Source organism: Nonomuraea sp. LP-02 (genome assembly GCF_036289125.1).
Classification (GTDB): Bacteria; Actinomycetota; Actinomycetes; order Streptosporangiales; family Streptosporangiaceae; genus Nonomuraea; species Nonomuraea bangladeshensis.
Genome location: NZ_JAXCLK010000002.1, coordinates 339,343 through 793,420 on the forward strand (window position 1 = coordinate 339,343; position 454,078 = coordinate 793,420).

Sequence of the window (454,078 nt, forward strand, 5' to 3'; positions counted from 1 at the left end):
TCCGGCCGTCCGTGAGGGTGACGACGGCCGAGTCGTACGGGTGGTCGAGGGCCGCCACGACGTAGCCGCGGCCGGCCAGTTCCTCGGCCCAGGCGGTGCTTTGGGTGCGCACGCCGCCGAGCCCGGGCGAGAACAGCACCACGGGGAACCGGCCGCCTCCGGCGGCCACTGGGGCATCGGGCACGGAGCGCGTGTGGGCGCGTGCCGCCTCGTCGAGAACGAAGCGCGGAAGGCCAAGGTAGTCGGCCTCGCCGCGGGCGACGAGCCGTGCCTCCTGCGCGGTACGGCCCAGGTACCACGCCCGCCGGGCGGCAGGGTCGCGCTGCGTGGGGTACCAGAGCTGGACGACGACCGTCCGCTTGTCATCGGTCCGGGACGTGGCGGTTTCCGCTCGGCCGGGGTCGGTCCACTGCACGACGGTGGTGCCGGCGGCGTAGGCGCCCGATGGCTCGGGGAACACGGGCCGGGGCAACGCCCACGCCGCCGCCGCGCCCGCGAGAATCAGCGCCAGACATGCCGCCGACGCCGGCAGGGCCTGCCACCACCGAGCCCGCCGCGCGGGCCGCCCGGCACGCCGCCTCAGCAGGGAGGGAGCGGCGAACGTCAGCGCGATGGCCCCGCCCGCGAGGACGGGTACGAGTTGCCAGCGGATTCCGAGCACGGCCAGCACGATCGCGGACACCGCGAGGGCCGCCGCGCCGGCCCACGTCGAGGGCCGGCGCGCGCCGGGCGGCAGCCAGCGGGCCAGCACCAGCACGACGGCGGCCGCCAAGGCGAAGAGCTCGGCGAGGGACAGGCCGAAGAATACGGTCACAGTCATGGTGATCACCGTGCCGGAGTGACCTCAGCCGGACATCGGCCCCGATGCGGAAAGTTGTGCGCGACCTCGGTATGACCTCCTGCGACCGGTCTGCGACCGGGGTCGCAGGGCCCCACTGGTCAGCGAATCTCCCACCATGTGAGGTTGGCGGCCGCCTGGGACGCCGGCTCGATGATCTCCCATGCCTCGGCGATCAGGCCGTCGTCGAGCCGCCAGACGTCGACGACCGTGATCTCCGGCCCGCCGCCGGGCAGCCGGCGCCGCGAATGCATCACGACGTGGTCGCCGTCGGCCAGCACGTGCTGGATCTCGACCTGCATCCCGGCGGTCGGGACGAGCGCGGCGCTCACGGCGGCCAGCCATTCCAGCTTCGTCTGGGAGGTCGCGTCCGGGCGGTGGTGGAGGAAGTCGTCGCTCAGCAACGGCGCGAGCGCGTCGACGTCGCCGGTGGCGACCAGGGCGGTCAGCGCTTGCTGGACGATGCTCTTGTTGTCGTGGCTCTTGTTGTCGCGGCTCTTGTTGTCATGGGTCACGTTCTGTGTGGTCACGGGCAGCAGTGTTTCCAGCGCCGGGATATTTGTCGATGAAATCGCATTTCATGGCGTTCGGTCCGTTGATGAGTAGCATCGTGACCCATGGACACGGTGGGGGAGTTGCTGCGGCAGTGGCGGCATCGCCGGTGCCTCAGCCAGCTGGATCTCGCGATCGCCGCCGACGTGTCGGCTCGTCACGTCAGCCTGGTGGAGACCGGCAAGTCCCGCCCGAGCGCCGAGATGATCGTGCGCTTGGCCGAGCAGCTCGACGTGCCGTTGCGCGAGCGCAACCGGCTGCTGCTGGCCGCCGGTTTCGCGCCCCGCTACGCCGAGCGGCCTCTCGACGAGGAGGCGCTGGCGGCGGCCTGGGGCGCGATCGAACGGGTGCTGCGCGCGCACGAGCCGTATCCGGCGCTGGCCGTCGATCGCCGGTGGAACATCGTGATGAGCAATCGCGCCATCGACCCGTTCCTCGCCGGCGTCGCCCCCGACCTGCTGGCCCCGCCGGTCAACATGGTGCGGATCGGGCTGGACCCGCGCGGGCTGGCCCCGCACCTCGTCAACCTGGCGCAGGTGCGTGCGCTGCTGCGTACCCGGATCGCGCGGCAGCTCGCCACGGCTCCCGATCCCGGGCTCACCGCGCTCTACGAGGAGTTCCTGGCCCCGCACGCGGGGGACGCGAGTCAGCCGGTCGACTCCGAGATCGCCATCCCGATGATCTTCCGCTTCGGCGGGCGGGAGCTGCGGCTGTTCTCGACGACGACCACGTTCGGCACCCCGATGGACATCACCCTGGACGAGGTCTCGATCGAGTCGTACTACCCGGCGGACGCCGGCAGCGCCGCCTACTTCACCGCGTCAGGCGTCGCCGGACCCCCGCATCACGCATGAGGTGAGGACGCGGTTCGCCTCTCGTGGGCGGCGGCCAGGTGGAGGTAGGCGGCGGCCGTCCACGTGTAGGCGCGATCGCGCAGGCCCTGGCCGGTGCGGGCGTCGAAGTTCTCGGCGAACCCCGACCGCTCGCACAGCGCGCGGAAGCGGGCGCTGATCTCGTCGGCCAGGTCCGGGTATCCGGCGCGGCGCAGCCCGTCCTCGATCAGTACGGTCGAGGGCGCCCAGATGGGGCCGCGCCAGTAGCCGTCGTCCAGGTAGTGCGGCGAGTCCGGCAGCTCGGTCGCCAGCCCGTACGCGGTCAGGTGCCGCTCGATCGCGGCGGCCAGCGCCGCGCGGACGGGACGCGGCAGCTCCTCTCCCAGCACGATCGGCATGAGGTCGAGCAGGCTGGAGCTGGACCAGGTACGTCCCGACAGCACGCCACGGGCGACGAACCGTTCGCCGTCCCACAGCTCGGCGAGCAGCGCGTCGCGCATCCGGTCGGCCTGCGCGCTCCACCGGGCGGAGGCGTCCGGGCCGGGGGCCAGGCGGGCCAGTTCGCGCAGCTGGAGGATGAGGAAGGCGGCCAGGTCGGCGCTCTGCACGACGCGTTCGGGGTCGAAGGTGGTGGCGTTGTCCCAGCCGCTGTCGTTGCCGTGCTGGTAGTGCGGCAGCTCGTGACCGGGGACGCGGCGGGCGGTGAGCCAGAAGGTGGTCCAGCGTTCCAGCAGCGGGTAGACGTCCGGCGCCGCGGGAAGGTGCCGCAGGGCCCAGCCGTGGATGGGGGGTTTGACGAAGTTGTAGAGGATCTCGGAGTGGGTGACGGAGTCGGGGAGCGCGCCGGAGGCATCCTGGTGGTCGAAGGGGAGGCGGTACTGGTCCCAGGCCAGGCCGGGCAGACCCCCGGCGACGGCGATGGCGTTGAAGCAGTGGTCCCAGCTCCACACCTTGTCCATCCAGTGCTTCGACATCAGCACCGCCGGGCGGGTGACGAACCCGGCGGGGCGCACGGTCGCCGACCACAACACGTAGGCGGCCAGTTCGGCGGCGGGCGTCCGGTCGCCGCGCCACGGCGCGACCGCCTGCGCGAACGCGTCGAACTCCGCCCGTGCCGCCTTGACCACCTGGTCGAAGGGGTCCTTGGCGGTGTAGGGGGCGCGGGCGGTCTCGTACTCCTCGATGGCGATCTCCCAGTCGCCGCTCAGGCGGATTCCCCGCTCGGCGGCGCCGAGCACCTGCGCGCCCAGGTGCTCGGCCCGCCCGCCGAGCAGGGTGATCCGGTAGCGGCGGCCGGTCTGGTAGAGGGTGAAGACGTACGAGCCGTCCACGGGGTCCTGGTAGAAGTACGGGCCGCTGAACGGCGTCAGGACCGGGTCCGCGGCCAGCACGCGCAGCACGGCGCCGCGGCCGCGCACCCGCACCGTGTCCACGCTCTCGTAGGCGAGCTCGATCAGGCGCTCACCGTCTCGCCAGGTGAGCCGATGGGGGGTGGCCGTGATGGCGGCGGCGGTCTCGGGCATCAGCTTCATGACCGCGTGCATGCCGGTCTGGTGCGAGACCAGATGCACCTCCTCCGCGTAGGTCCCTTCCGCCACCACGGGCGAGAAGCCGAACCACGATCCGTGGTAGCTGAACGGGATCTCCCACAGGGAGAACACCGGGCCTGAGGCGGCGACGGTCATGGAGCCGAGGTCCTTTCGGGTCAGGTGAGGTGGATGTAGTCCAGCTCGGCGTAGCCGGTGCCGCCCGCGAAGTGCGGCGACCCCTTGGCCAGGCGGATGACGTTGTAGCCCGCCCGCAGGTTCACCGTGGTGCTGACCGTGGCGCCGAACTGGCCCCACGCGGCGGTCGGCGGGTAGCTGACGGTGGTCCAGGCGCCGCCGTTGTAGGCCAGGCCCTGGGTGGCGGTGGCGCCGGTGGCGTTCGCGTAGCCGATGGTCATCGTGTACGCGCGGGCGGCCGGCACGTTGACGACGAAGTCGACGTAGCTGTCGGTGCGCGGGGTGCCGGAGTTGTCGATGCGGCCGACGTATCCGCCGCCCGACGCGCTGGAGGAGGTCAGCCGCTGGGCGCGGAACACCGAGGCGTTCTCGGCCTCGTAGCGCTGCTGGTACGCCGGGACGCCGGAGACCGGCTCGACGAGGAGCTGGTAGGCGCTGGTGGCGACCATGTTCGGCACGGACACGCTGAGCTGCCCGTTGCTGACCGTACGGGTCGTGGTGGAGACCGTGGCGGGCGCGGTCACGGCGGTGAAACGGCCGCTGGACGGGGTGGACAGCAGGGTGACGCGGACGCTGGAGCCGAGCGCGCCGAGGCCGGTGAGGTTGACGGTGTTGGTGCCCGCCTCGTTGCCGAAGACGACGTTGACGATCCTGCGGGTGGCGTCGTAGGCGGCGAAGCCGTCCAGGGAGGTCGAGTTCGTGGTCGTGGTGACCATGGAGCCGGCCATGTCGCCGTACCACTTGTACAGCCACCAGGTGCCGGTCGGCTGGTTGTTGTTGACGACGAGGCCGTTCATGGTGCCGTACTCGTACCAGAAGGCGCGGTGCGCGGACTCGACGCCGCCGCGTTCGAGTTTGGCCACGTAGCTGGCGATCCGGCCGGGGACGTCCACTTCGGCGGGGGCGGCGTACTCGTTGATGGAGATGCGGCGCGGGCTGATGCCGAGCGAGGACTCCAGGTTGCGGTAGTCGGCGATGTCGGCGGCGATCCGGTCGGGGTTGCTCAGTTCGTGCCAGCAGATGATGTCGGGCAGCGTGCCGGTGTCGCGGGCGCGGGTCAGGAACGCCTGCATCCACGACCGGTTGTACGTCGCCGTGCTGGGGCCGACGATCGGCGTGAGCGGGTCGAGCGCGCGGACCGCCTGGTGCGTACGGACCCAGCCGTCGTTGAAGTTGCCGGCGGCGGCGGTGTTCCAGGTGTAGTCGGGCTCGTTCCAGAGCTCCCAGCCGAGGACGTTCGTGACGGTGGTGGCCGCCAGCCGGGCCCTGACCATGGTGTCGACCTTGGCCAGCCAGTCGTTCCAGCTCACCCAGCGGTAGGGGAAGTCGGGGTAGATGTCGGGCATGCGGATGTACTGGCCGGCGCCGACGCGGTCGGCCTGCGGGGCGATCAGCAGCGAGTCGCCGCCCGGCGGCTGGCCGTTGGGCCGCTGGCCGACGCCGGGGGCGGGCTGGGTGAGCGAGTTGACCTTGATCGGCAGGAGGGTGGAGTCGGCCGGGCGGGAGTTCTCCGCGAGGCCGTAGAGGCCGCCGGAGGCGGCGTGGGTGACCGGGCGGAAGGGCTGGGCGACGTTGACGGTCAGCGTCGCCCCGGCCGCCGCGGCCGGGGGTGTGCCGGTCACCAGGCCGGCCACCACGGTGGCGGCCGTGGTGACCAGGGCTAAGGCGAGCACTCGGGTGCGGGACATGGACGTCACTCTCCTTGTGTGGGGGGCTGAGCAGAGGAGACGGGCAGGAAGAGGCGCATGCTCGACGGCCCGCGCCGCGCCCACCCGTGGTAGGGCGCCAGCCGTACGTCGAACCACTCGCCGGGGGCGGGCCCGGCCGGGCCCGGGGGATAGGGCCAGGGCCTGGCGGCGAGGTCGAGCACCCGGCCACGGACCACCGCGCCACCGGGAACGGCCCGGGGAACGGCACGGGGATCGACGACCAGGGAGTCGAGCCCGCCGGGATCGGGCAGGTCGCGGGACTCCAGACACAGCACCTCGGGCCCGCGTTCCACCGCCACGCACCCCCGTACGGCGTCGATGCGCGGGTCGGGCCAGGTGAAGCGGGGCTCCATGGGCAGGTCGAGGACGATCTCGTCGCCGGCGCGGAAGGCCCGTCGCACGCTCACCAGGCCGGGCTCGGCCGGGCGGGCCCGGCCGCCCTCGGTCAGAGTGGCTCCCGCGGCCCAGGCGGGGACGCGCAGGGTGAGCGTCCAGGGCGTGCCGGCGTCGGCCGCGATCCTGACGCGGACGGTCCCGCTCTCGGGATAGGCGGTCTCGACGTCCACGGACACCGGCCGCCCGTCCGGCAGTTCGGCGCGGATCTCGCAGGGCGCGTACTGGTGGATCCGCAGGCCGTCGTCGTCGCTGGTGGCGAGGTAACCGTGCAGGCCGGCCAGGGTGCGGGCGACGTTCGTCGGGCAGCAGGAGACGTCGAACCAGGCGGCCCGCACACCCCCTTCGGCGCGCGGGCTCACCTCGTCAGGATCGGCCGGCCTGCCGGGAACCCGCTGGTGGAGGGGGTTGGCGTAGAAGAAGGCCCGGCCGTCGGCGCTCGGGGAGGTCGCGACGACGTTGTAGAGCGTGCGCTCGATGAGGTCGGTGTAGCGTACGTCGCCGGTGGCGAGGTGCAGCCGCCAGGAGACCATGATGGAGGCGACTCCGGCGCAGGTCTCGCAGTAGGCCCGGTCGGGAGGCAGCTCCCAGTCCTCGCCGAAGCCTTCGTCCTGGTGGCGCGAGCCCATGCCGCCGGTGATGTAGGTGCGGCGGGCGACCGAGTGCTCCCACTGGCGTTCCACGGCGCGCAGCAGCTCGTCGTCGCCGCGCTCGACCGCGACGTCGACCGCCGCGGCGGCCAGGTAGAGCGCGCGGACGGCGTGGCCGCGCCACACCTCCGCCTGCCTGATCGGGACGTCGTCCTGGAAGTACGCCCGCCCCAGCGGGATGTCCCTCAGCCTGCCGTGACCGCGGCGGTCGAGGAACAGGCGGGCCTGCTCGACGTAGCGCTCGTCTCCCAGGGCGCGGCCGAACTCGGCCAGGCCGACCTCGATCTCCGGATGGCCGCAGATCCCGTCGATGCCGCCGGGGCCGAAGGCACGGCACACGTGGTCGGCGGCCCGCCGCGCGATCCGTACCAGGTCGTCCTCGCCGCGGGTGCGCAGCCGGGCGACGGCGGCCTGGAGCAGATGCCCGGTGTTGTACAGCTCGTGGCCCATCTCCAGGTCGCTGTAGCGCGGCGGCTGGTCACCGTGGCCGAAGCAGGTGTTGAGGTACCCGTCCGGGTCCTGGGCGCGGGCGACGCGGGCGGTGAGCCGCTTGATCGCCGCCTCCGCCTCCGGGTCGCCGGTCCTGGCGCTCTCCCAGGCCAGGGCCTCCAGCAGCTTGTAGACCTCCGAGTCGGAGAACGACCAGCCGGGACGGCCGGGCCCGGTGGTCCCGTCGGCGACCCGGTCGAAGTTGGCCAGCCAGCCGAGGCGCTCCATCCACGCTTCGCAGTGGGCGAGCGTCGCCGTGGCGTTCACGGCCTGCCGCTCGCCCCAGAACCCGCCGGTGAGCGTGACCTGCGCGAGCCCGAGGGGGCGTGCCCGGCCGTGTGACGGCAGCACGGGGCTGGTCATATGGTGAAAACCCTTTCTTTCAGTCCTTCACGGCGCCCGCGGTGACCCCGGCGGCGATGTAGCGCTGCGCGAGGACGAGAAGGAAGGCCGCGGGAAGCGACGCGATCACGGCGGTCGCCATGATCGAGTTCCATTGCGTGGTGTTGTTGCCGATGTAGCGGAAGATGCCGAGCGTGATCGGGATGACGTCGCTGTTGCGGTTGAGCGTCGAGGCGAAGATGAAGTCCGACCACGCCCACAGGAAGGCGAAGAGCGACACGGTGATCACCGAGTTGCGGCTGAGCGGCAGCACGATCGACACGAACGTCCGCCAGGTGCTCGCCCCGTCGATCTGCGCCGCCGCCATGACCTCGGCGGGAATGCCCGCCATGAACGCCCTGAACAGCAGCACCCCGAACGGCACGGCCAGCGTCGAGTCGGCCACGATCAGGCCGGGTACGGTGTTGAGCAGCCCCAGCCTGATGTAGATCGCGTAGAAGCCCATGGCCATGACGACGCCGGGGATCATCTGCGCGACCAGCAGCAGGAAGTCGATCGTCCGCCCGCCGCGCGGGCGCAGCTTGGCCAGGGCGAACCCGGCGGGCAGGGACACCGCGAGCGTGAGCGCGACCGTGCCGAGGCCGATGAAGAGGCTGGTGGCCAGGGCGGGCAGCTGCTGGCCGAACGCGGCGGCGTACCCCTCGAACGTGGGGTCCCACGGGAACCAGTGGGGCGGGTCGGCCCGCATGTCACTGGTCTTGGTGAGCGAGACGTTGAACATCCAGTAGACGGGAAAGAGCATCACGCCCACCAGGACGACGCCCACGACGGTTCTCCACGCTCTCATGCCGTCTCCTCCTGCAGGCGCACGTGGGCGAGCCCGGCGGCGAAGGCGATGAGGATGAGCAGGTTGCCGACGGCCGCCGCCGGGGAGAAGTCGGGCTGGCCGGTGCCGAACGCCTCGCGGTACGACCAGATGGCCAGCGTCGTGGAGGCGTCCGCGGGGCCGCCCCTGGTCATGATCCAGATGATGTCCACGACCTTGAGCGTGTAGATCAGCCCGAGCAGCAGCGTGATCATCGACACCGGCCGCAGCAGCGGGAACGTGATGCGGCGGAACCGCTGCCATGCCCCGGCCCCGTCCAGCCCGGCCGCCTCGTACAGGTCGGCGGGGATGTTCTGCAGCCCGGCGTACAGGATCACCAGGTTGAACGGGACGCCGAGCCAGATGTTGGCGATGGTGACCGCCAGCAGCGAGGTGTCCGGGGAGGTCAGCCAGTTGATCTGCCCGATGCCGAAGGCCCGCAGCGCCGCGTTGACGATGCCGTTCTCGCTGTTGAGCATCCACGACCAGGTGGACGCGGACACGATCAGCGGCAGCAGCCACGGCACGAGGAACATCGCGCGCAGCGCCGCCGAGAGGCGGAAGTTGCGGTGGAAGAAGACCGCGAGCGCCAGCCCGATGGCGTACTGGGCGGCGATGGAGCCCAGCGTGAACAGCGCCGTGTTGCCGAGCGCGCTCAGGAACGCGTCGTCGGAGAGGATCCTGACGTAGTTCTCCAGGCCGGTGAACTCCGGGTCGCCCTGGATGAAGGCGCGCGGCGTGTAGTCGTGCACGCTCAGCTCGATGTTGCGGTAGAGCGGATAGGCGTAGAAGAGGAGCAGGTAGACGACGAGCGGGGCGAGGAAGGCGGCGGCCGTCCACCGCTGTGCCCGCCCGTGTGCCCGCCCGCGCGGGGGAGCTGCCCGCACGGCTCCCCTCGCCGCGACCGTCCCGGTGCGAAGTGACGTCATGGGATCAGTTCCCGGTGGCCTGCTTCGCCTGCGCCTGCGCCTCCTTGAGCGCGTCGGCGGGGCTCGCCGAGCCGCTCAGTGACTTCTGCACGCCGGTCCACAGCGCCTCGGAGATCTTCGGGTAGTCGGTGCCGAGGTTGTCACTGGTCCGGCCCTTGGCGCTGCGCACGGCCTCCACCCACGGCTTGAGCGTGGCCTCCTTGGCGAGGATGGCCTCCTGGCCGGCGGCCGTCGAGGGGATGTAGTACGCGAACGTGGTTCCGGTCTCCACCAGGCCCTCGGGCGTCGTCATGCATTCGAGGACCTTCTTGGTGACGGCGTACCTGGCGGTGTCCTTCTGCACGGGGACGGTGATGAACTCGCCGCCCGTGGGCGTGGGGGCGACGCCGCCGTCCTTGCCGGGGATCTGCACGACGCCGGTCGGGAAGTCCGCCTTCGCGGCGCTGTTGATCTGCCAGGTGCCGTTCTCGGCGAAGGCGAACTCGCCGGTCAGGAACTCCTCCCAGGTGGTGTTCTGCGAGTTGCTGATGACCGAGTTGGGGGCGATGCCGTCCTTGACCCACGAGGTCCACAACGTCAGCGCCTCGACGGCCTGGGGCGAGTCGAGCTGGGTGAGCTGCGCGCCGGCGCCCCAGAACCACGGCAGGAACTGGAAGGAGCCCTCCTCCGTGCCGATGGCGGCGAAGGTGATCGGCTTCTTGCCCGCCGCCTTGACCTTCTTCAGCGCCGCGTCGAACGAGGCCCAGTCCTTGATCGTGGCCGGGTCGACGCCCGCCTCGTCCAGGATCTTCTTGTTGTAGTAGAGGGCGAGGGTGTTCGCGCCGATGGGGATGCCGTACGTCTTGCCGTCCAGTTCGCCGGCGGCGATGAGGTTCTTGTCGAACCTGGAGGTGTCGAGGCCGAAGTCGGCCATCGCGGTGAGCATCCCGGCGTCGGCCAGCGTCGAGACGGCCGGGTTGTCCAGGAGGATGACGTCGGGCGCGTTGCCTTCCTGACCGGCCAGGAGCGCCTGGTTGGTGAGGGCGGTCGTGTCGTAGGCGGTGCGCTGGATGGTGACGCCCGCCTGCCGGCCGCAGGTGTCGACCCGCTTGGCCCAGGCGGAGTTCGCGTCGTGCTGCGGGTACGGGTCCCACCAGGTGTACGCGCCGCTCGCGGCGGCGGCGGTGGCGGAGGAGGCGCCGCTCTGTGGCGGCGTGGAGGCACAGGCGGCCAGGGCCAGGACGGCGGTTCCGAAGACCGCCGCCCTCGTGGACACCGACGGACGGTTCATCGATTGCTCCAATGTTAACGCTCCCATTGCGAGCGTGCGGTACGTGTGGGGGGTCAGGGGGCGGTGCTAGCGGGAGTGCGGCCTCGGGGGAGCGGTGCTGCCCCGATCGGCCAGTTCGGGCGAGATGAAGCGCACCACGAACGGCTCCTTCCTGGCCGCCGTGGACTCCACGCGGCGCACGAGCTGGCGCACGGCCATGGAGCCGAGGCGGTCGGGTGCGCTCTCGATGAACGAGTAGGGCAGGGAGAAGGTCGCGGCGAAGTCGGCGGAGTAGCGGCCGATGACCGACAGGTCCTCCGGCACCCGCTGCCCTCGCTGGTAGGTGACCGAGGGCAGCGCCGCCGCGACCGCCTCGTTGTTGATCAGCAGGCCCGTCGCCGCCGGGTAGGCGTCGAGCAGGCCGTTGAGCAGGCGTCCCACGGCGGGTTGCCGGGACTCGCCGTAGACGGCGTGCAGGGTGAGGCCGAGCTGACGGGCGCGGTCGAGCGCGGCGTCGCGCAGGCGCCACACGTACGCGCCGCCCCGCTCGACCACGTGCTCCGGATGGGAGATCAGGATGAGCTCGCGGTGGCCGAGCCGGTGAAGGTGGTCCACCATCACCCGCCCGGCCTCCTCGAAGTCCAGGTCGAACACGTCGAGCCCCGAGCAGTCGCCGGGCAGCCCGACCAGCGCGCCCGGCTGCGGCGCGGCGCGCAGGATGGGCAGCCTGGCGTCGTCCTGGGCGATGTTCATGAGCACGACGCCGTCGACCATCCGGGAGTCGGTGATGCGCCGCAGCGCCCGCACCCCGTCGGCCTCGGTGACCAGCAGCGTGTCATAGCCCAGGTCGCGGGCGGTGTTCGTGACGCCCAGGATGTACTGCAACATCGCGGGCGCGAACTCGTCTTCGTGGAACTGGGCGAGCAGACCGAGGACCTTGGTCTGGGCGGTGGCGAGCGCGCGGGCGCCGGCGTTCGGCGTGTATGCGAGCGCCTCGGCGGCGGCCAGCACCCGCCGGCGCACCTCCTCCGAGATGGGCCGCTTGCCCGACAGCGCGTACGACGCCGTGCTGCGGCTCACCCCGGCCTCCCGGGCCACGTCTCCGATCGTCGCCACTCTCACCTCCTGATCGTTCGAACCGGTTCGACGATTGCGTTGCACTGCTCCCTTGCATCATCGCCCCGAAGTCGCCTTCTTCCTGGAGATGGGCAGGCTTACGTCACGCCGACGGCATCCTGCGATCACCGGAGCGAGCGAACCGGTTCAACGATGTCGCTCGACTGTCGCTCCCCGCAGGCGGGACGTCAAGACCGCCCACAACCGGCGATACCGAATCGTGATTTGTCGGAAACACCGGAGGATCACCCCATTGACGGGCGGAGCGGAGCTACGTAACCTACGCGAAACCCTCGGTTGCGTCGCTGCTCTGCTCCCACCGCCTTGTTAGCGCTCACATCTCAGGGACATCGCAATGGCATTCCCGAGCATCACCAGAGCCTTGTGCGCAGGACTCCTTCCCGCGGCACTCACCCTTTCGCTGACCACGGGGATCGCGGCCGCCGCCGCTGCTCCGGCCCCCGTGCTCGTCTACGAGTTCGACACCGACGACGTCACCACCGCCTCCATCACCGACTCCTTCGGCAACGGCCTGCACGGCGAGCTGGTCAACGCGGCCACCGCGGCGCTGGTGGACGGCGCGGCGGGCGGGCACGCACTGAGCCTGCCCGGCGGCGCCCCGACCTCCGGCGGCGCCTACGTCAGGCTGCCGCTGGCCGCGATCAAGGACAGGACCGACCTGACCGTGTCCGCGCGGGTCAAGTGGGACGGCACCACGTCCCCCTGGCAGTGGATCTACGCGCTGGGCAAGGACAACACCCGGTACCTGTTCAGCACCCCGTACAACGGCGACGGGAAACTGCGCACGGCGGTCACCACGTCGGGCGGCGGCGCGGAGGCGCAGGTCACCGGCTACGCCCCGCTTCCCGCGAACGCCTGGAAGACGCTGACCGTCACCCTCGACACGGCGGCCGGCCGGATCACGACCTACCTCGACGGGGCCGCCGTCGCCTCCGCCCCCACGACGATCACCGCCAAGCAGCTGATCGACGCCTCGACGACCTCCGCCGGGTTCATCGGGCGCTCGTTCTACGCCGACCCGCTGTTCGACGGCGCGATCGACGACTTCCGCGTCTACGCCGCGGCGCTCACGCCCGAGCAAGTCGCCGAGGTGGCGGGCGGCACACCGCCGACGCCCGCCGGCCTCAGTCAGAACGCCTTCGACGTGCGGACGTCCGTCGGCACCGCGCCCGCCCTTCCGCCCGCCGTCCGCGCCACCTTCTCCGACGGCTACGACCGCGACCTGCCCATCACCTGGCCGGCCGTGGACCCGGCGAAGTACGCCACCGCCGGGACGTTCACCGTCGCGGGCACGGCAGGCGGCCGCCCGGTCACCGCCCAGGTCACGGTGATCCGCGAGGGCCAGCTCGTCATCGACCTGGCCAAGGACACCGGCGCCTTCCACGGCGGCGCGTCCGGCACGCTCTACGGCCTGTACGGGCCCGGGGTGCCGACGAACAACCTCATCGAGGGCATGAAGCTGCGCACGGTCTCGACCAAGGCCCAGGACGGCCCGCAGCATCCGGGGGCGGACGCCCTTGAGGTGGTCAAGCCGCTGGCCGACAGCACCGACGGCGACGTGTACATCTACATGACCGACATCCATCGCGGCTTCCCGTACCAGTGGCCGGGCAGCACGCCGGAGGAGAAGCTCGACCTGTTCAAGCAGAAGATCGCCAAGCAGGTGGACCAGGTCCTGCAGCTCGACGCGAAATATCGCGATAACATCGTGTTCGTCCCGTTCAACGAGCCCGAAGGCAACATGTTCGGCACCGGGGAGTGGAGCTACAACCGGGTGAGCTGGCTCACCGACCCACGGCACTACTTCAAGGCATGGGACGAGGTCCACGCGCTCATCAAGGGCAAGATGCCCGACGCCCGCATCGCCGGGCCCAACACCAGCGTGCTGTACTCCCAGGTCAAGGGCTACCTGCAGCACACGGTCGAGGCCGGCACGGTCCCCGAGGTGATGACCTGGCACGAGCTCAGCCACCCCGAGCAGGTCCGCACCAGCGTCAAGCGCTACCGCGAGATGGAGGCCGAGGTCTTCGCCGGCACCCCCTACGCGGGCAAGAAGCTCCCCATCAACATCAACGAGTACGCCTTCAACTACCACACCTCCGTGCCCGGCCAGATGATCCAGTGGGTGTCGGCCATCGAGGAGTCCAAGGTGGACGCCGACATCGCGTACTGGAACATCGACGGCAACCTCTCCGACTCCGCCGTCCAGGCCAACCGGGGCAACGGCCAATGGTGGCTGCTGCACGCCTACGGCCAGATGAGCGGCCACACCGTCCAGGTCACGCCACCCTACCCCGGCAAGAACTACAGCCTGCAGGGCCTCGCCACCCTCGACCCCGCCAAGAAGCAGGCCCGCACGATCTTCGGCGGCGCGAGCGGCGCCGGCCACATCCGCTTCGAGAACGTCCCCGCGAACGTCCTCGGCCGCAAGGTCCACGCCTGGCTCAGGGAGATCCCGTGGACCGGGCAGATCGGCGACTCGCCGCAGCCCGGGATCGTCGCCGAACGTGACATCACCGTCGAGAACGGAGCCGTCGTCTTCGACCTGCCCGCGCTGGAGGAGTCGTCGGCGTACGAGATCGTCCTGTCCCCCGCGGGGACCGGCACCGAGACGGCCTCGGCGCCGCACCTGTGGGAGCGGTCGTACGAGGCGGAGGACGCGAAGTACACCGGCGGCGGCTACAGCCGCAACGGGCCCGAAGGCTCACCGTCGGACGTGTCGAAGTTCTACACCTCCGGCCGCTACGACGTCGGCGGACTGCGTACCGGCTCGGACGTCAAGCTCGACTTCACCGTCGAGGTGCCGCAGACCGGCCGCTACGACCTGAGCGTGTTCGCCAACTCGCTCAACACCTACGACCAGGTGCGCGAGCAGGGACCGACCAACGTCTTCGTCCGCGTGGACGGGGGAGCGGAGCAGGAACTGCACCTGCCCCTCGGCTACAAGTGGGTGGTCTGGGACCACGCCGACACCACCGTGCAGCTGACGGCCGGCACGCACGTCATCTCGCTCGCCGCGCGCAGCCTCGACGGCTCCAAGGCCACCAAGGGTGACGCGATCGTCGACCGCATCCGCCTGTCACTGCCGAACCCGGCGGCGGCCACCTCGCGCTACGAGGCCGAACTGGCCGAGCTGCACGGCGCACGAACGGCCTACGACGTCAAGGGCGCCGGAATCTCCGGCTCCGGCGCGGCGACCGCCTCCAAAGGCCAGTCGGTGACGTTCTGGGTCTACTCGGCCAAGGACGCCGCGGCCGTCCTGGACCTCAAGCTGTTCGGATCCGGCAAGGCGAAGCTGGCCGTCAACGGCCTGGAGGTGCTGGACGACGCCCGGCGCGGCGACTCCACCGCGACCGTGTCGCTGTCCGGCGGCGTCAACAAGGTCACGGTCACCGGCCGATCGGCCACGACCATCATCGACCGCCTCGACGTCCGCCCCGCCCCCGACGCGCTGCCGGCCACCGTCTACGAGGCGGAGTCGGCCCAGCTCGCGGGCACCGCGGCCGCCAAGCCGCTCACCCTGGCCAGCGGCAAGTCCGCGGTCACCGGAGTCGGCGGCACGCCGGGCAACGCCAACACCCTGACCTTCACGGTACGGGCCGACACCCCCGGCACGTACGCCATGCGCGTGCGCTACTCCAACCCCGAACAGTCACCCGCCACCCACTACAACCCCGACCCGCTGGCCCGGCACGCCGACATCACGGTGAACGGCGCCGCCCCGCAGCGCGTGCTGTTCCCCCACACCTTCCACGAGAACAACTTCTGGGAGCTCACCGTGCCGGTGACCCTGAAGAAGGGAGACAACACCGTCCGGTTCTCCAGCCAGGAACTGCCGAACTTCGACGGCACGACGTACGCGTCACAGACGTTCCCCGGAGTGCTCCTGCGCTCCCAGTACGCACCGGTGATCGACAAGATCACGGTGGCCCGTTACAGCCGCTGACCCACGGACCCGCCCGTGCCTGCGACCAGGCACGGGCGGGTCCACGGAGCAGAGGCCGATCATCCAGAGCAGGCCCGACGCGGGGGAGCAGCACGAAGCTTCTGCGCAAGCGGCCGCCGACTCGGAGCCGTCAGGGGATCGGGGTGGCACGGGCCCGCGCGACGGCCTCGGCGTGGTCGGCAGGCAGGAGGTGGCCGGCGGCGAGGGCCCGGTCGGCGGCCCGGGTGAAGGCGGTGACGTAGTCCTGCCGCGTGGGATAGAGCTGGAGCAACCGGGCACCGCTCAACGGGGCGGTGGAACCGAGCAGCAGACACGCGCCCGTGATCTCGCCGCCGCTGTTGGTCGGCCCGTAGACGGCCACCGGCGCGTCCAGATCGGGCAGCCGCACACCGCCCAGCGCGTTGCCGTCACCGTCGCGCCGGATGCTGCCGAGCAGCAGGCTGATCTGCGGCCCCGCAGGCGGCGCGCCCAGCCCGCGCACCCACCGGTCCAGGTGGTGATAGGCGGCGTTGGACGCGTACCGCCAGGTCATGGCGTTGACCGGCCGGTCACAGGAGATGGGACGCCCGTCGTTGATGGCGCGGTCGCGCGCGTTCTGGGCGTTGTACTGCGCCAGTCCGTACGCGTCGGCGTGCGCGGTACCGGCGACCTCCCACGTCCGGATCCGGGCGCCATCGGGCTGGCGGACGTCGGCGAACGTCCTGACGTCGGTCTCGGACTCGACCTGGAAGACGGGGACGGCGGTGTCGGCGCGGATCCGGGCGGTGAGGGGCAGGGCGATGACCCCGTCCCCGATGGGCGCGGCGCCGGCGCCCCGTCCGTGGATGAGGAACCCGTCATAGGCGGGGATGATCGGCTGGATCGCGTTGACGAAGGTGGCCAGGCGTCCGGCGGACTGCGAATGGCCCGCGGCCAGGACCTTCACCGGCGCGCCCGTCCCCAGCAGCGCCTGCCCGTGCGCCCGCACCGCCTCGGCGGCCTGCGCGAAGATCGAGTACGACAACGCGTCCGAGGCCAGCGAGACCTGCCCGTAGCGGACGGGGTCGAGGCTCCCGAGCTTGTCGGCGCCGACCTTCTGCGCGGTGACGCCGACGTAGGCGTACCCGGCGCGGGTGAACAACTCGTGCGACTGCGACCACTCCACACCGATGTCCACCCCGAAGCTGACGTTCAGCCACTCCACGACCACGGTGCCGTTGAACCTGGCCGGATCGACCGGCCGCTCGACCAGCAGCCGAGTGGTGTACGCCTGGACGGCGCCGCTGCGGCGGGCACCCCACTGGCCGTTGGTGTACCAGGTGCCGGTCTTCTGGAAGGTGTCGGCGCTGCCGCTCATCAGGAACTCGCGCTCCTCGTACCCGCGGGCGGCGAGGTCGACCACGGTGGCCCCGACGATCCTGCCCTGGCCCGCGCCGGCCGGGATCTCGGCGACGCTCACCGCCGCCGCTTCCGCCCGCGCCGGGGCGGCGGGCAGCAGGACGACCGCCGCCCCCAAGATGGCCATGGCCCGCGAGAGGCCGTGACGAAGTCGTTCGAACATGCTGGATCTCCTCCTCGGAGGCCGGCGGGGAACAGCCGCCAGTCTCCACCGGGGGCCGCCCCCCGGGCATCGGGGAAATCACCAGTCAGGTCCGGATGCATGGGCGTGCCCGCTATGGGGCATTCCGGCGGGATGCCGAAGCATCGGCCGGCTGGCCTGCCCAGGCCATGCCGTTGCGCGGCCGGCGCGCGGCGTACGGAGCACCTTCTCGTACGCTGATTGCACAAGCGGACATTTGGCGACATTACGGGATTGATGTCACACCAGACAGAATTCGCCTTCTGTCCGATATAAGTAGCTTTGTACTTTCCCTTGTCAGGTCGTCTCGCTGCATCTGATCCAAGACAAGAACGGTCTCATCGCCCCTGGCCCGCTTCGCTGGCGTGAGCGGGTTTCCGGGCCGCAGCCAGACATTGGACCGGCACTCGGTTCTTTGGGCTGCGGGTGGAAGGCGACACGTAGGAACGCCAGCGCACAACGTCCTATTCGTACGGTTGCCGGTTGCAGCTTCTAGAAATTTGCTCGATAACATCTCTTATGTCAAGTTAGGACTGCAGGCCGGGTATATGCCGCTCCCCTCGCCTTGACGCGGACATGACGAAGGAACGCGCCCGCTGGCTCGATCGGGCCTTGCCGCACTTCGACGTTGAAGTCTGCACCCTGCTACGGGAGCCGCCGGATCCTGCTCATCGGCTCCCCCGGCCGCCCCCTCGTCGAGGCCACAACCTGCCGACTTCGGCGACGCCGAGCCTGCGAGCAGCGGTCAAGTTTTGGTCGCAAGCGCCACGGACGGGTGGTGGGAGCCTGCTACGGCGTCACGTCTGGCCGCTCCCGTTGCGGAGCCACCAGGAACTTCGGGCCTGGCCCTCTGCGGTCCGGGAGGTGTCCGCCCAGCACGGCGGCCACGTCCTCCAGGGCGATCGTCGCTGCGACCAGGGGGCGCGGATCGACCGAGCCGTCCGCGTAGGCGGCGATGGCGCCTGGCAAGCCCGCGGACGCGCCGAGGATGCCGATCGTGGTGACGTCTTTCAGCACGATGTCGCGGGTGTCGACCGTGCTGGGCGTTCCGGCCAGGCCGATGTAGACGACGCGGCCGGCCGGTTCGACCAGGTCCAGGGCGAGGGCGGGCAGTGCCGGGGAGTTGGAGGCGTCGATGACCGCGTCCCATGGCAGGGCCGGCAAGGTGTCACGGGTCCAGACTCCGTCGACGCCGAAGGAGGCGGCCAGGTGCAATTGTGTGGGGTCGTGGCCCATGAGGTGCACCCGGGCGCCGGCGGCGCGGGCGAAGAGGGCGGCCAGCATCCCGATGGCGCCGGTGCCGAGAATCAGCAGCCGCTCGCCGGGGGCCGGAGCGGCGGCGTTGACGCTGCGCAGGGCGTTTCCGCCGGGTTCGACGAGGGCGCCGAGGGTGGCATCCATGGTGTCCGGCAGGGCGTGCAAGGACGTGACCGGGACGGCGAGCTGTTCGGCCAGCGCTCCGGGCAGCCCGTCGCGGATGCCGAGCTCGTGCCGGTCGGGGCACACGTGATGCCGGCCGCTCAGGCAGCGGCGGCACCGGCCGCAGCCGATCATCGTGTCGCCGGTCACCCGCCGCCCGACCCAGGCCGCGTCCACGCCCTCGCCGGTGGACGAGACGACGCCGGCCCACTCGTGACCTGGCCGGAGCGGGTAGGAGGAGGCGCCTGTGTGCAGGTAGCTCATCTCACCGGTGAACAGTTCGACGTCCGTGCCGCACACGCCGACCTGTTCGACGTCCACGATGACCTGTCCGGCGGCGGCCACCGGCGCGGGAACGTCCTGGACCTCGGCCTTGCCGGGGCCGGTCAGCACGAGGGCGCGCATCTACCGGGCCCCGGCGAGGGCCCCGGCGACGTGCTGACGTCGAGTGCCGAGTATCGGCTCGGCCGGCGACGCGGCCCTTTCTGCGGCGAAGAGCCGCTCGTCGGAGTCGGGGGTGAGGTCGGAGACGTCGATGGAGTGGGTGTCGTCCACGCGGACGGCCGGCTTGTCGGCGCCGGGCGCGCCGATGCGCATCACGTGCAAGGGAGGTTCTCCTTGGGCCAGTAAGGAACGGGCAGGCCGCGGCCGCCGGCCTTCGTGGGCGTATGCCTCGGCTGGGGCCGGGACGGTGGTGACCTTCACGAGGGGTTCGCTCCGTCGACGATCGCGCGGATGCCGGGCAGGTCGTCGATGAGCGTCCGCAGCGAGGTGCGGTAGGCCAGGCCGGTGATGCTGATAGCGCCGCTCGGCATGCTGGGAGAGGTGAGGAACGCCGCGACCGCGACGCAGTGGACCCCAGGAAGCGCCGCCAACGCTCGATGCGCGGTCGCTTTGGGGCTTGTCACTGAGCGTGCCATCTCCTCCAGCCCGATTCCGTCGGGATGCCGGTCCGAGTCGCTCATTTTCCGGATAGTAGACCTTGATTCCGAAAAGTAGAAGTATGTCCTAGGTAGGGCTTCCCGCCGTGCCGGAGTTCGACTAGCCTCACAGGCGGCTTCACCACTTATACGTATGTGTAGCCCTTCCCCGAAGGATCCCCGCCCTCGTCACCGGAAAGCGTGGTTGTCTTCATGTCGAGGAGCCGCAGCGCTCAGTGGTACGCAGGCAGCGACCGCAACGCCTACATCCATCGGGCGTGGATGCGGCGCGGGCTGCCGTCCGGCGCGTTCGACGGCCGGCCGCACATCGCGATCGCCAACACCGCCTCCGACCTGACCCCCTGCAACATGCACCTGAACGAGGTCGCCGAGCACGTCAAGCGGGGCGTGTGGGAGGCGGGCGGCGTGCCGCTGAACCTGCCGGTGGTGTCGCTCGGCGAGACGAACGTCCGCCCCACCGCGATGCTCTGGCGCAACATGGCGGCGATGGCCGTCGAGGAGATGCTGCGCGCCAACCCGATCGACGGCGTGGTGCTGCTCGGTGGCTGCGACAAGACGATCCCCGCGCTGCTCATGGCCGCCTCTTCGGTGGATCTGCCCGCCGTGGTGGTGCCCGGCGGGCCGATGCTCACCGGCACCTTCCGCGGCGTCCCGCTCGGGTGCGGCACCGACGTGTGGAGGCTCAGCGAGGAGGTACGCGCCGGGACACTGTCGCAGGCCGACTTCCTCCGCTCGGAGTCGTCGATGATCCGCAGCAAGGGTCACTGCAACACGATGGGCACCGCCTCCACCATGGGCCTGCTGGCCGAGGTGCTCGGCATGACCCTGCCCGGCCTGGCGGGGACTCCCGCCCCCGACAGCCGCCTGCTCGAAGGCGCCCACGAGACCGGCCGCCTCGTCGTCGAGATGATCGCCGACGGGCGCCGCCCCTCGCACGTCATGACGCGCGGCTCGTTCCTCAACGCCATCGTCGCGCTGGCCGCCCTCGGCGGCTCCACCAACGCCGTCATCCACCTGCTCGCCATCGCCGGTCGGCTCGGCGTCGACCTGACCCAGGACGACTTCGACCGCACCGGCTCCGGCGTCCCCCTCCTCGCCGACCTGCAGCCCGCCGGCCGCCACCTCATGGACGACCTCTACCGGGCCGGCGGCCTGCACGCGGTCCTGAACGAGGTGCGTGACCTGCTCGACCCGGCCGCGATCACCGTCACCGGACGCCCTCTGGTCGAGGCGCTCGGCGACGCGAAGGTGCACGACCGCGAGGTGATCCGCTCCCGGCGGCAGCCGCTGCAGCAGGACGCCGGAATCGCCGTCCTGTACGGCAACCTCGCCCCGGACGGCGCGGTCATCAAGCCCGCCGCCGCCTCACCTCACCTGCTCCAGCACCGCGGCCCGGCCGTCGTGTTCGACTCCGTCGAGGACCTGCACGCCCGCCTCGACGACCTCGACGTCACGCCCGACGCGGTGCTGATCCTGCGCGGCTGCGGCCCCAAGGGCTATCCCGGCATGCCTGAGGTGTCCAACCTGCCGCTGCCGCCCAAGCTGCTGGCCCAGGGCGTACGCGACATGGTCCGCATCTGCGACGGCCGCATGAGCGGCACCGCCTACGGCACCGTCATCCTGCACGTCGCCCCCGAGGCCGCCGCCGGCGGGCCGCTCGGCCTCGTCCGCACCGGCGACATGATCATCCTCGACGTCGAGAACCGGCGCCTCGACATCGACCTCCCCGCCGACGAACTCGCCGCCCGGCAGCCTTCCCCGGAGATGACCCGGGCGTTCGCCCACCCCGAGCGGGGCTGGCAGCGCCTCTACGTCGACACCGTCCAGCAGGCCAACACCGGCGCGGACCTCGACTTCCTCATCGGCTCCAGCGGCGACGCCGTACCCCGCGAATCCCACTGAGAGGACCCTCATGTCCCGCACCGCCCTCATCACCGGCGGCGTCAGCGGCCTGGGCAAGGCCGCCGCCGTCCGCCTCGAAGCCGACGGCGTCGACGTCATCACCCTCGACGTCGCCGACGGCGCCGACCTCGTCGTGGACGTCGCCGACCCGGCAGCCGTCCAGGCCGCCGCCGACGAGATCGGCCCCGTCGACATCCTCGTCAACTCCGCCGGCATCGTCGGCCCCAATGCGCCCCTCTGGGAGATCCCCCTCGACGGCTGGCAGCGCACCTTCGGTGTCAACGTCAACGGCACCTTCCACACCTGCCGCGCCTTCGTCCCCGGCATGCGCGAGCGCGGCTGGGGCCGTATCGTCAACCTCGCCAGCATGGCCGGCAAGGACGGCAACCCCAACATGGCTCCCTACTCCGCCAGCAAGGCCGCCGTCATCGCCTTGACGAAGTCTCTCGGCAAGGAACTGGCCACCAGCGGCGTGCTGGTCAACGCCGTCGCCCCCGCCGTGATCGAGACCCCGATGAACGCCGACACCGCCCCCGAGGCTCTGGCCCATATCACCAGCCTCATTCCCATGCGTCGCGTCGGCAGGCCGGAGGAGGTCGCCGAACTCATCGCCTGGCTGGCTTCCGACAAGGTCAGCTTCTCCACCGGCGCCGTCTACGACATCAGCGGCGGCCGGGCCACCTACTGACAGACGGCGGAGCCCGGCTCCCCCGGCGCTCCGCCGTGCACGCGTGCCGGATCAGCCGGTGGCCGAGGTGAGCGCGGCCAGGTAGCCGAGCCGGTAGCCGTTGGCGTTGGGGTGCAGCGGGGTGGGGTTGAGCACGGGGTGGATCCACGCCTGGCTGGAGCAGACGGCGTGGCCGGCGAAGAACGCCTGGGCGTCGACGAACTGGAAGCCGGCCTTGGCGGCGCTCTGGGCGAGGCTCTGGTTGAGCGCCCGGCCGAACCGGTTGAGCTCCTTGCGCTGGTACTGGTTGGGGACGATCCAGGCGCTGCAGCCGGCGCTCTCCTCGAACAGGAGCGGGTAGCCGAGCACGTAGACCTTCGCGGACGGGGCCGCCTGGCGGATCGCGGCGTAGGTCGTGTCGACCTTGGCCGCGACGGCGGGCAGACCGGCCACGACCTGGTTGACCGCGTTGGTGCAGGCGGCGTCGCCGGACTGCATGCAGGTCAGCACCTGCGCTCCCCAGCCGGCGTCGTTCCCGCCGATGGTGAGGGTCACCACGTCGGTCTCGGCCGTCAGTCCCGAGATCTGCTCGGCCAGCACGTCGTCGGTCACCGCGCCGCCGCAGGTGACGTCGGTGAACGCGGTGATGCCGTGGGCCTGGGCCCACAGCGTGGGGTATCCCTGTGGGCTGCGGCCGCAGTCGAGGGACGCTCCTGGCGCGCCGAGCCCGGAGGAGAAGGAGTCCCCCATGGCCACGTACCGGGTGGTGGAGTCGTAGGCGGACGTGGCCGCATGGACCGGCGCGACAAGCAGGCTGACGGCGGTCAGCAGAGGAAGGGGGACAGCGAGGAGACGGACTACGTTCCTTCGCATGGATGCCTCCAGGGGGTGCGAGGGCGTGCCGCGATCGCGGCGACGGAGGTTAACGCGAAGTAAAGCTAGACCGACCTTTACTTGAGGTCAAGGTTTGGCCGTCCGTAGACTTGCCCGGTGTCCGCACGCACGCATGCCGGTCTCAGCGGCCGCCGCTTCGAGGAGGACGACCTCCTCGACGCGGCACGAGCCGTCTTCCACGCCGAGGGATACGCCGCCGCGCAGGTCGCGGACATCGCCAGGCGCGCCGGGACGACCAAGCCGACTCTGTACGCGCGGCTGGGCAACAAGGAGCAGATCTACCTGCGTGTCGTACGACGCGAGGCAGAGGTCTTCCGGGGATGGGTCGCCGACGCCTACGAACGAGGCACCCGCCTGCCCCTCGCGGAACTGTCCCAGGTCGGCATGGAGCCGCTCTTCCGCTTCGCGGCCGAGCGGGCCGAAGGCTTCAACCTGCTTTTCCGGGGCGAGAAGACCGGCGACCTGCCGGCGACCCTGCGGCGCGAGGTCGTCGGCGACGTGACCGAGCAGCTCACCGGCCTCATCCGGCGCCGCCAGGAGACGTTCGGGCCCGACCTCGGCTCCACGGCGGACACCCTTGCCGCGGCCTGCGTCGGCGTCGCACTCCAGGTCTGCGAGCACACCATCGACCGCGGTGGCGACCTGAACGCCGCCCGGCACCTCGCGGCCTGCTTCGTCGAGAACGCCTTTCACAACCTCGACCTCGCCTCCCTGAACCCCTGACGAGCGTCGCGCTCCCGGCTCGTCTAAAAACGTTTCAACACCCTCTTGTGGCCCGGGTCACCAGCGGTTAAGTTGCTCTCCCAGAAGCACTGAGACGTATAAGTAGCAGCGCCGCCATCGAGCGTGTCCAGCGCTGCCCTCGCAGTGCCCCCTTCCAGGAGACGTGAGCCAAATGGACATGACCAGCAGCCGACCTTTGACGATCATGCGTGACCACATGCGGAGAGCGGTCGATGACGGCGTCTGGCCGGCCGCGCAGTTCGCGGTCGCGCGGCACGGCGAGATCCTGGCGTTCGAGTCGTTCGGTGACGCCCGTGACAGCGACCGGTTCTGCCTGTTCTCGGCCACCAAGCCGATCGTGGCCTCGCTGGTGTGGCAGTTGCTCGGTGAGGGCCTGATCGGCCTGGAGACCTGGGTGGCCGAGGTGTGGCCCGAGTTCGGCGCGTACGGCAAGGACGTGGTCACCCTGGAGCAGGTGCTGCTGCACACCTGCGGTTTCCCGTCCGCGGCCATCTCCCGCGACGCCATCACCTCGCGCGACCAGCGGGCCGCCGAGATGGAGTCGTGGCGGCTGGAGTGGCAGCCGGGCAGCCGGTTCTTCTACCACGGCATGTCGGCCCACTGGGTGCTGACGGAGGTGATCCACCGGTTGACCGGCCAGGACTTCCGGCAGGCGCTGCGCGCCCGGGTCCTCGACCCGCTGGGCCTGGACCGGCTGGAGCTGGGCGTGCCGGTGGAACGGCAGGCGGACCTCAAGCGGGTCACCGCCACCGGGACCCGCTCGATCGACGTGTTCGAGGCGCTGTTCGGGCAGCCGGTCGACGAGGCCGCCGCGGAGGCCGAACTGGCGGACGTGCTCGCCATCGTCAACGATCCGGAGCTGCGCGCCGTGGGCGTGCCGGGCGCGGGCGGGTTCTCCGACGCGGCCAGTGTGGCCCTGTTCTACCAGGAGCTGCTGCACAACACGACGGGACTGTGGCGGCCGGACATCCTGGCCACGGCCACCGGCGAGATCCGCACCACCCTCCCCGACCCCATCCGGATGGGCGCCCCCGCCAACCGCAGCATCGGTCTCGTCATCGCCGACCCGGACGACGGCGCCGCCCTGAGGATCCCGTCACACGACATCGAGGTGCCGCTGCGGCCGTTCGGCTCGCGGGTGTCGCCCGGCGCGTTCGGCCACGGCGGAGGAGGCGGGCAGTCCGCCTGGGCGGACCCGGCGACCGGCCTGTCGTTCTGCCTGGTCACCAGCGGGATGGACCGCGACGTGGTGGCCGATCTCCAACGGCACCTCGCTATCGAGTCACAGGTGCCGGAACTGGCGTGACGGCGGGCCACCTCCACCCTCAGGAGCCACTGCGATGACCACAGCACGACCCGCCCCGCCTCACCTCGCCGAACCCGCTGTCCCGGGCACGTCGATGACCTACCTCGGCGGTCCGCCCTTCCGCCGCTACCTGTTCGTGTACATCCTGGCGATGGCGGGCATCACGGCGGCCTACGGCGGCATCGGGGCCATCATCCTGCCGCTGCACATCCAGGACATCGAGTTCGCCCACTGGTTCACCGGGCCGGACGCGACCGCCGACCTGCAGCGACTGACCAACCTCAAGGCGCGGATCGAGGCGGGCGTCGCCACCGCGACCGCTCAGGAGCAGCATCAGCTCGGCCTGCTGGCTTCCTATGAGGCGGCCCGGGCGAGCAGCCTGTCGATCGTCACCGCCGTCGGCGCCATCGCCACCATGCTCGTCCAGCCGGTCGCCGGACTGCTGTCGGACCGTACCCGCTCCCGCTGGGGGCGGCGCGCTCCCTACGTCGCCGGCGGCGCGGTGCTCGGCGCCGCCCTGCTGATCGGGGTGCGGTACTCGGCCGGCATCGGCCTGATGATCGCGCTGTGGGCCCTCGCCCAGGTGGCGATCAACCTGGCGCAGGGGCCGCTGAACACGACCGTGCCCGACCGGATCCCGGAGAACAGGCTCGCCACCGTCTCCGCGCTGTCCGGGATCGGCACGTCGGTCGGCGCGCTGCTCGGCTCGGTCGCCGCCGGCCTGGTCTTCGGGATCCTGGGCCTGGACAGCTACTTCCCCTTCGCCCTGGCTCTGGCCGTCACGGGCCTGCTGTTCGTGCTGGTCGCCCGCGACCGGTCCTCGCTCGCGCTCCAGGTGCCCGACGCGAACGGGGCGGGCCTGCTGAAGTCGTTCCTGGTCCCGCTGCGCTCGGCCGACTTCCGCTGGGTCTGGATCGCGTCGCTGACGATGGCGATCAGTTACGCCGTGTCGAACGCCTTCGGCCTCTACATGATGCAGAGCTACATCCAGCCGGCGCTCAGCGCCGCCGAGGCCACCCGCATCGTGCCGGTCCTGTCCATCGTCACCCTTCCGGGCATGCTCGTCTCGATGCTCGTCACCGGCAGGTGGTCCGACCGGGCCGGCCGCCGCAAGCCCTTCGTCATCGGCGCCTCGATCCTGTTCGCCGCGTCCATGCTGGTGCCGCTGCTGTGGCCGGCGCTGCCGGCCCTGTTCGTCCAGGCCGTCGCCGGCGGGGTGGCCATCGGCTGTTACCTGGCGGTGGACCGGGCCCTGCTGATCGACGTGCTGCCCGACCGGACCGGCGCCGCGGGCCGCGACCTCGGCCTGGGCGGCATGGGGTTCAGCCTCGGCGGGGCGATCGGTCCCGTCCTGGCCGGCCAGGTCGTCGGCCTGACCGGCGGTTATCGCATGGTCTGGGTGATGGCGATCCTGGTCGCGCTGGTGGCGACCGTGGCGATCGTCCCGGTCAAGAAGGTCGCGTAGGAATGGAGAACCGCATGCCCGCCTTCCCCGACTCCTTCCTGTGGGGAGCCGCGACCTCGGGACACCAGGTCGAAGGCAACAACACCGCCAGCGACGTCTGGGCGATGGAGCACGTGCCGAACAGCGCCTTCCACGAACCCTCCGGCGACGCCTGCGACAGCTACCACCGCTACCCCGACGACATCGACCTGCTGGCCGACGCCGGTCTCAACGCCTACCGCTTCAGCGTCGAATGGTCGCGCGTCGAACCCGAGAAGGGCCGCTTCTCCCGCGCGGAGCTCGACCACTACCTGCGGATGGCCGCCACCTGCCACGCCCGCGGGCTCACCCCGGTCGTCACGCTCAGCCACTTCACCGTGCCCGCCTGGTTCGCCCGCGACGGAGCCTGGAACCAGCCCGAGGCCCCCGACCTGTTCGAACGCTACTGCCGCCAGGTCGTCACCCACTTCGCCGGCGAGGTCACCTGGTGGATCACGCTGAACGAGCCGAACGTGGGCGCACTGCTGGCCTCGACCGGGCTGCTCGCCTACGGCGGACCGGCCGACGCCGCGCGGGAGGACCCGGCGGAGGCGTTCGCCCGCCGCGTCGGCGGCGAGGCCGGCACCGCGACCGTCGCCCTGCCCGTCACCACCCCCGAAGGCATCGCGAACCTCTGTCAGGCACACCGCCGCGCCCGCACCGCCGTCAAGGAACTCCAGCCGAAGGCCCGCGTCGGCTGGTCCCTCACCCTCCAGGACTTCCAGGCGGGCGAGGGCGGCGAGCAGAGGACCGCCGAGATGCTGCGGCAGATCGTGGAGCCGTTCCTGGAGCTGTCTAAGGACGACGACTTCGTCGGCGTGCAGACCTACACCCGGATGGTTTTCGGCCCGGACGGACCGATCAAGCAGCTCCGCACCGAGCGCACCTTCCAGACCGGCTGGGAGTACTACCCCCAGGCCCTGGGCAACGCCGTCCGCCTCGCGGCCGGCTTCACCGGCGTGCCCGTCCTGGTCACCGAGCACGGCATCGCCACCGCCGACGACGACCTGCGCATCACCTACACCCGCGAAGCCCTCACCGGCCTGCGCGAGGCCATCGCCGACGGCGCCGACGTGCTGGGCTACCTGCACTGGACGCTGCTGGACAACTGGGAATGGCACGCCGGCCACGCCATGACGTTCGGCCTGGCCGGCGTGGACCGCGAGACCTTCGAACGTACCCCCAAGCCAAGCCTGCACTGGCTGGGGAAGGTGGCCGCCGCCAACGGAGCAGGCCTGGACACCGACGAAGGGGTCCGAGGCCGCTGATACGATTCAGTCCCGCGCAGGCGAGACGAGGGAGGCTCGGTTTGGCCAGAGCACGGCGGGTCACGTCCGTCGACGTGGCCAGGGAGGCCGGAGTCTCGCAGGCCACGGTCAGCTACGTGCTCAACAACGTGTCGCATCAGAAGATCGCCGAGGAGACCCGGCAACGGGTCCACGCGGCCGTCGAGAAGCTCGGCTACACCCCCTCGGCCGCGGCCAGGACCCTGCGGCTGGGCCGCAGCGACATCGTGCTGCTGCTCATCGCGAACGTCCCGCTGGGCTCCACGGCCATCGAGCTGATCGAGCACCTCACCGCCGACCTGGAACGGCACGGCCTCAGTGTCATCACGCGCATCGAGAGCGGACGCACGGTCGCCTCGCTGTGGAAGGACCTGGCGCCGGCCGCCGTGGTCACCTTCGCTCCCGTGACCAAGGAGAACCGCGCGGACATGCGCGCCGCGGGCACCTACGTGGTCAACGTCTGGGGCGACAGCGAGGGCGAGCCGAACGTGATGACCCGCGGGCAGATCCGTATCGGGCGGATGCAGGCCGATCATCTGATCTCGCAGGGGCATGTCCGGATCGGGTACGCCGCTCCGGCCGATTCCCGCGTGCGTGCCTTCTTCGATCCGCGGTTGGCAGGCGTGCGGCAGGGCTGCGCCGATCGCGGCCTGCCGCCGCCGTCGGTGCGGGAGGTCGTGCTGGACGCGGAAGCCGCGTGTGCGGCGGCGCGGGCCTGGCGGGCGGACGGCGTCACCGCCGTGTGCGCCTTCAACGACGAGGTGGCCATCGCCCTGCTGGCGGGCGTGCGGGCCGCCGGCCTGTCGGCTCCCACGGACCTGGCCGTCATCGGGGTGGACGACATCCCCATGGCCCGCTTCGCCGAACCGCCCTTGACCACCATCGACCAGCACATGGAAGCCGTCGCCGCCGAACTGGCCGGCGCCGTGCTCAAGGGCCTGGAAAGACCGGACGCCCGCCGCTCCGCGCCGCCGGACAACGCGACCTTGGTGGTCCGCCGCTCCGCCTGAACCGCCGGGCGCGCTCGTGCGGGGTCAGGGCCCGCCGGGTGTGTCGGCCTGGCGGAGTAGCCGGTACGGACGACGTCCTGCAGCTCGGCGGCCGGTCCGGGCGAGCCCGCGACCCCGGGGGCCAGGACGACGAAGGCTTCGACGACCTCGCCGCGCAGTTCGTCGGGCCGTCCGGTCACGGCCACCTCGGCGATGGCCGGGTGGGTCGCCCGATGGCTGGGCCGGCTGCCCTGGGATCGCAGGTGTCGCCAGTGTTTCCGGAATGTGGCTAAAAACGTTTCAACAACCTCTTGTCCTCCGGTTCGCCCGGGGTTAGGTTGCTCTCCCAGGAGGACTGAGACGTATAAGTAACAGTCCGTGCGGACATGCATGCCCTGTGTGCGAGGAGACGTGATGAACCCCACCGGCCGCGCTGTGCTTCGCGACCGCGTTCAGCAGGCGGTCGACGACGGCGTCTGGCCCGCCGCGCAGTTCGCGGTCGCCCGGCACGGCGAGATCCTGGCGTTCGAGTCGTTCGGTGACGCCCGTGACGGCGACCGGTTCTGCCTGTTCTCGGCCACCAAGCCGATCGTGGCCTCGCTCGTGTGGCAGCTGGTCGGCGCCGGATCGATCGCCTTGGAGACCCGGGTCGCCGAGGTGTGGCCCGAGTTCGGCGCGCACGGCAAGGACACGATCACCCTCGAACAGGTGCTGCTGCACACCAGCGGCTTCCCCAACGCGACCATCTCCCGCGACGCCGTCACCTCCCGCGACGAGCGGGCCGCCGAGATGGAGTCGTGGCGGCTGGAATGGCCGCCCGGGAGCCGCTACGAGTACCACGCCACCTCGGCGCACTGGGTGCTGGCCGAGGTCGTCCACCGCGTCACCGGCCAGGACTTCCGCCAGGCGCTGCGCGCCCGGGTCCTCGACCCGCTGGGCCTGGACCGGCTGGAGCTGGGCGTGCCGGTGGAACGGCAGGCGGACCTCAAGCGGGTCACCGCGACCGGGGCTCGCTCGATGGAGGTGCTGGAGGCGCTGTTCGGGCAGCCGGTCGACGAGGCCGTCCTGGACGCCGACTCGGCGCGGACCCTGTCGGTCGCCAACGACCCGGAGCTGGTGGCCGTGGGCGTGCCCGGCGCGGGCGCCTTCTCCGACGCGGCGAGCGTGGCCCTGTTCTACCAGGAGCTGCTGCACAACACGACGGGGCTGTGGCGGCCGGACATCCTGGCCACGGCCACCGGCGAGATCCGCAACACCTTCCCCGATCCCATCCGCGCGGGGGCCACCGCTGGCCGGAGCGTCGGCCTGATCATCGCCGGACCCGACGACGGCGCGGCGCTGAAGATCCCCTCGCTCGGCATCGAGGTGCCGCTGCGGCCGTTCGGCGGCGCCGTGTCACCGCGAGCTTTCGGGCACGGCGGGGCGGGCGGCCAGTCGGCCTGGGCCGATCCGGCCACCGGCCTGTCGTTCTGCCTGCTCGTCAACGGGATGGACCGCGACCTGCTGGGTGACGTCGAGCGGCACGCCGCCATCGAGGGGCAGGCGGCGCAGTGGGCATGACCTCCGACCGGCTCGCGAAGCTCTCCCTCTCCGAGCAGGCCTCCCTCACCTCGGGCGGCACGGCCTGGACCACGAAGGCCGTCGGCGACGTGGTCCGGGCGCTGCGCCTGTCGGACGGCCCACACGGCCTGCGGCGGCCGCAGGACGGGTCGCTGCTGTCGGCCGGCGTGCCCGCCACCTGCTTCCCGCCCGCGGTCACGTCGGGTTCGACGTGGGACCCCGCGCTGGTCCACCGCATCGGCGCGGCCCTGGCGCGGGAGGCGTCCGCCCTCGGCGTGGACGTGGTGCTCGGCCCCGGCGTCAACATCAAGCGCAGCCCGCTGTGCGGACGCAACTTCGAGTACTTCTCCGAGGACCCGCACGTCAGCGGCGTCATGGGCGCCGCGCTCGTGGACGGCATCCAGTCCCTGGGCATCGGCGCCTGCGTCAAGCACTTCGCCGTCAACAACCAGGAGACCGACCGGATGCGCGTCAGCGCGGACGTCGACGAACGCACGCTGCGCGAGCTGTACCTGCCGGCCTTCGAGCACATCGTGCGCGAGGCCCGCCCGTACACCGTGATGGCCGCCTACAACCGGATCAACGGCGTGCACGCGTGCGAGAACCGGTGGCTGCTGACGCGGGTGCTGCGCGAGGAGTGGGGCTTCGACGGCCTGGTGATGTCCGACTGGGGCGCGGTCAACGACCGGGCCGCCTCTCTCGCCGCCGGTCTCGACCTGCAGATGCCGCCGGACGGCACCGACCGCCAGGTCACGGCGGCGGTCGAGGAGGGCCGCCTGAGCCAGGAGATCGTCGCCACCGCCGCCGGGCGCGTCCTGCGGCTGCGGGAACGCGTGGACCAGGCACGCCGTTTCGACGACTGGGACGTGGACGCCCACCACGAGCTCGCCCGCGAGGCGGCCCGGGCGGGCGCGGTGCTGCTGAAGAACGACGACGATCTGCTGCCGCTCGACCCGATGGCGCGGCTCAAGGTGGCCGTCATCGGCGAGTTCGCCCGCACCCCGCGCTACCAGGGCCACGGCAGCTCCCGCGTGATCCCCACCCGTCTCGACAGCGCCTGGGACGCGCTGCGCCAGGCGGCCGGCCCGGACATGGAGCTGACCTTCTCCCCCGGCACGTCGCCGGAGGAGGCCGTGGCCCAGGCGGCCCGGGCCGACGTCGTGCTGCTCTTCCTCGGCCTTCCGGAGGAGTCGGAGACCGAGGGCCAGGACCGCACCGACCTCTCCCTGCCCCGCTGCCAGGTGGACCTGCTGCGCGCGGTGGCCGCCGTCTGCCCCCGGGTCGCGGTCGTGCTGTCGAACGGCGGGGTGGTGTCGGTGAGCACCTGGCGGGACGACGCGCAGGCGATCCTGGAGACCTGGCTCGGCGGCCAGGCGGGCGGCGCCGCGCTGGCCGACCTGATCCTCGGCGCGCACAGCCCGTCGGGCAAGCTGACCGAGTCGATCCCGCTCCAGCTCCAGGACGTGCCCTCCTACCTGCACTTCCCCGGCCAGGACGGCCGCACCGTGCACGGCGAGGGCCGTTACGTCGGCTACCGCCACTACGACACTCTCGACGTGCCGGTGGCGTACCCGTTCGGGCACGGGCTGAGCTACACCACCTTCTCCTACGACGACCTGGAGGTGGAGGAGACCGGCGAGAACGCCTGGACGGTCCGCGTCACCGTCACCAACACCGGCGCCCGCCACGGCGCGGAGGTCGTCCAGCTCTATGTGGCCTTCGACGAGCCGCACCCCACGCGGCCCCGGCACGAGCTGCGCGGCTTCGCCAAGCTGCCGCTGGAGCCCGGGGCCTCGGCGCGGGCGGAGTTCCGGCTCACCGGTCGTGACCTGGCGTGGTACTCGACGAAGCGGGGCGGCTGGCGCATCGACCCGGGCGCGTTCACGGTCGAGGTGGGCGCCTCCTCCCGCGACATCCGGCTGCGGGCCGAGCTGCACACGCCGGGGGACGGCATCGCCGACGAGCTGACCGGCGCGTCCTCGCTGGGCGAATGGCTCGATCACCCGGTCGGCGGGAAGCTCCTGCGCGAGCGGCTCAGCGCGTATCCCGGTGCCGTCAAGCTCGGCGACGTCGATCCTCTGGTGCTGTCCGCCGTGGCCCAGATCCCCCTCGGCAAGTTCACCGGGCCCGTCCTCGGGCTCACCCCGGAAGCGATCACCGCACTCGCCGCCGCCGCCGCACAGGAGGAATCATGAGCTTTCACCCGCAGCTTGCCGCCCGGATGGAGCACTCGACGGGACCCGAGCTGCTGAGCGAGCCGTTCGGCCCGCCCGAGACATGGGAGCTCGGGATCGAGGACCGCGAGATCGAGGGGCCAGGTGGCGCGCTCCGGCTGCGGATCTACCGCCCCGTGAGCGACGCGGCCGACCGGCCGTGCCTGGTGTGGCTGCACGGCGGCGCCTGGGTCGGCGGCGACCTGGACATGCCCGAGGCCCACGAGACCTCTCGGGGCGTGGCCGGCCGGGCGGACGCGGTCGTCGTCTCCGTCGCGTACCGGCTGTGCGACGAGAACGTGCACTTCCCCGCTCCGGTCGACGACGTCGTCACCGCCTACCGGTGGGTACGGGAGCACGCCGCCGAACTCGGCGTCGATCCGGCCCGGGTCGCGCTGGGAGGCGCGAGCGCCGGCGGCAACCTGGCCGCCGGGGCGTCCCTGCGGCTGCGCGACGAGGGCGAGACGCCCTGGCAGGCGCTGCTGCTGTACCCACTGGTGCACGCCCCGCTGCCCGAGCCCTCCGGCGAACTGGCCGCCGCCCTGGCCGAGGTGCCCGCCGCGCTGAGCTTCCCGGCCCATCTCATCGACCAGGTGTTCGCCATCTACCTGGACGGCGCCCCGGTCGAGACGGCCTCGCCGTACGCGTTCCCCGGCCACGCCGAGGACCTGCGCGGCTTTCCGCCCACCTACCTCGACAACGACGAGTTCGACCAGCTGCGCGGCAGCGGCGAACGCTTCGCCGACCAGCTCCGCGCCGCCGGCGTGGAGGTCGAGCAGGTCACCTCGCCGGGCGTGCTCCACGGCCATCTCAACCTGGTCGGCCTCGACGTCGCGCACGCCACCCTCGACCGCATGGCCGCCCGCCTGGGGCTCCGGTGAGTGAGATCGGCGGAACCTTCGAGCCGCCGTTCGAGCCGGTGGTGGCGGCCTTCGCCGAGACCGTGACCGAGCCGGAGTCGGGTGGTGCGGCGCTGTCGATCTGGCAGGACGGCGCCGAGGTGGTGAACGTGTGGCGCGGCACCGCCGACGCCCGCACCGGCCGGCCGTGGGACGAGCGGACGATGACCGTGCTGTTCTCCTCGACGAAGGGGCTGGCGGCCCTGGTCGTCGCCCATCTCGCCGAGCAGGGCCGGATCGACCTGGACGCGCCCGTGGCACGGTACTGGCCGGAGTTCGGCGTACACGCCAAGGACACGCTCACGGTCGGGGACCTGCTGGCGCACCGGGCCGGCCTGATCTCACCCGACACGGATCTCTCTCTGAGCGAGGCGCTGGACGGCCACGGGTTCGCGGCCCGCCTCGCCGCGCAGCAGCCCCGGTGGACGCCCGGCGAAAGCCACATGTACCACGCGATCACCTGGGGACCGCTGATCCGTGAGGTGGTGGTCCGGGCGACCGGGCGGGAGCTGCCCGAGCTGTTCCGCGAACTCGCACCGGCGGAGGTGACGTTGCAGGCGACGGACGCCGAGGTCGCCCGGGTCGCGCACCTGTCGGTCTCGCCGGCGTACGAGGCGCAGGGCCGCATGCTGGAGCGGCTGCTGACCGACGAGGCGAGCAGGCGGTTCCTCACCACCGGCGGCGCGTTCCCGCTGGGCTTCGTCACGGAGGACGGCGGCTTCAACGACCCGCGGGTGCAGAAGGCCGGCCTGGTCAGCGGCGGCGGCCTCGGGACGGCGTCCGGGCTCGCGCGGGTCTGGTCCTCGGCGGTGACGCCCACCGGCGGGCGGCGCGTGCTGTCCGAGCGCGGCCTCGCCCTGCTCACCCGCGAGCGCAGCAGCGGCCCCGGTCTCATGGACGCGGGCGGCCCCGGCCCGTTCCACCGCTGGGGCGCCGGCGTGCAGCTGTCGTCCGAGGCTCTGCCGTTGCTGTCCGGCACGTCGTTCGGCCACGACGGGGCGGGCGGCCAGGCCGGGTTCGCCGATCCCGCCCACCGCGTCGGTTTCGGCCACCTCACCAACCGCATGCGGGCCACGAGCGACGTGCCGCAGGTCGTCGCCGCGCTCAAAGCGGTGCTCGACGCGTGACGAAAGGAACCATCAGCGTGCTCGACCACGCCTTCATGATCACGGCGGATGCGGAACGCGGCGCCGCCCTCCTGCTCAGCACCCGGCTCGCGCTCGCCCAACCGGCCTCCCAGGTGGTACGGGCGACCCTCAGGGCGACCGCCCACGGCGCGTACGAAGCGCGCATCGGCGCGCGTCCCGTGAGCGACGCCGTCCTCTCCCCCGGCTGGAGCTCCTACGAGTGGCGGCTGCAGGTGCAGGAGTACGACGTCACCCACCTGATGGCCGACCTCGTCGATGTCGAGGTGCTGCTGGGGAATGGGTGGTGGCGCGGCGGCCTCGGCTTCACCGGCCTGAACCTGGACTACGGCCCGTCGATCGGCTTCATCGCCGAACTGGAGGTGACCTACCGCGACCGCGCCACCCAGGTGGCGGTGACCGGGCCGCACTGGACCGCGCGCCGCTCTCAGGTCACCGAGAACAGCCTGTACGACGGAACGCGCATCGACGTGCGCCCGCCGTCCGGCGAGCAGTTGCCCGTCCGCGTGCTCGACTTCGACCGCTCCACGCTGGTGACGCAGACCAAGCCGGCCATCACCCGGCACGAAACCCTGCGGCCGGTCCGTACGTGGACCTCGCCCAGCGGCAGGACGCTCGTCGACTTCGGGCAGAACCTCGTCGGCTGGATCCGGCTGCGGGCCTCCGGCCCGGCCGGGACGGAGATCACCGTCCGGCACGCCGAAGTCCTCGAACACGGGGAGCCGGCCACCCGTCCGCTGCGCGGCGCCCGCGCCACCGACACCTTCGTGCTGTCCGGCGGCCCCGAGGACGTCTTCGAGCCCACGCTCACCTTCCACGGCTTCCGCTACGCCGAGATCAGCGGGCATCCCGGCGACCTTGAAGCCGTGGTGGTGCACTCGGACATGCGCCGCATTGGCACGTTCGAATGCTCGAACCCGCTGGTCAACCGGCTGGTCGAGAACTCCGTCTGGGGTCAGAAGGGCAACTTCCTCGACCTGCCCACCGACTGCCCGCAACGCGACGAACGCCTCGGCTGGACCGGTGACATCGCCGTCTACGCGCCGGCCGCCTGTTACCAGTTCGACTGCGCCGACGTGCTGCACGGCTGGCTGCTCGACCTCGCCGTGGAGACCGAGCATTCCGGCCATGTCCCGTTCGTGGTGCCCAATGTGCTCAAGCTCGCGCCCGCCGAGGTCCGCGCGAAGAGCGAACCCATGCTCGGGCCCACCGCGATCTGGGGCGATGCCGCCGTCTGGGTGCCCGAGAGCCTGTGGCACGCCTACGGCGACCGCGACCGGCTGGCCGAGCACTACCCCGCCATGGTCCGGCACCTGGAGGGAGCCGAAGCCAGGCTCTCCCCGTCCGGACTGTGGGACACCGGCTTCCAGTTCGGCGACTGGCTCGACCCGGCCGCACCACCCGACCGGCCCCACCAGGCGAAGGCCGACCCAGGAGTCGTCGCGACGGCCTGCCTGTACCGCAGCGCCCGCTTCGCCGCCGACACGGCCGGCGTCCTGGGCGAGGATCAGGACGCCCGCCGCTGGAGAGACCTGGCGGGCCGCACCCGCGAGGCCTTCCTGAAGCACTACGTGCACCACGACGGCACCATCCGCTCCGACGCGCAGACGGTCTACGCGCTGGCCGTCCATTTCGGGCTGCTGGACGGCGAGCTGCGCCAGGCCGCCGGCGACCGGCTCGCCGCCCTGGTCCAGGAGGACGATCACCGCGTCGCCACCGGCTTCGCCGGCACCCCCTACGTCACCTGGGCGCTCACCGAGACCGGCCACGTCGACGACGCCTACCGGCTCCTGCTCCAGGAGCGGTGCCCGTCCTGGCTCTACGCCGTCACCATGGACGCCACCACGATCTGGGAACGCTGGGACTCCCTGCTGCCCGACGGCACCGTCAACCCGGGCGAGATGACCAGCTTCAACCACTACGCACTCGGCGCCGTCGTCGACTGGCTCTACAAGAGCGTCGCCGGCATCCGCCCCGCCGAACCCGGCTACGCCCGCGTCCTCCTGCGCCCCACCCCCGGCCCGGGCCTCGACTGGGCCCGCGGCACCCTGGACACCCCCCCACGGCCGCGTCGCGTGCGGCTGGCGCCGCCAGGACGCGGGCTTCGACGTCGAGATCCACGTCCCGGAGGGGATCGAGGCGGACGTCGTCCTGCCCGACGGCGCCCGCCACACGGTGACCGGCGGCGCCCACACGTTCACCAGCGCTCTTTGACCTTCCACACCCCCCATGGGAGACGCTGCCATGACCACGACCCGACCCGTCCAGCCGCACATCGCCGAACCCTCGGTGCCCGGCACCTCGATGACCTACCTCGGTGGGTCCCCCTTCCGCCGCTACCTGCTTCTCTACATCCTGGCGATGGCGGGCATCACGGCGGTGTACGGCGGCGTCGGCGCCGTCATCCTGCCCCTGCAGGTCCAGGACATCGAGTTCGCCCACTGGTTCACCGGCCCCGACGCCACCGCCAACCTGCAGCAGCTCACCAACCTCAAGGCCCAGATCGACGCCGGCGCCGCCACCGCGACCGCGCAGCAGCGACACCAGCTCGACCTGCTCGCCTCCTACGAGGCGGCCCGCGCGAGCAGCCTGTCGATCGTCACCGCCGTCGGCTCCATCGCCACGATGTTCGTCCAGTCCATCGCCGGGCTGCTGTCGGACCGCACCCGCTCGCGCTGGGGCCGGCGCGCCCCGTGGATCGCCGGCGGGGCCGTCCTCGGCGCCGCCCTGATCATCGGAGCCCGGTACTCGGCCGGCATCGGCCTGCTCATCGCCACCTGGGCCCTCGCCCAGCTCGCCATCAACGCCGCCCAGGGAGCGCTGGGCACCACCGTCCCCGACCGCATCCCGCACGACAAGCTCGGCACCGTCTCCGCCCTGTCCGGCATCGGCACCCTGTTCGGCGCGCTGCTCGGCTCGGTCGCCGCAGGCACCCTGTTCGGCGCGATGGGCCTGGACGCCTACTTCCCCTTCGCCCTGGCCCTGGCCGTCACCGGCCTGCTGTTCGTACTGATCGCCCGCGACCGCTCCTCCACCGGGCTGCGGCTTCCTCCGGCCAACTGGCTGGCCCTGCTCAAGTCGTACGTCATCCCGCTGCGCTCGGCCGACTTCCGGTGGGTCTGCGTCGCGTCGGTGACGATGATGTTCAGCTACGGCGCGTCCAACGCCTTCAGCCTCTACATGATGCAGAGCTACATCCAGCCCGCCCTCAGCGCCGCCGAGGCCACCCGGCTCATCCCGCTGATGTCCCTGACCGTCCTGCCGGGCACCCTGGTCGCGATGCTCGTCACCGGCCGGCTGTCCGACCGCATCGGGCGGCGCAAACCCTTCGTGATCGGCGCCTCGGCACTGTTCGCCGTCTCCATGCTGGTGCCGCTGCTGTGGCCGACGCTGGCGTCGCTGTTCGTCCAGAACGTCATCGCCGGCCTGGCCGCCGGCTGCTACCTGGCCGTGGACCGGGCCCTGCTGATCGACGTGCTGCCCGACAAGCAGGCCGCCGGCCGCGACCTGGGGCTGGGCAGCATGAGCTTCAGCTTCGGCCAGGCCGTCGGCCCCGTCGTCGCCGGCCAGCTCGTCGCCCTGACCGGCGGCTACGGCGTGGTCTGGGTGCTCTCCCTGCTGACCGCGGTCGCGGCCGCCGCGGCCATCATGCCCGTCAAGAAGGTCAGGTGAACGACGCCCCGGACGTTCGCAGCAGGAGCGCCAGAGCCCAGTCCTGATCGTTGGCCAGGGGGTCCGGCCGATGGGCCGGGCGGCCGTCCACGCAGCTCGGCAGGACGAAGGCGCAGGTCGCGCGGCCGTCCGGGGTGAAGTCGACGAGGTTGGCCGCGAAGATCGCGTCCGCGGTCCGCTGGTTCTCCTCGGTCCTCAGCTGCGCGGGGAGCCGGCGCAGGGCCACCGCGGTCAGGACGCTCCAATAGTGCGGGAAGACGTCGCCCCACTGCCGGTCGATGCCGAACCAGTAGCCGTCCCAATGCCGGATGCCGACGTCACGCAGCCGCACGTGCGGCTGCGGCCCGCCAAAAGCCCGTAGCCACGTCACCGCGGGACGCAGTGCGGCGACGAAGCGCTCATCGGGTCGCAGGGCGTACGCGGTCGCGAACAGGCTCACCAGCGGCGCGACCATCGACTGTTCGTACGTGACCTCGTGTGCCGGCAGGTCGGTGCCGAGGTTCACGAAGCGATCGGCGTGGTCGATCAGGGCCGCGCGCAGCGCGCCCGCCCGCTCCGGGTGGCCCTGGCCCTCCAGAGCGTCGGCGACCGCGGCGACGGCCTCGGGGTGTCCGATCAGGAGCTGGTCGGCCGCGCCCAACGCGTAGCCGGACTCCAGAAGGGACGCGGCGAGGTCCAGGTCGGCGCCGTCACCGTAGAGGTCGAACTCGTCGAGGAAGAAGTGCGCGAGCCACGGCGTGTTGTAGAGCCGCAACGGCTCGGCGCCGGGGCGGCTGCTGCGGTGTACGGAGCCGTCCGGCTGGATGAGCCGTTCTCGGGCGAAGCGGGCGAATCCCCGCAGCGCGTCGTCGATCGCCCGCCGATCGCCCCAGCCTCGCCGCCGCGCCTGTTGCAGCAGCACGGCCATCCCGATCCGCTCGGCGCCGTCGCTCCAGTCGGGCCAGCCGTTCTCCGTCTGCCGTAACCCGGTGCGCGTGTCCACAGGGACGAACGCGTACCGCTCAGGAGCCGGCCGCTCGGCCGGCCGATGGTCGTGGAGGATGCGTTCGACGCGTGCCTCGGTGAGGAGCCGGACCGGAGCCAGGAAGGCGATCGCCGTACGGCTCATGCGCCCGTCCCGCTCCAGGTCGAGGTGCCGGACGCCGTGGCGGACGGCGGCCTCCCCGGGCAGGAGCTTCGTTCCGGCGGCGAGCTCGACCTCCAGGTTCGTGCCGAGCGGCGCGGTCAGCGAGGGCAGCAGCGCCGGAGCGTCCGTGGCGGCGAGGAACTCCTCGCGGCTGTCGTACCAGCCGAGTTCCCACGACAGGGTGTAGCTCTCCCCCGCGGCCAGCGTCAGGATCGGCTGCCCGCCGAAAGCCTCGGGGTTGCGGGCATGATCGGTCGGGTGAACGAGGAGGTGCCCTCGGGCGTTCGACGAGGTGCGCCGGTTGCGGGACTCGACCGAGTACGCCCACAGGCTCCCCTCCCGCACGATCACCCCGAGCAGCGGCGACGCCCCGGACATCGGCTCGGCCAGGATCCATGACCATGCTCCGCCGGTGAAGACGTGCGCGTGACAACCGCGGGCCAGCGCCGACCTCGCCCCGTCGTAGACGTCACGTACCGGCACGTTGACCGCCAGCCCCGTGATCTCGACGGCGCGGTCGCCGGTGTTCGTCCACCTGTAGGTCTCGGCCCAGTGGTCGCCGTCGGTGCGGCGGGCGATGCTCAGCTCCAGGTCCGGACGCGGCCGATGCCACGCGGTCACGCCGTCGGCGTGCCGGTCCACCGAGTTCGCCGTCTGCCATCGGCCGGACCCCTCCGGCGTGATGACGAAACCGGAGCCCCAGGAGTGATCGGGCCCATGCCATGCCTCCAGGGTCTCGCTGAGGAGGTAGACCCGGCCGGGGTCCCGGGGATGCCGGAACGCCGTCGGCGCTCCGTCGGGGCCCAGCTCGACACTGCCCCCGCCGAACGTGAACTTCTTCGTCATCTGCTGACCTCAGGCGATGTAGGGCAGTTGCGCTGGTTCGACCTGTCCGAGGAGCGGCACACCGTTGACGTACCTGCCGACCTCGGCCACCGCGAACTCGCCGAGCCTGCGCATCTCACGACCCTGCGCCCCGGCCAGGTGCGGCGTGATCAGTACGTTGGGCAGGGCGAAGAGCGGATGTCCGGGTGGCAGCGGTTCGGGCTCTGTCACGTCGAGGACGGCGGAGATCCGGCCGGTGGCGCACGCTGCGGTCAGCGCCTCGGTGTCGATCAACGAGCCGCGGGCGGTGTTGATGACGACGGCGCCGTCCGGCAGCAGGGCGAGCCTGCGGGCGTCGAGCATGCGGCGGGTCTCGGGCAGGGCGGGGGCGTGCACGGTGACGAGGTCACTGCGGCGGCAGAGATCGTCCAGGCTCACCGGCTCGACGCCGAGGGCCGCGGCTTCGGCCGTGCTCACGTGGGGGTCGTACAGCAGCACCTCCACGTCGAAGGCCCGCAGACGCCGCAGCACCAGCCTGCCGATCCGGGAGGCGCCGATCACGCCCACCGTGCAGTCGTGCAGGCCGGTGCCGTCGCCGGAGAGCCAGTCCCTCGGGCTGTCCTCGCGGGCGGCGGCGTAGCGCCGGGCGCGGCTGAACGCGCGCTTGGCGCCCAGGACGAGCATGGCGAGGGCGTAGTCGGCCACCGGGACGGCATTGGCGTCGGCCGCCGAGGACACGACGATCCCCCTGTCGAACACGGCGGGAGCGACACGGGACTTGACGGTGCCGGCGGCGTGGATGACGGCCCGCAGCCGCGGCGCGGCCGCCAGCACCGCCTCGTCGATGTGCGGGCCTCCCCAGCCGGTGAGCAGGATGTTCGCCTCCGCCAAGGCGGCGACGGCCTCCGGTCCGTCGAAGGAGGTGAAGGTGGTCGCCGGGTCGATGTCGGCCAGTTGCCGTAACCGGGTGAGCAGATCGGCCGGGAAGACGTCGCCGAACGCCCAAGGGGCGATGGCGAAGACCGCGACGGGTCGCCGTAGCACGGATCAGCTCCTATGAGACGTGGGACATCCATGTAAACGCTTCCTCAGTTCGCCGCCACTGTACGAGATCACGTCCCCCATCACAACGCTCCTTCTCCAGGAAGACTCCCTGGAACCGCTATTGACGGTCCTATGTAACCGCTTTATGTTGATGAACATTCTGTTTCGAGCCCGGCACGCGAGAGAGGCGTAGCACGTGAGCATGACGCGGGTCCGCAGCGACACGGGCGCGGCCAGCCCGCCCACAGAGAGGACAGGGACGCCGGCCACCCGCTTCGGCCCGCTGCGCCGCATCCGCGCCGACCGCGTGCTGCTGCTCATCGCGGTGCCGGGCCTGGTGTACTTCCTGGTCTTCCACTACGGCGCGCTGTTCGGCAACGTGCTGGCGTTCATGAACTATGTCCCGTTCCTCGGGATCTCGGGCAGCGAGTGGGTGGGCCTGGCGCACTTCGAGCGCATGCTCACCGACCCCGAGTTCTGGAACGCGGTGCGCAACACCCTGACGATCGGCGTCCTGCAACTGGTGTTCTTCTTCCCGGCCCCGCTGGCTCTGGCCCTGCTGCTGCACAGCATCGTCGGCGACACGGTCAGGAAGTTCGTGCAGAGCGTGGTCTACCTGCCGCACTTCCTGTCGTGGGTGATCGTGCTGGCGCTGTTCCAGCAGATGCTCGGCGGCGCGGGCGTGGTCAACGGCTGGCTGTCCGACCTGGGCGCGGGCGGCATCTCGATCATCGGGAACCCGGACGCGTACGGGCCGCTGGTGGTCGCCCAGCTCATCTGGAAGGAGTGCGGCTGGGCCACCATCATCTTCCTGGCCGCGCTGTCGCAGGTCGACGAGCAGCAGTACGAGGCCGCCGCCATCGACGGCGCGAGCTGGGGCCGCCGCCTGTGGCACGTCACCCTGCCCGCCATCCGCCCGGTCATCGTGCTGCTGCTGGTGCTGCGCCTGGGCGAGTTCCTGTCGATCGGGTTCGAGCAGTTCTTCCTGCAACGCCAGTCGGTCGGCCCGGAGACCGGCGAGGTGCTGGAGACGTTCGTCTACTTCACCGCCTTCGCCGGCGGCGACTTCGGCTACGCCGCCGCCGTCGGCCTGTTCAAGGGCGCGATCGGCGTCGTCCTCATCTACACCGCCAACAAAGTGGCACACCGGCTCGGCGAGCAGGGGGTTTACAAGGCATGAGCACCATGCGAGCGCCCGCCTGGACGGGCCGCCCCAGCGTCGCCGTCCGCGCGCTCAAGGCGGTCGCGCTGACCGTCGTCGTGCTGCTGGTGCTCTTCCCGCTGTGGACGGTGCTGGCCACCAGCCTGGCGAGCCCGCAGAACGTCATCGACAACGGCGGCTGGGTGATCTGGCCGACGGAGTTCTCCTTCGACGCCTACGGCGACATCCTGGCCGGCGGCATCATCACCCGCGCCCTGATCATCAGCACCGGCATCACCCTGGTCGGCACGGCTCTGAGCCTGGTCTGCACCATCGCGCTGGCCTACACGCTGAGCCGGCCCAAGGTCTACGGCGGCAAGCCGATGCTGCTGCTGGTGTTGTTCACGTTCCTGTTCCCGCCCGGCATGGTGCCGCTGTTCCTGGTCGTGCAGAGCGCCGGCCTGGTGGACGACTACGCGGCGCTGATCCTGCCGTTCCTGATCAACGTGTTCAACCTGGTCGTGATGCGCGGCTTCTTCCAGTCGATCCCGCAGGAGCTGATCGACGCCGCCCGCATGGACGGCGCCGGCGAACTGGCGATCCTGCGCAAGGTCGTGCTGCCGCTGTCCAAGGCGGTCATCGCGGTGATCGGCCTGTTCTACGCGGTCTCGTACTGGAACCGCTTCTTCGAGGCGATCATCTACTTCAACGACCAGGGCAAGTGGCCGATCGGCACCGTCCTGCGCCAGTACGTCACCGGCGGCGCCTCCCTGTCGGAGACCGCGGGCGAGATGGCCACGGCCTCGCCGCAGTCGGTCCAGATGGCCGTCGTCATCCTGGCCACCCTCCCGATCGTGTGCGTGTACCCGTTCCTGCAGCGCTACTTCGCCAAGGGCGTGCTCACCGGCGCGCTCAAGGCCTGAACCCCCCGAAGGAACCCCGTCATGGACCACATCATCAACCGCCGCGGCCTGCTCAGGATGGCCGGCGCGGGAGCCCTCGGCCTGGCCGCCGCACCCCTGCTGTCCGCCTGTGGCGGCAGCGGCGGCGGCGCGGGCACCGGCAGCGTCTCCAACGCGGGCAAGCAACTGGCGCCGTGGCCGACCTACGTGCCCTTCGCCGGGCCGAAGCCGGACGCGCCCGGCGACGACACCGGCGTGCAGCCGCTCTACCTGAAGTACCCGGAGACGCTGACGCAGTCGGTCAACGACACCGTCGGCGACGGTTCGAAGGTGACCGCGCTGGTCGTGACGTACGGCCCGCCGCCCGCGCCCGTCACCCAGAACCGGTACTGGCAGGCGATCAACAAGGCACTCAACGTCGACCTGCAGGTGACGGTCGTCCCCGACCCCGAGTACGGCCAGAAGATGACCACCTTGATGGCCTCGGGCAGCGACCTGCCGGACATCATCATGTTCACCAACCTGGCGCTGCCGCACTCCCTGGAGTTCATCCAGGCCCGATGCGCCGATCTGTCGGAGTTCGTCGCGGGTGACGCCGTCAAGCAGTACCCGAACCTGGCCAACATCCCCACCTACGCCTGGAAGGGCATGGGACGGATCAACGGCAAGATCTACGGCGTCCCGCTGGAGCGGCCCATGCCGGCCAACAGCCTGTTCGTCAACCGCACGGCCATGAACGAGGCGGGCATCCCCAAGGACTGGACCGCCGAGCAGTACCTGGAGGCGATGAAGGAGCTCAGCGGCGAGCGCAAGTGGGGGCTCGGCTGGTACAAGACGCTCTTCACCGGTCTGGGGTGCATCACCTACCACGCCGGCGCGTTCGGCGCGCCGAACACCTGGGCGGTCTCGGGCGGCCAGTTCACCTCGACGATCGCCACCCCGCAGTTCGAGCAGGCCGTCGACGTCATGCGCAAGCTGGTGGAGGCGGGGTCGGTGCATCCCGACAGCCTCACCGTCAGCTCCACCGACATGCAGAGCTACTTCTACAACGGCACGGTCGCCTCGTCCCAGGACGGCTTCGGGTCGCTGACGCTGACCACCCTCACCAAGATCAACGGCAGGTACGAGCTCGACCTGGGCCGCCCGTACAGCCCGCAGGCCACGCCCTGGCAGAGCGCCGGCATGTTCGGCTACGTCACCTTCAAGAAGGCCCCCGCCGACCGGATCAGACTGCTGCTGCGCATCAGCGACTACCTCAGCGCGCCGTTCGGCACCAAGGAGTACGAGCTGGCCAACTACGGCGTCGAGGGCGTGCACTTCACCAAGGAGGACGGCGGCATCAAGACCACCGACCTCTACCAGACCGAGAACAACAACACCCTCCCCTTCCGCTACATCGGCGCCGCGCCCTCGGTCCTCTACCTCCCCGGCCACCCGGAGACGGCCAAGGCCACCTATGAGTGGCAGCAGGCGACCTTGCCGAAGAGCGTCGCCAATCCCGGTCAGGGGCTGCGTTCGGCCACCCAGGTGAGCAAGGGCGCCCAGCTGAACCAGATCCTCGGGGACGGCATCGCGGCCATCGCCTTCGGCCGCAAACCGCTGTCGGCCTGGAAGGACGTCGTCCTCCAGTGGAAGCAGACCGGCGGCGACCAGGTGGCCAGGGAACTGGCCGAGGAGTACGCGGCGAACCAGTGACGCCCGCCGGGCGGCCGGGTGCAACCGCTTCCACACGGGACCGGGAGAGGTACGATTTGACACCTCCACACGGGAGCGAAACGATCGATGCAACCGGTTTACCAGCCGCAGACCAAACAGGTGAGGGTGCATGTCCCGGCGCGCGACATCCGAGGGTGAGGACCGGCGGGCGGTGACGATCCGCGACGTGGCCGCCCATGCCGGCGTGTCCGTCGCCACGGTCTCCCGCATCCTGTCCGGCTCCTACCCCAGCGCCCCCGCCACCCGCAGCAAGGTCATGAAGGCGGTCCGCGAGCTCGACTACGTGGCCAACGCCAACGCCCGCGGCCTGGCCGGAGCCCGCAGCCGCAGCGTCGCCATCATCGTCACCTCCGTCGTGTCGCCCCACTACGCGCACGTCGCCCAGGGCGTCCAGACGCAGGCCGCGCTCGAAGGCAAGCTCTGCATCGTCGGCACCACCGGCGGCGACCCCGAGCGAGAGCTCGCCACGGTCCAGCTCATGCGGCAGGAACAGGCCGAATGCGTGATCCTCGTCGGCAACGTCGTCAACAACGACGCCTACCGCGAGCGCATGGCCGACTACGCCCGGGCCCTGGCCGCCGCCGGCTCCCAGCTCGTCCTGTGCGGCCGCCCCACGCTGGGCCCCGACGTGCCCGCCCTCGTCGTCGAGTACGACAACACCGGCGGCGCCTACGCCATCACCAGCCATCTGCTCTCGGCCGGCCATCGGCGCATCCTGTTCCTCGGCCGCCGCGAGGGCTACACCACACCCGACAGCCGCGTCGCCGGCTACCGCCGGGCCCTGTCCGACTTCCGCGTCCCCCACGACCCCGGCCTGGAGCTGGACGGCACCATGGAGCGCAGCGAGGGCTACCGCATGATCAGGGAACGCCTCGCGGCCGGACCGGCCGACTTCACCGCGATCTTCGCCGGCAACGACCTCCTCGCCGCCGGCGCCCGGCAAGCGCTGCGCGAGCACGGGCTGCGGGTGCCCGACGACATCTCCATGGTCGGCTTCGACGACCTCCCCACGGCCGCCGACATCGACCTCACCACCGTCCACGTGCCCCACGAGGAGCTCGGCCGCACGGCCGTCCGCATGGCCTTGGAACGCGGGTCCGGCGAGGCCGGCACGGGCCACGTCATGCTCGGCACGCACATCGTCGTCCGCGACTCGGTGCGCACGCTGAAGCCCGCGCCACCGCGGCAGTGACTCCCGGCGCTGTTCACAGGGTCACCGTCGCATGCACGAGGTTGTGGTCCGACAGGCCGTCCGCGTCCTCGACGACCGCGCCGCCGACCTCGGCTCCGCGTACGACCACGTGGTCGATGAACTGTGACTTCGTGCCCGATGTGCGAGGTCGTGTCGGCAGCGCGTCCGGCGGGAGGTCCGCGACGGTGAACGTGGGGCCGAGGCCGGCGGCCACGGTGGCCCGGTCGGTGTTGAAGTCACCGAGCAGAACGACCGGCTCCGGCGAGGTGGCGGCCAGCTCGGCAAGGCGTTCCAGCTGACGTGCGGACCGTTGACCGGAGCTCACGTGGACGGCGATCACGAGAATCCCGGCGGTCTGTACGGCGAGCAAACCCTTGCCCGGATCTTCCTCGAAGGGTTCGGCGGCGATCTGCCGGGCCGGTCCGTCCACCGCCAGCACCAGGTATTCACGCGGATCATCGAGGGGGCAGGGGCCGTTGCGTGGTGCCGGGACACGCGGGTAAGGCAGAACATGGACCGTTCGGCCGGGCAGGGCACGACGGAGGCTTGCCAACTGGTCCCCGCTGACCTCCTGCAAGGCGATGACCTGCTCGGCACGGCCGGCGATGCGTGCCGTGACGGCGGCGATCCGCTCCGACTCGTCCGGCCAACGCCCCGGTATGTCCGCACCCCAGTTCTCCGCGTGGATGCGGTGCAGAACGTTCCAGGTCATCACAGTGATCATGAGTCGCCATCCTACTGAGGTCTGCCGCGCGTGCTCCTGGAGCCTGCGCGGCACGATCACCTCAGATGTGCTCCCCGACCAGGGCGAGGCACTGGAAGACGGCCAGGCCGTACTGCGCGCTGGCGTTCGTCGACAGGTTCGCCTCGTCGACGGGGTTCAGCACGGCCGACCCCTCGACCCGCCGGGAGGCGAACGGATGGTTGTCGGGGTAGCCGGCGTGGCCGGTGCGCAGCTCCTGCCAGGCACGCTTGGCGAGGGCCTGGTCGTTCAGCTGCACGGACGCGTAGGCGGTGGCCCGTGAATAGGCCTGCCGGAGGTTGAGGTTGCCCCAGTCGGCGCCGGTGACCTCCTTCTGCTCGGCCTTGGTCGCGTTGTAGAGGCGGCAGAACTCCACCCACTTCGCCTTCACGGCCTGGTCGTCGATCAGGCCGAGCAGCTCCGTCATGACCTCGATGAGCCCGAAGACGGAGCTGAGGCTGCCGATGCTCACCGACTTCTCCGTCATCGGGGCGAAGCGGCCGTCGGCCAGGTCGTACGTGACGTCCCCGCCCTGCACCCAGCCGTTGGGCAGCGCGGCGATCGTGGTGGCGCCGTTGACCAGCTTGGTCCTGGCGATCGGGTCGCCGCCCCGCTCCCACTCCGTCAGCCACGCCATCGCCAGGGAGCCCCAGTCGGTGGTCGTGCCGACGCCGAGCGCCTTGGGGTCCGGCTCGAACGGCCCGCCGCCCAGCTTGCGTACGGGGTCGAGCACGAGGAAGCTGCGGTCGGAGTCGATCAGGTCGTGCAGTACGTCGCCGATCCGCTCGTCGGCCGTCAGGAAGTAGTAGACGCGCTTGTAGCCGGCGTTGCTGATGCGCACCTGCTTGGCGCTGTCGCCCCAGTGCATGACGCCGTGCCGGGTGCCGAGGCCGCGCCACTTGCCGAGGTGGTACATGTCCACCTCGCTGGTGTGGCGGGTCATCGCCTCGGCGAAGCGGAACGCCTGCGCGTCCCCGGTGCGCAGGTAGTGGTACCAGAGCCACAGGTCGGTGGACAGCTCGGAGTTGTCCCAGGCGTAGCCGCCGACGTCGTAGCTCCACACGTGCCGGTCGCCGTCGTAGCTGTGCATGATGTCGCCGTAGTCCCAGAAGCCGTACCAGGAACGCTGGTCCACCTGCTCGCGGTGGTACTTGTGCATCAGGTCGAGCTTGTCCTCCAGCGCCGCCTTGGCCGGGACCGACCGGTCCACCGGCGACCAGGAGCCGAACACCCCCGCCGCGTGGTTGTGCGCCGGCGGGCTGATCAGCAGGGGCGGGGCGGCGTTGGCGGCGGCGAGCCGGGCGAAGCGCTCGCTCGCCGGGGTGGCCTCCAGCGCCCAGAACGTCAGCTCGGTGGTGCGCGCGACGCCGTACGGGGTGCCGAAGCCGGGCTCGTAGTCCTCGTAGGTGATCTCCAGGGCGTCGAGCTGCTCCGGGTAGGTGTCCTGGCCCATGCCGTCGTGGTAGAACCGCAGGTCCATCGCGCCCGCCCGGGGCGACCACATCCACACCGTGGCCTGAGCCTCGTCGGAGGCGGCGCCGGTGATCTCCAGCTCGGTCGGGTGGAGCTGCCAGAAGTTCCGCATGCCGAACGCCAGCCCGCCGGCCGGCCCGCCGACGTAGGCCAGTCCGGCTGCCCGGCGCCCGCCGTCCACGCGCACCCACGAGTGGCCTTCCTCGGTGCGCTTGTGGATCTCGAAGCCGTGCGCGTTGAGCTGGCTCAGCCGGTGGTCGCCCCAGGCCGGGACCCAGTGCAGGCGCGTGGTGACGCGCTGGTCCCAGGTGGCCGGGTCGGGGGTGGCCTTGCCCTGGTACTGGGCCTGCCGGACGGTCTGACCGGGGTCGCGGCGCAGGCCGGTGATGCCGCGTACGGCCTCGGCCAGCACGCCGTCGCCCTCGCCCGCGAAGCGGACGTGCCGGTCGTGCAGTTCGCCCCGCATCGGTACGGCGAAGCGCACGCCCAGGCCGCTGACGAAGTCCTTGCCCTCGTCGCCGTCGTAGACGAAGGTGTGCACCACGCGGATCGCGTCCGAGCCCGCGTACAGGTAGAACCGCACCGTGAACGGCAGCCACTCGCGCCGCCCCTTCTTGTGCTTGCCCTCCACCTTGACCACCGCCCGGACGGGGCCGCTCTGCTCGACCTTCACCGAGGAGACGTGGCTGCTGAATGACTCGATCTTGCCGGGCTCCTCGGGCTTGTCCTGGCGCGAGGCGATCAGGCGGCCGTCCTTGGCGACGACCGTCACGCCCCGCGTGATCGACTTGACGAGGTGCTCGCCCGAGCGCCCGAACGCCACGGTGATCACCCCGGTGTCCACGGTGACCTGGCCGCCGCTGGTCTTGACGACCACCGGCTTCGCGGGCTGCGCCGCCGTTCCCGCGCCGAGCCGGTACGTCCGCGCGCGCGGCTCGGCCCCGCTCACCGCGTGCGCGGTCCACTTCACCGAGCCGTCCGGCCAGAAGCCGATCGGCCACGACTGCACCGGCACCTGGGCACCCGCCTCGGTGGTGAGCGTGAACTGCTGCTCGGGCGCGAACGCGCCGCGCGGCCACGGCACGCCCCACGTCGTGCCGCCGGTCACCTCGGCGGGGGCGCCGCCGTCAAGCCACGTCAAGGTGATCGGGTCATGCCCTTGCAGATCCGCCGGCGCGGCCGTCGGGGTGGCCCGCGCGGTGGCCTCCGCGGTGGCGGGGCTCGCACCGCGGAAGGCCAGCGCCGCCGCGGCGCCCGCCGCCGTGGTGGCCAGCATGGACCGTCGGCTGATGTCAACCACGAGAATCAAACTCCTTCGATACGACGGGGGTCAGCTACCGGCGTAGCTGATGTTCGGCCGGGGCGGCGTGGTCATGCCGTCGCCGAGGTAGTAGTCGACGTGGTGGTCCTGCAGGTAGCCCTTGACGGTCAGGTCGTTGCGGTAGGCCGGGTTGTGGGCCAGCGTGTAAAGCCGGGTCGTGGTCGGCCTGTCGGTGGTGAAGACGAGCAGCTCGTCGTACTCGGGAGTGGTCATCACCACCTCCTCACGCCAGTCGCCGAGGATGTCGCCGATCAGCGCCGGATACTGCGTGCCGTTGTTGACCGCGCCGAAGTTCCACGTGCTCACCTGCCGGGACACACCGCCGGTGGCGGGGTCCCACTTCTCGATCCGGCCGTCGTTGAACAGCTCCGTGGTCAGGTCGCCGTCCCAGAGCACGCTCAGATGCGGCCAGGGGCCGGTGGCCTGGGTGAGCGTGTTGCTGCGGGCGTTGTAGACGCCGGAGAACGACCAGACCTCCATGCCCAGGTGGCGCGGGTCGATGTCGCCGGCCATGCCACGTCCGACGTCGCCGACGCCGTCCTCGACGTGCTGCCAGAGCATGTTCCCGTTCTTGGCGCCGTAGTAGTACTCGCGCAGGCCGCTGGGGTTGTCCTGCTGCACGCCGTACCCCTCCAGGCCGGCCCGGCGGGGGTCCATGTCCGCGATGTGCCAGCGGTCGCCGTGCACGACTCCCTCGTCGGCCAGGCTGTAGCGCAGGGTGCCGTCGCCGTTGAGAGCGAACCCGATCTCGGCGATCTCGTCATCGCCGTCCTGGTCCAGGTCGATGATGCGGGTGTTGTGCCCGTCGGGGGCGGCCTGTGAGCCGCGCAGCCACTTCCACTGCCTGGTCAGCGTGCCCCCGGAGAGCTTCCACGCGGTGTACATGAGATTGAAGCCGCCGTTGCCGACCCGGTTCTTCATGTACGCCACCAGGCTCGGCGTCATGCCGTCCAGGTAGCCGACGCCGAAGCGGGCTCCCATGGGGCCGTCGGCGAGATAGTCGGTGGGCACGGGGGCGCTCGCCCGCAGCGCGCCGGTCCGGCCGTCGAGGATGGCGATGGCCTGGTGGGTGTCGCTCGGCAAGCCGGTGTACGTCGTGCCGTTGCCGAACACCACCCCGTTCGCGATCCGTACCGCCACCTCCGCCCGGCCGTCGCTGTCGAGGTCGTGGACCGTGACGCCGTCCCAGTGGCCCACGTCGATTGCGGATGAGCCGGGCTCGATGTTGTCCTGGTCGGTGCTGTTCGGCCCCAGATTCACCGACCAGAGGAAGGCGCCGTCACCGCGGTAGGCCTCGATGGTCTGGGGTGAGGTCTGACGGTCGACCACGTAGTCGTACTCCCCGTCGCCGTTGAGGTCGCCCACCCAGACGAACTTCACCGGCCCGCCCGCGCGCAGGGGGACGCGGACGACGGGTTCGGTCGCGTGGCCGGCGGTCAGCGTGAAGGCGGCGCTCGGCGCCTGCTCGGCGCCGCTGATCACCGGCCGGACACGGTAGCTGTTGGCCTTGGTGAGGTCGGCCGTGGAGTCGGTGTAGTTGGTGCCGCCGGTCAGGACGGAGGAATTGAGCTTGACGTACGAGCCGCCGGCGGTCGATCGGTAGACGTTGAAGCCGATCCCGTCAGGATCCAGCCCCAGCAGCCGCCAGGTCACCAGCACGTTCGTGCTGCTGGAACGCACGGCCACGACGCCGCGGCCCAGGTCCTCCATCGGACGTGCGGCCGCCTGTCGGGTGAGGGCCGAAGCGTCCGCGGACGCCGGGGGCGCGGTCAGCGCCGTACAGGCGAGCAGGACGACGGCTGCGGGGACGGCGGCTCGATGTCGGCGTAAGGCATGCATGAACGTCTCCTTGTCACGAGGGGGAGCCGGTCACCGCTCCGGCCGAGAGACCGGGGGGACCGGGGCGTGCGGTGCAGAGGAGATGGAGCGGCTCGTCGAAACTCTCCCGAGTTGAACCGTTTACATGGCTGTCATCGGACCATAGGCAGGAACGCCAGTCAAGCCTTACCCTGACGCCGCCCTGCGCATCCCGGCCCCAGCACGTCGCAGAGAAGCGCTCTACCGCCTTATGACCAGGTCCTCAACGCGATCCGGGCGCCAGGAAGCCGCGCGGCGCCCTCCCGTGCGCCACCTCTGGATTCACACCACCTTCTTGCACAACCCCCGAGAAACCGTTTAAATCCGGGTGTCCGCCGCGAGCCCCGCGCCCCGAAGGAGCCTTGTGAGACGACACCGCCCTCTGCTCGCCATCGCCGCCCTGCTCACCCCCTTACTGATCGGCTCCCCCGCCCTCGCCGGCGGACATCCCCAACGGCCCGATGAAGATCTGACGTCCCACTGCACCGGGACGTCACCCATCGTCTGCACGTTCGACGTCCCGACCGGCAACTACGACGTGACGGTCGTGCTCGGCGACGCCCGAGTCGCCGCACAGACCTCCGTACATGCCGAGGTCCGGCGCTCGATGGTGCCGCTCACCACCACAGAACCGGGCAGGTTCGCTCGCCACAGCTTCGCCGTCAACGTCCGCGAGCCCGAAGGCGAGCCCACCGGCCCGCTCGGCACGCCCGGCCTGACGCTGACCTTCGACGGCCCCGCCCCGCACGTGGCCAAGATCAAGCTGGCCCCCGCCCGCCGGCTCCGCCAGATCTTCATCGCCGGCGACTCCACCGCCTGCGACCAGAGCAGCTACCCCTACTACGGATGGGGACAGGCGCTGCCCTCCCTCCTCGGCCGCGGCCTCTCCGTCGTCAATCACGCCGACAGCGGCGAGAGCAGCGTCACCTTCCGCGACGACGAGGCGTTCTTCCCCGCGATGAAGCCCCGCATCCAGCGCGGCGACCTCGTACTCATCCAGTTCGGCCACAACGACAAGACCACCACCGCCGAGGACTTCCGCGCCAACCTCTCGGCCATGGTCGCCGGCGTACGCGAACAGGGCGGCCGGCCCGTGCTGGTCACCTCCATCGTGCGCCGCCGCTTCCAGGGTGCCCAGCTCAACGACCTCGGCCTCATCATCCACGGCGGCGTGAACCTGCCCGCCGAGACCAGAGCGGTCGCCGCCGCCGAGAACGTCCCGCTCATCGATCTCACCGCCCGCACCGAGCAACTCGTCGAATCCCTCGGCCCTGAGGGCTCCAAGCCGCTCTACCTCACCGACATCAACGGCGACAACACCCACCTGTCCGAGTACGGCGCCCATCAGTACGCCGCGCTCGCCGTCGAGGAGTTGCGCGCAGCTCATCTCATCATCAGCTAGTCGCTGAGGGACGGCTCCACCCCTGCCAGATCGAAACGCCCGCGCAGGTGAGGCCGAGCAGGAACGGATGGACGGCGCCGCGTTCGAGGAGGCCGACGAGGACGTTGGCCCCCGAGATGACATCGGCGAAGTACGCCACCATCGAGACCAGACCGATCACGCCGACCGTGACCAGCGTTCGCCCGAATTTCGGGGAAAGTCCGACACGTCGGTGCATGCTCCCGAGCGCGATGGCCAGGACGTTGGCGCCGATGAACCCCGCCAGGGCGCCCAGGAGATGGAAGTCGCCGGTGCCGTCGTTCATCGCCTCGCCGGATCCGGGGAACAAGCCCAGCAGGACGCCGCCCGCGGCCAGCAGCGTCGCGGGCACGAGCGCCGCCCAGCGGTGCCGGCCCCGCAGGCCGCGCAGTGCGGCCACACCGGCCAGGATGGTGAGCCCGAACAGGAAGAATCCGGTGTTCATCACCCATGCCAGCGGTGAGTACATGTACTGCCCGAACAGCGTCGAGGGCCCGTGGACTCCGAGATCGCTGATGAAGTGGTACGTGTAGCTGTAGGGCGGATCTGTCCAGGCCGCGGCGGCGATGAACTCGGCGAGCAAGAAGATCATCGGCCCTCCGACGAGTAATGCTCCTGCCGACCGCCGCTGCGAAAGCGCGTTGATGTCGCTGGTCATGGTCATGGTCATGGTCCTTCCTGGAGTCGGAGCCGGTTGGCTTCACTCACACACTTACTATACCGAGACTACTTTTACCGTCAATGTAGGTGGAGTCCGGCACTAGTAGGATCTGGCCATGGTTGACGGAACAGCCGTGGGACGGCGTGAACGCAAGAAGGCGGCGACGCGGGCGGCGATCCTGGACGCGGCGACGGAGCTGTTCCTGGAACGCGGCTTCGACGGGGTCAGCGTCCGCGAGATCGCCGACAAGGCGGACGTCTCACCCAAGACGGTCTTCACACACTTCCCGCAGAAGGAGGCGCTGGTCTTCAGCGACGAGGACGAACGGCATGAGCGCCTCGTGGCCGCGGTGAGCGGCCGCGCGCCGGGGACCACGATCTCCGACGCGCTGAAGGCGCACTACCTCTCCGAAATCGCCGCGATGAGGTCCGGACCCCAACGCCAGATCCTCACCCTCATGGAGGAGACGCCGGCCCTCCTCGACTACGCGGAGAAGATGTGGTTCCGCCATGAGGGCGCCCTGGTCGCCGCGATCACCGAGGAGTTCGGGCTCACGGAGCCGAACGACGAGATCCGCTTCTACGTCCGCTTCGCCCTGCAGATCCAGCTCAGCGCCACCCATGAGGCGGATCCGGGATCAACCATCGACGCGGGGTTCCGGCTCCTCGACGAAGGCTGGGTGCGCTACCACGAGGCTCTCGACTGAAAGGTCATCGCGCACCGGCGACGTACAGGATGCGATCGTGGGCGTCCTCGTCGGGCGGGTTTCGCAGCGAGGTGCCCACCAGTCCGTGCGTGGCCAGCACGCGCAGCCCCGCCGCCTCCGCCGTCCGGCGGATCGTGCGGTCGGAGTGGTGGTGCTGCACGTGCCGCATCGACAGCCGGTTCCAGGTCGTGCCGTCGCGTTCGAAGAGGTCGAACTGGGTGACCACCGCCGCGTCCGGCTCGATCGGGGCGGAGAGCGCGAACCAGGCCACGTACCGGTCCCCGCGGTCGGCCACCATCGGGGCGGCGAAGGTGCGCCGGTAGTAGCCGATGGTGTTGAGGTCGAACAGCAGCACCCCGCCGTCGGCGAGCTGGCCGCGCGCGGCCTCCAGCGCCCGGCGCAGGTCGTCGGTGCTGGTCAAATAGGTCATCGGGACGTCCACGCAGGCCACCACGTCGAAGCCGGTGAGGCCGGGCGGGGGTTGCTGCAAGCTTCCCACCAGGAACCGCGTCCCGTCCGCGCCGGGCCGGTGCCGCGCCTGCTCCACCATGGCCGGGGACAGGTCGTAGCCGGTCACGTCGAACCCGTGCTTGAGGAAGGCCAGGCTGCTGCGGCCGGTGCCGCAGCCGGCGTCCAGCAGGCGCCGCCCGCCGGAGCCGTAACGGTCCGTGGCCTCCACGAAGCGGTCCACCAGGGCCGCGGTGTCCATGCGGGCGTTGAGCTCGTCGTACCGGTGGGCGACGCCCTCGTACGCCGCCAGCGTCTCATCCACGAGCGCCTCCCCGCGCTTGCGCCGGAGGCCGCGCCGGGCGAGCGCCCGGCGCGGCCGCGAACAGGACTTACCAGATGAACCACGCCTGCCGGTTGATCCGGCGGCCGGTGACGCGACGCAGCAGCTTCCTCACAGAGTTCACCTCCTTCCGACGAGCGCTGGTGGTCAGGTCCGGTACGGGGTCCGTCGCAGCTCGAAGCCGGGAGGGGTGATGATGCCCGCCACGTGGGGACGGCCGAGGCCGCCGCGCACCTGGAGCCGCGCGCCGCTGGTCAGGGCGGCGAGCAGGCCGGCGGCCAGCGAGTTGGCCACGGCCGCCCCGGCACAGGTGAACGCGCCGCCGCCGAAGGGCAGGTACGGCCCACGGGGTTCGTGACCGTCCCAGCGGCCGGGCCGGTAGCGGGCCGCGTCCGGCCAGTGCCGTTCGTCCCGGTGCAGCAGGTAGGGGCAGACGGACACGCTCTCCCCCGGTTCCAGCGGCACGCCGCCGATCTCGTGGGCGCGCAGCACGGGGCGGCCCAGCAGCCACGCCACCGGCCACAGCCGCAGCGACTCCCGTACGGCCGACTCCGGCGACACGGCCGCCAGGTCGACGCCCTGGGCGGCGGACTCCAGCAGCGCCCAGGCGACCACGTGGGCCACGGGCGCCACCGAGGTCCGGAACAGCAGCAGGTACACCTGGGCGATCTGGCCGGGAGGCGTGCCGGGCGGCGCGGCCTCCAGTACGGCGTCCAGCAGGTCACCCGGCCGTCCGGCGGTTCGCGCGGTGGCGCGGCGGGCGGTGGCCTCCGACGGCCAGGGCCCGTACGACGCGCGTCCATAACGCCGCCCGCTGGAGCCGGGACCATCGCCCGGCCGGACGGATCAGCACGTCGCGACGCACCACCAGTGCCATGAGCTGCCGCAGGTCGGCCGGACTGTCCGGCCGCAGCAGCGCCTCGGACAGGACCCGGTGCACGGCGGCGTGCCCGGCGGCGGGCCAGACGCTGGTCTCCCCCAGCTCGGCCACCACGGCGGGCAGCCGTTCCACGTGCGTGGCGAGGTGGGCGCGCAGCGTGGCGCGGGCGGCCCGGCCGATCGCGACCTGCGCGGCGCGCGGCTCCAGTCGTCCGCCGCGTACGTGGAAGAAGTCGGATATCTCGTCGTAGTGGCCCTCCTGGTCGTGGAGCACCCGCAGGGCCTCCCCCTGGTCGGCCACGCACAGCGACCCGTCGTCGGGCAGCCGGAACACCGGCCCGTGGGCGGCGAAGGCGTGCTCGACGAACCCCAGGGGATCGCGGCGGTACCAGCGCGCCGCCCCGCCCGCCGGTGGACGCCCGCTTTCGGGCGCGGACCGGCCTTGCGCGTTCCCGATCGCCGTCATACGACCTGCCCCATGCCCTCCGTGAGCAGAGCTGCGTCGGCCTGTCACGTACGTGGGACCAGTGGCGAGGACGACGTCTAACCAGGAGTGGCCGCAGCCTATAGCGGCGGCCCGCTCCTGATCAACGAGGTGTGGATGGGACGTCTGGTGCGATCTTTAACATGATTGTTTACAGGTTGTCAGAATATCGGCGATCAGTTCCTGCGCAGTGTCTGGGACATCCACCGGCCGGGGTCGCGTGGGTCCTCCGCACGCACCAGCAGGCTGTCGCCGTCCTCGCTGAGCGTGAAGGTGGCCGCGCCCCACTCGAACGCGCAGTTCTCCCCGCCCGAGCCGTAGATCCAGCGGATCTCGCCCTCGTAGACCGGCGACCGCCCGGACAGGTGCACCTCCGGGCCGCCAGAGGGGTAGGTGCAGCCGCTGTTGGGCTCCACCCAGTCGGGCCCGGACCGGGTGCCCTCGTAGGAGCCGCCGCCCACGTCACGGAAGTCCAGGTATCCGCCCCAGCCGCCGGACAGGTCGGGGGGCGGCTTCGGGGTGACGGTCAGTTCCGTCGTCGCGAAGCGGTCGTCGGCGCGGCCCGTGACGGTCAGGCGGTACACGCCCGTGTCGGCGGGCGCCGTGCCGCGCAGCGTCACCGTACCGCTGCCGCCGGCGGCGGCCGTGGCGACGGTGGTGTCGCCGAGCGTGAGCCGTACGGTCTCGCCCGCGTCGAAGCCGGCCGCGACCACCTCCAGCGCCGTCCCGGCCACCACGGACGACGGCGCGCGGTCGAACCGGATCCGGGGTGCGGGACGCTCGCGTACGGTGAGCGTGGCGGTGCCGCGCCGGCCGGGGTCCCTCCCCTGGGCCGCGAGCGTGTACCGCCCGGCCGCGAGATCGCCGGGGACGGCGTCGGGCAGCGTCGCGCGGCCCTTGGCGTCGGCGGTCCGGGCGCCGAGGTCGCCGCCGCCACCCGGTCCGGTCCACGAGAACGTGATCCGTTCGCCGGGCTCGAAGCCGCTCGCGCGCGCGTCGGCCGAGCCGCCGCTGACGATGTCGTCGTCCGAGAGGGTGAGTTCGGGAGTCCCCGCAGGCGGGGTGACGGGATCGCGGCGCTGGTCCCGCGTGGTGTCCTGCCCGGAGTCGTCGCGGGTGGGGTTCCGGTCCCGGCCGGGCGGGTCGCTGCGGACCGCGCGGGTCGGCGGATCACCGACGACCTGGCGTTGCGGCTCGACCGAGACGGCCGTGGCCGGCGTGTCGGCGATGCTCGGGTTGGCGAGGCGGAGGCCGACGAAGGCGGCCGCCGTCACTGCCACGGCGGTGGCGGTCGCGATGACCACCGTCTGCGCGCTGAGGAGGGATCCGCCCTTGCCCAGGAACGCGAACAGGCCCGTGGCGCCGAGCCCGCCCGTGCCGAGCCCCAGGAGCAGGCCGAGGGCGCGCTTGCGTGCTTTGTCGGCGTCCTCGAAGTAGGCCACGTCCTCGGCCGCGCCGGCGTTCGTCGCGGCCGTCAGCCCGAGGGAGAGGACATGTCCCCATGCGCCCCAGCGCAGGCAGCGGCCGAGCAGGGGCGCCGCGGCCCGCGCGAGGGTCCGCGCCGGGTCGTGCGCCTCCTCGCGCACCGCCGCCCGCAGCACGGCGACGATGACGGCGGCGCTCGCCGCCACCTCGACGCGAGAGGCCGTCCTGACCCAGGCGGCGAGCCGGGTGGCGTAGCCGGCGGCGTCGCGCCTGGCACGCGGCGCCGGCGCGCCGTCCGGCAGGCGGTGGCCGGGCCCCGCGGGTTCGGCCAGCCGCAGCCGCCGCAGTTCGGCGAGCGCCGCCTCCGCCTCGTCCGGGGAGGGCAGGGCGGCCAGCGCGGCCAGCGCCGGCGTGGCGACCGGTACGCCGGGCAGCGCGGCCAGGGCGTGAAGGGCCGCCGACGCGTCACCGTCCAGGGACGCGACCAGGGCGCGGGCGGCGGTCTCGGGATCGGCCACCACGGACAGCACGCCGGACGCCCGCATCAGGGCGGCCGCCTGGAGGAGCGTGCGCGGATGGCCGTTCGCCGCCCGGCACAGCTCCCGTACGGCGTCGGCCTCCTCCCCCGCCATGGCGTCGTCCGGGCCTGCCACCTCTTCGGTGATCAGGGCGACGGCGTCGGCCTCGGCCAGGCCGCCGAGCGGCAGGACGTACCCCTCCGCGCCCAGGAGCCGCCGGGTCGAGGCGAGAAGCAGGCCGACGCCGGGGGTGGCGTCGAGCAGTCGCTCCAGCGACTCGGCCGAGCCCTCGTAGTCGTCGATCACGACGAGCGCCCGTACCCTGCCCATGAGCCGGCGCAGCCGTTCGGGCGGCGGCAGGTAGCCGGGGCTGTCGTAGCAGGCTTCGAACAGCTCCTGGAGGATGTCCTCGGTCTCCAGCCCGGCGGCCGACAGGCAGACGACGTCCTCGCCGGCGTCGGCCACGTCGCGTGCGACTCGGTTCAGCACCGCTGTCTTGCCGATGCCCGGCGGCCCGCTGACCAGCACGGGCGCGCCGCGCTCGGCGAGCAGGTCGCGGATGCGGGTCAGCTCGCGGTCGCGGCCGACGAGGTCCGCGGCGCCTTGTGGCAGCCAGCGCGGGTCGGGGTGCTCCCGCCTGCGCACCGGCACCGGGCCGCCCTCGCGCGCGGCGATGATCGTACGTTCCTCGGTGTAGTGGACGGTGTTGTGGTCGCCGATGAACACGGCTCCGTTGTTGTCGCCGCCGAAGCTCACGTGACCGGCGTTGGGCGCTGCCACTTCTCCTCGCTTTCCACCGGCACGTCAGGGGCGGACGTTCGCGGTGTTGTGGTCGCCGATCATGACGTTGCCGTTGTTGTGGCCGCCGAAGCGCACCTGCGCCGTCCCCGTGCCGCCGCCCTGGAGCTCGCGGAGCAGGGCCGCGATCTCGCCCGCCTGTTCCGGCCGCTCCGTCAGCAGCTCGACGATGCGCCCCTGCCAGTGGCCCGCCAGTACGGACGCGGGAATCGTGTCGCCGCGCAGGGCCTGGCTGGACCGTTCCAGCGCCGCTTCCTCCGCGGGCACCCGCTGCTGATCGCCGCCGCCCAGGACGCGGGCGATCCTCGCGCGCGCGGCCGTCCAGCCGTCGGCGACCATCGCCTGTACGAGAGCCTCGGCCACGACCCCGGCGAGGGTCAGCACCTCGATGTCCATGGTTGCTCGCTTTCTTCGCGCTTTCCCTAATGGCATTTGTCTGCTTTCGGCGACATTTCCGGGAATGGCCGGAAGCCAAGTACCTGACCCTCGCCCACAGGTCGTCATGCCAGATTGAATAACGCGTCCGGCGACGGATGGAGCGGCCGCCGATTACCCGTACAACTCCGTACACCGCCCCCGCGGGGACCTTGAGGAGACGCTCGATGCAGCAGCACCCGCCGCCCGGCGATCCCCCCGTTCCCGCCCTCATCACCACCCGCGAGGAGTTCGCCGCGGCGGGACGGTCCTGGCCACCGGCGGCGCGGACTCGACGGTCCGACTGTGGGGCACCGAGGTGGACCGGGCCGCGCGGGACGTCTGCGCGCCGGCGTTCCCCGCGATCACGCCGGCGGAATGACGGCACTACCTGCCGGGCCCGGCGTACCGGCCGCCTTGCTGACGTGAACCTGGCGGCGGGGTTTCCCGACTGTACCGGTGGACGACGGGAGGACGGGATGACCGACGAGCTGTTGATCGTGCGCTGCCAGCTCGGCGAGCACGACGCGCTCACCGAGCTGGTGCGCTCCTGGCACGAGCCGGTGCGGACCTACGTACGCGGGATGCTGGGCGCGGAACGCGCCGACGACGTGACCCAGGAGGTCTGGCTGGCGGTGGTCCGCGGGCTGCCGCGGCTGAGGGAGCCGGGCCGGTTCGCGCCCTGGTTGTTCACGATCGCCCGGCGGGCCGTGACCGACCGGCTGCGCCAGGAGTACAGCGTGGCCGAGGTCGGCACGCACCAGGAGCCGGTCACCGAGGACGCCGCCGGCGCCATGGTGGAGCGCGCCGCGCTGATCGCCGCCCTGTCCTGCCTGCCCGTACGGGAGCGGGAGGTTCTGGTGCTGTTCTACCTGGAGGACCTGTCGCTGGAGGACTGCGCCGAGATCTGCGCCGTCCCGGTCGGCACGGTCAAGTCACGGCTCAACCGCGCCCGTCGCCTGCTGCGCGACCACCTGACGGAGAAGGGAACGAAGCGATGAACGACGAGCCGAACCTGTCCGCCGAGGAGATGATCGGCCGGCTGTCGCCGGTGCTGTCGCCGTGGCGGCGTCTGCGCGGTGTCGTGGCCCTGGTGAGCGGGCTGGCCGGAGCCGTCTGCGCGGGGTCGTTGTGGGCGACCGAGCCCGCCGCGCTGCCGGGCCGTACCCGCCTGGCCTTCGCCGTCTTCACCCTGGTGTGCCTGGCCTGGGCGGGGTACGGCGGCTGGCTGGTCACCCGGCGGACACCGCTGCTGGCGCTGGATCGGGTGGTCGCGGGGTGGTTCGCCCTGACCGCGTCGATCGCCACCAGCGTGATCATCGTGGTGGCGGCCGTTCAGCGGGGCGCGGGCCTCGCTCCCGCTCTGGCGACCGGTACGGTCGTCACCGCCGTGTCCGCCGTCCTCGTCGTACGGGCTCACGTCCGCCGGGCCGCGCTGCTGCGCCGCAAGCGGGAACTGACCGGGCGGGACGCGCCGTGAGCCCTCGATCACGTCCGCCTGGCCGGAAGCGACTGCGGTTCACGGGCATTCGCGCAGGGGAGTACTCACCTCACTTACCGTAGTGATCCCGGAGGCACGATGCGCCCGACCAGACCCGACCTCCCCCTGCTGGCCGTCGCCGTGGGGTTGCTGGTGGCGGTGATGCTGTGGGGCGCGATCTTCACCGAGTCGCTCGCCACAGCCGGAGGCGCCGCGCTCGGGTGGGTGCTGGGCAACCTCGGCTGGCTGTTCGTCGTGGCCGCCGACTTCTTCCTGGTGCTGGCCGTCGTGCTCGCGCTCAGCCGGTTCGGCCGGATCCGCCTCGGCGCGGACGACGACGTCCCGGAGTTCAGCAATCTCGCCTGGACCGCGATGATGTTCAGCTCCGGGATGGGCATCGGGCTGATGTTCTACGGTGTCGCCGAACCTCTGACCCACCTGCTCAGCCCGCCGCCCGATCTGGGTCTCGTGGCGGGCTCGCCGCAGGCCGCGCGCACCGCGATGGAGTACTCCCTGTTCCACTGGACCCTGCACCCCTGGGCGATCTACGCGATCAGCGGCATGGCCCTGGCCTACTCCACCTTCCGCAAGGGGCGGGGCAACCGGTTCAGCGAGGCGTTCGCCCCGCTTTTCGGGGGCCGGCCCAGGCCCGTCGTGGGGCGGATGCTGGATCTGCTGGCCGTACTGGCCACGGTCTTCGGCACTGCCACCAGCCTGGGGCTGGGGACGCTCCAGGTGAGGTACGGACTCGACGAGCTGTTCGGGCTCGGCGGGCGGCGGCTGGAGGTGATCGTCATCATCGTCCTGACGGCCGGGTTCGTCGTCTCGGCGGCCAGCGGGGTGCACCGTGGCGTGCGCGTCCTCAGCACACTCAACGTCTATCTGGCCGCTCTGCTGGCCGTGTTCATCTTCGTCTTCGGCCCGACCGTGGCGGTGCTCGACCTGATCCCCGCCTCGCTCGGCGGATACCTGAACGACCTGCTCGCGATGGCCTCGCGGACCGGGGCGTTCGTCGACAAGAGCTGGCTCGGCACATGGACGATCTTCTACTGGGCGTGGTGGATGTCGTGGGCGCCGTTCGTGGGCGCCTTCATCGCCCGGGTCTCGCGGGGCCGTACGATCCGCGAGTTCGTCGTCGGCGTGCTGCTCATCCCCTCCGGCGCCAGCGTGCTCTGGTTCTCGATCAGCGGCGGGAGCGCCGTACGGATGCAGCTGTCGGGGACGGCGGACTTCACCGGGAAGATCGCGGAGGGAGCGGAGGCGGCGATGTTCGCGCTCCTCGGCCAGCTGCCGTTCGCCACGCTCGCCACCGCGATCACCGCGCTCCTGATCGCGCTCTACTTCGTCACCAGCGCGGACTCGGCCTCCCTGGTGCTCGGCTCGCTCTCCAGCCGGGGCTCGCTCCACCCGCCCCGGCCCCTGGTGGTGATGTGGGGGGTGCTGGTCGGGGCGATCGCACTGGTGCTGCTGCTGGCCGGCGGGCTGGAGGCGCTGCAGCAGGCCACGATCCTGGTCGCGCTGCCGTTCGTGGTCGTCATGCTCCTGCTCTGCGTGGCGCTGGTGAAGGAGCTGCGCGAGGATCCGGGCGCGGGACCGGTGCGCCACCTCCACCCGCACGGGGTGCCGGACGCCTTCCGCCGTGCCACCGGCGAGGACGACGGGACGTGAGGCGGTGGCGGGCGCCGTCAACGGGCGTCACTTCTCGGCCGTGCCGGCCTTCCCGCTGATGGACCCCTGATAGATCTCCGCGTACGTGCGTGAGTCCTTGATCAGCTCGTCGGCGAAGGCGGCGACGTCGTCACCGATGAGCTCCAGGACTCCCTTGCCGTCCGCGACACCCTCCTCGAAGAAGTCGACGATCCCGGAGAGCAGGGATCCGTCGAGCAGATCGACCGGTCCGACCTTGAAGTAGTACCTCTGCATCTCCTTGTAGACGACCTGGTAGTCCGGCGGGAGCGCCTTGACGCGCGCCATGTGCGCCCGCCACTGCTTCTTGCCCTCGATGATGTCCCGGATGCTCACGTCAGCCTCCCAGCCGGCCCAGTTTCCTTGCGACGTTCCTGTTCAACTGCTCGCGCCACCGGTCGCGATAGTTCCGGGCGCCCTTTCCGCCGGCCAGCGCCGCGCAGAAGCCCGCGATGTCGTCACCCAGCACCTCGTGAATGCTCTGCCCATCGGCCGCGGTCTCTTCGAGCAGCCCCAGAGCACCGTCGAGAATCGGCATCAGGTTGCGGCCGGTGAAGTCCGAGTAGAGGGAGACATGTCCCTTGATCTCTTCCCACGCCGCCCGGTGGTCGGCCGGCAACGCCGCGGCCCGGGCTTCGAACGCCTTCCAGTCCCTGGTGATGTCGTTGCCGGTGATCGTGTCCCAGAAGTTCATCTCCCGCCCTCCTTGAGCTTGTCGAGCCGTGATGTGATGTACTCCCATTTCGCCCAGAAGGTCGCGAGTTCCGCGCGTCCCGCGTCGTTGAGCGCGTAGAACTTGCGTGGCGGGCCCACCCCGGACGGTCGTTTCGTCACCTGGACGAGCCCGTTCTTCTCCAGCCGCAGCAGGATGGTGTAGACCGTCCCCTCGACGACGTCGGCGAAGCCGAGTTCGTTCAGCCGGCGCGTGATCGCGTACCCGTAGGTCTCCTCGCTGCCGATGATTTCGAGCACGCAGCCTTCGAGCGTGCCCTTCAGCATCTCCGTCAGGCCGTCCATCGCACGCCCTTCTCGATCTTCAGGTACTCAGTAGCACCGAGTACCACTATACAGTGTCACAGGGTAGTGAGCCAGTGCCGGGCAAGACGGCCATCGCCTCGCGACACCTGCATGTCCGGCTTTCTAGCTCCGGGAGACGAACTGCGCCGCCGACGGCGCTCGGTCAGGATCGGTGATCCACTGCGCGGCGAGCCCCACCAGCAGGGCATAGTAATGCGACCCGACCGCCTGGACCTGCGTAGGATCGCTCTCCGGCCCGAGCCCCGCGAACGCCCGCGCCAGTGACGCCCGGGCCAGCTCCTGCCCGCCGGCGATCATGCTCCGGATCTCCTCGTCCTGCCGCGCCGACGCGACGGACTCGAAGTTCACGAACCAGAGCGACCGGTTGGCCTGGATCGACTCGATGATCCGGCCCCACAGGGCCTCCTCGCCCCCGGGCTCCGCGAGCACCGCGAACAGCAGCTCACCCCACTCCGCGTTGAGATCGCGCAGAGCCCGGGTGAGCAGCTGCTCCTTGGAGCCGAAGTGGTAGTTGATCGACGCCTGGTTCGCCCCCGACGCCGCGACCAGGTCGCGCACGGTCGTGTGCGCGTATCCCTTCGTCAGCAGACAGTCGCGGGCCGCCGTCAGCAGCTTGTCCTTGGCACTCACATCCTCTACCGTATCAAATAAACGTTCGTTTGAAACGTTCATTTAAGTCGATCTTTTACATCCTCAGGAGAGGATCCATGACCCCGTACTCCACCCCGACCACCGTCGCCCCGCCCGTGCTCCGCATCCGCGGCCTACGCTGCGAATATCCGGGAGAGGCCGGGCCCGTCCACGCCCTGCGCGGCATCGACCTCGACGTCCCCAGGTCGTCCTTCATCGCGATCATGGGCCCCTCGGGCTCCGGCAAGACCACCCTCCTGCACTGCGCCGCCGGGCTGCAGCGGCCGACCTCGGGCGCCATCGAGCTCGACGGGCAGGACCTGCGCGGGCTCGACCAGACCCAGCTCGCCCAGTTGCGCCGGCGCCGCGTCGGGTTCGTCTTTCAGTCGTTCAACCTGCTGCCCGCGCTCTCGACCGTCGACAACGTCGAGCTCCCGCTCCGCCTGGACGCCCGCAAGACCGATCCGGCCCGCACGACCGGGCTCCTCACCCGCGTCGGGCTCGGCAACCGGGGCGGCCACCGTCCCCATCAGCTCTCCGGCGGCCAGAAGCAGCGCGTCGCGGTCGCCCGGGCACTGATCACCGACCCTGACATCGTCTTCGCCGACGAGCCGACCGGCGCCCTCGACATCCGCAGCGCCAGAGAGGTGCTCCGCCTCATGCGCGAGCTGGCGGACAAGGGCCAGACGATCATCATGGTCACGCACGATCCGGTCGCCGCCTCCTACTCCGACGTCGTCCTCTTCCTCGCCGACGGCCGCATCGTCGACCACCTCCCGCGTCCCAGCGCGCAGCAGGTCGCCGGCCGGATGGCCGTCCTGGTCGAGTCGGCGGAGCAGGCGGCGAACGAGGCGGCGGTGAACTGATGCTCAAGCTCGCCATCCGCTCCTTCGCACATCACCGCGCCGGCGCGGTCGCCACCGGCCTCGTGGCGCTCGTCGGCATGATCCTGGTCACGGGCATGATGAGCCTGCTGGGCACGGGGCTGGCCACCGGCACGGTCGCCGCCGACCGTGCCTTCCTGGTGCAGTTCCCGCTCATCATGGGCGGCTGGGTAGTCGCGATCGTCCTGTTCGCGATGGTTTCGACGATCAGCGTGGCGCTCGGCGGGCGTGCCGGGGAGATCGCCGGCATCCGTCTCATCGGCGCGAGCCCGCACCAGGTCCAGCGCCTGCTCGTCATCGAGACGGCGGCCGTCTCGGCCGTCTCGGCCCTGCCCGGCCTGGCCGGCGGCCACCTCGTCGGCTGGGCCGTCATGCGCGCCATCCGCTCCGCCGGGCTCACCGACCCGGCCTCGGTCTACGCGCCCGGGGTGCTGCTGCCCGTACTCGGCGTGCTCGTCGTGCTGGCCGCGAGCGTGCTCGCCGCCTGGATCGGCAGCCGCGCCCTCGCCCGCCGCAGCCCCGTCGCCGACGCGGCCCCGCCCCCGCGCCGCCGTACGGGGCGGCGCCCCGGCGGCCGCCGCCGGGGCGCCGCCGTCGTCACGATCGTCGCCGGTCTCGGCTCCTCGGCCGCGGTGCTCGGCATGGACCCCTCCGACGTGCTCACGACGGCGATGACCGGCCCTGGCTGCGTGCTCGTCGCCGTCGGCCTGTGCGTCCTCGCCCCCGAGCTGGTCGCCGCGGCGAACGTCACGCTCAGAGCCTTCCGCAGGACGGACGGCGCCGTCTCCTCCCACCTGGCCGCGATCAACCTCTCCGCCGCCCCCGACCGGGTACGCCCGACCGTCACCTTCCTCACCCTCTTCGTCGGCGTCGCCGCGGGCACGCTCAGCATGCAGGGCATCGAGAACTCGGCCGGTACGACGGACAGCACGGGCCAGGTCCTCGCCTCGATCAACTACTTCGTCGTCGCCCTGATCGCGGCGTTCATGGCCATCGCCCTCACCAACAACCTCGTCGCCTCCATCAGCCAGCGGCGTACCGAGTTCGCGGTCATGTCCCTCATCGGCTCGACCCGCGCCCAGACCCACCGCATGCTGGTCGGGGAGATGGCCGCGGCCACGGCCGTCAGCGTCGCCGCCGGCAGCGTGGGCGCCTTCCTCAGCGTCCTCCCCTTCGCCCTCGTCAAAACGGGCAATCCGCTTCAGGCGGCCGCGCCCCTCCCGTACGCGCTCACGATCATGATCGGGATCGGCGTCACCCTCGGCGTCTCGTCCCTCGTCGGAAGCCGCGTCATCCGCACGGCCTGAATCCCGCGCCGGCCGGCACCCCCCGGCCAGCTCCGGAACGACGCCGGGCTGCCGGGGCCAGGGTCTTCCACCGACCCAGATGCTCACGTCGACGCGCAACGTCCGGTAGATGCCCTCCCCGCGCCCTGGGCCGAGACCTGCGACCGCTGAAGGATGAAGCGCGTCAGCGACGCCGAAAGGCACCAAGGAGACGCGATGCGACGGTTCACACAGATCCTGGCAGCGGCAGCGGGCGGCGCGATGGTCCTCGCCGGACTCGCCACCCCCGCGCACGCCGAAGTCTGGGGCTGCTTCACCTCCGTCAACACGACGACGAACGTGGCGGGGACGATCTGCAGCAGCGGCTTCGGCAGCTACCGGGTGGCCGCCAAATGCAACTCGGCTCACTACCCCTACACGAGGACGGTCGTCGGCCCCTGGGTGACCAAGGTCTCCGGCCGGCCGGGCCCGGCTTCCACCGTCTCCGGCGACCCCCAAGGCTGCCACGTCGTCGAGGCTTGGACACAATTCCCGTAGGCCTACGCGCCTTCCGCTTCGGCGAGCGTGATCGGAACCCCGTCATCAGGGGGGCGGCGTCGCTCAGCGGGAGAAGATCGCGCTGTGCAGATGCACCGGATTGGCGGCGTCGCCGGTGGTCACGCCGTACACGGCGGTGAAGAAGTCGCCGGTCGAGACCAGGCCCGTGTAGTCACCGAGCAGGCATCCCACGCTGGTCAGCGGGACCTTGCGCGCGTCGAAGGGGCTCGCGATGTGCGGCTCGCGCCACGAGCCACCCTCCGTGCAACTGCTCGCGCAGGTCACGGCCCACATGTCCGTGGGCAGGCCGGCGTCGGGGGTGTTGTCGCGGAAGTCGTAGTACGTGACCGCCACGGTGCCCGTCCTGGACACGGCGACAGCCGGTACGGCGGCCGAACCCGTGGGCGTCTTGTCCACGCGGGCCGGGCTGGACCACGTCTGCCCGCCGTCCGCCGATCGCGAGTAGGCCACATGGAAGGTGCCGTCGGCGTCCTGGCTCGGCCAGACGATGTGCACCGTCCGGGTGCCCGGCTGGGCCGCCGGCAGCGGCAGGGCGGCGTTACTGACAGCGGGCTGACGCCGGAAACCGACCGCACGACGGCCGCCCGGCTGCTCGCGTCATCGGCGGCGAAGCGTGGTTCAGGTGCATCCCACCGGAAGCGTTCACGTGCGCGTCAACGCCGCCACCCGCGTTCGCCCCCGGCGGTCGCTCTCCAGCAGCGTCACTCCCCCGGTTCGATCGCTCCAGTCGCTGCAAGAAGCGGCACCCGTCCGGCTTCGTCAGCGGTGGGAGGATGAGGGGCATGTATGTCCATGAGGCCGGTAACGCACATGCTCCTCCCCTCCTGCTGCTGCACGGTGGCGGCGTCGCGGGATGGATGTGGCGTCCGACGTTGGAGCAGCTCGGGACGGAAGCCCGAGTGATCATCCCCGATCTCCCCGGCCACGGCCGGAGCGCGGCGGAACCGTATCGATCACACGAGATGACCATCCAGGCCGTGGCACGAATCCTGGACGAACGCGCGCCGCACGGCGCGATGGTCGCGGGGTTCTCGTTGGGCGCGCAGCTCACGATCCTCCTCGCCGCGACCCGGCCCGATCTCGTCACGAGTGCCGTCGTCGTGAGCGCGCAGGCGAAGCCTCTTCGCTTCCCCCAGGCGACCCTCGGGCTCCTCGCCGCGACCGCACCACTCGCACGACAACAGTGGTTCGCGAAGCTCCAGGCGAAGCAGCTGTTCATCCCCGACGAGCTCCTGTCCGATTATGTTCGTGACAGCGCTCGCACAAGCCGCGAGACTCTGCTCGCCGGCGTCGGCGAGAACATCCGCTTCACCCTCCCCGCCGGCTGGGCCGACTTCAAGAACCCGGCACTGGTGATGGTGGGAGAGCGGGAGCGAAAGCTCATGCACACCTCCGCACGCAACATCCACGGCGCCCTCCCGGGCAGCCAGATGATCTCCGTACCGCAATGCGGCCACGGCATACCCCTGCAGCGCCCGGACCTGTTCGCCCAGACCCTGGCCGACAGAATCTGAACCGCTCTTCTCGGTGCTTGAGTCGCTCGCAGGAGGTCTGCCAGGGCCCGTACCGCTCCCGATGTCCCGCTATGGAGGAGGTCGAAGGTGGACGGCCCGCAGATCGCCTTCCGGCTGGAACGGGGCTCGACGGGATTCCGCCGCTTCAAGGAGCCGCCGTTGCCAGAGATCGATCCCAGAGTGTGTCGTGCCACCTGCTACGCCGCAGCCCGGGCCGCCCGCGGGCGGAGCGCATGTCGCGCTGTTCCACGCCCACTATCCGCTGATCGCCTTCGTGGACGATCGACACTACTGGTACACCGACGAGTTCCAGGACCCGCCTACCTGGGCGGGCGCCCTCAACGACTGCGGCTTCACCGTCTTGAGCAGGTCGCTGCTCAAGTCACCGCTCACGGAGGTGGACACTACTGCTCTGTCCGCCGGGGAGCGGCGTGAGATCAAGTACTGGCAGCCGGAGACCCTTGGTGCGACGCTCTTCAACGCGTGGGATTGACGTCTGGCGTCCCGGGCGCCACCCCGGCTCGGCCGCGGAACGATCGGCCTGTACGGCTGGATGACGGGCCGCCGCATCCCGTCCATTCGTGAACGGCGAGGCCAGGCTCTCTCTGAGGTCGCGAACGTGTGAGATGGCCGTTGACGTCGGAGTGTACCGATCGGTACTGTGCTCGTACCGATCGGTACGCATTGAGGAGTGGCCGGGATGAGCCTGACACCGGCGGGGGAACGCGTCTGGGACGCCGCCCGCGAGATCTTCTACCAGGAGGGCGTCCGCAGCACCGGCGTCGCGGAGATCGCCGAGCGGTCCGGGGTGGGCAAGCCGAGCATCTACCGGGCCTTCGGCTCGAAGGACGAGCTGGCGGTGGCATACCTGCGCGAACGGGGCATCTCGCCGCGCGAGGTCATCGAGGCGGTCCGCGCGGCCTCCCCCGGTGATCCGCGCGCACAACTGCGCCGCGTGATCGCGGGGATCGCCGAGGCCATCACCACGCCCGGACATCGCGGGTGCCCGCTGGCGAACGTCGTCGTGGAGTTCCCCGACCGGGCGCATCCGGTCCGCGTGGCGGCCCAGGAACAGAAGCACCACTATCTCGAACTCTTCACCGAACTCGTCAAGCCGCTCCCGGTGGCCGATCCCGGGCAGGTCGCCTACCTCATCCAGATGCTGGTCGACGGCGCCCACATCACCAGCCAGATCTTCGACCCCGACCGCTCGGCCACCGGCCTGGTGACCGCCGTCGACAGGCTCCTCGACACGTACCTGCCGCACGACCAGTAAGGAGAACAATGTCCACTGATGTTCTGCTGCCCGAATACGCCGAACGGCTGATCCGGGACCGGCGCTCGGTCCGGGCGTTCCGCCCCGAGCCCGTGCCCGACGACGTGCTTCGTGCCGTGTTCTCGCTGGCCGGCGCGGCACCGTCGAACTCCAACACCCAGCCGTGGAGCATCGAGGTCGTGAGCGGAGCCGCCCGCGACGCGCTCAGCGAGGCGCTGCTGGCGGCCCACGCGCGCGGCGCGCTGTCCACCGACTTCCCCTACAGCGCCGACCTCTACACCGACGTACACGCGGCCCGGCGCCAGGCCTTCGGCGCGACGATGTACGGCGCCCTCGGCATCGAACGCGGCGACCAAGCGGCCCGTGACGCCTACCAGACCGACAGCCTCCGCTTCTACGGCGCCCCGCACGTCGCCCTGCTCTTCCTCCCGTCGAACGCCGAAGCCCGGATGGCGGCCGACCTGGGCATGTACGGCCAGACCCTGCTTCTCGCCCTCGCCGCGTACGGCATCGCGAGCTGCCCCCAAGGACTGCTGAGCTTCTACGCCGACACCGTACGTGAGCAGCTCGGGGTGCGTGACCGCAAGCTGCTCTTCGGCGTCTCCTTCGGTTACCAGGACCCCGACACACCGGGCAGCGCCGTACTGACCGGGCGCGCCGACCTCGAAGAGACCACCCGATTCCACCAGTGAGCCATGCTCGGCGCGCCGCGATCCAAGCCGCGTGCTCTAGAGCCGGGTCGTACAGCGGACACATTTGGCAGGCGGCACCGGTCGCACATCGCTCCAGCCCGCCTTCCTGACGATCTCGGCGCTCCAGGCGACGCCGTCGGGAGTCAGCCATTGTCTCCCGAGCAACTGGCCGGTCCTGCGATCGATCACGATCTGGCCCTCCTTGGATTGGAGGGCGAGTCCGTCGAGTCCGAACGTTCCGGGAATGTCGTCAACGACCTCGATGCCTGGCGCATTCGCCAGGAGAAGGTAGGCGGCAGCCCTGGTGCCAGGCGTCGCCGGAGAGTCGATGAGCCGCGAGGCGGCCCCCACGAGCCATGGCGCGCGCTCGGCGGCCACCCGGGGGTTGTGGCTTTTCAGCAGCCGTGCCCTGAGCGCCGTCGGCTCCGTGGGGAGGTGCCGCAGCTCCGTCAGCGTGGGCTTCAGCCCATCGGCGAGCTCCAGCGCCAGATCCAGGTCCTTCGAGGAGTATGCGGGCATGTTCTTGTCGCACCCCCGCGCGGGGCACAGCCGAGGAGAGCCGTCCTGTCGCCACGCTTCGAGGCCTTCGGCCGTGTACGGCTTCGACGAGATCGGCTCGTGCCAGCCGTAGACCTCGCGGTCAGGGCCGAAGGCGAGGACTTCCCTGGCCCGTTCCTCGACCTGGTAGGCGTCGCCGTTCTTCGTCCGCTGGACCTGCTCGGTGTCTCGCCGCCAGTAGCGGCCCTTCGCCTCCGGTGTCGCCGCCAGCTTGGCGGCCGCAGCCTGCAGTTTCTGCATGGGCGTGACTGCGGCCGGCTCCGCCGCAGGTCGAGGTACGAGGGCCACCACCGCGCCGACCACGAGCGCGACGGCCGCCGCGACGAGCGCCGTCCCCCTCCACGGCCTCCTGCCCGCCCGCACAGGAGGTCTCCGTGTACCTGCGAACACCCGCTCCCGCGCCGCCGCCAGTTGGTCGGTCGACGAGGGCGGCATATCGGGCATCACCGAGTCGATGATCTGGAACTCGTTCATCCCAACACCTCATGCAGCTTGGTCCTGGCCCTGTTCAACCGGGACGCAACCGTCCCCGGGGCGATCCTGAGCGCCGCCGCGACCTCGTCGTAGCTCAGCCCGCCGTACGCGATGAGGAGCACCACGTCGCGCTCCCCCTTGGACAGCCGCGCCAGCGCTCCGGCCAGCCGGTCGACCGTCACGCTCGCGCTGAGCCTGTCCACGATCCGCTGGTCGTGTCCTTCGTCGTCAGGTGGCGGCCCCGTCCTGGCCATGGCGCGGTATCTGCGCACCTCGGCGCGCCGGTGGCGGCCGATGAGGTTGGTCGCGATGCCGTACAGCCAGGGCCTGATCCCGCCCACGGCCGAGTCGAAGCGTTCACGTTGTCTGAAGGCGATGAGGAACGTCTCCGCGGCGAGATCCTCGGCCACCTCGGGGCCGAACCTGCGCCCGATGTAGCGCCGGATCTCCTCGTAGTGGGCTTCGAAGACGGCCTCGAAGATGTCGGGAGCAGTGATCACACCCTTGATTGCCCGTACGGGTGCGGTTCTTCCGGGAAATTATGAGCTGACATGTCCGCTCACGGGCCGCGCTCCTCCAACCAGGCGATGACGGAACGGACGAAACCGTCGACGTGCGACAGGGGTTCGCCGGCGAACACCGCATGGAGGTGCCCGACCCCGACCGCGTCGTCCCAGGCCCAGGCACGTCGGTAGGTCTCCTCGTCGCCGGCCGCGCGAAGAACGTCCCAGCCATGCCAGGTCGCGACGAGTGCCGCGTCGATCGCCGGGTCGGACAGGATCGCCAGGTCCCAGTCGAGTACGCCGGTCAGCTTGCCGTCCGCGTCGAAGTGGACGTTGCTGCCGCCGAGGTCGCCGTGGACGAGTCTGGCCGGGACCTCCTCGAGCGCCAGCAGCGTGTCCAGCCGCCGCCGAACTCCGTCACGCCACTTCGCCGGCAGGCGCGGCATGATCTCGTCGTTGAGGATGTCGGCCCAGCCCAGGCCATCGGCGTACCGGCGCGGCGTGTGGAGCACGGCCTTGAGCTCGGGCGAGATCTCAACCTCGCGCAGTGCCTCCAGGAGCAGGCCGAACGCCGCCGGGTCCCCGACGCCTTCCGGCAGCCCTTCGCCGTCGATCCATGAGATCGCGACGGCCGCGCGTTCCCCGAACGTGGTCACCGCGGTCAGCGGCTCCGGCACGGCGAAAGGCAGGCCGGCCGCCGCGACGGCCCGGAGGATCTCGACCCGGCGCGGCAGGTCGGCGGCGGCACTGGGGCGCTTGCTGATACGTACGGCGGCGACGCCGGGGAACAGCACGACGTGGTGCATGTTCCCGTGCTCGGCAAGGCGTGCGGAGCCGAGAGCAGCGTCGGGGACCAGTGCTTCGGCGATTCCCAGGAGGTCGGCGGGGACTGGTTGGGGCATCCCGCCATTTTCGCGGACGATCGCACCCGGTGAGGCCTTTGCGGCGCTCCGAACCATAGGCGCACGCCGCGCCCCCGAGAATTGCAGAGCGAGTGCTCTATAATGACGAAGCCGTGGGACGCCCGCCGTCCTTCGTCTCACTCCGCGAGGACCGGTCATGATCCCCGATGACGCCCGATCCGCACTTCACGACATCCGCCGGCTGCAGGACGAGATCGTCGACGGCCATCTCCGCCACAGCTTCGCCCCTCGTCACGTTCTCCCCGCGATGGTGGCGGCCCTCCTCCTGTTCACGTCATTCGATCTTCCGAGCGTCTGGGGCATCGCCGCCCGTACCGTCGCGTGCGTGGTGTTCGCGGTGACGCCGGCCCTCGTGGTCACGCCGCCCGTCCAGCGGGACGTCACCCGCGCCGACCTCGTGATCGCCTTGAGCTGGGTGGCGGGGGTCCTCGGGGGCTTCGTCGCCTTCCGGATCATCACCTTGGCGCTCGGTCTCCCGTTTCCCGCCACCGTCGCCGCCGTGGCGACGATCGTCGCCGGCCTCGCGGCGTACCCCGCGATCCTCCGGACCCGCCGGCGGCGATGTGACCAGGAACTGTGGGCGCGGCCGATGAATGCGTTCTTCGACGAGATCCTGCGCGTCCCGGCCCGGCTGTCGATCATGGCGCCGCTGAGCGCCGCCACCGGGGTGGAGGCCGGCTTCCTGCGGGACCTGGTCGACATCGATGACGCGGGGTTCCGGCGGGAGCTCTCCTTCCTGGTCCAGGCCGGCTACGTCCGCGTGCACGAGCGCCAAGCGCTGCACCACAGCCATACCTACGTACAGCCGACGCCGCGGGGACGGCAGCGCTTCGCCTGCCATGCGGCGGCTCTGGAGGACCTCGTCACCGTCGCCGAGCCGGGCGGCGGATCGGGTCAGGGACCGTCCACGTCGTCGAAGGCCGCGCCGGCCGCGTGAACCTGGGCGAGCTCGTCCTGTTCGCTCCTCCAGCCGGCCGCCTCGCGCAGGCGCTCGAACTCCTGGCGCACCGTGGTCGCCGAGGTGGTGCGCGCGTCGGTGCTGATGGTGACCTTCAGGCCCTGGTCCATGAGCCGGGCGGCGGGGTGCGCCGCCCACGTGGCGACCGCGCCCGTCTGGACGTTGCTGGTCGGGCACATCTCCAGGGCGATGCCGTCGCGCCGTAGCCGTTCGAGCAGCGCCTGGTCGTCCGCGCACCGGACGCCGTGGCCGATTCTGCGGGCGCCGAGCACGTCGATCGCCTCCCAGACGCTGTCGGGGCCGGCCGCCTCGCCCGCGTGGACGGTGCACGGAAGCCCGGCCCGGTGGGCGAGGTCGAAGGCGGGAAGGTGGGCCGCCGCGCCGTACAGGCGCTCGTCGCCGGCGAGGTCGAGCCCGGCCACCTCGGCACGGTGCCGCAACGCCGTCTCGGCGACGGCGAGGCTCTCCTCGGGCGTCTGGTGCCGCAGGCAGCACAGCAGCAGCCCGGTACGGACGCCGGTGGCCCGCCGTCCCGCCGCCAGCCCTGCCGCGACCGCCTGGACGGCCTCGTCCTGGCTCATGTCGCGGCGGGTGTGCAACTGCGGGGCGAAGCGGACCTCGCCGTAGACGACGCCGTCGGCATGCCAGTCCTCGACCAGTTCCCGTGCCGCGCGGTGCAGCGCGTCGGGGGTCTGCAGCACCTGGAGCGGCAGGTCGATGTAGGGCAGGTAGCGGGTCAGGCTGCCGCAGTCGGCAGGGGCGATGACCAGGCGTTCGACGGGCCCGTCGAGGGGGACTCCCTGGCGGCGGGCCAGGTCGGCGACCGTGCCGGGCCGTACCGACCCGTCGAGGTGGCAGTGCAGTTCGTAGCGCGCGGGGCTCATCGGCGTCCGTCCAGGTGGGTCGGGGCAAGGGTGTGGAAGAGCAGGTGCTTGAAGCCGGTCTCGTCGACGCGGCGTACCAGCGTCACGTTGGGCGCGGGGGCGGTGCGGCGGCGGTCGATGATCAGCTGGCCGCGCGTCTCGTCGCCGAGGGCGACGTCGGCGTGCACCTGTTCCTGCTGGACGACCAGATCGGGCCGCAGGGCCACCGCCATGGCGACGGGGTCGGGCAGGTCGTAGCCGGGCAGGCCGGTGACGTCGCGGGCCCACGCGGCGACGGTCCGGTTGACGCGGTGGGCGAAGATCGCCGCGGGGGTGCCGAGCTGTCGCAGGTGCTGCTGGTCCTCGGGGGTCATGACGGCGTCGGTACGGGACACGTCCCAGCCGATCCAGGTCACCCTGTCCGGCGTGGCCGCCTGCAGCACCACCCGCGCGGCCTCCGGATCGGCCCAGACGTTGTACTCGGCGGTGGCGGAGATGTTGCCGCGCATGTCGGCGGCTCCGGCCATGCAGTACACGTGCCGGTAGCGGGTGAACAGGTCGCGGTCGCGCAGCAGCGCCGCGGCGACGTTGGTGAGCGGGCCCAACGTGACCAGGGTGAGCTCGCCGGGGTGCCGGCGCGGGCAGGACAGCAGGACGTCGACCGCGTGCCCCGCCTCGGGCGCCCGGGACGGCTCGGGCAGGCCGAGATCGCCCATCCCGTCCTGTCCGTGCACCTGCTGGGCGGTGGCGTGCGGGCGGGTTATCGGGCGTTCGCAGCCGGGATGGACGGGAATGTCGGGGCGCCCGGCCACCTCCAGGGAGATGAGCGCGTTGCGGGTGCCCACCTCGACGGGGACGTTGCCTGCGACCGTGGTCACGGCGCGCAGGTCGCCCAGCTCGCCGGCGGCGGCCAGCAGCAGCGCCACGGCGTCGTCGGAGGCGGTGTCGGTGTCGACGACCAGGGGAAGAGCCGGCACGATCAACCTCATCTAATCGTTTAGAGTGCTTTGCGGGGCCTATCTAACCGATTAGATGCGAGAATGTAAACCGTTATGGCACCACGCGCAGACAAGCCGACGATCACCGTGGCTGACGTGGCCCGCAGGGCGGGCACCTCGACCGCGGTGGTGAGCTACGTGATGAACGACGGTCCGCGGGCCGTCGCCGCCGCGACGCGGGAGCGCGTCCTGGCCGCGGCGGCCGAGCTCGGCTACCGCCCCAACCGCATCGCCAGGGCGCTGCGCTCCCGTACGACCGGGGTGGTCGGCCTGATCCTGGCCGACTCGCCCAACCCCTACTTCGGCGACCTCGCCCGCCACGTCGAGCGGGCGCTGGACGAGCGCGACCGGCTCGTGCTGATCGGCAACGCCGGCTACTCCGCCGAGCGCCAGCGGCGGCTCGTGGACCGGTTCCTGGCCGCCCAGGTCGACGCGCTAGTGATCGTCTCCGCCGACGGCGGCGAGGACGTGACCCCCCAGGCCGAGGCGGCGGGCGTCCCCATCGTCTATGTGCACCACGGCCCGGACGGCGGCCGCGCGCCCCTGGTGGAGGCCGACAACCGGCACGCCGCGCAGGAAGCGGTCGCGCACCTGCGCGGGCACGGCCACGCGCGCATCGCCTTCCTGTCCGGCCCGCACGACGCGGGTCCCGTCGACCGGCGCCGGGCCGCGTGGCAGGCCCTCGCCGGCGACGATCCCGACGCCCTGCTCCTGCGCTGCGCCTACAACCGCGCCGACGCCGACGCGCTGATCCGCCGCCTCGTCGCCGACGACACCGTGCCGCGCGCGCTGATCACCGCCACCGACGAACAGGCCATCGGAATCCTGTCCGGGGCCTGGGCCTGCGGGCTCGCCGTCCCGGACGAGCTCGCCCTCATCAGCCTCGACGGCACCCCGGAAAGCGCTCACACGGCCCCGGCCCTGACGGTCACCCGGCAGCCGCTGCGCGCGATGGCCGAGCACGCCGTCGAGCTCGTGTTCGACCCCGCCTTCCACGCGCCCGCCGCACAGGCCCCGCTCGTCGTCAGACGCAGCTGCGGCTGCTGATGGTCGCGGGTGCGGCGCCTCGGGTACGGCCCCGGCGAACTGGTGGTGGCGGCGTCGGGCGGCGTCGTCAGTACGGGACGCGGCGTGTGGCACATCGACGCGCGGCCGGAACGCCTGCGCGCGATGTGCGAGGCAAGCCTGCGCCGGCTCAAGGCCGACACCATCGACCTCTACCGGAGCCGGGATCACCTCAGCTGCACGGGGCCCGTCCGGTGGTGACGGTACGCGGCAAGACTCCGGCCGACCCGTGTTGTGATCTACCGGGACGGTGAGCGGCCGCACCTGTTCTGCCGGGGAGCGACAACCAGCGTAGGTGTTTCGCAGTTCTTCACGTATCACGGAGAATGGAGGAAGCCAATGTCGGTGAGTTCGACTCGCGCCACCTCTGGCTGCCGCATGAGCCACGCCAGCACCTCCGGCGTCGATTCTGCGATGAACCCGTACGTCTTCAGCTCTCGGGCGCGCAATTGGAGTTCTTCGTGATGGAGGCCGATCCGCTCCAGCGGTTGTGCATCCTCGGGTCTGAGAGATCGCACCCATGCTTGAAACTGGGCGGATAACCCCTGTGTACAAGGCCCGGACGGAAGCCTGTGTCCGCAGTCGTTGACATCCCAGGAAATTGGCTTCTGCCCGGGTGTGCCCGGAGAGAGGAGAACTGCTTCAACGTCGAGGGGTTGCGGTAAGGGTGGGGTGGTCGGAAGATCCTTTTCAAGGAGTGGCTGCTTCAGCTTCACCACTGCCTGCAGTAGCACGTCGGTACCGCTCAGCCTGGACAGCATGCGCTTGAGATCAGCTCGACCGGGGAGAGCCTCATCCCTGTCACCGGCAAAGTATTGCAGTGCTCCGCTGAGCCGTCCGCCGGCTATCGGGGGTATTCCGAAGAGCCCGCCTTGCCGCAAGCGGATGGCGTCGTGTTGCGGGTAACTCTCGTCGCGCCGCAGGTGTCGCGAGTCGAGCACGACTTCGATGACTCCGTCTTCTCCGACCTCTTCGGATATGGTGTGGCCATTCTGTGCCAGCTGGTCGAATTCGATGCGGATGTCGGGGTTTGCCGCACTGAGCGCGTTCAGTAGGACGTATCGGATCCGCTCGCTCCCTATACTGCTGTCCCATTCCTGGCGGTGAGTCAGCGAATGCCAACCCAGCCATGCTGCGCAAGCTCCAGCGACCAATACCGAAACCGATATCAGTGTGCGGCGGTTCAAGTCGGCCTTCCTCTTCTTTCGGGTCGAACCGGGTAGAGCAGGCCGCAATGGCCCGGCAGAACGCCGCTGACTTCGTTCTGCTGGACCATTGCTTGTTCTAGTTTCTCCGGGAGATCTAGATCTTATAGGCCGGCCTTACGGTCGAGGTGGTGCACACATCTTCGACCGTCACCCACTCAGGATAGCTCCAGTAGCACTTGCTCCCCGGCGCGGGATCGCACCCGATGAGATGCTCCCGGAACGTTCGGCGAAGCCGAATTCCCATGGATTGCCGCATGGTTGGATACTGGTAATGAATATTCTTCGTGACCTTGTTCACCGTCTGGGTGAAGTTGTAGTCGATGTCCATGGAGCTGCCGAGGAGCTGGCTGTAGGTGAGGATTCGGCACTTCTCATAACCCTGGGCCGCCCAGCATTGTCCACCCAGTTCCGCGTCCTCGCTGGAGTCGTCGAAGATCGCCTTCCGTTCCAGCCGCCGCGTCGGATTGAAACTGCCGCAGTCTTTGTCCGTTGTTCCGCTGAGAAGCTTGGCCCACTCTCCCCCGACGTTGAACTCCCCGGTGATCTTTCCGTCGGGCGCTCCGAAGGTCCCGCCGACCACCAAACGCGCCTCATAGCTCGAGCTTTCCTTCTCCCACCTGAAGCATGCCTTGCTCGAGGCTTTGACGACGGCGCCGGGGCCGTTGTTCTTGCCGCCCGGCGTCTTGTCCAGAAGAAGGACTTTGGCGAACTTCGAGGATTTGGCCCAGTCGATTGTCCCGTTCGTGTGGTAGGCGACCCCGTATGTCTTGTTCGCGGAGGTGAGGAAGACCTGGTTGCGTAAAGAGTCGAGCTTCCACTGCATTTGCGGGCCGAGGCTCCCCCTTTTCTCGGTGGGCCTCCAGATCGCGGTTGTCCTGGTCGTCCAGTACCAGCCTTTGGCGCCCGGTAGAAGGTTCTTGACATCGCACTGCAGTTTCGTCTTCACTACGGTGCCGTCCCCGTTCTCAGGGATCACGTCGGTCTCCCAGATGCGGTACGTGTCTCCCGGCGACGCGAAGGTGAGGTCGGACTTTCCGCCTGGGTGAGTTATCACGCAGCCACGGCTGTTCGAGCCGATTTTCCCTGCGTCGCACGCGCTGTCGTCAAGAAGCTGGGCCCTCGTCGCCGCCCCGGCCGCGGCGCTGTTCGCTGCGCTCGCGCAACTGTCGAGGCCCTCTGGATCGATCTGATCGCTCTGGTCCATGTAGGAGTCGATCGGGACATCGATGGTCTTGACACCACAGTAGGGACCGAGCACGAAGATCGTGATGGTGGGAGGAATGCCCTCGACCATGCCGCCTGCGGCGGTCGCTTTTGTGCTGCCGGCCCGGGCTGTCGGCGTTGCCGTACTTGAAGATGTGGAGTTGACGGTCCATGTGCGATCCACCTTGGCGGTGACGTACACCGACCCGTCGCGGCCCGGATACACCACCGCATCGTCCAAGGTGACGGTGGAGCCGCTTCGGCTCTCTCCGTTCTGAGCCATCACCTCTCGTTGCGAGAGGAGCGCCGCGTTCAGCAGAGAGAGGCCGGCGGTGTTGGGCGAAGTCGGCTGCACACCGGGCGCGTCCCAGACCGTGGCAGCACGCCCCTCCAGGACCGCGTCCTGGGCCTGGATGAAATGCTTGACCCTGTCAAGATACGCCTGCGTGCGAGATTCGCCGGACGTGGCCTGCGTGGTGCCCCGCGGAGCCGCTGCCCGGCCGCCGTCGAGTGGCGGAATACAGTCCATACTCGCGCCAGTGGTGTTCGGCGATGGCGGCGGGGGAAGCGCCTTCGTGGTGAAGCTTGTGGCCTCCCATTCGCCGACGCCTACAGCGGTCTTGGCGCGAACCCGCACCGTGTACGTCACGTCATTGCTCAAACCGGTGATGGCCACCCAGGGATCCTTCACCTCAAGTGTCTTGACCGAGGCTCCGTCACCGTCGAGCACCTCCACGTCGTACCCGTCGAGCAGCGCCAGACTGCCATTGGATTCCGGGATGCCCCAGCTGGCAATGGCGCCGGCGTCCCCACCCTGGGCACTCAGGTCGAGCACTTTGCTCGGTGGGCCAGGCATGAGATACGTGAGGGTCAGTGATATCTGCTCAGCCGCGGCCGTACCGCCCAGATCGATCACCTCATCGCGGGTGGAGGTGATCATGTACCACATCGCGGCACTGTCGGCGATGTCTCCCTCCGGTGCTGTGATGGGGAAGTCGTAGACCTGCTCTGGATCGACGTCGGCGGCCAAGTCCGATCCCCTGGTCGATCCCGTCACCGCACTCTTCAGCGCGGCGACCTTCACCACCGTCTCGGGAACGCATGTCCCGGCCGAACATTCGGGCGTGCCCAGATTGAGTGTCGCATCGGTGAAGACCGCCCCGTCAGGGACCTCGTCCAGTCGGAGGCCGATCACGCCGGCCACCTGGTCGGTGCCTGCGCCGCCGATCCGCAGTGCGGTGCTGTCGGTCAGCGGGCAGGGCGCCCCGTCGCACGCCGTGGGGTCGGTCTTCGCGGTCTTGATGACGAAGTTGTCCTTGCCCAGCGTCAGGTGCCGCAGGTCCTCCACCGCAGGCGGCGGAGGCGTGCCGGGGACGGTGAAGGACACCGGGGCGGTTTTCGAGGTGCAGATCTCGTCCGTCGCCGTCTCGCCGCTCGCGCAGGCCGTCATCTGCCACTTGTACGTGCCGCCCGGCCGGACGGTGTCGGCAGGGATCTGGAAGGAGGCACGCTCTCCGCCCTTGACGGTACGCGTACCGAGCGGCACGGCACCCACCGGGACGTCGTTGCCGTCGTACAGGTAGTACTTGGCCGTGAGGGTTCCGCCGGACGGGCGGTTGACCATTCCGGACAGGATCGGCCGCATGGGGTCGGCGGTGCCCGTCTCGGTGTCCGTCGGAAGCAGCGGCGCGTCCGTCGAGATCCGGTAGTACGGGCTCTCGTTGCAGGTGGGCGGATTGACGCCGGTCAGGCAGGCCCTGATGGAGATCCTGAAGTAGTCGACGTTGCCCACGTCGTACGTCAGCGAAGCCGCCTGCCCCGAAGGAAGGTTGGCGTTGGTCGGCGGGGTGAGGGACGTCATCCACTTCACCTCGGTCTCGTTGAGAGCCCGGTCATAGACGCGAACCTCGTCGTAGGAGACCTTGCGGGTGGACATGACGAAGCCGGCGCGGAGCCCGAGGTTCAGGTTGAAGCTCCCCGTGGCCTTCCATGGCGTGGCCGTGTGGTCGCTCTCGCCGGCCAGTGCCCCGTTCACGTACAGCCGCACCTTCTTCGCCGCGGTGTCGTAGACCCCGGCCACGTGGGCCCAGACCCCGGCCTGGGCCGCCGACGTCGACGCGACACGGCTGGCGGCGCTGCCGTCGGTGTCGGCGCGGTACGCCTCCAAGGTCCACTTGCGGGCCGCGCTGTCGTAGCCCACGATCATGGCGCTGTTGCGGGTGCCGTCCTGGCTGAAGAGGTCGGCCGAGTTGGTGAGGCTGTCCAGCCGCACCCAGCCGGCCACGGAGTAGCTCTTGCCCGTGTCGACGGCCGGCCTCTGAGTGGATCCGAAGGCGAGGTTGCCGCCCGTGGGGGTCAGCAACAGGCCCTTGCCCTGCTTGCCGTCGATCTCGGAAGAGGTGCCGAGCGGGAAGACGAGGGGGTTGCCCTTGCCGCTGGAGTCGGTTCCGTAGGTGAACTCGTTGAAGCTCCACTGGCCGGTGGCCCCGCCGCCGGTGGTCCACGTGGGCATCGGCGCGGTGGAGTCGATCACGGAGGCGTAGTAGTCGATGTTCCTGCCGTCCACCGAGGCGGACTTGTAGCCGATCTTGACCGACTTCGTCCGGACGATGGCGTGGTCCCCGTCGAGCGAATCGACCGACTCGGCGGTCACCGTGGGGATCTCTGGGGGCAGGAAGTAGTTCACGATCAGCTTGGGCGGGTTCGCCTCCGTGCCGGTCATCTCCGCGGAGTGGAACTCGGCCCAGTACGAGTCCCAGTTGTTGACCAGGCTCTCGGTGGTGCCGCGCAGCTCGATGCCGCTGTTGGGCGCGCCGCCGGCCCAGCGCTTGACCCAGTTGGTGACCGGCCAGCTCATCGTCTGCGTCGTGGCGGACGCCCAGACCGAGCTCGTCAGTTCGATGGTGTTGGCCGGCTTGTTCGGCCATTGCATCCGGCCGGGAGTCCAGGAGTCCTGCATGTAGCCGGCGTAGATGACGCCCTTGCCCGAACCCTCGCCACGCAGGTGGCAGGCCAGGTGGTTCGACTTGAACAGCTGGAGGGACGCCGAGTGCACGGGCTTGTTCGTGAAGGAGCTGACGTCGAACTTGAGATAGGACCGGCTGTAGTCGAAGCCGTCAGCCGTGCCGCAGGACGCGCGCTGACCGCCGACTTTCAACGTCGTCGAGCCTGGTTTGTCCCATGCGTTGACGCACAGGGAACTGAGCACGGTGTCGGTGGTCACCGTGATCGTCGAGGTGGGGTCCACCACGACGGGGAACGTGGTCGCCGGGTCGGACAGCCAGGCGGGGTCCGGCTTCAGCACGAGCACGCTCTGCCCGTTCTCCTTGACCACGTCCGTGGGAATCGTCGCCTGCCGCGGGCCGCCCGTCTGCGGGGACGTTCCGCTGCTGTCCCACATCACCGGCTCGGGCGCCTCCGCCACGACCTTGCCCTTGGCGTCGCTGAGCCGCAGGCCGCCGTTCTTCCTCTCCGCGAAGCTCAGCCCGCTGGTCTCCACCGGGATGCGGTATTCCACGGGCCCGGCCGGCCGCTCACGCAGCACCACGTCGTGGCGGAACCCTGTCGGCAGCGCGGTCACCACCAGGTCCGCTCCCGGGCCTGCCGCGTCGCGGTACTCGGCGACGTTGCCGTTGATCGTCGGCTTGGGGAGCTTCGTCGGCCAGGTGAGCGCGAATCGCTGCCCCGCGGCGCGTTCCATGGAGGCGAACGGTGCGTCACCACCGGCCGAGAACGCCATCTTCGCCTTGGCCAGCTTGGGCTTGAGCACACCGTCCTGTTCGACCAGGGTGCTGTCGAGCCAGGCCCATGTCCCGTCGGGCTGCTTGAGCTGGGAAGGTCCCGCGTACGACTCGGTCGTCAGATGACCGTCGGGGTGAGCCCACGTGCGGGAGGCCTCGGTGTAGATCTCTTCGACGGCCACCGGCTTGTTCTGCTTCTTGGCTTCCGCGAGCGCTGCCCGCAAGGGCGCGTCCGGATCCTTGGGGGCGGGGAAGGCGGTCGCCGTCGGAGCAGCCTTGGCGGCCGGCTCGGGATCGGCCTGGGCGGGGGCCGATGTGCCGGCCACGAGCAATGCCGCCGTGACCGTGAGCGCCGTGGCCAGTGCTAGCCGGCGAGGTGGCCGAGTCCGCCTCGCCGATCTGACTAATTGGTTCACTGACACCTCAATCCAGGAGGTTGTAAAGGGTTGGTGGCAGCATGCGGCCCAGCGCTCTTGATCTTGACCTCGACAACTCTCGATCTTGTCGTACCGATCTGATATCCAAGGTTGGAGCTGCGGAGATCCGGGAGCCCCACCGCGGCGGCAATGCGCACGACCTTCGCTGTCGGGATCAGCTTGAGCGTTGCGAGGAGGGCATGTGGAATACCGGATCCTGGGCCCAGTGGATCTGTGGCGCGATGGGAGATCGATCCCGATCGTCGGCCAGAAGCAGCGGACGCTGCTGGCGGTCCTGGTGCTCAAGGGCAATCAGGTGGTGTCCCACGACCGGCTGCTGAACGCGCTGTGGGGGACGGAGATCCCGGCCTCCGGCAGGAAACTGCTGCACAACCATCTGTGGTCGCTGCGGCGGGCGCTGAGCATCCCCGCTCATCTGTCGGGCACCCCGGCGGGATACCGGCTGCACATACCGCCGGGTGGTTCCGATCTCGACGTCTTCGGCGCCGGCACACGGGCGGCACGCACCTCCCTGGCCGCGGGCGACGCACGGCAGGCGGCCGACCAGTTCCGCGCGGCCCTGGCCCTGTGGCGCGGCCATGCCTTGGCCGGCACCCGTGACGAGCTCCTGCTCACGGACGGCGCCGCGCTCGAAGAGCTGCGCATCGCCGCGCTCGCGGACCGGATCGAAGCCGACCTCGCCCTCGACCGCCATGCGGACCTGATCGGCGAGTTACGGCACCTCGTGGCCGAATATCCCCTTCAGGAGCGGCTGCGTGGCCAGCTGATGACGGCGCTCCATCGTTCCGGCCGGACGGCGGAGGCGCTGGAGGAATACCGGATCGGGCGGCGCCACCTGCGGCAGGAGCTCGGTCTGGAGCCGGGCGAGGAGTTGAGCGCACTGCACCAGGCGATCCTCTCCGCCGCCCCCGAGGAAAGGCCCCAGCAGACACCTCCATCGGCTGTGCGGCCACGCCAGCTGCCCGCCGACATCGTCCGCTTCGCCGGGCGCGAGGACAGTCTCCGTGAGCTGGATCGGCTGCTGTCCGGCGAGGCCGCCTCGGTGAGCATCGCCGTCATCACCGGCGCGCCGGGCGTCGGCAAGACCGCGCTGGCGACGCGCTGGAGCCACCTGCGTAAGTCCCTGTTCCCGGACGGCCAGCTCCACATCGACCTGCACGGTTACTCGCCCGGCGAGCCGGTGACGAGCATGCAGGCCCTGCACCAGCTCCTGTACGGGCTCGGCGTGGCACAGGACGCGATCCCCCCTGGGGCGGGGGAACGAGAAACGCTGTACCGGTCGCTGCTGGCCGACCGGCGGCTTCTCGTGGTGCTCGACAACGCGGCCAGGGCCGAGCAGATCCGGCCCTTGCTGCCCGGCTCCGCGCACTGCAAGGTGATCATCACCAGCCGGGAGTCGCTCCGCGGGCTGGTCGCCACGCACGACGTGCATGCCGTGCCCCTCGATGTGCTGTCGCCCGACGAGGCGACGGCGTTGCTCGGCGCGATCCTGGGTGACGAGCGGGTCGCCCGCGAGCGAGCCGCCGCGGAGTCGATGGCCCGCCTCTGTGGTCACCTGCCGCTGGCGCTCCGCCTGGCCGCGGCCCACCTGGCCGGCCAGCCGGATCTCCCCGTCGCCGACTTCGTCGCCGGATTCCTCGGGCGTGACCGGCTGACCGCGCTCAACGTCGAGGGCGACCCTCGCGCCGGCGTCCGGCACGCGTTCGCATTGTCCTATCAAGGGCTCGCCGAGACGCACCGGAGGACGTTCCGGATGATGGGCCTGCACCCTGGCCCGGACATCGACGCCGACGAGATCGCCGCCATGACCGGGGAGTCCAGGGAAGAGATCGCCTCGGCGATCGACGCGCTCATCAGCGCCCACCTCGTCTACCGCAACCGCAGCGGACGCTACGTGCTGCACGATCTCGTCTGGCTCTTCGCGCGCGAGCTCAGCCACGACCACGACAGCGAACGGCTTCGCAACGACGCCTTGTCCCAGCTGTTCGACTGGCTCGTGTACGCCACCAGGGCGGCGATGCATCAGGTTTACGCTGAGCTCACCGGCGAGCCCAAATGCGCGAAACCCGTGCACGAAGTGCCGGTATTCGACGGATTCGACCCGGCCGCGGCGTGGCTGGACCTCAGATACCCCATGCTCATGGCCACGATCCAGTACGCCGTGCAGCACGGCTCCCACGCGCATGTCTGGGAGCTCGTGGACGCCCTCGACTACTTCTTCTACCTCAGGAACCGGATCGACGACTGGCTGGCGAGCCTCCGGCTGGCGCTGGAGGCGGCACGGGAGCTGCGAGACCGGGAAGGCGAAGGCCGCGTACTGAACGCTCTCGGCATGGCCTGCCTCTTCGCGGGGCGAGTGCGGGAAGGCATCGAGTTCCAGCAGCAGGCCCTGGACCTGAGCCGTGCGGTCGGAGACGCCGTGGGCGAGGCGTACGCGACCTACCGGATCGGCTACAGCCGTCTCTGGACCGGCGAGTTCCGTCAGGCCATCTCCGACAGCCTGCAAGCGATCGACCTGTACCGGCGACTGGACAACGAGCGGGGGGAGATCCTGGCGACCTTCGCCCTGAGCATGGCCTACCGCCGGGTGGGGCGGCTGGACGACGCCCTGTCCGGCGTGCTCAGATGCCTTGACTACGACCGCGCGGCCGGCAATCCGGCTGACGAGGGCTACACGCTCGCGCTGCTCGGAGACGTCTATGACGACATGGGGGACTCCGCGAAGGCTCTGGACGCCTACGAGCGTGCCGTGGAGCTGAACAGCGAGATCGGCCAGCGCAGGATCGAAGCCCAGGCTCTCAACGGCCTCGGCCGGGTCCATCGCAAGCAGGGTCGTCTCGCCGAGTCACTTGATCGGCTCCTGCGCGCGCTCGCCCTGATCAGGCAGGACGGCGACCGCACCAGCGAATGCGACATCCTGCTCGATCTTGGCCACCACCACCTCGCCGTCGGCGACGCCGAGGAGGCGCTGACGCACTATCGGCTCGCCCTGAACATCGCCGACGACATCGCCGACCGGTACCTCCAGGGGGTCACGCGTTACGCGGTCGCCGACGCCCATGACGCTCTGGGCCAGTGGGACGAGGCCGGGAGTCTCTTCCGCGAAGCGCTCGACATCCTGGAGCCCATGGGCGTACCCCAAGCGAAGGCGGTGATCGAACGACTGGGCGGCGGCGGCCGTCAGGCTGCCTCGAAGGAGCGGCGGGACAGGCCCACGCCGTAGCCGTCGAGCCTGGTCACCACCGGCGCCGTCGGGTTGGTGGCCGCGCCGAGAGTCACGAACAGCGGGGTGAAGTGCTCCACGGTCGGGTGGGCGTACGGCATGCCGGGGGCGGCGGTGCGGAAGCGGGCGAGTTCGGCGACGTCGCCGCGGGCCAGGGCGTCGGCGGCCCAGGCGTCGAAGTCGGACGACCAGCCGGGCACCATGTTCCCCTGGAACATCTCCCTGGTCAGGAACGGCAGGCCGTGGGTCATGTGCCCGGAGCCGATCACCAGGACGCCCTGGTCGCGCAGCGGGCGCAGCCGCTCGCCGATGGCCAGCAGCCGGTCGGGGTCCTCGGTGGGCAGGCTGAGCTGCAGAACCGGGATGTCGGCGGCCGGATACATGATCTTGAGGGGCACCCAGGCGCCGTGGTCGAGGCCGCGCCGGCCGTGCCGGTGCACGTGCTCGGTGTCGGGCATGAGGCCGGTCACCTGCCTGGACAGCTCGCCGGCGTCCGGGGTGTCGTAGCGGAAGGTGTAGTAGAGGGCGTCGAAGCCGCCGAAGTCGTACACCAGCTCGTCGGGGCGGTCGGCGCTCACCGACAGCGGCGCGGACTCCCAGTGCGCGGAGACGACCAGGATCGCCTTCGGCTTGGGCAGGGAGCGGGCCCAGTCGTGCAGCGGAGTGAGCCACTCGGGGCTCTGGAAGGGCAGGGGTCCGCCGCCGTGGGACAGGTAGAGGCTGGGCAGCGGCCCGTCCTGCGGCGTCCACGCCCGGTGCGGGTCGGCGGCCTCCAGGGCGGCGGCGCGGCGCAGGTGTGCGGCGAAGGGGTGCCCGGCCGGGATGCGGGCGTCGGCGGCGGCGGTCGGGGAGGAGGCGGGCGTGGTCATCGGGGCTCCTAAGGCCGGGGTACTGCGGTGTGCCATGGCGGTGGGCGGGCCGCTCATGAGGCAGGATCATCATGGGTAGCAAACTTGTCGCGACAACCATTCCCGGTGAGGACGGATCCTTTTGGACACTCCCTGGCTCGACCGGCCGCAGCTGCGCGCCTGGGTCCGGCTGCGCGCGGTGCTCGAACTGCTCCCGGGCGTGCTCGACGCCCAGCTGCGCCGCGACGCCGGCCTGACAGAGTTCGAGTACTACGTGCTGGCGACGCTGTCGGAGACGCCCGGACGGACGTCGCGCATGACCGAGCTGTCCTGGGGCACCAACGCCACACTCCCCCGGCTCTCCCACGTGGTGACCCGCCTGGAGGGGCGGGGGCTGGTGGAGCGTTTCTCCCTCCCGGAGGACCGCCGTACGACGCACGTCCGGCTCACGGACGACGGATGGGAGAAGGTACGGCAGGCGGCCCCCGGCCACGTGGCCACCGTCCACCACCACGTCGTCGACCCCCTCACCCCGGAGCAGCTCGACCAGCTCGCCGCCATCGCCGACGCCATCCTGGCCAGGCTGGACCCTTCGGGGACGACGGCGGCGATCTACACCCGCTACGACGAATGAGACGACGGCTCAGAAGGGGAAGGCGCGGTCCTGGTCGCGGACGGTGACCCACTGCAGCTCGCTGAACTCCTCGGCGGCGAACCCGAGCCCGAACCGCCCCCAGCCGCTGTCCTTGACGCCGCCGAACGGCATGTGCGGCTCGTCGTTCACCGGCTGGTCGTTGACGTGCACGATGCCGACCTCCAGCCGGGAGGCCAGCTTCAGCCCGTGACGGGGGTCGCCGGTGATGACCGACGCGGCCAGGCCCAGGTCGGAGGCGTTGGCGCGGGTCACCGCCTCCTCGGCCGAGTCGACGGCCTCCACGACCACGACCGGACCGAACGTCTCGCCCTGCGCGATCTCGGCCTCGTCCGGGACATCGGTCAGCACGGTCGCGGGGTAGCACGGGGGCTGCGGCACGCCGCCCGCCAGGACGCGGGAGCCGAGCTCGACGGCCTCCTTGACCCGGCGGTCCAGCAGCGCCAGCGCCCATTCGTTGATCACGGGGCCGACCACCGTGGCCGGGTCGTGCGGGTCGCCGGTGGGCAGCGCCGCCACCTTGGCCGCGAACCGCGCGGTGAACTCGTCGGCCAGCGGCCGTTCCACGTAGATGCGCCGGGCGCACATGCACACCTGGCCCTGGTGGATGAAAGCGCCGTAGGTGGCGGCGTTGACCGCGTAGGCGAGGTCGGCGTCGCGGGTGACGATGAGCGGGTTCTGGCCGCTGAGCTGGAGCACGACCCGCTTGAGGTGGCGGCCCGCCTTCTCGGCCAGGCGCCGGCCGGTCGGGGTGGAGCCGGTGAAGTTGACGCGCTTGACCAGCGGGCTGGCCAGCATCGCGTCGGCCACGCCGCCGGCCTCGCCCGGCGCGTGCGTGACCACGTTGAGCGCGCCGGCCGGCAGCCCTGCCTCGTGCAGCACCTCGGCCCACAGGGCGCCGCCGGTGTACGGGGCCTCCTCCGACGGCTTGACCACGACGGTGTTGCCGAGGGCGAGCGGGCCGACGACGGCCCGTCCCGACAGGGTGAGCGAGGCGTTCCACGGCGCGATGGCGCCGACCACGCCGACCGGGCGGCGGACCGCCATCGCCTGCATGCCCTCGACGTCGGACGGCAGCAGGCTCCCGGTCGGCTGGTAGGCGAGCTGGGCGGCCTGACGCAGCAGCTTGAGCGCGAAGTCGACCTGGACCTCGCCGAAGTAACGGCCGCACCCGGTCTCGGCGGCCAGGGCGTCGAGGATCTCGCCGCGCCTGGCGTCCACGATGTCGGCGGCGCGCAGGAAGACGTGCTGGCGCCGTCCGGGCGGCAGCGCCGACCAGCCGGGGAACGCCGCGTGCGCGGCGGCGATGGCCGCCTGCGCGTCCTCGGCGTCGCCGGCGGCCACCTCGGCGAGCACCTCGCCGGACCACGGCGAGTGGTCGGGATAGGTACGGCCGGAGCCGGCGGCCACCCACTCGCCGCCGATGAAGTGCCCGAATCGCGACTTGCGCCAGTCGCTCCCCGCTCGGGCCATGTGCCGTGGTCCTCTCGTTCGACGTATGCGGATCAGAAGTATTCGGATGACTAGAACGGTGGAATCATATGCTGACCACTGTGACCGATGAAGAGTCCGCCCGGACCCACGCGGCGTCCCACTCGGTGTCGCTGGAGCGCGGGCTGAGCATCCTGGACGCGTTCACCGGCGACCGCTCGGTGCTGGGGATCGCCGACCTGGCCCGCGCCGTGGGGCTGAACAAGAGCACCACGCACCGCTACGTCGCCACGCTCACCTCGCTGCAGTACCTGCAGCAGGACCCGGAGACGAAGAAGTACTTCCTCGGCCCGCGCGCCGTCGACCTGGGCTTCGCCGCGATCGACTCGATGGAGCTCACCCGCGTCACCGGGCCGCTGCTGCAGGCGCTGGCCGACGAGACGGGGTTCACCACCAGCGTGGCCGTCGCCGACGGGCCCGACGTCGTCTACGTCGACCGGCGGCGCAGCACCAGGCGCACGTCCCTGGCCATGGACCTCAACCTGCACGTCGGCTCGCGGCTGCCGGCCTACTGCACCTCGATGGGCAAGGTGCTGCTGGCCTACCGGGACCCGGCGGCGCTCCGGCAGGTCCTGGACCGCACCGACATGGCCCGCCGGGGGCCCAAGACCATCACCAACCGGGAGCAGCTGCTGGCCGCGCTGGCCAAGGTGCGCCAGAACGGGATCGCGGTCAACGACGAGGAGCTGGCCCCGGGCCTGCGCTCGTTCTCCGCGCCGCTGCGCGACCGTTCGGGCGACGTGGTGGCCGCGATCAACATCGCGGTCTACCTGACGATGGCCCCGACCACCGTCGAGGCGCTGGCGGGGCGGCTGGAGGCGCCGCTGCGGCGCACGGCCGCGGAGATCTCCCGGCGGCTCGGCTACCGGCCCTCGGCCTAGCTGCGTTCCAGTCAGTGAATTCGCGTTCCATTCCTTCGGACGTCCTGTTGCACGGGTGTTAACGGAGCCGTACGGTCAGGGTCACCTTCACGGCATTCCGCAGGTCGGAGCCCCGCCACGGCCACGAACCGGGCGGGCAGCCGACCCCTTTTTCTCGAAGAGCACCCCCAGATGTCCCCTCGGCGCGTATCGCCATGGACGGGACATCGTCCGGCATAAGGAGTCCTCGCGTGAGCGACGCTTCCCCCGGCGGCATGAACCGCCGATCCTTCCTCAGCGCGGTCGGCCTCGGCGCCGCCGCGATCGGCGGGGCGCCGCTGCTGAGCGCCTGCGGAGGCCTCAAGGGCACCGGCGCCTCGTCCTCCGACGTCCTCAAGATCGGCTACGTGAGCCCGCAGACCGGCGCGCTGGCCGGCTTCGCCACCGCCGACAACTTCGTGGTCAAGCAGGTCACCGAGGCGCTACGCAACGGCTTCACCGCCGGTGGGAAGAAGCGCACCGTCGAGATCATCGTCAAGGACACCCAGTCCAACCCCAACCGGGCCACCGAGGTGACCCGCCAGCTCATCAACAGCGACAAGGTGGACCTCATCGTCGGCTCCTCGACGCCGGACACCACCAACCCGGTGGCCGACCAGTGCGAGGCCAACGGCATCCCGAACGTCACCACCATCGCCCCCTGGGAGGCGTGGTGGAACGGCCGGGGCGGCAAGGACGGCGAGGGCTTCAAGTACACGACGCTGTTCTTCTTCGGCATGCAGGAGTTCGCCGACTGCTTCTTCCCCATGTGGGAGCGCATGGAGGTGGGCAACAAGAACGTCGCGGCCCTGTGGCCCAACGACACCGACGCCAACGCCTTCCGTCAGGGCCTCGGCCCGATGATCACCAAGGCTGGTTACGAGGTCGTGGACGGCGGCGCGTACCAGAACGGCGTCACCGACTTCAGCTCGCAGATCGCGAAGTTCAAGTCGTCGGAGGCCGAGCTGTTCACCTGCACCCCGATCCCGCCCGACTTCCAGACGTTCTGGAAGCAGGCCCGCCAGCAGGGGTTCAAGCCGAAGCTGGCCACCGTCGCCAAGGTCATGCTCTTCCCCTCCGAGGCCGAGGCCCTCGGCCCGCTCGCCAGCAACATCGCCACCGACTTCTGGTGGAGCCCGGCGCACCCGTACACGTCCACCCTGGACGGCAAGACCGCCCAGCAGCTCGCCGAGGACTTCGCCGCCACCGGCAAGCAGTGGACCCAGGCGCTCGGCTCGGTCTACTCGCTGTTCGAGATCGCCGTACAGGCGTTCAAGAACGCCGGCGACCCCAAGGACCGCGACGACGTGGCCGACAAACTGCGTACCATGAAGATCAACTGCATGAGCGGCGACCTGGACTTCACCGCCGGCCCCAAGCCCGGCATCGCCCTCCAGCACCCGGTCGGCGGCCAGTGGCGCAAGGGCACCAAGTTCCCCTGGGACGTGGCCATCGTGGACAACACCCCGAACAAGGCCGTGCCCATCGGGGGCGACCTGCTGCCGACCGGCGCATGATGACCGCGCCGCTGCTGCGCCTGGAGAGCCTGTCCAAGAGCTTCGGCCAGGTGACCGTCGCCCGGGACCTGGCCCTGTCGCTGGGACCGGGCGAGGCGCTGGGCATCGTCGGGCCGAACGGGGCCGGCAAGTCCAGCCTGTTCGCGATGATCTCCGGCGACCTGCGCCCGGACGCCGGCACGGTCTGGCTGGACGGGCGCGACGTCACCGGCGTCCCGCCGCACGCCCGCACCCGCGCCGGCATCGGCCGCACCTACCAGGTGCCGCGCCCGTTCACCCACCTCACCGTGTTCGAGAACGTCCTGGTGTGCGCGCACCAGGGCGCCGGGCTGCACGGCAAGCAGGCCTGGTCGCAGGCCATGGACGTGCTGGAGCGCACCGGGCTGGCCGACCTGGCCAACACCGCCGCCGGGCGGCTCACCCTGCTGCAGCGCAAGCGGCTGGAGGTGGCCCGCGCGCTCGGCACCGGCCCCCGGCTGCTGCTGCTCGACGAGGTCGCCGGCGGGCTCACCGAGCCCGAGGTGGCCGAGCTGGTCGAGGTCATCAGGCGGCTGCACGCCGACGGGCTCGGCATCGTGTGGATCGAGCACGTGGTGCACGCGCTGGTCAAGACCGTCGCCCGGATGATCTGCCTGGCCGGCGGCGACGTCGTCGCCGACGGCGAGCCGGTCGCGGTGCTCGCCGACGCCAAGGTACGCGAGCTGTACCTGGGCGGCGGCCCGGAGGCCGGCACAGCGGAGGAGGGATCGTGACCCTGCTGTCGATCCGCGACCTCACCGTGCACCACGGCCTGCTGCGCGCCGTGGACGGCGTCAGCCTGGAGCTGGAACGCGGCGAGGTCCTGGCCGTCATCGGCGCCAACGGCGCCGGCAAGTCCACGCTGCTGCGGGCCCTGGCCGGGCTCAACACCCCCACCTCGGGGACCGTGCACCTCGCGGGGCGCGACATCACCCGCTCCCCCGCCCACCAGCGGGTCTCGGCCGGGATCGCGCTGGTCCCGGAGGGCCGGCGGCTGTTCCGCTCCCTCACCGTCGAGGAGAACCTGCTCACCGGCACCTACCGCAAGCGCGGCGGCCCCTGGACCCTGGAACGGGTCTACGAGCTGTTCCCGTGGATGACCGAGCGGCGGCGCCAGAACGCGGCGCAGCTGTCCGGCGGCGAGCAGCAGGCCGTGGCCATCGGCCGGGCCCTGCTGACCAACCCCGACCTGCTGCTCGTCGACGAGCTGTCGCTGGGCCTGGCGCCGGTCATCGTGCGCCGCATCTACGAGACGCTGCCGGAGATCGTCGCCGCCGGCACCACCGCGCTCGTCGTCGAGCAGGACGTCTCGCAGGCCCTGCGCGTCGCCGACCGGGTGCACTGCCTGCTGGAAGGCCGCTCGGTGCTGGCGGGCCGGCCCGCGGAGCTCACCGCGGAGCAGGTCGAGCACGCGTACTTCGGCATCGGCGACCTCACGCAGGACGGGAAAGACTGACATGCAATGGTTCAACGCGGTGGTCCAGGGACTGCTGCTCGGCGGCCTGTACGCGCTGTTCGCGACCGGCCTGTCGCTGATGTTCGGCGTGATGCGGATCGTCAACCTCGCCCACGGGGACCTGGCCGTCGTCGCCTCGTTCCTGGCCCTCGCCCTGGTCGGCGGCACCGGGCTGCCGCTGTGGGTGGTCATCGTGGTGACCGTGCCGCTGTTCGCGGTGCTCGGCTACCTCACCCAGCGGGTGCTGCTGCAGGGCAGCCTCTCGTCGGGGCCGCTGGCCACCCTGCTGGTCACGTTCGGGCTGTCGATCGTGCTGCAGAACGTGCTGCTGGAGATCTTCTCCGCCGACACGCGGACCCTGGACGGCGGCTCGTTCGCCACCTCCTCCTTCCAGCTCGCGGACTCCGTCACCGTCGGCTGGCTGCCGCTGGTCACGTTCCTGCTGGCCTGCGCCGTGCTGGCCGGCATCCAGGTGTTCCTGACGCGCACCGGGCTCGGCAGGATGCTGCGCGCCTCCTCCGACGACCGCGAGACCGCGAACCTGGTGGGCGCCGACAGCCGGCACGTGTACGGCGTCGCCACCGCCATCGCCTTCGCCACCGTGGCGCTGGCCGGGCTGATGTTCGCGGTGCGCTCGTCGTTCGACCCGGCCACCGGCCCGTCCCGGCTGATCTTCGCGTTCGAGGCGGTCGTCATCGGCGGGCTCGGCTCGCTGTGGGGGACGCTGCTGGGCGGCATCGTGCTGGGCGTCACCCAGTCGCTCGGCTCCCAGATCGACCCGGCGATGACGCTGCTCGCCGGACACCTCGTCTTCCTCGCCGTGCTGGCCTTCCGGCCGCAGGGCCTGCTCGCCGGACGGACCACATGAGCCTCTCCCATCTGCTGACCGAGCGGGCGGCGGCCGCCGTGGACGTGCGCCGCGCCGCCCGCACCTCCAAGGTGTCGGGCGGGGCGATGCTCGCCGTCGTGGTGCTGCTCGCGGCGCTGCCGTACGTGGTGTTCAGCGACATCACCGACACGCTCGTCAACTTCTACGTGCTGGTCGCGCTGGCGAGCATGTGGAACCTGCTGGCCGGGTTCGGCGGCCTGGTCTCGGTCGGCCAGCAGGCCTTCGTCGGGATCGGCGCCTACAGCGTGATCGCATTGGCCGACCTGGGGGTGCAGCCGTACCTGGCGGTGCCGCTGGCCGCGCTCACCTGCGTGGTGTTCGCGGTGCCCACCTCGTGGCTGGCCTTCCGGCTGCGCGGCGACTACTTCGCCGTCGGCACGTGGGTGATCGCCGAGGTGTACCGGCTGCTGGTGGTGCGCGTCGACGCCCTGGGCGGCGCCAGCGGCAAGGGCCTGGCCGGGCTGTCCGGCCTGGACCCCGCGCTGCGCGGCGCGCTGACCTACTGGGTGGCGCTGGCGCTCACCCTCGCCACCGTCGGCGGCTGCTACCTGCTGCTGCGCGGCCGGGTGGGGTTGTCGCTGATGGCGGTGCGCGACGAGGAGACCGCCGCGAGCGCCGCCGGCATCGACGTGACGCGGGCCAAGCGGATCGTGTACCTGGTGGCGGCCGCCGGGACCGGCGCGGCGGGCGGGGTGATCACGGTCAGCTCGCTCAGCGTCAACCCGGACGCGATCTTCAACGTGCAGTGGTCGGCGTACATGATCTTCATCGTGGTCATCGGCGGCATCGGCTTCGTCGAGGGGCCGCTGCTGGGCGCGGTGGTGTTCTTCGCGCTGCAGCAGCTGCTGGCCGACTACGGCTCGTGGTACCTGGTGCTTCTCGGCGCCGTCGGCATCGCCGCCGCGCGGTGGCTGCCGGGCGGGCTCTGGGGGCTGGTACGCGACCGGACCGGGCTGAGCCTGTTCCCCGTGGGCTACCACGTACGGGACCCCGGCCATGCGCGTTGACACCGTCGCCGCGGCGTCGGCGGCCATCGCGCGCGGCGAGCTGTCGCCGGTCGAGCTGACCGAGCACCTGCTGGACCGGATCGCCGCCACCGAACCGGCGCTGCACGCCTACGCCACCGTCACCGCCGAGGCCGCGCTCGCCCGCGCGAAGACCCTCGCCGGCGAGCCGCCGCGCGGCCCGCTGCACGGCATCCCGATCGGCGTCAAGGACCTCATCGACACGGCCGGCGTACGGACCAGCTACGGCTCGCCCCGCTTCGCCGGACACGTTCCGGACCGGGACGCGACGGCGGTGACCCGGCTGCTGGAGGCCGGGACGGTGATCCTCGGCAAGCACACCACGCACGAGCTGGCCTGGGGCGGGCGTACCGACAGCGCGTACTTCGGCCCCACGCACAACCCGTACCGGCGCGGCCGCATCCCCGGCGGCTCGTCCGGCGGGTCGGCGGCCTCGGTCGCCGCCGGCAGCTCTCTGGGCGGGCTCGGCTCCGACACGGCCGGGAGCGTACGCATCCCCGCCGCGCTCAGCGGCTGCGTCGGCCTCAAGCCGAGCCGCGGCCGGATCCCGCTGGACGGCGTGCTGCCGCTGGCCCCGTCGCTGGACCACCTCGGCGTCCTGGCCCGCACCGTGGACGACGCGGCGCTGCTCATGGACGGACTCGCCGGCCCTCTCCCAGGCGAACCACCGGAACGGCTGCGGGTCGGCTGGCTGGGCGGCTGGTTCGGCGCGGTGCTCGCGCCCGAGGTGCGCGCGGCGCTCGACGCCGTACGGGCCCGGCTGGAGGACGCCGGAGTGACCGTCGTGGACGTCGCCGTCCCGGACGAGCCGCTGATGCCGGAGGCACCGCTGGCCAGGATCGTCCGCGAGGCCGGCACCTACCACCGGGCCGCCTTCGCCGAGCGTCCGGAGCTGTTCGGGCCGGACGTCGCCGAGCTGATGCGGCTGCCCGCGCCGCCCGCCGAGCAGGTGGAGCGGCAGGAGGCCGCGCTGGGCCGGATCGTCGCCGCGCTGCGCTCCGCGCTCGACGGCTGCGACGTGCTGGCCTGCGCCACCGTGCCGGTGACGGCCCCGCCGATCGGCGCGGACACCGTCACCGTGGACGGCCGCGAGTGGCCCGTCGAATTCGTGCTGACCCGGCTGACCGCGCCGTTCAACGCGGCCGGCCTGCCGGCGATCACGGTGCCCGTGGCCCTGGCCGGCGGCCTGCCGATCGGGCTGCAACTCGCCGGCGGCCCGCTGCGCGACCCGACGGTGCTGGCCGCGGCCCGCCTCGTCCAGCGGCTCACCCCTCGCCTGCCGCCCCCCGCCATCCGTAGCGAAGGAGATCAACGATGAGAGTGACGGCCGCGGTCGTCGACGAGCTCGGCGGGCGCTTCCACGTCGAAGAACTCGACCTCGACGAGCCGGGACCGGGCGAAGCCCTGGTACGCGTGGTCGCCTCCGGCATCTGCCACACCGACACGATCACCCGGCACGGCGACCTGCCGATGCCGTTCCCTGCCGTGCTCGGCCACGAAGGCGCCGGCGAGGTCGTGGCGGTCGGCGACGGCGTCACCTCCGTACGGCCGGGCGACCATGTGGTCATCGGCTGGCCCTCGTGCGGCACCTGCCGCAACTGCCGCGACGGCGAACCCCGCTACTGCGCCCGCCTCGGCGAGGCGCTGTGCGGCGGCGGCCGCCTGCTGGGCCCGCGGGCCGGCCAGAGCGCGCTGCGCAGGCCGGACGGATCGCCCGTGCACAGCCACTTCTTCGGCCAGTCGTCGTTCTCCACCTACGCGCTCACCTGGGCGGACGCCCTCGTCGTCGTGCCCCGGGACGCGCCGCTGGAGCTGCTCGGCCCGCTCGCCTGCGGCATCGCCACCGGAGCGGGCGCGGTGCTGAACACCGTCAAGCCCGGCCCCGGATCCAGCCTGGTGATCTACGGGGCCGGCGCGGTCGGCCTGGCCGCGGTGATGGCGGCCAGGCTGTCGCCCGCCACGAAGATCATCGCGGTGGACCGGCACCCCTCCCGGCTGGAACTGGCGAAGGAGTTCGGCGCCACCCACACCATCGACGCCTCGCGGACCGACCCCGTCGCCGACGTGCACCGCATCTGCGACGGCCCCGCCGATGCCGCCCTGGAGTGCACCGGCGTCATCCCCGTCGTACGCCAGGCGGCCGACAGCGTCGGCATGCTGGGCACCTGCGTCCTCATCGGCGGCGCCCCGGCAGGCGCCGAGTTCGCCCTCGACCACCTGACGACGTTGTGGGGCAAACGCATCGTCGGCACCCTCGGCGGCAGCGGCCGCAGCGAGACGCTCATCCCCACCCTGATCGAGCTGCACCGGCAGGGACGCTTCCCCTTCGACCGGCTGGTCCGCTTCTACGACCTGGCCGACATCGAGACGGCACTGGAAGACAGTCACCGGGGCGACGTGCTCAAGCCCGTCCTTCGTATTAAGGATTAATCATGACTATCACCCGCGAACTGCTCATCGGCGGCAAGAGCGTGCCCGCGCGGTCCGGCCGTACCACCGCCGACTTCAACCCCTACACCGGACAGCCGTACGCCACCGTGGCCGCGGCCGGCCCCGAGGACGTGACCCTCGCCGTGGACGCGGCGCAGGCCGCCTTCGACGACTGGGCGGCGCTCAGCCCCTTCGCCCGCCGCGCGATCTTCCTCAAGGCCGCCGACCTGCTCCAGGAACGCGGCGAGCAGGCGGCCGCCCTCATGGCGGGCGAGGTCGGCGGCACCCGGCCCTGGGCCCTGTTCAACGTCGGCCTGGCCGCGAACATGCTGCGCGAGGCCGCCGCCGCGATCACCGCCCCCCGCGGCGACGTGCTCACCGCGCAGGAGGAAGGCGCGCTCGGCCTGGCCGTACGCGAGCCCGTCGGCGTGGTCGCCGCCTTCTCCCCCTGGAACGCGCCCCTCATCCTCGGCGTCCGCTCGGTGGCCGCCGCGCTCGCCGCCGGCAACACCGTCGTCATGAAGCCCAGCGAGGACGCGCCGATCGCCTGCGGCCTGTTCGTCGCCGACGTGCTGGCCGAGGCCGGGCTCCCCGACGGGGTGCTCAACGTCGTCACCAACGACCCGGCCGACGCCGCGCAGATCGCCGAGACGCTCATCGCCGACCCGCGCGTCCGCGCCGTCAACTTCACCGGCTCCACCGAGGTCGGCCGCATCATCGGCACTCACGCCGCCCGGCACCTCAAGCCCGCCATGCTGGAGCTCGGCGGCAAGAACGCCATCATCGTGCTCGACGACGCCGACCTGGACTACGCGGTGGACGCGGCGACGTTCGGCGTGTTCATGAACGCCGGGCAGATCTGCATGTCCGGCGACCGCGTCCTGGTGCACGAGTCGCTGGCCGAGGAGTTCACGGCCAGGTTCGCCGCCAAGGTCGCCGCGCTGCCCGCCGGCGACCCGGCCGAGCCCACGACGGTCATCGGGCCGCTGGTCTCGGCCGCCGCCGCGCGGCGCGTGGCCGCCCTCGTCAGCGACGCCGTCGCCAAGGGCGCCACCGTCGTGACCGGAGGAGGCGAGCCGGAGGGCGCGGTCCACCCGGCGACCGTCCTGACCGGCGTGCCCGGCGACGCCGACCTGTACTACGGCGAAGGCTTCGGCCCGATCTGCGTCATCGACACCTTCGCCACCGACGAGGAGGCGATCGCCAAGGCCAACGACACCGACCACGGCCTGACCGCCGGCATCATCACCGAGAACGGCACCCACGGGCTGCGCGTGGCCCGCCGGCTGCAGACCGGCATCGTGCACATCAACGACCAGTCGGTCGCCGACGAGCCGCAGGCCCCGTTCGGCGGCTTCAAGTCCTCCGGCTACGGACGCTTCGGCGGCCGGTGGGGCATCGAGGCGTTCACCAACACCCGCTGGATCACCCTGGCGACCCAGCACGCCCACTACCCCTTCTAGGGTGCGCTGACGACGTCGGCGAGCGGGGTGGCGGCGTGACCCGTCAGGCGGGGCACGTCGTCGCTCACCCCGTCGAGCTGCCCCGCCGCGATGGCGGTGTAGGTGGACACCCACGCGTCGACCTGCCAGCCCGGGGCGCCGTAGGAGGCGCGGGAGCGATGGGCCTCCTCCACCGTCTCGGGCCGGTAGGTGATCGTACGGCCGCTCGCCCGCGACAGGATCGCGGCGACCTCCGTCAGGGTGAGCGCGTGCGGGCCGGTCAGGTCGTACGTGCGGCCGGCGTGCTCGTCCGGCCGTAGCAGTACGGCGGTGGCGGCGTCGGCGATGTCGTCCTGAGCCACGACCGCGGCCCGGCCCTCCCCCGCCGGGCCGCGGATGACGCCGTCCTCGCCCACCAGGGCGGGCATGAAGTCGGCGTAGAGGTTGTCGCGCAGGAAGGTGAAGGACATCCCGCTGCCGCGCAGGTGCTGCTCGGTGGCCCAGTGGTCACGTGCCAGGGTGAAGACGGCGTCCGGCGCGGCACCGAAGAACGACAGGTAGACCACGTGCCGGACCCCTGCCTGCGCGGCGGCGTCCACGAACGCCCGCTGCCGGTCCAGGCGGTCGGGTGACTCGGAGGCCGAGACCATGAAGAGCACCTCGACGCCTTCCAGGGCGGCGGCCGCGCCGGGCTCGCCGTAGGCGCAGCGGACCGCGGTCGTGCCGGGCAGGTCCGGGGCGCGGCCGGGGTCGCGCACCGCCAGACGCTGCGGCACCCCGGCCGCGGCGAGTCTGCGGGCGACCCGGCCGCCGACGTGGCCGGTCGCTCCCGTCACGGCGATCTTCGTCTGATCGGGCTGGGTCACTGTGGGTCTCCTTGGCGGTGTGGCTCAGCCATTCTCGCAGCCGGGCCGCGGCAGGGGCTTCGCGCCGCCGTCCGCCGCCAGGCGGGTGAGCCACTCGCGCAGCAGGTGCTGCTCGGCGTCGCTCAGGACATCGGCCTCATCGGGGAGAGCCGCGCGCAGCGCGCGGGCCGCCGCCGCGGGGCCGGTCTCCGCGACGGGGACCGTCGGTTCGGCGCGGGTGATGGCGGCGACCATGGCCTCGCGGAGGACGGTCAGCAGCGCCGGATTGCGGCGTTCCGGCGGGGTGGAGTGCCAGGTGATGACCGCGCCTCGGCCGGTGGCCTGGATGATCTGGGCGGCCAGTTCCTCGTCGACCCGCAGCCACCCCCCGGCCGCCAGCCGGCGCACCCGGCCATGGAGGATCTCCAGGCCCGCGCGGTGTGCCATGTCCGCCCCCCGGCCGGTGGCCCTGTTCATCACCGTGAACAGCTCGGGGCGGGAGATCCCGAACTCCACGACCGTGTCCCAGCCGCGGCGCAGGTCCTCCACCGCGTCCTGCGGTTCGGGGTCGAGCAGCGCGCGCTTGCTCTCCAGGAACTGGGCGTAGCCGTGCTCGGCGACGGCCTCCAGGAGCCCTTCCTTGTCGCCGAAGAGACGGTAGATCGCCGGCGGCTGCATTCCGGCCGCCGCGGCGACCGCGCGGGTGCTCACCGCGTCCGGGCCGCCGTTCTCCAGGAGCTCGACGGCCGCCTCGACGATGCGGCGACGAGGGCTGTCGGTGGTGTCGCGGGTAGCCATGTACCAACGATACCGAGGATTTGGTTCCACTGATATTCCAGTGTTAACGTCACAGTGATTCCACTGGAAACAGCGTGGGGAGAACACTGTGATCATCGTGACCGGAGCCACCGGAAAGCTCGGCCGCAGCACTGTCGAACGCCTCCTGGAGCGCGTCCCCGCCGACCGCGTCGGCGTCAGCGTCCGCGATCCCCGCAAGGCCCAGGACCTCGCCGACCGCGGCGTCCGCGTCCGGCAGGGCGACTTCGACGATCCCGCCTCGCTCGTGCACTCCTTCGAGGGGGCCGAGCAGCTGCTCCTCGTCTCCCTCGACCGCGTCGGCGAGGAGTGCGTCACCGGCCACCGCACCGCCATCGACGCCGCCGTGAAGGCCGGCGTCGGCCGCATCCTCTACACCAGCCAGATGGGCGCCGCCCACGACTCCCGCTTCCAGGCGTGCCGCGACCACGCCCGTACCGAGGACCTGCTGCGCGCCACCGGCCTGCCCTGGACCGCGCTGCGCAACGGCTTCTACGCGGCCAGCGCCCTGCACTTCCTGGAGCCCGCCCGCCACACCGGCGACATCGCCCTCCCCGCCGACGGCCCCGTCGCCTGGACCGGCCACGACGACCTCGCCGAGGCCACCGCCGCGATCCTCGCCGACGAGGGCCGCTTCGAGGGGCCCACCCCGCCGCTCACTGGCCCGGCGGCGCTCGACTTCGGCGCCGTCGCCGAGATCGCGTCCCAGGCCACCGGACGGCCCTTCACCCGCACCGTCGTCACCGACGACGCCTTCCACGAGCAGTTCCTGGCGCACGGCGCCCCGGCCCCGATCGCCGACCTGATGGTGAGCATCTTCGCGGCGGCGCGGAACGGCGAGTTCACCGCCGTCGACCCGACGCTCGCCGAGCTGATCGGGCGGGAGCCCGCCACCTTCGGCGCCCTGCTGGAGCGCGCCTGGGCCGAATAGACCCGAGCCACCGCCACAGGGAGTGCCACCAGGGCGAGCGCGGCCGCCGCCGTCCGCGCGCTCGCCACTCCCTGGCGGGGTCCTTCACCTCCGGCGGTCAGCTCCAGGGCGGGTAGACGCGGTCCCCGGCGGTTCTGGTGTCCTCGCGGGTCTGCGCCCTGATCGCGTGGGTCACGCAGACCTTGTCGCCGATGAACGCCTCCCGCCAGACGTAGCCGTCGATGCAGGTCTGCGGCCCGTACGGTCCGTTGGTCCAGCGTGAGGGGGCGGCCGCGTTGTCCGCGTGCACCTGGTCGTACGTCTCCTGGGTCACGCAGACGTGGTCACTGTCGTCGGCGCCGCGCCACAGGTAGCCGGACTTGCAGGTGTTCGGGCCGAAGAAGTGCTTGGTCGGGTTGATCCGGCCGGCCGCGTTCTTGTTGTCGCTGATGACCTGCAGCGCGGTGCGCTGGGACACGCACACCGTGTCGTGCGGCACGACCTTGCGGTAGGTCCGGTTCAGGATGCACCTGCCGTACTCGTCCTCCCAGTTGCCCGCGTCCGCGTTGTCGGCCGCGGCCTGGTCGCGGGTGGCGGGGGTGACGCACACCCGGTCGCCCGGTACGGCGTCGCGGAAGACGTACCCGGCCACGCACTTGTCAGGCATGCTGGTGGTCACCGTCACGGTGGCCACCTCGTCGTTCACCGCGTTGATCGCGATGGTGACGCCGTTGGCGTTCACCGACCGCACGGGCCAACGGGTGCCGAGGTCGAGCAGCAGGATGGACCGGCCTTTGTTGACCTCGTGGATGAGGGGGATGGCCTCGCTCACGCCCGTCTTCTTGCGGAACTCGACGGTGTAGTAGTGGTTCAGGTCGGCCGGGTCGAACGGGACGCGCAGCAGCAACGCTCCCGGCAGATCCTGACGCTCCAGCGGAGCCAGCTGCACGGTCATGCTCGTACGGCCGCCTTGCCCGCGGGCAGGAACAGCTCCTCGAAGTACGACGGCGGCTGGGGTTCCTCGGGATGGTCGGCGAACTTGCACAGCAGGATCGACCAGGGCAGATAGCCCTGCACGGGGGTCGCATGGGCGGCCTGCCCGGGTAACAGCAGGCCGCCGATGAGCGCGGCGAAGGCGAGTACCAGAAGTCTTCTCACGGTCGCCATGAAGTCATCGCGAGCGTGCGGACCGGTTGTGCGTCAATGGTGATCAAGTCCGCCGCCGGCAAAATCCCCGGTCAGCCGGGCAGCAAGGGCTTGCGGACGGCTGAGCGCGACGTTGTGCCCCCCGTCGATCTCGTCCGGCACGATACCCAGTCGTTCACGGACAACGCGACGCAGGAACGTGGCCGGCAGGAACCGATCGCCGCGGCACAGCAGGAAAGAGGTCGGTGTGGACGGCCACGTGGCCAGCGGCCACGGCTCGGCGAAGGGCGTGGCGGACTGGTCGCGGACATTCCGTCGTGCCTCGGCCGCGAGGTCGGGCGGGACATCGTGGAAGAACAGCGCGGTCTCGTCGTCCGGGGCGCGGCCGTCACGCTCGTCCTGCTCGCGCCGGGCCGCCTCCCAGCCGGTGCTCGTCCACCACTCACCCGGGGGCTCGCCCGGAGCGGGCACCATGCCGGCCACCAGGACGAGTCGCCTGACGGGAACGCGTTCACAGACGAGCGGCGCGGTGAAGCCGCCGAAGGAGTGCGCGACGACGATCACATCGGTACGCACGCCGACGGCCTTGATCACCGTGTCCGCGTAGTCGTGCAGCGTGGCCGAGTCGTCGTCACAGGGCAGATCGGGGGTGACGACGTCATGGCCACGGGCGCCGAGCTCGTCGGCCGTCAGGCGCCAGTACCGGGAGTCGGCCGCGGCACCGGGAATCAGCACGAAGGTGGTCATGCGAAAACCTCCACAGGAGACGGACATGTTCACGAACGGCCGCGGTGTTCGAATTCCTCGACGCTGACGCCTCCCGGCAGGCGCGAGGTGAAGTCCAGGACGCCGACCCACGTGGGGCGCACGGCGATGCGGGCCATCCGCGTCCCAGGGTGATCCACCGCCGCCACGTTGGCGGCCCCTTGCTCGGGCCCGGCGTAACGGTGCTGGGCCAGCACGTACTCCGGCACGATCCCGTCGACGTCGGTGACCTCCGCCCGCCCGCGGATGAGGAGCGTCTCGGGCGGCGTGGACGCCCTGTCGATGGTGAGGGCGATGTCAGGTCTGGCACGAAGCGCCCCGATCTTCCGCGCCCCCGCGAACGTGGACAGGACGATCTCGGCGCCGGTCCAGTGGAACAGCATGGGGAACACCCGGGGCGTGCCGTCGGCCGCGACGTAGGCCACCCGCGCCAGTTCGGTCGAGGCGAGCAGGCGCTGCGCGACCGGGCTGTTCAGCAGGCGGACATCGCCCTGCGGCAGGCTCATGACATCCGGCTGGTCGTCGGTCGTCATGCGAAGACTCCTCTCGTGGTGGACCGCGCCCGTCGCGGTCGGCACCTATTGAGACGGAGAAGGCTTCGAGAAGGGGGCACCGTCCGCGGGCCATACGGGGGGCAACCCGAAAGCGGCGAACAGCCTCGGCTCGAAGACCGTGATCTCGGCGATCCGCCCGTGCTCGATCCTCAGCACGTTGAGCGCCTGGGCGCGGTACTCGCGCTCGCCCAGCCTGCGGAGATAGCCGGCCAGCGCGGGCTGAAGGTTCGCTCCCGTGATCACACCGCGCCACTGTCCGCCGGACAAAGGCGAGCCGGGGCCGAAAGCCTGGGCGGCGAACGCCGCGACCGCGTCCCGGCCGACGAACCAGTACGGCAGCGGCGGCATGGTCATCCGCACGTCATCGCTCAGCAACGTCGCGAAGGCGGCGGCGTCCGTCCTGTCATGGGCGTCCATGAGGCGTTGCAGCAGTTCGCGCTCGCTCACGGTCAGAGCCCTTGAGGGCGACCACCCGAGCCGCTGCCGCGGAAGCTGGTCGCGCAGGATGGACCGTGCCCGCTTCAGGGCGCTCTTGACGGATTCGACGCTGCTGTCGAGTTGCGCGGCGGTCTCCTTGGCCGACCAGCCGAGGACGTCGCGCAGGATCAGTACCGCCCGCTGCCGGGGGGACAGATGCTGGATGGCGGCCAAAAACGCCAGTTCGATGGTCTCCCTGCCGATCACGGCGGCTTCCGGCTCCTCGCCGAAGGCCAGCAGGTGGTCCGGGTACGGCTGCAGCCAGGCAATCTCCGCCGGAGGTTCCTGCCCCTCCACCCGATCGCGGGCCACGGGCCGGCGCCGTTGGCGATCGAGAAAGTCCAGGCAGGCGTTCGTGGCGATCCTGTAGAGCCACGCCCGCACAGTGGACTGCCCTCGAAACGTCTCGCGGGCGCGCCAGGCCCGCAAGAACGTCTCCTGCGTCAGGTCCTGCGCCTCCTCGAACGAGCCCAGCATCCGATAGCAGTGCACCTGTATCTCGCGCTGGTGCCGCTCGACGAGCCGGCCGAACGCGTCCTCGTCATCGGCCATCACAAAGGTCACCTGCCGCGTGCACATCCTTCGGTCGGGACAGAGTAGTACGGCACTCATGGGCCTGGCCGCGCCGGCGGCTTCAGAAGCGCCAGCGGGTCGCGGTCAGGCCGTCCGAGCCGTAGCCAAAGGCACGAAGCGGCGTGATCCTGTAGAAACCGTACTCCGGGGAGCCGGGCAGGCCGTCGTCGTGGACGCGGCCGCCGCGCAGCGACAAGGGCCACCCGTACTTGGTCAGGAAGGCGCCGGCCACCTCCTGCTGCCGCGCCGGGTCCAGGACGGGGACGGCCGTGCCTTCGAGGACGAGGTCGAGGTCCGGGCCGGCCACGGTGAGGACGCAGTGGCCGCTGTGGGCGAGGTTCCTGCCCTTGCGAGAGCCGGGCCGGGTGGTGAAGCACACGCTCTCATCGGCCCAGACGGGCATCAGCGGCATGGCGTGGGGGCGTCCGTCGGGCCGTACGGTGGACAGCCAGGCTTTCGGCGCCTGCCGCAGGCAGGCCACGGCCTGTGCCCAGGGTTTCACGGTCGTCGCGTCGGTGCTCATCGGTGTCGCGTCGGCGTCGCTGAACAACAGTTCGGCGACTGGGGTCGGTGCGGGCATGGCGGAGGTCTCCCTTTCGGGTCGGTCCAGTTTCTGCCGAGCGTTCGACGCCCCGGCCGGTGGTGGTGCAGGTGCGGTAGACGTCCTCACCGTCGCGCAGGAAGACGTTCAGGGCGAAGCCGTCGCCCGACCCCATGTCGTGGTTGAAAGCGCCCATCGGCAGGCGGCGGCGTCCGGCGGCAAGGGCGCGCGTGAGCCGCTTCTCCTTGTCCGGCAGCGCATCCCGCGCGCTGCGCCACTCCTGGTCGGAGACGATCGGGGGGCGGGTCATCCGGCACTCCTCACGAGGCTTTCTTGAGGGAAGGGACTGTCCGCACCCTAACCGACTAACTTCCTTAAGGGAAGTCAGTTGGCTATGCTGACCGCATGCAGCGCACCCGGTTCGACGAAATGGCCTGCTCCATCGCCCGCACGCTGGACGTCATCGGCGAGCCCTGGTCCCCGCTGATCCTGCGCGACGTCTACGTCGGCATCGCCCGCTTCGACGAGCTGCAGCGCGACCTCGGCATCTCGAGCAAGGTGCTCAGCGACCGGCTGAAGTGGCTCATCGACCACGACGTCCTGGAACGCCGCGAGTACTCCCGACGCCCGCCGCGCCACGAGTACGTCCTCACCCAGAAAGGCCGGGAGCTGTGCGACCTGCTGCTGGTGATGGCCCGCTGGGGCGACCGCTGGACGGCCGGGACGTCGGGGCCGCCCGTCCTGTACCGCCACCACGCCTGTGGCCAGATCGGCCACGTGGAACTCCACTGCTCGGTCTGCGGGCAGCCGATGCGCGCCACGGACGTCGACGTGCTGCCCGGCCCCGGTTCCGGCGAGAACGTGCGTGCCGGTGCCGTTGGGGACTAGCGAGCCAGGAACCGCCCGGCGAACCGGACTCGGCGGCGTGGGCGGCTCGGGCCCGTACGATGCCGGGGCTATCCGTCGAGAGCGATCGCCTCGATCTCCAGGAGCCACGCTTCGTCATAGATGTCGGCGATGATGATGGTAAGCGCGGGTGTATGGCCCTTGAGTATCTCCGTCCGGATACGGGAGTTCGCTTCACGATATTGGCGATCAGCCAGGTAGATGGTCACCTTGGCGAGGTTGCGCACCCCCAACCCGGCCTCGGCCAGTACGGCGAGCACGTTGCGCCAGGTCATCCTGCACTGGGTGTCGAAGTCCTCAGGCACCTTCCCGTTCTCCGCCCAGGGCACCTGACCGCTGACGAACAACATCCGGCGCGCCCCGGTGATCACCGTGCCGTGGGTGTAGTCACCGGGTGCTTGCGGTAAGAACGCCGGATCGAGCGATGAAATGGACAATGAGGTCACAGGGTCCTCCGGGATTGCGTGAATGCGCGCGAACGGGGCCGGCGGGGGGCAGGCCCGGCCACCGGACACGCGGCGCCTTGGCGGCGTCGGTGCCGGCTGACCGGGCCTGAGAGTGGCCATGTCGCCCGGATCACTACAAGTGGCTGTCGCGATTCCGGGCGGCCCCCCTAGCCGGAAATCACGTCCAGATAAGGTCTCGCATGACGCCCTCCTCTCGTGTCGATCTGCGGAGACGGTAGATCGTCATGCGGATGGACCGGCGTGGGCCGCTACCGGTCTGTCCGGAAAGTTGGCATGCAGGTCCGAAATCCCAGCACGATCCGCCAGTTCCCGAGCGGCCGACCATGCGGAGCCGTCCCGCCTGGTCGTACCGGCCGAGCAGCAGCCCACTCGGCCGCCGGGGCGAGCGGCAGTCGAGGACGCCGCCGAGCTCGACGCCGACCACGTCGGATCTGCGGCGTTGGCGCGGATCGCGATCAAGCCTCCACTGGCTGGCTTCGTGCCGCTGGGGTGACGCAGTGAGGCTTTTCCCACCTGATCGCGCAGGTCAGCTGTCTTGTCGTGCCTCGGCTGGCGTGGGCCTCACCCGCGCTTCCGGGCGCCGTTCACGACGTGACCGCGAGAGGTCAACCGCTCGCATGCCCGCATCGCGCGACCACGCTTGTGCAGGCGATCCTCGTGCCGCAGCTCGTCGAAGAGGGCCGTCACCCAGGATGAAAAGGCTCACTGTTCACAGGCGTGAGCATGTTCGAGAGGACAAGCGCTATCTGCGTTTTATGATGAGGCGTTGCGGGCCGTTGACGTTGTTCCCGCTGCCCCCGGACAGGTTATTGGACTTGCAGGAGTTGACCGCATTCGAGAAGTTCCCGCTGTCGATCGATTTGCCCTTGCTCCAGTAATTGCCCACCGTTCGCGTGTTTCCCTTGTTCTTGGAACGGTCCACCTTCGCGGGGACATAGGCCGCCTTCTCGTGAGTCGACGATTCGGCGGGCAGGGCCGGGATTGTCGCGGCGACGAACGCCAGGCCGGCAACGGCGATGGCCAGGCCGGTCATGTGCACGTGCTCTCTCATTCCACCCGCCTGGTCACCGCAGGGACTGGGATCCGTTGGCATTGTTGCCGCTGTCGGTGGCGTTGTTGCTGTTCGTGGAGCCGTTCACGTTCGAGAAGTTGCCGCTGTTGATGGGATCTCCTTCGCTATGGTAATTCCCGCTGTTGGTGGAGTTGCCGCTGTTTTCTGCGCCGTTGACGCATTTCGTGGGAGAGTTGGGCGAAGGAGAGTTGTAGTTGACCAGCCGGTTACCGCAGAAGACCGCCGGAACCATCGACAGGATGGTGCCCAGGTCCGCGCCCACCAGGCGCGCCAACGGGGAAGGCTCTTGGGGCACCGGTCGTGCCGCCGCGGCGCCGGCGGCGGTGAGCGTCATGCTGGACCCGGTTATTGTCACGACCGCGGCAAGCCGGATCAGGATTTTACTCATAGGCCCCATGGCCGCCTCCGATGCTCAGTGACAGGTCGGTTCACGATCGCCGCCGAGCGTATAGCTCATGATGAAGCGTGGCCAATGTTCCGGCGCCGTGTCGGATTTCTCAGTGAGCCTTTTTTATATCGACGATGGCGTTGCCGCTTGAACGGCGACCGGAAGCGTGGGCGAGCGCCCGATGCGCAGGCTGAGGGACCCCGTCAAGACCCCTCACCGCGAGCTGGCTTGCGTGGCGACGTCCCGGTCGGCGATGTACGTGCAGCCGCTGGCCGGGCTTCCGGTCGAGGCGATGACCGCGTCGAGGCGGTCACGGGTACGGGTCAGCCCGGCGATCTGGGCGTCGATGCGATCGCGTTCGGCGAACAGCCGGGCCCGGGACTCCGGAGTGCTGACCTTGGCCTCGACGCAGGGCAGCAGCTCGGCGATGGTCCGGCTGGACAGACCGGCCGCGTAGAGCATCTGGATCAGGTGAACCCGCTCGACCCCCGATTCGGGATAGTGGCGCTGCCCGGAGCCGCTCCGGTTCGCCTCCAGCAGCCCCTGCTCCTCGTAGTAGCGCAGGGCCCGTACGCTGACGCCCGACCGCGCCGCCAACTCGCCGATCCGCACCGTGACCTCCATCACAAGACTTGCCTCTGACGTCAATGTCAGGTTTTAGCGTATGCGGCATGCAGATCAACGGAGCACATGTGCTGGTCACCGGCGCCAACCGCGGCCTGGGACGGCAGTTCGTCCTGTCTCTCATCGAGCGCGGCGCCGGCAAGGTGTACGCCACCGCCCGCCGCCCGGACCTCATCGACGTACCGGGGGTCGTCCCGCTGCGCCTCGACATCACCGACCCGGCATCGGTCGCCGCCGCCGCGGCGGCGGCACCTGACGTCAAGATCGTCATCAACAACGCGGGCATCTCCAGCGGCGCGAACCTGATCAGCGGAGACCTGGACACGATCCGCCGCGAGATGGACACCCACTTCTACGGCACCCTCGGCGTGATCCGCGCCTTCGCGCCCCAGCTGGCCGATGGCGCGATCATGAACGTGCTGTCGGCGATCTCGTGGCTCGCCACCGACGGCGCGGGCGCCTACCACGCGGCCAAAGCCGCCGAGTGGGCGCTCACCAACAGCGTCCGCCTGGAGCTGGCCCATCAGCGCACCCTGGTGACGGGCCTGCACCTGGGCGCCGCGGACACGGACATGATGGCCTGGTACGACGGCGACAAGACCGCCCCCGAGGTGATCGTCGCGGCGGCCCTGGACGGCATCGAGGCGCATCAGCCCGAGGTGCTCGCCGACGCCTGGAGCCGCCAGGTGAAGGCGTGGCTGCCGGAGGACCCGAGCGTCATCTACCGGGAAGCGGCGGCTGCCCTCACGGCCCTCACGACCTGACTGACGGGGCCGCGGCGGTCCGCCGGCGTTCCAGCAGGTCTCGCGCCTCCAGGAAGGGCGCCCGCAGGAAGGCCAGATGGTCCTCCTGTCCATGCCGATGGCAGACCTGCCCCGGCCACAGCCGCCGGCTCCGCTCGTCGATGTAGGCGAGCGACCCTTCGACGAGGTTCAGCATGTGCTCGACGGTACGTGCGTCGAAGCGTTCGTAGACCGCGCCGGTACGCACGTAGACGGGCGAGGTGTGCGCCATGATCGGCCGCGCCCAGACGTCATGGTGCCTGGCGACGCCGGCGCCGGGTCCGTAGCATCGTGCGGCGATCCACGAGTCCTCACCGACCGGCACGGAGGCGGCCAGTTCGAGCGTACGCTCCGGCCGCGGGGTGCGGTGCTCGGCGACGACGCGGCCGTTGACGACGATCTCGACGCGGTCGATGGGGAAGATCGACTCGGCGCGTACGGTGACGTCGAGGGACGCCCCGGCCGGCGCCTGGATCTCCTGGCCCGGCCGGTGACCCTCGATGTCCAGGCTCAGCAGCGGCCCGCTGGTCACGAAGGTGGCCCCCTCCCGCACCGCCCGGCACCACGCCCAGTAGTCCATTTCCTCCTCCGGCGGCACGTGGGCGTAGGTGCGGATCAGGCCGATCGGCACCTCGCTGCTCATCTTGTCCGTGCCGCCGACCAGCGTCACCCGGTACCCGGCGTCGAGGTAGCGGTAGTACTCCTGGATGTTGTACGGGTCATAGGCGATCATCTCGACGGCGTCCAGCCGCCCGGTGGCGAGCAGGGCGGCGGCCTCCCCGTTCGGCACCGGGAAGTGGGCGAGAACGACCGTGCCGCCCTGCTCGTGGCATTCGTCGGCCCAGTGGGACAGGGTGGTCTCCAGGCCGCCGCCGAGCTCGGACTCCTCGGCGCCGCCGGTGCACCACGGCATGACGGGGCGGCGCAGGCCGAGCAGGTTGATGTGGCCCAGCATGCCGCTGCGGTTCTCCTGGCCGGCGAAGACGTGGGTGTGGCCGTCGGCGGAGGTGTGCGGGTGGCCGGTGAACTCCTCGGTGTTGGTGAACAGGTGCCCCCACTGGCTGAGCAGCAGGTTGGTGACGCGGACGTCCTCGCCGCGCGCTTCGAGCTCGGCGCCGAGCGTCGAGACGAAGTGCACGTGGGTGTCGCCGCTGTACCAGCCGGTGGCGGCCAGGTCGGTCAGCCGGGTCAGCGTCAGCTCCAGTTCGGCCTGGCCGGGCCGGATGGTGACGGTGGTGCGGAGCGGCTCGTACTCGAAGCCGCGCGCCGCCTCCACCGTGACCTCGCCCAGCGGCAGCCAGCCCTCGCAGGTGCCGTCGATGTAGGAGTAGGTGGTGGCGCCGAGCCGTACGTCGCCGCCGATGTCGAGGTTCCAGGTGTTGCCGTCGGAGTTGATGTGCCCGTGGTGGCCGTGCGGCGGGTACGGCACCCCGTCCGCGGACCGGAAGTGCACGCGGCACGGGACCGGCTCGCCGGTGGCCGCGTCGCGGACCACTGTCCGCACCCAGGCCCGTCCGGCGTCGGGCACCCGCCAGGTGACCGTGCCGTCATCGAGGTGTCCGGCGGCGAGCAGCGCGCCCCAGTCGCAGGCGCCGATCTCGGACGGGCCGCGCTTGAGGGTGAGGCGGGCCGAGGGGGTCGCGGCGACGCGTACGTAGGCGCGGCCGTCCTCCTGCGGCGGCGCCCCCCAGCCGGCGACGGCCGGCGGCGCCCCCCAGCCGTCGCCGGCCTCGCCCGCCCGGCGATAGAGGTACGTCGCCGAACCGCGGTCGACGCTCACCGACAGGTCCTCGGTGACCGGGCCGGCCTGCGGGGCGAGGTCGATGAGCACGTCACGCCACACGGTGCGGCCGAAGGGGTCCTCGTCCAGCTCGCTGGTGGTCACGGCGCCGACGAGGACGGCGGGCCCGAGCGAGCGGAACTCCAGGGCGCGTACGGGCACGCCGGGGCGCGGGTTTCGGCAGGGCCACAGGTAGAACCGGTAGGGCAGCACGTACGGCGAGCGGGCCTGCGGGTCGTCGATGTCGACGAACCGCGCTCCGGCCGCGTCGTAACGGCCGTGGGTGCGCGGCATGAGCTGGTGCTGGGCGTCGGGGACGGCCAGGAACGGCGTCTGCCCCCAGTCCAGCGGGATCGCCCGGTCGCTCCACAGCCGCGGGGTGGGCCCGATCTCGAACCGCTGGCGGATCGGCAGCTGTTCGGTGTGCCCGTCCTCGTAGACCAGCGTGTACTGGGCGCGGACGTCGCCCACGCTCTGGCCGTCGAACAGGTCAGGGGACTCCAGGGCGTGGGCGATCACCATCCACTCGAAGGAGCGTTCCACGGGGACGGTGACCGTCGCCGACTCCACGCGCAGCAGGGCCCGGTCGCCTCGCTCGTCGCCGAACAGGAACGGGATGCCGTACAGCGTGCGCGACCCCAGCGGGTAGGACGCGCCGTCGTCGAGCACGGAGCGCGGCGCGTTGAACACCCCCGACAGGTCCACCGGATCGTAGCCGCGGCCGTCACGCATGCTCGCCCGCCAGGGACTTCGGCTCGTCCACGGAGGTCTGCGCCAGCTCGGCGTACAGGTGCGGCGCGTGCGACCGCAGGTGCAGCGCGCGTGCCACCCCCGCGATGACCGCCACCACGGCGATCGCGATGATCAGGACGTTGGTGAAGGTTCCCGCGCCGGTCAGCAGCGGCAGGTTGGCCAGGACGAGGACGAGCACCACGGTCAGTGCCACGAAGCTGAGCCCGGGGGCGATCGTGGTGCGGAAGATCCCGGCGTCGGCGCCCTGGCGGCGCAGGAACCGGATGACGGCCAGGCTGCACAGCGCCCACAGGGCGATGATGCCGAGGAACCCGAGGGCGCTCCCCCACAGCAGCAGGCCCAGGTACGGGTCGCTTCCGGTGACGGCGAAGGCGACGACGGCGACCGCCGCGATGCCGGTCTGCAGCAGCCCGGCCGGCCAGGGCGCCTTGGTCCGCGGGTGCGTACGCCCGAGCGCCCGCGGCAGCAGCCCTTCGCGGCCGAGGGCGAAGAAGTAGCGGTTGGCGGCGTTGTGCAGCGCCAGCAGGGCGGCGAAGGCGCTGGTCAGCAGCAGCACGTTCATCACTTCGACGATCGGCGCGGGAACGTAGCGGGTGAAGACGGTGACCACGAGGTTGACCGGGTCGGCCTCGGCCGCGGCGGCGATCTTGTCCGATCCGTAGGCGATGACGACGATCCAGGTGATGAAGGCGTAGAAGACGGCGATGAAGCCGACGGCGATGTAGGTCGCCCGCCGGACCGTCCTGATGCCGCCGCGCGCCTCCTCGCTGAAGATCGCGGTGGCCTCGAAGCCCATGAAGGCTCCGGCGACGAGGGCGAACATGGCGGCGTTGTCCGGGGCGAGCACGGTCGCGGGAGAGAAGGACGTGGCGGCCCAGTCGCCGCTGCCCCCCTTGATCAGGACGTACACCGCCAGCACCACCAGGACGGCGGTCTCCAGGACGAGCAGGACGCCGAGGATGCGGGCGCTGGTGTGGATGCCGCGGTAGCCGAGCCAGGCGACGAAGACCAGGCCGGCCAGGGCGAAGACGTACCAGGGCACGTCCAGCCCGAAGTAGTGCGCGAAGGTGGTGTTGGCGTAGACGCCCAGGGCGCCGTACGTGCTGATCTGCAGGGCGTTGTACGCGGCCACCGCCAGCATCGCCGCTCCCGAGCCCACCGGCTTGCCGAGCCCGCGCGAGATGGTCGCATAGAACGCTCCAGCATTACGGACATATCGGCTCATGGTCATGAAACCGACGGCGAAGAGCGCCATGACCACCCCGGCGACCAGGTAGCCGCCGGGAACGGCCGCGCCGCCCTTGAGGAAGTGCAGCGGGGCGACGGCGACGATGAGCGTCAGGGGCGCGAGCGCCGCCAGGACGGTGAACACCAGATCCTTGGTCCCCATGGCGTTGCCCGCGAGGGCGTGCGCGCGTTGGCCGGTGGCCTGAGCTGGCATGATGGCGCTCCTTGATCCGGGGCGGTTGAGGGGGGCCGGCTGATTAAGGGGGGAGCCTACGGCGGGGCCCGGCGGCTGGACGAGGGACGATCCGTCCAGGCGGCCCGATGGCCGCTGTGCGTTCCGTACAACCCGTCCGATCAGAGCTCCTCGATCGCGCGCAGCGCGAGATAGAGCTCCATCCGCGTGTCCGCGTCGGCCAACCGGCAGCCGAGAGCGGCCTCGATCTGGCCGATGCGGTGGCGCACGGTGTTGCGGTGCACGCCGAGCTCGTCGGCGGCCCGGTCCCAGTGGCCGTTGTGCCGCAGCCAGATCCGCAACGTCGCGAGCAGGTCGCCGGCGTCCTGCTGACGGCGTTCGCGCAGGGGGCGGAAGCGGCGGTCGGCGTAGTCGCGCAGGCGGCTCATGTCCAGCGCGGCGGCGAGCCCGTCGACCTCGGCGCCGCTGACGACGGACGAGCCCTGGAACAGGGCGGTGCGCAGGAGCCGCGCGGCCTCGTCGTGCGCCTCGCCCAGCCGCCCGGCCGGGTACGGAGAGCTGATCCCGGCCGTCCAGCCCGCCCGCGCAAGATCGTCGGTGAGCGTGGTCAGCGGCTCGGACTCCGGCACCAGGGCGACGTACACCTCACCGTCCCGGTCCACGAACGGGGAGCCCAGCAGCGACGCCAGCTCGCCGAGCCCGGCCCGGCCACCGCCGGTGGCGCGGGCGCAGACGATCCGCCACCGGGTGTCCTCGACCCCGAAGACGTCGGCCGCGTGCCGGTCCCAGCGGGAGGAGCCGGGGGCGAGCGCCTGGGCCAGCGCCACCCGGCCGATCCGATGAGCGGGCCAGCGGTCCACCGGATCGGGCAGGAGCAGGCCCAGCAGGGACGCCGCCGTGGTGATGACGGCGTGGTCGGTGATCCCGGCCATGACCGGAGCGCCGACCGCCAGCGCGTAGCCGGTCGGCAGCGGGCCCGCCACCGATTGGATCATGACCCGCTGGTCGGCCGAGCTCATGGTGGCGCTCGCGGGGCTCGTGCTGGCGCACACGCGGCCCAGGGCGGCCCGCACGTCGTCGCCGAACCGGGGCCGGCCCCCGGTCCACTCCCTCCCCCTGGCCTGGTCGGCCAGCAGCGCCCATCCTCCGACGTGCGCGGCCAGCAGCTCCAGCGTCCTGATGAGCGGCGACGGGCCCGCGGCGGTCCTGATCAGGGCACGCTGCGCCTCGGTGAGCCGCCTGATCTCCGACAGCTCGACGGACAGCAGCTCGCCGTAGAGCACCTCGGCGCAGGACTCGAACGTCACCGCGGGCGCGACCTCCAGCAGGGGAAGGTCGTTCGCCTGGCAGGCCGCCACGAGTTCGGGCGGCACCTGGTCGAAGACCGGCGTCACGCCGAAGCCCAGGGCGGCGACGCCGGCCGCCTTGACCCGCGCCACATAGCCGGCGCAGGCGTCGGGCCGCAGGCTGGTGCCCGCCAGCAGCAGCAGCTCGCCACCCTGCAGGAACCGGGACGGGTCGGGCAGCTCGCTCACGTGCACCCAGCGGATCGGGACGTCGAGACGGTCCGCGCCCGCGAGCACCCGCAGCCCCAGCCGGGCGACGAACAGACTCAGCGGCACCATGGCGCCACGCTAGCCGTCCGTCCGAGCTGCTCCGACCAGGGCGGACTCACCTGGTGACGGCGAGGAAGACCTTCTCGCTCGGCTCCAGGGTGATCCAGTCACCCTGGAAACCCTGCGGGACGTAGAACGCCTCGCCCGCGCCGAACTCCCTGCTGCGTCCCTCCGCGTCCCGCACCGCGACCCGGCCTTTCAGGATCACGCAGATCTCGTCGTACGGCCAGGAGTCGAAGCGCACCGCGCCCGGCTCCCCCGTCCAGTAGCCGCCGGTGTAGGAGGTCGCCTCCCCGCCGAAGACCCGGAACTCCTCCTCGGTCCACGCGGCCGACAGCAGGTGGTAGTCGGCGAGCGGGGGCACGAACCTGGTGCCGGCTCCGGCGTGGATCGCGCGTACCTGGTCGATGCTCATTCCGCCGCTCCTTTCACGGCCCCGAACCGGCGCAGCACGTTGTGCGTGATGCGTTCCACGAACGGGTCGCCCAGGCTGAGCACGTGCGCCCACTCCGTGCTGCCCCCGTTGAACACCTCTCCGTCGCCGCGGGTGAAGGCCGCGATCATGCCGGCGCCGCGCATCTCGCCTTCGTGCACGTACGCGGGCAGATCGTCGCCCAGGTCGGCGTTGTAGGCGTAGACCTCCTCCTCGGGGCCGCCGATCGGCACCCGCCCGCCGAAGCGGTCCTCCTCGCCCCGTACCGCCGGCGCGAGCGCGAGGATCTCCAGCGTCTCGGGCGCGCCGTCCTCGAACGTCGGGTACGGCAGCCCGCGCCGGAACGTGTACTCCACCGAGTCGAGCTCGAAGGCGGCCAGGAACGACGGCGGGCCGCCGAGCAGGTCGCCGTAGTAGAGGTCGGTCCCCTCCATGGCCCAGTGGTGCGGCCGGTACACGGTGAAACCGCCCGACGAACGCGGGGCGGCCACGCCGTAGCGGTTGTAGATGCCGCCCAGGCCGTTGAGCCCCATGGTGGTCGCGCCCGGCCGGCCGACCGACTTGGCCTCCCACACGGTCGTGGCCAGGTGGGGCGCCCGCTCGGCCTCCGGGTCGGCGGAGGGCAGCCGGTAACAGTACTGCGTGGCGCCGTCGTCGCTGAGCCGGACCTGCCACTGGTAGTTGCCGCCGAACCGGGCCAGCCTGCCGCCCGCGTCCACGAAGGCGTCGACGGTGTCGCGCATCCGCCACGACCAGTACTCGTCGTGGCCGACCACGATCGCGCAGGCGTACCCGTCCAGTGCCCGAGGGTCGAAGTGCAGGTCGTGCTGGGTCAGGTAGTCCAGCTCGTAGCCGTTGCGCTCGGCCCACACCACGAAGTGCCGCTCGTAGGTGGCCCAGAACGCGTCCGCGTGGTGGCGGCTGTAGCCGAACAGCCGCGCCCACTCGTAGGAGGGGTAGCGCGGGGCGCCGTACATCGGCAGCGTGCCGGTGTTGGCCTCCCTCGGCGCCCCGGCCGGCTTGCGGATCATGCCGCGGGCGATGGGGCGCTGCGTCGAGGCCAGCGGCGAGCCGGCGTCGGCGCGGGGGTCGTCGCCGAGCCCCCGGTAGTGGTTGGCGCCGCCCCAGTCGTTGTAGGCCAGCATCGTGCTGGTGGTCAGCACCAGCGCGGCGCGTGCGCGCCGCTCGGCGGGCGCCTTGACGACGAAGAAGTGCTCGCGTTCCCACAGCTCGCCGGCAGGGGTGGTCGCGCGTACGGTGACGATGTAGAAGCCGCTGCGCCAGTCGGCCGGGATCTCCAGCTCCAGCCCGGCGGGCCAGCCGCAGCCCGTGGCGTGCGCGTCGTGCGGCGGCTCGAAACGTCCGGCGGACAGGCCCTCGCGCGACCACACGACCTGCGGCTCCAGCCCGTCGCGCAGCACCTCCAGGTCGAAGGACGGGACGCTCGCGCTGAGGTGGAACCGTACGGTCTCTCCAGGGAAATAGGAGAACTTGTCGGTGTAGCACCAGACCTCGGCGGCATCCGGCGCCGCGAACGCGCGTTCGGACGGCCACCCCTTCGGGGACCATGCGAAAGCGGCGGGCAGCCCGGCCTGCTCGATCGTGTCGTCCACGACCCTCCTTCACTCGTACGGGTCTCCGAGCTTATGAACCGGGGCTTCCGGCGAAATGAACGACTCGCACAACCCCGGTGGACACTTCGCACAAAGAACGCCGAATCCGCCGCCCGTAGTCTCGGCGTGCCTACGGAAGGACTGACTGAAGATGACCGAGCCTCGGGGGCCCGTCGACTCCTCCCGCGTCCCGCGCTTCGCCGGACCGGCGACCTTCGCCCGGCTGCCCCGCCTGGACGAGGTCGGGCACGCCGACGTCGCGGTGGTGGGCGTGCCGTTCGACAGCGGCGTCTCCTACCGGCCCGGAGCGCGGTTCGGCCCCTCGGCCGTCCGTGAGGCCAGCCGCCTGCTCCGGCCGTACCACCCTGGCCTGGACATCTCGCCGTTCGCGGCCCAGCAGGTCGCCGACGGCGGCGACGTGGCGTGCAACCCGTTCGCCATCGACGAGGCCGTGGCCACCATCGAGGAGGCCGCCTCCGGCCTGGGCGCGGACGGGACCCGGCTGGTCACGATCGGCGGCGACCACACGATCGCGCTGCCGCTGCTGCGCGCCGCCGCACGCCGGCACGGGCCGGTCGCGCTGCTGCACTTCGACGCCCACCTCGACACGTGGGACACCTACTTCGGCGCCGAGTACACCCACGGGACGCCCTTCAGGCGAGCCGTCGAGGAGGGCCTGCTCGACACCGAGGCGGTCAGTCACGTGGGCACGCGCGGCCCGCTGTACGGCAAGAGCGACCTCGACGAGGACAAGCGCCTGGGCTTCGGCATCGTCACCAGCGCGGACGTCATGCGCCGTGGCGTGGACGAGGTGGTGGACGCCCTGCGGCAGCGCATCGGCGACCGGCCGTTGTACGTGTCCATCGACATCGACGTGCTCGACCCGGCGCACGCGCCCGGCACCGGCACCCCCGAGGCCGGTGGCCTGACCAGCCGGGAGCTGCTGGAGATCCTGCGCGGCCTGGCGGGCGCCGACCTGGTCGGCGCGGACGTCGTCGAGGTGGCGCCGGCCTACGACCACGCCGAGATCACCGCGGTCGCCGCCTCCCACGTCGCCTACGACCTGGTCACCCTCATGGCGGCCCGCCCCCGCGAAGGAGCCTGACATGCCGGACATCACCTACGCCGTCATCGATCCGGCCACCGGCGAGACGGTCGCCACCTATCCGACCGCCACCGACGCCGGCATCGAGGACGCGCTCGCCGCCGCCCATCGGGCGGGCGCCCGTACCGGCACCGTCGCCGACCGCGCCGCCCTGTTGCGCAAGGTCGCGGACCTGCACCGCGAGCGCCGCGCCGACCTCGCCGCGACCATCGTGCGGGAGATGGGCAAGCCCCTGGCGGAGGCCGAAGGCGAGATCGACTTCTGCGTCGACATCTACACCTACTACGCCGACCACGCCGCCGCCTTCCTCGCCGACGAGCCGATCGGCATCGGCGCCGGGCAGGGCAGCGCGGTGCTGCGCCGCAGCCCGTACGGCGTGCTGCTGGGGATCATGCCGTGGAACTTCCCCGCCTACCAGGTGGCCCGGTTCGCCGCTCCCAACCTCGCCGCCGGGAACACCCTGCTGCTCAAGCACGCGCCGCAGTGCCCCGCCTCCGCCGCCGCGCTGGAGCAGATCTTCCTGGACGCGGGCTTCCCCGAAGGCGCGTACGTCAACGCCTACGCCACCCATGAGCAGATCGCCCGCCTGATCGCGGACCCGCGGGTGCGCGGCGTCTCCCTCACCGGCTCGGAACGGGCCGGCGCCGCCGTCGCCGAGATCGCGGGACGCCACCTCAAGAAGGTCGTGCTCGAACTCGGCGGCTCCGACCCCTTCATCGTCCTGTCCACCGACGATCTCGACGCCACCGTGGACCAGGCCGTCGCCGCCCGCCTGGACAACACCGGCCAGGCGTGCAACGCCGCCAAGCGGTTCATCGTCGCCGAGCCCCTCTACGCGGACTTCGTCGCGAAGTTCACCGACCGGCTGCTCGCCCGCTCACCCGCCTCCCCCCTGTCCTCCCGGGCCGCCGCCGACCACCTCGCCCGCCAGGTCGACGCCGCGGTGGCCGAGGGCGCCACCCTGACCAGCGCGGGACAGCGGCAGGGGGCGTACTTCCCGGCCGGTGTCCTGACCGGGGTCACCACCGAGCACGACGTCGCCCACCAGGAGCTCTTCGGCCCGGTCGCCATGGTCTTCGCGGCCAGCGACGAGGAGCACGCCGTCCGGATCGCCAACGACACCCCTTACGGCCTCGGCTCCTACGTCTTCACCACCGATCCCGAGCAGGCCGAACGCGTCGCCGACCGGATCGAGGCGGGCATGGTCTTCGTCAACGGCGTCCTGGCCGAGAGCGCGGAGCTGCCGTTCGGCGGGGTCAAACGCTCCGGCTTCGGCCGCGAGCTCGGCCGCCCCGGCATCGAGGAGTTCGTCAACAAGAAGCTGATCCGCACCCTGGCGCGCTGACCCCTCCCGGCAGGTGGCCTCAGCGGCTTTGAAAACAAATCTACGATCTGTTTTCATGGACGCAACGAAAGGGGGCGCGGACATGCGTGCCATCATCATCGGAGCGGGGATCGCCGGACTCGCCGCAGCGCTGCGGCTGCACCAGGCGGGCTGGGAAACCTTGGTGGTCGAGCGGGCCCCGCAGCGGCGCGGCGGCGGCTACGGGGTGACGTTCGGCGGCATCGGCCACGACGGGGCCGAGCGGATGGGCGTCCTGGCCGAGCTGAAGCGGCGCGCGTTCGTGACGCGCGAGCTGGTCTACCGCAAGCCCGGCGGCGAACGCCGCTTCGCGCTCAGCGGCGAGACCATCGCGGCCACCATGGGCAAGAAGTCGTTCACCATCCTGCGCGGCGACATCGAGGCGGTGCTGTACGAGGCCGTCGCCGATCACACGACGATCCGGTTCGGCACCACGATCACGGCTGTCGAGCAGGACGCGGACACCGTGCACGTCACGCTCGGCGACGGTGGCACCGAGCGGGCCGACCTGCTCATCGGCGCCGACGGGCTGCACTCCGCGACGCGGGCACTGGTGTTCGGCCCGGAAGAGGACTACCGGCTCGACCTGGGGCACCGGGTGGCGGTCTACATGCTGAAGCAGCGGCCGGAGGGGCTGCCCGCGGGAACGACCGGCTCGATCAGCTCGGGCGGCCGCACGTTCGCGATGATGAGCGTCGGCGACGGCCGCACGGCCGCCTTCTTCGGCTACCGCACCGACGGCGGCCGGGCGCGGGCGTCGCTGGAGGAGCTGGGCGAGCTCTACGGCGACATGGGCTGGCTGGTCCCCCAGGCTCTGGAGGGCCTGAAGACGGCCGACTCGGTCTACTTCGACGACATCAGCCAGATGGTGGTCGACCGGTGGAGCACCGGCAGGGTCGTGCTGCTCGGCGACGCCGCATGGTGTGTGACGCTGTTCGCCGGCTACGGCTCCTCACTGGCCGTCGGCGGCGCCGACCGGCTCGGCGCCGCGCTGGAGCGCCACGGCGACGACGTCCCGGCCGCACTGGCCGAATGGGAGGCCGAGCTGCGGCCGGAGGCGGAGCAGAAGCAGCAGCTCGGCCGCCGGGTCAAGGGCGTCTACGCCCCGCGCAACCCGCTGGTGCTGGAGCTGACCCAGCTTCCGCTGCGGCTGTCGTCGTGGGGGCCGGTACGCCGGATGATCGAGCGCAAGTTCCAGCCGGCGCGCTGAGAGGGCTGCGCTGGACCTGGCGGCCTGGATGCTCGCGGCGGCATGTCCGACACCCCGGCCCAGGAACGGCACGTCCTGGAGCTGGTCCGGTCTCGCCACGCCACGTGAAAACATTCGATCGATCTGTGTCGACCATCGGAAGGTGCACCTCATGCCTCCCGCCTTCTCGGCCGCGGAGAAGACGCGCATCACGCGGCTGCTCCTGGACAACGGCCTGCGGTTGTTCACCACTCAGGGACTGCGCAAGACCTCCCTGGAGGACCTGGTCACGGGGACCGGGATCGCCAAGAGCACCTTCTACGTCTTCTTCGACTCCAAGGAGGCGCTCTACCTGGAGCTGATGCTCGCCCAGATGGCAGAGGTCAAGAGCCGGGTGATCGACGGGGCGCTGCGCAAGGAGCCCGGCACCCGCGCCGGGCTGCGCGCCTTCCTGCACGCCACGCTGGCCGAACTGGACGGCAACCCCCTCTACGGCAGGCTGATGACCCATCCCGAGGAGATGGAGGCCGTGGTCAGGAAACTGGATCAGGAACGGGTGACCTCCGCGCCGGACAACCCGGTCACCGCCCTGGCGGCCTTCCTGACCGAGCACGGCGACGACCTCATCGACCACGACCCGGACGTGATCGTCGGCGTGCTGCAGGCCGTCCTCATGATGCCGCTGCACCGCGACCGGCTGGCCCGTCCGGACCTGTACCCGGAGATCCTCAACCGGCTCATCGACATCGTCGCCACCGGCCTCACCCGTCCTGAGCGGTGACGAGGCCGCCTTCTTCGCCGCCACCGCCGCAGGTGTGACTTCCGTCTCATCAAGCAACCTGGACAGCGAGCAGGCATGGAAGAGGTATGCGATTCGCGAGTCAACGAGCGGTGGAAGAGCCGGTGCCACCGCCCCAGGGAGTGCCGCCTGCCGCGGCCACGGATGAGGCTGTCCTCGGCGAGCTGTTCCTGACCCAGCGGCTGGGTCTGGTCCGGCTGGCGTACCTTCTGGTGGGCGACCAGGAAACGGCCGAGGACGTTGTCCAGGACGCCTTCACGGCACTGCACCGCCGGTGGGACCGGCTGTCCGACCATGATCGGGTCCTGCCCTACCTGCGGGCGAGCGTGGTGAACGGATGCCGCATGATCCACCGGCGCCGGTCGATCATGAGCCGGTTCACCGGCGACCGGCAGGCGCCGTCCCGGTCGGCCTCCGCGGAAGCGGCCACGCTGCTCGGAGAGACGCGCCGGGAGGTGTCGGAGGCCGTACGCGCCTTACCCCGCCGCCAGCGAGAAGCCGTGGTGCTCCGTTACTACCTCGGACTGTCCGAGGCGGAGATCGCCGAGACCATGGGAATCAGCCGCGGCACCGTGAAATCGACCGTCTTTCGAGCCCTGAAAGCACTCACCGTCAAACTGGAGGGAAAACGATGACGTCATGGCTCGAAGACCAGCTCCGTGACGCCCTGACGGCCGACGCCGAGCAGATTCGCCCGGAAACCCTGCGCCCGGTCGAACTGGCGGCGCCGCGAACGAGGACCGTCGCTCCCAAGCGCCGGTTCGCCCCGGCGGTTCCGTTCGCGGCCGCGCTCGCCGTCGTGGTCATCGGCACGGTCGCCGCCATCGTGGCCGGAGCAGCAGGCACGACTCCGGCCGTGCCCGCGACGAGCACCCTCGCCGGTCCGCGTTTTCTGCTCACCGCCGGCAACGACGGCGTGACGGTCCACGACGCCCGCACCGGGAAGGCCACGAGCCGGCTCGGCCTGCCCCCGACCCCGCAGGGAAGCTTCCGGGAACCCGGCGGCTATCTGCTCGCCGGCGCCGGCGACGGTACGACCTTCTACGTCGCCCAGAGCGTGCAGTCCCGCGAGACGCAGGTGAGCAGCACAAGGTTCTACCGAGCCCGGGTCGACGCCCAAGGGAGGCCGGCCGAGCTGGTTCGTGACGTGATCCCCGAAGTGACCGGTACGACGGCGAGCTCCCTCGCCGTCACCGATGACGGCACTCGCCTCGCCTACAGCCTCGACGGCAAGGTGTGCGGTCAAGGGAAGACGCTGCGTTTCTGCCCCGGAGCCCAGCTCACCGTCGTCGACCTGCCCACGGGAACGACCCGGACATGGACGACGAACGCCGCAGGACAGATCGAGAGCCTTTCCTGGGCGGCCGATCGCCGCACGCTCGGCCTCGTGGTCAAAACCGAGGCCCGGGTCCTGGACACGACCGCCTCCGGCACCACGCTCGCCGCCAGCCAGGCCATAGCTCCAGGTACGGAGGCCACCACCGCAACGATCAGCCCGGACGGCCGCAGCATGCTGATCGGCCACGGCCACACCATTGACGAGTACTCCGTCCCGGGCGGACGCAAGATCCGGACCCTGGTGAGCGGCGACAGCAACGCCCGCTGGAACCTGATCCGTTACGACGCCACCGGGCGCCATCTGCTGCTCGGGGGGAACGTCGAGCCCCTGAGCAGACTCGACGACGGCCGGATCACGCCCCTGATCCGCCCCGGAACCCCCGACCCCCGACTCTTGGGGTCCCCACCAGAGATCCAGGCGGCCTGGTGACCGGCCCCGGCGCGCGAGCCGGCGGTCAGCGCAGCCGCTCGATGACCTTGCCGAAGGCGTCCATGGCGGAGTCCATGACGGTGACGTACGTGAAGCCGAAGCGTTCCTGGTCCGCGCGTACCTGCTCGGCGATCTGCGCCGGCGTGCCGACGAACAGGGTCGGCACCTCCAGCAGCTCCTCGGTGGTGAGGTCGGGGGCGTAGCGGCGCAGGCCCTCCACGCCCGCGCGCCGGTCGCGGGTCAGCACCGTGCCCTTCGACAGCACGTTGAGCTCCAGCCGGGCGGCCCGCTCGCCGGCCGCGGCCCGCAGGTACGAGACCCGCTCCATCAGTGCCCCGGCGGTGACGAGCGCGGTGCGGCCGTACTCGGGGCGGTGGCGGGCGCCGGTGAACCCGGCGACGTCGGCGTGCCGGGCGGCGAGGCGGAGCACGCGGTCGCCGTGCCCGCCGATCAGGAGCGGCGGCCGGGCGGGCAGCCCGTCCAGCGAGTGGACCAGCCCGGCCAGGCTGGCGACCCGGGTGGCCGGGTCGAAGGGCAGCCCGGCGGCGGCGAACTCGGACTCGACGTAACCGGTGCCGAGCCCCAGCTCGAAGCGGTCGCCGAGAAGGCCGGCGAGGGTGGTGACGTCCCTGGCCAGCAGGGCGGGGCGGTGGAAGCTGGCGTTGAGCACGTACGTGCCGATCGCCGGGCGCTCGGTGGCCTCGGCGGCGAGCACGGCGGTGGGGATGGGCGACAGGAGGTTGAGGTGGTCGGGCACCGCGATCACGTCGAAGCCCAGCGCCTCGGCGCGGCGGCAGCGGCCGATCCACTCCTTCCTGGTGGCGTGCTCGGCGATGATCACGACGCCGAACCTGGTCCTGGCCTCGGTCATGGTCAGGCCGCCTTCCTCGCGTCGGGTGGGGCGGTCATGGCGATCGCGGTCAGCACCAGGCCACGAGCGGCCACCCAGTGGCCGGTGAAGCGGGCGTCGAAGGTCACGACGGTGGCGGGCAGGATCTCCTCGATCACCCCGGCCTCCTCGCGCTGAGTTCTGCGGGAACACCGGCACAGTAACCAAATGCGATATTCACACAAAGGGTAATGCCGGCACGCTGTGGTTCAGGCTCCGGAAATTAGGGGTTCGCATAGGGGACGGGAATGCATGCCATCTCGCACCCCTTCATCGGTGACGTAGATTGACAGTGAATTGTCCGTACCCTGACTGATCTTGTTGTTGGCAGCTCGCAGCGCGAAGTGATTTCGCGCAGCTGGTGTATATCCGCGATATCCCTTCGTTGATCAATCGTTTCGCTGCCTCACCAGCTTGCACACGTCCCTGTGCAGGGAGACTCGCGAGGGAAAGCGCGCCGGCCATCCTCCGGCCCCCCATTCCTTCAGCGGGTGCCGTCACGTTCGGCGGCGAGCTGGAGGGCCACGTCGATGATCATGTCTTCCTGGCCGCCCACGTAACCGGCCTCACCCACGCGCTGCAGGATCTCGTGGGCCGGGACGTCGTAGCGTTCGGCGGCGCGCTCGGCGTGGAGCAGGAAGCTGGAGTACACCCCGGCGTAGCCCTGCGTGATCGCCGACCGGTCCGCGAACGGCAGTCTCGGCAGGAACGGCTTGACCACGTCCTCGGCCGCCGCCAGGACGCCCTGCACGTTCACGCCCGTCGGGATGCCGAGCCGGTCGAAGGTGGCCGCGAGGACCTCGGTGGGGGCGTTGCCGGCCCCGGCGCCGAGGGCGCACAGCGCCCCGTCGATCTGCGTGGCGCCGTTCTGCGCGGCGAGCACGGAGTTGGCGATGCCCAGGGACAGGTTCTGGTGGCCGTGGAAGCCGACCTGCGCGTCGGGGCCGAGCTCGGCCACCAGGGCACTGATGCGCTCCTGGGCCTCGCCGAGCACGAGCGCCCCCGCCGAGTCCACGACGTAGACGCACTGCGCGCCGCCGTCGGCCATGATCCGGGCCTGCCGGGCGAGCGCCGCGGGGGCGATGCGGTGCGAGAGCATGAGGAAGCCGACCGTCTCCATGCCGAGCTGCCGCGCCGCCGCGAAGTGCTGCAGGGACACGTCGGCCTCGGTGCAGTGGGTCGCGATCCTGGCGACCGACGCGCCCGCGTCCCGAGCGAGCTTGAGGTCCTCGACGGTGCCCAGGCCGGGCAGCAGCAGGACCGCGATCTTGGCGGACGTCGCCTCGTCCACCGCGGCGGCGACGAGCTTGACGTCGTCCTCCAGCGAGAAGCCGTAGTTGAACGACGAGCCGCCCAGGCCGTCGCCGTGGCTGACCTCGATGACCTCGACGCCGGCCCGGTCCAGGGCGTGGACGACGCCCCGCACCTGCTCCTCGGTGAAGCGGTGGGCCATGGCGTGGCTGCCGTCCCGCAGGGTGGAGTCCGTGATCCTGATCTTCGGTGTCATGCGGCGGCCCTCTCCCGGGCGAGTTGCTCGCCCACCTGGGCGGCGGCTGCGGTCATGATGTCGAGGTTGCCGGCCCAGGGCGGCAGGTGGTCGCCGTTGCCGCGGACTTCGAGGAAGACCGCAACCCGGCCCCAGCCGTTCCATGCCTCCCGGGGCTCGTCGAACTGCGGCTCCGCGCGCAGGGTGTAGCCCGGCACGTACGCGGCCACACGGGCGACCATCCGATGGACGGAGGCGGCCACGGCCTCGGTGTCGGCGTCGGGCGGGATGGCGCAGAACACCGTGTCCCTCATGATCATCGGTGGGTCCACGGGGTTCAGGACGATGATCGCTTTGCCCCGGCTCGCGCCGCCCACCTGTTCGATGGCCCTGGCCGTGGTCTGGGTGAACTCGTCGATGTTGGCCCTGGTGCCGGGCCCCGCCGAGCGGGAGGCGATCGAGGCGACGATCTCGGCGTAGGCGACGGGCACGACCGAGGAGACGGCGTGGACGATCGGGATCGTCGCCTGGCCGCCGCACGTGATCATGTTGAGGTTCGGTACGTCGGCCAGGTCGTCCAGGTTGACCGGCGGGCACACGTACGGGCCGGCCGCGGCGGGGGTGAGGTCGATGGCGGTGATCCCCGCCTCCCGGTAGCGGGGGGCGTTGGCCAGGTGGGCCTTGGCGGAGGTGGCCTCGAAGACGAGGTCGGGCAGGTCCTGCCGGCTCAGCAGCCAGTCCACGCCCCCGGCCGACGCCTCCACACCGAGCGCGCGGGCGCGGGCCAGGCCGTACGAGTCCGGGTCCACGCCCACCATCGCCTGCACCTCGATCGTGTCGCTGCGCAGCAGCTTCACCAGCAGGTCCGTACCGATGTTGCCGGGGCCCACGATCGCGGCGCCGAGCTTGCGTGCGGACATCAGCTCGCGGGTTCCTTCCTGAAGTCGGCCGTGACGGTGCCCAGCCCGGCGATGGTGGCGGTGACCACGTCCCCGGGCTCGACGGGGATGGCGGCGGTGATCGATCCGGGCAGGATGACGTGCCCGGCCTCCAGCGTGGTCCCCGTCTCGCCGAGTTTGTTGGCCAGCCAGATCAGCGCGTTGAGCGGCGAGCCGAGCACGGCTCCGGCCGCGCCGGTCTGTTCGAGCCTGCCGTTGCGGTGCAGCAGGCAACCGGCCAGGCGCAGGTCCAGTCCGTCCAGGCCGGTGGGACGCGTCCCGAGGACCAGGCCGCCGCTGGAGGCGTTGTCGGCGATGGTGCCGGACAGGGTGATCTTCCAGTTCGCGATGCGCGAGTCGATGATCTCCAGGGCGGGCAGCACGAAGTCCACGGCGGCGATCGCCTGGGCGGCGGTGACGCCCGGCCCGCGCAGCGGGCGCTTCAGGACGAAGGCGATCTCGGGCTCGATCCTCGGCTGCAGGAACCGCGCGGCGGAGATGGGGGCCTCGTCGGTGTGGAACATCGAGTCCATCAGGTGGCCGTAGTCCGGCTGGTCGACGCCGAGCTGACGCTGCATCGCGGCGGAGGTCAGGCCGACCTTGTGCCCGGCGATCCTGGCTCCGCCGGCGATCCACGCCTGGACCTGGTGGCGCTGGATCGCGTAGGCGTCCTCGATCGGCATGTCGGGCAGCGGAGCGATGGGCTCCTTGGTGGCGTAGGCATCGAGCAGCGCGGCAGCGACGCTCTCCGGGTCCACGGTGGCTCCTTTCATGAGATCCGGACCAGATGCGCCCAGGCGTCGGCGAGCTGCCGGGGCCCGTAGCACCGTTCGCGCTTGGCCAGCGCCTCCTCCTCGCCCGACCAGGTGTAGGAGGCCCCGGTGGCGGCCGCGGCCAGCTGCGTCCGGCACGCCTTCTCCAGGAAGATCGCGGTCATGACCGCGGTCGGCACGTCGGGCCCCACGGTGACGAGGCCGTGCTGGTGGAGGAGGACCGCGTTGCGGTCACCGAGCGCCTCGGCCAGCTGCTCCCCCAGCTCCCGGGTGTGGATCAGGTCGCCGGTGGCGGTGAACCTGGCGATGTCCGGCGGCCAGAACAGGGTTCCCTCGTGCCCGACGGGCAGCAACGGCAGGCCGGTCGCGGCGAAGGTGACGGCCGCCTCCGCGTGGCTGTGCACGACGGCGCCGACGTCGGGGCGCGCGGCCATGATCTCGGCGTGGATGGGGTACTCCAGGTGCACGCGCCCCTCACCGCCGAGCAGCTGACCGTCCCGGTCGATGTGTACGACGCGGCCGGGGGTGATCTCCTGGTACCCGTACCCGGCCGCCTTGAGCCACAGGCCCCGCCCGTCGGGGTCGCGCCGCGACAGGTGACCCCAGACGAGGTCGGAGTGTCCGTGGGCGGCGAGGACCCGGCAGCCGGTGGCGACCTCCTCCGCCGGGCCGCTCACGCGTCCTTCCCGGTCAGGAAGTCGCCGACGATCCTGTTGAACTGCTCGGGCTGCTCGAACATGGGCCAGTGACCGGCGTCGGTGATGAGGTCGTAGCTGCCGTTGGGCAGGATCTCGCCGGCGCGCCGCCCGACCTCGGCGGGGGTGGTCGGGTTGTGGTCGGTCCACAGGACCAGCGTCGGATGCGTGATCGAGGCGAGGTCGGCCTCGGTGAGCATGTGCTGCCTGTTCTCCTCGCCGGGCTGTTCGGCCACGAGCTTGGCCTGGGCCTTCTCCGCCCCGGGGAGGGTGTAGTAGCGGTAGCGGCATTCGACGAGCTCGTCGGTGACGGTGGCCGGGTCGTGCATGAGCCACTCCAGCCGGGCCCGTACGCTCTCCCGGGTCGGGGCGGCCGCGGCCTTGGCGGTGACGGCCTTGACCTGGGCGTGGACGCGTTCGCTCTCGTCCTTGCGGCCTTCTCCGTCGAGCAGCAGGCCGGCGCCGGTGACGGACACGACGCGGCCCACCCGGTCGGGGTGCTTCAGCGCGGTGCGCAGCGCGGTCCAGCCGCCGAGGGACTGGCCGACCAGGTGCGCCCGTTCGGCGCCGATCGCGTCGAGGAAGCGGAGCAGGTGCTCGGTGAAGAGCGGGGCGTGGTAGGTGACGTCCGTCGGGCGGGCGCTGAGGCCGTGGCCGATGGCGTCGATGGCGTACACCCTCAAACCGCGGCCGGCGAGCGGCAGGACGTTGCGCACGAACCCTTCGGCGTGCCCGGTCAGGCCGCCCATCATGACGACGGGCTCGCCCTCGCCGGCCTCGATCGAGCGGGTACGCCAGCCGCCGGCGTCGCGGAAGCGGATCTCGGCACCGAGTGCCTCGGTCCAGAAGGTGCTCATGGGGTGGTCTCCTCGGGAGTGAGAAAGCGGATGAGTGCGTCCCCGACCAGGGCGGGCCGCTCGTACTGGGGCCACTGCCTGGCGCCGGGGACCGTGACGAGGCGGGCGCCGGGGATGGCGTCCGCGGCGGCCTGGACGACGGCGAGCGGGGTGTGGCCGGCTTCGCCGCGCAGCAGCAGGGTGGGCACGGCGAGTCGGGACAGGCGTGCGGGGGTGAGCAGCAGGTCGTCGTTGTCGGCGGCCCGCACCAGGCGGTGGACCTGGCGCGCCTCGGCGGGGCCGTACAACGCGGTGCGTACGTCCACCAGCTCGGGATCCACCTGCCCGGGATCGGCCAGCAGGCCGGCCAGGCGGGTACGGACGGCCTCCCGGGTGGGTGCCTCGTAGGCGCGGCCGCCGCGCTCGTAGGCGGCGCGTACCCGGCTGTCGGACAGCCGTTCCGCCTCGGACTGAAGCCCGGCGGGCTCGATCAGCGCCAGGCGGCGCACCCGCGCGGGCGAGCGCAGCGCGATCAGGGCCGCCGCCCAGCCGCCCAGGGACTGGCCGACCAGGGCGGCCCGGCCGAGCCCGAGGGCGTCGAGGGTGGCGACGACGTGGGCGGCCAGCCGGTCCACCGGATAACCGCCGGGGACCCGCCCGGTCAGGCCGTGCCCGAGCAGATCGACGGCGATGGCCTCATGACCGGCGGCGGCGAGCACAGGCAGGGTGCGGGCGAAGGTCTCGGCGTGCCCGCCGCGCCCGTGCAGCAGCACCACGGGGTCGCCCGATCCGAGCGAGACGACGCGGGTGGGCACACCGTCCGCGCGGACCATGCGGATCTCCGCGCCCAGCAGGTCGGTCCACAGGGTCACAGATAGGCCTTCAGGAACGCCATCGTGCGGTCCCACGTCTGCCGCGCGGCCTCGGGATGGTGGTTGGGGTGCGTGTCGTCGTGGTAGGCGTGGCCGGCGCCCTCGTACACGTGCACCTCGACGTGCTCGCCGCTGAGCTTGAGCGCCTCTTCGAGCCTGGCGACCTGGTCGAGCGGGATGACCTCGTCGGCGCCGCCGAAGTGGGCCTGGACGGGGCAGCGGACCTGGTCGGCGATCTCGATGCGGGAGCGGGTGGCGCCGGTCGGGCTGTAGGACGGGGGCAGCTCGGGCAGCCCGTACAGCGGCACCGCGCAGCTCAGCCGGTCGGTCATGGTCGCCCAGGCGAGGACGAGACCGCCGCCGAGGCAGAAGCCGACGGCCGCGGCCCGCGTGGTGTCCACGTCGCCGCGTCCGGCCAGGTAGTCCAGGCCCGCGTCCAGGTCGGGGACGGCCTGCTCGTCGCGGGCGGCCAGGAACGCCTTGGCCCGCCGCTCGTCAGGGGTGGTGTAGTCCTGCGGCGGACGGCCGCCGATCCGGCTGTAGAGATCGACGGTGAGGCAGGCGAATCCGGCCGCGCCGAACAGTTCGGTGACCGCCTGGCGGTGCGCGGTGACGCCGAGGTTCTCGTGGGCCATGATCACGGCCGGCGGGCGTCCGTCGCCGGCCGGTCGTGCCAGATAGCCGCGGATCTCCTCACCGGCGCTGGGGAAGGTCACCCATGCGGCGCGGACATCGGGGGTCATGATCGTTATCCTCCTGATACTGCTTTGGGGGCTTGGGCCGGCAGTGCCCTGCCGAGCAGCTGCTTGAGGTCGAGGGCCAGGGCGTTGAGCCGGCGGCGGGGCAGGTTCGCAGTCGGGCCGCAGACGGCCACCGCGCCGATCGGGCGTCCCGCGGACATGACCGGCACCGCCACGCCGGCGATGCCGGGGAAGAACTGCTCGACCTCGACGGCGTGACCGCGGTTGCGCGCCGCCTCGACCTCGCGCAGGAACTCCTCGGCGTCGGTGATGCTGGCCGGCGTGCGCTTGGCCAGCCGCAGGTGCGGAAGAAGGCTGCGTACCTCGTCCGCGGGCAGGCCGCTGAGAATGGCCTGGCTGACGCATCCGTTGGCCAGGACGGAGCGGCGGCCGACCGGCGACAGCGCCGTGGGGCTGTGCGGGGACTGGAGTTTGGTGGTGATGATCAGGCTCTTGTCGGACCAGTCGGCCTCGGCGACCAGCAGCGCCTCTCCGCCCGCCAGCGGGAACGCCTGGGCGGCGGCCGTCAGCCGGGCCAGTTCGGTGGTCGCCGAGACCAGGCTGCCGAGTTCGATCAGTCTGCTGCCCAGGGTGTAGGCGCCGTCGGCGTCCTGGCGGAGGAAGCCGCGTTCGACGAGCGTCACCGCGATGCGGTGCGTGCTCGTCTTCGGCAGCCCCGCGGCCTCGGCCAGCTCGGAGAGCTGGAGCCGGGGGTGGACGGCGCTGAAGGCGGTCAGCACGTCGAGCGCGCGGTCGACGGCGCGGACTCCGCGGCGGCGGGGGTTCATCGTGGTGGGCGTGCGGTCATCGAACTCTGCGGCCATGGGGTCCCTCACAGGCAGTACGGTGGCGCTTTGTCAGCGTTGTCCCTGGTTACCAGCATGTCGGGCACGGTGGCCACCTTCGTCACGCCTTCCTTCTTCTGCAGCAGCCCCACGACGTTGTCGATCGCCATCTCGCCGACGCTGCGCGGCGTGTTGCTGACCGTCGCGGCGAACTCGCCGGATCGCACGGCCTGCAGCCCGGCGTCGCTGCCGCCGTTGGTGACGATCTTGATGTCCGTACGTCCGGCGCTCTTGAACGCCGCCAGCGCGCCGAGCGCCATGTCCTCGTTGTGCACGAAGACGTACTTGACCTTGGGGTGCGCCTGGAGCAGGTTCTCGGCGACGTCCTGGGCCTTGGCGCGCTGCCAGAGCGCCGGCTGGTCGAAGACGACCTTCGCGTGCGAGCCCAGGTTCGCCTTGAAGGCGTCGTTCATGAGGTCCGCCGCCGCGCCTGGGGCGCCGCCGATCACGGCGACATCGGCGGAGGTGTCGCCGGTGTCCTCGGCGATCCACTCCCCGAGCTCCTGCCCGACCTTCTTGACGTCCGTGACGACCGCGCCGAGGATCTTGCTCTGGTCGACCGCCGCGACCGACGTCAGGAAGATCGGTACGCCGGCGCGGTTGGCCCTGGCGACACCGCCTTCCAGCGCGTCGATGTTGACCGTCTGCACGACGACCGCGTCGACCCTCTTGGCGATCATGTCGTCGATGTTGGAGAGCTCCTTCGCCGGATCCATCGCCGACTGCGCGACCAGCAGGTCGACGCCCGCGCTCTCGGCTCTGGCCTGCATCGACTTCTGCAGGCAGGTGTGGAACTCGATGGTGTTGCCGTTGACGAATCCGATGGTCAGGCGCTTGCCGGGATCGACGGCCGCGGCGTCGGTCGACGTCGTGGAGGTGCTGACCGAACAGGCGCTGAGAAGGAGGGCGGAGGCGACCGCCAGGGTCGCCTGGACGCGGTGACCAGCCATGGGAAGTCCTTTCGGGGGGTGGGTGGTGCTCAGGTGCGCCGGCCGCGCAGGTGGTTGGCGATGGCGGCGACGGCGAGGACGGCGCCGAGCGCGACGTCCTGGTAGTAGGGGTTGATCTGGAGCAGGTTCAGGGAGTTGGCCACCACTCCGAGGAGCAGGACCCCGAGGACGGTGCCGACCATGGTGCCGCTGCCGCCGTGCAGCGCCGTGCCGCCGATGACCACGGCCGCGACGACGGTCAGCTCCAGGTGCAGGCCGCCCGCGCCGGGGCTGGCGGCGCCCAGCCGGGCCACGAGCATCACGCCGCCCAGCGCGGCCAGCAGCCCGCCGAGGGTGTAGAGCAGCAGTTTGGTACGGACGACCGGGATGCCGGACAGGCGCGCGGCGCTCTCGTTGCCCCCGATGGCGAAGGCGTTGCGGCCGAACGCCGTCCACCGCATGACCAGCGCCGCGGCCACGCAGACGGCGGCGGCGATGACGACGGACACCGGGATCGCGCCCAGCACCTCACCGAAACCGATCATCATCAGGTGGTCGCCGATCGAGACGCTCTGCCCGCCGATGATCAGCAGGGCCGCGCCGCCGAGCGCGGTCGAGGTCGCCAGGGTGGCGACGAACGGCGTCACCTTGAACCACGTCACCATCACCCCGTTGACCAGCCCGATCGCGGCCCCCAGCGCGAGTGTCACGAGCACGGCCAGCCAGTCGGCCACCCCTGCCACGATGAGCTGGGCGGCCACGCCGTGGGCGACGGCGGCGATGGCGCCCATCGAGAAGTCGATGCCGCCCGCCGTCATCAGCAGCGTCAGGCCCGCGGCCAGCACGGCGACGACCGCGATCTGCTGGGAGACGTTTAGCAGGTTCGCGCCGGTCAGGAAGACGTCGCTGCTGGTGGCGGTGAAGACGCCGATCAGCAGCAGCACGGCGAGGACGCCGGCGTGTCGCAGGAACCAGGGCGGCACCACGAGGCCGGCCCTGCGCTGCGGAGTGGAGATTGCGGTCACGATGCGGTTCCTCCAACCGTGAGCGAGACAAGGGCGTCCCGGGACAGCCCCTCCACGGGAAGGTCGGCGACGACCCTCCCGGCGCGTACGACGACGACGCGGTCGGCCAGACGCAGCACCTCCTCCACGTCGGCGGAGGCCAGCAGCACGGCGGTGCCCTGGTCGGCCAGGTCGTCGACGAGCCGGTGGATGTCGGCCTTGGCGGCCACGTCGACCCCGTTGGTCGGCTCCTCCAGCAGGCACGCCTGGACCGGCGCGTCGAGCCATTTGGCCAGCAGCACCTTCTGCTGGTTGCCGCCGGACAGGGCCGACACCGGCGGATCGGCCTGGATCGTGGCGACGCCGTAGCGCGAGCGCCGCTCCGCGGCCTGCCGGTGCAGCCGCCCCCAGCGCACGAGCCAGGGCCGGCGCAGGCCGCGCCGGGTCAGGTCCAGGTTCTCGTCGACGGTGAGGCCGGGCACCAGGCCGTGCGCCAGGCGGTCGCCGGTGACGCACCGCAGACCGGCCGCGAGGGCCGCGCCGACGTCGCCGGCGGCGACGGTCGCGCCGGCGACCCTGATCCGCCCGCCGGAGGGGCGGCGCCGGCCGCTCAGCAGGTCGAACAGCTCGGACTGGCCGTCACCGGCGGGCCCGAGGACCGCGACGACCTCGTGGGCGCGGACCGTGAGGGTCAGCTCGGCCAGCCGCGCGCCCGAGGCCAGGGCGTCGAGCTCCAGGACGGTCTCGCCGGCCGCGCGATCCCGCTGCGGTCGCTGGTGCGAGATCTGCTCCCCCGTCATGGCCCGGACCAGGCCCGGCAGGTCCATGCCGGCGCCGGCGACCGTGACGATCCTGCGGCCGTCCCGCAGTACGGTGATCTTGTCGGCCAGGCCCAGGACCTCGTCCAGGTGGTGCGAGATGTAGACGATCGAGATGCCCGCGGAGCTGAGCTTGCGGACCAGGTCGTGCACGGTCGCGGCGTCGGCGCCGCCGAGGCTGGCGGTGGGCTCGTCCAGGACGAGCACCTTGCCGCCGGTCGCCACCTCGCGGGCGATCTCGACCAGGGTCTGCTGGGCCGGGCCCAGCTCGCCGGCGATCGCCCTGGTCGGGACCTGGACGTCGAGGGCCGCGAGGGCTCGGGCGGCCTCGGCGTGCGCCCGGCGCCAGTCCACCGCACCCGCCCGCCTGGGCAGCCGGCCGAGCAGCATGTTCTCCGCCACCGTCAGCTGGGGGACGAGCGTGCGATGCTGGTGCACGATGCTGACGCCCAGCGCGCGGGCACGGCGCGGGGTGAGCGCGCCGTGCCCGGCGCCGTCGATGCGCACCTCGCCGGCGTCGGGGACGAGCGCGCCGGAAAGGATCTTGACGAGGGTGGACTTGCCGGCCCCGTTCATGCCGACGAGCGCGTGCACCTCACCGCCGTTCACGGCGAAGTCGATCTCGCGCAGCGCGACGGCGCCGCCGAACGACTTGCCGACGCCCGCCAGCTCGATCCTGACGTCCATGGAACACCTCATCTCCCTGGCTCAGGGGCGTACGGCGGACTGGTCCAGCCCCAGGCGGAGCCGGTTGAGAAGGTCGATGAGGACGGCCAGCTCGCTGTCGCGGTAGCCGCCGAGCGCCCCGGACATGCGGGCGGCGAAGCGGGGCAGCAGCTCGTCCAGCAGCTCGTCGGCGGCGGCGGTCCTGGTGACCAGGACGACGCGCCGGTCCGACGGATCGGCCGAGCGGCTGACCAGGCCGCGCTGTTCGAGCAGGTCCACCAGGCCGGTGGCGTTGCGGGCCGTGGTCATCACGTGGGTGGCCAGCGTCCCCATGGGGATTCCGGCGCCGCCGGGGTCGATGCTGCGCAGCACCATGAGGACGTTGAAGCGCGGGTGGCTCAGGCCGTAGGCCGTGAGCTCGGCGTCGACGGCGGCCTCCATCGCCGCGGCGGCGGCGAAGAAGGCCAGCCGGGCCTCCATCTGCAGGGCGTCGATGCCGGGCAGGCGCCGCGCCTCGCCCTCCGCCATGCGGACGTGGGCCTGGTCGCGGTGGCCGTCGGGACCGCCCACGATGAATCCGGTCGTGCTCATGTCAGGGGCCCTTCCGGATACATGTCGTGGTGGGCCACGCCGAGGGTGACCATGAGATTGCGCAGGGCCACGGGGTTCATGCCGGCCCGCAGCAGCCAGGCCGCGTCCCTGCGGGTCACGGCCGAGCGCTCCTCCTCGGTCAGCGCGTAGCCCGGCAGGACCTGCGCGGGATCGGCGGCGAAGCGCTCGTGCAGCCCTGGAGCGTGTTCGAGGTCCCGGGCGAGCCGGTTGAGCCCGACGATGCTCATCAGGATCCCTCCAAGACATCGAAGGCGGCGACGCCGATGCCGACCGTCCACGCCGCCATGGGCTCGTAGGCCAGGACGCGGGCCGGTCCGCCCGCGGCGGCGGCGGCGATCAGCCAGGTCCGCAGCTCCAGGGCGCCGTTGCCGGCCTCCTGCTCGATCCAGGCGTCGTCCCAGCGGGCGATCTCGTCGAGCCGGCCCTGGACGAGGAGGTCAAGCAGCGTGTGGTCGAACGCCTCGTTGATGTCGCCGAAGCGCGGCAGGCCCACCCAGTGCGACAGCCCGCCCGTGCCGATCACGCCGATCCGCTGGTCGCCCGGCAGGTCGCGGATGCTGTCCCGCAGCGCCCTGCCCAGCTCCAGGCAGCGGCCCAGGCTGGGCAGCGGCGGGGTGTTGCAGTTGACGAAGAGCGGGACGACCCCCGCGGCCGCCGCGGACGGCAGTTTCACCAGCGGCACCATGAAGCTGTGGTCCAGCGCCATCGTGTGCGACCGGGCCAGGTCGAACCCGCGGGCCGTGAGCCCTTCGAGCAGCCGCGCGGCCGCCTCCGGCCGGCCCGGCACGGTGCCCGTCGGGTTGCCGAACTCGCCCCACGCCTCGTGCTCGGGCGCCAGCCCGAGGCAGAAGGCGGGGTAGTTCTCCAGCCCGAAGGTCTCGTAGTGGTCGGTGGCGATGACGACGACCGCGTCCAGCTCCAGTCGGGCGATCTCCTCGTCCAGGCTCCGCCAGGCCTGGTGGAGCGTGCCGGACTGCTCGGGAGCGGCGTCGGGGTTCTTGACGATGGCGCCCACGTGGGAGGTCGCGGCGCACAGCGCGAGGCGGCCCACGTCACACCTCCGCGTCGAGAAGCCGGATGTCGTCCAGGTGGGCGGCCTCGCGGCGGACGACGTCGGCCGTGTGCAGCCGCCCGCAGCCGGGACACGCGTACAGGCGCAGCTCCAGCCCCTCATCCAGGCGCGTGGCGTGGCCGAGCGCGTGCACGTCGTGGACCACGCTCATCCCGGCGTGGCGGCGCCACTCCTCGGCGGCGGGGGCCAGGACGACGCCGCAGTGGCAGGCGACCCAGCGGGCGTCGTCCGCATCGATGACGTCGAGGCGGTCGCCCAGCGGGTGCAGCCGGGTGCGCGGGCCCTGCGGCTGCGCGGGCAGCGGCCGTTCGGCGGGCCAGGCGCGCCGCTCGTCCCGGAGCTGCTCGCGGCGGGCCAGGGTGGCGGGCTCGTCGATGCGGCCTTCGCCGTCCAGCACCGCGTGGTAGACGCGGACCGCGGCCTCCGGGGTCACGGCGCCGAAGTCCAGGTCGGCCTGCAGCGCCGGGAGGGAACGTTCCAACGGGTCGCCCCATCCGCCGCCGGCCTGCGGGACGGTGGCCAGGACGTCGTCGTCGCCCAGGTGGTAGAGCCCCTGCCTGCCGCGCATGACCGGACGGTCGCCCGACAGCTCCTCCACGGCCGGGATCTGCCCGCCGGCCAGCCGCGCCCGGACGTCACTGCCGTGGATCACGGTCCGGGTGTTCTGCGCGCCCGGGTAGCCGCCGAAGATCCCGGTGGAGTTCGGCACCTCCCATCCGTGGGCCGAGTTCAGCGCGGTGACGTCCCGGCCGCCGTGCACCGTGTAGACCGCGCCCATGCTCATGCCACCACGGGTGCGCCCCGCTCCCCCGGAGTCGGCCACCAGGCCGCGCCACAGGTAGAGCAGCGGGGAGTCCATCTCCACGGCCTCCACGTTGGAGATCTTCTGCCGCTCGATGTTGTGCTGACCCTGGGTCCAGACGCCGTCACGGTGCGCGTAGGCCGCGCCGCCCGTCGCCAGACAGTCCATGATCACGTACGTCTGCCGGCCGCCGTTCTCGCCCGCGCCGGTCAGCACGAACTTGTCGGGGCCGCCGGCGGGCACGGCCTGGGCCTCGGCGATCAGCTCGTCCGAGCACGCCGCCAGCTTGGACAGGCACTCGACGGCGGTCATCTCCACCAGCCAGCCCGCCTCCAGCGCGCCGCCGCTGACCGCCGCCGGCCGGGACGCGTTGCAGATCAGCCCCTCCGGGCAGTGCACCTGGACGGGCTTGAACAGCCCCTCGTTCCACGGCGCGTCGTAGGCCAGGGTCGGCAGCAGCGCCGCCGCGATCCCCGCCATCATCCCGGAGAAGGCGCAGTTGATGTAGCCCTTGGCCTGCGGCGAGGAGGCCGAGTAGTCGAAGTGCAGGCTGTCGCCGCGCTTGGTCAGGACCAGGTCCACCTCATAGGTGGCGTTCTCCCGCGACAGCGCCAGCCCGCCGTCGTTGTCCAGGAAGGCCCGCGAGTGCAGGCGCGCGTCGGGCAGCCTGGCCAGCCGGTTGCGCAGCCGCTTCTCCGACAGCTCGATGAGGCTGCTCATCACCGCCCGCACCGTCTCGGCGCCGTACTTGTCGGCCAGGGCGGTCATCGCCCTGATGGCCGTGTGGTTGGCCGCGATCAGGGCCCGCAGGTCCAGGTTCACCGTCGCCGCCATGCGGGTGTGCGCCAGGACGAGGTTCCAGACGTCGGTGCGTACCTTGCCGCCGTCGACCAGCTTGGTCGGCGGCATCTGCAGCCCCTCCTGGTAGGAGTCGGTGGCGTCGATGCAGAAGCTGCCGGGCGTCATCCCGCCCACGTCGACCATGTGGCACATGGCGCCCGTCCAGGCGAGCAGCTCACCCTGGTAGAAGATCGGCGCGACCACCCCCACGTCCTGGGCGTGCACGGTGCCCTTCCACGGGTCGTTGACGATGAACATGTCACCGGCGTTGATGCCGGGGTCGTCGGCGCAGTCCCCGATGACCGAACGCGTGATGGCGGCCATCGACGACGAGTGCGACAGGATGGTACGGCCCATCGCCGCCACGGAGCCGTCGGGCAGGTAGAGGCCGACGTTGTAGTCGCTGGCCTCCACCACGTGGGTGGAGCCGGAGATGGCGGCCAGGGTGGCGCCCTGCTCGTCGGTGATGGCGAGCAGCCGGTGCCTGATGACCTCGAAGGTCACCGGATCGATGGCGGTCACACGTTCCCCCTGCAGTCGATGACGAGGTTGTTGTACGGGTCCACGGCGAGCGACTGACCCGGGCCGACCACCACCGTGGTGCCGGCGAACTCGAGGATGGCGGGGCCGCGCAGCGACGCTCCCGCTCCGAGCCCTTCGCCGCGGTAGACCGAGGCGTCCACCCGGCCGCATTCGGGGAAGTACACCGGCCGCGAGCCGATCAGCGACTCCGCAGCCTCCGAAGAGCCCTCGTAGCCGCCCTCGGTGATCCCGGTGACGCCGACCCTGCCCTCCACCCGGAGGGTGTGCAGCTCGACACCGGCGCCGAGCAGCGCGGTGCCCGCGCCGTACAGCCGCTCGTAGGCGTCACGGAACTCGGCGATCAACGCCCTGAGCACGTCGGTGGTGACCTCCCCGTCCGGCACGGCCAGCGGCAGTTCGTGCGCCTGGCGGCGGAACTTCAGATAGACGATGCGGCTCAGGCGTACCCGGGGGTCGTCGTCCAGGTCGGCCCGGCACCGGAGGCTCAGCTCGTCCAGCGTCGCGTTGATCCGCGCCGGGTCGAGGTGCTCGGCCGGGTCGGCCGCTCCCGGCGGCGTCCGCTGGACGTCGGTGGTCTGCACGGCCCGGTACCGGTCGGACGTGACCGTGCCGTAGGCCGAATGGACGGTGGACGTCGGCGGCACCACGAGGGTGGCGATGCCGGCCGCCTCGGTGTAGGCGTAGGCGTGCGTGGGGCCGGCCCCGCCGTAGGCGTAGACGGTGAAGTCACGCGGGTCGTAGCCCTGCTCGACCGTGACCTTGCGCAGCAGGTCGGCCATGTGGTTGTCGGCGACCTGACGGATGCCCGCCGCCGCCTCCTCCACGGACAGGCCGAGCGGATCGGCGACGTGCAGCCGGATGGCCTTCTCCGCCAGCGCCCGCTCCAGCGGCATCCGGCCGCCCAGAAACCGTTCCGGGCCGATCACGCCGAGGACGACGTCGGCGTCGGTGACGGTCGGCCGGTCCCCGCCGCGTCCGTAGCAGGCCGGGCCGGGAACCGACCCGGCGCTCTCCGGCCCGACGGCCAGCACCCCCGCCTCGTCCACCCACGCGATCGAGCCGCCGCCGGCGCCGATCGCGGTCACCTTGATGCGCGGCAGCGCGAGGTGCAGCTCGCCCACCTCGCTCACCCGCTCCACCAGCGGCTCGCTGTCGACGATCAGGCCGACGTCGAAACTGGTGCCGCCCATGTCGGAGGTGATGACGTTCCGGTGACCGAGCCGCCGCGCCAGCGCGGCCGAGGCCAGCACCCCTCCGGCCGGCCCGGACGTGAGCATGGAGGCCGCGCGCCGCGCGGCGTCGGCCGCCCGCATGACGCCGCCGCCCGAGTCCATGATGGAGAAGTCGCCGGTGAACCCGGTGCTCCTGAGACGGCCCTCCAGCCCGGCGACGTAGTCGCGGATGACCGGGCCGAGATAGCTGTTCACCACCGTGGTGGCCGAGCGCTCGTACTCACCGAGCACCGGCGCCACCTCGTGCGACAGGGTGACGTACGCCTCGGGCCACTCCTCCGCCACGATCCGCCCGACGGCGGTCTCGTGCTCGGCGTTGAGGAAGGACCACAGGAAGGACACCGCCAGCGCCTGCACGCCCTCGTCCCTCAGCCGCCGCAGCAGGCCGCGTACCTCGGGCTCGTCCAGCGCGACCAGCTCCTGGCCCGAGGAGTCGATGCGTTCGGTGACGCCGGCGATCCGGTCGCGGGGGACGATGGGATCGGGGTTGCGGCGGCGGCTGTAGTGGCCGGTCGCCGCCCCCATGCCGACCCATGAGGTCATCGACCGCTGGATGAGCAGCGTGTCGGTGAAGCCGCGGGTGGTCAGCAGCGCCGTCGGCGTGCCCTTGCGCTCGATGAGGGCGTTGGTGGCGGCCGTCGTGCCGTGCGAGAAGTACGCGATCGCCGCGCAGAACTCCCGCAGGCTCACGTCGTACGACGCGGCCGCCAGGGCGAGCGCGTTGACCACGCCTTCGGACCGGTCGTGCGGCGTTGTCGGCGCCTTGAACAGGCGCGGCGGCCGGTTGTCCTCGAGGACCACGAGGTCGGTGAACGTTCCACCGACATCCGTGCCGACGAAGAACCGCACGGCGGTGTCCGTCGTTGTTCCCACACTGGGCTCCCTACAGATTCGCGCAGCGACAGCGAAGATGTGTCGTGCATGTAGCCGCTGTGTGACGGCTGTTTTGCGTTGCGCCCACTCTGTAGTGACTGGAACGTCCCGACAATGGAGCAATCCGCACAGCGGACCGAGGCGCGGCAAGCTCGCCGAGCATTGGTACGCGCCGACCCCCGGTGGTAGCCGTCGTGGCCTCCGGCCGCATCCGAAACAGCCCGACCAAGACGACCACCAGCACATCCGGGCAGCAGTCGTCGGCGGCCCGGCGCCGCGAGCACACTGTGCGGCTGCAGGCGCTGCAACTTTCGGCAGGAACTTGAACCTGAGGTGAGCTTCAAGGAAGGTGGACAAGGTACCAACCGGTCGGTATTTTCGCCTGGCATGACGCTGGAACGCCGCACCTGGCGGACGCTGGAGCCGTTGCACGGCATGATCTACTTCTCTCCGGAGGCGGACGCCGCTTACAAGCGGCTCGGACTGACCGGACGGATGGGTTACTTCGCATCCAGGGCGGCTGCATTCGGCCCGGTTCCCGCGGAGGCGGTGATCGCCACTTTCTACAACTTCAATCCGCAGGTGGTACATCAGGCGATACCGGCCGCATGGCACCTCGCTTCCCCAGCCGACATCCTGGACGCCCGGCTGAAGGCAGTCGATACGACCTTGCGCCAGGTGCTTGGCGACGTGGTCGATTCGCCGGAGATGTCGCATGCCGCCACGCTGGCCCGCGAGGCGGCCCAAGCGATCTCGGGCGAGCTGAGCGGGCGGCCTCTGTACGCCGCGCACGCCGCACTGCCCTGGCCCACCGCTCCGCACCTGGTTCTCTGGCATGCCGCGACCTTGCTGCGCGAGTTTCGCGGTGACGGCCATCTGGCCGCCCTGCTGGCCGCCGGGCTCAGTGGGATCGAGGCCCTCGTCACCCACGCCGCCACCGGTGCCGTCCCGGCCGAGACGCTCCGGGTCACCCGCGGCTGGACCGAGACCGACTGGGCGGCCGCTGAGAGCAGGCTGGAGGAACGTGGCTGGCTCCGCGACGGCTCCTTGACCGAGCAGGGCCGCAGGGAACGTGAGGGGATCGAAGAGGCGACCGACCGTATGAGCACGGCCCCCTACGCCGCGCTCGGCGACGATCGCTGTCAAGAACTGTGCATCCTGGCGCGCCCCTGGAGCAAACAAGTGGCGGCCGAGCTGATGTCCTGGGCCGCGGCTCGCAACTCCCGGGATCTCCGAACGCCGCAAACGGACTGATCATCGTCCCACCGAACCAAGCGACGTCACTCCCGCGAGACCGCCGCTCACCGGAACCTCTGTCAGCCGATGTGGTTCTCTCAGCGGATGGCCCGCGCGGGTCAGATCCTGGCGGCTCAGCGCCGGCCAGGTTCCGCATCCATGGCGGTGCGAACGTCGCCGACAACGGAACCGCGCGTATCGACAGCGTCCTTCGTCATGACAGGCGACCTCGTCGTGGTCAGCGTGAACCACCGGATGGCCGGACATGTGGACAGGATTCCCGCTGTCGATGATGAGGAGCCGTGCCCGGTGTGGTGGGAGAGGGGCGTGCGGTGCGTTGGTTGTGGTGGGTTCATACAGATGGCTGGGCTTTACATTGTAGATCGCGGGCCAGTGGCCGCCGTTCGACGGCACGTAGGTACCGCTTCTGCTGGCGTGCGTCCAGGGCGCGGGGCGCGAGCTTGGGGGCGTCATCGCGACGCACCACAGCGGGGCCGAGCCCGAGCTGGGCGAAGAAGTGGTCCAGCGCGGTCAGATGAGCGTTCACGGTGTTCGACGCCCGGCCGAGGACGGTCTTCATGTGGGTCTTGTAGTCGCGGACGGTAGGCGGCGTGGACCGTGGTGAACGTCTCCGGTATCGCTTGGTGCTGCCGCCCCACATGGCCCTCGCAATATCAGAAGTGGTCAGCAGAGCAAGGCCACGCCACAACTTCGCGATCAGGCCAGGCGATATCGTCGTCATGTGACCTTTGAGGGCGTTGACGACGTCCGGTGGGGCGAGCTCACCTACGCTTACGGGGGCCGCTGCGATGTTCCCGCCCTCCTGTGGTCCCTCCTCGCCGGCGACGAAGCGTTCGAGGCAGCCGACGAGCTCCTCAACGAACTCCACCACCAGGGCGGTTTCGTCTGCACAGCCGCACCGGCGATTCTGCCGTTCCTCATGGAGGCCGCCGGGTCGCCGCGCGTCCCGTGCCGCCCGGAGGTGTTGGAGATCATCGCGCGCCTCGCGGGGACGGCTGCGGTGGCCGACGCCCGCTTCGTGGCCGCGGGCTGGCCTCAGGCCTGGGCGCGGGCGCGCCCAGGCCTGCTCGCCCTGCTCCATGATCAGGACCCTGCCGTCCGGACGGGCGCGATCTGGGCTCTTGGCGAAGACACCCAAGACCCTGACGAGGTTGCCCGGGCGCTCGTCTCTGGGTGGCCCGACCGCGACGCCTCCGTCCGAACCGACGCGCTGCTCGCCCTCGGCAGTCTCGTGGAGCGTCTTTCGGCAGCCGTCCTGCCCGAAGTCCTCATATTCCTCCGCGACCAGGAAAACGGCGCCGACGCCCACCACGCGACATACGCAACCCTTGCTCTGGCCAGGGCGCTCCCTGGCCGCCCGGTTCCCACCACCCCGATCATCGCCGGCCTCGTCGCTGAACCCGTCCCGCTTCCACACAGCAACCTCGCCTCGCGCGACCCCGACCACGCGACCGCGAACGTGCTGCGCAACCTCGACCGGCGCAGCACCGAATCGGTCTGTGTCGCCCTGCTCGCCCGCCCCGAACAGCGCCTGCGCGTCGCGGCCGTCAGCGCCGCATGCGAAGCGCTCGTCCACACGCGCGCGCCCGGCCTGCTCGCCGCGCTGCGAGGTTGCGTGGACACCTTGGAAGATCCGGCTGCCGCCCTGGGAGTCCTCGCCGCGCACGCCCGTCGCGAGGCCGCTCACGACGCCGACCTCATGGCCGCCCACCTGGACGGGCCCACGGGGAACATCGCGGTATGGGGTCTGGCCTGGTCTGGCGACGACCGTGCTGTCCCCGGCCTCCTCGGCCTCCTCGGCCAGCTCACCCAGCGGAAGACCGCCTTCACGCTCCACGCACGGCGCGCCGGGAAGCTCAGCTTCTGGCCAGGCGCGCCCTCGCTCGCGGAGCTGCTGACGCCCTGCGCACCCTGGGTGGACTCCTTGATCCCCGCGGTCGCCCCGCACCTGCGGCCGGACTCCGCCGACGACCTCCAGCGGTCCCTGCTGGAAATCCTCGCGGCGTGGGCCGCTGCGCGGGCCGACGGGGTCGCGCGGGTCGTCCCCGAGCTGACCGCGCTCCTCGACCGCGACGAGTGGGGCCGGGCCGCCGGAGTAGTCGGCGCGATCGGCCCCCGAGCAGCGCAAGCCGCCCCCGAACTGGAACGGCTACTCGGCACGAGCGAGCGGCGGACGCTCATCGAGATCGCATGGGCGCACTTCCAGGTAACCGGAGATCCCGAGCCCGCCCTGCGGATCCTCGGCCCTCGCCTCGGCGAGGACCATCACGTCTCGCGCCGTCTCGGCGACCTCGGCCCCCACGCCACTGCCCACGTTCCAACGCTGCGGCTTCTGGCCAAGGCCCTCGACCCCTGGACGGCGCACGAGGCCGCCCACGCCCTCATCAAGATCACCGGCGACCCGGGCGAGGGCGCCCACATCCTGATTCGCCCCATCGCCGAACTACTCGAAGGCCGCCCGCTCCCCGTCGCGTCGGCCGCCGCCCGTGCCCTCGCAGGCATCGACGATCTACCAGGAGGCCATCTCGCCATCATGAGGGATGTCCTGGCCGACGACCGCCGCCACAGCTACTGGGGCGGCGTCACCGCGATCAGCGAGGACCTGGAGCTGCGGGCCCTGCTCGCAGAGCGGATTTCATGCACCTGAACCCGCGTGGCGCTTCATAGCGTCGGAAGAACAGACAGTTCCAGCAGGCGCACCCGGTGGTGGCCACGTACACGATCGCCGCCGGAATCGTCCGATCGTCGACCCGGAATACGCCAGAAGGGGACAGCGCCGGTCGTCCGACCGGCGCTGTCCCCGCTTCAGCGGCTGTCAGACGGCCCTCCACGCCGTGCACTGGTTGTTCGTGCCGGAAGGCCGCCAGCAGAACCTGACGTCGGTGGGATTGGACCTCAGGGTGTGGGGATAGCACAAGCCGCTGCGGGTGGGCGCGTCATAGCGGATGAGCGTGCCTCCGCTGTACCGCACCGTGCCCCAGACGTCGGAATCGGGCCAGTTTCCGAGGATTCTGCAGACCTCCAGCTCCGCGTGGTTGGAGCTGATCTCTGCGAACCCCCAGGAGTTTCCGATTCTGAACGAATGGGCTTGCGCAGGTGCGGTCATGGCAAGGGCCGTCGCGGCCGCGGCGATGGCCACCTGCCCTATCCGCATGAATTTCGCACGCACGATTGTCTCCTTCTTTCGATGTAACAGCACAGATTCGCGTCCGTTTCTGTTGACCCGAAAGGCGGGCTGACTTGAGTTTCGCGTGCGGGAAGGGCCTGGGCCAGGACAGCAGACGGACATTCACCGGCAAATCACGCGCCTATCCGCACCGGTACCCGTCGTCGCCCCAGCAGGAGTCGGCCGCGGCCAAAATGACCCACAGGCCCCCTCGTCGGGTTCCTTGAGAGGTGTCACCAGTAGACTCTTCGAAAGCGATCCCGACGAGCCGCTTGTCCATCTGGTGGACAAGCTGAAATCTGGTGCAGCTTGGAGTGCATGCCTGCGAGGCCGGCGACCACCCTGCCTTGACGAACGCCTTCCACAACTGATCACGCCGGAGTTGCGGGTCTACCAGAACGGACAGTGAGGCGCCGTTGTCGGTGGAGTCGCATCCGTTCCACTCGTCGACACTCACCCGCTTGGCTGATGGCAGAACAGCGCTGACCGCCTGCAGATAAAGTGCGTTCTCCCGGTTCGCCCGGTCGATACATACCTGGCCGCCACCCTACATGCCCTCGTGGCCGGGGGTGCAGCCCATCAGACCGGCCCCCAAAAGCATCAAGGCGCCCGTCGCGCGGAGCCCCCTGAGCGGGCGAATCGAGCGGCATAATCCCATAGGTACAGTAGATCATCTGTCCCAGCGTCCCGGCACCTGAACGCGCGTCGGCACTTGGCCAACAGTGTCTCCCAAAGAGGAGTTCTTCCGGCGAAAGCCGTTCAATGGCCGGCGTGCCACGACTCTGCGGCAGCGCCGGCCTCGACCTGCCAGCGGCAGATCATCTTGGGGATCAGGCCGGCTCCGATGCGCTGGTAGAAGCGTTGTGCCGCCTCGTTCGCCGCGGCGACCTCCCATCGGATCACCCGGCCGTCCGCGACCTCGGCGACGGCGCCCATCAGCCGCTCCCCCACCCCGTGGCCGCGCTCCCCCTCGCGGACGAAGAGGTCGTCCAGCGCGAGATAGTCGCCGCCCGACCACAGGCTGACCCGCACGAGCCAGGACACATAACCGATCGCGCGCCCGTTCCGCTCCGCGATCAAGTAGGTGATCTCGGGGCGCGCGAGCAGTTCGCGCATGCGGTCGACGCTCACGCTGACCGCGGACCGCTGGCCCTGATGCCCGGCGAGCTCGCACATCAACGCATGAACGGTCGCTGCGTCGGCGGCCGTCGCACGACGGATGGACACCACGACGGACACCTCTTTCAACCGGTGGGAGGAACATGACGGAGCCGGAGGAGCGCCAGGACTGCGGCGCCGGCCGCGATGACGGCCGCGACGACGGCCGCCACGTTGAGCCCGCCGGCGAACGCCTCATGGGCGGAGGTGAGCACCGACGCGGCGAGGTCGGCCGGGAGCCCTTGGGCTGCCGACACCGCCCCGTCGAGGCTGTCGCGACTGGCCGCGGCGGCCTCGGGCGGCAGATCGCTGGGCAGCGCGGTGGCGGCCTGGGATCGGTAGACGACGGCGCCGATGCTGCCGATGACGGCGATGCCGAGCGAGATGCCCAGGTCGCTGCAGGTGGTGGCCAGTCCGGAGGCCGCTCCCGCCTTCTGCGGTGGCACCGAGCCGACGACGAGGTTGGTGGTCAGCGCCATGGACGGCGCGACGGCGGGATAGAGCACCATGAAGCCGGCGACCAGCAGTGGCAGCCCGCCCGCGACGTGGACCTGGGTGAGCATCAGGTAACCGATCACCTGCACGGCCAGCCCGGCGGCGATCAGGTGGCCGGGGCGGATGCGCCGTACCAGGACGGGTGAGAGCGTGGAGACCACCACCAGCAGGGCCGCCCCGGGCAGCACCCAGAGCCCGGCCCGCAGCGGCGAGAGCCCCTCGACGAGTTGCAGGTATTGGGTGAACAGCAGGTAGATGCCGCCGAGCGCGGTCGCGGCGAGCAGGAAGACGCTCAGCGCGCCGCTGACCGTGCGGTTGGCGAACAGCCGCACGTCCAGCAGCGGCTCGGGCAGGCGGAGCTGGCGGACGAGGAACCAGGCGCCGAACGCCAGCCCGAGCGCGATGCCGGCCAGTGCGGGCAGGAGCGAGTCCGGCCTGGCCAGCTCCTTGACGCCGTAGACGATCGGCAGCAGGGTCGCCAGCGACAGCAGCACGCTGAACAGGTCGGGGCTGCCGGCGGCCGGGTTGCGGGGGTTGGGCAGCAGCAGCGGGGCGCCGATCGCGACGATCGCCATGATGGGCACCGCGACCAGGAAGGCCGCGCGCCAGGAGAACGCCTCCAGCAGCGCCCCGCCGATCACCGGGCCGAGACCGGTGCCGACGGAGATGCCGCCCGACCAGATGCCGACCGCGATGCCGCGCTGCCGGGGGTCGGCGAACGTGCTGAAGATCAGGCCGAGGGTGGCGGGCATCTGGGTGGCCGCGGCGACGCCCAGCAGCGCTCGCCAGACGATCATCAAGGCGGGGTCGGAGGTGTTGGCGGCGATCAACGATACGACGGCGAAGACGGCGGCGCCGGAGATCAGCAGCCGGCGGTGGCCGATGCGGTCTCCCAAGGTGCCCATGGTGACCAGGAGGCCGGCCATCAGGAAGCCGTAGATGTCGATGATCCACAGCGCTTGGGTGCTGCTCGGCTTCAGGTCCGCGGCCAGCTGGGGGATGGCCAGGAACAGGATGGTGAGCATCATGAACAGCAACAGGGCGGGCAGGACCAGCACCACCAGCCCCGCCCATTGTCTGGGCCCGGCACGCCGGACGTCGTCGATGTCCACGGATGACATGAGTGTGTTCCTTCGGTCGGGAGTGGTCCGGCGGGTCTGTCGGACCGCCCGGACGTGACCGCGCCAACGTTAGGAAGGCTGGGGCGGTCGCCGAATCAGTGAACCCGCCGGTCCCGGCGGCGCTGGGCCGGTCCGTGTCCGTTCGGGCGCTCGGCGAGGACCAGCCGCATGAGCTCGGCGCGCGAGGTGATGCCGGCTTTCTGGAAGACCTTGCGCAGGTGGTAGTCCACGGTCCGTGGGCTGAGGAAGAGCTGGGCGGCGATCTCCCGGTTCGTCAGTCCTTCGCCGACGGCCAGGGTGATGCGCAGCTCCTGCGGGGTGAGCGTGCTCAAGGCGCTTGCGTCATGGGGCCGCGCAGACTCGCCGGCGGCGCGCAGCTCGCCCCGCACCCGCTCCTCCCAGGCGAGCGCGCCGAGGCGGTGGAACGTCTCGGCCGCGGCGCGCAGGTGGTGCTGGGCCCGTACACGCTGCCGGTTCCTGCGCAGTTGCTCGCCGAGCAGCAGGTGTGTCCTGGCGTGCTCCAGTGAGAAGCCGGAGCCGACGCGCAGGCTTTCCGCGAAGTGCTCCTCGGCGGTGCCGCCGGTGGAGAGCAGCGCCCGGCAGCGGGCGGCGAGGGCGGCCTGCTCGGGTGAGGCGGTGTGCCGGCTCCACTGTTCGTGGCGCGCCGCGGCAGCGGCGGCCCGGTCCCGCTCGCCGACGCGGACCAGGGCCTCGACGAGGTCGGGGACGACCCCCATGACGAGGTCGGCGGGCGTGCCGGCGTCCCAGTCGCCGATCGCCTCGAAGTGCCGGACAGCTTCGTGGTACCTGCCGGCGGCCAGCTCGATGAGGCCGAGTGCCCGCCAGGCATGGCCCATCGCGTCGGGCAGCCTGCGCTCACTCGCCTCGGCAAGCACGCCGGCGGCCAGTTCGGCGGCGTCCGGGCGGCCGCGCATGGCCGCACACACGGCGAGCAGGCCCCGGTTGCGGCAGGCCGTGCTCGGCTGGCCGACCTCGACGGCGAACTGGTGGCCCTCCTCCGCGTGGGCCTCGGCAAGCCCGAGCCTGCCGCGCGCGAGCTCGTCGGCGGCTTGATACTCCAGATTCCACGCCAGCGCCCCGAGTGATCCGCCGACGCGTGCGAGCTGTCCGGCGTCGTGGTACAGGCGTCTGCCCAGCTCGTGGTCACCGAGCCCGCGTGCCACAGCGCCGGCCATGGTCATCAGGATCGGATCGGTGAGCGCGTCGAGCGCGGCGCCGTCCCATCGCACGATCGCGGGGTTCTGATCGGTACGGGCCTGGCCGGCGTGGCGCAGGAGCAGCAGCACCGCGTCCGCCGGATCGTCCGGCGCCAGCGGGATCCCCTGGAGCCAGCCGGCGAGGTCGGCCCAGACCTCGGAGCGGCGGGTACGGGTACCGAGGTCGGCGTACATCGCCACGGTCGCGGCGAAACGACGCCGGTCAAGGCGCAGTACGTGCGGGATCCATGAACGGATGAGGGCCAGCGCGTCCTCGGGAGAGCCGGCGAACTCGGCCACGATGGCGCGCATCACCGCCAGCGGGATCCGGTCGGCCTCGTCCAGGTGGGGTTCGCGCTCGGCGCGGTCGAGCAGTTCCATGGCCCTCGCGGTGAACCCGCCGTGCAGGGCGGCGTGCGCGGCGGTCCAAAGCCGCCGTCCCCGGCGCCGGTCGTCCGCGGTGAGCTCGGCCGCTCGCGACAGCGCGGCCATGGCCGCGGCCGGGCCGCCGCGCGAAGCCACCTGCTCGGCCGAGCGTTCGAGCTGCTCGGCGGCCTGCTCGTCGGGGCCGACCGCGGCCTGACCGAGGTGCCAGGCGCGGCGATGCTGGTCGGCCGGGCCGTCGAAAGCCGCGGCGAGGGCGCGATGGATGGCCGCCCGCCGATCGGCGCCGGCGCTGTGATAGATCGCGGACCGGATCAGCGGATGCCGGAACACCAGCCGTGTCCCGTCGTAGGACAGCAGCTCGTCGAGCTCGGCCCGGTGCAGCGGGCCGGTGTCCACCCGCAGCGAAGCGGCGGCCCGTTCGAAGCCGTTGAGGCTGCCCGAGCCGTCGGCGGCGATCAGCTGGAGCAGCGGCAACGACCCGGCGTGCCGTGCCTGGACCTTGGCCAGGAACGATCGCCGCAACTCGTCATGCAGGGCCGGCGGCTCGTGCATGCCCTCCACGGGTAACGGCTGTCCGGCGAGCTCGATGAGGGCCAGCGGGTTGCCGCCGGTGACGGCCAGCAGGCGGTTCTGTTCGCTGCCGGTCAGCCGCCGCTCGGCGAGCAGGGCCTTGGCCGATTCCCGGTCCAGGCCCATGAGCGGGACGCGGCGCAGGTCGGGCAGATCGGCACCGTTACCCTCGTCGGCCCGTTCGGCGAACACCAGCACGACAGGCTCGTCGGACAGGCGGCGGGCGACGAATGCCAGGGTCTTCAGCGTCGGCTGGTCCGCCCAGTGCGCGTCGTCGACGACGCACAGCACCGGCTGCTCGCCGGCCAGCAGGGACAGCACCGACAGGGTCGACAGGGCGACCAGGAACGGGTCGGGCGGTGTTCCGTGCGTGCGCCCGAACAGCACGTCCAGGGCCTGCGCCTGCGGGCCCGGCAGCCCGTTGACCTGGCCGAGCACGGGCAGGAGGAGTTGGTGCAGCGTCGCGTACGCGAGATCGGACTCCGGCTCGGCACCGACGGCGCGCAGGACCTGGAAGCCGGCGGCCCGTTCCTCGGCGCAGGACAGCAGCGCGGTCTTGCCGATGCCGGGCTCGCCCTGCAGGATCACTCCGCCGCCACGGCCCTGGGCGGCGTTCCGGAGCAACGACTCGAGCAGCCGGAGCTCGTGGTCCCTGCCCAGCACCCGCCGGGCGTGAGAAGCACCGGCACCTGCGACGACGCGGGCATGCCTCGCCGGGACCGGCGACTTCGCGGATGCGGTTACAGCCATGGCTCTCCTACCGTCGTACCCGGGACGGCCGCGCGGACAAGGACGAGATCACCGTGACGCGAGCGGCGGCGCTCGCAGAAGGCGGACGCAGGGCAGCATGCCGCCCCTCAGTTCGCTGGTTGCAGGCCTGCCAGGAGGTTGAAGGCCCCGGTCAGCAGGTTGAGTGCGACCACGCCGACGATCTCCGCGATGACGCGGTCGCTCCAGCCGTGCGCCCGGAGGCCGGCGACATCCGCGTCGGTGATGGAGGACGGCTCGGCCAGCACCCGTACGGCGACGGCGATCAGGGCCGCCTCTCTGGCGTCGGTGGAGGTGCCCTGCCGGGCCAGGGCGATGTCGGCCTCGCTGAGCCCGGCCGCACGCCCCGCCTCGACGTGCGCCTGCATGCAGGTGCCGCATCCGATCCACTCCTGGACGGCGAGCGACACCTTCTCGCTGAGGGCGCGGGGCAGCTTGACCCGCTTCATGGCACGCGAGAGGTTCAGGTAACCCTCGAGCAGCGCCGGCGAGTGCGCCATGGTGGCGACCATCTCTCCCACACTGCCTCTCCTGTCGAGGATGTCGTTCAGCAGCTCCTTGGACCTGCCCGGTGCGCCGGCGGGCTCAAGCGGGACGAGACGTCGCATATGTCCTCCTCAAGGCTCCCGATGTACTATACCCCCCTACCGTATAAAGACCGACCGGGACGGTCCGTCCGAGCGCGCTCCCGCGCTCGGACGGGCCGTCATGATGTCAGAGCCGGTCGAGAATCTTCCGCAGCTGCTCCACTTCGGCCTGCTGCGTGGTCTCTACGGTCCTGGCCAGCTCTTTGGCCTGCGGGTTCGAGCCGTTGGCCTGCTCGGTGCGGGCCATCTCGATCGCGCCGTCATGGTGGGCGATCATCTGCTGCGCGAACAGCTTGTCGAACTCCTTCCCCTTGGCGGCCTTGAGCTTGGTCATGTCCTCCTCGGACATGATGCCGGGCATGTCGTGGCCCATGCCGCCCTCGGGTGCGGGCTTGCCCCACCCCGCCAGCCAGCCCTTCATCGTCTGGATCTCCGGGTCCTGGGCCGCCTTGATCTTCGTGGCGAGCTCCTTGATCTCCGGGTCGGCCGCGCGTGCCGGCGCGAGGTCGGCCATCTCGACCGCCTGCTCGTGGTGCGGGATCATCATCTGCGCGAACATGACGTCCGCGTCGTTGAACGCCGCGGAGGGCTGCGCGCCGGCAGTGGCGGCGGCCGATGCGCCGCTGCTCGCCATCCCTTCATGCCCGGCCGTGGTGTCGCCGTTCCCTCCACAGGCGGCCACCAGGGCGAGAGCCCCTGCGGCGACGGCGACGGACATCTTGCGATTGGTACGCATGGCTCGTTCTTCTCTCGGTGTTTGCGGGAACCGTCGACCTGTGCGCGACAGACTGGAATGCCTGTCCGCGTGGGATGTCGGCCTATATGCGCAACGTCGAGAGAGTGGCCAGACGCCGGGACGTCAGTTTCGGTGGAGGCCGCGCGACCTGCCGGGTCGGCGACAGCATCCCGCCTGAGGTCTGGCTGCTCCGTCCGGCTCTGGTCCAGGCGGCGCTCAGCAGCAGGACGACGAGTGACGCCAGGATGGCCAGGCAGACGTCCGTCGGGTCGAACCCCGGCATCGCCGGATGGGGCGTGACCGCCTGGAACCCGTCGGCAACGACGGCAAGAGGTGGCGAGGCCATCTCTGCGGCGTGTCCGCCACCATGCCGGCCGTCTGTGTGCCCGAGGGTGTGCATGCCGCAGACGCCCAGGGCGAGGAGCACGAGCAGGACGGCACGTACGGCGTGCATCCCACGGCGCCGTCGCATAGATCCCACCGCCCCTCGCAGGTTATCGGCACGTCGTGGCCCCTGTCAGTGTACTAACGTGCATCGTAGCCCCTGGTCTGGACTCCCTGGCGTGACAAGGAGGCCCCCAGGCCACACATCTACGATCGCCGGTAGCATTGACGAGGTCGCAGGCGAAGGGACGGTCGAAGGATGCGTGGCCTGGGAGAGCTCGAGTCCACGATCATGGACCACATGTGGGCCATCAGGCGTCCGGCCTCGGTACGAGACGTCCTCGAACACCTCCAGCAGGAGCGCACCTTGGCCTACACGACCGTCATGACCGTGATGGACAAGCTGCACACCAAGGGCCTGCTCAAGCGTCAACCGGTCGGCCGCGCCTACATCTACGAGGCGGTGTCGTCGAAAGAGGCCTACACCGCCGACGTGATGCGCGCGTCGCTGGCCGGGAGCGGCAACCAGGCGGCCACGCTGGTGCACTTCCTGGAGCGGCTCACCCCGGAAGAGACGACCGCTTTGGAGGCGGCGCTCCAGGTGTACCCGCTCGGGGGCCGCAGCTCATGACGGTGGCGATCGCCCTCGCCCTGTACAGCGTGCTGGCGGTCCTGTTCCTGCCGAGGCTGCTGAAGCGTGCCGCATGGACGGATCGCGCGCCACGGCTGGCGATCGCCATGTGGCAGGCGGCAGGCGCCTCGGCGGTCGCATCGGCGCTGCTGTCGGCGTTCGCCGCCGCCGTGCCCGCCTCGGTGGTCGGGCACGGCCTGGCCGGGCTGTTCGAGGCCTGCGCCGCCATGTTCGAGGACGAGGCGACGCTCAGCTCGGCCCGCACCCGGGCGGGCCTCGCCGTCGGCGGCCTCGTCCTGATCCGGATCGCCTACATGGGCGCGGCGGTCCTGCTCCGTGCCGGCCGCGAACGTCGCAGGCACGCCGAGGCCCTTTCCCTGGTCGGCAGGCACGATCTCGGCCTTGACGCGCTCGTGGTCGACTACGACGAGCGCCTGGCGTACTGCCTGCCAGGCCGCAACGGCCACGCGGTCATCACCACCGGAGCGCTGCGCTCACTCGCCCCCGAGCAGGTCGCCGCCGTTCTCGCACACGAGCGGGCGCACCTGCGCGGACGCCACCACCTGGTGCTCGCCGCCGCCGAAGCCCTGGTTCGCGCCTTTCCCCGCCTGCCTCTGTTCGAGCAGGCGCGTGTGGAGGTGGCGCGGCTGGTGGAGCTGCTGGCCGACGACGTCGCGGCAAGCCGCCACTCGCGTATTCACATCGCGGCGGCGCTGGTCGGCCTCGCGACGGGCAAGGTTCCGGCCTTCGCGCTCGGTGCGGGCGGCGAGACGGCGCTGACCCGCGTCCGCCGCATGCTCCATCCGCAGGAGCCCCTCGGCCGCCGGGAACGTGTCGCCGGGCTCCTCGCGGTCTCGTCCCTGCTCGCCGGTCCTGCCATGCTGGCCATGGCGCCGGGAGTGGCCGCGTTCCTCGCCCATCACTGCCACTCCTTCCTCACCCTCTAACGTCCTACGAGCGCCAATAGTAGAGCGCTATCGGACTTCCCTGCCCTGAACCGTGTGAGATATCGGCTCAGCCTACGATCGGGAGCAGTAGTGATGCACAACACGTGAGGTGGGTGTTCAGTCGGGGAGGAGAGGAAAATGAGCGACACCGTCCCGGCCCGCCATGGCGATGCCGGACAGGTCAGCACCGCGGTCTTGGACGTCAGCGGGCCGCACTGGGCCTCCGAGCAGAACGTCGTCGTGGCGGTTCTCGGCCGGCGACCCGGCGTGATCCACGTGGAGGCCAACCCCGTCGGCCAGACGGCGACCGTGAGCTTCGATCCGCGCCGCACCTCGGTCGCCGAACTCCGGACGTGGGTGATCGACTGCGGCTACCACTGCGCCGGGCAGTCGGTGCCCTCGCACATCTGCGACCCGATGGCCGAGCCCGGCCCGTCAGCCGCGAGGGCGGCCGGCCACGAACAACATGCCGGGATGTCGATGGCCGCGATGGTGGCCGACATGCGCAACCGGTTCCTGGTGGCCGCGCTCTTCTCCATCCCGATCGTCTTGTGGTCGCCGATCGGCACCGAGGTCTTCGGGCTGCGTCTGCCCGTGCCGTTCGGCCTGCGCCAGGACATCTGGGCCTTGCTGCTCAGCCTGCCGGTGATCTTCTATTCGTGCTGGATCTTCTTCGACGGTGCCGTACGCGCGCTCCGGGCCCGCACTCTCGACATGATGGTGCTCGTCGCGGTGGCCGTGGGCGCCGGCTGGTCGTACTCCCTGATCGTCACCCTCACCGGCGGCGGCGAGGTGTTCTACGAGGCCGCCACGGTGCTGGCCGCCTTCGTCCTGCTCGGCCACTGGTTCGAGATGCGTGCCAGGGGCGGCGCCAACGACGCCATCCGCGCGCTGCTCGATCTCGCGCCGCCCAAGGCCACCGTGATCCGCGACGGCGAACCGGTCGAGGTCCCGACCGCCGACGTCGTGGCCGGTGACCTGCTGCTGGTGCGGCCGGGCGCGAAGGTCCCGGTGGACGGCACCGTGGAGGAGGGCCAGAGCGAGGTCGACGAGTCGATGGTCACCGGCGAGAGCCTGCCGGTGCACAAGGAAGCGGGCTCGGTCGTCATCGGCGCCACCATCAATCGCAACGGCACGCTGCGGGTGCGCGCGACCAAGGTCGGATCGGACACCGCCCTGGCGCAGATCGTGCAGCTCGTCCAGCAGGCGCAGAACTCCAAAGCGCCGGGGCAGCGGCTGGCCGACCGGGCGGCGTTCTGGCTCGTCCTCGTCGCACTGATCGGGGGCGGTCTCACCTTCGCCGCCTGGCTGCTACTGGCCGGTCAGCCGTTCAGCGTCGCGATCCTCTTCGCGATCACGGTCGTGGTCATCACCTGCCCGGACGCCCTCGGCCTGGCGACGCCCACCGCGATCATGGTGGGCACGGGCCTGGGGGCCAAGCGGGGCGTGCTGTTCAAGAACGCGATGGCGCTGGAGACCTCGGCTCGCATCCAGGTCGTGGTGATGGACAAGACCGGCACCCTGACCAGAGGCGAGCCGGAGGTCACCGATGTGGTCGTCGATGACACGCTGACCGACGAGGAGTTCCTGCGGCTGGTCGCCGCCGTGGAGCGGGAGTCGGAGCACCCGCTGGCCGAGGCCATCGTCCGGCATGCCGACGGCTCGGGTGTGGCCCCCGCCCGAGCCGAGCGTTTCGAGAACGTACCCGGCCATGGCGCCATCGCGGAGGTGAGCGGGCGCAAGGTGGTGGTCGGCAACCGGCGGCTGCTGGAGCGTGAAGGCGTCGCACTCGGGGCTATGGCGGGCAGACGGCAGGAGCTGGCCGAGGGCGGCCGGACCGCCGTCATAGTCGCCGTCGACGGCACGGCCGCCGGAGTCATCGGCATCGCGGACGCGGCCCGGGAGACCTCCGCCGCGGCTGTGGAGGCGTTGCACGAGCTGGGTGTCGAGGTGGTGATGCTCACGGGCGACAACACCTCGACCGCCGAACGGATCGCCGGGCAACTCGGCATCGACACCGTCATCGCCGAGGTCCTGCCGGGAGACAAGGCGGCCAAGGTGGCCGAGCTCCAGGCCGGCGGGCGTAAGGTCGCCATGGTGGGCGACGGCGTCAACGACGCCCCGGCGCTGGCCCAGGCCGACCTGGGCATCGCCATCGGCGCCGGCACCGACGTGGCCATCGAGACGGCCGACGTGGTGCTGATGCGTTCCGATCCGCTGGACGTGCCCACGGCGCTGCGGATCGGCCGGGGCACGTTGCGCAAGATGCGGCAGAACCTGGGCTGGGCGATCGGCTACAACACGCTCGCGCTGCCCATCGCCGCCGGGGTGTTCGAGCCGGCGTTCGGGCTCATGCTCCGTCCCGAGATCGCGGCGCTGTCCATGTCGGGATCAAGCGTGATCGTCGCCGTCAACGCCCTCGCTCTGAAGGGCTTGCGGCTGCCCTCCCGGTGAGCGCGGGCGTTGTCGCGGTGCTACTTGAAGCGGCGTAGCCGCAGGCTGTTGCTGACCACGAAGACGCTGGAGAACGCCATCGCGGCGCCCGCGATCATCGGGTTGAGCAGGCCCAGGGCGGCCAACGGCAGGGCGGCCACGTTGTAGGCGAAGGCCCAGAACAGGTTGCCCTTGATCGTCGACAGCGTACGGCGGGACAGCCGGATGGCGTCGGCCGCCACCCGCAGGTCGCCGCGCACCAGGGTCAGGTCACTGGCCTCGATGGCGGCGTCCGTGCCGGTGCCCATGGCCAGGCCCAGGTCGGCCTGGGCGAGCGCGGCGGCGTCGTTGACGCCGTCGCCGACCATGGCCACCACCTTGCCCTCGGCCTGCAGCGTCTTGACCACGTCCACCTTGTCGGCGGGCAGCACCTCGGCGATCACCTCGTCGATGCCCACCTCATGCGCCACCGTCTTGGCCACGGCCTCGTTGTCGCCGGTCAGCAGCACCGGCGTGAGACCGAGGGCGCGGAGCTGGGCGATGGCCTCCTTGCTCGTCGGCTTGACCACGTCGGCCACCACCAGCACCGCGCGGGCCTGGCCGTCCCAGCCCACCGCGACCGCGGTGCGGCCGGCGGCCTGGGCCTCCCGCAGGTGCCGTTCCAGGTTCGCGGGCAGGTGCTGGGACCACTCCTCCAGCAGCCTCGGCCGGCCGACCAGGACCGCGTGGCCGTCCACGATGCCCTGTACGCCGAGGCCCTCCACGTTCGCGAAGTCCTCGGGGGCCGGCAGCTCGCCGACGCGGGCGGCGGCACCCTTGGCGACGGCCTGAGCGATGGGATGCTCGGAGGCGTGCTCCAGCGCGCCCGCCAGGCGCAGGACCTCTTCCTCGTTCTCGCCCTCGGCCACATGGACAGCCGTGAGCGTCATCTTGCCCTCGGTGACGGTGCCGGTCTTGTCCAGTACGACCGTGTTGATCCGGCGGGTGGACTCCAACACCTCGGGGCCCTTGATCAGGATGCCGAGCTGGGCCCCCCGGCCGGTGCCGACCAGCAGCGCGGTCGGCGTGGCCAGCCCCAGCGCGCACGGGCAGGCGATGATCAGCACCGCCACCGCGGCGGTGAACGCCGCCCCCACGCCGTCGCCGGTGCCCAGCCAGAAGCCGAGCGTGCCGAGGGCCAGCGCGATCACGATCGGGACGAAGATGCCGGAGATCCGGTCCGCCAGCCGTTGCACCTGCGCCTTGCCGGTCTGGGCCTCCTCCACCAGCTTGGCCATCTGGGCGAGCTGGGTGTCGGCGCCGACCCGAGTGGCGCGGACGATGAGCCTGCCGCCCGCGTTCACGGTGGCGCCGGTGACCGCGTCGCCGGGACGCACCTCCACCGGAACCGATTCGCCGGTGAGCATCGAGGCGTCGACGGCGGAGGTGCCTTCCTCGACGACGCCGTCGGTGGCGATCTTCTCGCCGGGCCGGACGACGAACCGGTCACCGCTCTTGAGCTGCTCCACCGGGACGCGCCGGCCGTCGGCCAGCTCGACGTCCTTGGCGCCCAGCTCCATCAGCGCGCGCAGCGCCGCCCCTGCCCGCCGCTTGGAACGGGCCTCGAAGTAGCGGCCGGCCAGGATGAACGCCGTCACGCCGGCGGCGGCCTCCAGGTAGATGTTGCCGGAGCCGTCGGTGCGTTCGATGGTGAACGCGAACGGGTGCGTCATGCCGGGCGTGCCCGCGCTGCCGAAGAACAGCGCCCACAGCGACCAGCCGAGCGCGGCGATGGTGCCGATCGAGATCAGCGTGTCCATCGTGGCGGCGCCGTGGCGCAGGTTGGTCCAGGCGGCCTTGTGAAAGGGCCAACCGGCGTAGACCACCACGGGAGCGGCGAGCACCAGCGACAGCCACTGCCAGTTGGTGAACTGCAGCGGTGGGATCATCGCCATCGCGATCACCGGTACGGCCAGCACGATCGAGGTGACGAGGCGCTGACGCAGGGGCCGGAGCTCGTCCTCCGGCTCTCGCTCGGCCGTCGCCTCCCCTTCGGGCTTGGGCGGGGCGGGCAGGGCCGCTGTGTATCCGGCCTTTTCCACCTCGCTGATGAGCTGCTGGGGGTCGACGCCTTCGGGGAAGGTGACCTTCGCCTTCTCGGTGGCGTAGTTGACCGTCGCGGTCACGCCGTCCATCTTGTTCAGCTTGCGCTCGATGCGGTTGGCGCACGAGGCGCAGGTCATGCCGCCGATCGAGAGTTCGACGGCGTTCTGCCGGTCATCGGCGACCTGGGACATCACCGTTCTCCTTCCTCTCGGTCAGTGGCTGTGGCCGTCGTCGCCGTGCCTGCTCGGCTCGGGCGTGGAAGTCGAGGCCGGGACCTGGGGCCGCTCGCCCGCGCCGAGGGTGAAGGCGGCCGTGCGGACCTCGCCCGCGTGCTGGAAGTCGAAGAAGAGGCGGTAGTCGCCGGTGCTGGGCACCTCGGCGTAGAAGACGATCTCGGGGCCGGGCTCGGTCTTGCCGTCGCCGGGCGCGCCGTCGGGGTGGACGTGCAGGTAGGCGAGGTCCCTGGCGCGCAGGGCGACCAGGTGGCCGTAGGCGCCGAGGTAGGGCTGCAGGTCGGTGACCGGCTCGCCGTCCTTGCTGACCTTGAGGGTGAGCCTGCTGGACTGTCCGGGGGCCAGGTCGCCGTCGAGGGTGACCTCGTAGCCGTCGACCGTCGCCGTACGGCTCTGCCCGGGCAGCGCGTCGGGCCGGTAGTCGCCGGCCACGGTCAGGTCGGCGCCCAGGGTCAGGGCGTCGCCGCCGGTGGGCGCGAAGTCGGCGAAGGCCCGGTACGGCCCGGCGTCCGGCAGCGTCAGCTTGACCGACCAGACGCCGTCGGGCGCCATCTCGGGATGCACGTGCTGGAAGGTCTTCAGGTCGCGGGAGGCGACGATCAGGTGCAGTTTCTTGTCGTGTTGGACCTGGTAGCCGGTGACCGCCTTGCCGTCGGGTCCGGTGATGGCGAAGCGGAAGTCGGTGGGCTCACCGGGCTTGATCGTCGTGGTGATCGGGTTGAGGGTGTAGCCGTTCTCGGACACTTGGAGCCCCCCGGGGGTATCGTTCTTCACCTGTGCGGTGCCGTGCTCCCCGTGCGCCGCGCTCGCGGTGGGCGCCGCCATGGCGGCGTGGTCCTCGGCCGGAGGGGTTCCGACCGGCCCGACCGCCTTGCCGACGCCCAGGGCGCCGCCGAAGACGACGGCCAGGCCCAGGACGTACGAGCCGAGCTTGACCGCGGCGTTCACTGGTTCGCCACTTCGTAACCGGCCTCTTCGACGGCGGCGGTGATCTTCGCCGGGTCGACGGGGCCGTCGCTGTTCACGGTCAGCAGGCCGGTCGCCAGGTCCACCTCGACGGCGGTGACACCGGCCACTTCACCGACCTCCTCCTTGACGGAGCTGACGCAGTGGCCGCAGGTCATGCCCTTGACGGTGTAGGTGGCGGTGCTCATATCGATCTCCCCTTCAATCCGGTCGGTCAGGAACGTACAAGCCGTGCGATGGCGTCGGAGGCCTCCTTGACCTTGGCCTCCGCCTCGGGGCCGCCCTTCTGCGTGGCCTCGGCGACGCAGTGGGCCAGGTGCTCTTCGAGCAGCGCCAGGGAGAACGACTTCAGCGCGCTGGTCGCCGCCGACACCTGCGTCAGGATGTCGATGCAGTACTTGTCGTCCTCGACCATCCGCTGCAGGCCGCGGATCTGCCCCTCGACACGGCGCAGGCGCATCGCATGGTCCTGCTTGCTGTGGCTGTATCCGGCCATGTCCACTCCCCTCTCGGTCGCTCGCCCGGAACAACACCATACCCCCCTATGGTATTCCCGGCAAACGCGGCGGCCCCGACGACATCTGAAAGCCGGATGCTGATCCGAGGACTTGACAGATACCCCCTAGTGGTATTCATTAGCGATCGCTTCCGCCATACCCCACAGGGGTATTCGCACGATCTTTGGAGACACCCATGTCCGCACCATCCCCCCGGCGCTGGACCGCGTTGGCGCTGATCGCCCTGGCGCAGTTCATCGTCATCATGGACACGTCGATCATCGGCGTGGCCCTGCCCCGCATGCAGCAGGCCCTCGGCTTCTCCCAGGAGAACCTGTCGTGGGTCTTCAACGCCTACGTCGTGGCCTTCGGCGGCCTCCTCCTGCTCGGCGGCCGCCTGTCCGACCTGTTCGGCGCCCGCCGGCTCTTCAGCACCGGCTGGCTCATCCTGCTCGCGGGCTCGCTCCTGGCCGGCCTCGCGCCCGAGGTGTGGGTCGAGCTGACCGGCCGCGCCGTCCAGGGCGTGGGCGCAGCGCTGATCGCCCCGTCCGCGCTCACCCTGCTGATGATGTTGTTCGGCCACGACCCGAAGGAGCTGACCAGGGCCCTGGCCCTGTACGGTGCCGCCGCCCCCGCCGGCGGCACCGCCGGCGTCTTCCTCGGCGGCCTCATCACCGAATACCTGAGCTGGCCGTGGGTCTTCTACATCAACATCCCCATCGCCGTCGTCGCGCTCCTGGCCACCGGCCCGCTGATGCCCGCCGCCCCGGCGCGGCGCGGCTCCATCGACGTGCTCGGCACGCTGACCGTCACCCTCGGCCTCGGCGCCGCCGTCTACGCCATCGTCCGCGCACCCGAAGCCGGCTGGGGCTCGGCTGAGACGTGGCTCGTCCTCGCCGCCGCCGTGGCGCTGCTCGCCGTGTTCGTCGCTCTCCAGGCCCGACGCCGCGAGCCGCTGATGCGCCTGTCCATCTTCCGCACCCCGAACCTCGCCGCCGCCAACCTCACCCAGCTCCTGCTGGGCGGCGCGTGGATCCCGATGTGGTTCTTCCTCAACCTCTACCTGCAGCAGGTCCTCGGCTACAGCGCCTTCCCCAGCGGCGCCGCGCTGCTCCCGATGACCGTGCTCATCATGATCGGCATGATCGTCCTGGCGCCCCGGGCCATCGGCCGCTTCGGCCCCAAGGCCACCACCGTCACCGGCCTGCTCCTGCTCACCGCCGGCATGGCCTGGCTGTCGCTGATCAGCCCGGACGGCGGCTTCGCCACCGACGTCCTGCCCGCCAGCCTCGTCGCCGCCCTCGGCATGTCGCTGGCCTTCATCCCCTCCCTCGGCACCGCCATCTCCGCCGCCCGCCCCGAGGAGGGCGGTCTCGCCTCCGGCATCGTCAACACCAGCTACCAGGTCGGCTCCGCGCTCGGCCTGGCCGCCATGACCGCCGTCGCCGCCGCCAACGGCGCCGGCCGGATCGGCGACCTGCCAGCGCTGACCGACGGCTTCTCCGCCGCCTTCGTCGGAGCCGCCGCCATCGCCCTGGCCGGCGCCCTGATCGCCGCCGCGACCCTGCGCACCCGCGCGGCCGCGCCGGCGAGCGACGAGGCCACCGCCTCCGGTACGTGAGTCAGCGCCCGCCCGTCCGACACCGATCGCCCCGTCACAGCGGAGGCGCCACCGATCACGCCCCGGCTCCCGGACACCGTCCGGGAGCCGGGGCGCGTTCACGCCTCCCGAACCCGCTGCCGGTCATGCGCTCACGGGAGCTGGTCCGTCCACTCGGTGTCGATCGTCCACATGCCGTCCGGGACATGGGCCGTTCCGCCTGTGAGCGGCGCCCGTACGGAGGTTTCGCGGATCCGCCCGGTGTCCGGGTCGACGACCATGGTGCCCTTCCCGGAGAACACCGGGACCTGCAGGCGTCGCCCGCCATGGGTCTCGCCGAGATCGACGACTCCCGGACGTGAGGCGAGCGCTCGATAGGCGGCGGCACGGACCGGGGGCGGGACCGGCGCCTCACTGATGAGCGAGAGCAGCGCCTCAACAGCGAGGCCGTCCTGTTCGGCGGTCGTGAGCGGTCCCCTGCTGGAGCGGACACCGCTTGCGACGACGGCCGACCGTAGCCGGGTGTACAGGGCGTCCTCGTCGGCGGGCAGCGGCCGCAGCTCTTCGAAGGTCATGCGCAGCGGCCCCACCGCGAACGGCTGAGGCTTGCCAGGCCACTCCAAGAGCTTGCCTTCCCCCTTCAGTCTTTTGCCTTTGATCCAGAAATGACCGTCGCGCCGATACCAGTACTCCTCGGTCGCAGCCCCCTCTCTTGTGAGGGTGATGTGCCAGTACGTCCCGGCGCCCTCAGGGGTGCGCTCCGCCGTGTCGGCGGCGACGAGCAGGACGTCCCGCGAACTCATGATCAGCGACCGGGAGTCGCCGCCACGGCCCGGCACGATCACGAGTGCGGCGACGACAGCCGCCGCGACCGCTGGGATCAGAATCCATCGCGCCCGCTGCCAACGGGCGCGCCGGCGCGCCGTGGGCGACGGGCCGCCGGCGCGCTCCAGCAGGGCCACGCGGGCGGCCGTGTAGGCGGCGGGTGAGGGGGCGTCGGGCTGCGGGCGCACCGCGTGCAGCATCTCGATGTCGTCCATGATCAACCGTCCTTTCCGGCCGTTGTCGGCTCGGCGCCGTTCAGGGAGGCGCGCAGGGTCTTGCGGGCCCGGTGCAGCCGGGTTCGGACGGCGGCGCCGGTGATGCCGAGCGCCTCGGCCGCCTCCTCGGAGCTCAGCCCGCCCCAGGCGATGAGCAGGAGCACGTCACGGTGGGAACGAGGGATCTTCGCGAGCGCCGCCATCAGAGGCACCCGCTGCACCTGGGCGTCGACACGGCCCGCGACCTGCTCGGCGTGGCCGTCGTCGGCCTGGGCGAGAGGCATCCGGGAAAGCGCCCGATACCACCTGGCCTCCGCCCGATGATGCCGGGCGATCAGGTTGGCGACGATCCCGTACAGCCAGGGCCGGGCATCCTCACGCGACAGGTCGTAGCGGTCACGTCGGTCGAACGCGACCAGGAACGTCTCCGCGGCCACGTCGTCCGCGAGGCTTGGCCCCAACCGCTGAGCGGCGAACCCGTAGATCTGGAAGTAGTGGCGGTCGAAGACCGCGGCGAAGCGTTGCGGGTCTTGCCAGGACTGCTCGATGATCGCCGCGTCACTGACCTCCTGGTCCGGAAGCGCCCGGGTCATTGCGGCCATATCCAGATCTTTCGTGTCATGGTCTGCCTTCCGTGGCTTGAACGTTGCCCTCCTTCGCCGATGGACGGACAAATGTTTCACCAGCTGTCGTGGAGGGCATTGCGCCCTCTTCACCGGCTTCATGCTCTCGGCGCTGACCCGGTGGGGCTACTTCCAGTACTGGTGGGTGCTGCTGAAGGCCGTCACTCGCTGGTCCAGCTCAACGTCGCCATCTTCCTGCTCGGCCCCGCGCTGACCGCCCTGGCGGAGGGCGCGGCCGTGTCCACCCCGGCGATGCCCGTGAGCACGCTGCTCATGGCCTCGGCCGGCGTCTGAGGCCGGCGCGGCTCACCGGAGTTCGCTCGGTAGCCGCCGCAGGGCGGACAGGGTGTGGATGTCGGCGAGCACCGGATAGTCGAACGGCAGCGGCCGCGGGCCGACCTGGTCCGGCACCGAGGTGAAACCGCCGTCGGGGTCCTGCCGGTCCAGCAGGTACGTCACCGCCCGGTGCACGGAAAGCGGGTCGCCGTGCCGCGCCAGCACGGGGACGGCCTGGGCGGTGGAGAGCACGTCGCTGGGGTCACCGGGGAGCTGGCCCCAGCCGCCGTCGGCGTTCTGCGTCTCGACGAGGCGTGCCACGGACCGGGCGGTGGCGGCGGCGATCCGGGCGGCCTGGCCTGTCGTCGCCGCGGGGATCGCGTGCAGTGCGTCCAGCGCACGCAGGATGGCGCTGGACTCGCTGACCGTCCAGCTGCGCTCGAAAGTCCCGTCCGAGCGCTGAGCGTTCAACACGAACTCCACGGCGCCGGTGAGCAGCCGCTCGTGCCGTACGGACTGCGGGGCCAGCGCGAGGATCGCGCCGGCGGTCATGTCCAGGTCCGGCGCGTCGCCACGCACCCAGGTCGGGAAACCTCCGCCGGGATCGGCGATCTCGGTCAGGTACCTGGTCGCCTTCTCCAGCGCCTCACGGTGACGGATCGGGTCGGCGGCGTGCAGGAACTCCATGCACCGGGTGGTGGTGTCCACGTCGGTCTGCTGCATGCCGGTGGCGAACGGCCAGCCCCCGTCCGGGGCCTGCCAGGACGCTACGAGATCAGCCATCCGGGGGACGAACGGCGCCAAGGCGTCCTCGCCGGTGAACGCAAGGCCTGCCACGGCGGTCAGCCAGAGGTCCTGGCTGTCCAGGAACGGCACGCCGTCGTCGGCGTTGACGGCCAGGCACAGCCGCAGCAGGCCGTCGTCGAGGACTTGGGCGTCCGGTCGGAAAGTGCGCACCGCGTGCAGGCCGAGCAGGTGGGTGGTGGCGCTGGCCTCCCACAGCACCCTGTCGCGCCCCGACGACATCAGCGACACCAGACGGTCCCGCTCCGCGTCGGTGACCGCGTGCGAACGGCCGCAGGCGTGCGCGTGGATGATCCGGGTCGACAGCAGGTGCACATTGGTGAAGGTGGTGACGCCCTCGGGCCCGGTCGGCGTGGGAGCGTCCCTGTGATCCAGGGGTGAGCCGCACAGCACATGCAGCACCGTGCGCAGCATGACCGCCTTGAGCCGCCCGCGCCCGGCGGTGCCGCCGCTGGCCGCCATCGGCAGGCCGGCGGCCACGTCCAGTGCGCGATCGGCCATGCCCGCCGGGTCCAGGCAGGCGTCGATCAGCAAGGCGTCCACCGGGCTCGCGCCGGGCCGGCGCTCCTTCAGGAACCGGGTCAGCCGGTCCTGCTCGCCGGGTTCGACCCCTTGTTCACGCAACAGGGCCAGCAGCAGCGTCGATTCCAGCACGCGGCTGCCGCACCGGTCGTCCACCATGCCGGTGGCGTCCACGGCGACGGCCAGGTGTTGCGCGAGTGCGCGCACGCCCCGCTCGTGATCGTCGGCAGTCATGCCGGAGACTGCCGGGTTGCGGTGGGTTTCTCGCTGCCAAGCGAGGGATCCGTCCCGAACATGGCGGATCGGCATGGCCCGATAGCCGTGCGCGGCCCGGTCGAAGTCGTCCATGCGCTCGGCCAGCATGACCCGGACCCGCGCCGCGGCCTCGGACCGGCTGCACCGGTGGTGGCGGGCCAGCACGCCGACGAGGTTCTCGGTGCCCTCGTCCAATTCCTGCGGCGCGGAGCGCAGGTCGTTGGTCCAGGCGATGATGTCGGCGGTCGTATCCCGCAACCCGTCCAGCTCACTTGCCACGGGCAAGGTTCGTTCCACGACGGCGAGCACCGGCAGCACGGTGATGGTGCGGCGGCGCAGCGCCAGGTAGTCGTCGAGCCCGAGCTGTTCACCGCAGGCGCGCAGCCGCGTCTCGGTGCAGGTGGCCTCGGCGAAGTCCCGGTAGAGAGTGAGGAAGCGCCTGCTCCATCCAGGCCGGGCCGAGACCTTGGTGCGCTCCCACAGATCGGTGAGCGCGCGCACCGCGGGCACCGGGTGCTGGGTGCCGTCCGCGCCGCCGAGCACGTCGAGCAGCTGGTCCAGCAAGGCCCGCACCTGCTCCGGCGACTGGCCGTGCCGATCGAACCCGTCGTCGACCAGCGCGATGAACGCCCCCCACTGCGCGAGCAGACCCAGCTCCGCCGGTCCGGCCTGCGGGGCCAGCCATCCGGCCATGCGCCCCTGCCCCATCCGAGCCAGTCGCCGCATCTCCTCCTCGCCGGCGACCAGGCCGTGCCGCGCCGACCAGGAACGGGCCTGATGTTCGGCAAAGCCCCAGCCCTGACTGCAAACAGCAATAATTTGACTACGAAAAGTAATCATCGTCGGCAGAATATCGGACCCGAGCAATCAAGAACACCCATCTAGGCGTTCACCATGACACCGCTGCCATGTCGCGGCCAGGCTCGACCATCCGGCGAACAATCAGACCCTCGGGCTCCCGGGCACCCTGATGGGCGGGTGTGCAAACCACTTCTAGTATCGGAGCGCAGAGAAAGGCTTTCCTCACCATTACGTCACGTCACTCTGTGTGCTCGTATATGTACATTCAGTAATGGGCGTCGGGATTGGATCACATGGCGCGCAACCCCGCCGCCTCATCTCTCACCACGAGAAGGAGTCCTGCATGAGCATGATTCAGACCGGCACCCTCGACCTGGATTCCACCCACCCGGTGGCCACCACCGGCGGTGACACCTCCACCTTCACCCAGGTGACATTCCCCACCCCGTTCCCGGCCGGGTCAAAAGTGGTCGTCATCCCCTTCGTGCAGACCTTCAACGGCCCCGAGACCCCCGGCCTCAGGATCGCTGACGTCACCCCGCAGGGCTTCCGGATCCGCCTCAACGAAGTGCTCGCCGGCGCCGTCAAGAGCGACGGACACCACGCCCGCGAAACCATCGGCTGGCTGGCCTCCACCGTCTGACGCGATCAAGCCCTCCGTGCGCGCGGAGCCATGACGCGGGGGCTGCGCACATCACGCCGGGCTGTCCGTGTTGAAGGACGGCCCGGCGTGATGAGGTTCCCGCTCCCGTGACCCGCTACAGACACGATCGCCCGCCGACGCGCCCCAGAGGCGCCGGCGTCCGCGACGGCGACTCGCAGGAAGGATCACGCGGTTGCACTGGCTGAACGAGTCGCACGAGCCCGTCGCACGGTCCGCCGCCTGCTCGATGCGCAGCCGAGGGGCCTCACTAGCTTCGGCAGGTGCTCAGAGCCACCCTTGTCGCCGGTCCCAGCGTCGACACCCCCATGGCGGTGGCCTCGGTCAGCAAGTCCTTCACCGCCCTGGCCGTCATGCAGCTGTCGGAGAAAGGCAAAATCGCCCTGGACCAGCCGGTGCGCCGCTACCTCCTACGCCCGGGCCGAGAAGATCACCGTACGGCAGTTGCTCAACCAGACCTCCGGCATGGCCGACTCGGCCTTCGGGAGAAGAGCCTGCCTCAGCCCGTCACGCTCGCCACACAGCCGGGAACCGCCGCGGGTGTCACGGTGGTCGCCGCGCGCCTCTGGGGCGCAGCACGACTACGACGGCGACGAAGCGTGCGCGTGGATGCCCTGCGGCTGGGGCGCAACGATGAGCCGGTCGCTGGGTGAGGACGCTGGTCTGATGCGGTTGCGGTCGCCCCTCGGCGCCGGCCTGCCTCCGCAGCGCTCTTCCGCGAGGTCTCGGCGACCTGCCGCCGCTCATAACCCGTCGGTCACGTGCTGCCGCCGATCACGCCGGCGCCGAGCAGTGCTTTGAGGTCGCTGTAGAGCGCGGGTCCCGGAGTGACCTGGAAGGGCACGAGGTCCAGCAGCACGCTCCTGGCGCCCCGGCGGTGCAGGCACACATGGACGGGCGCCCGGCCGGGGTAGGTGATCAGGATCTGCTTCAGCTCGCGCACGACCCGCAGGTTCAGCTGTGCTTCCTGGACCGAGATCACCACGGGTGGATGGGTGTCCGCCTGGGAGACGTCCAGGATCGTGATCTCCTCGCCGTAGACGCTCATCGTCTCGTCGCGGACGTTGATCCGGCCGCGGACGGAGATGACGCGGTCCTCGGCCAGCGTCTCGCCGTACAGGGTGTAGGTCTTGGGGAAGATGAGGCACTCCACGGAGGCGTCGTGGTCTTCGAGGGTGACGATCGCCCATGGGCTGCCCTGTTTGGTGACCTTGCGTTGCAGGCCGGAGACGATGCCGCTGATCCGGGTCACGCTGTCCTGACGTCCCGAGGCGAGCAGGTCGGCGATGGTGGTGTCACGGTTGGCGGACAGAACGCCTTCCGCGCCGTCGAGCGGGTGGCTGGAGACGTAGAGGCCCAGCATCTCGCGTTCGAAGGCGAGCAGGGTGGGCTTGTCCCACTCGCCTTCGGGGATCGCGACCGAGAAGGCGCTGCTCTGGCCGGGCTCGCCGAACAACGAGTCCTGGCCGTGCGCCTCGTTCCTCTTGACGTCGACGACCGCGTCCACCGCGCTCTCGTGCACCGCGATCAGGGCTTTTCTGGCGTGGCCCAGGCTGTCGAAGGCACCGGCCTTGGTCAGTGACTCGACGACCCGCTTGTTGCAGACGACCGCCGGGACCTTGGCGAGGAAGTCGTTGAAGCCGGTGTACGCGCCACGGGCCTCGCGGGTGGTGACGATCGCCTCGACGACGCCGGCCCCTATGTTCCGTACCGCGCCCAGGCCGAAGCGGATCTCGGATCCGACGGCGGTGAAGTCCAGGCGGCTGGCGTTGACGTCGGGAGGCAGCACCTTGATGCCCAGGCGCCGGCAGTCCGACAGGTAGACGGCCATCTTGTCCTTGTCGTCGCCGACGGAGGTGAGCAGCGCGGCCAGGTACTCACCTGGATGGTTGGCCTTGAGGTAGGCCGTCCAGTAGGAGACCAGGCCGTAGCCGGCGGTGTGCGACTTGTTGAAGCCGTAGCCGCTGAAGGGGACCAGGACGTCCCACACCGCCTTGACGGCCTCCTCCGAAAAGCCGCGCCCGCGCATGCCCGCCGAGAAGCGGTCCCATTCGGCGTCCAGGACCTCCTTCTTCTTCTTGCCCATGGCCCGGCGCAGCATGTCGGCGGCGCCGAGGGAGTAGCCGGCGAGCTGCTGGGCGATGGCCATCACCTGCTCCTGGAAGACCACCAGGTGGTAGGTGTCGCCGAGGATGGGTTCCAGCGCCTCCTCCAGCTCGGGGTGGATCGGCTCGACCGGTTGCCTGCCGGTCTTGCGCAGGGCGTAGTTGGTGTGGGCGTTCATCTCCATCGGGCCGGGCCGGTACAGCGCGTTCACCGCGGCGATGTCGGTGAACGTGGTCGGCTGCATCAGCTTCAGCAGCACCCGCATGCCGCCGCTGTCCAGTTGGAAGACGCCGAGCGTGTCGCCGCGCGCCAGCAGCTCGTACGTCGCGGCGTCGTCGAGCGGGATCTCCAGGACGTCGATGTCGATGCCCTTGTTGGCGCGGACGTTCGCGATGGCGTCGCCGATGACGGTGAGGTTGCGCAGGCCGAGGAAGTCCATCTTCAGCAGACCCATGTCCTCGGCCTGGGTGAAGGGGAAGCCGGTGATGACAGGCCCGTTCGTCTTGGGCTTGATCAGGGGGATCACGTCGATGAGCGGCTCGCTGGAGAGGATCACACCGGCGGCGTGGATGCCGGTTCCCCGGGTGAGGCCCTCGATGCCGGTGGCGGTGTCGATCACCCTTTTGACGTCGGGGTCCTGTTCGTACATCTGGCGCAGCTCAGCGGCCTCGCCGTGGCGGGGGTGGCCGGTGTCGTGGATGGCGGCCAGCGGGATCTCCTTGCCTCCGTCCGCCGCGGGGAAGGCCTTGGTGATGCGGTCGCCCAGCGCGTACGGCAGGCCCAGCACCCGGCAGGAGTCCTTGATGGCGGCTTTGGCCTTGATGGTGCCGAACGTGACGATCTGGCAGACCCGGTCGTCGCCGTACTTGCGGGTGACGTAGTCGATCATCTCGTCCCGTCGGCGGTCGTCGAAGTCGAGGTCGACGTCCGGCATGGAGATGCGTTCGGGGTTGAGGAAGCGTTCGAAGATCAGTTTGTGTTCGATGGGGTCGAGCTGGGTGATGCCCGTGCAGTAGGCGACCATCGACCCGGTGGCGGAGCCGCGGCCGGGGCCGAGGCCGATGCCGTGCTCGCGGGCGTGCCGGCAGATGTCGGCGACCACCAGGAAGTAGCCGGGAAAGCCCATCATGTCGATGACCGACAGCTCGTAGTCGATGCGGTCCAGCACCTCCTGCGACGGCCGGCCGTCGTAACGGCGGCGTGCCCCCTCCAGGGTCTCCTTGCGCAACCAGCTCGACTCGCTCTCCCCTTCAGGCACGGGGAAGCGCGGCGTCAGGTCCCGATGCGCGAACACCTCCCCGTAGTCGCCGACCCGCTCGGCGACCAGCAGCGTGTTGTCGCAGGCGCCCGGCACCTCGGCGTCCCACAACGCGCGCATCTCCGCGGCGGACTTGACGTAGTAGCCGCTGCCGCTGAACCGGAAGCGGTCGGCGTCGGCCAGCCGTTTGCCGGTGCCGACGCACAGCAACGCGTCGTGGGCCTGGGCCTGGCTCTCCGTGACGTAGTGGGAGTCGTTGGTGGCCAGCGGCGGCAGGTCGAGCTCCTTGCCGAGTCTGAGCAGGTCGTCGCGGACCCGGCGCTCGATGGCGAGGCCGTGGTCCATCAGCTCCAGGAAGTAGTTGTCCGGGCCGAAGATGTCGCGGTAGCGGGCGGCGGCCTCGACGGCCCGGTCGTACTGGCCGAGGCGGAGCCGGGTCTGCACCTCTCCGGACGGGCAGCCGGTCGTGGCGATGATGCCCTGGCCGTGCTCGGCGAGCAGCTCATCGTCCATACGCGGATATTTCTGGACGTGGCCTTCGAGCCAGGCCCGGGACTGCAGCCGGAAGAGATTACGCAGGCCCTGATCGCCGGCCGCCCACATGGTCATGTGCGTGTACAGGCCGCGCCCGGAGACGTCCCCGCCCTCGCCGGTGTCGTCGTCGGAGCGGCGCAACGAGAGATCGTCGCTGTAGTACACCGGCTTGCGGTGGTGCCGGGAGGCGGGGGCGACGTACGCCTCGATGCCGATGATCGGCTTGATCCCCGTCCTGCGCGCCGTCCGGTAGAACTCGTACGCCCCATGCACGTTGCCGTGGTCGCTCATCGCGACGGCCGGCATGCCGAGTCGCGCCACCTCCTCCATGAGCAGGCCGACCTTGGCGGCGCCGTCGAGCATGCTGTATTCGGTATGCACGTGAAGGTGCACGAAGGATCCCACCGGAAACCACGCCCTTTGGTTGTAGGGTCGGCCGCGAACCCGAGCATTCGACCCGAGAGCAGGCGTGGTTGTCCAACAACCGACACACCGATACTCCACAACCAGCAGTTGTATGGCAGGATCCGCTGGATCTGGATCTCGGCGCGGTTCGGGCCTTCGTGGCCGTCACCGAGGACCGGTACTTCAGCGAGGCCGCGACCCGGCTGGCGATCAGCCAGCAGGCCATCTCCAAGCGCATCGCGAAACTGGAGTCCGACCTCGGCGTCCGGCTGTTCTTCCGCACCCGTGTCGGGGCCGAGCTCACTGATGACGGCAGGGCGTTCCTCCATCACGCGCGCTCCCTCGTCGGCCTCGCCGACCAGGCGGTCGACCTGTTGCGCTCCCGGCGCCGCGCACTCCGGGTCGATGTCCTGGACACCCGGCTACGGACCGTCGATCTGCTCCAGGCGTTCCACCAGACCGTTGAGGACGTGAACATCGAGATCCTCACCTCGAACGGGCTCAGATCGGCGCACGGCGCACTCACCCGCGGATCCGTCGACGCGTTCTTCTGCCGGGTCAGGGGGACGCTGGACGACGAGCTCCGGCACATCCCCGCGTACCTGGAACCCGTGCATCTGCTCGTCAGCCGCGACCACCCCCTCGCCGATCGGCAGCACGTCGAGATGGAACGCCTGTCCGGGTCGACCGTGTGGATGCCCGGCAACGCCCTCGGCAGTGAGTGGGCCGACTTCTACGACTTCCTCGGCGCCGCGTTCGACATCCGGATCAACACGTCGGGGCCCGACTTCGGCTGGGAGTACTTCATGGAGCAGATCGCCACAGGTGAGCACATCGGCTTCGGTGGTGAAGGGCTGCGATTGCCGTGGAACCCCCGCACCGTGCAGATCCCGCTCGTCGATCCCGCACCTGTCTATCCGTGTTCGCTGCTGTATCACCGGCAGAACCACCACCCGGTGCTGGCCCTGCTCACCCGCTTCATCGGGAGCGCCTTCCGGCCGTTCGACCCGGCACGCCAATGGCTGCCGGCCCCCGACCGCGCCACCTTCGCCGTGGGCCCTGCCTGAATGTCCGGCTGACCAGGGGGGAACGCCCGGAGGGCGCGCCCTTTACACTGTAGATTTGAATTTGCCGCGGGACACATCCAGTGGCGGGGGCTGACCCAGCAGCGGCCGCAGCGCCGGCCCGCTTCCGAGCCCGACCGTCCGCATCGGCGACGTATCGAGGGTTGGTCAGTCGAACTGCAGGACGAACCGCCCGCGAACGCCGCCTTGTTCGAGCGAGCGGTGCGCGTCGGCGGCTCGGGACGCGGGCAGCCGGCCGGCCACGCGGACGGTGAGCCGTCCATCTCCGGCGAGTTCGGCGAGCCGGTCGAGCTCGGCCGCGGCCTCCACGTAGTCGCGGACGAAGATCGGGGCGACGCGGACCCGGTCGGTCCCGTCGCCCTGGTAGCCGCGGACGGTGACGACCGTGCCGCCGTCCTTGACGGCCGGGAGCGCGGCGGCCTCCAGCGCGGCGGCGTCGAGCAGCCCGTCGACGCCGCCGGGGTGGCGGCGGCGGACCTCCGCGGCGAAATCGTCTCCTCGCGGCACGAGCTCGTCGGCTCCGCAGTCGCGTACGAAGGTCTCGTCCTGCCGGGCGGCGTCGGCGACGACGACCAGCCCGGCCAGCTTGGCGAGCTGGACGAAGTATCCGCCGACACTGCCGGCGGCGCCGGTGACGGCGACCGTCGCGCCGGCCGGGAGCGCCAGCGTGTCGAGCGCGAGCTGCGCGGTGAGCCCGTTCATCGGGACGGTGGCGGCCTGGGCATGTGAGAGCCCGGCCGGGATCTTCGCGACCGACCGTGCCGGCACGACCAAGTCCGCGCGGTAGCCGCCGTGCTCGCCCGAGGGCACCACGATGGCCATGACGGCGTCCCCGATCGTGAACGCGCGGCCGGCGGCGGGGCCGATCTCGGTGATCACGCCGGCGACCTCCATGCCCGGCACCCGCACCGCATCCGCCTCATCCTGTCGCGGACGTGAACGGATCACCGCGTCGACCGGGTTCACCGTGGCGCTGGTGACCCGGATCCTCACCCGGCCGGGAGCGATCGGTTCGGCCGCCAGATCGAGCTCGCCGAGAGCGTCCGGCCCGCCGGGTCGTGTCACTCCGATTGCTTGAACCACGGTGATCGTCACTCCTTGTTCTTTGCTGACGCGGGGGCCTGGAGGCCTTCGAGCAGCAGGCTGCACACCTCGTCGAGTTCGGCGCCGATGCCGGGGTTCTGCCATTCGGCGGCATGGGCGAGGTGATTGAACTTGGCGGTGGCGTGGAAAACCACGCGGGCGGTGGCCTCCGCGTCGGAGGTGCGAAAGCTGCCGTCGGCGGCGCCGTCGGCGATGATGGCGGCCAGCTGGCCCAACAGGTCGGCGACATGGTCGGTGGCGACGGTGCTGTGCGCAGCCGCGAGGATTCCGTAGGCGGCGAACAGCTCCGGGTCCTCGCGAATCTTGGCCTGCTTCACCGCCAGGACGGCGTGCAACCAGATACGCAGTCGTCGCACTGGCGGGACCGTACGGTCGGCCGCGAGGACGGCGAGGGTGTCCCGGTTGTGGTCGAGCCAGCGCCGGGTCACCGCCTCGCGTAGCGCCTGCTTGGAGGCGAAGTGCTTGTAGACGGCGGCATGGGTCACGCCGAGCGCCCGGGCGACGTCGACGACGGTCGCCTTGTCCGGTCCGTGGCGGCGCAGGATCTCCTCGGTGGCCGCCAGGATGGTGTCCGCGTCCAGCGGGCTTCGGGCAGGCATCAGTTCTCGCTTCCTGTTCGCTCGCCGTCCAGGAGCGCGAGCGGGGCGCGGGCGCGGCCGCCCCCACCCCAGACGTCGGCACCGAGTCTTCTCCGTTCCATACGACAAACACTAAGCGGATCGGTGACAAATTTCAAATCCTGTAACTAGAAACCGGCACGACAGGCAGGGGTGTTCGGCCCGGGCCGGTGGCCGACGTCCTGCCCCCTGAGCGCGCTGCCCGCCGAGGTCGTCCTCCGGGAGAGCACGCCACCGCGCCGGCCCGGCTGGCAGCGCCGCGGCCGGCGGCAGGGTCGTGGACGTCGTCGAGCTTTACCTTCTTGCCGGCATCGGCTGGTTCAGGTTCTCCACCGGCGTGTAGGGCTCGTGCAGTCCGAAGGCGGCCGGGCCGAAGACCTCCAACGCCTCCGGGGTACGCATGATCGGCGGGGTCGAGATGGCGAAAACGGTCAGACGCTGGCCGTAGCTGAGCGCTTCGGTGGTGACAGGCGTTCCGGTGTCGCTGTTCAGCGTGCAGATGAGGTCGGGCACGATGGCCAGGACGCGCCCGCCGCGGCGGGCCACGAGGTGCTCGTTCTGGAAGACGATCTCCAGGGTGTCCTCGTCATCGGCCATGTCGGCCAGCGTGACGCGGCCGCGGGCGAACCCGGCGACGGTTCTGCGGTCGACGTCGACCACCTTGCCGGCGAACAACACCCGGCTGTGGGCGTAGTCGGTGTCGGCGAGGGTGGCGCTGAGGGCGCCGAACGGGTCGGCGTGCTCCTGGCGGGCACGCCGGAGCGTGGCACCCAGGCGCCGGGCGAGGGTGAGGGTCCCGGGGATGGCGGTGCGCCGTACGGTCGCGGCATCCATCGGATAGTCGCAGATGTAGGCGGCGCCGCCCATCTGGATGGTCAGCGCACGGGCCAGGTACTCCATCCGCCGGTTGTCGACCGCCTCGATGATGCCGACGTCACCGTGATCGGAGGCGATCGACATGGGGCAGCCCGGCACACCGTAGACGGCGAACGTCTCCATCTGCAGCTCCGGAAAGGCGCGGCCCATGCCGTCGGCATCCACCACGGGCAGGCCGGCCTGGGCGGCCAGGAGCAACGGCATCATGCTGTTGAGGCCGCCGCACTCGATCGGCATCGTGGCGGCGGCGGAACGGCCGAGATGTCGTTCCAGGGCGCGCAGGGCGGCGAGGTTGCCCTCGCCGGACGGCAGCTTCTCCACGAAGACCGTGGGCGCCCCCATCATCGCCGACGGCAGCACCAGGGCGTCGTCAGGCAGCTCGTCGACGCCGATGACGTGGATACGTCGCCCGGCGCGAAGCTGCTGTTCCACCAGCATGCGTCCGATGTAGGGGTCCCCGCCGCCTCCGGTGCCCAGCAGAGCGGCGCCTTCGGCCAGGTCACGCACGCCTTCCAGAGTCAGGTCGTAACCCATGGCCGGTCCTCCTCAGGGGTACGTGAGCGGCTGAGGTCGAGATCACCGATGGCCTTGACGCGGACCCGGACCGCGTTGCCCGGCAGGTACGCCACGTGCACCTCGTCGATGTCCACGACCTGGACGCTGCCGGGGGCCGCGCCCGCGGCGACGGCCCGGTCGATCGCTTCGGCGCGAGCCTGGTCGAGCACGTCCTCCCGGGTGAGCGCGGCGGTGATCGCGAACAGCCGGTCCACCTCGCCGCCGATCTGCCCGATGGCGGCGCCGATGGCGTTGGCCACGGCGTGATGCTCGGGCCGATGCACCGATGGGATGCCCGGCAGGTCCGGCGGCATGAGGATGCTGCCGCCGCCGACGACCACGACCGGCAGCGGAGCGGACGACACCCGCATGCGTTCGACCAGGTCGGCCACGCGCGTGGCCATCCAGTCGATGCCCTGCTGGACCAGGTCGCGGTCCAGGTGGTCCACCAGCGCGCGATCGCCGATGTCGGCCAGGCCGGCCGCGACGGCCAGGTCGGTGGCGGTCAGGACGTCGCCCCCGAAGACCTTCGCCTGTTCGGTCAGCCGGTAGCCGACCGAGTCCGGGCCGACCTCCAGCGCGGGGCCGGTGACGACCCGGCTCCCGCCGCCCAGGCCGATGGACAGCACATCCGGCATGCGGAAGTTCGTCCGCACCTCGCCGATGTCGACCTCGCCGGTGGCCGCCCGCGGATAGCCGTTGGTCAGCACTCCCACGTCGGTGGTGGTGCCGCCGATGTCCACGACCGCGCAGTCGCTCAGCCCGGACAGATAGGCCGCGCCGCGCATGCTGTTGGTGGGGCCGGAGGCGAACGTACGCACCGGATAGCGGCGCGTGTATTCGGCGTCCATGAGCGTGCCGTCGTTCTGCGACAGGAACAGCGGCGCCGTCACCCCGACGGCCTCCAGCGCGCCGGCGAACGCGTCGACGATCTGGTCGGCCAGCCGGCGGAGGCAGGCGTTGATGATGGTGGCGTTCTCCCGCTCCAGGAGACCGACCCGGCCGATCTGGTGCGACAGGCTGATGTGCAGGTGCGGCAGTTCGGCCAGCAGGATGTCGGCGGCCTGCTCCTCCAGGTCGGTGGCCACCGGTGAGAACACCGAGGAGATGGCCACCGTGTCGATGCCGCGGGCGTGCAGCTCGGCGGCGGCCCGTTTGAGCTCGTCGGGCCGGAGCGGGGAGATGATCCTGCCGTCGAACTCGTGACCGCCGTGACACAGGTGCACGGACGGGCTGATCGCGGACAGCAGGCGGTGCGGCCAGTCCACCATGGGAGGCAGGGCCGCGGTGGCGGGCAGGGCAAGCCGGATCACGCCGGTCGGCGCGAGGTGCCGGCCGGTGACCAGGGCGTTGGTGAAATGCGTGGTGCCGATCATGACCGCGGAGACCTGGTTCCTGCCGATGCCGCCGGCGGTCAGCAACTCACGCAGAGCGGTGACGATTCCCGTGGTGACGTCCGGGGTCGTCAGCGTCTTGATCTCGGCCCGGACGGTGGTCTGGTCCATGATGACGGCATCGGTGTGGGTGCCTCCCACGTCGATCCCTATGCGCACCCGTACTCCTTTGTTCAGGACTGCGTCTGCGATGACGAGAAAGAGTCAGACGCGGGACCTCCTGCCGATCAGGCCGGCCTTGCCCGCCGCCACGTACACGAGCGCGGCGATGACCAGCGCGTTGAGCGCGGGGATGCCCCATGCCAGGTAGTGCCCGGCGAACGCGGCGATCACCCAGGCGACGAGTCCGGCGGGCACCCAGTTCGGCGCCTCGTCCGGCAGGCCGCCGCTGCGCCGCGAGGTCTTCAGCTCCTCCCGCCATCGCCGCACCACGTAGTATTCGGCGATCATGATCCCGGCGATCGGCGGAACGGCGACGCCGAGCAGCACCAGGAAGTCGACAAGATGGTCGGCGATGCCGAGGGCGGCCAGCGCCGTACCGATCACTCCGAGGCCGACGGTGACGGCTGCCCGCCCAAGCCGCATGCCGAAGATGGTGTGCAGCGCGTTGGTGATCCCCAAGGAAGCCGCGTACAGGTTCCAGTCGTTGGTCTTCAAAGTGGCGGTGAGCAGCACGATGGTGCCGACCACGCCGGAGGTGGTGGTGACGATCGCCACCACGTCACCGGTACGCAGCGCGTGCGCGAGCAGGACGCCGATGAGGGCCAGCAGGTACTCGCCGAGCGTGATCCCGATGACGGTCTGCTTGACCACGTCGGCCGCGCTGCGGTTGAAGCGGCACATGTCAGGGCTGATGACCGCGCCCACGATGAAGCCGCCCGCCACCAGCGTGGCGCCCTGCGCCAGGCTCAACGGCTGGCCGGGCGGCGCGGACGCCACCAGGTCGGCCACGTCGTGCTTGCCGAGCTCGACGACGATGGCCCAGCCGGCCAGCGCCAGGAAGGCGGGCACAGTGATCCACGCCGTCCAGGCCATCCCGGCGAACCCGACCACCACGATCGCCGTGATCACCAGCCCGCCCACGATGGCCCACGCCCAGACAGGCGGACCGCCGAGCAACGCGGCGAGCCCTTGAGCGAGCACCGCCGACTGCACGCCGAACCAGCCCAGCAGGCAGATCGCGATCACGATGCCGACCAGCCCCGAACCGTGCCGGCCGAATCCGGCCCAGCGGGCCAGGACCGTGGTGGACATGCCTTCCCGCATGCCGGCGATGCCGACCGCGATGGCCACCAGCTCCAGGATCACCGCGCCGAGGGTGATGGCCACGACGGCGTTCCAGAACGTCATGCCCATGCCGAGCGTGGCGCCGAGGAGGAACTGGCTCAGCGCCGACAGCAGCCCGAACCGCTGAATGGCGACCGTCGGCCAGGCGTAGCGGGCGGAGGGCGGTACTCGTTCCAGGGCGTAGTCGTCGTTTGCGGGGGTGTCGCCGGGTAAGGCCGGCACCGAGGTGGAACGCATGCGGAGCCCCTTCTGACCGAAGTGGTCTTTTCACGCGAACGCTACGTCGACGTAAGTGATCAAGGGAAGAGGCGGGACGACCCTATTCCAGCGGTGCAGCGCATCCCCGCAGCGAAGGGCCGCGCCCCGCCACTCGACTGGGATGGGCGTGCTGAGGGGAGACGGGAAACCGTCCCGCCCGTTCTACGCTGTGGTGGTGATCACTGATGCGGACTTCGTGGACGCGCACGTGCATTACTGGCAGCCCAGCGTCAACGACTGGTACGAGGCGCTCCGGTCCCGGCCCATCTACCGGGACATCCTTCCCGGAGATTTCCCGGCATCCGCCGCCCACGTGCACGTATCCGCGGTCTCGTCACCGCGTTCCGTGCTCGCCGAGGCGCGATGGCTCGAGATTCTTCGCCGTGAGACCGGGTTTCCTTCCGCTGTCATCGGCACGACAGATCCGGCGCTGCCCTTCACCGACATCGAGGCGAGTCTGCGGGCACAGGCCGAGAGCCCCGCGTTCCGGGGCCTCCGGGTCTTTTCCGGCCTCGATCCCGCCGCCGGCACGACCCGGCGTCTCTTCCGGTTGGTGGCCGACCACGACTGGATCTTCGAGATCATCACTCAGCCCGCCGGCGTCCCCTCTTACCTGCCGGCCATCAAGGACGCGCCCGATACGACGTTCGTCCTCGAACACGCCGGATGGCCCGGCGGAGCGGAGCCCGAGCAGTTTCGCCAGTGGCGCGAGGCCATCGCCGCCCTCGCCGCGTTCGACAACGTCGACTGCAAGATCTCAGGGCTCGGCATGGCGCTCAGGACCACCGATCCCGCCCGCCTGCGCCCCTTCGTCGAGACGTGTCTGGACCTTTTCGGGGTGGATCGCTGCTTCTTCGGCAGCAACTTCCCCGTTGACAGCATCGCCGGCACCTACGCCGACCTCATGGGCGCCTACCGCCGGACCACCGCCGCGCTGAGCGATGAAGACCAGCACAAACTGTTCGCCGCCAACGCCCGTCACCGCTACCGGCTACCGGGCTGATCGTCTGCGCAAGGTCAGGCCGGCGTCTCGCCGAAGCGGAAGCGTACGACGCGGGTGGAGCGTTTCATGCCCGGCAGCAGGCTCATGACGCGGTACAGGCGGCGAACGCCGGCCGGGGCCTTGGCCGTCAGGATCGGCGCGTCGTACATCGGCGCCTCGTCGACGTACTCCAGTCGCGGGTGCCACGCGGCCAGCGCGGCCGGGACGTCGAAGCCGCAGTGGAACCGGGCGTCGTACGCGCGCAGCCCGGGATTCCACCTCGAGGTGCGCCACGCCCAGACCGGCACCGTGTCGAACTGGATCTGGCCTGCAGGGAAGGCGTCGACGACGCTCGTCAGCAGCCGCCGGACGTCCTCCTCGGTCAGGTACGGCACCAGCCCCTCGGCGATCATCAGCGCCGGCCGGCCGCGAGGGATGCGCTCCAGCCAGGTCAGGTCGGTGACATCGGCCCCGATCAGCGTGTGGTGGTGGTCGCGTGGCGGCAGGAGCTGCCGGCGCAGGTCGATGACGGCGGGATAGTCCAGGTCGTACCAGTCGACGGTGGCGGGCGGGTCGATCCGCTGGGCGCGGGCGTCAAGGCCGCAGCCCAGGTGCAGGACCACCGCGTCGCGGTGCTCGGCGAGGAAGCCGCGGGCCCAGTCGTCGTGGGCCCGGGCGCGGACCACGGCGACCAGGCCCACCTGGCTGGTGCCGAATCTGCGCTGGTCGTAGGCGGGGTCGAGGAGGCGCATCACCCGCTCGGCGTAGGTGTCGCCGAGGATCGGGTCCGGCAGCCGGTTGTCCAGCGCCTTGGCTCTGAGGACGGGAGTGAGGGTTTTCTGCACTCCGAGGAGTCCGGTGTCCGTCACACCAACGACGTTACTCCTATTTCATGAAATTCGTGAAGTCTTCGAAATGTCCTAGACTGTGGCGTCATGACGGAGGACGGAGCGGTGGTGACGCGAGCGGGCGAGGACGCCATCGCGGACTTCCGGGAACGGTTCGCGCAGATCCTGGTCGAGTCCGGCATGCCGCGGATGGCGGCGCGCGTGTACGCCGCGCTGCTGGTCACCGACTCCGGCAAGCTGACGGCCGCCGAGCTGGCCGAGCGGCTGGGCGTCGGCGCGCCGGCCATCTCGGGGGCGGTCAAATACCTGGTGCAGGTACGGCTGGTCGAACGCGGCCGCGCACCCGGCAGCCGGCACGACTTCTGCCGCATCCATGAGCACACCTGGAGCCACTACATCAGCCAATCCGTCCCGGTGCTGGTCCACGTGCAGACCGGCGCGGAGGAAGGCGTCACGCTCCTGGGCCAGGACTCCCCCGCCGGGCGGCGGCTGGAGGAGACCGGCCGGTTCTTCGCGTTCATGCGCGAGGAGATCGAGCGATCGATGGCCAAGTGGCGGCGGCTCCAGGCGGCCGGACCCGAGGACGACTGAACCCGGCGGTCACGGTCACCTCCGTGTCAGTTGACGTCCGATGCCAGGGCGACATCGAGAATGGACCGACTGCAGTTCGGGGTCGGTGCGTTGGAGCAGAAGGAGTTGACGGAGAAGTCGCTGAAGTTCGCGCTGGGCTCGATGGGGATGACTCGCCCCACCGGGCTGGGAGTCACACTGACCTTGAGCTGGCTGCCCGGGGACAGCCACCACAGGGTCGAACTCCGTACCCAGACGTAGGCCGTCCGTGCTGCGGTGACGCCTACGCGGACCTCGAAGTCGCCCCGGTATCCGTTGAACACGTCCGGCCGTGACCAGGATCCCAGGTGGAAGTCCTGGACCTCGCCCGGGCGCAGCGAAGTTTGGACGGGGACCTCGAAGCATTGGCCCTGCACGGTCACCTGGGGCACCTCGAAGGTGCAGGCTTTCATGGTGCCGGTGATCTTCATGAAGCCGGCGCCGGCGTGGGCGGCGTTCGCCGGAGCGGCGAGCATCGCACCGGCGACGGCAGCGGCAGCCGCCAGGCCGAGTTTGCGACGGATGGACATGGGACCCTCTCCTTCGGGTTCGGTGGACGCGCTCGACACTAGGCATGGCTAGAACTTTGTTCTGCGTCGAAGTGCACGCCACCTCTGTGACGTCGGTCACCCGCCGGTGCCGGGTGCCGGGTGCTGGAGGCTCTAGGCGCTCGCATCCGCCGAGACCATCATTGGGGCATGGTGAATCCTGTTGTGACGGCGTGTTCCCTGCCCGCGCCCGCTGCGGGCGTCGGCCGGGGAGAGACCGGCTGACGCTCATGCGGGCCGGTCACAACCCGCTGAAGGACGACGCCGTGCTGTTCGACATGTACATGCACGCGCTGACGGAGGTGCTGGGGAAGGACGAGATCCGCAGCGCGCTGGACGAGGTCGACGTGTCCGCGAACCAGATGCGTCACATGCTGGTCTCCGACGCCGGGCGAGTCCTCGCTCTCGCACCCGAGGAATTCGCGGCCTACCAGGCCGCGAGAACGTCGGCGGTGTACGACGGTTCTGTGGCTGCGACGGCGCCGGCTCGGGCGACGTGTCCTGCAGGGCGACCTGGCCCCGGGGGCCAGCAGCGAGCGTGACGCGCTCATGAAGCGGCTGGCCCGGTACGAACTTCTGGCCCAGGTGAGGACGAGGATCAATCTCCTTCGCACGTACCGGTTCGGCCGGGCGTTCGGCGTGACCAGCAGCCCGGGACTGAGCGAGATCCATGACAACCTCTACGAGGTCCCCACCCGCGCCGCCGTCGAAGTCGAAAGCCTGATCACCAACGTGACGGGCATCAGCCTGGGCATCGCGGGACCGCGCGGATCGGGCAAGTCCACCATCGTCGGTCACTACTGCGGGCGGCCTCCTCGCGAACCGGAGCAGCTCAGGACCCGGGACGGCCTGCTGATGGGGTCGCCGCCGGGCCCGCTCGCCGATGTGCGCTGTCTCGTGCTGGCGCCGGTCGACTACGCCGCCCGCGACTTCGTCCTGCATCTGTTCGCGGTGTTCTGCCGACGGGTCATCTCCGTTTTCGCCCCGATGGCGCGGAGGGGGCCGTGGCGGCGATGGCTGGTCGTGCCCCTCGCGATGGCGGCCGTCGCCTCCGCCGCGGCCCCGCGGGTCATCATGATCGCTCTCGCGGTCGCCGCCCTGCTGCTCGTCGCGCTGAACCCGTGGACGATCGGCGTCGCCGTGCTGGTCGGAATGATCTGCGCTGTCCGGTTCGCCTACGGGGTGCGCCGTCTCGCCCGACGGGCAGGAGCCGCCCCCGAACCTTCGCCCATCAGGCCAGGTCGCTCCTGCAGGACGCCAAGCGGAATCTGGTCAGGGTCCGGCACCTGCAGTCGCACAGCACCGGCTGGTCGGGGGCGCTGCGGCTGCCGGTGGGGGCGGAGGGGCAACTCTCGGGCGGCGTGACCCGAGCGGAGCAGCCGCTCAGCCATCCGGAAGTGGTGGAGGAGTTCCGCGGATTCGCCCGCCGCGTGTCCGCCCTGGTGCATGCGCACGGTGGTCGCGTTTTCGTCGGCGTGGACGAGCTGGACAAGATCGGTTCCGCGGAACAGGCCGAACGGTTCCTCAACGAGCTCAAAGGCGTGCTGGGCATCCCGTACGTCTACTTCCTGGTGTCGGTCTCCGACGACGCGCTCGTGTCCTTCGAGCGGCGCGGCATCCCGTTGAGGGACGCGTTCGACAGCTCCTTCGACGAGATCGTCCGGGTCGGCAGGCTCACTTACCCCGAAAGCCGCAGGCTCCTCTACCGCCGGGTCATCGGGCTGAGCGAACCGTACGTCGGGCTGTGCCACGTGTTGTCGGGCGGCATCGCCAGGGACCTGATCAGGGCCGCCAGGCGGGTCGTACAGATCGGCACCGCTCTGGCCGCCCGCCCCGCGGGCGTCGTCCCATGGGACGAGGATGTCCTCGAGGCCGATCGGTTCGTGGTGCGGACACAAGAGGAGACACCCGCCCTTCCCGTCCAGCTCGCCGACGTGTCCGCAGCCGTCGTTCGAGAGGAGATCTCCCGCAAGGCTCTGGCGTTCACGCACGCCCTGACCGACGTGGGCGCGGCCGGGGGCGCCGCCTTCCAACGGATCCTGTACGACGCCGGCACGGCGAGCTCGCCCCGGGACCTCATGGACGCGCTCCTGCGCCCAGGCGACGACGAACCCCCGGAGGTGACGCGGCTGCACGTGGACTACGCGGCCTACGTCTATTTCTGCCAGACGGTGGGCGAGGTGTTCAGCGCCTCCCTGGACGACATCCGCCTGGAACGCTGCACGGGAACACCGGCCTGGGAAGGCGGCTTCGACGCGCTGGCGGCGGCGCGAGCCGCGTTCGTCACGGATTCGCGCATCGCCTGGCACGCGGTCAGCGGCATCCGCCGAGCCTGGCAACTCGACGTGCAGGACCTCACCATCTGAGTGGTGACCGGGGTCGGGGGATCTCGGCTGAAGAGAACGGGCGCGCGTGGAGGGCTGCGCTGATCGCCCTGGCCGGGATCGTTCATCCGGGGAGGGCGTCTCCGGGGAAGCCGTGGCACGGGTGAACCTCGCAGCGCATCATCCCGGCTCGCACGCAGGGGTCCTCGGCCATGATCTCCGCGGCTTCCTCGGCCGGTACGGTCATGATCGCGACGCCGGCCACGGTGTCGGAGGCGACCGGGCACAGGATCGCGATGAGCCCCTCGGCGCGCAGCGACACCATGCGTCGCTGGTGTTCGCGTTCGACGGCGTCCGCGCCGTCCATGGTCCGTTCCGGCCCCCATTGGAGGAGCGCCAGGCTGTAGGGCTTCGCGGTCGCGGCCAGAGCCTGGATCTGTTCGTCGGTCACGGTCGTGCTCATGATGTCTCCTTACTTCTCGATGCGTTCGGCCAGCGAGACGATGATTCCTTCGGGCCCGCGGACGTAGGCCATCCGCCACATGCCCTCGTATTCGCCGATGCCTCCCACGAGGCCGTGGCCGGCGGCTGCGGCGTGGTCGACCGCGGCCTGGAGGTCGTGCACCTCGAAGGCGACGTTGCGCAGGCCCAGCTCGTTGGCCGGCGCGGCGGGCGAACCCGGGAGGTGGTCCGGCCGGGCGAAGCTGGAGAGCTCCAGCGTCGTACCTCCGCCGGGCGGTCGCAGCATGACGATCTCGGTGCGGGCATCGGTCATGCCGATCACCGTGTCCAGGAACTCGCCTTCGACGGCCATCTTCTGATCGGCCTCCAGGCCGAGGCTGACGAAGAACGCCGTCACGGCGTCGAGGTCGGCGACGGTGATGCCGACATGGTCGAAACGCCTGATGAATGTCATCGGATCCCCTCGGGGTTTCTTCAAGAGACTCTGGGAAGGTAGCACCCCAGGTTCCGTAAGGGAACCCCACTTGCTAGATTGCTGCCATGCAGCGAACGCGGTTCGGGGAGATGGCGTGTTCCATCGCGCGTACGTTGGACGTGATCGGCGAGCCCTGGTCGCCGCTGATCCTGCGCGACGTGTGGGCCGGGGTGCGCCGCTTCGACCACATCCAGGCCGACCTCGGGATCTCCCGCAAGGTGCTCACCGAACGGCTCAACCACCTGGTCGAACAGGGCGTGCTGGAACGGCAGCCCTACGACGCCCGCCCCCGCTACGAGTACCACCTCACCGCCAAGGGCACCGACCTCGTCGAGATGCTCATGGTGATGGCGCGGTGGGGTGACCGCTGGCTCGCCGGCGAGGCCGGGCCTCCCGTCCTGTACCGCCACCATGCCTGCGGGCAGATCGGCCACGTCGACCCGCGCTGCAGTCACTGCGGCGAGCCGATGCACGCCGACGACGTCGACCTCCTCCCGGGCCCGGGCTCGGCCTGACAGCTCATCAGGGCGCGCCATGGTTGGTGAGCCGGCCGTTAGAGTTCATGGATGCTGCTGACGATCCTTGGCGGATGCGGTGCGTGGCCGGCGGCGGGCCAGGCCTGCAGCGGTTACCTCGTGGAGCACGACGGGTTCAGGCTGCTCGGCGACCCTGGATATGCGACGGTGCTGCGGCTGCTGGAACGGATCACCGCCGATCAGGTCGACGCGGTGTTCGTCAGTCACGGACATCCCGATCACTGTGCCGACCTGAACCCGCTGTTGCGTGCGCGTACGTTGCGTGACGACCCCCCGGGTCCGTTGCCGGTGTACTCGCTGCCCGGCGCCCTGGATGCGGTCCTCGCGCTGGACCGCCCGGGGATGCTGGCCGACGCCTATGCCCTGCACGAGTTCATCGCCGGCGACCAGTTCGCCATCGGCCCGTTCCGCGCGCAGACCCGTCTACTGCCGCACTCGGTGCCCAATGCGGGCATACGGCTGACAGCGGGCGAGCGAGTGCTCGCGTACACCGGCGACACCGGCCCGAGCCCTGAGGTGGTGGACCTGGCGCGCGGCGCTGACCTGCTCCTGGCCGAGGCCACCTTTGTGGACCAGGTCCCGCAGGATTCGCGGCGCCACCTGTCGAGCGCCCGCCAGACAGGCCGGCAAGCCAAGGAAGCCGATGCCCGGCACCTGTTACTGACTCACCTGCAGCCGGGCACAGACGCCACGGCCGCGCGAGCCGCTGCCGGGGCCGAATACGACGGCGAGATCGGCATCGCCACCTCCGGTCTCACCATCGATCTTTCCTGAGCAGCCTTCCTACGGCTTCGGCCGCGGTGACGCCGATGCGGCATGGGATGCGCGTCCAGGATCGGTCGATCCTCGCGCGCGCGGCGGCCATTTACCAATGGTCCCAGCCGTGCCAGCCGTACCAATAGCCCGTGAGGTGCCGGTAGGTGTCGTCCGCCGTCTCCTGGGGTTCGCCCTTCGGAAGCAGGACGAAGTTCGTGTTGCTCTCGATGGCCCATTCCTCGCCGATCAGGCAAGCGCTGCCGGGGACTTCCTCGGCGTTCTCCTCCCATCCCGAGTACGGGAATGCATCACATATCCGGTACAACCCCAGCCATTGGCAGGAGAAGTCGCGATCCGTCTGCCTGGTAACCGTTTGAGCGTAGGCTTCCATGCTCGGTTTCGAGATCGTGAACCGCAGCCAGAAGGGGGCGTCCACCACGAGTGCCGCCATTACGCCCGCGGCGATGATCCCAGGCAGGATCCAACGTCCCGTTCGGCCGTCGACCGCGCCTCGACTGGTCGCCAAGCCGAATCGGACCACCCAGATCACATACAGAGGGAACCCGAAGAAGAGGGCGACCAGAATCATCTCGACGACGTACCAATGGGGGACGCTGGCCCAGTACAGAATGACGCCGGCCACGGCGGAGAGGGCGGTGAGGTACAGCCATCCTGGAGGCTTCGTGATCATGTGCCACCTTAGCGCTCGCCATGACCACTCGACCGGGCACAGGCGGCACGTTCGGACCTCGTTCAGCGGCATCGCCATCGGCCCGGCCTTGTCACGCGTGCAGCGAGACGTCAACCGCGCCCACGCCCGTCTCGAGGCCATCGGTGAACGTGTCGGGCGGCCGCGCTCGTGCAGGCGATGTGTCGGTGGGTGCTGCGAACATGACGGGATGATCGCCACTCCTGACGACTACTCCTGGTTCTCCCCCGAGCGCTTCCCCGGCCTGGCGGACGCCTACTGCTTCACCTACGTCCGCGGGCTGACGCCTGAGGAAGTGGTGACCCGGCTCGGCGTCCGGGTTGAGGACTGCTCTCGCGTGACGCTTGATGGGCTGATCCGGCGGCAGACCTTCGGTGCTGTCGCCGTTGGAGATTGGGTACTCCTCGTCGAGGCCTGCAGCGGGCTCGGCATCACCGAAGAGATCATCATGCCGCTGTCGGCGGGCACCCGTCTCGTCTCCCACTTCTACCTCGACGTCGACGACATGGACTACTTCTACTGGATCGACGACGGAAAGATCCGCTTCGAGTTCGCGCACCAGGAAGGCTATTCCCATGGGATCAAGGACGGGGAGATCCAGTTCATGTTCCGGCCCCATGAAAGCTACTCGGAGGAGAGGCCGGACGAACTCGTGGAGGTCCTGGAGCGGATCGACTCCCCTGCCCACCCGATCGCGGACCCCCATACAGGACCGGCGTTCCTCCTGGCCGAGCACCTCACCGGGATCACGATGACGCCGCGACTGCTGGAGGAGTCCACTTACCTGTGCGGAGTCGTTCCCGGATGGAGGTGAGCAGAACATCAACGCGTCCGGCAGCAAGGCCCATCAACTGAAGGAAGACCGATGATTGATGAGAGCTATTCCCGTTGGTTCAATCAGCAGACCAACGGCGTCTTCAACCTCACATGGTGCTCCGCGACCACGACTGATGTCCTGGCGGCCTACGGCATCTCGGCCGAGAACACCGAGGCGATGCGCTTTTGGGGTGGCGATATCGACATGCTCGTCGGGCGTCTCGGCAACGGCACCGTCATCGTGGACTTCAGTATCGATTCTTTGACGTCTCACACGCCCGGGGCTCTTCCCACCCTGGCGCAGCACGGGCCTTGTCTGAGTGCTGCATGGTGCAACGAGATTCCAGCGATAGTGTCCTATTACGCGCAAGGTGCTCGCGTAGTCCGGTTCGATGCAAGTTTCCGGGACTGGTACCCGGATCCCGATCTCGCCGCTGTCGAGGAGTGGATTGCCGCTACGCCTGCCGGCACGGAAATATGGGACAGCCGTTGGGACCGCGCCATACTCATCACCGCCGAAGCGATGCTGCAAGCTGCAGTAGATGATGAATGGATGATAGCGACGCACATTGGCGTCACCTTCCCAGAATGAGGGGCCGCCGGGCCGTCTGGGAGTGGGGCTCAGCTTGCCCGGCGACGAAAGGGCCGATCCGGGCGAACCGGTCCGGGCAAACCGTGCGATAGATACACCGTGAGACCGTTCCCCTTCCGGCGGCGTGCGGCCCCGGACGTCACGGCGGAAAGCGACGACGCCGACCTCGTCACCGCCGTCGCCGCGCGCAGCACCGCCGCCCTGCGCATCCTGCACCAGCGTCACGCCCCCTGGCTGCGCGCCCGGCTGGCCCGCCGCTGCGCCGACGCCGACGCCGTCGACGACGCGTTGCAGGAGACGTTCCTGGCGGTGTGGCGGTCGGCGGGCGGGTTCCGGGGCGGCAACGTGGCCGGCTGGTTGTGGACGATCGCCGTCCGCCGGCTGATCTCCGCCCTGCGGGGCCGGGGCTCGCGCTGGGTCGGCTCCGGCATCGAACCGGACGACAGCTCCCCGGTCGCCTCGGCCGAGGACGTCGTCCTGCTGGGCGTGGAGCACGGCGACCTCGGCGCCGCCCTGAACAGGCTCTCCCCCGAGCTGCGCGCCGTCATCGAGGCGACCGTCCTGGACGGCCTCACCACCAAGGAGGCCGCCGGTCTCCTGGGCATTCCGGAAGGCACGGTCAAGACCCGCGCGATGCGGGCCAGGGCCCGGCTGCGCGAGGAACTTTCATGAGCGACTGGCACATCCCCGACGATCTGCGTGAGCGCTACCTCGAAGGCAGGCTCGAACCGGCTCTGGCCATGTCCGTGGACGCGCATCTCGGCCGGTGCGCCGGCTGCCGGGCGGCGGTCCCGTACGACGAGGACTGGCTCGAAGCGTCCTGGGCGAGGCTGGAGACCGAGCTGATCACGCCGCGCCCCAGCCTGGCCGAACGTTTCCTGCGGCACCGAGGGATGCCCGACCACCTGGCCAGGCTGCTGACGGCGACGCCGACGCTGAGCCGGGCCTGGCTGGCCGCGGTGGTGGCGGTGCTGGCGTTCGCGGTGCTGGCGGCGCGCGCGCAGGCCGACCTGCTGCCCGCCTTCCTCGTCGTCGCGCCGATGCTGCCGCTGGCGGGCATCGCGCTCGCGTACGGGCCGCGCGTCGATCCCGCCCACGAACTGGTGGCCGCCACGCCGATGTCCGGGCCGCGGCTGCTGCTGACCCGGGCCACGGCGGTGCTGGCGGTGGCGGTCGTGCTGGCCGGGCTCGCCTCGCCGCTGCTGCCCGCGCCACCCGGGCTGAGCGCCGCCTGGCTGCTGCCCGCGCTGGCCGCCGCCTCGGGCTGCCTGGCCCTGTCGAACCGGCTGCCGGTGCCGATCGCCGCGCTCGCCGTGGGCGGGGTGTGGCTGGCCATCGTCGGCGCGGGCGGCCTCGCCGCCGGCTGGCCGGCCGTCTTCGGCCCCGCCCCGCAGATCGGGTACGGCGCCGCCGCCCTCCTGCTGACGTACCGCTTCCACAAACGGAGCACGAGATGATCCAGATCAAGCACCTGACCAAGACCTACGGCGCCAAGCGGGCGCTCGACGGCCTCGACCTGACGCTCGGCGCCGGCGTGACCGGCCTGCTCGGCCCGAACGGCGCCGGCAAGACCACCCTGCTGCGCTGCCTGGCGACCACCCTCGCCCCCGACGGCGGCACCGTACGCGCCTTCGGCCTGGACCCGGCCGACCGCGTCCAGCGGACCGCGTTGCGGCGCAGGCTCGGCTACCTGCCGCAGAACCCCGGCGCCTACCCGCACTTCACCGCCTTCGACCTGGTGGACTACGTGGCGATACTCAAGGAGCTGACCGACCGCGAGCACCGGCACGCCGAGGTGCGCCGGGTGCTGGCCGAGGTGAACCTCACCGACCAGGCCCGTACGAAGGTACGCAAACTGTCGGGCGGCATGCGTCAGCGGCTCGCGCTCGCCCAGGCGCTCCTGGGCCGGCCGGACCTGCTCATCCTCGACGAGCCGACCGTGGGCCTGGACCCCGAGCAGCGGATGGCGTTCCGCGCGCTGGTCTCGCGGCTGGGCGAGAGCAGCGTCGTCGTGCTGTCCACGCACCAGACCGAGGACGTCGCCGCGCTGTGCGAGCGGGTGGTGGTCATGCGGGACGGCCGGGCGGTCTTCGACGGCACCCCCGGCGAGCTCGCGGCCGTGGCCGACGGCCGGGTGTGGCTGTCGGACGCGCCGCCCGCCACGTCGGAGCTGTTCTGGCGGACGGCCGACGGCCGCTACCGTACGCTCGGCGCACCCCCACCGGCGGCGGACGCGGTGACGCCCGGCGTCGAGGACGGCTACCTCATGCTGCTCGGGGAGGCGGCGTGACACGGCGGCTGTTCGTGTTCGAGACGCGCAGGCTGGTACGGCACCCGCTCGTGTGGGGCGCGACCGTCCTGGTGCTGGCGCTGCAGACCTTCCTCACCTGGGACCAGCAGCCCGACCTCACCATGGACCCGGTCAACGCCACCGGGCTGGCCACCTGCCTGGCCGCGGCGGTCCTGATCGTGGCGAGCCTGGCCACCTCACGCGACGGGCGGCACGGCATGCCGGAAAGCCTCGCCGGGCTGCCCGGCCGGGCCGAGGACCGTACGCGGGCCCTGCTGCTGGCCACCCCGCTGGTCGCGGGGCTCGCGGCGGCGGCAGCCGTGGGCGGCTACCTGGCGATCCGGCTGCTGAGCGGCCCCGCCGGAGGACGGTTGGACGTGTGGGAGCCGCTGACGGCGGTGGCCGCCGCGGTGCTCGCCGCGACGCTGGGCGTGGCCGTCGGCCGCTGGGCGCGGTGGCTGATCGCGGGGCCGCTGGTGGTGGCCGTGCTCGGCTTCCTCATCTACACGAACCCGATGAACGGGCAGGCCCGCTGGCTGCTGCCGGTGATGCAGGACCACCGGCCCGACTGGCCGGACCGGCCGTCGGCGGTCCACCTGGCGTACGTGCTCGCCGCCGCCGTCGTCTTCGGCGGGTTCGCGCTGCTCAGGCATCGGCCACGCCCGGCGCCCGTCGTGGCCGTGGTGGCGGCGCTGGCCGTCGCGGTGCCCACGGGGGCCGTCGCGGCGTCCACCCGGCCACCGGTGCGGCTCCCCACGAACGTGGCGCTGACGGCCGCTCATGTGGACTCCCGCGTACGTGATCGCTACTTCGGCCCCGACGTCTACCGCTGCACGCAGCGCCAAGGGCTCACCTACTGCGCCTTTCCCGGTTACGAGCCGTGGATCCCGCTGTGGGAACAGGCCGTCCAGCCGGTCGTGGCGGCGCTGCCCGCCGCGCTGCGGAACCGGGCGCCCCAGGTGCGGCAGACGAGCGCGACCTGGCGCTTCGTCGAGGATTCCGGGGAGCTCCGGCCGCCGATGAGCTGGGGGCATCCCGACCAGCGCCGGATGCTGGCCGAGGACGTGGCCTTCTGGGCGACCGGTCTGTACGACTCGGCCACCGCGCATTTCACCCCCGCCCGCTCCGCCGCGCCGTGTGACGTACGCGGTCAGGCCCGCACGGTGGTCGCGCTCTGGCTCGTCGGCCAGGTCTCCCCTCCCGAGGCCCGGCGGCAGCTCCACGTCGACCGCGACCTGGGACGCCTGTCCGGCCTGGACTGGGGCCCGGCCGAGATCGGTTACGCCAGGCGGCTGCTGGCCTCCCCCGGCGCCCGCGAGAAGGTCCAGGCCGGCTGGGACACGCTCGTCAGGCCCACCACCACGATCGACCAGGCCCTGCCGCTGCTCGGGCTGGAACGCGAGTTCAACGCACCGATGGGAGCCACGCCATGCTTGTGACACTGCCCGCCCGGCCGCCGACCCGCGGCCGGATGGCGCTCCTGCTGCTGCGCCCTCTCGCCCGGGCCATCGACTGGGGGCCGCTGGCCGTGGTCGCCGCCTTCACCGCCGGACTGGTGAGCCTGACGGCGTACGGGGAGACACTGGCCGGGGGCGACGCGCTCGTGCTCATGCGCGTCTGCGGCACCCTGCTCGGCGCGGCGGCGGCGTTCGGGCTGGTCGACGCCATGTCCGCCGACCTCGGCGCCGCCGCGGTCCCCCGATGGGTACGGCAGGCGCTGCGCTGCCTGCTGCCCGGCGGCGCCGCGATCGCGATCTGGCTGGCGGCCTTCTCCTACGTTCTCACCCGCCTGCCGGAAGGCGCCCTGTTCCCGGTCGGCGACCTGCTCGTCGAGATGGGCGTCTGCCTCGGCATCGCGCTGGCCGCCGCGGCGACCGCCGTACGGCTCGCGCCGGGACGGCAGGCTGCCATGGCGGCGGTCGTGGTCCAGCTGGCGATGGTGCTGGGGACCATCCTGCTGCCGCAGCAGGTCCGGCTCTGGCCGCCGACCTGCGGGTTCGGGTACTGGGACCAGGCGCACCTGTTCTGGCTGGCGATGCTGCCCCTGCCGTACCTATGGTTGATCTTCGCGGGGCGCGACCTACGGCGCTGACACCTCGCGCTGCCCGGGACGGCGCGCCCTGGCGAGGTCGGATCGCCGGAGGTGCTCCTGGCGCCGCTCGATGACGCCGATCACTGTCATGGGTGTTTCACCCTTCAGATCTGGTTCAGGCCGCCGTCGACGTACAGGCTCGACCCCGTGATGAAGCTGCTCTGCGCGGAGGCGAGGAAGGTCACGGCGGAGGCCGATGCGCGGCTGCTGGCCCGCTACGTCACCACCTTGGCGTTCGGCATCGCCGTTCAGGCCGCGAGCGGGGTCGGCCGCGAGGAACTCCAGGAGATGGCCGACGCCGCCCTGCGCAGCTGGCCGCTCCCCTGACAAGCTTCCCCTCCCCGCCTTCCGCCTGAGGCCCCGCATGCCCGCCGACGCTCCGAATTGACATTGCTAGCTATTTCAGTCATGTTTGAAATAACTAGCCAACAAGTACGGAGCCAGCGATGGAACACGTGACCTTCAACAGCCTCGGCACCCGCTGCGCGGGCGATCTCTACCTGCCCGAGACGAGCGACCCGGTCCCCGGGCTGGTGCTCGGGCACAGCGGGGTGATGGTCAAAGAGGCGCTGGCGTTCTTCGCGCCGCACTTCGTCAAAGCCGGCTTCGCGGTGCTGGCCATCGACTACCGCACGGTCGGCTCCAGCGAAGGCGAACCGCGCGGCCTGGACTACCCGGAGCGGCAGGTCGAGGACTTCCGCAGCGCCGTGTCCTACCTGCGGACCCGTCCCGAAGTGCAGCCGGAGCGGATCGGGGTGTGGGGGGTGAGCATCGGCGGCTCGGTGGCGGCCCAGGCCGCCGTGCTCGATCGGCGCATCAAGTGCGTCGTCGTGCAAAGTCCCAGCGTGTGGAACGGATGGCGGTACATGGAACGCCTCCTGGGCCGTGCCGGTGTCCACGCGCTGCGCGACCGGCTGCAGCAGGACTGGCAGCGGCGCTACGAAGGCGGGCAGAGCGCTCGCGTGCCGCACCTGACGCTGGAGGGCGACAGCGTGAAGGACACCCCGGACATGTCGACGCGCCTCTTTCCCACCTACCGCAACGAGAAGACCCTCGACTCAGCCGAGCACCTGCTCACCTTCGCACCGGAGAACCTCATCCACCGGCTCGCGCCGACGCCACTGCTGATGATCGCCAACGGCGGCTGGGACCCGTACCACATGCTCGAGGAGGCGCAGAGCGCCTTCGCCAAGGCGGGTGAGCCCAAGCGGCTCGCGGTGCTGCCCTACGACGTGCTGGGCCTTTACACCGGCCCGGGTCTGGAGGAGGCGATGGCGCTCGCGATCGACTGGTTCGACCTCCACCTGCGCAGGACCCGGCTCGCGGACATCACCCCGGCACCCACCTACGAGTCGGTGGCCGCCATGACACAGTGAACCGGCACAACGATCGACAACGGAGGACGCGACGATGAGCACTGAGGAACAGCAGGACCGACTGCTCCGCTGGGTGGAACGGGTGGCCGCCTTCTGCGTCGAGGAGTGGGGGCTGCCGCCCATCACCGGACGCATCCTCGGCTGGCTCATGATCTGCGATCCGGCCGAGCAGTCCGCCGGGGAGATCGCGGAGGTCATCCAGGCCAGCCGCGCCTCGCTCACCTCGAACATGCGCTTCCTCACCGCCATCGGCCTGGTCAAGAAGGTGAGAAGGCCCGGCGATCGCGTCTCCTACTACCGCATCGAGGACGACGCCTGGCAGAAGGTCATCCAGCGCAAGCTCGCAAGCCTGAGCGCGTTCGGCGAGATCGCCGACGAAGGGCTCGACATCGCGGGCGGCGATGGGCACCGCACCGAGCGCATCAAGGCCGCCCACGACTCCCTGACGTGGCTGCAGAACCTCGCGGCCCGTCATCCGCTACGCCGTTAAGGAACCCCCATGCACCGCCGGCAACCCAAGCTCGGGCTGATCCAGGAAACGCTGCTGCTCACTCTCCACGCCAGAGCCCTGGACGCCGGGCTGCCCAGCCCGATCCTCGGCGACACGCTCTCCGCCGATCTGGCCGGCACCATCGATTACGACTTCGGCAAGCTGAAGGTCAAGCCCAACCTCGTCCTCACCACGGCGCTGCGCGCCAAGAAGCTCGACGACGTCGTCCGCGCCTACATCGCCGCTCATCCCGGATGCGTGGTGCTCGACCTGGGCTGCGGCCTGGACACCAGGATGTTCCGCTGTGATCCCCCGCCCGGCGTCGACTGGTACGACATCGACTTCCCGGAAGTGGTGCACCTGCGGGCCGAATGCCTGCCCGGCCGTTCCCACCTGGTCGGAGCCGACCTCACCGGCTCCGACTGGCTCACCGCCATCCCCGCTGACCGGCCGGCGATGATCGTCGCCGAGGGGCTGCTCCCCTTCATGCCCGGCGACTCCTTCCAGGCGATGACCCGCGCGCTGGCCGGCCACTTCCCTTCGGGCGAGCTCGCGCTCAACGGCTACACCCGCTTCGCCGCCTGGGCCATGAAGTACCACCCGACCATCAAGGCACTCGGCATCAAAGCCGCCCAGGGCTTCGACGACCCACACGAACCGGAGTCCTGGGACGCCGGCCTCGAACTGATCGAGGAGCAGATCCTCGCCCGCGCACCGGAGGTGGCCCGGTTCCCGCAACCGCTTCGCGCGCTCACCCGTCTCACCGCCCGCAGTACAGCCCTGTCGCGGCAAGGGGCCCGCATCCTCCGCTACCGATTCTGACCGGCCCCCGCCGACGACAGCCGGGCGGCGGGGGGGGTCAAGGGTGCACGTTCCGGTCGAGGCCGAGCGTGGCGATGAGGTCTTCGTGGAGCTGGAACCAGACGCGATGGCAGGAGTCGACGTCGGTGCGGTCCACCCAGGCGTTCTCCCCCGCGCGGGCGCGCGCCAGGGCCGCGGCGAACCGGGTGTCGTATCCGCGGAACCGGGTCAGCACGCTCCCGAGCCGGTCGGCCAGCGGCGTGAGCGCGCGGGAGACGCAGGCGAGCTCATGGAGGACCCCGGCGTCCCAGTCGGGGTCGCTGTGATCGTTGACGGCGAGCCGGTCGCCGGCGGTCGGCCGGAGCTGCCAGTCGGTGCATGCTTGGAGCAGGAGGGCGTTCAGCGGGAGGAACGCGCGGTAGACGTCGCGGACCTCGTCGGCGCCGCCGACGTCGGCGAGCTCGGCCGCGAGCCGGCGCTCGTTCTCGGCCCGGCCCGGTTCGGTCAGCGACCAGCCCCCGGTGCCGGCGAAGGCGGAGTGCCCGGCCCAGCCGCGCGCCTCGAAGTCGCGCAGCAGCTCGTCGGCCTGGGCCGCGTCGAGCCCGTACCGCTGCGCGACCGCCGGGGTGTCGGCGAAGCCGAGGACGCGTACCGCGTGCAGGACCAGCAGGCCGGGCGCGGAGTCGCGGGTCATGAGCCGGCCTCGCGCGCGGTCAGGCGGGTGTAGTGCTGCTGGCACGCCTGCGGGGAGTTGAATCCCATCGCCTCCGCCATCTGCGCCCAGGTCAGTCCGCTGCTGCGGGCGATGAACAGCAGGGCGGATTCGAGTCCGTCGACTTCGGCGCGTGCGGCGGGCAGGAGGGCCAGCGCGCTCAGGACGTCCTCCGGGGCCAGGTCGGCGTTGCGCCAGACGGCGAACTGGACGAGGTCGACCGCCGAGAGCGGGGCCGGCGCGGGGAGCCACGGACGGGCGTCGAGCGCGTCCGCGCCCAGGCGGAGCAGACGTCGGCGCGCGTCGTGCTCGCGGCCGGCCTGGGCGTGGTCAGCGCGGTCCGCGCGGCCGGTGGGGGTGATGTCCTGCTTGCGTGACATGCCACTCATGATCCAGAATCAACGAAATGTTGTCAACGTTTCGTTGAAAGGCGGGCGGATGATCGTACCCCTCAGGTCGGCTGACGCCGGCACGTGCGGGGGCAAGGCCGGGGCGCTCGGCGCGCTGCTCCGCGCCGGACTGCCGGTTCCCGACGGCTTCGTGGTGCCGTTCGCCGCCTACCGCGCCGTGGTCCGCGACCTGGACCTCGGGCCGGACCGGCGGCGGGCGATCGAGGCCCTTCCCGTCCAGGCCGCCCTGATCGACGCGCTCGGACACGCGCTCGGCGAGCTCGGCGATCCGCCCGTCGCGGTGAGATCGTCCGCCGCGCACGAGGACACCGGCCTGGCGTCGGCGGCCGGTCAGCACGACAGCTTTCTCGCCGTACGCGGAGCCGGCGCGGTCGCGGACGCCGTACGCGCCTGCTGGGCCTCGCTGTTCACCCCGCGCGCCATCGACTACCACCGGGGCGCCGCCGGCGACCTCGCCATGGCCGTCCTCGTGCAACGCCACCTGGACGCCGAGGCGTCCGGCGTCATGTTCACCTCCGCCGGCCCGGACGATCCGATCCGCATCGAGGCGTCCTGGGGGCTCGGCCCCAGCGTCGTCGGCGGCACCGTCACCCCTGACGCCTACCGCGTCGCCGGGGACGGAACGGTCACCCGCGCGCTCGCGCGCAAACGCACCCGCCTCGACCGGCGGGGCGACCGGCTCGTCACGTCCGACGTGCCCGCCGGCGCCCGCGACCAGCCGTCGATCGACGACGCGACCGCCTCGCTGCTCGCCGAGCTGGGCAGGCGGATCGCCGCCGTACGCGGCGGGCCGCAGGACGTCGAATGGGCGATCGCCGACGGGCGTCCCTGGATCCTGCAGGCACGCCCGGTCACCGCCACACCCCCCGCGTGGCCATCCACCCCCGCCCTGGCCGCCGCGCTGATCGGGACACCCGGCAGCCACGGCGTCGCCACCGGCACCGCGCGGATCATCCGCGGTCCCCGCGACTTCGCCCGCGCGCGGCCCGGCGACATCATCGTCTGCCCCTTCACCGACCCCGCCTGGACGCCGCTGCTGCGCATCGCGGCCGGCGTCGTCACCGAGACCGGAGGCGTCCTCTCCCACGCCGCCATCGTCGCCCGCGAGCACGGCATCCCCGCCGTCCTCGGCATCCCGGACGCCACGACTAGGCTCCACGACGACAGCACCATCACCATCGACGGCACCACCGGCACCGTCACGGACCGGAAGGAGACGGGAAGCGGGCCCACCCGGGCGCCGCGCCCCACCCGCTCATGACCACGCGACACCTCTACCTGGCCCGCCACGGCGCGGCCGACGCGTTCGGCAACCTCACCGACCTCGGCCGCCGGCAGGCGGGACTGCTGGGCGAACGGCTCGCCGGCCTGCCGATCGACGCCGTGTGGCACTCCCCGCTGCCGCGCGCCGCCGCCAGCGCGCACGAACTCGCCCGCCACCTGCCGGACGCGCCCGTCGCCGAGGCCGCCGAACTCATCGACCACGTGCCCTACGTCCCCCCGGCGGCCGAGCTACCCCCGGCGCGGGCCGGCTTCTTCGACGGCTACGGCGAGGCCGAGGCGGCCTCGGACGCCAAGCTCGCCGAGGCCCTGCTCGCCCGCTTCGCCAAGGCCCCCGACACGACCGACACCCACGAGGTCCTGGTGACGCACGCCTTCCAGATCGCGTGGCTGGTGCGGCACGCGCTGGACGCGCCGCCGTCACGGTGGCTCGGACTGAACAGCGCCAACGCCGCGCTCACGGTCATCCACTACCGCCCCGATCTGCCGCCGACGCTGGTGGTGTTCAACGACATGGGTCACCTTCCCGCCGACCTGCGCTGGACCGGCTTCCCCGACGGCGTCCGGCCATGAGGTGATGGTCTCCAGCAGCTCCCGCACCCGGCCGAGGTAGGCGGCGGCGTACGCGCCGTCGAGGACGCGGTGGTCGAACGACAGCGTCAGGACGCCCACCCGGCCCACCTCCACGCGGGGCCCGTCGCCGTGGTCGGCCACCACCGGCCGCGCGGCGACGGTGTCCATGGACAGGATCGCCGCCTGCGGCTGGTTGATCACCGGGATGGTGAACAGGGTGCCGGAGCGGCCCAGGCTGGACAGGGTGAACGTGCCGCCCGTCAGGTCGGCGACGCCGAGCCTGCGGGCGTGCGCCCGGCCGCCCAGCTCCGCGATCCGCTCGTGCAGTTCCCCGGCGTCGAGGTCCTGAGCCCGCCGGATCACCGGGACGAGCAGGCCCTGATGGTTCACATCGACGGCCACGCCGAGGTTGACGTGCTCGAAGACCCGGATCGAACCGTCCTCCCAGCTCGCGTTGAGCAGCGGGAACTCGGCCAGGGCGCGGATCGCGGCCCACGCCGTGTACGCCTGCGCGGAGGGCCTGGCCGGTGACGCCCGCCGTACGGCCTCCACCGCGTCGTACCTGACCTCGACCGCCGTGGCGGCGTGCGGGCTGGTCGCGAGGGAGCGCACCATGTGCTCGGCGATGCGCCGCCGGGTGGGGCCGGCCCGCCGTACGACGCCGGGACCGCGGGGATCGTCGGCGGGCTCGCCAGGATCGGGGTTCCCCGTCATGCCGGGTCGCCGACGATGACGGCGAGGACGTCGCGCACCCCGATGACGGCTCCGACCTCGGCCTTGATGCGCAGCGTGCCGCTGACCGGGGCCTCCATCACCTCGCGGGCCTTCTCGGCCTCGATCTCGACGAGGTCCTGGCCCTCCTCGACCCGCGCGCCGTCCTCGGCGAGCCACTCCAGGATCTCCGCCTCCGACATGCCCATGCTGAGCTGCGGCAGCCGCACCTCGGTCTCCACGCTCACTTCTCCATTCCGAGCACGCGCCGCACGGCCGCGACGACCTTCTCCTTGGACGGGTAGATCTGCTTCTCGAGCTTCGGGCTGAACGGCACGTGCATGTCGTCACTGGTGACCCGGAGCACGGGGGCCCGCAGGCTCGCGAAGCCCTCCTCGACGAGGTGCGCGGCGATCTCGCTGGCCGCGCTGCACGTACGGTTGGCGGGGTCCACGACGACGCAGCGGCCGGTCTTGGCGACCGAGGCGAGGATGGCCGGCCAGTCCATCGGCACCAAAGTGCGCGGATCGACGACCTCCACCGACACGCCCTCCGCGGCCAGGTCCGCGGCGGCGTCGAGGGCGTGGCGCACCCCGCCGCCGATGCCGACGACGGTGACGTCGCTGCCCTCGCGCGGCACCGAGGCCACGCCGAACGGGATCAGGTGGTCGTCGCCGTCCGGGGCCGGGCCACGGCCGTGGCGGCCCCACAAGGTGGCGTCCTCGAAGCAGAGCACTGGGTTGTCGTCCCGGATCGCCGTCTTGAGCAGGCCCTTGAGGTCCGGGCCGTTGCTCGGCACCATGATCTTCAGGCCGGGGACGTTCATGAACATCGGGTACGGCCGGTCGGCGTGGTGCGCGGCCGTGCCGCCGTGGTAGTAGAGCGCCTGGCGGAAGACCACCGGCAGCCTCGCCTGGCCGCCGAACATGTAGCGGCTCTTGGCCACCTGGCTGACGAACTGGTCCATGGCGCAGAACATGAAGCTGGCCACCGTGAGATCGACGATGGGCCGCAGCCCGGCCATGGCGGCCCCGGCCGCGAGCCCGACGCTGGCGGCCTCCGACAGCGGCAGGTCGCGGACGCGGCTCGGGCCGAAGTCGTCCAGGAAGCCCTGCGCGGCCCCGAACACGTTGGCCCGCAGGTCCTGCCCCATCAGGATGACGCGCTCGTCGCGGGTCATCTCCTCGTGCTGGGCCTGCTGGATCGCCTGCAGGAAGCCGAGCTGGGCGGCACGCCGGGCGCTGGTGACGGTCATGCGGGCACCTCCTCGACGTGGTAGAGGTCCCGGTAGGCCTCTTCCGGCTCCGGGTAGGGGCTCTGGCGGGCGTACTCGACCGCCGCGCCGACCTCGGCCCGGACCTCGGCCTCGATCGCGTCGAGCACGGCGGCGTCCACGGGCCCGTCGGCGGCTCCTTCGTCGAGCAGGCGCCGACGGAACAGCGGCAGCGGGTCGCGCTCGCGCCACCACTCGTCGACCTCGGCCTGGTCGCGGTAGGCGTTCTTGACGCGCAGGCCGTAGGCGTGCTCGTGGAAGCGGTAGGTCCTGGCCTCCACCAGGCTGGGCCCTTCGCCGCGCCGCGCGCGGGCGACGGCCGCGGCGACCGCCTCGTAGGTGGCGACCGGGTCCTGTCCGTCGACGGTGACGCCGGGCATGCCGTAGCCGGCGGCGCGTACCGAGATGTTCTCGACGGAGGTGAGCTCGGTGGCCCGCACGCTGACCGCCCACCCGTTGTTCTCGCAGAAGAAGATGACGGGTAGCTTCCACACGGCCGCGAGGTTCATCGACTCGTGGCAGACGCCCTCGTTGGCGGCGCCGTCGCCGAAGAAGCACAGGGCGACGCGGCCGGTGCCGAGCACGTCGGCGGCCAGGCCGGCGCCGACGGCGACGGGGATGGCCGAGCCGACGATGCCGGACTCGCCGAGGCTGCCGACCGAGAAGTCGGCCAGGTGCATGCTGCCGCCCTTGCCCTTGCAGACGCCGCCGGCCTTGCCGAGCAGCTCGGCCATCAGCCCGTCGAGGCCGGCGCCCTTGGCGATGGGATGGCCGTGCGAGCGGTGGTTGCCGGTCATGTAGTCGTCGGTCTCGGTCGCCAGGCACGCGCCGGTGATGGCGGCTTCCTGGCCGATGCTCAAGTGGACCATCGCCGGCAGCTCACCGGCGTGGAAAAGGTCGATGGTCGCCTCTTCGAACAGCCGGATACGCAGCATCCGGCGAAGCAACTCCAGCGCTAGCTCACGCTTCAGGTCCATACCGTTCCTTTCGCGACAGAACGTCGGTCCTGGTGGCGAGTAAAGCCGATGAACCACAACACCGTCAACGTAAGCGATGACGTTGCCTGACAGCCTTCTTACCTGGTAGTGGTGTCAATGGCGGGCCGGACGCGGAAATTGACCGCGACTGAGCCCTTGCGCTCATCCAAATCCGGATGCAAGGCTGCGTCAACACCAACGACGACGTGGACGCAGTCCCGTCCAAGAGGCCCAGCCATCCTGTCCCGGAGCACTCAAGGAGGACCAGGAATGAGCGGCGTCAGACCTCCTTCCCTCCCACCGAGTACCGGCCCGGCCCCCGCCGAGCCGCTGCTGACCGTCCGCGACCTCACCGTGAAGTTCGGCGGCGTCACCGCCCTGGACGGGGTCTCCTTCCAGGTGCGTCCCGGCGAGATCTGCGCGCTCATCGGGCCGAACGGAGCCGGCAAGACCACCGCGTTCAACAGCATCAGCCGGCTCGTGTCACCCAGCGCGGGCAGCATCGGCTTCGACGGCACCGACCTGCTGCGCGCCCGCGCCGGCGACCTCAGCGCGCTCGGCATCGCCCGCACCTTCCAGAACCTCGCCCTGTGGCCGGGACTCACCGTCATCGAGAACGTGATGGTCGGCGCCCACTGCCTCGGCCGCACCGGCCTCCTCAGCACCCCGTTCGGCGTGCGGGTCCGTTCCGAACGGCGCGAGCTGACCGCCAGGGCGTACGCCGCGCTCGCCGCGCTCGGCGTCGAGGACGTCGCCTTCCAGCCCTGCCAGGGACTGCCGTTCGGCACCCTGCGCCGGGTGGAGCTGGCCCGCGCGCTGGTCAGCAGGCCACGGCTGCTCATGCTCGACGAGCCCGCCGCCGGGATGACCCACGGCGACGTCCGCGACCTCGGCGCGCTGCTGGTCTCCCTGCGCGACACGTTCGGGCTGAGCCTGCTGCTGGTCGAGCACCACATGGCGCTCGTCATGGACATCGCCGACCAGGTCGCCGTCCTCGACTCCGGGCGCGGGCTGCTGTCCGGGCCGCCCGACGAGATCCGCGACGACCCCCGGCTGGTCGAGGCGTACCTGGGAGCCCCGCGATGACGTCACCCCTGCTGGAGCTGGCCGGCGTACGCGCCTACTACGACGGCGTCGAGGCCCTGCACGGCATCGACCTCACGATCGGCGCCGGCGAGGTCGTCGTCGTCCTCGGCGCGAACGGCGCGGGCAAGACCACCACGCTCCGCTCGATCTGCCGGCTGACCAGGACCACCGGGCGGATCCTGCTCGACGGCGCCGACATCACCCGCGTGCCGACCGGCGCCCTCGTCCGGCGCGGCATCGCGCTGGTGCCGCAGGGCCGCGGCACGCTGACCGACCTCAGCGTCGGCGACAACCTCCTGGCCGGCGCCATCACCCGCCGCGACAAGGACGTCGCCGCCGACATCGCCCGCTGGTACGACACCTTCCCCGCCCTCGCCCGCCGCCGGAACCAGAGCGCCGGCAGCCTCAGCGGCGGGGAGCAGCAGATGCTGGCCATCGCGCGGGCGCTGATGACCCGCCCCCGGCTGCTGCTCATGGACGAGCCGTCGCTGGGCCTGGCCCCGGTGATCGTGCGGAACCTGTTCGGCGTGCTCGCCGACACCAACCGCGAGCGCGGCGTGGCCATCGTGCTCGTGGAGCAGAACGCCGCGCTGGCGCTGGACATCGCGCAGCGCGGCTACGTCCTGGAGGCCGGGAACGTCGTCCTCGCCGAGCCGGCCGACCGGCTGCGCGAGAACGACAGCGTCCGGCGCGCCTACCTCGGATACTGAACAGGAGCGCGTATGGGCACCGTGACAGCCGAACCGGCCCGCACCGAACAGGCCGGCGCCGACGTCGTGGCGGTCAGCCGCAGGAAGGCCAGGCGACGCGCCGTCCTCGTCGTCCTCGTCCTGCTCGCCGCCTTCTCCGCCTGGGCGCTGTTCGACGGCGGCGTGCAGCTCTACCTGCAACGATTCTTCGACGGCCTGGCCAACGGCTTCCTGTACGGCCTCGCCGCCCTGTCGCTGGTGATCGTCTTCAAGGCGACCAGGATCATCAACTTCGCGCAGGGACCCATGGCGATGCTGGGCTGCTACCTGGCGCTGACCCTCCTGGAGACGTGGGGGGTGCCGGTGCTGGTGGCCGTCGTCATCGCGATGGCCGTCTCCGGCCTCGGCGCGGCGGCGCTCGAACGGGCCCTGATCCGGCCCTTCGACCAGGACAACCACATGGCGATCATCATCGTCACGCTGGCGTTGTTCCTCGGGTTCAACGCGCTGGCCGCGCTCGTGTGGGGCTTTCATCCCAAGAGCTTCCCGAGCCCGTTCCCGCAGGGCACCGAGGCGACCATCGAGATCGCCGGGGCGCGGCTGCCGTACCAGGCCATCGGCATCGCGGTCCTGGTCGTGGCCACCGTCGTCGTGCTGGAGCTGGTGCTGAACCGCACCCGGCTCGGCCTGGCCTTCCGCTGTGTGGCCAACGATGTGGAGCGTTCCCGGCTGCTCGGCATCGACATCGGCCGCACCGTGCAGTTCAGCTGGGCGCTGGCGGCGGCGGTCGGCACCCTCGGTGCCTGCCTGATCGCGCCCTCGACGTACGTCGACCCCGGCTTCATGAACAAGATCCTGGTGTACGCCTTCGCGGCGGCCACGCTGGGCGGGCTCGACAGCATCCGGGGAGCGCTGGCCGGCGGCCTGCTGACCGGACTCAGCGTCTCCCTGGTCACCGGATACCTGCCGGGAGTGGGCAGCGAGCTGGGCCTGGTGGTCGCCTTCGCGGTGATCATCGCCGTCCTGCAGTTCAAGCCCGCCGGACTCTTCGGCAACCGAGCGATGGAGCGTGTGTGATGCCGCTGCTGATCGAACGGGGCAGCCGCCGGCACCGGCTGCTGATCCTGGGCCTGGCCGCCGCCGGGGCGGGCGTGCTGCTGGGCCTGCCGTACCTGCTCTACAGCGTGCCCCAGGTGGACATGCTCTCCCAGATCGCCGCCTACTCGGTGGCCATCGTGGGGCTGAGCCTGCTGATGGGCTACACGGGGCAGATCTCGCTCGCCCACAGCGCGTTCGTCGGGCTGGGCGGCTACACCACGGTGATCCTCGTCGCCGACCACGACTGGCCCTACCTGGCGACCATCCCGGTCTCCGTCGTGGTCTGCCTGGCCGTCGGCGCGCTGATCGGCATCCCGGCGTTGCGCATCCGGGGGCTGTACCTGGCGGCGGTGACCCTGGCCGTCGCCGCGCTGTTCCCGGCGCTGGTGATCCGGTTCGAGGATCTGACCGGCGGCACCAGCGGCAAGTTCGCCCGCGAGGCCATGCAGGCGCCGGAGTGGTTCTTCGTCAATCCCTTCACCCGGGTGGGCCCGTCGATCGTGCGGTTCTACGTCATCGCGGCCATCGCCGTGCTGATGTTCCTGGTGGCGCGGGCCATCCTGGACAGCAGGACGGGCCGGGCCATGGTCGCGCTGCGCGACGCGCCGCTCAGCGCGGCCGCCTCCGGCGTGCAGGTCGCCCGGGTCAAGATCTACGCCTTCGCGGTCAGCGGGGCCTTCGGCGGGGTGGCGGGCTCGCTGCTGGCGATCCAGCTCCCCCAGGCCTCCGACACCCGCTACACGCTCGACCTGTCCATCTTCCTGCTCGTCGCGCTGGTCGCCGGCGGGAACGGCACCCTGCTCGGAGCCGTGCCGGGAGCGATCATCCTGGTCACGCTCCGCACCTACATCTCCGACTGGGCCACCGCCCTGCCGATGTTCCAGGGCGGGGACGGCGGCCAGATCGTCGGCATCGTCTCCGCACTGCTGCTCCTCGTGATCGTCTTCCTGATGCCCACCGGCGTGGCGGGCGGCCTGACGAAACTCGGCCGCCGGCTGGTGCGCGTCACCGATCCCATCCCCCAGGGCTGGCAGAAGTTCCAGCTCACCACCTCGTCGGCGCCGTCCGCGGCGTCGGGGGCCTCCCCGACGGCGTCGTCCCCGCGACCGGAGAAATCCGGCGCCACGACGAAAGGGTAAGTCTGTGTTCCCAGCATCTCGGACGGCGGCGCTGGCGGCGCTGCTGCTCGCCACGACCGGCCTGACCGCCTGCTCCCACGAGCGGGAGACGGCGGCCGCGACGGAGATGTGCGTCTCCACCGCGAAGCAGAACCCGGCCGCCGCCGCCAACCCCCACATCCCGTCGGCCGCGGTCGACGCCTCGCTCGGGCAGGCCGACGGCTGCGTGTTCCGCGGCGCCGGCGACTTCACGCTCGACGTCTCCAAGTGCCCGGCCGACTACGACATCAACGCCGGCATCACCGCCGACAAGATCCGGCTGTTCACCAGCATGCCGCACAGCGGCGCCCTGGCCGCGTACGGCTACATCGGCGACGGCCTGAAGAACTACCTGGCCTACGTCAACGCCAACGGCGGCGTCGGCGGCCGCACGATCGAGCTGGACATCATGGACGACCAGTACCAGCCCGACCTGACCCGCAAGAACGTCGACAAGGCCATCCAGTCCGGCACGTACGCCGCCAGCGCCGCCATCCTCGGTTCCTCCAACAACGGCGCCATCCGCGACGTCATGAACGACGAGTGCATGCCGCACCTGCTGGTCGCCTCCTCCGAGGACCGCTGGGGCGACCCCGAGCACTACCCGTGGACCACCGGCATGGGCCTGAACTACGGCAACGAGGCCGGGCTGTGGAAGCGGTGGCTGTCGGACAAGTACCCCGATGGCACCACGGTCGCCTTCGTCGCGATGAACAACGACTTCGGCAAGGCCTACCAGCAGTCGTTCACCAGGGCCGCCGAGGGCAGCAGCATCAAGATCGTGGCGAACGAGCTGATCGACCCGGCGGCGCCGAACATGACCGACCAGCTCACCTCGGCCGCGGCCAGCAAGGCGGAGGTGGCCATCTTCGCCGTCGCCGGCACGTTCTGCGTGCAGGCCATCGGCGGGGTGGAGCGCAGCTCGTGGAAGCCGGTCGTGATCACCGGCAACTCCTGCGCCCAGATCGAGACCTCGCTGGCGCCGCTGCAGAAGGAGGGGCTGACCGGCAACGGCACCCACGTCGTGCAGTACTACTACAACCCCGAGGACCCGGCCAACGCGGCGCCGGAGTTCGCGAAGCTGTACACCGAGGAGATGACCAAGGGCGGCCTCGACCCGCACGTGGCGCAGTACGCCAACGGCTGGTTCTGGGGCTGGTACCTGGTCGCGATCCTGCGGGACGCCGACACCATGAAGGGCGGGCTGAACCGGGCGAACATCGCCGTGGCCGCGCGTTCCATCACGCAGCCGTACCCGCTGCTGGTGAGCGGTCTGACCTCCAAGTTCAACGGTCTCCAGGACGCCTACCTGTTCGAGGGCGGCCAGATGTTCCGCTACGAGGGCGCCACCAAGAGCAAGGTCGGCGCGTGGGAGCCGGCCAGCGAGCTGCTCAACCGCGAGGGCAGGACCGGCACCTTCACCAAGATCAACCTGCAGTGAACCCCGCAGGACCGCATGCGGAGAGGAGGCCGCGCGTGCTGCGGCAGGAGAACTACCGGACGATCGCCATCGACCGGCGCGGACCCGTCGTCGTGCTGACCCTGAACCGGCCCGGGCGGCGCAACGCCGTGGACGACGTCATGCATGCGGAGTTGTCCACGCTGTTCCGCGAGGCCCGGCGGTGCGCCGGCGCCGAGGTGTTCGTGCTCACCGGCGCCGGGGACGCCTTCTGCTCCGGCGGCGACACCGACCCGGACCGGCCCTACTCCTCCTCGACCGGGCTCACGCCGATCCAGGAGGCCGCCGAGATCGTCTACGGCCTGCTGGAGCTGGACCAGCCGCTGATCGCCGCGGTCAACGGCGACGCCACCGGGCTGGGGGCGATGCTGGCCTCCGCCGCCGACGTGTCGTTCGCGGTGCCGGGCGCCCGGTTCGGCGACGCGCACGTACGGGTCGGGCTGCCCGCCGGCAACGGGCCCGCCGCGCTCTGGCCGCTGCTGGCCGGGCCGCAGCGGGCCAAGCGGCTGCTGCTCGGCGGCGAGATGATCACCACCGATCAGGCGGTCGCCTGGGGGCTGCTGCACGAGCTGGTCGCCCCGGGCCCCGCCTGGAACACCCTCGACGCCGCGCTCGAACTCGCCGGCCGCTGGGCGGCGCTGCCCCGCGTCGCGGTGCGCGGGACCAAGGCGACGGTCAACGCGGCCCTGCGCGCGGCGGTCGCGCAGGTCCTGCCGTTGTCGCTGGCGCTGGAGGAGCAGGCGATGGCGGGCCCGGAGTTCCGCCGCCTCCTGGCCGAGGCCCATAAGGCCCGGCACACCTAGCCTGAGACGCGCAGGACCGGGATGACCTCGGTGGCGATGCGCTCGACGGCGCCGGGGTCGATCCGCTCGTGCGGCCAGTGGTCCTGCGGCGGCCAGTACAGGACGAACTCGTCGATGCCCGCCGCCCGGTAACGGCCGGCGAAGTCGGCGAAGGCGTCCGGGCCGGCCCACGGGTTCTCCGTGCTGACCGCCGGGCTGCCGATCAGCAGCGAGCGGCGCAGCGTGGCCGGGTCGCGGCCGGTCTCCTCGCAGGCGGCCTCGATCCGGCGTACCTGTGCGGCGGTGCGGGCAATGTGCTCGGGGCCGGTCAGGCCGAAGCCGCCGAAGGTGCTCCAGGCGTCGCCGTGCCGCGCCGCGGCGAGCATGGCGCGCCGGCCCCGCGCGGCCACCGTGAGGGGTGGCCGCGGGCGCTGGACGGGCCGCGGGCGCAGGGGCGGCGCATCGGCGCGGTAGTACCTGCCGGGCGGGACCGGCTCGCCGCGCAGGACGTGGTCGACGAGGGCCACGGCCTCCGCGAACCGGTCCGCGCGCTCCTCCGGCGACCACGGCGGCTGCCCGGCCAGCTCGTGGTCGAGTGCGGCGTACCCGGAGCCGAGCCCGACATGGAGCCGTCCCCGGCTGATCTGCTCGACGGTGAGCGCCTGTCGGGCGAGCAGCAGGGGGTGCCGGACGACCGGCGTGGACACCAGGCTGCCCAGCCGGACGCGGGTGGTCACGGCGGCGAGGGCGGCCAGCGTGGTCCAGGCCTCCAGCCAGTCCTGTCCGGGCCGCGCGGGATTGGCCAGATGGTCGTCGATCCAGACGGAGTCGAAGCCGAGCCGTTCGGCCTGTTCGGCGTTCTCGCGCAGGACGGGCCAGCTCACCTTGGGCACGAGCAGGACGCCGAAGGCCAGGTGGGGTCGGGGTTTCATCGGCTCTCCCGCCGTTTGTCTACATGGACGTTGACGTGAAATTAAGCGCGGTGCTAGCCTGCCGTCAACATCAATGGTGACGTCTACGGACGTCCTTGATGACGCAGAAACGGGAGACGAGGTAGATGGTGACTCAAGCCCCGATTTATCGACCGGACACCGACATGTTCACCTCCGAACGCTTCCGGCACGTCATGGGACACGTCCCGACAGGGGTCGCCGTGGTGACGGCGATGACCCGGCAGGGCCCGGTCGGGCTCACCGTCGGCACATTCGTCTCCGCGTCCCTGACGCCGCCGCTGATCGCCTTCCTGCCGGCGCGCACCTCCACGACCTGGCCGCTGATCGTGCCCGTCGGCACCTTCTGCGTGAACGTCCTGGGCGAGGAGCACGAGGAGCTCTGCCGGGGCTTCGCCCGGTCGGGCGGCAGCAAGTTCGACGGCGTCGACTGGACGCCCGGCGAGGCCACCGGCTCGCCTGTCATCTCCGGCGCGCTGGCCTGGTTCGACTGCGCCTTCGAGCACAGCTACCCGGCCGGCGACCACCTGTTCGTCCTCGGGCGCGTGCTCGGCCTCGACGTCCGCGCCCAGGGCCGCCCCCTGGTCTTCTGCCACGGCCGCTACCAGCGGCTGGCGCCCCGCTCCGCAAGCTTTGGAGGATAGTTCCCCATGCGTGTAGGCATGACCTGCATCTTCGAAGGTCACGAGAACGCGACCGACGAGGAGATCTACCAGGCCGAGCTCCGCCTCGCCGACCTCGCCGAGCCGCTCGGCTTCGACTCCCTGTGGGGCGTCGAGCACCACTTCACGTCCTACACGATGGTGCCGGACGTCCTGCAGTTCCTGACGTACATGGCCGGGCGCACCGAACGCATCCAGCTCGGCTCGGGCGCGGTCATCCTGCCGTGGCACGATCCCATCCGGGTCGCCGAGCAGGTCGCCGTGCTCGACCTGATCTCCCAGGGCCGTTTCGTCTTCGGGCTCGGCCGCGGTCTCGGCCGCATCGAGTTCGAGGGCTTCGGCATCCCGATGAGCGAGTCACGCGAGCGGTTCGTCGAGGCCGCGCACATCGTGCTCGCGGCCCTGGAGACCGGCGTGCTGGAGTACGACGGCAAGTACTACCAGATCCCGCGCCGCGAGCTGCGCCCCAAGCCGGTGCGCGGCTTCAAGGACCGGCTGTACGCCGCGGCCGTCTCGCCCGAGTCCGTCCGCATCATGGCCGACATCGGCGCCGGCATCCTCATCAACCCGCAGAAGGACTGGATGGACGTCGCGGCCGACCTCGCCGCCTACCGCAAGACGTTCAAGGAACTCAAGGGCACCGAGGCGCCCGCGCCCCAGGTCACCGGCTGGGTCGTCTGCGACGAGGACCCGATCAAGGCCAAGGACATGGCCCAGGAGTACATCGGCATGTACTACGACTACGTCCTGAACCACTACGAGCTGGGCGGCCGGCACTTCGACACGACCATGGGCTACGAGTACTACCAGCGGCTCGCCCGCTCCATCCAGAAGCACGGCTCGGAGCGGGTGGTCGAGAACTTCGTCGAGCTCCAGGTCTGGGGCACCCCCGACCAGTGCCTGGACCGGATCGTCGCGATCCAGGAGAAGGTCGGCAACGACGGCTTCAACGGCGTGTTCCACTACGGCGGCATGACGCCGGAGACGGCCGAGAAGAACCTGCGCCTGTTCGCCGCCGAGGTCATGCCACGCGTCAAGGCCCTCGGCCCGGTCCAGCTGTGACAGCACCCGCGTTCCGGATCGTCGCCGACGGCCTCGGCTTCCCCGAAGGTCCCACGCACCTCGGCGACGGAGCCGTGGCCGTGGTCGAGATGCAGGGCCAGCGGCTCGCCCGCGTGGACGAGGACGGCACCACCACGGTGCTCGGCAAGCTCGGCGGCGGCCCCAACGGCAGCGCGCTCGGCCGCGACGGCGCCCTCTACGTCGCCAACAACGGCGGCCTGTCCGCGACCAGGAGCGGCGGCTACTGGCACGCGCCCGAGCCGTTCGACGGCTGCGTGCAGCGGGTCGCCGGCGGACAGGTCTCGGTGGTCGCCGCCGGGCTGCCCGGCCCGCCGCCGCACCGCCCCAACGACCTCTGCTTCGGCCCCGACGGCCGGCTGTACGTGACCGACTCCCACAACTGGGAGGACCTGCGCAACCTCCGGCCCGGCCGGATCGCCGCCGTCGCCGCCGACGGCGCCGTCACCCAGGTGGCCGAGGTCCCCGCGATGCCCAACGGCATCGCCTTCGGCCCCGACGGGCGGCTCTACGTCGCCCAGTCGCTGACGCGCTCGATCCTCGTCTTCGACTGGACGCCCGGCGCCTCCCTCGGCGACCCGAAGGTGTTCGCCAAGCTGCCAAGCGGCTCGCCCGACGGCATGTGCTTCGACTCCGGCGGCGACCTCTACGTCTGCGCCAGCGTGGGCCACTGCGTCCACGTCTACGACGCCGGCGGCACGCTCAAGCAGACCATCGACGTACCCGCCGGAGCCCAGCCGACGAACTGCTGCATCGGCGACGGCCGGCTCTACGTCACCTTCTCCATGACCGGCCGGCTGGCCGCCTACGAGCTCGCGATCGCCCCGCTGCCGCTGTATCAGGGCGCCATCGATGGAGGTAACAGTTGAAATTCGGCCTCATCCACGAGATTCCGGTGCCGCGCCCGTGGACCGAACGCAGCGCCTTCAACGCCTTCGAGGAGACCATCCAGCAGATCGAGCTGGCCGACCGGCTCGGCTTCCACAGCGCCTGGACGGTGGAGCACCACTTCCTCGGCGAATACTCCTTCTCCTCCGCGCCCGAGGCCTTCTACGGGGCGATCGCCGCGCGCACCCGCAACATCCGCATCGGGCACGGCGTACGCCTGCTGCCCTTCCCCTACAACCACCCGGTACGCGCCGCCGAGGCCGCCGCCACCATCGACGTGATCTCCGGCGGGCGGCTGGAGTTCGGCACCGGCCGCTCCGGCACCCGCATCGAGCTGGAGGGGTTCGGCATCAACCCGGCCGACACCCGGTCGATGTGGGAGGAGGCCCTGGAGGTCATCCTGGGCTGCTGGACCGAGGAGACCTTCTCCTGGGAGGGCGAGCACTTCAAGCTGCCGCCGCGCGGCGTGGTGCCCCGGCCGCTGCAGCAGCCGCACCCGCCGCTGTGGGGAGCGTCGTCCAGCTCCGACAGCCACGAGCTGATGGGCGAGAAGGGCATCGGCCTGCTGTCGTTCTCGGTCGCGGCGGGCCCGGAGACTCTGGTCAAAAGGTTCAACCGCTATCGTGACGGCATCCGGCGCGCCAAGCCTGTCGGAAAGTACGTCAACGAGCAGATCGCCACCTTCACCCAGGTGCACTGCGCGGAGACCACCGAGGAGGCACATGCGACGGCCGGCCCCCGCTTCGGCTGGTACGTCCAGGAGTCACTGCGCAAGATCGCGGAACTGGGCGACTGGAAGGACGGCACCCAGCTCGGCAGCTACGAGTACGCCAAGCGGCTGCTCGGCGGCATCGACTTGAACAGCCTGGACTTCGACTACCTGCTGAAGAACGACGCCGTGATCGTCGGCAACCCCGACGAGTGCGTCGCCATGGCCAAGCGCTACGAGGCCGTGGGCACCGACCTGCTGCTCTGCCTCGTCCAGCCGCGCGACATCCCGCACGAGAAGGTCATGAAGTCGATCGAGCTTCTCGGCCGGCACGTGCTGCCGGAGTTCTCCTGATCCGCACGTCACGCACGTCAGAACGAGGTACCGATGTCCACGCAGCGTACGAGCCGCACGGCTGATTGGATCAGGATCCACGCCCGCAACACCCCGACCCGGCCCTGTTTCGTCACCGACACGAAGTCGTACACCTTCGCCCAGGTCAACGCCCGCGTCAACCGGGTGGCGAGCGAGCTGCGCCGCGTGGGCGTCGGCAAGGGCGACCGGGTGGCGCTGTTCGCGACCGACTCGCCCGCGTACATGGAGGTGCTGCTCGCCTGCATGAAGCTGGGCGCCGTCTACGTGCCGCTCAACTACCGGCTCGCGCGGCCCGAGCTGCAGACCCTGCTGCGTACCGCCGAGGCGAAGGTGCTGTTCTTCAGCGAGCGCTACTCCTCGATGGTGGAGTCCGTCGACGTGCCCTCGCTGAAGCACACGGTCTCGTTCGAGAAGTCCACGGCCGCCGACCGCGACTACGACCGGCTGCTGGCCGCGGGCGACGAGGGCGAGATCGACACGGTCGTCAACGACGACGAGCTGATGTGCCTGGCGTTCACCAGCGGCACGACGGCGCTGCCCAAGGGCGTCATGCACCACCAGCGCATGGTCAAGCACATGACGTTCCAGTGCATCCTGGAGCGGCGGCTGCCGGCGGAGGCGTTCCACTACTCCCCCGCGCCGCTGTTCCACGCGGCCGGCATGTGCTACGTCCTGGCCGGCGTCGCCCGGGGCAACCCGACCCTGATCCTCGACGGCTTCGACCCGGCGACGCTGCTGAAGTGGCTGCGCCGGGACGTGCTGGACGGCGTCTTCCTCGTGCCGACCATGATCGACATGCTGCTGCGCGAGCCCGGGGTCGAGGACGGCGACTACCCCCGCCTGCAGTCCATCGCGTACGGCGCCGCCCCGATGTCCCCGGAGCTGCTGCGCCGGGCCATGCGGGTCTTCCGGTGCGACTTCATGAACCTGTTCGGCGCCGGCACCGAGGCGGGCCTGCAGACCGTGCTCACCCCGGCCGACCACCGGCGGGCGCTCGCCGGCCACGAGCACCTGCTCGGCTCGATCGGCAAGCCCGGCATGGGCGTCGACCTGCGACTGTGCGACGACAACCTCGACGACGTGCCGGACGGCGAGGTCGGCGAGATCGTCACCCGGTCCGACGCCGTGATGGCCGGCTATCTCGGCATGCCGGACGAGACCGCCGAGGTGCTCGTGGACGGCTGGTTCCGCGGCGGCGACCTGGCCCGGCGCGACGAGGAGGGCTACCTCTACCTCTCCGGCCGCAAGAAGGACATGATCATCCGAGGAGGGGAGAACATCTACCCGATCGAGATCGAGCAGGTCCTGTCCGAGCATCCCGCGGTGCGGGAGGTCTCGGTGGTCGGGGTGCCGGACGAGCGCTGGGGCGAGATCGTCCGGGCGCACGTGGTGACCGATCCCGGCGTCACGTTCGAGGAGGAACAGGTACGCGAGTTCTGCCGGGACCGGCTGGCCGGCTACAAGGTGCCGGAGATCTTCCGTACCGAGCCGGAGCTGCCCCGCAACGCCAGCGGCAAGATCCTCAAACGCGTGCTGCGGGAGCGCTGATCGGGTCCGCTCCGACCCGTGCTGCGCTATCATCAACAGTGTCGTTTATGAACAGCGCACACCCGAGTCTTGGAGGTTCGACCCCGTTGGCCACCAGGAAGCGGCAGTCGCCGCCCAGTGACATCGCGCGGCGGCGCGCCGAACGACGGCTGGCCAGCGGACGCAAGTCCGACCAGCGGTGGCGGGAGGTGCTGGAAGGCGCCGGGCGCGTCTTCCAGCGGCTCGGCTACGCCCAGACCACGCTGGAGGACATCGCCGCCGAGGTCGGCATCAACCGGGCGACCCTCTACTACTACGTGGGCACCAAGGAAGAACTGCTCGTCTCGCTGCTGCACCAGCCGATCGAGCAGATGCGCGTCGAGCTGGAGGCGATCGCCGCCGAGGACAAGCCCGCCCCGCAGAAGCTCGCGGACGGGCTGCGGGCCTACGTCGTGGCCATGTCCCAGCGGCCGGAGCTGTTCATCTTCGTACGGGAGAACATCGACCAGGTCGTCAGCGGCGAAGAGGCCAACGACATCAAGCAGAACGCCGACCGCTGGGGCCGGCTGCTCTCCCAGATCCTCCAGGAGGGCGCCAAGTCCGGCGACTTTCGCGACGACATCGACACCACGGTGGCCGTCCTCGGCATCGTCGGCATGTTCAACTGGTCCTACCGCTGGTACGACCCGGCGGGCCCGCGCAGCCTGGTGGAGATCGGCGAGATCTTCATCGACATGGCCCTGTCCACCCTGGCCCCGCGCCGCTGAACCATGGCTGTGTCCCGCCTCTGATCGTTTCGCGTCGAAGGCGGAGTTCCGCGGTCAAGGCCGACCCGACAGCGACGAGCACGACGCCGCTGATGAAGGCCAGCGACACCGTCGCGGACTCGCGCTGGGACAACCTCATCGCGTCCCGGACGATCTCGCCGGCGCCGTGAAAGGCGAAAGCGGTCGCGCCACAGCCGTAGACGAGCCCGGCGACAGCGGCCACGATCCTGCCCGCGTTCACCGGCAGGAACCGCGCGAGACCGGCGCACACCAAGCCCGCCAGAACGACATCGGCGACGGCGAGCACGATGGCGCCCAGGTCTTGCTCGAATCTCTCCCACGTCCCACCGGCGTCGGGAAGCCCGGCGACGCCGAACGCCGTGAGGACCGCCAACGCCGTCATGACCCCCGCCAGCGCGGCGACGACGACCGGCTGCCGCTTCTTCGGCCAGGCCGGCAGGATCTTGGTGTCACGCCGCACACGGACGGTGGTCCCGGGCTGCTCACCCGCGATGCCTCCCGCCATCGCCAGCGCTTCCCCGACCGTCGGCCTGCCGCCCGGGTCCTTGTCCAGCAGCCGGGTGATGAGCGGCGTGAGCGGCCCGGCCCGTCGCGGCGCCGGCGCCTCCTCCAGGAGCACCGCGGCCAACGTCGCCTCCTGGGTGTCGCGGCGGAACGGCGAGACCCCCTCGACGGCCTGGTACAGCGTCACGCCGAGGGAGAACAGATCCCCGGCGGGAAGACCGTCACCGCCGCGTAACCGCTCGGGCGCCACGTACTCCGCCGAGCCGATGAACATCCCGGTGGCGGTCAACGCGGAGTCGGTGTGGTGGATCGCCGTCCCGAAGTCGGTGAGCAGGACCTTCCCGTCCTCGGCGAGCATGACGTTGGCCGGTTTGACGTCGCGGTGCACGACGCCCTCCCGGTGCGCCGCGCCGAGCGCCGTCAGCAGTGCCACAGCGACCGCAGCGACCCTGTCCACCGGAAGAGGGCCGTGCTGCTTGAGGTGCTCGCCCAGCGAGCAGCCGTCGACCAGCTCCATGACGATCCAGGGAAGGCCGTCGTCGATGACGACGTCGTGAATCGCGACGATGCCGTCGTGCTTGCGCAACCGCGCGGCGTTGCGGGCCTCGCGCGTAGCCCGGGCCAGCCGCCCGGCTCGTTCGGTCTCCGGCGTCCCCGGCGGCAGCCGCAGTTCCTTGATCGCGACGTCCACGTCGAGGGTCTCGTCGCGAGCCCGCCAGACCCGCCCGAAACCACCGGATCCCAGCTCGGTGGCAAGCCGGTAGCGCCTGCCGACCACGTCACCGGCGAGCCTCGAAGTCATGCGCCGTCTCCTGCCATCGCACGTCGGCACGGACAGTTGATCAGCCTACAAGCCACTCCGCGATCACCCGCTCCGCAGTCCGGCCCGGTCCCCTTGTACGCTCCACACCTCTGCTGCCAGGACCGCCCACCGACGATCGGATGTGACCGCCATGTACGAGATCCCGCAACTGCTGGCCGAGTACGACCGCGCCCGCGCCTACACCGACGAGCTCTGGCGCGACCTGACCGCCGAGGAGCTGCACTGGCGCCCCGAGCAGAACTTCAGCCCTATCGGCTGGCACCTCGGCCACCAGGCCCACGTCGCCCACTTCATGGTCCGCAACCTCACCGCGGCCGAACCGAGCCCCGCCCCCGACCTGGACGACCTCATGGACTCCGCCAACCCGGAAGCGGACCGGCTGCCCCTGCCCGACCCCAGGCGGCTGGCCGACTTCCGCGCCACCGTCGGCGAACGGGTCCACGCCCGCATGAACGCCATCGGCGCCGGCGACGTCGGCGCCCCCGCCCAGCTCAAGATCGTCGCGCAGACGCTGCTCATGGCCATCATCAACCACGAGTACCAGCACGACCGCTGGATCGGCGAGGTACGCAACCGCGACCTCGGCCACGCCCTGCCCGACGACCCCACCTCCGACCTCATCACCACCGTGGACGGCTACCTGGTCGTGTGCGGATGGAGCAGCTGAGGCTTCGTCATCGTGACCATCGCGGGCAGAACGCCACGTGCAACTGTTCCCAGTCGCGCATGTCAGGATCGGCCCTGCGACATCCAGCCCACGCCGGACGTACCGCGCCCGGGAGACAGCCTGCGGTGGTGGCGGCGTTCCCAGGGGTTGCGTTGATCTTAGGCGAGGTGGCGGCCGAGCAGGATCTGTGTGCAACCAGATGCTGCCAGGGCCCAACCTGGTACCCCGCCATCCCCACCCCGGCCCGGACAGGTGATGCCACTCCCGGCCGGGGCTGGTTTCGTGTTACGGGGATCGATCCGCCCGCGCGGCCAGGCAGTCATACCGGCCCGCGCGAACTCTGCCGGGATACCGCCGAGGGTAGCTGCTCACCTCATCGGGGCATCAGGATCAGCCGGACTCCGCGAGCAGATGTATGACACCGGCTGGGTTTCTGATCCAGTGGGTTCTGGAATCGAGGTTCTCCAGGGGCTCGACCTCGTCACACGGGTGGATACCGATGCCGGCCAGTTTGCTCGCTGCCGCGTCCAGGTCATCGGTGTGGAGTTGCAGCCACAGGTCGGGCCGGCTGTAGTTGTCGACGCAGTCGAGCCACAGCGTATTGGGCCCGAACCGCACCGAGTGAGTTCTCGAGACGGTCGGGGCGTAGGAGACGTCGTCTTCTTTGACGTCGAAGCCCAGAGTGTCGCGGTAGAAGGCCACGGTGGCCTCGTACTGTGCCTTGGGGATCTTCATGGCGATGTTCAGGCCGGCCGTGAATTCAGGCTTGCTCATTGTTGTGCGACTCCTTGGTCCGTCTCGGTGGCGTCCAGTGCACCTTCCAGCGTGGCCAGCCGGTCATCCCACCTGTTGGCGAGCCTGGCCAGCCACACCTGGGCTGTGCGAATGGCGGCTGGTTCCAACCGGTAGGGATGGCGGCGGCCGGCCGGTTCGCCGGAGCTGATCAGGCCCGCTTCGGCGAGCTGGCCCAGGTGCTTGGCGATCGCCTGGCGGCTGATCGGCAACCGTCGCGCCAGATCAGTGACGGTTGCGGGCCCGGCGCGGGCGAGCTCGTCCAGCAGCGCCCGCCGCATGGGATCGGTGAGCGCCGCGAACACCGCGACGGCCTGTCGTTCCCCATCAGGCGGTCGCATCGAGGTAGGTCTCCAGGTCGACGAGCTCCGTGTCCCATCCCTGACTGTTGGCCTTGTGGGCAGACTGGGCCACGTCGGCGGCGGCCTGGGCGAACCCGCTCTCGATCAGGCGCAGCCGAGTGCCGTCCGGCACCGGTTCCAGGGTGAAGTCCACAAGCGTCTGGGGCGCGTCATCCTTCGGCAGGCCCTCGATTGCCCACCTGAACGCGAAACGGTGTGGTGGGTCGACCACCGCGATGGTGGCGACGGATTCCTCGTCGAGGTCGTCCCAGCGGAAGAACGCGCGCCCACCGGGCCGCAGATCGATCTCCGCCACCGAGCCGAACCACCGCGAGAGCCCTTCGGCGGTGGTCAGCGCGGCCCACACCCGTTCGATGGGGTGCCGCAGCACCACCACACGTTCGATCGCGCCCGAAGCCATGCTCACCCTCCTTCGCAACCTGTAGGTTGCCTATAAATAGCAACCTACAGGTTGCCATCGTTGCATCGCAAGCCCGGCGCGGAGGACGACTGCGAGGTGGACGTAGTGGCGAGGCCGGCCACGTCGGTAGCCGCTGATCCGCGCGACGAAATCCGTTCGCTCGCCCCGCCCGGAGCCCACTAGTGTCGCGCGGATGAGCAACCCTCATTTGCCTGTGCTGTGGCTGTCGGGCCCCACGGGTGTCGGGAAGTCCTCGGTCGGCTGGGAGGTGTTCGCGCAGCTGAGCCGCAGCGGTGTCAAGGCGGCGTTCGTCGACGCCGACCAGATCAGCCTGTGTCACCCCTTGCCGGAGGGCGTGACGCATCGCGTCCGGGCGCGGAACCTGGCCGCGATGTGGCCGCACTTCCGGCAGGAAGGCATGCGATGTCTCGTCCTGGCGGGCTTTGTCGACACCTCCGAGGAGGTTCGTGAGTACACGACCCTTCTGCCCGAGGCGGCGTTCACGTTGTGCCGGCTGCGCGTTGACAGCGCTGAGCTCAAGGAACGTTTTCTGGGACGAGGCTGGCGTCCGGACCTGGTGGCGGAGGCGGTCGCCGAGGCGGACGCCCTGGACCGGAGCGACTATGCCGACGTGTGCGTGGACACCGGCGGCTTCGCGGTGCCCGAGGCGGCTCGACTGGTCCGTGAGCGGGCCGGGGGATGGCCGGGCGCACTCCCCGCCCCGACGTTCCCCGGAGACCTGCGACGCCACCCACCGGCAGCACAGTTGGATGCCGCGCCCACACCCGTGCTGTGGCTGCGTGGTGCTACGGCGGTCGGCAAGTCCACGGTCGGCTACGAGATCTTCTCCCAGGTCTACCGGACCGGCGTGCGAGCCGCCTACGTCGATGTGAAGCAGATCAGTGCGCTGGGCCCGGTGTCGGACGTGGAAAACCGTCGTCTCAAGGCGCGCAACCTCGCGGCCGTCTGGGCCGGCTATCGCGCGGTCGGCGCTCAGTGCCTGGTCGTCTCCGGCGAAGCCGACTCCGACGACACCGTCCAGGACTATGCCGATTCGCTGCCAGGAACGGCCTTGACCGTGTGCCGCCTGGACGCCGGCCCAGCGACGCTGGCCGAGCGCGTCGCGCGGCGCGCCCGGGGAGGGGGACCGTCCATACCCGGCGACGGGCTGAAAGGGCTGGGCCCGGACGCGCTGAAACGCGTCGCCGACCGGGCGGTGCGCGAGGCCGAGGCTCTCGACCGCGCCGGGGCGAGCGATCTGCGCATCGACACCGATGACCGGTCGGTGCAGGAGGTGGCCGCGGACGTACGGGCTCGCGCCGGCAACTGGCCGAATCTCTCCCCCTGAACGCACTCCTCCCGAGCGGGGCCGCGGCCAGGGTGGGCAGATCGAGGAGGTCGGTCAGCGGGTCGGCGACGGTGACGTGCTCCAGGTGGTGGGCGAGCACGTCGATCGGGGATGATGGCACGCGAACGCGGCCCCTGTTCTTGATGCGGGGGTGCGGGTGGACCACACGCGTACACCTGCCTGAGATGGCACTCGCTCCCGCCGACGACTGATCTCAGGCCTTGATGAGCTCGTTTTTGATCCAGTCCAGTACGGAGGTGTGGCGAGGTCGCCAGCCGAGTTGGGCGCGGGCGCGCTCGCCTCGGACCCGGCTGTTGGAGCCGAGTGCGAAGACGGCGGCCTCGTAGCCCCACTCTTGGATCGCGGCGTCGATGCCCCAGGCCTCGGCAGATCCCAGGCCCAGCGCCTCGGCGATGGCGGCGGTGATGTCGGCGAACGACGCCTCACCGTTTTCCACGAAATAGAACGACCCGGCGGGGGCCGCATCGAGCGCGAGCAGATAGAGGTCGGCCACGTCATCAATGTGGACGTTCGACCAGATGTTGCGGCCGGCCCCGATCCTGCGGACGGTCCCGGTCTTGTGCGCCTGCCGGGCCAGGGCGGGGATCTGCACGCTGTCGCGGCTCAGCCCGTGACCGTGGCCGTAGATCAGAGTGTTGCACAGGACCACCGACCGGACCTTTCGGCTGGAGGCGGCCAGAACGTACCGGTCGATCGCCACCCGGGCTTCCTTGTCGTCGGCCGGCCGCCAGGAAGACTGCGAATCGAAGATCTCTTCCCCGAAGATCTCCCCGGACGGCTCGCCGCGGGAATCGGTGCCCACGATGCTCGACCCGCTGGTGTGCAGCAGCGGTTTGCCCGATCCCGCGAGCGCCTCCACCAGTGCTTCCACGGCACCTCGGTGGTCGCTGTCAGCGGCGTTGACGACAGCGTCGGCGGCCTGCGCCTGCTCGGCGAGAAGGGGCTGGTCGTCCAGGGTTCCCAGGACCGGAGTCACGCCGAGGCGCTCAAGCATCCGCGCCTTCTCGGGGCTGCGGGCCAGGCCAGTGACGTGGTGGCCGGTCCGCAGCATCCGGTCGGCGACGGAGCCGCCGATGTATCCAGTGGCGCCGGTGACGAAGACACGCATGAACGCTCCCATGTACGTACAACATTTGTTTATACATAAGTTGCCTAAGCATGGAATACGTGTCAAGCTGGTCCCTCCAGGGAGGATGAACAATGCCGCAGGTCACCGGACGCGTCCCGCGCATCGAACTGCCGTCGGACCTCGAAAGACGCTGGCAGGCGCTGAGACATCTGGAGGCCACCGTCCAGGAGGCACTGGACCGGGTTCTGCAGAACGAGCATGGTCTGTCCGCCTCCGAGTACACCGCGCTTGCGGCGCTGGCCTACTCCGACGATGGCGGTCACCTGCGCCAGCAAGCCCTCGCCGACGCGATCCCGCTCCAGCAGAGTTCGGTCAGCCGCCTGGTTGCCCGGCTCGAGCGGATGGGCCTGACCGAACGCTTCCACTGCCCGACCGACCGGCGTGGGGTCTACACGCAGATCACTGATCGCGGCCGCGAAGTCGTCACCGCGGCGCGCGCAACCTATGTCAACGTCCTCCGACAGACTCTTGCCGACATCAGCGGCGATCGGGAACTGGCCGCCCTGGTTGAGCAACTCCACGGGAACGCAGACCCGGCAAGCTCGTAAGGCGTGACGTCTGTCGGTGGTGATCCGGTCAATGGGGATGACGTCGTGATGTCGACACGACGAGCAGACCCGCCGTGATCAGCCCGGCGGCGTGCAGGCAGAGCGTTGGGATGATGCCGAGCCGTTCGCCGAGCACGCCCGCCGACAGCATCCCGAGCAGCGACGTGGCGGCCTGGGCGCTGCCGAGGAGCCCGAAGACCGCGCCCAACCGGTCCTCGCCGGTGGCCGTCTGGGCGAACGTGGTGAGTCCCGCCATCGCCGCCGCGGCCGGTAGCCCGGCCAGGGCGATCAGCGCCATGGCCGGCCACAGCTCAGGTGTCAGGAGCGGGTAGGTGAACAGCGCCAGGTCGGCCAGGCCGAAGACGACCGTCCCCCATCCGAACAGCGCTCGCGGCGTGGCGTACCCCGGGCGGGCGGCAACCGCCAGGCCGCCGGCGATCCCGCCGACCGCCTGCGCCGACAGGAACAGCCCGTACGCGTCTCCTTCCCCACCGAGCACGTCCGCCACGAACGGCGCCGCGAGCGTCGCGAAGATGCCCTCGCCCAGTCCTGTGATCACCATGTACGCCACCAGCAGGCGCACGCCGGAATCATGCCTGGCCAGCCGCAGCCCGGCGACCCACTGCCCGCCCATGGTCGTCGCGGCCGTGGCGCGTCGAGCGGGCGTACGCAGGCGGGCCAGCAGGAGTGCGGAGATCAGGAAGCCGGCCACGCCGATCCAGACGACGGCGGCCAGCCCGCCCGCACCGACCGCCACCCCGCCCGCCAGCGCTCCCAGCAGTCTGGCGGCCTGGCCGCTCTGCCCGTGCAACGCGTTGGCCCTGACGAGCTGCGAGGCGGCCACGATCTGCGGCACGAGGGCTTTCTGGGCGGGGAACAGGACCGTGCTGAGCACGCCCGTCCACAGGGCGACGGCGTAGACGATCCAGACCTGGCCCGGTTCGCGTACCGCCAGGAGGGGCAGCAGCCCCAGGCCGAGCAGCACGTCCGTGATCACCAGCAGCCTGCGGCGGTCCCATCGGTCGGCGAGCACGCCCGCCAGTGAGCCGAGCAGGACGTCCGGCAGGCGGCCCGCCAGCAGCATGGTGGCGCTGGACAGGGTGGACCCGGTGAGTACGTAGACGTGATAGGCCAGGCCGGCGCCGATGACCCAGTCGCCGGTCTGCGAGATCAGGCCGGCCGTGAGCAGCCGCCGGTAGTCCCGGTTCTTCCCTAACAGACTCCCGATCCCGGCCGGCGCCTCCCCTGCCGGTTCCCCTCCCGGCAAGGTGGCGTCCCTGGCGTCAGTCACCGGTGCCGGTGGCCGGGAGCGGGACCAGGAGGGTGGTCAGCAGGACGGGCCGGGCCCCCTCCGGCCGCTCGGACGGGTCGGCGATCCGCGCCATCAGCGGCTCAAGCAGCCGGTTGAACGCGGCGTCGAACGAGGCGAGTTCGTCGGGTGTGACGTAGAGGTAGGAGCTGCCGATCCCGCCGGCCGTCCGCCACTCGTCCGGCTCGTCCGTACGGCGCTCCTGCCATTCGGCCAGCCGGGACAGCGCCCGTTCGGCGACGACCTGTTCCAGCAGGCCGCGGGCGGCCGACGCCTCGGGGGTCGATGCGGTGTCGGACCACTCCTGGGTCAGTGACGTCGCCTTCCACGGCCGCTCCCGTTCGTCGCGCGCCTCGGCCTGCTCCACGAAGCCGTACTTGGCGAGTTGCCGCAGGTGGTAGGAGGCCAGGGCCTGGCTGATGCCGACCTCGCGGGCGGCGTCCGCGGCGGTCGTGGCGCCGGCCCGCATCAGCAGCTCGTGCAGGGCCAGGCGGACGGGGTGGGCGAATGCCCGCATGGCGGCCGGGTCGTCGAGCACCCGGCGTGGCCGCTTCCTCCAGGATTCCAAAGACATGCTTGGGATCCTGGGTCAATCACGCCCGGATGTCAAGGAAACCTTTGGAATGCAGACGTCCGGTACGAAGCCGCGTACATCCCGGCGCTGACACCCGCCACAACCCACGCCGTACGGACGCCGTACCCGAACGGGACCCCAGGCGGACGACAGGCCGCCGGCCTCGAACCTAACGTCGGGCGCGACCGCAACCCCGTGAGGTGGAGGACCCTTTCCGATGAGATCCAAGCCCTTCGGCCTGTCGCCGATCGCCATCCTGGCCCTGGCCGCGCTCGGCGTGCCCAGGGTGATCGCGCATGACCTGAGCCTGGTCGGCCCGGTGGTCAACGCCCTGCTGGTGTTCCTGCCGATCGCCGTCTGGCTGGTCGTCGTGCTGTGGAGGCGTGTCCCGAACCCGTTCGTCACCCTGCTGGCGATCGGCGTCGCCTACGGTGTCCTGCTCGGCGTCACCCACCAGGTGCTGTGGTCGGCGGCCTTCGGCGATGATCCGCCCACTCTCGGTGGCAACCTGGCAGGCGCTCTCTCGCCGGGGACGGAGGCCGTGCTGCTGCGCACCTTCGCCTTCGGCAGCAGCGTGCTGACCGGCGCGGGGGTCGGCGTGGCTGTCGGCGTCGTCGGCTGGGCGGGGGCGCGCCTGCTCGCCGCCGCGCGACGCTGACGTCCGGACGGTCGGGCGAGGTCGGCCGACAGAGTGTGCCCGCGTCGACAGGGTGTGCCGGCGTCGGCTCACGAACGGATTATGGCCTGTTCGAGCAGGTCCTGAAGGGTGCGCTGCTGCTCGGCGGTGAGGCCGGCCAGCGGTGAGTCCTGGACGAGGAGTTCGAGGAGCCGTTCGCGGAGGGCGTCGCCCTCCGGGGTGAGGACGAGCTGCTTGGCGCGACGGTCGGTCGGGTGCGCGCGGCGCTCGATCAGGCCCTGTTTCTCGAGCTTGTCGACGATGAAGGTGGCGTTGGAGGGCTCGCAGCTCATGCGTTCGGCGAGCTCTCGCATGGTCATCGGTCCGGTCATCTCCCGCAGCGCGGTCGCCTGGGCCGCGGTGAGGCCCAGGGTGACCGCGCGTTCGCGTACGTGTACGGCGATCTGCTGGGCCAGTCCGTTCACCAGGCCGCACAGCTCCCGCTCGGCGACGGCCTGCGGTTCCGGGGACGTGGTCATGCACCCCATCCTAGCAAGTCCATCAAGCCAGAATATTTCAAGCTTGACCATTTCTAGCTTGAATCTTATGGTGGCCTGGCCGCCGGAAAGGGACGCGGCGACGACCTGACCCCCGAAGAAGGGAACGCGACCATGTCGAACTCCGCGGTTGACCAGGACGAGCGGCTGCGGCGGCCGGCGGGGATCCGCTCGGTGCGGCTGGGCGACACGAGGGTGTCCTTCGCGCCGGACGGGGCCATCCAGGGAAGGCCGCGCAGCTGGCTGCCGGACACCACCGATGAGACCTGGGCCGCCCACCCGCAGTACCTGGACGCCTCCGGCCATCTCGTGGCGAGCATCGGCGGTCTCCTGGTGGAGAACGGCGACCGCGCCCTGTTGATCGACGCGGGGTGGGGCCCGGTGTCGCTGCCCGCCGAGCCGGGAAGCCCGAACGGCGCCGTACACGGCGGCGCGCTGCCGGCCAGCCTGGCCGCGCTCGGCCGCAGGCCGGAGGAGATCGAGGCGGTGGCCTTCACCCACCTGCACATCGATCACCTCGGCTGGGCCTGGCATCCCGCCCCGGGCGGCGACCGGCCCGTCTTCACCCGGGCCGAGTACATGGTGGCCGAACCGGAATGGGCCCGACGCGACCTGCTCGCGCAGGGCATCACCGAGGAGGAGGCCACCGCGCTGGCACCGCGCGTGCGTACGGTGACGGACGGGCAGGAGATCTTCCCCGGCGTACGGGTCCAGATCACCGGCGGCCACACGGCCGGGCACACGCAGTACGTCATCACCGGCGGCGGAACCCGGCTGATCGCCTTCGGCGACGCCCTGCATTCACCGATCCAGGTGGACCACCCCGAATGGTCCTGCCGCTACGACCATGACCCCGCCCGGTCCGCCGAACATCGTCGTCAGCTCGTCGCCGAGCTGGAGGAGCCCGACACGATCGGCTTTGGCATCCACTTCGCCGACGCGGTCTTCGGGCAGGTCCGCCGGGACGGCGCCGGCCCCGCCTGGCGCCCCCTCGACGTCTGATCCGCCCCGAGATCGACCATGACCACGACGATCACCCGCTCGCCCGTACGGCACTGGCCGGGAATCATCGCGACCGCGCTGACCGCGACCGTGGCGGGGATGCCCGGTTTCACGGTCGGGGCGCTGGCCCCGGCGATCGGCGCGGACCTGCACATCTCCCGCAGCGCCGCCGGGCTGGCGATGAGCCTCTTCTACGCCGCCACCGCCTTCGGCTCACCCGTCGCCAAACGGGTGGCGGCGCGGCTGCCGGTCCCCACCGTCCTCACCGTCGCCGCGCTGGTCGCGTCGGCGGTCATGCTGGTGGCGTCGCGCGCGACCGGGCCGGGACTGCTGACGGCGACACTGCTGGTGGGCGGGTTGAGCAACGCGCTCGTCCAGCCGGTGGCGAGCCGCCTGATCGCGGCACGCGTCCCCGAACGCCGGCGTTCGCTGGCCGCCGGCATGATCGGCGCGGCGCTGGGGGCGGCCGCCCTCGTCCCCGGACTGCTCGTCGCCCTGGTCCTCCCGGCGTACGGCTGGCGGACCGCCCTGCTCGTCGCGGGAGTCGCCGCGCTCGTTCCGGCCGCGCTCGCGCCGCTGGCCCGGGCACCCGGCGGCCCGCAGCCTGCGAAGCCGAAGGAGGCCGGCGACAGGCATCGGACGGTCGGGCGGGTGCTCGTGCTCTGGGCGCTGGCCGCCGCGCTCTCCGCGACCGGCAACAACGCGGTGGCCACGTACTTCGTCGAGCTGGGCACCCACTCCGGGCTGGGCACCACCGTCACGGGCAACCTGTTGTCGCTCAGCGCCCTGTTCGCCATCGCCGTACGGATCACCGCCGGGGCGCTGACCGACCGGGCTCCTCACCGGAACGCGGCGGTGATCGTCACGATGATGCTCAGCGGCGGGCTCGGGCTGGCGCTGATCGCGATCGGGACCTCGACGACGTTCGTCCTCGGTGCGATCCTGGCCTTCTCCGCGGGCTGGGGCTGGACCGGGCTCCTGCTCGCCACCACGTTGCGCCTGGTGCCCGGCCGGACCGAGGACGCCGGGCACACCGTGCAGATCGGCGTGTACGCGGGCGCCACCATCGCGCCGTTCACCTTCGGCGCCCTGTCCAGCGCCTTCGGATTCCCCGCTACCGCCCTGCTCGCCGCCGTGGCCGCCGTCGCCGCAGCGGTGGCGATGGCCGCCGGGGCGCTGCTGCTGCGGCGAGCGGGATGACCGGCCGCGCCGGACCGCTCGACCGTACGGCGCCGGCCGGGGAGCGCTGCGGCCGGCCGGGGCGGTGGACCTGCCGAAGGTGGGTACGCGACCCGCATCGCGACGACGACGGTGTCGGCGGACCCGGCGGCGGCGAAGACGGTGGCCAGGTCGGAGGTCCGCCGCCCGCCCCGCTGGGCAGGGACAGCATCCAGGCGAGGGTCGTCACGTAGACGGCCAGCGACACCGCGAGCTTGAGCAGCTTGAGCCAGACGGCGGCGCCGAGCGGCATCCGGCCGTCGAACACGAGCCCGGCCGCCGAGACGACCAGCAGGAGCAGCATCGAGGCGACCATCAGCATCAGCGGCCGATGCCACTGGGACGCCCGGCGCAACGCGGCGAGAACGAGGGACACGGGGCCTCCCGGGAACGACCAGAGCCACAGTCCAGGCTCCCGGTCGACGGGCGTCGCCGCATTGCCGTACACCCCCTTGTCGGCGGTGAGGCCCGCCCTACCCCTGACCGGCAGCCCGTCGGCGCGCTCGCACGATCTTTCTCGCGCCGTCGATGATCCGCCCGCGTCCGCCGAACGAATCAAGGTCACCTCTCCAACGGAAGGGACTTCGATGGTCCAGCCACACTGGTTACGCAAGACCCTGACCGCGGGCCTGATCCTGGCCGTGGCCGCGGGCGTCCTGACGCCCGGATCCGCCACCGCCGCCGCGACGGCCGCGCCGCCGCCGTACGCGGCCGACCTGCCCGACCTCGGCACTCCCGCCGTCGCCTACGACCGCACCTCCCAGCCCACCGCGACCGGCGTCGCCGCCCGCGGCGCCGACGGCTCGCTGCTGTACAGCGCCCGCTCCGGCTCCGCCTTCGGGTCCTTCCAGTCGCTCGGCGGGGTGATCGTCGGCGACCCGTCGGTGGTGGTGACCGCCGCGGGCACCCACTTCTTCGTACGGGGCACCGACGACCAGGTGTACACCAACACGATCACCCCCTCCGGCGTCGTCACCGGCTACGCGCACGTGCCCGGCCTGACCGTCACCGGCGACGTCGAGGCGCTCGTCCCCAACCTCGCGCCGGCGGGCAGCCTGCGGATCTTCGCCCGCGGCACCGACGGCGCCGTCTGGACCAACCAGCTCACCGGCGGCGCCTGGAGCGGCTGGAGCAGCCTCGGCGGCTTCGCCACCAGCGACATCACCGCCACCCGTACCTTCGCCTTCCCGAACGACACCGTCCGGGTGTTCGTCCGCGGCGCCGACCACCGCGTCTACGTGAGCAGGGTGGCCGCCGGCGGCGTCACCCCCTTCGAGCCGCTCGGCGACCTGCAGGTCACCAGCAACATCGCCGTGGCGGAGGACGGGATCTTCGGCGGCGGCTTCATCGCCGCCCGCGGCGCGGACAACGCCGTCTGGACGCTCAACCTGTTCACCCTGCCCTACACCTGGAGGTCCCTCGGCGGCGGCGCCACCAGCGACGTCGCCCTGAGCTACCAGGCGAACCTCACCGCCCTCTACGTCCGGGGCACCGACAACGCCCTGTACGTCAACAAGACGACCGCTTCCGACGCGGCCTACCGCGGCTTCGAGCGCATCGACGGAACCGTCACCGGCAACCCGGCGGCGTTCGGCACCGGTCCCAGCGTCCCGGGCACCGGCTTCCTGCTGGCCCGCCTCGCCGGCGGCGCGCTGGGCCTGAACCTGGAACCCAATCCTTCCGTCCTGCCGCCGCACAAGTTCGGCGGCTACAGCCCGATCCCGGGCCCGGCCGTCGGCTGAACCACGGTCCCCGCGCCTCTTCACGAGGCGCGGGCGACCCGCCCCGAACCCGGTACTTCACGTCCGGCTGGGCCGAGTGCGATGTAGGCCCTTGACCTGCCCGTCGTGCACGTCGCTCACCCACTCCCAGCCGGGCTTGGCCGACGGGCCGATCCGCGGGTCGGTGACGGGCAGGTCGTCGCGCAGGGCCTGCACGTACGCCCGATCCAGGTCGATCATCGCGCGCAGCCGTTCGGCGCCGCCGGCGGATCCATGACCCGGAACGAAGACCTCGACGTCGTCCGCCACCTCGTCGAACAGCCGCAGCGCGGCGAGGTAGTCACCGATCGGGTCGGCGGCGTCCAGGTCGAGCATCGGCACCAGGACGTCGGAGAGCATGTCGCCGGCGACGAGGACCCCGCGTTCCTCGATGAGCAGCGCCGCATGGCCCTGGGCGTGTGCCTGATGCTCGATGACGCGGACCTCAGGGCCGTCCCAGGGAACCCGCGTGGCTCCGGCGGGCAGACCCGTGATGAGGCCGAACAGGTCCAGCGGCGTCTCCTCGGCGATCTCCGGCGGCAACCCCTCGGCGAGGCGGGCCTTCCAGTTCGCGTCCGACCGCAGATCGCGCAGGTCGGCCGCGCAGCGGGCGGTGCCGTAACGGGGCGCTTCGCCGAGCTCGGCGTGCCAGAGCGCGTGATCCCAGTCAGGGTGCGTCGCGAAGCCCGCCGCGACGGGCAGGCCCAGCTGACGAAGGCCGTCCGCGAGGGCGGCCATCTCGTCGCCCGTGATCCCGGGGTCGATGAGCAGCACGCCGGTCGGGCCCTGCACGACGACGGTGTTGTTCTGGAGCAACGCGCTCTGGTGGACCAGCACCCCCTCCGCGACCTGCTTCAGCACGTGCCTGCCTCCTTCGTGTCCTGGATGGCGTAACGACGCATCGTGACGCCTCGCTCGAACGATCGGTGCTCGACGAGGTCGAGCTCGATCGGGATGTCGTAGTCGTCGAACAGCGGCCTGCCGAAGCCGAGGATCGACGGGTGGGTCCAGAGCAGCAGCTCGTCGAGCAGCCCCGCCCGGAGCAGCTGTGTGGCGAGCGTCGCCCCGCCCACGCTGATGGTGCCGTCGGTCCCGGCCCGCAGGGCGGCGAGCTGCTGGATCGCATCGTCGCCGCCGATGATCCGGGTGTTGTGAGCGGCGCTGCGGCGGGTGCGGGAGACGAGGATCTTGGGCTTGGCGGTCCACAGCTCGCCGTACTCACGCATGTAGTCCGGCAGCGACGTGTCCTCGGGCGCTCGCGGCCAGTATTCCTCCATCGTCTCGTAGTAGACCCGGCCGTGGACCATGAGGGCGAGCGCCCGCGTCCGCGCGTTGGCCTCGCGGTGCATCGCCTCGCCGAGGCGCAGCCACTCGCCGGCGCCGTTGTCCCCGGGAACCTGCTCGATCCGCAGGTCGAGGGACACGTTCATCGAATAGACGAAGCGGCCCATCATCTCCTCTTCCCAAGTGATTGCACTTTGCAAGTACTATAGGTGGAGTGAAATAGCTGTCAAGGAGGGAATCGTGGAACCACGGTCCGGGTGTCCGATCAACGCCGCCGTCGAGGTGCTCGGTGATCGCTGGTCGATGCTCGTGCTGCGCGACGTCATCTTCGGCGACCGCCGCTACTTCCGGGCGCTGCTCACCGGGTCGGTCGAGGGCATCGCCTCGAACATCCTCGCCGACCGGCTCGTACGGCTCGTCGAGGCGGGACTCCTCACCCGCGGCACCGCCGCACGGGGGCAGCGCGCCCGCTACAGCCTCACCGAAGCGGGCATCCAGACCCTTCCGATCATCTACGCCCTCGGCAACTGGGGCCTCGACTGGCGCCCGGGCAGCGACGAGCTCCGGAGGCGGCAGGAGCTCATGCGCGAGGAGGGCCCGGCGTTCATCGAGGAGCTCATGGACGAGCTCCGCGTCCGCCACCTCGGCGCCCCGCCGAAGCCGCACGACGGCCCGGGCCCGTTCGAGCGCCTCGCCGCCGCTTACGACGGCAGCTGAACGAGCTGGGTGTGTACGAGCTGCGCCAGATGGTCGATGCCCTGGGCGCCGATGACCTCCAGGGCCGGGATGGCGCAGCCGAATCGGCGCCGGATCGTGGCCGCCACCTCGGTGGCCATGAGGGAGTCGAGGCCGAGCTGGGCCAGCGGGCGGTCGAGCTGGAGCCGGTCGGACGTGGTGTGCAGGATGCCGGCGACCAGCTCGGCGATGGCCGCGGACACGAGCCCTCGCCTCTCCTGCGGGCTCTCCAGGGCGATGAGGTCGTGGAGGGGGGCGTTCGACCCGTCCTGGTCGCGGGAGAGCGCGGGCAGCACCTCGGCCAGTCGCGGAACGCGTACGGCCGGCAACCGGTCGGCGATCGCCTCCGGCGTCACGCGGGCGGCCGTCGTCACCTCCACACCCCGCGCCAGTGCGGCGTCGAGGGCGTCGAACGCCTCGTCCGGGGTGAGCGGTGGCAGCAGCTGCGACAGGAAGCCCATCAGCTCCGGGTGCCGGGCGAGGTAGCCGGTCCCGCCGACGGCGCCCAGCCCCAGGGCGAGCGCCGGGAGCCCGTCCCGGCGGCGGGATCGGGCCAAGGCCTCCAGACAGGCGTTGGCGGCCACGTAGTTGCTCTGCGAGGCGTTGCCGATGACGGTGGCCAGCGAGGACAGCAGGACGAAGAAGCCCAGCTCGTGCTCACGGGTGAGCTGGTCGAGCACGTACGCGCCGGTCAGCTTGGCGCTCAGCGCCGTGCGGAAGCGTTCCGGTGACAGGTCGCTCAGCGGGGCGTCGTCCAGGACCATCGCCGCGTGGATGACGCCGCGCAGCGGACGGCCCGTACGATCGATGCTGTCGAGCACGGCACGCAGCGCGGCGGGATCGGTCACGTCCGCGGCGTACGGGGTGGCCGTCGCGCCTTTCTCCTGGATGGCGCGCACGGTGGCCGCCGCTTCCGGCGCGTCCCGGCCGGCGCGGCTGACCAGGGCGAGGTGACGCGCGCCGCGCTCGGCCAGGCGTACGGCGGCCGCCGCGCCGAGCCCGCCGAGTCCTCCGGTGACGAGGTAGGTCCCCTCGGGATCGAGCGTCACGGGCCGCCGCCGCTGCTCGACGGGGAACGGCTGGTCGAAGGAGATCACCACCTTGCCGATGTGGCGGGAGTGCTGCAGGAGCCGGAACGCCTCGCTCACCCGTGCGGCCGGGTAGACCCGGTTGGCGATCGGGCGGTAGTCGCCCCGGTGCACGAGACGGGTCACCCTGGTCACCTGGTCGGCCCACAGCTCCGGTTCGAGGAGGGGGCCAAGGTCCAGGTTGAGCGCGTACAGGCTCAGACTGTCACGGAACGGGTGCAGCGACACCGACCGGTCACCGTACAGGTCGAGCTTGCCCAGCTCGACGAAACGCCCGCCTCTGCGCAGCAGCTCCAGCCCGCGCGGGATGGCCTCACCGGCCAGCGAGTTGAGCACGACGTCGACGCCGCCCCCGGTCAGGGCACGGACGTGGTCGGCGAACCCGGGGTTGCGCGAGTCCACCACGTGCGTGACGCCGAGCAGGCGCAGCAGGTCGCGCTTCTCGGGACTGCCCGCCGTGGCGACGACCTGCGCGCCGACGTGGGCGGCGTGCTGGAGGGCGGCCAGCCCCACCCCGCCGGCGGCGCCGTGGATCAGCAGCGTCTCCCCCGGCCGGAGGCGGGCCAGATGGTCGAGCGCGTAGTGCACGCTCAGGCAGGCGATGGACAGGGTGGCGGCGTCGGTGAAGCTCATGCCGGCCGGCATGAGCCCGGCCAGTCCCTCGCGGGCCACGACGTGCGAGGCGAGGGACCCGCCGGTGGCGACGAACACGCCGTCGCCGATCCGGAACTTCGTGACGCCCGGGCCCGTCGCGGTCACCACCCCGGCGCATTCGATGCCGAGGTGCGGGCCCAGGTAGGTGTCCTGCACCGCCTCCTCCGGCAGCAGGCCGCGGGCCCAGAGCACGTCGCGGTAGTTCAGGGCCGCGGCCCGCACCGCCACGACGATCTCGTGCGGGCCCGGCTCGGCCGGTGGACCGGTCTGCTCCCAGGCGAGCCGGTAGCCGGGCCCCTGGTCGTCCAGCCGCAGCCGGAACGGGTCCCCCGTGGTGACGTCATGGGGACGGGTGGCGGGGCGGGCCGTACGGACCCGCGGCACGAACCGGCCGCCCGCGGTCAGCACGATCTCGTCCTCGGCGGACGGTTCGAGCAGTTCCAGGACGAGGCGGTGCGCGTCCTTACGGGGCAGTGCGCTCCGTTCCAGGGAGATGCGCCTGATCTCCAGGTCGGGTTGTTCGTTGGCGAGCGATCGTGTCAGGCCCCATACGGCGGCGGCGGGTGGCGTACTGGGCTTTTCTGGGGCCGGGTGCAGGCCGGTGGGTGGCGTGATGACCCAGAGGCGAGCGGTGAGCTTCGACGGCAGGCGGCCGCGAGCGGCGGCCAGGGCCCGCAGGACCTGCGCGCGCCGTACGGTGAGCTCGGCGACCGCCCCTGGGTCGCCTGCGGGTTCGTCGCCCAGCAGCAGCACGAGGTCGGTGGCGCTGTCGCCGTCGCCGACAGCCGTCGGCCAGTCGGACACGCCGGCCACGGTCGCGTCCAGCACGGCGGCGCGCAGCGCCGACGCGATCTCGCGGGCGAGCTCGTCGTCGGCGCCCTGCTCGGGCACCAGGATCCATGCCGTGCCGGTGGCTGCCTCGGCCAGGACCGGCTCCGTGGACGGCTCGGACAGGGCCGGTGCCTCGGCGCGGCCGAGCAGGACGGACGCCTCGGCGCGGCCGGTCCCGGAGCCGAGCCGGGCCACTTCGCCGAAACCGCACTCCCCCAGCACCGTCGCCCACCGCGCGGCCGGGAGCAACGGACTCGCCGCTCTGAGGTCGAAGTCGGCGACGGACCACCAGCGTTCGAGCAGCCCGAACACGGCGACCAGCCGGTCGCTGTCATGCTGCTCCACCACGAGCAGCCGGCCGCCGGGCACCAGCAGGTCGCGGACTCGGCGCACGGCGGCGCGCACGTCCGGCACCGCGTGCAGCGCGCCGTCCGCCACGACCACGTCGTAGAACTCGCCGCCGAACCCCTGCTCGGCGGGCTCTCGCGCCAGGTCGAGCAGGCGGTACTGGACGAAGTCGTCGTAGGGCGCGAGACGTGCCGCGGCCCGGCGGAGGAATGCCTCGGAGGGGTCGGTGAACACGTACTCGGTCAGGCGGCGGGGCAGGACGGGCAGGAGCGCCGCCGTCATCCCCGCTGTCCCGCCCCCGACCTCCAGAACGCGCAGCGGACGGTCCCTGGGCCAGGTCCGCACGATGTCCACAAGCGCGGCCTGGGCGAGCCGCGCGTCGTACCGCCGGCCCGGCGACGCGTCGAGCAGGTGCTCCACGGTGTGCCCGCCGCCCTCCGGGAAGATCAGCTCTGCCGGGTCGAGGCGGCCGGTCAGCACCTGATTGAGGTGATGGCCGCAGCGTCCGCGCAGGATCAGCTCCGCCGAGTGGCCGGGGTAGGCGCGCAGGAGCTCTTGGAAGAGCGCCTCGGGTGTCGGCTCGGTGGCCGGCCGCCAGCGGGCGTCGCCGGCGTGCGCGTCCCCAAGCTCGTGATCGCGGATGAGCAGGCCGCGCGCCTCGGCGATCGAGGCGAGCGCCGCCACGAGCCGCGCGTGCCGCGGCAGCACCCCCGCGCCGAGCAGAGCGGGCACGTCGAAGGCGGCGGCGCCGGGCAGCAGGCGGGCGAAGGCCCGCGCGACGAAGTGCGCGGTGAGGTCGGCGAAGTGCGCCCCGCACTCCCCGTCGTCGCCGCCGTCGCCGAGCCGCGCGGCGTCGCTGCCCTCCGGGCGGCAGGACGCGGGCCACGGAAGGGGCGGTGCGCCGGAGCGGGACGCCGGCCGCAACTCCGTCAGGTACTCGACCACCGGCGTCCTGGCCGTCGTCGGCAGCCGCCGCACCCGGCAGCCCTCGATGAGCACGGCCACCTCGCCGGTGTCGTCGCTGATCGTGACGTCGAACTCGGCCTCGTGCTCGGAGACGTAGGTGAGCTCGGTGTGGGCGAACCCCCACGGCGGCGGATTGCGCCAGCACCGCACCGCACGGACCGACACCGGCAGATACCCGTGACCACTGCCGATGAGCAGCGGGATCACCGTGTGCAACGCCCCGTCGAGCAGCGTGGGATGGGCTTCGTAGCCGCTCTGCGGCACGTTGAGCACGTAGGACGCGAGCGCTTCTCGCGGACTCGTCCACAGCTCACGCAGCACCTTGAAGCTCGGGCCGTAGGTGAAGCCCACGGCGGTCAGCTCGGCGTAGCAGGTGTCGTGGTCGCGATGCCGCGTGGCCCTGGCCCTCGCGCCCTTGAGGTCCACCCGCGCCGGGACCTCGCCGTGCAGCCGCCGCACCCTGCCGCGCGCGTGCATCCGCCACTCGCCCTCCTGCCCGGACCGGCTCGCGATCCGGAACAGGCCGTCCTCGTCGGACAGCGTGACCTGCGTCTGCCTGACGGGGTCGGCGGCCGACAGCGTCATCGCGGAAGGGAACCGCAGGGCCAGCACCTCGACGGGGCCGCCCAGCGCCCGGCGGCCGGCCGCCAGGGCCATCTCGATGTACGCCGCCCCCGGCATGATCACCGTGCCGTCGATCTCGTGGTCGGGCAGCCACGGGAGCCGTTCGGGTTCGAGCCGCCCCTGCCAGGCCGGTTCCATGAGCGGCGCCCGCTCGCCGAGCAGCGGATGGTCGAGGGGGCGCGCCCAGACCTGCGGGCCGCCGTGCCACTGGCGCTCACGCTGCCAGGGGTAGGCGGGCAACTCGGCCACGCGGCCGGGACAAGGGAAGATCCGCGCCCAGTCCAGCCGCGCGTCACCGGCGGCCAGCGCGGCCACCGCGCCCTCCACCGCGGCGGGCCCGTCGCCGTCCCGCCGCAGGGTGGCCACGGCCGTGACGCCCATCCTGGTCAGGTACGTGCCCAGGACCGGATGCGGCCCGATCTCGACGAACAGCTCGCAACCACGCTCCTTCAGCTGCTCGACGGCCTGGGCGAACAGCACGGGACGGCGTACGTTGTGCCACCAGTAATCGGCGTCGAGCGTCTCCTTCAGCTCCCGCCCCGTCACCGTGGACACGAACGGGATGCCGGCGGCCCCGGCGCGCAGCCCGTCGAGCCCCACACGGACGGCCTTCTCGGCCCCGTCCATCGCCGCGCTGTGAAAGGCGTGGTCGAGGTCCAGCGGCCGGAAGAAGACGCCCCGGGAGGCGAGTTCGTCACCCAGGGCGGCCAGCGCCTCGGGATCCCCGGCGACGGTCACGTCGCGGCCGCTGTTGACCGCGGCCAGCTCCAGCCGTCCCGCGTAGCGGGCCAGCAGGTCCGCGGCCTCGTCCGGTGTGAGGCCGGCCGCCGCCATCCGGCCGAGACCGGCGGTGGGCGCCTGGGCGCGGCTGCGTACGGCGACCACGCGCGCGGCCTGCCCCAGGTCCAGGATCCCCGCCGCGTACGCCGCCGCGATCTCCCCGACACTGTGGCCGGCGACCGCGTGCGGATGCACGCCCCAGTCCCGCAACATCTCCACCAGGCCGACCTGGACGGCGAACAACGCCGGCTGGGCCACCTCGGTGAGCGCGAGCCGCGACCGCTGGGCGGGCGCGGCCAGCTCCTCGGCCACCGACCAGCCGAGCCACGGCGACAGGGCGGCGTCGGCGGCGTGCACCGCGGCCCGGAAGACGGGCTCGCTCCGCAGCAGGTCGGCGCCCATGCCGGCCCACTGCGAGCCGTTGCCGGAGAAGACGAACGCCACCCGTCCCCCGGCCGAGGCGCCGCCGATCGCGCCCCCCGCCACGTCGCCGGCGGCGAGTCGCGTGAGCCGCTCGGCGGCCTCGGCGGCCGAGCCCGCGAGGACCGCGGCCCTGACCTCCCGATGGCCCCGCCGCCGGCACGAGGTGTAACTGAGGTCGTAGAACTCCTCGCCGGAGGCCGTCGACAGCCGGGCCGCGAGCCGGCGCGCCGACTCGGCCAGCGCGGCCTCGTTCCGCGCCGACACCATCACGGGCAGCCGGCGGCGCGGCCGCGCGGAAGGCCCCGGCGGGACCGCGGGCGGGGCGGCGAGCACGGCGTGCGCGTTGGCGCCGCCGAAGCCGAAGGAGTTCACCCCGGCGACCCTGCGCCCGCCCGGCTCCTCCACCGGCCGCGACTCGGTGACGGGAACCAGCCGTAACCCGGCGAAGTCAATGCGCGGGTTGGGCGGGTCGCCGTGCAGCGAGGCCGGAATCCGCCCGTGGCGGAGCACGAGTACGGCCTTCAGGAGGCCGGCGACGCCCGCGGCCGCCTCCAGATGGCCGACGTTGGTCTTGATCGAGCCGATCGGCAGCGCCCGGCTGCGATGGCGTCCCAAGGCCCTGCCGATCGCCTCGCACTCGACCGGGTCGCCCGCCGGGGTGCCGGTGCCGTGCGCCTCGAAGTAGACCAGCTCGTCGGCCGCGACCCCGGCCTCACGGTAGACCTCGCGCAGCAGCCGCTCCTGGGCGTACGGGCTGGGCAGGCTCAGCCCCGGAGTACGCCCGTCGGCGTTGGCGCCGGTGCCCAGCACCACCGCGTGCACCCGGTCGCCGTCGGCCTGGGCGTCGGCCAGGGACTTCAGCACCAGGAAACCGCCGCCCTCGGAGCGTACGTAGCCGTCGGCCTCCGCCGAGAAGGCGTGGCAGCGGCCCCGGGGCGAGAGCATCGACGCCTTGGCGAAACCGACGAACGGGTAGGGGCTGATGAGGATGTTGACGCCGCCGGCGAGCGCGATCCGCCGCCCTCCGCCGCCGACGTACTGGACGGCCTGGTGGAGGGCCATGAGCGCGGAGGAGCACGCGGTGTCGATGGTCATGCTGGGGCCGTGCAGGTCCAGGGCGTGCGAGACGCGGTTGGCGATGTTGCCCGCCGAGGTGCCGGCGTTGGTGTAGGCGTTGATGCCGGCCGGGTCGCTCACCTGCATGATCTCGTAGTCGTGGGTGGAGGCTCCCACGTACACGCCGGTGGCGGAGCCGGCCAGGACGGCCGGGTCCAGTCCGGCGTCGTCGAACGCCTCCACCGCCAGCTCCAGCATCAGCCGCTGCTGCGGGTCCATGGCGGCGGCCTCACGAGGGGAGATCCCGAAATAGGCGGTGTCGAAACCCGCGACGTCGGCCAGGAACCCGCCCGCGACCGTGTACGTCTTGCCGGGGCTGGCCGGGTCGGCGGCGACGAACCGTCCGGGCTCGAAACGGTCCGGCGGCACCTGCGTGACGAGGTCGCGGCCCGCCGAGAGCGCCGCCCACAGGCCGTCCAGGTCGCTGATGCCGCCGGGCAGCCGGCAGCCGATCCCGACGATGGCGACAGGGGTCATGGAGAGCCTCCGATCTCGTCGCGAACGAGCGCCGCGAGTCCGTGCTGAAGGGTGGTCCGGGCCTGGAAGCCGAGCTCGGCCGCGGCCCGGCCGGGCGGGCACGTCCAGGAGGGGCAGCGCATCTCCCTGGCCTTGTCCCTGTTGAGTATCGGTACGGTCCCGCGGACCCTGCCGACGACCTCGGCACCGGCCGCCGCCAGGTGGACCAGCGGGCCGGGCACCGGAATGACGAGCGGCGGGCGGCGGCCCAGCGCCCGGGTGAGTGCCAGGCAGATGTCCTCGGCGCTGTACTCGACGCCGTCGCACACGGTGTAGACGCCGGCCGCGGGATCGTCCTGCCGTACGGTCCTGCCCCGTTCGGCCGCGGCCAGCAGCGCCGTGCACAGGTCGCTGACGTGGATGAGGCAGAACCGCTTGGGCCCGAGGCCGCCCTTGAGCATCACTCCGAGCCGCGCCATGGGCAGCAGCGACGGCAGGAACTCGGTGTCGCCGGGGCCGTACACGATGGGCGGACGGACGATCACCACCGGCAGCCGCCCGGCCACGCGACGGGCGGCCGTCTCGGCCGCCCGCTTGCTCATGCCGTAGTACGACACGGGCGGATGGGCGGTGGGGCTCGCGGCAAGCGAGGAGCACAGGACCAGGCGGGGCGGGTCGGGGCGGGCGGTCAGCGCCGACACCAGCCGCCGGGTCCCCTCCGCGTTGACGCGGAAGTAGTCCGCCGGGGTGCGGGCTTTGACCAGGGCGGCCAGATGGATCACCCGGTCGGCGGCGGCGACGGCGGCGGGCAGCCCGGCACCGGTCTCCAGGTCGCCCTCGACGCAGTCGGCGCCCAGCCGGTCGAGCTCGTGCCGCCACCGCGGCGAGGACGAGACGCGTACGAGGGCCGTGACCGCGTGGCCGTCGGCCCGCAGCCGCCGCACCAGACTCCTGCCGATGAAGCCGGTCGCCCCCGTGACCAGGAAACGCCTCACCGCGGCGGCTCGCAGCCCCGCCGGTAGATGCGGTACGTCTTGGAGCGGCGGGCGCCGATGTAGCGGGCCACGCCGTTGGCCGCGGCGTTGTCCTCCAGGATCCAGGAGAACTCGACGCGGCGGATGCCGAGCTCGCGGGCGGCCCGCATGGCGCGGGCCCCGAGTTCGAGCACCACCCTGTCGTCCCGGTTCTCCGCCCGGACGCCGAGCAGGATGAGCCTGGCCGCGTCCAGGTGGCGCAGGGCGCGGGCGAACCGCAGCAGGCCGAGGGGCGTGAGCCGTCCTCGCGCGGCCCTGAACGCCGGGCCGGCGTCGGGGATGCCGATCAGCGCGCCCACCGTCTCGCCGTCGCGCTCCGCGACGAGCGTCAGCTCGGGCCGCAGGATCGGCTTCAACGTCCGGACCAGGTGACGGAACTCCTTCTCCGTGGCGGGCACGAAGCCCCAGTTGCCCGCCCACACCTGGTTGAAGATCGCCCAGATCTGCGAGGCGGCGGTGTCGAGGTCGGCCAGCCGGAGCGGCCGGATCGTGTACGGGGAGCCTTCGGCCAGGGCGTCGGCCAGGGGCAGGAACTCGTCAGGCACCTGGTCCCAGGTGAGCTCCCACGCCCACAGGTCCTTGGCCTTGACGCAGCCGCACGCCTCCAGCAGCCGGGGGTAATAGGCGGGGTTGTACGGCATCAGCACCGCGGGATCCCGGTCGAAAGAGTCCACGAGCAGGCCGCATTCGTGGTTCGTCGACAGGCTCACCGGGCCGAGCATGCTGCGCAGGCCACGTTCGGCCAGCCAGCCGGCCGCGGCCTCGAACAGCGCGTGTGCGACCTCGGGGTCGTCGACGCACTCGAACATGCCGAAGAACCCCTCGTCCGCGCCGTGCAGCTCGTTGTGGCGGGGATTGCGGACGGCCGCGATGCGGCCGGCCACGCGTCCGCCGCGCCTGGCCAGGAAGAGCCCGGCCTCGGCGTAGTCGAAGAACGGGTTGCGCCGGGGATCGAGGAACGCGCGGCGCTCCCTGTCGAGAGGCGGGATCCACGGGTCCCCCGGCCGGTGGATCAGGTGCGGGAACCGGATGAAGGCGGTCAGGTCGGAGCGTCGCCGCACCGGTTCGACGGACACCGCCGTCACCGTCGCCGTCACCGTCCTGTGCCCTGCGTCCCGATGACCCCCACGGCCGTGCCGGCTTCGGCGAAGGCCCCGATGATCCGGTCCAGTTGCGCCTCGGTGTGAGCCGCGGTCGCGCTGATGCGGATCAGCTCCCGGCCGTGCTGCACCGCGGGGTGGATCACCGCGCCGGTGAAGACCCCCGCGTCGAACAGCGCACGCCACAGCCGCAGGCACGTCATGAAGTCGCCGACGTGCACCGGCACCACGGGCGTGGGCGCTGACCCGACCTCGTAGCCGAGACCCCGGAGGCCGTCGCGCAGCCGGGCCGCGTTGTCCATCACCCGCCGGCGGCGTTCCGGCTCGGCCTCGACGAGCTCGAGCGCTTTGAGCGCCGCCGCGACCGAGGCCGGCGTCATGGACGCGGAGAAAACGGCCGGAGAGGCCCAGTGGCGGATGTAGTCGATGACGTCCGCCTCGCCGGCCAGCGCCCCGCCGAGCGAGGCCAGGCTCTTGGAGAAGGTGGTCATGATCAGATCGACGCTGCTCTCCAGCCCTAAGAGCTCGGGTACGCCGCGGCCGTCCGCGCCGAGCACGCCCAGATCGTGCGCGCAGTCGAGCATCAGGCGGGCGCCGTGCTGCCCGGCCAGTTCGGCGATCCTGGGCAGGTCGCACATGTCGCCGGCCATCGAGAAGACCCCTTCGGTGACGATGAGCACGCCGCTGCCGGAGGGGGTGTCGGCCAGGAGCCACTCCAGATGCTTGGTGTCGTTGTGCCGGAACACGCGCTCGACGGCTCCGCCCAGCCGCACGGCGTCGCGCAGGGAGGCGTGGTTGTCCTGGTCGGTCAGGACGACGTCGTCCTGACCGAGGAGCGCCGACACCGCGAGGTTGGTCTGGTATCCGGTGGACAGGGCGATCGCGGCCTCGCGACGGAGGAAGGCCGCCAGGCGTTCCTCCAGCTCCAGGTGCAGCGCGTACGTGCCGTTCGCCAGGCGGGATCCCGAGCAGGAGGTGCCGTGTTCGGCGATCGCCTTGCGCGCCGCCTCCCGTACGCGCGGATCGGCGGAGAGCCCCAGGTAGTCGTTGGACGCCGCCATGATGACCGGCCGCCCGTGAATGCGCGCCTCACCGGGCGAGAGCAACGTCTCGACGGGAGGCGCGAATGGGTAGAGCCCGGCGGATTTGAAAATTCGGTGGGTTTCCCAGCTGCGACATTTGTCGAAGACGTCCGCCATGACTCGCACTATGACGGTCACCGGCTCCGCTGAACATGTCGTGCCAGTGAGACAAGACTTTCCCGGTGCCCTGCGGCCGGCTTGCCCCATCACCACGCCACATTTCCGAAATATCCGCATATAGCACGTCGGGCGGCCACGCAGGTGTGACCGTCGCGGAAGTCATCGCCTCCGGCCCGGCCTGACTATCTTTATCCGCGTCGACGCCAATTCCCTTTACGGAGGCGCATGGGCACGCTCGCGATTGTCCATGACGCGGCCGTCGCCTTCGTCATCCTCGCGGCGTCACGCGCGGTGAAATTCGCCGGGCAGGCCACGGCGCGGCCCGCACTCGGCGACGGGCTGTGGGCCGCGGCACTGGCGGCGGGAGCGGCGCTCGCGGAGCTGGCGGGCGGACCCGCCGGCCGCGCTCTGGCGGACATCGCGGTGCTGGCCGTACTGGCCACCGTGTGGATCGGGGCCGCGGTCTGGCGGGTGTTCACCGTCGAGGTCGGCCGGCTCGCCTTCGACGGCATGGCCCAGTCGCGGTCCTTCCGCGAGCCCGCCGAAGTGGACTGGGTACGCGACTGGACGATCGCCTTCTACCGCGACAATCCCGGCTTCGCCCTGCTGCCGCTGCCCGCGATCGGCTGGCTCGCGGTGCCGTTCCTGCCGCTCCACGTGCACGGCGCGGCCCGGGTCGCCGTCGTGGCCGTACTCGTGGCCTGGCTGGCCACGACGTCCGCACGTACCCGCGCGGGCTGCTGGCTCGGCTGCGCGCTGGCCGCCGCACTCGCACCCGCCGCCCCCACTTCCCCTCCCCCGTGGTGGTGCCTGGCCGTCGTGCTCGTCCTGCTGCCGGCCGGCCGCCTGCTCCGCCGGCGCGGCCTGCTGCGCGGCTCGATCGCCGGCGACTGCCTGCTCCCGCGCCCCTGGCCCGCCCCGCCCCGCGTCGGCCCTCCTGCCTGTACCGCGGCGGACGGCTGGCAGGCGCGACCGCCCCGCCGATCACCGTACGCCGGAGCCCTGCGCGGCCACGACGTGCTGCTGATCACCCTGGAGTCGGTCGGCCGCGACCACCTGGCCCGATTCACGCCGGACGGCGCCCGCACCCCCTTCCTGGACACCCTGTACGCCCACGCCGTGGTCTCGCCCCGCCACGTCGCGCCCTCGCCGCTGACCACGAACGCGCACGTGCTCCTCGCCCACGGCCGCTACCGCGCCGACGGGGAGTCGCAGGTCCACCGGCTGAACGCGGCCGGCTACCGCACCGCGTACCTCACCTCCGCCCGCACCAGCTACTACGGGCTGAGCGACATCCTCGCCGAGGCCGGCTACCAGACCCTCATCGACCGCTCCCGGCTGGGCGGCCACATCACCGACCGGGAACTTCCCGCGGCAGGCGCCGACGCCCTTCTCGCCGGCCTGCCCGCCGGCCGGGCGCCGCTCTTCCTGCACGTGCACACTACCGACACCCACGTGCCCTACCGGGTCCGCGACCCGCGCTTCCGCCGCAGGGGCGACGGCCGGCGCGACCGGTTCCTCGACGCGGTGGAGGAGGCCGACGACAACCTTCGCCGCCTGTACGAGGCACTGATGGAACGAGGCGTGCTGCGCGACCCACTGATCGTCGTCACCGCCGACCACGGCGAATCCTTCGGCCGTCTCGGCTACCACTTCCACGCCACGGCCGTGACCGCGGAGCAGACCCTCGTCCCCCTGGCGGTCGCCCACCCCGCACTCCCGGCCGCGCAGGTCTCCTGGTCGTCCCACCTTGACGTACTGCCGACCATCCTCGACCTCACCGGCGTCCCCGCCGCGCCGTCCCACGGCGAGTCCCTCTTCCACCCCGATCGCACGCAGCGCCTGGCACTCTGGGTCGGCCACCCCATGAGGCGCAGCACCTCCTGCTACGGCCTGATCGACGGCGAGCGCAAACTGATGGTCGACCTGGTCACCGAGCGCTGCTTCGAATCGGACTGGGAGGACCGCTCCCCGCGCTCCCTGCACGGCCCCGAACGACGCCACGCGGCCCAGTCGGCGACCACGGCGCTGCGCCGGCTGGGCCTTGACTAGATGCGGGGCTTGTCGATCCCGGTCAGCCTGGCCAGGGCCGCGAAGCCGTCGTCGGTGCCCGGCCAGTGCCGGCGCACCGCCTGCACCCCAGCGCGGCGGACCACGGACCGCAGCACCGCGATGACGATGACGGCGTCGTCGGCATAACCGAGCACCGGGATGAAGTCGGGCACCAGATCGATCGGAAAGGCCAGATAAGCCAGCAACAGCGCCAGCCGCACCCGCACCCCGCGCGGCAGATCAGGGTCGGCGGCCAGCCGGCGCACCAGCCGCAGCACGTCGGGCAGCAGCCGCAGCGCCTCCCGCAGCAACCCGCCACGGGGACGCACGATCGCCAGCACGCCGATCAGCGCCAGCCAGGCGACCAGCAGCCCGGCCGCGACCCCGATCAGCAGATCCCATCCCCATGATCCGGTCATGCCCGCTCGCTTTCCTCCGCTGCGAGGACGGATCGCCCCAAGGGAGCTTGAAATGCCTTCTTGAGCTGAACAGACGTTAGCGAACCCAGACCTGGTGATCATGGTTGGGGTTTCGCCCTGGGCGGTGGTCAGGCGGCGGCAGCGGGCACCGAGGCCTCGGCCGCCACGGTGGCGAAACCCAGATCACCGGCCGCCACGGTGCGGACGAGCCGGGGCTCGGTCGGGCGCTCGACGGTTAAGGACTTCCGAGGCGGTGGGCCCGGTCGAGCAGGTAGCGCTGCTCGACCTGGTTGCCGGTCAGGGCGGCTGCCTCGCGGTACAGTCGCGCCGCGCCGGCCGCGTCGCCGGTCAGCTGGAGCAGGTGGGCGCGCACCGCGCGTTCTCGTTGACGGGTCAGCGGTTCCTGGTCCAGCCGGTGGCGACGGTTGAGGTCGTCGAGCAGCGCCAGCCCCCGGCCCGGCCCGTACGCCTGCGCCACCGCCACCACCCGGCTCAGCCGTACCGGTGCGGTCGGGCTGAGCCGTTCCAGCCACACGTACAGCGCCGCGATCTGCGGCCAGTCCGTCTGCTCCGGCGTCGCGGCCGCGGCGTGCACGGCCGCGATCGCGGCCTGCAGCTGGTACGGGCCCACCTCGCGCCGGCTCCAGACGGTGTCGATCAGCTCGGTGCCCTCGCGGATCAGGACGGGATCCCACCGCGTCCGGTCCTGCTCCTCCAGCGGCACCAGCTCGTCATCGCCACCGGTACGGGCGCAGCGCCGCGACTCGGTCAGCAGCATCAGCGCGAGTAGACCGGTCACCTCGGGGTCGTCCGGCAGGGAGTCGCGGAGCATGCGGGTCAGCCGGATCGCCTCGCGGGTGAGGTCGACGCGGGCGAGCTCGTCGCCGGCGGAGGCGGTGTAGCCCTCGTTGAAGATCAGGTAGAGCACCTGCGTCACGGCGGCCAGCCGGCTGTCCCGGTCGGCGCCGGTCGGCGGGGTGAAGCGGGCGCCGGCGCGGGCCAGCTGCTGCTTGGCGCGGCTGATCCGGGTGCCCATGGTGGCTTCGGTCGTGCCGAAGGCGTGCGCGATCTCGGCGGTGGTCAGGCCGCCCACCGCGCGCAGCGTGAGCGCCACCTGGGAGGTGGCGCTCAGCGCGGGGTGGCAGCAGAGCAGCAGCACGGCGAGGCTGTCGTCGGCCTCCTGCGGCGGGTACGTCTGGCGGGCCGGTTCCTGCATAGCCAGCTCGGCGACGCCGGCCTCGTGCTCGCGGCGGCGCCGGGCCTGCTCGGAGCGGAGCAGGTCGACCATCCGCCGGTAGCCGATGCGGATCAGCCAGCTGCGCGGGTTGTCCGGCACGCCGTCGGCGGCCCAGGTCCGGCTCGCGGCCAGCAGCGCCTCCTGCACCGCGTCCTCGGCGACGTCGAAGTGGCCGAAGCGCCGCACCAGCGCACCGAGCACCTGCGGCGCCTCGGTCCGCAGCAGGTGCTCCACCTCACCGGGGCGGCCGGTCATGCCGCGAAGTCGCCGCCCATGATCGGGCGGATCTCGATCGGCTCGCCCAGCACCTCGACGATTCGCGAGACGATCTCGACGGCGCGTTCCCTGCTGGCCACGTCGATCACGGCGAAGCTGGCCAGGACCTCCTTGAGCTCGGCGAACGGTCCGTCGGTCGCGACCACGCCGTCCGGGCCCTTGCGTACGGTGGTGCTGACCACCGGGTGGCCGAGACCCTCGCTGCCGACGAACTCGCCGGTGGCGGTCAGCTCCTCCTCGAACTTCTGGTACGCGGCGAACGCGGCCAGCGCCTCCTCGGACGGGGTGTCGGCGGTCGCGGCGTCCCAGGCGGCGGCCGGGGTGTAGCCGAGCAACAGGTACTTCACGATGATCCTCTTCTCGAGTGTGTTGGGCAAAGGGTATGCCGGGTCAGGCGGAGCGGCGCAGGGACAGTGCGAGAACGGTCGTCCAGGTGAAGGCGACCAGGCCGTTGACGGCGATCTGGATGCTCATGTGATCAGGCGACATGGGTAGCAGCAGGACGAGCCCGGCGGCGCCGTTCAGCACGGCCGGCAGGACGGCCCGGCGGCGAGCGTAGCGGACGGTCAGGACGATGGCGGCGACGGCCAGCGCGGTGAAGGAGACGGCGGCCGCGACCGAGTGCGCGACGCCGTGCCAGGACATCTGGGCGACAGGTCCGTCGGGGGTGCCGGCGGGGAAGCCGTTCTCCGGATCCATGGTGAACAGTCCGGCGCAGACCATCCCGGCGCCGAAGATCCCGACGAAGATCGGCACCGCCCGCCGTCCGATGCCCTCGGTGAGGGTGCGCCTGACGCCCGCGGCCAGCGCCAGCCCGCCGAGGCCCGCGAGCACGAACGTGGTGATCTGGATCCAGCCGAGGTCGCCGGTGGCGAGCTGGCTGATCGGGTGCCGGGTGAGGTCGAAGCCATCGCGGGTGAGCATCTGGGCGATGGCCGAGGCGAAGAAGACCGGCCCGGCGAGGGCCCCGGCGAGCAGCAGGCGGCCGGACGCGGCGGGGACGGCGGGAGTGGTGTGGACAGCAGGGGTGGCGGTGGCCATGACGTCCTCCTTGAGGGTCGTGCGGGTTCCTGCCGCTACCTCGTAGCCGGAGCCGGGATTTCGACATGGCCGCTTGTGTGAGCCAAGTCACATCAGAATGATGTCGAAGGCCGGGGATCGCCTCCGAGGTACCAGCAAGCACTCACCAAGGAGGACGAGATGGACACGATGTCCGACACCAGCCAGCCGAGCGCCGAGCTGAAGGCCCTGGACCGCCTGGTCGGCACCTGGAAGGTCACCGGCGGCGCCGAGGGAACGGTGCGCTACGAGTGGATGCCCGGCGGTTTCTTCCTGTTCCAGCACGTCGAGCTCACCCACGACGGCCGGCCGATCACCGGCCTGGAAGTGATCGGCAACCTGCGCCCGTTCGGCGAGCCGGTCAGCGCGGACGTGGTGTCGCGCTTCTACGACTCGGCCGGCGACACGCTTGACTACGTGTACGAGCTGACCGGCGACAAGCTGACCATCTGGGGCGGCGCGAAGGGCAGCCCGGCGTACTACGAGGGCACGTTCAGCGCCGACGGCGCGACGGTCACCGGCGGATGGGTCTACCCCGGCGGAGGCGGATACGCCTCCACGATGACCCGGATCTGACATCGGCTCGCCGCGTTCACGAACGCGGCGAGCCGATCCGGCTCTGTAGGGGCTGCAACCGCACTTGAGGGCACGCCCGCCTCAGCCAAGGGAACCCGCGCCGAAGTTTCCACCGAGGGTTCAACGTTACGGTTATAGGTCATGGCGGATGACTCCACGACGATCGAACTCAGCCTGTCCGAACTCCGCGAGGTCGCCGGCTACGCCGTGGCGTGCGCGCGGCCCGCCCTGGCGATCTTCGAACGGGAACGCCCCGACGATCGACGTCCGCGAGCCGCGATCGAGGCCGCGCAGACGTTCGCGGACGGAGCAGACCGGACCAAGGCACTCCGGGACAGCGCGTGGGCGGCGATGCGCGCGGCTCAGGAAGCGCGCGACGCGGGACTCGCCGCGGCGAGTGACGCGGCGCGGGCGGCCCTGGCCGCGGCCGGTGCGGGCTACCTTCATCCCCTGGCCAAGGCCACCCAGGTCAAGCACATCCTCGGGCCGGCCGCTCATGCCGCGCGAGCGTTCGAACTCTCCGCCGGAGACGATCCCTCCGTCGGAGCCGATCACATCGCCCAGTCACGAGCCCTCGCCGGTCCCGTCGTGGTGGCCGTCCTGATGCGCTACCCGCCCGCCCCACCCGGCGGCGGGCGGGTCGGCGAACTGCTCCGCCGGCTCGACGCGTCGCTCCGGTGATCAGTAGGTCGTCCCGCCCGAGACGTCGAGCCGATGGCCGGTGACGTAGCGGCTGTCGTCCGAGGCCAGGAAGGCGACGACGTCGGCCACGTCCTCCGGCGTGCCCAACCGGCCAAGGGGCGTCTGTGACGACAACCAGGCCAGGGCCTCGCCGACCAGGCGTCCCTGGTGCATGTCGGTGTCGATGACGCCGGGGGCCACGAGGTTGACGGTGATGCCGCGCGGCCCGAGCTGCTTGGCCAGGGCGACGGTCATGACGTCGAGCGCGGCCTTGGACATGGCGTAGTCGATCGCCCTGGGCATGGCGGCCCCGCGGGTCAGCATGGTGCCCACGGTGATGATCCGTCCGCCGTCGCGCAGCCGGGGCAGGGCTTGCTGGGTGACGAAGAACGGCGCGGTGGTGTTGACCGCGAACAGGCGCTCGAAGCCCTCCCGGGTGACGCCGTCGATCTCGCTCTGGCCGCCGAGGATGCCCGCGTTGTTGACCAGGACGTCCAGCCCGTCGGCGTGCGCGTCGAAGGCGGTCCACAGGGCTTCGGCGTCGCCGGGCGCGCCCAGCTCGGCCTGGACGGCGAAGGCCCGCCCGCCGGAGGCTTCGACGGCGGCGACGGTGTCCTTGGCGGCGGCGTGGTTGCCGCCGTAGTGCACGGCGACCCGGGCGCCCTCGTGAGCCAGCCGGACGGCGATCGCGCGGCCGATGCCCCGGCTCGCCCCGGTCACCAGCGCCGTCTTTCCGGTCAACGTCGTCATGATCATGCCTTTCTGGTTCATGCGGTGTAGGGGGTGGTGGCCTTGGCGGCGCGCAGGACGCGCGCCCACCAGCTCACCTGGTCCAGCAGGGTCTTGGCGGCCGCGGCCGGGCCGACGGGGTCCTTGGGCCGGCCGGCGCCGTCGAAGCACTCCCAGGCGCCGTGGAAGCTGACGGTGTCGCGCGTGGTGACGGCGTGCAGCTCGGCGAAGACGGCACGCAGGTGCTCCACCGCGCGCAGGCCGCCGGAGATGCCGCCGTAGGAGACGAACGCCACCGGCTTGGCGTGGAACTGCCGGCTGTGCCAGTCGATGACGTTCTTCAGTCCGGCCGGGTAGCTGTGGTTGTACTCGGGGGTCACCACCACGAACGCGTCGGCCGCCTCCAGCCGCGGCGTCAGCCCGCCCAGGGCCTCCAGCACCGGCGCAGGCGGGGACATCGACGGGGCCGCCCCGCCGATCGGCACGTCGGCGAGGTCGATCACGTCCACGTCGAGGTCCGGGCGGGCCGCGGCCTGACCGGCGAACCAGCCGGCCACGGTCGGGCCGAAGCGGCCGTCGCGTACGCTGCCGACGATGACGGCCAGCCTCAGCGGGTCAGTGATCATGGTGTTCTCCCTTCGTGGCGGCGGCCTGTCGCAGGGCCGCCAGCAATGTGGTCTCGCTCGGGGATCCGGTGAGCGGGGGCAGGTTCTCGATGAGGAAGACCGGCACGCCGGTGACGCCGAGGCGGCGCACGCGGTCGAGCCGGGCGCGCACGGCGGCGGGAGGCACGTGGCCGGTGGTGACGCCGACCTCGGCGGCCAGCCGGGCGAGCGTGGCGGGGTCGCCGATGTGCAGCCCGTCGGTGAAGTGGGCGCGAAAGAGGCGTTCGGCCATGGGCTCGGCCTTGTCCTGCCGGGCGGCGTCGGCGATGAGGCGGTGGGCGTCGAAGGTGCCGGTGGCGATCGCCTTGCCGTACTCGAACCGGAGTCCTTCACGGGCCGCGTGTTCGGCGAGGACGAGCACGCCGGCGGCCGCCTGCGGGCCGAAGGTCTGTTCCAGCACCGCCAGGAGCGGACGCCCGTCGGCCGGGGCGCCCGGAGCGAGCTCGAAGGGCAGGAACTCCACCGTCACCTGTACGCCCTCGGCCCTGAGCCGGCCGGCGGCGCGGGCGAAGCGGGTGTAGCCGAGGTAGGAGTGCGCGCAGATGACGTCCATCACGAGCTGGGCTTTCACATGCCGTGTCATGGCTGCCCGCCTCACGCGGCCGCGGGGGCGGGCTCGGCCGGCGAGGTACGGTCGCGCAAGGGAACCTCGCGGATGAACCAGGCCAGCGCGAAGGCGAGGGCGCCCAGCGCGGCCGCGCCGAGGGCCATGGCGTGGACGCCGCTGGAGACGGCGAGCTGAACCGCCTCCCGCGCGGCGGGCGGGAGCTGCGTGAGCCCGCCGGACGTCAACTGACCGGAGGCGATCCGGGTGCCGGTCGCCGCGCCGAGGCGGTCGATGAGGGTGTCCTGCAGCCGGGCGGTGTACAGGGCGCCCAGGGCGGCCACGCCCAGTGAGGCGCCCATGGTGTGCCAGAGGGTGACCGAGCCACTGGCCGCCCCCATGTCACGCGGCTCGGCGCTGTTGATCGTGATGATCGTGGTGGACTGCATCAGCAGGCCCACCCCGAGGCCGCCGATCAGCGTGAGACCCGAGGCGAGCGCCAGGTTGACGCCGGGCCGCAGCAGGAGCAGCGCGAGCATGCCGGCCGCCACGGCGGCGCCGCCGAGGATCGGATAGATCCGGTAGCGGCCGTTGCGGCTGATGAGCCGGCCGGTGCCGACCAGCACGGCGACCATGCCCAGCATCGACGGCAGGACCAGCAGGCCGCTCGCGACCGGCGAGGCGCCGTGGACCAGCTGCATGTACTGGGGCAGGAAGGTGGCCGCCACCACCATGCCGACGCCGCCGAGGAAGCGGATGACCTGGGCGAGGGTGAAGTTGCGGTCGGCGAACAGGCGCAGCGGCACGATCGGCTCGGCCGCGTGCCGTTCCACGACCAGCAGGGCGGCCAGCGCCGCCAGCCCGGCCAGGCTCAGGGCGAGGATCGGAGCCGACCCCCAGGCGTACCGGGTGCCGCCCCAGCCGGCGACCAGGCTGAGCGCCACCAGCGCCACCGTCAGCAGCAGCGCCCCGGGGTAGTCGATCCGCGCCCTGATCCGGCGCCGCTCCAGCCGTACGGCGGCGCCGATGAGCAGCAGGGCGGCCGCGCCGATGGGGAGGTTGACGAAGAACGCCCACCGCCACCCCACATCGGCGAACAGGCCACCGAGCAGCGGCCCGGCGATGAACGCGATCGGCATCATCACCCCGAACAGCCCCATCAGCCTGCCGCTGTGCCGGGGCGGCACCAGCTCGCCGATCAGCGCCAGGGCCCCGGTCATCAGGCCGCCCGCGCCCAGGCCCTGCACCATACGGAAGCCGACGAGCTGGATCATGTCCTGCGACATCCCCGACAGCCCGGAGCCCAGCAGGAAGATCGCGATCGCGGCCATGTAGACCGGCTTGCGGCCGTACAGGTCGCCGAGTTTCCCCCAGATCGGCGTCGAGGCGGCCATGCAGATCAGATAGGCCGTCGCCACCCAGGAGAAGTACTCCAGCCCGCCGAGATCGTTCACGATCGCCGGCAGCGCGGGTCCGAGCATCATGCCGTCCAGCGGGGCCGTGATCATGCCAAGCATCACGCCGATCACGCCGATACGTAGAGATCGATCCACATGTCCTCCAATTCGCGTACTGCGTACGTGAAAGGGACCATAACCATTCAGGTACCATGTACGCAAATGGAGGGGAAGGGACGTGCATGGCCGACGAGGCAGCCACCAGCATCTGGATGCAGCCGGAGACGCACGAGCGCTCCGGCCCGGGACGGCGCCCCGGCTACAGCCGCGAGCAGATCACCCGGGCGGCCGTCCGGATCGCCGACGCCGAAGGCGTCGAGGCCGCGACCATGCGGCGGATCGCAGGCGAGCTGGGCACCGGCGCCATGTCGCTCTACCGCTACGTACCCCGGCGCGACGACCTCTTCGACCTCATGATCGACCTGGCCATGAGCGAGATCGAGCTCCCCGACGGCCCGTCCGGTGACTGGCGCGGCGACCTGACGCTGCTGGCCCGGCAGGTCCGCGCCACCGGCCTGCGCCACCCCTGGCTGATCGCGCTGCTCACCAGCCGGCCCACGCTGGGCCCCCACCTGCTGCGCGTGCACGAGTTCGCACTCGGCGCCTTCGACGGGACCGGGCTCGACATCGACGACGTCACCGGTTTCGTCGGCATGCTGGACGACTACGTGCACAGCGCGATCCGCCGCGAGCTCGGCTGGCTGGAGGAGGCCCGCCGCACCGGCCTGGACCCCGAGCGCTGGAAACGGGACTACATGGGACCGTACGTCCGCCAGGTCGTCGAATCCGGCGCCTTCCCCCTGTTCAACCGATCGGTCCTCGACTCCCGCACCGCCCACCTCGCCCCCGAGGAACGCTTCCGGCACGGACTCGACCGCATCCTCGACGCCATCGCCGCACTCGTCCCATCGCTCCGCCCTCGCTGAGCGGGGCGCCCGCGTACTCGGACGATGGGGGCGACGTCGTCCGGCCGGCCGAGGGTGTCCGGGGAGCGACGGGTCACCTGGGTATGGCCTGCACAGCGACCTCTTCGGCGGGGTCCGGGCCGGCCGGCGGGCGCGCGTTGCGCAGTGCGGCCTCGACGCGGTGGTTGCCGGTCATGGTCGCGGTGACCACGGTCATGGCGAGCAGGAGGCCGGCGGCGGCGTAGAGCGGGGTGCGCAGGTCGTAGGTGGTGGCCAGCCAGCCGCCGAGGAAGGCGCCGAAGGGCGCGGCGCACATGGCGAGCATGCGGGAGGTGGAGGCGACGCGGCCCATCAGGTGGGCCGGGACGATGGCCTGCCGGAGGGAGGGGCCGAGCACCATCGTGGCGCCCATGCCCGCCCCGCAGACGGCGAGCGCGAGCCCGGCCGCGTACGCGTTCGGGGCGGAGGCGAGCCCCAGGATGGCGAGGCCCTCGATCGTGGCGGTACAGGTCAGCGCGGTGCCGGTGCCCAGGCGCCGGCCGAGGAAGGCGGCGATGCCCGCGCCCAGCAGGCCGCCGGCGGCCTCGGCCGTGAGGAGCAGCCCGAAGCCGAAGGCGCCGACGCCGAGACGTTCGTGGGCGAACAGGGCCAGGATGGTCTCCACGGCGACGAAGGCGACGTTCCCGACCGCCGGACGGAGCGCGAGCCCGAGCAGCAGCCGGTCCTTGAAGACGTAGGAGGCCCCGGCCCGCGCCTGCCGCAGCAGCGACTCGCGGGCGCTCGCGGCCGGGCGCGGCACGGCGGGCAGCGACCGGACGAGCAGTGCGGACAGCGCGAACGACACCGCGTCGGCTAGCAGCGGAACCGAACGTCCGAGCGCGAGCAGCGCACTGCCCGCGGGTGGCCCGGCGAAGCCGGACGCCGCCGTCTGGGCGCCGCGCAGGCGGGCGTTGGCGCGCTGCAGGAGCGCGGGGTCGCGGCGGAGCAGATCCGGCAGGTACGCCGTGGCGGCCGTGTCGAAGAACAGCCCGCCGAGGGCGAGCAGGAACGCGGAGGCCGCCAGCAGCGGGATGCTCAGCACGTCGAGCGCGGCCGCCGCGGCGGGTACGGCGAGCAGCACCGCACGCGCGGCGTCCGTGACCCACATCGTGCGGCGGCGGTCCCAGCGGTCCACCAGCGCACCGCCGAGCACTCCGAACAGCAGCCAGGGCAGTGTCCCGGCGGCCGTGACGACGGCCAGCGCCATCGGATCCCGGGTCAACGTCACCGCCAGCAGCGGCAGCGCGGCATGCATCACGCCGTCACCGAGCGAGGACACCGTCTGCGCGGTCCACAGCCGCCCGAAGCCGGCCGGCAGCTTCGCTGGATTCGTCGTCATTCGGCGTCCTCCTCGACCTGCCGGCGCGGAGCCGGCCGGAACAGCGCGAAGACCAGCGACACGTCCGGAAGCGATGGATCGGACAGCGCCCGGTACTCGTCCTTCAGCGCCTCCAGGCGCGCCGCCAGTTCCGCGAACTGCTCCTCGGTGAGTCGCAGATGTGCCATGCGTACGTGCCGCTCACCATCCGCCGGCGACTCCTCCAGGTCCGCCACCGCGTTCCGCAGCAGCACGTCCGGCTGCCCCGGCCCTGGATCCGGCAGCTCGATCGACCGCGCGGCCATCGCGTAGTACCGCTCGGTGACCCCTCTCACTTTCCGCGTCTCCACCACCTTCACGAGGCCGGCCCGCTCGAGCAGCCGTACGTGATAGCTGGAACTCCCCTTGGCGAGGCCCATCCGCTGGGCGATCTGCGTGATCGTCGCCGGTTCGAACCGGAGGATGGCCATGATCCGGTGGCGCGTGAGATTGGAGACGGCGCGTAGCTGCTCGTCAGTGGTGACGCGAAACGTCTCCGGGAGATCTTCGTTAGGCACGCGGACAATGGTCAAGGATTCTTGACCATTGCGCAAGGGGTTGAGGCCAGGCAATGCAGCGTCGGTGCCTCGACGTCAAAGCGTCGCGCTCGCGGAGCGTCGGGAGTGGAGACGTCGAACCACCCCAACCAGGGCCGATGTGACCCATCACCTGGTAGGGCTGCCGCGGTAGGGCACAATCGTCGCGCATGGGGGAAAATTCTGGGCTCCAGGCTGACCTGGCCCGGGCTCGCGCGGGGGACGATGCCGCCTTCGCCCGCCTGGTGGGACCGCTACGCCAGGAGTTGCACGCCCACTGCTACCGCATGCTGGGCTCGAGTCACGACGCCGACGATGCCCTGCAGGACGCCCTGCTGCGTGCGTGGCGAGGGCTCGCGCGGTTCGAGGGCCGCAGCTCGTTGCGTTCGTGGCTCTACACCGTGGCCACCCGCACCTGCCTGGACCTGGCTGACGGCCGCGCCAAGCGGGCGTTGCCCGCCGATCTCGGCTCATCCAGCGAACGAGCCGTGCTTGACGCGGCCCCGCTGACCGACGTCGCCTGGCTGGGCCCTTACCCCGATCAGGGCCTCGCCGACGGCCGGGCCGTCCCTGAGGCGCGGTACGAGCAGCGTGAGTCCGTCGAACTCGCCTTCGTCGCCGCCCTGCAGCACCTGCCGGGCAACCAGCGGGCCGCGCTGCTGCTGTTCGACGTTCTCGGGTTCTCCGCCGCCGAGATCGCCACCATGATGAGCACCTCGACCACGTCGGTGAACTCGGCCCTGGCACGAGCCCGCAGACTCGTGGCGGAGAAGATCCCCTCATCGAGCCAGCAGCAGGCACTGCGAAAGATCGGCGACGTCAAGGTGCAGAAGCTCGTGGCCGCGTTCGCGGCGGCGCTGGAACGCGGCGACATCGACGCCCTCGTACCCCTGCTGACCGAGGACGTCACCTGGACCATGCCGCCTCTGCCGACCTGGTACGAGGGGCTGGCGGCCGTCACCGACTTCGCGAAGCGAGTCCCCATGGCGAGTTGCCCGAGCTGGCGCACCCTCCCGACCAGCGCCAACGGCCAGCCCGCCGTGGCGTTCTACATCGGCGGCGACGTCATCGAACCGCACACCGCCTGGTCGATCACCGTGCTCGCGTTCCGCGACGCGCGCATCTGCGGCATCGTCTCGTTCCTCGGTCGCGACCACTTCCCATCCTTCGCACTGCCCGCCTCCTTGTCCTGACCGCGAGAACCGGCGGCGTCAGCCGAGCGACCGTACCGACCGGCCGGGACACATCACGGCAAGAGGTCGCGCCAGCGTTCGGCCGATGCCAGACCGTCCAGGCTGATCCGTTCCAGGAACGCGCCGCCCCTGGCCAGGCGGCGTCCCACGGGCGTGTCGAGCCCGAGCGTCTGCCCCGCCGCCTTCGCGATCTCCGCCGCCGCGAGCGTCTGCCGCGAGCCGATCACCGTCGAGTGGTACCAGGCGTCGTCGTCGACCACGTAGATGTCGCGACGCCGCTGCGGGTCACGTTCGCGCCTGATCAGCCCCTGCTGGGTCAGGTAGCCCACTGCCGTGGAGATCGAGGCGGGGCTGACGTTCAGCCCGCGCGACAGCTCGGCCGCGGTGAGCCTGCCGTCCTCGCTCAGCCACAGGCCGATGAGCACGCGCGCCATCATCCTTGGCAGGCCCATCCCGACCGCCATCTCGACGGCTTCGTCCTCCACCTCGAAGACCTTGCGGTCCCGGGCTCCGGCCTCGGGCGAACGTGCGGGGGCGCCGCGGCGCGCCCGCCGCGCTGCCGCCTGGTGCGCCCGCTCGGGGCGGTAGTCGCCGGGGCCGCCGTTGCGGCCGATCTCACGGCTGATCGTCGAGGTCGGCCGGTCCAGTCGCCTGGCGATCTCGGCGTAGGAGCGGCCTTCGGCGAGACCGGTCGCGATCCGCCGGCGGTCCTGCAGGGTCAACCTTCCTTCTGGCATGACATCACTATTGCGTTCGGCCTCACACAATGCAATGTTTCATTGCATTCAGCTTCAGTGTCAACGCATCAATTTATGCGCTTTGATCTGCGCTTATGTGTAGTGATTAATTGACAGAATTTCTGAAAGCAACGTAGCTTTCAATTCGTGATGAACGCGTACTGTCGCGACCAACCGGTCCCTCCCCCTCACCTGGAATCGGAGGTGTGAACGTGATGCGGCCCTTCGTCTCGGTGACGGGACTGCGTAAGTCCTACGGCGACCACCGCGTCCTGGACGGCATCGACCTCACCATCCCGCAGGGCACGGTCTTCTCGCTGCTCGGCCCCAACGGCGCGGGCAAGACCACCACCGTGCAGATCCTGTCCACCCTGATCAAGGCCGACGCGGGCGAGATCTGGGTCGCCGGGCACGACCTGGCCGCAGAACCCGACGAGGTACGCGCCGCGATCGGCGTCACCGGCCAGTTCTCCGCGGTCGACGGCTTTCTCACCGGCGAGGAGAACCTGCGGCTCATGGCCGACCTGCTCCACCTCGGCCGCGCCGAGGGCCGCAGGCGCGTCCGCGAACTGCTGGATCGCTTCGACCTCACCGACGCCGCGCGCAGGCCCGCGGTCACCTACTCGGGCGGCATGCGCCGCCGCCTCGACCTCGCCATGACCATGGTCGGCACGCCCAGGCTCATCTTCCTCGACGAACCGACCACGGGCCTGGACCCGCGCAGCCGCCGCACCATGTGGCAGATCGTCAGGGACCTCGTCCAGCAGGACGGCGTGACCATCTTCCTGACCACCCAATACCTGGAGGAGGCCGACGAGCTCGCCGACCGCATCGCGCTGCTCAGCCAGGGCCGGATGGTGGCCGAGGGCACCCCTGAGGAGCTCAAGCGCATGGTCCCCGGTGGCCACATCGTCGTGCGCTTCGCCGACCCCGACGGGTACCGGAAGGCGGCCGGCCACGTCGGCGCCACCTCCAGCGACGACGCGGCGCTCACCGTGCAGATCCCCGACTCCGGCGGAGTCAGGACGCTGAGGAAGCTCCTGGAGTGGCTGGACACGCAGGCCATCGACGTGGCCGAGCTGTCGGTGCGCACCCCCGACCTGGACGACGTCTTCCTCACCCTGACCCAGGAGCCCACGACCAAGGAGCCCTCCTGATGAGAGCGATCACCGACTCGGCGACGATGCTGCGGCGCCAGGTCAAGCACATCTGGCGCTACCCCACGCTGATCCTCACCTACGCGGGGGTCCCGGTGGTGCTCCTGCTGCTGTTCGTCTACGTCCTCGGCGGCATCATGGGCACCGGGATCGGCGGCGACCGCGCCGCCTACGCCGCGTACATCACCCCCGGCATCATGATCATGACAATCGCGAGCGCCGCGCAGGGGACGGCGATCTCGGTGGCCCTGGACATGACCGAGGGCATCGTCGCCAGGTTCAAGACCATGGCCATCGCCCGCGTCTCCGTCCTCACCGGGCACGTGCTCGGCGCGCTGGTCCAGAACTTCATCGCGATCACCGCGGTGACGCTGACGGCCCTGCTGATCGGCTTCCGCCCCGCCGCCTCCGCGCTGGACTGGCTCGGGGTGATCGGCGTGCTGGCGATGTTCACCTTCGCCATCACCTGGCTGTCGGCCGCGCTGGGCATGGTCACCAAGAACGTGGCCACGGCCAGCAACCTGCCGATGCCGCTGATGCTGCTGCCGTTCCTGGGCAGCGGCGTGGTCCCGCCGGAGTCGATGCCGGGCCCGCTGCGCTGGTTCGCCGAACACCAGCCGTTCACACCGGTCATCGAAACCCTGCGCGCGCTCCTGGCCGGGCAGCCCGCGGGATCCAGCTTCGCGGCGGCGGCACTGTGGAGCGCGGCCATCGCGCTGGGCGGATACCTGTGGGCCCGCAGGCTCTACAACCGGTGAGGTTGACGGGATACGGAACAGTAGTGCCATGCAACTGCGTTACGTCCTCGCCGGCTATCGGGTCGCTATCCGCGGCTATATCCCAGATTGGCAGGAGGCCGGACTGAGCGGTCCGCATCTGCTGTCGCTGAGCGACTGCATGGTGGACCTCGTGCCAGTCGATCCCGCCGGCCGGGACCACTGGTTCGCCAGTTCCCAGGAGGCCGAGATCGCCCGTAGCCAGGCCGGCAACCCAGGGTTGCACGTGCTCGGGGTCGGATTCGCCGCCGATGACGTTCCGGGGCTGCAGGACGACATGGCCCGCGACGGCTGGGACGGCAGTCTCCCGGACCGGCTGGTCCGGCGTGAGGAGTTCCCCGGGGCCGGCGAGCGGCTACTGGGTTTCGAACTGGTCGGCTTCGACGTCGCAGGCTGGCACACCTGGACCTGCCTCGGGGGCCTCGTCACCGACGTTCACCAGGCCACCGGCATCCGGCCGGGCCCCGGTGGGCTGATCCAGGACGAGCAGGACGCGCGCACGGCTGCCCGATGGCTCACCGACTCGGGCCTCGGCGATCCCAAGGTGTTCCTCTGGGCGGCCGCACTGCTCACGGAGCCACCGCGGGCGACCCTCCCGGCCGGGGAGTAACGCAGCCCTTCCAGGTCGCCGGTGGAGGCCGCGCGACGGCGGGCCGGCACGGCCGGCGATCAGCAGCGGCTGGACAAATCTCGTCGCCGCGCTCTGCGACATCGCCGGCCGATCCTTCACGCCTGCGGAATGGCAGCGCTACGTACCGGCAGAGGATTTCCAGCGGACATGCCCTGATCAGCCGCGCTGACCGCAGGTTTGCCCGAGTTGCTCGCCCCGGTTAGCGTGCCGCATGATCCGTGGAAAGGACGAGGCGCGCGACGCCGAGGAGCCACCGCCGGAACCCCTCTGGACGGTGCTGGCCCACCACCCTGACTTCCGCAGGCTGTTCACCGGTAACTCCGTCTCGCTGCTCGGGTCGAGCGTCACCACCGTGGCGCTGCCCCTGACCGCGGTGCTCCACCTGGACGCCTCGGCCACCGAGATGGGGCTGCTCGGCGCGCTCGGCCTGTTACCGCACCTGGTTCTGGGCCTGCCGGCCGGCGTGTGGGTGGACCGCGTCCCCTACCGCCGTACGATCGTCATCGCCGACGCGGTCCGGGCGCTGCTGCTCGGCGCGCTGCCCGTCCTGGCCGCCCTGGGGCAGTTGCGGATCTGGCACCTGTACGCGGTGGTGACGTCGGCCGGGATCGCCGCACTCTTCGAGTCGGTCGCGGCCCAGTCGTTCACCCCGCAACTGGTCCCGCGCGAGCGGCTGCTCGCCGCCAACAGCACGCTCATGCTGAGCAACGCCACCGTGAACACCACCGGCTCGGCCGTGGGCGGCCTGCTGGTGTCGGCGCTCACCGCGCCGATCGCCATCGCCGTCGACGCGGCCTCGTTCCTGATTTCCGCCCTGGTCAAGGCCCGCATCCGGGCGGAGGGCCGGCCGCGCGTCAGCGGCGAACGCGGTCCCGTGCGGCTGCGGGCCGACATCGCCGAGGGCCTGCGCGCGGTCTTCGCCCACCGCGTCATCCGCACGGTCGTCCTGGCCGCCACCGTCGGCGCGTTCGCCGGTCAGGCCCAGGCCGTCGTGCTCGTGCTCTACCTCGTACGCGACCTCGGCCTGCCGGCCGGCCTGATCGGTGTCCTCGTCGCGCTCGCCGGCGTGGCCGGCGTCGCGGGCGCCCTGGTGGCCACCCGCGTCACCCACCGCATGGGCCCTGGCCCGACGTTCATCATGGGCATGTTCCTCGCCTCCGCCGCCGGCCTGGTGCTGGCCGCCGCGGCCGGCCCCTTCGCCGTGATGCTGACGGTCCTGGTTCTCTCGCAGGTCCTGCGGGGCGGCGGCCCCTCCCTGTACGGCGTCAACCAGCAGACCTTCCGCCAGGCCCTGATCCCCCCGGAACTGCTCTCCCGCGCCAACGCCATCTGGCGGTTCCTGGCCTACGGCGGCCAGTCGCTCGGCGCGGTGCTCGGCGGCGTGGCCGGTGAGGCGCTCGGCCTGCGGGCCGCCCTGGTCCTCACGTCCTGCCTGATGCTGGCGGGCACCGGCATCGCGCTCGCCTCGCCGCTGCGTACGATGCGCATCCTGCCCGAGCGCTGACGCCGGTTCACCCGTCAGCCGAAGTCGCGGCGGCGCAGGGACAGCAGGCCGCCGGCGAGGAGGAGGGCGGTGACCGCGGTGAGCGCGAGGGCCGGGCGGGCGTCGTACGGCGCCCCGGTCATCGCGTTCGCCACGTAGTGGAACGGCTCCACTGGGAAACCGCCGAAGAACCCGTAGAAGGGGGTGATGATCTGCCCCAGTGCGGAGGTCAGGACCCAGGCCAGCCAGGAGATCGCCACGCCGGCCCGCGGTGCCAGCCCGTACGCGAGCAGGCAGACCGCCCCCACGCTCCACGCCGCGGGCACGGTGGTCAGCGCTCCTGCGACGAAGCGGGGCAGATCGGTGGCGAGGTCGCCGACGAGCAGCGAGAACACCGTGCCGAAGACCAGACCGGCGACGGCCATCAGCGCGGCCGTGCCGAGCCCGGTGACGAGCAGGTGCCCGCCCGCCCAGCGCAGCCGGGTCAGGGGGGTGGCCAGCACCGCCTCACCGCGGCCCGAGACCTCCTCCGTCCGGAGCCGGATGACCATGAGCACCGGGTAGAGCGCGACGGCGTACGCCATGATCATGATCAGGTACCAGACGTACGCGGCGAGTGACGGCGATCGCATGCCGATCATCGTGGTGATGGTGTCCAGCATGACGCTCGGCCGCGTGAGCAGATCGTTCGTCAACGGGGACAGCGCGCCCGCGGCCGCCGCGAAGACCCCGACCCCCACCGCCCACTTCAGGAGCAGGCCGCGGTGCAGCCGCCAGGCCAGGCTGACCGGGCCGCGCAGCCGCGGGGCCGTGGCCGGGCCCGGCCGCTCGGTCAGCACGCCGGCGCCGAGGTCGCGGCGGTCGAGCAGCCGGCCCGCGAGCGCGTACAGCGCCGCGCCGATCACGAACATGACACCGGCCAGCCACCACCGCTCGCCTTGGTACGGCTGCACGAGGTGACTCCAGCCGATCGGCGACAGGTATTTCAGCCAGGGCTGTCCCGTGACGTCCCCGGAGAAGCGCATCACGTAGGCGAGGCCGAGCACCGACAGAGCGATCGTGGTGGCCGTGCGGGCGCCGGCGGCGAGCTGGGCGGCGACCGCGGCGATGCCGCCGAACAGCCAGCCCGCGAGCGCGATGGCGGCTCCGTACGCGATCGATCCGATCGGCGGGAGCCCGATCGCGATCAGCGCGGCCGCGGTCAGCGCCCCGGCGAGCAGGCTGATGCCCGCCGCCACGAGCACGGCGGCGGTCAGCGGGGCGCGACGGCTCACGACGGCGGCGCGGACCAGCTCGATCCTGCCCGCGTCCTCCTCCCTGCGGGTGTGCCGGATGACCGACATCAGCGCGGCGAACGCGCCGGCCACGTACAGGAAGCCGCCGCTGCGCCAGGTCGCGAGCACCTCGAGCCGGGGTTCCACCCGGCCGCCGCCGATCGCGTGGAGGAAGGGCGTCCTGGCGATGATGCCGAGGTAGGTGAGCTTCAGCTCCTGGGTGGCCATGTAGCGGTTGATGTAGGCCACCATCACCAGGCTCATGCTCACGATCAGCAGGATCCACCAGGGGGCGATGGCCCGTTCGCGGCGCAGCGCCAGGCGGACCAGGTGACCGGTGCCGGCGAAGGTATTCATGATGTCGCTCCGTAGTGCCGCAGGAACAGCTCCTCCAGGGTGGGAGGCCGGCTGACGAGGGCGCGTACGCCGGTGTCGGTGAGGTGCCGCAGCACGACGTCCAGGTCGGGGGTGTCGACGTCGAACCACACCCGGCTGCCCTCGGTACGCAGGTCGTGCACCCCGTGCAGGCCGGCCAGCCCCTCCGCCGGCGCTGCCAGGTCGGCCTCGATGGAGGTGCGGGTGAGATGACGCAGGCCGGCCAGCGAACCGCTTTCGACCGTACGGCCGTCCTTGACGATGGTCACCCGGTCGCACAGTGCCTCGACCTCGGCCAGGAGGTGGCTGGACAGCAGCACGGTACGGTCCCCGCGGCGCTGCTCCTCCCGGATGCTCTCCCGGAAGACCTCCTCCATCAGGGGGTCCAGGCCGGAGGTGGGCTCGTCGAGGATGAGCAGCTCGGCGTCGGAGGCCAGCGCGGCGATCAGGGCGACCTTCTGCCGGTTGCCCTTCGAGTAGGCGCGGCACTTCTTGCGAGGGTCCAGGTCGAAGCGCTCCAGCAGCGCGGCGCGGCGCCGCTCGTCGAGCCCGCCGCGCAGCCGTCCGAGCAGGTCGATCACCTCGCCGCCGGACAACTGGGGCCACAGCACGACATCCCCGGGTACGTAAGCCAGCCTGCGGTGCAGCTCCGTCGCGCCGGCCCACGGATCGCCGCCGAGCAGCCGGGCGGTGCCCGCGTCGGCGCGAAGCACGCCGAGCAGGATCCGGATCGTGGTGCTCTTGCCCGCGCCGTTCGGCCCCAGGAAACCGTGCACCTCGCCGCGGCCCACGGCGAGATCGAGGCCGTCCAGTGCGCGGGTGGAGCCGAACGTCTTGACCAAGCCTGTGACGGAGATCGCGTCACTCATCGGGATGCTCCTGTCCGGGCCTTGTCCAGGGCGTCGCGGTAGGCGGCGGCCTCTTCCGGGCTGAGCCACGGGTGGGAGTAGAGGTCGAGCAGGGTCAGGGCCAGCAGGTGGGCGCCCTCCTCGCTGGACACGTCGGCACCCAGCCCTCGGGACACGTGCTCATGGAGGATTCCGACGGCCAGGGCCATCGCCGTGCCCACCGTCGCCCTGGCCTTGCGGTCGGCGAAGGGGGGATCGGAGCGGCGCTCGTCGAGCCCCGCGAGCCACTGCTCGCTCATCTGGACCATCGCGTCGAACACCGGCTCGGCCCATCCCTCGGTCAGGGCGCGCGCCAGGTATCGCTGGTAGGGCCCGAGGGCCGCCATGGAGGCCGCGACGTAGTTCACGCCGTTCACGCCACCGCCGGCGGCCATGCCGGCGCCGGCCTGCTCGTTGATCCTGCTGATCAGCTTGACCAGGTGGGCGTCGCACGCCTCGCGCAGCGCCTGCTTGGACCCGAAGTGATGGCGCAGCAGTCCTGGGGAGACGCCCGCGGTCTCGGCGATCGCCCGGGTTGTCGCCCTGTCGAAGCCATGCTCCCCGAAATGTCGCAAGGCCGCGTCTCTGATGCGCGCGCGAGCGGTCAGGTCCTCAGTGTCGGGTCCTGATGTCGTCATTGCCCGGACCTCCTATCCACCTGCATAGTAACTTGTTCAAGTGAAGAGGATACTATGCGCTTGCATAGTAGGTCGATGCCTCAGCCACCGCTATGCGGCGCTCCAGGCCGTCGCCCTGGCCACCCAGGGGTACTTCTTCGCCGCCTCGCCACCGTCGCCGCATGCCGCCGCCTGCGATGCCGCACACTTTGCTCGGTTATAACCTATGACGCCAACCACCCCGCTTCCGTAAGGTAACGCGCAGAGCCATCGTCGATGCCTTATGGCCGCATCAGGCAGGGCAGTTTCGCACAGGGTTCTCGTGAGGAAGCCGAGCGGGAGGTGTAGGTTATAACCGTCATCGGGAGGACGAGACAGGACAGCGATGAGCGAATCAGCGGCCGAGCTCTACACCACCAAGGCGGACTTCGCCTACCTCCGCGTCAAGGAGCTGATCCTGTCCGGGACCCTGCCCCCCGGCTCCGTCATCGCGCAGGTCCAGCTGGCCCGCGACATCGGCATCAGCACCACACCCCTGCGCGAGGCGCTGCGCCGCCTGAAGAGCGAGGGCCTGGTCGAGCTGGACGCCCACCGCGACGCGCGCGTGGCGCCCCTGGCCGCCGAGGAGGCCCGCGACCTGCTGGAGCTGCGCCGCAGCCTCGACCCGCTCGCCGTCGCGCTGGCCGCGGAACGCCGCACCAAGGCCGACATCGCCGCCATGCGCGCCGCCCACGAGGGGTTGACCCCTTTGCCCGGCAATCCCGCGTACGAGCAGCTCGTCGCCCACCGCAAGTTCCACACCGCCCTCTACAACGCCTCGCACAACGACCTGCTCATCCAGACGCTCGACGGGCTGTGGGACAAGGCCGACCGCTACCGCCGCCTGGCGCTGGAGGTCGAGCGCGACCAGGCCGCCCGCGACCGCAAGGCCGCCGAGCACGAGGCTCTCCTGGAGTACGTCATCGCCGGCGACGGCGAGTCCGCCGCCGCCGTCATGCACGAGCACATCGCCACCAGCCTCGGCGCCCAGGCCGCCTGGCGGCTGCGCAAGCACCATGCCGAGACGAGGCCCGCCACCGAGGGCGATGCCGCCGCCGATGCCGATGCCTGACCTCTGGCATCGGCACGCCGTCCTGCTGGCCCACTCCGCCGGCACCCAGGTCATCACGTTCGTGCTGCGTCCGACCATGTCCTACCGCGCGATCGAGCTGGAGGTGCCGCCGGCCTGGCTCGGGGTGCTCGGCGCCAGCTTCGCGCTCGCGCCGCTGCTGCTGGCCCTGCCCGCCGGGCACGCCGCCGACCGCTACGGCGAGCGCCGCATCGCCGTCGCCGGGGCGGTGCTGCTGGCCGCCTCGGCCCTCGCCTTCGCCACGCTCGGCCACACCGTGCCCGGCCTGGTCGCGGCCGGGATCCTGCTCGGCACCGGCCACCTCGGCAGCGTCATCGCCCAGCAGGCCCTGGTCGCCAACACCACGCGACACGGCCGCCACGACACCGCCTTCGGGCACTACACCTTCGCCGCCTCCCTCGGCCAGGCCGCGGGACCACTGCTGATCGCCGCGTTCGGCGGCGCCGGCGCCATCCCCGACACCGGCCGGATCTTCGCCGCCTCCTGCGGCCTGGCCGTGCTGCTCCTCGCGCTGTCGGCGCTGCTCCCGAGCCACCGGACCGGCCGCGCCGAGGCGGAGGGCGGCGATCTGCGGTCGCTGCTGCGCCTGCCCGGACTCGCGCACGCCCTGGTGACGAGCTGCGTGGTGCTGGCCGCGGTCGACATCACCCTGGCCTACCTGCCCGCGCTGGGCACCGAGCTCGGCCTGTCCGCGGGCGCCGTGGGGCTGCTGCTCACGTTGCGCGGGCTGGCGTCGATGACCTCGCGTTTCTTCCTCGGCCGCCTGGCCCGCGTGGTGGGACGGCGCAGGCTGCTGGTCGTCAGCACGCTGGGCGCGGCCGTCGCCATGCTGCTCACCCCGGTGCCCATGCCCGTGTGGCTGCTGGCCGTGCTGCTGCTGGCCGTGGGCTTCGGCCTCGGCGTCGGGCAGCCGCTGACCATGTCGTGGCTGGCCGAGTCCGCCCCCGCGGGCATGCGTGGCCGGGCCATGTCGCTCCGGCTGGTGGGCAACCGTACCGGCCAGCTCGTCATCCCCGGCGCGGCGGGCCTCGTCGCGGCCGGGCTCGGCGCCGGCGGCGTCCTGTTCGTCACCGCGCTCAGCCTCGGCTGGGCCGGCGTCGCCGCCCGGCGGCTTCCCGTCGATCCCTGAGAGAGGCTGTCGCCCGGCCGGCCGTCGAGCTGTGCGTAGCGGAACCCGTGGACCGTGAAGCGCGGCTCGTAGGTCTCGGGTCCGGTGTCGCCGCGCAGGATGTAGCGGTCGTGCGCCGCGGCGTGGCGCAGCCGCCGGAGCGCCAGGGCGCCGCCGTCCAGGACCTCGGCGTGCCGCATCGAGATCACCTGGCCGGCCGGGCCCTGCACGCGGATGCGCAGCCGTCCGGCGAGGTTCTGGTCGAAGTCGAGAATGGTCTCCCAGTCCGGCCCGGACAGGACGCCGACCGGACGCAGGATCTCGGCGCGGCGGACGGGCGGGCCCGACGGCGCGACCAGCAGGGCCGGGTCGTCGGGGTCGCCGAGCAGGTCGCGCGCCGGCGCTGCCGCCGCCGCCTGCCAGTCGGCAGGGTCGAGCAGTCCGGTCTCCACGTACGGCCAGTCGCTCCAGTCACTGGTCGGGCCGTCATGACCGTGCACCCGGACGCGGACGCCGCGCCGCGCACGGGAGGCAAGCGGCGGGAAGGGCCAGGCGACGAGCACCGACTCCCCCGACTCGACGAGGCCGGTGGCGGTGCCGTCGTCGAGTTCGAGCTCGTACGCCGTCCGGGTGATCCAGGACAGGCGCGGGGCGCTCTCGCCGATCCCGACGGGCTCGCGGTGGTGTTCGAAGGTGACGGGCTCGGCGTGCAGGAAGGTCATGTCATCCCTTGATGGCGCCGGCGGTCATCCCGGCGACGATCTTGCGGTTGAAGAAGACGAACAGCAGCAGCGGCGGCACGGTGATGAGCACGATGTCCATGAACAGCAGGTTCCACTGGGTGCTGTACTGGCTCTGGAAGTTGTAGAGGGTGACCTGGACGGTCGCGTTGTCGTCGCCGGGGGTGAAGTAGAGCGGGTTGACGAAGTCGTTGAAGACGGCCACCGAGGTGGTCAGGATGACGGTGATGGTGACGGGCCGCAGCAGCGGGAAGATGACGCGGAAGAACAGCCGCAGGCCGCTGCAGCCGTCGATCTGGGCGGCCTCGTCCAGTTCGCGCGGGATGGCGGCGATGAACGCGCGGAACAGCAGCACCGCGTACGACAGCCCGTAGGCGACCTCGACGAGGATGAGGCCGGGCAGCGTCTTGAACAGGCCGATCGCCTGCAGCAGCCAGATCGTGGGCACGATCGCGGGCGGGATGATCAGCCCGGACAGCACCAGGAAGTTGGCCAGCGACCCGATCTTGCCGGCCCGGCGTTGCAGCACGAACGCGGCCATCGCCGAGAAGACGACGATGAGCGCGACCGAGGCGACGGTGAGGATCGTGCTGTTGACGAAGGCGCGCAGCAGCACGTAGTCGCGGGCCTCGACCACTTCGACGAAGTTCCGCACGATCGGCCAGCTCGTCGGCCAGGCGAAGTCGAGGTCGGCCGATTGCGCCCGGTCCTTGACGGCGGTCAGCAGCATGAACGAAAACGGCACCAGGAAGATCACGGTGGCCAGGACCAGCGTGATCGTCTCTGCTCCGAGCCTTCTGAAGGTTCTCATGCGGCGACCTGCCTCTTGCCGAGGAAGTAGTTGAGGGGGAGGACGAGGGCGGTGACGACGACGAACAGCAGCACGTTCCCGGCGGTGGACAGGCCGAAGAAGCCGGCCTGGTACTGCTTGTAGATGATCGAGGCGATGGTGTCGCTGGTGAAGCCGGGCCCGCCGCGGGTCATCGTCCAGATCAGGTCGAACGAGCGCAGCCCGCCGATGAACGACAGGATGATCACCGAGTACGTGGCCGGCCAGGACAGCGGCAGCGTGATGTGCCGGAAGCGGTGCCAGGCGCTGCCGCCGTCCACGGCGACGGCCTGGTAGAACTCGGTCGGGATGGACATGATGCCGGCGATGTAGATGACGGTGGCCAGGCCGACGCCCTTCCACACGTCCACCAGCGCCACCGACAGCAGCGCGGTGCCGGCGTCGCCGAGCCAGTCGGGCCCGGAGACGCCGACCAGGGCGAGGGCCTTGTTGACCAGGCCGGTGTCGGGCCGCAGCAGCGCGCTGAAGGTGATGCCGACCGCCACCGTGGAGACCAGCACCGGAAAGAACACCACCGAGCGCAGGAAGCCGCGCAGCCGCAGCTTCGAGGTGAGCAGCACGCCGAGCAGCAGCCCGAGCACGACCTTCAGGCCGCTGGTGAGCACGGCGTAAAAGATGGTGTTCTGGAAGCCGATGCGCAGGTTCTGCTCGGCCAGGAAGTCGCGGAAGTTCTGCAGGCCGACGAACTCGCTGTCGAACAGCGTCCAGCGGGTGAGCGCGAAGTAGAACGCCATCGCGGTCGGCACCAGGAAGATCACCACGTACACCAGGGCGGCCGGCGCGTACAGCGCGTACGGGTAGGCCGACCTGCGCCTGGCGGAGGATCGTGCGTGCCGGTGGCCGGGCGGCGCGCCGGACCCCGCGCGGGGCCCGGCGTGCTGCTGCGTCACCACCCGGCCAGCCCCAGCTGCTTGGCCTGCTTCTCCACGTCCTTGTCGTACTGGGCGGCGCCTTCGGCGGCCGAGGTCAGGCCGGAGCCGACCGCGACCGTGATCTGCTCCAGCGACGGGCCCTTGATCGGCGACAGGAACTCCAGCGCGGGCGTGGTCGCGCCCTTGTCGATGTAGCCCTGAAGGTCCTTGGCCACCTGCAGGGCGTCCTCGGGCAGCTTGGAGCCCTTGATCCGGTACGGCCCGGCCGGCTGCACCGCCGCGGTCACCGCCTCGGTGCCGGCCGGCGAGGCGACGAAGGCCAGGAACTTCTTGGCCGCATCCAGCTTCTCGGTGGTCCTGGCGATGTAGATGGCCGGCGGCTCCCACACGGTGGCGCCGTTCTTGGCCGCGTCGTTGCCGGGGACGCCGAACAGGCCCACGTCGGTCGCCGTCTGCGGGTAGGTGGCCAGCAGCGGCGGCAGCAACCCGCTCAGCATCGGGTAGTGCGCGCCCTTGCCCTCCACCAGCATCTTCAGGCCCTGGTCCAGGGTGGCCGAGCCGAAGCCCTTCTGCAGGTAGTCCTTGGCATGCACGTCGGCCAGGTGCTGGAAGCCGCCCTGCGCGGCCGGCGTGGTGGCGTACTTGGCCTTGCCCGCGGTGTAGTCCTGCGCGAAGGTCGGCACCGCGGCCTGCACGTTGTGAAAGTCGGCGAGCACGAACAGCTGCGAGGTCCAGGTGTCCTTGAACGTCCCGATCACCGGCGTGATCCCGGCCGCCTTGATCTTGTCGTTGTTGGCCATGAACTCGGCCCAGGTCTTCGGCACCTCCAGCTTCAGCTGCTCGTAGACCTTGCGGTTGTAGAGGATGCCGCCGCCCGTGAGGGTGGTGGCCGGGACGCCGTACACCTTGCTCTCGTTCGTCACCACCGGCAGGTACTCGGGCTGCACGTTGGCCAGCACCGGATCTCCGGTGAGGTCGACCAGGGTCTGCGCCGGATTGAGCGCCTGCAGCAGCGAGCCGGAGTTGTACCAGAACACATCCGTCATCTCGCCCGTCGACAGGCGGGTCTTGACGACGTTGTCGCCCTCGCTGCCGCCCGGCTGGTGTTCCATCTCGATCTTGATCGTGGGGTTGGCCTTCATGAAGGCGTTCGCCAGCGCCTTGGAGGTGTCCACGGTCGACTGGTCGCTGCCGGTCATGAAGGTCAAGGTCACGGTGCCGCCGGCGCTGGTCTCCGAGCCGGATCCGCAGGAGGTCAAAGCCGCTGCCGCGAGCACGGCCAGGGCCGAGGCAAGCGTGCGGTGGGAGGTCTTCAACATACCCCTCCAGGGTTATTGAATCGTTTTAAGCCATCCCCTGATGCGGTTAACGTAGGCGTCACAAGAGAGCGTGTCAAGAGACCTTTTGTGTAACGGTACCCATGATTTGCGCAGATGGAATCGCTAGCAGAGCCGCTTGATGCGTAACGGTTCTCGCCAGGGACGGGTCGCTCGGGGCATGCGTCGACCGGACCACGGCCTCACGCCGCGGTCGTCGGCTGGAAAAGCGCGTGTCCGACGCTACGAAGCAGGCGGCGCGGCCGTGGAGGCCCGGATGACGAGGCTCGGGGTGACGGTGAAGCGCACCGGCGTCATCCGGCCTTCCACGCGTTCCAGCAGCAGCTTGCCCGCGGCCCGCCCCATCTCGGCGCCGTCCTGGTCGATGCTGGTCAACGCGATGTTGGGCAGCGCGGCCAGGTGCGTGTTGTCGTAGCCGGCGACCGACACGTCCGCCGGGACGGACAGGCCGGCCTCGTGCACGGCGGCCAGGGCGCCGAGCGCCGCCTGGTCGGCGCCGGCGAAGATCGCCGTCGGACGCGGTGTCCGGCTCAGCAGCTCGCGGGCGCCGTCGTAACCGCCCTGCTCGTTGTAGAAACTGGTCGCGACGGCGATCTCGCCCTCCAGCCCGTGCTCGCGCATGACCCGCTCGTAGGTCGCCGACCGGATGGTGTGCAGCAGATCGGCTGACCTGGCGATGCTGTCGTCCTGGTGCGTGATGTGCGCGATCCGGCGATGGCCCAGCTCGATGAGGTGCTTGACGACGAGTTCGGCGCCCGCCTCGTCGTCGTCGAAGACCGAGTCGTAGTGGGGCGAGCGTTCGTGGCGGGCGAGCACCACGACCGGCTTCTCCTTCGCCACCTCCTCCAGCCGCGCCTTCGAGGCCAGGGGGGCGACCATGATGATGCCGTCCACCTGGCGGGACAGCAGGGCGTCCACCGCCCGCTGCTCGACCTTGCGGGTGGCGCCGCCCTGGATCATGAACGCCTGGTAGTCGGTGGTCTCCAGGTAGGCGGTCAGGCCGTCCAGGATGTCGGCGAAGAACGGGTTGCGGATGTGCGGCAGCACCAGGCCGATCGTGAAGGTGCGCCCACGCATGCCCCGGGCCACGGCCTGCGGCCGGTAGCCGAGCTCCTCGATGGCCGTCTTGACCTTGTTCTTCATGGCCGGGCTGACGCCGTAGGCGTTGCGGATCACCTTGGACACGGCCGTGACGGAGACCTGGGCGTGGTTCGCCACGTCGGCGATCGTCACTCGTCGTCGTCGATCGGACGTGACCATGAGACTCCCATTCCGAGGCGTGGTCCGATTCTATGAGCCGGTGACATGGCCCCATCGCCGCAGGCCGGGGTCATGGCTCATCCGACGCGCCCAACCGATCGGCCTGACCCGCTACGCGCCCCAGCCGGCCTGCTGACCGCCGACGCGCTCGGCGGCGATCTTCTCGAAGTAGCCGGACCCGGCGTAGGCGGCCGGATCTGGCCCGGGATCTTGCCTGATGACCTCGTACATGATGCGGAAGAGCTGGAACGGGTCGGCGGCGCCGACCATCAGGTCGTCGTCGGCGTAGTCGTCCACCTTGTCCCACGGGATGTGCAGGGCCACGGTGGGCGACGCCCAGGGCGGCGTCTCGATGCGCTGCGACCGCAGCGCGGCCTTGATGTCCCTGTCACTCCCGCGGTAGACGTGGCCGGCTCCCGCCCCGGCCCGTGCGGACGGAGCGGGAGCCGGAGATCTCAGAAGTCGAAGTCGTCGATGTTGTCCTTGGTGAACACGAACGGGTCGCCGAGCAGCACGGTGCCGTCCTTGCCGACGGTGTACTCACCCAGCTTGCCCGCAGTGAACTTCTCGCCCTCCTTGCCGGTGATCAGGCCGGAGGCCAGCGCGCCGCCGGTGTAGGCGGCCAGGTAGCCCAGGTCGGACGGGTTCCACAGGGCGAACGACTTGACCGTGTCGTTCTTGACGTACTCGCGCATCTGGTTCGGGGTGCCGAGACCGGTGAGCTGCACCTTGCCCTTGTACTCGGAGGTGGACAGGTAGCGGGCCGCCGCCGCGACGCCGACCGTGGTGGGCGAGATGATGCCCTTGAGTTGCGGGTGCTTGGCGAGCAGGCCCTGCGTCTCCTGGAAGGACTTCTGGTCGTCGTCGTCGCCGTAGACGGTGTCGACCAGCTTCAGCTTGGCGTTCTCCGGCTTGGCCAGCTCGGTCTTCATCATCTCGATCCAGGCGTTCTGGTTGGTCGCGTTCGCCGTCGCCGACAGGATCGCGATCTCGCCGCCGTCCGGGCCGACGGCCTCGGAGATCAGCTTGATCTGGGAGGTGGCGATGCCCTCGGCGCTGGCCTGGTTGATGAAGGCGTCGCGGCAGGAGGGGTTGGTGTCGGAGTCGTAGGTGACGACCTTGGCGCCGGCCGTGCGGGCCTCCTGGAGGGCACCGCAGATGGCGTCCTTGTCGTTGGCCGACACCACGATCACGTCGGTGCCCTGCTGCGACAGGGTGTTGATGTACGACACCTGCGCCGACGGGCTGGCCTCCGAGGGGCCGGTCTGGCTGTAGACGCCCTTGAACTCCTCGACCGCGACCTTGCCACCCTTGTTGTCGGAGGCGTCGAAGTACGGGTTGTTCACCTGTTTGGGCAGGAAGGTGATCTTCAGGCCCTCCTTCATCGTCTTCGCGGCGCCGCTCGCGCCCGCCGACGGCTGCGTCGCGGCCGGCTCCTCGCTGCCGGCGCAACCGGTCAGGGCGAGACCGAGCGCGGTGATCACGGCCAGGACGGTGCTCCGGCCTCGACTTCTCACTGCCATGATGGTGGTCCTTCCGTGGCCCGTGGCCAGGGACTAGGGGGTGACGGATCGCCGCCGGCCGAACCGCTCACGCAGCATGCCGGCGACGTTGGGTCCCACGACGGAGACGATGAGCAGGGATCCGGTGATGATGGTCAGACTGTTGGCCGGCACGTAGGCCAGTTGCAGCGCGTTGCGCAGGGTGCCGAGGAGGACGACCGCGGCGATGACGCCGAGCAGCCGGCCGCGCCCGCCGAAGATGGACACCCCGCCCAGCAGGACGGCGGCCACCACGGCCAGCTCCAGGCCGCTGCCGTTGTCGGCGCGGGCGCTGGCGTACCGCAGCGTCCAGAAGACTCCGGCCAGCGCCGACATCGCTCCGGTGGCCACGAACAGCCAGAACTTCGTGCGGGCGACGGAGATGCCGGTGAAGCGGGCGGCCTCGGCGTTGTTGCCGATGGCGTACAGGCCGCGGCCGACCGGGGTGGCGTGCAGCACCAGGCCGGACATGAGGGCGAGCACCGCGACGACGATGATCACCCAGGGGATGGTCAGGCCGGGGATGGCGGCGATCGCTCCGGTGGTCCACTCGGGCGGGTAGTCGGCCACCGCGCGGTCGCCCAGCACCACGTACGCCAGCCCGCGATACAGCGCGAGCGTGCCGATCGTCACCGCCAGCGACGGCAGCCCGAACGCGGTCACGAACACCCCGTTGACCGCCCCCAGCAGCGCCCCCAGCAGCAGCGCCACCACGATCAGCACCGGCAGGGAGGAGATCCCCCACAACCACAGCTGGCCGATCACCGTGCAGGTCAGTCCCAGGATGCTGGCCACCGACAGGTCGATCTCACCCGTGATCACGACCAGCGTCATGGGCAGCGCGATCAACGCGATCGGGATGACCTCCAGCGTGACGAACCGCCAGAAGCGCGGGCTGGCCACCCCCTCGACGCTGATCGCGCCCACCACGACGACCAGGACCAGGGCGATGAGCAGAGCCATGTCCCACGAGCCGGTGAGCGACCGTATCCGCTCAACCATGGCTGCTCCTTCCTCTCAGTGACCGGGCGAGCCGGACCGACAGCGCCCGGTCGAGGCCGATGGCGGCCAGGATCAGCGCCCCCACGGCGGCCCGCTGCCAGAACGGGCTGACGCCGAGCACCGGCAGCGCGCTGCTGATCGTGGTGAGCAGCACCGCGCCCAGCGCGGCGCCGTAGACCGAGCCGCTGCCGCCGAAGATGGCCACGCCGCCGACCACGACGGCCGCGACCACGTTGAGCTCGAAGCCGTTGCCCGCGTTGGCGTCGAGGGTGCCGAAGCGGGCCGCGTACAGGACTCCGGCCAGGCCGGCGAGCGCGCCGCCTGCGACGAACGCGGCGAACACCCGCCTGCCGACGGGGATGCCGGCCAGCCGGGCGGCGGCGGGGCTGGAGCCGATCGCGTACAGCTCCCGGCCGCTGCGGTACGTGCGCAGGTAGTAGCCCGCCACCACCAGCACCGCCACGGCGAACAGCGCGAGCACCGGCACGCCCAGCACCGTGGCGCTCCCCATGCGCAGGAAGGCCGGCGGCATGTCGGCGGCGTTGATCTGCCGGCCGGTGGCCCACGTGTGGTCGAGGCCGCGGAAGACGTACAGGGTGCCGAGCGTGACCACGAGCGCGGGCACCCGGGCGGCGGCGATCAGCGCGCCGTTCACGGCGCCGCAGGCGGCGCCGAGCAGCACGCCGACGGCGAGCACGACCGGGACGGGCAGGCCCGGGTTCGCCACGAACAGGCTGCCGGTCGCGAACGCCGACAGGCCCAGCACCGAGCCCACCGACAGATCCACGTTGCGGGTGATGACCACGATGCTCTGAGCGACCGCGAGCACGGCCAGGATGGTCGAGCCGAGCAGCAGGTCCTTGACGCCCTGGGCGGTCAGGAAGCGTGGGTTGACCAGCACGGTCCCGCCGACGAGCAGGGCCAGCGCGACGACGATGCCCATCTCCCTGATCACGAACAGGCGGTGGACCAACCGGGTGCCCTCTTCGGCTCTCACCGCCGTCATCCGGCACCTCCCTGACCGGTGGCCGCCAGCACCACGGACTCCTCGCTCGCCTCCGCGCGCGGGATGTCGGCGACCAGGCGGCCCTCGTGCATCACCAGGACCCGATCGGCCATGCCGAGCACCTCGGGCAGCTCACTGGAGATCATCAGCACCGCGACGCCCTGCCCGGCCAGTTCCGACAGCAGCCGGTGCACCTCGGCCTTGGTGGCCACGTCGATGCCGCGGGTGGGCTCGTCCACGATCAGCACCCTCGGCTCGGTGGACAGCCACTTGGCCAGCACCACTTTCTGCTGGTTGCCGCCCGACAGGGTGGAGACGGGGTCGGTCAGCCGGGCCGTCTTGACCTGCAGCCGCTCGCTCCAGGTGCGTGCCGCCGCGCGCTCGGCGTTCCCCAGCAGCAGGCCCAGCCTGCTCAGGGGCCAGCGCCGTGCCAGCGTGGCGTTGCGCTCGACGGACAGCTCCATCACCAGCCCCTGCTGGCGGCGGTCCTCCGGCACCAGGGCCAGCCCGGCCGCGATGGCGGCGGGGGTGTCGCCGGGCGGCAACGTCCTGCCCTCGACGACGACCTCACCGGCGTCGTAGCGGTCGATGCCGAACACCGCGCGCGCCACCTCGCTGCGCCCGGCTCCGACCAGTCCCGCCAGCGCCACGATCTCGCCGCCACGCACCGTGAAGGAGACATCCTCGAAGACCCCGTGCCGCGTCAGTCCTCTGGCCTCCAGCCGGGGCTCGCCGACGGCGGCCGCCGTTCTGGGGTAGAGGGACGACACGTCGCGGCCGACCATCCGGCGTACGAGTTCGTCGATCGTGAGCGCGGACGTCGGATCGGTGGAGACCCAGCGGCCGTCCCGCATCACGGTGACGCGCCGGCACAAGGCGAAGATCTCGTCGAAGCGATGGGAGATGAACAGCACCGCCACACCGGCGTCACGCAGGGATTCGACGACCGAGAACAGCCGCTCGACCTCCACCCCCGACAACGCCGCCGTCGGCTCATCCATGATCAGGACGCGCGCGTCGAACGCCAGCGCCTTCGCGATCTCCACGAGCTGCTGGTCGGCGATGGACAGGCCGCGCGCGGGCCGGTCGGGGCTCAGGGACACGCCCAACCTGCCGAACAACGCCGTCACCCTCGCCCGTTGAGCGGCCGCGTCGATGCGGCGCAGGCCGCGCAAGGGCTGACGGCCCATGAAGATGTTCTCGGCCACCGAGAGGTCGGGGAAAAGGGTCGGTTCCTGATAGATCACCGCGATGCCGGCGGCCTGCGCGTCGGCCGGGCCCGCAGGAGACAACTCCTTCCCGTCCACTGTCAACGAGCCCGAATCCGCCGCGTGAGCGCCGGAAAGGATCTTCACCAGAGTGGACTTGCCGGCCCCGTTCTCTCCCACCAGGCCGTGCGCTTCGCCCGGCCACAGATCGAGCCGCACGCCGGACAGCGCCTGGACGGCGCCGAAATTCTTGCTCACATTGCGTAACGAAAGAAGAGGAGCAGAGTCGCTCACGCGCCCTCCTAGACGTTGGGCGAAACGTTTTAAGGGCACTGACCGTAAGTGGCGGAGCTGCGGGTGTCAATACCCTGGCGATCGTGCCGTACGCGCTGACGTCCCTCGCCCTGACAGCACGAAATGCCAGCTCAGCCGGACTCACCACCGTCAGTGATCGGTGTCGCCGCTGCCCGCCGCCTTCCCGCGGGCGTTGGAATCATCGCTGGTCAAGGGCCTGATCGAGATGGGTATCGTTACCCATTTGGATCACTTGTCAGACGTTAGAGATGGCGTTGCTCCGGAAATCGTTGCTCACTTCCCTCTTGACGACATATGAGGGAGCGCTTACGTTAGCGACATCCGCGAGGTTCTTAAAACGTTTTCACCCTGGGAGGAGCATGCGCTCCCCCTGACGCCTCCGCCAAACCGGTGAAGTACCGGCGCCGTCCGGCGACGGCGGCCGGAAGGGAGTACCCGTGTCCTCACCACCTCGCCGCATCCGCGCGTTAGCAGGGCTGGGGGTGGCGTTCACCCTCGTCCTCACGCAGGCCCCGCCCGCGGCCGCCGAGCGACGCTCCTCCGTCGAGGTCGTCGACCTGCGGGTGGACGGCCGGCGCGACCGGCCACTCGGCATCGACAACCCTGCCCCCTTGCTCGGGTGGCGGATGGCCCCGGCGCGGTCCTCCGCCGGGCACCCCTGCCCACGGCCGGGATCCAGAACCGCCTGTCCGGCCGACGCGCAGACGGCCTACCAGATCCAGGTGGCGGCCAGCGAGAGCGACCTCAGGCGCGGGCGGCTGATCTGGGACTCCGGCAAGGTGAACGCCGCCACCCAGTCCGGCGTCCGCTACGGCGGCCGGGCCCTCGGCTCGCGGCAGCAGGTCAGCTGGCACGTCCGGGTCTGGGACGCGGGCCGGCAGCCCTCGGACTGGAGCGAGCCGTCGTCCTGGGAGATGGGCCTGCTGCGGCAGGACGACTGGGGGGCGGCGCGATGGATCGACTACCCCGGCCGCGCCGCGACGCAGCCCATGCCGATCTTCGCCCGCGCGTTCGACCTCGACCGCCGCAAGCGGGTGGCCTCGGCCCGCCTCTACCTGTCCGGCGTCGGCCTGCACCTGCCGACACTCAACGGACGCGAGCTCAGCGACGAGGTGCTCGCCCCCGGCAACTCCAACTACCAGCTCTCCAGCGAGTACCGCACCTACGACGTCACCCGTGAGCTGAGCGCCGGGGCGAACACGCTGGGCGTACGGCTCGGCAACGGCCCCGCCTACGTGCAGCGCAACGTCACCAACCCGGCCGTCGGCCGCACCGCCCCCTACTCCTGGTGGCAGAGCCAGCTCAAGGGCAGCGGCACCCTGACCACCGACACCGCCCCCGGCGCCACCACCGTGACGCTGAGCAGCGCCACCGGCTACCACGTCGGCGGCACCATCAACATCGACACCGGCGACGGCGGCGACAACCTGGAGTCGCGTACGATCACGGCGATCGACCCGGCGGGCCTGCGGATCACGTTCACTCCCGGGCTGTCCAAGCCGCACTCCACCGGCGCGACGGTGACCGGATCCGGCAACAACATCGCCGCCAGCGACCCCAGCGCCGGCGCCGCGGTCACGCCCCGCCTGATCGCCCGCCTGGAGATCACCTACGCCGGCGGCTCCTCGGACGTCATCGTCTCCGACCGCAGCTGGCGCACCGCCCTCGGCCCGCTGGTCACCGACGCCTGGTACTCCGGCTCCGACCACGACGCCCGCCGCGAGCAGCCCGGCTGGGACCGTCCCGGCGCCGACCTCTCCCCCACCGCCAAGCGCCGCGACGGCTCGGCCATGGAGTGGACCTCCGCCGGCCTCGCGCCGCCGCCGAACCTGGCCACCCGGCTGGTCGCGCGGACCGCCGAGCCGATCAAGGCGGTGGAGACCTTCACGCCGGTGTCGATGACGAACCCGGCGCCCGGCACCTGGGTGTTCGACTTCGGGCAGAACATCGTCGGCCGGCCCGAGCTCGACCTCAAGGCCACCGTGCCGGCCGGCACCGTCATCCGCATGTCACCCGCGGAGTCCCTGGCCGCCGACGGCACCGTGGACCAGGCGTCCCTCATGGGCGGGAACGGTTCGCGGGGCCGTGACCTGTTCAACACCTACACCACGGCCGGGCTGCGCGGCGGGGAGAGCTGGCACCCCGACTTCAACTACTTCGGCATGCAGTGGGTCCAGGTCACCGGCCTGCCCGAGGGCTTCACCCCGGACAAGAGCCTCATCAAGGGCGTCCGGCTGCAGGCCGACACCCCCGTCGCGGGCCAGGTGACCACCTCCAGCGCCCGGATCAACCGCATCCACAAGATGGCCCGCTACTCCTTCGCGTCCAACATCATGTCGGTGTTCACCGACTGCCCGGGCCGGGAGAAGCTGTCCTACCCGGCCGACTACACGATGCCGATGGGCGCCATCCACCGCAATCATGATCTGGCCGCGTACCTGAAGACGACGATGCGGCACCTGGTGGAAGGCCAGTCGCTGGCCGACACGCCGATGCGCGGGAACGTGGCGTTGAAGACGCCCGTCTACGACTGGGGTTACAGCGGCCGCTTCGGCGACGAGATCAACTGGGGCAACGCGATCATCCTCGTCCCGGCGATGCTGTACGAGCTGTACGGCGACACCGAGACGATGAGCCGCCACTACGACCGGATGGTGGACTTCGCGGACTACATCCAGCGGCAGAAGGCCGGCACCGGCGAGAACGCGCACATCGTGGACGCCACCCTGGCCGACTGGGTCTCCGCCGACCAGACCTCCGGCCGGATCACCGGCACCTGGGGCTACTACATCATGATCACCAAGCTGGCGAAGATGGCCGAGCTCACCGGCCACGCCGACGACGCCACCCGCTACCAGGCGCTCGCCGCCGACATCAAGACCGCCTTCAACGGCCACTTCTACAACCGCGAGCTGCGCCGCTACACCGCCGACGGCGACGCGGGAACCACCGGCGCCACCCAGACCGCCCAGGCGCTCGCCCTGGACGCCGGGCTCGTCCCCGACGGCGAACGCCAGGCCGTCCTGGACGCGCTCGTCGAGCTCGTGCACGCCTTCCACCCCAACGGCGAAGGCCCGCACTTCAGCGGCGGCACCATCGGCATGGCGCCGACGGTGCGGGCGCTGGCCGCCGGCGGCCGGGACGACGTGCTGTGGGAGCTGCTGCAGAGCGACGCCCAGCCGAGCTACGGCTACTTCATGGCCTCCACGCCCGCCAACCCCGGCGGCATGACCACGATCGGCGAGCGCTGGAACCGGGGCGACTCCAAGAACCACATGATCCTCGCCCAGATCGAGGAGTGGTTCCACAGCGGCCTGGCCGGCATCGGGGCGGCCGAGGGCTCCGTCGCCTATCGGGAGCTCGTCATCCGGCCCAAGCCGGTCGGCGACCTCACGTTCGTCAAGGGCAGCTACACCACGCCGCAGGGCGTGGTGACGTCGGAGTGGAGCCGCGGGCAGCGGACCTTCAAGCTGACGGTCGAGATCCCGCCCAACACCACCGCCGAGGTGTGGGTCCCGGCCAAGGACCGGCCCGCCGCCAGTTCGCAGCGGGCCGAATTCCTGCGCATGGACGACGGCCACGCCGTCTACCGCGTGCCGTCCGGCTCGTACACCTTCAGCGCGACGACCGGCTGATCACCACTGGACCCGGGCTTCGCACGGCCTCCGTGTGAAGCCCGGGCCGCCGGCCCCACCCAGGTCCTCACCGAGTCACTCCTCGGCGCCACACCGGTCGCCCCGGGCTGTGCGACCTGGCAGGTCAAGCCCCGGCCGGCCGGTGTCACCTGGGTGCAGGGACAGACGCCGACGGCCAACGGCCCCCTGACCGTCAGATGGGCCCAGGACACCGCCGGCCAGTTCCACCTCCAGGTCACCGCGCCGCCCGGCACCGGCGGTGAGGTCTGGGTGCCGCTCGCCACCACGGCGAGCACCAGCTCCGCCCTCACCTCCGGCGCGACCTTCCAGCGCCGCAGCGGCCGGTACGACGTCTACACCGTGGGCGCCGGAACCTTCTCCTTCAGCTCCGCCTGACGGCGTGTGCTCCCCAAGAGAACAGGAAGTCTGACGATGGATGCCGGCATGAACCGCAGAGCCATGATCGGAACGTCACTGTCCGCGGTCGCCGCGATGGGCATGCCGTCCCCGGCGTTCGCGCGGGGCGCCGCGAGAACGGTGACGGCAACCCGCTACGGCAAGGTGCGGGGGAAGTACGAAAACGGCGTCGTCAAGTTTCTCGGCGTTCCGTACGCCACGCCGCCGCTCGGCGAACTCCGGTTCAAAGCCCCGAAGCCGCCCACACCGTGGTCCGGCGTGCGCGACGCGGTGAGCTTTCCCAACCCCGCCTTCCAGGTGGCGGGCAATGAGATGGGTCCCCAAGGCAATGGCCGGATGCCGGCGCCCTCCGAAGACTGCCTCTATCTCAACATCTGGACCCCCGCTGCCGACCGCGAGCGGCGGCCGGTGATGTTCTACAACCACGGTGGCGGCTACATGATCGGCTCCGGCTCCGCCACCGGGCAGGACGGCACCCATCTGGCTCAGCTCTACGACGTGGTCGTGGTCGAGTCCAACCACCGGCTGGGCCTGCTGGGCTACCTGTTCCTGGGCGACCTCGTCGACGGCGGCCACGCCGCGAACCAAGGGATGCTGGACATCCTGGCGGCGCTGCGCTGGACCAGGGAGAACATCGAGAACTTCGGTGGCGATCCCGACAACGTCATGGTCTGGGGCGAAAGTGGCGGCGGCGCCAAGACCGCGGCCGTCTACACCATGCCGGCTGCCGCGCGGCTGTTCCACAAGGCCTCGATCGAAAGCGCCGCGCCACTGCGCTTTCCTTCGCGCGAAGGCGCCACCGCTCGCGCCGAGCGTACGCTGGAGCTCTTGGGCCTGACCAGGGCGGACATTCCCAAGCTGCACGAGATTCCGGCCGAGCGGCTGCTCGAGATCCAGCTGTCCGAAGCCCCGAACGGCGTCGCGCCCTGGGGTGAACCTGCCGCCCTGCCCGGCTTCGGCGCCTTCGTCGATGGCGCCGTCATCCCACGGCACCCCTTCGCCGACGGCGTCGCACCCTTCTCGGCCGACAAGCCACTGATGTGCGGCACGTGCCGCGACGAGACGGTGTTCTTCAGTCTCTTCGGGCCGCGCGACATCTTCAGCATCGACGAGGCCGGCCTGCGCAGGGCGCTGAGCGGCACGTATCAGGGCGCCGAGCTCGGGCAGATCATCGAGACCTTCCGCACGTCGCGCCCCGGCGCCACGCCGGCACAGCTCTACTTCGCGATCACCACCTCGCCCATCTGGCGTGACGCCATCAAGATCGCGGAGTCCAAGGCGGCAAGGCGCAACGCGCCCGTGTTCATGTACCAGCTCGCCTACCGGAGCCCGACGCTGGTGCCGGGCACCGACTTCCCCATCGGCTCGCCGCACGCGTCCGACATCAACCTCAAATTCGCCAACACCGACAAGAACCTCGACTCCTTTCTCTATGCCGATCAATCGCCGGGAAGGCTGGCGACCGCGCGGCACATGAGCGGGCTGTGGGCGGGCTTCGCCCACAAGAGCCGCCCGTCCGCCAAGGACGTGCCGACCTGGCCCGCCTATACGCGGGAACGTCGTGCCACGATGTGGATCGACGCCGAGTGCGGGATCGTCAACGATCCGGACAAGGAAGAAAGGCTGTTCTGGGAGAATCGCGCCTGAGCGCGCCAGAGTTGCCCTCGGCCGTGTCCAGGCCCCGAACCGGCCGGGCCGCGTCCGACCGCCGATACAGGTCGCAGGTCAGGAACTGGTCGCGGCGGCCGGCTCGATCCGGACCGTGAGACGGCTGCCCGCGCGGGAAAGGTCGTCCAGGCCGGCCACGACGACGCCGAGGCGGACCAGGCCCGGATCGGGCACCGTCTGGCCGAGGTCGTCGTAGTAGACGGCGATCATCCCGCTCACGGGCCAGAAGTAGATGCCGCCCACGGTGGGATCGTGGACCGGCGCGCCGCCTCCGGCCGTGAGCGGTCGCGGCAGCGGCCCCGCCTTCGCCTGCCCCCACGCGTCCGTCAGCTGCACGGTCAACGGGAGCATCGCGGTGAACTGCCGCGACATCGTCGTGTCGGTCAACGTCGCGGTGACGGCATGGTCGCCGAACCGCAGCACCACCGGCATCCCCGACGCGGCGCTCGCCATGCCCGGCGATGACACCGGCGGCGTCATCGGCCCGGTGGCCTGCGGATCCGCCGGCAGTGAGCACCCGGTCAGGAGGCCGGCCAGCGCGGCGGTCAGCAGGCAGGCGGTCAGGCGGCGGATCCACGCGGCGGCGGCCGCGATCACAACCTCGGTCATGGCATCCAGCACACCCGGGCCGGCCCGGGTGAGGAACTCTCTGCTGGTGGGCGTACTACCAGTACATCCCACGTGCCGGGGAGCCTGGCGTACCGTTGCGGCATGGACAACCGGTCCGAAGTGCGGGCATTCCTCACCTCACGCCGCGCCAAGATCACACCCGGGCAGGCGGGCCTGCCCGTCGCCGGGCAACGACGCGTTCCCGGGCTACGGCGCAGCGAGGTCGCCGCCCTGGCCGGGATGAGCGTGGAGTACTACGCCAAGCTCGAACGCGGCCACCTGGCCGGGGTCTCGGCCGGCGTCCTCGACGCGCTCGCCCGCGCCCTGCACCTGGACGACGCCGAACGCGCCCACCTGCTGCGACTCGCGCACGAGGCCGACGGCAGCAACGCCATCCTGCGCCGGCGCCGGCCCAAGCAGCCGGCCGCACGGCCCACCCTGCAATGGATGCTCGACGCCATCACCACCGCCCCGGCGATCATCGGCAACCACCGCTCCGACCTGCTGGCCGCCAACCACCTGGGCCGGGCCATGTACAGCGATCTGTACGCCGACCCGACCCGGCCGCCGAACTTCGCCCGCTTCACCTTCCTCGACAGCGCGGCGCGCCGCTTCTTCCCCGACTGGGACCTGGCCGCCGACATGACCGTGGCCAACCTGCGCACCGCCGCCGGCCAGGACCCGCACGACAAGGCCCTGCACGACCTGGTCGGGGAGCTGTCCACCCGCAGCGACGACTTCCGCCGCCGGTGGGCGGCCCACAACGTCCGCACCCACGGCACCGGCGTCAAGCACTTCCGTCACCACGTCGTCGGCGACCTCACCCTCACCTACGAGAGCATGGACCTGCGCGCCGAGCCCGGCCTGTCCATGACGATCTACACCGCCGAACCGGGCTCCCCGTCCGAGGACGCGCTGCGCCTGCTCGCCTCCTGGTCCGCCACACAAGCACACACCGAGCGCACCTGACGCGCCCTACCGCACGCCTTCCGCCGGCGGCGCCCGGCCTGCCCGGGTACGGTGCCCGAGTGAAGGTACGAGTCACCGGCGTACTCATCGAGGACGGCCAGATGCTGCTCCTTGACCAGGACACCGGCAGCGGCCGCTCGTGGTCGCTGCCCGGCGGGAAGGTCGAGCCCGGCGAACCCATCGGCGACGCGCTCGTGCGGGAGATGCGCGAGGAGACCGGCCTCGACGTCGAGGTGGGCCGGCTGCTGTACATATGCGACTACCTGCCCGACGGCGACACCCATGTCGTACATCTGACGTTCGAGGCCACCCGGGTCGGGGGCACGGTCGGGGCGGTCGCGGAAGGCGCCGACTCAGCCCCGATCCGCGGTGTGCGGTTCGTCGATCTGGCCGACCTGCCCTCGCTCGGTCTCTCCCCACGCTTCGCCGAGCTGGCGCAGGCCGGATGGCCCGGCGCCGGTTCCTACATGGGCGCCAAGGCCAACATCGGCCTGTGACCGGGTGAACGCGACGATCAGGCGCTCGTCGAGCTCATTCAGGCGGCAAGGCAGCGGACCCGTTCGGCCGGCGGCCCGGACACCACGTCGGCCGGCACCGGATGATCCGGGTCGCCGGTGATGCGGCGAACGCCGGCGTCTGGGGAGCTGCCGGCCGGGTGGCGGCCGGCGGGATCGTGCGGCAGCTGGCAGCACAGTAGGTGGACGCCGCCGCAGTGCGGCCCGGCCGGTTCAGGTCACGCCGTCAGCGCAGCCGCCTCCGAGCGGTGCGGAGGACCCGTTCGTCACCACGACACCGAGTACAGCGATGACCGGCGGCCGTACAGGCGCGTGCCGCAGCGGATCCGTCGGCCGCTCCCCGCCTCAGTGGACCGATTCGGCCGTTGGCGCGTGAGCTGTTTGCCCGATTCATGACGATGTCATGTGGAGCTGATGATCACGTCCCTGGTTCGTATCGCGCCTGGCCAGCAGTGTTGTCTCCAGCCGATCCGAAGGAGACGTCATGAATGCCCTGCGCTGGAGAACCTGGCACGGCCCGCTCATCATCTGCGCCATCGCGATGGCGGTGCTCATGTCGGTGAGCGCCGTCGGCCTGGTGATCGACGGACGGACCGTCATGGGCGAAGGGGTGTGGCTCAAGCCGTTCAAGTTCGCCGCCTCCTTCTGCCTGTACGCGCTCACGCTCGCCTGGATGATCAGCCAGGTCGAGCGGTGGCGGCGGACCCTGTGGTGGCTGGGCACGGTGACGGTGGCGCTGTTCGTGCTGCCGGAGATCACGGCGATCACTTTCCAGGCGGTACGCGGGGTGCGCAGCCACTTCAACTTCGCCACCACGCTCGACAAGTCGGTGTTCATGGTGATGGGAGGGGCCGCCTACCTGGGCTGGGCGCTGACGCTGGCGCTGGGGATCTTCCTGGTCATGCAGCGGCGGGTGGACCGGGCGATGGCGTGGGCGATCCCGCTGGGGGTGGCGATCTCGCTGGCGGGCATGTCGGTCGGCTACCTGATGACCGCGCCGACGCCGGAGCAGGCGGACGCCCTGGCCGGCGGCGCCGAGCTGATCACGATCGGCGCGCACACGGTCGGCGCGCCCGACGGCGGCGCGGGGATGCCGCTGCTCGGCTGGGCGACCGGTGGCGGCGACCTGCGGGTGGCCCACTTCGTCGGACTGCACGCTCTGCAGGTGCTGCCCCTGATCGCACTGTGGGTCCGCCGGGTCCCGCTGGTGATCGTGGCCGCGTTCGGTTACGCCGGTCTGACCGGGCTGCTGGTCTGGCAGGCGCAGCGCGGCCAGGCGCTCATCCACCCCGACGGGACGACCCTGCTCGCCGCCGGTGGTCTCCTTGCTGCGGTGACGGTGGCAACGGCGGTCCTGCGACGCTCCCCGGCTCACTCCGGGACCCGCGAGCAGAGCAGCTTCGCCGAGCCGACGCAGCCGCTGCGCGCGCCGGCCAGGCAGCGCTGACAGACGGTGCTGGGCCTTCGCCAGGCTCCTACGAAGTCACAAGCGCCCGCTTCACGGTCTCGACAAGCCAGCCGCCCCGTACCCGCTGAGGCAGGGCGCTGGAGCCCTGCTTCCCCGCTGAGGCATGATGCTGGACCCAGAGGGTTAGGGTCTCCGGCCTGAGGCGATCCCGCTACCGGGGGCGGCCAAGACTCATCTTCAGCACTTTCTCATCGCCGCCGCGACGAACGTCACCAAGCTGGATGCTTGGCTGATCGGAACGCCACTGGCCCCGACCCGAACATCGCACTTCGCCGCCCTGCGGCCTGCGGCCTGCGGCCTAAGGGGGTGCCTCTATTGTTAGATTCCGATCGAACTTAATCGAAGGGAGTTGAACGTGCGCACTGTGCGGATCGACCGCTTTGGTGACCCTGACGTCCTGACCATTGCCGAGGCGCCAGCGCCTCGCCGGTTGGAGGGCGAGGTGCTGGTACGCGTTGTCGCCTCCGCCATCAATCCCGTCGATGACAAGACCCGTCAGGGGGCCATCGGAGAGGGCACCCCACCCCTGCCGATGACCTTGGGCTGGGAACTGGCGGGCATCGTCGTGGACAGCCCGACCAGTCGACTGCCTGTGGGTGAACGGGTCTTCGGGATGTCTCACCAGCTTGGAAGCGGACGAGGAACCTGGGCCGATCTCGTGGCCCTACCGGTCGGCTCGCTTGCCGCCGCCCCCTCGAGGATCAGCCTGGTGGAGGCGGCGACACTGCCGTTGCCTGGGCTCACCGCCTTGCAGACGCTGGACTGGCTGGACATCCGCGCAGGAGAACGTCTTCTGGTGGCAGGAGCGGTCGGCGCGGTAGGAGGTCTTGCCGTACAACTGGCCCGAGCGCGCGGCGCCCGGGTAGACGCGCTGGTTTCCAGACCAGCTCAGGTCGAGGTAGCCAAGGAGTTGGGGGCCGAATGGGCCACAACGGAGCGCGCCACGCTCCCCGTAGCCGCTTATGACGCGGTCTTCGACACCTTCGGCGCTTTTGTCACCGAAGCCGTGGCCGATGAAGGCCGCTATGCCTCCATCGCCACCCAAGCCGGACCCGTGCCGGATCTGTCCCACCGAGCGGTCCGGACCACGGTCAACCAGGTGCGCGAGGACGGCGCAGGGCTCGCCGAGCTGGCCAGGATGGTGGATGCGGGCCAGCTCAAGGTACGAGTTGACTCCGAATACAGCCTGCAAAGGGTGCAAGAAGCGCACGAGCGCTTCCTCCGGGGCCAGTTGGCAGGAAAGATCGCCCTCATTCTCTGAAGGCGGCCGGTCAGGAACCGACGCCTGGCACGTCCGCGAGCAGCAGCAACGGTGGGGAGTCGGATCAGACTCAGGCAATGCGTGGCGCAGACGCCGACCCACGGACCCACGCCTGAGCGTTCTTTCCCCATGACAACCCCCTTGATCACTTCTGTGATCAAGGGGCCGTTTCTTTGCTCGTCCACTTCGTCAACAGTGCCCCAGTGAGGCAGGGCGCTGGAGCCCCGCTCCCCCGGCCAGGTCGTGCTCGACGCCGCCCTCGCTCCTGACGCCGGCGGCGCAAGGCGCCGGGCGGCAGAGGAAAATCATCGGGCTCCGCGTGGCGGCGTGGTGGCCGCCCAGAGCGAGCCGGCCCCACGGACGTCGTGGCCGGGCAGGCGTCAGGGCGGGGACGTGGCATGTGCCCCATGTGCCCAGGACACCGGGCGGCCGAAGCTTCAGGTGTTCGAAGAGCCGGAAGCGCCGGCTCGAAAGCCCCGAGAAAGGGAATCGCTCATGAAGCGCATGCTGCTCGCCGCCGCAGGGTTCGTGTTCGTTCTGGCCGGCTTCACCCAGGCCGCCGCCGCGGAGACCACCACGGCCCGGCAGCCGGGCGCCGTGGTGTCGGCTGCGGCGCGCGCCGACCTGCCGGTGCACCGGGGCAAGTTCTGGTTCCACAGCGACTGCATCACGGCCGGTCAGCAGGGGGTCGACCGCGGGCACTGGTCGCAGTACCAGTGCGCGGAGGGCTGGATGTGGAACCTGTGGACCGACCGCTGACGGCCGGATGACGGCGGCGGGCTCGGGAGGTCCTGCCTCCTCCGGTCATCCCGAGCCCAGCCCGGCGTCGCGAGCCCGTACGATCGCCGCCGCCCGGTCGGGCACCCGCAGCTTGGCGAAGATCGAGCCGACGTGGTTTCGCACGGTCTTGTCGGTGACGAACAGCCGCTGGGCGATCTGCCGGTAGCCGAGCCCCTGGGCCAGCAGGTCGAGGATCTCGCGCTCCCGGGCGGTCAGGGTCGGAAAGGCCTCCTTGGCGGGGGCCGCGGTGAAGGCGGCGAACAGCCGGGTCAGCCGTTCGGCCATGTGCGGGCTGAACACCGCTCCGCCCCGGCAGACCGTACGCAGGGCCAGCAGGATCTCCTCACGTACCGCGCCCTTGAGGAGATAGCCGCGGGCTCCTGCGCGGATCGCCGCCAGCAGGTTGTCGTCGTCCTCGGACATCGTCATGACCAGGACCCGGATGCCGGGGTGGGCGCGCAGCAGGTCGCGCGTGGCCTCGATGCCCGACTGTCCCGGCAGGTTGAGGTCCATGACGACGAGGTCGGGGGCGGTGCGGGCGGTCTCGGCCAGGGCCTCCTGGCCGGTGGCCGCCTGCGCCACGACGTCGAACTCGGCGTCCAGGCCGACCGCGGCGGCCAGCCCCTCCCTGAACAGGGGGTGGTCGTCGACCAGCAGCACCCGCCAGACGCGTGGCCCGGTCTCACTCATGAGGGTCTCCGAGGGTGGTGGGAAGGGTGGCGGTCACGGTGGTGCCGCCGGGGGCGGTGTCGATCGTGGCCGCGCCGCCGATCTCCTCGGCGCGTTCGGCGATCGACGACAGGCCGGTGCCGGGCACGGCGCCGGCGTCGAAGCCGGTGCCGTCGTCGGTGACGGTGACGGTGAGCGCGCCGGGGCGCGCGGTGAACGTCACCTCGACTCCGCGCGCCCCGGCATGGCGTACGGCGTTGGTGACGGCCTCGGCGGTGATGCGGTAGGCAGCGGTCTCCACGGCCGGGGGCAGGGCGGGCAGCGGGGTGGCCGGGTCGGTCACCGTGACGCGTACGGCGTCGGTGGTGAGGCGGTGCGCCAGGATCCGGGTCGCGTCGAGCAGCCCCCGGTCGACCAGGGTGGCGGGGGTCAGGCCGGCAGTGATCCGGCGCACCTCCGCCAGTGCCTCGCCCAGGACCTCGACGGCCTCGCGCAGGTGGGCGTCGGCGGCGGACGGCAGGCTGCACGCCTGCGCGACGCCCAGCCGGAGCCGCACCGCGGCGAGTTGGGGGCCGAGGCCGTCGTGGATCTCGCGGCGCAGCCGCCTGCGTTCCTCCTCGCGGGCCAGCACCAGGCGTTCGCGGGCGGCCCGCGCGTCCTCGGCCAGCCGCAGCGCGGCCAGCGCCGGGCTGGCCTGGTCGGCCAGCAGCGACAGGAGCTCGGTGTCGCGTTCGGCCGGCGTGCTCGCGCCGTCGCGGGCCACCTCCAGGCGGCCCACCACCTGCCCGTGGTGGCGCAGCGGGAAGACCTGCCCCGGCCCGCTCACCGGCGAGCCGGCGGCGGCCAGCACCCGCTGGCCCGCCCGGGTCTCGACGCCGATCCGCGCCCCGGACAGGCCCAGGTCCTCCACGACGCTGCGGCAGATCTGCTCGGGCACCGAACCGGGGTGCGGGGCCTGCTGGAGGCGTACCGCCAGCGCGCGTACGGCCTCGTGCGGGCGGGCGCGCGGGCCATAGAAGGCCCGCTCGATCGCCAGGACGGCGTGCCGCACGACCGGCCGGGCGGCCCAGCCCGCCACCAGCGCGCAGCAGGCCGCGATCACGGTGGCCGCGGTGCGCGTGGCGGGGAAGGCCGCCCACACTCCAGTGGCGGCGCACGTCGCGGCGATGACCAGCACGGCCAGCACGAACGCGCGGGCCATGCGATGGCTGGTGACGCGCTCCAGCCGCCACATGCCGCCCCGGGAGGCGGCCAGGCAGATCATGGCCCCCCACAGTGTGACACCGGCCGCCCGCGCCACGACCGTCCAGGTCTCTCCCCACAGGTCGGACAGCAGCAGGCAGACGTAGAGCGGGTACGCCGTCGCGATCAACCCCCGGACCCCGCGCCCCTCACCGGGGGGCGCCCGCCACGCGGCGCGCGCCAGATCGGCCGTCATCGCCACGGTCACGGCCAGGGTCACCCAGTCGAGGAGGGCGTGGCTGTCGTGCAGCAGGTCCGCGGCCCACTCCCCCGCCGCCGTCTCCAGCCACGGGCTGGCGAATCCGGGCAGGCCCGGGGTGCCGAGGGTCCAGATCACCGCGTACTGGACGCTGGCGGCGGCGGCCACCAGCACCACCGTCCGCCGCCAGCGGCGCGAGGCCGAGCCGGGCAGCAGGCACAACGGGAACAGCAGCACGGTCAGCGGCTGGCAGACGGCTCCGGCCGCGCCCATCAGGAGCGCGGCGGCTGCCACGGGGGCCGACGGGCCGCGCAGGTGCGCGAGCACGTCGGACACGGCCGGCAGCACGATCCACGCGCCCCCGGCGGCCAGCACCAGCCGGCCCCTGCGGAAGGCGTACCGGTCGGCCAGCAGCAGCACCGCGACCACGCACACCGGCAGCCCCACCACCAGCCGGGTCACCTCGGCGGTCACCCTGGCCGGGCCGGGCGGCGACGGCCCGGCCCGCCCCCAGTCCGGGAGCGTCACCGCGAACCTCGCCACCAGGACGGCCAGCAACAGCGCCGAGGCCATCCCGGCCAGGTGCGCGCCGCGGGTGTGCCACCGGGGGGCGGTGGCGAGCTCCGGCGTCAGTCCACCCAAAGGTCCCACGTGCCGAGCTGGATGCGGATGGTCTTCACGCAGGTGGGGTTGGTCCAGCGTCGCTTCCTCACACCCTCGCGGCCGGCCGCCTCGCACCCGGACTCGGAGTGGTAGGAGGCGATGTAGCGCTTGGCGTCGGGCCCGTCGTCGTCGGCGGCGGCCCCGACGGGAGCCAGCGCGGCGCAGGCGACCGCCAGGCAGGTGAGCAGTACGGAAGAGGTGCGCATGGAGAGCTCCAGATCAAGAGTTGATCGCGGAAAGTATTCGCTCGATTGCTCATCGTAGCGAAATGATCACTGTCGGCGCGAAGGCTTTTCTCTCCGGGCCGGCCAGAGAGCGTCGCCGACGTCCGGCAGGTCACAGCGGCAGCGCCCAGCAGCCAGCTCCCTTCGGGTGCGAGCGGCCCACAGATCGCACCCAAGTCCTGCCGCGCCGGCCAGGGCCGCGTGGAGATGGTCGTTGGACCGGCCCCGCCGTGAGATGCGCCTCACCGCAGTACGCGGTCTGCGTCGTGCAACGGCCTGGCCGGAGCAGTGGCCTCAACGCGGAGGACACAGCGCGGGTCGCTCCGGCCGTATCCGGTTCCGGCCAGGCGGCCGGGTCCGCCTGCACGACATCACCGCAAGGGGGGCGGGCTAGCCTGTCCGGCAGGGCGGCTGCTTGGCGGGTGCCGGGCCCCGGTGAGTTGAGGGAGACGATGTCGGCGACGCGACTGCTGGTCCTTGGCGTGGTGCGGCTGCACGGTCAGGCACACGGCTATCTGGTGACCTCCGAGCTGGAGTCGTGGGAGGCCGGGCAATGGGCGGGGCTCAGGTCCGGCTCGATCTATCACGCACTGCGCCAGCTGGCCAAGGAAGGTCTGCTGGACACCAGCGAGGTGCACGAATGGCCGGGCCGCGTCGATTACGCCATCAACGAGAAGGGCGAGGAGGCGTTCCTCGGGCTGCTCAGGAGCGCCCTGAGGGTTCCCGATCGGCGTCCGGAGCTGCTCAACGCGGCCCTCGTGCTGTTGCCCGCGCTGCCCGTGGCGGAGGTGATCGAGCTGCTCAAGGAGCGGGTACGGGCCCTGGAGGGCGAGCGGGAGCAGATCGTGGCCACGGCCCGGGAGGGAAAGCGCCCGGGGAGCGTGACAGAGCTGTTCGCCCTGCGTGCGGCGCAGGTGGCGGGCGAGGCGGCGTGGGTCCGTGACTTGATCGGGCGGCTGGAACGCGGCGAGGAGCCGGCCTGACCGGCCGGAGACCGGTTTGACGGTGAGGGAGTGGATGAGCCATAGTTCGATACCCAAATTTGGTTACCCAAATTTGGGTACCTTCAGAAGGAGTTCCATGCGCATCACGACAGCGGCACTTCTGGCACTCGTCTCGATCCCCGCGATCTCGGCCCCGGCAGCGGCGAACGCCTCCCCCACCTGCCGTACGGTCAGCGCCAAGGTGGCGATGACCTCCGGCGGCTCCGCCGACCAGCGCGTCGCCGGCACCCTGTGCCTGCCGCGCGGCCGTACCGCCACCGTCCAGCTGCTCATTCCCGGCGGTTTCTACGGCCAGGCCTACTGGCGGATGCGCGGCGACCGGCAGCGCCCCTCCTACGTGGAGACGATGACCGCCGCCGGATACGCCACGCTGGCCATCGACCGTCTCGGCACCGGGGCGAGCTCCTACCCGCCGAGCGCCCGCTTCGGGCAGGACACCCACCAGATCGTCATCCGCCGGCTCATCCAGCAGTTGCGCCAGGGCCGTCTGGGCGGCGCCCGGTTCGCCAAGGTCGTTCTGGTCGGCCACTCACTGGGCTCGACCCTCGCCCGCACCGTGGCCGCGGCACATCCGGCCGAGGTGGACGGCGTCATCCTGACCGGCGAGTCGAGCGTGCCGGACGAGGCCGCTTTCGAGCAGCTCGGCGCGGGAATCCACCGCGCCGCCGACGACCCCCGCTTCGCCGGGCGCGGGCTCGACGACGGCTACCTCACCACCCGGCCCGGCCTGCGGGCCGCCTGGTTCTACCACCGGCCCAACGCCGACCCCGAGGTCATCGCCGCCGACGAGGCCACCAAGACGACGGACGTCTTCCCTCCCGGCGACTCCTACACCCCTCCCTCGATCAACAAGCACATCCAGGCCCCCGTACTGATCGTCAACGGCGAGCACGACAAACTGCTCGCCGGAGCCCGTACCTCCTCCGCCGCACTGCACGCCCAGGAGGCCCCCTTCTACGGTCCCCGCGCCAAGCTGGAGACCGTCGTGGTCCCCGGCACCGGGCACGTGCTCAACGGCCACCGCACCGCGCCCCACTGGTTCGCCCGGGCGCGCGAGTGGGCCGACCGCCACGTGGGCGGAGCGGCGCGATGAGCCAGGAACCCGTCGACAGCCCGACCGGGTGGGTGGCCAGGCACATCAAGAGCTACGCCGAGTCCGGCGGCAAGCGCGGTCACCTCTTCCACGGGGCGCCCACGCTGCTGATCACCACGATCGGCCGCCGCTCGGGACTGCCCCGGCGCACGGCCCTCATCTACGGCCGCGACGGCGACCGCTACCTCGTGGTCGCCTCCAACGGCGGCGCCGACGGCCATCCGCTCTGGTTGCACAATCTGCTCGCCCAGCCACAGGTCAAGGTGCAGGTCGGGGCCGAGGTGTTCGACGCGGTGGCCCGCCTGGCGGCCGAGGACGAGCGGCTCCGCCTGTGGGAGACGATGACCGGGACATGGCCGCGCTACGCCGACTACCAGCGCAGGACGTCGCGGCAGATCCCGATCGTGATCATAGAGCGGGCGGCGATGCCGGACCCCGACTGACGTTCGCCGTCCGGCGGCTCGTACGCCCGGGGCGCGGCGAGCGGGCGGAGACCGGCCGGCTCCTGCCGGAAACCCCGAATCGTCCAGTCCTGCGCCGAAGTACCCACCCGGCGAACCGGCTGCACGGGAACATCCGTCCAATACAGCGGCACCCACCGGCGGCGACAGTGGCCTCATCACCACAAGGAGTGCCATGCGAATTCTCGTCTCCGGCGCCGGCGTCGCCGGTCCGGTGCTGGCCTACTGGCTCACAAGGCACGGCTTCGAGGTCACCGTCGTGGAACGAGCCCCCGCGCTGCGCAAGACGGGCGGGCACGCGGTCGACCTGTTCCGGCCCGCGATGAACATCTCGGAGAAGATGGGCGTGCTCCCCCGCGTCGAGGAGCGGGCCACCGGCGCGCACCGGATGACCCTCTGCCGGGAGGGCGCACGACGTCCCGTCCGGGTGGACCTCTCCAAGATCTACGGCGCCGCCTCCGACCGGCATGTCGAGATCATGCGCGACGACCTGAGCGAGATCTACCACGACGCCGGGAGCGACGACGTCGAGTACGTCTTCGGCGACTCGATCACCGCGATCTCCCCCGACGGCGAGGTGCGGTTCGAGAACGCCGCGCCGCGCCGCTTCGACCTCGTCGTCGGCGCGGACGGGTTGCACTCCGACGTACGCGGCCTCGTGTTCGGCGACGAGTCCCGCTTCAGCGCCTTCATCGGCGCCTACCTCGGGGTGCTGACCCTGCCCGGCTCCCCCGGCCTCGACGGCGAGCTGCTCATGCACGCCGGCGTCGGCCGTACCGCCGGCATGTACGGCGCGCGGCACCTCGGCGAGGCGCGGGCGTTGTTCCTGTTCCGCAGCGAGCGCGAGCTCGACTGCCACCACCGCGACGTGCCCCGGCAGAAGGAGCTGCTGCGCGGCGCGTTCCAGGGCATGCACCCCGATGTGGACCGCTGGCTGGGCGAGCTCGACCGTACCCCGGCGTTCTACTTCGACTCGATCAGCCAGCTCCGCATGGACACCTGGTCGCGAGGGAGGGTGACGCTCGTCGGCGACGCGGGCTACTGCCCCGGCCCGGCCGTCGGCGGCAGCACCAGCCTGGCCGTCGTCGGCGCGTACGTCCTCGCCGGGGAGCTGGCGCGGGCGGGCGGCGACCACGAGCGCGCCTTCCCCGCCTACGAGCGCGCGATGGCGGAGCATGTGCGCGGCAGCCGTGCGGTCGCGCTGAGCGTGGCGAAGACCCTGATCCCCAGGTCACGCCTCGGCGTGCGGGGACTGGCCGAGGGCGCCCGCCTGATCTCCGTGCTGCCCGCGGGGCTCGGCCGCGCCGTCCTCCGCCTCACCACCAAGAGCGGACGCCTGTACGACTCCATGTCCGTCGACGACTACCCCACCGGGTCCACCGCATGACGAGGCGCGGGTGGCCCCGGAGGCTGACTCGCGCCCGGACGCGAACGACGGAGCTAGTTCGGATTTTGAGTCGCTTCAGTCGCTGTCTGCGCGCTCGCCGGAGGCAGGCCCGGCGACCTGGCCCGCCGGTAGTCGCCGGGAGTGAGGCCGTACTCCCGTTTGAACGCCAGGTGGAACCCGACCTCGGACCGGTAGCCGACGCGCCGCGCGACGGCGTGGTGCGGCAGCGCGGTCCCGGCCAGGAGCCGGGCGGCCTCCTGCAGCCGCCGCGCCGTCAGGTGCCGCATCGGCGCCACGCCGACGAGCTCGCGGAACGCCGCCGCGAACGCCGAACGCGACATCCCGGCCTCGGCGGCGAGCCGGTCCAGCGTCCACGGCTCGGCGAACCTGCGGTGCACCGCCAGCAGCGCGGGCCCCACGGCCGGGTGGCGCAGCGCCCGCAGGATCGGCTCGCCCTCCGCCAGAGCGCCCAACGCCGCCCGCAGCGCCAGCACGAAGACCAGCTCGAAGGCGCGCAGCGCCACCAGCGTCTGGCCCGGCGCGCTCTGGTCCCACTCCCGCGCCAGACCGTCCAGCGTGCCGGCCAGCAGCGGCTGCCGCCGCAGCGCGTCCCGCTCCAGCACGAGCACCGGCGGCAACGCCCGGTACAGGGGCGCGGCCGCGGCGGGGTCGTAGTGCAGGCCGCCGCACAACATCGTGGTCGCCGCGCCGGGACCGTCGATGCGCACCGTGCGCGCCGCGCCCGGCGGCCGGGCGGGCAGCAGGCTCGCCAGCGGCACGGTGGCGCGGCCGGGGGCGTCGCCGAGCCGGTGGGCGGTGCCGTGCGGGAACACCGCGAGGTCGCCGGCCGCCAGCCGGACCGGGGCGTGGCCGGGCAGTTCGACCGTGCACGTTCCCGCCTGCACGTAGTGGAGCAGGGCGCAGTCCTCCCCCTCTCCGGCGACTCCCCAGGGCGAGTGGGCCGTCCAGCGGCTGTGGAAGACGCCCTCCAGCCGCAGCGGGGCGAGGACTTCGCTCAGCAGGTCGTCTTCCACGGACGTTCCTTAAAGCGTCGAGGACTTTCCTTTATGGAGCGTACTCGCCGTGGCTGGGAGGTTGAGTGCATGACGGTTCTGGTGTTCGGCGCGGGTGGCGCCCAGGGCGGGGCGGTGGCCCGGCGGCTGATGGAGGAGGGGTTGGCGGTGCGGGGCGTGTCCCGTACCGGGGTGGTCCCGGAGGGGGTGGAGCCCGTCAGGGCCGACCTGGGGGATCGCGGGCGCCTGCGGGAGGCGTTCGCCGGCGTCACGCACGTCTCGATGGTGCTGCCGCTGGAGTACGACCCGGACCGGGTGGCGGCGTACATGCGCAACGTGCTGGCGGAGGCGGCGGCCGCCGGGGTGGCGCGGCTGGTGTTCAACCCGGGCAACCGGCTGCCGCGAGCCGACACCGGCGTGGCGGCGTTCGACACGCGGCGGGCCGCGGCCCGGACGGTGCTGGACTCGCCCGTGCCGGCGGTGGTGCTCTGCCCGCCGATCTACCTGGAGAACCTGGCGGCGCCATGGGTGCGGCGGGGGCTGACCGGCGAGGGCGTCCTGCGCTACCCCCTGCCGGCGAGCGTGCGGGTGTCCTGGCTCAGCCATGCCGACCTGGCCGCCGCCACGCTGGCCGCGCTCACCGGCGACGACCTGGCGGGCGCCACGCTGGATCTCGGCGGGGATCCGGTGACCGGACCGGAACTGGCCGCCGCGTTCGGGGCACGGTACGAGGCGATGGACGTGGACGCCTTCGTGGCGGGGGCGGCCGCGGCGCTCGGGCCGGACGTGGCGGCGGCGGTGGCCGCGACGTACCGGTGGGTCGCCGGGCCGGGACGGGAGTTGTACGCCGCTCCGTCCGAGGGCGCGAAGCGGCTCGGCATCGAGGTGACCTCGCCGGCCGCCTGGGCGGAGAGGTGATGGAGGCGGACCAGGACCTCACGGGCGCGGTCCGCGCCGAGGTCGTACGGCACCACCAGGTGATCGAGCAGTGGCTGGCAGGGAGGATGCCACGGGCGTCCTTCGACCGGTTCTCCGCCGCGCACGCGCCCGGCTTCACGATGGTGGCCCCGGACGGGCGGCTGCTGTCGCGCGACGACGTGCTCGCCGAGGTGAAGTCCGCCTACGGGCGCCGCCCGGACGCGCGGATCGAGATCCGGGCCGTCGCCGTCGTGGCCACGGCCCCCGGCCTGGTAGTGGCCCGCTACGAGGAGTGGCAGGACGGCGAGGGACGGCTGGCCACCGTCGTTCTTCAGGACGGATGGCGATGGCTGCACCTGCACGAGACCCGATGGGCCTGATGGAGAGGCGACTCCGGCGCTCAGGCGCTCGCGGCGGCCCGCCAGCGGGCCAGAATCCGCAGGTCGTCGGCGTCGCCGTGCCAGGCCGCCTCTTCAGGCATCGCGTGCGGCAGCCAGATCTCGTAGTCGGGGGCGTCGGGTGGGATGTCGCGGGTCCCGTCGACACGGGTGCCGTCGGCCAGCACGGTCGACTCGGGAATGCGCAGGACGCCGCCGGCCAGCATGACAGCGGTCATGAGCTGCGCCCCTTCCGTCTCATCAGTCACCTGTCCTCCCCAGAATAGCGCGCCTGACTCTCCAGGGAAGGAGACAATCCCGCTCAGCCGATCCCGTACCGGCCAGAAAACCATAAGTAGGCGTGCCGGGCCGCGTCCTCGTCGCCGAACAGATCGATCAGCCGTCTCGCCCGCCGTACCAGGACGCAGGCGAAGGCTTCGGCGTAAAGCTCGGCGGCGTCCTGCCGGTAGGGCGGCGCCAGGTGCGGCGCGCGCAGCGCGTGCAACCGCGACCAGAACGCGCCGCGCGACGGCATGCCGTCCAGGTGGTCCGTGGCGTGCCCCAGCTCGTGCCCGGCCACGCTGACCGACGGGGACGGCACGCTGCCGACCCCGACCCGGCGCCGGACGGGGTCGTACACGCCCGCGCTGCGCTCCCAGTCCCCTTGCTGCACCGGCAGCGGGACGCCGCGCAGCGCCTCGAACCCCGGCAGATCCGGTACGGCGCCGGGCCCCACCACGATGCCGCCGTCCAGGTGCGCGGCCAGGCGGGTGCCCAGAGCTCGCGGCACCGCGGACAGCGTCATGATGGCCAGCAGCACCTCGGCGGGCGGGAACGCGCCGGCCTCCCACGCCCGGGTCAGCCGATCCTCGAGCGCTCCCACGTGCAGCCAGCCCGGCCGTCCCCTGCTCTGGCTGGCCACTCGTCCCCCTGTCACGCGCCTTGAACCACCGGCCGCGCCACTTCGGGTCCGCAAGGACGGCGTTGATGATCACAACGACTCTATCGGCAGCGGTGGCGCCGCGCATCCGCGGCCGGGACGCGCCGGGCGGCGGTGAAACTCGTGCGGAAGGGTCGGCGGCGACCGGGCAATCAGTAGTGTCCGACATCCCCGGCGAGAGAGACCCGTGCATGACCACGTTCCTCGACGGAGCAGTCGCCGATCCCGAGCGATTCTCCGCTCTCTTCGATGCCCACTACGAGGAGATACGCGGCTACATCAGCCGCCGCCTCGACCTCGACATCGCCGAGGACCTCGCCGCCGAGACCTTCCTGATCGCCTTCCGCCGGCGACACGGCTTCGACGCCGCCAAAGGCGGCATCAAACCCTGGTTGTACGGCATCGCCACGAAACTCATCGGCCGGCACCGGCGTGCCGAGCTGCGGCGATACCGGGCGCTGGCCAGGTCGGGGCCGCCTCCCGACGAGGACGGCCACGACCAGCGGGTGGTGGATCGGGTCGCGGCGCGGGTGACCGTACGGCAACTCTCGGCCGCGCTGGCCGGGTTGTCGCGCGGTGAGCGCGACGTGGTGCTGCTCGTCGCCTACGGCGAGCTGACCTACGACGAGGTCGCGGCGGCGCTCGGCATCGCCTACGGCACCGTCGCCTCCCGGCTCAGCCGGGCCAGGACCAAGCTTCGTGAGACGTTGGGAGTTGAGGTGTGATGAAGGAATTCCAGCTCATCGACGAGGTGATGCCGCAGGCGCCGCCCGCCGACCACGCCACGCTGACGGCCGCCCGCGCCCGGATGCTCGGCGCCACTCGGCGGCGGCACCGGCCGGTCTGGCCCAAGGTGGCGCTCGCGGCCGCGGCGGTCACCGCGGTGATGGCCGGGGGCTTCGTGGCGGTGCCGCTCCTGGACCGGACGGACGTCCAGACGGCCGCCGTACCGGAGGCGGACGCGGTGCTCGCCGCGGCGGCCGACCGGCTGGCCGCCCAGCCCCCGGGCACCGGGGCGTGGTGGCGGCGGGAGATGGTGCAGGTGGCGCGGATGAAGACCGCGACCTACACCGTCGAGCATCGGGTGAGCGACGTCCTGTGGGCGAGCAGGGATCGCGCCGTCGGCTATCGCACACAGCGCGGACCCGTCTCCTCCAAACCGCTCACTCCCGCCGACGAACAGGCGTGGAAGGCCGCGGGCTCCCCCGGCCTGTGCGACGGCTGCCAGTCGGGAAAGACGTACTTCACTCCGCTGAAGCTGACGACCAAGCCCGTGACGGAGCTGCCCACCGAGCCCGAGGCGCTCAAGGCCGAGCTGCTGCGGGCCAACGACCGGGACACCCCGGAGGCGTGGCTGTGGGGCGTGAGCAAGTGGCTGCTTCTCGACACCGAGAGCACCCCTGCCACCAGGGCCGCGCTCTACCGGGTGCTCGCCGGCCTGCCGGGCGTGCGGGTCGAGAACGACGCCACCGACATCGACGGCCGGACCGGGGTCGCGCTGACCTACGGCGAGGCGCCCACCCGTCAGCGGATCATCATCGATCGGGCCAGCGGAAACCTGCTCGCCGTGGAGGACGTCGAGGGGTCGGCGGCGTACGTGATCAAGCGACTGGGCTGGACCGACGACCCGGCGCCGGAGAAGTCGACGTTCTCATGACACGCCGCGTTCAGCCGGGCCAGTGCGGCGATCGGCCCAGGATGGCGACGATCTGGTCCAGGCGGGACTCTCCCGCCCAGACGAGCGCCGGCGCGAAGGCCGCTCCGGGAGTGCGGCGGGCCTCGCCGTCAGGAACGGCCCGGGCCACGTCCAGGGCGACCTCCAGCAGGTCCGGCGGGAACTCCACGTCACCGCCCAGCGCCTTGGCGAGGTCCCACGAGTGGACGACGTAGTCGATGAAGTGAAAGCTGATGGCCTGCCTGCCGGGGAAGGCGAATCCGCTGGCGATCTCGGGCAGGGGAAAGCTCCGCTCCAGCACGCCGTCGGCGGCGAAGGCCGCCAGGACATGCTCGGCCGCTTTTCGGTAGCTCGCCACGACGTCGTCGCCCAGGGAGCGCAACCGCCACTGGGCGGCGTCCCCGTCGCCCCTGGCCGCCGCGGCGAACCCGTAATGCTGGGTGGCCATGTGCGCGAGCAGGTCGTACACGGTCCAGCCGAGGCAGGGCGTCGGGCGGGACAGGTCCGCGGGCCGCACGCGGGAGGCCAGCTCGACGCTGGCCCGCACAGCTTGGGCGTCGAGGGCGACGAGGTCGGCCTTATTGTTCGTAAGCATTCGCATATGATCTACTCCTGCTTATTATCTGTCAACGGCTACCATGAACCCGTGACGAGTCGCCGCGACCTGGCCGCGATGCTGCAGCCCCTCCTGCAGTCGCTCATCGCGGCCGAACTCCCGGTGCTGGCGAAGCACGGCCTCTCCATGTGGGGCTACATCGTGCTCGGCGCCTTGGACGACGGCGCCGTCCGCACCCAGGTCGCCCTGGCCGAGACGATCGGCGCCGACAAGACCCGTATCATCACCACCCTCGACAAACTGCAGGCGGACGGGCTCATCACCCGCGAACCGGACCCGCGCGACCGCCGCGCCCGCATCCTCGCGATCACCGACGAGGGCCGCGCGACACGCCGAGCGGTACGGGCCGAGATCCAGGCCAACGAGGAGCGCCTGCTCGCCCGGCTGCCCGAGGCCGACCGGCAGGGCTTCCTGCGCGCGCTGCAGACGCTCTCCCTGCTGCCCCGCGCCCAGATCATCGGCGGACCCGTGTCCGAGGAACGGTTGGACCCGTCCTAGACGGTGACGGGTCAGGTCGCCGTCGGTATCGTCCCCCGCGCCTGCTCGCGCTCCTGCGGGTGAGATACGCACTTCAAGGTGCTTACTTCCCGACGGAGAGCAGGTGTCCGTACGGTCGTCCTCGAATCCTGGAAGTGGGACGACGAGGAGGTTTCATGCGTGCAGTTGTCATCCGTACGTTCGGCGGACCGGAGGTTCTCCAGATCGCCGACGTGCCGATGCCGCTCGCGGGAGAGGGACAGGTCCGGATCCGGGTCGAGGCCGCGACGGTCAACCCGGTCGATCTGGCGACACGGTCCGGTGCGCTCACCGAGGCGGGCTTGCTGCCGGTGCGGGACCTGATCGGCATCGGATGGGATGTCGCAGGAACCGTCGATCAGACGGGCCCGGGGGGGACCGGTCTCAGGCGCGGGGACCGGGTGATCGGCCTGTCCGACCGGCTGGACGTGCCGCTCGGCGCTCAGGCCGACTACGTCGTCCTCGACGCGGACGCGGTCGCCGCCGCGCCGGCGGGTGTCTCGGCCGTACAAGCCGCCACACTGCCCCTGAACGGCCTCACCGCCGCGCAAGCGCTCGACGGGCTCGACCTGGAGCACGGGCAGACGCTGCTGGTGACCGGGGCGGCCGGTGCCGTCGGCGGCTTCGCGGTCCAGCTGGCCGTCGCGCGCGGGCTCCGGGTGATCGCGGTCGCCGGGGCCAACGACGAACCGCTCGTCCGCAGGCTGGGGGCCGAGCTGTTCGTGCCGCGTACGGCGCGGCTGGGTGAGGCGGTCCGTCGCCTCGTCCCGGGCGGTGCGCACGCGGCGCTGGACGCTGCCGTGGTCGGAGTGTCCGCCCTCGACGCGGTCCGGTCGGGGGGAGCGTTCGCCGCGCTGGTGGCGGGAGGGGCGCCGCTTCCGCTGCGTGGCATCCGGGTCTTCCATCACTGGATCCGCGCTGACGGCGCCCGCCTCTCCGGGCTCGCCGCCCTGGTCGAAGCGGGCTCCCTCACCCTGCGCGTGGCTGAGAGCAGGCCGCTCGACCAGGTCGCCGACGCCCACCGCCGGCTCGCCGCAGGCGGTCTCCGTGGCCGCCTCGTCCTCACTCCTTGACGCAGGAGTTCTGGGCCACGAGCTTGCGGGAACGTGGTCAGGCGGGCTCCACCTGCCAGATCTTGCTGTGCAGGTCGGCACCGCGGATGACCTGGACGCGCCACGGAGTCAGCCGCAGGACGTGCAGCCGGGGATCCTCGGGGCTGCTCCAGAAGTTGCCCAGCTCGTACCCGGCTCCGGGCGGGCTGCCCTCGCGGTAGAGGGTCCACACCCGGCTCACGACCGCCGGGTCGCTCACCCATTCGGCCACGGTGTCCAGGCTGACGGCGTTCTGACGGGGACTCCAGTAGGAGAACGTGGTGTGCGGGTTGCGGGCCAGGTGCGCCGTCTTCACCGGGGTCCGGTAGGTGGCCAGCCAGCCGAGAGGGCGGCCGTCGACCACTTCCCAGATCGGTATCAGGACGCGCGCCCGCGGGCGTCCCTTGGCGTCCACCGTGGTCATGGTGGCGTACACGATGTCGCCGATGTAGGCGGCGAACTGTTTCTCGATCTCGTCGAACGACGTCACTCTGTCTGCCATGAGGCACTCCGATCGGGGGTCAGGCCGAGGCCGGGACGGATTCGAGGGTGGCCCGCGGGTCGCCGGTGCCGTCGGCACGGCGACGGATCCCGAAGGCGGTGATCAGGACGGCGGTGATCGCGGCCACGACCGGGACGACGAGGGCGAGCTGGAGGGAATCAAGCCTCGCCGCCGGCGTGGTGGCCGCGCCGAGCGCCGCGACGCTCACGGCCGTCACCGCCGACAGACCGAGCGCCGTGCCGAACTGCAGGGCGGTGTAGAGCAGGCCGCTTGCCAGGCCGTGCTCGTGCTCCTCGACCCCCTCTGTCGCCGCCATCGTCAGCGGGCCGTAGGCCAGGGAGAACGCGACGCCGAGCAGGAGCATGGTCGGCAGCATGGCCGCGTAGGTCCAGTCCATCCCGATCGGCAGGAAGAGCGCGTAGCCCAGGGCGGCGGCCACCAGCCCACCCAACAGCACGCGCACGTTGCCGAACCGGTTGACCAGCCGCGGGGTGAGCGTCGGCGCGAGGATGGTGTCCATGCCGATCATCAGCATGGCCAGGCCGGTCTGCAGGCTGCTCCAGCCGCGGACCTCCTGCAGGTAGAGGGTGGCCACGAACTGGAAGCCGGCGAACGAAGCGAGAAAGAGCAGCGCTCCCAGGTTGGCCCGTACCAGCGGGCCCGAGCGCAGGATGCCCAGCCGCACCAGGGGGTTGGCCGTGCGCCGTTCGATCAGTACGAACAGCGCCAGCAAGGCGAAGCCACCGGCGAACACCCCGAGCGTGACCGCCAGGCCGTCGCCGGGGCGCTCCAGCCGGACCACCCCGTACGCCAGCAGCAGCATCGCGCCGGTGATGCTGAGGGCCCCGGCCAGGTCGAAGCCGCCCTGCCCGCGCTCAGGCGTCGGGCTCTCCTTGAGCAGGGCCAGCGCCGCGAGGAGGATCGCCGCCGCCAGGATGACCGGCGCGAAGAACACCCATCGCCATCCGATCGCGGCCAGCAGCCCGCCGATGACCAGGCCGAGCGAGAAGCCGCCGGCGGCTGTCCCTGCGTACACGCCGAGCGCCTGCGTCCGCTGGGGCCCTTCCGGGTAGTTGACAGTGATCAGCGAGAGCCCGGCGGGAGCCATGAACGCGGCCGCCACCCCGGTCACGAACCGGGCGGCCAGCAGCATCCACCCTTCGGTCGCGAAACCTCCCAGGCCGGAGAAGACCAGGAACACGGTCAGCCAGAACAAGAACATCCTGCGGCGGCCCAGCAGGTCGGCCGCCCGGCCGCCGAGCAGCATGAATCCGCCGTAACCGAGCACGTAGGCGCTGACCACTCCGCTGAGCGTGCCGGTCGACAGGCCGAGGTCGGCCCGGATCGCCGGCAGTGCGACGTTCAGCATCGCCACGTCGATCCCCTCCAGGAAGGCGGCCCCGGCGAGGACGAAGAGCACGCCCCAGGCGCGCGCGTCCATGCGGCTGCTCGGCAGGGATCTCGATGTGGATGTGGCCATGATTCGCCCCTTGTGAGTTCTGGGAGTAAGCCGTCCGGCAGACGCCTGCCGGCACGGACCGGCCATGGTTCCCAAAGGTCCTGCCGGTTCCTTCTTGTAACCAGCAGAATCGTCGAGCATCATCAGATGCCATGGAAGATGGCACTTCTAAGTCCCTCGGTTACTGCGGTGATACCGACGACGACTACGACGTTCTCCAGTGGGACACGCGCGAGGACTGCGAGGTCCGGCAGATCCTCGACCGCGTCGCGGACAAGTGGTCACTGCTGGTCATCGCCCTGCTCGACCGGCGCTCGCTGCGCTTCTCCGAGCTGCGCCGCGAGATCGACGGCGTCAGCCAGCGCATGCTCACCCGCACGCTGCGGCACTTGGAGCGCGACGGGCTGGTGAGCAGGACCGTGCACGCGACCGTCCCTCCGCGTGTCGACTACGAGTTGACCTCGCTGGGCGCGACCTTGCACGCCACCATCCGCGCGCTGGTCACCTGGACGGAGACCCACCAGAACGAGATCGCCGCCGCGCGCACCGCCTACGACGCCCGTGTGCTGGCCGAGCAGTCGGCGGCCGATGCGCAGGCCGCCGAACGGGACGAGATCGCCCGCAACGTTCTGTCGTCGCCCACCATGGATCGCACGCCGACGAGGTCGACGCGATCCACGGCATGATCCATCGGCTACGCCAGGTCCGGCTTGAGCCCCTGACCACCACCGAGGACGTGCTTCGCCTGTCAGCGGTCTCCGCCTACCTGACTGAGCGGCTCGACCTGGCGGCAGCGCACACCGTGGCGACCGCCCGTCATCTTGACGAGCCGATCCTCACCGTGAACCTCAAACGGTGGGAGCCGATTCAGGATCTGCTGCCCTGGACCCTCGACCTGGTCGAAATCACCGAGTGACGTCCCAAAAGGTCGGGCGACGGAGCTTCTCTTGTCCTGAGAGCGACTCGAGCGACTGGCCGCGCCGATCGGACCGTGAGCCGGCGGACCCCGCGAGGATCGCCGCCATCTCGCTCCTTGCCCTCGGTCGCTGCGCGCTGCTGCTGGTCAGGGGCCTTTCAGAGCACGCCAGCGACCGAAGCGACTGAGGGCTGCGCTCTATGACGCAAATCCGCGTGAGAAAACAATTCAGGTCTCAGAGCCCTCCCCCTGGTCGCTTCAGTCGCTCGCCGACTCAACCAGGGCGTCGTGAGCAGGGCGAACGCCAGCGACTCAAGGTCCCTGGGCGCCGGCGGGCCGGGTGAGCATGACAGCTGCCTGACCGGCCCGTTCGAGGGCGGCTCGCGGCCGATCAGGCCTTCGGAAGGGTGATCCCCAAGGCCACCATGGCGGGCGAGGGAGGCCCACCCTCGGAGCGTTCGGTCTTGTGGCCGGGCTTGCCGGGGGCCAGCGTCCGGGGGTCGACCGACTCCAGTGGGGCTCCGGTGCTGTATTCGCCGTCCGGGAGCGTGTCGCGGTCGTGGGGGGCCAGCCAGAAGACCCGGCGGTGGAAGGTGCCGGACGCGGGAGCGGCCTTGGCCGTCCGCCCGAGCACGGCGTAACCCACCATGCGGCCGTCGCGGTGGTAGGCGGGCTTGCCGCGGCGGGTGGGCAGCCTGTCCAGACTCTGGCGGACGTAGTCGAGACCCTCGGTGTCCTCCAGCCACACCAGCTCGACCTCGTGGCACAAACTCGATTCGTTGATCAGGCTCATCGCCGGGCCTCCTCACCGTGGAACTCGGAGCTGAGGCCGATACCCGGATAGAACTTGCGCGAGTTGGACAGGATCATATCCTTTGGCGACGTCATTCTCAGTGTGTCGCGAATGCGTGCGGCGAAGTTCCGGGCCGAGACAGGGGTGGCGCCCTCTGAGCTGCACCAGCGGGTGTAGGCCGCGTACAGACTCGTCTGTTCGGCACGCAGGCCAGCTTCGAGTATGCAGGCGTCTCCGATGAACCGCCCCACTACATCCTCCGTCGCTTCGTAGGCATCTGTCGCTAGACGTACCCGTTGCGGCCCTGACAAGTCTTTCTCGCCCGCCAGGTAGCGGCGGGCTCCGTCGACCAACCAGGACAAGATTCCCGGTCCCTCCTCATCCACCAGGATGCGTGCGAGGTTGTCAATCTTATGTTCTTCGGACACCACCCGTTCGAAGGGGATCAGGCGTAGCCGCCGCCAGAAGGCGAACCCGCCCGTACTCACCTCGGGGCGATGGTTGCCCAGCAACCACAGGTGATGAGTCGGGTCGAAACTGAAGAAGTCCTGACGCATCCGCCGCGCCTTGATCTTGTCGCCGCCCGTCAGCAGCTTCACCCGCGCCTCGTCGAAACGATCACCGGGCTTGAGCTCGGAGCAGACGATGACCCGGCGGCCGTGCAACTCGGCCAGGTCGGTCGGGTGGCCGTCGAACGACTTGGCCATGAGGAAACCGGGCGGGGCCGCGTCGGCGTAGTCGCCGAGCAGTTGCAGCATGACCTCCAGCAGCACGGACTTGCCGTTCTTGCCGGCGCCGAACAGGAACGGCAGGACCTGGGCGCCGACGTCCCCGGAGATGGAGTAGCCCAGCAGCAGGTGCAGGAAGTCGACGGTCTCCTTGCCCTCGGCGTCGTCGCCGAAGGTGTCGGCGAGGAACCGCTCCCAGCGCGGGATGGGGCCGGGCTCGGGGGACAGGGTGGTGGAGCGCGAGTGCAGGTGGCGCTCGGGGTCGGGAGCGGTGATCAGACCGGTACGCAGGTCGACCACCCCGGCCGGGGTGCACAGGGCGTACGGGTCGGCGTCCAGCGCGGCGGCGTTGAGCGCCATGCCGGGAGCCGCCTTGGCCTGCACGAGCATGGCGTGGATGCCGGCGGTCGACAGGGCTCGCTTCTTGTGCCGCCGCAGGTCGCTGGCGGTGTGCCGGTGGAAGCGGTCGAAGACGGCGAGCTGGTCGGCCATCTCCCCCGCCGCCCAGAGCACGGCGTCGCTCTCGTCGGGGATCCAGCGGTACTCCGCCCACCGGTACCAGCCGAGGCCCGGCACGTGCTTGAAGTCGCGTCCGTACAGGTGCACGAACAGCTTGGCGTTGCCCCGGTCGCTCAGCGACTCAGGCAGCAACCCGTCACTGGTCGCGGGGGCCTGGGCGGGCGGCGCGGCCGGCGGCGGAGCAGCGGTCGTCGAGATCTCGGCCAGTTCGAGCATCTGCTGGGCGGCGGCTTCCGCGTTGAAGCCCCCGGACGGGGTGCCGGGCGTCATGAGCGTTCCTGGAGGTAGAGCGGCCGGGTGGAGCCTCGGGTCAAACCGCTGCTGATGATCTTGTCGGAGCGGCCCTCCTGTCCAGGACGCGCATGGTGGGCGGCCTCCGTCAGCATCGTCTCGGCGTCGTGCACGGACAGATATCCTCCCGCGACGAGGCCGCCCGCAGTGTACGCCGCTCGGTTGAGCTTGGCGGTGAAGCCCGCCCCGTGCGGGACGGACGCGCACGCCTCGATGTCGGCCAGCAGGCGGTGCAGCAGGCGTTCGGCCGAACCGTCCCGGCCACCGGCGACAGCGACGGCCTGGCGGGCACGGGGCGGAATCGAGCGGGCCTGCTGAGGCGGTCTGGCGGCCGGGACGTGTGCCGTGCGCGAGAGTTCCTGGGCGAGCCAGCGCGGCAGGGGCGCGGGCACGCGGCACTCCCCCACCGCGGTGTAGACGCCGTCCTGGGTGCGGGTCCCGGGGGCGATGATGTAGCCGCCGTGGGCGCGTACGTCGACCTGCCAGGCCAGGGCCCGGGAGGAACTGGAGCCGGTGGAGCAGAGGAACGTCTGGCCGGGCTCGGCGCGATACCAGATGTGCAGGCCCCCGGAGGGCGTACGGACCCGCAGGGTCGAGGTGTCGGCCGCGGGGTCGGCCTCACGGCGCAGGGCCGCCAGCAGCGCCAGGGTGTCGAAGCCGGTCGCGAGGCCCGCCAGGTCGACCCTGGGGTCGATGGGGATGCCGGGCAGCAGGCGGTTCCGGTCGGGCACGGGCGTGGGGTGGGCGTCGACGTCGATGACGACGAGCCGGGCGGGACCGCAGGCGACACCGACACCGAACGCCGGGTGGGCACCCCACCAGCTGTCGATCAGCTCTGAATCGACGGTGGCGGCGTGGAAGCCGTGGCACCACCGTCCTTGCCGCAGGCACGCGCATCCGGCCGGGTCGTGCCCGGCGGCCTGGCAGGCTGGGCAGTTACGCGCCGGGGTCTTCCGGCCGGCGGCGAGGGGGTGGACGGGCCAGCCCTGGGCGGCGCACCAGCGGGCGATGTCGATCGGCCGGGAGAGCTGGGGAGGGCTGGGGGTGACATCGTCGAGAGGGGCGTGCAGAGTCACGTCATCCCTTCTCGTGGTCCGGGCAGAGGGTGTGTCGCCGGTTCGGTCTGCTCGCCTGTCGCCGCCCGTGAGGGAGGCTGAGCGACTGAAGCGACCGAGCCTTGAACATGGCACGACAGATTAGCGGACCTTGGGGCGGCTGTGGGGGATGGCGTGGGCGTGGCGGAAGAAATGCGACGCGGCTTCGCGATCGGGCCGTGAGACCGGACGTGGTACGGCACATGGATGCCGGGCCGCCTGGAGTAGCGACTGAAGCGACTCTACTGAGCACTTATGACGCCAACTCATCGATGCGTTCTACGACGACATATACCGGAGGAGGAGTCGCTTTGGTCGCTGCCCATCCTCGGGCAACCCCCTGACCTGCGGCTTTGTCAGCTACTCAGGACCAGCGACCGAAGCGCTGTCAGTCCCTCGGTCCCCTCCTCCCCCACGCGCCTCGCGGCTTTTGGGATTGTTTGAGCCTCGGTCCAGAGAGGGAGCGACTGAAGAGACCTAGGGCTGAGCGGGTCGCTTGGGTCGCTCCCAGCACTCAAGCGACTGACGCTCGGTCTCTGCGCCGCCGCGGCCCGGCCGGCCATGCCAGCGACCGAAAATGCCGCCAGGTCCCCCTCCTCAGATCGTGCGCCGAGCAGCGTCGCATGCCGGGCTTCAGTCGCTTGAGTCGCTTCGATCGCTCGGTCCGGGCCAGTGGTTCGCACCGCCTCCATCCGGTCGCTGCTGAGTCGCTCGCTTCGACGCCGGGCGTGAGGCGCTTCAGTCGCTCGGGTGCTGCTCGGCGCCGTGGTGAACAGCGACCGAGGGGTGCGGCCCATCGCCGCCTGGCCCGGCTGCCGGACACCGGCGTGAAGAAAACCTGCCGAGCGGCGAACACTGGGCGACAGTTGCCTTCGGAAGGACGCCATGACTGCACCACCTGACGCCCGCGATGTCATGGAAGACGTCACCGTGGTCGAGCGGTCGCTGGACGATCCCGAGCTCTTCGCCCTCCTGTACGACCGGTACTTCCAGGAGATCTACCGCTATCTGGCCGCCCGGCTCGGCAGCGAGCAGGCCGAGGACCTGGTCGCGGACGCCTTTCTGCTCGCTTTCCAAGGCAGGCGCGGTTTCGCCCCGGAGCGGGGCACCGTGCGGTCGTGGTTGTTCGGCATCGCCACGAACGTCGTGGCCAGGCATCGCCGAAGAGAAGGCCGCCGCCTGAACGCGCTCAGCAAGGTCCCGGCCGAGGACTGCGCCGACGGGCACGAGGACCGGCTGACCTCGCAGCTCGCGGCGCAGGCCAGCCGGCCGGAGCTCGTACAGGGACTGAAGGGCCTGGCGAAGGGCGATCGCGACGTGGTGTTCCTGCTCGTGTTCGGCCGTTTGGGCTACGAGGAGATCGCCACGGCCCTGGACATACCGGTGGGGACCGTCGGGTCCCGGATCAACAGGGCGCGCAAGAAGCTGCGCAAGGCCCTGGGCGACGTCAACCCGATCGGGGAGTGGTGATGGACGAGCTGAAGCTGATCGAGGCCGCGTTCGCGGAGCCTGAGCCCACGCCGGAGGCGGCGGCGAAGGGACGTGAACGCCTCCTCCGTCTGACCCGCCAGGCGCAGACGGCGCGGCTGGACCGTGCGCGCCACGGGTGGCCCGCCACACTGCCGATCCGGCGCGTCGCCCTGGTCGGCGCCATGGCGGTGATGCTCACCGGCGGCATCGTCGCCGCCCAGGCGACTCTGGGGGGCTCCGGGCCGCATACCCCTGGATACCTGCTCGCCGCCCCTCCGGCCGACGCCAGGACCCTGCTCACCCTGGCCGCGTCGGCCGCCGACGGCCGGCCCGACACGGTTCCGGCCCGCGACCAGTACGTTCACACCAAGACGCTGGCCCAGCACAGCCTCTACACCAAGGACGAGTCGGGCCGGACGCTCTACACCAACGTGCTGGTCAGCGAGGAACGCTGGGAGGCGGCCGACCTGGGCAAGCCGTGGCTGAGCCGCAGCCAGAACCTGTCGGCCACGGGACCGGCGCCCCGCAAGTACTGGGACCGCGGCGTCGAGGACATCGTGTCCGAGCCGGGCGCCTGCCCAGGCCAACCGGCCTACGCGCGGCTGGGCGCCTGGCCGACGGACCCCGCCCAGGTACGCGCGAAGATCGTGGCCGACACGGGCGAGCAGCCGCTGCGTATCTGGCGCTCACTCCAGAGCCTGGTCCGCGAGTCCGCGGTACGGCCCAGCCTGGGCGCCGCGCTCTACCGGGTCGCCGCCGGGCTGGACGGCATCGTGCTCATCCACGACGCCGTGGACGCGGCCGGCCGCCCTGGCCTGGCCGTCGCCATGGACGAGGGCGACGGCACTCGATCCGAGCTGATCTTCGATCGGGCGACCTACCGCTATCTGGGCGAGCGCACGGTGAACACCAGGGACCGCAGGGTGAAGGTGTCCCCCGGCAGCGAGTACACCGAGAAGAAAGGCGCGGTCAACGGCACCGCGGTGCTCGCCGTCGAGCTGACCCCCGGCCTGCCCGAGGTGTCGCCGAAGGCGTCCCGCATCAAGATCCCCTGCTGAGACTTCTCCCCACATGATCCGGCCTTCCGTGGCCGTGAGTTCTGTTTCGCATGCCCTCAAGGAAGAAGGAGAACATCGATGTTCATCGCCAAGGCCGTCGCGGCCACCATGCTCGCTGGCGCGTTCGGCGGCCTCACCTCCCCGCTGCCGGGCGACGCCGCCGCGTACGAGAAGCAGACACGGCTGGAGGCCGAACGCGTGGCCTGCATGAAGGAGCGGGGCTTGGACTACGTGGCCTCGCCGGAGCCCCGGCACACGTGGCAGCCCGGGGAGCGGGAGCGGCTCGCGGGCGACGTGGAGGCAATGCGGGCGTACCGGGCCAAGTACGGCTTCGGCGTCTGGTCCTCGAACGTCTATCCCAAGGACGCCGTCGTCAACCCGGTCCAGCACGAGAACCCCAACGACAAGACGCTGATGTCGCTCTCGGCCGACAGGCTGAAGAAGTGGCGCGCCGCCGACGAGTCCTGCTTCTCCCAGGCGGTCAAGCAGGTGCTGGGCAAGACTGTCACCTCGCAGGAGGACTACCACGACCGGCTCGAAGCGGCGGTGCGCAAGTCGTTGAGCGTCCTCGACCAGGACAAGCGGCTCGTCCAGCTGGGCAAGCAGTTCGCCGCGTGCCTGGGCGTCAGCCGGAGCGAGCCGACCGCGCTGGACGGACTGAGCCACGGCAAGATCGTGCTCCAGGCCTCGGACGTCGCGAAGAAGGCGTGGAAGGGCGAGCTGCCCGAGGCGCCCAAGGGCAAGACCGTCATCTTCCGGCCCGACCTCAAGCCCGCCCAGGCCAGGCCGTACCTGGAGAAGGAGATCAAGACGGCGCTGAAGGACCTGCAGTGCGGTAAGGACTTCTACCCCGCCTACGCTCCCAAGGCCATGGAGATCACGTCGAAGGTCTACCAGGAGTTCGGCCGGGAGAGCGCGGCCCAGGCGATCCCGTCCCGGATCTACCGCAAGCTCGTCTGACGCGACTCTGCCGGGGGTGCTGCTCGTGCGCGAGCGGCACCCCCTCATGACGCCTCTGTCAGCGGTAGTGCACGCGGTAGCGCAGGTGTGTCACGCCTTCGCCCTCGACGCGTTCGAGCTCGGCTTTCTCGTTCTGAATGTTGTCGATATAGCGGATTCCTTCGCCGAGGAACACGGGAACCAGGTCGATCCGGACCTCGCCCAGGCCGTCGTGGACGAACGTGAAGGGCGCCGGCCGGGGCGCCGGAGGCTCTCGGTGGGTCACCACGGACGCGCGACCGCCGCCGGGCGGATCGCCGCCCCAGCCGCCGGTGTAGTCGAACACCCGGCGGTCGCAGACGAGCGCGCCGTACTGGGCGAAGTCCATCTGTTCCCGCAGACAGCCCACGCCGGCCGCGGCAACCAGGAACGTGATCGGACAGCCGACCATCGGCACCTCGACGCCGCCGTACCAGTCGAACAAGGGGCTCACGCCTTCCCGCACGGCCTTGGCGGATCCTCTCGTTCCGGTGTCCCTTCCGGACGGTCAGGCCGCCGACGAGCGCGAACTCATCGCTCGCCGGCCAGCTCTGGATGCATCCGTTGTGATCACCTGGAAGAGGAGTCCGGTCTCAGGTAGCGGGAAGCGCGCTGACGCTGGACGCCCCGGTGAGCGAGCCGTCCTCGTCGTCGTCGAGCAGATATGCCTCCACCGCGACGGAGACCAGCGTGGACAGGTGCTCGGCCCCGGTCTCCTCGACGAGCTCGGTCAGGATGTCGAGTTCGGCCGGGCGGAACTGCACCGGCCACAGCACCCGGCGGATGCCCGCCTTCGATCGTGACCGCAGGTTCCTTCGAGGCGGGAATCGCGAGCCGTTGGGTCGGCTCACTTCGAGGCGCGCCTGGACCAGGACCCCTAGTACGCCTTCGGTCAGGTAGTGGTCGATGGCGTCCATCGCCAGCTGGGCGTACTCGATGCCCTCGGCACGGCTCATCTCGCGCGCCCGCTCTTTGACCTTGGGCGTCACATAGATGCTGACCTGCTCAGGCGTCTGGTACGCACTGGTGGGCGAGGGCTCGGCGACCGGAGCGGGTGCGTGGCGGGCGGAGGCCTGTGCGGGACGGGCGGTCTGACGGCGCGGCTTGGTCGCGTGCGGCGTCGAAGGGCGCGACGGCGACGGCGGTGTTAGGTCGTCCGTTGTGCGGGCTTGTGGAGCCTCCTCAGGAGCCCTGAGGGCCGAGCCTGCGGAGTTGCCGGACGATCCCGACGGCTCCGGCGGGGCGTCCGCGTCCGCGAGTGGAGCGACCGCGCTGACGGGCTTGGCAGGTGTCTGTGACGTGGGCGTCTCGATGGCGAGCCCGGCGGAGGAGCTCTCCGCCTCCTGAGCCACGGGCGCGGGGGCCACGAGCGCCGGAGCGACCGGTGCTGCCGGAGCTTCGACCTTGGCGGGCTCTGCTGCGACCGGTGCTGCCGCTGCAGGCTCGGCTGCGACCGGCGCGGCTGCCGGCTCTGCTTGAGGAGCAGGAGCAGGAGCAGGAGCAGGTGGCGCGGGCGCAGGGGCCGCCGCGACGGCCGGTGCAGGGGTCGGCTCAGGGGCCGGTGCAGGAGCTGGCGTGGCGGCCGGTGCAGGGGCAGGCGCTGCCGTAGCCGTGGCGGCCGCCGTAGTCTCCGGAGACGGCTGTTTCCGCTCCCCCTCGGCCGGCTTGCCGACCAGCGTCGCCAAGCCGCTCTGTCCGCGCTTGCCGCGCGCCCGGGTCATCCCGCTGAGGCGCGGCTGCGGCGGCTTGTCGTCGAAGAACTCGCTCGTCATGCGTACGCCTCCGCTTCCAGCTCCAGCGCCCGAGCGATGATCTCCATGGTGGCCTCTTCCATCTCGATGGCGGAGGTCTCGGCCGACTCCGAGCTGAGAGACAGCTGGTGTTGCCTGGCGTGCTTCTTCCAGTCCGCGCCCGCGGTCAGATCCGCCAGTTCGGCGAACACCCGGCCGTGCTTGCGGCACTGGTCCGCGACGTTGACGGCCCGCGTGATGACGGTCTGGAAGATGGGGATCCCCGAGTCGCCGAGCACGCCTTCGATCTCGCGCCGCTTCTTGGCCAGGAATCCGATCTCCTTCACGCCCACCACCTCCCCCTCCTCGTCCTTGACCTTGCGCAGATGCTGGCGGTCGAAGCCGAACAGCAGCACGCCGAGCGGGGTCAGCGCCGGGTTGAGCGGGGATGCGACGTCGAAGACCTCGCTGACTCCCTCAAGACCCTGGATGGCGCCCTGGTCGAAACAGACGGGGATGAGCACGTACTCGGCGGCGACGGCAGCCAGGTGCTGCAGGTCGGCGATGTTGGGCGGACAGTCGATGAGGATCCACTCGTAGTCGTCCGACACCTCCGCCAGGGCCTGGGCCAGACTCAGCAGGATCTCCCGGCGGGGGTCGATGGACCTTGTGCCGATGATCGAGGCGGTCGTCCGCTTGAGCACCTTGCCGCCGGGAACGACGTCGAGCTGAGGCCGTACGTCGCGCACGATGTGCAACGGCCCCGTGCCCTCCACCACGTTGATGACGCTCTGCCCTTCGTCGTCCCCGGGTCTGCCCTGGTAGCCCAGATCCAGCCCCAGGTTGCCCTGAGGGTCGAGGTCCAGAGCGAGGACCCGCTTGGACGATCCCGCTTGGTGGAGCGCGGCTGCCAGCTGGGCCGAGATGTTGGCCGTGGTGGTGGTCTTCCCCGCGCCCCCCTTGTTGTTCAACACGATGAGTACCCGCCGCAGCTTGGGGCGGATCTGTTCGATGATCTCCTGCGTGGTCATCCCACGGGCCTGAGTGGCAGAGAGGGGGAAGCTCATGGATCTACTCTCCTGTGCATGCCTAGGACTGGACGGAAGGTCCCTTGTGCCTGCAGAGGCGCAAGCTCCCGGTAACGTGACGCAGCTGATGGAACTTCCGTCCCTTTCTTAACAGATGAATGCCTTGAGCGTCATCTTCATCTGCGGCGTGTCGCCGCGCTCGTTCTTCCGTTCCCCTGGCCGATCCACTGACGGCCCTCTCCTCTTGCTGGACCCTCCACTCGTCACGCACTTGGTGAGCTGATGCGTCCACCCAGCAGCCACGTCAATGAAGGCTCGCATGCTCGCGCTGTCCGCCCATGACTGCACCCGCTGGCCTCGTCAGGGCCTGACCTTCTGCCCTGATCGCATACGGCTCCTCCATCTGCTGCCACATCCGCTCTGCTCATCGGTCTGCTCTGCTGTCTACACGGTGCTTGCATCACTGATTGACCTATGACGTGATAGGCCTTTCGACACAACGTCTGCCAAGACATGTTGCATCACTGTCTTCTGTCATTTCGATCCCCCTTGCTTCCCGCCTCACTCAGCCACTGTCGATGTGAATATCTTCAGGCCATTCATCGTCATTATTCATGTCACTATCTCTGACACTTGCGATACAGGTAGTGGCAAGCCACTCTCTGTGCATTTTGGTAGACCTATCTTCACACCTATTACTCGTTGCGACCTGGGGTGATGTGGTCGCGCCGGTGGGTGGGCGGAACCCGCCGGCACCTCGGGATGCAGAATTCGGAGCTGGTCATGAGCCCTCGAGGCAGGCAGTCCGGCCCGCACTGCAAGGCGCGGCTGGGAGCCTTCTGCCGGTTCACTCCCGCATTCCCTGCACGCCATACGCAATATCACGAAGACGTCGGTGGCAACGTAAGGGAATTAAGGGGGAGGCCCTGTAGGCGCGCGGGGACGCGGAGATGGCGCGGTGTCGGGTACTGCGGTCCCGCCGGTCAGGCCGTCCGGCCGGGGTAGGTGGCGGCTATGAGCCGGCGGAGGAAGGCGTCGAGGTCGTCGAGACCGTAGGAGGCCAGCACGTCGGCCGGCTGGGAGAGCAGGTGGGCCAGCGCGCCGTTGATGGCCAGGGTGACCAGGGCGGCGCCGTCCCGGGTGGCCGGGAGGCCGGCGGCCTGCTGGAGGGCCAGGTTCAGGTCGAGGTCGGCGCGGGCGAGCCGGGCCATGATCTGGCGTACCTGTGCGTTCCTGGCGGCCTCCGCGTTCAGTTCGAGGTAGGCCAGGACGCGGGATCTGTTGTCCGTCAGCGCCTTGTCCATCAACCGGCGCAGCAGCGTGAGCAACTGGTCGACGGTGTGGACCTCGGCCTGCTGGAGGTCGCCGAAGTAGCGATCCACGCACCGCTCGGCCGCGGCCTGCAGGAGGCTGTCGCGGGTCGGGAAGTAGTTCTTCGCCGTGCCTTCCGGCAGCCCGGCGACCCGGTCCGTCGCCCGGTGCGTGAGGCCCCGGCCGCCCTCGGCCGCCAGCACCTCGATCGCCGCGTCGCGCAACCGATCGCGTCGGTCACTGTTCTCCGCCATGGGCCCCTATGTTTCCACTCGACACCACCACCACATCTGTGGTACCACAGGTGTGGTGACTGGAATGAGAAGTGCCGTCATTGTGGGCGCGGGTGTCGGTGGGCTGACCGCCGCGATCGCGCTGCGTGCCATCGGATGGAAGGTTTCCATCTTCGAGCGGTGGCCACGGGTCGTCGCCGAGGGCACCGCGCTGGGCCTGCGTCCGGACGCCCAAGCCGCCCTGGCCACACTGAAACTGGGCGAACGGCTGCGCGAGCGCACCGTCCCCTACCGGCGGGCGCAGATCCGCACCCCCGGCGGCAGGCGCCTGGCCGACCTGCCGCTGGGACGCATCGAACGGCGCGGCGGGGCGCCCATCCGCATGCTGTCGCGGGTCTCGCTGATCGAGCTGCTGCTGGAGGAGGTGGACCAGGAGACGATCAGCACCGGCGTGGAGATCACCGATCCCGCCGGGCTGCGGACGGAACACGACCTGGTGATCGGCGCCGACGGGGTCCGCAGTGCGGTGCGCCAGGCGTTCTTCGGTCCCGGCACGCAACCTCGCTACGCGGGCATCGTCGCCTGGCGCGGCGTCGTCGAGGGCTTCGAGCCGCAGGACTACGGCGAAACCTGGGGGCGCGGGCAGATGTTCGGCATGACCCCGCAGGCGCCGGGCGTCACCAACTGGTACGCCCCCGTACGCACCCCCGCCGGCGTCCGCGAGACCCTCGACGACCTGCGGGCCCGCTTCGCCGGCTGGCACGACCCCATCCCCCGCGTGCTGGCCGCGGCCGACGAGGGCACCGTACTGCGGCACGAGGTCCACGACCTCGCACCGCCGCTGGCCTCCTACGTCACCGGGAACGTCGCCCTGATCGGGGACGCCGCCCACGCGATGACCCCCGCCCTGGGGCAGGGCGCCTGCCAGGCCCTGCTCGACGCGATCGAGCTCGCCGCCTGCCTGCGCGACCATCCCGGCGACGTCGAGCAGGCGCTGCGCGCGTACGACGCCAAGCGGCGTCCGGCGACCCAGCGGATCGTCACCGCGTCCCGGTGGATGACCCGCCTGGCCGGGGCCGATCGTCTGACAGGCCCGCGCAATGCTCTGATGCGCCTCCTGCCCTCTTCGGCCTGACCATCGAGGGGAAAGGCGGCCTGGCTGAGGGGCCCTCCTGCCGGGCAACGCCTTCAACCGGAGCGGCGACTTTGCGGCAGGAGCCGGCGAGCGAGTACGAGCTCAGCTGCCGAAGCGTGCCTCATGCTGTTGCTCGGCGAGCAAGGTAAGCCGGGGGAGGAGATCCGACAGTTGCTCCCGAAAGGCGGCATAGCGCTCCTCTCGCAGCACGTCGAGGATCTCCTCCAGCCACCAGCCGATCTCGCGCAGCGTCGGATACCGGTCCGGCGTCAGCGGCCACTGCATCTCTCTGACCGCACGACGCAGGCCGATCAGGTTCTCCGCCAGCTCGTCGTCCAGCAGGTGGTCGAACCGCGCGCGATAGTCCACCAGCTCTCCTGCCGCCTCCCACAACGGCAGAGCATGACGGTCGTACCACGCGGCCTCCGCCGAGCTCGTGCTCGTGGAGGAAGAGGTGGGGGAGCGCCGGTGCGCTCGTTCCGCTCGTTCGTTACGGGCCAGCCCCAGCTTGGCGGCGCGATGGCGAAGGATGCGGTGCTCCACGGCCTGCCTGCTGCGTACGTTGAGCGGGGGCGCCATCCGGATCATGGCGATCTGCTTGGCACAGCCCAGCTCGAGGAGTTCATGCTCCAGGCGGTCGGCTTCGTCCGGCAGGTGCGGGCAGTACCGCCGGACATAGGCCAGCACCCACAGACCGTCGATCACGTCACCGACGAGCACCCAGTCCGGGACCCGCCGGCGGGTCAGGACGTAGCGGATCACGGTGAGCGGATGGTCGGCCGGATCGTCGTGCAGCAGTGTCTCCAAATCGGGATCGTGTGCCTTGCGACGTCGCTCTACAATGTCCTCGATGGCCCTCTGACCTGCGGTTTTAGTGACAACCGGCTCAGCACGTTTCGGCATGTCAATAGTGTATTGACGTCTATGATCATGATGGCGCCGGTGGACGTGTGAGACTCCCAGATGCCTGACGGTCTTGAAGATGACAGTCCGTCACGGCAACTGGAAGCGGACATGGGAGCCCGCAATCGAAGTCGGCAGTAGCAGCACAGCCGTCCGGGCATCCTTGGAGCGAGTACGGACATCATGATTGATCTTCAGCTCCGCGCGCCACCACCGCGCGGTTTCAAGATCCAGTAGGTCCCTTGAGCCTTCTCACCTGCTGGTTCTGGGGGACGCTCCTTGCATGGAAGGGCCATCTGGTCGTGTTGGATGAGGCTGTTGCTCGTTACACCGACATGCGCGATCAGTTCGGTGAGGACATGGCGTACACGGTGACGATTCCCGACTCGGGCATCCTCACCATCGACGACGCTGTGCGTCGCATGGGATACACCACTACCGACCTGCAGGACCCCGACGACCTGCCGCGCCCCAGCGACAGCATCTCACTTCACCAGGTCGGTGCTGGCATCGTCACCCTGGATTGGGCCTTCCCCGTGCCCGAGCGCCGACAGGTGACTGACCGGCTGGGCGGCGAAGGTTTCCGGCACTGGTATGTGGCCTTCGACATCAACGGCTACACCAGCATGCACGTCCGTTACGGAGGAGCCGAAGGTGACCTTGAAGGTCCCGAGCCGGCCTCCGGACCCTTCACACCCTGGACCGAGCTTCTTGGACCGTTGAGTGCCTATGTCGGCCTCTTCAACAGGTGCTATGACAGTGAGGAGGCGGATGCGTCAGTGGACATTGTCGCAGCCTGCCTGGCCGTGGTCGAAGCCGAAAGCGGCGTTCGCCTGGATTGGGAGCTGATGAACAGCCCCGCTCCAGTTCTGTCACTTCCGAATCCAGATTTCGCTTAGGCTAAGCGGATGTTACCTGGTCAGCATCCCCGCTGATCGGAAAAGCGGCAGGCCCCTTACATCTCCTTCCCCATGGTGTACCGCCGCGCGGAGGAGTCCTCGGTGCACACGGTCCAGGTCACGACCGAACTCGGTTTGCACTGCTACGACCCTTAGCTGGACCGTCTTCGGGTCTCGTGACCACTGTCAAGCCGACCACATTGAGGCGGGCGCCTCACTCGACCTGGGAAACGATCACGCGCGATCTTGCACGCCTCTGCTGCCTTCCAGGCCAGGCACACTCGTGAACACCCCTGAACCTGGCGGTGCGCTCGCACGTCTGAAGGTCATGCGCGCACTCGCCTTCCTCGCCTTCCTCGCCTTCATCGTGCTGACCGCCTGCGGCAGCGGAGTGGCGGCCGACGAGCCGGTTACGTACGCGGCCAACGCCGTCTCCGTCCTGGAGAACCCCGGTCACGGGCCGCAGATGTGCGCCGCGATGCAGGAGTCGCTGCCACCCCAGTGCGGTGGGCCGGACATCGTCGGCTGGGATTGGTCCAAGGTCCAGCACGAGAGCGTCCAGGGTACGAAGTGGGGTCAGTATCGGGTGGTCGGCACTTGGGACGGTTCCCGGCTGACCCTGACCGAACCACCAGGGGCGGCGGTCCAGGGCAGACCGGAGGAGCACAGGTTCAACAGCCCGTGCCCCGTCCCGGAGGGCGGCTGGCGGCTGGCCGATCCCGCCAAGGCCACCCAGGAAGCGCTCCAGGCGACTCAGCAGCGGCTGGAGAACGAGGAAACCGTGGGCGGGGTGTGGCTGGACCAGAGCTATCTGGATTCGATCCCCGGCTACGACGGCAGCAAGCGGGAGTGGGCGGAGAAGTACGCCAACGACCCGACCAAGCTGGTGCTGAACGTGAAGTTCACGGGCGACCTGGCCGGCAGGGAGGCGTGGATCCGGGAGAGCTGGGGCGGCGCGCTCTGCGTCAGCCAGGCCCGGCGCAGCCTGGAAACGCTGCGGCAGATCCAGGAGTTCGTCGGTGACGATCTCGGCCAGCCCATCACCTCGACTTCCGTCGACATCATGAAGGAGCAGGTGGTCGTGGGCGTCTGGGTGGCCGGCGAGGAGCTCCAGCAACGTCTGGAGGACAAGTACGGCGAGGGCGTCGTGCTCCAGCAGGCGGTACTGAAGCCGGTGCAATAGGGAAGCCGTGGCCACAGACCAGTGACCACCCTGACGTGCTGTTAGAGAGTCGGCGTGTTGGGGCGTCCCAGCCCAGTACGAAGGTGTATGCCCGCAGGCACCAGTAGCTGACACTGGTAGGCAGCAGTCGTCCGACCTGGTCAAGACGCGTAGAAGCCCGATCCGCGGACCCACGTGATCGGCGGAGTAGCGGTACATCACTCAGAAGATCTTGAATCTCCGAGCCGTGAGCGGCCTGACCGAGCAGGCGTTCACCCGGCTCACGTTCACCACAGACCTGGCCTCCGCGGCCGCGCAGGCCGATCTCGCCACCGACCGGCCGGGCCGCTTCCTGCCAGCCACTACGCCAACCTGATCTGGAAGATGAACGTCGTCGAGATCATGGGCACGGCGGACACCGATTCTGGGTGAACGGCGATGGCAGTGCGTCAAGGGACCGCGTACGGGAAAGGCGAGGCACCGCATCCATGGCGAGGGCATTGCGACCGCGGCGCGCGAGGTCGTCACCTCACGAGAAGCTCATCTCCGCCAGGCCCTTCTCCAGCGTCACGTCAGGCGAGTAGCCCAGCTCCTTCCTCGCGGCGGTGATGTCGTAGGAACGGTCACGGCCGGTGAAGCTGACGAGCCAGTTCGTCAGCGGCGGCGCCGTCTTCCGGCGAAGCAGGCGTGCCGTACGGTCCATCATCGCCGCCATGGGCGCCGCCATCGCCAGAGGGACGCTGCGGCTCTTGGACAGATCCACGCCGCGGGTCGCCAGCAAGGGGGTGAGGAAGTCTCGGATGGGCATCGGCGTGCCGTCCGTCACGTGGTAGACCCCCTTGTGGCGGCCCCGCGTGAGCGCGAGGATCGCGGCACTGGCCAGGTTCTCGACGTGTACGAAGTCGACGATGTGCTTGCCGTCGTCGATCCAGGCGAACCGTCCGGCCTCGGCGACCTTGACCATCTCGTTGATCGTCGTCATTCCGCGGCCCCAGATGAACGGCGGGCGGAGCACCACCAGCTCGGTCTTCCCGCTGCGGGCTTTCAGGAGCGCGCGCTCGGTGGCCAGCTTGACCCGGCTGTAGGCGATGTTCGGCCGGCCCTCCGGCGTCGACTCGTCGACGACGGGACGGCGTTGACTGCCCGTGGTGACGGACGCGGCGCTGGTGAGCACGAAGCGTCGCACCCCGGCCGCGACGCTCGCGGCGTGCAGGGCGGCCGTCGGCACGTGATTGGCCTGTTTGAAGAGCAAGTCGGGGCCCCAGAACTCCATGTACGCCGCGACGTGCACGACCGCGTCGGCCTCGCGCAGCTTGGCGAGCCAGCTCGGCGTCGGGGAGCCGGCCCGGCCGAGCTCGGCGAGATCGCCGGACACTGGTTCGGCGCCGGCCACACGTACCCGCTGGATGCTCGAGCCCGATCTGGCCAGTGCCATGACCTCATGTCCCTCGGCGACGAGGCGGTGGACGAGAGTGCCGCCGACGAAACCGCTGCCGCCGGTGACGAAGATCTTCATGTGTGTTCACTCCTTGTGGTTGAGTACGCACTTACCTAGATGCATTGGGATCGAATAGTTCGTAACCAATGTATTGACGTCTATGTAACCTCCCGTACGATGGGGGCGTCAAGTGGAAGGTGGGCGATGCCACGCGCAAACGAGGGCGTGACCGCAGCACAGGTCGCCGACGAGTTCAGCCGTACGGCGAAGGTTCTGGTACGTCACTTCAACGAGCGTCTGGGCGAGCACGGGGTGTCGACACCGAGATTCCGCCTGGTGGTGGAGGTGGCGCGTTCGCAGCCGGTTCGTCTCACCGAGCTCGCTCTCGCGGTCGGCATCGCGCAGGGGACCGCCTCCACGCTGGTCGACGCGCTCGTCCGCGACGGGCTACTCGAACGCCAGACCAGCGCGGACGACCGCCGGTCCGTACTCCTTCGAGTGACGGCGCAAGGGGCCGCACTGGCGCAGAACTGGACAGCCGGCTATGAACTGGCGGCGGAAGAGCTGTTCAGGCCACTCACCCCCGAGCAACTGTCGACACTGGTCGACATATTGCGGACGCTCAGCGCCGGCGAGGCGTCGGCCGGCGACTGAAGAAGGCCCTGCCGGCGCGTGGATCGCCGGAGCACCGCAGGTGTCGTCGCCTGGAGCGATCTCGAATGGAACCGCGCTCAGCGCGATGAACGGTCCTGCACAGCTGCCTCGATCCGCAAGCCGACACCGGCCATGACGGCGACCAGCGCCGCTGCCCAAGGATCCCAACAGGTGTAGCGCGGCCACCGTGTAGCGCAGCGCTGCCGCCTCCTCGAAGTCCTCGCGGGCCACCTGCCTAGGGGTTGTCCTGTCCGGCCATGGGCGTGAGCTTCTCACGCTGAGGTCAAGATCCGATGGCGGCGGACGGGAAACGATCACAGCGAAGCCGGGAAGCGATCTTCTCAACCCGTCTTGCGCCCCAGGCTGGCCATCTTCGTGAACGCCCCAAGGCCGAGATCGTCGAGCTGTGCCGGCGCGGCGACCGCTCGGTCTGGCAGGTGGCCAAGGACTTCGACCTGACCGAGACCGCGGTGCGTCAGTGGATCCGCCAGGCGGAGGTCGATGCCGGGCAGCGCGACGGGCTGACTAGCAGCGAGCGGCAGGAGCTGGAGGCGCTGCGCCGGGAGAACCGCCGGCCGCGTTCTCGGCCAAGGAGACCCGGTGAACGTGCACCCGTTCATCGAGGCGGAAAGCAGGGCGGCCACAGCGTCAAGCGCGCGTGTGAGCTGCGGGGAGTCTCCCGTGCCGCCTTCTATCTGGCCCCGGCGGCTGTCCGCCGTGGGCGATGGTCGAGGCGTTGGGGCTGGATGTACGCGCGTCCAGTGACGTCCGTTCACCGGTGTACGGCGTCGTCGCGACGCCGGAGACGTGCAGGGCGATCGAGGCTGCCACAGGCGTGAGTCAGTCCGCCGGACAGAGGGCCGTGAGTGGGTGCGGTTCTTCGGCAGCCGAGTATGCCCGACATGTCTGATGGCTTCGGGTGGAGCGTGGCTGGTCTGGTGGAAGCTGAGCTGGGCCGCAGTTTGTCCCGAGCATCGGACGCTGCTGGTGGATCTCTGCCCGAGATGCCGCGTTTTCGTGCGACGAGGTCCGGCCGGGCGGCCTGCGCGTCTGTCTCGCTCTCGGATGCCGGCTCCGTTGCGGTGCGGCGCGCTTCTCAGAGGGGCCGTATGCGATCAGCCGGTCCCGCAGATCAGGACGAGCGCGTAGGGCGGGCGACCATCCTCATAGAAACGGTAAGGAAACAACCGCTGCTCTACTACTGATCCGCATGACGTACCGAACTTCACTGACGGCACTGGCCGTGGCGCTGGCGGGGTTGGCCGCGCATCCTTCCGCGGCGGGTGCCACCGCTACCGTCGCCGTGAGCGCGAGCGCCACCGCGAACCCCAGCTCAAGCTCCGGCGTGTCTTCCGTGCAGTGGAAATCCTGCCCGGCCTACTCCGATGAGGTGATCCGCGGCCTGGGCGTGGCGGAGGACAAGGTCGCGGCGTTCCGCTCCTTGATGGAGCGCCTGGAGTGCGGCACGGTCAGCGTCCCGCTGAACCATCGTGACCCCAGCGGGCGGAAGATCGACATCGCGGTGACCCGGCTGGCCGCCACGGACGAGGCCCACCGGCTCGGTGCCATCGCCGTCCTGCCGGGCGGGCCGGGCAACAGCGGATACCTGGACCCGGTCCTGCGGGCCGCGCTCAGGAACGAGGAGATGGCGGGGCTCAACAAGCGATACGACATCATCGGCTTCGACCCGCGCGGGGTCGGGTACAGCACCAAGGTCGCCTGCACCTTCTCGCCCAACGGCCCGCCGGAGCCCGGCACGCTGACCAAGGAGGCGGCCAGGAAGATATACGACGCCCAGGTCGCCGCCAACCAGAAGTGCGGACGCTCTGACCCCGCCTTCCTCGGACAGCTCACCACCGAGAACGTGGCCAAGGACCTGGACCTGGTACGGACCGCGCTGGGAGAGGGCGAGCTCAACCTGCTCGGCTTCTCCTGGGGCACCTATCTGGGCATGGTGTACCGCAGCCTGTTCCCGGGGCACACCGGACGGGCCTTCCTGGACAGCGTGGCGCCGCCGTGGACCCGTATCGACGAGCACGCCAAGGGCAGCGCGGAGGCGGCCGAGCGTAACTTCGGGCGCATGGCCGCCTGGCTGGCCCGCCGCGAGGACACCTATGGTCTCGGGGTCACCGCACGGAAGGTGCGCGAGGAGGTGGCGAAGCTGGTCCGCACGTACGACAAGAGCCCCAAGACCTACACCGACCTGCAGCGGCCCATCGACGGCTCGGCCGTCGCCGACCTGGCCAGGCGCAACTCGACCGAGTGGGTGCGCGCGGGCAAGGCGCTGGCCGAACTGCGGGCGGTGACGGGCACCACCGCCCCGCCCACCGTCAAGGAGCTGCTCGGCGCACCGATGATGGGGACGCCCGTGCCCGGCGCGCCCGAAACACTGAACATGACCATGAACTTGGCCGTCGCGTGCAACGAGGACAGCAGCCGGGCCGGTTTCGACACCGCCTGGCGTGACCACCAGCAGATCGTGAAACGCCATCCGGCGACCGGCCGGTCCTGGGGGCTGCCTGTCATGTGTCCCGGCTGGCCGCTGCCGGTGCAGCAAGCCACGTTGAAGCGGGGCGGCGGGTCACTGGTGCTGGCGGGACACCTGCACGAGTTCATGTCCGTCTACGACTGGACGCTGCAGACGCGGCGCGCCATCGGCGGCACCGTCTACACGGTCGCCGACGACGTGCACGTGTCGACCACCCGGGTGCCCAAGTGCGCCGCCGACGTGGCGCGGTACTTCGAGACGGGCCAGATCGGCAAAGGTTGCGAGGGCAGCGCAATCCCGAGCTGACCACCGGTTACGGCCCGGCGGCCCCCCGGTTCATTCAGGGGCTGTCCCGAACCGCGCTCGGATTGGCACTGTCACTTTGAATGGCGTTCGGCCAGCTGATGTCACTTCCCAGCTGTGTCGGTTGCAGTGGCAGCTGTCGGTGTTCAGGGTGAGTTGTCGGGTTCTGACTTCGACTCCGATCTCGGTAGGCAGAGTGCTCGGCCATGACGGCTTTGCGCGCGCTGGCCGGTGGGATGGATGAGCCTCCGCTGGCCGGAGAGCTTGAGGTCCGCTTCGCTGACAAGTCGACTTCGCGATCTTCCCTATATGCCGACTATCGGTATATAAAGATCCTGTGTCTAAGTTGCGCTCTTTACAGGAGCCTTCGTTCCTCATCTTGACCGCGCTGGCCGCCGAGCCTCAGCACGGGTACGGCATCATCACCGACGTCGAGCGGATCTCCGAGGGTGAGGTCCGGTTGCGGGCGGGGACGCTGTACGCCGCCCTGGACCGGCTCCAGTCCGAAGGACTGATCGAGGAGGACCGGGAGGAGATCGTCGGCGGGCGGTTGCGGCGCTACTACCGGCTCACCGACGAGGGCGGCGCCCGTCTGGCCGCTGAAGTCGAACGGCTGCGGCGCAACGCCAGGACCGCCGCCGCCCGGCTGCGCCCGCGCCCCGCCGGAGGTGTCGCGTGAGCAACCTGGAACGGCGTTACCGCCGCCTTCTCCGATGGTTTCCGCGCGAGCACCGAGAGCGGCACGAAGAGGAGATGCTCAGTGTGCTGATGGCGGCGGCGCGGCCCGGGCAGAGTCGTCCGGAGCTGCGGGACGTCCTCGACCTCGTCAGGGGAGCCGCGGTGATCCGCGCGCGCTGGGCGTTCGGGTCGGAGTCTGCGGCGCGGTGGCGGGATGCGATGCGCGTGGTCGCGGCGGTCGGCCCCCTGGCGTTGCTCGCTTACCAGATTCAGTTGGGCATCCGCCCTGAACTGCTCCCGGTGGGCGTCCTGATCGTCTTCCTGGCCTGGACCGATCGCCGCCGGCCTGCTGCGGCGCTCGCGTGGATCTGGGCGATCCTGTCCAGCGCGGGCATGGTTGCCGGGGCGATGTTGTCCACAGGCGCTTACGGATGGACCTCCTTGGGCGTGAGGGTGGCGATCGGCGGCATCGTCGGCTCCTTTGTGCTGGTGGCGGCGGTACTGACGAGGGTGGCACAGCCGCGGCGGGGGATGTTGCTGATCGGGCGCGGGCGGACTCTGGCCTGGTCCGGAGCGGCCCTGACGGTGGCCGTCGTGACGCGGCAACTGGACGCGGCCCTGTGGGAGGCGGGAGTACCGCCCACACTGCTCCCGCTCGGGCTGATCGCAGTGATCTGCGGAGTAGTCGCTCAGTCTCCGGTGGGGCGCAGGAGCGTAGTAGCGCTCTCGCCGATCATCCTGGCGATGCTCACCCAGATGCTCCCTCAGCTCACGACGGTGGGATCGTGGGGGGTCGCGCTGCTGGGGCTGGGGTCGGCCGGGTTTCTGGTCGCCATCTTCCGGTCCAGGTCGCTCGCGCAGAGAGCCATCGACAGTTGAGTGATGCTGGAACGGCAGCCAAGAGCCTCGGCGGCCGCCGGCCCATGCGGAGTGCCGCATGCGCAAGGTGATCGTTGTCCTGATCGCGCTCGTCGTCCTCCTCATCATCGACCGAGTCGCCGTGGCGAGCGTCGAGCGCGAGATGGCGAACAGAATCGCCGCCGTCCCCAACCTCTCCGGCACGTCGAGCGTGTCGATCGAGGGCATCCCGTTTCTCACGCAGGCTGTGTCGGGGCGCTATCCAGAGGTGCGGTTCAATCTCGGCACCTTCAGCTACGGCGGCGTGCCGGTCGAAAATTTGCGGGGTGTTGCGTACGACGTGAGGGCGCCTCTCGCCGACGTCCTGCAGAAGCAAGCCAATATCCGGGCCGGTCGTGTAGCCATGAGCGGCACCCTGTCCAGAGCGACGATCGACAAGTACGCTCCGCGCGGCGTGAAGATCGACGGTGACGGGCAGCGGCTCACAGCCTCGGGGGAGGTGACGATCGGGGCGACCAAGGTGAAGTTCAGCGCCGAGATGCGGGTCGAAGTCGCCGGCGGGAGGATCAAGCTCCAGGCCGAGAGAATTCAGGGCGTGCCCGTGCCGGACCAGGTCGCGCAACTGATCTCCTATCCGATCCCGTTCGATCTGCCCTTCGATGTGAAGCTGACCGGGGTCAGGAGCCTGCCGGAAGGACTGGAACTCTTCGCCGAAGCGTTTGACGTGCCGATTCGTGGACGAGGTTGAAAGATCATCTTGTGGCCGATCAACCTCACGGAGATGCTGTCACCAGAATCGACTTCGAGGCTGCCGGGAAGTCGGGCGATCGCAGCACTGTAGCGATATGGTTCGCGATCGCCCGGGAGCCCCTGATTGGCTGGGGCGCATGAGAACCCAGCGGCGTGATTGGACAGAGCTCCCGGCCATCGTGAGGCACGAAGTCGAACGCCGGTTGGGCGCCGGCGTCCAGGGCTTCGAGGAACGTCAAGGCGGCTTCTCCTTCGGCGTTCTCGGCGTCGCCACGCTCTCCACCGGGGAGCAGGTGTTCATCAAGGCCATACGCGATGATACGGCCAACGTGCGGGACTACCGGACCGAGGCCGCTGTCGCGGCCGCCTTGCCCCCGGCGGTGCCCACGCCAAGGCTGCGCTTCACGTGTGAGCTGGCCGGATGGCTACTGCTGTGCTTCGACGTCGCCCCGGGCGCACTGCCGCACGAACCGTGGCGGCCCGAGGAGTTGTCGGCCGCCTTGAAGGCGGTGGCTGTGTGCGCTCTGCAATTGACGCCCTCGCCGATCGGCGGCCTGCCAACACTGGGCGAGCAGATGGCTGGGCGGTGTGAGACCTGGCGGGAACTGAAGCGCGACGGCGTCCACGGCGCGGTCACCGTTGACAGCATCGGCGAGTGGGAACGCAAGCACCTGTCCCGCCTCGCCTCCGTCGAAGCGACGTGGACCCAGCTTGCCGTCGGCGATACGCTCCTGCACTTTGACCTGCGCTTCGACAACATCATCGTCAACCCGCGCGGGACCGCGCACGTGGTCGACTGGGGACGGGCCTGCATCGGTCCGGCCTGGAGCGATCTGGTCTGCCTGCTGGTGCAGTCCGATCTGGGCCACCTTCACCCCGACGCCATCTTCTCGGGTCACCCGGTCGGCCGAGCCGCTGAGCCGACGCAGGTCGACGCCTTCCTCGTCGCGTTGGCCAGCTACTGGACCCACACGGCATCTCTTCCAGGTCCCGCCCATGCCCCGCATCTGCGGGACCGGCGAGAGTACTCACGGCGAGCAACGATCGGCTGGCTCCGACGACGCTGGTCCCCAGGCGACTCCCAGAGGTGGTTTTCTTGGTCATGACGTGGTGAGTTTTCAGAGGGCGCCGGCGTGCGTGCCGTGGCAGTCCTCGACAGGGTGCACCGGGCAGCAGTCATGAAACCAAGACGTTGGAGGGCTCGTTGACGGCAGGTGAGAACGGGCCGGCCGCGCAGGACACAGCGGGCGCGAGTCAGGGGTTCATGGCGCTGCCGACCCGAACGGATGACGACAGGGCGTCGTTTCAGCAGTGTCTGGCGGCCGTGGCCGACGTGGTCGGGATCGAGGTCGCGCCTGAGCCGGCTCCCGGTGATCAGCGGCGCTGGAATCAGCTGGTACGGGTGGCGCTCCGAGAAGCCTGCCGCAACGGCCTGACGCTGTCTGACGCGTCCTTCGACGTGCTCATCAAAGCGGCCGTCTACGACCCGGACCCGAGCTTCAACCGTCAGTTCGTCGAACCGGCTCTGAACGCGTTCGGACGCCGTCGCGTCCGATCGGCGCTGCTCGAACATCTGCGGACGGGCACCGACGGGGAGCGGGCCGGCGCTGCGCGAGCGTGGTACTGGTCGGCTCTGCCGCTTCGGCTCCGCCATGTGCGAGCAGAGAATTCGAGCACCGAGAGCCCGGCAGAGCCAGATGACCTGTCGGTCCTGACGTGGGAGTGGCACCAGGCCGCACTCCGGGAGTTCGTGACCAACGAGCACCTGGACGTGCGGCGCTGCATTCTCCCCGTGCTGCCGCTCTGGCGATCCGCGTACCCGCCGGAGCTGCATGACCTCGTGGACGCGGCGGTGTCGATCGCCCGCTCGCATCCGGACGAGTACATCCGTCATCGCGTGGAGCACCAGGTCCGCGGTTGACCACCTCCCGATCATTCGCTCGTACGCAGCTCCGCGTCAGAAGCCGAAGCACGCGAGCGCGCCTACGACCAGCGAGCCCCGCGCTGAGGGTCAGCGCTCGGCTTCCGCGAAAGGGCCGTGGCCGAGCACGGCGAGCAGTCGCAGCTTCTCGAAGTCCTCGGTACGCGGCGCGGCGGTGAGCACGAGCAGCGTCTGGGACTGGTCCTCGGTGAACAGCGCCTGGCAGTCCAGCTCGATCGGCCCGACCTCGGGATGGACGAGCGTCTTGTGGTCCTCGAACCGCCGGACGACCTCGTGCCGTGCCCAGAGCTCGGCGAACTCCTCGCTCGTCTTCTGCAGGACGCGTACGAGCTCGCCGGCGCGCGACCGGGCTCCGCGCAGGCCGTAGGCGACGCGCAGGTTCGCGACCTGGGCCCGGCTCTGGCGGTCGCGGTCGGCCTCGGGGTAGAGCGTCCGCTCCGCGGGGTCGGTGAACCAGCGGTAGATGGCGCTGCGCGCGAGGCCGGTGTGCTTGGAGGCGTCTCCGAACAGGGCGGCGGCCGGCCTGTTCTGCACCAGCGTCTCGGCCAGGTCGGACAGGATGAGCGCCGGGGTGTCGTCGAGCCGGTCGAGCACCCGCAGCAGCGCGGGCGCGACGTGCGTCGAGACGGACAGCGACGCGGGCGCGTTGTGCCCGGCGATCCGGTACAGGTAGTCGCGCTCGTCGCCGGTCAGCCGCAGCGCGCGGGCGAGGGAGGCCAGCATCTGCTCGCTGGGCTGAGGGCCGCGCCGCTGCTCAAGCCGGGTGTAGTAGTCGGTCGACATGACGGCGAGGGAGGCGACCTCCTCGCGCCGCAGCCCGGGGGCCCGCCGGCGCGCGCCCTCGGGAAGGCCGACGTCCCCGGGCTGGAGCGCCTCGCGGCGGCGGCGCAGGAAGTCGGCCAGTGCTGCACGGTCCATATGCCCGATTATGGTGGGCGGTCGCCGGTGCGAGGCAGGGATCGCCGGTCCCCCGATAACCCATCTCTGCCTGTGCCTCGGCGGTTCGGGAACGATCGGTACATGCACATCTCCGGAAACACCATTTTCATCCCCGGCTCCACCAGCGGCATCGGTCTCGCTCTCGCCCTTGAGCTGCAGGCCAGGGGGAACACCGTCATCGTCGGCGGCCGGCGCGCCGAACTGCTCGAACGGATCGCGGCCGAGCACCCCGGCCTCCACACCGTCCAGATCGACACCACCGACCCGGCGAGCATCGCGGACGCCGCCAAGCGGGTGCTCGCCGCGCATCCGGACCTCAACGTCCTGGTGACGATGGCCGGCGTGATGCGGGTCGAGGACTGGCGTGATCCGGCGTCGTTCCTCGCCTCCGCCGAGGAGACCGTGATCACGAACGTGCTCGGCCCGATCAGGCTCATCGCCGCGTTCGTCGAGCACCTGCGCGAGCGGCCGGACGCCACGATCATGACGGTCTCCTCGGGCCTGGCGTTCGCGCCCCTCAAGGTCACGCCGAGCTACAACGCCTCGAAGGCGGCGATCCACATGCTCAGCGAGTCGATCCGGCTGCAGTTCGCCGGGACGTCGGTGAAGGTCGTGGAGCTCGTGCCGCCGTCCGTGCGCACCGCGCTGCTGCCGGGGCATGAGGACAACGAGCACGCCATGCCGCTCGACGCGTTCGTGGCGGAGGTGGTCGGGCTGATCGAGGCTCAGCCGGACGCGAAGGAGATCCAGGTCGAACGGGTGAAGTTCCTGCGGTACGGCGAGGCCCGCGGCGACTACGACCAGGTGGTCGAGACGCTCAACGCCGCCGACCCGCACGGCAAGTAGGCCGGGCAGCCCGCCGGCGCCTGTCTGCGGCTCAGCTTCGCGGCCGCGGCCGATCCGGCCGAGCTGGTCGAGGGCGTCCGCCTGCTCCGATCGGGGAACGCGTCATGAGAGGCTTCGGGCGCCGCGCCGCCTCCATGATCGAACTCCCGGGCGGCCGGTTCCGGGGGCCGGGCCTACCATGTGAGCGTGACCTCGACACCCCGCCGCGCGTCCAGGAGCGCCGTCGCCGTGCCCAGCATCCGGGACGTCGCGGCGGCCGCCGGGGTGTCGTACCAGACGGTTTCGCGGGTGCTCAACGACTCGCCCAAGGTGCGCGCCGAGACCCGCGCCGCGGTGCTGGCGGCCATCGACCGGCTCGGCTTCCGGCCGAGCCGCGCCGCCCGCGCGCTCAGCCTGGGACGTGCCCGCTCCATCACCGTGGTGACGTCCAACACGGTCCTGTACGGCTACGCCGCCACCTTGCAGGGCATCGAGGAGGCCGCGCGCGCGGCCGGGCTGGCCGTGGGGATCCGGGTGGTGGAGTCGGCCGAGCCCGCCGAGGTGAAGCAGACCGTCGACGACGTCAGCGACGCCAGCGCGGGGGGCGTGGTGGTGATCGCGTTCGACCCGATGGGGGTGGCGGTGCTGGAGGCGCTGCCCCGGCACGTCCCGGCGGTGGCCGCCGCCGAGCCGGCCGCGCCCGACCGGGGCCGGGTGTCGATCGCGCTGGACGAGCGCCGCGCCGCGGCCGACGCCACTAGGCACCTGCTGGAGCTGGGCCACCGTACCGTGCACCACGTGGCGATCCCGTCCGAGGGCCGGGCGGGCGGCCGGCTGGCCGGCTGGCGCGACGCGCTGGGCGAGTCGGGCGCGCCGATCCCCGCCGTGCTCGACTGCGGCTGGGACATCGCCTCGGCCTACGAAGCCGGGCGGCGGCTGGCCGCCGAGCCGGACGTGACCGCCATCCTGTGCGGCAACGACGACATCGCCCAGGGGGTGCGCCGGGCGTTGTACGACGCGGGCAAGGCGGTGCCCGGCGACGTGAGCATCGTCGGTTTCGACGACATCCCGGGCTCGGCGTACTGGACGCCCGCGCTGACCACGGTCCGGATGGACTTCGCCGGGCTGGGGCGGGCCTGCTTCCACGCGGCCGTGGCCGAGCTGACCGGCCAGGAGCAGCCGGAGCCCGCCCTGGTGGCGCCCAGCCTGGTGGTGCGCGAGTCCACCGGCCGCCCGCGGCGCTCCTAGAAACCTGCGCGTAACGATCCCGCAAACAGGTCTTCCCTCACGATGGTGTGACCGCTCACACTGCCCTTGTGACCGGTCACACGAACGGCGCCATCACCACCGGTGCCCGTGCGACCACGAGAGCACGAGAGCGCGGAAGAGAGTTCCTTGATGCCTGCTGACGTCGTTGAGATCCTGCGCTGGGGCCACTCCGGCCTCGCCGCCGTCCTGGAGGTCCACCCGGATCGCCCGGTGGCGCTGCGCGAGCTGACCGCCGGGCCGGTCACCGTGCGGGCGCGGATCTCCCAGCCGGTGGTGGAGGTGCTGGTGCCCGGCGAAGGCCGGGCGCGCGCCTCGCAGCGGCTCTCGGAGACGGCGGTGGGCTGCCGGCTGCGGTACGCCGGGTCCGAGCAGTCCAGCGCGGACGGCTGGCACGAGCTGCGGGTGCGGATGCGGGACGAGGTGTCCGGGCTGGCCGCGGAGCTGACCCTGCGCTCGCCCGACGGCGTGCCGGCCGTGCAGGCGTCGGTGCGGGTGACGAACCAGGGCGAGGAGCCGGTGCTCCTGCTGGCCGTCACCTCCTTCGCCGCAGGCTTCCTCGGCCTGCCGGCCGCCGACCTGGACGTCCTGTACGGCGACAGCGACTGGCTGGGCGAGAACCGCTGGACCAGCAGGCCGCTCGCCGACCACGTGCCCGACCTCGGCCTGACCGGGCACGGCCAGCACGGCAAGAGCGTCTTCTCGCTGACCAGCACCGGCACCTGGTCGAGCGGGAGGCACGTGCCGATGGGCGGGCTGAACGAGCGGCGTACCGGCCGGACCTGGCTGTGGCAGATCGAGCACAACGGCGCGTGGCGGTGGGAGGCCGGCGACCGGATGGACGGCGCGTACGTGGCGCTGTCCGGCCCCACCGACCCCGACCACCAGTGGAGCGAGCTGCTCGCGCCCGGCGAGTCGTTCGTCACCGTGCCCGTGTCGGTCGCCGTCTCCGACGACGGCGTGGAGGGCGCGGCGGCGGCGCTGACCGCGCACCGCCGCGCGCTGCTGCGCCCCCATCCGGACCGGCCGGCGCTGCCGGTCGTGTTCAACGACTACATGAACACGCTGATGGGCGACCCGACGACGGACAAGCTGCTGCCGCTCATCGACGCCGCCGCCGCGGCCGGCGCGGAGGTCTTCTGCGTGGACGCCGGCTGGTACGACGACGGCGGCGACTGGTGGGACAGCGTGGGGGAGTGGCTGCCGTCCCAGAGCCGCTTCCCCCGCGGTCTGGAGGAGGTGCTGGCCAGGATCGCCGGGCACGGCATGACGGCCGGGCTGTGGCTGGAGCCGGAGGTGATCGGCGTGCGCAGCCCGATGGCCGGCAAGCTGCCCGCCGAGGCGTTCCTCCAGCGCGGCGGCGTCCGCCTGGCCGAGCACGGCCGCCACCACCTGGACCTGCGCCATCCGGCGGCCGTCGCGCACCTGGACCAGGTGGTGGACCGGCTCGTCGAGGAGCTGGGCGTCGGCTACTTCAAGCTGGACTACAACGTCAACCCCGGCGCCGGCACCGACGTCGCCGCCACGAGCGTCGGCGCGGGGCTGCTCGCCCACAACCGGGCGCACCTGGCCTGGCTGGAGGGCGTGCTGGACCGCCATCCGCACCTGGTGCTGGAGAACTGCGGCTCGGGCGCGATGCGCATGGACTACGCGATGCTCTCGCGGCTGCAGCTCCAGTCCACCAGCGACCAGCAGGACTTCCTCCGCTATCCGCCGATCGCGGTCGCGGCCCCGCTGTCCGTGCTGCCCGAGCAGGCCGCCAACTGGGCCTACCCCCAGCCCGGGATGACGGACGAGGAGATCGCCTTCACGATGTGCACCGGCATCATGGGCCGTCTCTACCTGTCGGGCAACCTGCACCGGATGACGCCGGAGCAGCTCGCCCTGGTCCGGGACGGCGTACGGCTCCACCAGAGCCTGCGCCCGGACCTGCTGCGCGCCACGCCGTGCTGGCCGCTCGGCCTGCCCGGCTGGGACGACCCGTGGCTCGCCCTCGGCCTGCGCACGGAGCACGGCACCCACCTGGGGATCTGGCGCAGGCCGGGAGCCGGCGAGACCACCGTGCTGCGCCTGCCCCACCTGGCCGGGCGTGACCTGCGCGCGCGGGCCGCCTACCCGGCGACCCAGGAGGGCTGGTCAGCGGCCTGGAACCCGCGGACCGCGGAGCTGACCGTCACCGCGACGGCCCCCGCGCCTACCGCCCGAATTCTGCACCTTCGTCCCTACTAATCTCCCCAAGGGATGTTCGATGCCATAGGCGGTCGAACATGGATAAAGGAAGCAAACCGTGAAGCTCGTACCGCGTGTCGCCGCCGTCGCGACCCTCGCCCTGGCCGTCGCGGCCTGCAGCGATCCCTCCGCCGGGCCCGCCGCGCCGGCCGCAGGCGGCTCCCCGGCCGCCTGGCCGTCGCCCACCGCCCGGCTGGACGGGGTCACGTTGACCATCTGGGCCGCCCAGAACAGCAACACCGTGCCCAAGGCCGTCACCGACGCCTTCACCCAGGCCACCGGCGCCAAGGTCGAGGTCGTCACCATCCCCGACCCGTACGAGCAGGGCGTGCAGACCAAGGTCGCCACCGGCGACAAGCCCGACCTGGCCTTCTGGCAGCCGACCGCGTCCATGCTCACCGCGCTCAACGCCCGCGCCAACCTGCAGCCCCTCGACGGCGCCCCCTGGGTCGAGTCGCTGTCGCCGGAGCTGCGGGACATCACCGGCCTGCTGGACAAGACCCGTTACGCCGCGCTCGTCACCAGCCCCGCCGTCGAGGGCGTCTACTACAACAAGCAGGTCTTCGCCGCGGGCGGCATCAAGGAGACGCCCAAGAACTTCGACGAGCTGCTGGAGGCCGCCCGCACGCTCAAGGGCAAGGGCGTCACCCCGTTCTTCGAGATGGCCGGCGACAAGTGGGCCACCCAGTGGTGGGTGCAGGTCCAGCTCGCCGACGCCGCCAAGAGCGGCCTGTGGGACCGGGTCAACACCGGCAAGGAGACCTTCGAGGACAAGACCATCCTCGACGCCATCACGAAGTACAAGGCGCTCATCGACGAGGGCCTGTTCAACGCCGACATCAAGACCGCCACGTTCGAGGACCAGGGCGAGGCGCTGCTGTCCGGCAAGGCCGCCATGGCGATCCAGGTCAACTCGTTCTTCGGCCAGCTCCAGGCCAAGGCCGACACCGCCGAGCTGGACGAGAAGATCGGCTTCTTCCCGATCTCGCCCAGCGGCAACGTCGGCACCTCCATCCCCGACCAGTCCAACGCGCTGGTCGCCTTCCGCACCGGCGACGCGGGGCGGGAGGCCGCGGCCCGGCAGCTGCTGGCGTACTGGATGGGTCCCGGCTACGCCGGGTTCGTCGCCGACCGCAAGACCGTCTCGCTGCGCCCGGACGTGCCCACGCCCGACGGCGTGCCGCAGGCGCTGCGGGACGTGCACGCCTCGCTCGGCCAGTCGGTCGGCTCCATGCAGTCGCTGGCCGTGGCCAACCCGGACCTGTACCTCAACCTGGCCGACATGATCACCGGCAGCCTGACGCCCGAGCAGGTGGCCGCCGCCACCCAGAAGCAGTTCGCGCAGCTCGCCAAGGCCGCCGGCGCCACCGGCTTCTGACCGCACCGGCGGGCCTCCCGCCCCCCACACCCCCAAGGAGCCGATGGTGCCGACCGGCCGGCAGACGCTCACCCGCCCAGCACGCCGCGTCCCGGCCGCCCGGCCGGCCGGGGTCGCGCGCAGCCGCACCCATCCGATGTGGTTCCTCGTCCCGGCGTTCGTGATCCTGTTCGTGTTCTTCTTCCTGCCGACCCTGTTCAACTTCATCTACGCCTTCACCGACTGGTCCAGCTTCAAGAGCGACATCCGCCCGGTCGGCTTCGACAACTTCACCGACCTGCTGTCGGACGGCACGCTGTTCAGCGCCCTGCGCATCACCGTGATCTACGCCGCCCTGGTCGCGCTGTTCCAGAACCTGTTCGGCTTCGGCCTGGCGGTGCTGCTGGAGAAGGACACCTGGCTCAACCGGGCCGCCCGCCTGGTCTTCGTCGTCCCGGTGCTGATGTCCGCGCTGGCCGTCGGCTACCTCTTCCAGGCCCTGCTCAAGCCCGACGGCAGCCTCAACGACCTGCTGTCGGCGCTGACCGGGTGGCAGGTGGAGGTCGCCTGGCTGGGCAGCACCACCTGGACCCTCGTGCTGGCCGCGGCCATCCACGCCTGGAAGTGGATGGGCCTGTCCATGCTCATCTACCTGGCCGGGCTCAAGACCGTGCCCGAGGACGTCACCGAGGCCGCCCGCATCGACGGCGCCACCGGGTGGCAGGCGTTCTGGGCGGTGCGCTTCCCGCTGCTGGCCCCCGCGATCACCTTCAACGTGGCCACCGCCCTGCTCGGCTCCATGAACGGCTTCGACATCGTGCAGGCGCTCACCGGCGGCGGCCCGGCCCGCAGCACCGAGATCCTCAACATCTTCATCTACCGCACCTTCGGCCAGGGCCTGTTCGCCCAGGCCACCACCATGAGCCTGGTGCTGTTCCTCATGGTCGCGCTGCTGGCCTTCCCGGTCATCCGCGTCCTGCGCAAGAGGGAGGACATCCTGTGACCGCTCCCGTCTACGGCGCGCCGCGCCGCCGCGTCGCCCGCCCGCCGGCCGCCCGCGGCTGGGCCGGGCGGCTGCGGCCCGCCGCCGTCGTCGCGCTCGTCGTACTCGTCATGGGCGTGCCGCTGTGGCTGGTCGTGGTCACCGCCGGCAAGTCGCAGGGCGAGGCGCTGTCGCCGGATCTGTCCCTGCCCTCGCGCTGGCAGCTCTGGCAAAACCTGGCCCAGGTCTGGGAGCAGGGCGAGGTGCCCAGGGCGTTCCTCGGCAGCGTGCTCGTGGTCGCGCCGTCGGTCGCGCTGGTGCTGGCGTTCGGCTCCATGGCCTCCTGGATCCTGGCCCGCCGGGCCACCCGGCTCAACGCCGTGCTGTACGCCCTGGCCATCAGCGGCATCGTGCTGCCGCCCGCCGTCGTCACCATCGTGCTCCTGCTGCGCCAGCTCGGCCTGGCCGGCAGCCCGGTGGGCATGATCGGTGTCTACGTCGGCATCTACATGTCCACGGTGATCTTCTTCGTCACCGGGTTCGTCCGTACCGTGCCGCTGTCGCTGGAGGAGGCCGCCCGCATGGACGGCGCCGGGCCCGTGCGGGTGTTCTTCTCCGTGATCCTGCCGCTGCTGCGCCCGGTGCTGGCCACCGCGACCATCCTCATCTGCCTGTACGTCTGGAACGACGTCTTCTACGCCTTCTTCGTCATCGGCGGCCGGCTCGACACGCTGCCGCTGAACCTGTTCCAGGTCGCCAACGCCGGCCTCTATCTCAACAACTGGCACCTGATCTTCGCCTACATCATCCTCATGAGCCTGCCGCTGCTGGTCGTCTTCGCCGTCGCCCAGCGGAAGATCATCTCCGGCATCACCGGCGGCGCCGTCAAGTAGCCCGTCCCCCCATCCCCCATGAGAGAGGACGTCATGCCCCGACCCCAGCCCCGATCACGCGCGGCCACCGCTGCCGCCGCGCTGGCTCTCGCCTCACTGACGGCCGTCCCGGCCCACGCCGCCGCCCCCGACGTGGTGGCGGTGGACTTCGCCCAGCGCACCGGCGCCGTGCACGGCGGCGCGACCGGCATGCTGTACGGCCTGTCGGACCCCGGCGTGCCCGGCGACTCCCTCCTAGCCGGCGCCCGGCCGCGTACGATCGCGCAGAAGGCCCCGGACGGCGACCAGCACCCCAACGGCGACGCGCTCAAGGTCGCCGACGGCTTCTTCGCCGCGGGCGGCGAGGAGATCGTCGTCTACATGCAGGACGTCTACAGCCAGTGGCCCTACGAGAACCGCGGCATCGACGACTACCTCGCCAAGGTGGACACGATGGTGCGCAAGGTCGTACGCGAGCGGCCGAAGGACAAGGGCAAGTTCGTCTGGGTGCCGTTCAACGAGCCCGACGGCATCTGGTACCAGAACTGGACCACCTCGAAGCAGAAGTTCTTCAGCGACTGGAAGGCGGTGTTCGAGCGCATCCGCTCCATCGACCCCGCCGCCCGCATCGTCGGCCCCAACGAGGCCAACTACAACCCCGGCCGCCTGCGCGACTTCCTCACCTGGGCCAAGGCCACCTCCTGCGCCGGCGACCAGCAGGGCAACTGCCTGCCCGACATCATGGCCTGGCACGAGCTGTCGCGCAGCCGGCTCGCCGACTACCGCGGCCACTACGAGGACTACCGCCGGATGGAGCGCGAGCTCGGCATCGGCCCGCTGCCCATCAACATCGACGAGTACGGCAACCGCCGCGACATGTCCGTCCCCGGCCAGATCATCCAGTGGATCTCCCTGTTCGAGGACACCAAGGTCGACGCCGACATGGCCTACTGGACCTACGCCGGCAACCTCGACGACCACGCCGTGCGCACCCGGCAGGCCAACGGCGGCTGGTGGCTGCTCAAGTGGTACGCCGACCTGACCGGGCAGACGGTCAGGACGACCCCGCCGCGGATCGACGTCGCCGACACCGTGCAGGCCGTCGCCGCCATCGACGAGCCCGCCCGGCGCGGCACCGTCCTGGTCGGCGGCGGCTCGCAGCCCGTCCGCCTCGACGTCTCGGGCCTCGCGGCCGCCGTCTTCGGCCCGCAGGTCGACGTCGTGGTCTCCAGGACGACGTGGAGCGGCTACGAGGGCGACGCGCTCAAGCCGCCGGTCGTCGCCGCGCGGCGGACCGCCGTACGGGACGGGCGCATCCAGGTGGACCTGCCCGGCGGGGACGTGATGGCCGCCTACCGCGTCACGATCGTGCCCTCCGCCGGGGCCGCGCCCGTCACGGACGCGCCGTGGAGCACGTCGGTGGAGGCCGAGTCGGCCACCCTCACCGCCGCCCAGGCGTTCGACCAGGACACCACGGCGGACCCGCAGCTCTACGCCACCTCCGGCAGGCGCGACGTCGGCGCCATGAACCAGACCGGCTCGGCCGTGACGTTCTCCGTCACCGTGCCCCGCGACGGCCGCTACCGCCTCGGCATCCTCCAGGGCGCCAACAAGATCCCCGGCAGGCACGCGCTCTTCGTGGACGGCAGGCTCGACCAGATCGTGCCGTACTCGGCCAACCTGAGCTGGACCTACCGCGGGCGTACCGACGTGGAGCTGACGCTGGCCGCCGGCACCCACCAGCTGTCCCTGCGCACCAGCGCCGACGGCGCCACGCGGCTGCCCGGCAGCGACGTCACGCTCGACAGGTTCGACCTCACGGAGATCACCGGGGCGGAGCGGGCCGCGTACCCGGCCGACGAGGCGCGGCTGTCGGGCGGGGCGCGCATCACCCGCGAGGGGAAGGGCCCGGCGATCGCCCTCGGCGGCGACGCCCGCGCCACCTTCTTCGTCGCCGCCGGCCAGGACGGCTACTACGACCTGACCCTCTCCTACAACGCGCGCGCCGCCGGCGACCTGGGGGTCCGCCTCGACGGCCGCGACGTGCGCGGCCTGCGGGCGACCCGCCCGGGCGAGGCCGCCTCCCGCGCCCGCGTCTACCTGCCGGCCGGCGTCTCCAAGGTCGAGGTGAGCGGCCCGGCCGGGCTGGAGCTGCGCGAGCTCACCACGGTCAGGGCCGCGCAGGCCGACACCGCGATCCACCGGGTCGAGGCGGAGCGGGCGCGGCTCGCCGGCACGGCGAAGGCGGTCACCGTCCCCGCCACGAGCGCGTCCAACGCCTCCGGCGGCGTGTACGTGGGCGACCTCGGCAACGGCGCGGGCAACACCCTGACCCTCGCCCGCCCGGCCGGGTTCGGCGCCGGCGAGTATGTCCTGCTCACGCACTACGCCAACGCCGACCGCAACACCGGGCACCCGTACAACACCGACGTCATCAGCCGTTTCCTCGACATCACCGAGACCGGCGGCGCGACGACGCGCGGCGTGTTCCGGCACAGCTACGCCTGGGACAACTTCTGGCCCCAGGCCACGCCGCTCACCCTCACCACCCAGGACGGAGCGCTCGTCCTCGGCAACGCGGACGCCTACGGTCCCAACGTGGACCGGCTGGAGCTCGCCCGCCTCGTCCTGGAGGTCCAGAACGGCTGACGAGCCACCGTTTGTTCGAGATCCAGTCCTGCGAGGAGGGCGGCGCGCAGGACTGGGTCTTTTCGCGGGGATGTGTTAGCGCTAACTTGGCCTTTGCGGACGGATTTCCCTCTCCGGGCGGGCATCAGCGATCGCGCCATGAGCGCATGCCCTCAAGGAGAGAACCATGACAGGCACCCCCTCTCGCCGCGCACGCTCGACCGCGCGCGACCACGCCGTGGACACATCCCTAGGCAGGCGGCTGCTCGCCGGGCTGGCGGCCCTGGTGCTCCTGCCGATCACCGTGGTGAGCTTATGGACGACGCCCGCGGCGGCCGCGACCAGTCAGTTCCGCGGCATGAACTGGGCGGTCCTGGGCGACAACTTCAGCACCGCCCCGCTCGTCGTCGACGGGCTGAGCGGCTCCGACAGCTACGCCACCGTGCAGGCCAAGGCCAACGCGCTGTACGACGACATGCAGGCGACACTCGGCGTGAACACGGTCCGGCTGCCGATCAACACCCACACCGTCGGCACCACCTGGTGGAACGCCTACCGTGGCGCCGTCGACGCCGCCACGGCGCGCGGATGGAAGGTCATCCTCGCCTACTGGGAGGACGGCGCGGCCTCCGGAGGCCGCATCACCAACCTGCCGGCGTGGAACTCGATGTGGTCCACCGTGACCTCCCAGTACGGATCGAACGGTCTCGTGTACTTCGAGCCGATGAACGAGCCCCACGGCTACAGCTCGGCCGAGTGGCGCAACCTCGCCGCCGACTGGCTGAACGCCCACTACTCGGCTCCACCGAACCGGGTGCTCGTCGGCGGCACCGGCTACAGCCAGGACCTCCGTGACCTGTGCAACGACGCGCGTTTCGCCGGCACGCTGTTCTCGTTCCACCACTATGCGTTCTTCTACTCCGCGAACACGTACGACGGCTGGCGGTCCCACGTCCAGACGCGCCTTGGCACCTGCGCCTCGCGGGCGGTCGTGACCGAGTTCGGGGCTCCGATGAACAACGGCCTGAACTACACCGACGCGAACAGCACGGACAACTTCGTCCGCCACATCCGCGCCGTCACCCAGGTGATGCGGGACAACGCCATGGGCGGCACCTACTGGCCGGCCATCGGCGGCAAGCCCGGCGACATCGGCTACGACTGGTACTCGATGTACGCCAAGAGCGGCAGCGGCACCGGTCTCAACCTCATGATCCGTAACCAGTCCGGCGCGACCCGCCTGCGCTACGGCTGGGGTGACGCCGTCGACGGCGGGGGCGGCGCCACGACGACCCAGATCGTCAACCAGAACTCCGGCAAGTGCGTCGACGTCCTGCAGGGCTCGACCGGGAACGCCGCCGAGATCATCCAATACACCTGCTCCGGGGCCGCCAATCAGCAGTGGCAACTGCGCGATCTGGGCAACGGCTACCACAACCTCGTGGCGCAGCACTCCGGCAAGTGCCTCGACGTGAACAACGCCTCCACCGCCGACAACGCGGCCGTCATCCAGTACACGTGCGGCAGCGGCACGAACCAGCAGTGGCAACTCCGCGCCGTGTCCGGCACGAGCTACGTCGAGATCGTCGCCCGGCACTCGGGCAAGTGCCTCGACGTGTCCGGCCAGTCGACGGCGAACAGCGCCCGCCTCCAGCAGTACACCTGCTGGGGCGGCGCCAACCAGCGCTGGGACGCTTGACAGTAGACAGGCAGTTAGCTAATTGCCATAATTCCTTCGTGCTGGACGTCGATCTGGTGAAGGCGCTGGCCAACGACAAGCGATTGCTGATCTTGGAGTGGCTGCGTGACCCTGAACGCCATTTCCCGCCGCAGCGTGACGGCGATCTGGTGCGCGACGGGGTCTGCTCGTTGTTCATCGCCCAGAAGCTGGGGGTGAGCCAGCCGACCTGCGGCGAGCATCTGAAGGTGCTCGCGCAGGCCGGGCTGCTGCGCGGCAAGAAGATCAAGCAGTGGGTGTTCTACCAACGCGACGAGGACCGCATTTCCGCGGTGAAGGAGTTGCTGAGCGGTGAGTGGTGAGCTGGGTGGCGGTGTCGCCGCGCCCGAGAGTCTGGACGCGGGGCTCTACGAGCGGTTGATCGCCGATCTGGACGCAGCCGGGGCGCGCTACCGGCTGATCGACCACCCGCCCGAGGGACGCACCGATGAGGTCAGCGCTCTGCGTGGACACGACGTCGCACAGGCCGCCAAGTGCCTGGTCGTCATGGTCAAGATCGGCAAGAAGCAGACCCGGTACGTGCTGGCGGTGGTGCCCGGCCATGCCCGCCTGGATCTGCAGGCGGTGAAAGCCCTGCTGGAGGGCACCTATGCCGCCTTCGCCGACCGTGACAGAGCCGAGGAACTGGCCGGCAGCGTCAGCGGCACCGTGCTGCCCTTCAGTTACCACCCCAAGCTGGAGGTGATCGCCGACCCGGCGCTCCTGCGGGTTCCGGAGGTGTTCTTCAACGCCGCCCGCCTGGACCGCTCGATCGCCCTGGCCACCGACGACTACCTACGGCTGGCCGCCCCCCGCGTCGCTCCCATCATCACCGCTCCCTGATCTCGCGACCGTCAGCTCGGGGTGTAGATGACCACGTGCAGGTCGGGGTGGTCGGCAGGGGCCAGGCGGTGGTGCTCGAAGTGTCGCGTTTCACCGCAGGCACTCCGACCGTGACCGCCGAGAGCCCTTGATGTCGGCCCGCGCCGCCCAAGACCTGTGGGACCAGATCTTGACCGGCCAAGCCCGATGATCGGCCACCACCGCTCACCGTCGTAGTTGCCCGGCATTCCCGGCAGCGGCGGACATCGTGTCAGGGTCCACCAGCAGGCCGACTCCCGTAGGCAAAGCGCCGTCGTGCGATAGCGTCCCCTCCGTGACTGAGCACGGCGGGACTGAGCAAAGCAGGCAACCTGCCGGAGCGCCCAGCGCTGACCTCGGGCGCTCTCCTCGCGTGGTCCTGCGCCGCATCACCAGCCACGATCAAGACGAGTTTCTTGAACGGGTCCGTGCCACCGCCGGTCTGAACCTGCCCGCCACGCTGGGCTGCGCCTCCTTCGCGCCCTTTGCCGGTCGCGGATACATGTCGGAAGGTCTTGGCCTGGTCCTGCGCCATGCGTTCGACGAGCTACGGCTGCATCGGCTGGAAGCGCAGATCAGACCGGAGAACCAGGCGTCCGTCAAACTGGTGCAACGCCACGGATTCCGTTACGAGGGTTACTCCCCTGATCTCCTGTTCATCAATGGCGTGTGGCAAGGCCATGGCAGATGGGCCCTCACCAACGACATGCATGGCATCGTTCCCGATGCTCCCCATCCAACGCTGCGTGACCACTGACACCGCTGGACGGCCGGGGCGCTGACCGTCGAGAACTCGATTCGTCCCATCGGGAAACAGCAGGCATGACAAGAACATCACCGGAGGGGATGGTCGAGGCGGACGACGCCGAGCTCATCCGCCGGTCAATCGACGATCCGGAGCAGTTCACCGGCGTGTTCGACCGGTACGTCGAGCAGATCCACCGCTATGTCGCACGGCGGTTAGGGGTGCAGGCCGCCGACGACGTCGTGGCGGAGACGTTCCTGACCGCCTTCCGCTGCCGCGCCTCCTACGATCACGCGCAGCCGCTGGCCAGGCCGTGGCTGTACGGCATCGCGACCAACCTCATCGCCAGGCAGCGGCGTGACGAGGAGCGGTTCCTGCGGGCGCTGGCGCGTACCGGTACGGAGCCGCCGCCTGAGTCCATGGCCGACGCGGTGATCGGGCGCGTGGCCGCGCAGGCCGAGGACCGTCGGCTGGCGGGGGCGCTGACGGGCCTGGCGAGCGGTGACCGCGACGTGCTGCTGCTGGTGGCGTTGGGAGACATGGCCTACGACGAGGTGGCGCAGGCGCTCGGCATCCCGATCGGGACCGTGCGCTCGCGCCTGCACCGGGCTCGCAAACAGGCGCGGGCCGCCCTCGGCACCGCCGATGACACGAGAGAGGACGCATGATGGACGAGTTCGGACGGTTCCTCGAGGCCACCCCGGCGATCACCGGCGAGGCGAAGGATGCGGCGCGCACCCGGCTGCTGCAGGCCATCCGCGAGCCGGCCCCTGCGTCGCCGACGCCCCCGCCGCTGCGCCCGACGCGGCGGCGCGGGCCGCGCCTGGCCTGGCGTCTGGCGCTGGCCGCGTCGGTCGCGCTGGCCGTCGGCGCGGGCGTCATCGCGGTGCGCGGCAGCGAAGCACCTGCCACCGCTCCGGTCGCCGCCGTTCGGGAACTCGGCGACAGGGCGGCCAGGAGCGCCGAGACCGACCCGTACAAGATCACGCCGTCGCCGGGCCGCTGGCTGTACGTGAAGCAGACGATCGCTCCGCTCCGCAAGGAGCCGGAGCCGGAGGTGGATCGCGACAGGCGCATGACGCTGGAGACGTGGCACAGCTTGGACGGCAAGCAGCTGGCGTTGGACGACGGACGGGGCAGGCTCGTCGTGGAGGAGTACGGCCCCGGCGTCACGGGCGCGGACCTGGCCAAGGCGCCGGTCACCCCCGAGGAGATGATCGCCAGGATCGGGGCGAGCGTCGATGCGACCCCGGTGACGGAGTTCGACGACGCCGGTGCGACCCGGGAGGAGCGGATCTTCCGTACGATCTCCCAGTTGCTGGGCGAGCAGCCGTTGGTCGCCGACGTACGGGCCGCGTTGTTCCGGGCGCTGCCCATGATCCAGGGGGTTTCGGTCAAGCAGGACGCGATCGACGCGGCAGGCCGTCACGGGGTCGCGTTCGCCTGGACGGGAACGTGGGAGCGCTTCGAGATCATCGTGAGTGCGCAGGACTACCGGTTTTTGGGGACGTACGGCGAGAGCGTCGCCGATCGCACCTTCGACCTTCCCGGCGGCGCGACACGTACGGTCGAGGCGGGCACTCCTCTGGTGTGGAGCGCGCGGATGACGGCCGAGGTCGTCGACAAGGCCGGAGACCGGCCGTAGGGGAACAGCCACGACGTCATCGTTGGTTGACGCGCGCGCTCACCCGAGCGGTGGAACGCCGACGACCCGATCAGCTCGCTCGCGGCCATCGGGGGCCGGGCCTGTTCCGCACCCAGGAACAGGCAGACAGACACCACACCGAACGTCGGCGATCAAGGCTCGGCGTTCCGATGCGTGCTGCCCGGAAGCGGTCCGGGCGGCCTGCGAGGAGGACGATGATGGCGACGGGTCGGCTCGCAGGATCCACGTGCCAGCGGCGGACGCGCAGGGAGGGCGGCCGCATCTGTCCGGACGCCCTCCCTCTCATACGATCAGCAACTGCAGATCAACCGCCGTGTGTCTTGACGATGACCCGGTGGAGGGCTTTGGCCCCTCCCGCCGTGGCGTCTCCCGGCCACTGGACGATGTAGGCGTAGGTGCCGGCGGTGGCCGGAGTGTCGATGAAACGGTAGCTCCCATCATCGCTCACCGCGACGGCCGGAAGCGGGGTGGTGCTCGCGGGGTCATCACCCACCGTCACGCTGCGCCAGACCTTGAGAGTGGCGCCCGGCGTCGGCTGCTGGCCGCCCACAACGAGCATGCCCCGCAGCCGCACCGCCTTGCCGGTGATGCCGCGTCTCGGTCCGGTCAAGGTGAGCGAGGAACGATATTTGATCGTCACCGTGATCGAGGTACTGCTCCCACGGGCGCGGGCGTCACCGTCCCAGAGCACGGTATAGGTGACCGGGCCGACACCAGGCGAAGTGTCGGTAAAAGTGAACGCGCCGTCGGCCGTCGTCGTCACGTCCTCCAGTCGCGTGCTCGTCCCGTCGGGCAGGTGGCGGGTCACCGTGAGCGGCTGTACGCCGGGAGCGGTGCCGTCGGCCAGCGTGAGCTGTCCGTGCACAATGACCGGCGCGCCCGTCAGGACCTGCGACGGCGCCTTCATCGTCAGCGTGGACGCCGGAAGGGCAACACCCGTCAGCCTCCACAGATGCAGCCGGTTGGCCGACGACAGCACCAGGGCGTAGACGTCTGCGCCGGAGAAAGCGATGCTGCCCGCGACCAGGTCCCCAGCCGAGTTGTCGGCGGACAACACGATCGATCCGGTCGTGGAGTCGTAGACCGTGAGGTCTGTGCCCGAGCGGCGCCCGCCCGCGATGTAGCTGTCAGAGGCGCTGATCGCCACGCTGGCCGGGTAGCCGTCGAGGCTCTGGTCCCCGTACACGCTGGTCCTGCTCAGCGTCGTGGTGTCGTAGCGGGCGAAGTGGTATGGGGCGCCGCCGGCTGTCAGGGCGGACGACCCGTCGGAGGTCAGCGCGATCTCGTGGAGATTGTCCAGGTACCAGGTGTGGCCGTCGATCTCGCCCTTCAAGGAGGGCGCCGCGCCGCTGATGTCGTAGACGAGCAGGTCGGCCGGGCCGATGGCGGTCTCTCCGACCACGAGAGTGTCTCCAGCGGCTGCGAGCGCGGGCGCGGCGTAGTGTCGGCGCCCGAAGGTGGCCGGCGTCGGTGTTTCGGCGGTCAGGTCGAGGCCGACGACGCCGCCCTGCCACGAATTGCCGCAGCCGTGCCCCACCCACAGCCGGGTGCCGGACACCGCGAGCGTGGAGGGGCACGGGTAGGTTGACAGGCTCATTCGGCGGATGATCGTGAGGTCGCTGGTGTCGATCTCGGCCACCTCGTTCGACCCTCGCAGAGCCGCGTACAAACGGGTGTCGTGTGCGGCCAGGGCGAGTCCGGACACTCCGGACAGGCCGGTGACGGTGCCGGTGACCGTGCCGCTGGTGTTCGTGACGATGATCCGATCCTCGGCGGAGACGTAGGCATTGCCGGAGCCGACCACCAGATCGGCGGCCGAGGACGGACCCAAGGTCACACCGAGATCGGCCGTGCTCTCGGTGGTCGGAACATCCGCAGCTGTGCGAGTGGGGAGGCGGACGGGTTCACGAACTTCCCGAGCTGCCCTCGGGACCGGGGTGGTATCGCTTGCGCTATCACGCGGTGAACATGGACGAGGAATCGGAAGCGGAAGACCGTTATCTGCTGCAGATCTGGCCACAGCCCGAGTCCCTCCCACGGGTGGTCAAGAGCACAAGCGCGCAACTCGCCTACTGGCGCAGCGCGCGCTGACGCCTTCTCAACAGCTCGGGGTGTAGATGACCACGTGCAGGTCGGGGTGGTCGGCAGGGGCCAGGCGGTGGTGCTCGAAGCTTCGCACCCCCGTGATCGGGTGGTCGAAGACGCGCACACGGGAGGCGAAGCCCTCGATGTGGTGGTCCTGCCACGCCGTACGGAAGGCCGCACTCGTCGCCAGCAGGCGCTGGATGGCCGGCGAGCCGGCGAGGTCGCCGAGCCGGGGCCCGGCCTCGGCCCGGAACTCGGCGACGAAACGACGGCTCGTCACCTCCCAGTCCGGCAGCAGGTCACGGACGTAGGGATCGGTGAACACCAGCCACAGCAGGTTGCGCTCCTCCGGAGCGACCGTGGCGACGTTGGGATACAGGTCGAGGTACGCGGCGTTCCAGCCGGTGATCGTCCAGTCGGGCGCGATGGCGTACGCGGGAAATCCGACGAGCGCGTCGAGCAGTCGCTGCACGTGACCGGGAGCGGTGCGGGCCGCCGGTTCCTCGGGCTCGGGCAGGGGAGCGTATCCGGCCAGGGACAGCACATAGGCATGCTCGGCGGGGGTCAGGAGCAGGGTGCGGGCGAGGGCGTCCAGGACGTGCCGGGAGGGCTGGATGTCGCGGCCCTGCTCCAGCCACGTGTACCAGGTGGCGCTGACCTGGGAGAGGGTGGAGACCTCCTCGCGGCGCAGGCCGCCGCGCCGGCGGGGACCGGCCGGGGGCAGGCCGACCGCCGTCGGGTCGAGCCGGGCTCGCCTGGCGCGCAGGAAGTCGCCCAGTTCCTTGCGCCGCTCCGCTGCCGTTCCCATGGACGCAGGATAGGTACTGGTAGCCGGACTACTAGCATTCGGGGCGTCTTCGCGGTACGCCCGCGCGCCGCGAGGATCGGGGCATGCCACAGTTGAGATCCCGCACCGTCACCCATGGCCGGAACATGGCCGGGGCGCGCGCCCTGATGCGCGCCTCCGGCGTGCCCGGCGCGGACATCGGCGTCAAGCCGGTGATCGCGGTGGCCAACAGCTTCACCGAGTTCGTCCCCGGTCACACCCATCTGCAGCTCGTAGGCCGGATCATCGGCGAGGCCATCGGCGCGGCGGGCGGCATCGCGCGGGAGTTCAACACCATCGCGATCGACGACGGCATCGCCATGGGACACGCGGGGATGCTGTACTCGCTGCCCTCGCGGGAGCTGATCGCCGACTCCGTCGAGTACATGGTCCAGGCGCACTGCGCGGACGCCCTGGTCTGCGTCTCCAACTGTGACAAGATCACCCCGGGGATGCTGCTGGCCGCGCTGCGGCTGAACATCCCCACGGTGTTCGTCTCGGGCGGCCCCATGGAGGGCGGCCGGGCGGTGCTGTCCGACGGCACGGTCCGTACCGGCCTGACCCTCATCACCGCCACGTCCGAGGCGGTCAACCTCGCCGTATCCGACGCCGACATGGCGGCCATCGAGGAGGCGGCCTGCCCGACCTGCGGTTCGTGCTCCGGGATGTTCACGGCCAACTCCATGAACTGTCTTCTCGAGGCTCTCGGGCTGGCCCTGCCCGGCAACGGCACCACCCTGGCCACCCACACCGCGCGCAGGGCCCTGTACGAGCGGGCCGGGCGGACGGTCGTGGAGCTGACCGAGCGGTACTACGGCAAGGACGACGCCACCGTGCTGCCCCGGGCGATCGCCTCCCGGGCGGCGTTCGACAACGCGATGGCGCTGGACCTGGCCATGGGCGGCTCCACCAACACCGTGCTGCACCTGCTCGCCGCCGCTCACGAGGCCGAGCTGGACTACGGTCTGTCCGACATCGAGGCGCGTTCGCGCGAGGTGCCGTGCCTGTGCAAGGTGGCCCCCAGCAGCGCGTACCTGATGGAGGACGTCCATCGGGCCGGCGGCGTCCCCGCCCTGCTGGGTGAGCTGCACCGCGCCGGGCTGCTGCGCGAGGACGTCCGGGCCGTCCACGCCGGCTCGCTCGCCGAATGGCTGTCCTGCTGGGACGTCCGCGGCCCCTCGCCCTCCCCGGAGGCGACCGGCCTCTTCCTGGCCGCTCCGGGAGGTGTCCGCTCCGCGTCCGCCTCCTCCCAGTCGGCCCGCTGGGAGTCGCTGGACCTGGACGCGGCCGCGGGCTGCATCCGCGACGCCGCCCACGCCTACTCGGCCGACGGCGGGCTCGCCGTACTGCGGGGCGATCTGGCTCCGGACGGTGCGGTGGTCAAGTCCGCCGGCGTCCCCGACGGCATGACCGTGTTCACCGGCGAAGCCGTGGTCACCGACTCCCAGGACGAGGCGGTGGAGGCGATCCTGTCCGGGCGGGTGCGTCCGGGCAGCGTGCTGGTCATCCGCTACGAGGGTCCGCGCGGCGGTCCGGGCATGCAGGAGATGCTGTACCCGACGGCCTACCTCAAGGGCCGGGGCCTCGCCCACTCCGTGGCCGTCGTCACGGACGGCCGCTTCTCCGGCGGCAGTTCCGGCCTGTCCGTCGGCCACGTCTCACCCGAAGCCGCCGCCGGAGGACCGCTGGCCCTCGTCACCGACGGCGACCTGATCACCATCGACATCCCGGCCCGTACCCTGCACCTCCAGGTGCCCGAGCCGGAGCTCGCCGCCCGCCGCGAGGGCTCGAGTCACCGGCCGCGCCGCCCTCAGCGACCCGTCTCGACGGCTTTGCGCGCGTACGCGGCCCTGGCCCAGTCCGCCGACAAGGGCGCCGTACGCATCCTGCCCAGCGACTGACCGCTTCGGAACGGCTCGACCAGCGGCGTTCCGCCGGTGATGGAGCGAGAGCGTCGCGGATCGCACCTTCGACCTTCCCGGCGGCGCGACACGCACCGTCAAGGCGGGCACTCCTCTGGTGTGGAGCGCGCGGATGACGGCCGAGGTCGTCGACAAGGCCGGAGACCGGCCGTAGGGGAAACGGCGACGACGTCATCTTTGGTTGACGTGCGAGCGATCGTCAACCTAAGATGACGCCATGGAGCACGACCCCATCGCGGCGCTCACCCGAGCGGTGAACGCCGACGACCCGATCAGCTCGCTCGCGGCCATCGCCGAGTTCCGCCGCGAGCTGGCGCGCATGGAGGCGGTGGCGGTCCGCCGGGCCCGTACCCAGGGCCACAGCTGGACGGAGATCGCCGCCGCTCTGGGCCTCAGCAAGCAGGCGGTGCACAAGAAGCACGGCGGCCGGGGCCTGTTCCGCGCCCAGGACTAGCAGACGGACACCACACCGAACGTCGGCGATCAAGGCTCGACGTTCCGATGCGTGCTGCCCGGAAGCGGTCCGGGCGGCCGGCGAGGAGGACGATGATGACGGCGATGACGACGGCGGCATCAGTGACACGAGACGCTCTCGCGGTCGCGGTGACGGCCAACCTGCCGGTGATCTTGTGGGGCGCGCCGGGCACCGGCAAGACGTCCGCGGTGACCGCGCTCGGCGCGGCCGTCGGGCTGCCGGTCGAGGTGGTGGTGGGCTCGATCCGCGAGCCCAGCGACTTCTCCGGGCTGCCGGTGCTGCGCGACGGCGGCACCTGGTTCGCGCCGCCGCGATGGGCCGAGCGGCTCGCCGCCGGGGGCGGCGGCCTGCTGTTCCTCGACGAGCTGACCACCGCGCCACCGGCCGTGCAGGCCGCCATGCTGCGGGTGGTGCTGGAGCGCACGGTCGGCGACCTGGTGCTGCCGGACGAGGTGCGGATCGTGGCCGCCGCCAACCCGCCGGACCAGGCCGCCGACGGCTGGGACCTGTCCGCGCCGCTGGCCAACCGGCTCATCCACCTGAACTGGACGGTCTCGGCCGAGGACGTCGCCGAGGGCTTCGCCGGAGGCTTTCCCGTGCCGGAGTTCGACCTGAAGGATCCGGCCGGCCCCGCCGACGCCAGGGCGCTGGTCGGGGCGTTCCTGCGGGTGCGGCCCGAACTCGTGCTGGCGGTGCCCGGCAGCCCGGACCAGGCGGGCCGCGGCTGGCCCAGCCCCCGTAGCTGGGAGATGGCCGCACGGGCGGTCGCCGCGTGCGAGCGCCTGGGCGCCGGCGAGCCGGTCCTGGCCGAGCTGGTGGTCGGCGCGGTCGGCGAGGCGGCCGGGTTCGAGCTGCTCTCCTGGCGCCGCAACCTCGACCTGCCCGATCCGCGGACGCTGCTGGACAACCCGCGGGCACGCCTGCCGGAGCGGCTCGACCGGCTGCACGCCCTGCTCGGCGCGGTGGTGGCGTACGTACGGTCGGACGGCACGACCGACACGTGGGAGCGGGCGTGGGCGGTGGTGGCACGGGTCGCGCGCACGGCGCCGGACGTGGCGGCGACCGCGGCCCGGTCGCTGGCCCGCTCCCGGCCCGAGGGCGCGACCCTGCCCGAGGCGATGCTCGAACTCGCGCCGGTGCTGCGCTCGGCGGGACTCCTGCGATGACCGCCGACCGCGCTCCCGCCTGGGAAGACGAGGTGCGTGCCAGGATCGCCGCCGCGCGGCTGTGGGCGGCGCACCGGGCGCCGTACCTCGCCTCGGCCGTCTTCGCCCTCAACCCGGTCATCCTGGAACCGGCCCTGGACGAGGACACCGGCGCGCCCGTCGCCGACCCCGGCTTCCGCGCCTTCCCCGCCGACACCCGGTGGAACCTGTACGTGGAACCGGGCACCGCGCTGGCGACCCCCGTCGAGGAGGCCGGCTGGTGGATGCTGCACCAGGTGGGTCATCTGGTGCGCGGGCACGCGGCCCGCTCGCCGGTGCGGCCGGAGCCGGGCCACGAGGTGAGCCCTGCCGGCCTGCCTGCCGCCGGCGCGGTCCGCGACGAGGAGGCCCACCGCTGGAACCAGGCCGCCGACGCCGAGATCAACGACGACCTGGAGGCCGAGGAGCTGCGCGGCCCGGCGGGCGTGCTGTCGCCTGCCGAGCTCGGCCTTCCCGCCCACCGCACCGCGGAGGAGTACGTGCCCATGCTCGACGTGCTGGCCGGCGCGATGGGCCGCGGCGGCCGGGCACTGGCCGAGGCGATCGACTGCGGCAGCGCCGTGGACGGGCGGGATCGCACGTACGAGGACAGCGGCTCCGGCGAAGGGCTCACGCAGCTCGACCGGGAACTGCTCGAACGCTCCATCGCGGCCGGCATCGAGGACCGGATCAGCGCGCGCGGCGAGCTGCCGTCAGGATGGCGCCGCTGGGCCGAGGAGCGCCTGCGCCCCTCGGTGAACTGGCGGGCCCGCCTGGGCGCGGTGATCCGGCGCGGGCTGAGCACGGTGGCGGGGCAGGTCGACTTCAGCTATCGCCGCCCGTCGCGCCGCGCCGGCGCCTACGCCGGCATCGTGCCGCCGTCGATGGTACGCGCGGTCCCCGACACGGTGCTGGTGATCGACACCTCCGGCAGTGTCACCAACGACGTGCTGAACCGGCTGCTCTCCGAGGTGACCGGGATCATCGACGGCGTGGCCGGTCCCGGCCGGAGGTTGCGGGCGTTCTGCTGCGACGTCCACCCGCACCCCGTCCAGGTGGTACGCCGGGCGAGCGACATCGAACTCGTCGGCGGCGGCGGCACCGACATGCGGGCCGGCATCGCCGCGGCGATGGCCCTGCGGCCCCGGCCCGACCTGGTCATCGTGCTGACCGACGGCGAGACGCCGTGGCCTGAGCGGCGCCCTCCCGCGCACGTGGTGGTCTGCCTGATCGGCGACGGCGGGCACGCGCCCGGCTGGGCGTCCGTGGCCCGCGTCCCGCAGCGGACGCCGGCGAGAGGAGCGTCATGACGACGGGTTACGCCGACGAGCCGGGCCCGGAGCCGCTGCACGAGTGGCGGCGACGTGGTTTCACCATCGCCGAGGCCCGGCGGTGGATCGAGGACGGCTTCTCGATCGGCAACGCGGAGCGGTGGCGCGGATCCGGCGTCTACACCGCGGCCGACGCGCGAGCGTGGCGCACCGCCGGAGCCACCCCGTACACCGTGGATCTGTGGCTGCGGGCCGGCATGACGCCACGGGACGCGGTGCGGTGGCGCGAACTGGGCTATCCGCCCGAGGAGGCGGCCGACCGGCACCTCGCGGGGGAGCGCCCGCACCCGCGCGGCCTGCTGTGGCGGCTGCTGCACCGGGGCGGGAAGCCGGGCGGCGCGTTCGCCGACGAGGAACGCTCCCGCAGCATGCGGGAGCTCCTGCGGGCCGGCATCCCGGCGGGCCGGGCACGCGCCTACGTCGAAGTCGGCTGGACGGGGGCCGCCGCGGTGGAGTGGGCCGAACGCGACATCGAGGCGGGACAGGCACAGCTCTTCAAGGCGCTCGGCCTGTCCGCCCGCGAGGCCGGACGCGTGCTCGCCTCGGGGCAGGACGCCATCTCCCTCATGACCGGGTTCTGGCGCGCCGGAGTGCCGATCGACGAGGTGGCGGACTGGCGTGCGGCGGGTTTCACCGGCGAGGAGGCGGCCCGGATGCGGGCCGAGGGCATCGGCGCCGAGCAGGCCAAGGTGCTGCGGGCGTTGACCGAGGGTGACGAGCCCTGACCGGAACGTCCTTCGTATCTGTAACTTTCGGTGGCCCGCGGCGGACTACATGGCGAGACGGTCTCTCCGAGGAGGCGCGCTGTGGGTCAGGACGGGGCGGAACCGGATCCCGGCCGGATCCGCGACAGGGAGGACTTCGCGCGGGACCTCACCGTGCTCCGCGAGCGGGCGGGGCTGACCGTCCGCCAGGTCGCGACGCTGGCGCGCAGCCCCGGCGCACACAGCACCATCGGCGACTGGTTCGCCGGGCAGGGCCTGCCCTCGCCGGCCCTGAGGGACACGTTCGAGCGGGTCCTGGCGGTCTGCGGAGCCACGAGGATCACCGAGTGGGTGGACGCCTGGCAACGCGTGCGGCGCAGCCGTTCACGCCGGCGAGGAGGCGTCGAGCCGTACCGAGGGCTGGCGGGGTTCCAGGCCGAGCACGCCGCGTGGTTCTTCGGCCGGGACGCCCTGACCGAGCGGCTCGTACGCGCCGTCACCGACCTGGACGGGGGCGGGCTGCGGCTCGTGGTCGGCGCGTCCGGGGCGGGCAAGTCCTCGTTGCTGCGGGCCGGGCTGGTCGCCGCGCTGCGCGAACAGGGACGTACGGTCACCGTGTGCACCCCGGCCGGCCGGCCCGTCATCGAGGGCCGCGCGGGGGAGGTCCTCGTCGTCGACCAGCTGGAAGAGATCTTCACCACCGACGAGTCCGCGCAGGAGGCGTTCGTGGCCGCGCTGGCGGACGCGGCGGCCGGCGGCGCCGTCGTGGTCGCCGGGCTGCGCGCCGACTTCTACGGTCACCTGCTCCGGTTCCCGGCGCTGGCGGCCGCCGCGCAGCACGGGCAGGTGGCCGTCGGCCCGATGACCAGGGACGAACTGCGCGAGGCGATTGTGGAACCGGCGCGCAAGGCCGGCCTGGCCATCGAGGAGGCCCTGGTCGAGTTGCTGCTGCGGGAAGCCGGCCGGGCGCACGACGCCGGGGTGCTGCCCCTGCTGTCGCACGCGCTCTACGCCACCTGGCTGAACGACCAGGGCCGCGGCCTGACCGTGGCCGGCTACCAGGAGGCGGGCGGCATCGAGGGGGCCGTCGCCGCCAGCGCCACCGAGATCTACGAGGAGCTTCCCGCCGACCGGCGTGAACTGGCCCGCCGGCTGTTCCTCCATCTCGTCCACGTCTCCGCCGACGCCGCCGACACCCGCCGCAGGGTCCCCACGGCCGATCTGCCGTCCCCCGGGCCCGCCATGACCGAGGTGCTCCTGCGGTACGTCGACCAGCGCCTGCTCACCCTCGACCAGGACACCGTGGAGATCACCCACGAGGCCCTGCTGTCCGCGTGGCCCCTGCTCGCCGGCTGGCTGGCCGCCGATCGCGCCGCCCTGCTGCTCAGCCGCAGGTTCGCCGCCGACGCCCAGGCCTGGCGGCACGAGCGGGACGACCCCGACGTGCTCTACCGGGGCGCGCGGCTGCTGGCCGCCCAGGAGTGGGCGCAGCGGCACCCCGCCGACGTGACGCCGACCATGGCCGACTTCCTGCGGGCTTCGAGCCGTCAGGTCCGTCGCCGTACCCGCCGCCTCTACCGGACCATCGCCGCCCTGGCGGCCCTGGTGGTCATCGCCGCCGTGGCGGCCGTGGCCGCCTCGCGGGCTCAGGAGGCCGCCGTCCGCCAGCGCGACGAGGCGCTGTCGCGCAGGCTCGCGGGCGACGCCGCCGCCCTGCGCGCGACCAACCCCGCCCTGTCCGCGCAGCTGAGCCTGGCCGCCTACCGTCTGGCCGACACCCCGGAGGCGCGCGGCGGCGTCCTGTCGGCGCCCGCCGTCCCGTACGCCGCCCGGCTGACCGCCCACACGGCCTCCGCCTACGCCGCGGCCTTCACCCCCGACGGCCGCACCCTCGCCACGGCGGCCTCCGACCGCACGGTACGCCTGTGGGACGTCGCCGACCCGCACCGCTTCGTACCCCTCGCGACCATCGGCGGCGTCTCCGGCCACACCGACGGGGTGACCTCGGCCGTGTTCCGTCCCGACGGCCGGGTCCTGGCCACCTCCGGCGCCGATCGCACCGCGCGGCTCTGGGACGTGGCCGACCCCCGCCGGCCGCGTCCCCTCGCGGTGCTCAGCGGCCATACGGACACCGTGCGGACGGTGGGCTTCGATCCCCGGGGCCGCCTGCTGGCGACGGCGAGCCACGATCGCACGGTCGGGCTGTGGGACGTGTCCGACCCGAGCCGGGCCACCAGGCTCGCCACCCTCTCCGGCTACGCGGAGCAGCTCACCTCCGCCGTCTTCTCCCCGGGAGGGAACGTCCTGGTCACCACCGCGGCCGACGCGGTCGTCCGGGTCTGGGACGTCAGCGACCCCCGGCGTCCGCGCGCCCTGCCCGCCCTCGAAGGCCACGGCGACCGGGTCCTGTGCGCCGCGTTCACCTCGGACGGCCAGGTCCTCGCCACGGGCGGGTTCGACAACACCATCCGGCTGTGGGACCTGCGGCGCCCCGACCGGCCCCGGCCGCTCGGCGTGCTGACCGGGCACCAGAACGGCATCGTCTCCCTGGCCTTCGCCCCCGGCGGACGGACGCTGGCCTCGGGCAGCTACGACCGCACCGCCCGCGTGTGGGACGTGACCGACCCCGCGTTCGCGAGCGAACCACTCGTCCTCAGCGGCCATTCCGACGTGGTGTACTCGGTGGCCTTCCGCCCCGACGGCCGGAGCCTGGCCACGGCAGGCAAGGACACCACGGTGCGGCTGTGGGACCTGCGGACCTCGGTGCTGAGCGGGCACAGCAGCCCCGTGCAGTCGCTCGCCGCGAGCCCCGACGGCCGGCTTCTCGTCGCGGGGAGCTACCGCACCGCCCGCGTCTGGGACCTCGCCGCTCCCGGCGGACCCGTGCCTCTCGCCACGTTGACGGGTCACACCGACAACATCACGGCGGCCGCCTTCCACCCCGGAGGCCGGCTGCTCGCGACCGGCGCACAGGACCGCACCGTCAGGCTGTGGGACCTCGCCGACCCCCGCCGCCCGCGGACCCTGGCGACGTTGACGCGGCACCAGGGCAACCTGACCTCGGTCGCCTTCGCGCCCCGCGGCGACCTGCTGTCCACCGCGGACGCCGACGGCGTGATCCACCTGTGGAAGGTGTCCGGCCGCCCGGTCCACGTCACCACGTTCCACGGCCCGGCCGACACGATCACCTTCAGCCCGGACGGCCAGTTCCTGGCGGGCGCGGGCGCCGACGCCGTCATCCGGCTGTGGCGGATCGCCGGCCCGCGCGACCCGGCGACGCTGAACGGACACACCGGCGCCGTCACCCGCGTCGCCGTCTCCCCGGACGGCCGCATCCTCGCCGGCGCCGGCCTGGACGGCACCGTGCGGCTGTGGGACCTGACCGGCCCGCGGGACGCCCGGCCGATCGCCACGCTCACCGGCCACGCCGACGCGGTCACCGGGGTCGCCTTCGGCCCCGGCGGGCACACGCTCGCCACCGCCGGCCTGGACGGCGGCGTACGCCTGTGGGACCTGACCGATCCGCGTGCCGTCCGCGTGACCGCCCTGCTCACCGGCCATCAGGGCCGGGTCCAGACGTTGACCTACGTCCCCGGGGGGCGCGTGGTCGCGACCGGCGGCGAGGACTCGACGGTCCGGCTCTGGGAGGTGGACCCCGAACGCGCGGCCCGCAGGATCTGCGCTCTCGCCCATCCGCCCCTGACTCCCGCCGAGTGGGCCACCTATCTCCCCGCCGGCCTGCCCTTCCGCCGGCCCTGCTGAAGGGCCGGGCACGCGTACGGACTTGTACGGATAAAGCGGCAGCACTCGGCCGACCGGCGGGAACTCCCTACCGTCGGGCCCGTGCGACTCTCTTGCGGGCGTGTCCTGGCCGCCCTGATCCTGACCCTCGCCTTCGCGGGCATCGGATTCCCGGCCGCCCGGGCCGCCCCCGGCGACATCTGCACAGTGAGGTTCCACATCAAGACCGGCACCGGGCAGAACTGGGGCATCCGGGACGACTCCTTCGAGCACATCACTCTGGGCGGGCAGCCGTTCCTGTTCGACGACTGGGACGGCGTCGCGGGCCCCAACGTCCGGCCCCGGCCCTACCACCGGGGCGGCACCGGCGACAGGGCCGGGGTGTGGCTCGATCCCTGGGTGGGCCATCTGGCCGTGTGCGCCACCCCGGCCGACCTGGCGGACGGGTTCACCATCCAGCACGTCTCCCTGGCCGACGACATCGAGGCCGACAACTGGCGGCTGGCCGAGATCAGGATCGTACAGATCTTCGACGACATGACGGAGACCCAGCTCGTCCACCTCGCCCCGCCGGGGGGCGGGAACCTGCACGAGTTCCTGAAGAACGCCGACCAGACCTTCACGGTCCCGGTGGACGTGGGGTCTCCGGCCGACCCTCCCGCCGACCCGTCCCGCAGCATCTGCAAGGTCGAGTTCCGGATCAAGACCGGTTCCAGGGATTTCTGGGGCATCCGGGACGACTCCTTCGAGCACATCAGTCTGGGCGGGCAGCCGTTCCTGTTCGACGACTGGAACGGCGCAGGGGGTGACGGCGTGCTGCCCCGGCCCTATCACCGGGGCGGTACCGACGACGCGGGCGGGGTGTGGCTCGGTCCCTGGGTGGGTCACCTGGCGGTGTGCGCCAGGCCGGCCGACCTGAGGGGCGGGTTCACCTTCGAGCACGTCTCCATGGCCGACGACCTCGGGGCCGACAACTGGGATCTGGCCGCCATCAAGATCTCCCAGGTCCTCGACGACGGCACGAGGGTCCAGCTGGTCAACCAGGCCGCGCCGGCGGGCGAGTACCTCCACGAGTTCCTGAAGAACGCCGGCCAGGTCTTCCACACCCTCGACCTGGACAGCGACCGTGACGGCCTCAGCGACCGCATGGAACTGCACGGCATTCCGGGCTCGGCCCGCGTGGACACCTGGCTCCCGGACAACGGCGCCGACCCCTGCCGCCCCACCATCGCCGTCGAGCTCGACTGGCTGCACATCGACGACAACGTCAACGACAAACCCGACCCCGCGGCCATCGCCGAGGCCGTCGCCATGTTCGACGCGGCGCCGACCGGCAGGCTGGCCGTCTGCCCGTACCGGCGCGAGACCGAGAACGGCGTCCAGCTCCTGGTCGACGTCGACGACAAGATCCCGGTGACCGCCCAGCGCCGGGCCGAACCGCTCAACCTCGAAAGGAGCGACGGGCAGACGCCCTTCCGTCGCTTCCGGGCCGAGCACTTCACACCCGGCCGGACCGGGCTGTTCCGCTACAACCTGTGGGGCTACCGCCACAACAACACCGACGAGAGCGGCTGGTGCTGCGACGGGATGGACTTCGCCGTCACCCTCGGCACGATGCCCGACGCGCCCGTCCGCGTGCAGAGCGGCACCTTCGTCCACGAGCTCGGGCACGCCCTCGGGCTCAAGCACGGCGGCACCGACGAGGTCAACTACAAGCCGAACTACCTGTCGGCGATGAACTTCCGCTACACGGCCACCGGCATCCCGGACATCCAGGCGTGGGACCAGCAGCCGACCACCGACGGAGGCACCCGGCTGCTCCAGGACCTGGACCGCGTGAGCAGGCTCGACTGGTCAGGGCGGGAGCTGCCGCGTCTCCACCGCGGTGACCTCGACGAGCGCACCGGAATCGGCGTCACCAGCCACGCCATGGCCGCCTGGTGGGACAACGGCGGCACGCTGCGGGTGGGCGACGGCTCGGCCGCGCTGAACTGGGACGCCGACGAGGTGCCGGGGGAGCCTTCCGTCCATGTCGACATCAACGGAGAGTTCCAGAAGTGCGTCGAGGGCACCCAGACCGAACTGCTGCCCCAGGTACCCGGCAGCGACTACGACGACCTGCGCCGTTACGAACGGATCTTCGCCGGGCGCAACGCCCGGTGCCAGACCCCGCCGCGGATGGGCGACCGGGCCGCGCTGGTGCCCGGTGCCGACGACGGGGCCAGGGTCGGCCCGGGCTACGACTACGGTCAGGCGTTCGGCTACGCCCAGGGTCTGGCGGGCGCCGACGACTGGAACAGCATCCAGCTCCAGTTCGGCAAGGGCGAGGGCAGCGGGCCCGTGCTCGCCGACGAGGCCACCGAGCTGACCACCGGCGAGATCGCCCGCGACCGCCGGCGCGTCGTCGACGCCCTCGTCGCGGCCACCGCCCCCGCGCCGGGCGGACAGCCGCGCTGGGGCTACGCCTACATGGACCGGGCGACCCCGTCCGAGGCGCCGATCGGCGCGGTCACACCGCTCAACGCGCAGTGGCAGTGGAGCACCGGGCGGCTCGATCCCGCCACGGCCGACCGGCGGGCCACCGTCGTCCACACCGGAACCGGCACGTACGAGGTGCGGCTGCCGGGCATCGCCTCCGCCGCCGGGATCGCGCACGTGACCCCGTACCGGACCGTCTACCGGGGTCGGACCTGCGGTGTCACCGGCTACGCGCCCGACGGCCCGGATAAGCTGATCAAGGTCCGCTGCTTCAACGAGACCGGCGCGCCGGCGGACTGGTGGTTCACCGTCTTCTTCGCCGCCCCGGGCCCAGGGCAGACCCCCTACGCCACCGTCCGGTACGACGGCGCCGCCGGCACGGCCACCGTCGACCCGGCCCGCAACGACGGCACGTTCAACTCGGCCGGCGGCGTCAACCGCGTCGTCCGCGAGAGCACCGGACGCTACCGGGTGACCGTCGAAGGAGCGGCGTTCGCCGAGGGGGCGGGCTACGCGCAGGTGACGCCGTACGGCGGCGGCGCCCCGGCGCGGTGCAACCCGTCAGCCGTCACGCCGGGAACCGGCCAGGTGGAGATCACCGTCGCCTGCCACGTGATCGGCACCGGCGCTCCCGCGGACTCGTCGTGGCTGCTCTCCTACACCGACGGCGCGGGCCTGCACCGCGACGCCGGGACACCGGCGGCCTACGTCAGCGTGACCGGCGACCCGGCCGCGCCCCTCGTGGACGCGGCCCGTTCGTTCAGCGGCAACGGGGAGACGCCCTCGCTCACCCGTCTCGGCGTCGGCTACTACCGCCTGACCTGGAACACCTTGGGCAAGACCGGCGACAGCGTGCAGGTCGCCGCAACCGGCCCGGGGGACGGTTACTGTCACCTCGGCACGATCGACTCCTACTCGGCGCCTCCCCGGCTGTCGGTGTACGTCTACTGCCACACCGCCGCCGGGGTTCCTGGCGACAACACCTTCGGCCTCGCCTACGTACGCGCGCCGTAGCCCCTTAACGGCGCGGCGAGCATGAGGGACGGTGGCTGTCATGAACGAGACACAGGCAGAACGCCGTCCACCGGCCGACGACGGCGGCGGCGCCGGGCGCGCCGCCGTCGTGCGGACGAACCTCCTGGCCGGGCTCGGCTCGATCGCCGACGTCGCGGCCGTGGCACAGCTGATCACCAGCGGCTCGCGAGGATGGATCTTCGTCGCGGGCCTGCTGGCGGTCCTGGCCGGCGTGGTCGGCCTGCTCCACCTCATCGGACAACCGGTCGGGGTCCCCGCCATCGTCGTGATCATTCTGATCGTCACGGGGGCGGGCGTCGCCGGTGCGATGATCGAGCAACACCTCGACGAACCGCCGGCCGGCGCCGCGGCGGCCACCGTGACCGTCACCGGAGCCGGCGAGGTCCTGCGGGAGGCCGAGGCCACTCTGAAAGATCAGGACTACCTCGACGCCGAGACCGGAAGGATCGGCGACGTGCGGCCGAACGCCAGCGACGTCTACTACGTCAGCCCGTATCGCGCGCTCTGGACGGCCGGTGGCGGGGCGCTCCCCATCACCACCGTCGACGGCCGCCCGGACCGCGCCGCCTGCGCGAACGCGCTCGCCACCCGCGACCACGGCCAGGTGGAGGTCGGCAGGATGAAGGCCGGCGACTGGGCGTGCGCGCGTACCGACGAGGACAACCTGCTGGCCATCCAGATCCGCGCCGTGCCGGAAGGCGACGCGCCGCTGAAGATCTCCTACGTCGTCTGGCGCGGATGAACCCGCGCGTGCGCCTCTTCGAGCGAACAGCCCGCCAGGACCGCCGCGACCCCGCCGGCGAAGTTGGCGCACGCGAAGATGTCCTCGTGCGGGCAGGCCAGGCCGTGGGCGATGGCGGTGCGTGCCACCTGCGCCTGGGCGATCCGCTGATCCAGCTCGGCGAGCTGCGCCGCCTGCTCCGCCCCTCGGGACGCATCGCGCTCGTCAGCCAGCCCCGCTGCCCCGGCGCCTCCCGGGACACCACCGCCCGGGCCGCCAGGGAGCTCCAGGATCTGCTCACCCGGGCCGGGTTCGCCCACCTGCGGGTCGAGACCCTCGAACTCGATCCGCCCGTCGCCTGCGTGCTCGCCGACAATCCGGGGTGAAACAATCCAGCGGGAGGTCCGTATGCGTGTCACCCCGCTCACCCTGCTGATCCCCGAGCAGCGCGCCGTTCCGTACGCCGACGACCACGGGCTGCTGGCGAGCACGGCCGCATGGGCCACCGATGGCGAAGCCGGCGCGGTGCGCCTGGTGTCCGGCGTGCCGGGGGCGGGCAAGACGCGGCTGGCGGCCGAGCTGCAGGCGCGGGGGGTGCCCTGCGTCTGGGCGCGGCCGGGCGAAGAGCCGCCCGAGCACGCGGACGGCATGGTGATCGTCGTGGACGACGCCGACGCGCACGACCCGGTGGGGCTGGCCGAGATCCTGGCGAGGGCCGCGGCGACGCGGGTGCTGGTGCTGGCGCGCTCCTTCGGGCTGTGGTGGAGCTCCGCCGTCAGCGGGGACGAGTCGGGCCTGCTGGAAGGCGCCGAGCACGTCACCCTCGTGCCCGCCGTACTCGATCAGCAGTCCGTCCGGGCGGCGCTCGCCGAGCGGCTCGGGGTCCCCGTGCCCGCGGGCGCCGTCGCGCGATCGGAGACTCCGTCGCAGGCCCTGGAGTCCGCGCTGGCCGAGGTGGTCGGCGGGGAGGTGTGGCGGCGCGAGCAGGAGCTCTGGCCCGAGCCCGGCGTGCCGGTGCCGCCCGAGGTGCTGCGCGATGCCCTGGCGGTGGCCGTGGTGCTGGACGGCTCGATCTACGGGGACGGGGAACTGGAGCGGGCCGAGTTGCTGCTGCGCGTTCCCGGCCTGGTGGACGCCGACGTCGAGGTCCGCGTCGCGCTGGCGCGCTGGGTGGCGGACGCCTACCCGGAGGGCTGGCCCGAGTCGTTCATGTGGCGGATGGCGGCCCGCCGGCTGGAGGAGCGGCCCGAGCTGGCCGTACGCCTGCTGCGTGAGCTGTCGGCACGGCGTGCGCTGCGTGCGCTCGTCGCCCTGGCGCGGGTCCCTGACGTGCGGCTCGGGGCGGTGATCGGGGCTGATGTCGCGGCCTTGCAGATCGTGCTGCTCAACGCCGCGTCGACCGGCGCCGCCAGGGTGGTGGACGCGGCGCTGGCCGAGCTGGTGGGCGAGCGGATCCGCCAGGGCACGGCGCCGTCGGAGCTGCTGCCCCCGATCGAGGAGCTCGACGACGACGACAAGGCCCTGATGCTGCCACTGACCATGGCGGCGCTCGCCGAGCAGGGCGGGCCGCCGGCCGACGCGGCGGAGCTGCGCAGGTCACGTGCCTACCGGCTGCTGGAGCTCGGACAGGTGGAGGAGGCCGCCACCGTGATGGGGGAGGCCGTCGCCCTGTTCCGCGCCACGCCGGGCGCGCGGACAGGGCTGGCGTTGGCGCTCAACAACCTCTACATCTGCCTGTCGCGCCTGGGCCGCGTCGACGAGGCGCACGCGGTGATCACCGAGGAGGTCGAGCTCAACCGGGTCCTGGCCAGGAACGACCCCGGCCGCCACGACGCCGCGCTCGCCGCCTCGCTGAGCAACCTCAGCGTCTCGCTGACCCAGAGGGGCCGCGCCGAGGAGGCTCTGGAGCTCGTACGGGAGGCCCTGACGTTCTTCAGAGGCTCGCTGGAACACGGCCCCGACCTGGCCGGCGCGCTGGCCAACGAGGCGCTGGCGCTGAGCGGGCTCGGCCGCGACGAGGAAGCCCTCGCCGGCCTGTTCCAGGCGCTGGAGATCCGCCGCAGGTCCGGCGATCCGGTCAAGCTGCTGCTGGTGCTGAGCAACCTGACCAGCACCCTCAGAAAGGCCGGGCGGGTACGGCAGGCCGCCGAGGTCGCGCGGGAGATCCCGCCGGTCGTCGGCGGGCTGCCGCCCCACGTGGCCAGGATCAACCGGCCGCTCATCGCCGGCGCCCTCTTCAACGCGGGGACGGTGCTGCCGGAGGACGGCCTGGCCGTGATGGAGGCGGGCATCGCCGTGCAGCGCGACCTCGCGGCCGAGGACCCCGACCGGCACGGCGAACTGCTCGCCGGGATGCTGCGCGACCTGGAACGGGCCTCACTTGCCCAGCAGGTCGAGGAGCATCCGCAGAACCCTGCCGAGGTTGGCCATCCCCCTGACGTCGACGACGACCTTTAGGTCCTTCTCGTCCTTCTTCTCCTGCTTCCTGAACTCCACCCGCGGCCTGATGATCGCCACGGCCGCGGCCACGCCGACGACGGTGGCCAGCGTCTCGGCGTCGACGGGCAGCGTCGAGCGCCGGCGTACCTGCTCGATCGCGCGCTCGACCTCCGGCGCGACATCGGGCAGCTCGGCGAGCTCGGCCAGCAGCTCGCGGGCGGACGGCGGCCGCGCGCTCGGCCGCACGTCCAGGGCCGCGGCCAGGTCGCGTACGTAGGTGCGGTCGCGCTCCAGCCGGTCCCGCACCTCCTGCGGCGTGGTGGCCGGCTCCTCCTCCTCGTCGAAAGCGGTCAGCAGGTGCTGTAACACCCGGACGGCCTCTTCCTCGCGCAGGCTTTCGATCGCGGACATCCGGACCTCAGCTTCCGATGAGTTTGAACGCGGACCAGTGGTAGACATGCTGCCACGCAGGCTGATCGTCGTCGCGCCACATCGCGTGCTGGGCCTGGGTGATCGCCTGCCACTTGGGCACGCCGTCCCACAGCCAGCGGCGGTAGAAGTGCGCGAGCAGCTCGGTGGAGGAGGCGAGGTCGACGTCCCACAGCGGAGCCAGCACCGAGTCGGCGCCCGCCGCCAGGAACGCCCTGGTCGGACCCCACATCTCGTCGCTGCCGCCGGTGACGTTGCGGCCGAGCGAGCAGGCCTGGACGGTGACGTGGGCGGCGCGGGTGCCCTCCCCGATGAGGTCCCGGCCCGTCAGCAGACCGGAGGCGAGCGCGAACCCGGACCGCATGATGTCCGCCTTGTCGCGGTAGGCGCCGTGCGCGAGCAGATGGTGCAGCACGACGGACCGGCTCGTCTCCTGGAAGGACGCCACCGTCGCCTGCTCGCCGAACGACGCACGTACGGCGGGGAACACGGCCCGCAGGGTCCCGCACAGCTCCTCGTGCGCCGCCGCCATGGCCGTGGCGTCGTCGTCGGGCATCGGCGCCGTCGTCACGCCCGCGCGCACGAACCGCGCCGTCTGCCGGTCCCGCGCCCGGGTCATGAGGAAGTCGAGCATGCCGAGGCTGGGGGAGTACGTCCAGCCCGGCGTGGCGCCGCGCCGCCAGAGCCGCGGCAGCAGCAGCGCGTGAACGGGCAGGTTGTGCCACTGCCGGTGCGGGACGGCCACCACCAGCTCGCTGTCCTCCAGGTACGGCACGGCCGCCGCGAGCAGCTCGCCCAGCTCGTCGAGCGGCCGGAGAAAGCGCCGGTGATGCCTGCCGGGATCTTGCGGATCGATGGCGCCGAAGAGCCCGGCCGCGGAGAAGTAGGCCTGCATGCGGGTGGCGGCCCGCTCCAGCTCCGCCGCGCCGACGGGCAGGCGCAGCGTGACCGGCGGCCGGGCGGGGTCGCGGACAATGTTGACGAACGTCTCGCTCCTGGTCGCGTAGAACGACAGCACCGCGGTCCCGCCGGGCAGGCGTTCCCACAGCGCGTGCGCCGCCCGCTCGTCGAGCGTCGCGGAGACGGCGCCGCCCTGCTCCTCGCGCCATTCGCGTTCGGCGAGATCGACGCGGGGATCGGCCAGCGCCTCGACCGGCAGCCCCGGCGCCTCGTCCGCGGCCCGTTCCACGGGCGGGCGATGCGGCAGGCCCATCGTCAGGTCGCGCAGGAACCAGCGGCTCTTGGCGTTCTCCGCCTCCAGCACGATCTCCAGGGGTTGCTCGTCCAGCAGCCGGGGGCGCGCCGCGGCGCACCTGGCCAGCCGGCCGATCATCTCGATCGCCATCCACCCGCCGTGCGTCTCCTCGGGACGCGGCGGCCGCACCAGGGCGGCGTAGCCCGCGCGCTGCGCCGACCGCGCCGTCCTGAACAGCTCCATCGCCGCCTCGTGGTCGCCCCGGGCCTGACGGTCGTCGCCGACCATGGCCAGGATCGGGACCAGCTTGGCCGCGTTGACCTGCTGGAACCCCTGCACCCTGCGCAGGTGGGCGGCGGCGGACCTGTCGAACTGGTCGAGCAGGCTCGGCTCGGCGTACGCCTGCCTGCGCAACGCGGCGATCGTGAACCAGTCGCCGGTCTGCCGCAGCGCCTCGTCCTCGGCGATGCCCGGCGTGACCCTGAGCTCGGCCAGGCGCTCCATCGCGGTGCCGTCGCCGAGCAGGTCGGCCACCCGCCACCGGTAGAGCTCGATGGTGCGCCGGGACCGCAGCGCCTCTTCGCCTTCGATGCCGTCGTAGATCTCGGCGGCCCGTTCCAGATGGACGGCGGCGCGCGTGAGGAGGGTTCGTGACTTCTCCGGCATCGGCTCCAGGTAGCGGCGCTCCGGCTCGTGGTCGGAGAAGGTCGTCGCGATGGTGATGCCGACGCTCATGTTGAGCTGTCCCTCAAGCCAGCGGTCGGCGAACGGAGCCGGATTGGCGACCGCCGCCGTGAAGTGCGTGACCGCCTCGTCGAGCCAGCCCATGTACTCGCAGGCCACCGCCGCCAGCCTGCGCGCCGTGCGGGCCTGGTCGTGCGCGCCGGTCCGCTCGGCCTGGACGGCGGTCCAGGCGGCCACCCATTCGGCGAAGTCGAGCCGGCCCTCGTCCAGCAGCAGGCCGGCCAGATGCGTGCCGACGGCGATCCCGCCGCTGACCGTCTCCGGGTCGGCGAGGTCGTCCAGGTAGCGGTGGTAGGCGAAGGAACGGAAGGCCGCGAGCAGGCGGCCCTGCTCGATCGCGGTGACGGCTTCGCGCAGGTAGAGGCCGGACTCGAGCTCGGAGGCGCGGCTCTCGGAGACGTCCTCCAGTTCGGTCATCAGCAACGAGGGCGGCAGTCCGGGCGCGGGCCGTACCGCGTGCATGCGCAGGCCGTACTTCTTGATCAGCTTGCCCAGGTTCCCGCCGCGCGTGGCCCACGCGGGCACCTCGATCGAGGCGACCTTCAGCGACTCCGAGCCGAACGCGTACAGCACGGCCTCGGCGTTCCTGCGGGGATCGCGGGAGATCGGCGAGATCGGGACGGTCAGCCACACGCCGTCGCCCTGGGGGAGCTCCGACCAGATCAGGTCGGCCGGCCATTCCGGCTGGGTGACCGGCACTTCGCCGAGCACTCTGAGGAAGAGCGGGCGGGCGTGCTCGGCGAGGTCCGCGGCTCCGGGGTCGGGCTCCACGTAGCACAGGCGCCGCCTGCCGCCCGAGAAGTGGCCGGTCAGCAGGTGCGCCCGATAGCCGAGCCCGCGCAACCGGTACGGCCCGCTGATCCGGAGCGGCGCGGTCAGCGCCGTCAACGCGTCCGTGGCCAGCCGCTTGGCGGTCCAGCCCGGCTGCTGGTGGTACGGCAGCAGGGGCATTCCCTCGGCGGCGATCCAGGTGCTGATCAGCGCCGCGGTCTCGTAGGACCGCCTGGCCAGTTCGGTCAGCTCCAGCAGGTAGGGGCCGATGCGCGCCCACCGGGACTCGCTCATCTCCTCGTCGGTGACCTGGACGAACGTCCACATCGTGCCGTCGATGAGCGCGCGCACGACGTAGGCGAGCGGGCTCCCGCGCCGCCGTCTGAACGGCCCCTCGAGCCACACCCCTCCGATGCGCGCGGGCGGGGCGGCCGCCTCGGTCGCGGCCAGGGCGGCGGCGGCGAGCTCCTCACCCTCCAGCCCTTCGCCCTCGGGGAATTCATGAACGGTCGTCTCCCGCCCGCCGAGCACCAGCAGCGGGTCCGCCAGCTCGCCGGCCGCCGTCATGACGTCGGCGAAGAACCTCGCGTACGGGTCCTCGTCCGCCGCCGCGAGGGCGAACCCCTCCGACGGCACCAGCACGAGCCTGCAATCCCGGCCGCCGTGCTCGCCGCGCAGGGCCCAGACCGCGCCGTCGGCGAGCCGCTCCACCGACACCCGCGGGCGGGAGAGCTGGGCGCGTACGCTCAGGAACGCCTCCGTCGCCGGATGCCGCTCGCCCAGCCCGGCCACGACGTCGTCCACCAGGGCCAGCAGCTCGGCCTTGTCCGCCTCCGCGCCGGTGATCAGGTGCCTGTGACGCAACAGGCCGGCCAGGTCCATGGCCACCTGGAGGTCGCCGGGGGCCAGGGTCCTGGCCGTACGCAGCAGCTCGACGGCCTCGGCGAGCTGCCCGAGCGGGTCGCCCCACAGGCGCCGCGACAGATCGTCGGCCAGGTTGCTCAGGCACATCACCCGGTCGGGCGGCTCGGCCTTGGCCAGGGCTCTGCGGTGCAGGTCGATGGCGCGGTCCAGATGGCCGCGCTCGTCCTCGTGGAGGAAACGCTGCCGCCAGGCGAGACCGTAGTGGTTGAGCACGCGCGCGTTCATGCCGTCGAGCCCGCCCGGGGTGCGGCCGACCACCTCCTCGTACAGGTCCAGCGCCCGGTAGAGGTCGGCGCGCCGCCTGCTCACGGTGTGCCGCTGGCGTAAGGCGTTGGCGAGGTTGGCGACGATCCAGGCCGGCCGCTCACCGCCGGATGCGGCCAGAGCGGCCTCGTGCGCGGCGATCGCCTCGTCCAGATCGCGTGGCTCGCGCGACAGCGACCAGCGATCCTGCAGCGCCGTGCCCAGAAGGGTCCCCAACCGCACCGGAGCGGCGTCCTGCCCGCCGCGCAGCAGCTCGACGGCCCGGTCGATCAGGGCCAGGTCGCGCTCGGCCTCGTAGAGCCGGCGCAGCGCCTCGGCCTGGGAGGCGAGGTGATCCGCCTCCGCCGGGTCCCACCGGAGCGCCCGGTCGAAGGCCGCCACGGCCAGGCGGGCGTCGTCGGTCAGGTGGTCGCGGTGGTGGCGCTCCAGGTGGACGAGCCCGGCGCGGTACCAGTGCCGGCCCGCGTCCAGCCCGGCGCGCTCCGCGAGGTCCGCCGCCTCCGCCGCCACCGCCGCCCTGTCGAGATCGGCGTCCCGGCGGTCGAGCTGCCAGCGGGTCATGAGCATCGAGGTGAGGATGGCGTGCAGCTCGCACCGGAGCGCCAGGTCGCCCTCCTCCTCCTCCACCTGCTCGGCCGCGGTCATCGCCTCGTCGAGGTCCGCGCGGTCGCCGGTGCCGAGATAGCGCTGCCACAGCTCCTGCACGTGCGCGTACGGGTCGCTCGCCATGGACGCCCCCTGTGCTCGGCCCCGACGTCATGGTAAGCGCGTCAGCCGGGGCCGGACAGGACCTCGCCTTCCATCAGCCGGCCGAGTAAGACGACCGGGCCGCCTCGATGCTCTTGCGCAACGCGGTCGCGATCGGCTCGACGGGCGCGGACAGCTGCTGGATCCGGTCCGGCCGCGTCTCCCGCATGGACGGAACGACCGTGCTGAGCCGGGCCGCCGTGGCCAGCGCCGCCAGGACGCGGACGTCGTCATCCAGGCGGCCGACCGGCCGGCCGCCACGGATGGCCCCGCCGACGCGCTCGATCAGCCTGCGCGACAGATACGCCTTGCGCGGCGTGATCCGCTCGACCGGGAACAGCAGGACCCGGTGCCGCTCCACGCTGATCAACCGGGCGGCCGCCAGCTCGTCGCGTACGACGCCGACCGCCTTGCCGTGCTCCTTCTGCACCCACCGCCGCCACGAGCGGGGCGGCGAGCTCGAGATCTGCTCCCAGATCACCGCCGGCAAGGAGCCCGGCTCGGCGGCCGGCGCGGTGAGAGCCCGCGCCTTGCCCGACTCGTCCGCCAGGTTGCCCGCCAGCAGCAACTCGGCGAGGGCGGCCGCGCGCAGCAGGTAGCCCAGCACGCCCCGCTGGATCAGCCTGTCCTTGCGCAGGTCGAAGGCCAGCAGGAAGGCCGATCGGGTCAGTGACTCACCCTGCTTCACTCGCGTCTCCATCCGCCCGCTCCCGTTCTTCCCGATCTGCTTCCTGATCTGCTTCCTGGTCTGTGGTGTCCCCTGCGGCGTCCTCCGGCACCTTCCTCGGCCGCCCGCGCGGGCGCATCCGCTCCACCCCGTCGGGCAGGCGCCCGGCCTCGGAAAGGGCCCTGCGCAGCAGGAACTCGATCTGGGAGTTCGTGCTGCGCAGCTCGTCGGACGCCCACCTGGCCAGCGCGTCGTGAACCACCGGGTCAAGCCGCAGCAGGATCTTCTTCCGCTCCACGGTGATTACTGGTAGAGCGTGCCCGTGTTGACCACGGGCTGGGTGTCGCGGTCACCGACCAGCACCACGAGCAGGTTGCTCACCATGGCCGCCTTGCGCTCCTCGTCCAGCTCGACCACGTTGTGCTCGGCGAGCTTGGCCAGCGCCATCTCCACCATGCCGACCGCACCGTCGACGATCCGCTGCCGGGCCGCGACCACCGCGCCCGCCTGCTGGCGGCGCAGCATGGCGTGGGCGATCTCGGGCGCGTACGCCAGGTGGATGATGCGGGACTCGATGACCTTGACCCCGGCGGAGGCCACTCTGGCCGAGATCTCCGTGGACAGCCGCTCGTTGATCTCGTCGGCGTTGTCCCGCAGGGACAGCCTGGGCTCGCCGTGCGCGTCGTACGGGTAGCTGCCCGCGATGTGCCGCACGGCCGTCTCCGCCTGGATGGCCACGAACTCCACGAAGTCGTCCACCTCGAAGACCGCCTGCGCGGTGTCCTGCACCTGCCAGACCACCACGGTCGCGATCTGGATCGGGTTGCCGTCCGCGTCGTTGACCTTCGTCACGTCCGTCTCGTGGTTGCGGATCCTCGTGGACACCCGCCGGCGCAGCGTGATCGGGTTGACCCACTGGAAGCCGGGGGTGCGCAGGGTGCCGATGTACCGGCCGAGCAGCTGCACCACCCTGGCCTCGCCCGGCGCCACCGCGGTGAGGCCGAAGTACATGAGGAACCCGAGCAGGAACATCAGGACGCCCGCGGCACCCACCCAGACGCCGCCCTGCCCGGCCCCCGAGGCGAGCATGACGATCCCCACGACGAGCAGCGCGATCCCGCCCAGGGTCAGCGCCGTCGCCACTGCCAGCATCACGAACCCGTTGGCCGCCCGCACCGGTCGCTCGCTCGTGCGCGGTGCCGGCATGTCCACGACGGTGGCCTCAAGTGTGGCCCCGCCCGATGTGTTCGCCATCGTCCGTCCCTTCTCGGCGATTTCACTCTGCTATCTAACTGATATCACTTTTTCGGCGACCGTGCGCGACTGATTTTCGGCGGACGTGCCGGGCCGATGGTGTGGCCGGGCAAGGCCGCTTCGGCGAGGGCGATGCTGGAGATGATCGCCCGCTGGGACGAGCAGGGCCGGCCGGTGGTCATGTCCGTCGTCGCCGTCGCCGCGGCTGCCCGCGACTCCGGCGCCAAGGACGCCACCGACCTGCTGCTCTGCCCCGTCCTCACCCTCGAAGGCGGTCATCGAGATCTCGGACCCGCCTGAGCAGGCCCGCCGGATCGGTCAGTCGCCCCCGGGCTTGCTGAACTCCTCGATCAGTACGGGGTACTGCTCCCCGCCGTGCCCGGCGGCGATCGCGCGGTCGGCCATCGCCTTGAACAGCTTCGGCAGTTCGGCGTTGACCCCTGCCGCCTCGCTCTCCTCGATCAGGTGCGCCATCGCCCGCACGTCGGTCTCCAGGGCCGACACCTCGGCGGGGAAGGACCCGCGGTCGACCTGATCGGCGTACCCGGGCAGCCAATCGGCCACCACGGCGGCGATCTGCCGCGCGAACGGCGCGTACGTCGCGGCGTCGACCCCGGCCGTCCTGACCAGGGCCGTGCCCTGGAGCCAGGCGTTCAGCACGCTCCACATCATGGCGAGGCCGGCCACGTCGTACAGGGACGCCAGCCCGGGGTCCGCGCCGAGGTAGGTGACGGTGCCGAGCGCGTCGAGCACCGGCTTGTGCGCCTCGAAGTCGGCCTGCGGCCCGCTGTGCAGGATCACCGCCTCGGCGGTCCCGATAGCCGGGGGGACGGCCATGATGGCGCCGTCCAGGTAACGGGCCCCGCGCTGCCCGGCCCATCGGGCGGCGTCCCGGGCCTGGGCGGAGTCGCCGGAGGTCAGATTGATCAGCGTCGTGCCGGCCGGCTCGCTCTCGCTCTCGCTCTCGCTGAGCAGCTCGCGCACGGCCGCGTAGTCGGTGAGGCAGATGATCGTCAGGGGGCTGGCCCTGAGCGCGTCGCCCACCGTCGGCGCCAGTCGCGCGCCCTCGGCCACCAGCGGGCCGGCCTTGGCGCTCGTACGGTTCCACACGGTCGTGGGATGCCCGGCCTTCAGGAACGCGCCGGCGAGCGCCCGGCCCATCAGCCCGAGTCCGATGACCGTTACAGAGGTTTCGGTTGTGCGGTTCATGGCAGCATCGTCAACGTTGATACCGGTATGAAGGTCAAGCGGAGGTCGCGATGCTGATCGGCGAACTGAGTCGTCGTACGGGCGTGAACACCCACCAGTTGCGCTACTACGAGTCGCAGGGCCTGCTGCGGCCGGAACGCGGCATGAACGGTTACCGCGACTACGACGAGGACTCCGTGCTGCGGGTGAAGCAGATCCGGCACCTGCTCGGCGCCGGTCTGTCGTCGGAGGACATCGCGTACCTGCTGCCGTGCGCGGCCGGAGAGGCCCCGGAGCTGGTCGGATGTCCCGAGTTGCTGGCCGCGATGCGGTCACGGCTGCGGCGGCTGGACGATCAGATGGACCGGCTCGCCCGGGCCCGCGAGGCGCTTGCCGACTACATCGACGCGGCCGAACGTACGGGCGGCGAGAGCTGCCCCTCGGTGCCCGCGCCGGTCAGGATCGCGTCTCCCGTCTGAGCCCCGGTGCCTCACTCGCCGGGGTCGGCGATCTCGATGAAGTAGAGCGGATCGTCCAGACCGGCGGCGGTCCGCTCCCAGCGGGAGCGGTCGAGCGTGAGGATCGGGCAGGTCGCCATGAGGGCCAGCGCCGCGACATGCGCGTCCCACGGGTCCACGCCCGTCCGCTGGATCATCTGGGCGAGCAGGGCCGCCTGTTCGACGCCGTCGAGCGCCGCCACCTGGACGTGCTCGAACGCGGTCAGACCGGACAGCAGCGCGCTCGCCTCCTCCCCGGGGGCGTCCAGCAGCGCCCCGGCTGCCGTCAGCGCCGAGATGACCAGTGGCTGGCCGATCCGGTCGTAGTCCAGGACGAGCCCGATGAGGTCGGCGTCGCCTCGCGCGATCTCCGCCAGGACGCCGGCGTCGAGGATGTACGGCGCCGGAACGTGGTCACTCACCCGCGGCCACCTCGAAGCCCGCCGCCCGGCTCTGGGCCTCGATGTGCCTTCTCATGCGCTCCACCCGTGCCGGGTCGGCGTGCGCCGCGCGCTCGCGGAGCTTGGCCAGCGCGTGCTGGTCACGCTGCCGCTTGATCGCCATGGCCTCGTTGAAGGCCGCCGACACCGACTCCGCCTTGCCCGCCTGCACGAGTTGCTCGGCGTACCCGGCCAGGTGGGGGTCCACGGTGATGGTGATGCGCTTCTTGACCTCGCTCATACCCGGATCATACTTCCTCGGTGTTCCCGCGAAGGTTCTGATTTTTCTCTCGCCCGAAGAGGACTATTTCCCCGTATTTGGGCACAAGACCGGCGGCCACCGGCCAGCAGGTACGAGATGAGGAGACGGATGAACGCCATGGTGACCGACTACGACACCCCGCGCAAGGTCGACGACTCGGACCAGGAGGGCTACGCGGACACGTTGACCCGCCGCCCCGACCTCTCGTCCGCCGTCATCGACGTCGACGAGACCGAGCTGGCCGAGTCGATCGAGCTGCCCGGCGCGGACCTGTCGGGCGAGGAGCTGGCGGTGCGGGTGATCCCGCCGCAGGCGGACGAGTTCACCTGCTCGCGCTGCTTCCTGGTGATGCACCGTAGCCAGCGCGTCTCGGGGCCGAGCGGCCGGCAGGTCTGCCTGGAGTGCGCCGCCTGAGCCGGTGGCGGACGTCATCCCGTGAAAAAAGCCCTGGCCGGTAGCCCGGCCAGGGCTCCTTCAGTCGCCGAGGTCCCGGATCAGGACGCCCAGTGGGCCTGGTCCGTCGGCCACGCCCGCGGCGTCTGCTTCTTGAGCAGGCTCTCCTCGGGCGTGCCCACCGCGCACCGGGTGCCGTGCGGCGGCACGGTCAGCGCGATCAGGTACTGGTCGATGATGTCGTCCTGGCACTTGTCCTTGCCGTAGATGCGGTGCCCCCAGCCCTCGTACGTGAGCAGCACCGCCTTCGGCCCGAGTTGCCGGGCCGCGTTCGCGGACCAGATGTACGGGGTGGCGGGGTCGTGCAGCGAGTTGCCGAGCAGGATCGGCGCCTCGCCGGTGTACCGCAGCTGGTGCGGCGGGTTGGTCGGCGCCGAGTTGAGGCAGATCGGCAGGTCGTCGATCGGGTACGGGTGGTACCGCGTGTCCGGCGCCAGCACGTTGGACGCGCGCATGAGCGCGGCGTACTCGTTGTAGTCGCGCACCTTGAGGTCGTAGTCCTGGCACAGGATGCGCGTCGGCAGCTCGGCCACGTCCCCCTCCACCGGCCCCCGGCCGGGCAGCGGCGGCACCCACGACGGCTCCGGGCCGCCGCTCAGCCAGTCGATGACCTCGCTCAGCGTGCGCCAGTCGGGGCCCTCGGTGCCGAGCGCGGCGTTGTAGATGACCTGCAGCTCCGTCATCCTCGTCCCGGTGGCCGGGTAGACGAGCTCGCCGCGCCGCGCCTTGGCCAGCAGGTCCTTCCACATCTTGCGTACGTCACGCCCGTGCAGGACGCAGCTCTCGTCGGCCTCGCACCAGCCGACGAACTGGTCGAAGGCGTCCTCGACGGCCAGCGCCTCGGTGGCCAGGAAGCCCGCGACGCCGAGGCTGTGGTCCATGTTGCTGTCCAGCGCCAGGGCGCGCACCCGGTCCGGGAACAGCTCGGCGTACATCTGTCCGATGAGCGTCCCGTACGAGATGCCGTAGTAGCTCAGCTTCTCCTCGCCGAGCGCGGCGCGGAGGGCGTCCATGTCCCTGGCCACGTTGCGCGAGTCGACGTGGTCGTAGAGCGGGCCGGTACGCTCGCGGCAGTCGGCGTGCAGCTTCTTGGAGAAGGCGTTCCAGGCGTCGAAGTCGGCCTGGCCGGCCATCACCGTGTGCGGCATCTGGTTGTACACCGAGGCCGAGCAGATCACCGGGTGGCTGCGGCCCACGCCGCGCGGGTCGAACCCGACGATGTCGAACCGCTTCTGCAGCTCCTCGGTGTAGGAGCCGGGGGCGCCGTACACGGCCTCCACCCCGGAACCGCCCGGGCCGCCCGGGTTGATGACCAGCGAACCGATCCGGGCGGCGGGGTCGGTGGCCTTGCGGCGGGCCAGGGCCAGGTCGATGGTCGGGCCGTCGGGCTTCGACCAGTCGATCGGCACGGTCAGCTTGCCGCACTCGGCGCTGGGCTCCTCCTCACAGGGCGCCCAGGTGATCCCGTCCTGCCCGGTGGCCGCCGCCGCGGCGGCCGGTGGGGCGGGGAGGAAGGCCGTTAACGCCAGGACGGCGGTGGCGAGCAGGGTTGTTCTCTTCCGCAAAACGCTCCGATCCTCTGTTGACAGGGTCTGACCCGTACGCGCAAGGCGGACGGGTCAATTGCTGATCATGGAGCATGCGGTGGCGTCCGTGGTCCGAAATCGACAAGTTTGTGACGGTGTTCCTCCTCCGCGGCCTGCCGATCGTAGGCGGAGCGGGCGGCGGTCCGCCGGGACGTCCCACTGTCCGGCCTGGTCATCCTCGGTTCCTGCGCAGTAACTCAGTGCCTTTGAAGTGCCGTCTTCCAAGGCTCTCCTTGGTGACGCAAGATTCCTTCGTTACCAAAGAGAACTATTGGAGAGTTTCCTGTGTCCACCACCGTTCAATCTCCGGCGGCCTCGCCGCGCCTGACGCCACGCGCCTGGGGAACGCTGCTCGTCCTGTGCGGAGCGATCTTCCTGGAGGGCATCAACGTCGCCATGCTCAACGTGGCGCTGCCCGCCATCCGCACCGACCTCGGCCTGTCCACCGGCGAGCTGCAGTGGGTGATCAGCGCCTACGTCCTGGGCTACGGTGGGTTCATGCTGGTCGGGGGCAGGGCCGCCGACCTGTACGGCCGCCGCCGGATGTTCCTGGTCTGGCTCGCGATCTTCTTCGTCGTCTCCGCCCTGGGCGGCTTGGCAGGGGAGGGCTGGACGCTCATCGCCGCCCGCTTCGTGGCCGGCGTCGCCGCGGCGGTCATGACCCCGGCCGGACTGTCGATCATCACCACCAGCTTCGCGGAAGGACCGCAACGCAACCAGGCGCTGCTGGTCTACTCCGGCACAGCGGCGGGCGGCTTCTCGCTCGGGCTGGTGCTCGGGGGCCTGCTGGCGGCGGTGAACTGGCGGCTGGTGCTCTTCGCGCCCGCCGTACTGGCACTGATCATCCTTCTGCTGGCCGTGCCGCTGATTCCCGCCACCCCGGAGGAACGGCCCCGCGACCGGCGCGTGGACGTGCTCGGCGCGGTCACCGTCACCGCCGCCATCATGCTGCTGGTGCTCGGCGTCGAGCGGGCCGCCCACGCGGACGCCGGCTGGACCGCCGCCATCATCGCCGCGGGACTCGCCCTCGTCGCCCTGTTCGTCGTGATCGAGCGCAGATCCGCCGCTCCGCTCCTGCGGCTGGGCCTCCTGCGCTCCGGGCCGCTGGCACGGGCGAACCTGGCCGGCCTGCTGTTCGCCGGCGCCTTCTTCGGCTTCCAGTTCATCGCGGTCCTCTACCTGCAGGAGCTGCGGGGCTGGAGCTCGCTGCAGACCAGCCTCGCCATGCTGGCCGTCGGCGCGGACGCCATTCTCGCCCCGACGCTCACGCCCCGGCTGGTCAACCGTTTCGGCAACGCGAAGGTCATCGTGGCGGGGCTGCTGCTGGCCGTGCTGTCCTACGTCCTGTTCCTGCCCATCGGCATGGACACCGTCTACCTCGCCATGTTCCCCACCATGATCATCCTTGGGGTGGCGTTCGCCCTCGCGTACGGGCCGCTGACCATCGTCGCCACCGACGGCGTGGGGGAGAGCGAGCAGGGAGTGGCCGGTGGGCTGCTGTACACCTCCTTCCAGTTCGGCGCGGCGCTCGGGCTCGCCGCCAGCACCGCCGTCATCGTCGCCACCACGGCGGGCGTCACCACGGGAGAGGGCATGCTCGACGGCTATCGCGCCGCGCTGGCGGTGCCCATCGCCGCCGCGGTCCTGGCCGCCGTCATCAGCGCCTTCGGCCTGCGGCCGGCTCGAGACACGAGGTGATCTACGATGTAAAGGCGTGAGGCTTGTTGGGTCTCGGAGCTGCGACGACAGGCGTACGCGAAGGACCGTCATCCTCCGTTACAGCGTGTTACTCTCGCCGAGTCGCCGGGCTGGAGCCCGCAGAGACAGCTGTGCCCCGGGCTGCTTGCGAGCAGAGGCAATCCCGGGGCTTATGTCGTCCACGGTAGCACGCGGTTTCCGGCCGAGGGAGGCGAAGGGCCTGTGGATCAGCAGGAGGCCCGGCATCTGCACGGGGTGCTGACTCAGGCCAGGCTGCCCGAGTACGAAGCGTTCTGCGGGGGCGACAAGGTGGCCGCGCTGCGGCTGTTCTGCTGGAACACCGAGGTCGCGGCCGCCTTCTACGGCCCCCTGCAGCATCTCGAGCTCGCCTTGCGCAGCGTGCTCGACCAGCGCATGTCCCACCTGTTCGATCGAGAGGACTGGTGGGAACATCCGCAGGCGGACCTGCACTACGGCGCCCAGGCGAAGATCAGGGACGCCGTCCATCAGCTGGGCCGGCAGGGCCTGCGGTCCACGCCGCCGGAAGTGGTCGCCGAATTACCTTTCGGCTTCTGGGTGAGTCTGGTCGGGCGTGGCAACAACTACGACCAGCGGCTGTGGCGGGCCTCCTTGTACCGGGCATTTCCCGGCTATCGCGGAGGGCGTCACGCGCTCCATCGGCGGCTGGACTTCCTGCGGGTGCTGCGCAACAAGATCGCTCATCACGCCCCCATTCACCATCGCCATCTGGAGGCCGATCATGAGGCGATCATCATGATGCTCGGCTGCATCGATGAGCCCTTGGCCCGGCTGGTGGCCCGTTACAGTCCGGTGCCCGCCGCCGTGGCCGTGCGGCCGAGTCTGCGTTGAGCCGTCGCGAGCGCGGGGCGTGGTGTTCGTTCAGAAGCCGATGGGCTCACGCACCAGCACGACGGTGGCCCGCTCCGGCAGGGCCTCGCGCTCGACGATGAGGATCTTGCCGATGAACGACGACTGCCCGAACGCTTGAAGGCGCTGGTGCTCGCGCGGCAGGCTGTACGACCGGGCCCGCCGCAGCGCGGTCTCCAGGTCCGGGACGATCTTCTGGGCGCCGGCCACCCAGATGACCTTGCGTGCTCCGGACGCATACGGCGCGAGCTGGCTGCCGCTGGCCGAGGCGATGACCAGGTGGCCCTCCTCGGTCACGGCGTGCACGCTGCCCACGACGTACTCGGCCGTGGCGCCGAGCCGGACGACCGCCTGGACGTCGCCCTTGGGGTCCTCGGCCCCGGCCCGTACGGAGGTGAACCGGCCCGACTCGTCGAGGTCGGCGGCGATGCCGGACAGCCGGAGCGTCTCGCTGGTGGCGGTGAAGACGCTCTCGTCGCCGGGGACCAGTCCGGTGACGAGTTCACGGGCCTCGGCGGCGGTGTCCACGACGTGCACGATGAAGCCGTTGTCACGCAACGCGGCCGTGGCGCGGTCCAGTTGCCCGGCGGGCGCGGGGGTGGCGAACGTCTCGTCGGGAACGGGCACGACGGTCTGCACGGACATGATGGATCTCCTCAGGTGAGATGGTTCCGGCTGGCGATCGGCACCATTCTGAGTAACGCTGTTTCCCTACCGGAAGTGGGCACTTTTTTCTGCCCCGGTGAAGCGGAGGGAACCCATGAACGCCGACAGACCCGCGGGCGGCGCGAGCTCCGTGCTCAAGGCGCGCGACGAGATGACCTGTCAGGTACGCGACGTCCTGAACCGCGTGGGGGACAAGTGGACCCTGGGTGTCGTCAACGAGCTCGGAGCCGGCCCGCGCCGCTTCAACGAGCTCAGACGTGCCATGCCCGGGATCAGCCAGCGCATGCTGACCTCCACCCTGCGCGGGCTCGAACGTGACGGGCTGGTCACGCGCAGCGTGTACGCCGAGGTGCCGCCCCGCGTCGACTACGAGCTGACCGCGCTCGGCCGTACGCTGCTCGAACGGGTCTGGCCGCTGATCGACTGGGCCGTGGAGCATCACGACGACCTGGAGGACGCCCGTGGCCGCTATGACGCCCGGCACTCCTCCGATAATTCCCGACCAAACCTACGGAAATAGTATGCATTTGTCCGCGAGGTGTGCCATAGTCCCGCCATGAGCTTGGACGAGATCCGCCCCATGAGCGCCCGTGCTCACTCTCCGATGACGGCCGCCATCTCGACCGCGCGCTGGATCAGGTCCGCCGCCGTGGACGACGAGCACGGCAGGCACTGGCGGGCCAACCCGGACCGGCATGGGAGGCCGGCGCTGCGGCCGCGGCCCCGGTCCCTGTACTCGGGCGCGGCCGGGGTGGTGCTGTTCTTCCTGGAGCTGGCCGCCGCCACCGGGCACGAGGCGTACCTGGAGGACGCGCGGGAGGGTGCGCGGTGGCTGGCGGCCACCTGGCGGCGGGAGGACGACCTGACGCTGCACCACGGGCTGACCGGCACGATGATCGCGCTGATGGAGGCCGGCTGGGTGCTCGGGGACGACCGGCTCGACGCCGAGGCGGCGGCCATCGCCGACCTGGTCGTCGCGAGCGGGCACAACCGGGTGGACGGCTTCGGCTGGACGTTCGACCCGGCCCAGCTCGGCGACGGCGGCATCGCGCTGGGGCTGCTGCGCGCCGCCGCGCGGTTCGGCGAGCCCGCGTACGAGGCGGCGGCTGTCAGCGCGGGCCTGCGCATCGCCGGGCTGCCCGTGCCCGGCCGCCGGCACGGGGGACTGGACGGGCTGCCCTCCGACGCGGTCGCCCCCGGCTTCCTGACCGGCACGGCGGGGATCGCCTTCCTCCTGGCCCGCCTGTACGGAGTGACCGGAGATGAGCGTTTCCTCCGCGCCGCCCGCAGCGGGGCCGGTTTCGTCCGCGAGGTGAGCGTGACGGGCGGGGACCGGGCGCTGGTCCCGCACCACGTGCCGCGGTCGGGGGAGCTGTTCTACGCGGGGTTCTGCTCGGGCGCGGCCGGGGTGGCCAGGATGTTCTACGAGCTGTACCGGGTGACCGGGGACCCCGCTGACCTGGACTGGGTGGAGCGGCTGGCCCGTGGCGTGGTCGACAGCTCCGCCCCGCCGCGCCGTACGCCGGGCTACTGGAACTCGGCCTGCCAGTGCTGCGGCACGGCCGGCCTGGTGGAGCTGTTCGTGGGGTTGTGGGCGGTCACGGGGCGCGCCTCCTGCCTGGAGTTCGCCCGCACCCTCGCGGCCGACCTGGTGGCCAGGGCCGACGATCACGACGGGCGCGGTTACCGCTGGTACCAGGCCTACCGCCGGGTGCGGCCCGGCGAGGTGAGCGCGGACACCGGCTACATGGTCGGCGCGGCCGGCATCGGGGCGGCGCTGCTGCACCTGGACGCGGCCGGGCAGCCCGACCGGGGGCGCCGGGTCCTGCTCCTGCCGGACAACCCGTTCCCGGCACTGCCATTTCCCTGTATATCCAGTAGGGATAGTTGACTATATGGGGAGTGGCGGGTAGCGTCATGATCATGAGCCACTGCCTCTCGCTGGTCACCCGCGCGTACGTGGACTTCTGCCGCGTCGCCGGCGCCCGGTGTCGCTGACCACCTCTCAGCGGGAACACATCCGACTCATCCGAGGAGGGCGCGGTGGGCACGATCGTGGTGATCGGCGCGGGACCGGCCGGGACGTGCGTGGTGGACAGGATCTGCGCCGAGGCCCCGCAGGCGGGCGGCGGACCGGCGGTGGAGGTGCACGTGGTGGAAGTGCACGTGGTGGACCCCGCGGCGCCCGCGCGCGAGACGCCGTGCGGCGTCCCGGTGCACGTCCATCGCGACCGGGCGATCGGGCTCGCCGAGTCGGCGGGCAGGCAGCTCGTACGCCTGCTGGGAGGCGAGACCCTGGAGGCGGACGCCGTGGTGCTGGCCCAGGGCCACCCCGGGCCCGACCTGGAGAACGTGCCCGCGGGCGAGCCGGTGCTCGTGCGCGGCGCGGGACGGGCGTTCACCGACCTGCTGGCGCCGCTCACCGTCGGACGCGGCGGCCGCTTCACCCGGGGACCCCAGGGCGAGCCGGTCTACCTGCCCGGCGGCCTCGAACCCCTCCTGTACGTGGGCTCGCGGCGCGGAGTGCCGCACCATGCCCGTCCCGGGTACGAGCTGGCCGGGGAGGCGCGGGCGCGGCGGTTCCCGTACGAGGGCGACGAGCGGCAGGCGACGGCCAAGGAGCTGGCGTACGCCTACTACCGGGAGCTGTTCACCGCCCACCCGTCCCGTACGAGGACGACGTGGGCGGCGTTCGAGCCCGCCTTCGCCCGCGCCGAACAGGGCGGCAGGGAGATGCGCGCGCTGGTGACCAGGTCCGTGCCGCGCTTCGCGGACCGGCTCCACCTGGACCGGCTCGCCCGCCCGCTGCACGGCATGCGCTTCGGCGACCTGGCCGGGCTGCAGCGGTGGATGCACGGCTATCTCGCGGCCGACCTGGAACGGCGGTCCGACCCCGGCTTCAGCCCCGACCTGGCGCTGATCCGCGCGCTGGAGGACGCGCGTCCCCGAATGGCCGGCGATCCGTGGTTCGAGGGGCTGTTCGGCCTGCTGGCCGACGGCCCGTCCCTGGCCCGCCAGGCCGAGCTGCACGCCCTGGCCAGGGCGGGGATCGTCACGTTCATCGGGGCCGAGCCGCGTATCGAGCAGGACGAGGACGGCTGGCGGGCGAGCGGTCCCACCGTTCCCGGCCTGACGCGGGCGCGGACGCTCATCGAGGCGCGGCGGCCGCACACCGGGCCGGGCGGCTGCGCCGACCCGCTGCTCGCCGGCCTGTACGCCCGGGGCGAGGCCCGTCAAGCGGCCGGCCTCCTGGACGTACGCCTCCCCGACGGCCGGCTGGTCACCGGGGACGGCTCCGTCCACGCCCGCCGCTTCGCCCTGGGCTCCCTGACCGCCGCCGGTACGTTCGCGACGCTGCTGCCCCGGGCCGACGCGGTGGCGCGGGCCGTGCTGTCCCAGGTCTCCGGGGCGCTGGTGGACGCGGCGGCCTGACCAGGACCCGTTCGATCTCCCTTATGCCCCTTCTATGCGTGTGAGCAGGGGAGGAAACACTGACGGAGATGCCGGACACCTAGTGGGGTGTTCCGCCCATCTTCGACAAGGAGACGTCCGTGCAAGATCCACGCGCGCCCCTCAGCGCGCGAGATCGATTTGAGGCGCTCTACCGCGCCTGCTATCCGGCAATACAGCGCTACGCGCTCCGCCGTGCCCACTCGGTGGACGACGTCGCCGATGTGATCGCGGAAACCTTTCTCGCCGCGTGGCGGCGGCTGGACGACGTCCCGGAGGGGGACGCCGCCCTGCTGTGGCTGTACGGAGCCGCCCGTCGCGTCCTGGCCAATCATCGGCGAGGCGAATCGCGCCGCAGCGCGCTGGCCGTACGGCTTCGCGGCGAACTGGCCGTCCGCCAGGAGACCGCGTCCGCCGATCCACGTACCGAGGAGATCCGCGCAGCCTTCGCGGCCCTGAACGCCGCCGACCGGGAGGTGCTCGCCCTGGCCACCTGGGAAGGGCTGACCGGCCCGCAGATCGCCACGGTGCTGGGCTGCAGCAACACCGCCGCCCGGCTGCGGCTGCACAAGGCTCGCAAACGACTGGCCCACCTACTCGGCACGACGGATGAGACCCCTGTGATGACCCGACTGAGCGGAGAAACCCGATGAACAAGATCGACCGCATGCTCGCCGGCATCGACCCGGCCGCCGGGCACGACGAACTCGTCCTGAGCCAGGGCATGGACGAACTCCTGGAAGAGATCGTCGCCACGCCGCCCGTGCGCCGTCGCGCGTCCTGGCTGCCGGGCAGGCGCACCGCCGAGCCGGGGCACGCCCACCCGTCCCCGGCGATCACGGCCGCGGCGCCGCGGCACGGCCCCTCCCCGCTGCGCCGCCGCATGCTCGCGGGGACGGCGGTCGCGGGCCTCGCCGCGGCCGCGGCGGTGGCGGTACCGCTGACCCTCGGGTCGCAGAGCGCGGCGTACGCCGTGGTGAAGCAGGACGACGGCACCGTCCAGGTGACGGTCCGGGAGTTCCGGGACCCCGACGGGCTGGAGGCCAGGCTCAAGGCCGAGGACATCCAAGCAGACGTGACCTTCACCGAGGCGGACAAGCAGTGCGCCCCTGGCCGTTTCATCGGCGCGGACCTGGCCTACGATTCGCCGAGCACCAAGAACATGACCGAACAGGAGCGCCAGGAGTTCGACAAGCCGGAGAACTGGCGCTCCCGGGACGCCGCCAGGCCGATCAATGCCGACACCTTCGTGATCTCCCCGAGCTACATCCGGCAGGGGGAGACGCTGGTGCTGGAGTTCCGGCCAGGCAACCACCCGGGAATGGGCTGGGCGCTCGGCACCTTCCTGGCCAAGGCCGGCAGCCCGGTCGCACCTTGCACCCTCGTGGACGCCGAATCCGATGAGGCGTCGGTGAAGGAGATGGCCGGAAGCTGATCATCGCCGGTTGGGGCGCGGACACCCGCCGCGCCCCACCCGGCACCTGCAGGGCGCCGAGCCCCGACCATGTGGCCTACCTGGGAACGACGTCCAAGACACGGGCTCGGCGCTGCGGATCGGCTGGACGCTTCTGCCGCCCCGCCAGCGGTGCCTCCGCCGCCGGGACCAGCTCCGCCGCCACCTCGCGGGCTTTCCGGTAGCGCTGACCGGCATCGCCGCCGGTCTACGCCCTGGCCCTCCTCCCTCCGGACGGTCCCACAGAGGCCGACATCCGTTCCGCCGCGCGGGCCCACGAACTCGCCCTCGGCTACCTGCCGGAACGACAGCGAACTGCCCTCCACCCGCGAGGGCGTCATCATCGCTTACGGTCGCCCCCTGAGCACACCTACGCCTCGGCCCTGGATGCCCTGACCGCGACCTTTCGCCGCCTGCTTCGCCCGCGGCCGGTACGGCGGCGGGCGGCCCGCGGTCCTGGCCACGCGGCGTGGACGGCTACCGCCGGTCTGACGACCTCATGTCCGTGTTGAGCAGCAATATCAGCGTCACCATGGCCGCGGCCGCGGCTGCAAGCATGCTCGTGTGCAGGGTGGAGCCCAGAAGCAGGGCGTAAAGCAGTCCGGCCATGCTCGCCACCAGCCCCATCACCCGCGCCCACCGGCGGCCGGACATCACGAACCCGGCGGTCAGACCGAAAAACAGCGCCAGAGCCACAGATACGAGGCTGATCGGCGGGACCAGACGCCACAACACGTGACTCACCGCGTCGACACCCAAGAACGGCTGGATGAGCGACAGCGCCCAGAAAACCATCTGGGCCCAGCAGAGCAGGCGTAACAAGCCCGCGCGGCGCGGCGTCGAGACGTGGGACTGTGACCTGGTCATGCGTGCACTCCAAGACCTCGAAGGGAAAGCCGCGCGATGCCGGTGGACGCCCGTTGACCGGCGTGCACCAATCCGCGGACGCCTGCGGCGAGAACAACCTCGGCCGGTGTCTGGCCAGGCGTTATGCAAGGCCAAGCGGGACGGGCTGCATTATTTGCTGCCGGGCGGGAGCAGGCTGTCTGCAAATTCCGCAGTGTTGATTTCTCCGTCAGTGGCGGCTGTGATAGGTGTGGCTTTCCATCGGCGTGGATGAGCCAGGCAATCACCGGTTCTACTGTCGGAGCCTTGCCTTCTTCGTTCCATCGGGCATGCCATCCGCCTCCTGGTAGGGCAGAGACCACTTTTTCGGCCTGTTCCAGGTGGGAAAAGTCAGGCCACTCCGTGACGCGACGCAGACCTCCTCGCTGAGGATCTACGACAAGCCCGGTCCCATCCACTAAATCCCAGCCTTCTACTGGCCTGGTACGGCCTGTCTCGCTATCGGTTCCGGAGAAGATGGCAACCCAGCCGGTGGCGGTGAAGTAACGCATGCGACAACTCCTTCTGTGGCAGTCCGACCAGGATGTCCACGACACCTACCATTGTCAGGGTCCGGGCGTGGCGATGCAGAAGTTCATCGTCACCGTCGAAGGAGAGACCGGCACTGCTGCCCGTCCTGCGTTTCGAGCCCGCGGTCGCGGCGCTGCGCTCCGTCCCGGTCCCGGTCGCGGTCGGTGTCGGCCCCGCCTCAGGCGACGGGGTCCCCGCCAGGCCCGCCCGGGCGCTCGCTGAACGGCTCGGCGTCGAGCCGCTCCCCTTCCCCGGAGATCACCAGGGTCTGGCATCCGAGGCGGCCGCCTGCGCCGAGATCATCCACGCGGCCTTCGCCTGGCCCAGCTCCCGCCGGTCGCCTTCCACGGTTTCTTTCGGGGTGCTTACGTCTTCCTGCGCGCTCTTCGGCCGGATGCCGGGCGGGCGCATCATGGCGAGCACCAACACCAGAAGAAGGGCTCGTCGCATGGGACTTCATCGGGTCGCCGCGGTTGCGGGGTTCCTGTCAGGGCTGTTGATCGTGGTCAACGCGGCGCGGAGGGGAGGGCTGGTCGCGGAGACGGACTTCACGCACGCCATCGCACCGTTCGGGGCGCTGACGGGGCTCCTCGCCGTCACCGGGATCTACCTCGTCATCCGGCACCGGGCCGGGGTGCTGGGGCTGGTCGGGTACGTGCTCAACTCGGCCGGGCTGGCCGGGGCGTTCGCGGTCGAGTACATCCTGCACTACGTGTTCCCGTACCTGGGCGCGGGAACGGTGGCCGCGCTGCTGACCGGCATGACCGGGACGGCGTTCCTGGTCACGTCCGCGGTGCTGGTGGTCGGTGTCGTGGTCTTCGGGGTGGCCGCCGTCAGGAGCGGGATGATGCCCGTCGTGGCGGTGGTGCTGTACGTCGCGGGGATGCTGCCCGGGTCGCTGCGGAACCTGGTGCCCGTGCCGGTGTACCTGGGCGGGCTGGTCGTGGCGGCGGCCGGGGTCGTCTGGATGTCGGTCCGGCTGTGGTCCGTCGAGCCTGCGGGGGAGACGGACGGGAAGGGCGCGGCGGGCGTGCTGCGCCGTACGACGCGGCGGGGTGTCATGTCCTGACGCGGACCAGGATCGGCCGGGCCCGGCATGCAGGTGGCCCTGCAACCTACGGCCGGTGCGGCCAGTCTGGCCGGTCAGCTTGAGGGCGGCTGCGGCAGAGCCGCCAGAAGTCGGTCAAGCTTGGCGTCCATCTGCGTAAATCGGGTTTCGAACAAGTCTTTCAGCTGGTCGAGGTCCTCCTTGGTGGCCAGCGAGGCGTTGCCGGCCATGATCTCCCCGAAAACAGGCTCGGTGTAGTCGAGGATCTCCTGCCGGATGGTGGTGGGGAGTTGTTCTACCGCAGTCTTGATCTCTCCCAGATCGACGCCGAGCCTGAAGGCGGCCGCTTCGAGGCGTTGAACGCGATCGGCGAGTTGCGCGCGATGCTGGGGAGCGGTCATGCGGCCATCGTAGCTTGAGGGTGCTCTCTTTTCGGCCGCAGCCGGTGAAGAGAGCGGCGGCTGCGCGGTCACCAACGCCCGCGAACGCCCCCGAGCCGGAGGACGGCCGGCCGTGCCGGACGGTGAGCTCAGCGCCGGACTTTGTCCGGCGCTTGTTTCTGACACGCTGTGCTTATCTGCACCTGGTCGATCTTGGCAACCTGACTGATCATGGCTCGGGGCTCTTGACCCCTAGAGGGGCGGTCATATAGCGGGCTGTCTTCACAACCGCGTCGGGGCCCTCTGGCGGATGCGTGGGCTGGCGCGATACAGTCGGGCGCCGCTCCACTCACGGTGTTCACGAGTGGGTCCGGTCCATGGAGTAAGCCACTTGCACAAAGGGACGGCCGTTGCACCGAATTTCCAAGGCGGCTCGCGTGCTGTTGGCCTCCGGTTGGGTGATCCTCATCGTGGTCGGTTGGGCAGCCTACTTCGGGGGCACATTGGATGCCCCCGCCACGGTCGCACTTGTGGGAATAGGGCTGGGATGCCTTCTGACTGCGGTCATTGTGGCCATCAACGATCGCTGAGTCTGCGCATGTAGCCACCTGGCAAGAGCACACGGTTATATGACCTGCCTTCTAGGTGGCAGAGACGGGATGCCGAGGCTGGCAACGGGTCGTCGTGCTTGGCGCTCGGCCTCATCGCGTTTCGCACGCAGGAAGGTGAGGGTCATGTCGACGCCTTCGATCTCACCGAGCCAGCCCTCCGCCTCAGCGCGGTCGCGGCGAGCCAGGAGATCGGTTTCGATCTCGTTGAGACGGTCGAGCATCGTCGGGTTGACGTTTAGCATCGGACAGCGGATGCAGGCGTGTTCGTGCTGGCATGGGGTGCCGTAGGGTCGGCCGCAGGAGCCGAGCTCGACTTTGCGCTTGTCGAAGTGTTCCTCGAACTCTTGCCATTCCTCGGTGCCGGCCAGGCGGTATTCGTCGCCAGGGCGCAAGGTACGGCGGTTGGCGAGGTAAGCGGTGTAGTGGCGGACGACGTCCTCGTCGAAGACGGCGACGTAGCCGCGGGTGGTCTGGATGTTGAGGTGCCCCAGCAGGGCGGCGCCGATGTGGATCGGCAGGCCGCTGTTGACCAGCTCGGTGGCGAAAATCCGGCGGAAGTCGTGCGGGGTGAAGCGCACGGTCCGGAACTGCGGGTGGTGCTCGGCGAGTTCCTCGCAGCGCCGCCTAAGCTGATGCAACACGGTGGCAGGAGAGATGACCCGCCAGGTGGAGCCGTGCTGACGCTGGAATAGGAACGGCAGCGGCGCGCTCCAGACCTTGTCGTGGTAGTCGAAGCGCTTGATCAGCTCGATCGTCCGGCCGCTGCGCGTGTGCCGCCGGATGACCGAGGCGATGACGTGGAACAGCTCGGCGCTCATGGGGATCACGCGTTCGCGGTCGGTCTTGGAGGGGGCGATGACCAGTAAGGCGATGACCTCGCCGTTGGCGCGCTGATATTGGCGGATGCTCAGGTGGGTGAGCTCGCACATCTCCTCGATGCGGACGCCGGAGTGGCGCAGGGTTTCGATGCAGGCCCACTCCCAGAACGTCTGCTCTTCGTGGGCCTCGGCGTGGATGATCTCGCCTGTCTTCTCATCGGCGACTCGGACGGGCAGATAGCCGCGGCTGCGTTGGCGGTGCCGGTCGTGGGCGGTGGTGACGCGCCGGTAGGTGCGCCCGTTCAGGACGAAGCTGTCTCCCTCGGCGGCGGTACTGGCCCGCTCCAGCAGCGCGCGGGCATATTCGTAGCGGTCCTCAATGTGCTGGACCAGCACCGGCATCAAGGGCTGGCGCTGGCGTGTGCGGTCGGCGGAGCGTTCGTTGATCCTGCGGCGGCGCTTGCCCAGGCCGCGCAGCTCGCCGGGAGGAACCGGGCAGGGCGCGACCCAGGGGCCCCAGATCTCGGGCTCGTCGGCCGCCCAGGTGTGCAGGTCGAAGTAGAAGCTGCGGACGATAATGACGATGCCGTCCACGCCCCGCGAGGCTTACCGTCCTCGCGGGTGCTGATCATGTGCCGCCATGCCTGGTAGACCTCCGGCGTGATTCTCAGGTCTGCCTGGTCGGGGTTGATCCGCTCGATCTTTTCCCAAAAGTGGTGGGCGAGTTGGAGAGCCAGGTTGGACAAGGTGGCGTAGTCGCTGTCGGCCGAACGGCGGACGAAGTAGTCGATGAGCAGCTGGCGAACCGACCGGTTGCGGATGGTGTAGCGGTCGACGAGTTCCTCAACGGTGAGCTGGCCGCGCATCAGGGCCTCACGCATCGTGGACGGGGTGCCGGGCGGGAAGTGCCCCCATGGCGTGCAGAATGTTCCACGCTGACGGGCCGGCGAACCTGTTGGTGATCTTTGTTCCGGGAAGGCGTTGTGCCATGACCTGGCGGTTCTCATGGCCGTGGTGCAGCATGGCCGCGGGCGTCAGGTCGGCCAGGGCGATGCCTTGAACGGTCAGCAGCCCGCACACGTCCCGCAGCGCGTCGTAGCGGTGATGACCCTCAACGTCGTAGGTGGCGGCCTGTGCAGCGAACTTGTCCAGCAGCGGGTCAGCCTGGGCGGTGATGAAGAACGGGGGGTAGTTGTTGAAGGTGTTGCTGCGGAAAGCCAGCAGCGACGGCTGGATCACGCGCAGACAGAGCAGAGACCGCAGCCCGGTAGGGGCGGAGACGCCGGTGCTGCGACTGTTGCCGAGGTCGGCGGCCCGCACCTCGCCTGTGCTCAGCGGGCTGTTGTCCCAGCGCTCCTGCCACGTCTTGCCGGGGAACTTCGTCAGGTAGCTCAAGACTTCCCCGACGGCGGTGCCGCGCTGGCGGCGGGTCACGTAGGCGCCTTCCCAGGTGTCCGTGGCCAGTTGCGCCAGGTGGCTGATGGAGGCCGTCGCCAGGTCCCCGAAGGGGCGGGGAAGAACGGTCGGTGTGGCGGGCTCGGGCTTGATCTTGTTGGCTGAGACGTACCGGCTGGAGAAGCCGAGCCCCTCGACGAGCGGCCCGTGGCGCCGGCTGACTCCGGTGGTCGGACGAGCTTCGGGCTTAGCCACCGAACACCGCCTCGATGTCGGCCGCGGCGTAGCCGGAGGAGTAGCGCGGCTCAGGGCGGGGGCGGGCGTAGTGCTCGGTGAGCTTGTCGAACAGCTCCTCGACACCGACCGTCAGGTAACGGCTGGTCGTCTGGATGTTGGCGTGCCGCAAGATGGCCTGCACCTCGGGAAGGGCGAGCTGGCCACTGTTGGCCATCCGGATCGCCGCGGTGTGCCGGAGGTCATGCCAGGTCCAGTTGGTGCCTAGCAGATGGTTCGCGCGCTGCATGATGCGCCGCAGCGCCCAATAGCTCAGCGGACGATCGTCGCCACGCCGCACGCGCCAGATCGACTCCCCGGGGCTGAGCGTCCCGACCTCGTCGAGATAGAGCGCCAGCCGCACGAATGCCTGTGGCGACGCCGGCACCGGCTGTCGCAGCCGCGTCCCCTTCGAGATGACGAAGATCTGCCGACCGGCCCAATCGACGTCCTCCGGGGTCACGCCCAGCAGCTCGGCGGCCCGGGCCCCGCTGGAGACGGAGAACTCCAGCAACGCCCGATCGCGCTCGCAGCCCATCGCCGCGAACAACTCATCCCACAGCCGGTCGGGGATCGCCCGCGGCGGCCGGTCCGGAACCTTCTGACGAAGCCGGGCCCGGCCGACCACCGGCTTAAGCTCCAGCGGGCTCAAGTGTGACAGGGCCCGCCGCCGTTGCGGCGAGGAGGGCACCGGGTTGATGGCCGGTCCGTGACCACGATGACCGTGGAACTCATAGAAGCCGCTCACCACGGACAGTCCGTGGTTGATCGTTCGCTTCGCGTACCCTCGCGCGAGCGTCGGCTTCCCCGTGCGCAGGTTCACCGACCCAGGTTCCGGCGCACCCGGCGCCCGGCGGCGTCGCTGGGGGTTGGATGCGCTGCGCAGCCAGCCGACCATGGCCGCCACGTCCGCCTCGGTGGCGCGCTCCCAGCCCACGTCCAGCAACCACAGGATCCGGAACCATCGCAACAGGCCGTACGCATAGCTGCGGCAAGTCACTGGGCTGCAATCACTCAAGGCAAGGTCCTCCAGGTACTCGGTGACCGGGCGGATCTCCTCGGTGGCCCGGTCGAGAACGACGAACGGCGGATGTATCCGCGCCACCTTGGCGACGGAGCCGACGCTCGGGACCTGCACACGGCCTTCCATCAACTGGCGACGAAGGTCCACTTCACACTCCTTGATCACGACGTAGAGAGTCATGATCAACCAGGTGAAGGAAGTGCAGTTAACTGAGCAACAAAATCCGATCATCGCCCACTACGTAGTGACATGTCCCCGATGCTCGGAGAGCTGAGTGCGAACAACGACAAGGTGGGCCGGCGTCGCCGTGCTCGCCATGGCCATGGCCGTCCAGCCACAGGCGGTCGCGAAGGCCGGCGGACAGGCGGCGAACGGGGTCCGGACGGTCACCCTCGTCACCGGTGACAAGGTCACCGTGACGGGCCCCACGAGCGCGGCGGTCGAGCCGGGCGAGGGCAGGGAGAAGGTGACCTTCTTCACCGACGTGGCGGGGGGACGGCTGCGCGTCTTACCCGACGACGCCGTGCCGCTGGTCCGGGCCGGACGGCTGGACCCCCGGCTGTTCGACGTGACCGGGCTGCTGGAGCTCGGGTACGACGACAGCCGCCAGGAGCTCCCGCTGCTCGTGACCGGAGCCTCCGGTCCCGCCCCGGCCCTCCGCGCGATGAGCGGGTACCGGCCGCTGGGCGCGGTGCGCGGCTTCGCCGTACGGCAGCGCAGGGGGGAGGTCGTACGGACCTGGCAGGCGCTCGCGGGCGGCACGGGCAAGGTCTGGCTCGACGGGCGGCGGCAGGTGACGTTGGACGTGAGCGTCAGGCAGGTCGGCGCGCCGCAGGCGTGGGAGCGCGGGCACACCGGCGCTGGCGTCAAGGTGGCGGTGCTCGACACCGGGATCGACGCCACCCATCCCGACCTCGCCGGACGGGTCGCGGCCCGCGCCGACTTCACCGAGGCCCAGGACGGACGCGACCTGATCGGTCACGGCACCCACGTGGCCTCCACCATCGCGGGCAGCGGCGCCGCCTCCAACGGTAAATACCGTGGCGTCGCCCCCGGCGTGACGCTGCTGGACGCCAAGGTGTGCGAGACGACCTGGTGCATGGACTCGGCCGTGCTCGCGGGCATGCAGTGGGCGGCCGAGCAGGGCGCGAGGATCGTCAACCTGAGCCTTGGGTCTCCGGACACCCCCGGCGTCGACCCGCTGGAGGAGGCCGTGCAGACGCTCAGCGAGCGTCACGGCACCCTGTTCGTGACGGCGGCCGGCAACGACGGCGCCGATCGCATGCTCAGCTCGCCCGGCACCGCGGACGCCGCGCTGCAGGTCGGCGCCGTCAGCAAGGCGGGCGAGCAGGCCGGGTTCGCCAGCCGTGGGCCGCGCGCCGGCGACGACCATCTCAAACCGGACATCACCGCCCCGGGCGTGGACATCACCGCGGCCCGCGGGAAGGACACCCCCGGCGACGGCTCGTACGCCACCATGTCCGGCACCTCGATGGCCACCCCGCACGTCACCGGCGTCGCGGCGCTGCTGGCCGGGCAGCATCCCGGCTGGAAGGGCGACCTGCTCAAGGCGGCCCTCATGGGCGCCGCCCGGCCGCTGCCCGGGATCGGGGTCTTCGCGCAGGGCGCGGGACTCGTGGACGCCGACCGCGGCACGCGCCAGGCCGTCACCGCCGAGCCGCCCGCGCTGAGCTTCGGGACGCAGCCGTGGCCGCACGACGACGACCCTCCGATCAGCAAGAAGATCGTCTACCGCAACGACCAGCAGCAGCCGGTGACCCTGCGCCTGGAGGCGCGGGGCGACAGGGCCTTCAGCGTCGCACCCGCGACGCTGACCGTCCCCGCGGGCGGGCAGGCCGAGGCCGTCGTCACCGCCGACACCCGCGCCGAAGGTCCGGACGGCTTCATCGGCGCGCACATCGTGGCCACCGGCGACGGCGACCTGGTCCTCAGCACGCCGGCCGGGGTCCACAAGGAGAGGGAGAGCTACGACCTCACGCTCACGTTCACCGGCAGGAACGGCGGGCCGGCCGCCGAGGTCTACACGACGCTGTACCCCCTGGACCCCGATCAGACGCCGATCGACCTGGAGAACCCCGAGGGACCGGTCACCCTGCGGCTGCTCAGGGGCAGCTGGATGATCAGGACCACCATCGTCGACGAGCGGACCAGGACGCTCCTCGTCCATCCGGGCCTCGACCTGGACCGGCCGCAGACCCTGGACGCCGACGCGCGGCTGGGCCGGCCGATCTCGCTGACGCCTCCCCGCGCGGACGCCGTCCCGCTGCAGTCGGAGATCGTCTACCAGTACCGGATGGCCGACGGGACGTCGCGGTTCTGGGGCTGGCTCGGCGACTCCTACGAGGGGCGGTACACCGCTCAACTCGGCCCCGCCCGCGCCTATCCGGGCGTGCGCACCAAGGTCGCCGGGCTGTGGGCCGCCGCACGGACCGGCAGCCCGTACGCCTACAGCCTGGCCTGGTTCCGCTCCGGGGGCATGGTCAACGGGTTCGAGCGGCGCGTGGCGCAACGCGACCTGGCCGCCGTACGGACCGACTACGCCCGCCACCTGCCCGGCGCGGAGGCGGGCGCGTACCGGAACGCCCGGCCGCGCGACGGCTCCGTCTTCGCGTTCCTGTCGCCCACCCTGTTCGGCACGCCGTTCCAGCAGGTCGAGTACGTCAACACCGACGAGGGCATCCGCTGGCAGCGTCACCTGTTCGAGTACGGCTCCGACGGCCGGCTCAACCGCTTCGACTCGCCCTTCACGCTCTACCGATCCGGGAGGACGTACACGGAGCTGTGGAACCGCGGCGTCTTCTCGCCGGCGCTGCCGTGGGCCGGCGCGGAGAACCTCGACGGCGTCAGCCGCACCGGCGACACCATCGCGACCGACCTGCCCCTGTACGGCGACGGCAGGGGCGCGCTCGGCCTGTCCACCCGGTCCACGCAGCGGACCGCCCTCTACCGCGACGGCGCCCTCGTGGGCGAGCAGACGGAGGCGAGGACGAGCTTCACCGTGCCCGCGCAGGAGGCCGCCTACCGTCTCGTCGTCGACGGCGAGCGCGGAGCGCCCGCGACCCTGTCCACGCGGGTGTCCGGCGTGTGGACGTTCCGGTCCGGGCACGTCGCGGGCAGCACGCCCGCGCGGCTGCCCGTGTCGGTCGTGCGCTTCAGCCCGGCCCTCGACGCCGAGAACTCCGCGCCGTCCGGGCGGCGCTTCGCGGTGCCGGTGACCGTCCAGCCGCTGGAGGGGAGCGCCGCGCGTCCCGTGCAGCGGCTGTCGGTGGAGGTCTCCTACGACGACGGCGCCACCTGGACCAGGGCCGAGGTCCACGGGCCGGCGGTCGTGCTGCGCCACCCGGCCGGCGACGGGTACGTGTCGCTGCGCGCCCGGGCGGTGGACGGGGCGGGCAACATGGCAGAGCAGACGATTATCCGCGCCTACCGGATCCGGCCGTCGTGATCCGGGCGAGCTAGGCTGCGCGGTGTGATCGCTGAGCCCGCCCTCCTCGACGCCGCGGAGCTGACCGCCGATCCGGAGCTGGAGGCCCGGTTCATGGACTCGGCCCATCGGATCCTGGCCGACCTGGTCGGCGGAGGCGCCGCGCTGGGCTGGACCGACCCGCCCTCGCGGGACGAGGTGGCGGACCTGCTCGGCCAGGTCGTCTCCGCGGTGCGGGCCGGGGACGCGGCCCTGCGCGCCGCCTACCTCGACCGCCGGCTGGCCGGGCTGGGGTACTGGCTCCGTTACGCCCGGCCGACCCATCGGCCGCACGCCGATCTGGAGAAGCTGGCGGTGGCCGCCGCCGCCCATGGTCGTGGCGTCGGCCGGGCGCTGACCGCCGCGTTGATCGCCGACGCCCGGGAGGCGGGCATCGAGGTCCTCACCCTCGATGCCCGTGGCGACAACACCGCTGCCCTGCGCCTCTACCGGTCCCTGGGCTTCACCGAGTACGGCCGCCTGCCCGGCTTCGTCGCCGTCGGCGAACAACGCTACGACAAGGTTCTCTGCATGCTGGACCTCCGCAAGCAAGGAGAGGTCAGGCGACAGCGCCCGGAGCTCCTCGGCCCCGGCTGAGCACCGGCCGCAGCGATCACGTCGGCCGCGGCCGTCCGGTGCGGGAGGTCACGGCGGGCTGCCCGAGATCAGGAGCACGCGGGTCATGGTGGGGAATCCCTTCAGAACAGGCCGTTCAGCGGCGGCTGCGCGCCGGTGAGGTGGTAGGCGCCGACCACGGCCGCCTTCCAGGCGCGGGGGTTGTGGTTGGCGACGGTCCTGGCGTTGCGCCAGTGCCGGTCGAGGTTGTGGCGGCGGGCGACCGCGGAGCCGCCGCCCACGTCGAACAGCAGCTCGGCGGCCTTCAGCGCCGACTCGGCGGCGACGAACTGCGCCTGCGCCACCTCGACGGCCGCCTCCGTGAGCAGGCCGGGCTCCAGGTCACCCTCCCATGCCCGGTCGATCGTGGCGGCGGCGCGCAGGACCGCGGACTCGGCGGCGTAGGCGCGGGCGGAGATCTCGCCGACGGCGTGACGCACGTACGGGTCGTCCACGGAACGGGCGGCGTCGCTGTGCTGGATCGGGCGGGCGCGTTCGCGGGTGAACGCGACGGCGTCGGTCAGCGCGGCCCGCGCGATCCCGGCCAGTACGGCGGCCAGGTGGAGCTGCATGAACGCGCTGACGGGGGAGCGGGCGCCGTTCCCGGGACGTTCGGCGATCTCGTCGGGCAGCACCTTGACCCCGTTGAGCCGGGTCGTGCCGCTGGCGGTGAGCCGCTGCCCGATCCCGTCGAAGTCGTCGAGCAGCTCCAGCCCTTCCCGGTCGCGCGGCAGCGTGAAGAACACCCGCTCGCCCGAGTCGTCCACGGCCGACGCGCCGATCCAGTCCGCGTACAGGGCGCCGGTGCTGTAGTACTTGCTGCCGTTGACGACGCCGTCGCGGTCGATGCGGGTGCGTACCTCGCCGTTGGCCCCGCCGATCTCCCAGCCGGCGTTGCCGAACACGTCCCCGGCCAGGAAGCGCGGGAACCAGCGCTCGCGTTCGGGTTCGGGAGCGGTGAGCAGGTGCTCGACCCGGCCGAAGCCGGGGCGTACTGCCTGGGCGATGTTGGAGTCGGCGGCGGCCAGGGAGATGAGGAAGCCGAACACCTCGGCCACGCTGGAGCCGCCTCCGCCGTGGGAGGCGGGGATGCGGAAGGTGAACAGGCCGGCGGCGGCCAGGGCGCGGATCTCCTCGTGCGGGAGCTCGCGGACGAGCTCCCGCTGCCCGGCCCCGGCCGCCAGCTCGGGAAGCAGCTCGGCGGCGCGCTGCCGCAGCTTCGCCAGGGTGCTCATCGCGCTCCCGCCGTGGCGAACGGGATCGAGGCCGGTCCGGCGGCGGCGGCCGGCTCGGCGGGGTGCTGCCACAGGCCGCGCTCGCGCAGGAGGGGGAGCACGCCCTCGCCGAACCAGTACGCCTCCTCCAGGTGCGGGTAGCCCGACAGCACGAACTCGGTGAGGCCGAGGCGGTGGTACTCCTCGATGCGGTCGGCGACCTCGGTGTGGCTGCCGACCAGCGCGGTGCCGGCGCCGCCGCGCACCAGGCCGACGCCCGCCCACAGGTTCGGGTAGATCTCCAGGTCGTCGCGTCTGCCGCCGTGCAGGGCGAGCATGCGCTTCTGCCCCTCGGACTCGCTGCGGCCCAGGCCGGCCTGCACCTTCTCCACGGTCGCCTGGTCGATGCCGTCGAGCAGCCGGCGCGCCTGCGCCCACGCCTGCTCGCTGGTGTCGCGGGTGATCACGTGCAGCCGGATGCCGTGCCGGAGCGTACGGCCCTCGGCGGCGGCCAGCCTGTCGATCCAGGCGAGCTTCTCGGCGACCGCGTCCGGCGGCTCGCCCCAGGTGAGGTACGCGTCCACGTGCCGCGCCGCCACCCGGCCCGCGGCGGGGGAGGAGCCGCCGAAGTACACCTCGGGCACCGGGTCGGGCAGCCGGGCCAGTCGCGCCTCCTCCACCCGCAGGTGCTCGCCGGTGAAGCTCACGCTCTGCCCCTGCCACAGCGAGCGCACGACGTGCAGGAACTCGTCGGTGCGGGCGTAGCGGGCGTCCTTGTCCAGGAAGTCGCCGTAGGCGCGCTGCTCGTGGGCCTCGCCGCCGGTCACCACGTTGAGCAGCAGCCGCCCGCGCGAGTGCCACTGGAAGGTGGCCGCCATCTGCGCGGCCAGCGTGGGGGAGACCAGGCCGGGGCGGAAGGCCACCAGGAACTTCAGCCGTTCGGTGGTGTCGGCCAGCATCGCGGTGGTCAGCCAGGCGTCCTCGCACCAGGCGCCGGTGGGCGTCAGCGCGCCGACGAAGCCGACCTGCTCGGCCGCGTGCACGATCTGGCGCAGGTAGGGCAGGGTCGCGGGGCGGGCGCCGGAGGCCGCGCCTGCCGGGAGTCCGTGGCCGCCGCCCACGACGTCGCGGCTGTCGCCGTAGGTGGGCAGGAACCAGTGGAACGTCAGACTCATCGTCGTCTCTCCTAGAGCAGGCCGTGCCGGGGCGGCAGCTGGCCGTCAAGTACGTAGCGGCCGATGTGCTGGATCTTCCAGCGGGCCGGGTCGTGCAGGGTGTGGGTACGGGCGTTGCGCCAGTGGCGGTGCAGGTTGAGCCCGTCGAGGCTGGAGCGGGTGCCGCCCAGCTCGAAGATCGCGTTGCCCAGTTCCACCGCCACGGGGTCGGCGAACGCCTTGGCCGCGGCCACGGCGATGGAGGCGGCGGCGGCCGTCTCGCCGGTCAGGTCGTCGCGGGCGGCGTCCACGGCCTGCGCGGCCCGGTCGAGCAGCGCCTCGGCGGCGCGTACCTTGACGGCCAGTTCGCCGGCCCGCTGGATGACGAGCGGATCGTCGGCCGCGCGCTCCTGACCGCTCTCGAACCACGGCCTGGCCTTGGTGCGGACGAACTCCAGCGCCTCCTCCAGCGCTCCGCCGGCGATGCCGACGTCGATGGCGGCGTGCAGGAGCTGGGCGTAGGCCCCGTGGAGCTGCGGCCCCTGGAACGTCAGGTGGTGCGGCACCACGCGGTCCTCCGGCACCCGCACGTCCTCCAGTTGGACGGTGCCGCTGGCGGTGGTGCGCTGGCCCATGCCGTCCCAGTCGTCCACCACGGTCAGGCCGGGAGCGTCGCGCGGCACGTACGCCACGTGCAGCGTGCGGTCCTCGCGCCGGGCCAGCACGGGGATCCAGTGCGCGAACAGCGCGCCGGTGCTGTAGTGCTTGGTGCCGTTGAGCAGGAAGCCGCCTCCGGGGGCGGCGACCAGCGAGGTCCGGTAGTCCTGGACGTGCTTGGTGCCGGCCTCGGACTGCGCGTTGCCGAAGCGCCTGCCGTCCAGCACCTCGCCGAAGAAGAACTTGCGCTGCACGTCCGTGCCCTGCTGCTTCAGCACGTTGACGTAGACGAAGTGGCTGTGGGGGATCTGCGCGAGGTTCGGGTCGGCCGCGGCCAGCAGCCGGAACACCTCGGCGAGGGTGCGCGCGCTCACGTCGGCGCCGCCGTACGCGCGCGGCACGGTGACGGCGAGCAGCCCGCTGGCCGACAGCCGGTCGAGCTCGGGCTCCGGCAGCCGGCGTCCGGCGTCGCGGGCCGCCGCCCCTTCCGCGAACCCGGCGGCGAGGCCGCGCGCCGTCGCGAGCGCCTCGGCGTCGTCGGCGATCACGTGGGTCATGTTGTTTCTTCCGTTCTGCGTGTTACGTTATGGTTCACCGTAATCCCTGCAATGCAGGTAGGCAATACCTGTTTAAGGACCCCCATGCTCACCCGCTCCACAACGTTGCTCGTCACCGCCCTGACCCTGATGGCGACCCTGGCCGGTTGCGGCGCCGACGCCGCGCCACAGGCGGCCGCCGGCGACACCGGCCCGCGATCCGGAGGCACGCTCGTGCTCGGGGAGAACGCCGACGAGCCCGCCTGCCTCGACCCCCACCAGCTGTCCACCACCAACACCACGGTCGTCGGCCGCCCGATCTTCGACTCGCTGCTGTGGCAGGACGCCGAGGGCGAACTGAAGCCCTGGCTGGCCACCGCCTGGAAGGTCTCCGGCGACGGCCTGACCTACACCTTCACGCTCCGCGAGGGCGTGACCTTCCACGACGGGTCGGCCTGGGACGCCGAGGCGCTGAAGCTCAACCTGGAGCACATGCGCGACCCGGCGACCAAGTCGCCGCTGGCCGCCTCGTACATCGCGCCGTACAAGGACGCGAAGGTCGTGGACGAGCACACCCTGGAAGTGCGTCTGAGCTCGCCGTACTCGGCGTTCCTGAACGTGCTCGCGCAGTCGTACCTGGCGATGATCTCGCCCAAGCAGCTCAAGGAGAACCCGGCGAGCACCTGCGAGCATCCCGTCGGCTCGGGGCCGTTCGTGTTCGGCACCTGGACCAAGGGCCAGAGCATCACGTACAAGAAGAACCCCGGCTACGCCTGGGGGCCTGCCGGGCGCAAGGGGCCCGCGTACCTGGACGCCCTGGAGATCCGCTTCCTGGCCGAGGACGCCACCCGCTACAACGCGCTGCTGGCCGGCGAGGTCGATGTGATCGACAACACCCCACCGGCCAGTGTCGCGGACGTTAAGGCCAACCCCGACCTCGCCTTCACCAGCATCGACCGGCCCGGACACCCCTTCTCGGTCTGGCTCAACACCGGCCGTGCCCCGTTCGGCGACCAGAAGGTACGCCAGGCGCTCACCCTGGCCGTGGACCGCAAGGCCATCATCGACAGCGTCTCGTTCGGCCAGTGGAGCGTGGCCACCGGCTTCGTCACCCCCTCCACCCCCGACCACGCGAAGGGCGGCCAGATCGCCTATGACCCGGCCAGGGCGAACACCCTGCTGGACGAGGCCGGCTGGACCCAGAAGGACAAGGACGGCATCCGGCTCAAGGACGGCAAGCGCCTGACCGCCGTCGCCCTCGACACGGGCGTGAACCCGCAGAACACGCAGATCCTGGTCCAGACCCAGGCCGCCGCCGCCAAGGCGGGCATCGAGATCAAGATCGAGAGCGTCACGGCGCAGGAGTCCCAGGACCGCACCGGCAAGGGCGACTTCGACGTCTCCGTCGGCATCTGGACCACGAACACGGCCGACGTGCTCTGGATCCAGTACTCCTCCAAGAACATCACCACCCCCGAACGGCGCGGCCAGAACACCACCAGGCTCTCCGACGACACCCTCGACGAGCTGCTCGAACAGGCCAGGGCCGGCACGGACGCCGCCGAGCGGGCCGCGATCTACGGCAAGGCGCAGGCCCGGCTGCTCGAACTGGCGCCCGCCGTCCCGTTCTACGACCGGCCCAGCCTGGTCTCGTCCCGGAAGCGGGTGCACGGCCTGACCTGGGACTACGCCTACGGCGCTGTCACCTTCCACGACGCATGGGTGAGCTGACACATGACCAGAACCCCCCTCGCCGTCCTCGCGCTCGCGCTGCTGCTCACCGGATGCGGCAGCGCGACCTCGGGCGGCACCACGAACACCACCGCACCCGGCGCCCCCAAGCCGGGCGGCACCCTGATCCTCGGCGAGAACGGGCAGGAGCCACCCTGCCTCGACCCGCACGGCAACGCCAGCTCCGACGGCCCCGTCAGCACGGTCCCGGTGGCCGACTCGCTGGTGTGGTTCGACGCCGACGGGAAGATCCAGCCGTGGCTGGCCGACAGCTGGGAGATCTCCGACGACGGCCTGACCTACACCTTCAAGCTCCGCCAGGGCGTGAAATTTCATGACGGGGCGGTCTGGAACGCCGAGGCGCTCAAGACCAACTTCGAGCACATGCGCGACCCGGCGACCAAGTCACCGCTGGCCGCGTCCTACATCGCGCCGTACAAGGACGCGAAAATCGTGGACGAGCACACGCTCGAAGTCCACCTCAGCTCGCCGTACCGGCCGTTCCTCGACATCCTCGCCCAGGGCTACCTCGGCATGATCTCCCCCAAGCAGATCAAGGAGTCGCCGCAGAGCATCTGCGAGCACCCGATCGGCTCGGGCCCGTTCGTCTTCGACAAGTGGACCAAGGGCCAGAGCATCACCTACCACCGCAACCCCGACTACAACTGGGGTCCGAAGAGCGCCAAGCACACCGGCCCCGCTTACCTGGAGAAGCTGGAGATCCGCTTCCTCGCCGAGGACGCCGCCCGCTACAACGCGCTGGCCGCCGGCGAGGTGCACGCCATCGACTTCACCCCGCCGCAGAACGTCGAGGACGTCAAGGCCAACCCCGACCTCGGCTTCCTCACCGCGATCCGGCCCGGCCACCCGATGTCGTTCTGGCTGAACACCTCCCGCCCGCCGTTCGACGACCTCCGCGTACGCCGGGCCCTGCTGGCGGCCGTGGACCGCGACTCGATCATCAAGGGCATCTCCTTCGGCCAGTACCAGGTGGCGCAGGGCTTCGTCACCACCTCCACGCCCGGCTACGCGCAAGGGCTGAGCGGCACCATCAAGCACGACGAGGCCCTGGCGAACAAGCTGCTCGACGAGGCCGGCTGGACGGCCAGGGACAAGGACGGCATCCGGCTCAAGGACGGCAAGCGGCTGACCGCGTACTTCCCGATCGCCGCGAACTTCCCCGCCCAGCGCATGCAGATCGCCGTCCAGACCCAGGCCGCCGCCAGGAAGATCGGCCTCGACATCCAGATCCAGACCCCGCCCGAGCAGGAGCTCACCGACCGCTCCACCAAGGGCGACTACGACCTCAGCTCCGGCCTGTGGGCCACGAACACGGCCGACGTGCTGTGGATCCAGTACTCCTCCAAGAACATCACCACCCCCGAACGGCGCGGCCAGAACGTGGCCCGGCTCAAGGACCCGAAGCTCGACGAGCTTCTTGAACAGGCCAGAAGCGCCCAGGACCCTGCCGAGCTGTACAACCAGGCGCAGGCCAGGCTTCTCGACCTCGTCCCCGCCATCCCCTTCTACGACGACCCGCGCCCGGTCGCCTACCACAAGAAGGTCCGCGACCTGGCCTTCACGCCCGCCTACCCGTCGCCGTACTTCTACGACACCTGGCTGGACGAATGAAGACCCTGACGTTCATCGGATGGCGCCTGCTGGCCGGGGTCGGCGTGCTGTGGGGTGCGGCGACCCTGACCTTCCTGGTGGTGCACTTCACCCCCGGCGACCCGGCCGAGGCCGTCGTCGGGGGTGAGGGCGCCGCCCCGACGCCCGAGGTGCTCGCCCAGGTCAGAGCCGAGTACGGGCTCGACCGCCCCTGGTACGAGCAGTACGCCGCCCACCTGTGGCGCATCGCGCACGGCGACTTCGGCACCTCCTACCGCCTGCACACCCCCGTCATCCGGGCCATCGGCGAGCAGGCCGCCGCGACCGTGGAGCTGGCCGTGGCCGCCGCCGCCACCGGGCTGCTCCTGGCGGTCGCGGTCGCGCTGGCCACCGCCGGCCGCCGCCGGTGGCGCGGCCTGGCCTCGGTGGCGGAGCTGGTGGCGGCCTCGACGCCGACGTTCTGGCTGGGCATCGTGCTGCTGACCGTCTTCTCCTTCGGGCTGCGGCTGTTCCCCTCCACCGGCGGGCAGGGCGTGGCCTCCCTGGTGCTGCCCGCGCTCTGCCTGGCGCTGCCGATCGCGGGCGTGCTCGGCCACGTGCTGCGCGAGGCGCTGGAGGAGGTCCTGGACGAGCCGTTCATCGTCAGCGTCCGCGCCCGCGGCCTGGGCGACACCGCCGTACGGCTGCGCCACGCGCTCCGGCACGCCCTGACCCCGCTGGTCACGATGACCGGCTTCTGGGTGGGCGCGCTGCTCGGCGGCGCCGTCGTCACCGAGACGCTGTTCACCCGGCAGGGCGTCGGCCGCCTGCTCGTCGCGGCCGTGAACGCCAAGGACCTGCCGCTCGTGCTCGGCGTGGTGCTGCTGTCCGCGCTGGTCTACGTCCTGGTCAACCTGCTGGTCGACCTGCTCTACCTGGTCATCGACCCTCGTCTGAAGGAGGCTGTCTGATGCTCGCCGACCGCCGGCCGGTGGAGGCCGCGTGAACCGGATCGGCGTGTGGCTCGCCGCGGCCGTCCTGGGCGTGCTGGTCCTGGCCGCGCTGGCGCCGGGCCTGTTCACCGGCCAGGACCCGCTCGCCGTGGACAGCGCCGCCACCCTGCGGGCCCCCAGCGCCGCGCACCTGCTCGGCACCGACGAGAACGGCCGCGACGTGCTGGCCCGCATCGTGCACGGCACGCGCGCCTCGCTGCTGCTCGGCTTCGGCGCGATCGCCGTCGCCCTGGTCGTCGGCGGGCTGCTCGGCCTGGCCGCCGGGCTCGGCAACCGGCTCGTCGAGAACGTCATCATGCGCCTGTCCGACGTCGGCATGGCCTTCCCCGAGCTGCTGCTGGCCCTCGTCGTCATCACCGTGGCGGGCGGCGGCACCGCCAACGCCATCCTCGCCATCGGCGTGGCCAACATCCCCTCCTACGCCCGCCTCGTCCGCGCCCAGACGCTGGCGATCCGCAGGGCGAGCTATGTCGAGGCGGCGTACGCGCTGGGCCTGCCGGGGCGGCGCGTGATCCTGCGGCACGTGCTGCCGAACGCCGTCAAACCGGTGCTCATCCTGGCCACCATCGGCGTCGGCACCGCCCTGGTGGCCGGCTCGGCGCTGAGCTTCCTCGGGCTCGGCACGCCGCCGCCGGAGCCCGAATGGGGATCCATGCTGTCCACCGCCCGCAACTTCATCTCGCGGGCCTGGTGGTACGGCCTCTTCCCCGGCCTGGCGATCACGCTGACGGTGATCAGCGTGACCGTGGTCGGCCGGGCGCTCAGATTGCGATCGGAAGGGAGGACCGGATGAGCCTGGTCAAGGTGGACGACCTGCGCGTCGCCTTCGGCGCGACGTCCGTCGTGCACGGGGTGTCGTTCGAGGTCGGGGCAGGGGAGTGCCTGGCCCTGGTAGGGGAGTCCGGCTCCGGCAAGAGCGTCACCGCCCGGACCCTGGTCGGCCTCACCGGCGGCGGCGCCCGCGTCACCGCCGGCGAGCTGACCTTCGACGGGCAGGACCTGACCCGCCTGCGCGAGCGCGGCTGGCGGCGCCTGCGCGGCGGCCGCATCGGTTTCGTGCTCCAGGACGCCCTGGTCTCGCTGGACCCGCTGCGCAAGGTCGGCAAGGAGATCGAGGAGGTCCTGGCCGCCCACACCGACCTGCCGGGCGCGGCCAGGAGGGCCAGGGTGCTGGAGCTGCTCGCCTCCGTGGGGGTGCCCGAGCCCGAGCTGCGGGCCGGCCAGCTCCCGCACGAGCTGTCCGGCGGCCTGCGCCAGCGGGCGCTGATCGCCGCCGCGCTGGCCGCCGACCCCGAGCTGATCATCGCGGACGAGCCCACCACGGCCCTGGACGTCACGATCCAGGCGCAGGTGCTGGACCTGCTGGCCCGGATCAAGGCGGAGGGCAGGTCGCTGCTGGTGATCAGCCACGACCTGGCCGTGGTGGCCCGGCTGGCCGACCGGGTGGCCGTCATGAAGGACGGAGTGATCGTCGAGCAGGGGCCGACCGCCCAGGTGCTGGGCGAGCCCGCCCACGACTACACCAGGCGGCTCCTGCGCGCGATCCCGGCCGAGCACACCAAGGGCACCCGCCTGTCGGACACCACCCCGCTGACCCGCACCACCCCGGACGGGGGCGCGGGCGTCACCGCCCCGGACAGGGGCCCCGGCGTCACCGCCCCGGACGGGGGCGCCGACGTCGCCGTGCCGCGGCGGGCCGCGGGCGAGGTCGTGCTGCGGGCCCGTGGCGTCGGCAAATCCTTCGGCGGCCGGGCCGCCGTGCGGGAGGTGTCCTTCGCGCTGCGCGCCGCCGAGACGCTCGGCATCGTCGGCGAGTCCGGCTCGGGCAAGACCACCACGGCCAGGATCGCGCTCGGGCTCACCGCGCCCGACACCGGCGCCGTCGAGATCCACGGCCGGCCGTGGACGCGCGGCGACCGCGCGCAGCGCCGCGACGTCCAGGTCGTCTACCAGGACACCCTGGCCTCCTTCGACCCGCGTTACACCGTGGCGAAGGTGCTCGCCGAGGCCCTGGCCGTGGCGGGCGTGCCGCGCGAGCACCGCCGCGCCCGCTCCGTCGAGCTGCTGGAGCTGGTCGGACTCGGCGCCGAGCATCTGAGGCGCCGGCCGCTGAAGCTGTCCGGCGGGCAGCGGCAGCGGGTGGCCATCGCGCGGGCCCTGGCTCCGTCGCCGTCGGTGATCGTGTGCGACGAGCCGGTCTCCGCGCTCGACGTGTCGGTGCAGGCGCAGGTCCTCGACCTGCTGGAGGACGTGCAACGGGAGACGGGCGTGGCCTATTTGTTCATCTCCCACGACCTGGGCGTGGTCCACCATCTGTGCGACCGGGTGCTGGTCATGAAGGACGGAAGCGTGGTGGAGGAGGGGCCGGTCGGGACGGTCTTCAGCGAGCCCGCGCACCCGTACACGAAGGAACTGGTGGCGGCGATCCCGAGACTGGCGGCAGCGTGACATGGCACATGTGATCAAGACCGACGAAGAGGCGATCGCGGTCGCCCGCGAGCTGGCCGCGGGCTTCGCGGCAGGGGCCGCGCGGCGTGACGCCGAGCGGGTCCTGCCCGCGTCCGAGATCGAGGCGCTGTCGGACAGCGGCCTGCTCGGCATCACCGTCCCCGCCGAGCACGGCGGGGCCGGCGTGCGCACTTCCACGCTCGGCGCCGTCATCAGGGAGCTGTCGGCCGCCGACGCCAGCATCGGGCAGATCCCGCAGAACCACTTCTGGTATCTCGACTCGCTGCGCGAGCACGGCACTCCCGCCCAGCAGGCGTTCTTCTACGCCGAGGTCCTCGCAGGGGGCCGCCTCGGCAACGCCGCGGTGGACGCCCGCGGCCCCGGCGGCGAACGCGAGCGCGCCGTCCTGCGCCCGCACGACGGCGGCTACCTCATCTCCGGCCGCAAGATCTACTCGACCGGCGCGTTGTTCGCCCACTGGATCCCCGTGACCGCGCTCGACGAGGACTCGCACAGCGTCGCCTTCGTGCCGCGCGACGCGCCCGGCCTCAGCGTCGTGGACGACTGGGACGGCTTCGGCCAGCGGACCACGGCCAGCGGCACCGTCGTGCTCCATGACGTGTTCGTGCCCGCCGACCGCGTCATGCCGGTGCGGCGCGATGACGTCAGCACCTTCCGCAGCTTCGGCCTGCTCATCCACGCGGCCATCGACACCGGCATCGCGGAGGGGGCGCTCGCCGACGCCGCCGCCTTCCTGCGCGGCTACACCAAGGGCGGCTGGCCGGGCTCCCAGGCGGAGAAGGTCGTCGAGGACCCGGTCGTCGTGCAGCTCTTCGGCGAGCTGGCCGTGCTGACCAGGGCCGCCCGCGCGCTGCTGGAGAGCGCCGGCGACGCCGTGGACCGGGCCAGATCGGCCGCGCCCGAGGAGTTCCCCGCCCTCGCGGCGGAGGCGGCCGTCGCCATGTCCGCCGCCCGCGCGCAGGCCGACCGCGCCGCCAACCGGGTGAGCGCCGAATGGTTCGAGCTGGCCGGGGCCAGCGCCGCCCGCGCCCCGCTCGGCCTGGACCGGCACTGGCGCAACGCCCGCACCCACACCGTCCACGACCCGCGGCGCGCCAAGGTGCACGACGTGGGCAACTACCACCTCAACGGCATCGCCCCCAGGAGCTTTCCTCGATGAGCGGCATCATCCACTTCAACCTGTTCGAGATGAACTGCGTCGGCCACATCCAGCACGGTCTGTGGACCCACCCGGCCAACAACCGCCACCGCTACACCGACCTGGAGTACTGGACGGACCTGGCCAGGCTGCTGGAACGCGGCCTGTTCGACGCCGTCTTCCTGGCCGACGTCGTCGGGGCCTACGACCGCTACCGCGGCGGGCCCGAGACCGCCATCCGTGAGGCCGTGCAGATCCCCGCCAACGACCCGCTGCTCGTGGTGCCCGCCATGGCCGCCGTGACCGAGCATCTGGGGTTCGCGGTGACGTTCTCCACCACGTACGAGCCGCCGTTCGCGCACGCCCGCCGCATGTCCACCCTCGACCACCTCACCAAGGGCCGCGTCGCCTGGAACGTCGTCACCTCCTACCTGCGCAGCGCCGCCCGCAACTTCGGCCTCGACGACGAGATCGAGCACGACCTGCGCTACGAGATCGCCGAGGAGTACCTGGAGGTGCTCTACAAGCTGTGGGAGGGCAGCTGGGAGGACGGCGCCGTGGTCCGCGACCGGGAGCGGCACGTCTACACCGACCCGGACAAGGTGCACGCCATCGACCACGTCGGCAAACACTTCCGGGTGGCCGGGCCGCACCTGTCGGAGCCGTCGCCGCAGCGCACCCCCGTCCTGTACCAGGCGGGCAACTCCGACCGGGGCAAGGAGTTCGCGGCCCGGCACGCCGAGGCCGTCTTCACCGGCGCCGCGTCCCTGGAGGCGCTGCGTGACGACATCGCCGACACCCGCCGCCGCGCCGCCGCCTACGGCCGCGACCCCGCCCACATCACCTTCTTCCCCAGCGCCTCGGTGATCGTGGCGCGTACGCAGCACGAGGTGGACGCCAAGATCGCCGACCTGCAGCGGCACATCCGCCCCGAAGGCTTCCTGGCGCAGCGCGGCAGCGGCATCGACCTGGCCGCCTACGGCCCGGACGAGCTGATCGACGACATCGTGGCGCGCGGCGGCGACTTCACCGAGCGGGCCGTGCGCCCGCTGGTGGGTCGCGGCCTGCGGGTGCGCGACGTGCTGGAGTCCGTGGGCCGCATCGGGCAGGGCCCGTTCTTCGTGGCCGGCACGCCGGACCGGGTCGCGGACGAGATCGAGCGCTGGGCGGACGAGACGGGGGCGACCGGGTTCAACCTCATGCAGTACCTGTCGCCGGGCACGGCCGAGGACTTCATCGAGCTGGTCGTGCCCGAGCTGCAGCGCCGTGGCCGCTACCGCACCTCCTACGAGGACTCGACGCTGCGCGAACGCCTGCTCGGCCCGGGTGTCCACCGGCTGCCCGGCAGCCATCCCGGCGCGGCCTACCGGGTCCATGGGTGATGGCGGGCCGAGGCGGTCAGGCGGGGTGCCAGCCGAGCCGGGGCCCCAGCCTGGTGGCGATGTCGGTGAGGATCTGCACGTAGTCCTCGTGGTCGAAGGTGAACGGCAACGCGAACGCCACCTCGTCGATCTCCCGGAAGGCGGCGTGCGCGTACAGTTGCTCGGCGATCTCGGCGGAGCTGCCGACGAGGTCGGGCGCGAACATCATGCGGGCCGGGCCTTGCGGCGCGGTCGTGCGGGGCAGACGCTTGCCGGCGTACTCCTTGTACTTGGCCCGCTGCTCCGGTGTGGCCGAGTCCGTCGGGATGACGACCAGCCCCTGCGAGACGCGGGCCTGCTCGCCGTCCGGATGACGGGCACGGAACTCCCGTACGTGCGAGAGCTGGATCCGCTCGAAGTCCTCCGACTCCTCCGCCTTCACCACGCTGCTGGTCAGGAAGTTCATGCCGTGCTCGCCCGCCCATCGGGCCGAGCGCAGGCTGGCGCCGCCGTACCACATGCGGGCGCCGAGGCCGGGCGAATGGGGCTGCACCCGGTCGGAGAAGACCTCGAAGCCCTCCGCCCCGCTGAAGGCGGTGGCCGGCTCGCCGCGTACGAAGGACAGCAGCCGCCGCACCCGTTCGTGGCTGAAGTCCTGAAGGTCGGCGGTGCCGGGGTGGAGCGCGTCCTTGATCTGGTCGTAGTGGAGCGGCGGGCCGACGCTGACGCCCGGATTGAGCCGGCCGCCGGACAGGATGTCCACGGTGGCCAGGTCCTCGGCCAGCCGCAGCGGGTTCTCCCAGCCGAGGGGGATGACCGCCGTGCCCAGCTCGATGCGGGTGGTGCGCTGGGACGCCGCTGCCAGGACCGCGATCGGGGAGGAGATGCCGTACTGCAGGTGGCGGTGCCGCACCCACGCACTGTCGAAGCCGAGCCGCTCACCCAGCTCGATGATCCGCAACGTCGACTCGTGTCCCGGGCGCGGATCGTCTCCGTCGAACAGCCCGATGGTCAGGAAACCCAGCTTGCGCAGAGGTCGCGTGGGCAGCGGCATGACCCTTCCTCACTCCTCAAAATTACCTATCAAGATAGTAGGTTAAAGAAAAACCAACTAAACAAGTAGGACTTGACTGTTTTAGGGCTTTGTGTTGAGCTGGGGCGGCTGACGGACGTGAGAAAGGCCCCGGCTCGTGCATGTGGAGTCCCGTCCCTTATCGATCCCGCCCCTGCCGGTCGCCGATTTCGACCCGCTGGACGACCCGGTGCGGGCCTCGCTGCTCGGGGCGCACGCGCACCTCGCGGAACGGCGCGGCCGGGTGCTGCGCTACCCCCTCGACGTCTCCCCCTTCCTGTCGATGCCGCACGACCCGGGCCCCGCCGACTGGGACGACGCGGCGGCGCTGGTCGGCGAAGGCGGCGACGTGCCGCTGACCGGCCCGGCAGCGGTGCCCCCGGCAGGCTGGGAAGAGGCGGCGAACATACCCGGCGTCCAGCTCACCGGCGAGCGCGTCGCCGGCGCCCACGACGCCGGAGCGGTACGGCTGGGGCCGGCGGACGTGCCGGAGATGCTGGACCTCGTCGCCCGGACCAAGCCGGGCCCGTTCCTGCCGCGGACCGTCGAGCTCGGCGGCTACCTCGGCATCCGGCTCGGCGGCGCGCTGGTGGCGATGGCCGGGCAGCGGCTGCGTCCGCCGGGCTGGACCGAGATCAGCGCCGTCTGCACCGACCCCGCCCACCGGGGCCGGGGGCTGGCGACCCGGCTGGTGCTGGCGGTCGCCGCGGGCATCCGGGAGCGTGGCGAGACGCCGTTCCTGCACGCGTCCGCCGCCAACACCCACGCGATCGGCCTGTACGAACGGCTCGGCTTCCGCCTGCGCCGCACCACCGAGTTCCGCACGGTACGGGTGCCGGCGCGCGAGCGCATCGAGGGCGGCCCATGACGCTGCCCGAGGTCCAGACCCCCGCCCAGCAGGAGGCGGAACGGCCCCTGGAGGTGGTGACCGCCCGCCGTCCGCTGCGGTGGCTGGCCGCGGCCGCCGTGCTCGTGGTGCTGGCGATGGCCGCCAGCGCCCTGATCACCAACCCCGCCTGGGAGTGGGAGGTGGTCGGGCAGTACCTGTTCGCGCCGTCGGTGGTGCGCTCGGTGCTGCTCACGCTGGAGCTGACCGCGCTCGGCATCGGGCTCGGCTTCGCCCTCGGCACCGTGCTGGCGCTGATGCGCCTGTCGCCCAACCGGCTGCTGTCGTCGGTGGCCTTCGGCTACGTGTGGCTGTTCCGGTCGGTGCCGCTCATCCTGCAACTGCTGTTCTGGTACAACCTGGCGCTGCTCTACCCGCGGCTGTCGGTCGGGGTGCCGTTCGGCCCGGCGTTCTTCGACTTCGGCACGATGGACCTGATCGGGCCGCTGACGGCGGCGGTGCTCGGGCTGGCCCTGCACCAGGCCGCCTACGCCGCCGAGATCGTCCGCGGCGGGCTGCTGTCGGTGGACCACGGGCAGCGGGAGGCGGCCGCCGCCCTCGGGCTGCCCCCGGCGCGGCGGTTGTTCCGGATCATCCTGCCGCAGGCCATGCGGACCATCGTCCCCAACGCGGGCAACGAGATCATCGGCCTGGTCAAGGGCACCTCGGTCGTCTACATCATGGCGCTGCCCGAGCTGTTCTACCAGGTCCAGGTGATCTACAACCGCAACGGCCGGGTGATGGCGCTGCTGCTGGTCGCGGCCATCTGGTACCTGATCCTGACCACCGCCCTGTCGATCGTCCAGCACTACGTGGAACGGCACTACGGCAAGGGGCGCGCATGAACGCGATGGTCGAGCTGCGCGGCGTCCACAAGAGCTTCGGCCCGCTGCACGTGCTGCGCGGCGTGGACCTCGACGTGGCCCACGGCCAGGTGCTGGTCGTCCTGGGCCCGTCCGGGTCCGGCAAGTCCACCCTGCTGCGCACGATCAACCACCTGGAGAAGGTCGATCGCGGCTCGGTCCGCGTGGACGGGCGGCTGCTCGGCTACCGGCAGGCCGGCGACCGCCTGCACGAGCTGCCCGAACGCGAGGTGCTGCGCCAGCGCACCCAGATCGGCTTCGTCTTCCAGTCCTTCAACCTGTTCCCGCACCTCACGGTCCGGCAGAACGTCACCGAGGCGCCGCTGTCGGCCCAGCGCAGGCCGCGCGCCGAGGTCGAGCCGCTGGCCGAGCGGCTGCTGGCCCGCGTCGGCCTGGCCGGCAAGGCCGACGCCTATCCGCACACCCTGTCGGGCGGGCAGCAGCAGCGGGTCGCCATCGCCCGCGCCCTCGCCCTTGAGCCCAAACTGCTGCTGTTCGACGAGCCGACCTCCGCGCTCGACCCCGAGCTGGTGGGCGAGGTGCTCGACGTCATCAGGGACCTCGCCCGCGCCGGCACCACCATGATCGTGGTCACCCACGAGATCGGGTTCGCCCGCGAGGCGGCCGACGCGGTGGCGTTCATGGACGCCGGCCGCGTCGTCGAGCTCGGCCCGCCCGCCCAGGTCCTCGACGCCCCCGTGCACGAGCGCACCCGCGCCTTCCTCGCCAAGGTCCTCTGACACCCCAAGGACGACAGACATGCGCGCATCGCCCCTGCCCCTCCTCCTCGCCGCCTCCGTCCTCGCCGCCTGCGGCGCCGAACCGGCACTCGACGCCCCGGCCGCCTCCGCCCCCGTGGTCTCCGGCAAGAAGATCAACCTGAGCCCGGAGCAGAACCGGGTGCGGACCGGGAAGGTCGCGGCCATCGCCGCCAAGGTGCCCAAGGAGATCGCCGCCGACGGCAAGCTCACCGTCGGCTTCAGCGCCAGCGGCTCGCCCCCGCTGGTGTCCCCGGCCACCGACGACACCACCCTCATCGGCGTCGAGACCGACCTCGCCCAGCTCGTCGCCGACGTGCTGGGCCTGGAGTTCACCCCGCAGTCCAGCTCCTGGGAGAACCTGTTCCTGGCCGCCAAGTCCAGCAAGTACGAGGCCGTCTTCAGCAACGTCACCGTCACCGAGGAACGCAAGGACACCTACGACTTCGCCACCTACCGCATCGACCAGCTCGCCTGGCAGGTGCCCGACAACAGCCCCATCAAGGCGATCAAGGGGCCCGCCGACATCGCCGGGCTGCGCGTGTCGGTCGGCTCCGGCACCAACCAGGAGAAGATCCTGCTCGACTGGGACAAGCAGAACCGCGCCGCCGGCCGCGAGCCGGTCGAGATCCTCTACTACGAGAAGTACGGCGACGTGCTGCTCGCCCTGAAGTCGGGCCGCGTGCAGGCGTACTTCGGCCCCAACCCGAACATCGCCTACAACATCGCCGTCAGCGGCGGCTCCCGCATCGTGGGCACGTTCTCGGGGGCGGGGCCGGACCTGCAGGGACTCATCGCGGCCATGACCAAGAAGGGCAACGGCCTGGTGCAGCCCCTGAACGAGGCCCTGAACACCGTCATCGGGAACGGCACGTACCAGCAGGTGCTGGAACGGTGGGGGCTGGCCAACGAGGCCATCCCGGAGTCGCAGATCAACCCGCCCGGCCTGCCCCGCCAGCCGGCCTCGTGAACGGTCCGCCTGACGGCATGCGGCGCAGCAGGTAGGTGTCCATGATCCAGCCCTTGCGGGCGCGGGCCTCGGCGCGCAGCTCGCGGATGCGGTCGCCGACCTCGGACACCGGCCCCGACACCAGGATCTCGTCCGGCGTGCCGAGGTAGGCGCCCCAGTAGATGTGGAAGTCGTCGAGCCCCGCGAACGAGCAGTGGGCGTCGAGCATGACCACCATGTCGTCGGCCGTGGGCCCGTGCTCGGCCAGGCGGCGGCCCGTGGTGAGGTGGGTGGGCCGGCCGACCTGGGTGAGGCCGACGCGGTGGCGGGCGGTGAGCGCGGCCACGCTGCTGATGCCGGGGACGACCTCGACGTCGAAGGCGACGTTCCCGCGCTGGAGGATCTCGTCGAGGATGGCGAGCGTGCTGTCGTAGACGGCCGGGTCGCCCCATACCAGGAAAGCGCCGGTCTCGCCGTCGGCCAGCTCGTCGCGGATGAGCGCCTCGCAGGCGAGCGCGCGGCGCGAGCGCCAGTCCTCGACGGCGGCGGTGTAGGCGGGGGAGTCGCGGTCGCGCTCCGGGTCGCGGGCCTCGGCGATCCGGTACGGCTCCCGCCCGTGCTCGGCGATGAGGTCGAGGCGGAGCTGGACCAGCTCGTGCTTGACCTCGCCCTTGTCGACGACGAAGAACACGTCCGTGGCGGCGATGGCCTTGACCGCCTGGAGGGTGAGATGGCCGGGGTCGCCCGCGCCGATCCCGATGACGAGGAGCCGCTTCATCCGCCAAAGTCTGCCAGATGGGCAGATATACGATATCCAGCGCACATCGCGTAGAGGAGAATCGTGAATCTGGCTGAGCAGGGCGACGCCTTCGCCGCCTTCTGGCAGGAGCGGCACCTGTGCACGCTCGCCACCGCCCGCCCCGACGGCCGTCCGCCGCACGTCGTGCCGGTGGGCGCGACGCTGGACCTGACCGCCGGCCTCGCCAGGGTGATCACCTCGGGCACCTCGTACAAGGCCAGGCTCATCGGCCCGGCGGGCGCGCCGGTCGCGCTCTGCCAGGTGGACGGCCGCCGCTGGTCGACGCTGGAGGGGCTGGCCGTGGTGCGGACCGAGCCTGAGCAGGTGGCCGAGGCGGAGCGCCGCTACGCCGCCCGGTACAAGCCGCCCCGGGTCAACCCGTCGCGGGTGGTCGTGGAGATCCAGGTGACGCGCGTGCTGGGCAACGTGTGATCACGGTCGTCGGGATCGGCGCCGACGGCTGGGACGGGCTGGCTCCGGCCTCGCGGCGGGCGGTGGAGGCGGCCGGCGTGCTCATGGGCGGCCCGCGGCAGCTCGGCCTCGTCCCCGGCTCGGCCGCCGAACGGGTGGCCTGGCCGTCCCCGCTGCTGCCCGCGCTGCCCGCGCTCCTCGACCGGTACGCCGGCCGCGAGGTGTGCGTGCTGGCCAGCGGCGACCCCATGTTCCACGGCATCGGCTCGACGCTGGTGCGGCTGCTCGGCGCGGAGCGCGTACGGGTGCTGCCGCACGTGTCGTCGCTGTCGCTGGCCTGCGCCCGGCTCGGCTGGCCGGTCGAGCAGGTGGAGGTCGTCAGCCTGGTCGGCCGCCCGCCCGCGGCGCTCGCCGCCGCGCTCGCGCCCGGCCGCCGGGTCGTCGTGCTCGGCGCGCGGCCCGACTCCCCGTCGGTGGTCGCCGGACTGCTCGTCGGGCACGGGTACGGCCCCAGCCCGATGACGGTCCTGTCGGACCTGGGCGCGCGCCAGGAGTCGCGGCTCCGGGGAACGGCGGAGGGCTGGACGGCCGCCGAGGTGTCCCCCCTGCACGTGATCGCCGTCGAGTGCGCCCCGGCCCCGGACGCGGAGCCGCTGAGCAGGGTGCCCGGGCTGCCGGACGGCGCGTACGAGCACGACGGGCAGCTCACCAAGCGGGAGGTCCGCGCCGTCAGCCTGTCCCGCCTGGCCCCCATGCCGGGCGAGCTGCTGTGGGACGTCGGCGCGGGCGCGGGCAGCATCGCCGTCGAATGGCTGCGCAGCCACCCGGCGTGCGCGGCCGTGGCGATCGAGAGCAGGCCCGACCGGGCCGCCGCCGTACGGCGCAACGCCGAGCGGCTCGGCGTGCCGTCGCTGCGCGTCGTGGAGGGCAAGGCGCCCGGGGCGCTGGACGGGCTGCCCGCGCCGGACGCGGTGTTCGTCGGCGGCGGCGCGACGGCGCCCGGCCTGCTGGAACGGTGCTGGTCGGCGCTGCGGCCGGGCGGCCGGCTGGTCGTCAACGCCGTCACCCTGGAGTCCGAGGCCGTCCTCGCGCACTGGTACGGCAGGCTCGGCGGCGACCTGGTACGGCTCGGCGTCCAGCGCGCCTCGCCGGTGGGCGGGTTCACCGGCTGGCGGGCGGCGATGCCGGTGACCGTGTGGTCGATCACGAGGAAGGACTCACCGTGACCGTGTACTTCGTCGGAGCCGGTCCCGGCGCCGCCGACCTGATCACGCTGCGCGGCCTGCGGCGGCTGGAGTCGTCGCCGGTCTGCCTGTACGCCGGCTCGCTGGTGCCGCGGGAGCTGCTCGACGCCTGCCCGCCGGGGGCGAGGCTGGTGGACACGGCCGATCTGACGCTCGACGAGATCGTCGCCGAGCTGGCCGCCGCCCACCGCGACGGGCTCGACGTGACCCGGCTGCACTCGGGCGACCCGTCGGTCTTCAGCGCCGTGGCCGAGCAGATGCGCAGGCTGGACGCGCTCGGTGTGCCGTACGAGGTGGTGCCGGGGGTTCCGGCGTTCGCGGCGGCGGCGGCCTCGCTCGGCCGCGAGCTGACCGTGCCTGGCGTCGGGCAGACGGTCATCCTCACCCGTACCTCCGCCCGCGCCACGCCGATGCCGGACGGCGAGGACCTCGGCACGCTCGGCGCGAGCCGCGCCACGATGGTGCTCCACCTGGCCGTCCAGCGGATCGACGCGGTGGTGGCCGAGCTGCTGCCGTCCTACGGGGAGGACTGCCCGGTGGCGGTGGTGGCGCGGGCGAGCCGGGCCGACGAGGTGATCCTGCGCGGGACGCTGGCCGACATCGCCGGGCAGGTCCACGAGGCCGGGATCCGGCGGACGGCCGTGATCGTCGTCGGGCGGGTGCTGGCGGCTACGCAGTTCCCGGGCAGCCATCTCTACAGCGCGGCGAGGGACAGAGCGGCGAGGGATGGCGCGGCCGGGGACAGCGCGGTGAAGGACGGCGCGGCCGGGGACGGCGCGTGCGACGGGTCCTGATCCTGGGGGGCACCGCCGAGGCCCGCGCCCTGGCCGCCGAACTGGCCGCCGATCCCGCGCTGCGCGTCGTGTCATCGCTGGCCGGACGGGTCAGCAACCCGCGGCTGCCGGTGGGCGAGGTGCGCGAGGGCGGGTTCGGCGGCGCGGAAGGGCTGGCCGCCTGGCTGACGCGCGAGCGGGTCGACGTGCTGGTGGACGCGACCCATCCGTTCGCCGAGCGGATGACGGCCTCGGCGGCCGCGGCCTCGGCGGCGACCGGCGTGCCGCTGCTGGCGCTGCGGCGTCCGGGCTGGCAGGAAGGGCCGGGCGACGACTGGCTGCGGGTCGGCTCCCTGCGGGCGGCGGCCGACCTGCTGGTCAGCGGCGACTGGAGGGCCGGCGCCCCGGCGCCTGGTGTGGTGCGGGTGTTCCTCACCACCGGCCGCCGCAGCCTGCCGGTCTTCGCGCCGCTGCCGGGCGTGTGGCTGCTGGCCAGATCGGTGGACCCGCCCGAGCCGCCCGTCCCCGCGAACGCGTACGTCCTGCTCGACCGGGGGCCCTACACCGTGGAGGGCGAGCGCGCCCTGATCCGTGAGCACCATCTGGACGTGCTGGTGACCAAGGACAGCGGCGGCCGCATGACCACGGCCAAGCTCGTCGCTGCCCGCGAGGCAGGACTGCCGGTGATCATGGTGGACCGGCCGCCGCCGCCCGCGGGGGTCCGTACGGTGGACAGCGTGGCGGCGGCGGTGGCCTGGGTTCAGGGGTAGCGGCGCGGGGTGTAGACGACGCCCCCGTTGACGCGGGTCGTGGAGGAGCCGACGATCAGCAGGCAGCGCATGTCCACCTGGCCGGGGTCCAGCTCGCCGAGCGTGGTGACGGTGACGCTCTCCTCCGGGCCGCCGACGTCCCTGCCGATCACCACGGGGGTGTCCGGCGTCCGGTGCTCCAGCAGCAGGTCCCGGGCGGCGGCGACCTGCCACGTACGGCTGCGCGAGGCCGGGTTGTAGATCGCCAGCACCAGGTCGGCCCGCGCGGCGGCGCTCAGCCGGTCGGCCACCACCTCCCACGGCTTCAGCAGGTCGGACAGCGACAGCACGCAGTAGTCGTGGCCCAGCGGCGCGCCCGCCCTGGCCGCCACCGCCTGGGCGGCGGTCAGCCCGGGGACGACCCGTACCGGCACGCCGGGGAAGTCGGCGGCGGCTTCGAGCACGGCGCTGGCCATGGCGAACACGCCAGGATCGCCGGACGACACGACCGCCACGCGGGCCCCGTCGCGGGCCAGCTCCAGCGCGTGCCTGGCCCGCTCCGCCTCGACCCGGTTGTCCGTGCGGTGGCGGCGCTGGCGCGGGTTCGGGGCGACGCGGTCCACGTACGGGCCGTACCCGACGAGGTCGGTCGCGGCGGCCAGCGCCTCCTGCGCCTCCGGCGTCAGCCACGGCCGCCCGGCCGGGCCCAGCCCGACCACGGCCACCTCGCCCCGCCCCTCCGCCGCCGCCGCCGGACGCTCCGGGACGAAAGTGCGCTCGGCCGGGCTGGTGAGCAGGGCCAGCGAGAAGTACGGGACGCCGCTCGGGTCCACGTCCTTGAGCGGCGCGACCCGCTCGGCGCCCATGGTGGCGCGCTCGACGTACCAGGCGTCGTCGAGCCGTCCCGCCTCGGCCAGCGCGTCGCGGACCTTGCCGAAGGTGCGGCCCAGCTTGAGCACGGCGGCGGAGTCGGTGTCGCGCAGCCGCTCGGCCAGCACCGGGGCCGGCAACGTGCCCGGCAGCACGGTCAGCACCTCGTCCCGCTCCACCAGCGGACGCCCGAGCACGGCGGAGGCGGCGCTGACCGAGGTGACGCCGGGCACGACCTCGGCCGGGTAGCGGTGGGCGAGGCGTTTGTGCATGTGCATGTAGGAGCCGTAGAACAGCGGGTCGCCCTCGGCCAGCACCACCACCGTCCGGCCCGCGTCCAGATGGGCGGCCAGCCGCTCGGCGCAGTCGGCGTAGAAGTCGTCGAGCGCGCCCTGGTATCCGCCCGGGTGGTCGGTGGTCTCCGTGGTCAGCGGATAGAGCAGCAGCTCCTCGATCTGGCCCTCGCGCATGTACGGCAGCGCGATCGAACGGGCGATGCTGCGGCCGTGCCGGGCGGCGTGGTAGGCGATCACGTCGGCCTCGCCGATCAGCCGGGCCGTCTTGACCGTGACCAGCTCGGGGTCGCCGGGACCGAGGCCGACCCCGTACAGGCGTCCTGTCAACGTCGTCACCTGGCATCTACAGCGTGGAGGCCCGGCCCTTCAGGGCGGGGAGGAATCGCGGACCGGTCGGGCACTTCTGTCTCCCGGTTTTGTCGGCGGTGATCGGTAGGTTGATCGGCGTGTCCCGCTACCGGCTCCAGCCCTCGCCTGCCCAGGAGCAGGTGTTGCTGGAGCATTGCGGGCACGCCCGCTACGTGTGGAACCTCGCCGTCGAGCAGCACTCGCATTGGAAGCCGGGCCGCAGGAACGCTCCCGGTTTCGCCGAGCAGTGCCGCCAGTTGACCGCGGCGCGGGCGGACAACGCGTGGCTGCGCGCCGGGTCGGTCGTCGTCCAGCAGCAGGCCTTGAAGGACTTCGCGCAGGCCATGGCGAACTTCTCCGGCAAGACCCACAAGCGTCCGGCGTGGCGCAGGCGGGGGCGGGGCGAAGGGTTCCGGATCGTCGCCGTCAAGGCTGGTGACGTGCGCCGTCTTTCGCGCCACGTCGGCGAGGTGAGGATCCCGAAGGTGGGCTGGGTGCGGTTGCGCTGGTCGCGCGCCGTCCCGGAGGGCGTGAAGTCCTACCGGGTCACGCGCGATGCGGCGGGCCGCTGGCATGTGGCCTTCGCCGCGATCCCCGAGCCGGTGCCCGCGCCCGGCACGGGCGAGGTGGCAGGCGTGGACCGTGGTGTCGCCGTGAGCGCCGCCCTGTCCACGGGCGAGCTGCTGAACGCTCCCGGCCTGCGCGACGGTGAGAAGGCCCGCCTGCTGCGGCTGCTGCGCAGGCTGGCCCGCGCCGAGCGGGGGTCGAGCCGGCGCGGCAGGGTGAAGGCCGCCATCGCCAAGGTGCGGGCGCGTGAGGCCGACCGGCGCAAGGACTGGGTGGAGAAGACCTCGACCGGCCTGGCCCGCCGGTTCGACGTGATCGCCGTCGAAGACCTGAAGATCTCCAATATGACCCGCTCGGCCAGGGGGACGCTCGAAGCGCCGGGCCGTAACGTCCGGCAGAAGGCCGGGCTGAACCGGGGCATCCTCGCCGCCGGGTGGGGCCGGCTCGTGGAACGGCTGGAGCACAAGGCTCCCGGTCGCGTCCGGAAGATCAACCCGCGTTACACGTCGCAGACCTGCAACGCCTGCGGGCACCGCGCGGCCGAGTCGAGAGAGAGCCAATCTCGATTCCGCTGCGTCGCCTGCGGGCATCAGGCGCACGCCGACGTCAACGCGGCCGAGAACCTCCGAGACACGGCGGCAGGGCATGCCGTTGCTGCGCGGGGAGGCTTGCCGCTGGGCGGGCCTGTGAACCGCGAACCTCAACGTGACCTCCTCCTCGTGGGGTAGTTGCCGTTGGAATCCCCCCGCCTCCAGGCGGGGGAGGATGTCAATCCGTATCGTCCGCGATGGCGTTGACCGCCGCCGCCGTCATCGCACTGCCGCCGCGGCGGCCGTGCACCACCAGGTACTCCAGGTCGCTGCCGGCCAGCGCCTGCTTGGACTCGGCCGCGCCGATGAAGCCGACCGGGATGCCGAGCACGGCCGCAGGGCGTCCCGCGCCCTCGGCGACCAGCTCCAGGAGACGGAACAGCGCGGTCGGCGCGTTGCCGATCGCCACCACCGCGCCCTCCAGGCGGTCGCGCCACAGCTCAAGGGCAGCGGCGCTGCGGGTGGTGCCGAGCCGTTCGGCCAGCTCGGGCACGCGCGGGTCGCCGAGCGTGCAGAGCACCTCGTTGCCGGCGGGCAGCCTGCGCCTGGTCACACCCGAGGCGACCATCATGGCGTCGCACAGCACGGGCGCGCCGCCGCGCAGCGCCTCGCGGGCCCGGACGACCACCCCGGGCGACCAGGCCAGGTCGGTGACGAGGTCGGTCATGCCGCAGGCGTGGATCATGCGCACCGCCACCTGGGCCACCTCGGGCGGCAGGCCCGTGAGGTCGGTCTCGGCGCGGATGGTCGCGAACGAGCGCCGGTAGATCTCGGCGCCGTCGCGGATGTAGTCGGTCACGGGTGGCGTTCCTCGTATCCGTTGGTGGTCGCGATCAGCTGGACGACCGGGCCGCGCGGCAGGCCGCAGCGGCGCTCGCAGCCCGCCCAGTGGACGGGCGTGGCGGGGGCGCGGTCCAGGCTCTCCACCCAGTGCCGGGCGTCCGCCCGCACGTCGGCGAGGGCCTTGGCGCAGCCGGGACGGCCGGCGCAGGCGGTGACGCCGGCCCAGGGGGAGGCCGGGTCGGTGACGAGTCCCATGGCGTCGAGCGCCTTCTCGGCCCGGTCCGCCTCGGCGGGGGAGAGATCGGGCAGGACGACGGTCCGCCAGGGCGTCAACCGCACGGCGTGACCGGTGTCCGCGAGGGCCAGGACTTGGGCGGACGTCAACCGGCCGAGCGGCACGACAGCCTCGACCGCCACCCGGCCATCCCGCTGCGCGATCCGCCCCGCGACCGGCCTGCCTGCGCCGGTCGACGGGAGGCGCCCGGGGCCGGGCAGGCGCCCGGCCGAGGCCGAGTCGGGCGGGCGGCGAGTGGGAGCTGGGATGGGCGGGTTCGCGTCGCCGGGCAGGCGGGCCGGGTCCGGGACAGGCGGAGCGGCGCCGCCGCGCAGGCGGGCGGCGATCCTTGCCGGGCCGTCGTCCAGCTCCCGGATGCGCCAGGCTCGGCCATCGCCGGAGGGCAGCTCGTCGAGAAACGCCTCGGCGGCGTCGATCATGAGCGCGATCGCCGCGTCGGGCCCGGCGGTCAGCCCGGTGTCCGTTCCGGCGAGCAGCAACCGCCCGCCCGCAGCGTCCGAGACGTCCGCGCCGAGCGCCGACGCAGCGTACGTGACGTCCGCGCCGAGCCCGGCGACGTCCCCCGTGCCGTCGTCCAGGGCGAACAGGAACCGCCCCGGTAAGCCGGCCAGCCGTGGCCGTGCGCACAGGGCCCGGTCGAGGGCGGCGGCCATCGCCAGCACGTCTAGCAGCCCGTCCGGGCCGCGTCCGCTCAGCGGCGAGGCCACGATGTTGCGGACCCGCTCGTGCGCGGGCGACGGCAGCAGCCCGGCCGCCGCGATCCGCCGGGCGAAGACCTCCGGCGAGCGCAGGCCCCGCACCTGGACGTTCGCCCGCGACGTGAGCTCGATCACGTCCGCTCCCAGCTCGGCCGCGCAGGCGGCGAGCACGCGGAGCTGCGCGGCCGACACCGCGCCGCCGGGAAGGCGCACGCGGGCGAGCGGGCCGTCGGCGGCCTCGTGCACCTGCAGCGCCCCCGGACAGGCATCGGGACGCGTACGTCCGGGAAATTCACCTACGGGCACGAAGGGATCGTAACGCCACTTCTGGGGCGGGTCGCTCCTGCCGTAAGCTTCGGCGTAGGCGATGGCAAAGGGAGGAAGCCGGTGCGAATCCGGCGCGGTCCCGCCACTGTGACCGGGGAGCGAACCCCACCACGAGGCCACTGCCCGGCGACGGGCGGGAAGGCCGGGGTGAGCGTCGATCCGGGAGCCAGGAGACTCCTGCCGTCGCAACACCCGCGACCGGGGCGAGGACCCCGAGGGAGGAACGCGCCGTGCCTGGCGACAGCCGTACCGTCCTGCTGCTCTCCACCTCCGACACCGACCTGCTGAGCGCTCGCGCCTGCGGCGCGGACTACCGTCTGGGCAATCCGGCCCGGCTGACCGCCGAGGACGTCCCCGGCCTGACGGAGGGGACCGACCTCGTCGTGGTCCGCCTGCTGGGCGGGCGGCGGGCCTGGGAGGAAGGGCTGGACGCGCTGCTGGCCGGGCCGCGCCCCGTGGTGGTGCTGGGCGGGGAGCAGGCGCCCGACGCCGAGCTGATGGAGCTGTCCACGGTCAGCGGCGGGGTGTGCGCCGAGGCGCACGCCTACCTGGCCCACGGCGGGCCGGCCAACCTGGCGCAGTTGCACGCGTTCCTGTCCGACACCGTCCTGCTGACCGGGCACGGGTTCGAGCCGCCCGCCCCCGCGCCCACCTGGGGAAGGCTGGAACGCCCTGCCCGCTCCACCGGCGGTCCCGTGGTGGGGGTGCTCTACTACCGGGCGCACCACATGGCGGGCAACACCGCGTTCGTCGAGACGCTGTGCGCCGCCGTCGAGGACGCGGGCGGGCAGGCGCTGCCGATCTTCTGCTCGTCGCTGCGCGCGGCCGAGCCGGAGCTGCTCGACACGCTGCGTGCGGCGGACGCGCTGGTCGTCACGGTGCTGGCGGCGGGCGGCTCCCGTCCGGCCACCGCCGGCGCGGGCGGCGACGACGAGGCATGGGACGTCGGCGCGCTGGCCGGGCTCGACGTGCCGATCCTGCAGGGGCTCTGCCTGACCACCACCCGCCAGGCGTGGGAGGAGAACGACGACGGCCTGTCACCGCTGGACGCCGCCTCCCAGGTGGCGATCCCGGAGTTCGACGGGCGGATCATCACGGTGCCGTTCTCGTTCAAGGAGATCGACCCCGACGGGCTGACCGTCTACGTCGCCGACCCCGAACGGGCCGCCCGGGTGGCGGGCATCGCGGTGCGCCACGGCCGGCTGCGGCACACGCCGCCCGCCGAGCGGCGGCTGGTCGTGATGCTGTCGGCGTACCCGACCAAGCATTCCCGCGTCGGCAACGCCGTCGGGCTGGACACCCCCGCGAGCACCGTACGGCTGCTGGCCCGGCTCGCCGAGGCCGGCTACGACCTGGGCGACGGCTTCCCCGGCGTGGCCGAGCAGGACGGCGACGCGCTCATCCACGCGCTGATCGCCGCCGGAGGCCAGGACCAGGACTGGCTGACCGAGGAGCACCTGGCGGGCAACCCGGTCCGCATCTCCGCCGCCTCCTACGAGCAGTGGTACCGCACCCTGCCCGCGGAGCTGCGGGAGGAGATCGAGCGGCACTGGGGGCCGCCGCCGGGCGAGCTGTTCGTGCACGAGGGCGACGGCGGGACCGACATCGTGCTGGCGGCGCTGCGGGCCGGGAACCTGGTGGTGATGGTGCAGCCGCCGCGCGGCTTCGGCGAGAACCCCATCGCCATCTACCACGACCCCGACCTGCCGCCCAGCCACCACTACCTGGCCGCCTACCGCTGGCTGTCGGCCGAGTTCGATGCGCACGCCATGGTGCACGTCGGCAAGCACGGCAACCTGGAGTGGCTGCCGGGCAAGTCCGCGGGCCTGTCGGCGGCCTGCGCCACCGACGCCGCCATCGGCGACCTGCCGCTGATCTACCCGTTCCTCGTCAACGACCCGGGGGAGGGCACGCAGGCCAAGCGGCGCGCGCACGCCGTGCTGGTGGACCACCTGGTGCCGCCGATGGCCCGCGCCGACACCTACGGCGACCTCGCCCGGCTGGAGCAGCTCCTGGACGAGCATGCCACGATCGCCGCGATGGACCCGGCCAAGCTGCCCGCGATCCGGGCGCAGATCTGGACGCTGATCCAGGCCGCGCGGCTGGATCACGACCTGGGGCTGGCCGACCGGCCGCACGACAGCGAGTTCGACGACCTCATCCTGCACGTGGACGGCTGGCTGTGCGAGGTGAAGGACGTCCAGATCCGCGACGGCCTGCACGTGCTCGGCCAGGCGCCCACCGGGCAGGTACGCGTCGACCTGGTGCTGGCGATGCTGCGCGCCCGCCAGATGTGGTCGGGCCGGGAGACCCTGCCCGGCCTGCGCGAGGCCCTCGGCCTGACGGAGGACGGCACGGCGGGGCTGGGCGAGGTGGACCGGGCGGAGTCGGCCGCCCGCGCCCTGGTCGAGGCCATGGAGGAACGCGGCTGGGCGCCGGAGGCGGCGCCCGTCGTCGCCCGCGCGGCGCTCGGCGGCTCGCCGGAGGTGGAGTCCGAGGTCGCCCGCGCGGCGCTGGACGGCGCGTCGTCGGAGCGGGTGGAGCTCGTGGCGCGCGTGCTCGCCTTCGCCGCCACCGAGATGGTGCCGCGCCTGGCCCGCACCACCGACGAGCTCGACCACGTCCTGCACGCCCTGGACGGCGGCTACGTGCCCGCCGGGCCCAGCGGCTCGCCGCTGCGCGGCCTGGTCAACGTGCTGCCGACCGGCCGCAACTTCTACTCCGTCGATCCCCGCGCGGTGCCGAGCCGCCTGGCCTGGGAAACCGGTCAGGCCATGGCCGAGTCCCTGCTGGCGCGCTACCGCGCCGACACCGGCGACTGGCCGCGCTCGGTCGGGCTGTCGGTGTGGGGCACCAGCGCCATGCGCACGGCGGGCGACGACGTCGCCGAGGTCCTGGCCCTGCTCGGCGTCCGTCCCGAATGGGACGACGCCTCGCGCCGCGTCACCCGGCTGGAGCCGATCCCGCTCGCCGAGCTGGGCCGGCCGCGCATCGACGTGACGGTCCGCATCAGCGGGTTCTTCCGCGACGCGTTCCCGCACGTGGTGAGCATGCTCGACGACGCCGTACGGCTGGCCGCGTCGCTGCCGGAGCCGGACGAGGACAACTACGTACGCGCCCACGTGGCCGCGGCCGGCGGCGACGAGCGCCTGGCGACGATGCGGATCTTCGGCTCCGCGCCCGGTGCGTACGGCGCGGGGCTGCTGCCGCTCATCGACAGCCGCAACTGGCGCGACGACGCCGACCTCGCCGAGGTGTACGCCGTGTGGGGCGGCTACGCCTACGGCCGCGGCCTCGACGGCGTCGCCGCCCGTCCGCAGATGGAGGACGCCTACCGCCGCATCGCCGTCGCCGCCAAGAACGTCGACACCCGCGAGCACGACATCGCCGACTCCGACGACTACTTCCAGTACCACGGCGGCATGATCGCCACCGTGCGGGCGCTCACCGGCCGGGCCCCGGCCGCCTACGTCGGCGACAGCACCCGCCCGGACGCCGTCCGCACCCGCACCCTCTCGGAGGAGACCTCGCGGATCTTCCGCGCGCGGGTGGTCAACCCGCGCTGGCTGGCCGCCATGCGCCGGCACGGTTACAAGGGCGCGTTCGAGCTGGCCGCCACCGTCGACTACCTGTTCGGCTACGACGCCACGACCGGCGTGGTCGCCGACTGGATGTACGACAAGCTCACCGAGACGTACGTCCTCGACCCCGAGAACCAGGAGTTCATGGCCCGCTCCAACCCCTGGGCGCTGCACGGCATCGCCGAACGCCTCCTGGAGGCCGCCGAGCGCGGCATGTGGGAGCACCCCGACCCCGAGGTCCTGCGCGGCCTGCGGGAGGTCTATCTCAAGACCGAGGGCGACCTGGAGGACGACACCAGCCGCTGAGCCAGGTGCGGCGCGCCCGCCCAGTGCAGGTGCAGGTAGGACGCGGTCACGCCGGTGTCGCCGTACCCGTCGTGGCCGCCGTCCCAGCGGAACAGCGGCTCGCCGGTGTACCGGACGGCGGTGCGGTGGAACTCGTGTCCCCGCAGCCGCTCGCCCGCCCTGGTGAGCGGCGAGCGCCGCAGCGCGACCGCGTCCCGGTAGCCGAGCGTCAGCCGGGACGTCATCCGCGCCCGCCCGGGGACCCGGCCGCACATACGCCGGCCGTCCAGCTCGTCGCACAGGTACAGCAATCCCGCGCACTCGGCCGCGATCGGGCCGGGGAAGGCGGCGACCTGCTCGCGCAGCGGCTCGTTGGCGGCCAGTTCGGCGGCGTACATCTCGGGGAAGCCCCCGCCGATCACGAGCGCGCCGGCGCCGTCCGGCAGCCGTTCGTCGCGCAGCGGGTCGAAGACGGCGACCTCGGCCCCGGCCGCCCGCAGCAGCTCGGCGTGCTCGGCGTAGCCGAAGGTGAACGCCGCCCCGCCGGCCATCGCGACCACCGTCCGGCCGCCCGCCGCGCCAGGAGTGCCCGGCGGCGGCTCCCAGGCGGGCCCGCCCAGCGGGGGGGCCGAGCGGGCCAGCCGCAGCAGCGCGTCCAGGTCGCACGAGCGGGCCACCAGCGCGGCCAGCCGGTCCACCGCCGCCAGCGCCTCGGCCTTCCGTTCGGCGGCGGGCACCAGCCCCAGATGCCGGGACGGCGTGGCCACGGCGTCGTCGCGGCGGATCGCCCCCAGCACCGGCACCCCGGCGGCGGCCAGCGCGGAGCGGCACAGCTCCTCGTGCCGGTCGGAGCCCACCCGGTTGAGCACCACCCCGCCCACCCGCACCCGCGGGTCGAACGTGGCGAACCCGTGCGCCACCGCCGCCACCGACCTGCTCTGCCTGGCCGCGTCCAGCACCAGCACCACGGGCGCGTCCAGCAGCGTCGCGACGTGCGCGGTCGAGGCGAAGCCGGTGTCCCCCTTGCCGTCGAACAGGCCCATCACGCCCTCGACCACCGCCACGTCGCACCCGGCCGCGCCGTGCAGGAACAGCGGCGCGACCAGTCGCTCGCCGACGAGCCAGGGATCCAGGTTGCGGCCGGGACGGCCGGTGGCGAGGGCGTGGTAGCCCGGATCGATGTAGTCCGGGCCCACCTTGTGCGGCGACACCCTGAGCCCGCGCGCCCGCAGCGCCGCCATCAGCCCCGTGGCCACCGTCGTCTTGCCGCTGCCCGACGACGGCGCGGCGATGACGAGCCGGGGAACTACCACTCGATGCCCTTCTGCCCCTTCTGCCCGGCGTCCATGGGGTGGCGCACCTTGCCCATCTCCGTCACCAGGTCGGCGGCCTGGATCAGCCGCTCGGGCGCGTCCCGCCCGGTGATCACGACGTGCTGGTTCCCCGGCCGCGTCGTCAGCGCCGCCAGCACGTCGTCCAGGTCCAGCCAGCCCCACTTCAGCGGGTACGTGAACTCGTCCAGCACGTAGAACCGGTACGTCTCGGCCGCCAGGTCGCGCTTGATCTGCTCCCAGCCCTCGCGGGCGTCGGCCGCGTGGTCCTCCTCGGTGCCGGGCCGCTGGATCCACGACCAGCCCTCGCCCATCTTGTGCCAGGTCACGGCCCCGCCCTGGCCGGTCTCGCCGAGCACCTTGAGCGCCCGCTCCTCGCCGATGCGCCACTTGGCCGACTTCACGAACTGGAACACCCCGATCGGCCAGCCCTGGTTCCAGGCGCGCAGCGCCATCCCGAACGCGGCCGTGGACTTGCCCTTGCCAGGCCCGGTGTGGACCATCAGCAGCGGCCGGGTCCGCCGCTGACGCGTGGTGAGGCCGTCGTCGGGCACGACGGCCGGTTTTCCCTGCGGCATGATCAGACCGCCTTCCTGTAGTCACGGACGACCGCCCCGAGGTCGGCCAAGGAGTCGAGGGGGACCAGGCGGGCGCGCAGCCGGGACGCCAGCCGGACGGCCAGGCCGAGCCGGACTGGCCCGCTCTCGCAGTCCACGACCACCGACGCGGTGCCCTTCAGCAGCGCGGCGGCCCGGTCCACGTCGCCGCCCGCCGTGGCCCGCCCGTCGGTCACCAGCACCAGCAGCGGCCGCCTGGCCGGATCGCGCAGCCGCTCCACGCGCAGCACCTCCGCCGCGCGGGTCAGCCCCGCCGCCAGGGGCGTGCGCCCGCCGGTGGGCAGGGACCGCAGCCGGGCCGCGCCCGCCTCCACCGACGACGTGGGCGGCAGCGCCACCCGCGCGCCGGTCCCCTGGAAGGTGATCAGGCCGATCTTGTCGCGCCGCTGGTAGGCGTCCAGCAGCAGGCTGAGCACGGCGGTCTTGACGGCGGTCATCCGCTTGCGGGCCGCCATCGAGCCGCTGGCGTCCACGACGAACAGCACGAGATTGCCCTCGCGGCCCTCGCGCACGACCTCCCGCAGGTCGTCGCCGCGCAGCACCAGCCCTGCGCCGCGGCGGCCGCGGCCGCGCTGGTGCGGGGCCGCCGCCAGCAGCGTCGCCGGCACGTGCAGGTCGCCTATCGGGCCGGCCGGGCGGCGTGCGCCGGTGCTCCGGCCGCGCCGGGTCCGCGACCGCGACCGCCGGCCCGCCGCGCCCTCGCCGAGGCCCGGCACCTCCAGCAGCGGCACCCGGTACGGCGCCGCCACCCCTGCCACCCCGCGCTCCTCGGAAGGCGGCGTGCCGTCCGAGGGCTCCAAGGAGGGCGGGGGCCCGGCGTGATCCCGCCCGCCCGACCCCGGTCCCGATCCCGGTCCCGCGCTCGCCGGAGCCGGGCCCGTGCCCGCGCCCGGACCGCCGTCGTCGCTCGGATCGCCGCCGTCGTCGTCGCCGGGGCCGGGCTCGTCGTCCCCCGCCGTACGCTCCAGCAGTTCCTCCAGCAGCCGCTCGTCCAGCCCCGGCGCGTCGAACGGATCGCGCCGCCTGCGATGCGGCAGCGACAGCCGGGCCGCCGCGCGGACGTCCTCGGTGCTCACGGCGTCGCGCCCCTGCCAGGCGGCGTGCGCGATCGCCGCGTTCGCCGTCACCAGATCCGCGCGCAGGCCGTCCACCTCGAACGCCGCGCACACCGTCGCGATCTGCCGCAGCCGCGCGTCCGGCAGCCGCACGCCGGGCACGCGGGCGCGGGCGGCGGCGATCCTGGCCGCCAGCGCCGACTCCTCCGCAGCCCAGCGGGCCGCGAACGCCGCCGCGTCCGCCTCGAAGGCCAGCCGCCTCCGCACCACCTCGGCCCGCTCCTCCGGGTCCCGTGACGCCCGGACCTCCACCGTCAGGCCGAACCGGTCCAGGAGCTGCGGGCGCAGCTCGCCCTCCTCCGGGTTCATGGTCCCCACCAGCAGGAAGCGGGCGGCGTGGCGCACCGACACCGACTCGCGCTCGACGTAGCACGTCCCCAGGGCCGCGGCGTCGAGCAGCAGGTCCACGAGGTGGTCGTGCAGCAGGTTCACCTCGTCCACGTACAGCACGCCACGGTGGGCGGCGGCCAGCAGGCCGGGCTCGAACGCCTTCACGCCCTCCGTCAGCGCCCGCTCGACGTCGAGCGAGCCGGCCAGCCGGTCCTCCGAAGCGCCCACGGGCAGCTCCACCAGGGCCGCCGGACGTTCCCCGCCCTCGGCGCCGGGCTCGTGCGGCCCGTCCGGACAGCCGGGGTCGGGCGCGGCGGGATCGCAGGCGAACCGGCACCCCGGCACCACGGCCACCGAGGGGAGCTGGGCGGCCAGCGCCCGCACGATCGTGGACTTCGCCGTTCCCTTCTCCCCGCGTACGAGCACCCCGCCCACCCGGGGCGAGACCGCGTTCAGCACCAGCGCCAGCTTCAGGTCGTCGAGGCCGACGACGGCGCTGAACGGATAGGTGACGATCAAGACTTTCCGACCTTCCGGTTGACATGGGCCACCCGCCAGCCGCCGCGCGTGACGACCAGCTCGGTGGTGGACAGGGGCGCCAGATCGAAACGGGCGGTGGCCTGCGGGCCCAGCCCGAGGGCGTGGCCGAGCGCCGCCCGGATGGCGCCGGCGTCGCAGACGACGACCGCCTCGGGCTCGTCCCGTGCCGCTTCGAGCCAGCCGGCGACCCGGACGGCGAGCGCCGCCAGGGACTCGCCGCCGTGCGGAGCGGCGTCCGGGTCGGCCAGCCAGCTCGCCAGCGCCTCCGGCTCCTCCCGCGCGACCCGCTCGTACGGCAGGCCCCGCCACCGGCCGCAGTCCGCCTCCCGCAGGGCCGGAGCCTCACGTGGCCTCAGCCCCAGAGCGGCGGCGGTCCGCCGGGCGGCCTTGGCCGGGGCCACCCACGCCGGGAGCGCGGCGAACCCCAGCGCGGCGGCCCTGGCCAGGCTCGCCTCGTCGGCGTCCTCCTCCTCGCGGGGGAAGCACCCGGCCCGCATGCCCGGCGTCGTGGCGTGCCGGACGAACAGCACCGCTCAGCCCGGCACGGCGAGGGGCGCAGGAGCGGCCGCGCGCCGCGCCACCCGGTCGCTCGCCCAGCCGAACAGCACGCCGAACGCCGTCCAGAAGACGAGCTGGGTGCCGAGCGAGGCGAGCCTGAACTGCCACAGCAGCGTGGCGGGGAAACCGTCGGGCACCTCGTCGACCGCCGGCAGCAGCCACCACGCGGCCGCCACGGGCACGAGGAAGGCGGCCACCGCCGCCGTCCATCGTGCCCAGTCGTCCCCGGCGGTGACCCGGCGGGCCGTGGCCACCGCGATCGCCGTCGCGGCCAGCCCGACGAGGATCATCACCACGTAGAGCAGGGTGCGGCTGTTGATGGTCTCCGGGTCGCCCACCGCCGGTGGGTTGGCTGGATATTTCACGAAGGGAACCAAGATGACCGCGCCGAACGCCGTCCCGGCGGCGGCCAGCGCCAGCCGCCCGTCCGAGCGCGGCCCGACCCGCCCGCGCAGGCCCGCGAACACCAGGGCGAACACGCCGCCGACGGCCAGCCCGTAGAGGCCGGTGGCCAGGAAGAGCGCCGCCTTCTGCGCCGGCCTGCTGACCGCGGCCCCCTCGCCGTGGTCGTGCGCCGCCTCCTCGGCGGCGTGGTCGTGCGCGGCCGTCCCGGCGGCCGCCTCCTCCAGGGCGATCGCGTCATCCACGCGAGGCTCACCGAAGACGAAGGCGAAACCGCCCGCGACGAGTCCGGCCAGCAGCCCCATGAGCAGGCCCCTGACCAGGAGAGTGCGTACCACCCCGCCCCCTAGTGGCAGGGCACGCCGAGCAGATGCCGCCCGTCGTGCATGAGTTCGTGCAGGAACGCCCCCGTCTGGGAGATGGCGCCGTTGTCCATCAGGACCAGGTACGCCACGAGCAACAGCACGGGCACGGCCAGCAGCCAGGGGCGCAGGCGCGGAAAGGGAATGGACGGGGGAACGGATGACGGGCTGGACAACCCGCTCATGTGAGCCTCCTCAGGGTGACGCGTCCCATGTTGCGAGGTCACGGTCGCCAAGCGACCTGGCTCCCGGGATCTACGTCCCGGATACAGTGGCGCGTCCGCACCGGCATCTCACCGGATTTCCCTTGGACAACCGTGAAATCTCCCGGAACGTATCCTTTTCTCCCGTTCGCGTCAATGCGTCCCGGGGCCGTCCAGGCGCGTACGAGCGCGGCCGGATCGAGACAGAGCAGGTCGGCGCGGGCACCGGGGCCGCCGCGTACGGCGTGCCTGGCGCGAGGCGGAATGATCGCCGCCCGCACCCGCCGGCGGGTGCGGTGGGCATCCGCCAGCTCCACCGTCCCGGCGGTCACGACGAGGACCTGGAGGGCGGCGTGCGCGTGCGGCTCGGTGCACGATCCGCGTCCAGTGTGCCATTACGGCTCACCCGACCACGCGGAAGTGGTGGGTGCCGTCCCGTTCAAGCTGCTCGACCAGGCCGTACTCCCACGCGAGGTACGCCTCCATCGCCGTCCGGGGGTTGTCGGTCCCCTCGTACGGCCGCCGGTACCGATCGGCCGGCTCGATGACGGCGCGCGGGCCGGCGTCCGGTGGGAGGACGAGCTCGACATCCGGACCCACTGTCCCGCCCCCCCGCGGCGTCCCGACCATGCGCACCACGACCTGCTCAACGACGTGCAGCACCGCTCGGTCGCCGCCGAGATCGTCGTGTTCCTGGAGGCCCTGCGCGAGGAGCTGATCCCGGCCCTCACCGTGGAGACGAGCGCCTGGTGACCCCCCAGGGGTTTACGGCGAAATGCGGGAATGCCGACCCTTTGCCAGGTCATCGATTGAGGCAGATGGTCCCCATCTGTCACATGGGTATCTGCTGTATGCCGAAATCGCGGCATTCACAGAAAAGAAAGCACGATGATCTCACCAAAGCACATATTCGCCTGGGCCACCGCGGCGATCACCGGAGCCCTCATGGCGGCCTCGTTCCAGACGCCGGCGATCGCCGGCGAGGGCCCGGAGCGCGCCGACGACAGTTCCAGGTACGAGGCGCCGATCACCCGGCCGACGGCCGCGCCGGTCGCCGGGTACGAGCGCGTCACAGGGAACACGGTCACTCTGGCGAACGGTGACTCCGGCACGAGCATCGCGACATGTGATGACGGCAGGAGGGTTCTCGGCGGAGGCTGGACCTCGGCAAACGCGAACGACCTCGTGGCGCTGTACAACAGCGCCATTGGGAATGGTGCCGCGTGGCAGGTCACATTCCGTAACCTTCCAGGTGGCGGCGACCAGACCGCCACCGCCGCCGCCACCGCCCAGTGCGCCTTCGTGCGGCCATCCGACCGGTCCTGAGTGACGCGAAGGGCCGTCCCGGTCGATGACCCGGGACGGCCTCAGCCGTTCAGCCTCACCGGGTGCGCGCCACCAGCTCCCCGATCTCGGGAAGCACCGCGTCCGCGACCGTGATCTTCCGCTGGATGAGCCCGTTGGCGTGGAAGAGGTCGGCGGCGTGCTGCTGCTCGGCGACGAACTCCTCGCTGACCGGGTGCAGGCCCCAGGGGCGGGTGCGCAGCGCGTGCTCCCAGGCGTCGAGGTCGCCGTCGAACAGGGCGGCGGCCTCGCGCGGGTTCTCCTCCGTCCAGCGGTCGGCCCGCTGCAGCGCGGCGACGATCCCGGCCAGCTCCTCGGGCCGCTCCCGCGCGAAGTCGCGGCGGGTGAACCAGAGCGAGCGGTGGCTGAACAGGCCGTCGGTCTCCACGAGCGTACGGGTGCGCGACTCGACCGGCGTCAGGTACGGGTAGGAGCCCACCCAGGCGTCCACGTCGCCGTTCACCAGCAGCTCGGCGGCGTTGCCGTAGGCGTCCACGGGGACGATGTCGCCCCACCCGAGCCCTTCGCGCTCCAGCGCCAGCAGCAGCAGCGTGGTCTGCCAGGAGCCGTGCCCGAGCGCCACCCGCTTGCCCTTCAGCTCCGCCACGGAGCCGATCGGCGAGTCGCCCCGCACCACGAGGCGGCCGTTCTCGACGCGCGGCTCGGAGATCGCCACGTACACGATGTCGTGGCCCTTGGCCTGCGCGGTGACCGGGGGAGTGGAGCCGGTGCCGATGAAGTCGTAGCCGCCGTCGAACAGGTGGTCGCCGTGCGCCGAGGGCAGGGCGCGGGTGGGATCGACGCGCTCGCCCCGGCCGAGGGCGTTCAGGTCCACCCACTCGACGCCGGGCAGCAGGTCGCGGTGGCGGGCCACCCAGAGCGTGTTGTTCTGCGGGAAGAAGCCGACCTTGGTGGTCATGAGGTACGTCCTTTCAGTAGCGGGAGAACATGGCGGCCCACGCGGCGGGCCTCTTCGAGATGCGGGATGCCGGCCAGGATGAACGCGTCCACGCCGAGGTCCAGGAGCTGGTCGAGGCGTTCGGCGACCTGGTGATAGTCGCCGACCAGGCCGAAGGCCGGGCCGTCGCGCAACTGGCTGAACCCGCCCCACACGTTGGGCGCGACCTCCAGCGCGCGGGGGTCGTCACCGGCGTCGGCGAGGAAGGCGCGGCTGCGCCGCACGCCGACCGAGTCCCCCTCCGCGCCGCCGCTCCCGCCCGGCCTGGCCCGCCAGCCCTCCTCGATCTCCGCCCACGCCTCCTGCTCGCTCTCGCGGGCGAGCAGATCCACCCGGACGGCGAAGCGGGGCGGCGTCCGGCTGTGCGCGCGTACGGCGTCGAACTTCTCCGCCAGCGCCTCGAACGGCTCCAGCCACGACAGGTAGTAGTCGGCGTGCCGGCCGGCGGCGTCGATGGCGGCGGGCGAGGAGCCGGAGAAGAAGATCTCCGGGAACGGCTGCCCGCGCAGCTCCTCCGGCAGCCCGGCGTTCTCGACCTGGTAGAAGCGGCCGTGATGGGTGTGCCCGCCCTGCCAGACGCCCTTGAGCACGTCCAGGAACTCCGAGGTCCGCGCGTAGCGGTCGTCGTGGTCGACCTTGTCGCCCCACCACAGTTGCGCGGGACCGCCGCCGCCGGAGATGACGTTGTAGACGATCCGCCCGCCCGTGGCCCGTTGCAGCGTGGCCGTCATCCTCGCGGCCTGGACGGGATGCAGGAAGCCGGGCTGGAAGGCCACCATGAAGCGGTACGACGTGGTCTCGCGGGCCAGCGTCGCGGCGGCGGCCCACGGGTCGTCGGTGTGCGGGAAGTTCGGCAGCAGCCCGCCGACAAAGCCGCTGTCCTCGGCGGCCCTCGCGACCTCGGCCATGTAGTCGGCGTGGCTGTAGCCGTCGTCCCTGCCGTCCCTGGTGCCCGGGGCGGTGCCGCCGGGGGCGAAACCGCCGCGGCTGCGGACCCGGCGGCGCAGCGAGGACTGGTCGCCCTCCATGTGGATGCGCCAGTAGATGTCAACGGTCAAGAGCCCGCTCCTTCACGTGCTCGCCGAGGCGGTAGACGTCCTCGGTCTGGAGGAAGAACTCGGTGACCCCGAGGGCGGCGTACTCGCCGGCGGCGTCGATCGAGGGCAGGTGCACGCCGTAGCGCAGGCCGGGCAGTTCGGGGACGAGGGCCGCCAGGTCGTCGCCGGCCGCGAAGACGTGCACGTCGGCGTGGCGGCGCGACAGCTCCAGCGCCTCGGGCGAGGTGCCCGACAGGTGCACCTCGGGGAAGGGCGAGGACGACAGCGGCGCGGCGAATCCGCCCTTGACCACCTCGTAGAAGTCGCCGGCGAAGTCGAACGGGCCGCCGCCCCAGACGCCCTTGGCCACGGTCAGGAACTCGCCGGCGCGCCTGGCACGGGCGGCGCCGGTCAGGAAGTCGCCCTGCGCCCTGGCCACGGCCGGGTCCACGTCCACGGCGAGCCGCCAGCCGAGCCGTCCGGCGGAGAAACGCTGCAGGGACGCCGACAGCTTGGCCGCGTAGACCGGGGTGGCCACGGCCGGGTGGAACTCGGCGACGACCCGCAGGTGGCGGGTGCGGCGCAGGGCGCCGGCGGCGACGGTGAGCGACTCCTGCCCGTCGGGGTCGAAGGGCACGAGCGCGCCCGCCCACCCCGACAGATCCGCGGCTGCGGCGGCCCGCCCGGCGGGGTCGGCGAGCGTGGGCCGTACGTCGGTGACGAAGGCGGGCAGCTCGGCGGCGGCGGGGCTCCTGGTGGGCAGGACCAGGTGGAAGCGCGGGGTGCTCATGCCGCCGCCCCCAGCGGTACCTCTCCCAGCAGGGCGTCGATACGGGGGAGCAGCTCCTGCGCCAGCGGTTCGATCTGGGTGTCGAGCACGAACAGGCCGCGCGTGACGTGCCGCGCGCCGAGCACGCTCAGCACCGGCCGCAGGGCGTAGTCCACGGCCAGCAGATGGGCCGCGGTGCCGCCGGTGGCGACCGGCACCACCGTCTTGCCGGCGAACGCGCCCTGCGGCAGCACGTCCAGGAACGCCTTCAGCAGCCCGGTGTAGGACGCCTTGTAGATCGGGGTGGCGACGACGATCGTGCCGGCCGCGGCCACCTGCCCGGTGGCGCGGGCCAGGTCGGGATGGCCGGTGTCGCCGCGCAGCAGGGCCTCGGCGGGCAGGTCGCGAAGGCGCAGGACCGTGGCGGGCCGGTCCAGCCGATCGGCCAGGTGGTCGAGCAGACGCGCGGTGCGGGAGGCGGCCGATGGGCTGCCGGAGATGAACAGGACGGACATGTCAGATCTTTCCTAGGGGTTCGGCGGAGACGGGCGGCGTCCGGGAAGGCCGCGGCGACTGGCCCGTCGCGTCGAGGAACTCGGGTGGCGGCAGGTGGTACGGCGGCTCGGCGTCGGCAGGCAGCGGCGCGGGCGGCCGTTCGGCGGCCTCGAACTCCTGCCGGACGGCCGCCAGCGTCTCGGGCTGCTCGACCAGCGTCACGGCCGCCGAGGCGAGGTAGCGGGCGGCGGCCAGCAGCCCGGCGTGCCCGATCGAGGTGCCCGTCGCGGCCGTGGCCGCCCACGAGTGCAGCGGCACCCCGAGCGGCACCACGGCCGCGACCAGGCTGAGGTGCGGCGCCGCCCAGCTCACCTCGGAGGTGTCGCTGGACGGCCCGCCGAGGTCCGGCTCGGCGGGCGGACGCAGCGGCAGCACGTCGGTCGCGAGGCCGGCGGCGGGCCGGCCGATCGCGGCCTGCAGCCGCAGCGCGAACGCGTGGTCGGCGTCGGTGAACGCGGGCGGGCCCAGCTCGCTCATCGTGTGGTGCAGCAGCTCCGCGCCCGCCCGGTTGCCGAGCCCCTGCCTGATCGCGGTGACCAGGCGGTGCTCCAGCCGGGTGCCGCTGGCCGCAGCGGCGGCGTGGGCGCAGGTCACGACCTTGTCGTAGAGGGTCGCGGCGGCGGCGTGCGTGGACTCGCGGACGTAGACCCACACCGTCTGCAGGTCGGGGGTCACGTTGGGGGCGCCGCCGCCGCTGATCGTGTAGCTGACGCGGCCGGAGGGGGCGACGTTGCCGGCGCGCAGGCGCTCGATCATGTCCGCCAGCAGCAGCGCGCCGTCCTGGCCGCTGCGGGTGCCGAGCGGGTTCGAGCCGTGGCCGGGGGAGCCGAGGAAGGAGAACGTGGCCGAGTACAGGGCGCTGGTGACGTCCCAGCCGGTGCCGGTGACGGGGGAGGGATGCCAGTCGAGGAAGGCGTCCAGCCCGTCGTAGGCGCCGTCGCGCACCGCGTACGCCTTCCCGACCAGCTGTTCCTCGCCGGTGGACGCGAACACCTTGATCGTGGCCCGGTTCCCGAGGGCCCTGGCGGCGGCGATGGCCGCGCCCGCCGACGCCGCCGCCAGGGTGTTGTGGCCGCAGCCGTGGCCGGGGCCGTAGGCGGGGGCGTAGGCGTCGCCCTCGAACGCGACCGGCTCGTGCCGGGCCACGCCGGCCCGCTGGGACAGGCCGGGCAGGGCGTCGTACTCGACGTTGAAGCCCAGGACGGGCCCGCGGTCGCCGTGCGTGGCGACGAACGCGGCGGGCAGGCCGGCGGTGCCCCACGCGATCGTGAAGCCGTGCGCGCGCAGGAGCTCGGCGGTGGCCGCAGCGGAGCGCCATTCGCGCAGCGACGGCTCGGCGTAGGCCCAGATCCGGTCGGCGAGCTCGGTCAGCGCGGCGGCGTTCTCGCCGATCCAGTCCGTGGCCGTCACGATCTCACCCCCGCGTCCACGCCCAGGTCGGCGAGGAGCCGGCGGCGCAGGGCGACGAAGCCGGGGTCGGTGCGGTCGCGCGGCCGGTCGAGCCCGACCCGCACGTCCGTGACGAACGCGCCCTCGCGCAGCACCGCGATCCGGTCGGCGAGCAGGATCGCCTCCTCCACGTCGTGCGTGACGAGCACCACGGCCGGGCGGTGCCGGGCGCACAGCTCGGCGATCAGGTCCTGCATCTGCAGCCGGGTCAGGGCGTCGAGCGCGGCGAACGGCTCGTCGAGCAGCAGCAGCTCCGGCTCGCGTACCAGGGCCCTGGCCAGCGCGACCCGCTGGGCCTCGCCGCCGGACAGCGTCGCGGGCCAGGCGCCGGCGTGGCTGCTCAGCCCCACCTCGGCCAGGGCGGCCAGGCCCTTGGCGCGGGCGGCGCGGCCCTGCCCGATGATCACGTTGGCGAGGGCGCGCTTGGACGGGACGAGCCGCGGCTCCTGGAAGACGACCGTGCGCACCGGCGGCACCAGCACGCTCCCGCCGCTCGCCGCGTCCAGCCCGGCGAGGATGCGCAGGAGCGTGGTCTTGCCGGTGCCGCTCGCGCCGAGCAGCGCCAGGAACTCCCCGCGCCGCACGTCCAGGTCGACCCCGTCGAGCACGGCCCGCTCGCCGAAGACCTTGCGCAGCCCGCGGGTCCGTACGGCGAGGCTCATCGGATGCTCACCGCCCTGCGCCAGGGCATCGTGACCCGCTCGGCCACCCGCAGGGTCAGGTCGGCGACCAGCCCGATCACCGCGTACAGCAGCACGCACAGGGCGAGGATGTCGGTACGCAGGTAGTCGGTGGCCCTGGCCATGAGGTAGCCGAGCCCGGCGGTCACGTTGATCTCCTCGGCGGCGATGAGCGCGATCACGCTGAGCGTGGTGGACAGCCGCAGCCCGGCGAAGATGGAGGGCAGCGCGCCCGGCAGCACGACCTCGCGGGCGATGGCCAGGCGGCCGAGGCCGAACGAGCGGGCGGCCTCGACGACCTTGCGGTCCACGTTGCGCACCCCGCTGGCGACGTTGATGTACATGGGGAAGGTGCAGGCGACGCCGATCAGCAGGATCTTGGACGCCTCCTCGATCCCGAACCACACGACGAACAGCGAGGTCAGCGCCAGGAACGGGATGGCCCGCAGGGCCTGCATCGAGGAGTCCACGAGCTCCTCGCCGAGCCGGGTGAAGCCGGAGACGACGCCGAGGATCAGCCCGGTGGAGGCGCCGAGCACCAGGCCGAGGCCGGCCCGGGTGATCGACACGCGCAGCGCCTCGGGGAGCTGGCCGTCGGCCCACAGCTCGGCGAAGGTCCTGACGACGTCCTGCGGGCCGGCGAGCACGTCCTCGGTGAGGACGCCGGAGGCGGTGGCGGCGTACCAGGCGGTGAGCAGCAGGACGGGGCCGATGGCGCGCAGCGCGAACGTGACGGCCGGGTGGCGGCCGGCCGAACGCGGAGGCTCGGGCGCGACGAGCCCTTCGACGCCGGCCTCCGTGCGGGTGGTGGCCACGCTCATGACGCCGCGTTCCCGAGCGTGGTCACGTCCACGACGTGCTGCGAGACGTCCAGCGGCGCGGTGAGGACCTTCTGGTCGAGGAAGAACTTCGCCACGTCCTGATATTTCGCGATCTCGGCGGCGGTGACCGCCTGGGGGGGCTTGCCCTTCCGCTGGATGTCCACCACCAGGTCCTTCTGCTTGCCCTGCACGGCCTGCGGGCCCGTCTGGGTGAAGACGTTCAGGTACGCCGCCGGATCGGCGATCTCCTTGGCGCTGCCCTCCTTGATGAACTCGAACAGGGCCTTGACCACCTCCGGATGCTCCTGCAGCAGCTTGGTGGCGGCCACGTAGATCACGTAGTTGTCGGACTTGATCGCCTCGCCGTCGGCCAGGATCCGGGCGTCCAGCTGGGTGACGGCGGGGATGAGGAAGGTGGAGAACGTGGACCAGGCGTCCACCTCGCCCGAGCCGAAGACCGGCGCGGTCTGCGGCGGCAGCAGGTAGACCCGCTTGACCTTCTCGACCGGCACGTTGAACGTCTGCAACGCCTTGAGCAGCAGGTACTCGCTGGTGCCGCCGTGCCCGACGGCCACGCTGCGCCCGGCGAGGTCGGCCACGGACTTGATCGGCGAGCCGTTCTTCACCACGATGCCCTCTCCCGCCAGGTCGGGCGGGACGGTGGCGAAGATCTTGAAGCTGGGCTTGACGGCCAGCGCGGTGACGCCCGAGGTGATCGAGCCGGTGGCGATGTCGAGCGAGCCCGCGTTGATGGCCTGCGCGGCCGGGGCGAACACGGAGAAGTCGCCCGCCCACTTGACCTTGGCGTTGACCTTGGCGAGGGCGGCGTCCAGGCTGCCGTCCTTCTTGGCGACGGCCAGGAAGCCGCTGTTGCCGGGGTCGGAGATGCGCACGACGACCGGCTCCTGGCCGGCGGCGGTGGTGCCGCCGCCGGTGCCGCTGTCGGTGCCGCCGCAGGCCGCGGCCAGGAGGGCGAGGGGAAGGGCGAGCAGCAGTTTACGCATGGGTGACTCCTTGGAGCGGGGTGTGGTCGGCCCAGGCCGTGACGTCCACGGGCGATGCGAGGAAGCCGTGGGCGCGCAGGAAGCTCTCCTGCTCGGCCAGCAGGTCGAGGCGTTCCGCGGACAGGTCGAGATGGAGGGAGGCGCCGGGGACGTAGGCGGCGGCCACGCCGGCCGCGCCGGCGCCGGTCTCGGCTCCCAGGATCCTGGCCACCTCGGCGGGGTGGCCGGCGGCCCAGTCCGCGGCGCGCAGCAGGACGGCCAGGAAGCGGGTCACCACCTCCGGGTGCTCGTCCAGCAGGCGCTGGTGCACGGTGATGGGACGGGGGGTGCCGTTGTTGATCCGGGCGCGCCGGTCCGGCACGGCGTCCAGGTCGATGCCCACCTCCGCGCCGTGGCGCAGGGCGGCCTCGACGGCGAGCGCGCCCTTGACGTAGACCGCGTCCACCCGGCCGGCGGCCAGCGCGGCCAGCTCCGCCTCCCACTGTCCGCCGCCGGGCTCGGCCTCGACGTCCACCAGGTCGGCGTCGCCGAGCCCGAGCCCGGCCAGGGACAGCGCGCCGTGGAAGCCGCGCAGGGCCATGGCCCGCCAGAAGTCGATGGCGAGGCGGTGCCGGGGCGCCGCCAGCCGCAAGCCCTTGAGCTGCCCGGGGTGTTCCAGGGCGGTGCCGCCGCGGACCAGTACGGCCTGCCGCTCCTCGATCCAGGTGAGCCCGATGAGCCTCGTCGCCTCGCCGCGGGAGCGGGCCCACAGCGCCGGTACGTTGCCGCCCTCGCGGAACAGGCCGGTCAGGGCGTGGGTGTAGTGGGTCTCGCGGGGCACGCCGGGGTCGTCGTCCTGCAGCGAGCGGACCTCGATCCCGTCGGCGGCGAACTCCTCGGCCAGCCAGCCCTGGTCGGCCGCGATGCCCGTCGCGGTGGGGACGGGACAGCGGGTGAACCAGATGGCGTCGAGTGCGGCTGTGGTCATGAGGAGAGTTTGCTAGTAAATTGGTAGGGAATGCAAAGAATGTCCCGCGATGCGGGAAGCCTTCCCGGCCGGACCGGCCCCCACCTGGTCCCGGCTCTCCCTACTCGGAAAACGGAGTTTCCCGCATGGCAGCAGACGGCGGTGTCCAGTCGGTACGCAGGGCGATCGGCCTGCTCGGCTGCTTCGGCGGCGGCGACGCCTCGCTCAGCCTGTCCGACCTGTCACGCAGGATGGAGCTGTCCACCTCGACCACGCACCGCCTGGCCAGAACGCTGACCGCCGCGGGCTTCCTGGAGCAGGAGGACCGCACCGGCCGCTACCGTCTCGGGCCGTCGATCACGGAGCTGGGGCAGCTCTCCTTCCACCGGCGCGGCCTGCACCGCATCGCCCCCGAGCTGGCGGAGCTGGCCCGGATCACCTCCGCGACCGTGGACCTGGCCGTACGCAACGACCGGCACGCGGTCATCCTGAGCGGCGGCTCGCTCAACCCCGACAGCGGCGTCGGCCTGCGCCGCCCCCTGCACTCCACGGCGCTGGGCAAGGTGCTGCTGGCCTGGGACCCGGAGGGCAGTGCCGACCTGGAGGCGCTCGGCCCGCTGCGGGCGCTGACCGGCCGCACCATCGTGGACCACGCCGAACTCCGCGCCGAACTGGACCGCGTGCGCGAGGCCGGGTACGCGCTCAACGACGGGGAGTCCGGCGACGGCATCCGTACCGTCGCGGTGCCGGTGCTCGACCGGCGCAACCACGCCCGCTACGCGCTGGCCGTACGCTCCACGCCGCTGGTCATCAGCGACGCGCGGATCGGCTGGTTCGCCGCGCACGCGCGGGCCTGCGCCCGCGCGCTGGAGGTGCTGCTGATCCCACCGGCCGAGCGCCGCCTCCGTCCCTCCTCCTAGGTCACGCCGTTGTGCCGGCTCTTGTGCCGCAGCAGCGGCAGGAGCCGGTCGCCTTGGCGGACGAGCTCCGGCAGGTAAGGGGTGTCGGACAGGACGAAATGGGTGATGCCGAGGGCCTGGTAGTCGCGCAGGGACGCGGCCACGTCCGCGGCGGAGCCGACCAGCCAGGTGGTGGCCGCGCCGGCGCCGCCGTACCGGCCGGGGGCGGTGTAGAGGTTGCGGTCGAGCACCTCGCCCCGCTCGGCCAGGTCCAGCAGGCGTCGCTGGCCGGCGGCGGCGTTCCAGTTCACGTCGCGGGCGATGCGGCCCTGCGCCATCGCGGCGACCCGGTCCTCGGCGTCCGCCCACGCCTCGCCTGTGGTGTCGCGGACGACGGTGGTGACGCGCAGGCCGAACTCCAGCGGCGGATGCGTACGGCCGAGCCGGTCGGCGAGCCCCTTGAGGCGGTCGATGCGTTCGGCGACGTCGGCGAGCGGCTCGCCCCAGAAGAGCTGCACGTCGGCCTCCGTGGCGGCGACCCGTTCGGCGGCGGGCGAAGCGCCGCCGAAGTAGAGCGGCGGATGCCGGCGCGCTCCCCGGACGGCGGGCCGCGGCTGCACGGTGGAGCCGGTGACGCGGAAGTGCTCGCCGTGGTGGGTGACGTCCTCCTCGGTCCACAGCCGGCGCACGATCCGCATGAACTCGCGGGTACGGGCGTAGCGGGCGTCCCGGTCGGCCGCGTCGTCGCCGTAGGCGGCCGGATTGTCCTCGCCGGAGACGACGTTGACCAGCACCCGGCCGCCGGTGAGGTGGTCCAGGGTGGCGGCGGCGGAGGCGAAGTGGGCCGGACGCCAGTAGCCGGGCCGGACCGCGATCAGCGGCTGGAACGTCGTCGTCCGCGCCGCCAGGGCGGCGGCCACGGTGAAGGTGTCGGGCCGGCCCCAGCCGGTGCCGAGGAGCGCGCCGTCCCAGCCGTGCTCCTCCAGCGCCGTGGCCTGGGCGGTGAGCGTTTCGAGGCTGTTGTGGCCGGCGACGACGTCGTCGCCCCGGTGGCCGGGCCGGGCCTGGTTGGGGATGTACCAGAGCAGTCGGGGGCTCATCCGCCGTCCCTCCTCCAAATAACCCTAATTCCAGGGTTATTTTAGGGGAAATGGGATCGGTGTGACGGAGGCGAGGAGCGCCAGCTTCTCGGCGCTGCCGGTGCCGGGGTCCGGGTGCAGGACGACGAGCGTCTGGCCCGCCGCGCCGCTGACGCCCAGCCTCTCCCGGTTCAGCCACAGCTCACCGACCTGGGGATGGTCGAGGCGCTTGGGCGTGCCTTCGCAGGTGTTCACGTCGTGGCGGGCCCAGAGCCTGCTGAACAGCGGGCTGGCGAGGGAGAGCTCGCCAACGAGCTCGACGAACCGGGGGTCGTCGATGTCGGTGCCGACGGACTTGCGGAAGCCGGCGACCATGCCCTGCGCGGCGTCCTCCCAGTCCGGGTAGAGAGCCTGCTCGGCGGGGTCGAGGAACACGTCACGCAGGCGGTTGCGCCCCGCCACGAGACGCGGCGACAGGGCGGTCGCCTGCGCGTTGGCGGCCAGGACGTCGAAGGCGCGGCCCTCCACGTACGCGGGCAGCGCGAGCGTGGCGACGAGCTTGGCGACGCCCGCGGGGACGCTCTCCTTGCGGGGCCGCCGCCGTCGCCGCCGGGGATCGCCCGCCCCGAGGCGCAGCAGGTAGGCCGTCGCGTCGTCGTCGAGCCGCAGCACGCGGGCGAGGGACTCCAGCACCTGCGCGGACGGGTTGCGGTCGCGGCCCTGCTCCAGGCGCAGGTAGTAGTCGGCGCTGATGCCGGCGAGCATCGCGACCTCCTCCCTGCGCAGGCCCGGCACCCGCCGTACGCCGACGGAGGGGATGCCGGCCTGTTCAGGAGTGACGAGCTCCCGGCGGGCACGTACGTAATCGCCCAGAAGGTTGGATTCGCCGCTCATGCGCCCACGGTAGTGCGCGCGCCTGGGTGCGTGCCTGGCCCCCTCACCCCCAGGATCGCGAGGGCTCTGGCTGCGCCGGCGGACGAGCGGCAACCTCACTCGGGACCGCACACCCCTTTCATGAGCAAGGAGCTGCACCATGTCGACATATGTCCTGGTACACGGGGCCTGGCACAACGGACGATGCTGGGAGCGGGTGGTCCCCCTCCTGACCTCGGCCGGGCACCAGGTGGCTGCGCCCTCACTGACCGGCTACGGCGACAAGGCCCATCTGCTCGGCCCCGAGGTGGGACTGGACACCCACGCCGACGACATCGTCGAGCTGATCACCGAGAACGACCTCACCGACGTGATCCTCGTCGGCCACAGCTACGCCGGGCTGGTCATCTCCTCCGCCGCCAACCGCATCCCGGAGCGCATCGCCCACCTGGTCTACCTCGACGCGATGGTCCCGGAGGACGGCGAGAACGCGGTGGACGTGCACCCCATGACCCAGGCCCTCATCGACGGCGCCGCGCAGTCCGGGACCGGCTGGCGGATCCCGCCGATGCCCGAACTGCCGCCGCCCCTGGGCCTGTTCGGGGTCACCGACCCGGCGGACGTGGCCTGGCTGCGGGCGATGCTGTCGGACCAGCCGGCGCTCTGCCTCCAGCAGCCGGTCCGCCTGGACAACCCCGCGACGCGTACGATCCCGCGGACGCACATCCACTGCGTGGCGGACGTACCGGAGGGCATCACCCGGCGGCCCGTCCCGGCGACGCAGCCCAACGGCAGCCCGGCACAGGTGTGGGAGCTGCCGACGGGCCACGACTGCATGATCACCATGCCGGCCGAGCTCACCGAACTGCTGCTCAAGCTCGGCTGACCCGGGCGTCGGCCTCCATGTGCGCATGGCGGTGACGCTGGAGATCGACGCGGTCTCCGGCGCGCCGACGCCCAGGACCGCGACCGTCAGGACGACCGCGGCCACCCTTCTGGTGACCGGCGCTCAAGCGCGCGCCAAAACCGTTTGTCGACGACGCGGCCCGGCGGACATGATCAGGTATGCCGGTGACACCAGAACTGCTCGCCTACTACGACCAGGACAGAGAGGACGGCCGACTGCGCGAAGGGCGTGGCCGGCTGGAGTTCTGGCGTACGCAGGATGTGCTGCGCAGGACGCTGCCGCCGGCGCCGGCCCGGGTGCTGGACGTGGGCGGCGGCACCGGCGTACACGCCGAGTGGCTGAGCGCCGACGGCTACGAGGTCGAACTGCTGGACCCCGTTCCCCGCCACGTCGAGCGTGCCGCACGACTGACCGGGGTGACCGCGCGGCTGGGCGACGCCCGCCGGCTGCCCGTCGCGGACGCGAGCCAGGACGCGGTCCTCCTCCTGGGCCCCCTCTACCACCTGCCGGACCGAGCCGATCGAGTGCGGGCCCTGACCGAGGCCCGCCGCGCCCTGAGACCCGGCGGCGTGGTCGCGGCTGCGACGATCAACCGGCACGCGGCCGTGCACGACACCATCCACACGGGGCACTACCTCCAGGAACGGGAACGGGAGGCCGCGCATGCGGCAGCGACGGACGGGATCATGATCTCTCCCGGGCGAGGATTCCCGGCCTACTTCCACGACCTCGACGAAGTGCCGGGAGAATTCGCCGACGCGGGCTTTCCCGATGTCGAACGGTACGGCCTGGAAGGCGCCTTCTGGCTGTACGGCGACGTCGGCGACTGGCTGGACGACCCCGAGCGCCGAACCCTCCTGCTCGACGCGCAGCGCTCGATGGAATCGGTGCCGTCGCTGCTCGGGGTCAGCGGCCACCTGCTCAGCCTCGCCAGACGCGATCACTGACACGATCCACTTGGCCGTACCCCCTGCACAGCCCTCCCTCGTAACGGTCTGCCGGCAGTGGCGGCCCTGGATCTGCTCCTCGCCTTGTCGATGGTCACGGGAGGATTGACGCCCACGCCGGCGGGACTCGCTGCCGCCCTGGGATACGTGCACGCGTACCGGCTGTTCAGGGCCGCTCGCGAAGCCGGCGCCTCGCCACGGGACGCGCTGAGAACGGTCGCCGACGCCCTGGTGCCGCTGCGGGTACGCATGCTCATGAGAGCCGAGCACCGAAACCTCGCCGGCTTCGCGCTGTGGGTCAGGCGACGTCAGGACGGGGTGCCGCTGGATGGCGTCAGCCTGGAGTGGATGCCGGCGGCTTCGGACGCCTCGGCCGACCTGCCGACGGCGGAACTTTCGAGGGAGTGAAGACGACCCTCCACAGCGGCACGGTGACGGTTCCCCAGCTGGGTGAGAGACAGGCCGGGAGCTCACCCCCGGCGGTCCGCCAATACCAGCGCGACAACAGCGTGGTCATCGCCTTACTGGTCATCATCCCTCCAGCCAGTGCAGACTCGGCTCGCTGGTCTCTGTCCGTAGCCGGTATTCGGTGGCCCCGGTCATGTCGAAGTGTCATGGAGCTGGGCTTCTTGTCCGGCTTGGTCAGTCCCTTGTGTTTCCTCTCGTGCCTGGCGCGTGCCTGCTTTCTCGGATCGGAGGTTCGCGCGATCGAGGGGTGGTCGCCTGTCGATCGCCCAGACGGCCAGCGCGCAGGCCGCGAATCCGGCCCCGAGGAGACCGGAGCCCGCCCAGCCGTGGGAGGTGAAGATGGCCGTGGTCGCGGCTGCGCCGAGGGCGGAGCCGAGCGAGTAGAAGACCATGTAGCCGCCGATGACGCCGCTGGTGCGATCCGGATGCGCGGCGGTGAGCAGGTGCTGGTTGCTCACGTGCACGGCCTGGACCGCGAAGTCGAGAGCCACGATTCCGGCGATGAGGAGCCACAGTGACCACGGCAGCTGCGCGATCGCCGCCCACGAGAGGATGAGCAGGGTGAGCGCGAGACCGGTGACCGGGGCGGCCCGTCCTACATCCGCCCACCGTCCCGCGCGTGCCGCGCCGAGTGCGCCGGCGAGGCCGGCGATGCCGAACAGTCCGATCTGGCTCTCGCTCAGCTGCCACGGCGTGTCCGCCAGAGGCAGGGCCAGTCCGCTCCACAGGGTTCCGAACGACGCGAACAAGAAGAACGCGATGAGCCCGCGCGTCAGGAAGACGCGCTGCCCGAACAGTTCGCCGAGTGAGACGACAGCTCGCCTGTACCCCGTAGCTCGGTCGAGGTGCTCCTCTGACGGCAGTACGACGAGGACGAGGGCCGCGAGCCCGAGTGACAGCCCCGCGAGCACGGCATAGACGCTCCGCCAGCCCCACACCTCGGCGAGCGTGCCAGTGACGACCCGCGCGCCCAGGATGCCGACGACGACGCCCGAGGTCACGACACCGATGTTCCGTCCGCGTTCGGCAGGCGGCGAGACCGACGCGGCGTAGGCCACCGTGGTCTGCACCACGACCGCGAACATCCCCGCCACCGTGAGCCCCACGAACGCCACCCATGCGGCTGACGCGGAGGCCGTCAGGATCACGCCCACCGCGGTGAGCGCCAGGTGCACGGCGATGAGCCGGCGCCTGTCGACCACATCTCCGAGCGGCACCAGCAGCACCAGCCCTGCCAGATAGCCGACCTGGCCGGCCGCCACGATCCACCCGGTGAGTTCTGCCGGCACACCGAGATCGCGTCCCATCGGCTCCAGAACCGGCTGCGCCGCATAGATGCTCGCCACAGCGACACCACACACCACCGCGAGCAGCAACCGCCGCCACACATCCATCGCACTCCACCCCGATCAGTAGCAGTTTGCAACCAATCGGACCGTACGGCATGATGGTTTCAATTCGCAACTCATCAGGAGGTGTCATGTCGCGCACCACCATGCGCGTCCCGAGCCTCGACTGGACCGACCCCGACTGCCCCGTCGCCCGCACGCTCGACCTCGTCGGCGACAGGTGGAGCCTTCTCGTCATCCGCGACGCGATGGACGGGGCACGGTCGTTCACCGAGTTTCAGCGACGCACCGGCATCGCTCGCAACATCCTCACCGACCGCCTCCGCAAGCTGATCTCTCACGGGCTCCTCGACCAACGCACCGCGCCATCGGGCCGCCGCCAGGAATACGTGCTCACCGACACCGGCCGCGACCTCTTCCCCGTCATCCTCACCCTGCGACAGTGGGGAGAACGCCACGCCTTCGCCCCCGGCGAGACCCACTCCACCCTGGTCGACCAGCACGGCACTCTTGTGCCGGAGATCGCGCCGACCAGCGCCGACGGCACCCCCCTCGACGCCGACACCACCCACGTGCAGAAGACCTGATAGAAAGCGGACCCTTGGCGCCTTCAGCGGACTGGCCCCCTGAAGGGTAGGGGGCTTCCATGCGAGCGTCGTCAGGCCGGCCGCACTTCACCGTGGGGCTGGTGGTGCACCCGAGCCGGTCCGTTCTGGACTCCATACGGCTGATCACCCGATACGCGGGGCGTAGCGGGGCCGCCGTCATAGCCCGCTGGTGCGACGCCGAGCGGGTAGGGCCGGACGTGGTCACCGTCGCGCCCGAGGAGTTCGCCGACCGGGTGGACGTCCTGATCAGCCTGGGCGGTGACGGCACCATGCTGGGGGCGATGCGCCTGGTGGTCGGCCGGGGTGTGCCGGTGCTCGGCGTCAACCATGGCAATCTGGGCTTCCTCATCGAGGTCGGTCCGCAGGAGCTGGAACCGGCCCTGGACCGGCTGGCAGAGGGTCGCTACACGCTTGAGCCGCACAGCTGTCTGGAGGCGGGCGATTCCAGGGCGTTCAACGACATCGTGATCGCGGCGGAGCCGCTGTCGAGCCTGACGCTCGACCTCGAGGTGAACGGGCTGCGGCACGGCTACTACCGGGGTGACGCCATGATCGCCTGTACGCCCACAGGCTCGACGGCCTACAACTACGCCGCGGGCGGCCCGGTCATCTCGCCGTCCGCCCCGGCCGTCGCCCTGACCCCGGTCGCCCCGATGTCCGGCATCAGCCGCTCGGTCATCCTGGGCAAGGACGACCACATCGTCCTGCGCAACCCGTCCGGGGAGGTGCCGCTGATCTTCTCCGTGGACGGCACCTCGGCCGGCCCGCTCCAGCCCGGGGCCGAGCTGTCCGTACGGCTGCGCACCGAGGCGGTGGACGTCGTCCGCTTCGACGCCGACACCCACTCGCAGCGCAACCGGGTCAAGCTCAGCCTGCTGGACCTGCCGCTGAGGCGGGACCAGCTCGTGGAGCTCATCCCCCAGCCGCTGCGCGACCAGGCCGAACGTCTCCGCCGCGGGTAGGCCACCAGGTGACGGAGGGTCCGGCGGGGCTCGGGCATCAGGAGGGCCGCTCGGGAGCGTGGCCGTCGCAGACGGCGACGGCCACGGTCGTGTCGCTCTGACCGTAGTAGGCGAACCATTTCCCTCGGAAGTGGACGAGCCCTTCGACGAAGGTGACGTTGGCGACCAGGCCGTGGGTGTCCTCGAAGCTGGTGGGCCTGAGCCACGGTTCGCTCGTACGGGCCACGACCGTCGCCGGGTCGGTGAGGGCTACCGCGATCTGCCCGCACCGGTAGTCGACATCGGCCGGTGAGGACGCGGTCGCGCCGTTGACCAGGAACACCAGCGAGTTGTCGGCCGTGCGTACCGGTGGCGCGCCGATCTCGACCAGCGTGGAGTCCCACTGGCCGGGCGTCGGGGCGTGCATGGGGTGCTCGTCGTCGGCGATCGGCGTCCAATGCAGCAGGTCGGTGGAGGTGGCGGCGTGGATGGTGCCTTCGCCGAACCACATCCAGTACCGGCCGCCGATCGGCTCGGGGTGGATGACGCCGGCCTTGCTCCACGGCTGGTCGGGACCGTACGGCAGGGTCTTCCAGGTGTTGAACCCGGGGAAGAGCGGGCCGTGCTTCGTCCAGGTGCGCAGGTCGGCCGACGTCGCCAGGCAGAGCTGCGCGCGGGCACCGTCGAAACCGGTGTAGGTCAGATAGAAGGTGTCCGCCACGCGCGCGATGCGCGGGTCTTCGCAGCCGGCGCGTTCGTAGCCGTGCTCGGGTACGAGCACCGGGTCGTTCTCGCGGTCGAACCGTACGCCGTCGTGGCTCCAGGCGAGCCCGATCCGGGAGACGCGGTCGGCGGCGTGCGCCCGGTAGAGCAGGGCGACGCGGTCGCAGACGACCACGGCGGCGGGGTTGTAGACGTTCGCAGCCTCCCAGCCGTCGCCGCGCGGACGAAGGATCGGGTTGGCCGGGTGCGGCTCGAACGGGCCGAGCGGGAAGTCGGCGATCATGGCGTCGTCCCTGGATCGAGGATGGCGTCGGCGAGGAGGGCCTGGGTGATCTTCTGCAGCGGCGGTGCGGAGGAGGACAGGAGCTGGATCATGCCGATGTAGAGGAGGTCGTGCTGAGGATCGACCCAGAACCAGGTGCCGGCCGCACCGTCCCACTGGGAGGTGCCACGGCCGACCGGCGGTTCGGCACCGGCAGCAGCCGCAGCGGACCGCCCGTGCAGTACAGCGCGGCCCGGCGGCGGAGCGGCTCGACGATGTGCTCGCGGAGGAAACCGGGCAGGGACTGGCCGCTGAGCCGTTCGATGACGGCGCCTTGCAGGTCCATCGAGATGCTGTAGCGCCGCCCCACAAGTTCGGACCGGTCACGGCCGTAGGTGAAGCCCGCGGTGTGGGTCATCAGTTCCCGCATGGTGGGCGGGTGGACGGGGTCGGCCAGGATGCCCATGGCCAGGCCGGTGACCGGTTTGGTCATCGAGAAGATGCGGAAGATCGTGTCGGTGCGCATCGGCCGGCGCGGGAACCGGCGATCGAGCCCCATGGCGCGGAGGCGTACGATCTCGCCGTGCCGGGCCACGAGCGTCACGGCTCCGGCGATGACACCTTCGTCGATCTTCCGGCGTCCGGCCGCGTCGACCCGGTCCAGGCCCTTGGACGAGAGGCCGACCTCTTCGGGTTCCGCGGCGCCGAGCCCCGTCGTCGGCGCGCTCACGCGCTCTCCCGCCTGTTCGGGTTCTGCGGCGGCGCGAGCGAGCCCAGCCATTCAAGGGACGGCTTCGGGGTACGGGCGAATGTGGTGCGGTCGACGGCGACCAGGCCGAACGTCGGCCCCCAGTGCCCCCACTCCCAGTTGTCGAGCAGGCTCCAGTGGAAGTAGCCGCGCACGTCGGCGCCGTCGTCCATCGCGGCCCGCAACGACTCCAGCGCGCCGGTCGTGTAGGCGATGCGCCGGGTGTCGTCGGCGGTCGCGACGCCGTTCTCCGTGACGATGATGGGAACGTCGCGCACCACGCGCGCCACCCGGCGCACCGCTCCTCCCAGCGCGGCCGGGGTGAACTCCCACCCGGTCTGCGTGCGCTCGGCCGCCGGATTCTTGACCACCGAGCCGTCCACGCGCAGCCGTCCGCCGGTGTAGGTCTGCACCCCGACGAAGTCGTCACCGGCGCTCGCCCGCAGGAAGACCTGGTCGCGAGGCTCGGCGTACGCTTCGAGCGCCGCTTCCGCGCCGGGTTCGGCCTGGTAGTCCTGCACCGAGACGCCCCAGCCGACACGCAGCCCGGGATGGTTCGCCCGCAGGCGGGCGACGGCGGCCCGGTGGACTGCGATCATGACCTCAGTGGTCGCCTCGTCCGGTACGGGCATCCCGCGGGCGAGCCCGCCTGAACCGGTGAGCTTCGGGAACATGGCGACGATGTTGGGCTCGTTGATGGTCTCCACGTGCTCGACAACGGCGTCGAGGACCGGGGCGAGCGCGTCGACGTAGCGCAGGAACCGTTCGGTCGCGTCCGGGCGCAGCCAGCCGCCACCTGCGGCGAACCACAACGGCAGCGTGAAGTGGTGCAGCGTCACCAGCGGCCGCAGCCCGCGCGCCACCGCGCCCTCGGCGACGCGCCGGTAGTGCGCGACGGCTGCCCTCGACAGGTGACCGTCGGCCGGTTCGACACGCGACCATTCGATGCCGAACCGGTAGTCGGTGAACCCGGCACCCGCGGCGAGGTCGAGGTCCTCGGGCCAGCGGTGGTAGCCGTCCACGGCGTCACCGCAGCGCTCGGCGACCGTCGTACCCGGCTGGTTCTCCCGGTACCACCAGTCGCTGGCCACGTTGCCGCCCTCGGTCTGATGCGAGCCGGTCGCGACACCCCACAGGAAGCCCGGCGGGAACAGCGCGGCGCATGGTCGGGGTTCGGCGTGGACAGCGCGGGCGCCGGTGACGGAACGGCTCACGTCCATCGGTGATCTCCTCGTACGGGGGCGGCACACCGGGCACTAAAACACAGCAGTGCTGGGTTTTCGAGAAGGCTAGTACTGTCAGCTCATGGCCACAACCACCCGCCGCGGCCCTTACGCCAAAGGGATCGCCAAACGGCAGCAGATCCTGAAGGAGGCGCTCGCCGCCTACGCCGAGAGCGACAGCACCGGGCCGTCCCTGCGGGCCGTCGCCAAGCGGGCCGGGCTGAGCGAGCGCGGCCTGCTGCACTACTTCGCGGCCCGCGACGAGCTGTTCGTGGCCATCCTCGCCGAACGCGACGCCGCCGACCGTGCCACCTTCGATCCCGACGGACCTGTCGACGACCTCGCCGCGGTGACCGCACAGAGTGCCAGGACGCCAGGCCTGGTCCGGCTGTTCCTTGAGATGGCAGCCGCCGCGCCGGACCCAGGGCACGCGGCCCACAGTTTTTTCACCCGGCGCTACCGGGAGCTCCGGGAGCTCCTCGCCCGCAAGTTCCGGCGCTCGGCCGAAGCGCGGCCGGTCGTCCCCGCGCGAGCTGTCGACCCGGAGTTCGCGGCCCGCATCCTGATCGCCGCCTCCGACGGTCTCCAGGCCCAGTGGCTCCTCGACCCGGCGATCGACCTCGAGGACGACCTCGATCGCCTGGCCCACCTCCTCCTGGCGGCGCTGACTTCCTCCACCGAAGCCGACCCCGCCACCGAAACCGGCCCTGCCGTGCAGTGACTCGGTTCCATGCGCATCGCGCGTCAGCTGGCCGGGGGCCGCAGGCCGAGCCACTGCTCGGCGTCCCAGGCATGGAACCGCTCGACCTCGGTGAACCCCAGCTTCGCCGCGAGGCGCATCGAGCCGACGTTGGCGCTCTGGGTGGTGAGCACCACCGGCTCGCCGGGAAGGACGCCGTCGAACCAGTCGAGCGCCGCCGCGCACGCCTCGGCGGCGTACCCTTGCCCCCAGGCCTCCGGCAGGAACAGGTAACCGAGATCGGCCTTCCCCACGGCAGCCGGGCGGCGGTGCCCGACTGCTCTCCTGAGCAGGATGTGGCCGATCATCGCCCCGTCGAGCTCGACGACGAAACTCCCGGGCCATCGCTCGGGCACCTCGGGCAGCTCACGCTCAAGCTCGTCACGCGGGCGGGGACCGCCGAGGTAGGTGTGCACCTCTGGCGAGGCGAGCAGCTCGATGAACGTCGTGCGGTCCCGCGCCTCGGGTTCACGGAGCACGAGCCGCCCGGTCCGGATCGGCTCAGGCGGCCAAGCCACCTGTCCTAGATCTGACATGCGCGCTAGGCTAACATTCCGGATGGAATTGACGATCTCGCGTAACTCGTAGCTGCCCTCGTGACCGCTGACGGACGGGTGCGCGGCCTTCCACGCCGTGAGCCCCCTTACTCGAGCGGCAGGGAGTGCCGTCCGGCGACCTGGCGGATCTCCTCCAGCGGGTACGGCGTCTTCCTGCTCTCACTCTGCAGCTCGTGGTAGAAGTCGTTCAGGACGGTGGCCAGAGGGCTGTGCCGCGACAGCAGGGCCGCGACCCCGCCGGGCATGCCGGCCGGCCGCTCTCCCGCAGCCCATTTCCGTACGAGTTCGCGCCGCCCCTGCCAGGCGACGCCGTGGAAGGCCCCGGCCAGCCAGTTCACCAGGAACGACAGCGTGTAGGTCCGGTCGAAGGTGAGGTGCCGGCGATAGAAGACCTGTTCCTCCTCCGACAGGTCGAACCGGGTCGACACGGCCTGCCCGAAGTCGGTCAGGTAGAAGCGGCGCCCGTCGGTGAGGACGTTCTCGAAATGCGCGTCGAAGTGCAGCAGGCCGCCGGTGTTCATGAAGGACACGGCCTCGCGCAGCCCTTGGTCCACCAGGGTGCAGGCGTGGTCGGCGTCGCCCGTGCGTACCTGCTCGTCCAGCCACTGGTGCAGGTTGCAGGGGAAGTGCTCCAGGAAGAGCGTCAGGCTCGCCGGCGCCTCCGCCAGCGCTTCGAGGCGGCGGCGCATGCCGGGCGCGCCCTCCCAGAACGTGACCGCCCGATCGATGTCGGCCAGCACTCCGTACAGCGGGGCGGGCTCGGCGTCGGGCAGCACCCGCCAGTGATAGAGCAGCGGGAAGGTGGGGGACCGGCCGGTCAGCACCCACTCGGTGGTCATCGTGTGCGCCGCCAGCTCGCGCCAGGCGCCGAAGCCGGGCGAGCCGATGCCGTACTGGCAGAAGGGCGGCAGCCCGAACAGATTGGCCGTCGAGTGCGGGTGCCGCAGTTCGAGCTCGGTGAGGGGCACCCGTTTGACGAAGACCTGGGTGCCACCGACGTCGAGCCGCGCGGACGCCCCGCCGATGCCGGTGCCGAGAGGAACGCCCTCGCGCTCCAGCAACTCGGCCAGCTGCCGGTCGTCGTAGCGGTCCAGGGCCGTGGAAACGTCGCGATGGGTGGTCGACCGCGTGTCCGTCATCGTGATCACTTTACTCAACCGGCCGAGTCGGTCTGGGCGCCGCACACATCCAGCCTTGTACCGCAAGATCAGTGACGTGACCGACCACCCCGTCCTCACCTCAGGAGCCCGCATCTCATGTACTTCATCCACCGCGACTGGGAAGCCGGGCCGCTGTGCAAGAGCGTCCGGCACGCGCCCGGCCGTACCGTCCTGGAATGGTTTCGCGGCCTGTGGGAGCCGGGCGGCCTCGACCGGGCGCACTCCGACCTGAACGGCGCACCCTACGTGCTGGAATGGCTGAGAGAATGCGGCGACACCCCTCCTGAGAACATGGTCGAACTACGCCGCCGGATCCGGATACAGCTGGGGCCACCGCCACCGACGTGGCCGGCGAATGGGCGGGGCCACGGGAAGTCAGGCCGGACGGCGTCTGCTTCCTGGAAGGAGGGCCGAACTCCTCTCGCACTTCGGTGAGGGTGCGGTCGTGAGCAGCCCAAGCGGTGATTCTCCGGCGCAGGGACCGAGATCAGGCAGGACGGTGGCGAGCGCTCCCGTCACGCCGAGGGAGTTGAAGGCGCCCCGCGCTTCCAGGGACTGCAATGCTCGCGCCCACTCCGTCTCCTGACGTTCGGCGTAGGCCAGGTGGTCGAACAGAAGGCGCAGGGCTGTCTCGCCCCCGAACATGCCGGGCCGGCGAAGCGCTTGGTTGAGCCGGCCTTTGAGGTAGGTGCGGATCTCGGTCGACGAGCGTGGCCCGGGCGAGGTCGTCATGTTGCTCGCTCCATGTCGCTGGGGTAGGTGCTCCTCATCGTTCGTTGTCGTGACGAGTTCGCGCACGTTCGGCTCCTCCGCAATCCCTGGACCATGACCCTCCCGTGGGGGAACATGCGTCGGAGGCGTCGCGCGGCGGCCACGGGGGATGCGGAGGCTGCCGTCACTTCTTACCTGCCTGCCGCCGTACCACGTCACCGGAGGCCGGCCTCACGGGAAAGGGGTTCTGTCTTGTCCGTACGAGCATCAGCCACCTCTCATCGGCTCTCGACCCGATTAGGCGCGATCATCGCCTGCCTGGTCCTGGCCCTGAGCGGCGGCGTGACGGCCGCCGCCCTCGACGCGGCGCCCGCGCACGCCGCCTACCCCGGCGTCAACGGCAAGATCTACTACCTCTGGGGCGAGGACATCCACAGCGTCAACCCCGACGGCACGGGGAGCTCACCTCTCGTCCAGGGCCCCGAGTACGAGTGCGCGGTGGACGCCTTCCCCGACGGCCAGAAGCTCGTCTTCGCCCGCTGTGACGCCCCTGCCGAGCTGTACACGGTGAACGCCGACGGCACCGGGATCACCCAGCTCACCACCGGCTCCGGCGTCAACCGCCTGGGACTCGCCGTGTCCCCCGACGGCAGCAAGATCGCCTACTCCTCCACCGACGGCCTCAAAGTGGTCAACGCCGACGGCACCGACCCCGTCACCCTGGTCGAGGGGGATGCCACACAGCCGGCCTGGTCCCCCGACG

General features: G+C 71.4%; 432 protein-coding genes, 6 pseudogenes and 1 riboswitch (2 of these 439 running past the window's edge). Of the genes and pseudogenes, 217 read left to right on the plus strand and 221 right to left on the minus strand.

Going from position 1 to position 454,078, the window contains the following annotated elements; translation table 11 throughout:
- On the minus strand, positions 1–820 hold the 5' portion of the coding sequence (locus SMD20_RS44825) for an alpha/beta hydrolase family protein (protein WP_329593468.1). The gene continues 611 nt to the left of window position 1, outside the view; 820 of the gene's 1,431 nt are visible here — the first part of the coding sequence; it begins with the start codon at positions 818–820; its stop codon lies beyond the left edge, outside the window.
- 119 nt (positions 821–939) lie between these two features.
- A complete protein-coding gene (locus SMD20_RS44830) occupies positions 940–1,368 on the minus strand; it encodes a nuclear transport factor 2 family protein (protein ID WP_329593470.1) in 429 nt (142 codons plus the stop codon).
- Between the two features lie 87 nt (positions 1,369–1,455).
- Between SMD20_RS44830 and SMD20_RS44835 the strand changes: the two genes are divergently transcribed.
- Entirely contained in the window at positions 1,456–2,244 is a 789-nt protein-coding gene (locus SMD20_RS44835; protein WP_329593472.1) for a helix-turn-helix domain-containing protein, read from the plus strand.
- Here the strand turns inward: SMD20_RS44835 and SMD20_RS44840 are convergent.
- The 7 genes from SMD20_RS44840 to SMD20_RS44870 all read right to left on the minus strand — a co-directional run bounded on the left by SMD20_RS44840 (position 2,235) and on the right by SMD20_RS44870 (position 11,689).
- A complete protein-coding gene (locus SMD20_RS44840; RefSeq protein ID WP_329593473.1) occupies positions 2,235–3,908 on the minus strand; it encodes an amylo-alpha-1,6-glucosidase in 1,674 nt (557 codons plus the stop codon). The two genes, SMD20_RS44835 and SMD20_RS44840, sit on opposite strands and share 10 nt — an antisense overlap.
- Positions 3,909–3,928: 20 nt before the next feature.
- The gene (locus SMD20_RS44845) at positions 3,929–5,635 is read right to left on the minus strand and encodes a hypothetical protein (protein ID WP_329593474.1); all 1,707 of its coding nucleotides are present in this window, start codon (positions 5,633–5,635) and stop codon (positions 3,929–3,931) included.
- 5 nt (positions 5,636–5,640) lie between these two features.
- Complete coding sequence (locus SMD20_RS44850) at positions 5,641–7,551, minus strand: glycoside hydrolase family 127 protein (protein ID WP_329593476.1); 1,911 nt, start codon at positions 7,549–7,551, stop codon at positions 5,641–5,643.
- A gap of 19 nt (positions 7,552–7,570) precedes the next feature.
- On the minus strand, positions 7,571–8,377 hold the full coding sequence (locus tag SMD20_RS44855) for a carbohydrate ABC transporter permease (protein WP_329593478.1): 807 nt from the start codon (positions 8,375–8,377) through the stop codon (positions 7,571–7,573).
- The gene (locus SMD20_RS44860; RefSeq protein ID WP_329593480.1) at positions 8,374–9,324 is read right to left on the minus strand and encodes a carbohydrate ABC transporter permease; all 951 of its coding nucleotides are present in this window, start codon (positions 9,322–9,324) and stop codon (positions 8,374–8,376) included. The genes SMD20_RS44855 and SMD20_RS44860 overlap by 4 nt, the downstream gene beginning before the upstream one ends.
- 4 nt (positions 9,325–9,328) lie before the next feature.
- On the minus strand, positions 9,329–10,594 hold the full coding sequence (locus SMD20_RS44865; RefSeq protein ID WP_329593482.1) for a sugar ABC transporter substrate-binding protein: 1,266 nt from the start codon (positions 10,592–10,594) through the stop codon (positions 9,329–9,331).
- 66 nt (positions 10,595–10,660) lie between these two features.
- On the minus strand, positions 10,661–11,689 hold the full coding sequence (locus SMD20_RS44870) for a LacI family DNA-binding transcriptional regulator (protein ID WP_329593484.1): 1,029 nt from the start codon (positions 11,687–11,689) through the stop codon (positions 10,661–10,663).
- A 355-nt stretch (positions 11,690–12,044) separates the two neighbouring features.
- Between SMD20_RS44870 and SMD20_RS44875 the strand changes: the two genes are divergently transcribed.
- Positions 12,045–15,656, plus strand: coding sequence for a LamG-like jellyroll fold domain-containing protein (locus tag SMD20_RS44875; protein ID WP_329593486.1), 3,612 nt, complete (start codon positions 12,045–12,047; stop codon positions 15,654–15,656).
- Positions 15,657–15,786: 130 nt separating this feature from the next.
- On the opposite strand, the gene SMD20_RS44880 is transcribed toward SMD20_RS44875, so the two are convergent.
- From SMD20_RS44880 to SMD20_RS44895, 4 genes are all read right to left on the minus strand, one after another.
- Positions 15,787–17,196, minus strand: coding sequence for an alpha/beta hydrolase domain-containing protein (locus SMD20_RS44880; protein ID WP_329593488.1), 1,410 nt, complete (start codon positions 17,194–17,196; stop codon positions 15,787–15,789).
- Positions 17,197–18,003: 807 nt separating this feature from the next.
- Positions 18,004–19,038 (minus strand): zinc-dependent alcohol dehydrogenase, encoded by a 1,035-nt coding sequence (locus tag SMD20_RS44885; RefSeq protein ID WP_329593490.1) that lies wholly within the window; start codon positions 19,036–19,038, stop codon positions 18,004–18,006.
- Complete coding sequence (locus SMD20_RS44890; protein ID WP_329593491.1) at positions 19,039–19,239, minus strand: hypothetical protein; 201 nt, start codon at positions 19,237–19,239, stop codon at positions 19,039–19,041.
- A 95-nt stretch (positions 19,240–19,334) separates the two neighbouring features.
- Entirely contained in the window at positions 19,335–19,598 is a 264-nt protein-coding gene (locus tag SMD20_RS44895; protein ID WP_329593493.1) for a hypothetical protein, read from the minus strand.
- 168 nt (positions 19,599–19,766) lie between these two features.
- Here SMD20_RS44895 and SMD20_RS44900 point away from each other — a divergent pair, with 168 nt between their 5' ends.
- Together SMD20_RS44900 and SMD20_RS44905 are read left to right on the plus strand one after the other, a co-directional pair.
- Positions 19,767–21,476, plus strand: a complete 1,710-nt coding sequence (locus SMD20_RS44900) for an IlvD/Edd family dehydratase (RefSeq protein WP_329593495.1) — start codon at positions 19,767–19,769, stop codon at positions 21,474–21,476.
- Between the two features lie 10 nt (positions 21,477–21,486).
- Entirely contained in the window at positions 21,487–22,164 is a 678-nt protein-coding gene (locus SMD20_RS44905) for an SDR family NAD(P)-dependent oxidoreductase (protein ID WP_329593496.1), read from the plus strand.
- 51 nt (positions 22,165–22,215) lie between these two features.
- On the opposite strand, the gene SMD20_RS44910 is transcribed toward SMD20_RS44905, so the two are convergent.
- Positions 22,216–23,016: an SGNH/GDSL hydrolase family protein gene (locus SMD20_RS44910; protein WP_329593497.1), complete on the minus strand. Its 801-nt coding sequence runs from the start codon at positions 23,014–23,016 to the stop codon at positions 22,216–22,218.
- A gap of 117 nt (positions 23,017–23,133) precedes the next feature.
- On the opposite strand from SMD20_RS44910, the gene SMD20_RS44915 reads away from it, so the two are divergent.
- From SMD20_RS44915 to SMD20_RS44935, 5 genes are all read left to right on the plus strand, one after another.
- Complete coding sequence (locus SMD20_RS44915) at positions 23,134–23,760, plus strand: TetR/AcrR family transcriptional regulator (RefSeq protein ID WP_329593499.1); 627 nt, start codon at positions 23,134–23,136, stop codon at positions 23,758–23,760.
- Positions 23,761–23,965: 205 nt separating this feature from the next.
- On the plus strand, positions 23,966–25,087 hold the full coding sequence (locus tag SMD20_RS44920) for a serine hydrolase domain-containing protein (protein WP_329593501.1): 1,122 nt from the start codon (positions 23,966–23,968) through the stop codon (positions 25,085–25,087).
- A 34-nt stretch (positions 25,088–25,121) separates the two neighbouring features.
- Positions 25,122–26,552 carry an MFS transporter gene (locus SMD20_RS44925; protein WP_329593502.1) on the plus strand — a complete coding sequence of 477 codons (1,431 nt, stop codon included), beginning with the start codon at positions 25,122–25,124 and terminating at the stop codon, positions 26,550–26,552.
- 14 nt (positions 26,553–26,566) lie between these two features.
- Positions 26,567–27,838, plus strand: a complete 1,272-nt coding sequence (locus SMD20_RS44930) for a glycoside hydrolase family 1 protein (protein ID WP_329593504.1) — start codon at positions 26,567–26,569, stop codon at positions 27,836–27,838.
- Between the two features lie 41 nt (positions 27,839–27,879).
- Positions 27,880–28,866, plus strand: a complete 987-nt coding sequence (locus SMD20_RS44935) for a LacI family DNA-binding transcriptional regulator (RefSeq protein ID WP_329593506.1) — start codon at positions 27,880–27,882, stop codon at positions 28,864–28,866.
- 74 nt (positions 28,867–28,940) lie between these two features.
- On the opposite strand, the pseudogene SMD20_RS44940 reads toward SMD20_RS44935, so the two are convergent.
- Positions 28,941–29,237, minus strand: a pseudogene (locus tag SMD20_RS44940) (AMP-binding enzyme); the annotation flags it as partial.
- Between the two features lie 22 nt (positions 29,238–29,259).
- Here SMD20_RS44940 and SMD20_RS44945 point away from each other — a divergent pair.
- From SMD20_RS44945 to SMD20_RS44975, 7 genes and pseudogenes are all read left to right on the plus strand, one after another.
- On the plus strand, positions 29,260–30,405 hold the full coding sequence (locus SMD20_RS44945; RefSeq protein ID WP_329593508.1) for a serine hydrolase domain-containing protein: 1,146 nt from the start codon (positions 29,260–29,262) through the stop codon (positions 30,403–30,405).
- The gene (locus SMD20_RS44950) at positions 30,402–32,600 is read left to right on the plus strand and encodes a glycoside hydrolase family 3 C-terminal domain-containing protein (RefSeq protein ID WP_329593510.1); all 2,199 of its coding nucleotides are present in this window, start codon (positions 30,402–30,404) and stop codon (positions 32,598–32,600) included. The genes SMD20_RS44945 and SMD20_RS44950 overlap by 4 nt, the downstream gene beginning before the upstream one ends.
- On the plus strand, positions 32,597–33,499 hold the full coding sequence (locus tag SMD20_RS44955; RefSeq protein ID WP_329593512.1) for an alpha/beta hydrolase: 903 nt from the start codon (positions 32,597–32,599) through the stop codon (positions 33,497–33,499). Before SMD20_RS44950 ends, SMD20_RS44955 begins: the two co-directional genes overlap by 4 nt.
- Positions 33,496–34,644: a serine hydrolase domain-containing protein gene (locus SMD20_RS44960; RefSeq protein WP_329593514.1), complete on the plus strand. Its 1,149-nt coding sequence runs from the start codon at positions 33,496–33,498 to the stop codon at positions 34,642–34,644. The genes SMD20_RS44955 and SMD20_RS44960 overlap by 4 nt, the downstream gene beginning before the upstream one ends.
- A 35-nt stretch (positions 34,645–34,679) precedes the next feature.
- Positions 34,680–36,677: pseudogene (locus tag SMD20_RS44965) on the plus strand (family 78 glycoside hydrolase catalytic domain); the annotation flags it as partial.
- A gap of 100 nt (positions 36,678–36,777) precedes the next feature.
- On the plus strand, positions 36,778–36,876 hold the full coding sequence (locus SMD20_RS44970) for a hypothetical protein (protein WP_329594754.1): 99 nt from the start codon (positions 36,778–36,780) through the stop codon (positions 36,874–36,876).
- Between the two features lie 30 nt (positions 36,877–36,906).
- Positions 36,907–38,334: an MFS transporter gene (locus SMD20_RS44975; protein ID WP_329593516.1), complete on the plus strand. Its 1,428-nt coding sequence runs from the start codon at positions 36,907–36,909 to the stop codon at positions 38,332–38,334.
- Here the strand turns inward: SMD20_RS44975 and SMD20_RS44980 are convergent.
- On the minus strand, positions 38,327–40,306 hold the full coding sequence (locus SMD20_RS44980; RefSeq protein WP_329593518.1) for a hypothetical protein: 1,980 nt from the start codon (positions 40,304–40,306) through the stop codon (positions 38,327–38,329). The genes SMD20_RS44975 and SMD20_RS44980 overlap by 8 nt on opposite strands.
- Before the next feature lie 9 nt (positions 40,307–40,315).
- Positions 40,316–41,329 (minus strand): hydroxyacid dehydrogenase, encoded by a 1,014-nt coding sequence (locus SMD20_RS44985; RefSeq protein WP_329593520.1) that lies wholly within the window; start codon positions 41,327–41,329, stop codon positions 40,316–40,318.
- A gap of 202 nt (positions 41,330–41,531) precedes the next feature.
- On the opposite strand from SMD20_RS44985, the gene SMD20_RS44990 reads away from it, so the two are divergent.
- From SMD20_RS44990 to SMD20_RS45005, 4 genes are all read left to right on the plus strand, one after another.
- Positions 41,532–42,509 (plus strand): ABC transporter permease, encoded by a 978-nt coding sequence (locus tag SMD20_RS44990; protein WP_329594757.1) that lies wholly within the window; start codon positions 41,532–41,534, stop codon positions 42,507–42,509.
- Positions 42,506–43,393 carry a carbohydrate ABC transporter permease gene (locus tag SMD20_RS44995; protein ID WP_329593522.1) on the plus strand — a complete coding sequence of 296 codons (888 nt, stop codon included), beginning with the start codon at positions 42,506–42,508 and terminating at the stop codon, positions 43,391–43,393. The genes SMD20_RS44990 and SMD20_RS44995 overlap by 4 nt, the downstream gene beginning before the upstream one ends.
- 21 nt (positions 43,394–43,414) lie before the next feature.
- Positions 43,415–45,067: an extracellular solute-binding protein gene (locus SMD20_RS45000; RefSeq protein WP_329593524.1), complete on the plus strand. Its 1,653-nt coding sequence runs from the start codon at positions 43,415–43,417 to the stop codon at positions 45,065–45,067.
- Positions 45,068–45,197: 130 nt separating this feature from the next.
- Positions 45,198–46,280, plus strand: coding sequence for a LacI family DNA-binding transcriptional regulator (locus SMD20_RS45005; RefSeq protein WP_329593526.1), 1,083 nt, complete (start codon positions 45,198–45,200; stop codon positions 46,278–46,280).
- Between the two features lie 13 nt (positions 46,281–46,293).
- Here SMD20_RS45005 and SMD20_RS45010 read toward each other — a convergent pair whose 3' ends face one another.
- From SMD20_RS45010 to SMD20_RS45020, 3 genes are read right to left on the minus strand one after another with little or no spacing between them, the layout of a single operon-like run.
- The gene (locus SMD20_RS45010) at positions 46,294–47,064 is read right to left on the minus strand and encodes an endonuclease/exonuclease/phosphatase family protein (protein ID WP_329593528.1); all 771 of its coding nucleotides are present in this window, start codon (positions 47,062–47,064) and stop codon (positions 46,294–46,296) included.
- A 1-nt stretch (position 47,065) separates the two neighbouring features.
- Positions 47,066–49,795: an exo-rhamnogalacturonan lyase family protein gene (locus tag SMD20_RS45015; protein ID WP_329593530.1), complete on the minus strand. Its 2,730-nt coding sequence runs from the start codon at positions 49,793–49,795 to the stop codon at positions 47,066–47,068.
- A 30-nt stretch (positions 49,796–49,825) separates the two neighbouring features.
- Complete coding sequence (locus tag SMD20_RS45020; protein ID WP_329593532.1) at positions 49,826–51,655, minus strand: rhamnogalacturonan lyase family protein; 1,830 nt, start codon at positions 51,653–51,655, stop codon at positions 49,826–49,828.
- A gap of 382 nt (positions 51,656–52,037) precedes the next feature.
- On the opposite strand from SMD20_RS45020, the gene SMD20_RS45025 reads away from it, so the two are divergent.
- Positions 52,038–53,075, plus strand: a complete 1,038-nt coding sequence (locus tag SMD20_RS45025; protein WP_329593534.1) for a rhamnogalacturonan acetylesterase — start codon at positions 52,038–52,040, stop codon at positions 53,073–53,075.
- On the opposite strand, the gene SMD20_RS45030 is transcribed toward SMD20_RS45025, so the two are convergent.
- Positions 53,068–53,751 (minus strand): DUF998 domain-containing protein, encoded by a 684-nt coding sequence (locus SMD20_RS45030; protein WP_329593536.1) that lies wholly within the window; start codon positions 53,749–53,751, stop codon positions 53,068–53,070. The genes SMD20_RS45025 and SMD20_RS45030 overlap by 8 nt on opposite strands.
- 118 nt (positions 53,752–53,869) lie before the next feature.
- Here SMD20_RS45030 and SMD20_RS45035 point away from each other — a divergent pair, with 118 nt between their 5' ends.
- Entirely contained in the window at positions 53,870–54,460 is a 591-nt protein-coding gene (locus SMD20_RS45035; RefSeq protein WP_329593538.1) for a TetR/AcrR family transcriptional regulator, read from the plus strand.
- Between the two features lie 4 nt (positions 54,461–54,464).
- On the opposite strand, the gene SMD20_RS45040 is transcribed toward SMD20_RS45035, so the two are convergent.
- The 5 genes from SMD20_RS45040 to SMD20_RS45060 form a co-directional block, all read right to left on the minus strand.
- A complete protein-coding gene (locus tag SMD20_RS45040) occupies positions 54,465–55,232 on the minus strand; it encodes a class I SAM-dependent methyltransferase (RefSeq protein WP_329593540.1) in 768 nt (255 codons plus the stop codon).
- 165 nt (positions 55,233–55,397) lie between these two features.
- Complete coding sequence (locus SMD20_RS45045; RefSeq protein WP_329593542.1) at positions 55,398–55,910, minus strand: cytochrome P450; 513 nt, start codon at positions 55,908–55,910, stop codon at positions 55,398–55,400.
- 61 nt (positions 55,911–55,971) lie between these two features.
- Positions 55,972–56,595: a hypothetical protein gene (locus SMD20_RS45050; RefSeq protein ID WP_329593544.1), complete on the minus strand. Its 624-nt coding sequence runs from the start codon at positions 56,593–56,595 to the stop codon at positions 55,972–55,974.
- Positions 56,596–56,789: 194 nt separating this feature from the next.
- Entirely contained in the window at positions 56,790–59,336 is a 2,547-nt protein-coding gene (locus SMD20_RS45055; RefSeq protein ID WP_329593546.1) for an AAA family ATPase, read from the minus strand.
- A gap of 24 nt (positions 59,337–59,360) precedes the next feature.
- Positions 59,361–59,750: a hypothetical protein gene (locus tag SMD20_RS45060; protein ID WP_329593548.1), complete on the minus strand. Its 390-nt coding sequence runs from the start codon at positions 59,748–59,750 to the stop codon at positions 59,361–59,363.
- Between the two features lie 497 nt (positions 59,751–60,247).
- Here SMD20_RS45060 and SMD20_RS45065 point away from each other — a divergent pair, with 497 nt between their 5' ends.
- The 3 genes from SMD20_RS45065 (at position 60,248) to SMD20_RS45075 (ending at position 62,916) form a co-directional block, all read left to right on the plus strand.
- Positions 60,248–60,769: an RNA polymerase sigma factor gene (locus SMD20_RS45065; protein WP_329593549.1), complete on the plus strand. Its 522-nt coding sequence runs from the start codon at positions 60,248–60,250 to the stop codon at positions 60,767–60,769.
- The gene (locus tag SMD20_RS45070; protein ID WP_329593550.1) at positions 60,766–61,248 is read left to right on the plus strand and encodes a hypothetical protein; all 483 of its coding nucleotides are present in this window, start codon (positions 60,766–60,768) and stop codon (positions 61,246–61,248) included. The genes SMD20_RS45065 and SMD20_RS45070 overlap by 4 nt, the downstream gene beginning before the upstream one ends.
- Before the next feature lie 99 nt (positions 61,249–61,347).
- Positions 61,348–62,916, plus strand: a complete 1,569-nt coding sequence (locus SMD20_RS45075) for a BCCT family transporter (protein WP_329593552.1) — start codon at positions 61,348–61,350, stop codon at positions 62,914–62,916.
- Between the two features lie 27 nt (positions 62,917–62,943).
- Here SMD20_RS45075 and SMD20_RS45080 read toward each other — a convergent pair whose 3' ends face one another.
- The 4 genes from SMD20_RS45080 to SMD20_RS45095 form a co-directional block, all read right to left on the minus strand.
- Complete coding sequence (locus SMD20_RS45080) at positions 62,944–63,270, minus strand: DUF1048 domain-containing protein (protein ID WP_329593554.1); 327 nt, start codon at positions 63,268–63,270, stop codon at positions 62,944–62,946.
- A 1-nt stretch (position 63,271) separates the two neighbouring features.
- Positions 63,272–63,628 carry a DUF1048 domain-containing protein gene (locus tag SMD20_RS45085; RefSeq protein ID WP_329593555.1) on the minus strand — a complete coding sequence of 119 codons (357 nt, stop codon included), beginning with the start codon at positions 63,626–63,628 and terminating at the stop codon, positions 63,272–63,274.
- Complete coding sequence (locus tag SMD20_RS45090) at positions 63,625–63,951, minus strand: PadR family transcriptional regulator (RefSeq protein WP_329593557.1); 327 nt, start codon at positions 63,949–63,951, stop codon at positions 63,625–63,627. The genes SMD20_RS45085 and SMD20_RS45090 overlap by 4 nt, the downstream gene beginning before the upstream one ends.
- A 123-nt stretch (positions 63,952–64,074) precedes the next feature.
- Positions 64,075–64,602 carry a TetR/AcrR family transcriptional regulator gene (locus tag SMD20_RS45095; protein ID WP_329593559.1) on the minus strand — a complete coding sequence of 176 codons (528 nt, stop codon included), beginning with the start codon at positions 64,600–64,602 and terminating at the stop codon, positions 64,075–64,077.
- A 77-nt stretch (positions 64,603–64,679) separates the two neighbouring features.
- Between SMD20_RS45095 and SMD20_RS45100 the strand changes: the two genes are divergently transcribed.
- The 3 genes from SMD20_RS45100 to SMD20_RS45110 all read left to right on the plus strand — a co-directional run bounded on the left by SMD20_RS45100 (position 64,680) and on the right by SMD20_RS45110 (position 67,309).
- Positions 64,680–65,468 (plus strand): ABC transporter ATP-binding protein, encoded by a 789-nt coding sequence (locus SMD20_RS45100; protein ID WP_329593561.1) that lies wholly within the window; start codon positions 64,680–64,682, stop codon positions 65,466–65,468.
- Positions 65,468–66,793, plus strand: coding sequence for an FtsX-like permease family protein (locus tag SMD20_RS45105; protein ID WP_329593563.1), 1,326 nt, complete (start codon positions 65,468–65,470; stop codon positions 66,791–66,793). The genes SMD20_RS45100 and SMD20_RS45105 overlap by 1 nt, the downstream gene beginning before the upstream one ends.
- A 195-nt stretch (positions 66,794–66,988) precedes the next feature.
- Complete coding sequence (locus tag SMD20_RS45110) at positions 66,989–67,309, plus strand: hypothetical protein (RefSeq protein ID WP_329593565.1); 321 nt, start codon at positions 66,989–66,991, stop codon at positions 67,307–67,309.
- 63 nt (positions 67,310–67,372) lie between these two features.
- Here SMD20_RS45110 and SMD20_RS45115 read toward each other — a convergent pair whose 3' ends face one another.
- Entirely contained in the window at positions 67,373–67,825 is a 453-nt protein-coding gene (locus SMD20_RS45115) for a sialidase family protein (protein WP_329593567.1), read from the minus strand.
- Between the two features lie 287 nt (positions 67,826–68,112).
- Between SMD20_RS45115 and SMD20_RS45120 the strand changes: the two genes are divergently transcribed.
- From SMD20_RS45120 to SMD20_RS45135, 4 genes are all read left to right on the plus strand, one after another.
- A complete protein-coding gene (locus tag SMD20_RS45120) occupies positions 68,113–68,844 on the plus strand; it encodes an alpha/beta fold hydrolase (protein ID WP_329593569.1) in 732 nt (243 codons plus the stop codon).
- 187 nt (positions 68,845–69,031) lie between these two features.
- A complete protein-coding gene (locus SMD20_RS45125) occupies positions 69,032–69,337 on the plus strand; it encodes a hypothetical protein (RefSeq protein ID WP_329593571.1) in 306 nt (101 codons plus the stop codon).
- Positions 69,338–69,544: 207 nt separating this feature from the next.
- A complete protein-coding gene (locus SMD20_RS45130) occupies positions 69,545–70,120 on the plus strand; it encodes a TetR/AcrR family transcriptional regulator (protein ID WP_329593573.1) in 576 nt (191 codons plus the stop codon).
- Between the two features lie 8 nt (positions 70,121–70,128).
- Entirely contained in the window at positions 70,129–70,812 is a 684-nt protein-coding gene (locus SMD20_RS45135) for a nitroreductase (RefSeq protein WP_329593575.1), read from the plus strand.
- A gap of 36 nt (positions 70,813–70,848) precedes the next feature.
- On the opposite strand, the gene SMD20_RS45140 is transcribed toward SMD20_RS45135, so the two are convergent.
- The 3 genes from SMD20_RS45140 to SMD20_RS45150 are packed head-to-tail and all read right to left on the minus strand — an operon-like array spanning position 70,849 to position 73,249.
- A complete protein-coding gene (locus SMD20_RS45140) occupies positions 70,849–71,844 on the minus strand; it encodes a CU044_5270 family protein (protein ID WP_329593576.1) in 996 nt (331 codons plus the stop codon).
- On the minus strand, positions 71,841–72,344 hold the full coding sequence (locus SMD20_RS45145; protein WP_329593578.1) for an RNA polymerase sigma factor: 504 nt from the start codon (positions 72,342–72,344) through the stop codon (positions 71,841–71,843). The genes SMD20_RS45140 and SMD20_RS45145 overlap by 4 nt, the downstream gene beginning before the upstream one ends.
- Before the next feature lie 59 nt (positions 72,345–72,403).
- Positions 72,404–73,249, minus strand: a complete 846-nt coding sequence (locus tag SMD20_RS45150; protein ID WP_329593580.1) for an aminoglycoside phosphotransferase family protein — start codon at positions 73,247–73,249, stop codon at positions 72,404–72,406.
- 157 nt (positions 73,250–73,406) lie between these two features.
- Between SMD20_RS45150 and SMD20_RS45155 the strand changes: the two genes are divergently transcribed.
- Positions 73,407–74,207 carry a transcriptional regulator gene (locus SMD20_RS45155; RefSeq protein ID WP_329593582.1) on the plus strand — a complete coding sequence of 267 codons (801 nt, stop codon included), beginning with the start codon at positions 73,407–73,409 and terminating at the stop codon, positions 74,205–74,207.
- On the opposite strand, the gene add is transcribed toward SMD20_RS45155, so the two are convergent.
- Together add and SMD20_RS45165 are read right to left on the minus strand one after the other, a co-directional pair.
- Positions 74,165–75,112, minus strand: coding sequence for an adenosine deaminase (gene add, locus SMD20_RS45160; RefSeq protein ID WP_329593584.1), 948 nt, complete (start codon positions 75,110–75,112; stop codon positions 74,165–74,167). The genes SMD20_RS45155 and add overlap by 43 nt on opposite strands.
- A complete protein-coding gene (locus SMD20_RS45165) occupies positions 75,109–76,068 on the minus strand; it encodes a nucleoside hydrolase (RefSeq protein WP_329593586.1) in 960 nt (319 codons plus the stop codon). The genes add and SMD20_RS45165 overlap by 4 nt, the downstream gene beginning before the upstream one ends.
- Positions 76,069–76,143: 75 nt before the next feature.
- Between SMD20_RS45165 and SMD20_RS45170 the strand changes: the two genes are divergently transcribed.
- Positions 76,144–77,136 (plus strand): LacI family DNA-binding transcriptional regulator, encoded by a 993-nt coding sequence (locus SMD20_RS45170; protein WP_329593587.1) that lies wholly within the window; start codon positions 76,144–76,146, stop codon positions 77,134–77,136.
- Between the two features lie 9 nt (positions 77,137–77,145).
- A complete protein-coding gene (locus tag SMD20_RS45175; protein ID WP_329593588.1) occupies positions 77,146–77,355 on the plus strand; it encodes a hypothetical protein in 210 nt (69 codons plus the stop codon).
- Positions 77,356–77,471: 116 nt separating this feature from the next.
- Here the strand turns inward: SMD20_RS45175 and SMD20_RS45180 are convergent, their stop codons facing one another.
- Both SMD20_RS45180 and SMD20_RS45185 read right to left on the minus strand, forming a co-directional pair.
- Positions 77,472–78,341 carry a hypothetical protein gene (locus SMD20_RS45180; RefSeq protein ID WP_329593589.1) on the minus strand — a complete coding sequence of 290 codons (870 nt, stop codon included), beginning with the start codon at positions 78,339–78,341 and terminating at the stop codon, positions 77,472–77,474.
- Between the two features lie 115 nt (positions 78,342–78,456).
- Entirely contained in the window at positions 78,457–83,631 is a 5,175-nt protein-coding gene (locus SMD20_RS45185; RefSeq protein ID WP_329593590.1) for a LamG-like jellyroll fold domain-containing protein, read from the minus strand.
- Positions 83,632–83,923: 292 nt separating this feature from the next.
- Between SMD20_RS45185 and SMD20_RS45190 the strand changes: the two genes are divergently transcribed.
- Complete coding sequence (locus SMD20_RS45190) at positions 83,924–86,965, plus strand: AfsR/SARP family transcriptional regulator (RefSeq protein WP_329593592.1); 3,042 nt, start codon at positions 83,924–83,926, stop codon at positions 86,963–86,965.
- On the opposite strand, the gene SMD20_RS45195 is transcribed toward SMD20_RS45190, so the two are convergent.
- The gene (locus SMD20_RS45195) at positions 86,923–87,834 is read right to left on the minus strand and encodes a dioxygenase family protein (protein WP_329593594.1); all 912 of its coding nucleotides are present in this window, start codon (positions 87,832–87,834) and stop codon (positions 86,923–86,925) included. The genes SMD20_RS45190 and SMD20_RS45195 overlap by 43 nt on opposite strands.
- Before the next feature lie 121 nt (positions 87,835–87,955).
- Here SMD20_RS45195 and SMD20_RS45200 point away from each other — a divergent pair, with 121 nt between their 5' ends.
- Entirely contained in the window at positions 87,956–88,447 is a 492-nt protein-coding gene (locus tag SMD20_RS45200; RefSeq protein WP_329593596.1) for a MarR family winged helix-turn-helix transcriptional regulator, read from the plus strand.
- Between the two features lie 9 nt (positions 88,448–88,456).
- Here the strand turns inward: SMD20_RS45200 and SMD20_RS45205 are convergent, their stop codons facing one another.
- Positions 88,457–89,938: an aldehyde dehydrogenase family protein gene (locus tag SMD20_RS45205; RefSeq protein ID WP_329593598.1), complete on the minus strand. Its 1,482-nt coding sequence runs from the start codon at positions 89,936–89,938 to the stop codon at positions 88,457–88,459.
- 80 nt (positions 89,939–90,018) lie between these two features.
- Here SMD20_RS45205 and SMD20_RS45210 point away from each other — a divergent pair, with 80 nt between their 5' ends.
- The 9 genes from SMD20_RS45210 to SMD20_RS45250 all read left to right on the plus strand — a co-directional run bounded on the left by SMD20_RS45210 (position 90,019) and on the right by SMD20_RS45250 (position 99,653).
- The gene (locus tag SMD20_RS45210) at positions 90,019–90,837 is read left to right on the plus strand and encodes an IclR family transcriptional regulator (protein WP_329593600.1); all 819 of its coding nucleotides are present in this window, start codon (positions 90,019–90,021) and stop codon (positions 90,835–90,837) included.
- Positions 90,838–91,067: 230 nt separating this feature from the next.
- Positions 91,068–92,372: an ABC transporter substrate-binding protein gene (locus tag SMD20_RS45215; RefSeq protein WP_329593602.1), complete on the plus strand. Its 1,305-nt coding sequence runs from the start codon at positions 91,068–91,070 to the stop codon at positions 92,370–92,372.
- Complete coding sequence (locus SMD20_RS45220; RefSeq protein WP_329593603.1) at positions 92,369–93,124, plus strand: ABC transporter ATP-binding protein; 756 nt, start codon at positions 92,369–92,371, stop codon at positions 93,122–93,124. The genes SMD20_RS45215 and SMD20_RS45220 overlap by 4 nt, the downstream gene beginning before the upstream one ends.
- Entirely contained in the window at positions 93,121–93,846 is a 726-nt protein-coding gene (locus SMD20_RS45225) for an ABC transporter ATP-binding protein (RefSeq protein ID WP_329593605.1), read from the plus strand. The genes SMD20_RS45220 and SMD20_RS45225 overlap by 4 nt, the downstream gene beginning before the upstream one ends.
- Position 93,847: 1 nt before the next feature.
- Positions 93,848–94,714, plus strand: a complete 867-nt coding sequence (locus tag SMD20_RS45230) for a branched-chain amino acid ABC transporter permease (RefSeq protein WP_329593607.1) — start codon at positions 93,848–93,850, stop codon at positions 94,712–94,714.
- On the plus strand, positions 94,711–95,742 hold the full coding sequence (locus SMD20_RS45235) for a branched-chain amino acid ABC transporter permease (RefSeq protein ID WP_329593608.1): 1,032 nt from the start codon (positions 94,711–94,713) through the stop codon (positions 95,740–95,742). Before SMD20_RS45230 ends, SMD20_RS45235 begins: the two co-directional genes overlap by 4 nt.
- On the plus strand, positions 95,732–97,078 hold the full coding sequence (locus tag SMD20_RS45240; RefSeq protein WP_329593610.1) for an amidase: 1,347 nt from the start codon (positions 95,732–95,734) through the stop codon (positions 97,076–97,078). Before SMD20_RS45235 ends, SMD20_RS45240 begins: the two co-directional genes overlap by 11 nt.
- Positions 97,075–98,190, plus strand: coding sequence for an NAD(P)-dependent alcohol dehydrogenase (locus SMD20_RS45245; RefSeq protein ID WP_329593612.1), 1,116 nt, complete (start codon positions 97,075–97,077; stop codon positions 98,188–98,190). Before SMD20_RS45240 ends, SMD20_RS45245 begins: the two co-directional genes overlap by 4 nt.
- 2 nt (positions 98,191–98,192) lie before the next feature.
- On the plus strand, positions 98,193–99,653 hold the full coding sequence (locus SMD20_RS45250) for an aldehyde dehydrogenase family protein (RefSeq protein ID WP_329593614.1): 1,461 nt from the start codon (positions 98,193–98,195) through the stop codon (positions 99,651–99,653).
- Here the strand turns inward: SMD20_RS45250 and SMD20_RS45255 are convergent.
- Together SMD20_RS45255 and SMD20_RS45260 are read right to left on the minus strand one after the other, a co-directional pair.
- The gene (locus tag SMD20_RS45255) at positions 99,650–100,468 is read right to left on the minus strand and encodes an SDR family oxidoreductase (protein WP_329594759.1); all 819 of its coding nucleotides are present in this window, start codon (positions 100,466–100,468) and stop codon (positions 99,650–99,652) included. The two genes, SMD20_RS45250 and SMD20_RS45255, sit on opposite strands and share 4 nt — an antisense overlap.
- Before the next feature lie 54 nt (positions 100,469–100,522).
- On the minus strand, positions 100,523–101,275 hold the full coding sequence (locus tag SMD20_RS45260; RefSeq protein ID WP_329593616.1) for a TetR/AcrR family transcriptional regulator: 753 nt from the start codon (positions 101,273–101,275) through the stop codon (positions 100,523–100,525).
- A gap of 88 nt (positions 101,276–101,363) precedes the next feature.
- On the opposite strand from SMD20_RS45260, the gene SMD20_RS45265 reads away from it, so the two are divergent.
- Positions 101,364–102,224, plus strand: a complete 861-nt coding sequence (locus SMD20_RS45265; RefSeq protein WP_329593618.1) for an SDR family oxidoreductase — start codon at positions 101,364–101,366, stop codon at positions 102,222–102,224.
- Between the two features lie 97 nt (positions 102,225–102,321).
- Here SMD20_RS45265 and SMD20_RS45270 read toward each other — a convergent pair whose 3' ends face one another.
- From SMD20_RS45270 to SMD20_RS45300, 7 genes and pseudogenes are all read right to left on the minus strand, one after another.
- Positions 102,322–103,158: a hypothetical protein gene (locus SMD20_RS45270; protein WP_329593619.1), complete on the minus strand. Its 837-nt coding sequence runs from the start codon at positions 103,156–103,158 to the stop codon at positions 102,322–102,324.
- Positions 103,155–103,361 carry a hypothetical protein gene (locus SMD20_RS45275; protein ID WP_329593621.1) on the minus strand — a complete coding sequence of 69 codons (207 nt, stop codon included), beginning with the start codon at positions 103,359–103,361 and terminating at the stop codon, positions 103,155–103,157. The genes SMD20_RS45270 and SMD20_RS45275 overlap by 4 nt, the downstream gene beginning before the upstream one ends.
- Before the next feature lie 42 nt (positions 103,362–103,403).
- The gene (locus tag SMD20_RS45280) at positions 103,404–104,096 is read right to left on the minus strand and encodes an alpha/beta fold hydrolase (protein ID WP_329593623.1); all 693 of its coding nucleotides are present in this window, start codon (positions 104,094–104,096) and stop codon (positions 103,404–103,406) included.
- Between the two features lie 29 nt (positions 104,097–104,125).
- Complete coding sequence (locus SMD20_RS45285; protein ID WP_329593625.1) at positions 104,126–104,647, minus strand: pyridoxamine 5'-phosphate oxidase family protein; 522 nt, start codon at positions 104,645–104,647, stop codon at positions 104,126–104,128.
- Positions 104,648–104,692: 45 nt separating this feature from the next.
- Positions 104,693–105,709: an RNA polymerase subunit sigma-70 gene (locus SMD20_RS45290; RefSeq protein WP_329593627.1), complete on the minus strand. Its 1,017-nt coding sequence runs from the start codon at positions 105,707–105,709 to the stop codon at positions 104,693–104,695.
- A 70-nt stretch (positions 105,710–105,779) separates the two neighbouring features.
- A complete protein-coding gene (locus tag SMD20_RS45295; protein WP_329593628.1) occupies positions 105,780–106,298 on the minus strand; it encodes a pyridoxamine 5'-phosphate oxidase family protein in 519 nt (172 codons plus the stop codon).
- Between the two features lie 199 nt (positions 106,299–106,497).
- A pseudogene (locus tag SMD20_RS45300) lies at positions 106,498–106,569 on the minus strand (DUF899 domain-containing protein); the annotation flags it as partial.
- Positions 106,570–106,664: 95 nt separating this feature from the next.
- On the opposite strand from SMD20_RS45300, the gene SMD20_RS45305 reads away from it, so the two are divergent.
- Positions 106,665–107,147: a winged helix-turn-helix transcriptional regulator gene (locus SMD20_RS45305; RefSeq protein WP_329593630.1), complete on the plus strand. Its 483-nt coding sequence runs from the start codon at positions 106,665–106,667 to the stop codon at positions 107,145–107,147.
- 68 nt (positions 107,148–107,215) lie between these two features.
- Here the strand turns inward: SMD20_RS45305 and SMD20_RS45310 are convergent, their stop codons facing one another.
- The 4 genes from SMD20_RS45310 to SMD20_RS45325 all read right to left on the minus strand — a co-directional run bounded on the left by SMD20_RS45310 (position 107,216) and on the right by SMD20_RS45325 (position 109,704).
- Positions 107,216–107,611 (minus strand): RidA family protein, encoded by a 396-nt coding sequence (locus SMD20_RS45310; protein ID WP_329593632.1) that lies wholly within the window; start codon positions 107,609–107,611, stop codon positions 107,216–107,218.
- A gap of 763 nt (positions 107,612–108,374) precedes the next feature.
- Entirely contained in the window at positions 108,375–108,671 is a 297-nt protein-coding gene (locus SMD20_RS45315) for a hypothetical protein (protein WP_329593634.1), read from the minus strand.
- Between the two features lie 25 nt (positions 108,672–108,696).
- The gene (locus SMD20_RS45320) at positions 108,697–109,092 is read right to left on the minus strand and encodes a hypothetical protein (protein ID WP_329593636.1); all 396 of its coding nucleotides are present in this window, start codon (positions 109,090–109,092) and stop codon (positions 108,697–108,699) included.
- A 213-nt stretch (positions 109,093–109,305) separates the two neighbouring features.
- Positions 109,306–109,704 (minus strand): MerR family transcriptional regulator, encoded by a 399-nt coding sequence (locus tag SMD20_RS45325; RefSeq protein WP_329593637.1) that lies wholly within the window; start codon positions 109,702–109,704, stop codon positions 109,306–109,308.
- Positions 109,705–109,763: 59 nt separating this feature from the next.
- Between SMD20_RS45325 and SMD20_RS45330 the strand changes: the two genes are divergently transcribed.
- The gene (locus tag SMD20_RS45330; protein ID WP_329593639.1) at positions 109,764–110,480 is read left to right on the plus strand and encodes an SDR family oxidoreductase; all 717 of its coding nucleotides are present in this window, start codon (positions 109,764–109,766) and stop codon (positions 110,478–110,480) included.
- Here SMD20_RS45330 and SMD20_RS45335 read toward each other — a convergent pair.
- From SMD20_RS45335 to SMD20_RS45355, 5 genes are all read right to left on the minus strand, one after another.
- Positions 110,470–113,010 carry a CehA/McbA family metallohydrolase gene (locus tag SMD20_RS45335; protein ID WP_329593640.1) on the minus strand — a complete coding sequence of 847 codons (2,541 nt, stop codon included), beginning with the start codon at positions 113,008–113,010 and terminating at the stop codon, positions 110,470–110,472. The genes SMD20_RS45330 and SMD20_RS45335 overlap by 11 nt on opposite strands.
- On the minus strand, positions 113,003–114,472 hold the full coding sequence (locus tag SMD20_RS45340; protein ID WP_329593642.1) for an APC family permease: 1,470 nt from the start codon (positions 114,470–114,472) through the stop codon (positions 113,003–113,005). The genes SMD20_RS45335 and SMD20_RS45340 overlap by 8 nt, the downstream gene beginning before the upstream one ends.
- Positions 114,473–114,612: 140 nt before the next feature.
- Positions 114,613–116,076, minus strand: coding sequence for a PucR family transcriptional regulator (locus tag SMD20_RS45345; RefSeq protein WP_329593644.1), 1,464 nt, complete (start codon positions 116,074–116,076; stop codon positions 114,613–114,615).
- A 46-nt stretch (positions 116,077–116,122) separates the two neighbouring features.
- On the minus strand, positions 116,123–116,482 hold the full coding sequence (locus SMD20_RS45350) for a cupin domain-containing protein (protein WP_329593646.1): 360 nt from the start codon (positions 116,480–116,482) through the stop codon (positions 116,123–116,125).
- Entirely contained in the window at positions 116,479–118,113 is a 1,635-nt protein-coding gene (locus SMD20_RS45355) for a N,N-dimethylformamidase beta subunit family domain-containing protein (RefSeq protein WP_329593648.1), read from the minus strand. The genes SMD20_RS45350 and SMD20_RS45355 overlap by 4 nt, the downstream gene beginning before the upstream one ends.
- A gap of 151 nt (positions 118,114–118,264) precedes the next feature.
- On the opposite strand from SMD20_RS45355, the gene speB reads away from it, so the two are divergent.
- The 6 genes from speB to SMD20_RS45385 all read left to right on the plus strand — a co-directional run bounded on the left by speB (position 118,265) and on the right by SMD20_RS45385 (position 124,337).
- Complete coding sequence (gene speB / locus SMD20_RS45360; RefSeq protein WP_329593650.1) at positions 118,265–119,218, plus strand: agmatinase; 954 nt, start codon at positions 118,265–118,267, stop codon at positions 119,216–119,218.
- 1 nt (position 119,219) lies between these two features.
- Positions 119,220–120,563 (plus strand): NAD-dependent succinate-semialdehyde dehydrogenase, encoded by a 1,344-nt coding sequence (locus tag SMD20_RS45365; RefSeq protein ID WP_329593652.1) that lies wholly within the window; start codon positions 119,220–119,222, stop codon positions 120,561–120,563.
- Positions 120,564–120,645: 82 nt separating this feature from the next.
- Entirely contained in the window at positions 120,646–121,791 is a 1,146-nt protein-coding gene (locus SMD20_RS45370) for an FAD-dependent oxidoreductase (RefSeq protein WP_329593654.1), read from the plus strand.
- A 151-nt stretch (positions 121,792–121,942) separates the two neighbouring features.
- Positions 121,943–122,551 carry a TetR/AcrR family transcriptional regulator gene (locus SMD20_RS45375; protein ID WP_329593656.1) on the plus strand — a complete coding sequence of 203 codons (609 nt, stop codon included), beginning with the start codon at positions 121,943–121,945 and terminating at the stop codon, positions 122,549–122,551.
- Between the two features lie 110 nt (positions 122,552–122,661).
- A complete protein-coding gene (locus SMD20_RS45380) occupies positions 122,662–123,204 on the plus strand; it encodes an RNA polymerase sigma factor (protein WP_329593658.1) in 543 nt (180 codons plus the stop codon).
- The gene (locus SMD20_RS45385) at positions 123,201–124,337 is read left to right on the plus strand and encodes a hypothetical protein (protein WP_329593659.1); all 1,137 of its coding nucleotides are present in this window, start codon (positions 123,201–123,203) and stop codon (positions 124,335–124,337) included. The genes SMD20_RS45380 and SMD20_RS45385 overlap by 4 nt, the downstream gene beginning before the upstream one ends.
- Positions 124,338–124,362: 25 nt before the next feature.
- Here the strand turns inward: SMD20_RS45385 and SMD20_RS45390 are convergent, their stop codons facing one another.
- From SMD20_RS45390 to SMD20_RS45475, 18 genes are all read right to left on the minus strand, one after another.
- On the minus strand, positions 124,363–125,208 hold the full coding sequence (locus tag SMD20_RS45390; protein ID WP_329593660.1) for a TIGR03621 family F420-dependent LLM class oxidoreductase: 846 nt from the start codon (positions 125,206–125,208) through the stop codon (positions 124,363–124,365).
- Between the two features lie 2 nt (positions 125,209–125,210).
- Entirely contained in the window at positions 125,211–125,345 is a 135-nt protein-coding gene (locus SMD20_RS45395) for a hypothetical protein (RefSeq protein ID WP_329593662.1), read from the minus strand.
- A 365-nt stretch (positions 125,346–125,710) separates the two neighbouring features.
- The gene (gene dmpG, locus SMD20_RS45400) at positions 125,711–126,733 is read right to left on the minus strand and encodes a 4-hydroxy-2-oxovalerate aldolase (protein ID WP_329593664.1); all 1,023 of its coding nucleotides are present in this window, start codon (positions 126,731–126,733) and stop codon (positions 125,711–125,713) included.
- Positions 126,730–127,632: an acetaldehyde dehydrogenase (acetylating) gene (locus SMD20_RS45405; RefSeq protein ID WP_329593666.1), complete on the minus strand. Its 903-nt coding sequence runs from the start codon at positions 127,630–127,632 to the stop codon at positions 126,730–126,732. Before SMD20_RS45405 ends, dmpG begins: the two co-directional genes overlap by 4 nt.
- Complete coding sequence (locus SMD20_RS45410; protein ID WP_329593668.1) at positions 127,632–128,408, minus strand: 2-keto-4-pentenoate hydratase; 777 nt, start codon at positions 128,406–128,408, stop codon at positions 127,632–127,634. The genes SMD20_RS45405 and SMD20_RS45410 overlap by 1 nt, the downstream gene beginning before the upstream one ends.
- Before the next feature lie 11 nt (positions 128,409–128,419).
- Positions 128,420–129,100, minus strand: a complete 681-nt coding sequence (locus SMD20_RS45415) for a class II aldolase/adducin family protein (protein ID WP_329593670.1) — start codon at positions 129,098–129,100, stop codon at positions 128,420–128,422.
- Positions 129,097–129,975 (minus strand): alpha/beta fold hydrolase, encoded by an 879-nt coding sequence (locus tag SMD20_RS45420; protein WP_329593671.1) that lies wholly within the window; start codon positions 129,973–129,975, stop codon positions 129,097–129,099. The genes SMD20_RS45415 and SMD20_RS45420 overlap by 4 nt, the downstream gene beginning before the upstream one ends.
- Entirely contained in the window at positions 129,972–130,826 is an 855-nt protein-coding gene (locus SMD20_RS45425) for an alpha/beta fold hydrolase (protein WP_329593673.1), read from the minus strand. Before SMD20_RS45425 ends, SMD20_RS45420 begins: the two co-directional genes overlap by 4 nt.
- Positions 130,823–131,569 carry a dienelactone hydrolase family protein gene (locus SMD20_RS45430; protein WP_329593675.1) on the minus strand — a complete coding sequence of 249 codons (747 nt, stop codon included), beginning with the start codon at positions 131,567–131,569 and terminating at the stop codon, positions 130,823–130,825. Before SMD20_RS45430 ends, SMD20_RS45425 begins: the two co-directional genes overlap by 4 nt.
- Before the next feature lie 5 nt (positions 131,570–131,574).
- Positions 131,575–132,402 carry an IclR family transcriptional regulator gene (locus SMD20_RS45435; protein WP_329593677.1) on the minus strand — a complete coding sequence of 276 codons (828 nt, stop codon included), beginning with the start codon at positions 132,400–132,402 and terminating at the stop codon, positions 131,575–131,577.
- Positions 132,399–133,361, minus strand: a complete 963-nt coding sequence (locus SMD20_RS45440) for a sugar ABC transporter substrate-binding protein (protein WP_329593678.1) — start codon at positions 133,359–133,361, stop codon at positions 132,399–132,401. The genes SMD20_RS45435 and SMD20_RS45440 overlap by 4 nt, the downstream gene beginning before the upstream one ends.
- A 29-nt stretch (positions 133,362–133,390) precedes the next feature.
- Positions 133,391–134,365: an ABC transporter permease gene (locus SMD20_RS45445; protein WP_329593679.1), complete on the minus strand. Its 975-nt coding sequence runs from the start codon at positions 134,363–134,365 to the stop codon at positions 133,391–133,393.
- Positions 134,362–135,849, minus strand: a complete 1,488-nt coding sequence (locus SMD20_RS45450; RefSeq protein WP_329593680.1) for a sugar ABC transporter ATP-binding protein — start codon at positions 135,847–135,849, stop codon at positions 134,362–134,364. The genes SMD20_RS45445 and SMD20_RS45450 overlap by 4 nt, the downstream gene beginning before the upstream one ends.
- A 21-nt stretch (positions 135,850–135,870) precedes the next feature.
- Positions 135,871–136,419, minus strand: coding sequence for a MarR family winged helix-turn-helix transcriptional regulator (locus tag SMD20_RS45455; RefSeq protein ID WP_329593682.1), 549 nt, complete (start codon positions 136,417–136,419; stop codon positions 135,871–135,873).
- A complete protein-coding gene (locus SMD20_RS45460) occupies positions 136,416–136,667 on the minus strand; it encodes a hypothetical protein (RefSeq protein ID WP_329593684.1) in 252 nt (83 codons plus the stop codon). The genes SMD20_RS45455 and SMD20_RS45460 overlap by 4 nt, the downstream gene beginning before the upstream one ends.
- Positions 136,667–137,491, minus strand: a complete 825-nt coding sequence (locus SMD20_RS45465) for a hypothetical protein (RefSeq protein ID WP_329593686.1) — start codon at positions 137,489–137,491, stop codon at positions 136,667–136,669. Before SMD20_RS45465 ends, SMD20_RS45460 begins: the two co-directional genes overlap by 1 nt.
- A 1-nt stretch (position 137,492) precedes the next feature.
- Positions 137,493–139,676 carry a hydantoinase B/oxoprolinase family protein gene (locus SMD20_RS45470; protein WP_329593688.1) on the minus strand — a complete coding sequence of 728 codons (2,184 nt, stop codon included), beginning with the start codon at positions 139,674–139,676 and terminating at the stop codon, positions 137,493–137,495.
- The gene (locus SMD20_RS45475) at positions 139,673–141,802 is read right to left on the minus strand and encodes a hydantoinase/oxoprolinase family protein (RefSeq protein WP_329593690.1); all 2,130 of its coding nucleotides are present in this window, start codon (positions 141,800–141,802) and stop codon (positions 139,673–139,675) included. The genes SMD20_RS45470 and SMD20_RS45475 overlap by 4 nt, the downstream gene beginning before the upstream one ends.
- A 387-nt stretch (positions 141,803–142,189) precedes the next feature.
- Between SMD20_RS45475 and SMD20_RS45480 the strand changes: the two genes are divergently transcribed.
- A complete protein-coding gene (locus SMD20_RS45480; protein WP_329593691.1) occupies positions 142,190–143,056 on the plus strand; it encodes an SCO6745 family protein in 867 nt (288 codons plus the stop codon).
- Between the two features lie 334 nt (positions 143,057–143,390).
- Here SMD20_RS45480 and SMD20_RS45485 read toward each other — a convergent pair whose 3' ends face one another.
- Entirely contained in the window at positions 143,391–143,618 is a 228-nt protein-coding gene (locus tag SMD20_RS45485) for a hypothetical protein (RefSeq protein WP_329593693.1), read from the minus strand.
- A gap of 162 nt (positions 143,619–143,780) precedes the next feature.
- Here SMD20_RS45485 and SMD20_RS45490 point away from each other — a divergent pair, with 162 nt between their 5' ends.
- The gene (locus SMD20_RS45490; protein ID WP_329593694.1) at positions 143,781–145,706 is read left to right on the plus strand and encodes a HEAT repeat domain-containing protein; all 1,926 of its coding nucleotides are present in this window, start codon (positions 143,781–143,783) and stop codon (positions 145,704–145,706) included.
- 168 nt (positions 145,707–145,874) lie between these two features.
- On the opposite strand, the gene SMD20_RS45495 is transcribed toward SMD20_RS45490, so the two are convergent.
- The 7 genes from SMD20_RS45495 to SMD20_RS45525 all read right to left on the minus strand — a co-directional run bounded on the left by SMD20_RS45495 (position 145,875) and on the right by SMD20_RS45525 (position 153,736).
- Positions 145,875–146,228, minus strand: coding sequence for a hypothetical protein (locus SMD20_RS45495; RefSeq protein WP_329593696.1), 354 nt, complete (start codon positions 146,226–146,228; stop codon positions 145,875–145,877).
- Between the two features lie 756 nt (positions 146,229–146,984).
- On the minus strand, positions 146,985–147,455 hold the full coding sequence (locus SMD20_RS45500) for a GNAT family N-acetyltransferase (protein ID WP_329593698.1): 471 nt from the start codon (positions 147,453–147,455) through the stop codon (positions 146,985–146,987).
- Between the two features lie 14 nt (positions 147,456–147,469).
- Positions 147,470–148,999, minus strand: a complete 1,530-nt coding sequence (locus SMD20_RS45505; RefSeq protein WP_329593700.1) for an MFS transporter — start codon at positions 148,997–148,999, stop codon at positions 147,470–147,472.
- Positions 149,000–149,094: 95 nt separating this feature from the next.
- The gene (locus SMD20_RS45510; protein ID WP_329593703.1) at positions 149,095–151,923 is read right to left on the minus strand and encodes a helix-turn-helix transcriptional regulator; all 2,829 of its coding nucleotides are present in this window, start codon (positions 151,921–151,923) and stop codon (positions 149,095–149,097) included.
- A gap of 107 nt (positions 151,924–152,030) precedes the next feature.
- On the minus strand, positions 152,031–152,549 hold the full coding sequence (locus SMD20_RS45515) for a carboxymuconolactone decarboxylase family protein (protein ID WP_329593705.1): 519 nt from the start codon (positions 152,547–152,549) through the stop codon (positions 152,031–152,033).
- A 106-nt stretch (positions 152,550–152,655) separates the two neighbouring features.
- Positions 152,656–153,264: a DUF305 domain-containing protein gene (locus tag SMD20_RS45520; protein WP_329593708.1), complete on the minus strand. Its 609-nt coding sequence runs from the start codon at positions 153,262–153,264 to the stop codon at positions 152,656–152,658.
- Between the two features lie 82 nt (positions 153,265–153,346).
- Positions 153,347–153,736 carry a hypothetical protein gene (locus SMD20_RS45525; RefSeq protein ID WP_329593710.1) on the minus strand — a complete coding sequence of 130 codons (390 nt, stop codon included), beginning with the start codon at positions 153,734–153,736 and terminating at the stop codon, positions 153,347–153,349.
- Between the two features lie 171 nt (positions 153,737–153,907).
- Here SMD20_RS45525 and SMD20_RS45530 point away from each other — a divergent pair, with 171 nt between their 5' ends.
- The 3 genes from SMD20_RS45530 to SMD20_RS45540 all read left to right on the plus strand — a co-directional run bounded on the left by SMD20_RS45530 (position 153,908) and on the right by SMD20_RS45540 (position 157,680).
- Entirely contained in the window at positions 153,908–154,279 is a 372-nt protein-coding gene (locus tag SMD20_RS45530) for a BlaI/MecI/CopY family transcriptional regulator (RefSeq protein WP_329593712.1), read from the plus strand.
- Complete coding sequence (locus SMD20_RS45535; RefSeq protein ID WP_329593714.1) at positions 154,276–155,226, plus strand: M56 family metallopeptidase; 951 nt, start codon at positions 154,276–154,278, stop codon at positions 155,224–155,226. The genes SMD20_RS45530 and SMD20_RS45535 overlap by 4 nt, the downstream gene beginning before the upstream one ends.
- 138 nt (positions 155,227–155,364) lie before the next feature.
- Entirely contained in the window at positions 155,365–157,680 is a 2,316-nt protein-coding gene (locus SMD20_RS45540) for a heavy metal translocating P-type ATPase (RefSeq protein WP_329593717.1), read from the plus strand.
- Positions 157,681–157,700: 20 nt separating this feature from the next.
- On the opposite strand, the gene SMD20_RS45545 is transcribed toward SMD20_RS45540, so the two are convergent.
- The 4 genes from SMD20_RS45545 to SMD20_RS45560 are packed head-to-tail and all read right to left on the minus strand — an operon-like array spanning position 157,701 to position 161,439.
- Positions 157,701–159,935 (minus strand): heavy metal translocating P-type ATPase, encoded by a 2,235-nt coding sequence (locus SMD20_RS45545; RefSeq protein WP_329593719.1) that lies wholly within the window; start codon positions 159,933–159,935, stop codon positions 157,701–157,703.
- Positions 159,936–159,956: 21 nt separating this feature from the next.
- Positions 159,957–160,925: a hypothetical protein gene (locus SMD20_RS45550; RefSeq protein ID WP_329593721.1), complete on the minus strand. Its 969-nt coding sequence runs from the start codon at positions 160,923–160,925 to the stop codon at positions 159,957–159,959.
- Positions 160,922–161,131 carry a heavy-metal-associated domain-containing protein gene (locus SMD20_RS45555; protein ID WP_329593724.1) on the minus strand — a complete coding sequence of 70 codons (210 nt, stop codon included), beginning with the start codon at positions 161,129–161,131 and terminating at the stop codon, positions 160,922–160,924. The genes SMD20_RS45550 and SMD20_RS45555 overlap by 4 nt, the downstream gene beginning before the upstream one ends.
- A 26-nt stretch (positions 161,132–161,157) precedes the next feature.
- Positions 161,158–161,439 (minus strand): metal-sensitive transcriptional regulator, encoded by a 282-nt coding sequence (locus tag SMD20_RS45560; RefSeq protein ID WP_329593726.1) that lies wholly within the window; start codon positions 161,437–161,439, stop codon positions 161,158–161,160.
- A gap of 197 nt (positions 161,440–161,636) precedes the next feature.
- Here SMD20_RS45560 and SMD20_RS45565 point away from each other — a divergent pair, with 197 nt between their 5' ends.
- Complete coding sequence (locus tag SMD20_RS45565) at positions 161,637–163,061, plus strand: MFS transporter (protein WP_329593728.1); 1,425 nt, start codon at positions 161,637–161,639, stop codon at positions 163,059–163,061.
- Between the two features lie 131 nt (positions 163,062–163,192).
- Here SMD20_RS45565 and SMD20_RS45570 read toward each other — a convergent pair whose 3' ends face one another.
- Both SMD20_RS45570 and SMD20_RS45575 read right to left on the minus strand, forming a co-directional pair.
- Complete coding sequence (locus SMD20_RS45570; RefSeq protein WP_329593729.1) at positions 163,193–164,080, minus strand: CU044_5270 family protein; 888 nt, start codon at positions 164,078–164,080, stop codon at positions 163,193–163,195.
- A gap of 2 nt (positions 164,081–164,082) precedes the next feature.
- Positions 164,083–164,682 carry an RNA polymerase sigma factor gene (locus SMD20_RS45575; RefSeq protein WP_329593731.1) on the minus strand — a complete coding sequence of 200 codons (600 nt, stop codon included), beginning with the start codon at positions 164,680–164,682 and terminating at the stop codon, positions 164,083–164,085.
- A 162-nt stretch (positions 164,683–164,844) separates the two neighbouring features.
- Between SMD20_RS45575 and SMD20_RS45580 the strand changes: the two genes are divergently transcribed.
- Positions 164,845–164,997, plus strand: coding sequence for a hypothetical protein (locus tag SMD20_RS45580; protein WP_329593733.1), 153 nt, complete (start codon positions 164,845–164,847; stop codon positions 164,995–164,997).
- 12 nt (positions 164,998–165,009) lie between these two features.
- Here the strand turns inward: SMD20_RS45580 and SMD20_RS45585 are convergent, their stop codons facing one another.
- Entirely contained in the window at positions 165,010–167,286 is a 2,277-nt protein-coding gene (locus tag SMD20_RS45585; RefSeq protein ID WP_329593735.1) for a terpene synthase family protein, read from the minus strand.
- A 418-nt stretch (positions 167,287–167,704) separates the two neighbouring features.
- On the opposite strand from SMD20_RS45585, the gene SMD20_RS45590 reads away from it, so the two are divergent.
- Both SMD20_RS45590 and SMD20_RS45595 read left to right on the plus strand, forming a co-directional pair.
- Complete coding sequence (locus SMD20_RS45590) at positions 167,705–168,004, plus strand: hypothetical protein (RefSeq protein WP_329593738.1); 300 nt, start codon at positions 167,705–167,707, stop codon at positions 168,002–168,004.
- A gap of 281 nt (positions 168,005–168,285) precedes the next feature.
- Complete coding sequence (locus SMD20_RS45595; protein WP_329593739.1) at positions 168,286–168,675, plus strand: serine hydrolase domain-containing protein; 390 nt, start codon at positions 168,286–168,288, stop codon at positions 168,673–168,675.
- A gap of 104 nt (positions 168,676–168,779) precedes the next feature.
- Here the strand turns inward: SMD20_RS45595 and dnaE are convergent, their stop codons facing one another.
- The gene (gene dnaE / locus SMD20_RS45600; protein WP_329593740.1) at positions 168,780–172,313 is read right to left on the minus strand and encodes a DNA polymerase III subunit alpha; all 3,534 of its coding nucleotides are present in this window, start codon (positions 172,311–172,313) and stop codon (positions 168,780–168,782) included.
- Positions 172,314–172,393: 80 nt separating this feature from the next.
- Between dnaE and SMD20_RS45605 the strand changes: the two genes are divergently transcribed.
- Positions 172,394–173,392 carry a LysR family transcriptional regulator gene (locus SMD20_RS45605; protein ID WP_329593742.1) on the plus strand — a complete coding sequence of 333 codons (999 nt, stop codon included), beginning with the start codon at positions 172,394–172,396 and terminating at the stop codon, positions 173,390–173,392.
- Between the two features lie 165 nt (positions 173,393–173,557).
- Here SMD20_RS45605 and SMD20_RS45610 read toward each other — a convergent pair whose 3' ends face one another.
- From SMD20_RS45610 to SMD20_RS45630, 5 genes are all read right to left on the minus strand, one after another.
- Positions 173,558–174,475: an NADP-dependent oxidoreductase gene (locus tag SMD20_RS45610; RefSeq protein WP_329593744.1), complete on the minus strand. Its 918-nt coding sequence runs from the start codon at positions 174,473–174,475 to the stop codon at positions 173,558–173,560.
- A gap of 26 nt (positions 174,476–174,501) precedes the next feature.
- Complete coding sequence (locus SMD20_RS45615) at positions 174,502–175,113, minus strand: TetR family transcriptional regulator (RefSeq protein ID WP_329593747.1); 612 nt, start codon at positions 175,111–175,113, stop codon at positions 174,502–174,504.
- A 312-nt stretch (positions 175,114–175,425) separates the two neighbouring features.
- Complete coding sequence (locus tag SMD20_RS45620) at positions 175,426–176,541, minus strand: DUF917 domain-containing protein (RefSeq protein WP_329593750.1); 1,116 nt, start codon at positions 176,539–176,541, stop codon at positions 175,426–175,428.
- Positions 176,526–178,115, minus strand: a complete 1,590-nt coding sequence (locus SMD20_RS45625) for a hydantoinase/oxoprolinase family protein (RefSeq protein WP_329593752.1) — start codon at positions 178,113–178,115, stop codon at positions 176,526–176,528. Before SMD20_RS45625 ends, SMD20_RS45620 begins: the two co-directional genes overlap by 16 nt.
- Before the next feature lie 45 nt (positions 178,116–178,160).
- Positions 178,161–179,480, minus strand: a complete 1,320-nt coding sequence (locus SMD20_RS45630; protein ID WP_329593754.1) for a purine-cytosine permease family protein — start codon at positions 179,478–179,480, stop codon at positions 178,161–178,163.
- A gap of 196 nt (positions 179,481–179,676) precedes the next feature.
- Between SMD20_RS45630 and SMD20_RS45635 the strand changes: the two genes are divergently transcribed.
- Complete coding sequence (locus SMD20_RS45635) at positions 179,677–180,504, plus strand: amidohydrolase family protein (protein WP_329593756.1); 828 nt, start codon at positions 179,677–179,679, stop codon at positions 180,502–180,504.
- Between the two features lie 14 nt (positions 180,505–180,518).
- Here the strand turns inward: SMD20_RS45635 and SMD20_RS45640 are convergent, their stop codons facing one another.
- A complete protein-coding gene (locus SMD20_RS45640) occupies positions 180,519–181,352 on the minus strand; it encodes a class I SAM-dependent methyltransferase (RefSeq protein ID WP_329593758.1) in 834 nt (277 codons plus the stop codon).
- 66 nt (positions 181,353–181,418) lie between these two features.
- On the opposite strand from SMD20_RS45640, the gene SMD20_RS45645 reads away from it, so the two are divergent.
- A complete protein-coding gene (locus SMD20_RS45645) occupies positions 181,419–181,922 on the plus strand; it encodes a GbsR/MarR family transcriptional regulator (RefSeq protein WP_329593760.1) in 504 nt (167 codons plus the stop codon).
- 26 nt (positions 181,923–181,948) lie between these two features.
- Here SMD20_RS45645 and SMD20_RS45650 read toward each other — a convergent pair whose 3' ends face one another.
- Positions 181,949–182,470: a hypothetical protein gene (locus tag SMD20_RS45650; RefSeq protein ID WP_329593762.1), complete on the minus strand. Its 522-nt coding sequence runs from the start codon at positions 182,468–182,470 to the stop codon at positions 181,949–181,951.
- Between the two features lie 191 nt (positions 182,471–182,661).
- On the opposite strand from SMD20_RS45650, the gene SMD20_RS45655 reads away from it, so the two are divergent.
- Genes SMD20_RS45655 through SMD20_RS45665 form a run of 3 tightly spaced genes read left to right on the plus strand, consistent with a single transcriptional unit; the run spans position 182,662 to position 184,854 of the window.
- Positions 182,662–183,030, plus strand: coding sequence for a hypothetical protein (locus SMD20_RS45655; RefSeq protein ID WP_329593764.1), 369 nt, complete (start codon positions 182,662–182,664; stop codon positions 183,028–183,030).
- A 7-nt stretch (positions 183,031–183,037) separates the two neighbouring features.
- Positions 183,038–183,853 carry a hypothetical protein gene (locus tag SMD20_RS45660; protein WP_329593766.1) on the plus strand — a complete coding sequence of 272 codons (816 nt, stop codon included), beginning with the start codon at positions 183,038–183,040 and terminating at the stop codon, positions 183,851–183,853.
- Positions 183,850–184,854 (plus strand): hypothetical protein, encoded by a 1,005-nt coding sequence (locus SMD20_RS45665; RefSeq protein ID WP_329593768.1) that lies wholly within the window; start codon positions 183,850–183,852, stop codon positions 184,852–184,854. The genes SMD20_RS45660 and SMD20_RS45665 overlap by 4 nt, the downstream gene beginning before the upstream one ends.
- Before the next feature lie 82 nt (positions 184,855–184,936).
- Here SMD20_RS45665 and SMD20_RS45670 read toward each other — a convergent pair whose 3' ends face one another.
- Positions 184,937–185,275: a hypothetical protein gene (locus SMD20_RS45670; RefSeq protein WP_329593770.1), complete on the minus strand. Its 339-nt coding sequence runs from the start codon at positions 185,273–185,275 to the stop codon at positions 184,937–184,939.
- A gap of 9 nt (positions 185,276–185,284) precedes the next feature.
- Positions 185,285–185,728, minus strand: a complete 444-nt coding sequence (locus tag SMD20_RS45675) for a VOC family protein (protein ID WP_329593771.1) — start codon at positions 185,726–185,728, stop codon at positions 185,285–185,287.
- An 86-nt stretch (positions 185,729–185,814) separates the two neighbouring features.
- Here SMD20_RS45675 and SMD20_RS45680 point away from each other — a divergent pair, with 86 nt between their 5' ends.
- Both SMD20_RS45680 and SMD20_RS45685 read left to right on the plus strand, forming a co-directional pair.
- On the plus strand, positions 185,815–186,264 hold the full coding sequence (locus SMD20_RS45680; RefSeq protein ID WP_329593773.1) for a winged helix-turn-helix transcriptional regulator: 450 nt from the start codon (positions 185,815–185,817) through the stop codon (positions 186,262–186,264).
- Positions 186,265–186,315: 51 nt separating this feature from the next.
- Positions 186,316–187,059 (plus strand): MBL fold metallo-hydrolase, encoded by a 744-nt coding sequence (locus SMD20_RS45685; RefSeq protein WP_329593775.1) that lies wholly within the window; start codon positions 186,316–186,318, stop codon positions 187,057–187,059.
- A gap of 91 nt (positions 187,060–187,150) precedes the next feature.
- On the opposite strand, the gene SMD20_RS45690 is transcribed toward SMD20_RS45685, so the two are convergent.
- Positions 187,151–187,732, minus strand: a complete 582-nt coding sequence (locus tag SMD20_RS45690) for a hypothetical protein (protein ID WP_329593777.1) — start codon at positions 187,730–187,732, stop codon at positions 187,151–187,153.
- 63 nt (positions 187,733–187,795) lie between these two features.
- Between SMD20_RS45690 and SMD20_RS48555 the strand changes: the two are divergent.
- The 8 genes and pseudogenes from SMD20_RS48555 to SMD20_RS45725 form a co-directional block, all read left to right on the plus strand.
- Positions 187,796–187,883: pseudogene (locus SMD20_RS48555) on the plus strand (IS5/IS1182 family transposase); the annotation flags it as partial.
- Positions 187,884–187,940: 57 nt separating this feature from the next.
- Positions 187,941–188,564, plus strand: coding sequence for a DUF6461 domain-containing protein (locus SMD20_RS45695; protein WP_329593779.1), 624 nt, complete (start codon positions 187,941–187,943; stop codon positions 188,562–188,564).
- Between the two features lie 51 nt (positions 188,565–188,615).
- A complete protein-coding gene (locus SMD20_RS45700) occupies positions 188,616–189,158 on the plus strand; it encodes a hypothetical protein (protein WP_329593781.1) in 543 nt (180 codons plus the stop codon).
- A 99-nt stretch (positions 189,159–189,257) separates the two neighbouring features.
- Positions 189,258–189,830, plus strand: coding sequence for an RNA polymerase sigma factor (locus tag SMD20_RS45705; protein WP_329593783.1), 573 nt, complete (start codon positions 189,258–189,260; stop codon positions 189,828–189,830).
- A complete protein-coding gene (locus tag SMD20_RS45710; RefSeq protein WP_329593785.1) occupies positions 189,827–190,615 on the plus strand; it encodes a zf-HC2 domain-containing protein in 789 nt (262 codons plus the stop codon). The genes SMD20_RS45705 and SMD20_RS45710 overlap by 4 nt, the downstream gene beginning before the upstream one ends.
- A complete protein-coding gene (locus SMD20_RS45715) occupies positions 190,612–191,448 on the plus strand; it encodes an ABC transporter ATP-binding protein (protein WP_329593787.1) in 837 nt (278 codons plus the stop codon). The genes SMD20_RS45710 and SMD20_RS45715 overlap by 4 nt, the downstream gene beginning before the upstream one ends.
- Complete coding sequence (locus SMD20_RS45720) at positions 191,445–192,887, plus strand: hypothetical protein (protein ID WP_329593789.1); 1,443 nt, start codon at positions 191,445–191,447, stop codon at positions 192,885–192,887. The genes SMD20_RS45715 and SMD20_RS45720 overlap by 4 nt, the downstream gene beginning before the upstream one ends.
- The gene (locus SMD20_RS45725; protein WP_329593791.1) at positions 192,878–193,540 is read left to right on the plus strand and encodes a hypothetical protein; all 663 of its coding nucleotides are present in this window, start codon (positions 192,878–192,880) and stop codon (positions 193,538–193,540) included. Before SMD20_RS45720 ends, SMD20_RS45725 begins: the two co-directional genes overlap by 10 nt.
- 104 nt (positions 193,541–193,644) lie before the next feature.
- Here the strand turns inward: SMD20_RS45725 and SMD20_RS48560 are convergent, their stop codons facing one another.
- Positions 193,645–193,725, minus strand: coding sequence for a hypothetical protein (locus tag SMD20_RS48560; RefSeq protein ID WP_442942660.1), 81 nt, complete (start codon positions 193,723–193,725; stop codon positions 193,645–193,647).
- On the opposite strand from SMD20_RS48560, the gene SMD20_RS45730 reads away from it, so the two are divergent.
- From SMD20_RS45730 to SMD20_RS45745, 4 genes are all read left to right on the plus strand, one after another.
- Positions 193,688–193,867, plus strand: coding sequence for a hypothetical protein (locus SMD20_RS45730; protein WP_329593793.1), 180 nt, complete (start codon positions 193,688–193,690; stop codon positions 193,865–193,867). The genes SMD20_RS48560 and SMD20_RS45730 overlap by 38 nt on opposite strands.
- Before the next feature lie 119 nt (positions 193,868–193,986).
- Positions 193,987–194,916: an alpha/beta hydrolase gene (locus tag SMD20_RS45735; protein ID WP_329593795.1), complete on the plus strand. Its 930-nt coding sequence runs from the start codon at positions 193,987–193,989 to the stop codon at positions 194,914–194,916.
- Between the two features lie 34 nt (positions 194,917–194,950).
- On the plus strand, positions 194,951–195,406 hold the full coding sequence (locus SMD20_RS45740) for a GbsR/MarR family transcriptional regulator (RefSeq protein WP_329593797.1): 456 nt from the start codon (positions 194,951–194,953) through the stop codon (positions 195,404–195,406).
- Positions 195,407–195,415: 9 nt separating this feature from the next.
- On the plus strand, positions 195,416–196,228 hold the full coding sequence (locus SMD20_RS45745) for a class I SAM-dependent methyltransferase (protein ID WP_329593799.1): 813 nt from the start codon (positions 195,416–195,418) through the stop codon (positions 196,226–196,228).
- A 37-nt stretch (positions 196,229–196,265) separates the two neighbouring features.
- On the opposite strand, the gene SMD20_RS45750 is transcribed toward SMD20_RS45745, so the two are convergent.
- Positions 196,266–196,901, minus strand: coding sequence for a transcriptional regulator (locus SMD20_RS45750; protein WP_329593801.1), 636 nt, complete (start codon positions 196,899–196,901; stop codon positions 196,266–196,268).
- A complete protein-coding gene (locus SMD20_RS45755) occupies positions 196,898–197,299 on the minus strand; it encodes a DNA-binding protein (protein WP_329593803.1) in 402 nt (133 codons plus the stop codon). The genes SMD20_RS45750 and SMD20_RS45755 overlap by 4 nt, the downstream gene beginning before the upstream one ends.
- A 58-nt stretch (positions 197,300–197,357) precedes the next feature.
- Between SMD20_RS45755 and SMD20_RS45760 the strand changes: the two genes are divergently transcribed.
- The gene (locus tag SMD20_RS45760) at positions 197,358–198,590 is read left to right on the plus strand and encodes a PEP/pyruvate-binding domain-containing protein (protein ID WP_329593805.1); all 1,233 of its coding nucleotides are present in this window, start codon (positions 197,358–197,360) and stop codon (positions 198,588–198,590) included.
- Positions 198,587–199,183: a histidine phosphatase family protein gene (locus SMD20_RS45765; RefSeq protein WP_329593807.1), complete on the plus strand. Its 597-nt coding sequence runs from the start codon at positions 198,587–198,589 to the stop codon at positions 199,181–199,183. The genes SMD20_RS45760 and SMD20_RS45765 overlap by 4 nt, the downstream gene beginning before the upstream one ends.
- A gap of 12 nt (positions 199,184–199,195) precedes the next feature.
- Here the strand turns inward: SMD20_RS45765 and SMD20_RS45770 are convergent.
- From SMD20_RS45770 to SMD20_RS45785, 4 genes and pseudogenes are all read right to left on the minus strand, one after another.
- Positions 199,196–199,897: pseudogene (locus tag SMD20_RS45770) on the minus strand (2-oxo acid dehydrogenase subunit E2); the annotation flags it as partial.
- Complete coding sequence (locus SMD20_RS45775; RefSeq protein ID WP_329593808.1) at positions 199,894–200,142, minus strand: lipoyl domain-containing protein; 249 nt, start codon at positions 200,140–200,142, stop codon at positions 199,894–199,896. The pseudogene SMD20_RS45770 and the gene SMD20_RS45775, both read right to left, overlap by 4 nt.
- Positions 200,139–201,149, minus strand: coding sequence for an alpha-ketoacid dehydrogenase subunit beta (locus SMD20_RS45780; protein ID WP_329593810.1), 1,011 nt, complete (start codon positions 201,147–201,149; stop codon positions 200,139–200,141). The genes SMD20_RS45775 and SMD20_RS45780 overlap by 4 nt, the downstream gene beginning before the upstream one ends.
- Positions 201,146–202,144 (minus strand): thiamine pyrophosphate-dependent dehydrogenase E1 component subunit alpha, encoded by a 999-nt coding sequence (locus SMD20_RS45785; RefSeq protein WP_329593811.1) that lies wholly within the window; start codon positions 202,142–202,144, stop codon positions 201,146–201,148. Before SMD20_RS45785 ends, SMD20_RS45780 begins: the two co-directional genes overlap by 4 nt.
- A gap of 270 nt (positions 202,145–202,414) precedes the next feature.
- Between SMD20_RS45785 and SMD20_RS45790 the strand changes: the two genes are divergently transcribed.
- From SMD20_RS45790 to SMD20_RS45815, 6 genes are read left to right on the plus strand one after another with little or no spacing between them, the layout of a single operon-like run.
- Positions 202,415–203,230, plus strand: a complete 816-nt coding sequence (locus tag SMD20_RS45790) for an ABC transporter ATP-binding protein (protein WP_329593813.1) — start codon at positions 202,415–202,417, stop codon at positions 203,228–203,230.
- Positions 203,227–203,940 carry an ABC transporter ATP-binding protein gene (locus SMD20_RS45795; RefSeq protein WP_329593814.1) on the plus strand — a complete coding sequence of 238 codons (714 nt, stop codon included), beginning with the start codon at positions 203,227–203,229 and terminating at the stop codon, positions 203,938–203,940. The genes SMD20_RS45790 and SMD20_RS45795 overlap by 4 nt, the downstream gene beginning before the upstream one ends.
- 12 nt (positions 203,941–203,952) lie before the next feature.
- Positions 203,953–204,996 carry a branched-chain amino acid ABC transporter permease gene (locus SMD20_RS45800; RefSeq protein ID WP_329593816.1) on the plus strand — a complete coding sequence of 348 codons (1,044 nt, stop codon included), beginning with the start codon at positions 203,953–203,955 and terminating at the stop codon, positions 204,994–204,996.
- Positions 204,996–206,156, plus strand: a complete 1,161-nt coding sequence (locus tag SMD20_RS45805) for a branched-chain amino acid ABC transporter permease (protein WP_329593818.1) — start codon at positions 204,996–204,998, stop codon at positions 206,154–206,156. Before SMD20_RS45800 ends, SMD20_RS45805 begins: the two co-directional genes overlap by 1 nt.
- Positions 206,157–206,160: 4 nt before the next feature.
- The gene (locus tag SMD20_RS45810; protein WP_329593820.1) at positions 206,161–207,615 is read left to right on the plus strand and encodes an ABC transporter substrate-binding protein; all 1,455 of its coding nucleotides are present in this window, start codon (positions 206,161–206,163) and stop codon (positions 207,613–207,615) included.
- Between the two features lie 35 nt (positions 207,616–207,650).
- Positions 207,651–208,436 (plus strand): enoyl-CoA hydratase/isomerase family protein, encoded by a 786-nt coding sequence (locus SMD20_RS45815; RefSeq protein ID WP_329593822.1) that lies wholly within the window; start codon positions 207,651–207,653, stop codon positions 208,434–208,436.
- On the opposite strand, the gene SMD20_RS45820 is transcribed toward SMD20_RS45815, so the two are convergent.
- Entirely contained in the window at positions 208,433–209,347 is a 915-nt protein-coding gene (locus tag SMD20_RS45820; RefSeq protein ID WP_329593824.1) for an LLM class flavin-dependent oxidoreductase, read from the minus strand. The two genes, SMD20_RS45815 and SMD20_RS45820, sit on opposite strands and share 4 nt — an antisense overlap.
- 125 nt (positions 209,348–209,472) lie before the next feature.
- Between SMD20_RS45820 and SMD20_RS45825 the strand changes: the two genes are divergently transcribed.
- From SMD20_RS45825 to SMD20_RS45850, 6 genes are all read left to right on the plus strand, one after another.
- Positions 209,473–210,009 carry a flavin reductase family protein gene (locus SMD20_RS45825; protein WP_329593826.1) on the plus strand — a complete coding sequence of 179 codons (537 nt, stop codon included), beginning with the start codon at positions 209,473–209,475 and terminating at the stop codon, positions 210,007–210,009.
- A gap of 6 nt (positions 210,010–210,015) precedes the next feature.
- The gene (locus SMD20_RS45830; protein ID WP_329593828.1) at positions 210,016–211,089 is read left to right on the plus strand and encodes an LLM class flavin-dependent oxidoreductase; all 1,074 of its coding nucleotides are present in this window, start codon (positions 210,016–210,018) and stop codon (positions 211,087–211,089) included.
- A complete protein-coding gene (locus tag SMD20_RS45835; RefSeq protein ID WP_329593830.1) occupies positions 211,086–211,976 on the plus strand; it encodes an SMP-30/gluconolactonase/LRE family protein in 891 nt (296 codons plus the stop codon). The genes SMD20_RS45830 and SMD20_RS45835 overlap by 4 nt, the downstream gene beginning before the upstream one ends.
- Positions 211,973–213,058 (plus strand): LLM class flavin-dependent oxidoreductase, encoded by a 1,086-nt coding sequence (locus SMD20_RS45840; protein WP_329593832.1) that lies wholly within the window; start codon positions 211,973–211,975, stop codon positions 213,056–213,058. Before SMD20_RS45835 ends, SMD20_RS45840 begins: the two co-directional genes overlap by 4 nt.
- A gap of 33 nt (positions 213,059–213,091) precedes the next feature.
- Entirely contained in the window at positions 213,092–214,627 is a 1,536-nt protein-coding gene (locus tag SMD20_RS45845; RefSeq protein WP_329593834.1) for a class I adenylate-forming enzyme family protein, read from the plus strand.
- An 86-nt stretch (positions 214,628–214,713) separates the two neighbouring features.
- The gene (locus SMD20_RS45850; RefSeq protein ID WP_329593836.1) at positions 214,714–215,373 is read left to right on the plus strand and encodes a TetR/AcrR family transcriptional regulator; all 660 of its coding nucleotides are present in this window, start codon (positions 214,714–214,716) and stop codon (positions 215,371–215,373) included.
- Here the strand turns inward: SMD20_RS45850 and SMD20_RS45855 are convergent.
- Complete coding sequence (locus SMD20_RS45855) at positions 215,333–216,700, minus strand: serine/threonine-protein kinase (RefSeq protein WP_329593838.1); 1,368 nt, start codon at positions 216,698–216,700, stop codon at positions 215,333–215,335. The genes SMD20_RS45850 and SMD20_RS45855 overlap by 41 nt on opposite strands.
- 151 nt (positions 216,701–216,851) lie before the next feature.
- Here SMD20_RS45855 and SMD20_RS45860 point away from each other — a divergent pair, with 151 nt between their 5' ends.
- Positions 216,852–217,388, plus strand: coding sequence for a DinB family protein (locus SMD20_RS45860; protein WP_329594761.1), 537 nt, complete (start codon positions 216,852–216,854; stop codon positions 217,386–217,388).
- A gap of 390 nt (positions 217,389–217,778) precedes the next feature.
- On the opposite strand, the gene SMD20_RS45865 is transcribed toward SMD20_RS45860, so the two are convergent.
- The 3 genes from SMD20_RS45865 to SMD20_RS45875 are packed head-to-tail and all read right to left on the minus strand — an operon-like array spanning position 217,779 to position 218,942.
- Positions 217,779–218,162, minus strand: coding sequence for a VOC family protein (locus tag SMD20_RS45865; protein WP_329593840.1), 384 nt, complete (start codon positions 218,160–218,162; stop codon positions 217,779–217,781).
- On the minus strand, positions 218,159–218,521 hold the full coding sequence (locus tag SMD20_RS45870; RefSeq protein WP_329593841.1) for an ArsR/SmtB family transcription factor: 363 nt from the start codon (positions 218,519–218,521) through the stop codon (positions 218,159–218,161). The genes SMD20_RS45865 and SMD20_RS45870 overlap by 4 nt, the downstream gene beginning before the upstream one ends.
- Complete coding sequence (locus SMD20_RS45875) at positions 218,508–218,942, minus strand: SRPBCC domain-containing protein (RefSeq protein WP_329593843.1); 435 nt, start codon at positions 218,940–218,942, stop codon at positions 218,508–218,510. Before SMD20_RS45875 ends, SMD20_RS45870 begins: the two co-directional genes overlap by 14 nt.
- Before the next feature lie 193 nt (positions 218,943–219,135).
- On the opposite strand from SMD20_RS45875, the gene SMD20_RS45880 reads away from it, so the two are divergent.
- Positions 219,136–220,290 (plus strand): adenylyl-sulfate kinase, encoded by a 1,155-nt coding sequence (locus tag SMD20_RS45880; RefSeq protein WP_329593845.1) that lies wholly within the window; start codon positions 219,136–219,138, stop codon positions 220,288–220,290.
- A 214-nt stretch (positions 220,291–220,504) separates the two neighbouring features.
- Here SMD20_RS45880 and SMD20_RS45885 read toward each other — a convergent pair whose 3' ends face one another.
- The gene (locus SMD20_RS45885) at positions 220,505–221,419 is read right to left on the minus strand and encodes an NAD-dependent epimerase/dehydratase family protein (protein WP_329593847.1); all 915 of its coding nucleotides are present in this window, start codon (positions 221,417–221,419) and stop codon (positions 220,505–220,507) included.
- A 92-nt stretch (positions 221,420–221,511) separates the two neighbouring features.
- On the opposite strand from SMD20_RS45885, the gene SMD20_RS45890 reads away from it, so the two are divergent.
- The gene (locus SMD20_RS45890; RefSeq protein ID WP_329593849.1) at positions 221,512–221,988 is read left to right on the plus strand and encodes a MarR family winged helix-turn-helix transcriptional regulator; all 477 of its coding nucleotides are present in this window, start codon (positions 221,512–221,514) and stop codon (positions 221,986–221,988) included.
- Between the two features lie 28 nt (positions 221,989–222,016).
- Here the strand turns inward: SMD20_RS45890 and SMD20_RS45895 are convergent, their stop codons facing one another.
- Positions 222,017–223,255 (minus strand): MFS transporter, encoded by a 1,239-nt coding sequence (locus tag SMD20_RS45895; RefSeq protein ID WP_329593851.1) that lies wholly within the window; start codon positions 223,253–223,255, stop codon positions 222,017–222,019.
- 16 nt (positions 223,256–223,271) lie between these two features.
- The gene (locus SMD20_RS45900; protein ID WP_329593854.1) at positions 223,272–223,871 is read right to left on the minus strand and encodes a helix-turn-helix domain-containing protein; all 600 of its coding nucleotides are present in this window, start codon (positions 223,869–223,871) and stop codon (positions 223,272–223,274) included.
- Positions 223,872–224,088: 217 nt separating this feature from the next.
- Here SMD20_RS45900 and SMD20_RS45905 point away from each other — a divergent pair, with 217 nt between their 5' ends.
- A complete protein-coding gene (locus SMD20_RS45905) occupies positions 224,089–224,529 on the plus strand; it encodes a hypothetical protein (protein ID WP_329593856.1) in 441 nt (146 codons plus the stop codon).
- A 68-nt stretch (positions 224,530–224,597) separates the two neighbouring features.
- Here SMD20_RS45905 and SMD20_RS45910 read toward each other — a convergent pair whose 3' ends face one another.
- Entirely contained in the window at positions 224,598–225,026 is a 429-nt protein-coding gene (locus SMD20_RS45910; protein ID WP_329593858.1) for a MarR family winged helix-turn-helix transcriptional regulator, read from the minus strand.
- Positions 225,027–225,158: 132 nt separating this feature from the next.
- Here SMD20_RS45910 and SMD20_RS45915 point away from each other — a divergent pair, with 132 nt between their 5' ends.
- On the plus strand, positions 225,159–226,046 hold the full coding sequence (locus tag SMD20_RS45915) for an MBL fold metallo-hydrolase (RefSeq protein WP_329593859.1): 888 nt from the start codon (positions 225,159–225,161) through the stop codon (positions 226,044–226,046).
- A gap of 18 nt (positions 226,047–226,064) precedes the next feature.
- Complete coding sequence (locus SMD20_RS45920) at positions 226,065–227,246, plus strand: MFS transporter (RefSeq protein WP_329593861.1); 1,182 nt, start codon at positions 226,065–226,067, stop codon at positions 227,244–227,246.
- Here the strand turns inward: SMD20_RS45920 and SMD20_RS45925 are convergent.
- Complete coding sequence (locus tag SMD20_RS45925) at positions 227,161–227,640, minus strand: hypothetical protein (protein ID WP_329593862.1); 480 nt, start codon at positions 227,638–227,640, stop codon at positions 227,161–227,163. The two genes, SMD20_RS45920 and SMD20_RS45925, sit on opposite strands and share 86 nt — an antisense overlap.
- Before the next feature lie 211 nt (positions 227,641–227,851).
- Here SMD20_RS45925 and SMD20_RS45930 point away from each other — a divergent pair, with 211 nt between their 5' ends.
- A complete protein-coding gene (locus tag SMD20_RS45930) occupies positions 227,852–229,006 on the plus strand; it encodes a hypothetical protein (protein WP_329593864.1) in 1,155 nt (384 codons plus the stop codon).
- Positions 229,007–229,063: 57 nt separating this feature from the next.
- Here SMD20_RS45930 and SMD20_RS45935 read toward each other — a convergent pair whose 3' ends face one another.
- Positions 229,064–229,885 carry an MBL fold metallo-hydrolase gene (locus SMD20_RS45935; protein ID WP_329593866.1) on the minus strand — a complete coding sequence of 274 codons (822 nt, stop codon included), beginning with the start codon at positions 229,883–229,885 and terminating at the stop codon, positions 229,064–229,066.
- Positions 229,879–230,478 (minus strand): dihydrofolate reductase family protein, encoded by a 600-nt coding sequence (locus SMD20_RS45940; RefSeq protein WP_329593869.1) that lies wholly within the window; start codon positions 230,476–230,478, stop codon positions 229,879–229,881. The genes SMD20_RS45935 and SMD20_RS45940 overlap by 7 nt, the downstream gene beginning before the upstream one ends.
- Before the next feature lie 70 nt (positions 230,479–230,548).
- On the opposite strand from SMD20_RS45940, the gene SMD20_RS45945 reads away from it, so the two are divergent.
- Entirely contained in the window at positions 230,549–231,025 is a 477-nt protein-coding gene (locus SMD20_RS45945) for a helix-turn-helix domain-containing protein (RefSeq protein ID WP_329593871.1), read from the plus strand.
- Here SMD20_RS45945 and SMD20_RS45950 read toward each other — a convergent pair.
- Genes SMD20_RS45950 through SMD20_RS45965 form a run of 4 tightly spaced genes read right to left on the minus strand, consistent with a single transcriptional unit; the run spans position 231,010 to position 241,569 of the window.
- A complete protein-coding gene (locus SMD20_RS45950; protein WP_329593873.1) occupies positions 231,010–238,350 on the minus strand; it encodes an SDR family NAD(P)-dependent oxidoreductase in 7,341 nt (2,446 codons plus the stop codon). The genes SMD20_RS45945 and SMD20_RS45950 overlap by 16 nt on opposite strands.
- Complete coding sequence (locus SMD20_RS45955; protein WP_329593875.1) at positions 238,347–239,324, minus strand: NAD-dependent epimerase/dehydratase family protein; 978 nt, start codon at positions 239,322–239,324, stop codon at positions 238,347–238,349. The genes SMD20_RS45950 and SMD20_RS45955 overlap by 4 nt, the downstream gene beginning before the upstream one ends.
- Complete coding sequence (locus tag SMD20_RS45960; protein WP_329593877.1) at positions 239,321–240,439, minus strand: GNAT family N-acetyltransferase; 1,119 nt, start codon at positions 240,437–240,439, stop codon at positions 239,321–239,323. Before SMD20_RS45960 ends, SMD20_RS45955 begins: the two co-directional genes overlap by 4 nt.
- Before the next feature lie 17 nt (positions 240,440–240,456).
- Complete coding sequence (locus SMD20_RS45965) at positions 240,457–241,569, minus strand: aminotransferase class I/II-fold pyridoxal phosphate-dependent enzyme (protein WP_329593879.1); 1,113 nt, start codon at positions 241,567–241,569, stop codon at positions 240,457–240,459.
- 321 nt (positions 241,570–241,890) lie between these two features.
- On the opposite strand from SMD20_RS45965, the gene SMD20_RS45970 reads away from it, so the two are divergent.
- Positions 241,891–243,717 (plus strand): sulfatase-like hydrolase/transferase, encoded by a 1,827-nt coding sequence (locus SMD20_RS45970; RefSeq protein WP_329593881.1) that lies wholly within the window; start codon positions 241,891–241,893, stop codon positions 243,715–243,717.
- Here SMD20_RS45970 and SMD20_RS45975 read toward each other — a convergent pair.
- The 4 genes from SMD20_RS45975 to SMD20_RS45990 all read right to left on the minus strand — a co-directional run bounded on the left by SMD20_RS45975 (position 243,714) and on the right by SMD20_RS45990 (position 246,690).
- Positions 243,714–244,136: a YkvA family protein gene (locus SMD20_RS45975; protein WP_329593883.1), complete on the minus strand. Its 423-nt coding sequence runs from the start codon at positions 244,134–244,136 to the stop codon at positions 243,714–243,716. The genes SMD20_RS45970 and SMD20_RS45975 overlap by 4 nt on opposite strands.
- Positions 244,137–244,371: 235 nt before the next feature.
- Positions 244,372–245,628, minus strand: coding sequence for an RNA polymerase sigma factor (locus SMD20_RS45980; RefSeq protein WP_329593886.1), 1,257 nt, complete (start codon positions 245,626–245,628; stop codon positions 244,372–244,374).
- Positions 245,625–245,996 carry a YciI family protein gene (locus SMD20_RS45985; RefSeq protein WP_329593888.1) on the minus strand — a complete coding sequence of 124 codons (372 nt, stop codon included), beginning with the start codon at positions 245,994–245,996 and terminating at the stop codon, positions 245,625–245,627. Before SMD20_RS45985 ends, SMD20_RS45980 begins: the two co-directional genes overlap by 4 nt.
- A 43-nt stretch (positions 245,997–246,039) precedes the next feature.
- Positions 246,040–246,690: a DUF998 domain-containing protein gene (locus SMD20_RS45990; protein WP_329593889.1), complete on the minus strand. Its 651-nt coding sequence runs from the start codon at positions 246,688–246,690 to the stop codon at positions 246,040–246,042.
- Between the two features lie 159 nt (positions 246,691–246,849).
- Here SMD20_RS45990 and SMD20_RS45995 point away from each other — a divergent pair, with 159 nt between their 5' ends.
- A complete protein-coding gene (locus SMD20_RS45995) occupies positions 246,850–247,284 on the plus strand; it encodes a hypothetical protein (RefSeq protein WP_329593891.1) in 435 nt (144 codons plus the stop codon).
- Positions 247,285–247,425: 141 nt separating this feature from the next.
- Positions 247,426–247,965 (plus strand): putative immunity protein, encoded by a 540-nt coding sequence (locus SMD20_RS46000; RefSeq protein WP_329593893.1) that lies wholly within the window; start codon positions 247,426–247,428, stop codon positions 247,963–247,965.
- On the opposite strand, the gene SMD20_RS46005 is transcribed toward SMD20_RS46000, so the two are convergent.
- Genes SMD20_RS46005 through SMD20_RS46020 form a run of 4 tightly spaced genes read right to left on the minus strand, consistent with a single transcriptional unit; the run spans position 247,966 to position 251,411 of the window.
- A complete protein-coding gene (locus SMD20_RS46005; RefSeq protein WP_329593895.1) occupies positions 247,966–248,715 on the minus strand; it encodes an SDR family oxidoreductase in 750 nt (249 codons plus the stop codon).
- 17 nt (positions 248,716–248,732) lie between these two features.
- Positions 248,733–249,320 (minus strand): NADPH-dependent FMN reductase, encoded by a 588-nt coding sequence (locus SMD20_RS46010; protein ID WP_329593897.1) that lies wholly within the window; start codon positions 249,318–249,320, stop codon positions 248,733–248,735.
- Entirely contained in the window at positions 249,310–249,942 is a 633-nt protein-coding gene (locus SMD20_RS46015; RefSeq protein WP_329593899.1) for a DsbA family protein, read from the minus strand. The genes SMD20_RS46010 and SMD20_RS46015 overlap by 11 nt, the downstream gene beginning before the upstream one ends.
- Positions 249,943–249,953: 11 nt before the next feature.
- Positions 249,954–251,411 (minus strand): MFS transporter, encoded by a 1,458-nt coding sequence (locus SMD20_RS46020; RefSeq protein WP_329593901.1) that lies wholly within the window; start codon positions 251,409–251,411, stop codon positions 249,954–249,956.
- Between the two features lie 131 nt (positions 251,412–251,542).
- On the opposite strand from SMD20_RS46020, the gene SMD20_RS46025 reads away from it, so the two are divergent.
- On the plus strand, positions 251,543–252,286 hold the full coding sequence (locus SMD20_RS46025; protein ID WP_329593903.1) for a TetR/AcrR family transcriptional regulator: 744 nt from the start codon (positions 251,543–251,545) through the stop codon (positions 252,284–252,286).
- 73 nt (positions 252,287–252,359) lie between these two features.
- Here SMD20_RS46025 and SMD20_RS46030 read toward each other — a convergent pair whose 3' ends face one another.
- Positions 252,360–253,643: an MFS transporter gene (locus SMD20_RS46030; protein WP_329593905.1), complete on the minus strand. Its 1,284-nt coding sequence runs from the start codon at positions 253,641–253,643 to the stop codon at positions 252,360–252,362.
- A complete protein-coding gene (locus SMD20_RS46035) occupies positions 253,640–254,179 on the minus strand; it encodes a helix-turn-helix domain-containing protein (RefSeq protein ID WP_329593908.1) in 540 nt (179 codons plus the stop codon). Before SMD20_RS46035 ends, SMD20_RS46030 begins: the two co-directional genes overlap by 4 nt.
- A 188-nt stretch (positions 254,180–254,367) precedes the next feature.
- Between SMD20_RS46035 and SMD20_RS46040 the strand changes: the two genes are divergently transcribed.
- Entirely contained in the window at positions 254,368–255,390 is a 1,023-nt protein-coding gene (locus SMD20_RS46040) for a sigma-70 family RNA polymerase sigma factor (protein WP_329593910.1), read from the plus strand.
- 53 nt (positions 255,391–255,443) lie between these two features.
- On the opposite strand, the gene SMD20_RS46045 is transcribed toward SMD20_RS46040, so the two are convergent.
- The gene (locus SMD20_RS46045) at positions 255,444–256,112 is read right to left on the minus strand and encodes a helix-turn-helix domain-containing protein (RefSeq protein ID WP_329593912.1); all 669 of its coding nucleotides are present in this window, start codon (positions 256,110–256,112) and stop codon (positions 255,444–255,446) included.
- A gap of 230 nt (positions 256,113–256,342) precedes the next feature.
- Here SMD20_RS46045 and SMD20_RS46050 point away from each other — a divergent pair, with 230 nt between their 5' ends.
- The 4 genes from SMD20_RS46050 (at position 256,343) to SMD20_RS46065 (ending at position 260,195) form a co-directional block, all read left to right on the plus strand.
- Positions 256,343–257,284 (plus strand): ATP-binding cassette domain-containing protein, encoded by a 942-nt coding sequence (locus SMD20_RS46050; protein ID WP_329594763.1) that lies wholly within the window; start codon positions 256,343–256,345, stop codon positions 257,282–257,284.
- Positions 257,284–258,042 carry an ABC transporter permease gene (locus SMD20_RS46055; RefSeq protein WP_329593914.1) on the plus strand — a complete coding sequence of 253 codons (759 nt, stop codon included), beginning with the start codon at positions 257,284–257,286 and terminating at the stop codon, positions 258,040–258,042. Before SMD20_RS46050 ends, SMD20_RS46055 begins: the two co-directional genes overlap by 1 nt.
- A 28-nt stretch (positions 258,043–258,070) precedes the next feature.
- A complete protein-coding gene (locus tag SMD20_RS46060; RefSeq protein ID WP_329593916.1) occupies positions 258,071–258,670 on the plus strand; it encodes a hypothetical protein in 600 nt (199 codons plus the stop codon).
- A 232-nt stretch (positions 258,671–258,902) separates the two neighbouring features.
- Positions 258,903–260,195 (plus strand): MFS transporter, encoded by a 1,293-nt coding sequence (locus SMD20_RS46065; protein ID WP_329593918.1) that lies wholly within the window; start codon positions 258,903–258,905, stop codon positions 260,193–260,195.
- A 14-nt stretch (positions 260,196–260,209) separates the two neighbouring features.
- Here the strand turns inward: SMD20_RS46065 and SMD20_RS46070 are convergent, their stop codons facing one another.
- From SMD20_RS46070 to SMD20_RS46080, 3 genes are read right to left on the minus strand one after another with little or no spacing between them, the layout of a single operon-like run.
- A complete protein-coding gene (locus tag SMD20_RS46070; protein ID WP_329593920.1) occupies positions 260,210–261,805 on the minus strand; it encodes an ABC transporter permease in 1,596 nt (531 codons plus the stop codon).
- Positions 261,802–262,692 (minus strand): ABC transporter ATP-binding protein, encoded by an 891-nt coding sequence (locus SMD20_RS46075; protein ID WP_329593922.1) that lies wholly within the window; start codon positions 262,690–262,692, stop codon positions 261,802–261,804. Before SMD20_RS46075 ends, SMD20_RS46070 begins: the two co-directional genes overlap by 4 nt.
- The gene (locus tag SMD20_RS46080; RefSeq protein WP_442942644.1) at positions 262,689–263,285 is read right to left on the minus strand and encodes a TetR/AcrR family transcriptional regulator; all 597 of its coding nucleotides are present in this window, start codon (positions 263,283–263,285) and stop codon (positions 262,689–262,691) included. The genes SMD20_RS46075 and SMD20_RS46080 overlap by 4 nt, the downstream gene beginning before the upstream one ends.
- A 427-nt stretch (positions 263,286–263,712) precedes the next feature.
- On the opposite strand from SMD20_RS46080, the gene SMD20_RS46085 reads away from it, so the two are divergent.
- Together SMD20_RS46085 and SMD20_RS46090 are read left to right on the plus strand one after the other, a co-directional pair.
- On the plus strand, positions 263,713–264,438 hold the full coding sequence (locus SMD20_RS46085; protein WP_329593925.1) for a GntR family transcriptional regulator: 726 nt from the start codon (positions 263,713–263,715) through the stop codon (positions 264,436–264,438).
- Positions 264,425–265,585 carry an MFS transporter gene (locus tag SMD20_RS46090; RefSeq protein WP_329593926.1) on the plus strand — a complete coding sequence of 387 codons (1,161 nt, stop codon included), beginning with the start codon at positions 264,425–264,427 and terminating at the stop codon, positions 265,583–265,585. The genes SMD20_RS46085 and SMD20_RS46090 overlap by 14 nt, the downstream gene beginning before the upstream one ends.
- A 68-nt stretch (positions 265,586–265,653) precedes the next feature.
- On the opposite strand, the pseudogene SMD20_RS48565 reads toward SMD20_RS46090, so the two are convergent.
- The 4 genes and pseudogenes from SMD20_RS48565 to SMD20_RS46110 all read right to left on the minus strand — a co-directional run.
- Positions 265,654–266,286 (minus strand): annotated as a pseudogene (locus SMD20_RS48565) (family 78 glycoside hydrolase catalytic domain); the annotation flags it as partial.
- Between the two features lies 1 nt (position 266,287).
- Positions 266,288–267,115, minus strand: a complete 828-nt coding sequence (locus SMD20_RS46100) for a carbohydrate ABC transporter permease (protein ID WP_329593930.1) — start codon at positions 267,113–267,115, stop codon at positions 266,288–266,290.
- On the minus strand, positions 267,112–268,044 hold the full coding sequence (locus SMD20_RS46105) for a carbohydrate ABC transporter permease (protein WP_329593932.1): 933 nt from the start codon (positions 268,042–268,044) through the stop codon (positions 267,112–267,114). The genes SMD20_RS46100 and SMD20_RS46105 overlap by 4 nt, the downstream gene beginning before the upstream one ends.
- On the minus strand, positions 268,041–269,225 hold the full coding sequence (locus tag SMD20_RS46110) for an ABC transporter substrate-binding protein (RefSeq protein ID WP_329593933.1): 1,185 nt from the start codon (positions 269,223–269,225) through the stop codon (positions 268,041–268,043). Before SMD20_RS46110 ends, SMD20_RS46105 begins: the two co-directional genes overlap by 4 nt.
- On the opposite strand from SMD20_RS46110, the gene SMD20_RS46115 reads away from it, so the two are divergent.
- Entirely contained in the window at positions 269,224–269,364 is a 141-nt protein-coding gene (locus SMD20_RS46115; RefSeq protein WP_329593934.1) for a hypothetical protein, read from the plus strand. The genes SMD20_RS46110 and SMD20_RS46115 overlap by 2 nt on opposite strands.
- 221 nt (positions 269,365–269,585) lie before the next feature.
- On the opposite strand, the gene SMD20_RS46120 is transcribed toward SMD20_RS46115, so the two are convergent.
- The 6 genes from SMD20_RS46120 to SMD20_RS46145 all read right to left on the minus strand — a co-directional run bounded on the left by SMD20_RS46120 (position 269,586) and on the right by SMD20_RS46145 (position 275,638).
- Positions 269,586–270,623 carry a LacI family DNA-binding transcriptional regulator gene (locus SMD20_RS46120; RefSeq protein WP_329593936.1) on the minus strand — a complete coding sequence of 346 codons (1,038 nt, stop codon included), beginning with the start codon at positions 270,621–270,623 and terminating at the stop codon, positions 269,586–269,588.
- A 111-nt stretch (positions 270,624–270,734) separates the two neighbouring features.
- Positions 270,735–270,947 carry a hypothetical protein gene (locus SMD20_RS46125; protein WP_329594785.1) on the minus strand — a complete coding sequence of 71 codons (213 nt, stop codon included), beginning with the start codon at positions 270,945–270,947 and terminating at the stop codon, positions 270,735–270,737.
- Between the two features lie 131 nt (positions 270,948–271,078).
- Complete coding sequence (rhaS, locus tag SMD20_RS46130) at positions 271,079–272,146, minus strand: rhamnose ABC transporter substrate-binding protein (RefSeq protein WP_442942645.1); 1,068 nt, start codon at positions 272,144–272,146, stop codon at positions 271,079–271,081.
- A gap of 33 nt (positions 272,147–272,179) precedes the next feature.
- The gene (locus SMD20_RS46135) at positions 272,180–273,166 is read right to left on the minus strand and encodes an ABC transporter permease (RefSeq protein ID WP_329593940.1); all 987 of its coding nucleotides are present in this window, start codon (positions 273,164–273,166) and stop codon (positions 272,180–272,182) included.
- Complete coding sequence (locus SMD20_RS46140; protein WP_329593942.1) at positions 273,159–274,172, minus strand: ABC transporter permease; 1,014 nt, start codon at positions 274,170–274,172, stop codon at positions 273,159–273,161. The genes SMD20_RS46135 and SMD20_RS46140 overlap by 8 nt, the downstream gene beginning before the upstream one ends.
- Positions 274,169–275,638: a sugar ABC transporter ATP-binding protein gene (locus SMD20_RS46145; protein WP_329593944.1), complete on the minus strand. Its 1,470-nt coding sequence runs from the start codon at positions 275,636–275,638 to the stop codon at positions 274,169–274,171. The genes SMD20_RS46140 and SMD20_RS46145 overlap by 4 nt, the downstream gene beginning before the upstream one ends.
- A gap of 494 nt (positions 275,639–276,132) precedes the next feature.
- On the opposite strand from SMD20_RS46145, the gene SMD20_RS46150 reads away from it, so the two are divergent.
- Genes SMD20_RS46150 through SMD20_RS46160 form a run of 3 tightly spaced genes read left to right on the plus strand, consistent with a single transcriptional unit; the run spans position 276,133 to position 281,394 of the window.
- On the plus strand, positions 276,133–279,330 hold the full coding sequence (locus tag SMD20_RS46150) for a family 78 glycoside hydrolase catalytic domain (RefSeq protein WP_329593946.1): 3,198 nt from the start codon (positions 276,133–276,135) through the stop codon (positions 279,328–279,330).
- A 6-nt stretch (positions 279,331–279,336) separates the two neighbouring features.
- A complete protein-coding gene (locus tag SMD20_RS46155; RefSeq protein WP_329594765.1) occupies positions 279,337–279,726 on the plus strand; it encodes an alpha-L-rhamnosidase C-terminal domain-containing protein in 390 nt (129 codons plus the stop codon).
- 36 nt (positions 279,727–279,762) lie between these two features.
- Positions 279,763–281,394 carry a carboxylesterase/lipase family protein gene (locus SMD20_RS46160; protein ID WP_329593948.1) on the plus strand — a complete coding sequence of 544 codons (1,632 nt, stop codon included), beginning with the start codon at positions 279,763–279,765 and terminating at the stop codon, positions 281,392–281,394.
- A 78-nt stretch (positions 281,395–281,472) separates the two neighbouring features.
- Here the strand turns inward: SMD20_RS46160 and SMD20_RS46165 are convergent, their stop codons facing one another.
- Entirely contained in the window at positions 281,473–282,024 is a 552-nt protein-coding gene (locus SMD20_RS46165) for a cyclophilin-like fold protein (RefSeq protein ID WP_329593950.1), read from the minus strand.
- Positions 282,025–282,126: 102 nt separating this feature from the next.
- On the opposite strand from SMD20_RS46165, the gene SMD20_RS46170 reads away from it, so the two are divergent.
- The 5 genes from SMD20_RS46170 (at position 282,127) to SMD20_RS46195 (ending at position 286,996) form a co-directional block, all read left to right on the plus strand.
- Positions 282,127–282,993 (plus strand): helix-turn-helix domain-containing protein, encoded by an 867-nt coding sequence (locus tag SMD20_RS46170; RefSeq protein ID WP_329593952.1) that lies wholly within the window; start codon positions 282,127–282,129, stop codon positions 282,991–282,993.
- A 59-nt stretch (positions 282,994–283,052) separates the two neighbouring features.
- Positions 283,053–283,490, plus strand: a complete 438-nt coding sequence (locus SMD20_RS46175; RefSeq protein ID WP_329593955.1) for an NUDIX domain-containing protein — start codon at positions 283,053–283,055, stop codon at positions 283,488–283,490.
- Positions 283,491–283,992: 502 nt separating this feature from the next.
- A complete protein-coding gene (locus SMD20_RS46180) occupies positions 283,993–284,955 on the plus strand; it encodes a hypothetical protein (RefSeq protein ID WP_329593957.1) in 963 nt (320 codons plus the stop codon).
- A gap of 376 nt (positions 284,956–285,331) precedes the next feature.
- On the plus strand, positions 285,332–286,237 hold the full coding sequence (locus tag SMD20_RS46190) for an NADP-dependent oxidoreductase (protein WP_329593959.1): 906 nt from the start codon (positions 285,332–285,334) through the stop codon (positions 286,235–286,237).
- A 495-nt stretch (positions 286,238–286,732) separates the two neighbouring features.
- Positions 286,733–286,996, plus strand: coding sequence for a hypothetical protein (locus SMD20_RS46195; protein WP_329593961.1), 264 nt, complete (start codon positions 286,733–286,735; stop codon positions 286,994–286,996).
- Positions 286,997–287,041: 45 nt separating this feature from the next.
- Here SMD20_RS46195 and SMD20_RS46200 read toward each other — a convergent pair whose 3' ends face one another.
- From SMD20_RS46200 to SMD20_RS46210, 3 genes are read right to left on the minus strand one after another with little or no spacing between them, the layout of a single operon-like run.
- Complete coding sequence (locus tag SMD20_RS46200; protein ID WP_329593963.1) at positions 287,042–287,707, minus strand: response regulator transcription factor; 666 nt, start codon at positions 287,705–287,707, stop codon at positions 287,042–287,044.
- Positions 287,700–289,769: a sensor histidine kinase gene (locus tag SMD20_RS46205; RefSeq protein WP_329593965.1), complete on the minus strand. Its 2,070-nt coding sequence runs from the start codon at positions 289,767–289,769 to the stop codon at positions 287,700–287,702. Before SMD20_RS46205 ends, SMD20_RS46200 begins: the two co-directional genes overlap by 8 nt.
- The gene (locus SMD20_RS46210) at positions 289,757–289,996 is read right to left on the minus strand and encodes a hypothetical protein (protein WP_329593967.1); all 240 of its coding nucleotides are present in this window, start codon (positions 289,994–289,996) and stop codon (positions 289,757–289,759) included. Before SMD20_RS46210 ends, SMD20_RS46205 begins: the two co-directional genes overlap by 13 nt.
- A gap of 470 nt (positions 289,997–290,466) precedes the next feature.
- On the opposite strand from SMD20_RS46210, the gene SMD20_RS46215 reads away from it, so the two are divergent.
- The 4 genes from SMD20_RS46215 (at position 290,467) to SMD20_RS46230 (ending at position 293,959) form a co-directional block, all read left to right on the plus strand.
- Complete coding sequence (locus tag SMD20_RS46215; RefSeq protein ID WP_329593969.1) at positions 290,467–290,997, plus strand: PadR family transcriptional regulator; 531 nt, start codon at positions 290,467–290,469, stop codon at positions 290,995–290,997.
- 97 nt (positions 290,998–291,094) lie between these two features.
- Complete coding sequence (locus SMD20_RS46220; protein WP_329593971.1) at positions 291,095–292,111, plus strand: alpha/beta hydrolase; 1,017 nt, start codon at positions 291,095–291,097, stop codon at positions 292,109–292,111.
- The gene (locus SMD20_RS46225) at positions 292,108–292,554 is read left to right on the plus strand and encodes a nitroreductase family deazaflavin-dependent oxidoreductase (RefSeq protein ID WP_329593972.1); all 447 of its coding nucleotides are present in this window, start codon (positions 292,108–292,110) and stop codon (positions 292,552–292,554) included. Before SMD20_RS46220 ends, SMD20_RS46225 begins: the two co-directional genes overlap by 4 nt.
- Before the next feature lie 193 nt (positions 292,555–292,747).
- Positions 292,748–293,959 carry an FAD-dependent monooxygenase gene (locus tag SMD20_RS46230; protein WP_329593974.1) on the plus strand — a complete coding sequence of 404 codons (1,212 nt, stop codon included), beginning with the start codon at positions 292,748–292,750 and terminating at the stop codon, positions 293,957–293,959.
- 53 nt (positions 293,960–294,012) lie between these two features.
- Here the strand turns inward: SMD20_RS46230 and SMD20_RS46235 are convergent, their stop codons facing one another.
- On the minus strand, positions 294,013–294,993 hold the full coding sequence (locus SMD20_RS46235) for an AraC family transcriptional regulator (RefSeq protein ID WP_329593976.1): 981 nt from the start codon (positions 294,991–294,993) through the stop codon (positions 294,013–294,015).
- Between the two features lie 69 nt (positions 294,994–295,062).
- On the opposite strand from SMD20_RS46235, the gene SMD20_RS46240 reads away from it, so the two are divergent.
- Positions 295,063–295,890 (plus strand): SDR family oxidoreductase, encoded by an 828-nt coding sequence (locus tag SMD20_RS46240; protein WP_329593978.1) that lies wholly within the window; start codon positions 295,063–295,065, stop codon positions 295,888–295,890.
- Positions 295,890–296,270, plus strand: coding sequence for a DUF4440 domain-containing protein (locus tag SMD20_RS46245; protein ID WP_329593981.1), 381 nt, complete (start codon positions 295,890–295,892; stop codon positions 296,268–296,270). Before SMD20_RS46240 ends, SMD20_RS46245 begins: the two co-directional genes overlap by 1 nt.
- A 20-nt stretch (positions 296,271–296,290) precedes the next feature.
- Here SMD20_RS46245 and SMD20_RS46250 read toward each other — a convergent pair whose 3' ends face one another.
- Both SMD20_RS46250 and SMD20_RS46255 read right to left on the minus strand, forming a co-directional pair.
- The gene (locus SMD20_RS46250) at positions 296,291–296,536 is read right to left on the minus strand and encodes a hypothetical protein (protein WP_329593983.1); all 246 of its coding nucleotides are present in this window, start codon (positions 296,534–296,536) and stop codon (positions 296,291–296,293) included.
- Positions 296,537–296,589: 53 nt separating this feature from the next.
- Positions 296,590–297,204: a hypothetical protein gene (locus tag SMD20_RS46255; protein ID WP_329593985.1), complete on the minus strand. Its 615-nt coding sequence runs from the start codon at positions 297,202–297,204 to the stop codon at positions 296,590–296,592.
- A 194-nt stretch (positions 297,205–297,398) separates the two neighbouring features.
- On the opposite strand from SMD20_RS46255, the gene SMD20_RS46260 reads away from it, so the two are divergent.
- On the plus strand, positions 297,399–297,932 hold the full coding sequence (locus SMD20_RS46260; RefSeq protein WP_329593987.1) for an RNA polymerase sigma factor: 534 nt from the start codon (positions 297,399–297,401) through the stop codon (positions 297,930–297,932).
- Positions 297,932–298,864: a CU044_5270 family protein gene (locus SMD20_RS46265; protein WP_329594766.1), complete on the plus strand. Its 933-nt coding sequence runs from the start codon at positions 297,932–297,934 to the stop codon at positions 298,862–298,864. Before SMD20_RS46260 ends, SMD20_RS46265 begins: the two co-directional genes overlap by 1 nt.
- 10 nt (positions 298,865–298,874) lie before the next feature.
- On the opposite strand, the gene SMD20_RS46270 is transcribed toward SMD20_RS46265, so the two are convergent.
- Entirely contained in the window at positions 298,875–299,477 is a 603-nt protein-coding gene (locus SMD20_RS46270; RefSeq protein ID WP_329593989.1) for a TIGR03086 family metal-binding protein, read from the minus strand.
- Positions 299,478–299,528: 51 nt separating this feature from the next.
- Here SMD20_RS46270 and SMD20_RS46275 point away from each other — a divergent pair, with 51 nt between their 5' ends.
- A complete protein-coding gene (locus tag SMD20_RS46275; protein ID WP_329593991.1) occupies positions 299,529–299,996 on the plus strand; it encodes a MarR family winged helix-turn-helix transcriptional regulator in 468 nt (155 codons plus the stop codon).
- Positions 299,997–300,151: 155 nt separating this feature from the next.
- Entirely contained in the window at positions 300,152–301,087 is a 936-nt protein-coding gene (locus SMD20_RS46280; RefSeq protein WP_329593993.1) for an NADP-dependent oxidoreductase, read from the plus strand.
- Between the two features lie 37 nt (positions 301,088–301,124).
- Here SMD20_RS46280 and SMD20_RS46285 read toward each other — a convergent pair whose 3' ends face one another.
- Positions 301,125–301,607, minus strand: a complete 483-nt coding sequence (locus SMD20_RS46285) for a pyridoxamine 5'-phosphate oxidase family protein (protein WP_329593995.1) — start codon at positions 301,605–301,607, stop codon at positions 301,125–301,127.
- A 19-nt stretch (positions 301,608–301,626) separates the two neighbouring features.
- Complete coding sequence (locus SMD20_RS46290) at positions 301,627–303,087, minus strand: MFS transporter (RefSeq protein WP_329593997.1); 1,461 nt, start codon at positions 303,085–303,087, stop codon at positions 301,627–301,629.
- A 131-nt stretch (positions 303,088–303,218) separates the two neighbouring features.
- Between SMD20_RS46290 and SMD20_RS46295 the strand changes: the two genes are divergently transcribed.
- Both SMD20_RS46295 and SMD20_RS46300 read left to right on the plus strand, forming a co-directional pair.
- Positions 303,219–303,752 (plus strand): winged helix-turn-helix transcriptional regulator, encoded by a 534-nt coding sequence (locus tag SMD20_RS46295; protein ID WP_329594000.1) that lies wholly within the window; start codon positions 303,219–303,221, stop codon positions 303,750–303,752.
- Complete coding sequence (locus SMD20_RS46300; protein WP_329594002.1) at positions 303,749–303,982, plus strand: hypothetical protein; 234 nt, start codon at positions 303,749–303,751, stop codon at positions 303,980–303,982. Before SMD20_RS46295 ends, SMD20_RS46300 begins: the two co-directional genes overlap by 4 nt.
- Before the next feature lie 391 nt (positions 303,983–304,373).
- Here the strand turns inward: SMD20_RS46300 and SMD20_RS46305 are convergent, their stop codons facing one another.
- The 3 genes from SMD20_RS46305 to SMD20_RS46315 are packed head-to-tail and all read right to left on the minus strand — an operon-like array spanning position 304,374 to position 307,389.
- The gene (locus SMD20_RS46305) at positions 304,374–304,775 is read right to left on the minus strand and encodes a DUF6009 family protein (protein ID WP_091088912.1); all 402 of its coding nucleotides are present in this window, start codon (positions 304,773–304,775) and stop codon (positions 304,374–304,376) included.
- Positions 304,772–306,292, minus strand: a complete 1,521-nt coding sequence (locus SMD20_RS46310) for a DNA primase family protein (RefSeq protein ID WP_329594005.1) — start codon at positions 306,290–306,292, stop codon at positions 304,772–304,774. The genes SMD20_RS46305 and SMD20_RS46310 overlap by 4 nt, the downstream gene beginning before the upstream one ends.
- Positions 306,289–307,389, minus strand: coding sequence for a bifunctional DNA primase/polymerase (locus SMD20_RS46315; RefSeq protein WP_329594007.1), 1,101 nt, complete (start codon positions 307,387–307,389; stop codon positions 306,289–306,291). The genes SMD20_RS46310 and SMD20_RS46315 overlap by 4 nt, the downstream gene beginning before the upstream one ends.
- Before the next feature lie 903 nt (positions 307,390–308,292).
- On the opposite strand from SMD20_RS46315, the gene SMD20_RS46320 reads away from it, so the two are divergent.
- The 3 genes from SMD20_RS46320 (at position 308,293) to SMD20_RS46330 (ending at position 310,895) form a co-directional block, all read left to right on the plus strand.
- On the plus strand, positions 308,293–308,877 hold the full coding sequence (locus tag SMD20_RS46320; protein WP_329594008.1) for an RNA polymerase sigma factor: 585 nt from the start codon (positions 308,293–308,295) through the stop codon (positions 308,875–308,877).
- Complete coding sequence (locus SMD20_RS46325; RefSeq protein ID WP_329594010.1) at positions 308,877–309,935, plus strand: CU044_5270 family protein; 1,059 nt, start codon at positions 308,877–308,879, stop codon at positions 309,933–309,935. Before SMD20_RS46320 ends, SMD20_RS46325 begins: the two co-directional genes overlap by 1 nt.
- 78 nt (positions 309,936–310,013) lie before the next feature.
- The gene (locus SMD20_RS46330; protein ID WP_329594012.1) at positions 310,014–310,895 is read left to right on the plus strand and encodes a hypothetical protein; all 882 of its coding nucleotides are present in this window, start codon (positions 310,014–310,016) and stop codon (positions 310,893–310,895) included.
- 58 nt (positions 310,896–310,953) lie between these two features.
- Here SMD20_RS46330 and SMD20_RS46335 read toward each other — a convergent pair whose 3' ends face one another.
- Entirely contained in the window at positions 310,954–311,358 is a 405-nt protein-coding gene (locus SMD20_RS46335) for a hypothetical protein (protein ID WP_329594014.1), read from the minus strand.
- A 148-nt stretch (positions 311,359–311,506) separates the two neighbouring features.
- A complete protein-coding gene (locus tag SMD20_RS46340; RefSeq protein WP_329594016.1) occupies positions 311,507–311,869 on the minus strand; it encodes a hypothetical protein in 363 nt (120 codons plus the stop codon).
- A 470-nt stretch (positions 311,870–312,339) separates the two neighbouring features.
- Here SMD20_RS46340 and SMD20_RS46345 point away from each other — a divergent pair, with 470 nt between their 5' ends.
- Entirely contained in the window at positions 312,340–312,522 is a 183-nt protein-coding gene (locus SMD20_RS46345; RefSeq protein WP_329594018.1) for a hypothetical protein, read from the plus strand.
- Positions 312,523–312,681: 159 nt separating this feature from the next.
- On the opposite strand, the gene SMD20_RS46350 is transcribed toward SMD20_RS46345, so the two are convergent.
- Positions 312,682–313,710, minus strand: a complete 1,029-nt coding sequence (locus SMD20_RS46350) for a ParA family protein (protein ID WP_329594020.1) — start codon at positions 313,708–313,710, stop codon at positions 312,682–312,684.
- A gap of 944 nt (positions 313,711–314,654) precedes the next feature.
- Complete coding sequence (locus SMD20_RS46355; RefSeq protein WP_329594022.1) at positions 314,655–315,236, minus strand: TetR/AcrR family transcriptional regulator; 582 nt, start codon at positions 315,234–315,236, stop codon at positions 314,655–314,657.
- Between the two features lie 64 nt (positions 315,237–315,300).
- Here SMD20_RS46355 and SMD20_RS46360 point away from each other — a divergent pair, with 64 nt between their 5' ends.
- Positions 315,301–316,350 carry an FAD-dependent monooxygenase gene (locus tag SMD20_RS46360; protein ID WP_329594024.1) on the plus strand — a complete coding sequence of 350 codons (1,050 nt, stop codon included), beginning with the start codon at positions 315,301–315,303 and terminating at the stop codon, positions 316,348–316,350.
- A 102-nt stretch (positions 316,351–316,452) separates the two neighbouring features.
- Here SMD20_RS46360 and SMD20_RS46365 read toward each other — a convergent pair whose 3' ends face one another.
- Entirely contained in the window at positions 316,453–317,253 is an 801-nt protein-coding gene (locus SMD20_RS46365; protein ID WP_329594026.1) for a hypothetical protein, read from the minus strand.
- A gap of 242 nt (positions 317,254–317,495) precedes the next feature.
- On the opposite strand from SMD20_RS46365, the gene SMD20_RS46370 reads away from it, so the two are divergent.
- The 3 genes from SMD20_RS46370 to SMD20_RS46380 all read left to right on the plus strand — a co-directional run bounded on the left by SMD20_RS46370 (position 317,496) and on the right by SMD20_RS46380 (position 319,690).
- Positions 317,496–318,152, plus strand: coding sequence for a hypothetical protein (locus tag SMD20_RS46370; protein WP_329594028.1), 657 nt, complete (start codon positions 317,496–317,498; stop codon positions 318,150–318,152).
- Positions 318,153–318,480: 328 nt separating this feature from the next.
- Positions 318,481–319,335, plus strand: a complete 855-nt coding sequence (locus SMD20_RS46375; protein ID WP_329594030.1) for a hypothetical protein — start codon at positions 318,481–318,483, stop codon at positions 319,333–319,335.
- 226 nt (positions 319,336–319,561) lie between these two features.
- Positions 319,562–319,690, plus strand: coding sequence for a hypothetical protein (locus tag SMD20_RS46380; RefSeq protein WP_329594032.1), 129 nt, complete (start codon positions 319,562–319,564; stop codon positions 319,688–319,690).
- Between the two features lie 153 nt (positions 319,691–319,843).
- Here SMD20_RS46380 and SMD20_RS46385 read toward each other — a convergent pair whose 3' ends face one another.
- Positions 319,844–320,830, minus strand: coding sequence for an NAD-dependent epimerase/dehydratase family protein (locus SMD20_RS46385; RefSeq protein WP_329594034.1), 987 nt, complete (start codon positions 320,828–320,830; stop codon positions 319,844–319,846).
- Positions 320,831–320,977: 147 nt separating this feature from the next.
- On the opposite strand from SMD20_RS46385, the gene SMD20_RS46390 reads away from it, so the two are divergent.
- The 9 genes from SMD20_RS46390 to SMD20_RS46425 all read left to right on the plus strand — a co-directional run bounded on the left by SMD20_RS46390 (position 320,978) and on the right by SMD20_RS46425 (position 328,404).
- Positions 320,978–321,406: a MarR family winged helix-turn-helix transcriptional regulator gene (locus tag SMD20_RS46390; RefSeq protein ID WP_329594036.1), complete on the plus strand. Its 429-nt coding sequence runs from the start codon at positions 320,978–320,980 to the stop codon at positions 321,404–321,406.
- Positions 321,407–321,699: 293 nt separating this feature from the next.
- The gene (locus SMD20_RS48570; RefSeq protein WP_442942647.1) at positions 321,700–322,245 is read left to right on the plus strand and encodes a transposase; all 546 of its coding nucleotides are present in this window, start codon (positions 321,700–321,702) and stop codon (positions 322,243–322,245) included.
- Positions 322,214–322,555 carry a TniQ family protein gene (locus SMD20_RS48575; RefSeq protein WP_442942648.1) on the plus strand — a complete coding sequence of 114 codons (342 nt, stop codon included), beginning with the start codon at positions 322,214–322,216 and terminating at the stop codon, positions 322,553–322,555. Before SMD20_RS48570 ends, SMD20_RS48575 begins: the two co-directional genes overlap by 32 nt.
- A 205-nt stretch (positions 322,556–322,760) precedes the next feature.
- On the plus strand, positions 322,761–324,200 hold the full coding sequence (locus SMD20_RS46400) for an alpha/beta fold hydrolase (RefSeq protein WP_329594038.1): 1,440 nt from the start codon (positions 322,761–322,763) through the stop codon (positions 324,198–324,200).
- A gap of 376 nt (positions 324,201–324,576) precedes the next feature.
- Positions 324,577–324,876 carry a PadR family transcriptional regulator gene (locus tag SMD20_RS46405; protein ID WP_329594040.1) on the plus strand — a complete coding sequence of 100 codons (300 nt, stop codon included), beginning with the start codon at positions 324,577–324,579 and terminating at the stop codon, positions 324,874–324,876.
- Positions 324,873–325,754, plus strand: a complete 882-nt coding sequence (locus tag SMD20_RS46410; protein ID WP_329594042.1) for a hypothetical protein — start codon at positions 324,873–324,875, stop codon at positions 325,752–325,754. Before SMD20_RS46405 ends, SMD20_RS46410 begins: the two co-directional genes overlap by 4 nt.
- 58 nt (positions 325,755–325,812) lie before the next feature.
- Positions 325,813–326,481, plus strand: a complete 669-nt coding sequence (locus SMD20_RS46415; protein WP_329594044.1) for an LmeA family phospholipid-binding protein — start codon at positions 325,813–325,815, stop codon at positions 326,479–326,481.
- A 181-nt stretch (positions 326,482–326,662) separates the two neighbouring features.
- On the plus strand, positions 326,663–327,589 hold the full coding sequence (locus SMD20_RS46420) for a phosphotransferase (RefSeq protein WP_329594046.1): 927 nt from the start codon (positions 326,663–326,665) through the stop codon (positions 327,587–327,589).
- 98 nt (positions 327,590–327,687) lie between these two features.
- Entirely contained in the window at positions 327,688–328,404 is a 717-nt protein-coding gene (locus tag SMD20_RS46425; protein WP_329594048.1) for a hypothetical protein, read from the plus strand.
- 90 nt (positions 328,405–328,494) lie between these two features.
- On the opposite strand, the gene SMD20_RS46430 is transcribed toward SMD20_RS46425, so the two are convergent.
- Entirely contained in the window at positions 328,495–329,343 is an 849-nt protein-coding gene (locus tag SMD20_RS46430; protein WP_329594049.1) for a helix-turn-helix transcriptional regulator, read from the minus strand.
- A gap of 102 nt (positions 329,344–329,445) precedes the next feature.
- On the opposite strand from SMD20_RS46430, the gene SMD20_RS46435 reads away from it, so the two are divergent.
- From SMD20_RS46435 to SMD20_RS46495, 13 genes are all read left to right on the plus strand, one after another.
- Entirely contained in the window at positions 329,446–330,210 is a 765-nt protein-coding gene (locus SMD20_RS46435) for an SDR family oxidoreductase (RefSeq protein ID WP_329594051.1), read from the plus strand.
- A 186-nt stretch (positions 330,211–330,396) separates the two neighbouring features.
- The gene (locus SMD20_RS46440; protein ID WP_329594053.1) at positions 330,397–331,437 is read left to right on the plus strand and encodes a LacI family DNA-binding transcriptional regulator; all 1,041 of its coding nucleotides are present in this window, start codon (positions 330,397–330,399) and stop codon (positions 331,435–331,437) included.
- Positions 331,438–331,587: 150 nt separating this feature from the next.
- The gene (locus tag SMD20_RS46445) at positions 331,588–333,684 is read left to right on the plus strand and encodes an alpha-galactosidase (RefSeq protein WP_329594055.1); all 2,097 of its coding nucleotides are present in this window, start codon (positions 331,588–331,590) and stop codon (positions 333,682–333,684) included.
- Positions 333,685–333,742: 58 nt separating this feature from the next.
- Positions 333,743–335,062, plus strand: a complete 1,320-nt coding sequence (locus tag SMD20_RS46450) for an ABC transporter substrate-binding protein (protein ID WP_329594057.1) — start codon at positions 333,743–333,745, stop codon at positions 335,060–335,062.
- Positions 335,063–335,105: 43 nt separating this feature from the next.
- A complete protein-coding gene (locus SMD20_RS46455; protein ID WP_329594059.1) occupies positions 335,106–336,044 on the plus strand; it encodes a carbohydrate ABC transporter permease in 939 nt (312 codons plus the stop codon).
- Positions 336,041–336,916, plus strand: coding sequence for a carbohydrate ABC transporter permease (locus tag SMD20_RS46460; protein ID WP_329594061.1), 876 nt, complete (start codon positions 336,041–336,043; stop codon positions 336,914–336,916). Before SMD20_RS46455 ends, SMD20_RS46460 begins: the two co-directional genes overlap by 4 nt.
- Positions 336,917–336,949: 33 nt before the next feature.
- Entirely contained in the window at positions 336,950–339,544 is a 2,595-nt protein-coding gene (locus tag SMD20_RS46465; protein ID WP_329594063.1) for a CBM35 domain-containing protein, read from the plus strand.
- A gap of 166 nt (positions 339,545–339,710) precedes the next feature.
- Positions 339,711–341,222 (plus strand): ricin-type beta-trefoil lectin domain protein, encoded by a 1,512-nt coding sequence (locus SMD20_RS46470; protein WP_329594064.1) that lies wholly within the window; start codon positions 339,711–339,713, stop codon positions 341,220–341,222.
- Positions 341,223–341,260: 38 nt separating this feature from the next.
- Positions 341,261–341,563: an ArsR/SmtB family transcription factor gene (locus SMD20_RS46475; RefSeq protein ID WP_329594066.1), complete on the plus strand. Its 303-nt coding sequence runs from the start codon at positions 341,261–341,263 to the stop codon at positions 341,561–341,563.
- Positions 341,553–342,083, plus strand: coding sequence for a YbaK/prolyl-tRNA synthetase associated domain-containing protein (locus SMD20_RS46480; RefSeq protein ID WP_329594068.1), 531 nt, complete (start codon positions 341,553–341,555; stop codon positions 342,081–342,083). Before SMD20_RS46475 ends, SMD20_RS46480 begins: the two co-directional genes overlap by 11 nt.
- Before the next feature lie 313 nt (positions 342,084–342,396).
- Complete coding sequence (locus tag SMD20_RS46485; protein WP_329594070.1) at positions 342,397–342,858, plus strand: GNAT family N-acetyltransferase; 462 nt, start codon at positions 342,397–342,399, stop codon at positions 342,856–342,858.
- A 65-nt stretch (positions 342,859–342,923) separates the two neighbouring features.
- The gene (locus tag SMD20_RS46490; RefSeq protein WP_329594072.1) at positions 342,924–343,514 is read left to right on the plus strand and encodes an RNA polymerase sigma factor; all 591 of its coding nucleotides are present in this window, start codon (positions 342,924–342,926) and stop codon (positions 343,512–343,514) included.
- Positions 343,511–344,491, plus strand: coding sequence for a CU044_5270 family protein (locus tag SMD20_RS46495; protein WP_329594074.1), 981 nt, complete (start codon positions 343,511–343,513; stop codon positions 344,489–344,491). The genes SMD20_RS46490 and SMD20_RS46495 overlap by 4 nt, the downstream gene beginning before the upstream one ends.
- 325 nt (positions 344,492–344,816) lie before the next feature.
- Here SMD20_RS46495 and SMD20_RS46500 read toward each other — a convergent pair whose 3' ends face one another.
- Entirely contained in the window at positions 344,817–346,349 is a 1,533-nt protein-coding gene (locus SMD20_RS46500; protein ID WP_329594076.1) for a hypothetical protein, read from the minus strand.
- 110 nt (positions 346,350–346,459) lie between these two features.
- Between SMD20_RS46500 and SMD20_RS46505 the strand changes: the two genes are divergently transcribed.
- A complete protein-coding gene (locus SMD20_RS46505) occupies positions 346,460–346,603 on the plus strand; it encodes a hypothetical protein (protein ID WP_329594077.1) in 144 nt (47 codons plus the stop codon).
- Positions 346,604–346,610: 7 nt separating this feature from the next.
- On the opposite strand, the gene SMD20_RS46510 is transcribed toward SMD20_RS46505, so the two are convergent.
- A complete protein-coding gene (locus SMD20_RS46510; RefSeq protein WP_329594079.1) occupies positions 346,611–347,405 on the minus strand; it encodes a helix-turn-helix transcriptional regulator in 795 nt (264 codons plus the stop codon).
- An 83-nt stretch (positions 347,406–347,488) separates the two neighbouring features.
- Here SMD20_RS46510 and ilvD point away from each other — a divergent pair, with 83 nt between their 5' ends.
- The 10 genes from ilvD (at position 347,489) to SMD20_RS46560 (ending at position 363,471) form a co-directional block, all read left to right on the plus strand.
- Positions 347,489–349,324: a dihydroxy-acid dehydratase gene (gene ilvD / locus SMD20_RS46515; RefSeq protein ID WP_329594081.1), complete on the plus strand. Its 1,836-nt coding sequence runs from the start codon at positions 347,489–347,491 to the stop codon at positions 349,322–349,324.
- A gap of 238 nt (positions 349,325–349,562) precedes the next feature.
- The gene (locus tag SMD20_RS46520; RefSeq protein WP_329594083.1) at positions 349,563–349,799 is read left to right on the plus strand and encodes a hypothetical protein; all 237 of its coding nucleotides are present in this window, start codon (positions 349,563–349,565) and stop codon (positions 349,797–349,799) included.
- A 122-nt stretch (positions 349,800–349,921) separates the two neighbouring features.
- Complete coding sequence (locus SMD20_RS46525; protein ID WP_329594085.1) at positions 349,922–350,986, plus strand: MoxR family ATPase; 1,065 nt, start codon at positions 349,922–349,924, stop codon at positions 350,984–350,986.
- On the plus strand, positions 350,983–352,314 hold the full coding sequence (locus SMD20_RS46530; protein WP_329594087.1) for a vWA domain-containing protein: 1,332 nt from the start codon (positions 350,983–350,985) through the stop codon (positions 352,312–352,314). The genes SMD20_RS46525 and SMD20_RS46530 overlap by 4 nt, the downstream gene beginning before the upstream one ends.
- Complete coding sequence (locus tag SMD20_RS46535; RefSeq protein WP_329594088.1) at positions 352,311–353,060, plus strand: hypothetical protein; 750 nt, start codon at positions 352,311–352,313, stop codon at positions 353,058–353,060. Before SMD20_RS46530 ends, SMD20_RS46535 begins: the two co-directional genes overlap by 4 nt.
- An 81-nt stretch (positions 353,061–353,141) precedes the next feature.
- Positions 353,142–356,801 (plus strand): nSTAND1 domain-containing NTPase, encoded by a 3,660-nt coding sequence (locus tag SMD20_RS46540; protein ID WP_329594090.1) that lies wholly within the window; start codon positions 353,142–353,144, stop codon positions 356,799–356,801.
- 81 nt (positions 356,802–356,882) lie between these two features.
- A complete protein-coding gene (locus tag SMD20_RS46545) occupies positions 356,883–360,272 on the plus strand; it encodes a hypothetical protein (protein ID WP_329594091.1) in 3,390 nt (1,129 codons plus the stop codon).
- Between the two features lie 40 nt (positions 360,273–360,312).
- Positions 360,313–361,035 carry a hypothetical protein gene (locus SMD20_RS46550; protein WP_329594092.1) on the plus strand — a complete coding sequence of 241 codons (723 nt, stop codon included), beginning with the start codon at positions 360,313–360,315 and terminating at the stop codon, positions 361,033–361,035.
- 86 nt (positions 361,036–361,121) lie between these two features.
- Positions 361,122–361,400 carry a hypothetical protein gene (locus SMD20_RS46555; protein WP_329594094.1) on the plus strand — a complete coding sequence of 93 codons (279 nt, stop codon included), beginning with the start codon at positions 361,122–361,124 and terminating at the stop codon, positions 361,398–361,400.
- Between the two features lie 22 nt (positions 361,401–361,422).
- Entirely contained in the window at positions 361,423–363,471 is a 2,049-nt protein-coding gene (locus tag SMD20_RS46560) for a tetratricopeptide repeat protein (RefSeq protein WP_329594096.1), read from the plus strand.
- Here SMD20_RS46560 and SMD20_RS46565 read toward each other — a convergent pair.
- The 5 genes from SMD20_RS46565 to SMD20_RS46585 all read right to left on the minus strand — a co-directional run bounded on the left by SMD20_RS46565 (position 363,391) and on the right by SMD20_RS46585 (position 370,448).
- The gene (locus SMD20_RS46565; protein WP_329594098.1) at positions 363,391–363,864 is read right to left on the minus strand and encodes a hypothetical protein; all 474 of its coding nucleotides are present in this window, start codon (positions 363,862–363,864) and stop codon (positions 363,391–363,393) included. The two genes, SMD20_RS46560 and SMD20_RS46565, sit on opposite strands and share 81 nt — an antisense overlap.
- 7 nt (positions 363,865–363,871) lie before the next feature.
- On the minus strand, positions 363,872–368,509 hold the full coding sequence (locus SMD20_RS46570) for a CHAT domain-containing protein (RefSeq protein WP_329594100.1): 4,638 nt from the start codon (positions 368,507–368,509) through the stop codon (positions 363,872–363,874).
- A gap of 73 nt (positions 368,510–368,582) precedes the next feature.
- Positions 368,583–369,215: a GPP34 family phosphoprotein gene (locus tag SMD20_RS46575; RefSeq protein WP_329594102.1), complete on the minus strand. Its 633-nt coding sequence runs from the start codon at positions 369,213–369,215 to the stop codon at positions 368,583–368,585.
- Entirely contained in the window at positions 369,202–369,492 is a 291-nt protein-coding gene (locus SMD20_RS46580; protein ID WP_442942649.1) for a hypothetical protein, read from the minus strand. The genes SMD20_RS46575 and SMD20_RS46580 overlap by 14 nt, the downstream gene beginning before the upstream one ends.
- A 5-nt stretch (positions 369,493–369,497) precedes the next feature.
- Positions 369,498–370,448, minus strand: a complete 951-nt coding sequence (locus SMD20_RS46585; protein WP_329594104.1) for an SPFH domain-containing protein — start codon at positions 370,446–370,448, stop codon at positions 369,498–369,500.
- Positions 370,449–370,580: 132 nt separating this feature from the next.
- On the opposite strand from SMD20_RS46585, the gene SMD20_RS46590 reads away from it, so the two are divergent.
- Positions 370,581–370,748: a hypothetical protein gene (locus tag SMD20_RS46590; protein WP_329594106.1), complete on the plus strand. Its 168-nt coding sequence runs from the start codon at positions 370,581–370,583 to the stop codon at positions 370,746–370,748.
- A gap of 18 nt (positions 370,749–370,766) precedes the next feature.
- On the opposite strand, the gene SMD20_RS46595 is transcribed toward SMD20_RS46590, so the two are convergent.
- Positions 370,767–371,657 (minus strand): NAD(P)-dependent oxidoreductase, encoded by an 891-nt coding sequence (locus tag SMD20_RS46595; RefSeq protein WP_329594108.1) that lies wholly within the window; start codon positions 371,655–371,657, stop codon positions 370,767–370,769.
- A 50-nt stretch (positions 371,658–371,707) separates the two neighbouring features.
- On the opposite strand from SMD20_RS46595, the gene SMD20_RS46600 reads away from it, so the two are divergent.
- Complete coding sequence (locus SMD20_RS46600; RefSeq protein WP_329594110.1) at positions 371,708–372,115, plus strand: MerR family transcriptional regulator; 408 nt, start codon at positions 371,708–371,710, stop codon at positions 372,113–372,115.
- 11 nt (positions 372,116–372,126) lie between these two features.
- On the opposite strand, the gene SMD20_RS46605 is transcribed toward SMD20_RS46600, so the two are convergent.
- On the minus strand, positions 372,127–372,555 hold the full coding sequence (locus tag SMD20_RS46605) for a type II toxin-antitoxin system VapC family toxin (protein WP_143082465.1): 429 nt from the start codon (positions 372,553–372,555) through the stop codon (positions 372,127–372,129).
- Entirely contained in the window at positions 372,548–372,814 is a 267-nt protein-coding gene (locus SMD20_RS46610; protein ID WP_329594113.1) for a hypothetical protein, read from the minus strand. The genes SMD20_RS46605 and SMD20_RS46610 overlap by 8 nt, the downstream gene beginning before the upstream one ends.
- Before the next feature lie 138 nt (positions 372,815–372,952).
- On the opposite strand from SMD20_RS46610, the gene SMD20_RS46615 reads away from it, so the two are divergent.
- The gene (locus SMD20_RS46615; RefSeq protein ID WP_329594770.1) at positions 372,953–373,249 is read left to right on the plus strand and encodes a DUF4193 domain-containing protein; all 297 of its coding nucleotides are present in this window, start codon (positions 372,953–372,955) and stop codon (positions 373,247–373,249) included.
- Between the two features lie 80 nt (positions 373,250–373,329).
- On the opposite strand, the gene SMD20_RS46620 is transcribed toward SMD20_RS46615, so the two are convergent.
- On the minus strand, positions 373,330–374,853 hold the full coding sequence (locus tag SMD20_RS46620; RefSeq protein WP_329594115.1) for an alpha/beta hydrolase: 1,524 nt from the start codon (positions 374,851–374,853) through the stop codon (positions 373,330–373,332).
- Positions 374,854–375,159: 306 nt separating this feature from the next.
- Between SMD20_RS46620 and SMD20_RS46625 the strand changes: the two genes are divergently transcribed.
- Both SMD20_RS46625 and SMD20_RS46630 read left to right on the plus strand, forming a co-directional pair.
- Positions 375,160–376,572, plus strand: coding sequence for an MFS transporter (locus SMD20_RS46625; protein WP_329594117.1), 1,413 nt, complete (start codon positions 375,160–375,162; stop codon positions 376,570–376,572).
- A gap of 222 nt (positions 376,573–376,794) precedes the next feature.
- The gene (locus SMD20_RS46630) at positions 376,795–377,442 is read left to right on the plus strand and encodes a hypothetical protein (RefSeq protein WP_329594119.1); all 648 of its coding nucleotides are present in this window, start codon (positions 376,795–376,797) and stop codon (positions 377,440–377,442) included.
- A 30-nt stretch (positions 377,443–377,472) separates the two neighbouring features.
- Here SMD20_RS46630 and SMD20_RS46635 read toward each other — a convergent pair whose 3' ends face one another.
- The gene (locus tag SMD20_RS46635) at positions 377,473–378,105 is read right to left on the minus strand and encodes a lactate utilization protein (protein WP_329594121.1); all 633 of its coding nucleotides are present in this window, start codon (positions 378,103–378,105) and stop codon (positions 377,473–377,475) included.
- A gap of 115 nt (positions 378,106–378,220) precedes the next feature.
- Here SMD20_RS46635 and SMD20_RS46640 point away from each other — a divergent pair, with 115 nt between their 5' ends.
- The 5 genes from SMD20_RS46640 to SMD20_RS46660 all read left to right on the plus strand — a co-directional run bounded on the left by SMD20_RS46640 (position 378,221) and on the right by SMD20_RS46660 (position 383,011).
- A complete protein-coding gene (locus SMD20_RS46640) occupies positions 378,221–378,646 on the plus strand; it encodes a winged helix-turn-helix transcriptional regulator (RefSeq protein ID WP_329594123.1) in 426 nt (141 codons plus the stop codon).
- Between the two features lie 36 nt (positions 378,647–378,682).
- Positions 378,683–380,017 carry a lanthionine synthetase LanC family protein gene (locus SMD20_RS46645; RefSeq protein ID WP_329594125.1) on the plus strand — a complete coding sequence of 445 codons (1,335 nt, stop codon included), beginning with the start codon at positions 378,683–378,685 and terminating at the stop codon, positions 380,015–380,017.
- Positions 380,018–380,169: 152 nt separating this feature from the next.
- Positions 380,170–381,558 carry an FAD/NAD(P)-binding protein gene (locus SMD20_RS46650; protein ID WP_329594127.1) on the plus strand — a complete coding sequence of 463 codons (1,389 nt, stop codon included), beginning with the start codon at positions 380,170–380,172 and terminating at the stop codon, positions 381,556–381,558.
- 119 nt (positions 381,559–381,677) lie between these two features.
- Positions 381,678–382,229: an RNA polymerase sigma factor gene (locus SMD20_RS46655; RefSeq protein ID WP_329594130.1), complete on the plus strand. Its 552-nt coding sequence runs from the start codon at positions 381,678–381,680 to the stop codon at positions 382,227–382,229.
- Positions 382,226–383,011: a hypothetical protein gene (locus SMD20_RS46660; protein WP_329594133.1), complete on the plus strand. Its 786-nt coding sequence runs from the start codon at positions 382,226–382,228 to the stop codon at positions 383,009–383,011. Before SMD20_RS46655 ends, SMD20_RS46660 begins: the two co-directional genes overlap by 4 nt.
- Positions 383,012–383,506: 495 nt before the next feature.
- Here SMD20_RS46660 and SMD20_RS46665 read toward each other — a convergent pair whose 3' ends face one another.
- Together SMD20_RS46665 and SMD20_RS46670 are read right to left on the minus strand one after the other, a co-directional pair.
- Positions 383,507–383,896: a hypothetical protein gene (locus SMD20_RS46665; protein WP_329594134.1), complete on the minus strand. Its 390-nt coding sequence runs from the start codon at positions 383,894–383,896 to the stop codon at positions 383,507–383,509.
- An 807-nt stretch (positions 383,897–384,703) separates the two neighbouring features.
- Positions 384,704–384,895 (minus strand): hypothetical protein, encoded by a 192-nt coding sequence (locus SMD20_RS46670; RefSeq protein ID WP_329594136.1) that lies wholly within the window; start codon positions 384,893–384,895, stop codon positions 384,704–384,706.
- Between SMD20_RS46670 and SMD20_RS46675 the strand changes: the two genes are divergently transcribed.
- Positions 384,894–385,514 (plus strand): hypothetical protein, encoded by a 621-nt coding sequence (locus SMD20_RS46675; protein ID WP_329594137.1) that lies wholly within the window; start codon positions 384,894–384,896, stop codon positions 385,512–385,514. The two genes, SMD20_RS46670 and SMD20_RS46675, sit on opposite strands and share 2 nt — an antisense overlap.
- Before the next feature lie 74 nt (positions 385,515–385,588).
- Here SMD20_RS46675 and SMD20_RS46680 read toward each other — a convergent pair whose 3' ends face one another.
- The 4 genes from SMD20_RS46680 to SMD20_RS46695 all read right to left on the minus strand — a co-directional run bounded on the left by SMD20_RS46680 (position 385,589) and on the right by SMD20_RS46695 (position 390,174).
- On the minus strand, positions 385,589–385,894 hold the full coding sequence (locus tag SMD20_RS46680) for a hypothetical protein (protein ID WP_329594139.1): 306 nt from the start codon (positions 385,892–385,894) through the stop codon (positions 385,589–385,591).
- Between the two features lie 604 nt (positions 385,895–386,498).
- Entirely contained in the window at positions 386,499–387,896 is a 1,398-nt protein-coding gene (locus SMD20_RS46685) for a tyrosine-type recombinase/integrase (RefSeq protein WP_329594141.1), read from the minus strand.
- A 279-nt stretch (positions 387,897–388,175) separates the two neighbouring features.
- Positions 388,176–388,952 (minus strand): hypothetical protein, encoded by a 777-nt coding sequence (locus tag SMD20_RS46690; RefSeq protein WP_329594143.1) that lies wholly within the window; start codon positions 388,950–388,952, stop codon positions 388,176–388,178.
- Positions 388,945–390,174 (minus strand): tyrosine-type recombinase/integrase, encoded by a 1,230-nt coding sequence (locus SMD20_RS46695; protein ID WP_329594145.1) that lies wholly within the window; start codon positions 390,172–390,174, stop codon positions 388,945–388,947. The genes SMD20_RS46690 and SMD20_RS46695 overlap by 8 nt, the downstream gene beginning before the upstream one ends.
- A gap of 94 nt (positions 390,175–390,268) precedes the next feature.
- Between SMD20_RS46695 and SMD20_RS46700 the strand changes: the two genes are divergently transcribed.
- On the plus strand, positions 390,269–393,460 hold the full coding sequence (locus tag SMD20_RS46700) for a S8 family serine peptidase (RefSeq protein ID WP_329594147.1): 3,192 nt from the start codon (positions 390,269–390,271) through the stop codon (positions 393,458–393,460).
- A gap of 24 nt (positions 393,461–393,484) precedes the next feature.
- Positions 393,485–394,075, plus strand: a complete 591-nt coding sequence (locus SMD20_RS46705; RefSeq protein WP_329594149.1) for a GNAT family N-acetyltransferase — start codon at positions 393,485–393,487, stop codon at positions 394,073–394,075.
- 101 nt (positions 394,076–394,176) lie between these two features.
- On the opposite strand, the gene SMD20_RS46710 is transcribed toward SMD20_RS46705, so the two are convergent.
- The 3 genes from SMD20_RS46710 to SMD20_RS46720 are packed head-to-tail and all read right to left on the minus strand — an operon-like array spanning position 394,177 to position 397,675.
- Positions 394,177–395,328 carry an acyl-CoA dehydrogenase family protein gene (locus tag SMD20_RS46710; RefSeq protein WP_329594151.1) on the minus strand — a complete coding sequence of 384 codons (1,152 nt, stop codon included), beginning with the start codon at positions 395,326–395,328 and terminating at the stop codon, positions 394,177–394,179.
- A complete protein-coding gene (locus SMD20_RS46715; RefSeq protein WP_329594153.1) occupies positions 395,325–396,482 on the minus strand; it encodes an LLM class flavin-dependent oxidoreductase in 1,158 nt (385 codons plus the stop codon). The genes SMD20_RS46710 and SMD20_RS46715 overlap by 4 nt, the downstream gene beginning before the upstream one ends.
- An 11-nt stretch (positions 396,483–396,493) precedes the next feature.
- Entirely contained in the window at positions 396,494–397,675 is a 1,182-nt protein-coding gene (locus SMD20_RS46720; protein WP_329594155.1) for an SfnB family sulfur acquisition oxidoreductase, read from the minus strand.
- A gap of 84 nt (positions 397,676–397,759) precedes the next feature.
- Here SMD20_RS46720 and SMD20_RS46725 point away from each other — a divergent pair, with 84 nt between their 5' ends.
- Genes SMD20_RS46725 through SMD20_RS46755 form a run of 7 tightly spaced genes read left to right on the plus strand, consistent with a single transcriptional unit; the run spans position 397,760 to position 406,977 of the window.
- Complete coding sequence (locus SMD20_RS46725) at positions 397,760–399,385, plus strand: ABC transporter substrate-binding protein (protein WP_329594157.1); 1,626 nt, start codon at positions 397,760–397,762, stop codon at positions 399,383–399,385.
- Positions 399,386–399,388: 3 nt separating this feature from the next.
- A complete protein-coding gene (locus SMD20_RS46730; protein WP_329594159.1) occupies positions 399,389–401,017 on the plus strand; it encodes an ABC transporter substrate-binding protein in 1,629 nt (542 codons plus the stop codon).
- Complete coding sequence (locus SMD20_RS46735; RefSeq protein WP_329594160.1) at positions 401,014–401,946, plus strand: ABC transporter permease; 933 nt, start codon at positions 401,014–401,016, stop codon at positions 401,944–401,946. Before SMD20_RS46730 ends, SMD20_RS46735 begins: the two co-directional genes overlap by 4 nt.
- 31 nt (positions 401,947–401,977) lie before the next feature.
- Positions 401,978–402,781: an ABC transporter permease gene (locus tag SMD20_RS46740; protein ID WP_329594162.1), complete on the plus strand. Its 804-nt coding sequence runs from the start codon at positions 401,978–401,980 to the stop codon at positions 402,779–402,781.
- The gene (locus SMD20_RS46745) at positions 402,778–404,436 is read left to right on the plus strand and encodes an ABC transporter ATP-binding protein (protein ID WP_329594164.1); all 1,659 of its coding nucleotides are present in this window, start codon (positions 402,778–402,780) and stop codon (positions 404,434–404,436) included. Before SMD20_RS46740 ends, SMD20_RS46745 begins: the two co-directional genes overlap by 4 nt.
- A 1-nt stretch (position 404,437) precedes the next feature.
- Positions 404,438–405,616, plus strand: a complete 1,179-nt coding sequence (locus SMD20_RS46750) for an SfnB family sulfur acquisition oxidoreductase (RefSeq protein WP_329594165.1) — start codon at positions 404,438–404,440, stop codon at positions 405,614–405,616.
- Positions 405,613–406,977, plus strand: coding sequence for an LLM class flavin-dependent oxidoreductase (locus tag SMD20_RS46755; RefSeq protein ID WP_329594167.1), 1,365 nt, complete (start codon positions 405,613–405,615; stop codon positions 406,975–406,977). The genes SMD20_RS46750 and SMD20_RS46755 overlap by 4 nt, the downstream gene beginning before the upstream one ends.
- A 16-nt stretch (positions 406,978–406,993) precedes the next feature.
- Here SMD20_RS46755 and SMD20_RS46760 read toward each other — a convergent pair whose 3' ends face one another.
- Entirely contained in the window at positions 406,994–408,010 is a 1,017-nt protein-coding gene (locus SMD20_RS46760; protein WP_329594169.1) for an LLM class flavin-dependent oxidoreductase, read from the minus strand.
- Between the two features lie 142 nt (positions 408,011–408,152).
- Here SMD20_RS46760 and SMD20_RS46765 point away from each other — a divergent pair, with 142 nt between their 5' ends.
- From SMD20_RS46765 to SMD20_RS46780, 4 genes are read left to right on the plus strand one after another with little or no spacing between them, the layout of a single operon-like run.
- On the plus strand, positions 408,153–408,896 hold the full coding sequence (locus SMD20_RS46765; protein ID WP_329594171.1) for a GNAT family N-acetyltransferase: 744 nt from the start codon (positions 408,153–408,155) through the stop codon (positions 408,894–408,896).
- The gene (locus SMD20_RS46770) at positions 408,893–409,759 is read left to right on the plus strand and encodes an amino acid ABC transporter permease (RefSeq protein ID WP_329594173.1); all 867 of its coding nucleotides are present in this window, start codon (positions 408,893–408,895) and stop codon (positions 409,757–409,759) included. Before SMD20_RS46765 ends, SMD20_RS46770 begins: the two co-directional genes overlap by 4 nt.
- The gene (locus tag SMD20_RS46775) at positions 409,756–410,517 is read left to right on the plus strand and encodes an amino acid ABC transporter ATP-binding protein (RefSeq protein ID WP_329594175.1); all 762 of its coding nucleotides are present in this window, start codon (positions 409,756–409,758) and stop codon (positions 410,515–410,517) included. The genes SMD20_RS46770 and SMD20_RS46775 overlap by 4 nt, the downstream gene beginning before the upstream one ends.
- Before the next feature lie 19 nt (positions 410,518–410,536).
- Positions 410,537–411,505 carry an ABC transporter substrate-binding protein gene (locus SMD20_RS46780; protein WP_329594177.1) on the plus strand — a complete coding sequence of 323 codons (969 nt, stop codon included), beginning with the start codon at positions 410,537–410,539 and terminating at the stop codon, positions 411,503–411,505.
- On the opposite strand, the gene cobF is transcribed toward SMD20_RS46780, so the two are convergent.
- Positions 411,468–412,262, minus strand: a complete 795-nt coding sequence (gene cobF, locus SMD20_RS46785; protein ID WP_329594179.1) for a precorrin-6A synthase (deacetylating) — start codon at positions 412,260–412,262, stop codon at positions 411,468–411,470. The two genes, SMD20_RS46780 and cobF, sit on opposite strands and share 38 nt — an antisense overlap.
- 63 nt (positions 412,263–412,325) lie before the next feature.
- On the opposite strand from cobF, the gene SMD20_RS46790 reads away from it, so the two are divergent.
- Genes SMD20_RS46790 through SMD20_RS46805 form a run of 4 tightly spaced genes read left to right on the plus strand, consistent with a single transcriptional unit; the run spans position 412,326 to position 415,481 of the window.
- Positions 412,326–412,715, plus strand: a complete 390-nt coding sequence (locus SMD20_RS46790; protein ID WP_329594181.1) for a pyridoxamine 5'-phosphate oxidase family protein — start codon at positions 412,326–412,328, stop codon at positions 412,713–412,715.
- Positions 412,712–413,920: a precorrin-6y C5,15-methyltransferase (decarboxylating) subunit CbiE gene (gene cbiE, locus SMD20_RS46795; protein ID WP_329594183.1), complete on the plus strand. Its 1,209-nt coding sequence runs from the start codon at positions 412,712–412,714 to the stop codon at positions 413,918–413,920. Before SMD20_RS46790 ends, cbiE begins: the two co-directional genes overlap by 4 nt.
- Positions 413,917–414,732 carry a precorrin-4 C(11)-methyltransferase gene (gene cobM / locus SMD20_RS46800; protein WP_329594185.1) on the plus strand — a complete coding sequence of 272 codons (816 nt, stop codon included), beginning with the start codon at positions 413,917–413,919 and terminating at the stop codon, positions 414,730–414,732. The genes cbiE and cobM overlap by 4 nt, the downstream gene beginning before the upstream one ends.
- Entirely contained in the window at positions 414,717–415,481 is a 765-nt protein-coding gene (locus tag SMD20_RS46805; protein WP_329594186.1) for a cobalt-precorrin-6A reductase, read from the plus strand. Before cobM ends, SMD20_RS46805 begins: the two co-directional genes overlap by 16 nt.
- On the opposite strand, the gene cobJ is transcribed toward SMD20_RS46805, so the two are convergent.
- Complete coding sequence (gene cobJ / locus SMD20_RS46810) at positions 415,472–416,953, minus strand: precorrin-3B C(17)-methyltransferase (RefSeq protein ID WP_329594188.1); 1,482 nt, start codon at positions 416,951–416,953, stop codon at positions 415,472–415,474. The two genes, SMD20_RS46805 and cobJ, sit on opposite strands and share 10 nt — an antisense overlap.
- Positions 416,954–417,072: 119 nt before the next feature.
- On the opposite strand from cobJ, the gene SMD20_RS46815 reads away from it, so the two are divergent.
- Positions 417,073–418,269, plus strand: a complete 1,197-nt coding sequence (locus tag SMD20_RS46815) for an RNA-guided endonuclease InsQ/TnpB family protein (protein ID WP_329594190.1) — start codon at positions 417,073–417,075, stop codon at positions 418,267–418,269.
- Between the two features lie 40 nt (positions 418,270–418,309).
- On the opposite strand, the gene SMD20_RS46820 is transcribed toward SMD20_RS46815, so the two are convergent.
- The gene (locus SMD20_RS46820) at positions 418,310–418,930 is read right to left on the minus strand and encodes a precorrin-8X methylmutase (protein WP_329594192.1); all 621 of its coding nucleotides are present in this window, start codon (positions 418,928–418,930) and stop codon (positions 418,310–418,312) included.
- Positions 418,927–420,213 (minus strand): precorrin-3B synthase, encoded by a 1,287-nt coding sequence (gene cobG, locus SMD20_RS46825; RefSeq protein ID WP_329594194.1) that lies wholly within the window; start codon positions 420,211–420,213, stop codon positions 418,927–418,929. Before cobG ends, SMD20_RS46820 begins: the two co-directional genes overlap by 4 nt.
- 31 nt (positions 420,214–420,244) lie before the next feature.
- Positions 420,245–420,426: riboswitch (cobalamin riboswitch) on the plus strand.
- 38 nt (positions 420,427–420,464) lie between these two features.
- Here cobG and cobN point away from each other — a divergent pair.
- Positions 420,465–424,121: a cobaltochelatase subunit CobN gene (cobN, locus tag SMD20_RS46830; RefSeq protein ID WP_329594196.1), complete on the plus strand. Its 3,657-nt coding sequence runs from the start codon at positions 420,465–420,467 to the stop codon at positions 424,119–424,121.
- Here the strand turns inward: cobN and SMD20_RS46835 are convergent.
- The 17 genes from SMD20_RS46835 to SMD20_RS46915 all read right to left on the minus strand — a co-directional run bounded on the left by SMD20_RS46835 (position 424,076) and on the right by SMD20_RS46915 (position 439,142).
- Positions 424,076–425,413 (minus strand): cobyrinate a,c-diamide synthase, encoded by a 1,338-nt coding sequence (locus tag SMD20_RS46835; protein ID WP_329594198.1) that lies wholly within the window; start codon positions 425,411–425,413, stop codon positions 424,076–424,078. The genes cobN and SMD20_RS46835 overlap by 46 nt on opposite strands.
- Positions 425,407–426,009 carry a cob(I)yrinic acid a,c-diamide adenosyltransferase gene (gene cobO / locus SMD20_RS46840; protein ID WP_329594200.1) on the minus strand — a complete coding sequence of 201 codons (603 nt, stop codon included), beginning with the start codon at positions 426,007–426,009 and terminating at the stop codon, positions 425,407–425,409. Before cobO ends, SMD20_RS46835 begins: the two co-directional genes overlap by 7 nt.
- Before the next feature lie 2 nt (positions 426,010–426,011).
- Complete coding sequence (locus SMD20_RS46845) at positions 426,012–428,012, minus strand: VWA domain-containing protein (RefSeq protein ID WP_329594202.1); 2,001 nt, start codon at positions 428,010–428,012, stop codon at positions 426,012–426,014.
- Entirely contained in the window at positions 428,009–428,563 is a 555-nt protein-coding gene (locus tag SMD20_RS46850) for a histidine phosphatase family protein (protein WP_329594204.1), read from the minus strand. Before SMD20_RS46850 ends, SMD20_RS46845 begins: the two co-directional genes overlap by 4 nt.
- A 3-nt stretch (positions 428,564–428,566) precedes the next feature.
- A complete protein-coding gene (locus SMD20_RS46855) occupies positions 428,567–429,331 on the minus strand; it encodes a CbtA family protein (protein WP_329594206.1) in 765 nt (254 codons plus the stop codon).
- Between the two features lie 8 nt (positions 429,332–429,339).
- Complete coding sequence (locus SMD20_RS46860; protein WP_329594208.1) at positions 429,340–429,540, minus strand: CbtB domain-containing protein; 201 nt, start codon at positions 429,538–429,540, stop codon at positions 429,340–429,342.
- Between the two features lie 420 nt (positions 429,541–429,960).
- On the minus strand, positions 429,961–430,158 hold the full coding sequence (locus tag SMD20_RS46865; protein ID WP_329594210.1) for a hypothetical protein: 198 nt from the start codon (positions 430,156–430,158) through the stop codon (positions 429,961–429,963).
- 269 nt (positions 430,159–430,427) lie between these two features.
- Positions 430,428–430,676: a hypothetical protein gene (locus tag SMD20_RS46870; protein ID WP_329594212.1), complete on the minus strand. Its 249-nt coding sequence runs from the start codon at positions 430,674–430,676 to the stop codon at positions 430,428–430,430.
- A 263-nt stretch (positions 430,677–430,939) separates the two neighbouring features.
- Positions 430,940–431,821: an ABC transporter substrate-binding protein gene (locus SMD20_RS46875; protein ID WP_329594214.1), complete on the minus strand. Its 882-nt coding sequence runs from the start codon at positions 431,819–431,821 to the stop codon at positions 430,940–430,942.
- The gene (locus tag SMD20_RS46880) at positions 431,818–432,918 is read right to left on the minus strand and encodes an LLM class flavin-dependent oxidoreductase (RefSeq protein ID WP_329594216.1); all 1,101 of its coding nucleotides are present in this window, start codon (positions 432,916–432,918) and stop codon (positions 431,818–431,820) included. Before SMD20_RS46880 ends, SMD20_RS46875 begins: the two co-directional genes overlap by 4 nt.
- Positions 432,908–433,687: an LLM class flavin-dependent oxidoreductase gene (locus SMD20_RS46885; protein WP_329594218.1), complete on the minus strand. Its 780-nt coding sequence runs from the start codon at positions 433,685–433,687 to the stop codon at positions 432,908–432,910. The genes SMD20_RS46880 and SMD20_RS46885 overlap by 11 nt, the downstream gene beginning before the upstream one ends.
- Entirely contained in the window at positions 433,684–434,181 is a 498-nt protein-coding gene (gene ssuE, locus SMD20_RS46890; protein WP_329594220.1) for an NADPH-dependent FMN reductase, read from the minus strand. The genes SMD20_RS46885 and ssuE overlap by 4 nt, the downstream gene beginning before the upstream one ends.
- A gap of 1 nt (position 434,182) precedes the next feature.
- On the minus strand, positions 434,183–435,631 hold the full coding sequence (locus SMD20_RS46895; protein WP_329594222.1) for a hypothetical protein: 1,449 nt from the start codon (positions 435,629–435,631) through the stop codon (positions 434,183–434,185).
- Positions 435,628–436,332 carry an ABC transporter ATP-binding protein gene (locus SMD20_RS46900; protein ID WP_329594224.1) on the minus strand — a complete coding sequence of 235 codons (705 nt, stop codon included), beginning with the start codon at positions 436,330–436,332 and terminating at the stop codon, positions 435,628–435,630. The genes SMD20_RS46895 and SMD20_RS46900 overlap by 4 nt, the downstream gene beginning before the upstream one ends.
- On the minus strand, positions 436,329–437,171 hold the full coding sequence (locus tag SMD20_RS46905; RefSeq protein ID WP_329594226.1) for an ABC transporter permease: 843 nt from the start codon (positions 437,169–437,171) through the stop codon (positions 436,329–436,331). The genes SMD20_RS46900 and SMD20_RS46905 overlap by 4 nt, the downstream gene beginning before the upstream one ends.
- Positions 437,168–438,175 carry an ABC transporter substrate-binding protein gene (locus SMD20_RS46910; RefSeq protein WP_329594228.1) on the minus strand — a complete coding sequence of 336 codons (1,008 nt, stop codon included), beginning with the start codon at positions 438,173–438,175 and terminating at the stop codon, positions 437,168–437,170. The genes SMD20_RS46905 and SMD20_RS46910 overlap by 4 nt, the downstream gene beginning before the upstream one ends.
- Positions 438,168–439,142, minus strand: coding sequence for an ABC transporter substrate-binding protein (locus SMD20_RS46915; protein WP_329594230.1), 975 nt, complete (start codon positions 439,140–439,142; stop codon positions 438,168–438,170). The genes SMD20_RS46910 and SMD20_RS46915 overlap by 8 nt, the downstream gene beginning before the upstream one ends.
- 125 nt (positions 439,143–439,267) lie before the next feature.
- On the opposite strand from SMD20_RS46915, the gene SMD20_RS46920 reads away from it, so the two are divergent.
- Positions 439,268–440,041, plus strand: a complete 774-nt coding sequence (locus tag SMD20_RS46920) for an IclR family transcriptional regulator (RefSeq protein WP_329594232.1) — start codon at positions 439,268–439,270, stop codon at positions 440,039–440,041.
- Here SMD20_RS46920 and SMD20_RS46925 read toward each other — a convergent pair.
- Positions 440,038–441,120 (minus strand): LLM class flavin-dependent oxidoreductase, encoded by a 1,083-nt coding sequence (locus SMD20_RS46925; protein WP_329594234.1) that lies wholly within the window; start codon positions 441,118–441,120, stop codon positions 440,038–440,040. The two genes, SMD20_RS46920 and SMD20_RS46925, sit on opposite strands and share 4 nt — an antisense overlap.
- Before the next feature lie 36 nt (positions 441,121–441,156).
- On the minus strand, positions 441,157–441,993 hold the full coding sequence (locus tag SMD20_RS46930; RefSeq protein ID WP_329594236.1) for a helix-turn-helix domain-containing protein: 837 nt from the start codon (positions 441,991–441,993) through the stop codon (positions 441,157–441,159).
- 139 nt (positions 441,994–442,132) lie between these two features.
- On the opposite strand from SMD20_RS46930, the gene SMD20_RS46935 reads away from it, so the two are divergent.
- From SMD20_RS46935 to SMD20_RS46945, 3 genes are all read left to right on the plus strand, one after another.
- Entirely contained in the window at positions 442,133–442,858 is a 726-nt protein-coding gene (locus SMD20_RS46935; RefSeq protein WP_329594238.1) for an alpha/beta fold hydrolase, read from the plus strand.
- A 185-nt stretch (positions 442,859–443,043) separates the two neighbouring features.
- Positions 443,044–443,826, plus strand: coding sequence for a class I SAM-dependent methyltransferase (locus SMD20_RS46940; RefSeq protein WP_329594240.1), 783 nt, complete (start codon positions 443,044–443,046; stop codon positions 443,824–443,826).
- 57 nt (positions 443,827–443,883) lie between these two features.
- Positions 443,884–444,234 carry a hypothetical protein gene (locus SMD20_RS46945; RefSeq protein WP_329594242.1) on the plus strand — a complete coding sequence of 117 codons (351 nt, stop codon included), beginning with the start codon at positions 443,884–443,886 and terminating at the stop codon, positions 444,232–444,234.
- A 191-nt stretch (positions 444,235–444,425) separates the two neighbouring features.
- Here SMD20_RS46945 and SMD20_RS46950 read toward each other — a convergent pair whose 3' ends face one another.
- Complete coding sequence (locus SMD20_RS46950; RefSeq protein WP_329594244.1) at positions 444,426–445,688, minus strand: MFS transporter; 1,263 nt, start codon at positions 445,686–445,688, stop codon at positions 444,426–444,428.
- A gap of 86 nt (positions 445,689–445,774) precedes the next feature.
- Between SMD20_RS46950 and SMD20_RS46955 the strand changes: the two genes are divergently transcribed.
- A complete protein-coding gene (locus tag SMD20_RS46955; RefSeq protein ID WP_329594246.1) occupies positions 445,775–446,230 on the plus strand; it encodes a winged helix-turn-helix transcriptional regulator in 456 nt (151 codons plus the stop codon).
- A gap of 59 nt (positions 446,231–446,289) precedes the next feature.
- Complete coding sequence (locus SMD20_RS46960) at positions 446,290–447,213, plus strand: NAD(+)/NADH kinase (RefSeq protein ID WP_329594248.1); 924 nt, start codon at positions 446,290–446,292, stop codon at positions 447,211–447,213.
- 37 nt (positions 447,214–447,250) lie between these two features.
- On the opposite strand, the gene SMD20_RS46965 is transcribed toward SMD20_RS46960, so the two are convergent.
- From SMD20_RS46965 to SMD20_RS46975, 3 genes are all read right to left on the minus strand, one after another.
- Complete coding sequence (locus SMD20_RS46965) at positions 447,251–448,198, minus strand: glycoside hydrolase family 130 protein (protein WP_329594250.1); 948 nt, start codon at positions 448,196–448,198, stop codon at positions 447,251–447,253.
- Positions 448,199–448,286: 88 nt separating this feature from the next.
- Positions 448,287–448,907, minus strand: a complete 621-nt coding sequence (locus SMD20_RS46970) for a serine hydrolase domain-containing protein (protein ID WP_329594252.1) — start codon at positions 448,905–448,907, stop codon at positions 448,287–448,289.
- Positions 448,904–450,145, minus strand: coding sequence for a glycoside hydrolase family 1 protein (locus SMD20_RS46975; RefSeq protein ID WP_329594254.1), 1,242 nt, complete (start codon positions 450,143–450,145; stop codon positions 448,904–448,906). The genes SMD20_RS46970 and SMD20_RS46975 overlap by 4 nt, the downstream gene beginning before the upstream one ends.
- Positions 450,146–450,230: 85 nt before the next feature.
- On the opposite strand from SMD20_RS46975, the gene SMD20_RS46980 reads away from it, so the two are divergent.
- Positions 450,231–450,869, plus strand: a complete 639-nt coding sequence (locus SMD20_RS46980) for a TetR/AcrR family transcriptional regulator (protein ID WP_329594256.1) — start codon at positions 450,231–450,233, stop codon at positions 450,867–450,869.
- Positions 450,870–450,892: 23 nt separating this feature from the next.
- On the opposite strand, the gene SMD20_RS46985 is transcribed toward SMD20_RS46980, so the two are convergent.
- From SMD20_RS46985 to SMD20_RS46995, 3 genes are all read right to left on the minus strand, one after another.
- Entirely contained in the window at positions 450,893–451,423 is a 531-nt protein-coding gene (locus SMD20_RS46985; protein WP_329594258.1) for a GNAT family N-acetyltransferase, read from the minus strand.
- Positions 451,424–451,530: 107 nt separating this feature from the next.
- A complete protein-coding gene (locus SMD20_RS46990) occupies positions 451,531–452,583 on the minus strand; it encodes a protein kinase family protein (protein WP_329594260.1) in 1,053 nt (350 codons plus the stop codon).
- Positions 452,584–452,979: 396 nt separating this feature from the next.
- Complete coding sequence (locus tag SMD20_RS46995) at positions 452,980–453,402, minus strand: hypothetical protein (protein ID WP_329594261.1); 423 nt, start codon at positions 453,400–453,402, stop codon at positions 452,980–452,982.
- A gap of 165 nt (positions 453,403–453,567) precedes the next feature.
- On the opposite strand from SMD20_RS46995, the gene SMD20_RS47000 reads away from it, so the two are divergent.
- Positions 453,568–454,078: the 5' portion of a PxKF domain-containing protein gene (locus SMD20_RS47000; protein WP_329594263.1), read on the plus strand. It continues 713 nt past the right edge of the window; only the first 511 of its 1,224 coding nucleotides appear in the window; it begins with the start codon at positions 453,568–453,570; the stop codon falls past the right edge of the window.

Bases quoted from the DNA above. Each gene is read 5' to 3' on its own strand.
- SMD20_RS46430 (WP_329594049.1), bottom strand. From the start codon at position 329,343: ATGGACCGTGCAGCACTGGCCGACTTCCTGCGCCGCCGCCGCGAGGCG.
- SMD20_RS45575 (WP_329593731.1), bottom strand. From the start codon at position 164,682: ATGGCCGCAATGACCCGGGCGCTTCCGGACCAGGAGGTCAGTGACGCG.
- SMD20_RS45150 (WP_329593580.1), bottom strand. From the start codon at position 73,249: ATGCCCCAACCAGTCCCCGCCGACCTCCTGGGAATCGCCGAAGCACTG.
- SMD20_RS45740 (WP_329593797.1), top strand. From the start codon at position 194,951: ATGAGCACTGAGGAACAGCAGGACCGACTGCTCCGCTGGGTGGAACGG.
- SMD20_RS46755 (WP_329594167.1), top strand. From the start codon at position 405,613: ATGAGCGGCATCATCCACTTCAACCTGTTCGAGATGAACTGCGTCGGC.
- SMD20_RS46000 (WP_329593893.1), top strand. From the start codon at position 247,426: ATGGCGGATGACTCCACGACGATCGAACTCAGCCTGTCCGAACTCCGC.
- SMD20_RS45975 (WP_329593883.1), bottom strand. From the start codon at position 244,136: ATGACCGGATCATGGGGATGGGATCTGCTGATCGGGGTCGCGGCCGGG.
- add (WP_329593584.1), bottom strand. From the start codon at position 75,112: ATGAGCCCCGCGCGCTACGAACTGCACTGCCACCTCGACGGGTCGGTA.
- SMD20_RS45065 (WP_329593549.1), top strand. From the start codon at position 60,248: ATGACCGACGAGCTGTTGATCGTGCGCTGCCAGCTCGGCGAGCACGAC.
- SMD20_RS45340 (WP_329593642.1), bottom strand. From the start codon at position 114,472: ATGCCAGCTCAGGCCACCGGCCAACGCGCGCACGCCCTCGCGGGCAAC.
- SMD20_RS45085 (WP_329593555.1), bottom strand. From the start codon at position 63,628: ATGAACTTCTGGGACACGATCACCGGCAACGACATCACCAGGGACTGG.
- SMD20_RS46270 (WP_329593989.1), bottom strand. From the start codon at position 299,477: ATGCTTACGAACAATAAGGCCGACCTCGTCGCCCTCGACGCCCAAGCT.
- SMD20_RS46595 (WP_329594108.1), bottom strand. From the start codon at position 371,657: ATGAACCGCACAACCGAAACCTCTGTAACGGTCATCGGACTCGGGCTG.
- SMD20_RS46290 (WP_329593997.1), bottom strand. From the start codon at position 303,087: ATGGCCACATCCACATCGAGATCCCTGCCGAGCAGCCGCATGGACGCG.
- SMD20_RS45365 (WP_329593652.1), top strand. From the start codon at position 119,220: ATGCCGGACATCACCTACGCCGTCATCGATCCGGCCACCGGCGAGACG.
- SMD20_RS46225 (WP_329593972.1), top strand. From the start codon at position 292,108: ATGAGCCAGGAACCCGTCGACAGCCCGACCGGGTGGGTGGCCAGGCAC.
- SMD20_RS46680 (WP_329594139.1), bottom strand. From the start codon at position 385,894: ATGACCGCTCCCCAGCATCGCGCGCAACTCGCCGATCGCGTTCAACGC.
- SMD20_RS45890 (WP_329593849.1), top strand. From the start codon at position 221,512: ATGCCGCAGGTCACCGGACGCGTCCCGCGCATCGAACTGCCGTCGGAC.
- SMD20_RS46960 (WP_329594248.1), top strand. From the start codon at position 446,290: ATGCGAGCGTCGTCAGGCCGGCCGCACTTCACCGTGGGGCTGGTGGTG.
- ilvD (WP_329594081.1), top strand. From the start codon at position 347,489: ATGCCACAGTTGAGATCCCGCACCGTCACCCATGGCCGGAACATGGCC.
- SMD20_RS46640 (WP_329594123.1), top strand. From the start codon at position 378,221: ATGAACGCCGACAGACCCGCGGGCGGCGCGAGCTCCGTGCTCAAGGCG.
- SMD20_RS46610 (WP_329594113.1), bottom strand. From the start codon at position 372,814: ATGAGCGAGGTCAAGAAGCGCATCACCATCACCGTGGACCCCCACCTG.
- SMD20_RS46560 (WP_329594096.1), top strand. From the start codon at position 361,423: ATGCGTGTCACCCCGCTCACCCTGCTGATCCCCGAGCAGCGCGCCGTT.
- SMD20_RS45505 (WP_329593700.1), bottom strand. From the start codon at position 148,999: ATGTCATCCGTGGACATCGACGACGTCCGGCGTGCCGGGCCCAGACAA.
- SMD20_RS46310 (WP_329594005.1), bottom strand. From the start codon at position 306,292: ATGACGCCCGGCACCCCGTCCGGGGGCTTCAACGCGGAAGCCGCCGCC.
- SMD20_RS46265 (WP_329594766.1), top strand. From the start codon at position 297,932: ATGAAGGAATTCCAGCTCATCGACGAGGTGATGCCGCAGGCGCCGCCC.
- SMD20_RS45230 (WP_329593607.1), top strand. From the start codon at position 93,848: ATGCAATGGTTCAACGCGGTGGTCCAGGGACTGCTGCTCGGCGGCCTG.
- SMD20_RS46535 (WP_329594088.1), top strand. From the start codon at position 352,311: ATGACGACGGGTTACGCCGACGAGCCGGGCCCGGAGCCGCTGCACGAG.
- SMD20_RS44950 (WP_329593510.1), top strand. From the start codon at position 30,402: ATGACCTCCGACCGGCTCGCGAAGCTCTCCCTCTCCGAGCAGGCCTCC.
- SMD20_RS45270 (WP_329593619.1), bottom strand. From the start codon at position 103,158: ATGACCGTGCAGCTGGCTCCGCTGGAGCGTCAGGATCTGCCGGGAGCG.
- SMD20_RS46135 (WP_329593940.1), bottom strand. From the start codon at position 273,166: ATGGTTGAGCGGATACGGTCGCTCACCGGCTCGTGGGACATGGCTCTG.
- SMD20_RS46200 (WP_329593963.1), bottom strand. From the start codon at position 287,707: ATGAGTGAGACCGGGCCACGCGTCTGGCGGGTGCTGCTGGTCGACGAC.
- SMD20_RS45135 (WP_329593575.1), top strand. From the start codon at position 70,129: ATGTCCACTGATGTTCTGCTGCCCGAATACGCCGAACGGCTGATCCGG.
- SMD20_RS45685 (WP_329593775.1), top strand. From the start codon at position 186,316: ATGCTGCTGACGATCCTTGGCGGATGCGGTGCGTGGCCGGCGGCGGGC.
- SMD20_RS45005 (WP_329593526.1), top strand. From the start codon at position 45,198: ATGTCCCGGCGCGCGACATCCGAGGGTGAGGACCGGCGGGCGGTGACG.
- SMD20_RS45760 (WP_329593805.1), top strand. From the start codon at position 197,358: ATGATCGTACCCCTCAGGTCGGCTGACGCCGGCACGTGCGGGGGCAAG.
- SMD20_RS45675 (WP_329593771.1), bottom strand. From the start codon at position 185,728: ATGACATTCATCAGGCGTTTCGACCATGTCGGCATCACCGTCGCCGAC.
- SMD20_RS45795 (WP_329593814.1), top strand. From the start codon at position 203,227: ATGACGTCACCCCTGCTGGAGCTGGCCGGCGTACGCGCCTACTACGAC.
- SMD20_RS45940 (WP_329593869.1), bottom strand. From the start codon at position 230,478: ATGATGGGCCGCTTCGTCTATTCGATGAACGTGTCCCTCGACCTGCGG.
- SMD20_RS46870 (WP_329594212.1), bottom strand. From the start codon at position 430,676: ATGCTCGTGCCGGAGTCACCGTTCGCCAGAGTGACCGTGTTCCCTGTG.
- SMD20_RS45530 (WP_329593712.1), top strand. From the start codon at position 153,908: ATGCGTGGCCTGGGAGAGCTCGAGTCCACGATCATGGACCACATGTGG.
- SMD20_RS45140 (WP_329593576.1), bottom strand. From the start codon at position 71,844: ATGAACGAGTTCCAGATCATCGACTCGGTGATGCCCGATATGCCGCCC.
- SMD20_RS46965 (WP_329594250.1), bottom strand. From the start codon at position 448,198: ATGATCGCCGACTTCCCGCTCGGCCCGTTCGAGCCGCACCCGGCCAAC.
- SMD20_RS45930 (WP_329593864.1), top strand. From the start codon at position 227,852: ATGGTCCAGCCACACTGGTTACGCAAGACCCTGACCGCGGGCCTGATC.
- SMD20_RS46725 (WP_329594157.1), top strand. From the start codon at position 397,760: ATGCTCACCCGCTCCACAACGTTGCTCGTCACCGCCCTGACCCTGATG.
- SMD20_RS45870 (WP_329593841.1), bottom strand. From the start codon at position 218,521: ATGCGACCGCCTGATGGGGAACGACAGGCCGTCGCGGTGTTCGCGGCG.
- SMD20_RS46860 (WP_329594208.1), bottom strand. From the start codon at position 429,540: ATGAGCGGGTTGTCCAGCCCGTCATCCGTTCCCCCGTCCATTCCCTTT.
- SMD20_RS45205 (WP_329593598.1), bottom strand. From the start codon at position 89,938: ATGGCCCGAGCGGGGAGCGACTGGCGCAAGTCGCGATTCGGGCACTTC.
- SMD20_RS44955 (WP_329593512.1), top strand. From the start codon at position 32,597: ATGAGCTTTCACCCGCAGCTTGCCGCCCGGATGGAGCACTCGACGGGA.
- SMD20_RS46615 (WP_329594770.1), top strand. From the start codon at position 372,953: ATGGTGACCGACTACGACACCCCGCGCAAGGTCGACGACTCGGACCAG.
- SMD20_RS45920 (WP_329593861.1), top strand. From the start codon at position 226,065: ATGACCACGACGATCACCCGCTCGCCCGTACGGCACTGGCCGGGAATC.
- SMD20_RS45405 (WP_329593666.1), bottom strand. From the start codon at position 127,632: ATGTCCGCACGCAAGCTCGGCGCCGCGATCGTGGGCCCCGGCAACATC.
- SMD20_RS45700 (WP_329593781.1), top strand. From the start codon at position 188,616: ATGATTGATGAGAGCTATTCCCGTTGGTTCAATCAGCAGACCAACGGC.
- SMD20_RS45620 (WP_329593750.1), bottom strand. From the start codon at position 176,541: ATGGGTTACGACCTGACTCTGGAAGGCGTGCGTGACCTGGCCGAAGGC.
- SMD20_RS46085 (WP_329593925.1), top strand. From the start codon at position 263,713: ATGAGCGAATCAGCGGCCGAGCTCTACACCACCAAGGCGGACTTCGCC.
- SMD20_RS45375 (WP_329593656.1), top strand. From the start codon at position 121,943: ATGCCTCCCGCCTTCTCGGCCGCGGAGAAGACGCGCATCACGCGGCTG.
- SMD20_RS45320 (WP_329593636.1), bottom strand. From the start codon at position 109,092: ATGAGTAAAATCCTGATCCGGCTTGCCGCGGTCGTGACAATAACCGGG.
- SMD20_RS46445 (WP_329594055.1), top strand. From the start codon at position 331,588: ATGCCTGCTGACGTCGTTGAGATCCTGCGCTGGGGCCACTCCGGCCTC.
- SMD20_RS45915 (WP_329593859.1), top strand. From the start codon at position 225,159: ATGTCGAACTCCGCGGTTGACCAGGACGAGCGGCTGCGGCGGCCGGCG.
- SMD20_RS45750 (WP_329593801.1), bottom strand. From the start codon at position 196,901: ATGACCCGCGACTCCGCGCCCGGCCTGCTGGTCCTGCACGCGGTACGC.
- SMD20_RS44880 (WP_329593488.1), bottom strand. From the start codon at position 17,196: ATGTTCGAACGACTTCGTCACGGCCTCTCGCGGGCCATGGCCATCTTG.
- SMD20_RS45855 (WP_329593838.1), bottom strand. From the start codon at position 216,700: ATGACTTCGAGGCTCGCCGGTGACGTGGTCGGCAGGCGCTACCGGCTT.
- SMD20_RS45050 (WP_329593544.1), bottom strand. From the start codon at position 56,595: ATGACGGCGATCGGGAACGCGCAAGGCCGGTCCGCGCCCGAAAGCGGG.
- SMD20_RS46495 (WP_329594074.1), top strand. From the start codon at position 343,511: ATGATGGACGAGTTCGGACGGTTCCTCGAGGCCACCCCGGCGATCACC.
- SMD20_RS45570 (WP_329593729.1), bottom strand. From the start codon at position 164,080: ATGGACGACATCGAGATGCTGCACGCGGTGCGCCCGCAGCCCGACGCC.
- SMD20_RS45860 (WP_329594761.1), top strand. From the start codon at position 216,852: ATGTACGAGATCCCGCAACTGCTGGCCGAGTACGACCGCGCCCGCGCC.
- SMD20_RS46780 (WP_329594177.1), top strand. From the start codon at position 410,537: ATGCGCGCATCGCCCCTGCCCCTCCTCCTCGCCGCCTCCGTCCTCGCC.
- SMD20_RS45755 (WP_329593803.1), bottom strand. From the start codon at position 197,299: ATGTCACGCAAGCAGGACATCACCCCCACCGGCCGCGCGGACCGCGCT.
- SMD20_RS45995 (WP_329593891.1), top strand. From the start codon at position 246,850: ATGGACACGATGTCCGACACCAGCCAGCCGAGCGCCGAGCTGAAGGCC.
- SMD20_RS45880 (WP_329593845.1), top strand. From the start codon at position 219,136: ATGAGCAACCCTCATTTGCCTGTGCTGTGGCTGTCGGGCCCCACGGGT.
- cobO (WP_329594200.1), bottom strand. From the start codon at position 426,009: ATGCCGCAGGGAAAACCGGCCGTCGTGCCCGACGACGGCCTCACCACG.
- SMD20_RS45990 (WP_329593889.1), bottom strand. From the start codon at position 246,690: ATGGCCACCGCCACCCCTGCTGTCCACACCACTCCCGCCGTCCCCGCC.
- SMD20_RS44885 (WP_329593490.1), bottom strand. From the start codon at position 19,038: ATGCGCGCCCTCGTGCTGACCGGCCCCGGCAAGGCCGAGGTCCAGGAC.
- SMD20_RS45680 (WP_329593773.1), top strand. From the start codon at position 185,815: ATGCAGCGAACGCGGTTCGGGGAGATGGCGTGTTCCATCGCGCGTACG.
- SMD20_RS45970 (WP_329593881.1), top strand. From the start codon at position 241,891: ATGGGCACGCTCGCGATTGTCCATGACGCGGCCGTCGCCTTCGTCATC.
- SMD20_RS45830 (WP_329593828.1), top strand. From the start codon at position 210,016: ATGCGTGTAGGCATGACCTGCATCTTCGAAGGTCACGAGAACGCGACC.
- SMD20_RS45520 (WP_329593708.1), bottom strand. From the start codon at position 153,264: ATGCGTACCAATCGCAAGATGTCCGTCGCCGTCGCCGCAGGGGCTCTC.
- SMD20_RS46325 (WP_329594010.1), top strand. From the start codon at position 308,877: ATGGACGAGCTGAAGCTGATCGAGGCCGCGTTCGCGGAGCCTGAGCCC.
- SMD20_RS46775 (WP_329594175.1), top strand. From the start codon at position 409,756: ATGAACGCGATGGTCGAGCTGCGCGGCGTCCACAAGAGCTTCGGCCCG.
- SMD20_RS45390 (WP_329593660.1), bottom strand. From the start codon at position 125,208: ATGACCGAGGCCAGGACCAGGTTCGGCGTCGTGATCATCGCCGAGCAC.
- SMD20_RS45660 (WP_329593766.1), top strand. From the start codon at position 183,038: ATGAAGCGGCTGGCCCGGTACGAACTTCTGGCCCAGGTGAGGACGAGG.
- SMD20_RS46510 (WP_329594079.1), bottom strand. From the start codon at position 347,405: ATGGGAACGGCAGCGGAGCGGCGCAAGGAACTGGGCGACTTCCTGCGC.
- SMD20_RS44975 (WP_329593516.1), top strand. From the start codon at position 36,907: ATGACCACGACCCGACCCGTCCAGCCGCACATCGCCGAACCCTCGGTG.
- SMD20_RS46215 (WP_329593969.1), top strand. From the start codon at position 290,467: ATGTCGGCGACGCGACTGCTGGTCCTTGGCGTGGTGCGGCTGCACGGT.
- SMD20_RS45100 (WP_329593561.1), top strand. From the start codon at position 64,680: ATGACCCCGTACTCCACCCCGACCACCGTCGCCCCGCCCGTGCTCCGC.
- SMD20_RS45525 (WP_329593710.1), bottom strand. From the start codon at position 153,736: ATGCGACGGCGCCGTGGGATGCACGCCGTACGTGCCGTCCTGCTCGTG.
- SMD20_RS46320 (WP_329594008.1), top strand. From the start codon at position 308,293: ATGACTGCACCACCTGACGCCCGCGATGTCATGGAAGACGTCACCGTG.
- SMD20_RS46140 (WP_329593942.1), bottom strand. From the start codon at position 274,172: ATGACGGCGGTGAGAGCCGAAGAGGGCACCCGGTTGGTCCACCGCCTG.
- SMD20_RS45020 (WP_329593532.1), bottom strand. From the start codon at position 51,655: ATGCATGCCTTACGCCGACATCGAGCCGCCGTCCCCGCAGCCGTCGTC.
- SMD20_RS46070 (WP_329593920.1), bottom strand. From the start codon at position 261,805: ATGAATACCTTCGCCGGCACCGGTCACCTGGTCCGCCTGGCGCTGCGC.
- SMD20_RS45540 (WP_329593717.1), top strand. From the start codon at position 155,365: ATGAGCGACACCGTCCCGGCCCGCCATGGCGATGCCGGACAGGTCAGC.
- SMD20_RS46050 (WP_329594763.1), top strand. From the start codon at position 256,343: ATGCGGCCCTTCGTCTCGGTGACGGGACTGCGTAAGTCCTACGGCGAC.
- SMD20_RS45690 (WP_329593777.1), bottom strand. From the start codon at position 187,732: ATGATCACGAAGCCTCCAGGATGGCTGTACCTCACCGCCCTCTCCGCC.
- SMD20_RS45030 (WP_329593536.1), bottom strand. From the start codon at position 53,751: ATGACCAGCGACATCAACGCGCTTTCGCAGCGGCGGTCGGCAGGAGCA.
- SMD20_RS46340 (WP_329594016.1), bottom strand. From the start codon at position 311,869: ATGAGCCGTGCCGAGGGCATCGAGTACGCCCAGCTGGCGATGGACGCC.
- SMD20_RS45805 (WP_329593818.1), top strand. From the start codon at position 204,996: ATGCCGCTGCTGATCGAACGGGGCAGCCGCCGGCACCGGCTGCTGATC.
- SMD20_RS45285 (WP_329593625.1), bottom strand. From the start codon at position 104,647: ATGACGACCGACGACCAGCCGGATGTCATGAGCCTGCCGCAGGGCGAT.
- SMD20_RS45060 (WP_329593548.1), bottom strand. From the start codon at position 59,750: ATGGACATCGAGGTGCTGACCCTCGCCGGGGTCGTGGCCGAGGCTCTC.
- SMD20_RS46530 (WP_329594087.1), top strand. From the start codon at position 350,983: ATGACCGCCGACCGCGCTCCCGCCTGGGAAGACGAGGTGCGTGCCAGG.
- SMD20_RS46060 (WP_329593916.1), top strand. From the start codon at position 258,071: ATGCAACTGCGTTACGTCCTCGCCGGCTATCGGGTCGCTATCCGCGGC.
- SMD20_RS44920 (WP_329593501.1), top strand. From the start codon at position 23,966: ATGCGTGACCACATGCGGAGAGCGGTCGATGACGGCGTCTGGCCGGCC.
- SMD20_RS46985 (WP_329594258.1), bottom strand. From the start codon at position 451,423: ATGTCAGATCTAGGACAGGTGGCTTGGCCGCCTGAGCCGATCCGGACC.
- SMD20_RS45130 (WP_329593573.1), top strand. From the start codon at position 69,545: ATGAGCCTGACACCGGCGGGGGAACGCGTCTGGGACGCCGCCCGCGAG.
- SMD20_RS46285 (WP_329593995.1), bottom strand. From the start codon at position 301,607: ATGGCAGACAGAGTGACGTCGTTCGACGAGATCGAGAAACAGTTCGCC.
- SMD20_RS46305 (WP_091088912.1), bottom strand. From the start codon at position 304,775: ATGAGCCTGATCAACGAATCGAGTTTGTGCCACGAGGTCGAGCTGGTG.
- SMD20_RS45885 (WP_329593847.1), bottom strand. From the start codon at position 221,419: ATGCGTGTCTTCGTCACCGGCGCCACTGGATACATCGGCGGCTCCGTC.
- SMD20_RS46900 (WP_329594224.1), bottom strand. From the start codon at position 436,332: ATGAGCCTCGCCGTACGGACCCGCGGGCTGCGCAAGGTCTTCGGCGAG.
- SMD20_RS46210 (WP_329593967.1), bottom strand. From the start codon at position 289,996: ATGCGCACCTCTTCCGTACTGCTCACCTGCCTGGCGGTCGCCTGCGCC.
- SMD20_RS45790 (WP_329593813.1), top strand. From the start codon at position 202,415: ATGAGCGGCGTCAGACCTCCTTCCCTCCCACCGAGTACCGGCCCGGCC.
- SMD20_RS45330 (WP_329593639.1), top strand. From the start codon at position 109,764: ATGCAGATCAACGGAGCACATGTGCTGGTCACCGGCGCCAACCGCGGC.
- SMD20_RS44910 (WP_329593497.1), bottom strand. From the start codon at position 23,016: ATGCGAAGGAACGTAGTCCGTCTCCTCGCTGTCCCCCTTCCTCTGCTG.
- SMD20_RS46075 (WP_329593922.1), bottom strand. From the start codon at position 262,692: ATGAGTGACGCGATCTCCGTCACAGGCTTGGTCAAGACGTTCGGCTCC.
- SMD20_RS45650 (WP_329593762.1), bottom strand. From the start codon at position 182,470: ATGTCCATCCGTCGCAAACTCGGCCTGGCGGCTGCCGCTGCCGTCGCC.
- SMD20_RS46300 (WP_329594002.1), top strand. From the start codon at position 303,749: ATGATCCATCGGCTACGCCAGGTCCGGCTTGAGCCCCTGACCACCACC.
- SMD20_RS45450 (WP_329593680.1), bottom strand. From the start codon at position 135,849: ATGGACGTCAGGATCGAGCTGGCGGGCGTCGGCAAGTCGTTCGGCGGC.
- SMD20_RS45905 (WP_329593856.1), top strand. From the start codon at position 224,089: ATGAGATCCAAGCCCTTCGGCCTGTCGCCGATCGCCATCCTGGCCCTG.
- SMD20_RS46295 (WP_329594000.1), top strand. From the start codon at position 303,219: ATGGAAGATGGCACTTCTAAGTCCCTCGGTTACTGCGGTGATACCGAC.
- SMD20_RS45485 (WP_329593693.1), bottom strand. From the start codon at position 143,618: ATGAAGACCGTCCTCGGCCGGGCGTCGAACACCGTGAACGCTCATCTG.
- SMD20_RS46745 (WP_329594164.1), top strand. From the start codon at position 402,778: ATGAGCCTGGTCAAGGTGGACGACCTGCGCGTCGCCTTCGGCGCGACG.
- SMD20_RS46280 (WP_329593993.1), top strand. From the start codon at position 300,152: ATGCGTGCAGTTGTCATCCGTACGTTCGGCGGACCGGAGGTTCTCCAG.
- SMD20_RS46260 (WP_329593987.1), top strand. From the start codon at position 297,399: ATGACCACGTTCCTCGACGGAGCAGTCGCCGATCCCGAGCGATTCTCC.
- SMD20_RS45295 (WP_329593628.1), bottom strand. From the start codon at position 106,298: ATGCCCGCACCGACCCCAGTCGCCGAACTGTTGTTCAGCGACGCCGAC.
- SMD20_RS45245 (WP_329593612.1), top strand. From the start codon at position 97,075: ATGAGAGTGACGGCCGCGGTCGTCGACGAGCTCGGCGGGCGCTTCCAC.
- SMD20_RS45715 (WP_329593787.1), top strand. From the start codon at position 190,612: ATGATCCAGATCAAGCACCTGACCAAGACCTACGGCGCCAAGCGGGCG.
- cobF (WP_329594179.1), bottom strand. From the start codon at position 412,262: ATGAAGCGGCTCCTCGTCATCGGGATCGGCGCGGGCGACCCCGGCCAT.
- SMD20_RS45260 (WP_329593616.1), bottom strand. From the start codon at position 101,275: ATGGCTACCCGCGACACCACCGACAGCCCTCGTCGCCGCATCGTCGAG.
- SMD20_RS46100 (WP_329593930.1), bottom strand. From the start codon at position 267,115: ATGAGAACCTTCAGAAGGCTCGGAGCAGAGACGATCACGCTGGTCCTG.
- SMD20_RS46330 (WP_329594012.1), top strand. From the start codon at position 310,014: ATGTTCATCGCCAAGGCCGTCGCGGCCACCATGCTCGCTGGCGCGTTC.
- SMD20_RS44995 (WP_329593522.1), top strand. From the start codon at position 42,506: ATGAGCACCATGCGAGCGCCCGCCTGGACGGGCCGCCCCAGCGTCGCC.
- SMD20_RS45980 (WP_329593886.1), bottom strand. From the start codon at position 245,628: ATGACCGGCCGCCCCGGTGAGGTGGAGCACCTGCTGCGGACCGAGGCG.
- SMD20_RS46465 (WP_329594063.1), top strand. From the start codon at position 336,950: ATGCCCCGACCCCAGCCCCGATCACGCGCGGCCACCGCTGCCGCCGCG.
- SMD20_RS46245 (WP_329593981.1), top strand. From the start codon at position 295,890: ATGGAGGCGGACCAGGACCTCACGGGCGCGGTCCGCGCCGAGGTCGTA.
- SMD20_RS45385 (WP_329593659.1), top strand. From the start codon at position 123,201: ATGACGTCATGGCTCGAAGACCAGCTCCGTGACGCCCTGACGGCCGAC.
- SMD20_RS44845 (WP_329593474.1), bottom strand. From the start codon at position 5,635: ATGTCCCGCACCCGAGTGCTCGCCTTAGCCCTGGTCACCACGGCCGCC.
- SMD20_RS44840 (WP_329593473.1), bottom strand. From the start codon at position 3,908: ATGACCGTCGCCGCCTCAGGCCCGGTGTTCTCCCTGTGGGAGATCCCG.
- SMD20_RS44905 (WP_329593496.1), top strand. From the start codon at position 21,487: ATGTCCCGCACCGCCCTCATCACCGGCGGCGTCAGCGGCCTGGGCAAG.
- SMD20_RS44945 (WP_329593508.1), top strand. From the start codon at position 29,260: ATGAACCCCACCGGCCGCGCTGTGCTTCGCGACCGCGTTCAGCAGGCG.
- SMD20_RS44835 (WP_329593472.1), top strand. From the start codon at position 1,456: ATGGACACGGTGGGGGAGTTGCTGCGGCAGTGGCGGCATCGCCGGTGC.
- SMD20_RS46350 (WP_329594020.1), bottom strand. From the start codon at position 313,710: ATGAGCTTCCCCCTCTCTGCCACTCAGGCCCGTGGGATGACCACGCAG.
- SMD20_RS44875 (WP_329593486.1), top strand. From the start codon at position 12,045: ATGGCATTCCCGAGCATCACCAGAGCCTTGTGCGCAGGACTCCTTCCC.
- SMD20_RS46015 (WP_329593899.1), bottom strand. From the start codon at position 249,942: ATGACACGGCATGTGAAAGCCCAGCTCGTGATGGACGTCATCTGCGCG.
- SMD20_RS44990 (WP_329594757.1), top strand. From the start codon at position 41,532: ATGACGCGGGTCCGCAGCGACACGGGCGCGGCCAGCCCGCCCACAGAG.
- SMD20_RS45220 (WP_329593603.1), top strand. From the start codon at position 92,369: ATGATGACCGCGCCGCTGCTGCGCCTGGAGAGCCTGTCCAAGAGCTTC.
- SMD20_RS46115 (WP_329593934.1), top strand. From the start codon at position 269,224: ATGAAGGTCAAGGTCACGGTGCCGCCGGCGCTGGTCTCCGAGCCGGAT.
- SMD20_RS46920 (WP_329594232.1), top strand. From the start codon at position 439,268: ATGGCAGCAGACGGCGGTGTCCAGTCGGTACGCAGGGCGATCGGCCTG.
- SMD20_RS45820 (WP_329593824.1), bottom strand. From the start codon at position 209,347: ATGAAACCCCGACCCCACCTGGCCTTCGGCGTCCTGCTCGTGCCCAAG.
- SMD20_RS48570 (WP_442942647.1), top strand. From the start codon at position 321,700: ATGGCGGCGGACGGGAAACGATCACAGCGAAGCCGGGAAGCGATCTTC.
- SMD20_RS46565 (WP_329594098.1), bottom strand. From the start codon at position 363,864: ATGTCCGCGATCGAAAGCCTGCGCGAGGAAGAGGCCGTCCGGGTGTTA.
- SMD20_RS46165 (WP_329593950.1), bottom strand. From the start codon at position 282,024: ATGACCGAGGTTGTGATCGCGGCCGCCGCCGCGTGGATCCGCCGCCTG.
- SMD20_RS45590 (WP_329593738.1), top strand. From the start codon at position 167,705: ATGAGCATGATTCAGACCGGCACCCTCGACCTGGATTCCACCCACCCG.
- SMD20_RS46570 (WP_329594100.1), bottom strand. From the start codon at position 368,509: ATGGCGAGCGACCCGTACGCGCACGTGCAGGAGCTGTGGCAGCGCTAT.
- SMD20_RS46490 (WP_329594072.1), top strand. From the start codon at position 342,924: ATGACAAGAACATCACCGGAGGGGATGGTCGAGGCGGACGACGCCGAG.
- SMD20_RS45565 (WP_329593728.1), top strand. From the start codon at position 161,637: ATGTCCGCACCATCCCCCCGGCGCTGGACCGCGTTGGCGCTGATCGCC.
- SMD20_RS44930 (WP_329593504.1), top strand. From the start codon at position 26,567: ATGCCCGCCTTCCCCGACTCCTTCCTGTGGGGAGCCGCGACCTCGGGA.
- SMD20_RS45235 (WP_329593608.1), top strand. From the start codon at position 94,711: ATGAGCCTCTCCCATCTGCTGACCGAGCGGGCGGCGGCCGCCGTGGAC.
- SMD20_RS45910 (WP_329593858.1), bottom strand. From the start codon at position 225,026: ATGACCACGTCCCCGGAACCGCAGGCCGTCGCCGAGCGGGAGCTGTGC.
- SMD20_RS45510 (WP_329593703.1), bottom strand. From the start codon at position 151,923: ATGGCTGTAACCGCATCCGCGAAGTCGCCGGTCCCGGCGAGGCATGCC.
- SMD20_RS45555 (WP_329593724.1), bottom strand. From the start codon at position 161,131: ATGAGCACCGCCACCTACACCGTCAAGGGCATGACCTGCGGCCACTGC.
- rhaS (WP_442942645.1), bottom strand. From the start codon at position 272,146: ATGGCAGTGAGAAGTCGAGGCCGGAGCACCGTCCTGGCCGTGATCACC.
- SMD20_RS45480 (WP_329593691.1), top strand. From the start codon at position 142,190: ATGACGCTGGAACGCCGCACCTGGCGGACGCTGGAGCCGTTGCACGGC.
- SMD20_RS46990 (WP_329594260.1), bottom strand. From the start codon at position 452,583: ATGACGGACACGCGGTCGACCACCCATCGCGACGTTTCCACGGCCCTG.
- SMD20_RS46950 (WP_329594244.1), bottom strand. From the start codon at position 445,688: ATGGATGTGTGGCGGCGGTTGCTGCTCGCGGTGGTGTGTGGTGTCGCT.
- SMD20_RS45825 (WP_329593826.1), top strand. From the start codon at position 209,473: ATGGTGACTCAAGCCCCGATTTATCGACCGGACACCGACATGTTCACC.
- SMD20_RS45305 (WP_329593630.1), top strand. From the start codon at position 106,665: ATGCAGCGCACCCGGTTCGACGAAATGGCCTGCTCCATCGCCCGCACG.
- SMD20_RS46720 (WP_329594155.1), bottom strand. From the start codon at position 397,675: ATGACCCACGTGATCGCCGACGACGCCGAGGCGCTCGCGACGGCGCGC.
- ssuE (WP_329594220.1), bottom strand. From the start codon at position 434,181: ATGTCCGTCCTGTTCATCTCCGGCAGCCCATCGGCCGCCTCCCGCACC.
- SMD20_RS45035 (WP_329593538.1), top strand. From the start codon at position 53,870: ATGGTTGACGGAACAGCCGTGGGACGGCGTGAACGCAAGAAGGCGGCG.
- SMD20_RS45000 (WP_329593524.1), top strand. From the start codon at position 43,415: ATGGACCACATCATCAACCGCCGCGGCCTGCTCAGGATGGCCGGCGCG.
- SMD20_RS46240 (WP_329593978.1), top strand. From the start codon at position 295,063: ATGACGGTTCTGGTGTTCGGCGCGGGTGGCGCCCAGGGCGGGGCGGTG.
- SMD20_RS45370 (WP_329593654.1), top strand. From the start codon at position 120,646: ATGCGTGCCATCATCATCGGAGCGGGGATCGCCGGACTCGCCGCAGCG.
- SMD20_RS46195 (WP_329593961.1), top strand. From the start codon at position 286,733: ATGAAGCGCATGCTGCTCGCCGCCGCAGGGTTCGTGTTCGTTCTGGCC.
- SMD20_RS45250 (WP_329593614.1), top strand. From the start codon at position 98,193: ATGACTATCACCCGCGAACTGCTCATCGGCGGCAAGAGCGTGCCCGCG.
- SMD20_RS46470 (WP_329594064.1), top strand. From the start codon at position 339,711: ATGACAGGCACCCCCTCTCGCCGCGCACGCTCGACCGCGCGCGACCAC.
- SMD20_RS46925 (WP_329594234.1), bottom strand. From the start codon at position 441,120: ATGAGCCCCCGACTGCTCTGGTACATCCCCAACCAGGCCCGGCCCGGC.
- SMD20_RS46905 (WP_329594226.1), bottom strand. From the start codon at position 437,171: ATGAGCGTGGCCACCACCCGCACGGAGGCCGGCGTCGAAGGGCTCGTC.
- SMD20_RS46675 (WP_329594137.1), top strand. From the start codon at position 384,894: ATGGGACTTCATCGGGTCGCCGCGGTTGCGGGGTTCCTGTCAGGGCTG.
- SMD20_RS46160 (WP_329593948.1), top strand. From the start codon at position 279,763: ATGGATGCCGGCATGAACCGCAGAGCCATGATCGGAACGTCACTGTCC.
- SMD20_RS46645 (WP_329594125.1), top strand. From the start codon at position 378,683: ATGAGCTTGGACGAGATCCGCCCCATGAGCGCCCGTGCTCACTCTCCG.
- SMD20_RS46695 (WP_329594145.1), bottom strand. From the start codon at position 390,174: ATGACTCTCTACGTCGTGATCAAGGAGTGTGAAGTGGACCTTCGTCGC.
- SMD20_RS45745 (WP_329593799.1), top strand. From the start codon at position 195,416: ATGCACCGCCGGCAACCCAAGCTCGGGCTGATCCAGGAAACGCTGCTG.
- SMD20_RS46585 (WP_329594104.1), bottom strand. From the start codon at position 370,448: ATGGCGAACACATCGGGCGGGGCCACACTTGAGGCCACCGTCGTGGAC.
- SMD20_RS45785 (WP_329593811.1), bottom strand. From the start codon at position 202,144: ATGGACCTGAAGCGTGAGCTAGCGCTGGAGTTGCTTCGCCGGATGCTG.
- SMD20_RS46660 (WP_329594133.1), top strand. From the start codon at position 382,226: ATGAACAAGATCGACCGCATGCTCGCCGGCATCGACCCGGCCGCCGGG.
- SMD20_RS46020 (WP_329593901.1), bottom strand. From the start codon at position 251,411: ATGATCACGGCCCCGCTGGACGGCATGATGCTCGGACCCGCGCTGCCG.
- SMD20_RS46385 (WP_329594034.1), bottom strand. From the start codon at position 320,830: ATGAAGATCTTCGTCACCGGCGGCAGCGGTTTCGTCGGCGGCACTCTC.
- SMD20_RS46730 (WP_329594159.1), top strand. From the start codon at position 399,389: ATGACCAGAACCCCCCTCGCCGTCCTCGCGCTCGCGCTGCTGCTCACC.
- SMD20_RS46915 (WP_329594230.1), bottom strand. From the start codon at position 439,142: ATGACCACAGCCGCACTCGACGCCATCTGGTTCACCCGCTGTCCCGTC.
- SMD20_RS45440 (WP_329593678.1), bottom strand. From the start codon at position 133,361: ATGGCTGGTCACCGCGTCCAGGCGACCCTGGCGGTCGCCTCCGCCCTC.
- SMD20_RS45110 (WP_329593565.1), top strand. From the start codon at position 66,989: ATGCGACGGTTCACACAGATCCTGGCAGCGGCAGCGGGCGGCGCGATG.
- SMD20_RS45350 (WP_329593646.1), bottom strand. From the start codon at position 116,482: ATGAGCATCGACCAGGTACGCGCGATCCACGCCGGAGCCGGCACCAGG.
- SMD20_RS46415 (WP_329594044.1), top strand. From the start codon at position 325,813: ATGCGCAAGGTGATCGTTGTCCTGATCGCGCTCGTCGTCCTCCTCATC.
- SMD20_RS46980 (WP_329594256.1), top strand. From the start codon at position 450,231: ATGGCCACAACCACCCGCCGCGGCCCTTACGCCAAAGGGATCGCCAAA.
- SMD20_RS46750 (WP_329594165.1), top strand. From the start codon at position 404,438: ATGGCACATGTGATCAAGACCGACGAAGAGGCGATCGCGGTCGCCCGC.
- SMD20_RS46710 (WP_329594151.1), bottom strand. From the start codon at position 395,328: ATGAGCACCCTGGCGAAGCTGCGGCAGCGCGCCGCCGAGCTGCTTCCC.
- SMD20_RS46010 (WP_329593897.1), bottom strand. From the start codon at position 249,320: ATGATCACTGACCCGCTGAGGCTGGCCGTCATCGTCGGCAGCGTACGC.
- SMD20_RS45335 (WP_329593640.1), bottom strand. From the start codon at position 113,010: ATGCGTGACGGCCGCGGCTACGATCCGGTGGACCTGTCGGGGGTGTTC.
- SMD20_RS45780 (WP_329593810.1), bottom strand. From the start codon at position 201,149: ATGACCGTCACCAGCGCCCGGCGTGCCGCCCAGCTCGGCTTCCTGCAG.
- SMD20_RS46875 (WP_329594214.1), bottom strand. From the start codon at position 431,821: ATGACCACCAAGGTCGGCTTCTTCCCGCAGAACAACACGCTCTGGGTG.
- SMD20_RS45630 (WP_329593754.1), bottom strand. From the start codon at position 179,480: ATGCGTTCCACCTCGGTGCCGGCCTTACCCGGCGACACCCCCGCAAAC.
- SMD20_RS45280 (WP_329593623.1), bottom strand. From the start codon at position 104,096: ATGACCACCTTCGTGCTGATTCCCGGTGCCGCGGCCGACTCCCGGTAC.
- SMD20_RS45615 (WP_329593747.1), bottom strand. From the start codon at position 175,113: ATGCCTGCCCGAAGCCCGCTGGACGCGGACACCATCCTGGCGGCCACC.
- SMD20_RS46715 (WP_329594153.1), bottom strand. From the start codon at position 396,482: ATGAGTCTGACGTTCCACTGGTTCCTGCCCACCTACGGCGACAGCCGC.
- SMD20_RS46665 (WP_329594134.1), bottom strand. From the start codon at position 383,896: ATGACCAGGTCACAGTCCCACGTCTCGACGCCGCGCCGCGCGGGCTTG.
- SMD20_RS45545 (WP_329593719.1), bottom strand. From the start codon at position 159,935: ATGTCCCAGGTCGCCGATGACCGGCAGAACGCCGTCGAACTCTCGATC.
- SMD20_RS46910 (WP_329594228.1), bottom strand. From the start codon at position 438,175: ATGCGTAAACTGCTGCTCGCCCTTCCCCTCGCCCTCCTGGCCGCGGCC.
- SMD20_RS46110 (WP_329593933.1), bottom strand. From the start codon at position 269,225: ATGACCGGCAGCGACCAGTCGACCGTGGACACCTCCAAGGCGCTGGCG.
- SMD20_RS45090 (WP_329593557.1), bottom strand. From the start codon at position 63,951: ATGGACGGCCTGACGGAGATGCTGAAGGGCACGCTCGAAGGCTGCGTG.
- SMD20_RS45585 (WP_329593735.1), bottom strand. From the start codon at position 167,286: ATGCGGCGACTGGCTCGGATGGGGCAGGGGCGCATGGCCGGATGGCTG.
- SMD20_RS44865 (WP_329593482.1), bottom strand. From the start codon at position 10,594: ATGAACCGTCCGTCGGTGTCCACGAGGGCGGCGGTCTTCGGAACCGCC.
- SMD20_RS46355 (WP_329594022.1), bottom strand. From the start codon at position 315,236: ATGGCGGAGAACAGTGACCGACGCGATCGGTTGCGCGACGCGGCGATC.
- SMD20_RS45430 (WP_329593675.1), bottom strand. From the start codon at position 131,569: ATGACCCCCGATGTCCGCGCCGCATGGGTGACCTTCCCCAGCGCCGGT.
- SMD20_RS45725 (WP_329593791.1), top strand. From the start codon at position 192,878: ATGCTTGTGACACTGCCCGCCCGGCCGCCGACCCGCGGCCGGATGGCG.
- SMD20_RS45420 (WP_329593671.1), bottom strand. From the start codon at position 129,975: ATGAGCACCTTCTGGACCGAGGCACTCGGTGCCGAGATCCGCTTCCGC.
- SMD20_RS46090 (WP_329593926.1), top strand. From the start codon at position 264,425: ATGCCGATGCCTGACCTCTGGCATCGGCACGCCGTCCTGCTGGCCCAC.
- SMD20_RS45195 (WP_329593594.1), bottom strand. From the start codon at position 87,834: ATGACCACGCCCGCCTCCTCCCCGACCGCCGCCGCCGACGCCCGCATC.
- SMD20_RS46170 (WP_329593952.1), top strand. From the start codon at position 282,127: ATGGACAACCGGTCCGAAGTGCGGGCATTCCTCACCTCACGCCGCGCC.
- SMD20_RS46635 (WP_329594121.1), bottom strand. From the start codon at position 378,105: ATGTCCGTGCAGACCGTCGTGCCCGTTCCCGACGAGACGTTCGCCACC.
- SMD20_RS45670 (WP_329593770.1), bottom strand. From the start codon at position 185,275: ATGAGCACGACCGTGACCGACGAACAGATCCAGGCTCTGGCCGCGACC.
- SMD20_RS45695 (WP_329593779.1), top strand. From the start codon at position 187,941: ATGATCGCCACTCCTGACGACTACTCCTGGTTCTCCCCCGAGCGCTTC.
- SMD20_RS45120 (WP_329593569.1), top strand. From the start codon at position 68,113: ATGTATGTCCATGAGGCCGGTAACGCACATGCTCCTCCCCTCCTGCTG.
- SMD20_RS44855 (WP_329593478.1), bottom strand. From the start codon at position 8,377: ATGAGAGCGTGGAGAACCGTCGTGGGCGTCGTCCTGGTGGGCGTGATG.
- SMD20_RS44895 (WP_329593493.1), bottom strand. From the start codon at position 19,598: ATGAGCGACTCGGACCGGCATCCCGACGGAATCGGGCTGGAGGAGATG.
- SMD20_RS45535 (WP_329593714.1), top strand. From the start codon at position 154,276: ATGACGGTGGCGATCGCCCTCGCCCTGTACAGCGTGCTGGCGGTCCTG.
- SMD20_RS46040 (WP_329593910.1), top strand. From the start codon at position 254,368: ATGGGGGAAAATTCTGGGCTCCAGGCTGACCTGGCCCGGGCTCGCGCG.
- SMD20_RS46520 (WP_329594083.1), top strand. From the start codon at position 349,563: ATGGAGCACGACCCCATCGCGGCGCTCACCCGAGCGGTGAACGCCGAC.
- SMD20_RS45155 (WP_329593582.1), top strand. From the start codon at position 73,407: ATGATCCCCGATGACGCCCGATCCGCACTTCACGACATCCGCCGGCTG.
- SMD20_RS45105 (WP_329593563.1), top strand. From the start codon at position 65,468: ATGCTCAAGCTCGCCATCCGCTCCTTCGCACATCACCGCGCCGGCGCG.
- SMD20_RS46735 (WP_329594160.1), top strand. From the start codon at position 401,014: ATGAAGACCCTGACGTTCATCGGATGGCGCCTGCTGGCCGGGGTCGGC.
- dmpG (WP_329593664.1), bottom strand. From the start codon at position 126,733: ATGACACCGAAGATCAGGATCACGGACTCCACCCTGCGGGACGGCAGC.
- SMD20_RS46005 (WP_329593895.1), bottom strand. From the start codon at position 248,715: ATGACGACGTTGACCGGAAAGACGGCGCTGGTGACCGGGGCGAGCCGG.
- SMD20_RS46055 (WP_329593914.1), top strand. From the start codon at position 257,284: ATGAGAGCGATCACCGACTCGGCGACGATGCTGCGGCGCCAGGTCAAG.
- SMD20_RS46975 (WP_329594254.1), bottom strand. From the start codon at position 450,145: ATGGACGTGAGCCGTTCCGTCACCGGCGCCCGCGCTGTCCACGCCGAA.
- SMD20_RS46760 (WP_329594169.1), bottom strand. From the start codon at position 408,010: ATGCCGCTGCCCACGCGACCTCTGCGCAAGCTGGGTTTCCTGACCATC.
- SMD20_RS45240 (WP_329593610.1), top strand. From the start codon at position 95,732: ATGCGCGTTGACACCGTCGCCGCGGCGTCGGCGGCCATCGCGCGCGGC.
- SMD20_RS46025 (WP_329593903.1), top strand. From the start codon at position 251,543: ATGGCCGACGAGGCAGCCACCAGCATCTGGATGCAGCCGGAGACGCAC.
- SMD20_RS45460 (WP_329593684.1), bottom strand. From the start codon at position 136,667: ATGAGCATCGTCGGGCTCAACCGGCTCGCCCGGGACCTCGAACACGCT.
- SMD20_RS46455 (WP_329594059.1), top strand. From the start codon at position 335,106: ATGGTGCCGACCGGCCGGCAGACGCTCACCCGCCCAGCACGCCGCGTC.
- SMD20_RS46375 (WP_329594030.1), top strand. From the start codon at position 318,481: ATGCGCGCACTCGCCTTCCTCGCCTTCCTCGCCTTCATCGTGCTGACC.
- SMD20_RS44925 (WP_329593502.1), top strand. From the start codon at position 25,122: ATGACCACAGCACGACCCGCCCCGCCTCACCTCGCCGAACCCGCTGTC.
- SMD20_RS46220 (WP_329593971.1), top strand. From the start codon at position 291,095: ATGCGCATCACGACAGCGGCACTTCTGGCACTCGTCTCGATCCCCGCG.
- SMD20_RS45075 (WP_329593552.1), top strand. From the start codon at position 61,348: ATGCGCCCGACCAGACCCGACCTCCCCCTGCTGGCCGTCGCCGTGGGG.
- SMD20_RS45710 (WP_329593785.1), top strand. From the start codon at position 189,827: ATGAGCGACTGGCACATCCCCGACGATCTGCGTGAGCGCTACCTCGAA.
- SMD20_RS46600 (WP_329594110.1), top strand. From the start codon at position 371,708: ATGCTGATCGGCGAACTGAGTCGTCGTACGGGCGTGAACACCCACCAG.
- SMD20_RS46065 (WP_329593918.1), top strand. From the start codon at position 258,903: ATGATCCGTGGAAAGGACGAGGCGCGCGACGCCGAGGAGCCACCGCCG.
- SMD20_RS44900 (WP_329593495.1), top strand. From the start codon at position 19,767: ATGTCGAGGAGCCGCAGCGCTCAGTGGTACGCAGGCAGCGACCGCAAC.
- SMD20_RS46770 (WP_329594173.1), top strand. From the start codon at position 408,893: ATGACGCTGCCCGAGGTCCAGACCCCCGCCCAGCAGGAGGCGGAACGG.
- SMD20_RS45765 (WP_329593807.1), top strand. From the start codon at position 198,587: ATGACCACGCGACACCTCTACCTGGCCCGCCACGGCGCGGCCGACGCG.
- SMD20_RS45875 (WP_329593843.1), bottom strand. From the start codon at position 218,942: ATGGCTTCGGGCGCGATCGAACGTGTGGTGGTGCTGCGGCACCCCATC.
- SMD20_RS46670 (WP_329594136.1), bottom strand. From the start codon at position 384,895: ATGCGACGAGCCCTTCTTCTGGTGTTGGTGCTCGCCATGATGCGCCCG.
- SMD20_RS46590 (WP_329594106.1), top strand. From the start codon at position 370,581: ATGCTGGAGATGATCGCCCGCTGGGACGAGCAGGGCCGGCCGGTGGTC.
- SMD20_RS45900 (WP_329593854.1), bottom strand. From the start codon at position 223,871: ATGTCTTTGGAATCCTGGAGGAAGCGGCCACGCCGGGTGCTCGACGAC.
- SMD20_RS45455 (WP_329593682.1), bottom strand. From the start codon at position 136,419: ATGAGCACGACCGGATTCATCGTGGGCGGTCCCGACGGCCACCGCGAC.
- SMD20_RS46935 (WP_329594238.1), top strand. From the start codon at position 442,133: ATGTCGACATATGTCCTGGTACACGGGGCCTGGCACAACGGACGATGC.
- SMD20_RS46930 (WP_329594236.1), bottom strand. From the start codon at position 441,993: ATGAGCGGCGAATCCAACCTTCTGGGCGATTACGTACGTGCCCGCCGG.
- SMD20_RS45560 (WP_329593726.1), bottom strand. From the start codon at position 161,439: ATGGCCGGATACAGCCACAGCAAGCAGGACCATGCGATGCGCCTGCGC.
- SMD20_RS45865 (WP_329593840.1), bottom strand. From the start codon at position 218,162: ATGAGCAAGCCTGAATTCACGGCCGGCCTGAACATCGCCATGAAGATC.
- SMD20_RS45735 (WP_329593795.1), top strand. From the start codon at position 193,987: ATGGAACACGTGACCTTCAACAGCCTCGGCACCCGCTGCGCGGGCGAT.
- SMD20_RS46885 (WP_329594218.1), bottom strand. From the start codon at position 433,687: ATGAGCACCCCGCGCTTCCACCTGGTCCTGCCCACCAGGAGCCCCGCC.
- SMD20_RS46955 (WP_329594246.1), top strand. From the start codon at position 445,775: ATGTCGCGCACCACCATGCGCGTCCCGAGCCTCGACTGGACCGACCCC.
- SMD20_RS45645 (WP_329593760.1), top strand. From the start codon at position 181,419: ATGACGGAGGACGGAGCGGTGGTGACGCGAGCGGGCGAGGACGCCATC.
- speB (WP_329593650.1), top strand. From the start codon at position 118,265: ATGACCGAGCCTCGGGGGCCCGTCGACTCCTCCCGCGTCCCGCGCTTC.
- SMD20_RS46550 (WP_329594092.1), top strand. From the start codon at position 360,313: ATGAACGAGACACAGGCAGAACGCCGTCCACCGGCCGACGACGGCGGC.
- SMD20_RS46120 (WP_329593936.1), bottom strand. From the start codon at position 270,623: ATGGTCACGTCCGATCGACGACGACGAGTGACGATCGCCGACGTGGCG.
- SMD20_RS45800 (WP_329593816.1), top strand. From the start codon at position 203,953: ATGGGCACCGTGACAGCCGAACCGGCCCGCACCGAACAGGCCGGCGCC.
- SMD20_RS45170 (WP_329593587.1), top strand. From the start codon at position 76,144: ATGGCACCACGCGCAGACAAGCCGACGATCACCGTGGCTGACGTGGCC.
- SMD20_RS45845 (WP_329593834.1), top strand. From the start codon at position 213,092: ATGTCCACGCAGCGTACGAGCCGCACGGCTGATTGGATCAGGATCCAC.
- SMD20_RS46360 (WP_329594024.1), top strand. From the start codon at position 315,301: ATGAGAAGTGCCGTCATTGTGGGCGCGGGTGTCGGTGGGCTGACCGCC.
- SMD20_RS44850 (WP_329593476.1), bottom strand. From the start codon at position 7,551: ATGACCAGCCCCGTGCTGCCGTCACACGGCCGGGCACGCCCCCTCGGG.
- SMD20_RS46030 (WP_329593905.1), bottom strand. From the start codon at position 253,643: ATGACGACGAATCCAGCGAAGCTGCCGGCCGGCTTCGGGCGGCTGTGG.
- SMD20_RS45070 (WP_329593550.1), top strand. From the start codon at position 60,766: ATGAACGACGAGCCGAACCTGTCCGCCGAGGAGATGATCGGCCGGCTG.
- SMD20_RS45515 (WP_329593705.1), bottom strand. From the start codon at position 152,549: ATGCGACGTCTCGTCCCGCTTGAGCCCGCCGGCGCACCGGGCAGGTCC.
- SMD20_RS44980 (WP_329593518.1), bottom strand. From the start codon at position 40,306: ATGACGAAGAAGTTCACGTTCGGCGGGGGCAGTGTCGAGCTGGGCCCC.
- SMD20_RS46180 (WP_329593957.1), top strand. From the start codon at position 283,993: ATGAATGCCCTGCGCTGGAGAACCTGGCACGGCCCGCTCATCATCTGC.
- SMD20_RS46230 (WP_329593974.1), top strand. From the start codon at position 292,748: ATGCGAATTCTCGTCTCCGGCGCCGGCGTCGCCGGTCCGGTGCTGGCC.
- SMD20_RS46365 (WP_329594026.1), bottom strand. From the start codon at position 317,253: ATGCCGAAACGTGCTGAGCCGGTTGTCACTAAAACCGCAGGTCAGAGG.
- SMD20_RS46435 (WP_329594051.1), top strand. From the start codon at position 329,446: ATGCACATCTCCGGAAACACCATTTTCATCCCCGGCTCCACCAGCGGC.
- SMD20_RS45345 (WP_329593644.1), bottom strand. From the start codon at position 116,076: ATGGTGCCGCTGAGTCTGTTCGTCGCCCGGCTGGGGCTGCGGGTGCTC.
- SMD20_RS44860 (WP_329593480.1), bottom strand. From the start codon at position 9,324: ATGACGTCACTTCGCACCGGGACGGTCGCGGCGAGGGGAGCCGTGCGG.
- SMD20_RS45950 (WP_329593873.1), bottom strand. From the start codon at position 238,350: ATGACCCCTGTCGCCATCGTCGGGATCGGCTGCCGGCTGCCCGGCGGC.